At 66.6% G+C, this 445,971-nt stretch carries 440 protein-coding genes, 11 tRNA genes, 1 other RNA gene and 4 pseudogenes (2 of these 456 only partly in view); 159 read left to right on the top strand and 297 right to left on the bottom strand.

Going from position 1 to position 445,971, the window contains the following annotated elements:
- The 12 genes from hflC to ndk form a co-directional block, all read right to left on the bottom strand.
- Nucleotides 1-691 carry the 5' portion of a protease modulator HflC gene (gene hflC / locus BBJ41_RS02975; protein ID WP_069745248.1) on the bottom strand. Its footprint begins 209 nt before the window's first position, so the window shows 691 of its 900 coding nt (coding positions 1-691); the start codon lies at nt 689-691; its stop codon lies beyond the left edge, outside the window.
- Between the two features lie 15 nt (nt 692-706).
- Nucleotides 707-2,047, bottom strand: coding sequence for an FtsH protease activity modulator HflK (gene hflK / locus BBJ41_RS02970; RefSeq protein ID WP_069745247.1), 1,341 nt, complete (start codon nt 2,045-2,047; stop codon nt 707-709).
- Nucleotides 2,048-2,094: 47 nt separating this feature from the next.
- On the bottom strand, nt 2,095-3,270 hold the full coding sequence (hflX, locus tag BBJ41_RS02965) for a GTPase HflX (protein WP_175972668.1): 1,176 nt from the start codon (nt 3,268-3,270) through the stop codon (nt 2,095-2,097).
- Between the two features lie 72 nt (nt 3,271-3,342).
- Nucleotides 3,343-3,582, bottom strand: coding sequence for an RNA chaperone Hfq (gene hfq / locus BBJ41_RS02960; protein WP_006399927.1), 240 nt, complete (start codon nt 3,580-3,582; stop codon nt 3,343-3,345).
- Nucleotides 3,583-3,724: 142 nt separating this feature from the next.
- Entirely contained in the window at nt 3,725-5,062 is a 1,338-nt protein-coding gene (gene der, locus BBJ41_RS02955; protein WP_069745245.1) for a ribosome biogenesis GTPase Der, read from the bottom strand.
- 247 nt (nt 5,063-5,309) lie between these two features.
- Nucleotides 5,310-6,455 (bottom strand): outer membrane protein assembly factor BamB, encoded by a 1,146-nt coding sequence (gene bamB, locus BBJ41_RS02950; protein ID WP_069745244.1) that lies wholly within the window; start codon nt 6,453-6,455, stop codon nt 5,310-5,312.
- 41 nt (nt 6,456-6,496) lie between these two features.
- Nucleotides 6,497-7,126 (bottom strand): tetratricopeptide repeat protein, encoded by a 630-nt coding sequence (locus BBJ41_RS02945; RefSeq protein WP_069745243.1) that lies wholly within the window; start codon nt 7,124-7,126, stop codon nt 6,497-6,499.
- A gap of 55 nt (nt 7,127-7,181) precedes the next feature.
- Nucleotides 7,182-8,522, bottom strand: coding sequence for a histidine--tRNA ligase (gene hisS, locus BBJ41_RS02940; RefSeq protein ID WP_069745242.1), 1,341 nt, complete (start codon nt 8,520-8,522; stop codon nt 7,182-7,184).
- A gap of 16 nt (nt 8,523-8,538) precedes the next feature.
- The gene (gene ispG / locus BBJ41_RS02935) at nt 8,539-9,846 is read right to left on the bottom strand and encodes a flavodoxin-dependent (E)-4-hydroxy-3-methylbut-2-enyl-diphosphate synthase (RefSeq protein WP_069747551.1); all 1,308 of its coding nucleotides are present in this window, start codon (nt 9,844-9,846) and stop codon (nt 8,539-8,541) included.
- Nucleotides 9,847-9,958: 112 nt separating this feature from the next.
- Nucleotides 9,959-10,987, bottom strand: coding sequence for a helix-turn-helix domain-containing protein (locus BBJ41_RS02930; RefSeq protein ID WP_069745241.1), 1,029 nt, complete (start codon nt 10,985-10,987; stop codon nt 9,959-9,961).
- A gap of 150 nt (nt 10,988-11,137) precedes the next feature.
- On the bottom strand, nt 11,138-12,277 hold the full coding sequence (gene rlmN, locus BBJ41_RS02925) for a dual-specificity RNA methyltransferase RlmN (RefSeq protein WP_006484457.1): 1,140 nt from the start codon (nt 12,275-12,277) through the stop codon (nt 11,138-11,140).
- Nucleotides 12,278-12,332: 55 nt separating this feature from the next.
- On the bottom strand, nt 12,333-12,758 hold the full coding sequence (gene ndk / locus BBJ41_RS02920; protein WP_011352265.1) for a nucleoside-diphosphate kinase: 426 nt from the start codon (nt 12,756-12,758) through the stop codon (nt 12,333-12,335).
- 249 nt (nt 12,759-13,007) lie between these two features.
- Here ndk and BBJ41_RS02915 point away from each other — a divergent pair, with 249 nt between their 5' ends.
- Nucleotides 13,008-13,706, top strand: a complete 699-nt coding sequence (locus BBJ41_RS02915; RefSeq protein WP_006484459.1) for a Bax inhibitor-1/YccA family protein — start codon at nt 13,008-13,010, stop codon at nt 13,704-13,706.
- 63 nt (nt 13,707-13,769) lie between these two features.
- Here the strand turns inward: BBJ41_RS02915 and rlmD are convergent, their stop codons facing one another.
- Nucleotides 13,770-15,167 carry a 23S rRNA (uracil(1939)-C(5))-methyltransferase RlmD gene (gene rlmD / locus BBJ41_RS02910; RefSeq protein ID WP_083281897.1) on the bottom strand — a complete coding sequence of 466 codons (1,398 nt, stop codon included), beginning with the start codon at nt 15,165-15,167 and terminating at the stop codon, nt 13,770-13,772.
- Between the two features lie 207 nt (nt 15,168-15,374).
- On the opposite strand from rlmD, the gene BBJ41_RS02905 reads away from it, so the two are divergent.
- Nucleotides 15,375-16,229, top strand: a complete 855-nt coding sequence (locus BBJ41_RS02905; protein ID WP_069745239.1) for an endonuclease/exonuclease/phosphatase family protein — start codon at nt 15,375-15,377, stop codon at nt 16,227-16,229.
- A 30-nt stretch (nt 16,230-16,259) separates the two neighbouring features.
- Here BBJ41_RS02905 and BBJ41_RS02900 read toward each other — a convergent pair whose 3' ends face one another.
- The 10 genes from BBJ41_RS02900 to ffs form a co-directional block, all read right to left on the bottom strand.
- Entirely contained in the window at nt 16,260-17,036 is a 777-nt protein-coding gene (locus BBJ41_RS02900; RefSeq protein ID WP_069745238.1) for a 3'-5' exonuclease, read from the bottom strand.
- 3 nt (nt 17,037-17,039) lie between these two features.
- On the bottom strand, nt 17,040-18,128 hold the full coding sequence (rpoS, locus tag BBJ41_RS02895; RefSeq protein WP_069745237.1) for an RNA polymerase sigma factor RpoS: 1,089 nt from the start codon (nt 18,126-18,128) through the stop codon (nt 17,040-17,042).
- Nucleotides 18,129-18,139: 11 nt separating this feature from the next.
- Nucleotides 18,140-19,027, bottom strand: a complete 888-nt coding sequence (locus tag BBJ41_RS02890; protein WP_069745236.1) for a peptidoglycan DD-metalloendopeptidase family protein — start codon at nt 19,025-19,027, stop codon at nt 18,140-18,142.
- A gap of 5 nt (nt 19,028-19,032) precedes the next feature.
- Nucleotides 19,033-19,965 carry a protein-L-isoaspartate(D-aspartate) O-methyltransferase gene (locus BBJ41_RS02885; protein WP_069747550.1) on the bottom strand — a complete coding sequence of 311 codons (933 nt, stop codon included), beginning with the start codon at nt 19,963-19,965 and terminating at the stop codon, nt 19,033-19,035.
- Nucleotides 19,962-20,723: a 5'/3'-nucleotidase SurE gene (surE, locus tag BBJ41_RS02880; RefSeq protein ID WP_069745235.1), complete on the bottom strand. Its 762-nt coding sequence runs from the start codon at nt 20,721-20,723 to the stop codon at nt 19,962-19,964. Before surE ends, BBJ41_RS02885 begins: the two co-directional genes overlap by 4 nt.
- Nucleotides 20,724-20,839: 116 nt before the next feature.
- The gene (locus BBJ41_RS02875) at nt 20,840-22,045 is read right to left on the bottom strand and encodes a CaiB/BaiF CoA transferase family protein (protein WP_069745234.1); all 1,206 of its coding nucleotides are present in this window, start codon (nt 22,043-22,045) and stop codon (nt 20,840-20,842) included.
- Nucleotides 22,046-22,093: 48 nt separating this feature from the next.
- On the bottom strand, nt 22,094-22,690 hold the full coding sequence (gene recR, locus BBJ41_RS02870; protein WP_034181272.1) for a recombination mediator RecR: 597 nt from the start codon (nt 22,688-22,690) through the stop codon (nt 22,094-22,096).
- A 31-nt stretch (nt 22,691-22,721) separates the two neighbouring features.
- The gene (locus tag BBJ41_RS02865; protein ID WP_069745233.1) at nt 22,722-23,048 is read right to left on the bottom strand and encodes a YbaB/EbfC family nucleoid-associated protein; all 327 of its coding nucleotides are present in this window, start codon (nt 23,046-23,048) and stop codon (nt 22,722-22,724) included.
- A 94-nt stretch (nt 23,049-23,142) separates the two neighbouring features.
- Complete coding sequence (locus tag BBJ41_RS02860) at nt 23,143-25,521, bottom strand: DNA polymerase III subunit gamma/tau (RefSeq protein WP_069745232.1); 2,379 nt, start codon at nt 25,519-25,521, stop codon at nt 23,143-23,145.
- 128 nt (nt 25,522-25,649) lie between these two features.
- Nucleotides 25,650-25,748, bottom strand: an RNA gene (ffs, locus tag BBJ41_RS02855) — signal recognition particle sRNA small type.
- A 388-nt stretch (nt 25,749-26,136) separates the two neighbouring features.
- On the opposite strand from ffs, the gene trxA reads away from it, so the two are divergent.
- The 8 genes from trxA (at nt 26,137) to BBJ41_RS02815 (ending at nt 34,726) form a co-directional block, all read left to right on the top strand.
- Nucleotides 26,137-26,463: a thioredoxin TrxA gene (gene trxA, locus BBJ41_RS02850; RefSeq protein ID WP_069745231.1), complete on the top strand. Its 327-nt coding sequence runs from the start codon at nt 26,137-26,139 to the stop codon at nt 26,461-26,463.
- 194 nt (nt 26,464-26,657) lie between these two features.
- Complete coding sequence (gene rho / locus BBJ41_RS02845) at nt 26,658-27,920, top strand: transcription termination factor Rho (RefSeq protein ID WP_006478662.1); 1,263 nt, start codon at nt 26,658-26,660, stop codon at nt 27,918-27,920.
- Nucleotides 27,921-28,051: 131 nt separating this feature from the next.
- Entirely contained in the window at nt 28,052-28,552 is a 501-nt protein-coding gene (locus tag BBJ41_RS02840) for a MerR family transcriptional regulator (protein WP_069745230.1), read from the top strand.
- Entirely contained in the window at nt 28,549-30,105 is a 1,557-nt protein-coding gene (locus tag BBJ41_RS02835; RefSeq protein WP_069745229.1) for an MFS transporter, read from the top strand. The genes BBJ41_RS02840 and BBJ41_RS02835 overlap by 4 nt, the downstream gene beginning before the upstream one ends.
- A gap of 37 nt (nt 30,106-30,142) precedes the next feature.
- Nucleotides 30,143-30,976, top strand: coding sequence for a M90 family metallopeptidase (locus tag BBJ41_RS02830; RefSeq protein ID WP_069745228.1), 834 nt, complete (start codon nt 30,143-30,145; stop codon nt 30,974-30,976).
- A gap of 157 nt (nt 30,977-31,133) precedes the next feature.
- Nucleotides 31,134-31,394, top strand: a complete 261-nt coding sequence (locus BBJ41_RS02825) for a type B 50S ribosomal protein L31 (RefSeq protein WP_006753671.1) — start codon at nt 31,134-31,136, stop codon at nt 31,392-31,394.
- A 141-nt stretch (nt 31,395-31,535) separates the two neighbouring features.
- Entirely contained in the window at nt 31,536-33,368 is a 1,833-nt protein-coding gene (locus BBJ41_RS02820; protein WP_156814735.1) for an ArnT family glycosyltransferase, read from the top strand.
- 2 nt (nt 33,369-33,370) lie between these two features.
- Nucleotides 33,371-34,726 (top strand): MATE family efflux transporter, encoded by a 1,356-nt coding sequence (locus BBJ41_RS02815; protein WP_069745226.1) that lies wholly within the window; start codon nt 33,371-33,373, stop codon nt 34,724-34,726.
- Nucleotides 34,727-34,737: 11 nt separating this feature from the next.
- Here the strand turns inward: BBJ41_RS02815 and lipA are convergent, their stop codons facing one another.
- From lipA to BBJ41_RS02785, 6 genes are all read right to left on the bottom strand, one after another.
- Nucleotides 34,738-35,703, bottom strand: coding sequence for a lipoyl synthase (gene lipA / locus BBJ41_RS02810; RefSeq protein WP_069745225.1), 966 nt, complete (start codon nt 35,701-35,703; stop codon nt 34,738-34,740).
- 2 nt (nt 35,704-35,705) lie between these two features.
- Nucleotides 35,706-36,821 (bottom strand): acetoin dehydrogenase dihydrolipoyllysine-residue acetyltransferase subunit, encoded by a 1,116-nt coding sequence (locus BBJ41_RS02805; protein ID WP_069745224.1) that lies wholly within the window; start codon nt 36,819-36,821, stop codon nt 35,706-35,708.
- A gap of 4 nt (nt 36,822-36,825) precedes the next feature.
- Nucleotides 36,826-37,830 (bottom strand): alpha-ketoacid dehydrogenase subunit beta, encoded by a 1,005-nt coding sequence (locus BBJ41_RS02800; RefSeq protein ID WP_069745223.1) that lies wholly within the window; start codon nt 37,828-37,830, stop codon nt 36,826-36,828.
- A 54-nt stretch (nt 37,831-37,884) separates the two neighbouring features.
- Nucleotides 37,885-38,868, bottom strand: a complete 984-nt coding sequence (locus tag BBJ41_RS02795) for a thiamine pyrophosphate-dependent dehydrogenase E1 component subunit alpha (protein WP_069745222.1) — start codon at nt 38,866-38,868, stop codon at nt 37,885-37,887.
- Nucleotides 38,869-38,945: 77 nt separating this feature from the next.
- Entirely contained in the window at nt 38,946-39,722 is a 777-nt protein-coding gene (locus BBJ41_RS02790; RefSeq protein ID WP_069745221.1) for an SDR family NAD(P)-dependent oxidoreductase, read from the bottom strand.
- A 59-nt stretch (nt 39,723-39,781) separates the two neighbouring features.
- The gene (locus BBJ41_RS02785) at nt 39,782-40,840 is read right to left on the bottom strand and encodes an ATP-NAD kinase family protein (protein ID WP_069745220.1); all 1,059 of its coding nucleotides are present in this window, start codon (nt 40,838-40,840) and stop codon (nt 39,782-39,784) included.
- A 536-nt stretch (nt 40,841-41,376) separates the two neighbouring features.
- Here BBJ41_RS02785 and BBJ41_RS02780 point away from each other — a divergent pair.
- Nucleotides 41,377-43,293 (top strand): sigma-54-dependent Fis family transcriptional regulator, encoded by a 1,917-nt coding sequence (locus BBJ41_RS02780; RefSeq protein WP_069745219.1) that lies wholly within the window; start codon nt 41,377-41,379, stop codon nt 43,291-43,293.
- A gap of 19 nt (nt 43,294-43,312) precedes the next feature.
- Here BBJ41_RS02780 and BBJ41_RS02775 read toward each other — a convergent pair whose 3' ends face one another.
- On the bottom strand, nt 43,313-43,747 hold the full coding sequence (locus tag BBJ41_RS02775; protein WP_069745218.1) for a carboxymuconolactone decarboxylase family protein: 435 nt from the start codon (nt 43,745-43,747) through the stop codon (nt 43,313-43,315).
- A complete protein-coding gene (locus BBJ41_RS02770) occupies nt 43,731-44,192 on the bottom strand; it encodes a MerR family transcriptional regulator (protein WP_069745217.1) in 462 nt (153 codons plus the stop codon). Before BBJ41_RS02770 ends, BBJ41_RS02775 begins: the two co-directional genes overlap by 17 nt.
- Nucleotides 44,193-44,473: 281 nt before the next feature.
- Between BBJ41_RS02770 and BBJ41_RS02765 the strand changes: the two genes are divergently transcribed.
- Nucleotides 44,474-45,082, top strand: a complete 609-nt coding sequence (locus BBJ41_RS02765) for a ComEA family DNA-binding protein (RefSeq protein WP_069745216.1) — start codon at nt 44,474-44,476, stop codon at nt 45,080-45,082.
- An 88-nt stretch (nt 45,083-45,170) separates the two neighbouring features.
- The gene (locus tag BBJ41_RS02760) at nt 45,171-45,608 is read left to right on the top strand and encodes a YidB family protein (RefSeq protein ID WP_069745215.1); all 438 of its coding nucleotides are present in this window, start codon (nt 45,171-45,173) and stop codon (nt 45,606-45,608) included.
- A gap of 108 nt (nt 45,609-45,716) precedes the next feature.
- Here the strand turns inward: BBJ41_RS02760 and clpB are convergent, their stop codons facing one another.
- Entirely contained in the window at nt 45,717-48,314 is a 2,598-nt protein-coding gene (clpB, locus tag BBJ41_RS02755; RefSeq protein ID WP_069745214.1) for an ATP-dependent chaperone ClpB, read from the bottom strand.
- 157 nt (nt 48,315-48,471) lie between these two features.
- Nucleotides 48,472-48,990: an Rrf2 family transcriptional regulator gene (locus BBJ41_RS02750; protein ID WP_069745213.1), complete on the bottom strand. Its 519-nt coding sequence runs from the start codon at nt 48,988-48,990 to the stop codon at nt 48,472-48,474.
- 253 nt (nt 48,991-49,243) lie between these two features.
- Here BBJ41_RS02750 and BBJ41_RS02745 point away from each other — a divergent pair, with 253 nt between their 5' ends.
- Entirely contained in the window at nt 49,244-49,804 is a 561-nt protein-coding gene (locus BBJ41_RS02745; protein WP_069745212.1) for a group III truncated hemoglobin, read from the top strand.
- Nucleotides 49,805-49,864: 60 nt separating this feature from the next.
- On the opposite strand, the gene moaE is transcribed toward BBJ41_RS02745, so the two are convergent.
- From moaE to BBJ41_RS02715, 6 genes are all read right to left on the bottom strand, one after another.
- Nucleotides 49,865-50,341, bottom strand: a complete 477-nt coding sequence (gene moaE / locus BBJ41_RS02740; protein ID WP_069745211.1) for a molybdopterin synthase catalytic subunit MoaE — start codon at nt 50,339-50,341, stop codon at nt 49,865-49,867.
- A 206-nt stretch (nt 50,342-50,547) separates the two neighbouring features.
- On the bottom strand, nt 50,548-50,805 hold the full coding sequence (gene moaD / locus BBJ41_RS02735) for a molybdopterin converting factor subunit 1 (RefSeq protein WP_069745210.1): 258 nt from the start codon (nt 50,803-50,805) through the stop codon (nt 50,548-50,550).
- 19 nt (nt 50,806-50,824) lie between these two features.
- Nucleotides 50,825-52,072 (bottom strand): molybdopterin molybdotransferase MoeA, encoded by a 1,248-nt coding sequence (locus BBJ41_RS02730; RefSeq protein ID WP_069745209.1) that lies wholly within the window; start codon nt 52,070-52,072, stop codon nt 50,825-50,827.
- A gap of 289 nt (nt 52,073-52,361) precedes the next feature.
- Nucleotides 52,362-53,813 carry a threonine synthase gene (gene thrC, locus BBJ41_RS02725; RefSeq protein WP_069745208.1) on the bottom strand — a complete coding sequence of 484 codons (1,452 nt, stop codon included), beginning with the start codon at nt 53,811-53,813 and terminating at the stop codon, nt 52,362-52,364.
- 19 nt (nt 53,814-53,832) lie between these two features.
- A complete protein-coding gene (locus BBJ41_RS02720) occupies nt 53,833-55,161 on the bottom strand; it encodes a homoserine dehydrogenase (protein WP_069745207.1) in 1,329 nt (442 codons plus the stop codon).
- A 53-nt stretch (nt 55,162-55,214) separates the two neighbouring features.
- Nucleotides 55,215-56,453 carry a pyridoxal phosphate-dependent aminotransferase gene (locus BBJ41_RS02715; RefSeq protein WP_069745206.1) on the bottom strand — a complete coding sequence of 413 codons (1,239 nt, stop codon included), beginning with the start codon at nt 56,451-56,453 and terminating at the stop codon, nt 55,215-55,217.
- A 315-nt stretch (nt 56,454-56,768) separates the two neighbouring features.
- Here BBJ41_RS02715 and BBJ41_RS02710 point away from each other — a divergent pair, with 315 nt between their 5' ends.
- The 9 genes from BBJ41_RS02710 to BBJ41_RS02670 all read left to right on the top strand — a co-directional run bounded on the left by BBJ41_RS02710 (nt 56,769) and on the right by BBJ41_RS02670 (nt 65,141).
- On the top strand, nt 56,769-57,143 hold the full coding sequence (locus BBJ41_RS02710; protein WP_069745205.1) for an Mth938-like domain-containing protein: 375 nt from the start codon (nt 56,769-56,771) through the stop codon (nt 57,141-57,143).
- A 123-nt stretch (nt 57,144-57,266) separates the two neighbouring features.
- Nucleotides 57,267-58,943, top strand: a complete 1,677-nt coding sequence (locus BBJ41_RS02705) for a glycosyltransferase family 39 protein (RefSeq protein WP_069745204.1) — start codon at nt 57,267-57,269, stop codon at nt 58,941-58,943.
- A gap of 13 nt (nt 58,944-58,956) precedes the next feature.
- Entirely contained in the window at nt 58,957-59,328 is a 372-nt protein-coding gene (locus tag BBJ41_RS02700) for an EamA family transporter (RefSeq protein WP_069745203.1), read from the top strand.
- A gap of 141 nt (nt 59,329-59,469) precedes the next feature.
- The gene (locus BBJ41_RS02695; RefSeq protein WP_069745202.1) at nt 59,470-60,621 is read left to right on the top strand and encodes a DegT/DnrJ/EryC1/StrS family aminotransferase; all 1,152 of its coding nucleotides are present in this window, start codon (nt 59,470-59,472) and stop codon (nt 60,619-60,621) included.
- A gap of 6 nt (nt 60,622-60,627) precedes the next feature.
- Nucleotides 60,628-61,662, top strand: coding sequence for a glycosyltransferase (locus BBJ41_RS02690; protein ID WP_069745201.1), 1,035 nt, complete (start codon nt 60,628-60,630; stop codon nt 61,660-61,662).
- Nucleotides 61,659-62,606 carry a formyltransferase gene (locus BBJ41_RS02685; RefSeq protein ID WP_069745200.1) on the top strand — a complete coding sequence of 316 codons (948 nt, stop codon included), beginning with the start codon at nt 61,659-61,661 and terminating at the stop codon, nt 62,604-62,606. The genes BBJ41_RS02690 and BBJ41_RS02685 overlap by 4 nt, the downstream gene beginning before the upstream one ends.
- The gene (locus BBJ41_RS02680; RefSeq protein ID WP_011352307.1) at nt 62,603-63,658 is read left to right on the top strand and encodes a bifunctional UDP-4-keto-pentose/UDP-xylose synthase; all 1,056 of its coding nucleotides are present in this window, start codon (nt 62,603-62,605) and stop codon (nt 63,656-63,658) included. Before BBJ41_RS02685 ends, BBJ41_RS02680 begins: the two co-directional genes overlap by 4 nt.
- A 13-nt stretch (nt 63,659-63,671) precedes the next feature.
- Nucleotides 63,672-64,568, top strand: coding sequence for a polysaccharide deacetylase family protein (locus BBJ41_RS02675; protein WP_069745199.1), 897 nt, complete (start codon nt 63,672-63,674; stop codon nt 64,566-64,568).
- Nucleotides 64,569-64,679: 111 nt separating this feature from the next.
- The gene (locus BBJ41_RS02670) at nt 64,680-65,141 is read left to right on the top strand and encodes a peroxiredoxin (RefSeq protein WP_069745198.1); all 462 of its coding nucleotides are present in this window, start codon (nt 64,680-64,682) and stop codon (nt 65,139-65,141) included.
- A 192-nt stretch (nt 65,142-65,333) separates the two neighbouring features.
- Here BBJ41_RS02670 and BBJ41_RS41980 read toward each other — a convergent pair.
- Nucleotides 65,334-65,578, bottom strand: a pseudogene (locus BBJ41_RS41980) (hypothetical protein); the annotation flags it as partial.
- Between BBJ41_RS41980 and BBJ41_RS02665 the strand changes: the two are divergent.
- Nucleotides 65,474-67,276 (top strand): PhoH family protein, encoded by a 1,803-nt coding sequence (locus BBJ41_RS02665; protein ID WP_069745197.1) that lies wholly within the window; start codon nt 65,474-65,476, stop codon nt 67,274-67,276. The pseudogene BBJ41_RS41980 and the gene BBJ41_RS02665 overlap by 105 nt on opposite strands.
- A gap of 236 nt (nt 67,277-67,512) precedes the next feature.
- Complete coding sequence (locus BBJ41_RS02660; protein ID WP_069745196.1) at nt 67,513-68,655, top strand: C40 family peptidase; 1,143 nt, start codon at nt 67,513-67,515, stop codon at nt 68,653-68,655.
- Nucleotides 68,656-68,921: 266 nt separating this feature from the next.
- On the opposite strand, the gene BBJ41_RS02655 is transcribed toward BBJ41_RS02660, so the two are convergent.
- The 10 genes from BBJ41_RS02655 to BBJ41_RS02610 form a co-directional block, all read right to left on the bottom strand.
- The gene (locus tag BBJ41_RS02655) at nt 68,922-69,932 is read right to left on the bottom strand and encodes an inorganic phosphate transporter (protein ID WP_069745195.1); all 1,011 of its coding nucleotides are present in this window, start codon (nt 69,930-69,932) and stop codon (nt 68,922-68,924) included.
- A 10-nt stretch (nt 69,933-69,942) separates the two neighbouring features.
- A complete protein-coding gene (locus tag BBJ41_RS02650) occupies nt 69,943-70,569 on the bottom strand; it encodes a DUF47 domain-containing protein (RefSeq protein WP_069745194.1) in 627 nt (208 codons plus the stop codon).
- A gap of 138 nt (nt 70,570-70,707) precedes the next feature.
- A complete protein-coding gene (locus BBJ41_RS02645; RefSeq protein ID WP_011352313.1) occupies nt 70,708-72,090 on the bottom strand; it encodes a replicative DNA helicase in 1,383 nt (460 codons plus the stop codon).
- Between the two features lie 139 nt (nt 72,091-72,229).
- Nucleotides 72,230-72,682 carry a 50S ribosomal protein L9 gene (gene rplI, locus BBJ41_RS02640; protein ID WP_069745193.1) on the bottom strand — a complete coding sequence of 151 codons (453 nt, stop codon included), beginning with the start codon at nt 72,680-72,682 and terminating at the stop codon, nt 72,230-72,232.
- A 27-nt stretch (nt 72,683-72,709) separates the two neighbouring features.
- A complete protein-coding gene (gene rpsR / locus BBJ41_RS02635; RefSeq protein WP_047900883.1) occupies nt 72,710-72,985 on the bottom strand; it encodes a 30S ribosomal protein S18 in 276 nt (91 codons plus the stop codon).
- 4 nt (nt 72,986-72,989) lie between these two features.
- Entirely contained in the window at nt 72,990-73,289 is a 300-nt protein-coding gene (gene priB / locus BBJ41_RS02630; RefSeq protein ID WP_069745192.1) for a primosomal replication protein N, read from the bottom strand.
- A gap of 40 nt (nt 73,290-73,329) precedes the next feature.
- On the bottom strand, nt 73,330-73,704 hold the full coding sequence (gene rpsF / locus BBJ41_RS02625; protein ID WP_006402295.1) for a 30S ribosomal protein S6: 375 nt from the start codon (nt 73,702-73,704) through the stop codon (nt 73,330-73,332).
- Between the two features lie 218 nt (nt 73,705-73,922).
- A complete protein-coding gene (locus tag BBJ41_RS02620; protein ID WP_069745191.1) occupies nt 73,923-74,834 on the bottom strand; it encodes an anti-sigma factor family protein in 912 nt (303 codons plus the stop codon).
- On the bottom strand, nt 74,824-75,468 hold the full coding sequence (locus BBJ41_RS02615; RefSeq protein ID WP_069745190.1) for an RNA polymerase sigma factor: 645 nt from the start codon (nt 75,466-75,468) through the stop codon (nt 74,824-74,826). The genes BBJ41_RS02620 and BBJ41_RS02615 overlap by 11 nt, the downstream gene beginning before the upstream one ends.
- Before the next feature lie 163 nt (nt 75,469-75,631).
- Complete coding sequence (locus BBJ41_RS02610) at nt 75,632-76,543, bottom strand: LysR family transcriptional regulator (protein ID WP_069745189.1); 912 nt, start codon at nt 76,541-76,543, stop codon at nt 75,632-75,634.
- Nucleotides 76,544-76,716: 173 nt separating this feature from the next.
- Between BBJ41_RS02610 and gcl the strand changes: the two genes are divergently transcribed.
- From gcl to lysM, 5 genes are all read left to right on the top strand, one after another.
- Entirely contained in the window at nt 76,717-78,492 is a 1,776-nt protein-coding gene (gene gcl, locus BBJ41_RS02605; RefSeq protein ID WP_069745188.1) for a glyoxylate carboligase, read from the top strand.
- Nucleotides 78,493-78,535: 43 nt separating this feature from the next.
- Nucleotides 78,536-79,345 (top strand): hydroxypyruvate isomerase, encoded by an 810-nt coding sequence (hyi, locus tag BBJ41_RS02600; protein WP_069745187.1) that lies wholly within the window; start codon nt 78,536-78,538, stop codon nt 79,343-79,345.
- A 41-nt stretch (nt 79,346-79,386) separates the two neighbouring features.
- Nucleotides 79,387-80,280, top strand: coding sequence for a 2-hydroxy-3-oxopropionate reductase (locus tag BBJ41_RS02595; RefSeq protein WP_069745186.1), 894 nt, complete (start codon nt 79,387-79,389; stop codon nt 80,278-80,280).
- 535 nt (nt 80,281-80,815) lie between these two features.
- Nucleotides 80,816-81,808, top strand: a complete 993-nt coding sequence (locus BBJ41_RS02590; RefSeq protein WP_007182917.1) for an IS5-like element ISBmu23 family transposase — start codon at nt 80,816-80,818, stop codon at nt 81,806-81,808.
- Between the two features lie 145 nt (nt 81,809-81,953).
- Nucleotides 81,954-82,424: a peptidoglycan-binding protein LysM gene (gene lysM, locus BBJ41_RS02585; protein ID WP_006478617.1), complete on the top strand. Its 471-nt coding sequence runs from the start codon at nt 81,954-81,956 to the stop codon at nt 82,422-82,424.
- Nucleotides 82,425-82,512: 88 nt separating this feature from the next.
- On the opposite strand, the gene BBJ41_RS02580 is transcribed toward lysM, so the two are convergent.
- Entirely contained in the window at nt 82,513-83,535 is a 1,023-nt protein-coding gene (locus BBJ41_RS02580) for an asparaginase (protein ID WP_069745185.1), read from the bottom strand.
- 273 nt (nt 83,536-83,808) lie between these two features.
- On the opposite strand from BBJ41_RS02580, the gene BBJ41_RS02575 reads away from it, so the two are divergent.
- The 3 genes from BBJ41_RS02575 (at nt 83,809) to BBJ41_RS02565 (ending at nt 85,604) form a co-directional block, all read left to right on the top strand.
- The gene (locus BBJ41_RS02575; RefSeq protein WP_006761523.1) at nt 83,809-84,099 is read left to right on the top strand and encodes a PsiF family protein; all 291 of its coding nucleotides are present in this window, start codon (nt 83,809-83,811) and stop codon (nt 84,097-84,099) included.
- A gap of 258 nt (nt 84,100-84,357) precedes the next feature.
- A complete protein-coding gene (locus BBJ41_RS02570; RefSeq protein ID WP_069745184.1) occupies nt 84,358-84,807 on the top strand; it encodes a hypothetical protein in 450 nt (149 codons plus the stop codon).
- A gap of 209 nt (nt 84,808-85,016) precedes the next feature.
- Nucleotides 85,017-85,604: a BPSL1445 family SYLF domain-containing lipoprotein gene (locus tag BBJ41_RS02565; protein ID WP_069745183.1), complete on the top strand. Its 588-nt coding sequence runs from the start codon at nt 85,017-85,019 to the stop codon at nt 85,602-85,604.
- 96 nt (nt 85,605-85,700) lie between these two features.
- On the opposite strand, the gene BBJ41_RS02560 is transcribed toward BBJ41_RS02565, so the two are convergent.
- The 9 genes from BBJ41_RS02560 to mltG all read right to left on the bottom strand — a co-directional run bounded on the left by BBJ41_RS02560 (nt 85,701) and on the right by mltG (nt 94,327).
- Nucleotides 85,701-86,765: a glycosyltransferase family 4 protein gene (locus BBJ41_RS02560; protein WP_069745182.1), complete on the bottom strand. Its 1,065-nt coding sequence runs from the start codon at nt 86,763-86,765 to the stop codon at nt 85,701-85,703.
- Nucleotides 86,766-87,009: 244 nt separating this feature from the next.
- Entirely contained in the window at nt 87,010-88,185 is a 1,176-nt protein-coding gene (locus BBJ41_RS02555) for an AAA family ATPase (RefSeq protein WP_069745181.1), read from the bottom strand.
- Between the two features lie 34 nt (nt 88,186-88,219).
- Nucleotides 88,220-89,392: a mechanosensitive ion channel family protein gene (locus tag BBJ41_RS02550; RefSeq protein ID WP_069745180.1), complete on the bottom strand. Its 1,173-nt coding sequence runs from the start codon at nt 89,390-89,392 to the stop codon at nt 88,220-88,222.
- 96 nt (nt 89,393-89,488) lie between these two features.
- Entirely contained in the window at nt 89,489-89,845 is a 357-nt protein-coding gene (locus tag BBJ41_RS02545; RefSeq protein ID WP_006485939.1) for a Rap1a/Tai family immunity protein, read from the bottom strand.
- Nucleotides 89,846-89,964: 119 nt separating this feature from the next.
- On the bottom strand, nt 89,965-90,675 hold the full coding sequence (locus tag BBJ41_RS02540) for an ankyrin repeat domain-containing protein (protein ID WP_069745179.1): 711 nt from the start codon (nt 90,673-90,675) through the stop codon (nt 89,965-89,967).
- Nucleotides 90,676-90,718: 43 nt separating this feature from the next.
- Nucleotides 90,719-91,498 carry a TatD family hydrolase gene (locus BBJ41_RS02535; RefSeq protein WP_069747549.1) on the bottom strand — a complete coding sequence of 260 codons (780 nt, stop codon included), beginning with the start codon at nt 91,496-91,498 and terminating at the stop codon, nt 90,719-90,721.
- A 141-nt stretch (nt 91,499-91,639) separates the two neighbouring features.
- Complete coding sequence (locus BBJ41_RS02530; protein WP_069745178.1) at nt 91,640-92,668, bottom strand: DNA polymerase III subunit delta'; 1,029 nt, start codon at nt 92,666-92,668, stop codon at nt 91,640-91,642.
- Nucleotides 92,669-92,687: 19 nt separating this feature from the next.
- Nucleotides 92,688-93,308, bottom strand: a complete 621-nt coding sequence (gene tmk, locus BBJ41_RS02525; RefSeq protein ID WP_069745177.1) for a dTMP kinase — start codon at nt 93,306-93,308, stop codon at nt 92,688-92,690.
- Nucleotides 93,308-94,327: an endolytic transglycosylase MltG gene (mltG, locus tag BBJ41_RS02520; RefSeq protein WP_069745176.1), complete on the bottom strand. Its 1,020-nt coding sequence runs from the start codon at nt 94,325-94,327 to the stop codon at nt 93,308-93,310. The genes tmk and mltG overlap by 1 nt, the downstream gene beginning before the upstream one ends.
- A gap of 77 nt (nt 94,328-94,404) precedes the next feature.
- On the opposite strand from mltG, the gene ygfZ reads away from it, so the two are divergent.
- Complete coding sequence (gene ygfZ / locus BBJ41_RS02515) at nt 94,405-95,439, top strand: CAF17-like 4Fe-4S cluster assembly/insertion protein YgfZ (RefSeq protein ID WP_069745175.1); 1,035 nt, start codon at nt 94,405-94,407, stop codon at nt 95,437-95,439.
- 76 nt (nt 95,440-95,515) lie between these two features.
- Complete coding sequence (locus BBJ41_RS02510) at nt 95,516-96,361, top strand: NRDE family protein (RefSeq protein WP_069745174.1); 846 nt, start codon at nt 95,516-95,518, stop codon at nt 96,359-96,361.
- An 18-nt stretch (nt 96,362-96,379) separates the two neighbouring features.
- Here the strand turns inward: BBJ41_RS02510 and BBJ41_RS02505 are convergent, their stop codons facing one another.
- The 4 genes from BBJ41_RS02505 to BBJ41_RS02490 all read right to left on the bottom strand — a co-directional run bounded on the left by BBJ41_RS02505 (nt 96,380) and on the right by BBJ41_RS02490 (nt 98,814).
- Nucleotides 96,380-96,820 (bottom strand): GNAT family N-acetyltransferase, encoded by a 441-nt coding sequence (locus BBJ41_RS02505; protein ID WP_069745173.1) that lies wholly within the window; start codon nt 96,818-96,820, stop codon nt 96,380-96,382.
- 42 nt (nt 96,821-96,862) lie between these two features.
- On the bottom strand, nt 96,863-97,822 hold the full coding sequence (locus BBJ41_RS02500; RefSeq protein WP_069745172.1) for an alpha/beta hydrolase: 960 nt from the start codon (nt 97,820-97,822) through the stop codon (nt 96,863-96,865).
- Nucleotides 97,823-98,023: 201 nt separating this feature from the next.
- Entirely contained in the window at nt 98,024-98,503 is a 480-nt protein-coding gene (locus BBJ41_RS02495; protein ID WP_069745171.1) for a PaaI family thioesterase, read from the bottom strand.
- On the bottom strand, nt 98,500-98,814 hold the full coding sequence (locus BBJ41_RS02490; protein ID WP_069745170.1) for a Dabb family protein: 315 nt from the start codon (nt 98,812-98,814) through the stop codon (nt 98,500-98,502). The genes BBJ41_RS02495 and BBJ41_RS02490 overlap by 4 nt, the downstream gene beginning before the upstream one ends.
- Before the next feature lie 178 nt (nt 98,815-98,992).
- Here BBJ41_RS02490 and BBJ41_RS02485 point away from each other — a divergent pair, with 178 nt between their 5' ends.
- The 3 genes from BBJ41_RS02485 (at nt 98,993) to BBJ41_RS38430 (ending at nt 100,761) form a co-directional block, all read left to right on the top strand.
- Complete coding sequence (locus tag BBJ41_RS02485; RefSeq protein WP_069745169.1) at nt 98,993-99,394, top strand: Arm DNA-binding domain-containing protein; 402 nt, start codon at nt 98,993-98,995, stop codon at nt 99,392-99,394.
- A gap of 86 nt (nt 99,395-99,480) precedes the next feature.
- Nucleotides 99,481-100,298, top strand: a protein-coding gene (locus tag BBJ41_RS38435; RefSeq protein ID WP_085954470.1) for an IS5-like element IS402 family transposase whose coding sequence is annotated in 2 segments (ribosomal slippage) — nt 99,481-99,829 and nt 99,829-100,298 — 819 coding nt in all. Because the reading frame shifts where the segments join, the coding sequence is not laid out codon by codon here.
- A 28-nt stretch (nt 100,299-100,326) separates the two neighbouring features.
- Complete coding sequence (locus tag BBJ41_RS38430) at nt 100,327-100,761, top strand: tyrosine-type recombinase/integrase (protein ID WP_197680891.1); 435 nt, start codon at nt 100,327-100,329, stop codon at nt 100,759-100,761.
- 67 nt (nt 100,762-100,828) lie between these two features.
- Here BBJ41_RS38430 and istB (BBJ41_RS02480) read toward each other — a convergent pair whose 3' ends face one another.
- Both istB (BBJ41_RS02480) and istA (BBJ41_RS02475) read right to left on the bottom strand, forming a co-directional pair.
- A complete protein-coding gene (gene istB, locus BBJ41_RS02480) occupies nt 100,829-101,617 on the bottom strand; it encodes an IS21-like element ISBmu1 family helper ATPase IstB (protein WP_012213993.1) in 789 nt (262 codons plus the stop codon).
- A gap of 4 nt (nt 101,618-101,621) precedes the next feature.
- Nucleotides 101,622-103,133, bottom strand: coding sequence for an IS21 family transposase (gene istA, locus BBJ41_RS02475; protein WP_027809980.1), 1,512 nt, complete (start codon nt 103,131-103,133; stop codon nt 101,622-101,624).
- Between the two features lie 281 nt (nt 103,134-103,414).
- Here istA (BBJ41_RS02475) and BBJ41_RS38425 point away from each other — a divergent pair, with 281 nt between their 5' ends.
- Nucleotides 103,415-103,756, top strand: coding sequence for a tyrosine-type recombinase/integrase (locus tag BBJ41_RS38425; protein ID WP_236872047.1), 342 nt, complete (start codon nt 103,415-103,417; stop codon nt 103,754-103,756).
- 342 nt (nt 103,757-104,098) lie between these two features.
- Nucleotides 104,099-105,148, top strand: coding sequence for an LPO_1073/Vpar_1526 family protein (locus BBJ41_RS02470; RefSeq protein WP_069745168.1), 1,050 nt, complete (start codon nt 104,099-104,101; stop codon nt 105,146-105,148).
- A gap of 126 nt (nt 105,149-105,274) precedes the next feature.
- On the opposite strand, the gene BBJ41_RS02465 is transcribed toward BBJ41_RS02470, so the two are convergent.
- The gene (locus BBJ41_RS02465) at nt 105,275-105,544 is read right to left on the bottom strand and encodes an SOS response-associated peptidase family protein (protein WP_069745167.1); all 270 of its coding nucleotides are present in this window, start codon (nt 105,542-105,544) and stop codon (nt 105,275-105,277) included.
- 83 nt (nt 105,545-105,627) lie between these two features.
- Between BBJ41_RS02465 and BBJ41_RS42075 the strand changes: the two genes are divergently transcribed.
- Both BBJ41_RS42075 and BBJ41_RS42070 read left to right on the top strand, forming a co-directional pair.
- Entirely contained in the window at nt 105,628-106,671 is a 1,044-nt protein-coding gene (locus BBJ41_RS42075) for a hypothetical protein (RefSeq protein ID WP_418222288.1), read from the top strand.
- A gap of 118 nt (nt 106,672-106,789) precedes the next feature.
- The gene (locus BBJ41_RS42070) at nt 106,790-107,074 is read left to right on the top strand and encodes a helix-turn-helix transcriptional regulator (protein WP_197680890.1); all 285 of its coding nucleotides are present in this window, start codon (nt 106,790-106,792) and stop codon (nt 107,072-107,074) included.
- Here the strand turns inward: BBJ41_RS42070 and BBJ41_RS40185 are convergent.
- Entirely contained in the window at nt 107,033-107,599 is a 567-nt protein-coding gene (locus BBJ41_RS40185; protein ID WP_156814734.1) for a hypothetical protein, read from the bottom strand. The genes BBJ41_RS42070 and BBJ41_RS40185 overlap by 42 nt on opposite strands.
- On the bottom strand, nt 107,596-108,822 hold the full coding sequence (locus BBJ41_RS38405) for a DUF262 domain-containing protein (protein WP_083281784.1): 1,227 nt from the start codon (nt 108,820-108,822) through the stop codon (nt 107,596-107,598). Before BBJ41_RS38405 ends, BBJ41_RS40185 begins: the two co-directional genes overlap by 4 nt.
- 236 nt (nt 108,823-109,058) lie before the next feature.
- Here BBJ41_RS38405 and BBJ41_RS40180 point away from each other — a divergent pair, with 236 nt between their 5' ends.
- Genes BBJ41_RS40180 through BBJ41_RS02450 form a run of 3 tightly spaced genes read left to right on the top strand, consistent with a single transcriptional unit; the run spans nt 109,059 to nt 112,246 of the window.
- Nucleotides 109,059-109,484, top strand: a complete 426-nt coding sequence (locus BBJ41_RS40180) for a hypothetical protein (protein WP_156814733.1) — start codon at nt 109,059-109,061, stop codon at nt 109,482-109,484.
- Nucleotides 109,481-110,071 (top strand): hypothetical protein, encoded by a 591-nt coding sequence (locus tag BBJ41_RS40175; RefSeq protein ID WP_156814732.1) that lies wholly within the window; start codon nt 109,481-109,483, stop codon nt 110,069-110,071. Before BBJ41_RS40180 ends, BBJ41_RS40175 begins: the two co-directional genes overlap by 4 nt.
- A 30-nt stretch (nt 110,072-110,101) precedes the next feature.
- The gene (locus tag BBJ41_RS02450) at nt 110,102-112,246 is read left to right on the top strand and encodes a hypothetical protein (RefSeq protein WP_069745164.1); all 2,145 of its coding nucleotides are present in this window, start codon (nt 110,102-110,104) and stop codon (nt 112,244-112,246) included.
- A 57-nt stretch (nt 112,247-112,303) separates the two neighbouring features.
- Here the strand turns inward: BBJ41_RS02450 and BBJ41_RS02445 are convergent, their stop codons facing one another.
- Nucleotides 112,304-113,317 (bottom strand): zinc-dependent alcohol dehydrogenase family protein, encoded by a 1,014-nt coding sequence (locus tag BBJ41_RS02445; protein WP_175972687.1) that lies wholly within the window; start codon nt 113,315-113,317, stop codon nt 112,304-112,306.
- Nucleotides 113,318-113,408: 91 nt separating this feature from the next.
- Here BBJ41_RS02445 and BBJ41_RS02440 point away from each other — a divergent pair, with 91 nt between their 5' ends.
- Nucleotides 113,409-114,326 carry a LysR family transcriptional regulator gene (locus BBJ41_RS02440; RefSeq protein ID WP_069745162.1) on the top strand — a complete coding sequence of 306 codons (918 nt, stop codon included), beginning with the start codon at nt 113,409-113,411 and terminating at the stop codon, nt 114,324-114,326.
- A gap of 49 nt (nt 114,327-114,375) precedes the next feature.
- Here the strand turns inward: BBJ41_RS02440 and BBJ41_RS02435 are convergent, their stop codons facing one another.
- The 5 genes from BBJ41_RS02435 to BBJ41_RS02415 all read right to left on the bottom strand — a co-directional run bounded on the left by BBJ41_RS02435 (nt 114,376) and on the right by BBJ41_RS02415 (nt 121,879).
- The gene (locus BBJ41_RS02435; RefSeq protein ID WP_069745161.1) at nt 114,376-115,776 is read right to left on the bottom strand and encodes a GGDEF domain-containing protein; all 1,401 of its coding nucleotides are present in this window, start codon (nt 115,774-115,776) and stop codon (nt 114,376-114,378) included.
- Between the two features lie 275 nt (nt 115,777-116,051).
- Nucleotides 116,052-117,230, bottom strand: a complete 1,179-nt coding sequence (locus BBJ41_RS02430; RefSeq protein WP_069745160.1) for an acetyl-CoA C-acyltransferase — start codon at nt 117,228-117,230, stop codon at nt 116,052-116,054.
- A gap of 52 nt (nt 117,231-117,282) precedes the next feature.
- Nucleotides 117,283-117,915, bottom strand: coding sequence for a bifunctional nicotinamidase/pyrazinamidase (gene pncA / locus BBJ41_RS02425; RefSeq protein WP_069745159.1), 633 nt, complete (start codon nt 117,913-117,915; stop codon nt 117,283-117,285).
- A gap of 44 nt (nt 117,916-117,959) precedes the next feature.
- Nucleotides 117,960-120,044, bottom strand: coding sequence for a 3-hydroxyacyl-CoA dehydrogenase NAD-binding domain-containing protein (locus tag BBJ41_RS02420; RefSeq protein WP_069745158.1), 2,085 nt, complete (start codon nt 120,042-120,044; stop codon nt 117,960-117,962).
- Nucleotides 120,045-120,235: 191 nt separating this feature from the next.
- Nucleotides 120,236-121,879, bottom strand: coding sequence for a 3-(methylthio)propionyl-CoA ligase (locus BBJ41_RS02415; RefSeq protein ID WP_069745157.1), 1,644 nt, complete (start codon nt 121,877-121,879; stop codon nt 120,236-120,238).
- 338 nt (nt 121,880-122,217) lie between these two features.
- Here BBJ41_RS02415 and BBJ41_RS02410 point away from each other — a divergent pair, with 338 nt between their 5' ends.
- From BBJ41_RS02410 to BBJ41_RS02390, 5 genes are all read left to right on the top strand, one after another.
- Entirely contained in the window at nt 122,218-123,786 is a 1,569-nt protein-coding gene (locus BBJ41_RS02410) for a protein adenylyltransferase SelO (protein WP_069745156.1), read from the top strand.
- 41 nt (nt 123,787-123,827) lie between these two features.
- Nucleotides 123,828-124,259, top strand: a complete 432-nt coding sequence (msrB, locus tag BBJ41_RS02405; protein ID WP_069745155.1) for a peptide-methionine (R)-S-oxide reductase MsrB — start codon at nt 123,828-123,830, stop codon at nt 124,257-124,259.
- 144 nt (nt 124,260-124,403) lie between these two features.
- A complete protein-coding gene (locus BBJ41_RS02400) occupies nt 124,404-124,934 on the top strand; it encodes a septation protein A (protein ID WP_069745154.1) in 531 nt (176 codons plus the stop codon).
- Between the two features lies 1 nt (nt 124,935).
- Complete coding sequence (locus tag BBJ41_RS02395) at nt 124,936-125,244, top strand: BolA family protein (RefSeq protein ID WP_069745153.1); 309 nt, start codon at nt 124,936-124,938, stop codon at nt 125,242-125,244.
- Nucleotides 125,245-125,262: 18 nt separating this feature from the next.
- A complete protein-coding gene (locus BBJ41_RS02390; RefSeq protein ID WP_069745152.1) occupies nt 125,263-126,045 on the top strand; it encodes a peptidylprolyl isomerase in 783 nt (260 codons plus the stop codon).
- Between the two features lie 133 nt (nt 126,046-126,178).
- On the opposite strand, the gene BBJ41_RS02385 is transcribed toward BBJ41_RS02390, so the two are convergent.
- Together BBJ41_RS02385 and purL are read right to left on the bottom strand one after the other, a co-directional pair.
- A complete protein-coding gene (locus BBJ41_RS02385) occupies nt 126,179-126,724 on the bottom strand; it encodes a GNAT family N-acetyltransferase (protein ID WP_069747548.1) in 546 nt (181 codons plus the stop codon).
- A 5-nt stretch (nt 126,725-126,729) separates the two neighbouring features.
- Nucleotides 126,730-130,794: a phosphoribosylformylglycinamidine synthase gene (gene purL, locus BBJ41_RS02380; RefSeq protein WP_069745151.1), complete on the bottom strand. Its 4,065-nt coding sequence runs from the start codon at nt 130,792-130,794 to the stop codon at nt 126,730-126,732.
- Between the two features lie 317 nt (nt 130,795-131,111).
- On the opposite strand from purL, the gene BBJ41_RS02375 reads away from it, so the two are divergent.
- The 3 genes from BBJ41_RS02375 to pgi all read left to right on the top strand — a co-directional run bounded on the left by BBJ41_RS02375 (nt 131,112) and on the right by pgi (nt 135,744).
- Nucleotides 131,112-132,413, top strand: coding sequence for an FAD-dependent oxidoreductase (locus tag BBJ41_RS02375; protein WP_069745150.1), 1,302 nt, complete (start codon nt 131,112-131,114; stop codon nt 132,411-132,413).
- 52 nt (nt 132,414-132,465) lie between these two features.
- On the top strand, nt 132,466-134,010 hold the full coding sequence (locus BBJ41_RS02370; RefSeq protein WP_069745149.1) for an NAD(P)H-hydrate dehydratase: 1,545 nt from the start codon (nt 132,466-132,468) through the stop codon (nt 134,008-134,010).
- Between the two features lie 111 nt (nt 134,011-134,121).
- Complete coding sequence (gene pgi / locus BBJ41_RS02365) at nt 134,122-135,744, top strand: glucose-6-phosphate isomerase (RefSeq protein ID WP_069745148.1); 1,623 nt, start codon at nt 134,122-134,124, stop codon at nt 135,742-135,744.
- A 60-nt stretch (nt 135,745-135,804) separates the two neighbouring features.
- On the opposite strand, the gene BBJ41_RS02360 is transcribed toward pgi, so the two are convergent.
- The gene (locus BBJ41_RS02360) at nt 135,805-136,518 is read right to left on the bottom strand and encodes an ABC transporter ATP-binding protein (protein WP_069745147.1); all 714 of its coding nucleotides are present in this window, start codon (nt 136,516-136,518) and stop codon (nt 135,805-135,807) included.
- Here BBJ41_RS02360 and BBJ41_RS02355 point away from each other — a divergent pair.
- Nucleotides 136,517-137,191: an arylesterase gene (locus tag BBJ41_RS02355; protein ID WP_069745146.1), complete on the top strand. Its 675-nt coding sequence runs from the start codon at nt 136,517-136,519 to the stop codon at nt 137,189-137,191. The two genes, BBJ41_RS02360 and BBJ41_RS02355, sit on opposite strands and share 2 nt — an antisense overlap.
- 37 nt (nt 137,192-137,228) lie before the next feature.
- On the opposite strand, the gene BBJ41_RS02350 is transcribed toward BBJ41_RS02355, so the two are convergent.
- The 8 genes and pseudogenes from BBJ41_RS02350 to tig all read right to left on the bottom strand — a co-directional run bounded on the left by BBJ41_RS02350 (nt 137,229) and on the right by tig (nt 147,574).
- Nucleotides 137,229-138,125, bottom strand: a complete 897-nt coding sequence (locus tag BBJ41_RS02350) for a glycosyltransferase family 25 protein (protein WP_069745145.1) — start codon at nt 138,123-138,125, stop codon at nt 137,229-137,231.
- A 631-nt stretch (nt 138,126-138,756) separates the two neighbouring features.
- Nucleotides 138,757-140,690, bottom strand: a pseudogene (locus BBJ41_RS02345) (SurA N-terminal domain-containing protein).
- 308 nt (nt 140,691-140,998) lie between these two features.
- A tRNA-Asp gene (locus BBJ41_RS02340) sits at nt 140,999-141,075 on the bottom strand.
- Between the two features lie 23 nt (nt 141,076-141,098).
- Nucleotides 141,099-141,174 (bottom strand) — tRNA-Val (locus BBJ41_RS02335).
- A 202-nt stretch (nt 141,175-141,376) separates the two neighbouring features.
- Entirely contained in the window at nt 141,377-143,800 is a 2,424-nt protein-coding gene (gene lon, locus BBJ41_RS02330) for an endopeptidase La (RefSeq protein ID WP_006489349.1), read from the bottom strand.
- 197 nt (nt 143,801-143,997) lie between these two features.
- Nucleotides 143,998-145,269 (bottom strand): ATP-dependent Clp protease ATP-binding subunit ClpX, encoded by a 1,272-nt coding sequence (clpX, locus tag BBJ41_RS02325; RefSeq protein WP_006489345.1) that lies wholly within the window; start codon nt 145,267-145,269, stop codon nt 143,998-144,000.
- A gap of 164 nt (nt 145,270-145,433) precedes the next feature.
- Nucleotides 145,434-146,087, bottom strand: coding sequence for an ATP-dependent Clp endopeptidase proteolytic subunit ClpP (gene clpP / locus BBJ41_RS02320; protein WP_010092137.1), 654 nt, complete (start codon nt 146,085-146,087; stop codon nt 145,434-145,436).
- Between the two features lie 140 nt (nt 146,088-146,227).
- On the bottom strand, nt 146,228-147,574 hold the full coding sequence (gene tig / locus BBJ41_RS02315) for a trigger factor (protein WP_069745144.1): 1,347 nt from the start codon (nt 147,572-147,574) through the stop codon (nt 146,228-146,230).
- Nucleotides 147,575-147,962: 388 nt separating this feature from the next.
- On the opposite strand from tig, the gene BBJ41_RS02310 reads away from it, so the two are divergent.
- Nucleotides 147,963-149,108: a glycerate kinase gene (locus BBJ41_RS02310; protein WP_069745143.1), complete on the top strand. Its 1,146-nt coding sequence runs from the start codon at nt 147,963-147,965 to the stop codon at nt 149,106-149,108.
- Nucleotides 149,109-149,170: 62 nt separating this feature from the next.
- Nucleotides 149,171-149,620 (top strand): MarR family winged helix-turn-helix transcriptional regulator, encoded by a 450-nt coding sequence (locus BBJ41_RS02305; RefSeq protein WP_069745142.1) that lies wholly within the window; start codon nt 149,171-149,173, stop codon nt 149,618-149,620.
- Nucleotides 149,621-149,792: 172 nt separating this feature from the next.
- Here BBJ41_RS02305 and BBJ41_RS02300 read toward each other — a convergent pair whose 3' ends face one another.
- Both BBJ41_RS02300 and BBJ41_RS02295 read right to left on the bottom strand, forming a co-directional pair.
- Entirely contained in the window at nt 149,793-150,791 is a 999-nt protein-coding gene (locus tag BBJ41_RS02300) for a 2-dehydropantoate 2-reductase (protein WP_069745141.1), read from the bottom strand.
- A gap of 100 nt (nt 150,792-150,891) precedes the next feature.
- Nucleotides 150,892-152,037 carry a helix-turn-helix transcriptional regulator gene (locus tag BBJ41_RS02295; RefSeq protein ID WP_069745140.1) on the bottom strand — a complete coding sequence of 382 codons (1,146 nt, stop codon included), beginning with the start codon at nt 152,035-152,037 and terminating at the stop codon, nt 150,892-150,894.
- Between the two features lie 305 nt (nt 152,038-152,342).
- Here BBJ41_RS02295 and BBJ41_RS02290 point away from each other — a divergent pair, with 305 nt between their 5' ends.
- The 4 genes from BBJ41_RS02290 (at nt 152,343) to BBJ41_RS02275 (ending at nt 156,091) form a co-directional block, all read left to right on the top strand.
- Nucleotides 152,343-153,386 carry a porin gene (locus BBJ41_RS02290; RefSeq protein WP_069745139.1) on the top strand — a complete coding sequence of 348 codons (1,044 nt, stop codon included), beginning with the start codon at nt 152,343-152,345 and terminating at the stop codon, nt 153,384-153,386.
- 21 nt (nt 153,387-153,407) lie between these two features.
- A complete protein-coding gene (locus BBJ41_RS02285) occupies nt 153,408-154,616 on the top strand; it encodes an MFS transporter (protein ID WP_069745138.1) in 1,209 nt (402 codons plus the stop codon).
- Nucleotides 154,617-154,632: 16 nt separating this feature from the next.
- Nucleotides 154,633-155,742: a class II histone deacetylase gene (locus BBJ41_RS02280; RefSeq protein ID WP_069745137.1), complete on the top strand. Its 1,110-nt coding sequence runs from the start codon at nt 154,633-154,635 to the stop codon at nt 155,740-155,742.
- 118 nt (nt 155,743-155,860) lie between these two features.
- Nucleotides 155,861-156,091 (top strand): hypothetical protein, encoded by a 231-nt coding sequence (locus tag BBJ41_RS02275; RefSeq protein ID WP_069745136.1) that lies wholly within the window; start codon nt 155,861-155,863, stop codon nt 156,089-156,091.
- A gap of 104 nt (nt 156,092-156,195) precedes the next feature.
- Here BBJ41_RS02275 and BBJ41_RS02270 read toward each other — a convergent pair whose 3' ends face one another.
- Together BBJ41_RS02270 and BBJ41_RS02265 are read right to left on the bottom strand one after the other, a co-directional pair.
- The gene (locus BBJ41_RS02270) at nt 156,196-156,486 is read right to left on the bottom strand and encodes a hypothetical protein (RefSeq protein WP_069745135.1); all 291 of its coding nucleotides are present in this window, start codon (nt 156,484-156,486) and stop codon (nt 156,196-156,198) included.
- A 198-nt stretch (nt 156,487-156,684) separates the two neighbouring features.
- A tRNA-Leu gene (locus tag BBJ41_RS02265) sits at nt 156,685-156,771 on the bottom strand.
- A 243-nt stretch (nt 156,772-157,014) separates the two neighbouring features.
- On the opposite strand from BBJ41_RS02265, the gene hpnD reads away from it, so the two are divergent.
- Nucleotides 157,015-157,848, top strand: coding sequence for a presqualene diphosphate synthase HpnD (gene hpnD, locus BBJ41_RS02260; RefSeq protein ID WP_069745134.1), 834 nt, complete (start codon nt 157,015-157,017; stop codon nt 157,846-157,848).
- A gap of 10 nt (nt 157,849-157,858) precedes the next feature.
- On the opposite strand, the gene BBJ41_RS02255 is transcribed toward hpnD, so the two are convergent.
- The 3 genes from BBJ41_RS02255 to BBJ41_RS02245 form a co-directional block, all read right to left on the bottom strand.
- Entirely contained in the window at nt 157,859-159,073 is a 1,215-nt protein-coding gene (locus BBJ41_RS02255; protein ID WP_069745133.1) for a DUF1501 domain-containing protein, read from the bottom strand.
- Between the two features lie 67 nt (nt 159,074-159,140).
- Nucleotides 159,141-160,643 carry a DUF1800 domain-containing protein gene (locus BBJ41_RS02250; RefSeq protein ID WP_069745132.1) on the bottom strand — a complete coding sequence of 501 codons (1,503 nt, stop codon included), beginning with the start codon at nt 160,641-160,643 and terminating at the stop codon, nt 159,141-159,143.
- Nucleotides 160,644-160,777: 134 nt separating this feature from the next.
- Nucleotides 160,778-161,056 (bottom strand): hypothetical protein, encoded by a 279-nt coding sequence (locus BBJ41_RS02245; RefSeq protein WP_069745131.1) that lies wholly within the window; start codon nt 161,054-161,056, stop codon nt 160,778-160,780.
- Nucleotides 161,057-161,314: 258 nt separating this feature from the next.
- On the opposite strand from BBJ41_RS02245, the gene ompR reads away from it, so the two are divergent.
- The 4 genes from ompR to BBJ41_RS02225 all read left to right on the top strand — a co-directional run bounded on the left by ompR (nt 161,315) and on the right by BBJ41_RS02225 (nt 164,793).
- Complete coding sequence (ompR, locus tag BBJ41_RS02240; protein WP_370542727.1) at nt 161,315-162,049, top strand: osmolarity response regulator transcription factor OmpR; 735 nt, start codon at nt 161,315-161,317, stop codon at nt 162,047-162,049.
- A gap of 40 nt (nt 162,050-162,089) precedes the next feature.
- A complete protein-coding gene (locus BBJ41_RS02235; protein WP_069745130.1) occupies nt 162,090-163,451 on the top strand; it encodes an ATP-binding protein in 1,362 nt (453 codons plus the stop codon).
- Nucleotides 163,452-163,640: 189 nt separating this feature from the next.
- Nucleotides 163,641-164,189 carry a peroxiredoxin gene (locus tag BBJ41_RS02230; protein ID WP_034181176.1) on the top strand — a complete coding sequence of 183 codons (549 nt, stop codon included), beginning with the start codon at nt 163,641-163,643 and terminating at the stop codon, nt 164,187-164,189.
- 76 nt (nt 164,190-164,265) lie between these two features.
- Nucleotides 164,266-164,793, top strand: a complete 528-nt coding sequence (locus BBJ41_RS02225) for a carboxymuconolactone decarboxylase family protein (RefSeq protein WP_006478562.1) — start codon at nt 164,266-164,268, stop codon at nt 164,791-164,793.
- 135 nt (nt 164,794-164,928) lie between these two features.
- Here the strand turns inward: BBJ41_RS02225 and ispF are convergent, their stop codons facing one another.
- Both ispF and ispD read right to left on the bottom strand, forming a co-directional pair.
- A complete protein-coding gene (gene ispF / locus BBJ41_RS02220) occupies nt 164,929-165,414 on the bottom strand; it encodes a 2-C-methyl-D-erythritol 2,4-cyclodiphosphate synthase (RefSeq protein WP_069745129.1) in 486 nt (161 codons plus the stop codon).
- A 28-nt stretch (nt 165,415-165,442) separates the two neighbouring features.
- The gene (ispD, locus tag BBJ41_RS02215) at nt 165,443-166,153 is read right to left on the bottom strand and encodes a 2-C-methyl-D-erythritol 4-phosphate cytidylyltransferase (RefSeq protein ID WP_069745128.1); all 711 of its coding nucleotides are present in this window, start codon (nt 166,151-166,153) and stop codon (nt 165,443-165,445) included.
- A 107-nt stretch (nt 166,154-166,260) separates the two neighbouring features.
- On the opposite strand from ispD, the gene mfd reads away from it, so the two are divergent.
- The 4 genes from mfd to BBJ41_RS02195 all read left to right on the top strand — a co-directional run bounded on the left by mfd (nt 166,261) and on the right by BBJ41_RS02195 (nt 172,736).
- Entirely contained in the window at nt 166,261-169,731 is a 3,471-nt protein-coding gene (mfd, locus tag BBJ41_RS02210) for a transcription-repair coupling factor (protein WP_069745127.1), read from the top strand.
- Between the two features lie 94 nt (nt 169,732-169,825).
- A complete protein-coding gene (gene argE / locus BBJ41_RS02205; protein ID WP_069745126.1) occupies nt 169,826-171,046 on the top strand; it encodes an acetylornithine deacetylase in 1,221 nt (406 codons plus the stop codon).
- Nucleotides 171,047-171,106: 60 nt separating this feature from the next.
- Nucleotides 171,107-172,126: a threonine/serine dehydratase gene (locus tag BBJ41_RS02200; protein WP_069745125.1), complete on the top strand. Its 1,020-nt coding sequence runs from the start codon at nt 171,107-171,109 to the stop codon at nt 172,124-172,126.
- 145 nt (nt 172,127-172,271) lie between these two features.
- Nucleotides 172,272-172,736, top strand: coding sequence for a DUF3574 domain-containing protein (locus tag BBJ41_RS02195; protein ID WP_236872046.1), 465 nt, complete (start codon nt 172,272-172,274; stop codon nt 172,734-172,736).
- Between the two features lie 84 nt (nt 172,737-172,820).
- On the opposite strand, the gene BBJ41_RS02190 is transcribed toward BBJ41_RS02195, so the two are convergent.
- Entirely contained in the window at nt 172,821-175,340 is a 2,520-nt protein-coding gene (locus BBJ41_RS02190; RefSeq protein ID WP_069745124.1) for a penicillin-binding protein 1A, read from the bottom strand.
- Nucleotides 175,341-175,782: 442 nt separating this feature from the next.
- Here BBJ41_RS02190 and BBJ41_RS02185 point away from each other — a divergent pair, with 442 nt between their 5' ends.
- The 4 genes from BBJ41_RS02185 (at nt 175,783) to BBJ41_RS02170 (ending at nt 179,148) form a co-directional block, all read left to right on the top strand.
- Nucleotides 175,783-176,463, top strand: coding sequence for a PspA/IM30 family protein (locus BBJ41_RS02185; protein WP_069745123.1), 681 nt, complete (start codon nt 175,783-175,785; stop codon nt 176,461-176,463).
- An 80-nt stretch (nt 176,464-176,543) separates the two neighbouring features.
- Nucleotides 176,544-177,704, top strand: a complete 1,161-nt coding sequence (locus tag BBJ41_RS02180) for a tetratricopeptide repeat protein (RefSeq protein ID WP_069745122.1) — start codon at nt 176,544-176,546, stop codon at nt 177,702-177,704.
- A gap of 232 nt (nt 177,705-177,936) precedes the next feature.
- Nucleotides 177,937-178,368, top strand: a complete 432-nt coding sequence (gene mscL, locus BBJ41_RS02175; RefSeq protein WP_059233903.1) for a large conductance mechanosensitive channel protein MscL — start codon at nt 177,937-177,939, stop codon at nt 178,366-178,368.
- 333 nt (nt 178,369-178,701) lie between these two features.
- The gene (locus tag BBJ41_RS02170; protein WP_027784713.1) at nt 178,702-179,148 is read left to right on the top strand and encodes a hypothetical protein; all 447 of its coding nucleotides are present in this window, start codon (nt 178,702-178,704) and stop codon (nt 179,146-179,148) included.
- A gap of 66 nt (nt 179,149-179,214) precedes the next feature.
- Here BBJ41_RS02170 and BBJ41_RS02165 read toward each other — a convergent pair whose 3' ends face one another.
- Nucleotides 179,215-180,108, bottom strand: coding sequence for an NAD(P)-dependent oxidoreductase (locus BBJ41_RS02165; RefSeq protein ID WP_069745121.1), 894 nt, complete (start codon nt 180,106-180,108; stop codon nt 179,215-179,217).
- Nucleotides 180,109-180,243: 135 nt separating this feature from the next.
- Between BBJ41_RS02165 and BBJ41_RS02160 the strand changes: the two genes are divergently transcribed.
- Together BBJ41_RS02160 and BBJ41_RS02155 are read left to right on the top strand one after the other, a co-directional pair.
- Nucleotides 180,244-180,453, top strand: coding sequence for a dodecin (locus BBJ41_RS02160; RefSeq protein ID WP_006493215.1), 210 nt, complete (start codon nt 180,244-180,246; stop codon nt 180,451-180,453).
- A 220-nt stretch (nt 180,454-180,673) separates the two neighbouring features.
- Nucleotides 180,674-181,603, top strand: coding sequence for a LysR substrate-binding domain-containing protein (locus BBJ41_RS02155; protein ID WP_006490213.1), 930 nt, complete (start codon nt 180,674-180,676; stop codon nt 181,601-181,603).
- A gap of 91 nt (nt 181,604-181,694) precedes the next feature.
- On the opposite strand, the gene BBJ41_RS02150 is transcribed toward BBJ41_RS02155, so the two are convergent.
- Nucleotides 181,695-183,107 carry an 8-oxoguanine deaminase gene (locus tag BBJ41_RS02150; RefSeq protein WP_069745120.1) on the bottom strand — a complete coding sequence of 471 codons (1,413 nt, stop codon included), beginning with the start codon at nt 183,105-183,107 and terminating at the stop codon, nt 181,695-181,697.
- 510 nt (nt 183,108-183,617) lie between these two features.
- Between BBJ41_RS02150 and uraH the strand changes: the two genes are divergently transcribed.
- Both uraH and BBJ41_RS02140 read left to right on the top strand, forming a co-directional pair.
- Nucleotides 183,618-183,971, top strand: a complete 354-nt coding sequence (uraH, locus tag BBJ41_RS02145) for a hydroxyisourate hydrolase (protein WP_011657188.1) — start codon at nt 183,618-183,620, stop codon at nt 183,969-183,971.
- A gap of 54 nt (nt 183,972-184,025) precedes the next feature.
- A complete protein-coding gene (locus BBJ41_RS02140) occupies nt 184,026-185,219 on the top strand; it encodes a urate hydroxylase PuuD (protein WP_069745119.1) in 1,194 nt (397 codons plus the stop codon).
- 90 nt (nt 185,220-185,309) lie between these two features.
- Here BBJ41_RS02140 and BBJ41_RS02135 read toward each other — a convergent pair whose 3' ends face one another.
- Together BBJ41_RS02135 and BBJ41_RS02130 are read right to left on the bottom strand one after the other, a co-directional pair.
- Nucleotides 185,310-185,720: an ACT domain-containing protein gene (locus tag BBJ41_RS02135; RefSeq protein ID WP_069745118.1), complete on the bottom strand. Its 411-nt coding sequence runs from the start codon at nt 185,718-185,720 to the stop codon at nt 185,310-185,312.
- A gap of 70 nt (nt 185,721-185,790) precedes the next feature.
- Complete coding sequence (locus tag BBJ41_RS02130) at nt 185,791-186,711, bottom strand: LysR substrate-binding domain-containing protein (protein ID WP_069745117.1); 921 nt, start codon at nt 186,709-186,711, stop codon at nt 185,791-185,793.
- A gap of 134 nt (nt 186,712-186,845) precedes the next feature.
- Between BBJ41_RS02130 and BBJ41_RS02125 the strand changes: the two genes are divergently transcribed.
- Nucleotides 186,846-187,661 (top strand): aminotransferase class IV family protein, encoded by an 816-nt coding sequence (locus tag BBJ41_RS02125; protein ID WP_069745116.1) that lies wholly within the window; start codon nt 186,846-186,848, stop codon nt 187,659-187,661.
- A 36-nt stretch (nt 187,662-187,697) separates the two neighbouring features.
- Here the strand turns inward: BBJ41_RS02125 and BBJ41_RS02120 are convergent, their stop codons facing one another.
- Nucleotides 187,698-188,102 carry a RidA family protein gene (locus BBJ41_RS02120; protein ID WP_069745115.1) on the bottom strand — a complete coding sequence of 135 codons (405 nt, stop codon included), beginning with the start codon at nt 188,100-188,102 and terminating at the stop codon, nt 187,698-187,700.
- 152 nt (nt 188,103-188,254) lie between these two features.
- On the opposite strand from BBJ41_RS02120, the gene BBJ41_RS02115 reads away from it, so the two are divergent.
- A complete protein-coding gene (locus tag BBJ41_RS02115) occupies nt 188,255-189,220 on the top strand; it encodes a LysR family transcriptional regulator (RefSeq protein ID WP_069745114.1) in 966 nt (321 codons plus the stop codon).
- Between the two features lie 85 nt (nt 189,221-189,305).
- On the opposite strand, the gene BBJ41_RS02110 is transcribed toward BBJ41_RS02115, so the two are convergent.
- The 11 genes from BBJ41_RS02110 to BBJ41_RS02060 form a co-directional block, all read right to left on the bottom strand.
- Nucleotides 189,306-189,818, bottom strand: a complete 513-nt coding sequence (locus BBJ41_RS02110; RefSeq protein WP_069745113.1) for an ureidoglycolate lyase — start codon at nt 189,816-189,818, stop codon at nt 189,306-189,308.
- A complete protein-coding gene (gene alc / locus BBJ41_RS02105) occupies nt 189,815-190,828 on the bottom strand; it encodes an allantoicase (RefSeq protein WP_069745112.1) in 1,014 nt (337 codons plus the stop codon). The genes BBJ41_RS02110 and alc overlap by 4 nt, the downstream gene beginning before the upstream one ends.
- A gap of 62 nt (nt 190,829-190,890) precedes the next feature.
- The gene (uraD, locus tag BBJ41_RS02100) at nt 190,891-191,412 is read right to left on the bottom strand and encodes a 2-oxo-4-hydroxy-4-carboxy-5-ureidoimidazoline decarboxylase (RefSeq protein WP_069745111.1); all 522 of its coding nucleotides are present in this window, start codon (nt 191,410-191,412) and stop codon (nt 190,891-190,893) included.
- Nucleotides 191,409-192,362 carry an allantoinase PuuE gene (gene puuE, locus BBJ41_RS02095; protein WP_069745110.1) on the bottom strand — a complete coding sequence of 318 codons (954 nt, stop codon included), beginning with the start codon at nt 192,360-192,362 and terminating at the stop codon, nt 191,409-191,411. Before puuE ends, uraD begins: the two co-directional genes overlap by 4 nt.
- Before the next feature lie 148 nt (nt 192,363-192,510).
- Nucleotides 192,511-193,302 (bottom strand): aspartate/glutamate racemase family protein, encoded by a 792-nt coding sequence (locus tag BBJ41_RS02090; RefSeq protein ID WP_069745109.1) that lies wholly within the window; start codon nt 193,300-193,302, stop codon nt 192,511-192,513.
- A 10-nt stretch (nt 193,303-193,312) separates the two neighbouring features.
- Nucleotides 193,313-194,806 (bottom strand): NCS1 family nucleobase:cation symporter-1, encoded by a 1,494-nt coding sequence (locus BBJ41_RS02085; RefSeq protein WP_069745108.1) that lies wholly within the window; start codon nt 194,804-194,806, stop codon nt 193,313-193,315.
- A gap of 149 nt (nt 194,807-194,955) precedes the next feature.
- Nucleotides 194,956-195,660: a GntR family transcriptional regulator gene (locus tag BBJ41_RS02080; protein WP_069745107.1), complete on the bottom strand. Its 705-nt coding sequence runs from the start codon at nt 195,658-195,660 to the stop codon at nt 194,956-194,958.
- 307 nt (nt 195,661-195,967) lie between these two features.
- A complete protein-coding gene (gene ldcA, locus BBJ41_RS02075) occupies nt 195,968-196,906 on the bottom strand; it encodes a muramoyltetrapeptide carboxypeptidase (RefSeq protein WP_069745106.1) in 939 nt (312 codons plus the stop codon).
- A 108-nt stretch (nt 196,907-197,014) separates the two neighbouring features.
- Nucleotides 197,015-197,611: a tRNA adenosine(34) deaminase TadA gene (gene tadA, locus BBJ41_RS02070; protein WP_083281779.1), complete on the bottom strand. Its 597-nt coding sequence runs from the start codon at nt 197,609-197,611 to the stop codon at nt 197,015-197,017.
- Nucleotides 197,608-198,009: a DnaJ family domain-containing protein gene (locus tag BBJ41_RS02065; protein ID WP_012328731.1), complete on the bottom strand. Its 402-nt coding sequence runs from the start codon at nt 198,007-198,009 to the stop codon at nt 197,608-197,610. The genes tadA and BBJ41_RS02065 overlap by 4 nt, the downstream gene beginning before the upstream one ends.
- A 289-nt stretch (nt 198,010-198,298) precedes the next feature.
- Nucleotides 198,299-199,510, bottom strand: coding sequence for an MFS transporter (locus BBJ41_RS02060; protein WP_069745104.1), 1,212 nt, complete (start codon nt 199,508-199,510; stop codon nt 198,299-198,301).
- Between the two features lie 366 nt (nt 199,511-199,876).
- Between BBJ41_RS02060 and BBJ41_RS02055 the strand changes: the two genes are divergently transcribed.
- The 11 genes from BBJ41_RS02055 (at nt 199,877) to BBJ41_RS02005 (ending at nt 209,168) form a co-directional block, all read left to right on the top strand.
- On the top strand, nt 199,877-200,647 hold the full coding sequence (locus BBJ41_RS02055) for a GntR family transcriptional regulator (protein ID WP_069745103.1): 771 nt from the start codon (nt 199,877-199,879) through the stop codon (nt 200,645-200,647).
- The gene (locus BBJ41_RS02050; RefSeq protein WP_069745102.1) at nt 200,644-202,383 is read left to right on the top strand and encodes a fumarate reductase/succinate dehydrogenase flavoprotein subunit; all 1,740 of its coding nucleotides are present in this window, start codon (nt 200,644-200,646) and stop codon (nt 202,381-202,383) included. The genes BBJ41_RS02055 and BBJ41_RS02050 overlap by 4 nt, the downstream gene beginning before the upstream one ends.
- Nucleotides 202,384-202,394: 11 nt before the next feature.
- Nucleotides 202,395-202,640: a 4Fe-4S dicluster domain-containing protein gene (locus BBJ41_RS02045; protein WP_069745101.1), complete on the top strand. Its 246-nt coding sequence runs from the start codon at nt 202,395-202,397 to the stop codon at nt 202,638-202,640.
- A 49-nt stretch (nt 202,641-202,689) separates the two neighbouring features.
- On the top strand, nt 202,690-204,114 hold the full coding sequence (locus BBJ41_RS02040) for an ABC transporter substrate-binding protein (protein WP_069745100.1): 1,425 nt from the start codon (nt 202,690-202,692) through the stop codon (nt 204,112-204,114).
- A gap of 39 nt (nt 204,115-204,153) precedes the next feature.
- On the top strand, nt 204,154-205,029 hold the full coding sequence (locus BBJ41_RS02035) for an ABC transporter permease (protein WP_069745099.1): 876 nt from the start codon (nt 204,154-204,156) through the stop codon (nt 205,027-205,029).
- On the top strand, nt 205,026-205,814 hold the full coding sequence (locus BBJ41_RS02030) for an ABC transporter ATP-binding protein (protein ID WP_069745098.1): 789 nt from the start codon (nt 205,026-205,028) through the stop codon (nt 205,812-205,814). Before BBJ41_RS02035 ends, BBJ41_RS02030 begins: the two co-directional genes overlap by 4 nt.
- Before the next feature lie 55 nt (nt 205,815-205,869).
- Complete coding sequence (locus tag BBJ41_RS02025; protein WP_069745097.1) at nt 205,870-206,862, top strand: HEAT repeat domain-containing protein; 993 nt, start codon at nt 205,870-205,872, stop codon at nt 206,860-206,862.
- Complete coding sequence (locus tag BBJ41_RS02020) at nt 206,859-207,200, top strand: gamma-butyrobetaine hydroxylase-like domain-containing protein (protein WP_069745096.1); 342 nt, start codon at nt 206,859-206,861, stop codon at nt 207,198-207,200. Before BBJ41_RS02025 ends, BBJ41_RS02020 begins: the two co-directional genes overlap by 4 nt.
- A 79-nt stretch (nt 207,201-207,279) precedes the next feature.
- On the top strand, nt 207,280-208,164 hold the full coding sequence (locus BBJ41_RS02015; protein WP_069745095.1) for an NAD(P)-dependent oxidoreductase: 885 nt from the start codon (nt 207,280-207,282) through the stop codon (nt 208,162-208,164).
- 51 nt (nt 208,165-208,215) lie between these two features.
- Nucleotides 208,216-208,701 (top strand): NUDIX hydrolase, encoded by a 486-nt coding sequence (locus BBJ41_RS02010; RefSeq protein WP_069745094.1) that lies wholly within the window; start codon nt 208,216-208,218, stop codon nt 208,699-208,701.
- Nucleotides 208,698-209,168, top strand: coding sequence for an acetyltransferase (locus BBJ41_RS02005; RefSeq protein ID WP_069745093.1), 471 nt, complete (start codon nt 208,698-208,700; stop codon nt 209,166-209,168). Before BBJ41_RS02010 ends, BBJ41_RS02005 begins: the two co-directional genes overlap by 4 nt.
- A 123-nt stretch (nt 209,169-209,291) precedes the next feature.
- Here BBJ41_RS02005 and BBJ41_RS02000 read toward each other — a convergent pair whose 3' ends face one another.
- Entirely contained in the window at nt 209,292-209,846 is a 555-nt protein-coding gene (locus BBJ41_RS02000; RefSeq protein ID WP_069747546.1) for a TetR/AcrR family transcriptional regulator, read from the bottom strand.
- 96 nt (nt 209,847-209,942) lie between these two features.
- On the opposite strand from BBJ41_RS02000, the gene BBJ41_RS01995 reads away from it, so the two are divergent.
- Complete coding sequence (locus tag BBJ41_RS01995; protein ID WP_069745092.1) at nt 209,943-210,608, top strand: DJ-1/PfpI family protein; 666 nt, start codon at nt 209,943-209,945, stop codon at nt 210,606-210,608.
- A gap of 3 nt (nt 210,609-210,611) precedes the next feature.
- Here the strand turns inward: BBJ41_RS01995 and BBJ41_RS01990 are convergent, their stop codons facing one another.
- Nucleotides 210,612-211,199 carry a 2'-5' RNA ligase family protein gene (locus BBJ41_RS01990; RefSeq protein WP_069745091.1) on the bottom strand — a complete coding sequence of 196 codons (588 nt, stop codon included), beginning with the start codon at nt 211,197-211,199 and terminating at the stop codon, nt 210,612-210,614.
- A gap of 138 nt (nt 211,200-211,337) precedes the next feature.
- Between BBJ41_RS01990 and BBJ41_RS01985 the strand changes: the two genes are divergently transcribed.
- Nucleotides 211,338-211,955 carry a 3'-5' exonuclease gene (locus BBJ41_RS01985; RefSeq protein ID WP_069745090.1) on the top strand — a complete coding sequence of 206 codons (618 nt, stop codon included), beginning with the start codon at nt 211,338-211,340 and terminating at the stop codon, nt 211,953-211,955.
- Between the two features lie 248 nt (nt 211,956-212,203).
- Here BBJ41_RS01985 and BBJ41_RS01980 read toward each other — a convergent pair whose 3' ends face one another.
- Entirely contained in the window at nt 212,204-212,953 is a 750-nt protein-coding gene (locus BBJ41_RS01980) for an SDR family NAD(P)-dependent oxidoreductase (RefSeq protein WP_069745089.1), read from the bottom strand.
- Nucleotides 212,954-213,186: 233 nt separating this feature from the next.
- Here BBJ41_RS01980 and BBJ41_RS38385 point away from each other — a divergent pair.
- Nucleotides 213,187-214,223: pseudogene (locus tag BBJ41_RS38385) on the top strand (LysR family transcriptional regulator).
- 337 nt (nt 214,224-214,560) lie between these two features.
- The gene (locus BBJ41_RS41060) at nt 214,561-214,722 is read left to right on the top strand and encodes a hypothetical protein (RefSeq protein ID WP_167362188.1); all 162 of its coding nucleotides are present in this window, start codon (nt 214,561-214,563) and stop codon (nt 214,720-214,722) included.
- A gap of 78 nt (nt 214,723-214,800) precedes the next feature.
- Here the strand turns inward: BBJ41_RS41060 and guaA are convergent, their stop codons facing one another.
- The 5 genes from guaA to BBJ41_RS01945 all read right to left on the bottom strand — a co-directional run bounded on the left by guaA (nt 214,801) and on the right by BBJ41_RS01945 (nt 220,467).
- Nucleotides 214,801-216,420 carry a glutamine-hydrolyzing GMP synthase gene (guaA, locus tag BBJ41_RS01965; protein ID WP_069745086.1) on the bottom strand — a complete coding sequence of 540 codons (1,620 nt, stop codon included), beginning with the start codon at nt 216,418-216,420 and terminating at the stop codon, nt 214,801-214,803.
- 110 nt (nt 216,421-216,530) lie between these two features.
- The gene (locus BBJ41_RS01960) at nt 216,531-217,130 is read right to left on the bottom strand and encodes a hypothetical protein (protein ID WP_069745085.1); all 600 of its coding nucleotides are present in this window, start codon (nt 217,128-217,130) and stop codon (nt 216,531-216,533) included.
- A 6-nt stretch (nt 217,131-217,136) separates the two neighbouring features.
- Entirely contained in the window at nt 217,137-218,597 is a 1,461-nt protein-coding gene (gene guaB / locus BBJ41_RS01955) for an IMP dehydrogenase (RefSeq protein ID WP_069745084.1), read from the bottom strand.
- A gap of 272 nt (nt 218,598-218,869) precedes the next feature.
- On the bottom strand, nt 218,870-219,676 hold the full coding sequence (locus BBJ41_RS01950; protein ID WP_069745083.1) for a DUF2182 domain-containing protein: 807 nt from the start codon (nt 219,674-219,676) through the stop codon (nt 218,870-218,872).
- 26 nt (nt 219,677-219,702) lie between these two features.
- Nucleotides 219,703-220,467 carry a DUF899 domain-containing protein gene (locus BBJ41_RS01945; RefSeq protein ID WP_069745082.1) on the bottom strand — a complete coding sequence of 255 codons (765 nt, stop codon included), beginning with the start codon at nt 220,465-220,467 and terminating at the stop codon, nt 219,703-219,705.
- Between the two features lie 114 nt (nt 220,468-220,581).
- On the opposite strand from BBJ41_RS01945, the gene BBJ41_RS01940 reads away from it, so the two are divergent.
- The 3 genes from BBJ41_RS01940 (at nt 220,582) to BBJ41_RS01930 (ending at nt 223,698) form a co-directional block, all read left to right on the top strand.
- A complete protein-coding gene (locus tag BBJ41_RS01940; RefSeq protein WP_069745081.1) occupies nt 220,582-221,802 on the top strand; it encodes a DNA-binding protein in 1,221 nt (406 codons plus the stop codon).
- Between the two features lie 31 nt (nt 221,803-221,833).
- The gene (locus tag BBJ41_RS01935; RefSeq protein WP_069747545.1) at nt 221,834-222,514 is read left to right on the top strand and encodes a Vgb family protein; all 681 of its coding nucleotides are present in this window, start codon (nt 221,834-221,836) and stop codon (nt 222,512-222,514) included.
- A 200-nt stretch (nt 222,515-222,714) separates the two neighbouring features.
- On the top strand, nt 222,715-223,698 hold the full coding sequence (locus BBJ41_RS01930; protein WP_069747544.1) for a DMT family transporter: 984 nt from the start codon (nt 222,715-222,717) through the stop codon (nt 223,696-223,698).
- Nucleotides 223,699-223,752: 54 nt separating this feature from the next.
- Here BBJ41_RS01930 and BBJ41_RS01925 read toward each other — a convergent pair whose 3' ends face one another.
- Nucleotides 223,753-224,076: an RnfH family protein gene (locus BBJ41_RS01925; RefSeq protein ID WP_069745080.1), complete on the bottom strand. Its 324-nt coding sequence runs from the start codon at nt 224,074-224,076 to the stop codon at nt 223,753-223,755.
- 4 nt (nt 224,077-224,080) lie between these two features.
- Complete coding sequence (locus BBJ41_RS01920) at nt 224,081-224,518, bottom strand: type II toxin-antitoxin system RatA family toxin (RefSeq protein WP_021159121.1); 438 nt, start codon at nt 224,516-224,518, stop codon at nt 224,081-224,083.
- A 98-nt stretch (nt 224,519-224,616) separates the two neighbouring features.
- Between BBJ41_RS01920 and smpB the strand changes: the two genes are divergently transcribed.
- Nucleotides 224,617-225,063, top strand: coding sequence for an SsrA-binding protein SmpB (smpB, locus tag BBJ41_RS01915; protein ID WP_006758548.1), 447 nt, complete (start codon nt 224,617-224,619; stop codon nt 225,061-225,063).
- Between the two features lie 237 nt (nt 225,064-225,300).
- Here the strand turns inward: smpB and BBJ41_RS01910 are convergent, their stop codons facing one another.
- The 3 genes from BBJ41_RS01910 to ppsA form a co-directional block, all read right to left on the bottom strand.
- Nucleotides 225,301-226,236: an SPFH domain-containing protein gene (locus BBJ41_RS01910; RefSeq protein WP_069745079.1), complete on the bottom strand. Its 936-nt coding sequence runs from the start codon at nt 226,234-226,236 to the stop codon at nt 225,301-225,303.
- Nucleotides 226,237-226,269: 33 nt separating this feature from the next.
- Nucleotides 226,270-226,704: an NfeD family protein gene (locus BBJ41_RS01905; protein ID WP_069745078.1), complete on the bottom strand. Its 435-nt coding sequence runs from the start codon at nt 226,702-226,704 to the stop codon at nt 226,270-226,272.
- 205 nt (nt 226,705-226,909) lie between these two features.
- Nucleotides 226,910-229,312, bottom strand: coding sequence for a phosphoenolpyruvate synthase (gene ppsA / locus BBJ41_RS01900; protein WP_069745077.1), 2,403 nt, complete (start codon nt 229,310-229,312; stop codon nt 226,910-226,912).
- Nucleotides 229,313-229,687: 375 nt separating this feature from the next.
- Between ppsA and ppsR the strand changes: the two genes are divergently transcribed.
- On the top strand, nt 229,688-230,503 hold the full coding sequence (gene ppsR / locus BBJ41_RS01895; protein ID WP_047900996.1) for a posphoenolpyruvate synthetase regulatory kinase/phosphorylase PpsR: 816 nt from the start codon (nt 229,688-229,690) through the stop codon (nt 230,501-230,503).
- A 111-nt stretch (nt 230,504-230,614) separates the two neighbouring features.
- Here the strand turns inward: ppsR and BBJ41_RS01890 are convergent, their stop codons facing one another.
- The 16 genes from BBJ41_RS01890 to rpsB all read right to left on the bottom strand — a co-directional run bounded on the left by BBJ41_RS01890 (nt 230,615) and on the right by rpsB (nt 246,509).
- Nucleotides 230,615-231,397 (bottom strand): TrmH family RNA methyltransferase, encoded by a 783-nt coding sequence (locus BBJ41_RS01890; RefSeq protein WP_069745076.1) that lies wholly within the window; start codon nt 231,395-231,397, stop codon nt 230,615-230,617.
- Nucleotides 231,398-231,668: 271 nt separating this feature from the next.
- On the bottom strand, nt 231,669-232,322 hold the full coding sequence (gene rnhB / locus BBJ41_RS01885; RefSeq protein ID WP_069745075.1) for a ribonuclease HII: 654 nt from the start codon (nt 232,320-232,322) through the stop codon (nt 231,669-231,671).
- Complete coding sequence (lpxB, locus tag BBJ41_RS01880) at nt 232,319-233,488, bottom strand: lipid-A-disaccharide synthase (protein WP_069745074.1); 1,170 nt, start codon at nt 233,486-233,488, stop codon at nt 232,319-232,321. Before lpxB ends, rnhB begins: the two co-directional genes overlap by 4 nt.
- Nucleotides 233,489-233,491: 3 nt before the next feature.
- A complete protein-coding gene (lpxA, locus tag BBJ41_RS01875; RefSeq protein ID WP_069745073.1) occupies nt 233,492-234,280 on the bottom strand; it encodes an acyl-ACP--UDP-N-acetylglucosamine O-acyltransferase in 789 nt (262 codons plus the stop codon).
- A gap of 58 nt (nt 234,281-234,338) precedes the next feature.
- The gene (gene fabZ, locus BBJ41_RS01870; RefSeq protein WP_006495559.1) at nt 234,339-234,806 is read right to left on the bottom strand and encodes a 3-hydroxyacyl-ACP dehydratase FabZ; all 468 of its coding nucleotides are present in this window, start codon (nt 234,804-234,806) and stop codon (nt 234,339-234,341) included.
- Nucleotides 234,807-234,935: 129 nt separating this feature from the next.
- The gene (gene lpxD / locus BBJ41_RS01865; RefSeq protein WP_069745072.1) at nt 234,936-236,015 is read right to left on the bottom strand and encodes a UDP-3-O-(3-hydroxymyristoyl)glucosamine N-acyltransferase; all 1,080 of its coding nucleotides are present in this window, start codon (nt 236,013-236,015) and stop codon (nt 234,936-234,938) included.
- 16 nt (nt 236,016-236,031) lie between these two features.
- A complete protein-coding gene (locus BBJ41_RS01860; RefSeq protein WP_069745071.1) occupies nt 236,032-236,529 on the bottom strand; it encodes an OmpH/Skp family outer membrane protein in 498 nt (165 codons plus the stop codon).
- A 64-nt stretch (nt 236,530-236,593) separates the two neighbouring features.
- Nucleotides 236,594-238,903, bottom strand: coding sequence for an outer membrane protein assembly factor BamA (bamA, locus tag BBJ41_RS01855; RefSeq protein ID WP_069745070.1), 2,310 nt, complete (start codon nt 238,901-238,903; stop codon nt 236,594-236,596).
- 61 nt (nt 238,904-238,964) lie between these two features.
- Complete coding sequence (rseP, locus tag BBJ41_RS01850) at nt 238,965-240,335, bottom strand: RIP metalloprotease RseP (RefSeq protein WP_069745069.1); 1,371 nt, start codon at nt 240,333-240,335, stop codon at nt 238,965-238,967.
- An 11-nt stretch (nt 240,336-240,346) separates the two neighbouring features.
- Nucleotides 240,347-241,543: a 1-deoxy-D-xylulose-5-phosphate reductoisomerase gene (locus BBJ41_RS01845; RefSeq protein ID WP_069745068.1), complete on the bottom strand. Its 1,197-nt coding sequence runs from the start codon at nt 241,541-241,543 to the stop codon at nt 240,347-240,349.
- 15 nt (nt 241,544-241,558) lie between these two features.
- Nucleotides 241,559-242,380, bottom strand: coding sequence for a phosphatidate cytidylyltransferase (locus BBJ41_RS01840; RefSeq protein ID WP_069745067.1), 822 nt, complete (start codon nt 242,378-242,380; stop codon nt 241,559-241,561).
- Nucleotides 242,374-243,156 carry a polyprenyl diphosphate synthase gene (gene uppS / locus BBJ41_RS01835; protein ID WP_069745066.1) on the bottom strand — a complete coding sequence of 261 codons (783 nt, stop codon included), beginning with the start codon at nt 243,154-243,156 and terminating at the stop codon, nt 242,374-242,376. The genes BBJ41_RS01840 and uppS overlap by 7 nt, the downstream gene beginning before the upstream one ends.
- A gap of 47 nt (nt 243,157-243,203) precedes the next feature.
- Entirely contained in the window at nt 243,204-243,764 is a 561-nt protein-coding gene (gene frr / locus BBJ41_RS01830) for a ribosome recycling factor (protein ID WP_069745065.1), read from the bottom strand.
- A 90-nt stretch (nt 243,765-243,854) separates the two neighbouring features.
- Complete coding sequence (gene pyrH, locus BBJ41_RS01825; RefSeq protein ID WP_006402648.1) at nt 243,855-244,568, bottom strand: UMP kinase; 714 nt, start codon at nt 244,566-244,568, stop codon at nt 243,855-243,857.
- Between the two features lie 156 nt (nt 244,569-244,724).
- On the bottom strand, nt 244,725-245,606 hold the full coding sequence (gene tsf / locus BBJ41_RS01820; RefSeq protein ID WP_065500997.1) for a translation elongation factor Ts: 882 nt from the start codon (nt 245,604-245,606) through the stop codon (nt 244,725-244,727).
- A gap of 162 nt (nt 245,607-245,768) precedes the next feature.
- A complete protein-coding gene (gene rpsB, locus BBJ41_RS01815) occupies nt 245,769-246,509 on the bottom strand; it encodes a 30S ribosomal protein S2 (RefSeq protein ID WP_006752149.1) in 741 nt (246 codons plus the stop codon).
- A gap of 380 nt (nt 246,510-246,889) precedes the next feature.
- Here rpsB and map point away from each other — a divergent pair, with 380 nt between their 5' ends.
- From map to BBJ41_RS01800, 3 genes are read left to right on the top strand one after another with little or no spacing between them, the layout of a single operon-like run.
- On the top strand, nt 246,890-247,705 hold the full coding sequence (gene map, locus BBJ41_RS01810; RefSeq protein WP_012328760.1) for a type I methionyl aminopeptidase: 816 nt from the start codon (nt 246,890-246,892) through the stop codon (nt 247,703-247,705).
- A 55-nt stretch (nt 247,706-247,760) separates the two neighbouring features.
- Nucleotides 247,761-250,337 carry a [protein-PII] uridylyltransferase gene (locus tag BBJ41_RS01805; protein WP_069745064.1) on the top strand — a complete coding sequence of 859 codons (2,577 nt, stop codon included), beginning with the start codon at nt 247,761-247,763 and terminating at the stop codon, nt 250,335-250,337.
- Between the two features lie 16 nt (nt 250,338-250,353).
- A complete protein-coding gene (locus BBJ41_RS01800; RefSeq protein ID WP_069745063.1) occupies nt 250,354-252,258 on the top strand; it encodes a pseudouridine synthase in 1,905 nt (634 codons plus the stop codon).
- Between the two features lie 96 nt (nt 252,259-252,354).
- Here the strand turns inward: BBJ41_RS01800 and def are convergent, their stop codons facing one another.
- The 5 genes from def to BBJ41_RS01775 form a co-directional block, all read right to left on the bottom strand.
- Complete coding sequence (gene def, locus BBJ41_RS01795; protein WP_069745062.1) at nt 252,355-252,888, bottom strand: peptide deformylase; 534 nt, start codon at nt 252,886-252,888, stop codon at nt 252,355-252,357.
- On the bottom strand, nt 252,885-254,960 hold the full coding sequence (gene ligA, locus BBJ41_RS01790) for an NAD-dependent DNA ligase LigA (protein ID WP_069745061.1): 2,076 nt from the start codon (nt 254,958-254,960) through the stop codon (nt 252,885-252,887). The genes def and ligA overlap by 4 nt, the downstream gene beginning before the upstream one ends.
- Before the next feature lie 166 nt (nt 254,961-255,126).
- Nucleotides 255,127-256,401, bottom strand: coding sequence for a cell division protein ZipA C-terminal FtsZ-binding domain-containing protein (locus BBJ41_RS01785; RefSeq protein WP_069745060.1), 1,275 nt, complete (start codon nt 256,399-256,401; stop codon nt 255,127-255,129).
- A gap of 85 nt (nt 256,402-256,486) precedes the next feature.
- Nucleotides 256,487-259,999: a chromosome segregation protein SMC gene (smc, locus tag BBJ41_RS01780; RefSeq protein ID WP_069745059.1), complete on the bottom strand. Its 3,513-nt coding sequence runs from the start codon at nt 259,997-259,999 to the stop codon at nt 256,487-256,489.
- Between the two features lie 139 nt (nt 260,000-260,138).
- Nucleotides 260,139-261,080 carry a DMT family transporter gene (locus BBJ41_RS01775; RefSeq protein WP_069745058.1) on the bottom strand — a complete coding sequence of 314 codons (942 nt, stop codon included), beginning with the start codon at nt 261,078-261,080 and terminating at the stop codon, nt 260,139-260,141.
- Nucleotides 261,081-261,239: 159 nt separating this feature from the next.
- Here BBJ41_RS01775 and dapC point away from each other — a divergent pair, with 159 nt between their 5' ends.
- The 6 genes from dapC (at nt 261,240) to cls (ending at nt 267,424) form a co-directional block, all read left to right on the top strand.
- On the top strand, nt 261,240-262,472 hold the full coding sequence (gene dapC / locus BBJ41_RS01770; protein ID WP_069747543.1) for a succinyldiaminopimelate transaminase: 1,233 nt from the start codon (nt 261,240-261,242) through the stop codon (nt 262,470-262,472).
- 44 nt (nt 262,473-262,516) lie between these two features.
- The gene (gene dapD, locus BBJ41_RS01765; protein ID WP_069745057.1) at nt 262,517-263,344 is read left to right on the top strand and encodes a 2,3,4,5-tetrahydropyridine-2,6-dicarboxylate N-succinyltransferase; all 828 of its coding nucleotides are present in this window, start codon (nt 262,517-262,519) and stop codon (nt 263,342-263,344) included.
- On the top strand, nt 263,344-263,712 hold the full coding sequence (locus BBJ41_RS01760) for an ArsC family reductase (protein ID WP_006478478.1): 369 nt from the start codon (nt 263,344-263,346) through the stop codon (nt 263,710-263,712). Before dapD ends, BBJ41_RS01760 begins: the two co-directional genes overlap by 1 nt.
- Nucleotides 263,713-263,807: 95 nt before the next feature.
- Nucleotides 263,808-264,947: a succinyl-diaminopimelate desuccinylase gene (dapE, locus tag BBJ41_RS01755; RefSeq protein WP_069745056.1), complete on the top strand. Its 1,140-nt coding sequence runs from the start codon at nt 263,808-263,810 to the stop codon at nt 264,945-264,947.
- Nucleotides 264,948-264,958: 11 nt separating this feature from the next.
- Nucleotides 264,959-265,867 carry a 50S ribosomal protein L3 N(5)-glutamine methyltransferase gene (gene prmB / locus BBJ41_RS01750; RefSeq protein WP_069745055.1) on the top strand — a complete coding sequence of 303 codons (909 nt, stop codon included), beginning with the start codon at nt 264,959-264,961 and terminating at the stop codon, nt 265,865-265,867.
- Between the two features lie 108 nt (nt 265,868-265,975).
- Complete coding sequence (cls, locus tag BBJ41_RS01745) at nt 265,976-267,424, top strand: cardiolipin synthase (protein WP_069745054.1); 1,449 nt, start codon at nt 265,976-265,978, stop codon at nt 267,422-267,424.
- A 63-nt stretch (nt 267,425-267,487) separates the two neighbouring features.
- On the opposite strand, the gene BBJ41_RS01740 is transcribed toward cls, so the two are convergent.
- Nucleotides 267,488-267,967 (bottom strand): glutathione peroxidase, encoded by a 480-nt coding sequence (locus tag BBJ41_RS01740; protein ID WP_069745053.1) that lies wholly within the window; start codon nt 267,965-267,967, stop codon nt 267,488-267,490.
- 136 nt (nt 267,968-268,103) lie between these two features.
- Between BBJ41_RS01740 and BBJ41_RS01735 the strand changes: the two genes are divergently transcribed.
- On the top strand, nt 268,104-270,035 hold the full coding sequence (locus BBJ41_RS01735; protein WP_069745052.1) for an ATP-binding cassette domain-containing protein: 1,932 nt from the start codon (nt 268,104-268,106) through the stop codon (nt 270,033-270,035).
- Between the two features lie 159 nt (nt 270,036-270,194).
- Here BBJ41_RS01735 and BBJ41_RS01730 read toward each other — a convergent pair whose 3' ends face one another.
- From BBJ41_RS01730 to alr, 3 genes are all read right to left on the bottom strand, one after another.
- Entirely contained in the window at nt 270,195-270,461 is a 267-nt protein-coding gene (locus tag BBJ41_RS01730) for a DUF2866 domain-containing protein (RefSeq protein ID WP_069745051.1), read from the bottom strand.
- Between the two features lie 145 nt (nt 270,462-270,606).
- Complete coding sequence (gene radA, locus BBJ41_RS01725) at nt 270,607-271,983, bottom strand: DNA repair protein RadA (RefSeq protein ID WP_069747542.1); 1,377 nt, start codon at nt 271,981-271,983, stop codon at nt 270,607-270,609.
- Nucleotides 271,984-271,994: 11 nt separating this feature from the next.
- Nucleotides 271,995-273,065: an alanine racemase gene (gene alr, locus BBJ41_RS01720; protein WP_069745050.1), complete on the bottom strand. Its 1,071-nt coding sequence runs from the start codon at nt 273,063-273,065 to the stop codon at nt 271,995-271,997.
- Between the two features lie 218 nt (nt 273,066-273,283).
- On the opposite strand from alr, the gene lplT reads away from it, so the two are divergent.
- Both lplT and thiD read left to right on the top strand, forming a co-directional pair.
- Nucleotides 273,284-274,591 carry a lysophospholipid transporter LplT gene (gene lplT / locus BBJ41_RS01715; protein WP_069745049.1) on the top strand — a complete coding sequence of 436 codons (1,308 nt, stop codon included), beginning with the start codon at nt 273,284-273,286 and terminating at the stop codon, nt 274,589-274,591.
- 58 nt (nt 274,592-274,649) lie between these two features.
- Nucleotides 274,650-275,459 carry a bifunctional hydroxymethylpyrimidine kinase/phosphomethylpyrimidine kinase gene (gene thiD / locus BBJ41_RS01710; protein WP_069745048.1) on the top strand — a complete coding sequence of 270 codons (810 nt, stop codon included), beginning with the start codon at nt 274,650-274,652 and terminating at the stop codon, nt 275,457-275,459.
- Nucleotides 275,460-275,477: 18 nt separating this feature from the next.
- Here thiD and BBJ41_RS01705 read toward each other — a convergent pair whose 3' ends face one another.
- The 4 genes from BBJ41_RS01705 to tsaB are packed head-to-tail and all read right to left on the bottom strand — an operon-like array spanning nt 275,478 to nt 278,722.
- On the bottom strand, nt 275,478-276,461 hold the full coding sequence (locus BBJ41_RS01705) for a DUF1853 family protein (protein ID WP_069745047.1): 984 nt from the start codon (nt 276,459-276,461) through the stop codon (nt 275,478-275,480).
- On the bottom strand, nt 276,458-277,471 hold the full coding sequence (locus BBJ41_RS01700; protein WP_069745046.1) for a uracil-DNA glycosylase: 1,014 nt from the start codon (nt 277,469-277,471) through the stop codon (nt 276,458-276,460). Before BBJ41_RS01700 ends, BBJ41_RS01705 begins: the two co-directional genes overlap by 4 nt.
- Nucleotides 277,458-277,958, bottom strand: coding sequence for a ribosomal protein S18-alanine N-acetyltransferase (gene rimI, locus BBJ41_RS01695; RefSeq protein WP_069745045.1), 501 nt, complete (start codon nt 277,956-277,958; stop codon nt 277,458-277,460). Before rimI ends, BBJ41_RS01700 begins: the two co-directional genes overlap by 14 nt.
- A complete protein-coding gene (tsaB, locus tag BBJ41_RS01690; RefSeq protein WP_069745044.1) occupies nt 277,955-278,722 on the bottom strand; it encodes a tRNA (adenosine(37)-N6)-threonylcarbamoyltransferase complex dimerization subunit type 1 TsaB in 768 nt (255 codons plus the stop codon). The genes rimI and tsaB overlap by 4 nt, the downstream gene beginning before the upstream one ends.
- A 147-nt stretch (nt 278,723-278,869) precedes the next feature.
- On the opposite strand from tsaB, the gene BBJ41_RS01685 reads away from it, so the two are divergent.
- From BBJ41_RS01685 to aceA, 3 genes are all read left to right on the top strand, one after another.
- Entirely contained in the window at nt 278,870-279,139 is a 270-nt protein-coding gene (locus BBJ41_RS01685; protein ID WP_011352486.1) for an acyl-CoA-binding protein, read from the top strand.
- Between the two features lie 360 nt (nt 279,140-279,499).
- Complete coding sequence (locus BBJ41_RS01680; RefSeq protein WP_069745043.1) at nt 279,500-281,050, top strand: DEAD/DEAH box helicase; 1,551 nt, start codon at nt 279,500-279,502, stop codon at nt 281,048-281,050.
- Between the two features lie 379 nt (nt 281,051-281,429).
- Nucleotides 281,430-282,737: an isocitrate lyase gene (aceA, locus tag BBJ41_RS01675; protein ID WP_069745042.1), complete on the top strand. Its 1,308-nt coding sequence runs from the start codon at nt 281,430-281,432 to the stop codon at nt 282,735-282,737.
- Nucleotides 282,738-282,955: 218 nt separating this feature from the next.
- Here the strand turns inward: aceA and BBJ41_RS01670 are convergent, their stop codons facing one another.
- Nucleotides 282,956-283,390, bottom strand: a complete 435-nt coding sequence (locus BBJ41_RS01670; RefSeq protein ID WP_069258029.1) for a universal stress protein — start codon at nt 283,388-283,390, stop codon at nt 282,956-282,958.
- Nucleotides 283,391-283,549: 159 nt separating this feature from the next.
- The gene (locus tag BBJ41_RS01665) at nt 283,550-284,455 is read right to left on the bottom strand and encodes a LysR family transcriptional regulator (RefSeq protein WP_069745041.1); all 906 of its coding nucleotides are present in this window, start codon (nt 284,453-284,455) and stop codon (nt 283,550-283,552) included.
- Between the two features lie 154 nt (nt 284,456-284,609).
- Between BBJ41_RS01665 and BBJ41_RS01660 the strand changes: the two genes are divergently transcribed.
- Together BBJ41_RS01660 and aceB are read left to right on the top strand one after the other, a co-directional pair.
- The gene (locus BBJ41_RS01660) at nt 284,610-285,371 is read left to right on the top strand and encodes a haloacid dehalogenase type II (protein ID WP_069745040.1); all 762 of its coding nucleotides are present in this window, start codon (nt 284,610-284,612) and stop codon (nt 285,369-285,371) included.
- Between the two features lie 67 nt (nt 285,372-285,438).
- A complete protein-coding gene (gene aceB, locus BBJ41_RS01655) occupies nt 285,439-287,031 on the top strand; it encodes a malate synthase A (RefSeq protein WP_069747541.1) in 1,593 nt (530 codons plus the stop codon).
- A 126-nt stretch (nt 287,032-287,157) separates the two neighbouring features.
- On the opposite strand, the gene BBJ41_RS01650 is transcribed toward aceB, so the two are convergent.
- The gene (locus tag BBJ41_RS01650; protein WP_069747540.1) at nt 287,158-287,571 is read right to left on the bottom strand and encodes a gamma-glutamylcyclotransferase family protein; all 414 of its coding nucleotides are present in this window, start codon (nt 287,569-287,571) and stop codon (nt 287,158-287,160) included.
- Between the two features lie 259 nt (nt 287,572-287,830).
- Between BBJ41_RS01650 and BBJ41_RS01645 the strand changes: the two genes are divergently transcribed.
- The gene (locus BBJ41_RS01645; RefSeq protein ID WP_069745039.1) at nt 287,831-288,709 is read left to right on the top strand and encodes an AraC family transcriptional regulator; all 879 of its coding nucleotides are present in this window, start codon (nt 287,831-287,833) and stop codon (nt 288,707-288,709) included.
- A 25-nt stretch (nt 288,710-288,734) separates the two neighbouring features.
- Here BBJ41_RS01645 and BBJ41_RS01640 read toward each other — a convergent pair whose 3' ends face one another.
- From BBJ41_RS01640 to gltX, 9 genes are all read right to left on the bottom strand, one after another.
- The gene (locus BBJ41_RS01640; protein WP_069745038.1) at nt 288,735-289,199 is read right to left on the bottom strand and encodes a GNAT family N-acetyltransferase; all 465 of its coding nucleotides are present in this window, start codon (nt 289,197-289,199) and stop codon (nt 288,735-288,737) included.
- 351 nt (nt 289,200-289,550) lie between these two features.
- Nucleotides 289,551-289,627 (bottom strand) — tRNA-Asp (locus tag BBJ41_RS01635).
- Between the two features lie 73 nt (nt 289,628-289,700).
- Nucleotides 289,701-289,776 (bottom strand) — tRNA-Glu (locus BBJ41_RS01630).
- Between the two features lie 65 nt (nt 289,777-289,841).
- Nucleotides 289,842-289,918 (bottom strand) — tRNA-Asp (locus tag BBJ41_RS01625).
- Between the two features lie 79 nt (nt 289,919-289,997).
- Nucleotides 289,998-290,073 (bottom strand) — tRNA-Glu (locus tag BBJ41_RS01620).
- 63 nt (nt 290,074-290,136) lie between these two features.
- Nucleotides 290,137-290,213 (bottom strand) — tRNA-Asp (locus tag BBJ41_RS01615).
- Between the two features lie 78 nt (nt 290,214-290,291).
- Nucleotides 290,292-290,367: transfer RNA gene (locus BBJ41_RS01610), tRNA-Glu, on the bottom strand.
- Nucleotides 290,368-290,506: 139 nt separating this feature from the next.
- A tRNA-Ala gene (locus tag BBJ41_RS01605) sits at nt 290,507-290,582 on the bottom strand.
- A gap of 128 nt (nt 290,583-290,710) precedes the next feature.
- A complete protein-coding gene (gene gltX / locus BBJ41_RS01600) occupies nt 290,711-292,120 on the bottom strand; it encodes a glutamate--tRNA ligase (RefSeq protein ID WP_069745037.1) in 1,410 nt (469 codons plus the stop codon).
- 280 nt (nt 292,121-292,400) lie between these two features.
- Here gltX and BBJ41_RS01595 point away from each other — a divergent pair, with 280 nt between their 5' ends.
- Entirely contained in the window at nt 292,401-293,315 is a 915-nt protein-coding gene (locus tag BBJ41_RS01595; RefSeq protein ID WP_069745036.1) for a patatin-like phospholipase family protein, read from the top strand.
- Between the two features lie 101 nt (nt 293,316-293,416).
- Here BBJ41_RS01595 and BBJ41_RS01590 read toward each other — a convergent pair whose 3' ends face one another.
- The 11 genes from BBJ41_RS01590 to BBJ41_RS01540 all read right to left on the bottom strand — a co-directional run bounded on the left by BBJ41_RS01590 (nt 293,417) and on the right by BBJ41_RS01540 (nt 306,426).
- Entirely contained in the window at nt 293,417-294,091 is a 675-nt protein-coding gene (locus tag BBJ41_RS01590) for a C40 family peptidase (protein WP_069745035.1), read from the bottom strand.
- Nucleotides 294,092-294,219: 128 nt separating this feature from the next.
- Nucleotides 294,220-295,842: an ABC transporter ATP-binding protein gene (locus tag BBJ41_RS01585; RefSeq protein ID WP_069745034.1), complete on the bottom strand. Its 1,623-nt coding sequence runs from the start codon at nt 295,840-295,842 to the stop codon at nt 294,220-294,222.
- Nucleotides 295,839-296,936: an ABC transporter permease gene (locus BBJ41_RS01580; RefSeq protein ID WP_069745033.1), complete on the bottom strand. Its 1,098-nt coding sequence runs from the start codon at nt 296,934-296,936 to the stop codon at nt 295,839-295,841. The genes BBJ41_RS01585 and BBJ41_RS01580 overlap by 4 nt, the downstream gene beginning before the upstream one ends.
- Nucleotides 296,937-297,011: 75 nt before the next feature.
- Nucleotides 297,012-298,055 (bottom strand): microcin C ABC transporter permease YejB, encoded by a 1,044-nt coding sequence (locus BBJ41_RS01575; protein WP_069745032.1) that lies wholly within the window; start codon nt 298,053-298,055, stop codon nt 297,012-297,014.
- Between the two features lie 52 nt (nt 298,056-298,107).
- Entirely contained in the window at nt 298,108-299,991 is a 1,884-nt protein-coding gene (locus tag BBJ41_RS01570; RefSeq protein WP_069745031.1) for an extracellular solute-binding protein, read from the bottom strand.
- A gap of 139 nt (nt 299,992-300,130) precedes the next feature.
- A complete protein-coding gene (locus BBJ41_RS01565) occupies nt 300,131-300,496 on the bottom strand; it encodes a hypothetical protein (protein ID WP_069745030.1) in 366 nt (121 codons plus the stop codon).
- Nucleotides 300,497-300,787: 291 nt separating this feature from the next.
- Complete coding sequence (gene cyoD / locus BBJ41_RS01560) at nt 300,788-301,120, bottom strand: cytochrome o ubiquinol oxidase subunit IV (protein WP_069745029.1); 333 nt, start codon at nt 301,118-301,120, stop codon at nt 300,788-300,790.
- Nucleotides 301,121-301,729: a cytochrome o ubiquinol oxidase subunit III gene (cyoC, locus tag BBJ41_RS01555; RefSeq protein ID WP_069745028.1), complete on the bottom strand. Its 609-nt coding sequence runs from the start codon at nt 301,727-301,729 to the stop codon at nt 301,121-301,123. It abuts the gene before it with no gap.
- A complete protein-coding gene (cyoB, locus tag BBJ41_RS01550) occupies nt 301,729-303,735 on the bottom strand; it encodes a cytochrome o ubiquinol oxidase subunit I (protein ID WP_069745027.1) in 2,007 nt (668 codons plus the stop codon). The genes cyoC and cyoB overlap by 1 nt, the downstream gene beginning before the upstream one ends.
- 3 nt (nt 303,736-303,738) lie before the next feature.
- Nucleotides 303,739-304,626, bottom strand: a complete 888-nt coding sequence (gene cyoA / locus BBJ41_RS01545; RefSeq protein ID WP_069745026.1) for a ubiquinol oxidase subunit II — start codon at nt 304,624-304,626, stop codon at nt 303,739-303,741.
- Between the two features lie 270 nt (nt 304,627-304,896).
- Nucleotides 304,897-306,426 carry a complex I subunit 4 family protein gene (locus BBJ41_RS01540; RefSeq protein ID WP_069745025.1) on the bottom strand — a complete coding sequence of 510 codons (1,530 nt, stop codon included), beginning with the start codon at nt 306,424-306,426 and terminating at the stop codon, nt 304,897-304,899.
- Between the two features lie 226 nt (nt 306,427-306,652).
- On the opposite strand from BBJ41_RS01540, the gene BBJ41_RS40170 reads away from it, so the two are divergent.
- The gene (locus BBJ41_RS40170; RefSeq protein WP_156814730.1) at nt 306,653-306,940 is read left to right on the top strand and encodes a hypothetical protein; all 288 of its coding nucleotides are present in this window, start codon (nt 306,653-306,655) and stop codon (nt 306,938-306,940) included.
- Nucleotides 306,941-307,353: 413 nt separating this feature from the next.
- A complete protein-coding gene (locus BBJ41_RS01535; protein ID WP_069745024.1) occupies nt 307,354-308,574 on the top strand; it encodes an ISL3 family transposase in 1,221 nt (406 codons plus the stop codon).
- Nucleotides 308,575-308,628: 54 nt separating this feature from the next.
- On the opposite strand, the gene BBJ41_RS01530 is transcribed toward BBJ41_RS01535, so the two are convergent.
- The 6 genes from BBJ41_RS01530 to cysS form a co-directional block, all read right to left on the bottom strand.
- A tRNA-Ser gene (locus BBJ41_RS01530) sits at nt 308,629-308,722 on the bottom strand.
- Nucleotides 308,723-308,832: 110 nt separating this feature from the next.
- Complete coding sequence (locus BBJ41_RS01525; protein WP_069745023.1) at nt 308,833-310,086, bottom strand: aspartate kinase; 1,254 nt, start codon at nt 310,084-310,086, stop codon at nt 308,833-308,835.
- 343 nt (nt 310,087-310,429) lie between these two features.
- Nucleotides 310,430-311,860 (bottom strand): tRNA lysidine(34) synthetase TilS, encoded by a 1,431-nt coding sequence (gene tilS / locus BBJ41_RS01520; RefSeq protein WP_069745022.1) that lies wholly within the window; start codon nt 311,858-311,860, stop codon nt 310,430-310,432.
- A 46-nt stretch (nt 311,861-311,906) separates the two neighbouring features.
- Nucleotides 311,907-312,878: an acetyl-CoA carboxylase carboxyltransferase subunit alpha gene (locus tag BBJ41_RS01515; RefSeq protein WP_006478433.1), complete on the bottom strand. Its 972-nt coding sequence runs from the start codon at nt 312,876-312,878 to the stop codon at nt 311,907-311,909.
- Between the two features lie 103 nt (nt 312,879-312,981).
- Nucleotides 312,982-313,806, bottom strand: a complete 825-nt coding sequence (locus tag BBJ41_RS01510; RefSeq protein ID WP_069745021.1) for a DNA-3-methyladenine glycosylase family protein — start codon at nt 313,804-313,806, stop codon at nt 312,982-312,984.
- Between the two features lie 43 nt (nt 313,807-313,849).
- Nucleotides 313,850-315,247 (bottom strand): cysteine--tRNA ligase, encoded by a 1,398-nt coding sequence (gene cysS / locus BBJ41_RS01505; protein WP_069745020.1) that lies wholly within the window; start codon nt 315,245-315,247, stop codon nt 313,850-313,852.
- A 234-nt stretch (nt 315,248-315,481) separates the two neighbouring features.
- On the opposite strand from cysS, the gene BBJ41_RS01500 reads away from it, so the two are divergent.
- From BBJ41_RS01500 to BBJ41_RS01485, 4 genes are all read left to right on the top strand, one after another.
- On the top strand, nt 315,482-316,204 hold the full coding sequence (locus BBJ41_RS01500) for a tetratricopeptide repeat protein (protein ID WP_069745019.1): 723 nt from the start codon (nt 315,482-315,484) through the stop codon (nt 316,202-316,204).
- Nucleotides 316,205-316,244: 40 nt separating this feature from the next.
- Nucleotides 316,245-316,820, top strand: coding sequence for a peptidylprolyl isomerase (locus BBJ41_RS01495; protein WP_069745018.1), 576 nt, complete (start codon nt 316,245-316,247; stop codon nt 316,818-316,820).
- 88 nt (nt 316,821-316,908) lie between these two features.
- Nucleotides 316,909-317,400, top strand: a complete 492-nt coding sequence (locus BBJ41_RS01490) for a peptidylprolyl isomerase (protein ID WP_027784822.1) — start codon at nt 316,909-316,911, stop codon at nt 317,398-317,400.
- Between the two features lie 23 nt (nt 317,401-317,423).
- Nucleotides 317,424-318,224: a UDP-2,3-diacylglucosamine diphosphatase gene (locus BBJ41_RS01485; RefSeq protein WP_069745017.1), complete on the top strand. Its 801-nt coding sequence runs from the start codon at nt 317,424-317,426 to the stop codon at nt 318,222-318,224.
- A gap of 48 nt (nt 318,225-318,272) precedes the next feature.
- On the opposite strand, the gene cysE is transcribed toward BBJ41_RS01485, so the two are convergent.
- Nucleotides 318,273-319,046: a serine O-acetyltransferase gene (gene cysE / locus BBJ41_RS01480; protein WP_069747539.1), complete on the bottom strand. Its 774-nt coding sequence runs from the start codon at nt 319,044-319,046 to the stop codon at nt 318,273-318,275.
- Nucleotides 319,047-319,323: 277 nt separating this feature from the next.
- Nucleotides 319,324-320,148 carry an RNA methyltransferase gene (locus BBJ41_RS01475; protein ID WP_069745016.1) on the bottom strand — a complete coding sequence of 275 codons (825 nt, stop codon included), beginning with the start codon at nt 320,146-320,148 and terminating at the stop codon, nt 319,324-319,326.
- Between the two features lie 280 nt (nt 320,149-320,428).
- Here BBJ41_RS01475 and BBJ41_RS01470 point away from each other — a divergent pair, with 280 nt between their 5' ends.
- A complete protein-coding gene (locus BBJ41_RS01470) occupies nt 320,429-321,232 on the top strand; it encodes an inositol monophosphatase family protein (RefSeq protein WP_059608913.1) in 804 nt (267 codons plus the stop codon).
- A gap of 475 nt (nt 321,233-321,707) precedes the next feature.
- Nucleotides 321,708-323,329: pseudogene (locus BBJ41_RS01465) on the top strand (NAD(P)/FAD-dependent oxidoreductase).
- A 253-nt stretch (nt 323,330-323,582) separates the two neighbouring features.
- Here the strand turns inward: BBJ41_RS01465 and BBJ41_RS01460 are convergent.
- Nucleotides 323,583-323,909 (bottom strand): EthD family reductase, encoded by a 327-nt coding sequence (locus BBJ41_RS01460; RefSeq protein ID WP_069745015.1) that lies wholly within the window; start codon nt 323,907-323,909, stop codon nt 323,583-323,585.
- A gap of 745 nt (nt 323,910-324,654) precedes the next feature.
- Here BBJ41_RS01460 and BBJ41_RS01455 point away from each other — a divergent pair.
- From BBJ41_RS01455 to BBJ41_RS01425, 7 genes are all read left to right on the top strand, one after another.
- Nucleotides 324,655-325,167 carry a GIY-YIG nuclease family protein gene (locus tag BBJ41_RS01455; protein ID WP_069745014.1) on the top strand — a complete coding sequence of 171 codons (513 nt, stop codon included), beginning with the start codon at nt 324,655-324,657 and terminating at the stop codon, nt 325,165-325,167.
- A 145-nt stretch (nt 325,168-325,312) separates the two neighbouring features.
- Nucleotides 325,313-326,317, top strand: coding sequence for a hypothetical protein (locus tag BBJ41_RS01450; RefSeq protein WP_069745013.1), 1,005 nt, complete (start codon nt 325,313-325,315; stop codon nt 326,315-326,317).
- A 277-nt stretch (nt 326,318-326,594) separates the two neighbouring features.
- Nucleotides 326,595-326,972, top strand: a complete 378-nt coding sequence (locus BBJ41_RS01445) for a helix-turn-helix domain-containing protein (RefSeq protein WP_069745012.1) — start codon at nt 326,595-326,597, stop codon at nt 326,970-326,972.
- A 72-nt stretch (nt 326,973-327,044) separates the two neighbouring features.
- Complete coding sequence (locus BBJ41_RS01440; RefSeq protein WP_069745011.1) at nt 327,045-327,740, top strand: SOS response-associated peptidase; 696 nt, start codon at nt 327,045-327,047, stop codon at nt 327,738-327,740.
- A 178-nt stretch (nt 327,741-327,918) separates the two neighbouring features.
- Entirely contained in the window at nt 327,919-328,440 is a 522-nt protein-coding gene (locus BBJ41_RS01435; protein ID WP_069745010.1) for a PAAR domain-containing protein, read from the top strand.
- A 31-nt stretch (nt 328,441-328,471) separates the two neighbouring features.
- Complete coding sequence (locus BBJ41_RS01430) at nt 328,472-329,173, top strand: VRR-NUC domain-containing protein (protein ID WP_069745009.1); 702 nt, start codon at nt 328,472-328,474, stop codon at nt 329,171-329,173.
- Nucleotides 329,174-329,182: 9 nt separating this feature from the next.
- Complete coding sequence (locus BBJ41_RS01425) at nt 329,183-330,358, top strand: DUF3396 domain-containing protein (RefSeq protein ID WP_069745008.1); 1,176 nt, start codon at nt 329,183-329,185, stop codon at nt 330,356-330,358.
- 153 nt (nt 330,359-330,511) lie between these two features.
- Here BBJ41_RS01425 and BBJ41_RS01420 read toward each other — a convergent pair whose 3' ends face one another.
- The 11 genes from BBJ41_RS01420 to BBJ41_RS01370 form a co-directional block, all read right to left on the bottom strand.
- Nucleotides 330,512-330,748: a hypothetical protein gene (locus tag BBJ41_RS01420; protein ID WP_069745007.1), complete on the bottom strand. Its 237-nt coding sequence runs from the start codon at nt 330,746-330,748 to the stop codon at nt 330,512-330,514.
- Between the two features lie 62 nt (nt 330,749-330,810).
- On the bottom strand, nt 330,811-331,149 hold the full coding sequence (locus tag BBJ41_RS01415; protein ID WP_069745006.1) for a hypothetical protein: 339 nt from the start codon (nt 331,147-331,149) through the stop codon (nt 330,811-330,813).
- A 57-nt stretch (nt 331,150-331,206) separates the two neighbouring features.
- A complete protein-coding gene (locus BBJ41_RS01410) occupies nt 331,207-331,536 on the bottom strand; it encodes a hypothetical protein (RefSeq protein WP_156814729.1) in 330 nt (109 codons plus the stop codon).
- A 659-nt stretch (nt 331,537-332,195) separates the two neighbouring features.
- Nucleotides 332,196-332,516, bottom strand: coding sequence for a hypothetical protein (locus BBJ41_RS01405; RefSeq protein WP_043307414.1), 321 nt, complete (start codon nt 332,514-332,516; stop codon nt 332,196-332,198).
- 76 nt (nt 332,517-332,592) lie between these two features.
- Nucleotides 332,593-333,216, bottom strand: coding sequence for a hypothetical protein (locus BBJ41_RS01400; protein ID WP_069745004.1), 624 nt, complete (start codon nt 333,214-333,216; stop codon nt 332,593-332,595).
- A 57-nt stretch (nt 333,217-333,273) separates the two neighbouring features.
- A complete protein-coding gene (locus BBJ41_RS01395) occupies nt 333,274-333,453 on the bottom strand; it encodes a hypothetical protein (protein ID WP_069745003.1) in 180 nt (59 codons plus the stop codon).
- Between the two features lie 60 nt (nt 333,454-333,513).
- Nucleotides 333,514-334,026 (bottom strand): hypothetical protein, encoded by a 513-nt coding sequence (locus BBJ41_RS01390; RefSeq protein WP_146121764.1) that lies wholly within the window; start codon nt 334,024-334,026, stop codon nt 333,514-333,516.
- Nucleotides 334,027-334,601: 575 nt separating this feature from the next.
- A complete protein-coding gene (locus BBJ41_RS01385) occupies nt 334,602-334,856 on the bottom strand; it encodes a hypothetical protein (protein ID WP_156814728.1) in 255 nt (84 codons plus the stop codon).
- A 55-nt stretch (nt 334,857-334,911) separates the two neighbouring features.
- Nucleotides 334,912-335,145, bottom strand: a complete 234-nt coding sequence (locus tag BBJ41_RS01380; RefSeq protein ID WP_069745000.1) for a hypothetical protein — start codon at nt 335,143-335,145, stop codon at nt 334,912-334,914.
- A gap of 55 nt (nt 335,146-335,200) precedes the next feature.
- The gene (locus tag BBJ41_RS01375) at nt 335,201-335,953 is read right to left on the bottom strand and encodes a hypothetical protein (RefSeq protein ID WP_069744999.1); all 753 of its coding nucleotides are present in this window, start codon (nt 335,951-335,953) and stop codon (nt 335,201-335,203) included.
- A 21-nt stretch (nt 335,954-335,974) separates the two neighbouring features.
- Complete coding sequence (locus BBJ41_RS01370) at nt 335,975-336,367, bottom strand: hypothetical protein (protein WP_069744998.1); 393 nt, start codon at nt 336,365-336,367, stop codon at nt 335,975-335,977.
- A 502-nt stretch (nt 336,368-336,869) separates the two neighbouring features.
- Here BBJ41_RS01370 and BBJ41_RS01365 point away from each other — a divergent pair.
- Complete coding sequence (locus BBJ41_RS01365) at nt 336,870-337,301, top strand: hypothetical protein (protein ID WP_146121763.1); 432 nt, start codon at nt 336,870-336,872, stop codon at nt 337,299-337,301.
- A gap of 57 nt (nt 337,302-337,358) precedes the next feature.
- On the opposite strand, the gene BBJ41_RS01360 is transcribed toward BBJ41_RS01365, so the two are convergent.
- Complete coding sequence (locus tag BBJ41_RS01360) at nt 337,359-337,811, bottom strand: hypothetical protein (RefSeq protein ID WP_069744996.1); 453 nt, start codon at nt 337,809-337,811, stop codon at nt 337,359-337,361.
- Nucleotides 337,812-338,252: 441 nt separating this feature from the next.
- Between BBJ41_RS01360 and parA the strand changes: the two genes are divergently transcribed.
- Together parA and BBJ41_RS01350 are read left to right on the top strand one after the other, a co-directional pair.
- Nucleotides 338,253-338,960 (top strand): ParA family partition ATPase, encoded by a 708-nt coding sequence (gene parA, locus BBJ41_RS01355; protein WP_008647854.1) that lies wholly within the window; start codon nt 338,253-338,255, stop codon nt 338,958-338,960.
- On the top strand, nt 338,926-339,411 hold the full coding sequence (locus tag BBJ41_RS01350) for a hypothetical protein (RefSeq protein WP_069744995.1): 486 nt from the start codon (nt 338,926-338,928) through the stop codon (nt 339,409-339,411). Before parA ends, BBJ41_RS01350 begins: the two co-directional genes overlap by 35 nt.
- A gap of 61 nt (nt 339,412-339,472) precedes the next feature.
- On the opposite strand, the gene mobF is transcribed toward BBJ41_RS01350, so the two are convergent.
- From mobF to BBJ41_RS01320, 6 genes are all read right to left on the bottom strand, one after another.
- Nucleotides 339,473-342,871 carry a MobF family relaxase gene (mobF, locus tag BBJ41_RS01345; RefSeq protein WP_069744994.1) on the bottom strand — a complete coding sequence of 1,133 codons (3,399 nt, stop codon included), beginning with the start codon at nt 342,869-342,871 and terminating at the stop codon, nt 339,473-339,475.
- 133 nt (nt 342,872-343,004) lie between these two features.
- Complete coding sequence (locus BBJ41_RS01340; protein WP_069744993.1) at nt 343,005-343,373, bottom strand: hypothetical protein; 369 nt, start codon at nt 343,371-343,373, stop codon at nt 343,005-343,007.
- Between the two features lie 89 nt (nt 343,374-343,462).
- Nucleotides 343,463-346,000 (bottom strand): type IV secretory system conjugative DNA transfer family protein, encoded by a 2,538-nt coding sequence (locus BBJ41_RS01335; RefSeq protein WP_069744992.1) that lies wholly within the window; start codon nt 345,998-346,000, stop codon nt 343,463-343,465.
- Between the two features lie 258 nt (nt 346,001-346,258).
- Entirely contained in the window at nt 346,259-346,708 is a 450-nt protein-coding gene (locus tag BBJ41_RS01330) for a hypothetical protein (RefSeq protein WP_069744991.1), read from the bottom strand.
- Between the two features lie 76 nt (nt 346,709-346,784).
- Entirely contained in the window at nt 346,785-349,379 is a 2,595-nt protein-coding gene (locus BBJ41_RS01325) for a type IV secretory system conjugative DNA transfer family protein (protein WP_069744990.1), read from the bottom strand.
- 26 nt (nt 349,380-349,405) lie between these two features.
- Entirely contained in the window at nt 349,406-349,849 is a 444-nt protein-coding gene (locus BBJ41_RS01320; RefSeq protein WP_156814727.1) for a hypothetical protein, read from the bottom strand.
- Between the two features lie 284 nt (nt 349,850-350,133).
- Here BBJ41_RS01320 and BBJ41_RS01315 point away from each other — a divergent pair, with 284 nt between their 5' ends.
- The 4 genes from BBJ41_RS01315 (at nt 350,134) to BBJ41_RS01300 (ending at nt 355,465) form a co-directional block, all read left to right on the top strand.
- Nucleotides 350,134-351,126, top strand: a complete 993-nt coding sequence (locus BBJ41_RS01315; protein ID WP_007182917.1) for an IS5-like element ISBmu23 family transposase — start codon at nt 350,134-350,136, stop codon at nt 351,124-351,126.
- Between the two features lie 1,839 nt (nt 351,127-352,965).
- On the top strand, nt 352,966-353,199 hold the full coding sequence (locus BBJ41_RS01310) for a hypothetical protein (RefSeq protein ID WP_069744988.1): 234 nt from the start codon (nt 352,966-352,968) through the stop codon (nt 353,197-353,199).
- A gap of 2 nt (nt 353,200-353,201) precedes the next feature.
- Entirely contained in the window at nt 353,202-354,737 is a 1,536-nt protein-coding gene (locus BBJ41_RS01305; protein ID WP_069744987.1) for an HNH endonuclease, read from the top strand.
- Nucleotides 354,734-355,465 (top strand): hypothetical protein, encoded by a 732-nt coding sequence (locus BBJ41_RS01300; RefSeq protein ID WP_069744986.1) that lies wholly within the window; start codon nt 354,734-354,736, stop codon nt 355,463-355,465. The genes BBJ41_RS01305 and BBJ41_RS01300 overlap by 4 nt, the downstream gene beginning before the upstream one ends.
- A gap of 214 nt (nt 355,466-355,679) precedes the next feature.
- Here BBJ41_RS01300 and BBJ41_RS01295 read toward each other — a convergent pair whose 3' ends face one another.
- The 3 genes from BBJ41_RS01295 to BBJ41_RS01285 form a co-directional block, all read right to left on the bottom strand.
- On the bottom strand, nt 355,680-356,114 hold the full coding sequence (locus BBJ41_RS01295) for a hypothetical protein (protein ID WP_069744985.1): 435 nt from the start codon (nt 356,112-356,114) through the stop codon (nt 355,680-355,682).
- A gap of 638 nt (nt 356,115-356,752) precedes the next feature.
- The gene (locus tag BBJ41_RS01290) at nt 356,753-358,126 is read right to left on the bottom strand and encodes an ankyrin repeat domain-containing protein (RefSeq protein ID WP_069744984.1); all 1,374 of its coding nucleotides are present in this window, start codon (nt 358,124-358,126) and stop codon (nt 356,753-356,755) included.
- A gap of 267 nt (nt 358,127-358,393) precedes the next feature.
- Entirely contained in the window at nt 358,394-358,657 is a 264-nt protein-coding gene (locus BBJ41_RS01285; RefSeq protein WP_156814726.1) for a hypothetical protein, read from the bottom strand.
- Between the two features lie 639 nt (nt 358,658-359,296).
- On the opposite strand from BBJ41_RS01285, the gene BBJ41_RS01280 reads away from it, so the two are divergent.
- Nucleotides 359,297-360,058, top strand: coding sequence for a lecithin retinol acyltransferase family protein (locus tag BBJ41_RS01280; RefSeq protein WP_069744982.1), 762 nt, complete (start codon nt 359,297-359,299; stop codon nt 360,056-360,058).
- A 399-nt stretch (nt 360,059-360,457) separates the two neighbouring features.
- On the opposite strand, the gene BBJ41_RS01275 is transcribed toward BBJ41_RS01280, so the two are convergent.
- The 26 genes from BBJ41_RS01275 to BBJ41_RS01155 all read right to left on the bottom strand — a co-directional run bounded on the left by BBJ41_RS01275 (nt 360,458) and on the right by BBJ41_RS01155 (nt 378,753).
- Nucleotides 360,458-360,673 carry a hypothetical protein gene (locus tag BBJ41_RS01275; protein WP_069744981.1) on the bottom strand — a complete coding sequence of 72 codons (216 nt, stop codon included), beginning with the start codon at nt 360,671-360,673 and terminating at the stop codon, nt 360,458-360,460.
- 464 nt (nt 360,674-361,137) lie between these two features.
- Nucleotides 361,138-361,866: a hypothetical protein gene (locus tag BBJ41_RS01270; RefSeq protein WP_156814725.1), complete on the bottom strand. Its 729-nt coding sequence runs from the start codon at nt 361,864-361,866 to the stop codon at nt 361,138-361,140.
- Between the two features lie 84 nt (nt 361,867-361,950).
- A complete protein-coding gene (locus tag BBJ41_RS01265; RefSeq protein ID WP_069744979.1) occupies nt 361,951-362,376 on the bottom strand; it encodes a hypothetical protein in 426 nt (141 codons plus the stop codon).
- Nucleotides 362,377-362,836: 460 nt separating this feature from the next.
- Nucleotides 362,837-363,100, bottom strand: a complete 264-nt coding sequence (locus BBJ41_RS01260; RefSeq protein WP_069744978.1) for a hypothetical protein — start codon at nt 363,098-363,100, stop codon at nt 362,837-362,839.
- A gap of 368 nt (nt 363,101-363,468) precedes the next feature.
- Nucleotides 363,469-364,236: a helix-turn-helix domain-containing protein gene (locus tag BBJ41_RS01255; protein ID WP_069744977.1), complete on the bottom strand. Its 768-nt coding sequence runs from the start codon at nt 364,234-364,236 to the stop codon at nt 363,469-363,471.
- A 104-nt stretch (nt 364,237-364,340) separates the two neighbouring features.
- A complete protein-coding gene (locus BBJ41_RS01250) occupies nt 364,341-365,135 on the bottom strand; it encodes a hypothetical protein (protein WP_156814724.1) in 795 nt (264 codons plus the stop codon).
- A gap of 101 nt (nt 365,136-365,236) precedes the next feature.
- The gene (locus BBJ41_RS01245; protein WP_015876347.1) at nt 365,237-365,782 is read right to left on the bottom strand and encodes an LPD29 domain-containing protein; all 546 of its coding nucleotides are present in this window, start codon (nt 365,780-365,782) and stop codon (nt 365,237-365,239) included.
- A gap of 417 nt (nt 365,783-366,199) precedes the next feature.
- Nucleotides 366,200-367,450 (bottom strand): ankyrin repeat domain-containing protein, encoded by a 1,251-nt coding sequence (locus BBJ41_RS01240; protein ID WP_167362187.1) that lies wholly within the window; start codon nt 367,448-367,450, stop codon nt 366,200-366,202.
- A 281-nt stretch (nt 367,451-367,731) separates the two neighbouring features.
- Nucleotides 367,732-368,538 (bottom strand): IS21-like element ISRme20 family helper ATPase IstB, encoded by an 807-nt coding sequence (istB, locus tag BBJ41_RS01235; RefSeq protein ID WP_011516034.1) that lies wholly within the window; start codon nt 368,536-368,538, stop codon nt 367,732-367,734.
- A complete protein-coding gene (gene istA / locus BBJ41_RS01230; protein WP_042976508.1) occupies nt 368,538-369,569 on the bottom strand; it encodes an IS21-like element ISRme20 family transposase in 1,032 nt (343 codons plus the stop codon). The genes istB (BBJ41_RS01235) and istA (BBJ41_RS01230) overlap by 1 nt, the downstream gene beginning before the upstream one ends.
- Nucleotides 369,570-369,636: 67 nt before the next feature.
- The gene (locus BBJ41_RS01225) at nt 369,637-370,086 is read right to left on the bottom strand and encodes a helix-turn-helix domain-containing protein (RefSeq protein WP_069744974.1); all 450 of its coding nucleotides are present in this window, start codon (nt 370,084-370,086) and stop codon (nt 369,637-369,639) included.
- 91 nt (nt 370,087-370,177) lie between these two features.
- A complete protein-coding gene (locus BBJ41_RS01220) occupies nt 370,178-370,888 on the bottom strand; it encodes a hypothetical protein (protein ID WP_069744973.1) in 711 nt (236 codons plus the stop codon).
- A 621-nt stretch (nt 370,889-371,509) separates the two neighbouring features.
- Nucleotides 371,510-372,166 (bottom strand): hypothetical protein, encoded by a 657-nt coding sequence (locus tag BBJ41_RS01215; RefSeq protein ID WP_069744972.1) that lies wholly within the window; start codon nt 372,164-372,166, stop codon nt 371,510-371,512.
- A gap of 109 nt (nt 372,167-372,275) precedes the next feature.
- A complete protein-coding gene (locus BBJ41_RS01210; RefSeq protein WP_069744971.1) occupies nt 372,276-372,674 on the bottom strand; it encodes a hypothetical protein in 399 nt (132 codons plus the stop codon).
- Between the two features lie 517 nt (nt 372,675-373,191).
- Nucleotides 373,192-373,422: a hypothetical protein gene (locus BBJ41_RS01205; RefSeq protein WP_148271019.1), complete on the bottom strand. Its 231-nt coding sequence runs from the start codon at nt 373,420-373,422 to the stop codon at nt 373,192-373,194.
- Between the two features lie 67 nt (nt 373,423-373,489).
- Nucleotides 373,490-373,669: a hypothetical protein gene (locus tag BBJ41_RS01200; protein ID WP_069744970.1), complete on the bottom strand. Its 180-nt coding sequence runs from the start codon at nt 373,667-373,669 to the stop codon at nt 373,490-373,492.
- A gap of 404 nt (nt 373,670-374,073) precedes the next feature.
- A complete protein-coding gene (locus BBJ41_RS40165; RefSeq protein ID WP_156814723.1) occupies nt 374,074-374,277 on the bottom strand; it encodes a hypothetical protein in 204 nt (67 codons plus the stop codon).
- A gap of 110 nt (nt 374,278-374,387) precedes the next feature.
- Nucleotides 374,388-374,636 carry a hypothetical protein gene (locus BBJ41_RS01190; RefSeq protein ID WP_069744968.1) on the bottom strand — a complete coding sequence of 83 codons (249 nt, stop codon included), beginning with the start codon at nt 374,634-374,636 and terminating at the stop codon, nt 374,388-374,390.
- 149 nt (nt 374,637-374,785) lie between these two features.
- Nucleotides 374,786-375,385 carry a hypothetical protein gene (locus BBJ41_RS01185; RefSeq protein WP_069744967.1) on the bottom strand — a complete coding sequence of 200 codons (600 nt, stop codon included), beginning with the start codon at nt 375,383-375,385 and terminating at the stop codon, nt 374,786-374,788.
- A gap of 35 nt (nt 375,386-375,420) precedes the next feature.
- Complete coding sequence (locus BBJ41_RS01180; protein WP_156814722.1) at nt 375,421-376,038, bottom strand: hypothetical protein; 618 nt, start codon at nt 376,036-376,038, stop codon at nt 375,421-375,423.
- Between the two features lie 142 nt (nt 376,039-376,180).
- Nucleotides 376,181-376,438, bottom strand: coding sequence for a hypothetical protein (locus tag BBJ41_RS01175; RefSeq protein ID WP_069744965.1), 258 nt, complete (start codon nt 376,436-376,438; stop codon nt 376,181-376,183).
- Nucleotides 376,425-376,745: a hypothetical protein gene (locus BBJ41_RS01170; RefSeq protein WP_156814721.1), complete on the bottom strand. Its 321-nt coding sequence runs from the start codon at nt 376,743-376,745 to the stop codon at nt 376,425-376,427. Before BBJ41_RS01170 ends, BBJ41_RS01175 begins: the two co-directional genes overlap by 14 nt.
- A gap of 36 nt (nt 376,746-376,781) precedes the next feature.
- Complete coding sequence (locus BBJ41_RS01165; protein ID WP_069744963.1) at nt 376,782-377,321, bottom strand: hypothetical protein; 540 nt, start codon at nt 377,319-377,321, stop codon at nt 376,782-376,784.
- Between the two features lie 51 nt (nt 377,322-377,372).
- Nucleotides 377,373-377,915, bottom strand: a complete 543-nt coding sequence (locus BBJ41_RS01160) for a hypothetical protein (RefSeq protein ID WP_156814720.1) — start codon at nt 377,913-377,915, stop codon at nt 377,373-377,375.
- Nucleotides 377,916-378,119: 204 nt separating this feature from the next.
- On the bottom strand, nt 378,120-378,287 hold the full coding sequence (locus BBJ41_RS40160) for a hypothetical protein (RefSeq protein WP_156814719.1): 168 nt from the start codon (nt 378,285-378,287) through the stop codon (nt 378,120-378,122).
- A gap of 4 nt (nt 378,288-378,291) precedes the next feature.
- A complete protein-coding gene (locus BBJ41_RS01155) occupies nt 378,292-378,753 on the bottom strand; it encodes a hypothetical protein (protein ID WP_069744961.1) in 462 nt (153 codons plus the stop codon).
- 479 nt (nt 378,754-379,232) lie between these two features.
- Between BBJ41_RS01155 and BBJ41_RS01150 the strand changes: the two genes are divergently transcribed.
- Nucleotides 379,233-379,442: a hypothetical protein gene (locus tag BBJ41_RS01150; protein ID WP_069744960.1), complete on the top strand. Its 210-nt coding sequence runs from the start codon at nt 379,233-379,235 to the stop codon at nt 379,440-379,442.
- Between the two features lie 141 nt (nt 379,443-379,583).
- Nucleotides 379,584-379,817 (top strand): hypothetical protein, encoded by a 234-nt coding sequence (locus BBJ41_RS01145; RefSeq protein ID WP_069744959.1) that lies wholly within the window; start codon nt 379,584-379,586, stop codon nt 379,815-379,817.
- 63 nt (nt 379,818-379,880) lie between these two features.
- On the opposite strand, the gene BBJ41_RS01140 is transcribed toward BBJ41_RS01145, so the two are convergent.
- Nucleotides 379,881-380,198, bottom strand: coding sequence for a hypothetical protein (locus tag BBJ41_RS01140; protein ID WP_069744958.1), 318 nt, complete (start codon nt 380,196-380,198; stop codon nt 379,881-379,883).
- A gap of 62 nt (nt 380,199-380,260) precedes the next feature.
- Nucleotides 380,261-380,929, bottom strand: coding sequence for an LPD29 domain-containing protein (locus tag BBJ41_RS01135; protein WP_069744957.1), 669 nt, complete (start codon nt 380,927-380,929; stop codon nt 380,261-380,263).
- 630 nt (nt 380,930-381,559) lie between these two features.
- Here BBJ41_RS01135 and BBJ41_RS01130 point away from each other — a divergent pair.
- Nucleotides 381,560-382,063, top strand: coding sequence for a hypothetical protein (locus BBJ41_RS01130; RefSeq protein ID WP_069744956.1), 504 nt, complete (start codon nt 381,560-381,562; stop codon nt 382,061-382,063).
- 69 nt (nt 382,064-382,132) lie between these two features.
- On the opposite strand, the gene BBJ41_RS01125 is transcribed toward BBJ41_RS01130, so the two are convergent.
- A complete protein-coding gene (locus BBJ41_RS01125; protein ID WP_069744955.1) occupies nt 382,133-382,456 on the bottom strand; it encodes a type II toxin-antitoxin system RelE/ParE family toxin in 324 nt (107 codons plus the stop codon).
- Nucleotides 382,456-382,731 (bottom strand): CopG family ribbon-helix-helix protein, encoded by a 276-nt coding sequence (locus BBJ41_RS01120; protein ID WP_069744954.1) that lies wholly within the window; start codon nt 382,729-382,731, stop codon nt 382,456-382,458. The genes BBJ41_RS01125 and BBJ41_RS01120 overlap by 1 nt, the downstream gene beginning before the upstream one ends.
- Before the next feature lie 855 nt (nt 382,732-383,586).
- On the opposite strand from BBJ41_RS01120, the gene BBJ41_RS01110 reads away from it, so the two are divergent.
- Entirely contained in the window at nt 383,587-385,254 is a 1,668-nt protein-coding gene (locus BBJ41_RS01110; RefSeq protein ID WP_156814718.1) for a hypothetical protein, read from the top strand.
- Nucleotides 385,255-385,309: 55 nt separating this feature from the next.
- Here the strand turns inward: BBJ41_RS01110 and BBJ41_RS01105 are convergent, their stop codons facing one another.
- The 27 genes from BBJ41_RS01105 to BBJ41_RS00980 all read right to left on the bottom strand — a co-directional run bounded on the left by BBJ41_RS01105 (nt 385,310) and on the right by BBJ41_RS00980 (nt 405,822).
- Nucleotides 385,310-386,092 (bottom strand): ankyrin repeat domain-containing protein, encoded by a 783-nt coding sequence (locus tag BBJ41_RS01105; protein ID WP_069744951.1) that lies wholly within the window; start codon nt 386,090-386,092, stop codon nt 385,310-385,312.
- Between the two features lie 1,158 nt (nt 386,093-387,250).
- Nucleotides 387,251-387,814, bottom strand: coding sequence for a hypothetical protein (locus tag BBJ41_RS01100; RefSeq protein ID WP_069744950.1), 564 nt, complete (start codon nt 387,812-387,814; stop codon nt 387,251-387,253).
- Between the two features lie 97 nt (nt 387,815-387,911).
- Entirely contained in the window at nt 387,912-388,604 is a 693-nt protein-coding gene (locus BBJ41_RS01095) for a hypothetical protein (RefSeq protein ID WP_069744949.1), read from the bottom strand.
- 14 nt (nt 388,605-388,618) lie between these two features.
- The gene (locus BBJ41_RS01090; RefSeq protein WP_156814717.1) at nt 388,619-389,395 is read right to left on the bottom strand and encodes a hypothetical protein; all 777 of its coding nucleotides are present in this window, start codon (nt 389,393-389,395) and stop codon (nt 388,619-388,621) included.
- 46 nt (nt 389,396-389,441) lie between these two features.
- Nucleotides 389,442-389,951, bottom strand: a complete 510-nt coding sequence (locus tag BBJ41_RS01085; RefSeq protein WP_069744947.1) for an ankyrin repeat domain-containing protein — start codon at nt 389,949-389,951, stop codon at nt 389,442-389,444.
- A 13-nt stretch (nt 389,952-389,964) separates the two neighbouring features.
- Nucleotides 389,965-390,318: a hypothetical protein gene (locus tag BBJ41_RS01080; protein WP_069744946.1), complete on the bottom strand. Its 354-nt coding sequence runs from the start codon at nt 390,316-390,318 to the stop codon at nt 389,965-389,967.
- A 5-nt stretch (nt 390,319-390,323) separates the two neighbouring features.
- Nucleotides 390,324-390,812: a hypothetical protein gene (locus tag BBJ41_RS01075; RefSeq protein ID WP_069744945.1), complete on the bottom strand. Its 489-nt coding sequence runs from the start codon at nt 390,810-390,812 to the stop codon at nt 390,324-390,326.
- A 269-nt stretch (nt 390,813-391,081) separates the two neighbouring features.
- Entirely contained in the window at nt 391,082-391,405 is a 324-nt protein-coding gene (locus BBJ41_RS01070; RefSeq protein WP_069744944.1) for a hypothetical protein, read from the bottom strand.
- Nucleotides 391,406-391,416: 11 nt separating this feature from the next.
- Complete coding sequence (locus tag BBJ41_RS01065) at nt 391,417-392,247, bottom strand: hypothetical protein (RefSeq protein WP_069744943.1); 831 nt, start codon at nt 392,245-392,247, stop codon at nt 391,417-391,419.
- Nucleotides 392,248-392,263: 16 nt separating this feature from the next.
- Nucleotides 392,264-392,503, bottom strand: coding sequence for a hypothetical protein (locus BBJ41_RS01060; protein ID WP_069744942.1), 240 nt, complete (start codon nt 392,501-392,503; stop codon nt 392,264-392,266).
- Between the two features lie 262 nt (nt 392,504-392,765).
- A complete protein-coding gene (locus tag BBJ41_RS01055) occupies nt 392,766-393,461 on the bottom strand; it encodes a hypothetical protein (RefSeq protein WP_069744941.1) in 696 nt (231 codons plus the stop codon).
- Between the two features lie 148 nt (nt 393,462-393,609).
- Nucleotides 393,610-394,167: a hypothetical protein gene (locus BBJ41_RS01050; RefSeq protein ID WP_069744940.1), complete on the bottom strand. Its 558-nt coding sequence runs from the start codon at nt 394,165-394,167 to the stop codon at nt 393,610-393,612.
- 261 nt (nt 394,168-394,428) lie between these two features.
- Nucleotides 394,429-394,641, bottom strand: coding sequence for an ankyrin repeat domain-containing protein (locus BBJ41_RS01045; protein ID WP_043307531.1), 213 nt, complete (start codon nt 394,639-394,641; stop codon nt 394,429-394,431).
- 12 nt (nt 394,642-394,653) lie between these two features.
- The gene (locus tag BBJ41_RS40155) at nt 394,654-394,878 is read right to left on the bottom strand and encodes a hypothetical protein (protein ID WP_146121788.1); all 225 of its coding nucleotides are present in this window, start codon (nt 394,876-394,878) and stop codon (nt 394,654-394,656) included.
- A gap of 118 nt (nt 394,879-394,996) precedes the next feature.
- Entirely contained in the window at nt 394,997-396,001 is a 1,005-nt protein-coding gene (locus BBJ41_RS01040) for a hypothetical protein (protein WP_069744939.1), read from the bottom strand.
- A gap of 127 nt (nt 396,002-396,128) precedes the next feature.
- Entirely contained in the window at nt 396,129-396,908 is a 780-nt protein-coding gene (locus BBJ41_RS01035) for a DUF5710 domain-containing protein (RefSeq protein ID WP_069744938.1), read from the bottom strand.
- 102 nt (nt 396,909-397,010) lie between these two features.
- Nucleotides 397,011-397,268 (bottom strand): hypothetical protein, encoded by a 258-nt coding sequence (locus BBJ41_RS01030; protein ID WP_069744937.1) that lies wholly within the window; start codon nt 397,266-397,268, stop codon nt 397,011-397,013.
- Nucleotides 397,269-397,506: 238 nt separating this feature from the next.
- Nucleotides 397,507-398,085, bottom strand: a complete 579-nt coding sequence (locus BBJ41_RS01025; protein WP_167362186.1) for an ankyrin repeat domain-containing protein — start codon at nt 398,083-398,085, stop codon at nt 397,507-397,509.
- Between the two features lie 67 nt (nt 398,086-398,152).
- Complete coding sequence (locus tag BBJ41_RS01020; protein WP_069744935.1) at nt 398,153-398,998, bottom strand: N-6 DNA methylase; 846 nt, start codon at nt 398,996-398,998, stop codon at nt 398,153-398,155.
- Between the two features lie 45 nt (nt 398,999-399,043).
- Nucleotides 399,044-399,415 (bottom strand): hypothetical protein, encoded by a 372-nt coding sequence (locus BBJ41_RS01015; protein ID WP_069744934.1) that lies wholly within the window; start codon nt 399,413-399,415, stop codon nt 399,044-399,046.
- Nucleotides 399,416-399,528: 113 nt separating this feature from the next.
- Nucleotides 399,529-400,074, bottom strand: coding sequence for an ankyrin repeat domain-containing protein (locus BBJ41_RS01010; protein WP_069744933.1), 546 nt, complete (start codon nt 400,072-400,074; stop codon nt 399,529-399,531).
- A gap of 179 nt (nt 400,075-400,253) precedes the next feature.
- Complete coding sequence (locus tag BBJ41_RS01005) at nt 400,254-400,808, bottom strand: hypothetical protein (RefSeq protein WP_069744932.1); 555 nt, start codon at nt 400,806-400,808, stop codon at nt 400,254-400,256.
- Between the two features lie 47 nt (nt 400,809-400,855).
- The gene (locus tag BBJ41_RS01000) at nt 400,856-401,260 is read right to left on the bottom strand and encodes an ankyrin repeat domain-containing protein (protein WP_069744931.1); all 405 of its coding nucleotides are present in this window, start codon (nt 401,258-401,260) and stop codon (nt 400,856-400,858) included.
- 129 nt (nt 401,261-401,389) lie between these two features.
- The gene (locus BBJ41_RS00995; protein ID WP_069744930.1) at nt 401,390-402,526 is read right to left on the bottom strand and encodes a hypothetical protein; all 1,137 of its coding nucleotides are present in this window, start codon (nt 402,524-402,526) and stop codon (nt 401,390-401,392) included.
- Nucleotides 402,527-402,648: 122 nt separating this feature from the next.
- Nucleotides 402,649-403,620, bottom strand: a complete 972-nt coding sequence (locus BBJ41_RS00990; RefSeq protein ID WP_069744929.1) for an ankyrin repeat domain-containing protein — start codon at nt 403,618-403,620, stop codon at nt 402,649-402,651.
- Between the two features lie 81 nt (nt 403,621-403,701).
- Nucleotides 403,702-403,992: a hypothetical protein gene (locus BBJ41_RS00985; protein ID WP_069744928.1), complete on the bottom strand. Its 291-nt coding sequence runs from the start codon at nt 403,990-403,992 to the stop codon at nt 403,702-403,704.
- Between the two features lie 210 nt (nt 403,993-404,202).
- Nucleotides 404,203-405,822, bottom strand: a complete 1,620-nt coding sequence (locus tag BBJ41_RS00980; RefSeq protein WP_156814716.1) for a hypothetical protein — start codon at nt 405,820-405,822, stop codon at nt 404,203-404,205.
- Between the two features lie 68 nt (nt 405,823-405,890).
- Here BBJ41_RS00980 and BBJ41_RS00975 point away from each other — a divergent pair, with 68 nt between their 5' ends.
- Nucleotides 405,891-408,389, top strand: coding sequence for an Eco57I restriction-modification methylase domain-containing protein (locus tag BBJ41_RS00975; RefSeq protein ID WP_069744926.1), 2,499 nt, complete (start codon nt 405,891-405,893; stop codon nt 408,387-408,389).
- Between the two features lie 49 nt (nt 408,390-408,438).
- Here the strand turns inward: BBJ41_RS00975 and BBJ41_RS00970 are convergent, their stop codons facing one another.
- Entirely contained in the window at nt 408,439-408,786 is a 348-nt protein-coding gene (locus tag BBJ41_RS00970; protein ID WP_156814715.1) for a hypothetical protein, read from the bottom strand.
- A gap of 280 nt (nt 408,787-409,066) precedes the next feature.
- On the opposite strand from BBJ41_RS00970, the gene BBJ41_RS00965 reads away from it, so the two are divergent.
- From BBJ41_RS00965 to BBJ41_RS00950, 4 genes are all read left to right on the top strand, one after another.
- Nucleotides 409,067-409,882, top strand: a complete 816-nt coding sequence (locus BBJ41_RS00965; RefSeq protein ID WP_156814714.1) for an endonuclease NucS domain-containing protein — start codon at nt 409,067-409,069, stop codon at nt 409,880-409,882.
- Nucleotides 409,879-410,622, top strand: coding sequence for a hypothetical protein (locus BBJ41_RS00960; RefSeq protein ID WP_069744924.1), 744 nt, complete (start codon nt 409,879-409,881; stop codon nt 410,620-410,622). Before BBJ41_RS00965 ends, BBJ41_RS00960 begins: the two co-directional genes overlap by 4 nt.
- Nucleotides 410,623-410,711: 89 nt before the next feature.
- Nucleotides 410,712-411,161, top strand: coding sequence for a LexA family protein (locus tag BBJ41_RS00955; RefSeq protein WP_069744923.1), 450 nt, complete (start codon nt 410,712-410,714; stop codon nt 411,159-411,161).
- Nucleotides 411,162-411,164: 3 nt separating this feature from the next.
- A complete protein-coding gene (locus tag BBJ41_RS00950) occupies nt 411,165-412,445 on the top strand; it encodes a Y-family DNA polymerase (protein ID WP_069744922.1) in 1,281 nt (426 codons plus the stop codon).
- 18 nt (nt 412,446-412,463) lie between these two features.
- Here the strand turns inward: BBJ41_RS00950 and BBJ41_RS00945 are convergent, their stop codons facing one another.
- The 6 genes from BBJ41_RS00945 to BBJ41_RS00920 all read right to left on the bottom strand — a co-directional run bounded on the left by BBJ41_RS00945 (nt 412,464) and on the right by BBJ41_RS00920 (nt 416,884).
- Nucleotides 412,464-413,255, bottom strand: coding sequence for a peptide arginase family protein (locus tag BBJ41_RS00945; RefSeq protein ID WP_069744921.1), 792 nt, complete (start codon nt 413,253-413,255; stop codon nt 412,464-412,466).
- Nucleotides 413,256-413,473: 218 nt separating this feature from the next.
- Nucleotides 413,474-413,707: a hypothetical protein gene (locus tag BBJ41_RS00940; protein ID WP_069744920.1), complete on the bottom strand. Its 234-nt coding sequence runs from the start codon at nt 413,705-413,707 to the stop codon at nt 413,474-413,476.
- 71 nt (nt 413,708-413,778) lie between these two features.
- On the bottom strand, nt 413,779-415,323 hold the full coding sequence (locus BBJ41_RS00935) for a hypothetical protein (RefSeq protein WP_069744919.1): 1,545 nt from the start codon (nt 415,321-415,323) through the stop codon (nt 413,779-413,781).
- A gap of 82 nt (nt 415,324-415,405) precedes the next feature.
- Nucleotides 415,406-415,741: a hypothetical protein gene (locus BBJ41_RS00930; RefSeq protein WP_069744918.1), complete on the bottom strand. Its 336-nt coding sequence runs from the start codon at nt 415,739-415,741 to the stop codon at nt 415,406-415,408.
- A 4-nt stretch (nt 415,742-415,745) separates the two neighbouring features.
- Nucleotides 415,746-416,159, bottom strand: coding sequence for a hypothetical protein (locus tag BBJ41_RS40150; RefSeq protein WP_156814713.1), 414 nt, complete (start codon nt 416,157-416,159; stop codon nt 415,746-415,748).
- A 122-nt stretch (nt 416,160-416,281) separates the two neighbouring features.
- On the bottom strand, nt 416,282-416,884 hold the full coding sequence (locus BBJ41_RS00920) for a MerR family transcriptional regulator (protein WP_069744916.1): 603 nt from the start codon (nt 416,882-416,884) through the stop codon (nt 416,282-416,284).
- A 196-nt stretch (nt 416,885-417,080) separates the two neighbouring features.
- Here BBJ41_RS00920 and BBJ41_RS00915 point away from each other — a divergent pair, with 196 nt between their 5' ends.
- Nucleotides 417,081-417,464, top strand: a complete 384-nt coding sequence (locus BBJ41_RS00915) for a hypothetical protein (RefSeq protein ID WP_069744915.1) — start codon at nt 417,081-417,083, stop codon at nt 417,462-417,464.
- A 68-nt stretch (nt 417,465-417,532) separates the two neighbouring features.
- Here BBJ41_RS00915 and BBJ41_RS00910 read toward each other — a convergent pair whose 3' ends face one another.
- The 17 genes from BBJ41_RS00910 to BBJ41_RS00835 form a co-directional block, all read right to left on the bottom strand.
- A complete protein-coding gene (locus BBJ41_RS00910) occupies nt 417,533-417,787 on the bottom strand; it encodes a hypothetical protein (RefSeq protein WP_069744914.1) in 255 nt (84 codons plus the stop codon).
- Nucleotides 417,788-417,944: 157 nt separating this feature from the next.
- Nucleotides 417,945-418,586, bottom strand: coding sequence for a uracil-DNA glycosylase (locus BBJ41_RS00905; RefSeq protein ID WP_236872044.1), 642 nt, complete (start codon nt 418,584-418,586; stop codon nt 417,945-417,947).
- 2 nt (nt 418,587-418,588) lie between these two features.
- The gene (locus BBJ41_RS00900; RefSeq protein WP_069744913.1) at nt 418,589-419,167 is read right to left on the bottom strand and encodes a helix-turn-helix domain-containing protein; all 579 of its coding nucleotides are present in this window, start codon (nt 419,165-419,167) and stop codon (nt 418,589-418,591) included.
- A 126-nt stretch (nt 419,168-419,293) separates the two neighbouring features.
- A complete protein-coding gene (locus BBJ41_RS00895) occupies nt 419,294-419,848 on the bottom strand; it encodes a hypothetical protein (protein WP_069744912.1) in 555 nt (184 codons plus the stop codon).
- A 127-nt stretch (nt 419,849-419,975) separates the two neighbouring features.
- Entirely contained in the window at nt 419,976-420,584 is a 609-nt protein-coding gene (locus tag BBJ41_RS00890; protein WP_069744911.1) for a helix-turn-helix domain-containing protein, read from the bottom strand.
- Between the two features lie 81 nt (nt 420,585-420,665).
- Nucleotides 420,666-421,109: a hypothetical protein gene (locus tag BBJ41_RS00885; RefSeq protein WP_069744910.1), complete on the bottom strand. Its 444-nt coding sequence runs from the start codon at nt 421,107-421,109 to the stop codon at nt 420,666-420,668.
- Between the two features lie 75 nt (nt 421,110-421,184).
- A complete protein-coding gene (locus tag BBJ41_RS00880; protein ID WP_069744909.1) occupies nt 421,185-421,868 on the bottom strand; it encodes a hypothetical protein in 684 nt (227 codons plus the stop codon).
- A 248-nt stretch (nt 421,869-422,116) separates the two neighbouring features.
- A complete protein-coding gene (locus tag BBJ41_RS00875; protein WP_069744908.1) occupies nt 422,117-422,575 on the bottom strand; it encodes a hypothetical protein in 459 nt (152 codons plus the stop codon).
- Between the two features lie 8 nt (nt 422,576-422,583).
- Nucleotides 422,584-423,204 carry an antirestriction protein ArdA gene (locus BBJ41_RS00870; protein WP_069744907.1) on the bottom strand — a complete coding sequence of 207 codons (621 nt, stop codon included), beginning with the start codon at nt 423,202-423,204 and terminating at the stop codon, nt 422,584-422,586.
- Between the two features lie 489 nt (nt 423,205-423,693).
- The gene (locus BBJ41_RS00865) at nt 423,694-424,122 is read right to left on the bottom strand and encodes a hypothetical protein (protein WP_156814712.1); all 429 of its coding nucleotides are present in this window, start codon (nt 424,120-424,122) and stop codon (nt 423,694-423,696) included.
- A gap of 76 nt (nt 424,123-424,198) precedes the next feature.
- On the bottom strand, nt 424,199-424,747 hold the full coding sequence (locus tag BBJ41_RS00860; protein ID WP_156814711.1) for a hypothetical protein: 549 nt from the start codon (nt 424,745-424,747) through the stop codon (nt 424,199-424,201).
- Nucleotides 424,748-424,750: 3 nt separating this feature from the next.
- Entirely contained in the window at nt 424,751-425,104 is a 354-nt protein-coding gene (locus BBJ41_RS00855; protein WP_069744904.1) for a phage protein NinX family protein, read from the bottom strand.
- A 74-nt stretch (nt 425,105-425,178) separates the two neighbouring features.
- Nucleotides 425,179-425,577 (bottom strand): DUF6876 family protein, encoded by a 399-nt coding sequence (locus BBJ41_RS00850; protein WP_069744903.1) that lies wholly within the window; start codon nt 425,575-425,577, stop codon nt 425,179-425,181.
- A gap of 531 nt (nt 425,578-426,108) precedes the next feature.
- The gene (locus BBJ41_RS41895; protein WP_257786458.1) at nt 426,109-426,237 is read right to left on the bottom strand and encodes a hypothetical protein; all 129 of its coding nucleotides are present in this window, start codon (nt 426,235-426,237) and stop codon (nt 426,109-426,111) included.
- Between the two features lie 80 nt (nt 426,238-426,317).
- Entirely contained in the window at nt 426,318-427,109 is a 792-nt protein-coding gene (locus BBJ41_RS00845; RefSeq protein WP_069744902.1) for a hypothetical protein, read from the bottom strand.
- 300 nt (nt 427,110-427,409) lie between these two features.
- Nucleotides 427,410-428,051, bottom strand: a complete 642-nt coding sequence (locus tag BBJ41_RS00840; protein ID WP_069744901.1) for a hypothetical protein — start codon at nt 428,049-428,051, stop codon at nt 427,410-427,412.
- Between the two features lie 94 nt (nt 428,052-428,145).
- A complete protein-coding gene (locus BBJ41_RS00835; protein WP_069744900.1) occupies nt 428,146-430,284 on the bottom strand; it encodes a DNA topoisomerase 3 in 2,139 nt (712 codons plus the stop codon).
- Between the two features lie 266 nt (nt 430,285-430,550).
- Between BBJ41_RS00835 and BBJ41_RS00830 the strand changes: the two genes are divergently transcribed.
- Nucleotides 430,551-430,856 (top strand): hypothetical protein, encoded by a 306-nt coding sequence (locus tag BBJ41_RS00830; protein WP_069744899.1) that lies wholly within the window; start codon nt 430,551-430,553, stop codon nt 430,854-430,856.
- A 30-nt stretch (nt 430,857-430,886) separates the two neighbouring features.
- Here the strand turns inward: BBJ41_RS00830 and trfA are convergent, their stop codons facing one another.
- From trfA to BBJ41_RS00810, 4 genes are all read right to left on the bottom strand, one after another.
- Nucleotides 430,887-432,203 carry a plasmid replication initiator TrfA gene (trfA, locus tag BBJ41_RS00825; protein WP_083281771.1) on the bottom strand — a complete coding sequence of 439 codons (1,317 nt, stop codon included), beginning with the start codon at nt 432,201-432,203 and terminating at the stop codon, nt 430,887-430,889.
- On the bottom strand, nt 432,200-432,655 hold the full coding sequence (locus BBJ41_RS00820; protein WP_146121782.1) for a hypothetical protein: 456 nt from the start codon (nt 432,653-432,655) through the stop codon (nt 432,200-432,202). The genes trfA and BBJ41_RS00820 overlap by 4 nt, the downstream gene beginning before the upstream one ends.
- 921 nt (nt 432,656-433,576) lie before the next feature.
- On the bottom strand, nt 433,577-434,101 hold the full coding sequence (locus tag BBJ41_RS00815; RefSeq protein WP_069744896.1) for a hypothetical protein: 525 nt from the start codon (nt 434,099-434,101) through the stop codon (nt 433,577-433,579).
- Between the two features lie 50 nt (nt 434,102-434,151).
- Nucleotides 434,152-434,511, bottom strand: a complete 360-nt coding sequence (locus BBJ41_RS00810; RefSeq protein ID WP_071068860.1) for a hypothetical protein — start codon at nt 434,509-434,511, stop codon at nt 434,152-434,154.
- A gap of 170 nt (nt 434,512-434,681) precedes the next feature.
- Between BBJ41_RS00810 and BBJ41_RS00805 the strand changes: the two genes are divergently transcribed.
- From BBJ41_RS00805 to BBJ41_RS00795, 3 genes are all read left to right on the top strand, one after another.
- A complete protein-coding gene (locus BBJ41_RS00805; RefSeq protein WP_069744894.1) occupies nt 434,682-435,032 on the top strand; it encodes a hypothetical protein in 351 nt (116 codons plus the stop codon).
- Between the two features lie 334 nt (nt 435,033-435,366).
- Complete coding sequence (locus BBJ41_RS00800) at nt 435,367-436,287, top strand: hypothetical protein (protein WP_083281770.1); 921 nt, start codon at nt 435,367-435,369, stop codon at nt 436,285-436,287.
- 79 nt (nt 436,288-436,366) lie between these two features.
- Nucleotides 436,367-437,227, top strand: a complete 861-nt coding sequence (locus BBJ41_RS00795) for a GTPase family protein (RefSeq protein WP_069744892.1) — start codon at nt 436,367-436,369, stop codon at nt 437,225-437,227.
- Nucleotides 437,228-437,382: 155 nt separating this feature from the next.
- On the opposite strand, the gene BBJ41_RS00790 is transcribed toward BBJ41_RS00795, so the two are convergent.
- The 4 genes from BBJ41_RS00790 to BBJ41_RS00775 all read right to left on the bottom strand — a co-directional run bounded on the left by BBJ41_RS00790 (nt 437,383) and on the right by BBJ41_RS00775 (nt 441,100).
- Nucleotides 437,383-438,375 (bottom strand): tetratricopeptide repeat protein, encoded by a 993-nt coding sequence (locus BBJ41_RS00790; protein ID WP_069744891.1) that lies wholly within the window; start codon nt 438,373-438,375, stop codon nt 437,383-437,385.
- A gap of 48 nt (nt 438,376-438,423) precedes the next feature.
- The gene (locus BBJ41_RS00785; protein ID WP_069744890.1) at nt 438,424-439,173 is read right to left on the bottom strand and encodes a hypothetical protein; all 750 of its coding nucleotides are present in this window, start codon (nt 439,171-439,173) and stop codon (nt 438,424-438,426) included.
- 75 nt (nt 439,174-439,248) lie between these two features.
- Nucleotides 439,249-440,448, bottom strand: a complete 1,200-nt coding sequence (locus tag BBJ41_RS00780; RefSeq protein ID WP_069744889.1) for a hypothetical protein — start codon at nt 440,446-440,448, stop codon at nt 439,249-439,251.
- A gap of 445 nt (nt 440,449-440,893) precedes the next feature.
- Nucleotides 440,894-441,100, bottom strand: a complete 207-nt coding sequence (locus BBJ41_RS00775; RefSeq protein ID WP_069744888.1) for a hypothetical protein — start codon at nt 441,098-441,100, stop codon at nt 440,894-440,896.
- A gap of 950 nt (nt 441,101-442,050) precedes the next feature.
- Between BBJ41_RS00775 and BBJ41_RS00765 the strand changes: the two genes are divergently transcribed.
- Nucleotides 442,051-443,607: a DNA primase family protein gene (locus tag BBJ41_RS00765; protein ID WP_069744886.1), complete on the top strand. Its 1,557-nt coding sequence runs from the start codon at nt 442,051-442,053 to the stop codon at nt 443,605-443,607.
- A gap of 218 nt (nt 443,608-443,825) precedes the next feature.
- Nucleotides 443,826-444,749 carry an HNH endonuclease gene (locus BBJ41_RS00760; RefSeq protein ID WP_069744885.1) on the top strand — a complete coding sequence of 308 codons (924 nt, stop codon included), beginning with the start codon at nt 443,826-443,828 and terminating at the stop codon, nt 444,747-444,749.
- Nucleotides 444,750-444,766: 17 nt separating this feature from the next.
- Here BBJ41_RS00760 and BBJ41_RS00755 read toward each other — a convergent pair whose 3' ends face one another.
- Complete coding sequence (locus BBJ41_RS00755) at nt 444,767-445,582, bottom strand: YaaW family protein (protein WP_236872043.1); 816 nt, start codon at nt 445,580-445,582, stop codon at nt 444,767-444,769.
- Between the two features lie 253 nt (nt 445,583-445,835).
- On the opposite strand from BBJ41_RS00755, the gene BBJ41_RS00750 reads away from it, so the two are divergent.
- A protein-coding gene (locus BBJ41_RS00750; RefSeq protein WP_146121702.1) for a hypothetical protein crosses the window boundary here: on the top strand, nt 445,836-445,971 show its 5' portion. The gene runs 89 nt beyond the window's last position; the window shows 136 of its 225 coding nt (coding positions 1-136); its start codon is at nt 445,836-445,838; its stop codon lies beyond the right edge, outside the window.

Here is a 445,971-nt window from a genome sequence, read left to right as displayed (position 1 = left end):
CGCCCTTGATCGTCTGCGCGGACTTGTACGCGTTAGCGAGCACGGCCTGCTGTTCGCGTTCGGCGTCCGCCTTGATCTGCTCGACGTCGGCCGCGCCTTCCGCACGCACCTTCGCCGCCTGATCGCGCAGTGCACCGATCATCCGTTGATAGACGGCGTCCGTCTGCGCAGCCGGCAAATCGACGCGCGTGAGCTGGACATCGACCACGTCGACGCCGAAACCGGACGCCTTATCCTTCACGGCGTCGCGCGCCGCATCGGCGATCGCACGCTGGCCGCCGAGGGCATCGTCGAGCGCGCGCTTGCCGAATGCGTCCCCGAGTGCGCTCTTCAGCGCACCGGCCAGGCGATCGGCAGCAGCGGCCGGGTCGCCACCCGTCGCCGTGAAGTATTTCATCGGATCGCTGATCCGGTACTTCACCGCATACGCGACGAGCAGGTCATGCTTGTCTTCCGTTGCCAGTTGCAGCGGATCGGACGACTCGAGCGATTGCAGGCGCGTGTCGACCAGCGTGGCCGTCTGCAGCGGCGGCGGCAGTTTGAAATGGATGCCGGGGCCCGCGAGTTCGGGCTGCGCGCCGTCGCGACCCGACAGCACGGCCGCGTGGCGCGGATCGACGGTGAGGACCGTCGAGGACGCCGCGAAGGCAACGATCACGATTGCGACGACGAGCGCAATGATTCGGTTCATGTTCTGCGCTCTCCGTTACTTCAGATCGTCTTCGCGCGACCGGCTGCGGAACGCTTCTCGCGATCGCAGCACGTCACCGCCCGACGCCGCGACGGCCGGTGCCGCGCTCGCAGGCGCTGCCGCCGCCGGAGCGACGGCCGCCGGTGCCGATGCCGCATCGGGCGCCGATGCGCCGGTGGACGCCGCGGCGTTTTGCCGCCCCTGCTCGACGAGCTTGTCGAGCGGCAGATAGACGACGCTGTTGCCGCCCTTGTTGCCGACGAACACCTTCGTCGCGTTCGAATAGATTTCCTGCATCGTCTCGAGGTACATCCGCTCGCGGATTACCGCGGGCGCCTTCGAGTACTGCGCGTAGACCTGCTTGAAGCGGTCGGCATCGCCTTCGGCTTCCGTGACCACGCGATCGGCATAGGCCTTCGCTTCGTCGACGAGCTTCGCGGCATCGCCCTGCGCCTTCGGCAGCAGGTCGCCGGCATACGCCTGCGCGGCGCGCTTCGCAGCTTCGCACTCGTCGCGCGCTTTCGCGACTTCACCGTAGGCGGCCTGCGTCTGCTCCGGCGCCGCAACGCTCTGCATCGTGACGGCCGTCACCTCGAGCCCCGACTGGTAGCGGTCGAGATCACGCTGGATCGCGGCGGAAAGCTGCTCGCGCAGCGCGTCGCGGTCCTGGTTAAGCACGTCGGCCGCGCTGCGCGTGCCGACGATCGCACGCACCGCGGCCTGCGCGGCCTGCGACACGCTGCGCTCGGGATCGACGCTGCGGAACAGGTAATCGGTCGCGGAACGAATCCGGTACTGGACGATGAAACGCACGTCGACGATGTCGGCATCACGCGTCAGCATCGCCGATTCCTTCACGTTCGCGAGACGCACGACGTTGTTGCGGCCGATCTCGATCGAGCGGACCTGCGACGTATCGACGATCTCGTGCGACGCGAACGGGTACGGCGCGCGCCAGTGCACGCCTTGACCGACCGTGCCCGACAGCTTGCCGAACTGCAGCACGACGCCCGTCTGGCCTTCCTGCACGACGAACAGCCCGCTACCCGCATAGACCGCGACCAGCACGCCGATCACGATGCCGACGCCGACTCGCGCGGCGCGGCCGTTGTCGGGACGGAAGCCATTGCCGCCCTTGCCGCCGAAAAGGCCGCTCAGACGGCGGTTGAAGTTGCGCCACATCTCGTCGAGATCGGGCGGACCATCGCCGTCGCCGCCTTGCGGACGCTTCGATTCGTTCGCACGGGGACGGGATCCGTCTTTGCCATTGCCGTCACCGCGTCCCCAGCGGGGATCGTTGATCGACAGCAAGGCGCGCATCCGTCGCCAGGTACTCCGCTCGTTGTATTCGTTCACCAGAGTTTGTTCACCAGATTAGACGCCGGAGAACCGGCCGGGACCGGTTAGCGCCCGTGTTCGGAAATCGTGCGGTCTTCGTGTGGTTCAGCGGATGCGCCGTCGAGCGCGCCGTTGGGTAACGTCGTGCCGGAAAGGTGTTCCGCGGAGGCGATTTCGGCGATGGCGGCACGCAACGCGTCAAGCCCCTGACCGGTGCGCGCGCTCAAAAAGACGCGCGAAATATTACCATACTCGTCACGCTCGACCGCGTCGCCGCGGGCCGCCAGCTCAGGCACCGCGTCGATCTTGTTGAACACCAGCACCTGCCGGATCGTGTCCGCGCCGATCTCGTGCAGCACGCCGTTGACCTGCTCGATCTGTTCGAGCCGGACCGCGCTCGACGCATCGACCACGTGCAGCAGCAGATCCGCGTGGATCGTTTCCTCGAGGGTCGCGCGGAACGCCGCGACGAGCTGGTGAGGCAGCTCGCGGATGAACCCGACCGTATCCGACACGACGATCTGGCCGACCTCGTCGCCGAGGTACACGCGCCGGGAAGTCGTATCGAGCGTTGCGAACAGCTGGTCGGCCGCGTAGGCCTGCGCTTTCGTCAGCGCATTGAACAGCGTCGACTTGCCCGCGTTCGTATAGCCGACGAGCGACACCGACATCGTGCCGCTGCGCGCGCGTTGCCGGCGCTGCGTGCTGTGTTGCCGGCGCAACCGGTCGAGCCGCGACTTCAGCATCTTGATGCGTTCGCCGATCAGCCGGCGGTCGGTTTCGAGCTGGGTTTCGCCGGGGCCGCGCAGGCCGATACCGCCTTTTTGCCGCTCAAGGTGGGTCCACGCGCGAATGAGCCGCGTCGACAGGTATTGAAGCTGCGCGAGCTCGACCTGCAGCTTGCCTTCGTGACTGCGGGCACGCTGCGCAAAGATGTCGAGGATGAGGCTCGTGCGATCGACCACGCGCCTGTTAAGCGCTCGCTCCAGATTGCGTTGCTGGGCCGGCGCCAGTGCGTGGTTGAAGATGACGATTTCGACGTTGTGCGCGTCGCAGGCAAGCCGCAGTTCTTCGGCTTTGCCGCTGCCGATGAACATCTTGGCATCGGGACTGGAGCGACGACCTGTGAGGGTGACGGCGGGACGGGCCCCCGCGCTGGAGGCGAGAAGACTGAGTTCTTCGAGACTGGCTTCGAAATCGGTCTTGCCGAAATCGATGCCGACGAGCGCTGCGTTGATCAAATTATCGGGTGTCAAGATAAGGCGGCTGGCATCGGTCGCTCGCGGCGACCGGATGCCGGCCGCTGCGATAGGTTAGGACGAGGCTTCCGCGTCCGGGTGGAAATTCACCGGGCGCGCCGGCACGACCGTCGAGATGGCGTGCTTGTACACCATCTGGGTCACCGTATTACGGAGCAACACGACGTACTGGTCGAACGATTCAATGTTCCCTTGGAGCTTGATGCCGTTGACGAGGTAGATCGAAACGGGAACGTGCTCTTTGCGCAGTGCGTTCAAAAACGGGTCTTGTAACAATTGCCCTTTGTTGCTCATGGCGTACTCCATCTTTTTTTGCAGGTTGATCTGGATTGGCGGCGAAGAAAAAGAGATCCGGCGCCAATCGCTACACTATAGCCGATTTTGCCTGCCCCGCCCGGGGCGTAGGCCTTGCGGCCTAGCCCTTGCGGGGCGTGCTTCAGCCCTTGTCCGCGTACGGGTTGTTCGACGAACGGAACTCTATGCGCAATGGAGTCCCGGTCAGCGAGAAAGTTTCGCGGAACCGGTTTTCCAGGTAGCGCTTGTACGTTTCCGTCACGGCGTCGAGTGCATTACCGTGGATGACGATGATCGGCGGATTCTGCCCGCCCTGGTGCGCGTAGCGCAGCTTCGGACGCACCGGGCCGCGACGGCGTGGCTGCTGGAATTCGACGGCCTCGATCAGCGCGCGCGTGAGCTTCGGCGTCGGCAGCTTCGCCATCGCCGCCGCGTACGCGTCGTCGACCGAGCGCATCAGCGTGCCGATGCCCGTCTTCTTGGTAGCCGAAATGAAGTGCGATTTCGCGAAGTCGAGGAATTTCAGCTTGCGGGTCAAATCCGCTTTCGCGCGCTCGCGTGCGTGGTCGTCGAGCCCGTCCCACTTGTTGACGCCGATCACCAGCGCGCGCCCCTGCTCGACGACGAAGCCGGCGATGTGCGCGTCCTGGTCGGAGATGTCCTGCTGCGCATCCAGCAGCAGAATGACGACGTTCGCATCGGAGATCGACTGCAGCGTCTTCACGACCGAGAACTTCTCGATCGCTTCGAACACCTTGCCGCGGCGGCGCAGGCCGGCCGTGTCGATCAGCGTATATTTCTTGCCGTTACGCTCGAAGTCGACGTAAATCGAATCGCGCGTGGTGCCCGGCATGTCGAACGCGATCACGCGGTCCTCGCCGATCAGCGCGTTCACGAGCGTCGACTTGCCGACGTTCGGGCGGCCGACGATCGCGATCTTGATGCCGCGCGACGGATCGTTCTCGTCCTCTTCCTCGGGCCGGTCCGCGTATGCGACGTCCAGCGCCTCGTTGATCATGTCGGTGACGCCGTCGCCGTGCGCGGCCGAAATCGCGCGCGGATCGCCGAGCCCGAGTTCGTAGAAGTCGGTCGCGACCGCCGTGTACTTCATCCCCTCGGCCTTGTTGACGACGAGGAAGATCGGTCGGCCGGTCTTGCGCAGGTAGTCGGCGATCGACTTGTCCTGCGGCGCGAGGCCGTTGCGGCCGTCGACGATGAACACGACGACGTCGGCTTCCTCGACGGCCTGCCGCGTCTGGCGCGCCATCTCGTGCAGGATGCCGTCCTTCGCGACCGGCTCGAAGCCGCCCGTGTCGACGACCAGGTACGGCCGCTCGCCGACGCGCCCTTCGCCGTAATGGCGATCGCGCGTCAGGCCGGGCAAGTCGGCAACCAGCGCATCGCGCGAGCGCGTGAGCCGGTTGAACAGCGTGGATTTCCCCACATTGGGGCGCCCAACGAGGGCAATGACCGGTTTCATCTGTGTTTTCTACGGTGATGCGCAGCAGCGGGAGGCCCGCTGCTGCGGGCGGCTGCGCTGAATGAAAATATCACGAATTCGCGCCGCGCCGGATGCGCGCGCCGGGCGCGCGTTGCGCGCCGTCGTCTTTCGTTTCGAACTGCCTTTCAAATACCGAGCGGCCGGGAACACCGGCCGCCTTCATTTCGCGCGGCGCGCTCGCGCGGGACAAGCCCGCCACGCCGCGACCGCGCATGTTTCCTGCGCGTCAGCGCGGACGGAACCCGTACAGGCCGCCGTCCTTCGTCTGCACGACGAGCGTATTGCCCGCGAGGACCGGCGCCGCCGTAATCGCGCTGCCGTCGGTCTTCATCCGCGCGATGAAGCTGCCGTCTTCGCGCGACAGGAAGTGCACGAAGCCCTTGTAATCGCCCATCACGACTGCATGCCCGAGCAGGTACGGCACGCCGACGTCACGGCTCTTCAGCTTGTCGTTGCGCCAGAGCTGGTTGCCGGAGGCCGCATCGTACGCCGTCACGACCGACCAGTCGTCGCCGCCTGCGACGACCGAATCGTCCTGGGCGAGACCGCTGCGGCTCGAGAACGCCTTTTCCCACAGCGGGCGGCCCGAGTTCGCATCGAAGCAGCCGAGCTGGCCCTGGAACGTCACCGCGCAGGCCTCCGCGCCCACGAGCGTTGGCGGGCCGCTGACGTCGTTGATGCGCTCGACTTCGGTGACGCCCTTCGGGAACGACACGGGCGTCTGCCAGAACGGCTCGCCCGTCTGCAGGTTGATCGCGACGAGGCCGCCGCCGGGGAAGCCCGCCAGCACCGCCGCGTCACCCGCGAACGTCATGCCGGCCGACACGCGCAGGTTCAGCGGAACCGCGCGGTTGCGGTAGTTCCACTTCTGCTCGCCCGTCTGCGCGTTGAACGCGATCACCTGGCCGTCGATCGTGCGGACGACTACGAGACCGTTGCCGACGAGCGGCGGCGAGAAGATCTCGCCCTGCACGCTGGTCTTCCACAGTTGCTTGCCATCCGGGCCCAGCACGAACACGCCGCCCTTCAGCGCGCCGACCGCGGTCAGGTTGCCGTCGCTACCGACACCGGCCGACAGGTCCGAATCGACCTTCGAGCGCCAGACCGTCTGGCCCGTCTTCGCGTCGATCTTCTCGACCGAACCGTTCTCGCCCGCCGCATAGACGGCGTCGCCCACGGCCACCGGCGAGAACAGGTAGCGTCCGCCCTTGCCGACGCTCGCCTTCCAGACCTGTTGCACGTCCATGACGGGCTTGAACTCGGTGAGCGGCGTCGGCACGCGGCGCGCGTCCTTCGACGACGAGCAGGCCGCCAATGCCAGGACAGCCGCCGCGCAGGCAACGGGCACAGCGTAACGTTTCAGCAAATTCATCGGTTAGCGAAGCAGAGTTAAGAGGTTGAGGGGACCGGGATTCAGCCGCCGAGCGCGTCCAGCTTGAACTGCACGAGCTGGCGTGCGGACTGGTCGTCCTTCGACAGGCCGTCGAGCGCGAGCTTGTAAGCGGCGCGCGCATCGTCGGTCTTGCCTTGCGCGGCAAGCAGATCGCCGCGGCGATCCGCCACGAGGCCCTTGAATGCATCGACCGGCGTACCCGAGAGCAGCGCGAGACCCGCATCGTACGCCTTCTCGTCGAGCAGCAACGACGCGAGACGCAGCTTCGCGATCTGCTTGTACTCGTCGTCCTTGGCGTGATCGGCCGCCCATTGCAGCTGTGCCTTCGCGCCAGCCGCATCGCCGGACGCGTACAGCACCTTCGCGGCCGCGAGTGCCGTCATCTGCGCATACGGCGTGCTGCCGAACTTGTCTTCCATGTCGGCGGCCGCACGGGCCATCGTCGTCTTGTCGTTCGCGGCGGCGGCCTTCTGGACCTGCTCGTACAGCCCGGATGCCTCGGCAGCCTGACGGCGCTGCCAGTAATTCCAGCCGTTGAAACCGGCTGCGACGACGAGCGCCGCGAGCACGATCCACGTGGTGAGGTTACCCCAGCGGGCCCACCACGCCTTGAGACTTTCAATCGATTCTTGTTCGTCGTGATAACTCATCGGCGAGCGATTCCTTCCTGTTCAGGCCTTTCTTGTCGAGCGAATGCCAGCGCGATCAGTCGTCGCCGTCTTCGGCGGATGCAACCATCGCATTGATTAGGAATTCGGTCAAGCTTTCGACCGGTACGGTCTGCTGAACGTTCTTTTCCCCGTCTTCGCCCGCACCGCGCAATGCTTTCACGCCCACCGTGCCGTTCGCGACTTCCTCTTCGCCGAAGATCACCGCGAACGCCGCGCCGCTCGCGTCGGCCCGCTTCATCTGCGACTTGAAGCTTGCCGTCGCGCCGTCGGCGCTGCAGTGGAAGATCACGTCGAGACCCGTGTCGCGCAGGCGCTCCGCCGCGATGAACGCCTGTTCGCGCGCGGTCTCGCCCTGGTGCACGACGTAGACGTCGACACCTTCCTGCTCGGGCGCGAGATCCTCTTCCTTCAGCAGTTCGAGGATGCGCTCGATGCCCATCGCCCAGCCGCACGCGGCGGTCGGCTTGCCGCCGAGCTGCTCGATCAACGGATCGTAGCGACCGCCGGCCGCGACCGTGCCCTGCGCGCCAAGCTTGTCGGTCACCCACTCGAACACGGTCAGGTTGTAATAGTCGAGGCCGCGCACGAGACGCGGGTTGATCTTGAACGGAATGTTGTTCGCGAGCAGCAGGCGTTGCAGGCCTTCGAAATGCGCGCGCGATTCGTCGCCGAGGAAGTCGATCAGCTTCGGTGCGTTCTGCGCGATCTCCTGCAGCGCGGGATTCTTCGTGTCGAGCACGCGCAGCGGGTTCGTATACAGGCGGCGCTTCGCGTCTTCGTCGAGCACGTCGGCGAACTGTTCGAGGTACTTGATCAGTTCGACGCGATGCGCGGCGCGCTCTTCGGCGAGGCCGAGCGAGTTGATCTCGAGCTTGATGCCGGTCAGGCCGAGGTCATCCCACAGGCGCTGACACATCATGATGATCTCGGCATCCGCATCCGGGCCCGCGAAGCCGAGCGCCTCGACGCCGACCTGGTGGAACTGGCGGTAGCGGCCGCGCTGCGGACGCTCGTGACGGAACATCGGGCCGATGTACCACAGGCGCTTCGGGCCGTCGTACAGCATGTTGTGCTCGATCGACGCCCGCACGACGGCGGCGGTGTTCTCCGGGCGCATCGTCAGGTTCTCGCCGTTCAGCGCGTCGGTGAAGCTGTACATCTCCTTCTCGACGATGTCCGTGACTTCGCCGATGCCGCGCGTGAAGAGCTGCGTGTGCTCGACGATCGGCGTGCGGATGTTCTGGTAACCGTAGGCGCGCAGCAGCGATTTCACGGTGGCTTCGAAGAACTCCCACAGGCCGGCATCCTGCGGGAGGATGTCGTTCATGCCCTTGACGCCCGTGAGCTTCTCGATTTTGCGTTTCTGTTCAGTCATCGTGTGTGTTGACGAATTAGTTCACGGCCGCATCGGCGCGGCCATAATTGCGTGCGACATAGTCGCTGACGATCTGCTGGAATTCCTCGGCGATCCGCTCGCCGCGCAGCGTCTTGACCTTCTCGCCGTCGATGAAGACGGGCGCGGCCGGGTTCTCGCCCGAACCCGGCAGGCTGATGCCGATGTTCGCGTGCTTCGATTCGCCCGGGCCGTTGACGATGCAGCCCATCACCGCGACGTTCATCTTCTCGACGCCCGGGTATTCCTTGCGCCAGACGGGCATCTGCTCGCGCAGGTAGGTCTGGATCTGCATCGCGAGTTCCTGGAACAGCGTGCTCGTCGTGCGGCCGCAGCCCGGGCACGCGATCACCATCGGCGCGAACGAACGCAGGCCCATCGTCTGCAGGATTTCCTGACCGACGATCACTTCGCCCGTGCGCGACGCGCCCGGCTCCGGCGTCAGCGAGATGCGGATCGTGTCGCCGATCCCTTCCTGCAGCAGCACGCCGAGCGCAGCCGTCGATGCGACGATGCCCTTCGAACCCATGCCGGCCTCGGTCAGCCCGAGGTGCAGCGCAAAGCCGCAGCGGCGGCTGAGTTCGCGATACACGGCGATCAGGTCCTGCACGCCGCTGACCTTGCACGACAGCACGATGCGGTCGCGGCCGAGGCCCAATTCGACCGCGCGCTCGGCCGAGCCGATCGCCGACTGGATCAGCGCCTCGTACATCACGCTTTGCGCATCCCACGGCTGCGCGCGCGCGCCGTTTTCATCCATCATGCGCGCGAGCAGGTCCTGGTCGAGGCTGCCCCAGTTCACGCCGATCCGCACCGGCTTGTCGTACTTGGCCGCGATCTCGATCATCTGCGCGAACTGCGTGTCGCGCTTCGCGCCCTGACCGACGTTGCCGGGGTTGATCCGGTACTTCGACAGCGACTCCGCGCAACCCGGGTAGTCGCGCAGCAGCAGGTGGCCGTTGTAGTGGAAATCGCCGACGAGCGGCACGGTCACGCCCATCCGGTCGAGCTGCTCGCGGACCGCCGGCACGGCGGCCGCGGCCTCGGGCGTGTTGACCGTGATGCGCACCAGCTCGGAGCCCGCGTTCGCGAGTTCCTTGATCTGGATTGCCGTGCCGATCGCGTCGGCCGTGTCGGTATTCGTCATCGACTGCACGCGCACCGGCGCGTCGCCGCCGATCGTCACGAGCTGCCCGCCCCAACGGACATCCACCGCATGCGACACGCGACGCGGCTGATGCCCGCCGAACACCGGCTCGGTTGAACAAATCTGACTGCTGCGTGGGGATTGAGCTTCGGATTGCATCGATAGATCCATTTACGCGGAATGCGCCGCGACGCGGCGCATGTATTGAAAAAGCGCCGTGCCCTCACGGCCTGCCGATATCGACGACAGGCCTTCGCCACGGCGCTTGACGTCAGGGCAACGTGAACCGCGCCACATTACCCCGCGCTGCCGAATATTTTGCCGGATCGACAGGTTTTCCGTCGAACGCGACTGCGTCGAGGCCTGCCTTGTTGCCGATCGTGACCTTGAACGGCCCGTCGCCGGCGACCTGCTTCGTCTCGCCGGCCCGCACCATCGCCGAGAACAGCTCCTTGCCGTTCTTGTCGCGTACGCTGAACCAGCAATCCTGCTTGACCTTCAGTTCGATCATCGACTGACCTGCCGCGACCACGACGCTGGCCGGCTGGGCCGGCACGGCGGCGCTTGCCGCCGTCGTTGCCACGACGGGCTGCGAAGCAGGCGCCGTCACGGCCGGCGCCGCAGGTGTCGCCACTACCGACACGGCGGACGCGATCGCTTGCGTCGCTGCCGCGGACGTCGCAGCCGGGGCCGGAACCTCATTGGCGGCCACTGCCGACGCGCCGCTTGCGGCCGCCTCTTCGACGGAAGAGGAAGCAGCCGCCGGCGCGCTCGCGGCCGACGCATGCTCGGTGTCGCCGCCCTTCAAGCGCGCAAGCAGGCTCGACGAATCGCCGCCAGTGTGCCACATCAAGACAGCGACCACCGCGACGACGACGATCCCCGTTCCCCACAGCCACGGATGGTGGCGCGACGAGCCGCCCAGCGGAATCGACACGCGGCCGCGCGGCAGATCAGTCCCCGACGACGCGGGCATCGACAGGTCGACCTCCGGCACCCCGCGCTCGCGGCGCAGCGCCTGCGCGAACGGTTCCGGGTCGACGCCGAGCATCTTCGCGTAGCTGCGCACGACACCAAGCGCGAACGTCACACCAGGCAAATGACTGATGTCGCCGGCCTCGAGCGCCCGAAGCTTCTGCGGTGCGACCTTGAGCCGCGCCGACACGTCGTCGACCGTCCAGCCCTTCGTCTCCCGAAGCTGCGCCAGCCGGCTACCGACCGCCGCCAGCGATTCCAGTCCCGCCAGCGCCGGCTTTGCGGCATTCGTCTCTGCGCCGTTAGTCGGCTGCGGCTCACTCATCCTTGTCCTCGCGTCGATTCTTCTTCACTGGCGGCCGCCGCCAGCTCCCGCCGGCCGACACCCGCAACTGTTCATACCATGCGCGGCGCCGTGGCGCCGCGACCGATCGCTATTCGCGTGTTGTACCGCCAAAAGGTTCGGGCATCCCCGTCAAACCGCCCGAACTTCGATGATTTTTCCTGCTGCGCCCGTTCGTTCCGCGAGGCGCGTGCGGTCCTTCACCGCGCCGGCCAGCTGGCCGCACGCGGCATCGATGTCGTCGCCGCGCGTCTTGCGCACGGTCGTGACGACGCCCGCATCGATGAGGACCTGCGCAAAGCGCTTGATCTGCTCCGGCTTCGAGCGGATGAGGCCCGATTCCGGAAACGGATTGAACGGGATCAGGTTGAACTTGCACGGCACGTCGCGTGTGACGGCCAGCAGTTCGCGCGCATGCGCTTCGGTGTCGTTGACGCCGTCGAGCATGCAGTATTCGAAAGTAATGAAGTCGCGCGGCGCGACTTTCAGATAGCGCTGGCACGCAGCCATCAGCTCGCGAAGCGGATACTTCTTGTTGAGCGGCACCAGCTCGTCGCGCAGCGCATCGTTCGGCGCGTGCAGCGAAACGGCCAGCGCGACCGGCAACTCGGCGCCGAGGCGGTCCATCATCGGCACCACGCCGGACGTCGACAGCGTGACGCGGCGGCGCGACAGGCCGTATGCGTTATCGTCGAGCATCAGGCGCATCGCCGGCACGACCGCGCTGTAATTCAGGAGCGGCTCGCCCATGCCCATCATCACCACGTTGGTGACGACCCGCTCGGCCTTGCCGTTCGGGCCGGGCGCGCGGCCCAGCGACGCTCGCAATGCAAACTCGGCCATCCGAAGCTGGCCGATGATTTCGGCTGTCGACAGGTTGCGGGAAAAGCCCTGCTTGCCCGTCGAACAGAAGCGGCAGTTGACCGCGCACCCGGCCTGCGACGACACGCACAGCGTGCCGCGCGTCTCTTCCGGGATGAACACGGTTTCGACCGCATTGCCGTTTCCGACGTCGATCAGCCACTTGCGCGTGCCGTCGGTGGAAACGTGATCGCTGGCGATTTCCGGCATCACGATCGACGCGCGGCCCTTGAGTTTTTCTCTCAAGGACTTTGCGAGATCAGTCATGCCGTCGAAATCGCCGGCGTTGTACTGGTGGATCCAGCGCTGCAACTGCTTGGCGCGGAACGGCTTCTCGCCCAGGCTGCCGCAGTACGCGACAAGACCCTCGGCATCGAAGTCGAGAAGATTGACGGAAGTTTCGCTCGTCATGATGTGCTGCCTTGCCGCGTACGCTGAATCCTGCCTACCTGCTGTCAGCCAGGGCTTAACGCGAGTAAACGTTCATTTCCGGGAAGAAGAACGCGACTTCGACCGCTGCCGTTTCTGCAGCGTCCGAGCCGTGAACGGCGTTCGCGTCGATGCTGTCTGCGAAGTCGGCGCGGATCGTGCCCTTTTCCGCCTTCTTCGGATCCGTTGCGCCCATCAGGTCGCGGTTCTTCAGGATCGCGCCTTCACCTTCCAGAACCTGGATCATCACCGGGCCCGAGATCATGAAATCGACGAGGTCCTTGAAGAACGGACGCGCTGCGTGAACCGCGTAGAACTTCTCTGCGTCAGCACGCGACAGGTGTGCCATGCGCGATGCGACGATCTTCAGGCCGGCGCCTTCGAAACGGCTGTAGATCTGGCCGATCACGTTCTTTGCCACCGCATCCGGCTTGATGATCGACAGGGTGCGCTCGATTGCCATAAAAACTCCAAAAAATTAAGAAGTTACAGGTTCAAATGAATCCGCTATTGTAGCACGATCCCGTGTATCATTGCGATTGAACCCTTACACATGTGAAAGGTTCCGAATCCATATGTTTTGCGCCGCGCAGCCATTGAAACCTCCCGGCGCGGAACGTATCTTAGCCATAGCTGCTCCGGTTTGCTGCGCCGCACACCGCGCGCGCCGAACCGGCCCCGAACGCCTACGCGTTCAATGTTAGGAGAAACCATGAACGACTATCCGTACAATTTCGGCCGCGGCGGTTCCGTCAGCACCGCCGAGGTTCGCAACCGCGTGCTGCGGAACACGTACTGGCTGCTCGCGCTGTCGATGGTCCCCACCGTGCTGGGCGCCTGGGTCGGCGTCGCGACGGGCTTCTCGCTGTTCGCGGCCACGAGCCCGATGATGAGCCTGCTCGCGTTCTTCGCGATCGCGTTCGGCTTCATGTTCGCGATCGAGCGGACGAAAAACAGCGCGGCCGGCGTGTTCGTGCTGCTCGGCTTCACGTTCTTCATGGGCCTGATGCTGTCGCGGCTGCTGAGCTTCATCCTCGGCTTCTCGAACGGCCCGTCGCTGATCATGCTCGCGTTCGGCGGCACCGGCATCATCTTCGCCACGATGGCGACGATCGCCACCGTCAGCAAGCGTGATTTCTCGGGGCTCGGCAAGTGGCTGTTCATGGGCGTGATCGTGATCCTGCTCGCGTCGGTCGCGAACATCTTCCTGCAACTGCCGGCGCTGATGCTGACCGTATCGGTACTCGCGATCGCGATCTTCTCCGCGTACATGCTGTTCGACGTCCAGCGCGTCGTGAACGGCGGCGAGACGAACTACATCTCGGCAACGCTCGCGATCTACCTCGACCTGTACAACGTGTTCACGAACCTGCTCGCGCTGCTCGGCATCTTCGGCGGCAACCGCAACTGACGCTCGCCACGCACGATGAAAAAACCGGCCCTCGGGCCGGTTTTTTTACGTCCGCCGCCCGGCTCAGTCGCGCTCGAACAGCGCGATCGATTCGACGTGCGACGTATTCGGGAACATGTTCACGACACCGGCGCCCTTCAGCCGGTAACCGGCCTCGTGCACGAGCAGGCCCGCATCGCGCGCCAGCGTCGACGGGTTGCACGACACGTAGACGATCCGCTTCGGCAGCGGGCCTTCGCCGCTCTGCGCGATCTCGGCCAGCGCCTTCGACACCGCGAGCGCGCCTTCGCGCGGCGGATCGATCAGGAACTTGTCGAATGCGCCGAGCGCACGGATGTCGTCGCCCGTCACTTCAAAGAGGTTCCGGCACGCGAACGTCGTGTGACCGTCGACTCCGTTCTCACGCGCGTTCGCCAGTGCGCGCGTCGTCAGCGTTTCACTGCCTTCGATGCCCATCACCTCGCGCGACAGCCGCGCGAGCGGCAGCGTGAAGTTGCCGATCCCGCAGAACAGGTCGAGCACACGATCGTCGCGCGACGGCGCGAGCAGGCGCAGCGCGCGGCCCACCAGTACGCGGTTGATCTGGTGGTTGACCTGCGTGAAATCGGTCGGCTTGAACGGCATGCGAATGCCGAATTCCGGCAGCGTATAGTCGAGCGATACATCCAGCGGATAGAACGGCGTCACCGTGTCCGGCCCCTTCGGCTGCAGCCAGAACTGCACCTTGTGCTCGTCCGCGAAGGCGCGCAGCAACGCTTCGTCATCGGTGTTGATCGGCTCCAGCACGCGCAGCACGAGCGCCGTGACCTCCGATCCGACTGCGAGCTCGATCTGCGGCATCCGATCGCGGATCGACAGCCCCTCGACGAGCCGGCGCAGCGGCACGAGCATCGCCGACACGTGCGGCGGCAGCACTTCGCAGCTCGTCATGTCGGCGACGTAGCTGCTCTTTTTTTCGTGGAAACCGACCAGCACGCCGCCCTTCTTCGCCACGTTGCGCACGGTCAGGCGCGCGCGGTAGCGATAGCCCCACGACGGGCCGTGGATCGGCGCGAACATCGTTTCCGCACGCAGCTTCGCCAGGTGCCACAGGTTGTCTTCGAGCACGCGCTGCTTGACCGCCACCTGCGCACGCATGTCGAGATGCTGCATCGAGCAGCCGCCGCAGGTACCGAAGAACTTGCATTTCGGCTGCGTGCGCATCACGCTCGGGCGCAGAATGTCGACAACCGTCGCCTGCTCGTAGCTCGGCTTGCGGCGGTAGCTCGAATAGGTCACGCGCTCGCCCGGCAATGCACCCTCGACGAAGATGACCTTGCCCGGCTGACCGTCCTCGGTCGTCGTGCGGCCGACACCGCGCGCTTCCATGTCGAGCGATTCGATCTCGAGAACCGGGGCGATCCCGGGCGCGACGGGCGCATTTTTCGATTTGCGCGCAGAAGTAGGGACGGCTTCGGACACCAGCTTTTCCTGACAAACGTTGAAGAAGGCGAGATTGTAGACGACGAAGGCCCGCATCGCCCGCTTTGCGTGGACCGAATCGACACGGATGCGCGCCCGGCCCGGCATCACGCCGGCGCCGGCCGGCGGGCAGCTCGCGCCGGCTGCGCCGCAAGGCCGGTCCGGACAGGCTCGAAGCCCGAAATCCGCCCGGCAGGAGGTTCGACCATGCGACTGATCGACTGGAACATTCAATGGGGTCGGGACGCGGACGGCGTCGTCGACCTTTCGCGCACCGTCGCAGCAATCCGCCGGCTCGGCGATTTCGACGTGCTGTGCCTGCAGGAGGTGACGCGCGGCTTCGGCGCACTGCCCGACCAGCCCGGCCCCGACCAGTTCGCGGAGCTCGCGGCGCTGCTGCCCGGCCATACGATCATCGAAGCGATCGGCGCCGACCTGCCGGCCGTCGAGCCCGGTGCACCGCGCCGCCAGTTCGGCAACGCGATCGCAACGCGGCTGCCGGTCGGGCGTGTGCTGCGCCAGTTGCTGCCGTGGCCGGCCGACGCCGGCACGCCGTCGATGCCGCGCGTCGCGCTCGACGTCGAACTGCAGGCGCCGTTCGGCCCGCTACGCGTGGTCACCACGCATCTCGAATACTATTCCCCGCGCCAGCGGCTTGCGCAGGTCGACGCGCTGCGCGACCGGCATCGCGAGGCTTGCGCACACGCGCAATGGCCCGCCCCCGCCGAAACGACCGACGGGCCGTTCAGTGCGACCGGCCAGCCGCGCGATGCGATCGTCTGCGGTGATTTCAACAGCGCGTTCGGCAGCGATGCATACCGTCGCTTTCTCGAGCCGATCACCGGTGCGCCGGGCTTCGTCGACGCGTGGATCGCGCGGCACCCCGGTCGCACGCCACCGCCGACGGCCGGCGTCTACGATACGGTGCAATGGTCGGAGGGGCCGCTCGCGTGCGACTTCGTATTCGTGACCGACACGCTGCTGCCGCGCGTCACGCGCTGCGAGATCGACGGCGACGTACGCGCGTCGGATCACCAGCCGGTGCTGCTCGAACTCGCGTGATCGGACAGATCGCGGCGCGGCACGCCCGCGTTACGCGTCGAAGCCGGCCAGATATTCGGCCCAGTGCGATGCGGGCTCCTGAGCGAGTGCGTTCTTGACGAGCAAAATCTCGTCCGCATACTCGCTCTGCGTCAGGCCGCCGCGCATCAACTGGAACCGGCAATACAGCAGGTACGTGTTGACGACGTCGGTCTCGCAATAATTGCGAATTTCGTCGATCCGACCGTCCTGGAATGCCGGCCACACCTGACTGCCGTCCATCCCGAGCTTGCCCGGAAAGCCGCACAGCTTCGCGAGCGCGTCGAGCGGCGCATTCGCGCGCGCCTGATACATCGCGAGCACGTCCATCAGATCGGTATGCCGCGAGTGATAGCGCGAGATGTAGTTGTTCCACTTGAATTCACGGTCGTCCTCGCCGAGATCCCAGTAGCGGGTCGCGGGGATGCCGTGCAAGAGCGCACGGTAATGCAGCACCGGCAGGTCGAAGCCGCCGCCGTTCCACGATACGAGCTGCGGCGTGTATTTCTCGATCACGCGGTAGAACGACTGGATCAGCGCTGCTTCGTTGTCCTGCGGCGTGCCGAGCGAACGGACGCGAAAACCGTTGTTGTCGCGAAACACGCACGAGATCGCCGCGATGCGCTGCAGGTGGTGCGGCAGGAAATCGCTGCCGGTCTTCTCGCGGCGGGCGGCGAAGGCATGTTCGGCCACCGCGGCATCGTCGAGCGTCGCGGGCAGCGCTTCCAGACGGCGAATGCCGTCGACATCGGGAATCGTCTCGATGTCAAAAACAAGAATCGGAGTCATCAGTTACAGAACGGCGTCCTTGCGCACGCCATTGGAGGCAAAGAACCGCTTGAGGCGCACCAGCGCTTCCTGCTGGATCTGCCGCACGCGCTCGCGCGTGAGCCCCATCTCGTCGGCCAGCTCCTCGAGCGTCGCCGGTTCGATGTGGTTCAGGCCGAAGCGGCGCTCGATCACGTGCCGATGCTTGTCGGACAGTCGCGACAGCCACGCCCGCGTGAGCGTCTCGAGCTCGCGGTGCTGCACTTCGGCGTCGGGCGACTGGCTCTGGTCGTCGGGCAACAGGTCGAGCAGGCTGCTTGCGGGATCGAGGTCGAGCGGCGCGTCGAGCGACGCCGTGTGCTCGTTGAGCGCGAGGATGTCGGTGACTTCCTCGGCGGTCTTGCCGGTGAGATAGGCGATGTCGTCGATACTGGCTTCGCGGCGCTCGGCCGCCTCGCCCGTCGACATCGAATTCTTTTCGAGGTGGCGCTTCGCACGCAGCACCTGGTTCAGCTCGCGGATCACGTGCACCGGCAGGCGCACCGTGCGGGCCTGGTTCATGATGGCCCGCTCGATGCTCTGGCGGATCCACCACGTCGCATAGGTCGAGAAACGGAAGCCGCGCGTCGGGTCGAACTTCTCGATCGCGTGCATCAGGCCGAGGTTGCCTTCCTCGATCAGGTCGAGCAGCGGCACGCCGCGGTTCAGATACCCCTTCGCGATGCTGACGACGAGACGCAGGTTGCGTTCGATCATCACCTGCCGCGCCTCGAATTCGCCGGCCTTCGCGAGACGGGAATAGCGCTGCTCTTCCTCGACGGTCAGCAGCGGCTTCACGCTGATGCGGTTCAGGTAATGCTGGATCGTGTCGGCCGTGAGTTCGGCCTGCAGCAGCGTGCGGAAATCGTCGACATCGGGCGATGCTTCCGGACGGCTTTCGCGTTCGTCGTCGCCACCGTCCGCCTCGGCGTCGCGCGCCTCGAGATCACGTTCGTTTTCCGCGACGTCGTCTTCGTCGTCCGTCGAAGCGCCAGCTCGCCCCACCGATGCTTGCGTGGCACGACTGATCTTCTCAGACTCGGCTTGCGGCTCGTGGCGCTTCGATTTCGGCATGGTCGTCTCGGTTATTGAGGCGGCAAATACTTCAGCGGATCGACAGGCTTACCCTGCCGGCGTACCTCGAAATGCAGCATCACGCGGTCGGAATCGCTGTTACCCATCTCGGCGATCTTCTGCCCCTTCGTTACCGCGTCCCCCTCTTTTACCATCAAAGCGCGATTGTGTGCATACGCCGTGAGGTAAGTTGCATCGTGTTTGATGATAATGAGGTTGCCGTAGCCACGCAGGCCGTTGCCCGAGTAGACAACGCGGCCATCGGCTGCCGCCTTCACGGCCTCGCCGGCCGAGCCGCCGATGTTGACACCCTTGTTCTTCGCATCGTCGAACCCGTTCAGCACGGGGCCGCGCGCGGGCCACGCGAACGTCACGGGGCCGCTCGGGGCCGCCGCCGTGTCGCTCGACCCGGTCGCCGCAGCCGGCGGCGTCGCGAGCGTGGACGACGTGCCGGCAGCCGGCGTCGCAGGGCCGCTGCTCAGCGGCGCGGTCGCGACGGCTGCGCCCGCGATCGGCGCAGTGGCCGGCATACCCGCAACCGCGGCGCCGCCCGGCGGCGCGACGCGCAGCAACTGGTCGACTTCGATCTGGTTCGGGTTCGCCAGGTTGTTCCAGGTGGCGATGTCGCGATAATTCTGCCCGTTCTCGAGCGCAATCCGGTACAGCGTGTCGCCCGGCTTCACGCGGTAGAAACCAGGCGGCGGCGGGCCGAGCGGTACCGCGGGCTGCGCGGAGGCGCTCGTGCCGAGCGACCCGGAGCGGTCGACGACGGGCGCGTTGTCGAGCCGCGTCGCACACGCGGCCAGTAACGTGGAGAACGCAGCCACACAGATCGCGCGCTGGGCGAGCGTGAGCGGTTCCCTGGATCGGTTGTTTTGCATCGCGCGCAACATACTCATCGGTTTCAAATCACTCCGGATTTTAAAGGGACAAAGAAAACGCGATCAAGCCGGGACTCTCGCCATTGCGCGTGCGCGACGCGCTCGACGAGCGTGAGCACCTGGTGCTGCCCGCTCTGCGCGCCGACCGGCGCGACGAGCCGCCCGCCGATCGCGAGCTGCTCGAGCAGCGCCTGCGGCACGTCGAGCCCCGCCGCCGCGATCACGATCGCGTCGAACGGGGCCGCGGACGGCAGGCCGACACGCCCGTCGCCGTAGTGCAGACGGATGTTCGGCACGCGCAGCGGCCGCAGGTTCAGCTTTGCGCGCTCGTAGAGCGGCTTGATGCGTTCAATCGAATACACGTCGCGTGCCACGTGGCTCAGCACGGCGGCCTGATAGCCGCAGCCCGTGCCGATCTCGAGGACGCGCTCGAGTGTGCGGCCGGCCATCGCGAGCTCGATCATGCGCGCGACGACCGACGGCTTGGAAATTGTCTGCTGGTGACCGATCGGCAACGCGGAATCCTCGTAGGCCTGCGTCGCGAGCCCCGGATCCACGAACATGTGGCGCGGCACCGCGGCCATCGCTTCCAGCACGCGCGCATCGGTCACGCCGTTCGCACGCAGCCGTTCGACCATCCGCTCGCGCACGCGTTCCGACGTGAGCGCGAACGCGCCGGCCGGCGCGACGCTCGGCGCAGCCGGCTTCGGCAGCGCAGGCTTCAGCGCGGTCGGCTTCGGCGCGGTCACAGGCTTCGCGGCGGCGGAACCGGGCAGTGCCGTCCGCAGCGCAGCCGGCTTCACCGCAACCGGTTTCAGCACGGCCGCGGGCTTGTCGGCCGCCTTCGGCGCCGCGACCGCCGCATGGCGTTCGCCGGCCCGACCTTCCGACTTGCGTGGCGCTCGCTTGAGATCTTCGAGCGCGAGCGGGAACCGCTTCGCGCGCTCGCCGCTCATGAAACCCGCCCTCCGGCGCGCGCCCATTCGCGCGTCGCAAGCAACATCTGTGTATGCGTGAGATCGAGCTGCAGCGGCGTGATCGACACGAAACCGTTTGCGACGGCGTGGAAATCGGTGCCCTCGCTCGCGTCCAGCGCTGCGCCTGCCGCGCCGATCCAGTAGACCGGCTCGCCGCGCGGGTCGGTCTGGCGGATCACCGGCTGCGACGGATGGCGCTTGCCGAGGCGCGTGACCTGCCAGCCCTTCAGCGCGTCGTACGGCAGGTTCGGGATATTGACGTTCAGCAGCGGGTGGCCCGGCAGCGGATGCGCGAGGTAGTGCTCGACGATTTCCGCGGCGACGCGCGCGGCGTCCGCCAGGTGGGCCCAACCCTTGTCGGCCAGCGAGAACGCAATGGCCGGAACGCCGAACATGATGCCTTCGGTGGCGGCTGCAACTGTCCCCGAATAGAGCGTGTCTTCGCCCATGTTCTGGCCGTTGTTGATCCCCGACACGACGAGGTCCGGCTTCGCGTCGGTCATCCCGGTCAACGCAACGTGCACCGAATCTGTCGGCGTACCGTTCACGTAGAAGAAACCCGTACCCGCCGCGCGCTGCACCGACAGCGGCCGCGACAGCGTCAGGGAATTCGACGCGCCGCTGCAGTTCTGCTCGGGCGCGATCACCGTGAGTTCGGCCAGCGGCTGCAGCGCTTCGCTGAGCGCGGCGAGACCGGGGGCAAGATAGCCGTCGTCGTTGCTGAGTAGGATTCGCATCCGGCGATTGTAACCGAGGAAAGATGGCGCGAGAGCGACAGTCCGGCGGCCGCGGAGGGGCAGGTGCGCGCATGCGCGCACGATGCGCCGCCGCATTGCGCGGCGGCGTTCCGCGCTCAGATCGCGCCTGCCTCGCGCAGTGCGGCAATCGCCTGCGCGTCGTAGCCGAGGCCGCGCAGCACCTCGTCCGTATGCTCGCCGAGCTCGGGCCCGAGCCAGCGCGTTTCGCCCGGCGTGTCCGACAGCTTCGGCGTGATGTTCGGCAGTGGAATGTCGGTGCCGTCGGCCAGCTTGAAACGCTGGATCATCTGCCGTGCGACGAACTGCGGGTCGGTGAACATGTCGGCGGCGCTGTAGATACGCCCGGCCGGCACGTCGGCCGCGTTGAGCACGACGAGCGCATCGTCGATCGTGCGCGGCGCGAGCCACGCGGCAATCGCGTCGTCGATCTCCTGCGTGCGCGGCACGCGCCCGTCGTTCTGCGCGAGTGCGGGATCGTCGGCGAGGTCGTCGCGCTCGATCGCCCTCATCAACCGCTTGAAGATCGGGTCGCTGTTGCCGCCGATCACGATGCTGCCGTCGCGGCATGCGTACGTATTCGACGGCACGATGCCCGGCAGCGACGCGCCGGTGCGCTCGCGCACCATCCCGTACACGCCGTATTCGGGCACGACGCTTTCCATCATGTTGAAGACGGCTTCGTACAGTGCAACGTCGACCACCTGCCCCGCACCGCCATTGACCTTGCGGTGATGAAGCGCCATCAGCGCGCCGATCACGCCGTGCAGCGCGGCGATCGAATCGCCGATCGAGATGCCGATGCGCGGCGGCGGCAGATCGGGATAACCGGTGATGTGGCGCAGGCCGCCCATCGATTCGGCGATCGCGCCGAAGCCGGGGCGGTCGCGGTACGGGCCGGTCTGCCCGTAGCCGGACAGGCGCACCATCACGAGGCCCGGGTTGTCGGCCGACAGCACGTCGTAGCCGAGCCCGAGCTTTTCGAGCAGGCCCGGACGGAAGTTCTCGATCACGATGTCGGCTTCGCTCGCGAGTTGCCGCGCGATCGCCTTGCCGGCATCGGATTTCAGGTTGAGCGTGACCGATTTCTTGTTGCGCGCCTGGACGGACCACCATAGCGACGTGCCGCCCTGCTCCGGATGGAGCTTGCGCCACTTGCGCAGCGGGTCGCCGCCGTTCGGATCCTCGATCTTGATCACTTCCGCGCCGAATTCGGCGAACAGCCGCGACGCGAACGGCCCCGCGATCAGCGTTCCGAATTCGAGCACTTTGACGCCCGCGAGCGGGCCCTGGCTGGTGCTCATGTGTCTCCCTGGCATGAGGAACGGCGCCGCCCGCAGGCGGCGCCCGGCTTACATCGTGCGGCGGTCGAGCATCGCGCGGGCGATGGTGCCCGCGTCGACGTATTCGAGCTCGCCGCCCACCGGCACGCCGCGCGCGAGGCGCGTGACCGCGAGCCCGCGCGCCTTCAGCGTCTGGCCGAGGTAGTGCGCGGTGGCTTCGCCTTCGTTCGTGAAGTTGGTCGCGAGCACGACTTCCTTGACGATGCCGTCGGACGCGCGCCGCACGAGGCGGTCGAAATGGATTTCCTTCGGACCGATCCCGTCGAGCGGGCTCAGTCGCCCCATCAGCACGAAATACAGCCCGCGGTACGTCATCGTCTGCTCGAGCATGATCTGGTCGGCAGGCGTCTCGACGACGCACAGCAGCGTCGGATCACGCTCCTCGTCGCTGCAGACCTCGCAGATCTGCGCTTCGGTGAACGTATTGCACTTCTCGCAGTGCTGCAGGTGCTCGGTCGCGAACAGCAGCGACCGGCCGAGCCGCTCCGCGCCCTCCCGATCGTGCTGCATCAGGTGGACCGCCATGCGCTGCGCGGATTTCGGCCCGACGCCGGGCAGCACGCGCAATGCTTCGACGAGAGCGGACAGGGCGGACGGCTGTTTCATACGGCGGCAAAAAGTGGCAAGGACGCCGCGTTCAGAACGGCAGCTTGAAGCCCGGGGGCAGCGGCAGGCCCGACGTCATGCCGCTCATCTTTTCCTGCGACGTCGCTTCGGCCTTGCGCACGGCATCGTTGACCGCTGCCGCGACGAGATCCTCGAGCATGTCCTTGTCGTCCGCGAGCAGGCTCGGGTCGATCGCCACGCGACGCACTTCGTTGCGGCACGTCATCGTCACCTTGACGAGACCCGCCCCCGACTGCCCTTCGACTTCGATCAGCGCAAGCTGCTCCTGCATCTTCTTCATGTTTTCCTGCATTTGCTGCGCTTGCTTCATCAGTCCGGCGAGGTTGCCTTTCAACATGGGAATACTCCTTCTTGATCGTGTGAAAACCGGCACGCGGCGCGTGCCGGCCAATGTGTGCGGGCGTGATTGTGCCTGTCGCTGTGCGCTCAGTTCAATGCAGCGTCGGCGGCTGGCCGTCCGGCGCCGAATCGGCGAGCGGACGCACCGAGCCTTCGACGATACGCGCACCGAAGTCGCGTACGAGCTGCTGGACGAACGGATCGCCGTGAATCTCCTGCTCCGCCTCGCGCTGGCGTGCCGCGCGCGCGGCTGCGTCGAGCGCGGCCGCCGTCCGGCGTGCGGGCCCGACCTCGACCGCCACCTCGACCGGCTTGCCGAGCGCATCGGCCAGCGCAGCCTTCAGCTTTGCAACCTGCGCGGCGTCCGCATATTGCGGCACCGGCACGGAAAGTTTCAACGTCGTTGCATCCACAGCCGTCAGTTCGCTGTTGAACGCGAGCTGGTAAGCGACGCCCTTGAGCGGCAACTGTGCGGCGAGCGCCGGCCATTCGCCGTCGAAGCCGATCGGATCGAGCGCGATCGCGGGCGGCAACGGCCGCGTGTCGACCGGTGCTGACGGACGGGTTTCCGCCGCCTTCGGCATCACGCGCACGTCGTCGGGGCCGCTGTCGAACACGGGTACGAAACCGTCATCGGGCGGACCGCCGAACATTTCGTCGGCGCTGAGCGGGACGTAGTCGTCCGGCGGGATGTCCTCCCACGGCGGCGAAGCCTGACGCGAATCAGCCGCATGCGGCGCACGGGCGGCAGCACGTGGAGTCGGCACCGACACGGCAGGACGCGCTGCGGCCGGTTTCTCGGCGGCCGGCTGGGCCGCCGGTTTCGGCGCAGCACCTGCCCGAGCGCGGTCGGACGACACGCGCATCCCGGCATTGCGCAGCACGTCGAGCGCGGCGGCCGCACCGCCTGAACGCGCCGCCGAACGCGCGACGGGCTCGGGCGACGCAGCGCGCGGCACCGGATCGGCCGGCGCAGCCGGTTCGTCGTTTCGCAGCGCAACAGGCGTGGCAGCAGCGGCTACGGCAGCGGCAGGCTGCTCGGGTTCCTTGCGGGCGGGCGGCGGCGTATCGTCCGCCGTCGCCGCCTGCGACGCCATATCCTTTTCCGGCTCCGGCGCCTCGATCACTTGCACATCGGCCGGAGCCGGTGCGGACGCCTGGACGGCAGCCGCCTTCACGGCCGGCCGGCCGGCCTCTTCGCCGGATTGCACCGGCGCCGGACGCGCAACGGGCGCAGTCGGCACGGCAGCCTGCGGACGCACTGCCTCGGCAGGTGCAGCCGATACCGGCTTCGCCGCAGCAGTTGAGGCCGCGGCCGCAGCCGCGCGCGGTCCCGGCACGGCTCGCGGCGCGGACGGCTGGCCGCCAGGCGCACTGCCGGCGGCAACGGCCGGCTCGAACGCGAGCATCCGCAGCAGCGTCATCGTGAAACCGGCGTACTCGTCAGGCGCCAGGCCGAGCTCCGCGCGCCCGACCGTCGCGATCTGATAGAACAGCTGAACCTGCTCGGCGCTCAGCGTCTCCGCGAAGCGACGCAGATCGGAGGCTTCCGGCCATTCGTCGAGCACCGAACCCGGCGCGAACTGCGCCCACGCAATCCGATGCAGCAGGCTCGCGAGATCCTGCAGCGCGGTCGAGAACGACAGGCTGCGCAGCGACATCTCGTCGGCAATCGCGAGGATTTCCGGGCCGTTGCCGGCCGCGAGCGCATCGAGCAGGCGCACCATGTACGTCTGGTCGAGCGCGCCAAGCATGCCCGACACGGCCGACTCGGTTACCTCGTTCGCCGAATAGGCGATCGCCTGGTCGGTGAGGGACAGCGCATCGCGCATGCTGCCTTGCGCCGCGCGCGCGAGCAGGCGCAGCGCCTGCGGCTCGAACGTGATCTGCTCTTCGCCGAGGATCCGCTCGAGATGCGACACGATGTGCCCGGCCGGCATCTGCTTCAGGTTGAACTGCAGGCAGCGCGACAGCACGGTGACGGGAATTTTCTGCGGATCGGTCGTCGCGAGGATGAACTTGACGTGCGGCGGCGGCTCTTCGAGCGTCTTCAGCATCGCGTTGAACGCGTGATTCGTCAGCATGTGCACTTCGTCGATCATGTAGACCTTGAAGCGCGCATCGACGGGCGCGTACACCGCGCGCTCAAGCAGCGCGGCCATCTCGTCGACGCCGCGATTGCTCGCAGCATCCATCTCGACGTAATCGACGAAACGGCCTTCGTCGATTTCGCGACAGGCACGGCACACGCCGCACGGCTGCGACGTGACGCCGGTTTCACAGTTGAGTGCCTTCGCGAAGATCCGCGACAGCGTCGTCTTGCCGACACCGCGGGTTCCGGTAAACAGATAGGCGTGATGGAGACGCCCGCCGTCGAGCGCGTGCGTGAGCGCCCTGACGACGTGCTCCTGGCCGACGAGCGAAGCGAAATCCTTCGGACGCCACTTGCGTGCGAGAACTTGATAGGTCATCGGGAAATTGTATCAGTAACGCTGCGTCGCGCCGACACGCGAAACGGTGCGGAAGACGGCCAAAGCGCAGGTAAAAACGGAGTGTGGCGCAGAAATAAAAATCGCCCGGCGAACGGGGCGAGAAGGAAGGTGACGAGCCCGACCCTCGGCACTGGCGGAAAACGATTGTGGCTGCTTCGTTCCCGACCTGACCAGGTTCACCGCCCCACCATGCGAGGAGGCCCGTCACGGCGAATTGTATCACCGCTTCAGGATGAATGCGACCGTTTGTTCGCATCAATGCGAAAGGCCGAGCAAACCGGCGCGTGCCCGGCCGTGCGAATCGCACGTGTGCCCGCCCCCTTGTAATTTACGAGCCGACCTCCACCTCCTGGGTACGGCGGTCGAACGTCGCGTCGTACCCCTACTCGCGAAGCGGCTACTATCGCCGCCCGCAGCAGATAGCAATTTAGGCTAATATGACGCCCGAACGACCCGCGAGCCGCGGCATGCAGCGCTTTCGCACCTCCTTTCCGGGGAGCAGAGTGACCTGCCGCAGCGATCGGCAGCCCATGGCGGCCGGTACGCTGCAACGCGCAAGCAGGCAGTCCCCGAACCGTAAGAGGTATTGACCCAATGAGCGAACAGATCAAACACATCAGCGACGCATCGTTCGAACAGGACGTCGTCAAGTCCGACAAGCCCGTGCTCGTCGATTTCTGGGCCGAATGGTGCGGCCCGTGCAAGATGATCGCCTCGATCCTCGACGAAGTCGCGAAGGACTACGGCGACAAGCTGCAGATCGCGAAGATCAACGTCGACGACAACCAGGCGACGCCCGCGAAGTTCGGCGTGCGCGGCATCCCGACGCTGATCCTGTTCAAGAACGGCGCGGCCGCCGCGCAGAAGGTCGGCGCGCTGTCGAAGTCGCAGCTCACCGCATTCCTGGACAGCCACCTGTAATACCGGCAGTTCCGCGGACGTGTTGTCAACCGGCAACACGTCCGTCGACAAGCCGCCGATCGGCCGCTCAAGCGCGAATCGGCCTATGCTAGAATTAAAAAACGTCTACAAGACGCATTTAAGTCTCTGAGCGCTTCCGCTCGCCCTCCTCCCTTATTTCTTTCGTCGCTTCTCCTCCCTGGCGGGTTCTCCGTATGCATTTATCCGAGCTCAAGTCTCTGCACGTCTCCGAACTGATCGAAATGGCCAATGGCCTCGAGATCGAAAACGCGAACCGCCTGCGCAAGCAGGAGTTGATGTTCGCCATTCTTAAAAAGCGCGCCAAGACGGGAGAGACGATCTTCGGCGACGGTACGCTCGAAGTGCTGCCGGACGGCTTCGGCTTCCTGCGCTCGCCGGAAATGTCGTACCTCGCGAGCACCGACGACATCTATATCAGCCCGTCGCAGATCCGCCGCTTCAACCTGCACACCGGCGACACCATCGAAGGTGAAGTCCGCACGCCGAAGGACGGCGAGCGCTACTTCGCGCTGGTGAAGGTCGACAAAGTCAACGGGCAGCCGCCCGAGGCCTCGAAACACAAGATCATGTTCGAGAACCTCACGCCGCTGCACCCGAACAAGCCGCTGTCGCTCGAACGCGAAATGCGCGGCGAGGAAAACGTCACGGGCCGCATCATCGACATGATCGCGCCGATCGGCAAGGGCCAGCGCGGCCTGCTCGTCGCATCGCCGAAGTCGGGCAAGACCGTGATGCTCCAGCACATCGCGCACGCGATCAAGCAGAACCACCCGGACGTGATCCTGTTCGTGCTGCTGATCGACGAGCGCCCTGAAGAAGTGACCGAAATGCAGCGCTCGGTCGCCGGCGAAGTGATCGCATCGACGTTCGACGAACCGGCCACGCGTCACGTCCAGGTCGCCGAAATGGTGATCGAGAAGGCCAAGCGCCTCGTCGAAATGAAGCACGACGTCGTGATCCTGCTCGACTCGATCACGCGTCTCGCACGCGCATACAACACCGTGATCCCGGCATCGGGCAAGGTGCTGACGGGCGGTGTCGACGCAAACGCGCTGCAACGTCCGAAGCGCTTCTTCGGCGCGGCGCGCAACATCGAGGAAGGCGGTTCGCTGACGATCATCGGCACCGCGCTGATCGAAACCGGCAGCCGCATGGACGACGTGATCTACGAAGAGTTCAAGGGCACCGGCAACATGGAAGTGCACCTCGAGCGCCGTCTCGCGGAAAAGCGCGTGTATCCGTCGATCAACCTGAACAAGTCGGGCACGCGTCGCGAGGAAATGCTGATCAAGCCCGAGATCCTTCAGAAGATCTGGGTGCTGCGCAAGTTCATCCACGACATGGACGAAGTCGAGGCAATGGAATTCCTGCTCGACAAGATCCGCCAGACGAAGAGCAACTCCGAGTTCTTCGACCTGATGCGCCGCGGCGGCTGATCGCCCTCGCCCGCATTCGAACGGCCGCCCGCACATCATGCCGACGGCCGTTTTTCCGTCCCAACCTGAACGTGAACGTACAGGTTGATCTATAATCGCGTCATTGCACTGACCGAATCCCCCGCCCGCCGATGCCGAACGACGCCCCCAAACCGTTGCTGACCGTGAGCGACGCCGCGTCGCGGCTCGGCGTCACGCCGCGCACGCTGAAGTATTACGAAGAGCGCGGACTCGTCACGCCATCGCGCAGCGAAGGCCGCTACCGCCTCTACGACGAAGCCGACCTCGAGCGCTTCGCGCGCATCCTGCGGTTGCGCGCGCTCGGCTTCTCGCTGCACGGCATCACCGAAATGCTGAAGCGTCCGCTGGAAGAAACGGGCGACGGCCGGCGCCGCTATTCGGATGCGTCGTTGCGCGACATCCGCACCGGCCTCGCCGAGCAGATCGGCACGCTCGACCGGCGGATCGCGGCCGTCCAGCGCGAACTGAAGGAAGCCGTCGCGCTGCGCAAGGAACTGCAGCACGACATCGAGTACGTCGAGCGGCGCCTCGCCGGCGAAAATCCCGATGCGCTGATCGCGCAGCGGCAGGCCGAAGCCGGCACGCGACGCACGCGCAAGGATCGCGAATGAACGCGGCATCCGGCCGATCGCCGCTGTGGAGCCGCGCGAACCTGCGTGCGGACCTGTTCCCGTGGGCGCTCGCGCTCGTCACCGGCATCGACTACTTCGACAACGCGATCTTCTCGTTCTTCGCAAGCTATATCGCGGGCGGCATCAACGCGTCGCCCGACGAACTCGTGTGGTCGTCGAGCGCGTACGCGGTCACGGCCGTGCTCGGCATCCTGCAGCAGCAATGGTGGGTCGACCGGCTCGGGCATCGCCGCTATGTCGCCGGCTGCATGCTGATGTTCTCGTTCGGCGCGATCGCGGCCGCGCTCGCCGATACGTCGCTGGAACTCGCGTTCGCGCGCGGTTTCCAGGGCTATTTCATCGGCCCGATGATGGGCGCGTGCCGGATCCTGATCCAGATCAGTTTCAAGCCGCAGGAGCGGCCGCCCGCGACGCGCGCGTTCCTCGTCATGATCCTGCTCGGCAGCGCGCTCGCGCCGATCGTCGGCGGGCTGCTCGTCGCGCATTCGACATGGCGCGCGCTGTTCGCGTGCACGGCGCCCGCCGGCATCGCGTTCGCGATCCTCGCGCTGCTCACGCTGCCCGATTCGGGCCGGACGCCCGACGACGCGCGCGGCTCCGGTCATTTCTGGCCGTACGTGGTGTTCGCGCTCGCGCAAGGCGCGCTGCAGATCGTGCTGCAGCAGGTGCATTACCAGCTCTACAGCGGCTCGCCGATGCTGATCCTGCTGACGATCGCGGGAATCGGCGCGCTCGCGTGGTTCGCGTATCACCAGTGGCATCATCCGACGCCGCTCGTGCGGCTGCACGCGTTTCGCGAGCGGACGTTCCAGGTCGGGCTGCTGCTCTACATGTTCTATTACTACGAGACGACGGGTTTCAGTTACCTGACATCGCGTTTTCTCGAAGGCGGGCTCGGTTATCCGGTCGAGAACGCCGGGCGCCTGGTGGGCACGATGTCGCTGATTTCGGCCACCGCGCTGTTCGCGTACCTGCGCTACGCGAAATTCGTCACGCACAAGAAATGGTTCGTCGTGCCGGGGTTCGCGATCGCCATCGTGGCCGCACTGTGGATGACGCGCATGACGCCGCAAGTCGGCGAAGCCGCGCTGATCGTCCCGCTGCTGCTGCGCGGGCTGCTGCTGCTCTTCATCGTGCTGCCGGTGGCCAACCTGACGTTCCGGATCTTCGCGATCGACGAATACACCCACGGCTACCGGCTGAAAAACATTGTGCGGCAACTGACGATCTCATTCGCGACGTCGTCGGTGATCATCGTCGAGCAGCACCGGGTGGCCGTGCACCAGACGCGGCTGGTCGAGCGCGCGAACGTGTTCGACCCGCTGTTCCAGCAGACCGTCGACACCCTCACGCGCAGCTATGCGGCGGCCGGCCACGCACTGAACGAGGCGCACGGCCTGGCGATCGCGTCGATCGCGCGGATGGTCGCGCAACAGGCGTCGTTCCTCGCGTCGCTCGACGGCTTCTACTTCCTGGCGGGGGTCGCGCTGGTCGGCGGCCTCTTCGCAGCATGGCAAAAAGAGATCGATTGAGTTAAAAGACAGGCTTTGGATTTCCGCCGCCGCCTCCATGCTCTCGAAACTGACCCGCTGGTTCGACGACCGCCGCCGCGACCGCGCGCTGCGCAGCCACCCGATCCCCGACGCGCTGTGGCAGGAAACGGTCGAGCGCCTGCCGTTCCTCGACGCGCTGCCGCCCGACGCGCTCGGCCGGCTGCGCGAGCTGACGAGCCTGTTCGTCGCGAAGAAATCGTTTTCGACCGCGCACGGGCTCGAGCTGACCGACGCGATGATCGTCGCGATCGCCGCGCAGGCCTGCCTGCCCGTGCTGAATCTCGACCTGTCGCTGTACGACGGCTGGGTCGGCGTCGTCGTGTATCCGGGCGAATTCGTGATCCGCAAGACCGTGCAGGACGAGGATGGCGTCGTCCACGAAGTCGAGCAGGATGCAAGCGGCGAGGCATGGGAAGGCGGCCCCGTGATTCTGTCCTGGGAAGACGCGCAGATGACGGACGGCCACGACGCATACAACGTCGTGATCCACGAGTTCGCGCACAAGATCGACATGGTCAACGGCGCGGCCGACGGCTATCCGCCCCTATTTCGCCGCTGGCACGCGCCACACCTCGACGCGCAGGCGTGGGCCGACGTGTTCGAACATGCGTACGACCAGTTCTGCGCACGCGTCGACGCGGTGCCGGACCGCGCGTGGGCGCGCTTCGAGCGGGAATCGCTGATCGACCCGTATGCGGCCGATCACCCGTCGGAATTCTTCGCGGTGTGCAGCGAAGCGCTGTTCGTCCGACCGAAAGCGTTCGAGTCCGAATTTCCGGAGCTGTACCGGCTGCTCGCCCGCTACTACCGGCAGGATCCGGCGGGCACCGGCGCGCTCGACGCGCCGTGAAAATTATTCGTCAACCATCTGATTTTCTGGCATAATCGCCGTTTTTCGACCTTAGGCAAGTGGCTCGCGCCGGGCTTGGCGTCGTCTGGTATGCGCGATTCGCGCGGTCCGGCACGGCAAGCGGCGGGTTGGCTACCGCTAACACCAAGGAAAGACCATGAAAGAAGGCATCCACCCGAATTACCGCGAAGTCGTCTTCCAAGACATGTCGAACGGCTTCAAGTTCATCACGCGCTCGACGATCCAGACGCGCGAAAACATCGAACTCGACGGCAAGACCTACCCGCTCGCCAAGATCGAAGTGTCGTCGGAATCGCACTCGTTCTACACGGGTCAGCAAAAGATCATGGACACGGCAGGCCGTGTCGAGAAGTTCAAGAACAAGTTCGGCGTACGCGCCAGCGGCAAGGCGAAGTAAGCTTCGCTTCGCATCCGGTGGTTGCAACGCACCGGTGTCGCACAAAAGGGCAGCCCAGGCTGCCCTTTTTCGTCTCTGCTCGCTCGCAAGCCGGCCGGCGCCCGGGCATCGACCTGACGCGCAACTGCCGGCGCGTCTACAATGCCGGATGCTCGAAACCGGCTCGGGCACGCGCGACCGCGCCGGTCGCCCGCCAATAACAAATCGCTCATCTGCATGAAGCCTGTCGTCCGTCTCACCGCCTCCGCCACGCGCGCGCTGCCGCGCTGGCTGCTGCTCACGCTCTGCTTCGTCTACGCGGCGTTCGGCCTGTTCGGCCGTGACCCGTGGAAGAACGAGGACGCCGCGGGCTTCGGCGTAATGTGGACGATGGCCAAGGGCGGCTGGCACGACTGGCTGCTGCCGAATCTCGTCGGCAAGTTCATCACGACCGACGGGCCGCTCGGCTACTGGCTCGGCGCGCTGTCGATCCGCGGCCTCGACCCGTGGGTCGATGCGAGCAACGCATCGCGCGTCGATACCGGCGTGCTGTTCTGCGTCGCGTGCGCGTTCGTCTGGTATGCCGCCTACCTGCTCGGCCGGCGCGCCGAAGTCCAGCCGTTCAAGTACGCATTCGGCGGCGAACCCGAGCCGCGCGACTACGGCCGCACGCTCGCCGACGGCGCGCTGCTGGTCCTCGTCGCATGCTTCGGCCTCGCGGAACGCGGGCACGAAACGACCCCGCAGCTCGCGCAGTTCGCGTGGATCGCGATGCTCGTCTACGGGATCGTGCGCGGCATCGACAAGCCGATGCAGGGTGCGCTGTGGTGGGGCGTCGCGATCGGCCTCGTCGCGCTGTCCGGCAACCCCGTGCTCGTCGTCGCGCTGCTCGCCGGCACGGCCGCGCTGTGGCTCGTCACGCCCGAGATGCGCAACCTGCGCCTGCCGCTGGTCGGCGTGCCGCTCGCGGTCGCAATTTTTGCGCTGTGGCCGATCGCCGCGTTCGTCGCGGCGCCGGACGATGCCGCATGGTTCTTCAACCAGTGGATCCACGGCAGCCTGATGCGCTTTTCGGGCCCGCCGACCGCCGTGCTCGGGTACGCGGCGAAGAACCTGCCGCTGTTCACGTGGCCCGCGTGGCCGCTCGCGATCTGGGCATGGTGGAGCTGGGCCGGCATGCGCCGCCGCGCGCACATCGCGATTCCGCTGTCGGTCGCCGTGCCGCTCGTCGCGCTCGTGATCCTGCAGAGCCAGCAGTCGAACCGTATGTACATGCTGCTGATGGCGCCGCTCGCGGTGCTCGCCACGTTCGCGCTGCCGACCCTCAAGCGCGGCGCGATCAACGCGATCGACTGGTTCGCGGTGCTGAGCTTCACGATCCTCGGCACCTTCGTGTGGCTCGTCTGGCTCGCGTCGCTCACCGGTTTCCCGCACCCGCTCGCGCGCAACCTCGCGCGCCTCGTGCCCGGCTACGAGCCGCATTTCAAGATCCTGTCGTTCATCTGCGCGGTGATCGTCACCGTGTGCTGGTGCGTGCTCGTGCGCTGGCGCATCTCGCGGCAGCCGAAGGTGCTGTGGCGCAGCGTGGTGCTGTCGGGCGCGGGCACCACGCTGATGTGGGTGCTGCTGATGACGCTGTGGCTGCCGATCGTCAACTATGGCCGGACCTATCGCGATGTCGCGCAGCAGATCGCCACGCACCTGCCGTCCGACTACGAGTGCATCTCGCCGGTGCGGCTCGGCGATGCGCAGATCGCGACCTTCGCGTATTTCGGCAACATGCACTTCGATTTCTCCGGCGACTGCGACGTGATCCTGCGTCAGGACCGCGCGGACTTCGGCGAGCCGAGCGCGATGTCGCAATACGTGTGGCGTCTCGTGTGGGAAGGCCGCCGCGCCGCGGACCGCGACGAACGCTTCCGTCTGTACGAGCGCATCGAGCGGCCGAAGACGCCCGTCAAGCGGCGTCCGCCGCGCCGCCAGGCAGCCGATTGACGATGCTCGGCGACATCCGCCGGATCGTCGGTCTCGCGTGGCCGGTGCTCGTCGGCCAGCTCGCGATCATCGCGTTCGGCGTGATCGACACCGCGATGGTCGGCCGCTACTCGGCCGTCGATCTTGCCGCGCTCGGGCTCGGCTCGTCGATCTACGTGTCGATCTATATCGGCCTGACGGGCATCCTGTCCGCGCTGCAGCCGATCACCGGGCAGCTGTACGGCGCGCGGCGCTACGCCGAGATCGGCGAGGAAGTGCGCCAGGCGCTGTGGCTCGCGCTGCTGCTCGCGGTGCCCGGCTTCCTGCTGCTGCATTTCCCGGAGCCGTTGCTGCGCGTCGCACACGCGCCCGCCGCGCTGCACGATCGCACCGTCGACTACCTGCGCATCCTGTCGTACGGGCTGCCCGCCAGCCTCGTCTTTCGCATCTACAACGCACTGACCAACGCCGCCGGCAAGCCGCGTCTCGCGATGATCCTGCAGATCGGCGCGCTGCTGCTCAAGTTTCCGCTCAACGTGTGGTTCATCTTCGGCGGCTTCGGCGTGCCGGCGCTCGGCGGCCCGGGCTGCGGGCTCGCGAGCACGCTGATCAACTGGGCGCTCGCGCTGATCGGCTACACGCTGCTCGCGAAGCTCGACGTGTTCGCGCCGCTCGCGATCTTCTCGCGCTTTTGCTGGCCGGTCTGGGAACGCCAGAAGGCGATCCTGAAACTCGGCGTGCCGATGGGCCTGTCGTACCTGATCGAAGTCACGTCGTACACCTGTATGGCGCTGTTCATCGCGCAGTTCGGCACGACGACGCTCGCCGGCCACCAGATCGCCGGCAACATCGGCGCGGTGCTGTACATGACGCCGCTGTCGATCGGCGTAGCCGCGTCGACGCTCGTCGCGCGCGCGCTCGGCGCCGGGCGCCCCGAAGAAGCGCGGCTGCTCGGCCGGCACAGCGTGATCTTCGCGTGCGGGATCGCGGCCACCTATGCCGTGCTCATCTTTGCGCTGCGCCCGCTGATCATCAGCGGCTACACGCCGAACCCGGCCGTCGCGGCAGCTGCGATGCCGCTGGTCGCGATCGTCGCGTGCTACCACTGCTTCGATGCGCTGCAGGTCACGTCGGCGTTCGTGCTGCGCGCGTACAAGGTCGCGGTCGTGCCGACCGTGATCTACGCGGTCGCGCTGTGGGGCGTCGGCCTCAGCGGCGGCTACGTGCTCGGCTTCGACGTCGGCGGCATCGCGCCCGCGTGGCTGACCGGCGCACGCGGCTTCTGGTTCGCGAACACGATCAGCCTGATGCTCGCGGGCGCCGGACTCGCGTTCTACCTGCGCCGCGTGAGCCGCGCGCACGTCGCCGCCCACGCCTGACGCGCGGCCCGCTACGCGTCCTCCAGCACGTCGGCCGCGTGATACGACGACCGCACGAGCGGGCCGGCCACCACTTCCCTGAAACCGAGCGTCAACGCCTCGGCGCGCCACGCGGCGAATGCGTCCGGGCTCACGTAACGGCGCACCGGCAGATGATGCGCGGACGGCGCGAGATACTGGCCGAGCGTCACCACGTCGACGTCGTGCGCGCGCAGGTCGCGCAATGTGTCGCGCACCTCGTCGTCGCATTCGCCGAGCCCGAGCATCAACCCCGATTTCGTCGCCAGCGACGGCCGCGCGCGCTTCGCCTGCGCGAGCAGTTCGAGCGAGCCGCGATAGTCGGCGCCCGGGCGCGCCGCGCGATACAGCGACGGCACCGTCTCGATGTTGTGGTTGAACACGTCCGGCCATGCCGGCGACAACGCATCGAGCGCACGCGCGACGCGGCCCCGGAAATCCGGCATCAGCACCTCGACGCCGATGCCCGGCACGCTCGCGCGCACCGCCGCGATGCATGCGGCGAAATGCGCGGCGCCGCCGTCGCGCAGGTCGTCACGGTCCACCGACGTGATCACGACGTAGCGCAGCCCGAGCGCCGCGGCCGCGTCGGCCAGCCGCGCGGGCTCGTCGGGATCGAGCGGCTCGGGACGGCCGTGCGCGACATCGCAGAACGGGCAGCGCCGCGTGCACAGCCCGCCCATGATCATGAAGGTCGCGGTGCGCTGCGCGAAGCATTCGCCGATGTTCGGGCACATCGCCTCCTCGCAGACGGAATGCAGCCGGTGCTCGCGCAGCACGGCCGCCATGTCGGCGACCGCCGCGCTCATCATCGGCCGTGCGTGCAGCCACGGCGGCTTCGGCAGCGCCGTGCCGGCCGCGGGCTCGACGCGCACCGGAATGCGCGCGAGCTTGTCGCGGCTTCTCGCGCCCGGCTGGCCGAGCGCCGTGAGGCTGGGTCGTTCGAGCGCGGCGGCCATCGTCAGTCTCCGAGAAAGGCGACGATCAGGCGGTTCACGTCGGCGGCCGCCTCCATCTGCACCATGTGCCCGCTGCCGGCGATCACCTCGGCACGCACGCCGTCCGGCAAACCCTGCGCATGCTGCGCGGGAATCACCTGGTCGCGCTCGCCCCAGATCACGAGCGTGCGCGGCGCGAGCGACGCGAGCCGGTCGCGGAACACGCGCCGCTGCGCCGCGCCGTCGAACGCGGCGTTCGCGATCTTCTCCAGCGCGGCCTGCACGCCCTCGAGCCGCTTGTACTTGACGAGATCCTCGACGAGCTGCCGCGTCACGAGCGCGTTGTCCGCGAACAGCGCGCCGAGATGCGGCTTCAGCGTGTTGCGACTGTTGCCGGCGACGAAACCGTCGATGTAGGCGCGGTTGATGTCGGCGCCGAGCCCCGCGCTCGCGATCAGCGTCAGCGACGCGACGCGTTGCGGCGCGCGCTCGGCCGCCGCCATCGCGACCGCGCCGCCCATCGAATGGCCGATCAGGTGCGCGCGCTCGATGTGCTGCGCATCGAGCAGCGCGAGCACCGCGTCGGCCAGTTCGTCGAGGCTGCCCGTCTCGACCGCCTTGCCCGATTCGCCGTGACCGGGCAAGTCGAGTGCCCACACGGGCCGGTGCGCAGCGAGGTCCGCATGATTGAACAGCCAGTTGTTCAGGTCGCCGCCGAAGCCGTGGATCAGCACGGCGGGCGTGCCCGCGCCGTCGCCGAGCTTCAGGAAGCGCACCGTGCGGCCGCCGATCTGCGCCTTCTCGGGCTGCGGGCCGGTCGCTTCGTCGGCGGCCGCGCTCGGCACGAAATCGCGCTGGAACTCGGCGATCGCCGCGTCGATGTCGGCATCGCTCGCCTCGGCCGCCGCGACGACGCCCAGCAGCGCGCCGACCGGCAGCGTTTCGCCTTCCTGCGCGACCTGCCGGCGCAGCGTGCCGTCGAACGCGCATTCGACGCCCGACGAGATCTTGTCGGTCTCGACGTCGAGCACTTCGTCGCCCTTCGTCACGCGTTCGCCGATCGCCTTCAGCCAGCCGTTGATCTGCCCCTGCTCCATCGACAGCCCCCACTTGGGCATCGTGATCATGTGAATCGACATCGTGTCAGCTCCTCGTCTTCAGGACCGCCTGCGCAATCGCATCGGCGGACGGGATGTACAGGTCTTCCAGCACGCTCGCGAACGGCGCGGGCGTGTGCGGCGCGGTCACGAGCTCGATCGGCGCCTTGAGCGCCCGGAACGCGCGCTGCGCGACGAGCGCGGCGATGTCGGTCGCGATCGAGCAGCGCGGGTTCGCCTCGTCGACCACCACCACGCGCCCGGTGCGCGCCGCGCTTTCGAGGATCGTGTCCTCGTCGAGCGGCGACGTCGTGCGCAGGTCGATCACGTCGACCTGGATGCCGTCCTTCGCGAGCTTCGCGGCCGCGTCCATCGCGAGATGCACCATCCGGCCGTACGTGACGATCGTCGCGTCGTCGCCGTCTCGCATCACGTTCGCCTCGCCGAACGGAATCGCATAGGACTCCTCCGGCACGTCGCCTTCGCGCGTATAAAGCAGCTTGTGTTCGAGGAAAATCACGGGATCGTTGTCGCGGATCGCCTGGATCAGCAGCCCTTTCGCGTCGTACGGCGTCGACGGGCACACGACCTTCAGCCCCGGGATGTGCGTGAACAGCGACGTGAGCATCTGCGAGTGCTGCGCGGCCGCGCGCAGCCCGGCGCCGTACATCGCGCGAATCACGACCGGCGTCACCGCCTTGCCGCCGAACATGTAGCGGAATTTCGCGGCCTGGTTGAAGATCTGGTCGAAGCACACGCCCATGAAATCGATGAACATCAGCTCCGCGACCGGGCGCATCCCGCACGCGGCCGCGCCGACCGCCGCGCCGATGTAGCCGCCTTCGGAGAGCGGCGTATCGAGCACGCGGCCCGGAAACTTGTGGAACAGCCCCTTCGTCACGCCGAGCACGCCGCCCCATGCGTCGTCCTCGCCCGGCGCACCCGCGCCGCCCGCGTTGTCCTCGCCCATCACGATCACGCTGTCGTCGCGCGCCATCTCCTGCGCGAGCGCCTCGTTGATCGCCTGCGAATAAGTGATCTTCCTTGCCATGTCTGTCTCCTGGAATATTCGGTTCGCCGTGCCGGCTGCTGGATCAGCGCGCGCTCACGGGTACGACACGTAGACGTCGGTCAGCAGGTCGGCGGCATCCGGCACCGGCGCGGCCTTCGCCTGCGCGACCGCGTCGTCGATCAGCGCCTTCACCTGTGCGTCGACCTCACGCAGATCGGCGGTCGTCAGTGCTTCGGCGCGCACGACGCGCGTCTCGAAGCGCTTCAGGCAGTCCTTCTCGTCGCGCAACTTCTGCACCTCGCCCGGCGCGCGGTAAGTCTGCGCATCGCCTTCGAAATGGCCGAAATACCGCGTGAACTTCACCTCGACGAGCGTCGGGCCGCCGCCGTTGCGCGCGCGTTCGACGGCTTCGCCGAGTGCTTCGTGCACCGCGAAGAAGTCGAAGCCGTCGACGATCACGCCCGGCATCCCGAACCCGTTCGCACGATCGGCGATGTTGTCGGTGGCGACCGACCAGCTCGACGACGTCGCTTCCGCATAACCGTTGTTCTCGGCCACGAAGATCGCCGGCAGCCGCCACACCGACGCGAGGTTCATCGATTCGAAGATCACGCCCTGGTTCGACGCGCCGTCGCCGAAGAAGCACACGCCGACGCCGCCCGTCTTCCGGTGCTTCGCCGCGAGCGCCGCGCCGCACACGAGCGGGCCGCCCGCGCCGACGATCCCGTTCGCACCGAGCATCCCCATCGACAGGTCGGCGATGTGCATCGAGCCGCCCTTGCCGTGGCAGACGCCGGTTTTCTTGCCGTAGATCTCGGCCATCATTCCGTGCACGTCGACGCCCTTCGCGATGCAATGGCCGTGACCGCGGTGCGTGGTCGCGACGTAGTCGTCGAGGCCGAGGTGCAGGATCGTGCCGACCGCGGACGCCTCCTCGCCCGCGTACAGGTGAACGAAGCCGGGGATCTCGCCGGTCGCGAACTCGACGTGCAGGCGCTCCTCGAATTCGCGGATCGTGCGCATCAGCCGGTATGCGTCCAGCAGCTTGCCCCTGCTGAGCTGGGTCGAAACGGTCATGTGTGTCTCCTGGGTAGGTCTGACTGCGAATGCCGCCGCGGCGGTGCCGTGGCGACGGATTGCACGGCCTGCGGCCGTTAGTGGAACGTGAAGCCGCCGTCGACGTTCACGGCCTGGCCGGTCACGTTGTCCATCGTCGCGAAGAACAGCGCGAGCCGGCCCATGTCTTCGGGCGTCTGCGCACGGCCTTGCGGAATCAGCGTCAGCTGGTGCCGCTGCCACGACGCCTCGACCGATTCGCCGTCGGCCTTCCATTCGTCGGACAGCCGGTCCCACATGTAGGTGCGCACGATGCCGGGGCAGATCGCGTTGACGGTCACGCCGTCGCGCGCAAGCTCCTTCGCGAGCGCGTTCGTGAAACCGACGACCGCGAATTTCGACGCGCTGTAATGGGCGAGATTCGGAAAGCCTTCCTTGCCGGCGATCGACGCGACGTTGATGATCCGGCCGCGGCCCTGCGCCTTCAGCGGCGCGATCGCTGCGCGGCAGCCGAGAAACGTGCCCTTCGCGTTCACGTCCATCACGAAATCCCAGTCGCGTTCGGTGAGCGCCTCGACCGGATGAATGCTGATCACGCCCGCGCAATTCACGAGGATGTCGAGCCGGCCGAGTTCGGCGAGCGCCTGCGCGACCATCGCGTCGACCTGCGCGGCCTGCGTGACGTCGACCTTCGCGACCGCCGCCCGGCGGCCGAGCGCGCGCACCTCGCGCGCGGTGGCGTCGAGCGCGTCGTCGAGCAGGTCGGCCAGCAGGATGTCGGCGCCCGCGCCGGCGAGCGTCAGCGCAATGCCGCGGCCGATGCCGCGCGCGCCGCCCGTGACGATGGCGACCTGTCCTTCGAGTGGGGTTGTCATGGCGATGTCTCCTTGATGATCGATATGGATATCGAAATGTCGTTCGGGAAAACGGGGGCTCAGTCGTGCCATGCGCCGGCATCGCGCAGCAATTGCCGTGAAGACGCGTAGCGCAGCGTGCGGCCGACGTCGACCGTCAGCGGGCCGCGCCAGTCGAGCGAAATCTCGTAGCGGTCGCCGCGTGCGACTTCGATCTCGCGCTCGCCGTCGAACGCGAGCGTGCCGCGCTCGAACGGGATCGCCTGCCATGCGCCCGGCTCGAGCCGCTCGCAGCTGCGCATCACGACGCGATCGACGCGGCCCGGCGCAATCGGCGCGACGAGCGGCGTGCCGGCCGTCTTGCCATCGGCCGCGAAACGCATCGCGAGCCCGTGCGGCGCACTGCGCTCGAGCGGCGCCCACGCGCCGCCGAGCGCGGACAGGCCGATGCCGTCCGGTTCCGCGAAGGTCAGGTAGAGCGCGTCGATGTCGTCGGACCCCGAGATCGCGCGCGCACCGATGAAGCGCTGCCGCGCGGCGCACACGTCGACGAGCGCGATCTCCTCGCGGCCCGGCTGCGCGCCAGCCACGCAGCGCACGACGAGCCGCTTGTTGCGCACGAACGCGATCTCGGCCGGCACCGCGCCGGTCGCGGCTAGCCCCGCCGCGACGCCTGCGACGGTCGCCTCGCGGTGTTCGGGAAACGCATTGTTGGTGCCGGTGGACAGCGCGACGAGCGGCGTCGCGCCGCAGTGCGCGGCCACCGCGCGATGGGTGCCGTCGCCGCCGAGCACGACGATCAGCGCGACTTCCATCCGGTGCAGGTATGCAGCGCCGGCCTGCGTGTCGGCGACGGTATCGGTGATCGGCAGGTCGACGAATTCGACTTCGGGCCAGCGCTCGTGCGGCGCGACCGCACGATGCGTGTCGAGCGCGCGCAGCAGCAGCGTCGCGATGCCCGTCCGGTCTCGCAGCGTCAGCACGCGCTCGACGCCCATCGCGCCGAGGCCGGCCAGCAGGCGCACGATCATGTTCGCTTTCTCGGCCGTCGGGAACACGGATGCATGCGTCGTAAGGCGGCGAATGTCGCGCCCCGAGGCGGGGTTCGCGATTACACCGACGGTAACGGGCGTCGTCACGGATTTGTCTCCATCCAGTGGACCGGCAGCGGCACATTCGCGCCTGCTGCGGCCCTGCCTGTGTCGTCCGCTGCCATCGACGGGCGGCGGATCGTCGTCGCCGACGCAACCGCGCCGACTTGTCCGTGATCTCTGCAAGCGGCGTGCCATCGTGCGTGCGATGACCGCGAAACCCGCGCGCATGCTGGCGCGGCGGGCATGCGCGTATTCCGGATTCGCTGCCGCGACGACGCAGCGCGCGAAGAATCGGCCCGCGCGTCTCACGTGTTCTGTACCGCAGCGCGATCGTCGCGACACCTGCTCCGTCGCGCCACGCTGCCCGCAAACCCAGCGGCATCGCGGCAGTGCGCATGCCGCCGCCTGCCGAACGACTGTCGCGTACCGCGCGTTCGCGTGTCTCAACCGTGCGAGACGCGCCGCGATACCGGTGAGACGAACGTCTCACGCCTTCTGCGTGCTGCGATGCAATGTGATCCGCCGAAGCGGATGTGCTACAAGAACATCGAATTCCCCGCCGTACGGAACCGGAGCCGACCATGCCCTACGCCGTCCCCCAGGCCCAGCACGCCGACCGAGTGCTCGGCGCGCTCGCCGGGCGCCTGCCCGCGCCGGCCGATTCCACGCGCCTCGTGTCGTCGTGGCAACGGTCGCTGGAGCGCTACTGTCTCGACCCCGCTTCGTCGATCGGCCCGCGCGTGCTGACCGCGGCCGAGCTGCGCGAAGTGCGCGACAAGGAGGAGGCTTTCCTGCGCGCGTCGGGCCAGTGCCTGACGCGGCTGCACGACATGATCCGCGTCGCCGACTACTGCGTGATGCTGACCGACGCGCACGGCGTGACGATCGACTACCGGATCGACCGCGAGCGCCGCAACGACTTCCGCCATGCCGGGCTGCACATCGGCTCGTGCTGGTCGGAAAGCGAGGAAGGTACCTGCGGCGTCGCGAGCGTGCTGACCGATCTCGCGCCGATCACCGTGCACAAGACCGATCACTTTCGCGCGGCGTTCACGACGCTCACGTGCAGCGCGGCGCCGATCTTCTCGCCGGGCGGCGAGCTGATCGGCGTGCTCGACGCGTCGGCTGTTCACTCACCCGACGGCCGCGACAGCCAGCGCCTCGTCTACCAGCTCGTGCGGCAGAGCGCGGCGCTGATCGAGGACGGCTACTTCGTGCACAGCACCGCGCAGCACTGGATATTGTTCGGGCATCCGAACCGTCACTACGTCGAAGCGCAACCCGAATGGCTGATCGCGTTCGACGAATGCGGCAATATCGTCGCCGCGAACCGGCACGCGCGCGATGCGCTGCCGGCGCTGCGCGAGCCGCGTCATATCGACGAGATTTTCGATGCGACCGAGATGCCGCTGCGCGATGCCGCGCGGCTCGATGCAATCGTCGCGCTGCGGCTGCGCGCGACCGGCGCGCCGCTCTATGCGCGACTGCGTGCGCCGCTGCGGCGCGCCGGCCGCGAACCCGGCACGACGCCGCGCCGCGCCGGCACCGCGCCACGCCACGTCGGCGCGCTGACGCCGTTCCTGCACAGCAGCGACCCGCGCATCGCACAGCAGGCCGAACTCGCGCTACGCGTCGCGAGCAAGCGGCTGCCGATTCTCGTGCTCGGCGAAACCGGTGCGGGGAAGGAAGTATTCGCGCGCGCGCTCCACGACGCCGGCGCGCGGCGCGCGCGACCGTTCGTCGCCGTCAACTGCGGCGCGCTGCCGGAAGCGCTGATCGAGAGCGAACTGTTCGGCTATGCGGCCGGCGCGTTCACCGGCGCGCGCAAGCATGGCGCGCGCGGCAAGATCGCGCTCGCCGACGGCGGCACGCTGTTTCTCGATGAAATCGGCGACATGCCGCTCGCGCTGCAGACGCGGTTGTTACGCGTGCTCGCCGACGGCGAGGTCGTGCCGCTCGGCAGCGACACACCCGTGCGCGTCGATCTCGACGTGATCTGCGCGACGCACCGCGATCTCGCGCGGATGGTTGCCGACGGCACGTTCCGGGAAGATCTGTACTACCGGCTGAGCGGCGCGACGTTCGAGCTGCCGCCGCTGCGCGAGCGCGCGGACGTGCGCGACGTGATCGCCACCGTGTTCGCCGAGGAAGCGCAAGCGACCGGCCATGTGCTCATGCTCGACGCAACGCTCGCCGAACAGCTCGCCGCCTACCCGTGGCCCGGCAACGTGCGGCAACTGCGCAACGTGCTGCGTTATGCGTGCGCCGTGTGCGACGCCGCGCGCGTGACGTCGCGCGATCTGCCGGCCGACCTCGCCGCGCAGCTCGGCGGCACCCCGGCCGGCGCGCTGCCCGACGACGAACGCGGCCGCATCGTCGCGGCGCTCACCGCGCACCGCTGGCGGCCCGACGCGGCGGCGCAGGCGCTCGGCATCTCGCGCGCAACGCTGTACCGGCGGATCGCGAAGCACCGGATCGTCGCGCCGCACCGCGCGTGACGCGCGGGCGCGGGCCCCGTCACGCAACCTGCCCGGCCACGTCGTTCACCTTGTCTGCCTCGCCGGCCGCTTCGTCCAGCGCCGCGAACACCTCGCGCGCAGCGAACAGGGCGTTGAGCGCGGCCGGGAAACCCGCATACACCGACATCTGCATAAACACCTCGACGATCTCGTCGCGCGTGCAGCCGACGTTCAGCGCGGCCTCGATATGCACCTTCAACTGCGGCTGCGCGTTGCCGAGCGCGGCCAGCGCCGAGATCGTCGCAATCTCGCGCGCCTTCAGGTCGAGCTGCGGCCGGCTGTAGATGTCGCCGAAGCTGAACTCGACCAGCAGCCGTGCGAAGTCCGGCGCGATCGGCGCAAGCGCTGCGATCACGCGTTCGCCCACCTCGCCGTCGATTTCCTTCAGTTTGTTCCAGCCGCGCGTGTAGCGATCTTCAACGAGTCGTTCCATGGTGTCCGTCCTGTTCCGATAAAGCGTGAGAAGGATTTGCCCGTCGTTCCGCTTCGCGTTCCTGCGCCTCGTAGTACGCGATCTTGTCGCCGATCGCGTCGAGGCTCGCCTGCAACTCCGCGATATGCGCCCGCACCGCGTCGCGATGCGCAACCAGCAACCGACGCCGCGCGCCGAACGTCGGCTCGCCTTGCGCGCGCAGTGCCGCGAACTGCTGCATCTGCGCGATCGGCATACCGGTCGCCTTCAGGCGCATCACGAAGGCCAGCCAGTCCAGGTCGGCCGGCGCATAGAGCCGGTGCCCGGCCGCCGTGCGCGAAATCGCGCGCAGCAGCCCGGCCTGCTCGTAATACCGCAACGTGTGCGTCGACACGCCGGTCAGCTCGGCGACCTGGCCGATCGTCAGCGGACCGGCGGCAGAAGGTTTCGATACGGTTTTCGACATGGCAGGATCAAGGTTAGGAGTTAGAGTTCACTCTAAGTCAAGCCTTGTCGAACGACCAGTGCGGCATTAACCGGCGACACCGTAAAGAATGGTCAAAATCGGCTTCCGGCACGGCTTTCAGCCTTTACAGCGGCGCAAGCCTTCAGCAAGATTCGGTCAGCCTGTCTTAAAAAGGGCACGCATTTGTCCTATGCTTAACGGCGACGCCCGGCCGCGTGCCGTCCCGCCGTCCGTTGCAACAGCCATTCATCCGTCAGAGTCAGAACCAGGGAGCCTTTGCCATGCTGAAAAAGCTGCTGATGCTGTTCGTCGCGCTATCGCTGTCGCTCGCCGCAGGCCTTGCCGCGGCCGTCGAAGTCAACTCGGCTGACCAGGCCGCGCTCGAATCCGTGAAGGGTCTCGGGCCCGTGAAGTCGAAAGCGATCATCGACGAACGCACCAAGAACGGCCCGTTCAAGGACGCCGACGATCTCGCGAACCGCGTGAAGGGTCTCGGCACGAAATCGGTTGGGCATCTCGAGGAAAACGGCCTGACGATCGGCGGTTCGTCGGCGCCGCCGAAGGGCGTGAAGCTGTCGAAGCCGGCCGCGACGGCACCGGCCACCACCCCGGCGGCGACGACGGCAGGCACCGCGTCGACCTCCACCACGACGGCCGGCACGACGGCAACGGCGCCGACGCCGGCAGCCAGCGCGCCGGATGCGGCAACGAAGCCGGCCAAGGCCAAGCGCGCATCGAAGAAGGAAAAGGCTGCGGCAGCAGCGGCGGCATCCGCCGATGCGGGTGCGAGCGCACCGGCCGCGGCATCGTCCGCGAAGGCCGCGAAGGGGTCGAAGAAGAAGAGCAAGAAGGACAAGGCAGCCTCCGCCGCCGCGGCGTCGGGCGCCTGATGTGCGCCGCGCGCGCGACGGCGTGCGCGCGGCATTCGTTCAACGGGCGCCGTCATCCCGGCGCCCTTATCGGTAAAGGTGAAGAACCATGGGTCTCCTCGACATCGTCGGCGGTCTGATCGGCGGCCAGGCCGGCGGCAACTCGCAAAACGCGCTCATCACGACCGCGCTCGAATTCATCAACAACCAGCCGGGCGGCCTGAACGGCCTGATCGAGAAGTTCAAGGCAGGCGGCGCCGGCGACATCATCGGCTCGTGGGTCGGCAACGGCCAGAACCAGCCGATTTCGCCGGACGCACTGCAGAACGTGCTTGGCTCGGACGCGATCGGCGCGCTGGCGAGCAAGTTCGGCGTCGATCCGTCGATGGCATCGACCGTCCTCGCCCAGGTGCTGCCGCACGTCGTCAACCACGCGACGCCGGACGGCGCCGTGCCGGCCGACGGCCAGGCCCAGGTCGATCCGTCGAACGTGCTCGGCTCGCTGTCGCAGCTCGCCGGCCTGTTCGGCGGCAACAAGCAGGGCTGAGCCCCCGCCGCGGCCTTTTGGCCGCCCCATATGCAAACACCCCGCCGAGGCGGGGTGTTTGTTTTTGCGCGCCCGGCGCGAACCGGGCGGGCGGCCGACGGCCTGCGATCAGTGCACGACGCGGTCGAACACGAACTTGCCGTCGTTGACGTCGACCGGAATCACGTCCTTCGGACCGAAGCGGCCCGCGAGGATCAGCTTCGCGACCGGGTTCTCGATCTCCTGCTGGATCGCGCGCTTCAGCGGCCGCGCGCCGAACAGCGGATCGTAGCCGACCTTCCCGATCTGCTCGAGCGCCGCTTCCGACACGTCGAGCGACATATCGAGCTTCGCGAGCCGATCGTGCAGGCGCGCCAGCTGGATCTTCGCGATCGACTCGATGTTGCTGCGATCGAGCGCGTGGAACACGACGACGTCGTCGATCCGGTTCAGGAACTCGGGGCGGAAATGCTGCTTCACCTCGAGCCACACCGCATCCTTGATCTCGTCCTGCGGCGCCCCCGTCATGGCCTGGATCACCTGCGAGCCGAGGTTCGACGTCATCACGATCACCGTGTTCTTGAAGTCGACCGTGCGCCCCTGCCCGTCCGTCATGCGGCCGTCGTCGAGCACCTGCAGCAGCACGTTGAACACGTCCGGGTGCGCCTTCTCGATCTCGTCGAGCAGGATCACGCTGTACGGCTTGCGGCGCACGGCTTCCGTCAGGTAGCCGCCTTCCTCGTAGCCGACGTAGCCCGGCGGCGCGCCGATCAGCCGCGCGACGCTGTGCTTCTCCATGAACTCGCTCATGTCGATGCGGATCAGGTGCTCTTCCGAATCGAACAGGAACGACGCCAGCGCCTTGCACAGCTCGGTCTTGCCGACACCCGTCGGGCCGAGGAACAGGAACGAGCCGTACGGACGGTTCGGATCGGCGAGACCCGCGCGCGAACGGCGGATCGCGTCGGCCACCGCGGTGATCGCCTCGTCCTGGCCGACCACGCGCTCGTGCAGCTTTTCCTCGATGTGCAGCAGCTTCTCGCGTTCGCCCTGCATCATCCGCGACACGGGAATCCCCGTCGAACGCGACACGACTTCCGCGATTTCCTCCGCGCCGACCTGCGTGCGCAGCAGGCGCGGACGCGTCGGGTTGTGCTGCTCCTGCTCTTCGGCCTGCGTGACCTGCTTCAGTTGCGCCTCGAGTTGCGGCAGCTTGCCGTACTGCAGTTCGGCGACCTTCTCCAGCTTGCCGTCACGCTGCAGCCGCGCGATGTCCGCACGCACCTTCTCGATCTCTTCCTTGAGCTGCGCGCTGCCCTGCACCGCGGCCTTCTCGGCGGTCCAGATCTCGTCGAGGTCCGCATATTCGCGGCCGAGGCGATCGATCTCTTCCTCGATCAGCTGCAGACGCTTCTGCGACGCTTCGTCCTGCTCCTTCTTCACCGCTTCGCGCTCGATCTTCAGCTGGATCAGCCGGCGGTCGAGCTTGTCCATCTCTTCGGGCTTCGAATCGATTTCCATCTTGATCTTCGAGGCAGCCTCGTCGATCAGGTCGATCGCCTTGTCGGGCAGGAAGCGGTCGGTGATGTAGCGATGCGACAGCTCGGCCGCGGCGACGATCGCCGGGTCGGTGATGTCCACGCCGTGGTGCAGTTCGTACTTCTCCTGCAGCCCGCGCAGGATCGCGATCGTCGCCTCGACGCTCGGCTCGTCGACGAGCACCTTCTGGAAGCGGCGCTCGAGCGCGGCGTCCTTCTCGATGTACTTGCGGTATTCGTCGAGCGTGGTCGCGCCGATGCAGTGCAGCTCGCCGCGCGACAGCGCCGGCTTCAGCATGTTGCCCGCATCCATCGCGCCTTCGGCCTTGCCCGCGCCGACCATCGTGTGGATCTCGTCGATGAAGACGATCGTCTGGCCTTCGTCCTTCGCAATGTCGTTGAGCACGGCCTTCAGGCGCTCCTCGAACTCGCCGCGATACTTCGCGCCCGCGAGCAGCGCGGCCATGTCGAGCGACAGCACGCGCTTGCCCTTCAGCGTCTCGGGCACTTCGCCGTTGACGATGCGCTGCGCGAGCCCTTCGACGATCGCCGTCTTGCCGACGCCCGGCTCGCCGATCAGCACCGGGTTGTTCTTCGTGCGGCGCTGCAGGATCTGGATCGAGCGGCGGATTTCGTCGTCGCGGCCGATCACCGGATCGAGCTTGCCCGAACGGGCACGTTCGGTCAGGTCGACCGTGTATTTCTTCAGCGCCTCGCGCTGGCTTTCAGCGTCCTGGCTGTGCACCTGCGAGCCGCCGCGCACGGCCGCGATCGCGGCTTCGAGCGACTTGCGCGTGAGGCCGTGCTGACGCGCGAGCTTGCCGGCTTCGCCCTTGTCGTCGGCGACGGCGAGCAGGAACATCTCGCTCGCGATGAACGTGTCGTTGAGCTTCTGCGCTTCCTTGTCGGCCTGGTTCAGCAGCCCGGCCAACTCGCGGCCGATCTGGATGTCCCCGCCCGTGCCCGTCACTTGCGGCAGGCGCGAAATCGCCTCGTTCAGCGCGCCTTGCAGCGCCTGAATGTGAACACCCGCGCGCGACATCAGCGAGCGGGCGGAACCGTCCTGCTGCGCGACCAGCGCGGCCAGCACGTGAACGGGTTCGATGTATTGATTGTCGCGGCCAGCCGCGAGGCTTTGCGCGTCAGAGAGTGCTTCCTGGAACTTGGTGGTGAGCTTGTCGATTCTCATTTAGTCGAGACCTCCAATTTTCGATTAACACCAAGGTGAGGATGGTTATGCAGGTTTCAAGCGAAATTCGGGTTGATTCAGCGCAAAAATTGCCGGATGGCGATAGCGTGGCCCGGGAGCGGGCCGCGGGCGGACCGCGGAACGCGGTGCCCGCGTGTCAGCCAGCCGTCGACGGCGGCTCGATGGTCGCAGGCGATTCGTCGGGCGACGGTTCGGCGCGCACGAGCCCGACCGGGCGGATGCCGAGCAATGCCATCAGCGGCGACGCGGGTTCGATCAGCTCGCCGAGCGTATGACGATCGAGTTCGGCGAAGAACGCATCGCGTGCGGCCGCCAGCACGCCCTTCAGGCGGCACTGCGGCTCGATCACGCAGCCGCGCGACTCACCGTTCTCGGCCGGGAAGCAGCCGACCAGCGCGAAGTCGCTCTCGGTCGCGCGCACGACCTGGCCAACCGTCAGTTGCAGCGATTCGGGGAACAGCCGCAGCCCGCCATTGCGGCCACGAACCGTGTCGACCCATCCAAGCTCGCCGAGCTGCTGCACGACTTTCATCAGATGGTTCTTCGAGATGCCGTAGGCATCCGAAATTTCCTGGATCGTCGCGAGCCCCTCGCCGCGCACGGCCAGGTACAGCATCACGCGCAGCGAATAGTCGGTGTAGTCGGTGAGTCTCATGAGCGAATGCGGAAAAAATCGATCGTGCCCCGATCATGCAGACCGGGCCGGTCGGGACGCGCGCCGGACCGGCTGACGGTCCCGTTTCGCGGCCCCGGGTTGCCCGGATGGCGCGCGCGCAATAAGATGCATGGCATCAGCACGTTTTTCAGGGGGTAGTGGACGCTATTTTGCGTCAAAATCCTGCCGGCGTCCTGCATGTTGCTCGCGCCACCGCCCCGCCGCTGCCTGGATCATCCCGGCCCTTTTTGCCATGACCGCCATACCCGCCTCGCCCGATACCGCCCCGGCCCGCCCTCGCGACGCCGAGCCGACCGAAGACAACATTCGCGATCTCGTCTACGCGTTCTACGACCGCGTGCGCGCCGATTCGCTGCTCGGGCCCGTGTTCGACGCGAAACTGGCCGGCCGCTGGGACGACCATCTGCCGAAGATGGTCACGTTCTGGTCGAGCCTCGTGCTCGGCACCAAGGGCTATCGCGGCAACGTGCAGCAGGCGCACCAGCCGCTCGACGGGATCGAACCCGCCCATTTCAGCCGCTGGCTGTCGCTGTTCCTGAAAACCGTCGAGGCGCGCTACGCGCCGCCCGCGGCGGTGCGCTTCATGGAACCCGCATTGCGGATCGCGCAGAGCCTGCAGTTGAGCCGCTTCGGCTGGGATTACCGGATTCCGCCCGAGCAGCAGGCGCTGCTCGATGCGATCGCGCCGCGCCGCCGCGATGCGGGCGACGATCCGCATGCGTTGCCGTCGCGCGCCCGCGGCGAGCCGTTCCCGACGAAGATCATCGGGCGCAGCGCCGATCCGGACGCGTAACGCGCGGCGCGCAGCGAATGCGCGCCTGCGGCATGGCGCCGCATCGCACGAACGCCGTGCTCAGCTTCGCGTGTTGCCCGATTCGACGCCCCAGCGCGCGAGCGCTGCATCGTCGGCGGTACGCGCATCGACCCAGCGCTCGCCGTCCGGCGTCGTTTCCTTCTTCCAGAACGGCGCCTCGGTCTTCAGATAGTCCATCACGAACTCGCACGACGCGAACGCATCGCCGCGGTGTGCGGCGACCGTCGCCACCATCACGATCTGGTCGAGCGGATGAAGCTTGCCGACGCGATGCACGATCGCGACGTCGATGCCCGGCCAGCGCCGGCCGGCCTCGACGGCGATCTTCTCGAGCGCCTTCTCGGTCATCCCCGGATAGTGCTCGAGCTCCATCGCGGCGACCGAGTCGCCTTCGTTCAGGTCGCGCACCGTGCCGACGAAGCATGCGACCGCGCCGATCTTCGGGTTGCGCGCGCGCAACGCCGTCACTTCGGCGTTCAGATCGAAATCGTCGGTCTGGATTCGTATCGTTGCCATTACCCTTCCCTGTCGACCAGAGTTGGCGCTTTAGCGCTTACTCTGGTCCCATGCTTCGCGGTCGACCAGAGTTGGCGCTTTAGCGCTTACTCTGGTCCCATGCTTCGCGGTCGACCAGAGTTGGCGCTTTAGCGCTTACTCTGGTCCCATGCTTCGCGGTCGACCAGAGTTGGCGCTTTAGCGCTTACTCTGGCCCCATGCAAAGCTCAGCCGCCCGTCACCGGCGGAAAGAACGCGACCTCGCAACCCTCGGTGATCCGCGTGCCCGGATCGGTCATCTCGTGGTTGCACGCCATGCGCAACGCGCGCCCTTCGGCGAGCGTTTCGGCCCACGCGCCGCCGCGCACGCGCAGCCACGCGCGCACGTCGCCGACGGTCGTCACGCTGTCGGGCACGTCGGCCTGTTCGTCGGCAACGCCGAGTGCTTCTCGGACGCTGGCAAAAAATTTCAGCTGAATCTTCATGGTTCGGGAAGCCGTCGCGTTACGACAGCAGTTCGGAAAACGGAATGAAACGCACGGTCTCGCCCGCGCTGATCGCGTGCTGCGGCGGATTGTCGATCAGGCCGTCGCCCCAGACCGTCGACGTCAGTACCGCCGAGCTCTGGTTCGGGAACAGATCGAGGCCGCCGGCCGCGTTCACGCGCGCGCGCAGGAATTCGTTGCGGCGATCGCCCTTGTTCTGCGAAAAATCGGCGCGCAGCGACAGCGCGCGCGGCGCGACGTCGCGCACGCCGGACAGGCGCAGCAGGAACGGCCGGACGAACAGCAGGAACGTGACGAAGCTCGACACGGGGTTGCCCGGCAATCCGATGAAGTGCGCATCGGCGCGGCCGTCGCCGCGGCGCACCGCGCCGTACGCGAGCGGCTTGCCGGGCTTCATCGCGATCTGCCACAGCGCGAGCCGCCCTTCGGCTTCGACGGCCGGCTTCACGTGATCCTCGTCGCCGACCGATACGCCGCCGCTCGTCAGGATCACGTCGTGATCGCGCGCGGCCTCGCGCAGCGTGTCGCGCGTCGCGGCGAGCGAATCGGGCACGATCCCGTAGTCGGTCACGTGGCAGCCGAGCCGCTCCAGCAGCCCGCGCAGCGTGAAGCGGTTCGAGTTGTAGATCGCGCCGGGCTTCAGCGGCTCGCCCGGCATCGTCAGCTCGTCGCCGGTGAAGAACACCGCGACGCGAAGCCGGCGCGCGACCTGCAACTGCGCGCAGCCGACCGACGCCGCGAGGCCGAGCGCCTGCGGCGTGAGCCGCGTGCCGGCCGGCAGGATCACCGAGCCTTGCCGGATATCCGCACCCTGCGCGGTAATCCACTCACCCGCCTTCGGCGTATGCAGGATCTCGACCGCATCGCCTTCGGCCGACGCCTGCTCCTGCATCACGACGGCATCGGCGCCGGGCGGCACCGTCGCGCCGGTGAAGATCCGCGCAGCCGTGCCCGCCGCGAGCGGCGCGGCCGGATGGCCGGCCGGAATGCGCTGCGACACGGGCAAACGCCGCTCGCCGTGCAACAGATCGGCGACGCGCACCGCATAACCGTCCATCGCGCTCGTATGCATCGGCGGCACATCGAGCGGCGAGCTCACGTCGGTGGCCAGCACGCGGCCGAGCGCATCGAGCGTGGCGACGGTTTCGGTGCCGGCCAGCGGCTTCGCGGCATCGAGCAGCGCGGCGAGCGCTTCGGCGGTCGACAGCATCGGCGCGCGCGGCGCCGCGGGATTCGGGTTCGACATCGATGGAATCGGGGATCGTTGGATTCAATACGTCATTGTAGCGACGCCGTCGCGCGGACGCGCGATATGGCGGTCATGCGGAAACTGTGATCGTCGCGAATGCGCGGGTCTGGCACTGGTTTCGTTTCGGACGAGTTGCGGCGGCAGACACGCGGCGCGCCGCAAAACGCACACGCATCGCGGAACCGCGCCGCCGAACCCGCCAAATGAAACGGCCGGAACCCCGATCCGTTCGACGAATCGGCATTCCGGCCGTCCTGCGCTGCCGGGCCAGCGGCCCGGCCGTGCGTCATGCGCCCGTATGCGCGGCGATGAAGCCCTTCACCTGCTGTGCGTCGGCCTTCACGACCTCGAAACGCTGCGGCAGCGCCTCGAGCCCGTCGAATGCGGCCGGCCGCTCGGCTTCGCGATCGAGCGCTTCGCGGATCGTCTCGCCGAACTTGATCGGCTGTGCCGTCTCGAGCACGACCATCGGCACGCCCGCGTCGAGATGCTCGCGCGCGACCTTCACGCCGTCGGCCGTGTGCGTATCGATCATCGTGTCGTAGCGCGAGAACACGTCGCGAATCGTTGCGATGCGATCGATGTGACTGCTGCGGCCCGACACGAAACCGAACTCGGCGACGCGCGAAAAATCACCGCTCGCCGCGAGATCGAAGCCGCCCTTCTCCTCGACGTCGCGGAACAGTTGCATCACGCGCGCCGGATCGCGGCCGAGCAGGTCGAACACGAAGCGCTCGAAGTTGGACGCCTTCGAGATGTCCATGCTCGGGCTACTCGTGTGATACGTGTTCTCGGCGCTGCGCACGCGATACGCGCCCGTGCGGAAGAACTCGTCGAGCACGTCGTTCTCGTTGGTCGCGACCACGAGCTTCGCGATCGGCAGGCCCATCATGCGCGCGATGTGGCCAGCGCACACGTTGCCGAAGTTGCCCGACGGCACCGTGAACGACACGCGCTCGTCGTTGGACTGCGTCGCCGCGAAATAGCCCTTGAAGTAGTACACGACCTGCGCGACGACGCGCGCCCAGTTGATCGAGTTGACGGTGCCGATCTTCTGCTGCGCCTTGAACGCGTGGTCGTTCGACACGGCCTTCACGATGTCCTGGCAATCGTCGAACACGCCTTCGACCGCGAGGTTGAAGATGTTCGGATCCTGCAGGCTGAACATCTGGGCCGTCTGGAACGCGCTCATCTTCTTGTGCGGCGACAGCATGAATACGCGCACGCCGGCCTTGCCGCGCATCGCATACTCGGCCGCGCTGCCCGTGTCGCCCGACGTCGCGCCGAGGATGTTCAGCGCCTCGCCGTGCTTCGCGAGCGTGTACTCGAACAGGTTGCCGAGCAGCTGCATCGCCATGTCCTTGAACGCGAGCGTCGGGCCGTTCGACAGTTCGAGCAGCGACAGCGCCGCGCCGTTCTCGGTACCGAGCGTCTTCAGCGGCGTGATGTCGGCGGCGTTCTCGCCGTGGCGCGTGTTGCTGTACACGGCAGCCGTGTACGTGCGGCGCGTGATCGCGCGCAGGTCGTCGGCCGGCACGTCGTCGCAGAACTTCGACAGGATCTCGAAGGCGAGATCCGCGTACGACAGCGTGCGCCAGCGCGCGAGCTCGTCGGCGGACACCTTCGGGTACTCGGACGGCAGGTAGAGCCCGCCGTCCTTCGCGAGACCGCCGAGCAGGATGTCGGAGAACGTATGGCGCTCGCCGATGCCGGCGCCGCGCGTGGAGATGTAGTTCATGGGTTCGTCCTCAGCGCGCTCAGTTCAGCGCTTCCATGCGCAGCTTCGTCACCTTCGACACGACCGTCGCGAGGCTCTCGATCTGCGCGATCGCCGCGTTGACGTTCTTCTCGATCGTCTCGTGCGTGATCAGGATGATGTCGGTCTCGCCGTTCGCGCCGTCGACCTGCTCCGATTCCTTCTGCAACAGCGCGTCGATCGAGATGCCCGATTCGGCGAGGATGCGCGTGATGGCGGCGAGCACACCGGTCTGGTCAGCCACCCGCAGGCGCAGGTAGTAGCCGCTCGTCACTTCTTCGATCGGCAAGATCGGCGTGTTCGACAGGCTGTCGGGCTGGAACGCGAGGTGCGGCACGCGATGCTCGGGGTCGGCCGTATGCAGGCGCGTGACGTCGACGAGATCCGCGACGACCGCCGACGCGGTCGGCTCCGCGCCCGCGCCCTTGCCGTAGTACAGCGTCGTGCCGACCGCGTCGCCGTGCACGACGACCGCGTTCATCGCACCTTCGACGTTCGCGAGCAGGCGCTTCTCCGGGATCAGCGTCGGATGCACGCGCAACTCGATACCGTTTTTCGCACGGCGCGTGATGCCGAGCAGCTTGATCCGGTAGCCGAGCTCTTCCGCGTAGCGGATGTCGGTTGCGTCGAGCTTGCTGATGCCCTCGACGTATGCGCGCTCGAACTGGACCGGCACGCCGAACGCGATCGCGCTCATGATCGTCGCCTTGTGCGCGGCGTCGACGCCTTCGATGTCAAAGGTCGGATCGGCCTCCGCGTAACCGAGCTCCTGCGCAGCCTTCAGCGCGGTCGCGAAGTCGAGCCCGCGGTCGCGCATTTCCGACAGGATGTAGTTGGTCGTGCCGTTGATGATGCCGGCGATGTACTGGATGCGGTTTGCGGTCAGGCCTTCGCGCAACGCCTTGATGATCGGGATGCCGCCGGCGACGGCCGCCTCGAACGCGACCATCACGCCCTTCTCGCGCGCGGCTTCGAAAATCTCGGTGCCGTGCACCGCGAGCAGCGCCTTGTTCGCCGTCACGACGTGCTTGCCGTTCGCGATCGCGCGCAGCACGAGCTCGCGCGCGATGCCCGTGCCGCCGATCATCTCGGCGATGATCGCGATCGACGGATCGTCGACGACCGAATTGAAATCGTCGGTGATTTGCGCGGTGGCGGCGTCGCCGCCGAGCGCAGCCTGCGCCTTGGCCGGGTTGCGCACGGCAATGCGCGCCACCTCGATGCCGCGCCCCGCGCGTCGCTTGATTTCTTCCTGGTTGCGGCGCAGCACCGTGAAGGTGCCGCTGCCCACCGTGCCGAAGCCCAACAGGCCAACTTTGATCGGTTCCATGCTGCGTGTGATCGATGAGTAAGAAGTAATGGGTTCCGTGTGGTCCTGCCCGCTCAGGCCGAATGGCGCTTGCGGTAGCCGTCGAGGAAGCGTGCGATCCGGTTGATCGAATCGGTCAGGTCTTCGAGGTTCGGCAGGAAAACCACGCGGAAGTGGTCCGGTGTCGCCCAGTTGAAGCCCGTCCCCTGCACGAGCAGCACGCGCTCTTCGAGCAGGAGGTCGAGTATGAACTGCTGGTCGTTCTGGATCGGATAGATCTTCGGATCGAGGCGCGGGAACATGTACAGCGCGGCCTGCGGTTTCACGCAGGTCACGCCGGGAATCGACGTGAGCATGTCATACGCGAGTTCGCGCTGCTTGTACAGGCGCCCGCTCGGCACGATCAGCTCGTTGATGCTCTGGTAGCCGCCGAGCGCCGTCTGGATCGCGAACTGCCCCGGCACGTTCGCGCACAGGCGCATCGACGACAGGATGCCGAGCCCCTCGAGGTAGTCCTTCGCATGCCGGCGGTTGTCGCCGCCGAGGCCCGACACGGCCATCCAGCCCGCGCGGTAGCCGCACGAGCGATAGCTCTTCGACAGGCTGTTGAACGTGACGGTGATCACGTCCTCCGACAGCGCGCCGATCGCCGTGTGTTCGAGGCCGTCGTAGACGATCTTGTCGTACACCTCGTCGGCGAAGATGATCAGACCGTGCTGGCGCGCGATCTCGATCAGCTCCAGCAGCAATTCGTCGGAATAAAGCGCACCCGTCGGGTTGTTCGGGTTGATCACGACGATCGCCTTCGTGTTCGGCGTGATCTTGCTGCGGATGTCGTCGAGATCGGGCATCCACGCGTTCTGCTCGTCGCAGACGTAGTGCACGGGCGTGCCGCCCGACAGGCTCACGGCGGCCGTCCACAGCGGGTAGTCGGGTGCCGGCAGCAGCACTTCGTCGCCGTCGTTCAGCAGCGCCTGGGTCGCCATCACGATCAGCTCGGACGCGCCGTTGCCGATGTAGATGTCGTCGAGTCCGACGCCCACGACGCCCTTTTCCTGCGTGTAGTGCATCACGGCCTTGCGGGCCGAGAACACGCCTTTCGAATCCGAGTAGCCCGACGAAGCCGGCAGGTTGCGGATCATGTCCTGGATGATCTCGTCCGGCGCGTCGAAGCCGAACGACGCGAGGTTGCCGATGTTCAGCTTGATGATGCGGTGGCCTTCTTCCTCGAGGCGCTTGGCGTGCTCGAGTACCGGGCCACGGATGTCGTAGCAGACGTTGAGCAGCTTGTTCGACTTCTGAATCGGTTTCACGACGACACGGTTCCTGGGTTGGCCTTGCGGCCGGGGGGACGGGATCAAAACTGGAAAGCGGCCGGTCTGTGCGCGCTGTCTAGACTGGGAAAAAGCGGGCGGTCGGACGCGGCTTGTGGCGACGCACGACGCAAGTGGCGCCCGGGGGCGACCAAAAAGTTATAATTTAGCGGATTTTGGCCGACTTTCGCAATGCACCATAGCCGCGCCGGGCCCGCGCCGTCAGGCGTCCCGCGTGCGCAGCAGCGTGAAACCGGCCACCCGGGCCCGTGTGGCCCTGCGACACATTCCCCTACGGACCCGCGGAATACCGATTTGAAACTGCACCAGGACGCGAGCGGCGCGCTCAACACCGTCACCGGCTACGGCCCCGATTATGTCGACGTCAATCTCGAACGCCACGAAACGAGCGTCATCGTGCTGCCCGGCGCGCCGGTCCAGGCATGGCCCGTGTCGTCGTTCGACGACCTCGCGCCCGAGCATTTCGCGATGCTGCTCGACCCGCCGCCCGAACTCGTGATCTTCGGCAGCGGCTCACGGCTGCGCTTCCCGCACCCGCGGCTCGTCGCCGCGCTCACGGCCAAGCGGATCGGCGTCGAGACGATGGATTTCCAGGCCGCGTGCCGCACCTACAACATCCTGATGGCCGAGGGCCGCAAAGTTGCCGCCGCGCTCTTAATTGAACGTTAATCCCCGATGCGGTAAAACTCGGGCCGGCGCACCGGGTCGATCCCCGGATCGAGCCGGCCAGGCCGCCCGCCCCCGGCGCAACCCGCCGGCGGCCCGTCTCAACAACCAACAGGCTGAAAATCCATGAACGATACGCCGTCGAGGCTACCGCTCAACCGCATCACGCTCGTCCTCCTGCTCGTCGCGCTCGCGATCGTCTGGTTCGCGCCGCTCGGGCTGCGCCACCTGATCCCGAGCGACGAAGGCCGCTACGCGGAGATGGCGCGCGAGATGTTCGTCACCGGCGACTGGATCACGCCGCGCTACAACGGCTACAAGTACTTCGAGAAGCCGCCGCTGCAGACCTGGCTGAACGCGCTGACGTTCGCGTGGTTCGGCATCGGCGAGTGGCAGGCGCGCCTCTACACGGCGCTGGCCAGCTTCGCCGGCGTGCTGCTCGTCGGCTACACCGGCGCGCGCCTGTTCAACCCGTTGTCCGGCTTCCTCGCGGCCGTCGTGCTCGCCAGCGCGCCGTACTGGAACCTGATGGGCCACTTCAACGCGCTCGACATGGGGCTCGCGTTCTGGATGGCGCTGTCGCTCTGCTCGCTGCTGCTCGCGCAGCGGCCCGGGTTGCGCCCGGCCGCCGTGCGCGGCTGGATGTGGGCGTGCTGGGCCGCCATGGCGTTCGCGGTACTGTCGAAGGGCCTCGTCGGCCTGATCCTGCCCGGCGCCGTGCTCGTGCTCTATACGCTGATCGCGCGTGACTGGGCGCTGTGGAAGCGCCTGTACCTCGTCAGCGGCCTCGTGATCTTCTTCGCGATCGTCACGCCGTGGTTCGTGCTCGTCCAGCAGCGCAACCCCGAGTTCTTCAACTTCTTCTTCGTCGTCCAGCAGTTCCGCCGGTACCTGACCCCGGAACAGAACCGCCCGGGCCCGCTCTACTACTTCGTGCCGGTACTGCTGGTCGGCTTCCTGCCGTGGCTGTCGGTCGTGTGGCAGAGCATCCGCCATGCGCTGCGGATGCCGCGCCAGCCGAACGGCTTCTCGCCGATGCTCGTGCTGCTGATCTGGAGCGCGTTCATCTTCCTGTTCTTCAGTGCGTCGCATTCGAAGCTGATCTCGTACGTGCTGCCGGTCGCACCGGCGCTCGCGCTGATCATCGGCGCGTACCTGCCGCTGATGTCGGCCGACCGCTTCCGCCGCCACCTGCTCGGCTACCTCGTGTTCTTCGTCGTCGCGGCGTTCGGGATCATTTTCCTTGCGTACCAGGGCGATGCCCGCACGCCGAACGCGCTGTACCGCGCGTTCCAGATGTGGCTGTACGCGGGCCTCGCGGTCTCGGCCGCGCTGACGCTCGCGGCCGCGTGGCTGAACCGCCGCGCCGGCGTCGCCGCCGCGCTCGCCGCGTTCGGCGCCGCCTGGCTCGCGTTCGGCACGATCGGCGGCACCGGGCACGACGAGTTCGGCCGCTACAGTTCGGGCGCGCTGCTCGCGCCCGCCGTGCGCGCCGAGCTGGCGAAGCTGCCGCCCGACACGCCGTTCTACTCGATCGAGATGCTCGATCACACGTTCCCGTTCTACATGGGCCACACGACGATCATGGTCCAGCGCCAGGACGAGCTGGCGTTCGGGATCTCGGTCGAGCCGAACAAGTGGGTCCCGACCGTCGACGAGTGGATCACGCGCTGGAAACAGGAAACCCACGCGCTCGCGATCATGCCGCCCGGCCAGTACGACGCGCTGGTCAAGCAAGGCGTGCCGATGCGCGTGATCGCGCGCGACAACCGCCGCGTGATCGTCGAGAAACCGCAATCGTAAGGACGCCCGTCGCATGAATCCCGTTTCGTTCGTCTGCATCATCACCGGCGTGATGCTCAACGCCTGTGCGCAACTTCTGCTGAAAGCCGGCGTCAACGCCGTTGGACACTTCGAATTCAGCCGTGCGAACATCATCCCGGTCGGCCTGAAGATCGCGACCCAGTTGCCGATCATCGGCGGCCTCGGCTGCTACGTGCTGAGCGTCGTCGTGTGGATCGTCGGGCTGTCGCGGGTCGACGTGTCGATCGCGTACCCGATGCTGTCGCTCGGCTACGTCGTCAACGCGTTCGCGGCCTGGTACCTGTTCGGCGAGGTGCTGTCGGTCCAGCGGCTCATCGGCATCGGCATCATCCTGATCGGCGTGCTCGTGCTCGCGCGAAGCTGAGCATGCCTCGCGGCGTCATGCGACGTTAAGCGGCCGCCTACAAAAAATCACGGTGCGAATCCGCCAACCGGTGTTTAATGCCGGTTTCGGACGGGATCGCCCGACCCTTTTATTACACGCCATTACAGGCTAAAAGCGTTCATGAGCCAGACTACCGCTCCGTTTCTGCCGTTCACCCGCCCTGAAATCGATGAGGAAACGATCCAGGGCGTCGTCGAAGTGCTGCGCTCGGGCTGGATCACCACCGGCCCGCAGAGCCAGAAATTCGAAGCGGCGCTGTCCGAGTATTGCGGCGGCCGCCCGGTCCGCGCCTTCAATTCGGGCACCTGCACGCTCGAGATCGGCCTGCGCATCGCGGGCGTCGGCGCCGGCGACGAGGTGATCACGACGCCGGCGTCGTGGGTCTCGACCAGCAACGTGATCCTCGAGACGGGCGCGACGCCCGTATTCGCCGACATCGATCCCGTCACCCGCAACATCGACCTCGACAAGCTCGAGCAGGCGATCACGCCGCGCACGAAGGCGATCATCCCGGTCTACCTCGCCGGCCTGCCGGTCGATATGGATCGTCTATACGCGATCGCACGCGCGCACAACCTGCGCGTGATCGAAGATGCCGCTCAGGCGCTCGGCTCGTCGTGGAACGGCAAGCGCATCGGCGCGATCGGCGACATCGTGTCGTTCAGCTTCCACGCGAACAAGAACCTGACGACGATCGAAGGCGGCGCGCTCGTGCTGAACAACGAGGACGAGGCGACGCTCGCACAGAAATACCGGCTGCAGGGCATCACGCGCACCGGCTTCGACGGGATGGACTGCGACGTGCTCGGCGGCAAGTACAACCTGACCGACGTCGCCGCGCGCGTCGGCCTTGGCCAGCTGCCGCACCTCGAGCGCTTCACCGCGCAGCGCCATGCGCTCGCCCGCGCGTATTTCGCCGCGTTCGACGGCGGTGCGGCCGTGAAGCTCGGCCTCGGCCTGCCGCTCGCCGAATTCCAGAACGGCAACTGGCACATGTTCCTCGTCACGCTGCCGCTCGAGCGGCTGACGATCACCCGCGCCGAGTTCATGGCGCAGATGAAGGAGCGCGGCATCGGCACGGGCATCCACTACCCGGCGATCCATCTTTTCACGCTGTACCGTGCGCGCGGCTTCAAGGAGGGCATGTTCCCCCACGCCGAACGGTACGGCGCGTCGACCGTCACGCTGCCGCTCTTCACGCAGATGACGGAAGGCGACGTGCGTCGCGTGGTCGACGCCATCAACCAGATTTGCGAACAATACGGAAAATAAGCGTACATGAGTCACCTTGAAGCACGCGCCGGGCATCCGGGCGCCGGGCACCTGGACGCCGGCCGGCCCGAAGTATCGATCATCATCCCCGTGTACAACGAGGAAGACGGCCTCGCCGCGCTGTTCGCGCGGCTGTATCCGGCGCTCGACGCACTCGACACGTCATACGAAGTGATCCTGATCAACGACGGCAGCCGCGACCGCTCGGCCGCGATGCTCGCCGATCAGTTCCACGTGCGCCCCGACACGACGCGCGTCGTGCTGCTCAACGGCAACTACGGCCAGCACATGGCGATCCTCGCGGGCTTCGCGCAGTCGCGCGGCGAGATCGTCATCACGCTCGACGCCGATCTGCAGAACCCGCCCGAGGAAATCGGCAAGCTGATCGCGAAGATGCGCGAAGGCTACGACTACGTCGGCTCGATCCGCAAGCAGCGCCAGGACAGCCTGTGGCGTCGCAAGGCGTCGCAGATGATGAACCGGCTGCGCGAGCGCATCACGCGCATCAAGATGACCGACCAGGGCTGCATGCTGCGCGCGTACAGCCGCCGCATCATCGACACGATCAACGTGTGCGGCGAAGTCAACACGTTCATCCCCGCGCTCGCGTATACGTTCTCGCAGAACCCGACCGAAATCGAGGTCGCGCACGAGGAGCGCTTCGCAGGCGAGTCGAAGTACTCGCTGTACAGCCTGATCCGGCTGAACTTCGACCTCGTGACGGGCTTCTCGGTCGTGCCGCTGCAGTGGCTGTCGTTCATCGGCGTGATCCTGTCGCTCGGCTCCGCCGCGCTGTTCGTGCTGCTGCTCGTGCGGCGCTTCATCGTCGGCGCGGAAGTGCAAGGCGTGTTCACGCTGTTCGCGATCACGTTCTTCCTGCTCGGCGTGATCATCTTCGCGCTCGGCCTGCTCGGCGAATACGTCGGCCGCATCTACCAGCAGGTACGCGCGCGGCCGCGCTACCTGATCCAGGCCGTGCTCGAACAGCACGACGGCGTGCCGGCGGTGCCCGGCGCGAACCGCGCGGGAGCCGCGCAATGAAGCCGCGCGCGGTCGTCTTCGCATATCACAACGTCGGCGTGCGGTGCCTGCAGGTGCTGCTCGCGCGCGGCGTCGACGTCGCGCTCGTCGTCACGCACGAGGACAACCCGAACGAGAACATCTGGTTCGGCAGCGTCGCGTCCGTCGCGGCCGAGCACGGCATTCCGGTCGTCACGCCGGCCGATCCCGCCGATCCGGCGCTGCGCCGCGCGGTATCTGACGCGCAGCCGGATTTCATCTTCTCGTTTTACTACCGCCACATGCTGCCGGTGGACCTGCTCGCGATCGCGCCGCGCGGCGCGTACAACATGCACGGTTCCCTGCTGCCGAAATACCGGGGTCGGGTACCGACCAACTGGGCCGTGCTGAACGGCGAGACCGAAACCGGCGCGACGCTGCACGAGATGGCCGCGAAGCCCGACGCGGGCGCGATCATCGGCCAAACTGCCGTGCCGATCCTGCCGGACGACACGGCCACGCAAGTGTTCGACAAGGTCACGGTGGCCGCCGAGCAAACGCTCTGGCGCGTGCTGCCCGCGCTGCTCGCGGGCGAGGCGCCGCACCTGCCGAACGATCTTTCGACCGGCAGCTACTTCGGCGGGCGCAAGCCCGAGGACGGCCGCGTCGACTGGTCGAAACCGGCCGCGCAGGTCTACAACCTGGTGCGCGCGGTCGCGCCCCCGTATCCCGGCGCGTTCACGGATGTCGGCGGCACGCGTTTCGTGATCGCGCGCGCGCGCCTCGCGGCGCCCGGCAGTGCGGCAGCAGCCGCCGCGGCAGATTTGCCGCCCGGCCTGCACGTAAGCGATAATGCGCTATTCGGCGTCTGCGGCGACAGCCGCGCCCTATCCATTCTCGAGCTGTGGCAGCAGCGCGACGGCAGCGAAACCGTCGTGACGCCCGCGGAATTCGCGCAGTTCATTCATTCTTCCCGTCATTCATGAAAGCAAAAAAAGTCCTGATCCTGGGTGTGAACGGCTTCATCGGCCATCACCTGTCGAAGCGCATTCTTGAAACCACCGATTGGGAAGTGTTCGGCATGGACATGCAGACCGATCGGCTTGGCGATCTCGTCAACCACGAGCGGATGCATTTCTTCGAAGGCGACATCACGATCAACAAGGAGTGGGTCGAGTATCACGTGAAGAAGTGCGACGTGATCCTGCCGCTCGTCGCGATCGCGACGCCCGCCACCTACGTCCAGCAGCCGCTGCGCGTGTTCGAACTCGACTTCGAGGCGAACCTGCCGATCGTGCGTTCGGCCGTCAAGTACGGCAAGCACCTCGTGTTCCCGTCGACCTCCGAGGTCTACGGCATGTGCTCGGACGAACAGTTCGACCCGGATGCATCGGCGCTCACCTACGGCCCGATCAACAAGCCGCGCTGGATCTACGCGTGCTCGAAGCAGCTGATGGACCGCGTGATCTGGGGCTACGGGATGGAAGGCCTGAACTTCACGCTGTTCCGCCCGTTCAACTGGATCGGCCCGGGCCTCGACTCGATCTACACGCCGAAGGAAGGCAGCTCGCGCGTCGTCACGCAGTTCCTCGGCCACATCGTGCGCGGCGAGAACATCAGCCTCGTCGACGGCGGTTCGCAGAAGCGCGCGTTCACCGACATCGGCGACGGCATCAGCGCGCTGATGAAGATCATCGACAACAAGGACGGCGTCGCGTCGGGCAAGATCTACAACATCGGGAATCCGAAGAACAACTTCTCGGTTCGCGAGCTCGCGCACAAGATGCTCGAACTGGCGGCGGAATTCCCCGAGTACGCCGATTCGGCCAAGCAGGTGAAGCTCGTCGAAACGACGTCCGGCGCCTACTACGGCAACGGCTACCAGGACGTGCAGAACCGCGTGCCGAAGATCGACAACACGATGCAGGAGCTCGGCTGGGCGCCGCAGGCGACGTTCGACGACGCGCTGCGCAACATCTTCGAAGCGTATCGCGGCCACGTCGCCGACGCACGCGCGCTCGTCGAACAGCAAGGCTGATCGGGACGTTCGCTTGGCTCGCATCGTCCTCAAGATCGACGTCGACACGCTGCGCGGCACGCGCGAAGGCGTGCCGAACCTCGCGCGCATCTTCGACCGCTTCAATGCGCGCGCGACCTTCCTCTTCAGCCTCGGGCCCGATCACACGGGCTGGGCGCTGCGGCGCGTGTTCCGCCCCGGCTTCCTGAAGAAAGTGTCGCGCACGTCGGTGGTCGAGCACTACGGCGTGAAGCAGCTGATGTACGGCGTGCTGCTGCCGGGCCCCGACATCGGCCGCCGCGCGATCAGCGACATGCGCGCGATTCACGAAGCCGGCTTCGAATGCGGGATCCACACATGGGATCACGTGTACTGGCAGGACAACGTCCGCGTGCGCGATCGCGACTGGACCGCGCGTGAAATGCAGAAGAGCCACGCGCGCTTCATCGAGATCTTCGGCGCGCCGCCCGTCACGCACGGCGCGGCCGGCTGGCAGATGAACGACTCGGCGTTCGAGCAGATCGACGCATGGGGGATGCGCTACGCATCCGACGGCCGCGGCCATTCGCCGTACCTGCCCGTCGTCGGCGGCCGCACGCTGTCGCACGTGCAAATGCCGACCACGCTGCCCACGCTCGACGAAGTCCTCGGCATCGACGGCGTCGACACGCACAACGTCGCCGCGCACATCCTCAAGTTCACCGAAACCAATCCGCACGACCAGGTGTTCACGCTGCATGCGGAACTGGAAGGCCAGAAGCTCGCGCCCGTGTTCGAGCAATTGCTCGCCGGCTGGCGTGCGCAAGGCCACACGTTTGCGACGATGGGCGACTACCACGCGACGCTGGACCGCGACTCGCTGCCATCGTACCCTGTCACGTGGGGCGAAATCCCCGGCCGCTCCGGCGAACTGATCGTCCAGCCCGACTGACGTTCGCGCGCGAGCCGGCGTCGCCCGCTCCGCCCTTGCGGCGCGCTGCCGCGACGCCCGGCCGAACCGCGCCGCTGCAGCGGCGCCTTTCCATAACAACAGGAGAAACACGTGTCTGTCGAAGTTGACCGTAAAGTTCCCGATTTCACCGCACCGGCCACGGGCGGCGACATTTCGCTGTCCGACCTGAAGGGCAAGAAGCTCGTGCTGTACTTCTATCCGAAGGACAACACGCCGGGCTGCACGACCGAAGGGCTGCAGTTCCGCGATCTCTATCCGAAGTTCAAGAAAGCCGGTGCGGAAGTCATCGGCGTGTCGCGCGACAGCCTGCGCTCGCATGACAATTTCAAGGCAAAGCTCGAACTGCCGTTCCCGCTGATTTCCGATGCCGACGAAGCGCTGTGCGCGTTGTTCGATGTCATCAAGATGAAGAAAATGTATGGCAAGGAAGTACGCGGAATCGAGCGCTCGACGTTCCTGATCGACGCCGACGGCGTGCTCCGTCAGGCATGGCGCGGCATCAAGGTACCGGGCCACGTGGACGACGTGCTAAGTGCTGTACAAGCGCTTTGAGGCGCGTTATATTGGGCCGCAATGAATGCCAGTTCGCCCCATATTTCTCGTAGCTGCGCCGGTGCTCGTTGCGATGCTTGCCGGCACCTGACGCGCATTACGACGGTATCAGCCGAGCCGCATGCCCCTGTCGACGGGGCAGCGGCTTTTTTTATGGATTGCGCGCCGGCCCTCGGTCCGGCCCTCACCCCGTCAAGGAGCTGATCGACACTTAGGCGAACCGGCTAGACGAACTTCCTGTGCGCCACCGCGCGCAAACTGCATGCGTCTACGTCACGCAGGATGCGATCAGCGGCGCATGCCATGCGACACGATTCCTCCCGAGGGACACCATGCCTTTGCCTACTCCCCCCAGCAAGCTCGGCAGCCTGCTGCCGCCCGACGAATACAAGGCGAAAGCGCGGCCCGCGAAAGCCGCGAGAAAATCCGCCGAAGGGGACGCATCCACAGCCGGTGACTATGGCCCGGCCAGCGTGGCCCAACCGATGATCGAAGCCGCGAACACGGCCGCGCCGCTGCGCGCCGTCGCGTCTTCGGCGCAAGAGGCCGCGAGCACACCTGCCCGCGGCCGCAAGACCAAACAGACAGCCGCACTGTTGCAGCCGATCCAGGCGCCCGCCGAACCCGCGGCGCCGGTCGTCGCGCGCAACGACAAGCCGGCCGCCGACAAACCGGCCGCCACGCCCGCGCGCGATGCAGGCGCCGCGACGAAATCGCGCAGCCGCAAGCCCGCCGAAGTCGAGCAGCAGAAACTGTTCGTGCTCGACACCAACGTGCTGATGCACGACCCGAGCAGCCTCTTCCGCTTCGAGGAACACGACGTCTATCTGCCGATGATGACGCTCGAGGAACTCGACAACCACAAGAAGGGGATGTCCGAAGTCGCGCGCAACGCACGCCAGGTCAGCCGCACGCTCGACGCGCTCGTCGCCGACGGCGGCCCGATCACGGCCGGCATCCCGCTGTCGCGTCTCGGCAGCCGTGAGGCGCTCGGCCGCCTGTACTTCCAGACGAAGCTCGCCGACATCGCCCCGGTCGAAGGCTTGCCCGCAGGCAAGGCCGACAACCAGATCCTCGGCGTCGTGCGCGCGCTGCAGCGCGACCGGCCGGACCGCCAGGTCGTGCTGGTGTCGAAAGACATCAACATGCGGATCAAGGCGCACGCGCTCGGCCTGCCCGCGGAAGACTACTTCAACGACCAGGTGCTCGAGGATTCGGATCTCCTCTACAACGGCGTGCGCGAGCTGCCGCAGGATTTCTGGACCAAGCACGCGAAGGGCATGGAGAGCTGGCAGGACACGAAGACGGGCACCACGTACTACCGCGTGACGGGCCCGCTCGTCGCGTCGATGCTCGTCAACGAGTTCGTCTATCTCGAGCCGCAGAACGGCGAGCCGACGTTCCACGCGATCGTCCGCGAACTGAACGGCAAGACGGCGCTGCTGCAGACGCTGCGCGACTACAGCCACCACAAGAACAACGTGTGGGGCATCACCGCGCGCAACCGCGAGCAGAACTTCGCGCTGAACCTGCTGATGAACCCCGAGATCGACTTCGTCACGCTGCTCGGCCAGGCCGGCACCGGCAAGACGCTCGTCGCGCTCGCGGCCGGCCTCGCGCAGGTGCTCGACGACAAGCGCTACAACGAGATCATCGTGACGCGCGCGACCGTGCCCGTCGGCGAGGACATCGGTTTCCTGCCCGGCACCGAGGAAGAGAAGATGCAGCCGTGGATGGGTGCATTCGACGACAACCTCGAAGTGCTGCAGAAGACCGACGACGCAGCCGGCGAATGGGGCCGTGCCGCGACGCAGGAGCTGATCCGTTCGCGCCTGAAGGTGAAGAGCATGAACTTCATGCGCGGCCGCACGTTCGTCGACAAGTACCTGATCATCGACGAGGCGCAGAACCTCACGCCGAAGCAGATGAAGACGCTCGTCACGCGCGCGGGCCCCGGCACGAAGATCGTGTGCCTCGGCAACATCGCGCAGATCGACACGCCTTACCTGACCGAAGGCAGCTCGGGCCTGACCTACGTCGTCGACCGCTTCAAGGGCTGGGGCCACAGCGGCCACGTGACGCTCGCGCGCGGCGAACGTTCGCGGCTCGCCGACTACGCGTCGGACATCCTGTAACGCGGCATGCCGGCCTCCGGCCGGCTTTCGATGCATCGCGGCGCTCCGTTTCCGGAGCGCCGTTTTTATTTTGGGGTCTGAAACGCAGGTAACACATCGTCACTCAACAACCCGGTTTACGCGCGAAACTTCAAGTAAATTCTCAAGAATGGTTGCTTAAGCCCCGCTGGAGCGTCTACCATCGGGTCTGTCGTTGTCATACGATTCGCGAGCGTGCCGCGCTCGCCCGCCTTGCCATGCTTCGAATCTGGGTTCCCGTCGCCGTCGTTTCGCTGCTTGCGGCCTGCTCCAGCGTGCCGCAGCAGTCGGCATCGCGCGAGCCGGGAATGAAGATCACGACGCCGCGCGCGTTCCCGGCTCCCGCCAATTTCCCGAAATTCGTCGATCACAGCGTCGGCCAGGAAGAGATCTCGATCCAGGCGATGAGCCTCGTCGGCGTCCCTTATCGCTGGGGCGGCAATACGCCGACGAGCGGCTTCGACTGCAGCGGGCTCGTGCGCTACGTGATCGGCCGCGCGGCCGACGTGAACCTGCCGCGCACGACCGCCGACATGAGCGGGCGCGGCGTATCGATCGAGCCCGACCAGGTTGCACCGGGCGACCTGATCTTCTTCAACACGACCGGCCGGCCGCATTCGCACGTCGGCATTTATGTCGGCAAGCTGCGCTTCGTCAACGCACCGTCGACGGGCGGCACCGTTCGACTCGACTACCTGACGAATCCGTATTGGGCAAAGCGCTTCGACGGCATCCGCCGCGTTGCACCGCCGCGTGCGACGCCCACGCCGTTCGATGCGCCGACCTACGAAGCACGGCGCGACGAGCCGGCCGCACCAGCCGCCGCACTCGCCGCCGCCCCGGTTGCGACCGCCAGGGCATCGGCGGCTCCCGCACCGCGCCCGGCCGTCGTGGCCGCACGGCCGGTAACGGCACCCGCGCCTGTCGTCGCAGCGGCGCCTGCGCCCACGCCTCGTGTGGCGGCCGCCGATCCGTTCGAACCGCCACCGCCGCGCATCGCCGCCGCGCAACAGCAGGCCGAATCGGCCGGTGCCATTTCACCGCCGTTCGCCACGTCCTCCGCCGGCAACGACAGGCCGGCTCAACCGTCCGAGCTGCCCGTGACCTCCGCCGGCACGACGATCCCGACGATCGCGATCCAGCCGTCCGATTCTCTCGCCGCCGCCGGCGACAAGTTCGAGCCGCCGCCTGCCGCCCGCGCCGCTGCCCAGCAGGCCTGGTCGAACGAACCGGCCGCTGCGCCCGCGCCTCCAACAGCGCCCGTGCAGGTCATGCGCGCATCGACGCAATCGGCGCCCATCAGGGCCGCCACCGGCACCGCCGACGATCCGATCGCGCGGTTTGCCAACGGAAGCTACTGACGCACCGGATCGGCGCGCCGCGCCTGACGCCCGATCCGAAACACCGCATCATCGCGCCGACGCTTCGCCCGGCAACGCAGGTCCTCCTGTCGTGCCGAATATGCGCTTCCTCGCTCCCCACGCCTCGTTGACCGACGGGATACGCGGCCTCCGCCATACGCCATACGCCCGCCCCAGCGGATTTCACGCGCCCATGAAAAAGCGCCGCAGCCTTTCGGCATGCGGCGCTCGTAGCGTCGAAGCAGCGACCGGGTCGCGCGCCGGAATCAGAAGATCCGGTGCCCGAGCCACCATCCGCCGGCCGCGATCAGCGCGGACGCCGGAATCGTCAGCACCCACGCCCACACGATGTTGCCGGCAACACCCCAGCGCACGGCCGACAGCTTGCGCGTCGCGCCGACACCGACGATCGCGCCGGTGATCGTGTGCGTCGTCGATACGGGAATACCGAGGAACGACGCGATGAACAGCGTGATCGCACCGCCGCTTTCCGCGCAGAAACCGCCGACCGGCTTGAGCTTCGTGATCTTCTGGCCCATCGTGCGCACGATCCGCCAGCCGCCGAACAGCGTGCCGAGGCCCATCGACAGGTAGCACGCGCCGATCACCCACGCGGGCGGCGCATCGGCCGTGGCCGACGCATAACCAGACGCGATCAGCAGCATCCAGATGATGCCGATCGTCTTCTGCGCGTCGTTGCCCCCGTGACCGAGGCTGTACAGCCCGGCCGACAGCAGCTGCAGCCGCCGGAACCGCCGGTCGACCTTGCTTGGCGCGGTGCGGAAATACAGCCACGACACGCCGAGCATGAACAGCGAACCGAGAACGAAGCCGAGCAGCGGCGAAATGAAGATGAACGCGACGGTCTTCATCAACCCGTCGATGTTCAGCGAGCTCCAGCCGGACTTCGCGAGCGCCGCGCCGACGAGGCCACCGATCAGCGCGTGCGACGAGCTCGACGGAATCCCGTAGTACCAGGTGATCACGTTCCAGCCGATCGCACCGACCAGCGCGCCGAACACGACGTAGTGGTCGACGATCTCGGGATCGATCGTGCCTTTACCGACGGTCTGCGCGACTTTCAGGTGGAAGATGAAATAGGCGATGACGTTGAACGCGGCCGCGAACACCACGGCCTGCTGCGGCTTCAGCACCCCGGTGGACACGACGGTGGCGATCGAGTTCGCCGCGTCGTGGAAGCCGTTCATGAAGTCGAATACGAGCGCGACGAGCACCAGCGTCGCGACCATCCATAGGGCAAGTTGTATCGAATGCATCGTGGTCCGCTCAGGCGTTTTCCAGCACGATGCCTTCGATGATGTTCGCGACGTCTTCGCATTTGTCGGTGATCTCTTCGAGCAGCTCGTAGATCGCCTTCAGCTTGATGAGCGTCTTCACGTCGTCTTCCTCGCGGAACAGTTTCGACATCGCGGCGCGCAGCACGCGGTCAGCCTCCGATTCCCAGCGATCGATCTCCTCGCATTGCTTGAGGATCTGCGCCGACTGCTTCATGTCGGACAGCATGCCGACTGCCTGCTGCACGTGCTGGGCCGACTGCGTGACGATGTGCGCGAGCTGGCTCGCCTCGGACGTGACGGCACGCACGTCGTACAGCGACACGGCCGTCGCGACGTCTTCCATCAGGTCGAGGATGTCGTCCATCGTCGTGATGAGCTTGTGGATCTCGTCGCGATCGAGCGGCGTGATGAAAGTCTTGTGCAGCAGATCGATCGCTTCGTGCGTCAGCTTGTCAGCGGCCTTCTCGGCGGTTTGCACGTTTTGCTTGTGAATCTCGGCGTCGGCGAGATTGTCGATCAGCAGTTCGAGCTCGCGGCCACCGGAAACGATGTGCTTCGCGTGCGCGTTGAAGAGTTCAAAGAACTTGCCCTCGGTGGGCATGAATCGACCGAACATGGGATTCCTGAGAGATTGTCAAACTACTGTCACGAAAACGGGCGACATTGTACCGGTTTCGGTCGCGACGCGACGCGCGCTTATGCGCGCGCCGGGATTGGATACAACATTTGGCGAAATAAGGGTTTACAACCGGCGTTACTCGCCGTAGAAGGTCTGCGCCCCGGCAAAATTATCGAACTTCGTGTATTGCCCCAGGAACGTGAGCCGAACGGGCCCGATCGGACCGTTACGCTGCTTGCCGATGATGATCTCGGCCGTCCCCTTGTCAGGGCTGTCGGGATTGTAGACCTCATCGCGATAAATGAACAGGATCACGTCCGCATCCTGTTCGATTGCGCCCGATTCGCGCAAATCCGACATCACCGGCCGCTTGTTCGGCCGCTGTTCCAGGCCGCGGTTCAGCTGCGACAGCGCGATCACCGGCACGTCGAGTTCCTTCGCCAGACTCTTCAGCGAACGTGAAATTTCCGAAATTTCGGTTGCACGGTTCTCGCCCTGCGACGAACCCGACATCAGCTGCAGGTAGTCGACGATGATCAGGCCGAGCTTGCCGCACTGCCGCGCGAGACGTCGCGCGCGCGAACGCAATTCCATCGGATTCAAGCCGCCCGTCTCGTCGATGAACAGCTGTGCCTCGCTCATCTTCTGCACCGCGTGGGTCAGTTTCGGCCAGTCCTCGTCCGTCAGGCGGCCCGTGCGCATCCGGTGCTGGTCGAGCCGGCCGATCGAGCCGAGCATACGCATCACGAGCTGGGTGCCCGGCATTTCCATCGAGAACACCGCGACAGGCAGCCCGTACTCGACCGCGACGTACTCGCCGATGTTCATCGAGAACGCGGTCTTGCCCATCGACGGACGCCCTGCCACGATGATCAGCTCGCCGCCGTGCATCCCGGACGTCATCCGGTCGAGGTCGACGAAGCCCGTCGGCGTGCCCGTGACGTCGCTCGGGTTCGCGGTGTGGTACAGCGTGTCGATGCGCTCGACGACCTGCGTGAGCAGTGGGCCGATTTCGAGGAAGCCCTGGTTGCCGCGCGCGCCATCTTCGGCGATCGAGAACACCTTCGATTCGGCTTCGTCGAGCAGCTGGCGGACTTCCTTGCCCTGCGGATTGAACGCGTCGGCCGAGATTTCATCGGCGACCGACACGAGCCGGCGCAACACCGCACGGTCGCGCACGATTTCCGCATAGCGGCGGATGTTCGCGGCGCTCGGCGTGTTCTGCGCGAGCGCATTCAGATAGGCGAGGCCGCCGACGTCATCGGCCTTGCCGGACGTGGTCAGCGCTTCGTACACGGTCACGACGTCGGCCGGGCGCGTCGACGCGATCAGGCGGCCGATGTGCTCGTAGATGATCCGGTGGTCATAACGGTAGAAATCGCCCTGCGACAGGAAGTCGGCGATCCGGTCCCACGCGGCGTTGTCGAGCAACAGGCCGCCGAGCACCGACTGTTCGGCTTCGACCGAATGCGGCGGGACTTTCAGCGATTCGATTTGAGGATCTTGCGGCGCGTTCATGGGTTGGGATTATCGCGAATTACACAGGACGACGCCATACCGGCCGCCGATGAACGGGCAATAAAAAAGGCAGGCCCCGGTTGCCCGGACGCCTGCCCTTGTCCGGACGACGGAAGCCGCCCGGAAAGACTGCGTACGCTTACGCGTGGTCGCCGATCACGTTGACCGTGACGTCGACGATGACGTCCGTGTGCAGCGCGACCTGGACGTTGTGCTCGCCGATCATCTTCAGCGGGCCTTCCGGCATGCGAACTTGCAGCTTCTCGACTTCGAAACCTGCCTTCTTCAGCAGTTCCGCGATGTCGCCGTTCGTGACCGAGCCGAACAGACGGCCGTCAACGCCCGACTTCTGCGTGATTTCGAACGTCTGGCCGTTCAGCTTCTCGCCGACTGCCTGCGACGCTGCCAGCTTTTCAGCGGCGAGCTTTTCGAGTTCAGCGCGGCGCACTTCGAATTCGGCGATCGCTTCCTTCGTTGCACGGCGAGCCTTGCGGTTCGGGATCAGGAAGTTGCGAGCGTAACCGTCCTTGACCTTGACGATGTCGCCGAGGTTACCCAGATTGGCGACTTTTTCCAACAGAATGATTTGCATTCGAATTCTCCTTATTGCGTCGCCGGGTTACGCCTTGTGCTGATCGGTGTACGGCATCAGCGCGAGGAAACGCGCGCGCTTGATTGCCGTATCCAGCTGACGCTGATAGTGCGCCTTCGTACCCGTCAGACGAGCCGGCGTGATCTTGCCGTTTTCGCCGATGAAGTCCTTCAGCGTTTCCGTGTCCTTGTAGTCGATCTGCTCGACACCGGCTGCCGTGAAACGGCAGAACTTCTTGCGCTTGAAGAGCGGGTTTTGTTGCTGACGACGCTTGTCGAATTTCTTACCAGTCGGGCGGGGCATGATTTCAGTCCTTTCCAATGTCCTGCAATGCTGTGATGTGAAACACCAAGGTTCTCGCGTTGCGGCTTTTCTTTGCCAGGAAGCCCGTGAACAGCGTTTCGACGCCCATTTCACGGCTTTCCAGCTTGCCGCTCGCCTCACCGGCCGCCACCGCCTCGATCGTCATTTCGACCTGACGGGGAATGCCTGCTTCGACGACTTCCGTGCGGTGATGCAACGTGGCGCTTGCGATCGGAACACCTGCCGGCGTATATCGCACCGGTGCGCGTTCGACGACGCTCGCCTTCAATTGCAACCTGTTCACGTGAGTGGCGCGCTCCTTGATGGCTTAATGAATGACGAACTTAAGCCTGCGCTTCGGTCGGCTGAGCTGCAGCCGCCTTCTTGGCTTCTTCGCGCTGAACTTCCTTCATCATCGGCGACGGGCCGGTTTCGGCCTTCTTCATCTTGACGATGAGGTGGCGCAGCACGGCGTCGTTGAACTTGAACGCGTGTTCGAGTTCGTCGAGCGTCGTCTGGTCGCACTCGATGTTCATGCAGACGTAGTGAGCCTTCGCGAGTTTCTCGATCATGTAGGCCAGTTGGCGACGGCCCCAGTCTTCGACGCGGTGGATCTGACCGCCGTGCGACGTGATCGTGGTCTTGTAACGCTCGATCATTGCGGGCACTTGCTCGCTCTGATCGGGGTGCACGATGAATACGATTTCGTAATGACGCATTACACACTCCTTGTGGATTAAAGCCACCCGGGCGTCTGAACCGGTGTGGCAAGTGAGAAGCCGAAGATTCTAACCCGGATACGGGGCTCATGCAAGGCCAATCGATGACTCACGACCGGATTCGGCCGTGTTTTCAAAGACTTGAAGGGCCGCGCCAGCAGAAGCCGCGGCCCTTCGTCCTTTGCGCGATCGGGGTCGGAGCCCGGACGGGCGCCCCGTCACTCGGTGCGCGTGCCGGCGAGTCGAGCGTCGAGCGCCGTCCTGAACGCCGCGAGCGCCGACGGTTCGGCGTCGGTCACGGCCCACCACGTCATCCCGGCCGCATCCCAGCGGTCGAGCGAATAGCCCTGCGACACGGTCGTGTACGGCGCGCCCGCTGCGCTTTCGCCGGCCGGCCGCACGTAGACGTCGATCACGTGCTGCCGGTAACGGTAGACGAGCACCGCGACGCGGCGCCGCCCGACGTAGTCGAGCCGGCCGCCGACCAGCGCGAAGCCGTTCGCCGCGAGGTCTTCGACCGGCGGCGCATAGTCGAGCCGGCCGTTGAACCAGGGCTTGACCGTGTGGCGGTCGGTCGAGATCACGTCGATGTCGCGCGCCGACAGGCCGGCCCGCACGTGGCTCGCGACGAGCTCGTCGACCGTGCGGTCGGTATCGGCATGATGCGCGGACAGCGCCATCCCGGCCGCCGCCGCGAGCGCGACCATCAACGCGACACCCCAGCCCAGCCCAGGCAGCGCCGCGACGCGCGGCCCCGAACCGGCCGGTGTCGGGCGTGCCGGATGCGCCGAGGCGCCGCCGCCCAGCCAGGCGAACCAGCGACGGCTGCGCGGCCGCGGCTGCGATCGCGGCGAGGACTCACGCTCCGGCTCCGGCTCCGCCCGCGACGGCTCGCGGGAATGTACGTCGTCCGTCGCCGGCAGACTGGCGAGGATGCTCGCCCGCAGCGCCTCCGGCGCGCGGTGATAATCGGCCTGCCGCACGGCCTGCACCAGCGTGACGATCCGCGCGCGTTCGCGGCGGCACGCATCGCACCCTTCGACATGCTGCTGGACACGCAACGCATCGGGCGCCGACAACTCGCGGTCGACGTCCGCGTCCAGCAACGCTCGCGCTTCGTTACAGTCCATCGATAGCCTCCGATGCGGTTCCGCCTGCCGGCGTACGGCCCGGCCGGCCTGTGGCCGCCGCGGGCGCGTGCTCGTCGCCCAGCAGCACAGCGAGCTTGCGGCGGCCGCGCGCCAACCGCGACATCACGGTGCCGACCGGCACGTCCGCGATCGCCGCGATCTCGCGGTAACTCAGGCCCTCCATCTCGCGCAGCACGAGCACCTCGCGGTATTCGGGCGGCAGCTTCGCGAGCGCCTCATTCACGAGCCGCACGTTCTCGCCGCGCAGCAATTGCGCAAGCGGATCCTCGGTCGCGGGTTGCCAGTCGTCGGGGACGTCGGTGTCGTCGAGCGTGTCGGGCAGCGCGACCTCGTGCGCATGCGTGCGCCGCCGCCACTCGGTGTACCAGGTGTGGCGCACGATCGTCAGCAGCCACGGCCGCGCGTTGTCGCCGCGACACGAATCGACGAAGCGCAGCGCGCGCATGCACGCGTCCTGGACGACGTCGTCCGCATCGCCGGCGTTACCGCTCAACCAGCGCGCGAGGTTGTACGCAGCGTCGAGATGCGGCAGCACGAGCGTGCGAAACCGCTCGCCGCGCGCTATCGCATCGTCCGCCGCCCGCTCTTCGACCGCCTGTCCGGCTTGCCCCACATGACCTCCCTGGTCCCGACGGCCGAAGCCGCGCCCGTTCCGCGCCCGGCGCCCGGACAGACCGGCAACGTGCACGCTTGATGACCTTACCGTCGTTGCGTCGAGTTTATTCCCGCGCCGCGCGCATGAAGCGTAAAAAAATCGCCGGACGGGCCCACCGCCATTACGGCGTGGTGCTCCAGTAACCAGGGCGCGCGTACGCGGCGCGCAGGTAGTCGATGAAATAGCGCACGCGCGCCGGCACGTAGCGCTGCTGCGGGTAGACCGCGAGGATGTCGTAGTCGGGCAGCGCGTATTCGTCGAGTACGGTCTCGAGCTCGCCCGTTTCGAGCTGCGCGGCGATTTCCCACGTCGAGCGCCAGCCGAGCCCGAGGCCTTCGGCCACCCAGCGGTGCAGCAGCTCGCCGTCGTTGCAGTCGAGATTGCCCGCCACGCGCATCGTCGCGATCTTGCCGTGGCGCTGGAAATACCAGCCGCGGTTCTGCCCGCCCTGCAGGTTGAACGCGAGGCAGTTGTGCTTCAGCAGGTCGTCGAGCGACTTCGGCCGACCGTGCCGGCGGAAATACTCCGGCGTGCCGCACACGACGCGCCGGTTCGACGCGAGCTTCACCGCGACGAAGTTCGGATCGACCGCGCCGCCGATCCGGATCGACAGGTCGTAGCCTTCGCGCACGAGATCGACGACGCGGTCGGTCAGGTTGAACGACAGCTGCATCTCGGGTTTGTCGGCAAGAAAGCCGGGCGCGTGCGGCGCGACGTGCTTGCGCCCGAACGCGGCCGGCGCGGACACGATCAGGTGCCCGCTGACCGCGCGCCGGCCGGCGGCCAGCTCGTTCTCGGCCTGATCCCATTCGGACAGCAGCCCGCGACAGCGCTCGAGGAATGCCGCGCCCTCCTCGCTGACCACCAGCCGCCGCGTCGAGCGGTACATCAGCTTCACGCCGAGGCGCTTCTCGAGCGCGTCGATGCGCCGCCCGAGCACCACCGGCGACACGCCCTCCTCGAGCGCCGCCGCCGCGAGGCTGCCGGCATCGGCGACCCGCACGAACGTCTCGATCTGCTTGAAGCGATCCATCTCCCGTCTCCGTCTTTGTTCCGACACCGGCGGGAAGCCCCGTCCGGCCGTCATTCCATACTTTTAGTTTCGAAATAAGCGACTGCGGCTGATCTTATCAAACCTTTCATGCATCCCTAAAGTGTTCCCAACAGACCCATTCGCAAGATTCCGCCACATTCAAGGAGACATTCATGGCCAAGATGAGAGCCGTCGACGCAGCAGTGCTCGTGCTGGAGAAGGAAGGCATCCAGACCGCGTTCGGCGTGCCGGGCGCAGCAATCAACCCGTTTTACTCCGCGATGCGCAAGTCGGGGGGCATCAGCCACGTGCTGGCCCGCCACGTCGAAGGCGCTTCGCACATGGCCGAAGGCTTCACGCGTGCCGCACCGGGCAACATCGGCGTGTGTATCGGCACGTCGGGCCCCGCCGGCACCGACATGATCACGGGCCTCTACTCCGCATCGGCCGACTCGATTCCGATCCTCGCGATCACGGGCCAGGCGCCGCGCGCCCGCCTGTACAAGGAAGACTTCCAGGCCGTCGACATCGAGTCGATCGCGAAGCCGGTCACCAAGTGGGCCGTCACCGTGCGCGAACCGGCGCTCGTGCCGCGCGTGTTCCAGCAGGCATTCCACCTGATGCGTTCGGGCCGTCCGGGCCCGGTGCTGGTCGACCTGCCGATCGACGTGCAGCTCGCCGAAATCGAATTCGACATCGACACGTATGAACCGCTGCCGGTCTACAAGCCCGCGGCCTCCCGCGCGCAGATCGAGAAGGCGCTCGCGATGCTCAACGACGCGGACAAGCCGCTGATCGTGTCGGGCGGCGGCGTGCTCAACGCAGCGGCCGAAGACCTGCTCGTGCAGTTCGCCGAAACGATCGGCGTGCCGGTGATCCCGACGCTGATGTCGTGGGGCGCGATTCCGGACGATCACCCGCTGATGGCCGGCATGGTCGGCCTGCAGACGTCGCACCGCTACGGCAACGCGACGATGCTCGCCTCCGACTTCGTACTCGGCATCGGCAACCGCTGGGCGAACCGCCACACGGGCAGCGTCGAGGTCTACACGAAGGGCCGCAAGTTCGTGCACGTCGACATCGAGCCGACGCAGATCGGCCGCGTGTTCGGCCCGGATCTCGGCATCGTGTCGGACGCGAAGGCCGCGCTGGAACTGTTCGTCGCCGTCGCGCAGGAATGGAAGGCGGCCGGCAAGCTGAAGGACCGCAGCGCATGGGTCTCGGAATGCCAGGAACGCAAGCGCACGCTGCAACGCAAGACGCACTTCGACAACGTGCCGGTCAAGCCGCAGCGCGTGTACGAAGAAATGAACAAGGTGTTCGGCCGCGATACGTGCTACGTCAGCACGATCGGCCTGTCGCAGATCGCCGCCGCGCAGTTCCTGCACGTGTTCAAGGCACGCAACTGGATCAACTGCGGCCAGGCCGGCCCGCTCGGCTGGACGATCCCCGCCGCGCTCGGCGTGCGTGCTGCAGACCCGAGCCGCCCGATCGTCGCGCTGTCCGGCGACTACGACTTCCAGTTCATGATCGAAGAACTGGCAGCCGGCGCGCAATTCAAGCTGCCGTACGTGCACGTCGTCGTGAACAACTCGTACCTCGGCCTGATCCGCCAGGCGCAGCGCGCGTTCGACATGGACTACTGCGTGCAGCTCGCATTCGACAACGTGAATGCGCCGGAACTGAACGGTTATGGCGTCGACCACGTGGCCGTTGCCGAAGGCCTCGGCTGCAAGGCGCTGCGCGTGTTCAAGCCGGAAGAGATCGAACCGGCGCTGCGTCAGGCGCAATCGCTCGCCGAGCAATTCAGCGTGCCGGTGGTCGTCGAAGTGATCCTCGAGCGTGTGACGAACATCTCGATGGGCACCGAAATCGACGCGATCAACGAATTCGAAGATCTGGCCGAGAAGGCCGAGCACGCGCCGACCGCAATCTCGATGCTCGACTGATCCGCAAGACATTTTTGACTGACCGACCGAAGAGGCTTAGCTCATGCCGAAGTTTGCTGCAAACCTAACCATGCTGTTCAACGAAGTGCCGTTCCTCGACCGCTTCAAGGCGGCCGCGGACGCGGGCTTCGACGCCGTCGAGTTCCTGTTCCCGTACCCGTTTGCGAAAGAGGAACTCGCCGAGCGGCTCGAGACGCACCGCCTGCGCCTCGTGCTGCACAACCTGCCCGCCGGCAACTGGGATCAGGGCGAGCGCGGCATCGCGTGCCTGCCGGATCGCGTCGGCGAATTCCAGGAAGGTGTCGGCCGTGCGATCGAGTACGCGAAGGCGCTGAAGGTGCCGCAGCTGAACTGCCTCGTCGGCATCCCGTCGGCGAGCACGGCGCGCGACAAGACGTTCGTCACGATCGTCGACAACCTGCGCTTTGCCGCCGATGCACTGAAGCGCGAAGGCATCCGCCTGCTCGTCGAGCCGTGCAACAGCTTCGACATCCCGGGCTTCGCGCTGAACCGCTCGTCCGAAGGGCTCGACGTGATCCGCGCGGTCGGCTCGGACAACCTGTTCCTGCAGTACGACATCTATCACATGCAACGCATGGAAGGCGAACTGGCCGCGACGATCGAACGCAACCTCGCATCGATCGGCCACGTCCAGCTCGCGGACAACCCGGGCCGCAACGAACCGGGCACGGGCGAGATCAACTACGCGTTCCTGTTCGCGCTGCTCGACCGGCTCGGCTATGCCGGCTACGTCGGCTGCGAATACAAGCCCCGCACCACCACGACGGAAGGCCTCGGCTGGCTGCAAAGCGTCGCCGGCTGCGCGCCGGGCTCGGCGCGCCGCGCCGCCTGAGCACCGCCCTTCCCGCATACGCCCCTATAGGAGACTTTCACATGGCAACCATCGGTTTCATCGGCCTCGGCATCATGGGCGCGCACATGGCGCGCAACCTGCTCAAGGGCGACCACCAGCTCGTCGTGAACGGCGCGTTCCCGATCCCGGACGACCTGCGTGCGAGCGCCAAGGTCGTCGCGAATTCGACCGAAGTCGCGCAGAACGCGGAAGTCATCGTCGTGATGGTGCCGGATACGCCCGACGTGCGTAACGTGCTGTTCGCCGACGACGGCGTCGCGAAGGGCCTGACGGCCGGCAAGCTCGTGATCGACATGAGCTCGATCTCGCCGCTCGACACGCAGGAATTCGCGAAGCAGATCAACGCGCTCGGCTGCGACTACCTCGACGCGCCGGTGTCCGGCGGCGAAGTCGGCGCACGCGAAGCGTCGCTGACGATCATGGTCGGCGGCCCGGAGAAGGCATTCGAGCGCGCGAAGCCGCTGTTCGAGAAGATGGGCAAAAACATCACGCTCGTCGGCGACAACGGCGCGGGCCAGACCTGCAAGGTCGCGAACCAGATCATCGTCGCGCTGAACATCGAAGCCGTCGGCGAAGCGCTGCTGTTCGCCGCACGCTCGGGCGCCGATCCGGAACGCGTTCGCCAGGCGCTGATGGGCGGCTTCGCCGCCTCGCGCATCCTCGAAGTGCACGGCGCGCGGATGACGAAGCGCACGTTCGATCCGGGCTTCCGCATCGAGCTGCACCAGAAGGACCTGAACCTCGCGCTCGACGGCGCACGCAAGCTCGGCCTCGCACTGCCGCACACCGCGAGCGCGCAGCAGCTGTTCAGCGTGTGCGCATCGCACGGCGGCAAGGCATGGGATCACTCGGCACTCGTGCGTGCGCTCGAGATCATGTCGAACTTCGAAATCGGCCAGACGCCGGCCGCGTAACGCGGATGCAACGACGCGCGGTTCCGCTGCAATGGCGGAGGCGCGCGAAGAACACGCGCGATCCGGCCGCGGCCGGTCGCATCGATGCGCGACGCACTCGCGCATCACGGTGGGGCGCCCCGCTTCGCATTGCCAACAGCATGCGGGACGGGGCGAAAAACGCCGCTCTGGGCTGAGAGCGGCGTGGTGGGGTCCGCAGCGGCACCCGGCGGCGCCGGGGAAGCCTTGGTCGGTCAGACGTCGTCGTCGGGTGTCCGCCTGTCGGATTTCGCGTATTACATTTCTTTACGTTCAAGCGTGCGATTTTTCATGCAATCGTCGCGCTGAACGCCTACACTTTCGCCACGCCTTTCGAGAAAACCGCCGCGCTTGCGTTCACCCCGGTGAATGCGCCCAGCGCGGTGTTTTTTTCGCCACTTCACGGCGCGTTTTCTTTTCAACCACCTAAGGAAACACTGATCAATTCGGCTTGGCGGTCATCGCTGACGAGGCCAAGGGCGTTGTAGAAAGAAGCTCACGGAACGGACCCACGACGATGCAGCGGCAGATCGGTTTTGCGGAAGCGGAAAGTGCGGGCAAGAAGCGGGTGACCAAGCGTCAACGCTTTCTGGCCGAGATGGAGAAGGTCGTCCCTTGGTCGCGGCTGCTGTCGGTGATCGGGCCGTATTACCCGAAGGGCGAGCGTGGCCGGCCGCCGATTGGCCTGGAACGGATGCTGCGGATCTACTTGCTGCAGCAGTGGTACGGGTTGTCGGACGAAGGGCTTGAAGATGCGCTCTACGACAGCATCGCGATGCGCGCCTTCGCGGGCATCGACCTGGCGCGCGAGAACGTGCCGGACGCCACCACGCTGTTGAAATTCCGGCGCCTGCTGGTCGAGCACGCACTGACGCGAAAGCTGTTCGACGAGATCGGCATCGAGTTGTGCGAGCGCGGGCTGATGATGAAGGAAGGCACGCTGGTGGATGCGACGATCTTCGAGGCTGCGCCGTCCACGAAGAACGCCGGGAAGAGCCGTGACCCGGAGATGCATCAGACGAAGAAGGGCAACGACTGGTATTTCGGCATGAAGGCCCATGTCGGCGTCGACGCCGACTCGGGTCTGGTGCATAGCGTGGTCACCACGGCGGCCAACGAGCCGGACGTATCGCAGGCCCACGCCCTGCTGCACGGTCATGAGCAGGAAGCGTTTGGCGATGCGGGCTACACCGGCGTGGACAAGCGCGAGGAGATGAAGGGCAAGACGGTGAAGTGGCACGTGGCGCTCAAGCGCGGAAAGATCAGGGCGATGCAGGAAGGTCCGCTGAAGGACCTCGTGATCGCGGTCGAGCGAACCAAGGCGCAGATCCGCGCCCGGGTCGAGCATCCGTTTCATGTCGTGAAGAACCTGTTTCGTCATCGCAAGGTGCGCTACAAGGGTCTAGCCAGGAACACGGCACAGCTGTTCAGTCTGTTCGCGCTGGCGAACCTGGTGATCGCGAAAAATCAGCTGTTGTCGACTCATGGGAGCAATCCGTCATGTGTGTGAAAAACGCGGGAAGTGAGGCCCGAATACGAGCGAAACTCACCTCGCATGTCGTCAAATTCCTACGTCAATCTGAAAATTGCAACCTGCCTCGTCCGTTATGCGGACGACAGGCTCATTGATCAGCGTTTCCCTAAGGAGTGCAGCGATGGGTCTTCTTTCGTTTATCAAAGAGGCGGGTGAAAAACTGCTGGGTCATGCCGACGCGCAAGCGGCGGAAGATCCGAATGCCGCGAACCAGACCGCGGCCGACGCAATCAAGAACTACATCAGCTCGCAGGGTCTCGACACGTCGAACCTGACGGTCGCGTTCGACGGCGCATCGCGCACCGTCACGCTGTCGGGCAGCGTTGCAGATCTCGACACGAAGGCGAAGGTCAAGGTCGCCGCTGGCAACGTGCAAGGCGTCGCGGGCGTCAACGACGACGATCTGCAGCCGGACGATCCTGAAGTGCAGTACCACGACGTGAAGCCGGGCGACACGCTGTCGGCGATCGCCAAGGAAGTGTACGGCGACGCGAACAAGTACCCGGTGATCTTCGAAGCGAACAAGCCGATGCTGTCGAGCCCGGACCGGATCTACCCGGGCCAGAAGCTGGTGATTCCGCCGCAGTCCTGAGCATCCTTGCCGGACTGACGCAAAAAAGGCAGGCCGATGGCCTGCCTTTTTCATGGGCGACGCGTGCCGCCCGATCGTCTCGTATCCGTTACAGCGTATCGAATGCATGCTGCAGCGCGCCGCGATCGTGAATGCCGTTCGCGAGCGCGAGCATCAACAGCACGCGCGCCTTGAACGGGCCCAGCGACCCTGCGCTCACGAAGCCGAGCGCGTCGTCGTTGGCCGCGCCGTTGCGCATCACGTGCCCCGAACCGACACGCGATGCACGGACCACCGCAACGCCCGCGTTCGCCGCATCGGCCAGCGCCGCCTGCAGCGTCGCGTGGATCGACCCGTTGCCCGTGCCCGCGACCACGAGCCCGCGCACGCCGGCCGCGACCAGCGCGTCGACGGCCGTGCGCGTCACGCCTGCGTAACTCGTGACGACTTCGACGGGCGGCCACGCAGCGGCGATCGCCAGTTGCGCGTCGCGCGAACGCGTGACGCGGCGCGCGAATTCGACGCGGCCGTCCTGCACCCAGCCGAGTGCGCCGAGTTCCGGCGACTGGAACGCATCGACCGCATAGGTGCTCGTCTTCACGACGTCGCGCGCGCCGTGGATCCGGTTGTTGAACGCGACCAGCACGCCCTGTCCGCGCGCGGACGGATGAGCCGCCACGGTGACCGCGTTCAGCAGGTTCAGCGGGCCATCGGACGACAGCGCGGTCGCCGGCCGCATCGCAGCCGTCAGCACGACCGGCTTGTCGCCTTTCACGACCAGATGCAGCGCATATGCGGTTTCCTCGAGCGTGTCGGTGCCGTGGGTGACGACGATGCCGTCGATCGCCGGATCGGCCATCAGCGCGTCGATCCGCGCGGCGAGCGTATTCCACAGCGGCAGCGCGAGATCCTTGCTGTCGATGCTGGCGATCTGCTCGGCGTCGATGCGCGCGACCGATGCGAGCGCCGGCACCGCGTCGACCAGGAAATTGACGCCGAGCGCGCCGGCCTGGTAACCGGCCGTGCTGGCCGCGTCGGGCGCGGCGCCGGCGATCGTGCCGCCGGTGGCGAGCACGGCGATCCGCGGCAAGGCCGCCGCGGACGGGGAGGATGCGGAATTCGAAGTATTCATGGCCGCGATTGTAATGGCTCGCGGCCGGGATCCGGCAGGTTCCGGCGGCACGACCGACGCCGGCCGCCGCGCGTGTCATGGTTTGTCCCGATCGCCCGGTCGCGCGCGCCGTCAACGGTCGTGGCGTCCGCAACGTTATAGGAAGTGCCGTTTTGGTGTTTTCACATTGATTTGCCATAATCGGAGCGCACGGTGCGATGCGGCCCTATCCTCATCGCGACGTGCTTCGTGACGGCGTCAATAAAACGCAATTCACCCCATGGGAGTGTCGAAATGAAAATCCAATCGCTCGTAGCCGCAGTGCTTCTCGGCGGCATGCTGGCTTCCCCCGCGTTCGCGGCGAACAGCCAGCAGGACAAGATGAAGGCCTGTAACACCCAGGCAACCGGCAAGACGGGCGACGAACGCAAGGCGTTCATGAAGGACTGCCTGTCGGCGAAGCCTGCGAAGGCGATGACGCAGCAAGAGAAGATGAAGGCATGCAATACGCAGGCCACCGGCAAGAAAGGCGACGACCGCAAGGCGTTCATGAAGAGCTGCCTGAGCAGCCAGCCGGCCGCCTGAGTCCCGGCGCTCCCGCCTCGAATGCCGCGCACCGCTTCGGCGGGCGCGGCATTTTTGTTTTCGTTGCACGCGCATCGACGCGTGCGTTTCACGCTCTCCCGCCCCGCTTTCCCGGCCCGCCGTGCCTGCGCCGCCACATGGTGCGGCAATTCGCCGCGTTTTCTTCTATGATGGCTGCAACGCGGCCCACCCAAGTACAAGAAGCGCCATCGGGCCGCCCTCGAGCCGGACGCGCACGCGCGTCAAACGGAGGCATGGATGGCATGGAGACAACACCGCTGGTTCCGCCGCTGGCTGATCGTGATCGTATTCTGGGCCGTGCCCGTCGCGATCGTCGCCGTGCGCGAGATCCGCGAGGAAATGGCCTACAACAAGGCGGACCTGCAGCTCGCACTGACCACCTGGCAGCTCACCGACGCGCAGCAGGCAGCCGGCGCCGCCGCGAAGTGCCACGGGGATCCTGACGAGGCGCGCGCAGCCGGCTGCCCGGCCGACGTGCTCGCCGCCAACGCGCCGCGCCAGCAGGCGGCCCGCGCCGAATACGTGGTGCGCCGCAATACGCTCGCGAGCTATCTGTGGCATGCGTTCGTCGGCTACTGGGTCGTACCGGCCGCCTTCCTGTTCGCGTTCGGCGTCGTGATCGCGCTGATCCGCCGCGCGCTGCGCCGCCCGCCGATCAAGCCCCCTGTCCCGCCGGTCACGCACTGACGCGCGGGCGTTCCCTTGCCGTCGCTTTCCGGCGTGCCGCCGCCGCGCGGGCGCCGGCTCGTCCGTTGGCGCGCCGCGACATACCCAAGCGATTTGACGCTTTTTCACGCGCGAACGAAAAGAGGCTGTAATCCGCTGTGATATAACTGCCGAGGTGATCCGCTCCGTGAGCGAGACTCACTCCGAACATCATCCGATGGAGAAGAACGATGCAAAAACGGAATCTTGTGCTGAAAGCCGCCGCTGCGCTCATCGTCGGTAGCCTCGCGCTCACCGGTTGCACCACCACCCCGGACAAGCCTGACAATGCCGCGACCAGCGCGTCGAAGCGTCAGGCGATCGACTCGAGTGTCGACGCGACGCTGTCGCGCCTGTATTCCACGGTCAAGGGTTCGCGTGAACTCGTCGCGAAATCGCGCGGCGTGCTGGTCTTCCCCGACGTGATCCAGGCCGGCTTCATCGTCGGCGGCCAGTCCGGCAACGGCGCGCTGCGCGTCGGCGGCAGCACGGTCGGCTACTACAACACGTCGTCGCTGTCGGTGGGCCTGCAGGCCGGCGCGCAATCGAAGGCGATCGTGTTCCTGTTCATGACGCAGGAAGCGCTCGACGAATTCCGCGGCTCGGACGGCTGGGCCGCCGGCGCAGGCGCATCGGTCGCGCTCGTGAAGATGGGCGCGAACGGCGCGATCGACACGACCACGGCCACCGCGCCGGTCCAGGTCGTCGTGCTGACGAACGCGGGCCTGATGGGCGACGTGTCGATCAACGGCACGAAGGTCACGAAGCTCAAGATCTGACGCTCGCGCACCGCCCGTGCGCACCGCGCGCGGGCCATGCGCAAACGGCGATGTCCTCGCGGGCATCGCCGTTTTTTTATCCGCCCGCGCCCCGCGTCAGGTCGTCGAGTCGATCACCTTGAAGCGCGAGCGCTTCTGCGCGCGGATCACCGACTGGTAGACGTCGACGTATTGCTGCGCCATCCGGCGCGACGTGAAGCGCGCCTCGAAGCGCTGCCGCACGCGTGCGCGCGGCAGCAGGTGCAGCCGGTTCACGGCGGCCACCGCGCTGATTTCATCCTCGACGATGAAACCCGACACGCCCTCGTCCACCACTTCCGGTACCGCGCCGCGATTGAAGGCGATCACCGGCGTGCCGCACGACATCGCTTCGATCATCACGAGGCCGAACGGCTCAGGCCAGTCGATCGGGAACAGCAGCGCATGCGCGCCCGACAGGAATTCGGCCTTCTGGTGATCGGCGATCTCGCCGATGTATTCGACATGCGGCAACGAGAAAAGCGGCTTGATCTCGCGCTCGAAGTATTCCTGGTCGGCCGCGTCGATCTTCGCGGCGATCCGGATCGGCAGCCCGCACTGGCCGGCGATGCGGATCGCGGTGTCGACGCGCTTCTCCGGCGAGATGCGGCCGAGGAACGCGAGATAGCGCGGCTCGACGGGCTGCGGCATGTACAGCGTGTCGGGCAGCCCGTGATAGACGGTCGTCAGCCATTTCGCCTGCGGTAGCGGCTGGCGCTGCGAATTCGAAATCGAGATCACCGGCGCCGTGTTGAACGTGTCGAACACCGGCTGCTGCTCGGGCAGGTCGAGGCGACCGTGCAGCGTCGTCACGTACGGCGTTTCCTGCCGGTTGAAGACCGAGAACGAGTAGTAGTCCATGTGGAAATGGAGCACGTCGAACTCCTTCGCGCGGCGCGCGACCGTCTCCATCAGCAGCATGTGCGGCGCGACGCGATCGCGGATCGATGTATCGAGCCGCAGCGCACGCGGCCAGACCGGCTCGAGCTTCGCCCGCGTGGTCGAATCGCCGCTGGCGAACAGCGTCACATCATGGCCGAGATCGACGAGCGCCTCGGTGATGTAGGACACGACGCGCTCGGTGCCGCCGTACAGCTTCGGCGGCACGGATTCGGTCAGCGGGGCGATCTGCGCAATTCTCATGATCCACGTCTCCTGTGTCCTGTCCCACGCTGCGCGGCCGGCGGGCGTGTGCGCTTTCGCGCGCCCCGCGCCGTGCAGCGCTGGCCGGCATGGCGCCAGCCGGATATCTCACTATTATTCGCGATCCCGATGCCCTGGACCGCCGGTCTTGCATTTTATGGGCGTTGTTACAGACAGGATACATTCGTCCCGTCCGGCCCGATCGCACCGCAGCGGGCGCGGGCGGCCCGATTCGCCCGGCCCGTCAGCGCGACGGCCATTTCCACGGCGGCAGGTCGCGCGTATCGGCATCGACGAGCGCGGTCGCGCCGAGCTGCTTGTCGAGCACCAGCGATTCGCAGCCGGCTTCACGCTCGAGCGTCGCGATGAGCCGTGCCGCGTGCGACACGACGAGCACCTGCGAGCGCTGCGCGGCCTGGGCGATCAGGCGGCCGAGCGCCGGCAGCAGATCGGGATGCAGGCTCGTCTCCGGTTCGTTCAGCACCATCAGCGCAGGCGGCCGCGGCGTCAGCAACGCGGCCGCGAGCAGCAGGTAGCGCAGCGTGCCGTCGGACAGCTCGGCCGCCGCGAGCGGCCGCAGCAGCCCCGGCTGACGCATCAGCACGTCGAAGCGGCCGCGACCGCCAGGATTGTCGATCTCGACCGACGCGCCGGGAAACGCATCGTCGAGCGCCGCATCGAGCGTCGCGCCGTCGCCGATTTCGCGGATCGTCTGCAGCGCAGCGGCCAGGTCGGCGCCGTCGTCGGCCAGCACCGGCGTATGGGTGCCGATATGCGATTGCCGAGCCGGCGCCTGCGCATCGGTGCGGAAATGGTCGTAGAAACGCCACGAACGGATCCGCTCGCGCACCGCGATCATCTCGGGCGCGCCGCTCGGATCGGCGAACTCGGTCATCATGCTGTCGAAGCTCGCGACCGGCTGCGGCACGGTCTGCCAGTCGCCGGACGCGGCGCGTGTGCGGATCTGCGCGCCCTGCCGGTCGACCAGCAGCGTCGACGGGCGCAGCAGCGCGCCGCCCCAGATGCATTCGCGCTTGACCACCGGATCGAGCCCGAACTGCGAACTGCTCGGCACCGGCAAGCCGAGGTCGATCGAATAACCGAAGTCGTCGCACGCGAAACCGAGCTTCAGGCTCACGGGCCCCTTGCGCACCGTGCCCGTCACCGGCGCGTCGCCGGCCAGCATCGCCCGCGAGAAACGCTCGGGGCCGGCCCACAGCGTCGACGGCAACCCGCCCTCGCGCGCGAGCGACGGGATCACGCGGCCCTGCGCGGTGTCGGCGAGCAACCGCAGCGCGCGGTACACGCTCGACTTGCCGCTGCCGTTCGGCCCCGTGACGACGTTGAGCGCCGCGAGCGGCACGATCAGCTCGCGCAGCGAGCGGTAATTGGCGATGGCGAGCGTCTTCAGCGCAGTCATGGCGATGGATGGCGAACAGGTGTGCGGGCCGCGTTCAGCGGCCGTCGGAGGCCTTGGGATCGGCTGCGGTGTTGGCCGCCGTGCTGGCGGCGGGCGGCCGCGCGTGCGGCCGTTCAGGATTCGGCGCGTCCGGCGCGGATTCGTGCGGATACAGCTCCATCCGGCTGCGCGGCAGGCACTGCGGATAGCGCTCCTGCAGGTAGGCGATCAACCCTTCGCGCACGCGGCAGCGCAGGTCCCAGCACGACGACGAATCGGTCGCGCTGACGAGCGCGCGCAACTGCATCGCGCGCTCCGTCGCGTCGGTCACCTGCAGCACCTGCACGCGGCCGTCCCACTCGGGCGCCGCATGGACGAGCCGCGCGAGTTCCTCGCGCAGCGGTGCGAGCGGCGTGCGGTAATCGACCGAAAGGTAGACCGTGCCAATGATTTCCGAGCTGCTGCGCGTCCAGTTCGGAAACGGATTCTCGATGATCCATTGCAACGGCACGACGAGGCGCCGCTGGTCCCACAACCGCACCGACACGAACGAGCCGGTGATTTCCTCGATACGGCCCCACTCGCCCTGGATCACGACCACGTCGTCGAGCCGGATCGGCTGCGTGAGCGCGATCTGCAGCCCGGCGATCAGGTTGCCGAGCACCGGCCGCGCGGCGATACCGGCGACCAGGCCCGCGACGCCGGCCGACGCCAGCAGGCTCGCGCCCACCTGGCGCACGTTGGGGAACGTCATCAGCGCCGCGCCGGTGCCGATGATCACGATCAGCACCATCACGGTCCGCACCAGCACCCGGGCCTGCGTGTGGATGCGCCGCGCCTGGAGATTGTCGGCCGCATCGATCGGATGCGCCTGGATGATCGCTTCGCCGACGCCGGCCGCGAGCCGCACCAGCAGCCACGTGAGCGACACGATGGAGCCGACCGCCGCCGCCGTGCGCATGCCGCGCACGAACGACATGCCGTCGTCCGCCTGGACCCACAGGAACTGGAGCGCCAGCAGCGCGAGCACGACGAGCGAAGGCTTGTCGATATAGCGCAGGATCGCGCTCATCAGCGGATACGGCTGCGCGATGCGCTTGACGATGCGTGCGCCGAGACGGTGCACGATCGCGACGACCAGTACGACGATGACCGACACGAACAGCGTGCCGAGCCACGAATGCAGCGGCGCATCGGCGATGCGCTGCAGTTCCTCGATTGAAATCATCGGCGCCCGGGATGCCTGGGTGATGAGACGCGCACGTCTCGTCCTGGATGCGTCGGCGACGTCCGGGCGACGCATGCGCCCGGACACGGTGTCAAATCAGTTGCCGCTCCGGCAGGGAAACGCCTTGCCGAGACCGAGCGACACCGCGGTGCTCGCGTTGTAGTCGGCCAGTTTCGGATTTTCCGCGATGTACTTGCGCACCGCATCGGTCATCTGCTGCGCCCGGATGTCGGGCGGCAGGCAGAAATACTGGCCGACACGCGGCCCCGTGGTACCGCCGATCGCATCGATGGTGTTGTAGACGCCGTCGGCGGCGCCTTCGATGTAGGCCGCGCACGACGCCCGCGACTTGACGTCCGTCTTCGCGCAGAGCCGGTCGAGATCCGCGCCCGTGAAAGCCGCCGCCGACAACGGCACGGCAAACGCCGCGGCACAAAACATTGCGCGCAACATGGTGTTCCTTATGTCAATGCGGCCCGAGACCGCCTGCTGCCTTGGCCGGCGCGGCACCGGGGCGCGCTGTTCCGGCCGGAAACCGGCCGGGCGCGCACCGGCTGCCGCACCGAAAACCGTCATTTTGCACTCTTTTGCGCATCTGCCGGCGCCGATGCACCGACGCGCACCGTCCGCTTGCTCAGGATGTCGATCGCGTCCGGCGCCTTGTAGTGCTTCGCGAACTCGAGCGCGGTGATGCCGAGCTGGTTCTTCACCTGCGGATCGGCGCCCTGGTCGAGCAGCAGCGTGACCGTCGACGCGTGGTTGCCGCGCGCGGCCATCATCAGCGGCGTCGTGCCGTTCGGCGACGCGGTGTCGATATACGCGTCGTGGTCGAGCAGGATCTTGACGACCGCGTCCTGCCCGTTGGTCGCCGCATAGTGCAGCGGCGCCCAGCCCTTCTTGCTGACTTCCGCGCCCTTGTCGATCAGCAGCTTGACGAGCGGGACGTCGCCGTTCAGCGACGCGAGCATCAGCGCGTTCTCGCCGGCCTTGTCTTCCTTCTCGAGATCGACGTTCGGCGTCGTGGCGATCGCCGCCGCGACCTTGTCGGATTTCTCGCGCGCGGCGATCACCAGCAGCGGATCGCCGTTCGGCGCGAGCGTGTTCGGATCGAGCTTGCCGCTCTTCAGTTGTTTGCCGATGTCGGCGATGTCGTCGAACTTGACTGCCTTGACGATCGCGTCGAGCGACTCGGCCTGCGCGCCGGCGGCGGCGAACAGGCTGCTCGCGACCAGCGCGGCGGCGACGAGTGCGCGTTTGGGCAGATGATTGGTCGGCTGAGTCATTGTTGTGGGCTCCTTCCCTGGGTTGTCGGCTGCGCGCGCGTCGTTAGCGGGCGATCTTGAACAGCCGGAAAAAGTTCTGCGTCGTCGCATCGGCGAGCGCCTCGACGGCGATCCCGCGCTCGGATGCGATAAAACGTCCGACATGGCTGACGTACGCAGGTTCATTCGGCTTGCCGCGATACGGCACCGGCGCGAGGTACGGCGAGTCGGTCTCGATCAGCAGCCGGTCGAGCGGCACGCGCCGCGCGACGTCCTGCACGTCGGTCGCGTTCTTGAACGTGACGATGCCCGACAGCGAGATATGAAAGTTCTGCGCGAGCGCCTGCTCGGCAACGGACCACGGCTCGGTGAAGCAATGCATCACGCCGCCCGGCACGTCCGCTCGCTCCTCCGCCATGATCCGCAGCGTGTCCTCCGACGACGAGCGCGTATGGATGATCAGCGGCTTCATCGTCGCAGTCGCGGCGCGGATGTGCGTGCGAAAGCGCTCGCGCTGCCATTCCATGTCGGCGATCGAGCGGCCTTCGAGGCGGTAGTAGTCGAGGCCCGTTTCGCCGATCGCGACGACCTTCGGGTGCGCGGCCAGCTCGACGAGCTCCGCGAGCGTCGGCTCCCGCGCGTCCTCGTGATCGGGATGCACGCCGACCGACGCGTAGACGTTGTCGTGCGCGTCCGCGATCGCGAGCACGTCGGGCAGCGTCTCGAAATCGACCGACACGCACAGCGCGTGCGTGACGTCGTGTTCGCGCATGTTTTCGAGAACGGCAGGCAGGCGGTCGGCCAGGCCCTTGAAATTGATGTGGCAGTGAGAATCGACGAACATCGTGTTTCCTGAATTCGTAAGGCCGGCGCTCAGGCGCTCGCCGGCGTGCGGCAACGGGCGGCGTTCGCGGGCCGGCAGGCCGCGGTCGCGTCGCTGCGTGAGCCGGTCATCGTTTCGCAATACACGGGAAACAATGCGGGATCACGCGAACATTTCGCGATATCCGAGAAACAATTCCTCGAATACGAGCCGCGCGTTGAGCGGATGGTTCTCGACTGTCCGCTGGCGCGTCACGGCCTTCATGAAGCGCGCGAACGCGTTCGCGTCGACCGACTCCGCGCAGCGCGCAAGCGCCGCCGCGTGCATCGGGAAGTAACGCGGCGCGCCCGCCATCCGCTGCGCGAGCAGATCGTACAGCCAGCGCTGCAGCCAGCCGAGCACCAGCGGCACCGGCAGTTTCTGCAGCGTCTCGCCGCACGCGAACGGATCGCATGCCGCGCCGGCCGCGAGCTGCCCGAGCGTGTAGTCGCGCAGCGGGCGATTCTCGTCGCTCGCGAGCGCCAGCGCGGCGAGCGGCGCGCCGCCGGCTTCGGCGAGCAGCGCGGGCGCATCGGCGACGCCCTGCGCCGCGAGCCAGGCCGCGGCCGCGTCGGGCGCCGGCACGGTCATCGGCCACTGCCGGCAGCGGCTGATGATCGTCGGCAGCAGGCGGTCGATGCGCGCCGACACGAGCAGGAACACGACGCCGGACGGCGGCTCCTCCAGCGTTTTCAGCAGCGCGTTCGATGCGGCGACGTTGAGCGCCTCGGCCGGGTACAGCACGACGACGCGCGCGCCGCCGCGGTGCGAACCGACTCCGCAGAAGTCGAGCAGCGCGCGCACCTGCTCGATCTTGATTTCCTTGCTCGGCGCGCGCGTTTTCTTGCCGCCTTCGTCCGCGTCGGCCGGTTTCGCGTCGTCCGTCGCGCCCGGCGCCTCGCCGGCCAGCGCCTCGGGCAGCACGATCCGGTAGTCCGGATGGTTGCCCTGCGTGAACCACGTGCACGCCGCGCACGCGCCGCACGGCTCGCCGTTCGGCCGCGGCGCTTCGCACAGGAAGCCCTGCGCGAGATGCTGCGCGAACTGCAGCTTGCCGATCCCGGCCTGGCCGTGCAGCAGCAGCGCATGCGGCCATTGCGCGCGCAGTTGCTGCAGGCGGTTCCAGTCGTCGGTCTGCCACGGATAGATCATGTGGAGCGTTCCTTGCGTGTTACAGCGCGGCGAGCACGCGTTCGAGCTGCTGGCGGATGGCGGGAATCGACTGCGTCGCGTCGACGATCGCGAAGCGGTGCGGCGCCTCTTCCGCACGCCGCAGGTACTCGCCGCGCGTGCGCGCGAAGAACGCGTCGGATTCGCTTTCGAACTTGTCGGGCATGCGCGCGGCGCCGCGACGCTCGCTCGCGACGTGCGGCGCGACGTCGAACAGCACCGTGAGGTCCGGCTGGAAGCCGCCCTGCACCCAGCGTTCGAGCGTCTCGAGCTTGTCGCGCGGCAACCCGCGGCCGCCGCCCTGGTACGCGAACGTCGCGTCGGTGAAACGATCGGACACGACCCAGTCGCCGCGCGCGAGCGCCGGCTCGATCACCAGCGCCAGATGCTCGCGACGCGCGGCGAACATCAGCAGCGCTTCCGTCTCGAGATCCATCGGCTGGTTCAGCAGGATCTCGCGCAGTTTCTCGCCGAGCTGCGTGCCGCCCGGCTCGCGGGTGACGACGACCTGCCTGCCGGCAGCGGTCAGCTTGCCCTGGAGACGTTCGCAGAACCATTGCAGATGAGTGGTCTTCCCTGCGCCGTCGATGCCTTCGAACGTGATGAATTTACCGCTCGCCATTATTGACCTCGTATGTACTTGTCCACGGCCTTGTTGTGGTCGCCGAGCGTGTCCGAGAACACGCTCGTGCCGTCGCCCTTCGCGACGAAATAGAGCGCGCTCGTCTGGGCCGGGTTGATCGCCGCCTGCAGCGCGGCAACGCCCGGCAATGCGATCGGCGTCGGCGGCAGCCCGCGTCGGGTGTAGGTATTGTAAGGAGTGTCGGCCTGCAGGTCGCGCTTGCGCAGACGGCCGTCGTACGCGTCGCCGAGCCCGTAGATCACCGACGGATCGGTCTGCAACGGCATCCCGATACGCAACCGGTTCGCGAACACGGCCGCGACGAATGCGCGGTCGGCCGCGTGCCCCGTTTCCTTCTCGACGATCGATGCGATCGTCAGCGCTTCGTAAGGCGTCTTGTACGGCAACCCCGGCACGCGCGCGGCCCAGGCTTCGTCGAGGCGCGTCTGCATCAGGTGGTACGCGCGCCGGTAGATGTTCAGGTCGCTCGTGCCCTTGTCGAACAGGTAGGTATCGGGGAAGAACAGCCCCTCGCCGCTGCCGCGCTGCACGGCGCCGTCCGACGCGCCGATCGCGCGCAGCAGCTCGGTGTCGCTCATGCCGGCCGTCGTGTGCGCGAGATCGGGGTTCGCGTCGAGCTCCGCGCGCATCCGCTTGAAGGTCCAGCCTTCGATGACCGTCGCGACGTACTCGTTCACGTCGCCGCGCGCGATCTTCTGCAGGACTTCGTACGGCGTGATGCCCGTCTTGAATTCGTAGTTGCCGGACTTGAGCCGGCTCGACAGCCCGAGCACGCGCGTCATCGCGACGAAACCGAACGGCTCGACCGGCACGCCGCCGCGCTTGAGCTGCAGCGCCACGCTCTTCACGGTGCTGCGCGGCTTGATCGTGACGTCGAGCGATGCCGAACCCAGCAGCAGCGGCCGGGTCGCCCAGTAATACCCGCCGCCCGCGCCGGCAGCGGCCACAACGACGGCCAGCGCCACGATCGTCGCGGCGCATTTCTTCAGTAGGGACATGGAAACGTGACTCAGGTAAGACCCATATAATACTTGCTCGCCTTCGTCAAAGTCAGGGTTGACTGTTCCCTCATTCCATGAGCACACCGTTCGCTTCACCGGCTGCCCAGGCCGCACCTGCCTCGCTCCCCGTTTTCCCCCGCCCGTCCGCCGCCGATTTCGACGCGCCGGGCGCCTGCATGCCGCTGCCGCAGTTCGGCGTGATCGACGTGGCCGGCGACGACGCCGCGACGTTCCTGCACAGCCAGCTGACCAACGACATCGAACATCTCGATGCCGGGAGCGCACGGCTGTCCGGCTATTGCTCGCCGAAGGGGCGGCTCCTCGGGTCGTTCCTCGCATGGCGTGCCGGCCACGGCGTGCGCCTGCTGGTGTCGAAGGACGTGCAGCCCGCCGTGCAGAAACGGCTGTCGATGTTCGTGCTGCGCGCGAAGGCCAAGCTCACCGATGCGAGCGACACGCTCGCAGTGGCGGGCTTCGCGGGCGACGTGCGCGACGCGCTGTCGGGCATCTTCGACGCGCTGCCGGACGGCGTGCACGTGAAGGTCGACGGCCCGGCCGGCGCGCTGATCCGCGTGCCCGATGCCGCCGGCCGCAAGCGCTACCTGTGGATCGGCCCGCGTGCGGAAGTCGACGCGCGCCTCGCCGCGCTCGCCGGCACGCTGCCGGTCGTGTCGCCGGCCGTGTGGGACTGGCTCGACGTTCGCGCGGGCGAGCCGCGCATCACGCAGCCGGCGGTCGAGCAGTTCGTGCCGCAGATGGTCAACTTCGACGTGATCGGCGCCGTTAACTTCCGCAAGGGGTGCTACCCGGGCCAGGAAATCGTCGCGCGCAGCCAGTACCGCGGCACGATCAAGCGCCGCACCGCGCTCGCGCACGTCGCCGGCGACACCGATACCGTGCATGCCGGCGTCGAACTGTTCCACAGCGACGATCCCGGCCAGCCGTGCGGGATGATCGTCAACGCGGCCGCCGCGCCCGCGGGCGGCGTCGACGCGCTCGTCGAGATCAAGCTCGCCGCGCTCGACAACGGCACCGTGCACCTCGGTTCGGCCGACGGCCCGGCACTCGCGTTCGACGCGCTTCCGTACGCTTGGCCCACGGAAGTGTGACGCACTGACAACCCGTTCGTGCGCCGGCTCGCGAGTCGCAGCCGGCGCACGATGTTTCCTGCGAGAGATTCGCCCGATGTGTCTGATCGCCTTCGACTGGCAGCCTGACGCCGCCGCCGGTCCCGTCTTTACCCTGACCGCCAACCGCGACGAGTTCTTTCGTCGCACGAGCGCGCCGCTCTCATGGTGGGAAGATGTACCGGGCGTGCTGGCCGGCCGCGATCTCGAAGCCGGCGGCACGTGGCTCGGCGTATCGCGCGACGGCCGCTTCGCCGCGCTGACGAACTACCGCGCGCCGTTCGACATCCGCGCGGGTGCGCCGACCCGCGGCAAGCTCGTATCCGATTTCCTCGGCGGCCCGTCCGTCGCGCCGCTCGACTATCTCGGGCAATTGGCCGAGCACGCGGCCGTGTACAACGGCTTCAACCTGCTCGTCGGCGACTGGAAGCGGCGCGAACTCGCGTGGTTCTGCAACCGCGCGCCCGAAGGCGAGAGCGCGGTTGCCGCACCCGTCGCGATCACGCCCGGCGTGCATGCGCTGTCGAATGCGCGGCTCGATACACCCTGGCCGAAAGTGGTGCGCAAGCGCGCGGAGCTCGGCACGCTGCTCACCGACAATCCGACCCCGTCGCTCGACGAGTTGATCGAGCTGATGCGCGACCCGCATGTCGCGGACGACGACGCGCTGCCGCACACGGGCATCCCGATCGAGCGCGAGCGTGCGCTGTCGGCCGCGTTCATCGAAACGCCCGAATACGGCACGCGCGGCACGACCGCGCTGCGCGTCACGATGAAGGAAGGCTTGCGGCTGACGGTCGAGATCAAGGAGCGCTGCGACGACGACGGCTCGCACCGCACCGTCCGCCCGGGCACGTTCGAGCGCGCGGTCACGTTCGATATCGACGCGACGCGCCCGCGCTGAACGCGCAGGCCCCGCGCGCTACGGCGCGCGCATCATCTCGACGTGCGGCACGCCGGCTTCGACGAACGGTTCCCCGACCGCGGCGAAGCCGTGCCGCAGATAGAACGACACCGCCGAATCCTGCGCGTAAAGCCGCACGACGGGTTCGCCACGCCGCCGCGCGGCCGCCAGCAGCGCGTCCAGCACGGCCGACCCGACACCCTGCCCGCGTGCGTCGGCCAGCACCGAGACCCGGCCGATCGTGCCGGACGGCAGCAGCCTCCCCGTCGCGACCGCACGGCGCATTCCCGTCACCGCGTCGACCCGGTAAGCAACCGCATGGAGCGACAGCGGATCGTCGTCGTCGAGCTCCCATTCCGGCGGAATCCGCTGTTCGCGCACGAACACCGCGTCGCGGATGCGCGCGGCATCGCCGCCCAGTATCGTCCAGTCGCCCGTTTCCACCACGCCGTCCGTCATCGCTGTCCTCCATGCGGCGCGCACACCGTCACACGCCCGCCGTCAAACGTCGTCGAATGCGGCCTTCAGCGCCGCGACCGCATCGGCATGCGCGGCCCGCACCTCGGGCACGTAGCCGCCCATCTTGAAGAATTCGTGGATCATCCCCGGATAACAGACCAGCGTAACCCTGTTGCCGGCCGCGCGCAGCTTCTCCGCATACGCGGCGCCTTCGTCGTTCAGCGGATCGTATTCGGCCGTCGCGATCCAGGCCGGCGCGACGCCCGCGAACGACGGCGCGCCGCGCGTGCCGTCGAGCGGCGCGAAGCGCCAGTCGTCGCGATCCGCCGAATCGCGCACGTATTGCGTGAAGAACCACTGGATCGTGTCCTGCGTCAGCAGGTAGCCGTTCGCGAGCCGCGCATGCGATTCGGTGTCCTGGTAGCCCGTCACGCCCGGGTAAATCAGCATCTGCAGCGCAAGACCGATGCCCGCGTCGCGTGCGAGCACCGCGCAGACGGTCGCGAGCGTGCCGCCCGCGCTGTCGCCGCCGACCGCCAGCCGCGACGCGTCGATACCGAACGCGGCGGCTTCGCGATGCAGCCACTGCAACGCATCGTCCGCATCGTTCACCGCGGTCGGGAACCGGTGTTCGGGCGCGAGCCGGTAGCCGACCGACAGCACCGCGCATTGCGCATCGTGCGCGAACATCCGGCACAGCGCATCGTGCGTGTCGACGCTGCCGACCGTGAAACCGCCGCCGTGGTAGTAGACGAGCGCGGGCAGCGGCTCCGCGAGACTCGGCTCGACCGGCAGGTACAGCCGCGCGCCGATCGTGCGGCCGTCGCGCGTCGGCACGACGCATTCCTCGACCGAATGCATCGCTGCCGGTGCGACGTCGAGAATCGGCGCGCTCCTCTCGTATGCGGCGCGCGCCTGCTGCGGCGTCTGGTGGTGATAGGACGGGCGTTTCGCGCGCTCGATCATGTCGAGCACCTGGGCGATCTTCGGATTCAGCGGCATCGGAGAGGACGGCGCGTGCGCGGCGCCGTGAGCGGACAAGCGTCACATGATGCCACGCGCGTGTCGGGCGGGCGCGACGCGCACTGCAGTGCCGACATGCGCGGCCCTTCTGCGCCCCTTGAAACACGGCCGCCGCACCCATGCGGCCCGCCAAACGAAACGGCCCTGCCGGTGGGAAGGCAGGGCCGTGCGTGTGCGCGCTTACGCGTCGCTCGGGCCGGGTTGCGCGTCCGGCGCCGTGCGCGAGCGTTGTCGCTTGATGTCGCGCCCTACCGCGAGCCGCCGCATGTACTTGAACGTGCCGAGCGCCTTCGCGACGAAGTTGCCGTCGCTGTCGCGCACTTCGCCTTCGCAGTAGGCCATCGTCGTCGAGCGGTGCATCACGCGCCCGTACGCGCGCAACTCGCCGCGGCCCGGCTGCATGAAGTTCACCTTCATCTCGACCGTGACGACGCCGACGCCGTCATCGGTCAGGCTGCGCGCGGCCATCGCGAGCGCGATGTCCGCAAGCGTCATCGTCACGCCGCCGTGCGCGATGCTCCACGTGTTCATGTGCCGCTCTTCGAGCGGCAGCACGATCTCGCTCGCGCCGTCCTTCGCGGACACGAGCCGCACGCCGAGCAGGTCAACGAACGGGCTTTCGATCGACGGGCTGTCCGCCGGGGTTGCCGCGTCGCTCATCGTGCGTCGTCGACGAGGTAATCGACGCACTGGCGCGATTCGGCCACGGCGACGACGAATTTCTTCACTTCCTGGTGAACCGGGTGCACCTGGTATGCGTCGAGCGCGGCCTGGTCCGTGAAATCGGACACGAGCACGACGTCGGACGTCGCTTCGAGGCCGGGCGTCGCCACACCGACCTGGATCTGCAGCGTGCCCGGCACGAGGTCGCGGCAGCCTTCGAGCTTTTCCTTCAGCTTCAGCGCGTTCTGCGCGCGCGTCGCGCCTTCCGCCGATTCCTTCAACTTCCACATGACAATATGTCTGATCACTTCGTTCGCTCCTGTTCGTTTTGGTTCGGCGACTCGCCTGCAACCCCTACCAGTTGGGCACTCTACGCCCTTCCACCGTTCGCTCACGTTCACGAGAAATCGCACCCAGCCGGAAAAAAAGCGGGTAATAAAGCGGGTATCATTTCAAACACCCAACGACGATACCCGCTATTTCACCTTGCCACTTACCGACGTCAAAATCCGACAAGCGAAGGCAGGCGACAAGCCTACCAAACTTACCGACGCCAATGGCCTGTATCTTGAGGTGCGTCCGTCCGGCTCCAAGCTCTGGCGATACCGATACAGGATTGCTGGGAAGGAGAACCTATTCGCAATCGGTGAATACCCGGCCGTCAGCCTCCAAGACGCGCGCATGGCGCGCGACGATGCGCGCGCACTCGTCAAGAAGGGACTGCATCCATCCCATGCACGACAAGAAGTGCTATCCGCGCGCATCAACGAAGGCAAAGCAACTTTCCGAGTCGTCAGCGATGAGTGGCTTGCGAAGAAGCAAAAGACGTGGACCGAGCGGCACTATGGCGAGATCCTGCGCATGCTTGAAGCAGATGCTTACCCTTAGAGACGGTTTCAAAAAGGCCCCGTGGGGCTGTTAACTTTCGCGGTGAGCTGTTAACCTCAGGCATCGGAACAACCGAGACTGAGGAGATGGCCAAGCCGATCATCGACGATGAATTGTGGACACTGATCGAGCCGTTACTGCCGCCACCCAAGCCGCGGCGCGAGAAGAACCCGGGCCGCCTGCCTGTTTCGAATCGCGCCGCGCTGACCGGCATCCTGTTCGTTCTCAAGACCGGACTACGCTGGCGCGACCTGCCGGCCGAGATGGGATGCGGCTCGGGCGTGACATGTTGGCGCCGGCTGCGCGATTGGCAAGCAGCCGGTGTCTGGGATCGCTTGCACGAGCTACTGCTCGCAAAGCTGCGCGCAGCGGACCAGATCGACTTCTCACGAGCCGCCGTCGATTCATCATCGATTCGCGCCGTTGGGGCAGGCCAAAAACTGGGCCAAACCCCACCGATCGCGCGCGACCCGGTTCCAAGCACCACATCGTCACCGACGCCAACGGTACGCCGCTCGCCGCGATCCTGACCGGCGCGAACGTCAACGACGTCACGCAATTGCTGCCGCTGATCGACGCGATTCCGCCGATCCGCGGATTGCGTGGCCACCCATTGCAGCGGCCGCGTGTGGTCTACGCGGATCGCGGTTACGACTCCGAGCGACATCGGCGCGCGTTGCGCGATCGCGGTATCGAGCCAGTGATCGCCAAGCGCCGTACCGAACATGGCAGCGGCCTTGGCAAATATCGCTGGGTCGTCGAACGCACGCATGCCTGGCTGCATCACTTCCGTCGTCTCCGTATTCGTTTCGAGCGCCGTGCAGACATTCACGGCGCGTTCCTCAAACTCGGTTGCTGTCTGATCTGCTGGAATACCCTTCGGCGGGCCGATCAGTCTTTATGAAACCGTCTCTTATATCGGAAACCGCCCGATGCGCTCCGTTACGGCCCACGACGTGCTCGCGTTGATGCGCCGTGTCGAAGAGCGCGGCTCCCCGTCTGTAGCAATCAAACTGCGCCAGTACATATCCAACGTGTTCCAGTATGCAGTGATCACGCTACGGGCAGATACAGATCCCGCATCCGTGTTGCGCGGATCGATCCTAAAGCCTCCAACAGAGAATGCTCGGCCGTTAAGCCGTGAAGAACTTAAGCGGCTGTTGCGACAGCTTCCAACCTATAAGAGCAGGAGAACCGTCATTGCGATTCGCCTGCTGATGATGCTGTTCCCACGAACAATTGAACTTTGTCGAGCGCGATGGGAAGAAATTGATTTGGCTGCTGCAGAGTGGAAGGTTCCCCCTGAAAAGATCAAAGCACGACGGTTGCACATCGTCCCTCTTCCCAAGTGTCGCGGGGCGGCGTAAAGGAGCCGGGGATGGGCGGCGTAATGGCGCCAGCAGAACCGGGGGTAAAACGCGGATTCGAACGGTTTCAAGGTTGCGGTTTTTTGCCGTTTTTGGCAACTGCATTTTGAGGGGGATCTGGCATCGGTTTCGGGGTGCGGTAACTGTCGCCCTCGAGGACGAGCCGGTAGGCGCCGTGGCGTAGTCGGTCGAGTGTGGCGGTGCCGAGGATGCGGTTGTCGGGGAACGCGGCGCCCCATTCACCGAAGTCGAGATTCGACGTCAGGATGGTCGCCGCGTGCTCGTAGCGGGCCGCGACGAGATCGTGGAAGTCCTCGTCCTGCGGGGTACGTAGCGGTTTGAGCGCGAAGTCATCGACGATCAGCAGCGGCACCCGGGCGTACTGCTGGAACTTGCGGTCATAGGCGCCGGTGGCGCGCGCGGCGTTCAATCGCTTGAGCAGCTCGGTCTGCGAGATGAACAGCACATCGCGGCCTTGGCGGGCGGCGCAGTGGCCCAGCGCCTGGGCCAAGTGGCTTTTGCCGGTGCCGGTTGGACCGGCGATCAGGATCGCGACCTTCTCGTCGAGATACCGGCCTGTCGCGAGATCATGAACGTGTGAGCGGTTCAACGTAGGCAGCCGGTCGAAGTCGAACGTCTCGAGCGTCTTGCCCATCGCGAAGCCGGCGCGCAGCAGACGGGTGCCGAGCTTCTTGTGTTCGCGACGGGCAACCTCGTCGTGCAGCAGCATGGCAAGGAACTCGGTATAGGCGAGCTGCCCGTCGATCGCCTGACGGTTGCGCTGCTCAAGCGAGTCGAGGATGCCGGACAGGCGCAGCTGTTTGAGGATGGAATTCAATTCGGGACTCGGGTTCATGGTGTCAGTGGATCAGCAGGGATTGGAGATCACGGCCGAAGCGGCCGCCGTTCTGGTAAGCGCCAGTCGGGGCCGACGCGGGACGCGGCACCGGTTCGCTGTCCAGGCCTTTGTCGAGGATGCCCTTGATGGTGCTGTACTTCGCGCTGCTGAACGCGAGCGCACGCTCGCAGGCTGCTTCCAGCCTCTGATCGCCGACTTTCTGTCGCAGCCGGATGATCCCCTGCGCGCCGCGCAGGTTGACGAGCACCTTGTCGTTGAACAGCGCGAGGATCACGCCGTGGCACGACGGCCCGATCTCCTTCGCGCGCGCCAGACACCACTGCGGATCGTGCTCGAGCCAGGCCTGCGCTTCGGGCGGCTGGTGATCTCGCACCGTGTGGCGACCGCCGGCCCGCTGCCGCGGATGGGTTGCGACGAGTTCATGCCGATGGAACAGCTGGATGACCGTATCGGTCGCCTTCAGCCAGAGCGACTTGCCGACGAGCGTGAACGGTGCAGAGTACAGCGCGTGCTTGTAGACGACGTGGCCGTCGCGATGGACCGCCACCTCCTTCCAGACCGACAGTACCGGCGGCACGTCCGGCAATGCAGCGAGCAACGGGCGCTCGACGCCGAAGCGCGTCAGCGGCCGTTCGTGGACGGTGCCGTGGATACGAGTGCCGGCCTGCTGCATCACCCATTCGCGCAGTTGCCGGTTGGCGTCGGCCAGATCCCGGAACTCGCGCAGCGGCACGAAGGACTTCTTGACGTATTTGACGCCCGATTCGACGACGCCCTTCTTCTGGGGATCGTGCGGCGGACAGGCGTCGATCCGGAATCCATATCCCTCGGCAAGCGCGGCGTACGAGCGTTGCACCGCCGGCTCGTATCGACACGCCCGGATGATCGCGCACTTCGCGTTATCGATGATGACCCGGTCGGGACAGCCGCCGAACCATTCGAAGGCGCGCCGGTGGCTGGCGAGCCACGTCTCGACGGTCTGGTCCAGCACGATCTCGGCATACTGGTGGCGCGACCAGCACAACGTCATCACGAAGATCCACGTCCGGACCGCAATGCCCTCGACCGTCAGCACGGGTCCCGCGCCGAAGTCGACCTGCGCGGCGTCGGCCGGTGCGAAGTCGAGGATCGTTGTGGTGGCCACGCTGCGCTCGGCAGCCAGATGGCGCAGCATGCGCTTCACGGCACAATAGCTGCCGGCGTAGCCATGATTGCGTTGAAGGGCGGCATGGATCGTGGTGCCCTGAACGCCGGCGGCAAGCCATTCGCGGACCTGTTCGCGATATGGCTCAACCGTCGACACACAGGTGTGCGGCAGGTGCGGCGTGCGCCCGAAGACACCCGCGATCGTAGCGTCGTCCGGCAGCGGCTGCACCGGATCCAGCCAACTACGCGCTTCAGCCTCGCGGCGCACGGTCGTCAGCTTCTTGCGCCCCATCAAACCGCCGCGCGCGATGTCGCGGTCAGAATCGCCTTGCCGCATGCGGACAAGGACTTGGCGGTATTCAAACAATTCGAACCTCCTGTTGGCCATGGACGCTCCGTTCAAAAAGAACGGAGCGTACCGACTCGGAAAGTTCGAACCGCGTTCTCGCCCTGATGCTGCTGGCGCCTATGCGCCGCCCCTAACGTGGCGCCATTACGCCGCCCTTGGACTGGCGCCTATGTGCCGCCCCTCAAGTGGCGCCCTTATGCCGACCCCGCATTGGCTCCATAGCGCCGCCCCGTGACACCAAGCAAGCGCTTGGACTGTTGCGTGAGCTGCAGGAGATGTATGGCAATCGTGGATATATCTTGCCGATTCTTCACAGCAATCGAAAGCTGCCACACATGAGTCGAGCGACGATCAACCGGGCGATCGATTACATGGTCCCCGATAACCCCGAACCGATAACTGGTCATGACTTTCGGGCCACTGCATCGACAAACCTTCATGAGATGGGGTGGAAAGACGAAGTCGTTGAGATGCAGTTATCTCACAAAGACAAGGACAAGACTCGCTCGACTTACAATCATGCCAAATACTTGCCAGAGCGTCGTGAGATGATACAAGCTTGGGCAAATTGGCTCGACGACATAGAAAGAGAGGCGCTCTCAGACTGCGATGCTGCATTTCCATCTGTCAGCAACCGATGATGCTGCAGCGCCTGCGCCTCATCTGACAAGGATTCGCGCACAAACCTGTACCCGCCCTTTTGGGAGTTTTCCTTTAACTCGTCCGTACAAGACGTTTGCACATACAAGTGACCCTACAAAGCTTTACAGAGGAAATGTATGCAATGGATTGTTGAAAACAAACAGTGGCTTTTTGACGGAATCGGCGGCGCTTTCGTGATCGCGGCTATCGGCTGGATCGGAAGCATTCTATTCAGGCGTTCTAGGGAGAGTGGTCAGCAGCAACGAGGAGGCGACAATTCTACGAACGTGCAAGCAGGACGGGACGCAAACATTAGGGACATCCACACGAGGAAGAAGTGAATGGGAATGCTCGGTAATGAACAAAATCAGCAGGGCGGGGATAACGCAGTAAATGCTCAGGCGGGGCGAGACGTCATCGTTCAGGGCATCACCTATGCTGATGCACGGCAAATTGCAGTCGACGTGTATCGCTCCAATGCGCTAGAGATGCAAGGGTTGGCGAAACAGGTGGCCAGTGAACGCGCCGAACATTTGATCGACCAATTTCTCCAGAAGATGCAGGCGACGGGAGCGCCGAACGTCTCCGAGGCTGCGAACCCCGATTTCCAGCACACGTTATTCGAGGCCCAGAAAGCGTTTGCACGCGCAGGAGACGACGCGACAGAGGGCGTATTGGTCGACCTACTCGTCCGGCGAGCTACAGAGAACTCCCGGAACATACGTCAAGTTGTTTTAAACGAGGCCGTCACTGCTGTCGCTCGACTGACGCCACAACAGATTGACCTGCTTTCTCTTGTTTTTCTCCTGCGGCACTGTTCCGTCCCCGGGATGATGTCAAGAAAGCACTTAATGGGGCCGCTTCTCATCGCTGCTCATTTCAATACGGCAATACCGGAAAGTGACAGTGTCTGCTCGTATCTCGTATATGCTGGTGTCGCGCAGCATACGTTGACACCGACCAGCCTGCAAGCGCTCTTAAGAAGCGAGTACCCGGGCCTGCTTTCGCGCGGATTCGAGAAATCTCTTTTCGACACTCTGATTGCGGCCGAGCCGGCGGTCGAAAAGATGCTAATTCCCTCAGAATTCAACCGTGAGCTCGTGCAGGTGCGAGGGCACAATGAAATCGCAATGAACAGTTTGTGCGAACAGCTTGGCATCTCCGAACATGCCCGCTTCAATCTAGCGCGAAAGCTAGAGGAACGTCCGCTGGGTGACAACGAAATCGAAGCCATCTTCGCCATTGGCGAAGCGATGAAGACCCTATTTCGAACCTGGAATACCTCGCCAGTGCAGCACTATGTCCTCACGTCGGTAGGACAGACGATTGGGCACGCAAACGCAGTCAGGCGCCACCTTCTGAATGCCGATCTCGGCGTGTGGATTAAATAACCGGCGCTGCGTTGGAATTTCATACCGCGTCTGTAGCAACACGCGATTACGGGTACCTAGCAAATCTGTAGCACGCAAAAAAGGCCCGCTCGCTGCGGGCTTTCATGTATTTGGACTCCGTCAAGGTTACTTTGGCTCGGCCGCCATCTCGTCGGCCGGATAGAGTTGGAGCATCGCGCGCGCGGCCTCGACGTTCGACGTGTGCAACCATTCGTCATAGTCGGCCGGCTGCAGGAAAGCGACGCCTCGCTTCTCGTCCGCCGGTTTGTGCATGCGACTCCAGATCGCATGATCTGCGCCGCTCAGCGTGAGCATCGAGACACCGATCACTGTCCCCTCCTTCGTCTCGTTCTCCTGCCAAATCCCCGGTACGCAAAACGGTTGCCAATCGGCCAAGCCGATCCGCTGCCAGACGCACAGCCCGCTTTCCCATTTCCCTTTTTCGTTCAGTCGCGCGTTCGGATATGACGGCTCACGGCATGACACTCGCAGCGATCTGCGAACGCCTTAATGTCACCGACCAAACTATCCGCGACGTCGGCCTGCTCGAACGTGCACCGGCTGAACTGCATCAACTCGTACGTGCCGGTCAATGCACCGGCACACTGGCGATCGAACAGATCCGCCAGCACGGCGGCGACAAGGCGCTCGAACGTATCGTCGTCGGGATCTCCAAAGCTGCGGAAGCCGGCAAATCGAAGGTGACGAAGAAGTATCTCGAAGCAGTGCCCCTGCTCGATGCGCTCCCGGACCCCGCACAATCGCCCGAGCAGGCAGCACCCGCAGCCGCCAACACCAACGCTGCACTGCTTGTTGCCGCGTCGACGACCGCGGAAGTAACGATCGGGACACAGGCGCCGACGCTGGCAGCCCCGCGTCAAAGTGCCCCCGCTAAGATCAGCGAGACGCAGTCAAAGCAACTTTTGCATGCGCTGCAGTCTGTTTTGTACGATCCCAGTTTCGGGAAGCTGGCCCGACCGACCATCGCAGCGGTTCACAGCGCGCTGATGCCGCTTTCCGTTCTGCTGGACGGGAAACCGTCACGCCGGGTCTTTCAAATCGAACCTCCTGACGCGAACGGCGACTGCCAAATGGTCGACGTGGTCAACGGCCCCACAGGCACCGAACGGACGTGCGGCAGACCGCTTACAGACATCTATCTTGTGCAACCAGATGACGGGGTATGGATTTACGCGAACGCGCTTCGCCTGACGAGGTTCAACACGACGAGCCGACTCCGAATGATCCCGTCGACGATCGCTTTTTTCACACGCGGGCAAGCGATTCGGGCGGCTACAACCAGTGTGCTGAAGTCCATCGACCACCTCACGAAGAATCGCCCGACCAAGGCCGAGCTGAAAGACATCGACGCGGTTGTTGAATGGGCATGCGCGCTGCTGCACGAGCCGGACCCGGACTGGACGGACGAGCTTGCAATCGCCGTTGCACGTGGTCACTCGCCGAATATCAGCCTAGCCATCGAGCAAACGACCGAAGCCGAAGCTGCGGGAGACACTAAATGACCCCGCACCCGGCCTTTTCTACCCAACGTCCGCTGCCGCTAACGCGGGAATACGCAAAGAACGACCAGATTACCCCATTGGCGAACGCCTTCCTGGCTACAAGTTGTAGGAACTGAACATGTTGACCGAGCGCTTAATAAGACTGCCAACTGTTCTCGCGATGGTAGGACTCGGCAAAGCTACAATCTATGACATGATGAAGAACAACGACTTCCCGAAACCAAGACGAGTGCGCAACTTGTCCCTTTGGGTCGAGTCGGAAGTGCAAAACTGGATTGAAAATATCAAAAAAACTCACCCATCTTCCGCGCAACCCTCAATCAAATTATGCCAGGCACATGAAATTCATGCGCCTAGTGCGTTAATCTTCCAACAGACTACGAATACGTCGCGCAAACATTAATTCATCAAATCGAACCAAATAACCCATTAACTCGATTATCATTGAACCTTCTCTCGCACAATTAATCTTGTAAGTCGCTCGCAGCGCAGACTTATGAGCGACATCACCACGATTCTTGCCGAATTCCGCCATTCGATCCAAAAAAACAGGATCAACTGCATCAAAAAATGAATCATCAAATCCAAACGGCTTAAACATCTGCAAGATGTCGGACTTCTTTATTCCATTATTTGACGCCTTGGCCGATTTAGCCTCAACGAGCGCCTTCTCTGCCCACATCTTCCTCGCCATGCCAAGACCACGAGAATGCTGAATATCACGCTCCAGATCGGCAATAAAAACCTCGCACACCAACTCAAGATAATGCTCCATTTCCGCATGCACCAGCATACGAAACGACCTCATCTTATCTTCCTCGTGCGACGTATACTTCCCCATTACATTAACAGGAGGGAGGAAATTAATTTTCAGGGAATGAACTCTGTTATTTAAAGCCGTGAAATATTCAGAGAGCATTGCATTCACATCCTACTTTCCACCGCATCCAACCCAGGAATAGACATACCTAAAAGATCCTGCAAAGCCCGTCCCCATCGCGCCAATCGATAAAACGTCGATTCGCGACTCTTAGTAGTAGTCTCCAGTGATCTCAAAAACGTAGAATCGTCCTTTGATAGTGTGATGAACGCGGCTCGCACATCATCCTCTCTGCCTTCGACAGCCGCCCTCACGCTTGCATCGGAAAAATAGTAAACCATGATATCGAACACTGCGCGATTAAAACGCCGCTCGAAACCACGTCGAGTCCACTTTGAAAACGAATCATCGCCAAAAATATTGGTTGTCGCAACAATTGCATTCTCACACTCTTTTGCGCGATCTTGAATTTCACTAGACCTGGACGACCAATCACTATTCAGTCGGCGAACAGTTTCGTCCAAAAACTCCTTGAGATCACCAGCATAATCAAGAACAAATAAGTTGAATCCAAAGAAACGAATCAACATCTCAACATCACGCATTCTAAAATCAGGCTTTCCTTTTCGCCCGAGAATAGAAATGAGTACATGACTATGCTCTGAGAATTCGAATGCAAAATCGATAAATTTCCCGGGATGCAATACATGCCTCAATTCCTGAGGCGACAAAGGAACACTCCCAGAATTAAGTCGGTGGAAGATCAGGTACAAGACACGCTCATCACTCCAACCCCTTATGAATGTCGTTCTGATCTGGGAATTCTCAAAAGACGCAGAATCGTTACTTAACGAATCATCAGAAATATCGGACCACGTTTTACCATTCAGATCAGCACGAATGGTGAGATCCTTTAATCTAAGATACTCGCCACCTATACCAGCAAAACGAAGGAGCGCCAAAAGTCGCTGCTTCCCATCAATTACAAGATATCGCCCTTTACTACCGGGTATTTCAGCGAGAACCAATTGCGGAACAGGTAATCCAAGAAATAATGATTCAATAAACCGGCTTTTACGAATATCATCCCACGCGTCACGACGTTGAAACCTAGGATTGAGAATGATATTCCCCTTTCTCAACTGACTAATAATCGTTTCAGCGGTCCAATCCGAATCAGTTACCCCTACCCCCTGCAAAAGATCAGGAGCAGATAACGTGGAATCCTCTTCATTCTCAACTTCTTGGACAACATCGATGTAATCGAACTCGTCGTTCACATCTTGGAGCGTCTGCTGCTGAGGCGAGGTTTGGGACTTATTTGAGGTCATAACGGAATATTCTCAATACGGGTATTGACAGCAGCCGGAACCACAGTGCGAGGTGATCACTCGTCACACATCGATCTGAAGTGTCCCCAACACTAGCACGCGCGACGTCACGCGCAAAATGGACATGTTAAGGCAAGCAACACAAGCCGATTACTCAGCAAGTCACGGACTCGCAAAGTAGGGCGATGGCGCCCTTGCCTTAAGGTGCTGCAGCCTCATGCCTTGGAGAGGCTGATTTGGCACACTCAGAGCTCTTCAGAACTTTCGTCAACGTCGCCGCCAAGGAACGCAGCATCATAAAAAGCGGGTATCTATGCGGGTATCATTTTTATAAGATATACACTTTTTTATTATTTATCAAACAATTAAACACCAAAAATCCCCTTCAACTTCGACATGACGATATGTCGGATCACTTCGGTTGCTCCTGTTCGTTGGGATTCACGATGCGGGCGCGGCTCGCATCGCGGCCGGCCGGGCGCTGCCCGGCCAGTGGTCTGTCTGCTTCGCTTGCGCGCGGTCGCGGGCACCCGGGAAAAAAGCGCGTATCGAATCGGCTATCGTCCGACCTTTCCGGCATCGATACGCCCGTTTTCACCGCGTCGGCCGCCGACGGCGCGATCCGCGCAAACGGCGGCAGGCAACAAGCCTACCAAACTTGACGGCTCCGATGGCGCGAAACCGGCGCGGCGTGCGGCTTCGGTCGAAGCGCGGGAACACGGATTGCCCGGCGTATGCCGCTATCGCCCGCCAACGCGCCGGCACAAACGCGACGATTCAATTCCTGTCCGGCATCAATCGCCGGCCTGAAACGCCATTGCCAATTATTTCACCATCGAATATCCGGATTTCATTATTAAGCCTCAATGATTCGCACATTTTACCGACTCGACGAGTAATAATTGCGATTTCAATTTCAATCAAATTCCCGAAACCCGAAAACATTATTGACTTCGACTTTCCGGTAAATTTAGAATCCCCTACGACGGCTTACGTTTCATTTTCTTTCGCCGGACACGAGCCGCCATTCGCCGGCCCGAAGGCCACCCATCAAGCCTTTCTCCGTATCGCACCGGGGCCACGCCTCTTGTCGCTTCAGCTTGCAGCATTTATCAGCCATTCGCTTATTTGCCACTCAACTCGTTTTCCCCTGAAGCATCACGCTCTGATTAATTCAACAAATTCAATCGAATTACCGCAACACGGGACGAAACGGACAGCCGATCCGCTCATTCGAACATTCCGATAAAAAACGCCAGTCATCAGGAGGGACGTCAACATGCATCGCCTTGCGAAGTCGCTGTGTCTCGGGTTCGTCTGCGCCGCCCTGCTCGCGGCCTGCAACGACGACGACGTCCAGTCGAGCAGCACGTCGCCCTCCAGTGCCGCGCTGGCTTTCCGCATGGACACCGGCGGCCAGATCAACGCGTTCTTCCGGCAGGACAAGGTGGCCGCGCACCTGCTCGCGCGCTCGTCGACGAAACCGCGCCTGCTCGTGGTGTTCCCCGCCGGCAACAGCGGCACCGGGCTGTGGTTCGACGACACCGCGCAGCCAGTGAACTGGAGCCTCGACACGCCGCCGTCCGCGCTGTCGGCGCCTGACACGCATGGTCGCCCGCTGTACGGCATCGGCGCCGACGTGTCGGTCGACACCCATACGCTGACGATCCGCCAGGGTGTGCTCAGCAACGTGCGCTTCCTGCGCGACTTCAACGGCGGCGCCACGATCCCGCAGCAGATCATCGCGGCGCCGGCCGTCCAGGGCAGCACCGCGCAATGGCAGCGCGACCGGATCGACGGCGCGCCCGGCTATGCGCTGCGCATCACACTGCGCGACGGCGGCAGCATCGCGCCGGCAGCGGGCGGCAAGCTCGTGCTGAGCGCGCCGGCGGGCGCACGCACGCTGAAGCTGCATGTCGATGCGCTGTCGGGCGAAACGCCGTTGTCGCCGATCACGCGCGCCGACCTGCTCGCGCCGTCCGTGAACCCCGATCCGGTAAGCCAGAACGTCCTCGAATTCCTCAGCTTCCACGACAAGCTGCTGGCCGGCTCGTGGCAATACGACACGTACTTCGGCCGCGACACGCTGATCTCGGTCCGCATGCTGATGCCGGTGCTCGCACCCGCGGCGATCGAGGCCGGGTTGTCGTCGGTGCTGAGCCGGCTGTCGGTCGACGGCAAGGTCGCCCACGAGGAAGGCATCGGCGAATTCGCGCTGGTCGACAACCAGAAGAACGGGCGGCCGAACGATCCGAGCCCGACCTACGACTACAAGATGATCGACAGCGACTACCTGCTCGCGCCGATCGCGGCCGCGTGGCTGGTCGACGATCCGCGCGGCCAGGCACGCGCTGCCGCGTACCTGGCGCAGCGCGGCAGCGACGGGCAGACCAACGGCAGCCGCCTGGTCGTCAACCTGCTGCACGTTGCAACGACCGCGCAACCGTTCGCACAACAGCCGTCGGTCGCGAACCTGATCCACCTGCGGCCCGGCGAGATCGTCGGCAACTGGCGCGACAGCACCGACGGGCTCGGCGGCGGCGTCTACCCGTACGACGTGAACGCGGTGCTCGTGCCGGCCGCGCTGCGTGCAGCGAATGCGTTCCTCACGCGCGGCCTGCTCGATCCGTACCTCGATGCCGGACAGCGCGCGACGCTCGCCAACACGGCCAACGAAGCCGCCGCGTGGGAAACGCAGGCGCCGCCGCTGTTCCAGGTCAGCGTGCCGGCCGCGCAGGCGGCTACCGACGTATCGGCCTATGCGCCGTCCGCCGGCGTGCCGGCCGGTGCCGCGCCCGGCGCGCCGCTGACGTTCTACGCGCTGTCGCTCGACCAGCAGGGCAAGCCCGTACCGGTGATGAATTCCGACGGCGGGTTCGCGCTGCTGTTCGGCACACCGCCGGAGGACGAGCTTCAGCGGATCGTCGCCGACGTCACGCGGCCATTCCCGACCGGGCTCGTGACCGATGCCGGCATGCTGATCGCGAACCCCGCGTATGCGAGCCCGTCGCTGTGGCCGAAGTTCACGAGCTCCGCGTATCACGGCACGGTGATCTGGTCGTGGCAGCAGGCGATGTGGGTGGCCGGGCTCGATCGCCAGCTCGCGCGCCAAGACTTGTCGGCCACGACGCGCGCGCTGCTCGGGCAGGCGCGGCAAACGATCTGGCAGGTGATCTCGAACGGGCGCGACATGCGCACGTCGGAGATGTGGACGTGGTCCTACGTGAACGGGCAATACCAGACCGATGCGTTCGGCACGCGCAGCGCAGACGCCACCGAAGCCAACGCGGCGCAGCTCTGGAGCACGACGTATCTCGCGATCCGCGATCCGCAGCAGCGCGCGGGCAAATACTGGTGGCAGGCGTCGCAGCGCATGCAGGACGCGCAGCCGACCGGCCCGGCGGCGGCCGTCGCGGCGCGATAGTGCAGCATCGCACCGGTCATGCGCCGAAACCGCGGGCTTCGGCGCATGCGGCATCGCTCAGCGCATCCGCACGACCACCTTGCCGAATGCGCCGCGTTCGAGATGGTCGAGCGCGGCCGGCAGCGCATCGAACGCGTACTCGTGCTCGATCACCGGCTTCAGCTTCAGCCAGTCCACCGCACGCACGAGATCCTCGAGCGCGCGGCGGTGCGCGACGCCGATCCCCTGCACGGTCGCGCGCCCCGTCAGCAGCGGATACACGGACGTCGTCAGTGCGTCGCCGCCCAGATTGCCGATCACCGACACGCGGCCGCCCTGCACGAGCGACGACAGCGAACGCCCGAAATTGTCCGCGCCCGCGAGTTCCAGCACGTGATCGGCACCGCGCCCGCCGGTCAGCGCGCGCACTTCCGCGGCCCAGTCCGGCGTGCGTGAACGGTTGATCCCGTCGTGCGCGCCGAGCCGCTTCGCGCGCTCGAGCTTCTCGTCGCTGCCCGACACGACGATCACGCGCGCGCCCTGTGCATGGGCGATCTGCACGGCGAACAGCGCGACGCCGCCCGTGCCGATCACGACCACCGTATCGCCCGGCCGCGTCGTCGACGCATCGGCCAGCGCATACCACGCGGTCAGCCCGGCGCAGGTGAGCGTGCTGGCCTGCGCCGCGTCGAGCGTGCGCGGTGCGGCCACCAGTGAATCAGCGCCGAGCACCACATACTCCGACAGCATCCCCGGCCCCGGCACGCCGAGCGGCACGCTGCCGCGCGGCTGGATGCCGTCCTGCCAGCCGGTGAAGAACGTGCTGATCACCGCATCGCCCGGCGCGAAATCCGCCACGTCGGCCCCGGTCGCGACGACCTCGCCGCGCATGTCCGAACCGGGCACCAGCGGAAACGGCACGGCCATCCCCATCCCGTCGCGCAGCACCAGCAGGTCGCGATAGTTCAGCGCGACGGCGTCCACGCGCACCAGCACGTCGCGCGCGCCCGGCACCGGAACGGGCACGGGCGCAAGCTGCAGGTGTTGACGACCGAAAGCCGGCGATTGCCAGCGATGCATGAGTGACGACATGGCGACTCCGATAACGAAAACAGGGAGTTCGCAGGATAATGATTCCTGTAGCCGCCATGTGGCGCGATTTTATCGACCTATCGTAGACAAAATGGAACCAATCTCGCCCGACAGGCTGGCCGGCATCAGCGCGTTCGTCGCGGCCGTCGACGCCGGCAGTTTCGCGCAGGCAGCCGCCCGGCTCGGACAAACGCGCTCGGCAGTCGGCAAGGCAATCGGCCGGCTCGAAGCGCGGCTCGGGACGCGGCTGTTCGTGCGGACCACGCGCAGCCTCGCGCTGACCGACGACGGCCACGCGTTCTACGAACGGTGCGCGCAGGCGCTGGAGGAACTCGATGCCGCCCAGCACATGCTCGAAGCCGGCCGCAGCGAGGCCGCCGGGCGGATTCGCGTGAGCGCGCCCGTCGTGTTCGGCCGTCATCACGTGACGCCGCTGCTGCTCGATCTGGCGGAGCAGCATCCGCAACTGCAGGTCGAAGGGCATTTCACCGATCGCGTCGTCGACTTCGCGGACGAAGGTGTCGATCTCGCCATTCGCAGCGGCGCGCTACCCGACAGCGATACGCTGATCGCGCGCCCGCTCGGCACCCAGTCGATGGCGGTCTGCGCGTCGCCCGCGTATCTGCGCGCGCGAGGCACGCCGCGCAGTACCGACGAACTCGCCGCACATCGCTGCATCGTCTACCTGCGCGGCGGCCGCGCGAATCCGTGGACGCTGGCGGGGCCGGACGGCCGCGTCGTGCAGCCCGCGCTGTCGTACCGGCTCGGCTTCGACGACATCGACAGCCTGCTCGCGGCCGCCCAGCGCGGCGCGGGGCTCGTTCACCTACCCGAATGGCTCGTGTGCGACGCGTTGCGCACGGGGGCGCTGGTGCGCGTGCTCGACCACGCGTCGTCGGGCGGCACGCCGATGCATGTGGTGTGGCCCGCCACGCGGTTCCTGCCGCACAAGCTGCGGGTGGCCATCGATGCGGTGCTGGCGGCGATTCCGCCGTTGCTCGCGGCCTAGGCGGCGGATTCCGACGGGCCGCGCGCCGTGCGTCCCGTCCGCGCCCGCGTCACCGCGACACGACCCGGTTCCGCCCTTCCCGCTTCGCCTGGTACAGCCGCTCGTCGACCACGCGCAGCAGCGCGTCGACCGTGCTGCCGTCGACGCCGTATTGCGCGACGCCGACGCTGACCGTCACCTGCACGCGCTTGAAATCGAGCCCGAACGGCGAACTCGCGATCGAGGAGCGCACGCGCTCGGCCGTCATGCGCGCGCCTTCGAGCGGCATCTCCGGCAACAGCGCCATGAACTCCTCGCCGCCGACCCGCGCAAGCCCGCCTGCCGGGCGAATCGCCTCGAGGCATTGACGGACGACGCCGCGCAGCACCTCGTCGCCGATCTGGTGCCCGTACGCATCGTTGATGTTCTTGAAATTGTCGAGATCGAGCGCGAGCAGGCAGAACGGCGTGCCGTCGCGCTCGGCCCGCACCATCTCGCGCTCGACCTGCGCGATGAACTGCCGCCGGTTCGACGCGCCCGTCATCGGATCGGTCGCGGCCATGTACTCGAGCTTCTGGTTCGTGCGCCGCAGCTCCTGCAACGCGCTCTCGGTGCGCGCCATCGATTCCGACAGCCGGCTCATCAGGTCTTCCTGGCTGTAGATCGCGGAAAACGAACGCGTCGTCTGCAGCGCCTGCACGACGCCGTAGCTCAGCAGGAAGAAGCCGCCCGCGAAAATCGCGTGTGCGAGCCACCACATGTGGTTCCACGGCTTGCCGAGAATGAACGCGAGCGACGACAGCGCGAACGCCATGATCGACACGCCGTAGATCACCATCAGCGGCGAGCGGATCCGCCGCGCGAGCAGCATGGCGACGTTCAGCAGCGAGAACACGAGCGCGCCGCCCTCCATCGACAGCCGCGTGCCCAGCGCGCCCGCGACCGGCGAATACGCGAGGTACGCCACCGCCACGTTGACGGCCACGAAGAACACGATCCACGGCAGCCACGTCCGCGCACTCGTACGCTTGTCGAGGCGATCGGGCGGACGCGAATACGACAGCAGTCCCGTGAGCAGCAGGATCGACATCACGAGCCGCGACGCGGGCCCGTACAGCAGGAACAGCCAGATATTGTGGTGCGCCATCCCGGTGAAGGCACCGTGCAGCGCATAGATCATCGCGAAACCGAGAAAGCCGAGTGTCAGCCAGCGCAACAGCGGCTCGCCGGACGACCGGTAGCACACCCATGTCACGTAGGTGACGAACGCGCCCTCGAGCGTGGCGGCCGCGATCGCGATTTCATGGAACGCATGGCTCTCGAACACGACGTGCGGGTCGCTGAAGAACCACAGATAGACAATCAGATACGCGGGCAGCAACGCGAATCCGATCAGCAGACATTTCGCGTAAAGCCTCGCGGCTGCGCTGACGACGCGCGGCGGCTCCCCGGCTGCATAGGTCGTACTCATTCGGTCCCCGGTCGGTCTGCTGCGTTGGTTCGAACCTTCGCGGCACGGATCGCGCGACGCGCGGTCCGGCCCATCGTGCCGAAAGGCAAATGTCAGAGCAAGTATAGGTGGGGCAATTTGTTTGACAAGTAAGGGGAAACGGCATTGCCGGGTGCATGCCCTTTGCTTCCCGTTCGTTTCGAATCGCGGCGCGGCCGCGCCGATTCGACTTGCGGCCGCCGGCCTCGCCGAAGCGAAACCGCGGCCGCTACCGGCCAAAACACCGGCGAAAAAAATCAGACGATTTCGAACAGGCCGGCCGCGCCCTGCCCGCCGCCGATGCACATCGTGACGACCACGTACTTCACGCCGCGCCGCTTGCCTTCGATCAACGCATGGCCGGTCAGGCGCGCACCCGACACGCCGTACGGATGGCCGACCGCGATCGCGCCGCCGTTCACGTTCAGGCGGTCATCAGGAATCCCGAGCGTGTCGCGGCAGTACAGCACCTGCACCGCGAACGCTTCGTTCAGTTCCCACAAGCCGATGTCGTCGACCTTCAGCCCCGCCTGCTTCAGCAGCTTCGGCACCGCGAACACCGGGCCGATGCCCATCTCGTCCGGCTCGCAGCCGGCCACCGCGAAGCCGCGAAACACGCCCAGCGGCTGCAGCCCTTCGCGCTGCGCGGCAGCGGCGCTCATCACGACGCACGCCGACGCGCCGTCCGAGAACTGGCTCGCGTTGCCGGCAGTGATCACGCCGCCCGGCACCGCCGAACGAATCTTCGATACGCCTTCGAGCGTCGTGTCGGGGCGGATGCCTTCGTCGGCCGATACCGTCACTTCCTTCGTGAACAGGCGGCCCGTCGCCTTGTCGGCGATACCGGCGCGCACGGTGATCGGCACGATCTCGTCGCGAAAGAGGCCTGCTTCCTGCGCGGCCGCGGCGCGCAGCTGCGAGCGCGCACCGTACTCGTCCTGACGCTCCTTCGCGATGCCGTAGCGCTTCGCGACGTTTTCGGCCGTCTGCAGCATGTTCCAGTAGATCTCGGGCTTGTGCTCGACGAGCCAGCCTTCCTGGATCATGTGGCGATTCATCTCGTTCTGCACGCACGAGATCGATTCGACGCCGCCCGCGACATACACCTCGCCTTCGCCCGCGATGATCCGTTGCGCGGCCAGCGCGATGGTCTGCAGCCCCGACGAACAGAACCGGTTCACCGTCATCCCCGGCACGCTGACGGGCAGCCCCGCGCGCAGCGCGATCTGCCGCGCGATGTTGGCGCCGGTCGCGCCTTCGGGGTTCGCACAGCCCATGATGACGTCCTCGACGCGCGCGGGGTCGAGCTTCGCGCGTTCGAGCGCGGCGGCGACCACGTGGCCGCCGAGCGTCGCGCCGTGCGTCATGTTGAAGGCGCCGCGCCAGGATTTCGCGAGCGGCGTACGTGCGGTCGATACGATTACGGCTTCGGTCATGCGAGTCTCCTTCGGTCCTGCTTCATGTCCTGAATCTCGGATAGGGAATGCGCTACGCCGCCGGGCGCGCGCCCGCGGACGTCACATGTGCGACGCCCGCTGCCTGCATCTGCTGCCATGCGTGCGCGAGCGACCCGTTCAGGTCGATTGCGCGGCACGCATCGTTGATTACCGCGGCTTCGAAACCGGCCGCGCGCGCATCGAGCGCCGACCACGCGACGCAATAGTCGGTCGCAAGCCCGCAGCACCACACGCGCTTCGCGCCAAGCTCGCGCAGATACCCCGCGAGCCCCGTACGCGTCGTGCGGTCGGCTTCGACGAACGCGGAATAGCTGTCGACCTGCGCGTCGCCGCCCTTGCGGATCACGAGCCGCGCGTGCGGGATGTCGAGATCGCGATGCAGCGCCGCGCCGTCGGTGTCCTGCACGCAATGCACGGGCCACAGCACCTGCTCGCCGTACGGCAGCGTGAGCGTGGAAAACGGCTCGCGGCCCGGATGGTTCGCCGCGAACGACACGTGGTCGCGCGGGTGCCAGTCCTGCGTCAGCACGACCTGGTCGAAGCGTTGCGCGAGCGCGTTGATCACCGGCACGACGGCATCGCCGTCGGGCACCGCGAGCGCGCCGCCCGGCATGAAGTCGTATTGCACGTCGATCACGAGCAGTACGTCGTCGGTGCGTTTCATCGCGTTTCTCCTGGGGAAATCGGTCGCGCCGCCGTGCGGTGCCGTCAGCCGTTGAACCCGCGGCCGGCCTTCGCCAGCTCCGCAATCGACGGCGCGAGCTGCCATGCGTCGCCGTTCGGCGCAGCCGCGTAACGGCGAATCGCGCGCTCGACGTTGTAGAGGCCGACCACGTCCGCGTACAGCATCGGGCCGCCGCGCCACAGCGGGAAGCCGTAGCCGGTCAGGTAGACCATGTCGATGTCGGACGCCTTCGACGCGATCTTCTCCTCGAGGATCTTCGCGCCTTCGTTGACGAGCGCGAACACCAGCCGCTCGACGATCTCGTCGTCGCCGATCTTGCGCCGCTCGACGCCACGCTCCTTCGAATACGCGACGACCATCTCGTCGACGAGCGACGACGGCTTCGCCTTGCGCTCGCCCGGCACGTAGTCGTACCAGCCGGCGCCCGTCTTCTGGCCGAATCGGCCCTGCTCGCACAGGCGGTCGGCGATCTTCGAATACTGCAGATCGGGCTTCTCGACGTAGCGGCGCTTGCGGATCGCCCAGCCGATGTCGTTGCCGGCGAGGTCGCTCATCCGGAACGGCCCCATCGCGAAACCGAACTTCTCGATCGCGCGATCGACCTGCGCGGGCAGCGCGCCTTCCTCGAGCATGAAGAGCGCCTGGCGGATGTACTGCTCGATCATCCGGTTGCCGATGAATCCGTCGCATACGCCCGACACGACGGCCGTCTTGCGGATCTTCTTCGCCACCGCCATCACGGTCGCGAGCACGTCCTTCGCGGTCTGCGCGCCGCGCACGACCTCGAGCAGCTTCATCACGTTCGCCGGGCTGAAGAAGTGCATGCCGACGACGTCCTGCGGACGCTTCGTGAACGCCGCGATCTTGTCGACGTCGAGCGTCGACGTGTTCGACGCGAGGATCGCGCCCGGTTTCGCGACTTCGTCGAGCTTCTTGAACACCTGCTCCTTCACGCCGAGTTCCTCGAACACGGCCTCGACGATCAGGTCGGCATCCTTCAGGTCGTCGTAGGACAGCGTCGGCGTGATCAGCGCCATGCGCGCGTCGAGCTTCTCCTGCGTGAGCTTGCCCTTCTTCACCTGCGCGTCGTAGTTCTTGCGGATCGTCGCGATGCCGCGCTCGAGCGCGTCCTGCTTCGTCTCGAGCAGCGTGACGGGCAGGCCCGCGTTGACGAAGTTCATCGCGATCCCGCCGCCCATCGTGCCCGCGCCGATCACGCCGACGCGGCGGATCTCGCGCAGCGGCGTATCGGACGGCACGTCGGGGATCTTGCTCGCGGCGCGCTCGCCGAAGAACGCATGCCGCAGCGCGCGGCTTTCCGGCGTCATCATCAGCGCGACGAAACCCTCGCGCTCAGCGACGCTGCCCTTGTCGAAGCCGTTCAGCACGCCGGCCTCGATCGCGTCGATGCACTTGTGCGGCGCGGGGAAATTCGGCGCGGCGGCCTGTGCGGAATTGCGCGCGAACTGGATGAAGCCCGCGGCGTTTTCGTGGACGATCTTGCGATCGCGCACGCGCGGATGCGGCCCGGCCTGCGCGCCGACCTTGCGCGCGAACGCGACGGCCGCGTCGAGCAGGTCGCCATCGGCCATTTCGTCGAACAGCCCGCTCTTCGCGAGTTGCTCGGACGGCACCGGCGCGCCCGACACGATCATGTTCAGCGCGGTTTCGAGCCCGACCGCGCGCGGCAGGCGCTGCGTGCCGCCCGCGCCCGGCAGCAGGCCGAGCTTCACTTCGGGCAGCGCGACCTGCGCACCCGGCGCCGCGATACGGTAATGCGCACCGAGCGCGAGCTCGAGGCCGCCGCCCATCACGACGCTGTGCAGCGCCGCGACGACCGGCTTCGCGCTCGCCTCCACCGCGCGGATCACGGTGTGCAGCGTCGGCTCCTGCAGCGCCTTCGGCGTATTGAATTCGGTGATGTCGGCGCCGCCCGAGAATGCGCGGCCCGCGCCCGTCAGCACGATCGCCGTGACCGACGGATCCTGCGCGGCGCGATCGAGCGCGTCCATGATGCCGAGCCGGGTCGACAGGCCGAGCCCGTTGACGGGCGGATTGTTGAGCGTAAGGACGGCCACGCCGTCGCGAGTCGAGTAATCCACTGCCATCTCTGCCTGCCTCCATGCATCGCGCGCCGGGGTGGCTGCGCTTCATTGTGCGCGGTCGAACAGCCGCATGTCCTGATCGAACGGAGGCAGCATACAACGAAAAAGCACGATCGTTCAATTTGAATTTTGTTCCCGATCCGGGGACGGATCGGGCGACCGGATCGCGGGCCGTTGCCGGCCCGGCGCCAGCGTTACGGCTCGACCGTCGCCGTCGGCAGCACGTAATCGCGGAACGTCTCGCGCAGCTTCAGCTTCTGCAGCTTGCCGGTCGCGGTGTGCGGCAGCGATTCGACGAACACGACGTCGTCGGGGATCCACCATTTCGCGACCTTGCCTTCGTAGAACGCGAGCAGCGTGTCGCGATTCAGGTTCGCGCCTTCGCGCGGCACCACCACGAGCAACGGGCGCTCGGTCCATTTGGGGTGCGCGCACGCGATGCACGCAGCCTCGGCCACACCCGGGTGCGCGATCGCGACGTTCTCGATGTCGATCGAGCTGATCCACTCGCCGCCGGACTTGATCACGTCCTTGCTGCGGTCGGTGATCTGCAGGAAACCGTCGGGGTCGATCGTCGCGACGTCGCCGGTCGGGAACCAGCCGTCCGACAGCGGCGACGCGTCGCCGCGAAAGTAGTGGTCGATCACCCACGGCCCGCGCACCTGCAGTTCGCCGAACGCGACGCCGTCCCACGGCAATTCGCGGCCGTCCTCGCCGACGATGCGCATGTCGACGCCGCAGATCACGCGCCCCTGCTTCTCGAGCAGGCGGCGCTGCGCGTCGAGCGGCCGCTGCGACTGAGCCCAGTTGAGCTTCGCGAGCGTGCCGAGCGGCGACAGTTCGGTCATGCCCCATGCGTGGATCACGCGCACGCCGTATTCGTCCTCGAACGTGCGCAGCATCGCGGGCGGGCACGCGGAGCCGCCGATCACCGTGCGGTTCAGTGTCGAGAAACGCACGCCGGCTTCGCGCATGTAGTTGAGCAGGCCGAGCCACACGGTCGGCACGCCCGCGGAGAACGTCACGCGCTCGGCCTCCATCAGCTCGTACAGCGATTTGCCGTCGAGGTCCTTGCCGGGTAGCACCAGCTTGCCGCCCGTGAGCGGCACCGCGTACGGCAGCCCCCACGCGTTGACGTGGAACATCGGCACGACGGGCAGCACGGCATCCATCGCGGACAGGTTCATCGCGTCGGGCAGCGCGGCGCCGTACGCGTGCAGCACGGTCGAGCGGTGCGAATACAGCACACCCTTCGGGTTGCCGGTCGTGCCCGACGTGTAGCAGAGCCCCGACGCCTGCTGTTCGTCGAGACGCGGCCAGTCGTAGCGGCCGTCCTCCGCTTCGACGAGCATTTCGTAGCAGAGCAGCGGTGTCGCGCCGGACGGCAGGTGCGCGGCGTCCGTCATCGCGATCCAGCCTTTCACGTGCGGGCACTGCGGCGCGATCGCGTCGATCAGCGGCGCGAAATTGATGTCGAAGAGGACGTAGAGGTCCTCCGCGTGATTGACGATGTACGCGATCTGCTCGGGAAACAGGCGCGGGTTGATCGTGTGGCATACCGCGCCCATCCCGCCGATCCCGTAATACGCTTCCAGATGCCGGTAGCCGTTCCACGCCAGCGTGCCGACACGGTCGCCGGATTCGACGCCGAGCCGCGCGAGCGCCTGCGCGAGCTGCTTCGCGCGCCGTTCGCAGTCGCGATACGTATAGCGATGTACATCGCCCTCGATGCGCTTCGACACGATCTCCGTATCGCCCGCGTGACGCGCGGCATGCGCGATCAGCGAAGACACCAGCAGCGGCATGTCCATCATCTGGCCCAGCAACGGCTTACCCATCGTCTTGTTCTCCCGGAAGGACGCGAATCGGTGATCAGCCCGGCGGCTGCTTCCCTATGGAACACGCACGCTTCGCCGCGACAACGGCCGTTCGCGACGCGTACGCCGCCGCGAATACGGCAGCGTATTCGCAAACGGCACGATGCGGCGAGCGGCGGTTCTCGCGGCAACCCCGAATTCACCGGTCCTGCCGGGGGAATGCCCGAAATTGCCCATAGGGAAACAGCCCTTGCGTACGCCCGTCAGCGGCCCGGACGGGCGTGACGCACGGTGCGCGGGCCACCATGCGGGCGGCGCGGCGCCGCCTTACAATATCGGCTTACCCAGAGGCGCTCAACATGTCGTTTTCCCGAAGCGCAGCCGATACGGCTGACACCCTCCCCGATCTCGCCGCCACGCTTGGCGCGCCCGCCGAAGGCGCGTTTGTCCGGCTCGGCGACGCGTTTCATACGCGGCTGCCGGCCGCGCCGCTTGCCGCGCCGTACGTCGTCGGCTTCTCCGACGAGGTCGCGCAGTTGCTCGACTTGCCGGCATCGATCGCCGCCCAACCCGGGTTCGCCGAACTGTTCGCCGGCAACCCCACGCGCGACTGGCCCGCGAACGCGATGCCGTATGCATCGGTGTATTCCGGCCACCAGTTCGGCGTGTGGGCCGGCCAGCTCGGCGACGGCCGCGCGCTGACGATCGGCGAGCGCACCGGCGCCGACGGCCGCCGCTACGAGCTGCAGCTGAAAGGCAGCGGCCGCACGCCGTATTCGCGCATGGGCGACGGCCGCGCGGTGCTGCGCTCGTCGATCCGCGAATTCCTGTGCTCGGAAGCGATGCATCACCTCGGCATCCCGACCACGCGCGCGCTGACGGTGATCGGCTCCGACCAGCCGGTGGTCCGCGAAGAAATCGAAACGTCGGCCGTCGTCACGCGCGTGTCGGAGAGCTTCGTGCGCTTCGGCCACTTCGAGCACTTCTTCTCGAACGATCGCCCCGACCTGCTGCGCCAGCTCGCCGATCACGTGATCGACCGCTTCTATCCGGCCTGTCGCGAAGCGGACGATCCGTACCTCGCGCTGCTCGAGGCCGCGACGCTGCGCACGGCCGACCTCGTCGCGCACTGGCAGGCCGTCGGCTTCTGCCACGGCGTGATGAACACCGACAACATGTCGATCCTCGGCGTGACGATCGACTACGGCCCGTTCGGCTTCGTCGACGCGTTCGATGCGAACCACATCTGCAACCACTCGGATACCAGCGGCCGCTACGCGTACCGGATGCAGCCGCGCATCGCGCACTGGAACTGCTATTGCCTCGCACAGGCGCTTCTGCCGCTGATCGGGCTGCAGCACGGCATCGCCGACGACGACGCGCGCGCCGAGCGCGCGGTGGACGACGCACAGGCCGTGCTCGCGAAATTTCCGGAACGCTTCGGCCCCGCGCTCGAACGCGCGATGCGCGCGAAGCTCGGCCTCGAGCTCGAGCGCGAGAACGACGCCGAACTCGCGAACAAGCTGCTCGAGACGATGCATGCGAGCCGCGCGGACTTCACGTTGACGTTCCGCCGCCTCGCGCAATTGTCGAAGCACGACGCGAGCCGCGACGCGCCCGTACGCGACCTGTTCATCGACCGCGACGCGTTCGACGCCTGGGCGAACCTCTACCGCGCACGGCTGTCGGAGGAAACGCGCGACGACGCGGCACGCGCGGCCGCGATGAATCGCGCGAACCCGAAATACGTGCTGCGCAACCATCTGGCCGAAGTCGCGATCCGGCGCGCGAAGGAGAAGGATTTTTCGGAAGTCGAGCGGCTCGCGCAGGTGCTGCGCCGGCCGTTCGACGAGCAACCGGAATACGAAGCCTACGCGGCGTTGCCGCCCGACTGGGCCGGGTCGCTCGAAGTGAGCTGCTCGTCCTGAAGCCCCCAACCGCCCGTACCGACCGATCAGGAGAACCCCACATGTCCCACGATTCCGACGACAAGACCTTCCCGTACGAGAAGGACGACGCCGAACTGCGCCGCCGGCTCACGCCGATGCAATACGAGGTCACGCAGCATGCGGCGACCGAGCGCGCGTTCACCGGCGAATACACCGACACCGAAGACGCCGGCATCTACAAATGCGTCGTCTGCAGCACGCCGCTGTTCGAATCCGGCGCCAAGTTCCACTCGGGCTGCGGCTGGCCCAGCTACTTCAAGCCGCTCAACGGCGAGGTGATCGACGAGAAGGTCGATTACTCGCACGGCATGGTGCGCGTCGAGGTCCGTTGCAACCACTGCGGCGCGCATCTCGGCCACGTATTCGAGGATGGCCCGCGCGACCAGACCGGTTTGCGCTACTGCATCAATTCGGCTGCGTTAAACTTCGAGTCCCGACCCGAAAACGAATGAGCGACGCCGGGCGGATCGGCGAGGCGACCCTCGCCGGGCGGCCAGCTTCCGGGCGGGCCGCCCCGATCCGCGACGGTGGTGCCCGGCGGGTCCCTACAACGGTGAAAGGCCGCGCGAGCGGCCTTTCACGCAGCTGCGAGCGCCATGAAATTCCTGTTCGATCTGTTTCCGATCATCCTGTTTTTCGCCGCCTTCAAGGTCTGGGGCATCTTCACCGCCACCGCCGTCGCGATCGTCGCGACGCTGGCCCAGGTCGCCTGGGTCGCCTTCCGGCACCGGAAGGTCGACACGATGCTGTGGGTCAGCCTCGGCGTGATCGTCGTTTTCGGTGGCGCCACCCTCGTCCTGCATGACGAGAAATTCATTCAATGGAAACCGACTGTGCTGTACTGGCTGTTTGCGGTCGGGCTGCTTGCCGCGCGCTATGCGTTCGGCAACAACCTGATCGAGAAGATGATGGGCAAGCAGCTCACGCTGCCGCACCCCGTGTGGGACAAGCTGAACGTCGCATGGGCGCTGTTCTTCGCGGTGCTCGGCGTCGCGAACCTCTACGTGGTGCACAACTTCACCGAATCGCAATGGGTGAACTTCAAGCTGTTCGGCACGACCGGCGCAATGGTCGTGTTCATCATCCTGCAGAGCCTGTGGCTCACGAAATACCTGAAGGACGAGTGACATGACGGACGCCTTTCTCCACGCGTCGCCCGACGAACGCATCGCGCTGATCGAAGCGCGCCTCACCGCGTCGCTCGCGCCGCTGTCGCTCACCGTGCGCGACGACAGCGCGCAGCACGCGGGCCACGCCGGCGCGGCCTCCGGCGGCCACTTCACGGTCACGATCGTGTCGGCCGCCTTCACGGGCAAGCCACGCGTCGCGCGGCACCGGCTGGTGTATGATGCGCTCGCTGATGCGATGCAGCGCGGCATTCACGCGCTCGCGATCGTGGCTTACACGCCCGAAGAATTCAACGAATCTTCAATCTAGTCTCATTAGGAATTCCCGATGATCCTGAAATCCCCCCGCCTGTGGGTCGCGGCGGCTGCATTTGCAGCGGCACCGGCATTTGCCCAGAACATCGCCGTCGTCAACGGCACGCCGATTCCGAAATCGCGCGCCGATGCGATGGTCGCGCAGCTCGTGCAGCAAGGCCAGACCGACAGCGCGCAACTGCAGCAGGCCGTGCGCCAGGAACTCGTGAACCGCGAAATCCTGATGCAGGAAGCCATCCGCGAAGGCATCCCGAACCGTCCGGACGTGAAGGCGCAAATCGCCGTCGCGCAGCAAACGGTCGTGCTGCGTTCGATGATCGAGAGCTTCCTGAAGAAGAACCAGCCGACCGAGGCCGAAGTGAAGGCGCGCTACGACGACCTCGTCAAGGGCGCCGGCGGCAACCGCGAATATCACCTGCACCACATCCTCGTCGACAGCGAGCAGCAGGCGAAGGACCTGATCGCGAAGATCAAGGCCGGCGCGAAGTTCGAGGATCTCGCGAAGCAGTACTCGAAGGATCCGGGTTCGGGCAAGAACGGCGGCGATCTCGACTGGTCCGATCCGAAGGCGTACGTGCCGGAATTCGCGGCGGCCGCGCAGAAGCTGCAGAAAGGCCAGATGACCGACGCGCCGGTGAAGACGCAGTTCGGCTGGCACATCATCCGCGTCGACGACATCCGCGACATCGCGCCGCCGCCGTTCGACCAGGTGAAGGCGCAGATCGCGCAACAGATCGTGCAGCAGAAGCTGCAGGCGTTCGAGGAAGGCCTGCGCCAGCAGGCGAAGATCCAGTAACGCCGGCGCCTGTCGCCCGCGCATCGAAAGGCCGCTCCCCGGAGCGGCTTTTTTCATGGTCGTTCGGGAAAAGAAAAAGCCGCTCCGAAGAGCGGCTTTGTCGAGGCCGGCACAGCCTGCGCAGCAGCGTTTGCTACGCGGGATAGAACACGTCGTGATAACGAACCTCGCCCGACGGCCGTGGTGCCGCATCGTCGAACGACTGCGCGAGGAAATACTCGGGCGGCACGCCAGGAAACACGATGTCGCCGGACGGCTCGAATCCGAAGCGCGCGTAGTACCCGGGATCGCCGAGCACGACGCAGCCGCGCGCGCCGAGCCGGCGCAACGCGTCGAGCCCGGTGCGCACGAGCCCTGCACCGATGCTCTGCCGCTGGCAGTCGGGCAGCACCGCGAGCGGCGCAAGCCCGTACCACTGCTGAACGCCGGCCGCCTCGCCGCCGATCGCGACCGGCGAGAATGCAACGTGCCCGATGATCCGGCCGTCGCGCTCTGCGACGAGCGATACGCTCAGCGCATCGTCCGCGCGCAGCGTATCGACGATGCGCCGCTCGAACTGCCCGCCCTGCGCCTCGCCCGCAAACGCCGCGACGATCACGCGGCCGATCGCATCCGCCTCGCTCTTGCGCTCGTCGCGCAGCGTGACGACCTCGACCGGCGCATTCGGATCGAACATCATCCGGATCAGCCGATCCAGCGGCGCGCGTTGCGGAACACACGCATCCACGGGCTGGCTTCGTCCCAGCTTTCCGGATGCCAGCTCATCGTGACCGTGCGGTGCACGCGCTCCATGTGCGGCATCAGCACCGAGAAGCGGCCGTCGGCCGTCGTGACCGACGTGATGCCGGCCGGCGAGCCGTTCGGGTTGAACGGATAACGCTCGGTCGCTTCGCCGCGGTGGTCGACGAAACGCATCGCAACCGCGACGCGATCGATGTCGCCCTGTTGCGAGAAGTCCGCATAACCTTCGCCGTGCGCGACCGCTACCGGAATCCGCGAGCCTTCCATCCCGGCAAAGAAGATCGACGGCGACTTCTCCACTTCGACGAACGAGAAGCGCGCCTCGAACTGCTCGGACTTGTTGCGCGTGAACTTCGGCCAGGCTTCCGCGCCCGGGATCATCGACGAGATGCTGGACAACATCTGGCAGCCGTTGCAGATGCCGAGCGCGAACGTGTCGGGACGCGCAAAGAACGCCGAGAACATGTCGGCGAGGTTCGCGTTGAAACGGATCGTCTTCGCCCAGCCTTCGCCCGCGCCCAGCACGTCGCCGTACGAGAAGCCGCCGCATGCGACCGCGCCCGCGAAATCGGCGAGCGTCGCGCGGCCCGCGAGCAGGTCGCTCATGTGCACGTCGTGCGCGTCGAAGCCCGCGCGATCGAACGCGTAGGCCGTTTCCAGGTGCGAGTTCACGCCCTGCTCGCGCAGGATCGCGACGCGCGGGCGCGCGCCGGTCGCGATGAACGGCGCGGCGATGTCGTCGGCCGGATCGAAGCTCAGCACCGGCGAGATGCCCGGATCGGCCGCGTCGAGCAGCGCGTCGTATTCGGCATCCGCGCAGGCGGGGTTGTCGCGCAGGCGCGCGATGCGCCAGCTCACTTCGCCCCACGCGCGATGCAGTTCGGCGCGCGGCGCGTCGAAGATCTTCTTCGCGTCGCGATACACCTCGATCACGTCGCGGTCGTTGACCGAGCCGATCACGTGCGAGCACGCTGACAAGCCGAACTCGCGCAGCGCGCCGAGCACCGCGTCGCGGTCGGCCGCGCGCACCTGCACGACGGCGCCGAGCTCTTCGGAGAACAGCGCGCGCAGCGTGCGGTCGTCGCGGCGGCCGCTCGTCTGCTTCGCCCAGTCCTTCGCGTCACCGTAATCGGATTCGTGATTCGGATCGAGCGTCAGCATGTCGACGTTCAGCGACACGCCCGCGTGGCCCGCGAACGCCATTTCGCACACCGTCGCCCACAGGCCGCCGTCCGAGCGGTCGTGATACGCGAGCAGCAAGTCCCGCGCATTGAGCGACTGGATCGCGTTGAAGAAACGCTTCAGGTCTTCCGGATCGTCGACGTCCGGCGTCGTGTCGCCGACCTGCTGCGTGACCTGCGCGAAGATGCTGCCGCCCATCCGGTTCTTGCCGCGGCCGAGATCGATCGCGATCAGCACGCTGTCGCCCGCGTCGGCGACGCGGCGCAGTTGCGGCGTCAGGTGGCGGCGCACGTCCTCGACCGGCGCGAACGCGGAGATGATCAGCGACACCGGCGAGACCACTTCCTTCGCGACGCCCTGCTCGTCCCACTTCGTCTTCATCGACAGCGAGTCCTTGCCGACCGGGATGCCGATCCCGAGCGCCGGGCACAGCTCCATGCCGATCGCCTTGACCGTGTCGAACAGCGCGGCGTCCTCGCCGGCCGTGCCGCACGCGGCCATCCAGTTCGCGGACAGCTTCAGCTTGTCGAGCGACGCGATCGGCGCACTCGCGATGTTCGTGACCGCCTCGCCGACCGCCATGCGACCCGATGCCGGCGCGTCGATCACCGCGAGCGGCGTGCGCTCGGCCATCGTCATCGCCTCGCCCTTGAAGCCCGCATAGTCGAGCGCGGTGACCGCGCAGTCGGCCACCGGCACCTGCCACGGGCCGACCATCTGGTCGCGCACCGACGTGCCGCCGACCGTACGGTCGCCGATCGTGATCAGAAACGACTTGCTGCCGACCGTCGGGTGCTTCAGCACGTCGACCGCGACTTCCGACAGCGCGATGCCCGTCACGTCGACCGGCGTACGCTCGGTCTCCACGCGCGCGACGTCGCGGTGCATGCGCGGCGGCTTGCCGAGCAACACTTCCATCGGCATGTCGACCGGGTATTCATCGGTGCCCGTCGCTTCGTCGTCGACGAGCTGCAACTGGCGTTCGTCGGTCGCGACGCCGACCACCGCGAACGGGCAGCGCTCGCGCGCGCAGATCGCCTCGAAGCGCGGCAGATCGGCCGGCGCGATCGCCAGCACGTAGCGCTCCTGCGCCTCGTTCGACCAGATTTCGCGCGGCGACAGGCCCGATTCCTCGAGCGCGACCTTGCGCAGTTCGAAGCGCGCGCCCTTGCCCGCGCCGTCGACGATCTCGGGGAACGCGTTCGACAGGCCGCCCGCACCGACGTCGTGAATGCTCAGGATCGGGTTTTCCGCGCCGAGCTGCCAGCAGCCGTTGATCACTTCCTGCGCGCGCCGCTCGATTTCCGGGTTGCCGCGCTGCACCGAGTCGAAGTCGAGCTCGGCCGTGTTCGCGCCGGTCGCCATCGAGCTCGCCGCGCCGCCGCCCATGCCGATCCGCATGCCGGGGCCGCCGATCTGGATCAGCAAGGAGCCGGCCGGCACGTCGTGCTTGTGCGTATGTTGATCCGCGATGTTGCCGAGGCCGCCCGCGATCATGATCGGCTTGTGATAGCCGCGCACCTGGCCGCCGACGTTCTGTTCGTACACGCGGAAATAGCCGCCGAGGTTCGGGCGGCCGAATTCGTTGTTGAACGCGGCGCCGCCGAGCGGGCCGTCGATCATGATCTGCAGCGGCGAAGCGATGCGGTCCGGGCGGCCGTACGGGCCGTGCGCGTCGTTCGGGTTGCGCTCGCCGACCGGCTGCGCCGCGTCGCGCGCGGTTTCCCACGACTGGCGTGCGTCGGGCAGGTCGAGGTTCGACACGGTGAAGCCCGTGAGGCCGGCCTTCGGACGCGCGCCGCGGCCCGTCGCGCCTTCGTCGCGGATCTCGCCGCCCGCGCCGGTCGCCGCGCCCGGGAACGGCGAGATCGCCGTCGGGTGATTGTGCGTCTCGACCTTCATCAGCGTGTGCGTGAGCTCGGTATGGCGGCCATAGCGCTCAGCAGGCTCGCCGGCCGCGCCCGCGTTGCGCGGGAACCAGCGCTCGGCTTCGGCGCCGACCATGATCGACGAGTTGTCCGAGTACGCGACGATCGTGCCTTGCGGGTTCAGCTTCTCGGTGTTGCGGATCATCGCGAACAGCGACATGTCCTGTGCTTCGCCGTCGATCGTCCACTGCGCGTTGAAGATCTTGTGGCGGCAGTGCTCGCTGTTCGCCTGCGCGAACATCATCAGTTCGACGTCGGTCGGGTTGCGCTCGAGCTTGCGGAACGCGTCGACCAGGTAGTCGATCTCGTCGTCGGCGAGCGCGAGGCCCAGCTCGGCGTTCGCGCGCTCCAGCGCGCCGCGGCCGACGCCCAGCACGTCGACGCTCGCGAGCGGCTTGGCCGGCAGCTCGTCGAACAGGTGCTTCGCGTCGTCGCGCGCGGCAACCACGCTTTCGGTCATCCGGTCATGCAGCGCGGCTGCGACGGCTTCACGCGCGTCGTCGGACAGCGCCTTCTTGCCGCCGAGCAGCCCCGACTTCAGCGTGACCGTGAATTCGACACCGCGCTCGATGCGGCGCACCTGCGTGAGGCCGCAGTGCTGCGCGATGTCGGTCGCCTTGCTCGCCCACGGCGAAACCGTGCCGAAGCGCGGCAGCACGACGAAGGTCTCGGCCGTCCCCTTCTCGGCCGCCGGCTCGAACGGCGCGCCGTAGTGCATCAGCGCGTCGATGCGTGCGCTGTCGTCGGCCGACAGCGGCTCGGCCGCATTGACGAAGTGCAGGAACTGGCCGCGCACCGCCACGATATTGGCGTCGATTTGCCTGAGCGTGTCGAGCAGACGGGTTTGACGGAAATCGGAGAGGGCCGAAGCGCCGGGAAAACACGAGAAGTGAGCCATGGGCTGGACTGACGTCGATGAGTCGCGCGAGGTGGCGACGTGGGGCGAAAGGAAGGCCGTAATTATACCCGGAAGTCGGCCGCCCAAGACCGGCCGATCGGGAACCCGGATGCACCGCGACGGTGCCCGGGCGCGGCAGCCCGCCGGGCCGCCCCGTGCGGGCGCGGCGGCCCGCAGCCGCGGCAAGGCCGCAGCGGACGCGCTCGCCCGACGCCGGTTCGCGCGATTTTGGCGCTATCATTCCGGGTTCACCGGGCCGGGGCCCTCAGCGAATTCTCACCGGGCGGCGTGCGCGCCGCCCGTCATCGAAGCAATCCATGGATGTCATCGTCATAGGCGGCGGAATCAGCGGCGTCGCCACCGCCTACCAGCTGCGCGCGGCCGGCCACCGCGTGTGCGTGGTCGAACGCCACGCAACCGTCGCGCAAGGTGCGACCTACGGCGACGGCGGCGCGCTGCTGCCGAGCCCGCTCGACGTCTGGTTCGGCCCGACCTTCATGCGCCAGCGCCAGCCGCGCGACAGCGGCGTCGTCTACAAGCCGGGCTTCAACGGCGGCGTGCGCCGCTTCGTCAAGCAGCTCGGCACGCTGCGCGAGCCCGACGCATTCGCCGCGCAATACGCACGGCTGCGCCCGCTGATCGATGCGTCGCGCGACACGCTCGCCGACATCGAGGCACGCCTCGAACTCGAATTCGAGCAGAAGCCGGGCATCCTGCACGTCGTGCGCGATCCGCGCGACTGGGAAGCGATGCAGCCGGCGCTCGACCTGTTGCGCACGCTCGACCAGCCGTACCGGGCGCTGAGCGCCGCCGAATGCGCAGCGCTCGAGCCGTCGGTGCCGGCCGAACCCGGCTTCGCCGGCGGCGTGCTGCTCGAAACCGAACGCACCGGCAACTGCCCGCTGTTCGCGAAGCTGGTCAAGCAGACGCTCGACGAGCACGGCGTGCAATTCCGCTTCGGCGCGGACGTCGCCGCGATCCGCGTGGACAACGGCCGTGCTGCGGTCGAGCTCGCGCCGCCCGGCGAACGGCACGCGGCGAAGGCGCGCGAGGTCGACGTGATTTCCGCGGACGCGATCGTGGTCGCTGCCGGCGCCGGCAGCCTGCCGCTGCTGGAACGGCTCGGCTGGCGCCTGCCGCTGCACCCGGTACGCGTTCATACGCTCACCGCGCCGGTCGCGTACGAAGAACACGCGCCGCACCTGAGCGTCGTCGACTCGATCAAGCGGATCTCGATCACGCGCACGCACCAGCGGCTGCGCGTCGGCGGTGGCGCCGTGCTGCAAAGCCTGCCCGACACTGCGAAGCCGCTCGCCGAGCCGCTGTCCGAGGCGGCGCTCGCGCTGCTTGGCCAGGCCGTTCACGACTGGGTACCGGGCGCCGCCAGGATCTCCGCCGCGCTGTCGTGGCAAGGCATGCAACTGCTGTCGCCGGACGGGCTGCCCGTCGTGGGTCCGACCCCGCATCCGCGCGTGTTCGTCAATTTCGGACACGGGCCGGCCGGCTGGGGGCTCGCGTGCGGGTCTGCTAAAGTGGTGACCGACTATCTGGGCGGTGACGTGCAGCACTGGCCCGCCGACACGCTCGCCGCCCTGCGCGCCGAGCGCTTCACGACCTGACCGCCGCGGGCCCGTCCCGGGCGGCCTTCCTGTCAGCCGCCACGACCCCGCGATGACCGTTACCCGCTCCCTTCCCGATTCCGATCCGATCGCGCTGCTGCGCGTCGCCGACCTGCGCGCGGCCGAAGCCGGCGCGGCCGCGGCGCTGCCGCCGCACACGCTGATGGGCCGCGCAGGCGCTGCCGCCGCGCGCTGGCTGTCCGAGCGCGTCGCCGGCGACGATCGCCCCGTGTGGTTCGCGGTCGGCCCCGGCAACAACGGCGGCGACGCGCTGGTTGCCGCCGCCCACCTCCAGCAGCTCGGCGTCGCGACGCAGGCGTGGATGCCGGTGCCGGTCAAGCCGGACGATGCGCAATGGGCGCTCGGTCTCGCGCGCGCGGCCGGCGTGCCGCTGTCGGCCACGCCGCCCGCGTCACTGGACGGTTATGCGTGGGTCGTCGACGGGCTGTTCGGCATCGGTCTCGGCCGCGCGCTCGACGGCGCATTCGCCGAGCATGCCGCCCGCATCGCCGCGCATGCCCGCAACGGCGGCCGCGTGCTGGCGCTCGACGTGCCGAGCGGGCTCGACGGCGATACGGGCCGGATCGTCGGCGCGGGCGTCGCCGTCGCGGCGTCCCATACGCTCACCTTCATCGGCGCGAAACCGGGCCTCTACACCGGCGACGGCCGCGATCTCGCCGGCGAGATCGACATCGCATCGCTCGACGTCGCACCGCCCGCCGCACCGGCCATCGTGCTGAACGCGCCCGGGCGGTTCGCCGCGGCGCTGCCCGCCCGCGCACACGCATCCCACAAGGGCACGTTCGGCAGCCTCGCGGTGCTCGGCGGCGACACGGGCATGTGCGGCGCGCCGATCCTGGCCGCACGCGCCGCACTGTTCGCGGGTGCCGGCAAAGTACACGTCGGCTTCCTCGGCGCCGGCGCGCCGCCGTACGACCCGCCGTTCCCCGAACTGATGCTGCATCCCGCCGACGGCCTCGATCTCGATGCGATGACCGCGATCGCGGCCGGCGGCGGGCTCGGCACGCGCGAGGCCGCGGCGACGCTCATCCGCGACGTGCTCGCGCACGACGCCGCGACGCTGCTCGATGCGGACGCGCTGAACCTCGTCGCGACGCACGCGGACCTCGCTGCCGCCGTCGCGGCGCGCGGCGCGCGTGGCCATGCGTGCGTGCTGACCCCGCACCCGCTCGAGGCCGCGCGGCTGCTCGGCAGCGATACGGAACACGTGCAGCGCGACCGCGTCTGCGCCGCGCAGGCGCTCGCCGCGCGCTACGCGAGCATCGTCGTGCTGAAAGGCTCGGGCACGGTGATTGCGGCGCCCGACGGGCGCGTGACGATCAACCCGACCGGCAACGCGGCGCTCGCCACGGGCGGCACCGGCGACGTGCTCGGCGGCCTGATCGGCGCATGGCTCGCTCAACGCGTCGCGCCTTACGAAGCGGCGCTCGCGGGCGTCTACCTGCACGGCCTCGCGGCCGACACGCTGACCGCGAACGGCACGGGCCCGGCCGGGCTCACCGCGGGCGAGCTCGCGCCGATGGTGCGCATGCTGGTCAATCGCCTTTTTTACCCGTCGCCGCGCGCCGACACGTAACGCCGCTATACTGACTCCCCCGCCGCACGGCGGGCCCTCTCGTCCGCCGGCCTTCCGATCACGATGAGCCGGCGCGGCATTCCTCCCGATTCACGCTTCACTCGAACCGCCATGACGCTGAATTCGCTCCCCGCCTGGACTGCCCTTCAATCCCACTTCGAACAGATCCGCCATGCCCGGCTGCGCGACTGGTTCGCACCGGAAAACGACCGCGCGCCGACCCGCGCCGAACGCTTCACGATCCCGGGCGGCGGTCTCGCGGCCGATTTCTCGAAGAACCGCATCGACGACGAAACGCTGCGCCTGCTCGTGCAGCTCGCGCGCGACGCGGGTGTCGAAGCGCGCCGTGACGCGATGTTCGCCGGCGAGATCGTCAACCCGACCGAAGGCCGCGCCGCGCTGCACACCGCGCTGCGTGCGACCGACCCGCATGCGCCGTTCCACGCGCAGGTGAGCGCCGAGCGCGCGAAGATGGCGACGTTCGCGCGCGCCGTGCGCAGCGGCACGTGGACGGGCTACACGGGCAAGCGCATCCGCCACGTGATCAACATCGGCATCGGCGGTTCCGATCTCGGGCCGAAGATGGTCGTGCATGCGCTGCACCACGTCGCGACGCCTGAAATCACGACGCACTTCGTGTCGAACGTCGACGGCGCCGATCTCGCGCGCGTGCTCGAACAGGTCGATCCCGAGGAAACGCTCGCGATCATCGTGTCGAAGACCTTCACGACGCTCGAGACGATGACGAACGCTCGCTCGCTGCGCGACTGGTTCGTCGCGCGCGGCTGCCCGGAGGACGCGCTCGCGAAGCACTTCGTCGGCGTATCGGCGAACCCGGCCGAAGTCGTGAAGTTCGGTATCGCCGCGGACAACGTGTTCGAAATGTGGGATTGGGTCGGCGGCCGTTATTCGCTGTGGTCGGCGGTCGGCCTGTCGATCATGATCGCGATCGGCCCCGAGCAGTTCGACGAGCTGCTGGCCGGCGCGAACGACATGGACCGCCATTTCCGCGAAGCGCCGCTCGAACGCAACCTGCCGGTGCTGCTCGGCCTGATCGGCATCTGGTACCGGAATTTCTTCGGCTCGCAGAGCTATCTCGTCGCACCGTATTCGGAAGCGCTGCATTACCTGCCGTCGTACCTGCAGCAGCTCGAGATGGAGAGCAACGGCAAATCCGCGCGACTGGACGGCACCTTCGTCGATTACCCGACCTCGGCCGTCACGTGGGGCGAGCCGGGCACCAACGGCCAGCATGCGTTCTTCCAGATGCTGCACCAGGGGCCGACGATCGTGCCGATCGACTTCATCGCGGTGCTGACGCCCGAGCATCCGCTCGCAAGCCATCACCCGAAGCTGCTCGCGAACTGCTTCGCGCAGAGCGAGGCGCTGATGCTCGGCCGCACGCTCGAAGAGGCACGCAAGGTCGCCGGGCCGGGCAAGGAAGCGCTCGCGCCGCACCTGACGTTTCCCGGCAACCGCCCGACGACGACGCTGCTCGTCGATGCACTGACGCCGCGCACGCTCGGCGCGCTGATCGCGCTTTACGAGCACAAGGTGCTCGTGCAGGCGACGGTATGGGACATCAATCCGTTCGACCAGTGGGGCGTCGAGCTCGGCAAGATTCTAGGCAAGGTCGTCGAAGCCGACCTGTCGGCCGAATCGGTCGACCCCGTGAAGCATGATTCGTCGACCACGGCGCTGATCGAACGCGCCCGCGCGGCGCTAAAGCGCTGACGCAACCGTGTCATGCCGATGCCGGCCGTGCAGCACGCGCTGCCCGGCCGGCATCGGTATTCAGGCGTCGCGCTGCGCCGCTTGATGCTCGACGATGCGCCCCGCGTCGATCGTCACGGTCGTCGCACAGCGGCGCGCGAGTTCGGCATCGTGCGTGACGAGCACGAGCGTAGCGCCGTGCGTGCGGTTCAGCTCGAACATCAGGTCGATGACCGCATGGCCCGTCGCCGCGTCGAGGCTGCCGGTCGGCTCGTCGGCAAACAGGATCGCCGGCCGCGTGACGAACGCGCGTGCGAGCGCGACACGCTGCTGCTCGCCGCCCGACAGCAATTTCGGATAATGCGCGGTACGTTCGCCGAGACCGACCTGCACGAGCAGCGCGCGGGCGCGGTCGGCCGCGTCGCGCGCGCTGATGCCGCCCTGCAGTTCGAGCGGCAGCATCACGTTCTCGAGCGCCGTCAGATGCGGCATCAACTGGAGCGACTGGAACACGAACCCGACTGCGCCGTTGCGCAGCGCGGCGCGTTGGTCCTCGTCGAGCTGGTCGAGCGCGCGGCCGAGCAGGCGAACCGTGCCGCTCGTTGCGCTGTCCAACCCCGCAAGCAGGCCGAGCAGCGTCGATTTGCCCGACCCCGACGCGCCGACGATCGCGAGGCTGCTGCCCGGCCGCACGGCGAGCGTGATGCCGTCGAGGATCGTCAGCTCGCCCGTTGCGTCGGCGACCCGCTTGCATACGTCATGGACTTCGATGATCGGATCGGTAATCTTGAACATGGACACGACATTTCGCTGGAAAAGAGGCGCGGCGGTCGCCGCGCTGCTGGGCGCCATGCTGGCAATCAACGTGCCTGCACGCGCCGTGACGGCGCCGGCCCCGACGTCGGGCCAGCCCGTGATCGTCGTGCTCGGCGACAGCCTGTCGGCCGAATACGGGCTGCCGCGCGATACCGGCTGGGTGGCGCTGCTGCGGCAGCGGCTCACGACCGAGCGAATCGATTATAGCGTCGCGAACGCCAGCGTCAGCGGCGACACCACCAGCGGCGGCCGCGCGCGGCTGCCCGCGGTGCTGCAGCGGCTCAAGCCGTCGATCGTCGTCGTCGAGCTCGGTTCGAACGATGCGCTGCGCGGCGTGCCGCTCGCGACGACCGAGCAGAACCTGCGCGACATCATCGCCGGCGCGCGGCAGGCACGGGCGAAGGTCGTACTGGTCGGCATGTACGTGCCGCCCAACTACGGGCCCGACTACACGCAGAAGTTCCACGCCGTCTATACGCGGCTGTCGAAGGATCTCGGCGTGCCGCTCGTGCCGTTCCTGCTGGCCGGCATCGAGAACAAGCCCGAGATGTTCCAGTCCGACCAGATGCATCCCGCGCAGCAGGCACAGGGCATTCTGCTCGACAACGTCTGGCCGGCACTGAAGCCGTTGCTCGGCAAGCCGCGCGGCTGACGACGCGGCGGCGGCCGAAACCGCCCCGCGTGCCGCATCATCCGCGTTGTTCCAGATACATCAGGCGAAGTTGTTCGTAGAGCGCCATGCCTGCCGCATACTCGGACGACATCCGTACGGGCTCGCCGGGCGGTTGCCCAGGCGACACAGACTCGACCCGCGTCTCGCCCGCAAAGAGCAGGCGCCGCACCGCGCTCACCCACCGGTTCTCCTGCACGTCCACGGGCGGCTGCCCGACGGTGTCGTACGGAATCGTCGATTCGAACACGTCGAGCGGCGGTGAAACGAGGAACGGCACGAAAATCCGCGCGTTGATCTCGCCGGATGCGATCCACCCCAGGAACAGGCTGTCGATCGGCGTACGGTCCGCGTGCGCCGACGCGCGGAACAGCGCGGCGAGCCGTTCCTTGCCGCGCGGCGTCACGACGTACGCGGCGGCGCAATACGCATAGCGGTCCCGGGCGTCCAGAATCGACACCGACGCGGGTTCGTGATTGCGCTCGGCCGACGCCGGCGATTGCCGCCTGCCGGGCAAATGCCGCTCCGCCTCCGCAAGCAGTTGCGGCATGGACGCGACGTACGGGCAGCAGTCGAGGAACACCATGTCGACGGACGGATTCTCCGCGACGAACCCGCGCATCACCGGTTCAGTTACGATCCGCCCAAAGCCTTCGCTGAACTCGACATCGTCTTCCAGCACGATCGTGATCGTATCGGGCGCCGATTGTGCGATCACCTGTTCGTGCGACCGGCGGCACGCCCATACCGATCGTGCGCCCGCGCTCTCGAATATCTGCTCCGTCTCCGCCGCGCCATCGACAGCGGGAAAGCGCGCAAATACATGCGTCAGCGACAACCGTTCGAGCTGCGCGTCGATCGATTGCCGCCGCTCATGGCTTCGGTCCAGGTTGATGTAGTAACCATCGAGTTTCATGACGAACGGGCCTCGATGATCGACGCGAGTATTCGGGGAGAAAGCGTTCGGCCGGCAGCGCCCGCGACGGCGGGCTCGCATCGCACACCTCGTCGGGCGTGAGCCGATTGCACTTCGGACGGCGCACCGTCCCGAACAGCCGCGGCAGAAACAAAAACCACGCAGCCACGTCGATGGCCGTGACGGTTGCGCCGATCAACGCGCCACCGGTAAGACTGTCTGTCGCAACGTGTATTCATTTTTCTGACCGCGGTCGTTTGTTTTTCGGCGCGCTCCGTCGCGAAGCACAACGGCATTCGGGCCGCGTTCGCTGCCGCCGGCCGCCCCGCGCGCTTGCGCCCTGCCCCTGCCTGACGCAACCGAACCCGCGCGCCACACCGTGCGGAATCCGGATTTCCGTGAACTATATACCGTATCGGGCGCGCGCCGCCCCGCGGTGCCCTTGTCCCGGCGCTCGTATCGATCACGCGACCGGCGGCCGGTGCGTGCCGCGCATTCACGCCTGTGAGCCGCCCAGAATCGAACGGATGCGCCCAAATGAAAAATCCCTGCCCGGCGTATCCGCCGGACAGGGATCTGCAATCGTGACGCCGCTCGGACACGCGGCGTCAGATGACGTGCGACACGATGCTCAGTTGTCGCCGTCCTGCGACTGGCTGGTCGTCGACCCGTACAGCTTCACCTTCGAACGATCGCGCAGCGCGGCGAGATACGCTTCGCCTTCGCTCTGCGCGTCGACCTGCGCCATCTGCTGCTGTGCGGCCGCCAGTTGCTGCGGATCGACCGCCGTACCCGGGATCACCGCATTCACGCGGTAGATCGCGTAGCCATCCGCGCCGAGGTCGACACCGACGTAGGCCGGCAGCGTCTTCGCATCGACCTTGTAGACGGCGCTCAGCGCCGCCGGCGTCAGGCCCTGCGACTGCGTGCGCGACACCTTCTGCGCGGCTGCGAACCCGTCGGTCGACTTCGACTGCTGCAGTGCGGCCAGTTTCGTCGCACCGTCCTTCTTCGCGAGTTCCGCAGCCTGCTCGGCGATGACCTTCTGACGCACGACGTCCTTGATCGCGTCGAGCGCGGGCACGGCCGCCGGCTTGTAATCGGTCACGCGCGCCGAGATCAGCGTGTTGTTGCCGACGTCGATCGCCTGCGTGTTGTTCTGGTTCTTCACCGAGTCGTTCGCGAACACGGCGGCCAAGAACTTCGGATTGTTCAGCGGGCTCGTCGGCGGCAGTTGCGGATTCGGCGTCGGCGTGACGGTGGCCGTCTGGATCGTCAGCTTGTACTTGTCGGCCGCCGGTTGCAGCGTTTTCGCCTTTTCGTAGACGGTCGACGTGAAACCTTCCGCGTTGTCCGTGAACGCCTTCGATGCGTACTGTTGCTTCAGGTCGACTGCGATCTGGTCCTTCACTTCCGCGAACGGCTTGACGGCCGCCGGCTTCACTTCGGTCGCCTTGAGGATGTGGAAGCCGAGATCCGACTGCACGACACCGCTCACGTCGCCCTGCTTGAGCGCGAACGCGGCATCGTCGAATGCCTTGCCGCCCGCCGTCGAACCGCGCGTGATGAAGCCGAGGTCGCCGCCCTTGGCAGCCGACGGCGCGTCCTGCGAGCCCTTCTGCGCGATCTGCGCGAACTGGTCCGGATGCGCCTTCACGTCGGCGAGCAGTTGCTCGGCCTTCGTCTTCGCCGCTGCCTTGTCGGCTGCGCTCGCGCCGCTCGCCGCGGCGATGAAGATGTGGCTCACGCGAACCTGCGCTTCGGTGCGGAAGTGCGTCGGGTTGTCGTCGTAGAACTTCTCGATGTCCGCATCGGTCGGCTGCGCGCTCGCAGCGGCCGCTGCCGGCGAATAGACGAGGTACTGGATCGTTGCGGTTTCCGGCGTCGCGAAGCTCTGCTTGTGCGCGTCGTAGTACGCGGTGAGCTGCGCGTCGGTCGGCTGGACCTTCGATGCGAAGTCGCTCGTCTTCAGCACGAGCGCCTGCACTTCACGCTGCTGCGCGGCCAGTTCCGACAGGCGCTGCGCGAGGCTCTTCGGCGTGAACGCGCTCGATACGATGCTGGCCGGAATCTGCTGCAGCGCGAGGCTGTAGCGCACGCGCTCCTGGTACTGCTCGGGCGTCATCCCCTGGAACGACAACAACTGCGCATAACGTTCGACGTCGATCGTACCGTCGGGCTTCTTCAGCGACGCGATCATCGGGTCGCTCATCAGCGCGTCGCGCACGGCATTGTCGGAGGCGGTCAGGTGCAGACGCTGCGTCTCGTCGGCCAGCACGCGTTGCTGGACCAGGCCGTCGAGCACCTGCTTGCGATGCTCGGGCGTATCGAACATCTTGATGTCGAACTGCCCGCCGAGCGCCTGGCGCGCCTGGTCGATCTGCTGGCGGAACGCGCCGTCGAATTCGACCCGCGTGATCTTGTGCCCGTTGACCGCTGCGACGTTCGCACTATCGTCGAAGAAGCCGCGGAAGCCTTGGATCCCGACGAAACCCAGCCCGGCAACACGATCAGGAGCAGGAGCGCCATCATCAGGCGCTGGTGATTACGGAAGAAATCGAGCATGCGTGACGGGAAAATTGGACAAAACGACCGATATTACAACATACGACGTGGGACGGGAGAAAAGCAGATGGGCTGTGCGCGGGCGCAAGCGAAAGCCCAAACGAAAATGCCCGCACGGCACGGGCACTTTTGTTTGTTTGGTTGAGCGGACTGGCTCGCTTGCATCCTGCAGGTCGCGAGCGCGACCCTTCGAGTTCCACCGAAAGCCGTGCAAGCGGCTTCCCCCGCCCCGCACTCACGCGCCCGCCAGCGGGCGCAACCGGAAATACAAATGAAAAAGCCCGCGCAAGGCGGGCTTCTTCATTTTCTGGCGGAGCGGACGGGACTCGAACCCGCGACCCCCGGCGTGACAGGCCGGTATTCTAACCGACTGAACTACCGCTCCTTGGTCTGGCTGAATCAGGAAACTGGTGGGTGCTGAGGGGTTCGAACCCCCGACCTACGCCTTGTAAGGGCGCCGCTCTACCAGCTGAGCTAAGCACCCGTTTCCGATTCGTTCTGGCTGCGATCTGCGTTTCCGCATCAACAACCAGCGAGCCCGCAAGTTTAATTCATCCCCGATCATTTTGCCAAGCCCGGACGCAGATTTTTTTCTGCGGCACACACGCACGATTCACTCGAGCATAAAAAAACCCGCGGACACGCCGCGGGTTTCGTGAACAACCGTCAGGACGGCGTTCGGGTGCTCAGTGCTTGACGACTTCCGTCGAGCCGGCATCCTTCGCCGCCTCGCCGACCGGCGCCGCTGCCTTCGCTTCTTCTTCCGGCGGCAGCGGAGTCGGCGAACGCTCGAGCGCGAGCTCCAGCACCTTGTCGATCCAGCGGACCGGCACGATCTCGATCGCGTTCTTCACGTTGTCCGGAATGTCCGCGAGATCCTTCACGTTCTCTTCCGGGATCAGCACGAGCTTGATGCCGCCGCGATGCGCTGCGAGCAGCTTTTCCTTCAGCCCGCCGATCGGCAGCACTTCGCCACGCAACGTGATTTCGCCCGTCATCGCGACATCGGCACGCACGGGGATACCCGTCAGCACCGACACCAGCGCGGTCGTCATCGCACCGCCAGCGGACGGACCATCCTTCGGCGTCGCGCCTTCCGGCACGTGGATGTGGATGTCCTGCTTCTCGAACGCTTCGTCCTTGATACCCAGACGGCGCGAACGCGAGCGCACGACCGAACGCGCAGCCTCGACCGACTCCTTCATCACATCACCGAGCGAACCCGTGCGGATCACGTTGCCCTTGCCCGGCATCACCGCGGCTTCGATCGTCAGCAGGTCGCCGCCAACTTCCGTCCACGCGAGGCCCGTCACCTGACCGACCTGGTTTTCCTTCGCCGCGAGACCGAAGTCGTACTTGCGCACGCCGAGGAACGTGTCGAGGTTTTCGCCGTCGACCTTGATCGCGCCCGATGCCTTCTTCAGCAGCAGCATCTTCACGACCTTGCGGCAGATCTTCGACACTTCCCGCTCGAGCGAACGCACACCGGCTTCGCGCGTGTAATAGCGGATGATGTCGCGGATCGCCTGCTCGGTGACGTCGATCTCGCCTTCCTTCAGGCCGTTGTTCTTCTTCTGCTTCGGCAGCAGGTAACGCTGCGCGATGCTGACCTTCTCGTCTTCCGTGTAGCCCGACAGACGAATCACTTCCATCCGGTCGAGCAGCGGCGGCGGGATGTTCAGCGAGTTCGACGTCGCAACGAACATCACGTCCGACAGATCGAAGTCGACTTCGATGTAGTGGTCGGCGAACGTGTGGTTCTGTTCCGGATCGAGCACTTCGAGCAGCGCCGACGACGGATCGCCGCGGAAATCCATGCCCATCTTGTCGACTTCGTCGAGCAGGAAGAGCGGATTGCGCACGCCGACCTTCGCGAGGCTTTGCAGAATCTTGCCCGGCATCGAACCGATATACGTACGGCGGTGGCCGCGGATCTCGGCTTCGTCACGCACGCCGCCGAGCGCCATCCGGACGAACTTGCGGTTCGTCGCACGGGCGATCGACTGGCCGAGCGAGGTCTTGCCGACGCCCGGGGGCCCGACGAGGCACAGGATCGGTGCCTTGACCTTGTCGACGCGCTGTTGCACCGCGAGATACTCGAGGATGCGCTCCTTGACCTTCTCGAGGCCGAAGTGATCCTCGTCGAGCACCTGCTCGGCGTTCGACAGGTCGTTGTTGACCTTGCTCTTCTTGCGCCACGGCAGGCCGATCAGCGTGTCGATGTAATTGCGCACGACGGTGGCTTCCGCCGACATCGGCGACATCAGCTTCAGCTTCTTCAGCTCGGCGTCGGCCTTCTTCTTGGCTTCCTTCGGCATGCGCGCGGCGTTGATGCGCTTCTCGAGTTCCTCGAGATCGGCACCTTCCTCGCCCTCGCCCAGTTCCTTCTGGATCGCCTTGACCTGTTCGTTCAGGTAGTACTCGCGCTGGCTCTTTTCCATCTGGCGCTTCACGCGCCCGCGGATGCGCTTTTCGACCTGCAGGATGTCGATCTCTGCTTCGAGCTGCGCGAGCAGGTGCTCGAGGCGCTCGATGACCGGGAACATCTCGAGGATGTGCTGCTTCTGGTCGAGCTTCAGCGGCAGGCGCTCGGCGATCATGTCCGCGAGACGGCCAGCCTCGTCGATACCCGACAGCGACGTGAGGATCTCCGGCGGGATCTTCTTGTTCAGCTTCACATACTGGTCGAACTGCGACACGATCGCGCGGCGCAGCGCTTCCGTTTCAGCGCTGTCGGCGTGATCCGGCTCGAGCGGCATCACTTCGCAGGAGAACTGCGTCTCCTGTTCTTCGATCGACAACGCCTTCGCGCGCTGCAAGCCCTCGACGAGCACCTTCACGGTGCCGTCCGGCAGCTTCAGCATCTGCAGAATGTTGGCGATACAGCCGACCTCGTACATGTCCTTTTCGGTCGGTTCGTCCTTGGCCGCGGTTTTCTGGGCGACGAGCATGATGTGCTTGCCGCCTTCCATCGCTGCTTCGAGGGCCTTGATCGATTTCGGCCGGCCCACGAAGAGCGGAATCACCATGTGCGGGAAAACGACGACGTCCCGCAGCGGCAGCAGCGGGAGCGTGATGCGTTCCGGCGGGAGAAGTTGGGTGCCTGACATTTCATTTCCCCATGAGTGGAATCAATTGTTCGGTAATTGAGGCCGCCACAACGAATTGCAAGCCTTCAAGTGCGGGAAATATTCGGTAAGAAAGTAACCACCGCGTGTCGAGTCAGAGTTACCCACAAGATAAACGAAAAAAAGCCGCCCACGGACTCATGAACGGCCTTTTTCGCAGAACATCGTCGGCAAGCCGGTCAGTTCGAACCCGCCACCTTCGGCGTGTCCTCGTAGATCAGCAAGGGCTTGCCGTCGCCATCGATGACGTTCTCGTCGATGATGACCTTGCTGACCCCTTTCATCGTCGGCAGCTCGTACATCACGTCGAGCAATGCCTGTTCGATGATCGAACGCAAACCGCGCGCGCCGGTCTTGCGGCGGATCGCCTTGCGGGCTACTGCCTGCAGGGCACCCGGCCGGATTTCCAGCTCGACGCGTTCCATCGCGAACAGCTTGTGATACTGCTTGACGAGCGCGTTCTTCGGCTCGACCAGGATCTTCATCAGCGCGGCTTCGTCGAGCTTGCCGAGCGTCGCGACCACCGGCAGGCGGCCGATCAATTCGGGGATCAGACCGAATTTGATCAGGTCTTCCGGCTCCGTTTCGCGCAGCACTTCGCCCGCGTCACGCTCCTGCTTGCTCTTGACCGTCGCGCCGAAGCCGATACCGGTTTTCTCGGTACGGTCGGTAATCACCTTTTCGAGACCGTCGAACGCGCCGCCGCAGATGAACAGGATGTTGGTCGTATCGACCTGGATGAAATCCTGGTTCGGATGCTTGCGGCCGCCCTGCGGCGGCACCGACGCCATCGTGCCCTCGACGAGCTTCAGCAGCGCCTGCTGGACACCCTCGCCCGACACGTCGCGCGTGATCGACGGGTTGTCCGACTTGCGGCTGATCTTGTCGATTTCGTCGATGTAGACGATCCCGCGCTGGGCCTTGTCGACCTCGTAGTTGCAGTTCTGCAACAGCTTCTGGATGATGTTCTCGACGTCCTCGCCGACGTAGCCGGCTTCGGTCAGCGTCGTCGCATCGGCGATCACGAACGGCACGTTGAGCAACCGCGCGAGCGTCTGCGCGAGCAGCGTCTTGCCGGAGCCCGTCGGGCCGATCAGCAGGATGTTGCTCTTCGACAGCTCGACGTCGTCCTTCTTGTCGAGATGCTTCAGGCGCTTGTAGTGGTTGTACACGGCCACCGCGAGGATCTTCTTCGCGCGCTCCTGGCCGATCACGTACTGATCGAGGATGTCGCGAATTTCCTGCGGGCTCGGCAGATCCGACCGGGACAGGCTGGCCTCGACGCCGGCGGCAGCCGCCTCGTCGCGAATGATCTCGTTGCAGAGGTCGATACATTCATCGCAGATGAACACCGACGGGCCCGCGATGAGTTTTTTCACCTCATGCTGGCTTTTCCCGCAAAACGAGCAATACAACAGCTTCTCGCTGTTCGAACCTTTTTTGTCCGCCATGAATGTAGAGCCTCCGGACAGGTAAATGACATGATACGCCGAATGCTCCGAGCGCCGCGCCTAGGGCGCGACCGGAGCCGGCCGGATGCGCTTGCCGCAGATGCTCAGGGCGTGCGGGACATCGCAGGGGCGCCGCGCGAATCGGGGCGGCACCCCACTTAAGTTCACGGGCGCTTCAGCAGCACCTGATCGATCAGCCCGTACGCTTTCGCGTCTTCGCTCGACATGAAGTTATCACGGTCGGTGTCGCGCGCGATGCGCTCGACGTCCTGACCCGTGTGCTGTGCGAGCAACTGGTTCAGCCGCTCCTTCAGGTAGAGGATTTCGCGCGCCTGGATCTCGATGTCGGATGCCTGGCCGCGTGCGCCGCCGAGCGGCTGGTGAATCATCACGCGCGAGTTCGGCAGCGCGAAGCGCTTGCCCTTCGCACCCGACGCGAGCAGGAACGCACCCATGCTGGCCGCGAGACCCATGCACAGCGTCGACACGTCCGGCTTGATGAACTGCATCGTGTCGTAGATCGCCATGCCGGCCGACACCGACCCGCCCGGGCTGTTGATGTAGAGGCTGATGTCCTTGTCGGGATTCTCGCTCTCGAGGAACAGCAACTGCGCGACCACGAGGTTGGCGGTCTGGTCGTTCACTTCGCCGACCATGAACACCAGGCGCTCCTTCAGGAGACGCGAATAGATATCGTACGAACGCTCGCCGCGGCCGCTCGTTTCGACGACGATCGGCACGAGCCCCAACGCTTGCGCCTCGAAACCTTGCGGCGCGTTCGAAGCAAGCATGTCCAGCAATTCAGCGCGAGTGATCATTCAATGAACCTTGTTCGAATGGAAAATTGAACGGAGGGAAGCCGCCCGCTCAATCGCCATATTAATGGCAACCGTGCGCTTGACGTAAAAACGGCGTGCGGGCCGTCGCTCCGACAGCCGGCACGCCGCTAGAGCGACACTTACGCTTGCGCCGATGCGCTCGCGAGTGCCTCGAAGCTCACTTCCTTGTCCGTCACCTTCGCCTTGCCCAGCACGAAATCGACGACGTTGCTTTCAACGACGAACGCTTCCATCTCGGCGAGGCGCTGCTGGTTGGAATAATACCAGCGGACCACTTCCTTCGGGTCTTCGTAGCTCTTCGCGAACTCGTCGACTTCCGCACGGATCTGTTCCGGCTTCGCTTCCAGGCCGTTCGACTTCACGAGCTCGGCCAGCACGAGGCCCAGCTTCACGCGACGCTCTGCCTGCTCGGCAAACATCTCGGCCGGGATCGGTGCGTCCTTCGCGTTCGGCACGCCGCGCTGCGCCAGATCCTGGCGAGCCATTTCGACGAGGCGTTGCTGGTCTTGCTCGATCAGCGCCTTCGGCACGTCGAGTTCGGAAATCTTCAGCAGCGCGTCCATCACTTGATTCTTGACGATGGATTGCGTGCGGCGCTTGGCTTCGCGCTCGAGGTTTTCCTTGATCTCGCCGCGCATCTTCGTGAGGTCGCCGTCTTCGATGCCGAGCGACTTCGCGAATTCACCGTCGATTTCCGGCAGGTGCGCCCACTCGATCTTCTTCATCGTGACCGTGAATTGCGCGGTCTTGCCCGCCACGTCGGCACCGTGGTAGTCGTCCGGGAACTTCAGGTCGAACGTGCGTGCTTCGCCGACCTTCAGGCCCAGCGCCGCGGTTTCGAATTCCGGCAGCATGCGGCCTTCGCCGAGCACGAACGGGAAGTCTTCGGCCGTACCGCCCTGGAACGCGACGTCGTCGATCTTGCCGACGAAGTCGACCGTCACGCGGTCGCCGTTCTTGGCTGCGGTGTCCGCGCCGCCGTCGCCGTGCTCGCCGGCTTCGCCGCGTGCGTGAAAGTGCACGCGCTGCTTGCGCAGGATGTCCAGCGTGCGGTCGATTTCGGCGTCGCCGATCGACGTGGTCGAGCGCTCGACTTCAGCCGTCGCCAGATCGCCGATCTTCACTTCCGGGTAGACCTCGAACGTCGCGTCGAACGCGTACGCATCTTCGGCTTGTTCCTGCTTCGGCTCGAAGCTCGGCTGGCCGGCAACGCGCAGGTTTTCCGCGCGGCTGATCGTGAAGAACTCCTGGCCGATCTTGTCGCTCAGCACTTCCGCCTCGACCTGACCCGCGTACTGCTGCGCGACCATCTTCAGCGGCACCTTGCCCGGGCGGAAACCCGGCATGCGCACGTTCTTCGCGAGTTTCTGGATACGGGCGTCGATTTCCTTCTGCACGGTGTCTTTCGGCAGGGAAATCGTCACGCGGCGTTCAAGCTTGCCGAGGTTCTCAACAACGTTAGCCATGGCTTCAATCGTCCTAAAATTATTCGAGCGAATCGGGTTTTCCTTGCCGTGCCTGCCTGCGGCGCTATTGCGTCACGCATACACGCCGCGCCGGAGCGCCACGCCATCCCTGCACGCGCCGAATGGCTAGCGCAAGCGGCTCGGAGCACGGCTTTGGCCGGAAGAATCGACTATTCTAGCAAACAATTTTCCTTGCACCGCCAGATCAGCACGACACGCATGCGTCCCCGCCGTGTCGGCAGCCCTTTGCAGCGCAATGCGCGCGGATCGCCGCTATGCCGAACGCCGTATCCACCGCGGGCCCGCCATCCTGTAAGCTCCGATTGAGGGTGCGCCGCTGCTGCGGCCCCCATTATTCGTCACACCAATCACGCCTTCCGGAGACACCATGCCGCAACACCCGTCCGCGCCTGTCGTCGTCATCGCGCCCGATTCGTTCAAAGGCTCGCTTTCCGCCGAGCAGGTCGCGGACGCGATCGCCACCGGCATCCGCCGCGCCCGGCCCGACGCCGTCGTGCGCTGCTGCCCGATGGCCGACGGCGGCGAAGGCACGCTCGACGCGATGCTGGCAGGCGGCGGCACGCGGCGCTCGCTGCGGGTGGCCGGCGCGTCGCTCGCGGCGCGCGACGCAGCGGTCGGCGTGATCGACGCGCGCACTGCGATCGTCGAGACGGCCGAGATCGTCGGCATTACCGACCCGGTCGGCATGAGCGTGCCGGTCGATGCGCGCAGCACGCGCGGGATGGGCGAAGCGATCCGCACGCTGCTCGACGAAGGCGTGCGCCGCTTCTTCGTCGCGCTCGGCGGCAGCAGCACCAACGACGCAGGCGCCGGGCTGCTCGCGGGCCTCGGCCTGCAGTGCTTCGATGCAGGTGGCCAACCGGTCGAGCCCGTGCCGTCGCGGCTCGCCGACATCGCGCGTATCGACGCGTCGGGGCTCGACCCGCGCCTGAAGGAAACGGAATTCGTCGGCATGTCCGACGTCGACAACCCGCTGACGGGCGCGCATGGCGCAACCGCCGTGTTCGGCCCGCAAAAGGGTGTGACGCCCGAGCAGGTTGCGACCCTCGACGCCGCCCTCGCCCGCTTCGCCGACTTGCTCGAAGCCGCGCTCGACCGTCGCAGCCGCAACCTGCCGGGCGCCGGCGCGGCCGGCGGCCTCGGTTTCGCGCTGCACATGCTCGGCGCGCAGTTCGAAGCCGGCGCGGAAGTGGTCGCGCGGCAGGTCGGGCTCGATACGGCGCTCGCCGGCGCCAACTGGCTGATCACCGGCGAAGGCCGCTCCGACGTGCAGACGCTGCACGGCAAGGCGCCGTTCATCGCGTGCCGCCACGCGCAAGCCGCGGGCGTGCCGGCGTCGTTGCTGTCGGGCGCGGTCGACCCGGCCGCGCTGCCGCGCCTGTCCGAACATTTTTCCGGCTGCTTCTCGCCGGCTCCCGGGCCGATCACGCTCGACGTCGCGATCCGCGACGCGGCGAATCTGCTCGCGAACGAGGCGGAACAATTGACGCGCCTGAAATACGGCGCACACTGACCGTTGACCCGAGCGCGCGATACAGGAACAATCGGGCCCGCCCTTTTTCTTCAGGATTCGACATGAAAGGCCGTCAAGCCGGGCTCGATCAGTTTCTGACCTATCGCCTCCACGCGCTCACGAAGCGATCCGACCGCGGGATCGGCGACGTGTACCGGGACAAGCTCGACATCTCGCTGCCCGAGGCACGCGTGATCGCCGCCGTCGGCGCGTTCGGCCCGTTCTCGATCATGGATCTCGCGCGCCACACCAACCTCGACAAGAGCCAGGCGAGCCGCGCAGCCGAAGCGCTGCTGCGCCAGGGGCTGCTCGAACGCAGCGCGAGCGAGGAGGACGGCCGGATCGTGCTGATCGCACTGACCGCCGACGGTCGCGCGCTGCATCGCAAGATCATGCCGATCGTGCGCAAGTGGAACGAAGGCCTGCTCGCGTGCCTGTCCGACAGCGAACGCCAGACGTTCGAACGGCTGCTCGACAAGGTCGTCGCGCACGCGATCGAGCGGGACGACTGAGCTGCATCGTGTCTCGTCGCAAGCCGTATTGATCCGACGAATCAAACAGGCCGCCCGCGTCGCTTGAACCGCGACATGGGCGGCCTGATTTGCTTGATGCGGTGAAACACAAAGCGCAGGATCGCGCCGCCGATCCTCGACCGCACATGCGGATGCAGCGGCCTCCTGCGCGCTACAGCCCGCTGTTCGCCGCGCGCTGGCGCAACAAGCCCAGCACCGCGTCGCAATACGGCGTCGGCACGCCGAGCTTGCGCCCGAGTTCAGGAAACACGCCGAGGATCGGCCCGATCTCGAGCGAACGCCCCGCTTCGAAATCCTGCAGCATCGACGTCCTGAACGCACCGAGCTTGCGCGTGAGCGCAATCCGCTCGGGGCCGGTCATTCCCGTGAACAGGCCGAGCTTCGCGCCGATCGCCGCAGCCTCCTCCATCATCCGCAGCGCGAGACTCTGCGTGAACGGATCGTCGAGCAGCTGCTCGGCCGTCGAACCCGTCAGCGCGCTCAGCGGATTCATGTTCATGTTGCCCCACAGCTTCGTCCAGATCTCGGCACGGATCGCGGGCGTCGATTCGACGTCGAAGCCGCCCGCCGCGAGCGCCGCGGCGAACCGCGCGGTGGCCGTATCGAGCCGCGGATCGGGCGCGCCCACGATCAGCCGGTTGCCGCGCCCGCGGCGCACGACGCCCGGCGCATCGGTGCTCGACGACAGGTGCACCACGCAGCCGATCGCCTGCGCGGGCGGCAACGCCGCCGACACCGCACCGGCCGGATCGACCGCGTCGAGCGGCACGCCGTCGATCGGCCCTTCGAGCCCGTGCGTGAACCACCAGGGCAGTCCGTTCATCGCGGCGACGATCACGGTGCCGGGCCCGACGAGCGGCGCAATGCGCGCAGCCAGCGCCGGCAGCGCCTGCGCCTTCAGCGCGATCACCACGTAGTCCTGCACGCCGAGCGCCGCCGCATCGTCGCTCGCGCGCACCGGGACCGACGATGCGACACCCGCCTCGTCGATCACGCGCACGCCGTACGTGTTCAGTGCGTCGAGCGTCGCGCCGCGCGCGTACGCGCTCACGGTCATGCCGGCTCGCGACAGCGCGGCCGCGAGCAATCCGCCGATCGCGCCGACCCCGACCACCGCCGCGCGCATCGACCCTGAATTCGTGTCGTTCATGATGGAATTCCGTCTCCTGGGAGCTGACGAGCATAACGCTCAATGGTTGCGGGAACAACCATTCTCGAAGCGGTGCGCGGCGCCTTCCCGTACGGGCGATTCAGCGCGGCTCGCCGCCGGTTTCCACCGGTTCGTCGTCGGCCGCGCCGCCCGTCGCGCCGAGCACACCCGCGATCTGGCTCTTGTCGTGCATGCCGAGCTTGCGGTACGCGCAACGCAGGTAGTGACGCACGGTCGTCGGCGAAATCGCCATCTGCTGCGCGACTTCCTTGTGCGAGCGTCCGGCGCCGTAGTAACGAATCGCCGCCAGTTCGCGCGGGCTCAGCCGATCGAGCAGCGAGCGCGGCCGCGCCTCGATCTGGAACAGCCCTGCAACGGGCACGCACCGGATGCGCAGCGCGTCGCCGACGAACGGCTGGGCTGACTGGCGCCGCAAGTGCGCGACGAGCGGCTCCGGCACGCGCGCGCCGGCCCATGCCGGCCATTCGGTGCGCAGCACGTCGTCGAAACCGTGATCGGCGTGGTGAAGCACGCCGAAGTTGTCGCACAGCGCGCGCACCGCCGGCGCCACCGCATCGCCGCGCTCGCGGGTGAGCTGCGCGGCGCGATTGATCGTGAGCGTGGCCGCGAGATGCGGAATCACCTCCTCGAAACGGCGCGCGTCGTCGTCGCTGAACGGGCGATTCAGGCCCTGCCGGTAGATCGACATGAACGTCGTCAGCCCGAAGCGGCGATCGAGCGTGCACACGCACATCAGTTGCGCGAGCCCGTACTTCACGCACCAGTCGCGAAACCGCGCATCGAGCCCTGGCTCGACGACCGACAGCCGCACCGCGCGTCCGTGCGCGCCGTGCAACGTGCGGTGCGCGAGCGGGTCGCAATCGCGCACGCGCTTCCAGTCGCTGAAGAACGCGTGCGGCAGACGATACAGGAAGCTGTTGTGCATCACGGGGCCGGTCGGCACGTGCGTCGCGACACCGGTCCATGCGGCGTCGAACGGAACGAGCGCCTGCAGCAGCGAGAAGAAGCGGTATTCGAATTCGCCGATGCCGGACTGCGCGGCGACCGCGTACAGGTCGAGCAGCATCAGCCCGAGTTCGCGCTGCGAGGCGTCGCCGCGCGTGACGCCGTCGAAATCGGCGCGACGCGACGGCAGCGGCGGCCACCCGAATTCGCCGAGCACGATGGCGGCCGGCACGTCGCGCAACGCATCGAGATCCTGCCCGATATCCGTCGTGATCCTCACCTTCCGCTCCCCTGCCCGATCGGGCTGCTGATGTGCGCAACGAGACCGGCCGATTATAGCGACCGGCTTTTTTGACGGGCCACGCCGGCGGAACCGGCGGCAACCCCATCCATTTGAACGGTGCGCGGCCCGTTGCTGCCCTGCAGCACGCCGCGCCGCGGCATTGCGCGGCGTCCAAGCCGCGCACCGCGGGTTTTCCGCACCGTTCATCTGTACGACTGTTCGGCGGTTTTCCCTCTGCGGACACTGCGTCGCGACAACACCAACGACAAAACGATGCAGGACGGTATGGAGAACCTCACGTCATGAAACCCCGCTTCATCCGCACGGCTGCCGCCGCCGCGACGCTCGCCGCATTCGGCGGCGCGGCGCATGCGCAGTCGAGCCTCACGCTGTACGGCGCGCTCGACGCCGGCGTGCAATACCTGACGCATGCCGACGGGCGCCGCTCGGCCGTGCAATTGCAGAACTACGGCATCCTGCCGTCGCAGATCGGGCTGAAGGGCAACGAGGATCTCGGCGGCGGCTGGCGCGCGCTGTTCAAGCTCGAACAAGGCATCAACATCAACGACGGCACCGCGACCGCGCCCGGCTATGCGTTCTTCCGCGGCGCGTACGTAGGCATCGCGGGGCCCGTGGGCACCGTCACGCTCGGGCGGCAATTCAGCGTGCTGTTCGACAAGACGCTGTTCTACGACCCGCTCTGGTACGCGTCGTACAGCGGCCAGGGCGTGATCGTGCCGATGAACGCGAACTTCATCGACCACTCGGTCAAGTACCAGTCGCCGACGTTCGCCGGCTTCGACGTCGAGGCACTCGCCGCAACGGCCGGCGTCGCCGGCAATACGCGTGCCGGGCGCGTGCTCGAACTCGGCGGCCAGTACACGAGCAACGGCCTGTCGGTCAGTGCGGTGCTGCACCAGGCGCACGGCGACGTGTCGGGGCCCGACGACACGTCGGCGCGGCGGCGCGAACTCGGCACGCTCGCCGCGCGTTATGCGTTCGCCACGCTGCCGCTCACCGTCTACGCGGGCGTCGAACGCCTGACGGGCGATCTCGACGCGGCGCGCACGATCGTCTGGGGCGGCGCGCGTTACCTGACGTCGAACGGCATCGGCCTGAACGCCGGGGTCTACCACACCGATTCGCGCACACCGGCGATCGGCCATCCGACGCTCTTCATCGCGAGCACCACGTATGCGCTGTCGAAACGCACCGTCGCGTACGTGAACCTCGGTTATGCGCGCAACAGCGGCCAGAGCTCACAGACCGTCTACGAATACGACCCGACGCCGCTCGCCGGTGCGTCTCAGTTCGGCGCGATGGTTGGCATGTACCACCTGTTCTGATTCCCCCTACGAGATCCCGCCATGAAAACCCTGTCCCCGGATGCCGTACTCCCGCCCGACCGCCGCGCGTCGGGCTTCGCGCGCTCGACGCTCGTCGCGCTCATCGTGTTCGCGGCCATCACGCCGCTGCTGCTGCTCGTCGCGCCGGCCGTCGCTGGCCAGCTCGCGACGCAGCTCGGGCTGTCCGCGTCGCAAATCGGCACCTACTTCTTCGTCGAACTCGGTGCGTTCAGCCTCGCGACCGTGCCGTCTTACCTGTGGCTCGGCCGGGTCGACGCGCGCCGCGTCGCCGCGTGCGCGATCGCGCTGTTCGGCGCGGGCAACCTGCTGACCGCGCTGTGGATGCCGGGCTTCGCCGCGCTGCTCGCGCTGCGCGCCGTCACCGCGCTCGGCGGCGGTTCGCTGATGGTGCTCTGCATGACGAGCGCGGCAACGAGCGAGAACAGCGACCGCGTGTACGGGCTGTGGGTCGTCGGCCAGTTGATCGCGGGCGCGATCGGCCTGTTCGTGCTGCCGCATGTGTTCGCCGCATTCGGGCTGCGCGCGCTGTATGTCGCGCTCGCCGCGCTCGCGCTGCTCGCGGCACCGCTGTCGCGCGGCTTTCCGTCGTCGCTCGGCGCACGGACGGCGAACGCGCCAACTGCGCACGGCAACGCAACGCATGTGCCGCGGCATTTCGTTGCGCTCGCGATCGGTGCCGTGCTGACGTTCTATCTCGCGATCGGCAGCGTCTGGACCTTCGCGAGCCGCGCCGCCGCCGAGGCCGGGCTCGATCCGCAGTCGACCGGCAACGTGCTCGCGATCGCGAGCGTGATGGGGATCGCCGGCGCGGCGCTCGCGTCTTGCGCGGGCGGCCGGCTCGCGCGGCGCGCGATGCTGGCCGCCGGTTACGCGCTGCTCGCGGCGTCGCTCGTCGCACTCGCCGCGATGCGGCACGCCGGCGGCTACGGCGCGGCGATCTTCGCGTTCAAGTTCGCGTGGACGTTCGTGCTGCCGTTCATCCTCGCGACCGTCGCGCAGATCGACACATCGGGCCGCCTCGTCGCGACGCTCAACTTCGTGATCGGCGCCGGCCTCGCGGCCGGCCCGCTGCTCGCCGGGCTGATGCTCGATGCGGGCGGCACGATGCATGCGCTGTTCGCGGGCGCGACGGCCGTCGCGATCGTCTCGTACGCCGCGTTGCGTCACATCGACCGCCGCGCACGCCCTTCCGTTTCCTCCCAACCGTGACAGGTCACGCACATCCATGAATCGCACTGCCTTCTTCACCGACGAACGCACTTTCTGGCATACCGGCGGCACGCATGCGCTGTTCTTCCCGGTCGGCGGCTGGGTCCAGCCGCCGTCGAGCGCGGGCTACGCGGAATCGCCCGATTCGAAGCGCCGCTTCCTGTCGCTCGTGCAGGCCTCGGGCCTGGCGGCACAACTCGACCTGCGCGGCGCCGAACCGGCCACGACCGGCGACCTGCTGCGCATCCATCCCGCGCACTATCTCGACGCATTCCGCGCACTCAGCGACGCGAATGGCGGCGACCTCGGCGACCTCGCACCGTTCGGCAAGGGCAGCTACGAGATCGCCGCGCTGTCGGCCGGCCTTGCGATCGCGGCAGTCGATACGGTCGTCGCCGAGCGTGCGGCCAATGCATTTTCGCTGTCGCGGCCGCCCGGCCATCATTGCCTGCGCGACCGCCCGATGGGCTTCTGCCTGCTCGCGAACATCCCGATCGCGATCGAGGCCGCCCGCGCGAAACACGGCATCGAGCGCGTCGCCGTGATCGACTGGGACGTGCATCACGGCAACGGCACGCAGTCGATCTACTACGACGATCCGGACACGCTGACGATCTCGCTGCATCAGGACCGCTGCTTCCCGCCCGGCTACAGCGGCGCGGACGATCGCGGCGAAGGCGCGGGCATCGGCGCGAACCTGAACGTGCCGCTGCTCGCGGGCAGCGGCGACGACGCGTATCGCTACGCGTTCGAGCGGATGGTGCTGCCGGCGCTGGCGCGTTTCCGGCCCGAGCTGATCGTCGTCGCGAGCGGCCTCGACGCGAGCGCGGTGGACCCGCTCGCACGCATGCAGCTGCATACCGACAGCTACCGGTTCATGACGCGCGCGGTGAAGGACGCCGCGCAGCGCCATTGCGGCGGGCGGCTCGTGATCGTTCACGAAGGTGGTTATTCGGAGGCGTACGTGCCGTTCTGCGGGCTGGCGATCGTCGAGGAACTGGCCGGCATTCGCACCGACGTCGCCGATCCGATGCTCGATCTCGCGATCGCGCAGCAGCCGGGTGAGCGGTTCGTCGCGTTCCAGCGCGAGCTGCTCGATGAACTGGCGGCGTCGTTCGGGTTGTAACGTGTAACGCGCAGGAATGAACATGACGGGGCCGGCATGCGCCGGCCCTTGCGCGATCCGTGCGGATGGGGTTTCCTGTGCTTCTATCCCTGTTCCGGCCCGAGGCCGCACTCTTCCGATGAAATCGTCCCCGCGCGATAACAACGACAATGCCAAAACGCGCCACCAGCCTTCGAAGCTGGTGCTGAACATCGCCGCCGTGGTGGTCGGCCTCGTGACGTTCGCCATCGGTGCGGCGTGGGTGATCTATAGCTGGATCGTCGATCGCGAAGCGCAGTATTTCGCGATCCCGCTGGTGTTCTCGGTGCCCGTGATCGTGGCGGTCGCGATCCGGAGTTTCTGGGATTAGACGGGCTAGAAACGGAAAAGCGCCGCGGTCGGGGCGACGCGCGGCGCTTGTCATCAAGCCTGTTCAAATGAAGCGGCGATACCTGCGGTTCGCTTGCGAACCGATCACAGGCCGGTGTGTGCGCACGGATTGGGCGCTTCGCCCTGATATCCGCCGGTGCGGCTGAGCGCGAAGCCGGCCAGCATCGTACCGACCGATTTCAGCACGGATTCCGTCGACGGCGGCTCGCTGCTCGGAATCAGCCGCCCCGAGTAACCGGTGCACTCCGGCGGCGATGCAACCGTCTGCACGGGCTTCGCGCTCCACGCGACATTGTCGGCGGGCGTCGCGGCAAATGCCGGCGCGGCCAGCATCAGCGCCAGAACGGAAATCGGCAAGCGTACGGTGTTCTTCATCGATGGCCCTCAGCGTGATCGTGTTTCTTATATGAGAAGTGAACACGATATTACACGCGGCACGATTTTCCGTGCGTGCTCGACAAGGCCCGCGTATCGGGAAAGACCGGGAACCGGTAAAAACAAAAAAGCGCTGCGGTCAGCCGACCGGCAGCGCTTTTTCGTGAACGTCACCCTGACGGGTGCGCGCTCTGCTTCTGGTGCGTGAGGCCGGACTCGAACCGGCACACCCTTGCGGGCGTCAGGACCTAAACCTGGTGCGTCTACCAATTTCGCCACTCACGCGCATGCTGTGTCGCCTGACCGCGCGGAACAGGAACGCAATATGCATTCACCGCGCGCCCGGGACCTCTCGCCGGCTGAAAACCGGCACGCCCGATCAGGCGAGCGCGAGATTCTACCCGATCCGTGCAGCCTTGTCTCGCCCTGCCGGCGTCCGTCGTGCAGCGGTGCTAGAATGCCGCGCTCGACGTTCCGGCCACGCGCCGCTGCGCGTCCCCCGAACCCGCCCCCGACACGATTCCGCCCGTGAACTTCGACGACTACTGTCAGCAAAAGGCCGCCCCCGCAGGCTCCAGCGTCTACTACGCGCTGCGTCAGGCGCCGCTCGCCGCGCAACCGCGCCTGACCGCGCTGTTCGCGTTGCGCCGCGAGCTCGAGGAAACCGTCAAGGAAACCAGCGACCCGACCGTCGGACACACGAAGCTCGCGTGGTGGCACAAGGAGCTCGCCGCGCTGGCCGACGGGCAGCCGTCGCACCCCGTCACGAAGGCACTCGCGCAGCATCATCCGGCGATCGCCGCCGAGGCCGACGCGCTGCGCACGCTCGTGAACGGTTACGGGATGGATCTCGAACAGGCGCGCTACCTCGATTTCGCGAACCTGCAGCGCTATATCGCACAGGTGGGCGGCACCTTCGCGTCGCTGGTCGCACGCGCAAGCGCCGCGAACCCGGCCGACCCGCAACCGTGGGCAGCCGACGCCGGCCGTGCGCTGATGCTCGCGCAATTCGTGCAGGAACTCGGCAACGATGCGCGCCACGGCCGCATCTACCTGCCGATCGACGAACTGCAGCGCTACAACGTGACCGCGGCCGATCTGCTGAACCGTCGCTACAGCCCGGCCTTCACCGAGCTGCTGCAATTCCAGACGACCCGCGCACGCGAAGCGCTCGCGGCCGCCGAAGCGGCGATCCCCGCATCCGAACGCCGCGCGCAGCGCACGCTGCGCGCGCAGATCGCCCTGGCCGGCGCGCTGCTCGACGAGATCGAACGCGACGGCTACCAGGTGCTTCACCAGCGCATCGCACTGACGCCGATCCGCAAGCTGTGGATCGCATGGCGCGCCGCGCGCCGCCGCTGACTCTCACGCATCACGCCTTCAGCAGCGGCAGCGTGTCGAAGCGCTGCTGCAACACGCGCGTCGCATCGAGTCCCCACCACGGCCCGAGCACGGTCGCGTAGAGCTGGCGGAAATCGACCGCGACCGGCAGGTTGCCGTTGCCGTCGAGCCGCCCGAGCGCCGGCGGCGCGCCGTACAGCCCACCGGCCACCCGGCCGCCCATCACGAAATGCGGCGCGGCCGTGCCGTGATCGGTGCCGTTGCTCTGGTTCTCGCGCACGCGCCGCCCGAATTCCGCATACGTCATCACGAGCGTCTGGTTCCAGCGCCCGAGTTCGATCAACGCACCGCGCATCGCGCTCATCCCTTCCGCGAACTGCTTGAGCAGCGCGGCCTGCTGCCCCGGCTGGTTCTGGTGCGTGTCGAAACCGTTGAGCGTCAGGCGCAGCACCGCGACGCCGTCCTGCGCACCGGGCCCGGACGCTTCGCACGCGGCCAGCACCTGCATCGCGGTCTTGACCGACGTGCCGAACGCACCCGCCGGAAACGCCGTCCGGAATTCCCGCATCCCGCCGCGCGGGCGCAGCCGGTCGGCCGCCTTCACGATGTCGTTCTCGACGTCGATGATGTGCGCGAGCGCCGGGTTCTGTTCGCGCAGCGACGACGGCTCGGCGAGCCGCGCCGCACGGATGAACTGCGCGGGATTGACGAGCGCGATCGCGCGCGCGCCGTTCGCGAGCGGCCCCATCTCGGCGCTGCCGAGCACGACGCCGTCCGCCGCGAAACCGGGCGGCACGGGCGCCTGCGCGAACGCGCGCGTGAGCCAGCCTTCGTGCAGGTACTGGTCCGAACGCGATGCGGTATCCCAGATCTCGATCGAGCGGAAATGCGACAGGTTTGGCTGCGGATAACCGACGCCCTGCACGACCGCGACCTGCCCGTCGCGCCACAGCGGCATCAGCGGCGCGAGCGACGGGTGCAGCCCCGTGTGTGCGTCGAGCTGCAGCACCTGCTCGCGCTTGATGCCGATACTGCGCCGGAACGGGTAGTACAGCGGATCGGCGTACGGCACCACCGTGTTGAGGCCATCGTTGCCGCCCTTCAGCTCGACGAGGATCAGCACGTTCGCATAACCCGTCGCCGGTTGCCGCCCCGCCGGCGTCGCCGCCAGCGCGGGCTGCTGCCACATCGACACGCCGGCCGCGGCCGCGGCGCCCGTCAGCGTCAGAAAATCACGTCGGTTCATCGCGCATCCTTTGATTGGCCGCCCGGCACCTTTGCTTCACCGGCGCACCGATTCGTCGTTGTTTGCATCATTTCAGTTGATAGGCGGGATCCATCAGCAACGCCTCGAGATACGCGCTGCCGGTCGAATCCGTGTCGATCGCCGCGACCGGCGACACCGGCAGCACCGCATGCTGCAGCTGAAGCTCGGTCGACAATCCCGCGATCGCCTGCGGGCGCGCGCGATATTGCGCAAGCCAGCGTTCGAGGTCGAAACGCAGGCCGCCGCGGGCGGGCTTGGCCGGCGCGCCGCGCATACCCGCGGCGGATGCCGTATCGGCCACCGGTATCGCGTGCGCCCGGACATTCGGCGGCCCCGCCATCGCATGCGCCGCCGGCCGCATGCCGGCCGTCTCCGTCGCGCGGAACAGCTGCTCGACGAACTGCTTGCGCGCGAGCAGCGTCGTGCTGTTGATCCACAGCGCGCCGCCCGGCCAGCCCTTCACGTTCGGCGGGTAGAACAGGTTCTGCCCGAGCGTGCGCACGGTGTTCGCGAGCATCTGCGGATCGCCGTACGCGACGTCGAACAGCCGCACCGACCCGACGACGAATTCCGCCGGCGACTTGACGAGCACGCCGCGGTTGCGCGGATCCCAGAACGCATCGGTCGACCACAGCGCGGCGAGCGCCGCGCGAACGTCGTAGCCGCTCGCGCGGAACCGTTCGGCGACGGCATCGAGCACGCCCGCGTCGGGCGTATCGGACACGAACTCACGCCACAGCTTGCCGACGATGAAGCGCGCGGTACCCGGCCGCTTCAGCAGGATGTCGAGAAAACCGTCGCCGTCGAACGGCCCGGTTTCGCCGAGGATCGTCTTGTCGCCCGCATCGTGCCATTCCGGCCGCACCTGGAAGCGCAGCGTATCGGGATCGATCGTCCAGCCGGTCATTGCGCGGGCGGCTTCCGTCACGTCGTACTGCGTGTAATGCCCTTCGCCGAGCGTGAACAGCTCCATCACCTCGCGCGCGAAATTCTCGTTCGGCCGCCCCTTGCGATTGCTCGCGCCGTCGAGATACTGCAGCATCGCCGGATCCTTCGCGACCGCATGCAGCAGCGTGCCGAAATTGCCGAGCGCCTCGCGGCGAAAGAGCGCGTTCTGCGCGGCCATCGTCTGCGGATAAGGCACCTTGTCCTGCCCCGACGTGAAGTGCCCGTGCCAGAACAGCGTCATGCGCTCGGTCAGCGGCGACGGCGTCACGACCATCTCGTTGATCCAGGCTGCGCGCAGCGCATCGTAGCGGCGATTGCGCTCGTTCTGCTCGTCGCGCCGCATGTCGGGCGTCAGCGCCTGACGCTGCGCGCGCGTCGGCGGCAGCTCGCCGATCCAGTCGGGCCATTGCGTGACGGGTTCGCGGCGCACGCTGCCGAGCGTGTCGGCAACGACCTGCGCACGCGTCATGCCGACGACCCGCGCGACATCCGCGGGAGCGGGAGAAAAACCCGTGCGGCTCAGGAAAAACAGTGCATCGTCGGCGTCGAGCGGCGACTGCATGGCGGGCGACGGCGCCGGTACGGCAGCGTTCGCTTTCATCGTGACGGACTCCCGGAACGCACCGGCGGTGCGGATGCCGATACAACGGCATGCGGCGGGCGCAAGTTGACCGAAAAAGTGCTACGAATTTTTTCTGCGTGGTGATTTTCGCGCAATGCGAAAGACGGCGCGTGTCAGCGCTTGTACAGCTCGCGAACGGCGTCTTCGATGTGCTGGCGCAGAAGGTGGCGTTCTTCGGGCGTCATGTGCCCGTCGCGGCGGTGCTGTTCGAGATCGGGAGGCACGGCGGAACGGATCGGCGTCTCGGCGGCACGATCGGACTGCGGCGCTTTGCCGCGCGGCAGCTTGCGCGACGGTGCGCCCTGCTCGGGGCGCTGCGCATACGCGAAGTTCGACGCATATGGACCGGCAAGCGCGATCGTCAGCATCAGTGCAATCCGGGCAGATCGCATGACCGTCCTCGCTTCTTTGGTCGATTTGTTCCCTTCGTCACGCGGCAACCGGCTACCTCTGGTACTTGAAAAACCCTGCGGAATTCGGGTGTGCAAAGATGAAAGATGGAGTGCAGGGGAGTATCTACCGAATTTCGGTTTCGAGTAAAGGAATCTCTATAGCCTGCCTTTACTCCGCACGACACTACGGGTAAATTTTGTAACCGACTGTAACGCGTGAAAATACGCGACCGTGCGTCAATTCCCATTCGCGATAAGATGCCGTTCATGGAAACGAAAAACCCCTCCAAGATTCTCGTCGTCGACGACGACCCGCGCTTGCGCGATCTGCTGCGCCGCTATCTCGGCGAGCAGGGTTTCAACGTATACGTCGCGGAGAACGCGACCGCGATGAACAAGCTCTGGGTACGCGAGCGTTTCGACCTGCTCGTGCTCGACCTGATGCTGCCGGGCGAAGACGGCCTGTCGATCTGCCGCCGCCTGCGCGGCAGCAACGACCGCACGCCGATCATCATGCTCACCGCGAAGGGCGAGGACGTCGATCGCATCGTCGGCCTCGAGATGGGCGCCGACGATTACCTGCCGAAGCCGTTCAACCCGCGCGAGCTCGTCGCGCGCATTCACGCGGTGCTGCGCCGCCAGGCGCCGGCCGAACTGCCGGGCGCGCCGTCGGAAACCACCGAGGTGTTCGAGTTCGGCGAGTTCTCGCTGAACCTCGCCACCCGCACGCTGACGAAGTCCGGCCAGGAAATCCCGCTGACGACCGGCGAATTCTCGGTGCTGAAGGTGTTCGCACGCCATCCGCGCCAGCCGCTGTCGCGCGAGAAGCTGATGGAGCTCGCACGCGGCCGTGAATACGAAGTGTTCGACCGCAGCCTCGACGTACAGATCTCGCGCCTGCGCAAGCTGATCGAACCGGATCCGGGCAGCCCGCGTTTCATCCAGACCGTCTGGGGCCTCGGCTACGTGTTCATCCCGGACGGCGCCGCCTGATCTTTTTCTTCTCCGGTTTCGCCCGCCCACGGCCCGTCCCATGCGTATCGACCGGCGCCTCCTGCAGCTCGCGTTCGGCGGGCTGTTCTGGCGCACCTTCCTGCTGATCGCGCTGCTGATCTCGGTCAGTCTCGCCGCGTGGTTCCAGAGCTTTCGCGTAATCGAGCGCGAGCCGCGCGCGCAGCGCGTCGCGCTGCAGCTCGTCGCGATCGTGAAGCTCACGCGCACCGCCCTGCTCTATTCCGATCCCGATCTGCGGCGCGCGCTGCTGCAGGATCTGGAGAGCAACGAGGGCGTGCGCGTTTACCCGCGCGAAAAAACCGACAAATTCAAGCTGCAGCCCGACGAATCGCTGAACCGCCTGATCGAGCACGACATCCGCAGCCGCCTCGGCGACGATACCGTGATCGCGCAGTCGGTCAACGACATTCCGGGCGTATGGATCAGCTTCAAGATCGACGACGACGATTACTGGGTCGCACTCGATCGCGACCAGCTCGACAACGTCACGGGCCTGCAATGGGCCGGCTGGGGCCTGTTCGCGCTCGCGCTGTCGCTGTTCGGCTCCGCGTTCATCACGAGCCTCGTGAACCGGCCGTTCTCACGGCTGTCACTCGCCGCGCGCCAGATCGGTTCGGGCCAGACGCCCGAGCCGCTACCCGAGCGGGGGATGGGCGTCGCTGCCGAGACCAACCGCAGCTTCAACCAGATGGTGCGCGACCTCGAACAGCTCGAGGCCGATCGCGCGCTGATGCTCGCGGGCATCTCGCACGACCTGCGCACGCCGCTCGCGCGGCTGCGGCTCGAAACCGAGATGAGCCCGTCCGACCAGGCGACCAAGGACGCGATGGTCGACGATATCGAGCAGATGGATCGCATCATCGCGGCCTTCATCGACTACGCGCGCCCCACGCAACGCAAGCCCGAGCCCGTCGACCTGTCGTCGATCGCGCAGGAAGTCGCCGCGCGCGCGTCGGGCGAGGACGGCGTCGAGATCCGCACACGGCTGGCGCAGAACGCGATCATCGAAGCCGACGAGACCGACATGCGCCGCGTGATCGGCAACCTCGTCGAGAACGCGCGCAAATACGGCCAGAGCAAGCAGGACGGCATCTCGCGCATCACGCTCGAGACGCGCGTGTCGCACGCGCGCGTCGAGCTGTCGGTGAGCGACGAAGGCCCCGGCATCCCCGAGGATCAACTGCCGCTCGTGATGCGGCCGTTCTACCGTGTCGACACCGCGCGCACCAAGGCGGACGGCACGGGCCTCGGGATGGCGATCGTGCTGCGCCTCGTCGGCCGCTATCGCGGCGCGCTGCGCCTGCGCAACCGCAACCCGGAAGCGGGCCTCGAAGTCACGCTCGAATTCCCCGGCGCCGGCAAGACGCGTGCGACGGCGTGACGCGCTCGCGCACGCCCTTCCCCCTTCACACTATCGATCCAGTTGAAAAAAACTATGAAGATCGTTAGCTAAAATCTATTGAAGTGTTTTATTAATAGTGTTATAGTCGTGCCCATGCTGTCACATCATCGTTGCAGCACCGAGGTAGCTTGACTCAGTCTTCTTCCCAACTCATACAGGAGTATCCGCATGAAAACCGTGGGCGATAAACTCGAAGCTTTCACCGTCGTAGCCGCGAAGCCGGGCTTCAATAATCACGAGGAAAACGGCCAGTCGGCGTTCGAGACCGTCACCGAAGCGTCGTTCCCGGGCAAGTGGAAGATCATCTACTTCTATCCGAAGGATTTCACGTTCGTGTGCCCGACGGAAATCGTCGAATTCGCGAAGCTCACGAAGCAGTTCGAAGAGCGCGATGCCATCCTGCTGGGCGGCAGCTCGGACAACGAATTCGTCAAGCTCGCATGGCGCCGTGAGCACAAGGACCTCGACAAGCTGAACCACTACTCGTTCGGCGACGTCAAGGGCGAGCTGATCGACCAGCTCGGCGTGCGCGACAAGGAAGCCGGCGTGGCCCTGCGTGCAACGTTCATCGTCGATCCGGACAACACGATCCAGCACGTTTCGGTGAACAACCTGAACGTCGGCCGTAGCCCGGAAGAAGTCCTGCGCATTCTGGACGGCCTGCAAACGGACGAACTGTGCCCGTGCAACCGTGCAGTCGGCGGCGCAACGCTGTAAGCGCATCGATGCACGAAGCCCGCGGCGCACGTCCTGCCTGCGGGCTTTTTTAACGGCCAACCCATAGGAGATATCAATGGAATTCATCGACTCGATTAAGGCACGTATCCCCGACTACGCGAAGGACATTCGCCTGAACCTCGACGGCACGATCTCGCGCTCGTCGCTCGAAGGCACCGACGCGGTCGGCGTCGCGCTGGCGGCGGCCATCGCGGCGAAGAGCACCGTGCTCGTGAAGACGATCCGCGAAGCCGGCGTGCTGTCGCCCGAAGAGACGAACGCCGTGCTGACGGCGGCCGCGCTGATGGGGATGAACAACACCTGGTATCCGTATGTCGAGATGGCCGACGACGCCGACCTGAAGACCCAGCGCGCCGAGCTGCGCATGGGTGCGTATGCCACGCACGGCGGCGTCGACAAGCGCAAGTTCGAGATGTACGCGCTCGCCGCGTCGATCGTCGGCAAGTGCCACTTCTGCGTGAAGTCGCACTATGCGCTGCTGAAGAACGAGCAAGGGATGACCGTCACGCAACTGCGCGACGTCGGCCGCATCGCGTCGGTGATCAATGCCGCCGCGCAGGTGATCGCCGCCGAAGGCGAATAAGCGGTTGGATCATGTGCCCGGCGGCAAGCCGGGCCGGCCGCTGCAAACGAAAATGCCACGCGAATGCGTGGCATTTTTCATTGTTTCTTTCATCGCGGCGGCGCCCGACGAACCGTGCGCCGCATGGGCGGCACGTCAGCCGCCCTGCCTGACCAGCAGCGCGGCGGCCTGCGCCTCGATGCCCTCGCCGCGGCCGAGATAACCGAGCTTCTCGTTGGTCTTCGCCTTCACGTTCACGCGATCGAGCGGCAGCCCGAGATCGGCCGCGATGTTCGCGCGCATTCCGTCGATATGCGGCGCGAGCTTCGGCGCCTGCGCGATCACGGTGCTGTCGACGTTCTGGATCGTGAAGCCGGCTGCCTTCACGCGTGCGACGCACTCGCGCAGCAGCACGCGGCTGTCCGCACCCTTGAACGCCGCGTCCGTATCGGAGAAATGGCGGCCGATGTCGCCGAGCGCCGCCGCGCCGAACAGCGCGTCGGTGATCGCGTGCAGCAGCACGTCCGCGTCCGAGTGGCCGAGCAGGCCGCGCTCGTACGGAATCGTCACGCCGCCGATGATGAGGGGGCGCCCCGGGACGAGCTGGTGCACGTCGTAGCCTTGTCCGATTCTGAAATCCATGCGTGTTCCGATTGAGATGGGGTAAAAGTCAGGAAGCGTTCGCGGGACGCGCGAGGATCGCTTCCGCGAGCGCGAAATCTTCCGGGTACGTGACCTTGAAGTTGCGCAGGCTGCCCTGCACGACGCGCGGCGTATGGCCGGCCCATTCGATCGCGCTCGCTTCGTCGGTCAGGTCGTGCCCTTCGCGCTGCGCGCGCAGGATCGCCTCGCGCAGCATGCCGATGCGGAACATCTGCGGCGTCTGCGCCTGCCACAGCGCGTCGCGCGATTCGGTACGCGCGATCGCGTCGCCGCCGGCCGGCACGCGCTTGAGGGTATCGGCCACCGGCAGCGCGACGATGCCGCCGACCGGGTCGTCCTTCAGCGTCGCGACGAGCGTGCGGATCAGCTCCGGCGTGATGCCCGGGCGCGCGGCGTCGTGCACCAGCACCCAGTCTTGGTCGGTCGCGCCGAATTCGGCCAGCTCGAGCAGCCCGTTCAGCACCGACGCCTGCCGCGAGCCGCCGCCGCAGCGGCGCACCGCGAAGCGCAGGCCGGCGAAGCGGCGCGCGTCGAAATGGGTATCGTCGGGCGCGAGCACGACGAGCGTCTGCGCGAATTCGCTGCACGCGTCGAACGCGGCGAGCGTGTAATGCAGGAGCGCGCGCCCGGCGAGCGTACGGTATTGCTTCGGCACGGCCGAGCCGGAGCGGCTGCCCGTGCCGGCACAGGGAATCAGGGCGAAAAGTCGGGGAGTCACGAAAGGAAACGCCGGTAAGATGAAATCGAGAAGCGGATTTTATAATAGGTCTTTCGTCTCGACCGGCGCACCGCGATGCGCCCGTGCACGCCACCCCTGCCGTCCCTATGCCAGATAACGCTTCCAACCCGTCAGCCTCGCCCGTTGCCCGCGTCAAAACCGGCCAGCGTTTCGCCTTCGACGGCGCGCATGGTTCCGCCGACGCGCTCGCCATCGCCCGTTATCTTGCCGACAACCGCCAGGACGTGCCGCTCCTCGCGGTGATCTGCGCCAACGCGGTCGACGCGCAGCGGCTCTCGCAGGAAATCGGCTACTTCTCGCCCGATGCCCGCGTGCGCCTGCTGCCGGACTGGGAAACGCTGCCGTACGACACGTTCTCGCCGCACCAGGATCTCGTGTCCGAGCGTCTCGCGACACTGCACGATCTCGGCGAAGGCCGCTGCGACATCCTGCTCGTGCCCGCGACCACCGCGCTGTACCGGATGCCGCCGGCCTCGTTCATGGCCGCGTACACGTTCGCATTCGCGCAGGGCGAGCGGCTCGACGAGGCGAAGCTGAAGGCGCAGCTCACGCTGGCCGGCTACGAGCACGTGAGCCAGGTCGTGCGGCCCGGCGAATATTGCGTGCGCGGCTCGCTGATCGACCTGTACCCGATGGGCTCGCCGCTGCCGTACCGGATCGACCTGTTCGACGACCAGGTCGACTCGATCCGCGCGTTCGACCCCGATACCCAGCGCAGCCTGTATCCGGTGCGCGACGTGCGCCTCTTGCCCGGCCGCGAGTTTCCGTTCGACGAAGCCGCGCGCACCGCGTTCCGCAGCCGCTGGCGCGAAACCTTCGAAGGCGACCCGAGCCGCGCGCCGATCTACAAGGACATCGGCAACGGCGTGCCGTCGGCCGGTATCGAGTATTACCTGCCGCTCTTCTTCGACGAGACGGCCACGCTGTTCCACTACCTGCCGCAGGACGCGCACCTCGTGTTCACCGGCGACCTCGAAGCGTCGATCCGCCGCTTCACGGCCGACACGAAGCAGCGCCACGCGTTCCTGTCGCACGACCGCGAGCGGCCGATCCTCGAGCCGCAGCGCCTGTTCCTGTCCGACGAGGATTTCTTCGCCTTCGCGAAGCCGTTCGCGCGCGTCGTGCTGCCTGCCCAGCCGGCCGGCGGCTGGGCGACGGCGCTGCCCGAGCTCACCGTCGATCGTCATGCCGACGATCCGCTCGCTTCGCTGCGCACGTTCGTCGAGTCTTCCGGCAAGCGCGTGCTGCTGACCGTCGAATCGGCCGGCCGCCGCGAGACGATCCTGCAACTGCTCGCCGAGCATCACCTGCGCCCCGCGTCGAACGACCACTTCGCGGGCTGGCTCACGAGCGACGAACGCTTCGCGCTCGGCGTCGCACCGCTCTCGAGCGGCTTCTCGGTGCCGGGCGAAGGCTACGCGATCGTCACCGAAACCGAGCTGTACGGCGCGCTCGGCCGCCGTGCGGGCCGCCGCCGGCAGGAACAGGCCAGCAACGTCGACGCGATGGTGCGTGACCTGTCGGAGCTGAAGGTTGGCGACCCGGTCGTCCATGCGCAGCACGGTATCGGCCGCTACATGGGCCTCGTGTCGATGGATCTCGGCGAAGGCGAAACCGAATTCCTGCATCTCGAATATTCGGGCGACAGCAAGCTCTACGTGCCCGTCGCGCAATTGCACGTGATCTCGCGCTACAGCGGCGCCGATCCGGACAGCGCACCGCTGCACGCGCTCGGCTCCGGCCAGTGGGAGCGCGCGAAGCGCAAGGCCGCGCAGCAGATCCGCGACACGGCCGCCGAGCTGCTGAACCTGTATGCGCGCCGCGCGGCCCGCGAAGGCCACGCGTTTGCGCTCGACCCGCGCGATTACGTGAAATTCGCGGAAAGCTTCGGCTTCGAGGAAACGCCCGACCAGGCCGCGGCGATCGCGGCCGTGATCGGCGACATGACGAGCGGCAAGCCGATGGACCGCCTCGTGTGCGGCGACGTCGGCTTCGGCAAGACCGAGGTCGCGCTGCGCGCCGCGTTCATCGCGGTGATGGGCGGCAAGCAGGTCGCGCTACTGTCGCCGACCACGCTGCTCGCCGAGCAGCACACGCAGACCTTCGCCGACCGCTTCGCGGACTGGCCGGTGCGCATCGTCGAGCTGTCGCGCTTCAAGACCGCGAAGGAAGTGAGCGCGGCGATCGCGCAGATCAACGAAGGCAGCGTCGACATCGTGATCGGCACGCACAAGCTGCTGTCGTCGGACGTGCAGTTCAAGCGTCTCGGCCTCGTCATCATCGACGAGGAACACCGTTTCGGCGTGCGCCAGAAGGAAGCGCTGAAGGCGCTGCGCGCGGAAGTCGACGTGCTGACGCTCACCGCGACGCCAATTCCGCGCACGCTCGGGATGGCGCTCGAGGGCTTGCGCGATTTCTCGGTGATCGCGACCGCGCCGCAGAAGCGGCTCGCGATCAAGACCTTCGTGCGCCGCGAGGAAGAAAGCGTGATCCGCGAGGCGATGCTGCGCGAGCTGAAGCGCGGCGGCCAGGTGTATTTCCTGCACAACCAGGTCGAGACGATCGAGAACCGCAAGGCGATGCTCGAGGCGCTCGTGCCCGAGGCGCGCATCATGATCGCGCACGGCCAGATGCACGAGCGCGAGCTCGAGCGCGTGATGCGCGACTTCGTCGGGCAGCGCGCGAACGTGCTGCTGTGCACGACCATCATCGAGACCGGCATCGACGTGCCGAGTGCGAACACGATCATCATGCACCGCTCGGACAAATTCGGCCTCGCGCAGCTTCACCAGTTGCGCGGCCGCGTCGGCCGATCGCACCACCAGGCCTATGCGTACCTGCTGGTCCACGATCCGCAGGCGCTGACCAAGCAGGCGCAGCGCCGGCTCGAGGCGATCCAGCAGATGGAGGAACTCGGCTCGGGCTTCTATCTCGCGATGCACGACCTCGAGATCCGCGGCACCGGCGAGGTGCTCGGCGACAAGCAATCGGGCGAGATCCACGAAATCGGCTTCCAGCTCTACACGGACATGCTGAACGACGCGGTGAAGGCGCTGAAGAACGGCAAGGAGCCCGACCTCACCGCCCCGCTCGCCGCAACGACGGAAATCAACCTGCATGCGCCCGCGATCCTGCCGGCCGACTACTGCGCGGACGTGCAGGAGCGGCTGTCGCTGTACAAGCGCCTCGCGAACTGCGAGCACGGCGACGCGATCGACGGCATCCAGGAGGAGCTGATCGACCGCTTCGGCAAGCTGCCGCCGCAGGCGCATGCGCTCGTCGAGACGCACCGGCTGCGCATCGCCGCGAAGCCGCTCGGTATCGTGAAGATCGACGCGAGCGAGGTCGCGATCGGGCTGCAGTTCGAGCCGAACCCGCCGATCGATCCGATGCGGATCATCGAGATGGTGCAGAAACACCGGCACATCAAGCTCGCGGGCCAGGACAAGCTGCGCATCGAAACGCGCTCGCCCGATCTCGCGATCCGCGTATCGACGATCAAGGAAACGCTGCGCGCGCTCAGCCCGAAGCAGGGAGCGGCTGCCCCGGCACGCTGACGGCCGCGGCGATGCTGCACCGCACTGCGCCCGGCGAAGGCGGGCCGACGCGTTTTTGAGTATGATTTCCCCATTCCTCTGACGGAGTTTTGCCATGTCCACTCTCGACGCGACCGCGCCGTCCGCTGCAACCCAAGGCGACGCATCGCTCGTCAGCCTGCCCTGGATCAAGCAACTGGTATCGATGGACACGACGAGCCGCGTGCCGAACCTCGGCCTGATCGAAACGGTGCGCGACGCGCTCGCCGCGAAGGGCATTGCATCGACGATCACGCACGATCCGCGCGAGGGCTGGGCGAACCTGTTCGCGACCGTGCCCGCGCATGACGGCTCGACCCACGGCGGCATCGTGCTGTCGGGGCACACCGACGTCGTGCCGGTCGACGGCCAGCAATGGGACAGCAACCCGTTCGCGCCGGAGATCCGCGACGGCCGCCTGTACGGCCGCGGCACCTGCGACATGAAGGGCTTCATCGGCACGGCGCTCGCGCTCCTGCCCGAGATGCAGGCGACGAAGCTCGCGAAGCCGATCCATTTCGCACTGTCCTACGACGAGGAGATCGGCTGCGCGGGTGCGCCGCTGATGATCGCCGACCTCGTCAAGCGCGGCGTGCAACCGTCCGGCTGCATCGTCGGCGAGCCGACCAGCATGCGCCCGATCATCGCGCACAAGGGCATCAACGCGTACCGCTGCTGCGTACGCGGCCACGCCGCGCATTCGTCGCTGACGCCGAAGGGGCTGAACGCGATCGAGTATGCGGCGCGCCTCATTTGCCACATCCGCGACATCGCCGACCGCTTCCGCGCCGAGGGCCCGTTCGACGCGCTGTACGACGTGCCGTTCACCACCGCGCAAACGAGCACGATCCAGGGTGGCAACGCGATCAACACGGTGCCGGCCGAATGCCGGTTCGACTTCGAGTTCCGCAACCTGCCGACCCTCGATCCCGAACAGATCTTCACGCGCATCGAAGCGTATGCACGGGAAACGCTGCTGCCGCAGATGCTTCGCGAGCACCCCAACGCCGCGATCGAGTTCTCGAAGATCGCCGCGGCGCCCGGGCTCGACGCGACCGAACAGGCCGCGATCACGCAGCTCGTGCGCGCGCTGACGGCCGACCAGGACAAGCGCAAGGTCGCGTACGGCACCGAGGCCGGCCTGTTCGAACGCGCGGGCATTCCGAGCATCGTCTGCGGGCCCGGCAACATCGAGCAGGCGCACAAGCCGAACGAATATGTCGAGCTCGCGCAGCTCGCCGGCTGCGAGCAGTTCCTGCGCAAGTTCATCCGCAGCATGTCGGTCGACGCGCACTGACTGCCTCCCGCCACGCCGGCCTACGTGTGCGGGCCGGCCCACTCCGCCACCCGCCACGTCATGTCGACTGAACAACAGGGCACTGCCCATCCGACGATCGACGGCGAGCCGATTCCAACGCTCGACGAAATCGCCGCGCAGCATTTCGCGTTGTCGCCCTGGGTCGCACGCACGCCCGTGTTCGAACGCGCCGACCTGCCGTCCCTCGAAGGCACGCACGTCAACTTCAAGTTCGAGCTGCTGCAGGTGAGCGGCAGCTTCAAGGCGCGCGGCGCATTCACGCATCTGCTCGCGCTCGACGAAGCGCGCAAGAATGCCGGCGTCACCTGCGTGTCGGCCGGCAATCACGCGGCGGCCGTCGCGTATGCGGCCATGCGGCTCGGCAGCAGCGCGAAGGTCGTGATGTTCCATACCGCGAGCCCGACGCGCATCGCGCAATGCAAGCAGTACCGCGCGGAAGTCGTGCTCGCGGGCAGCGCGTCCCAGGCGTTCGATCTCGTGCGGAAGATCGAGGCCGAGGAAGGCCGCTTCTTCATCCATCCGTTCAACGGCTATCACACGATCCTCGGCACCGCGACGCTCGGCTACGAATGGGCGACGCAAACGCCCGACCTCGACGCGGTGATCGTGCCGATCGGCGGCGGCGGGCTCGCAGCCGGCATGGCGACCGCGCTGCGGCTCGCGAATCCGCGCGTGCACGTGTACGGCGTCGAGCCGGAAGGCGCCGACGCGATGAGCCGCAGCTTCGCGGCGAATCACACGATCAAGATGAGCGCGATGCAGACGATCGCCGATTCGCTGATGGCGCCGCATACCGAGGAATACAGCTACCAGCTGTGCCGGCGCCACATCGACCGCATCGTCACCGTGTCCGACGACGCGCTGCGCGCCGCGATGCTGTTCCTGTTCTCGCACCTGAAGCTGTCGGTCGAGCCGGCTTGCGCGGCCGCGCTCGCCGCACTGCTCGGCCCGCTGCGCGAAACGCTGCAGGGCAAGCGCGTGGGCGTGCTGCTGTCAGGCACGAATACCGATCCCGCCACGCTCGGCATGCATCTCGCGCACGCGAAACTGCAGCACTGACCCCGCGCCGGACACCGGCCAACACACTTAGGGTTATCCCCAGATTATGTTGACAGCCCTGTTGATAACCCGCCGGACGAGCACGCAAGTGATTGAACGCGCAGCGTTTTGCGCGCGCGAAGGCCGACGGACGCGAAATGAGCAGATGCGGCCGTCATGGGCCGCGATGTGGCGGCCCCGGGCGCGGGCCCTGGTCGGCGCCGCGGCGATCGCGCTGCTCGCGGGTTGCGCAACGCCGCCGTCGCCCGTCGTCGGCGTGCAGCCGGCCTGCACGCAGCCGGGCGAGAGCCGCATGCTGCAGGCCGACCTGCTGTTCGGGCGCGATATCGCGGGGCGCGGCCCCGTCACCGATGCGGAGCGCGCCGCGTTCCTCGCCGACACGGTCACGCCGCGCTTCCCCGACGGCCTCACCTACTGGGACACCCACGGCCAGTGGCGCGACCGCGCGACCGGCCGGATCACGCGGGAAGACAGCTTCGTGATCCGTATCGTCGCCGATGACACCGCCGATACGCGCGCGCGGCTTGCCGCGATCCGGCAGGCGTATGTGACGCGGTTCCATCAGGAATCGGTCGGCCTCACGCTCGTGCCGGCCTGCGCGTCGTTCTGATTCCGCCGCGCCCCTTTTCGGCGACGCGCAAAAAAAACGGGCGCCCGAAGGCGCCCGTCGCATGTCTGAACAGCAGCGTATCGCTTACTTGTTCTCGAACATGTCCATGATCTGCTGCTTCTCCTGCGCCGTGACGGGCGGCGGCGTGAGTCCCGCCGCACCGGCCGAGCCGAGCGCGTCGTTCGCGCTGATCGCATTCTCGGTCGGGTTGATGTCGACGTTCGCGACGAAGCCGTTGCCCGGCGTGCGATCGGCGTAGTACAGCTCGCCGTCGATCGAGGTCAGCCCATCCGCCATCGGCATCTGCTGCTCGGGCACGCCGTTCAGCGCGGTGCGCATGTAATTCACCCAGATCGGCAATGCAAGCTGCGCGCCGAATTCGCGGCTGCCGAGGCTCTTCGGCTGGTCGAAGCCCATCCACGCGACCGCGACGAGCGACTGCTGATAACCGGCGAACCAGCCGTCCTTCGCGTCGTTCGTCGTACCCGTCTTGCCCTGCAGGTCGCTGCGGCCCAGCGCGTTGGTGCCCGCACCCGTGCCGGCCGTCGCGACCGTGTGCAGCAGGCTGTTCATCACGTACGCGTTGCGGCCTTCGATCGTGCGCGGCGCCGTGCTGCCCGCGATCACCGGTTGCGACTTCTGCAGCGGCTGGCCGCGCGCGTCGTCGACTTCGGCGATCAGGTACGGATCGACCTTGTAGCCGCCGTTCGCGAACACCGCGTAGCCGGTCGCGAGCTGCAGCGGCGTCACGAGGCCGGCGCCGAGCGCCATCGGCAGGTACGGCGGCGTCTTCGCGGGATCGAAGCCGAAGCGCTGCGTCACGTACTGCTGCGCATACTGCGTGCCGATCGATGCGAGGATCCGGATCGACACGAGGTTCTTCGAACGCTGCAGGCCGGTGCGCATCGTCATCGGGCCGTCAGGCTGGTCGTCGTCCTTCGGCTCCCACGCGGTGCCGCCCGGCACGCTCGGCGGGAAGTACAGCGGCGCGTCGTTGATCATCGTCGCCGGCCCGAGGCCCTTGTCGAGCGACGCCGAGTAGATGAACGGCTTGAACGACGAGCCCGGCTGCCGCCATGCCTGCGTCACGTGGTTGAACTTGCTCTTGTTGAAGTCGAAGCCGCCGACGAGCGAGCGAATCGCGCCGTCCTGAGGCGCGATCGCGACGAGCGCGCCTTCGACCTGCGGCAGTTGCACGACCTGCCAGCCCGTCTTGCCGTCCTTCAGTACGCGCACGATCGAGCCCGGCTTGATGCGCAGCGCGTTGTTCGCGCGGGGCCCGAGCGCGGCCGACACGAAGCGCAGCCCGGCCGGGCCGATCGTCGTCGTCGCGCCGCCGACGAACTGCACCTCGACCGCGTTCGGCGACGCCGACAGCACGACCGCCGACTGCAGGTCGCCGTTGTCCGGGTGATCGGCGAGCGCATCGTCGATCGCCTCGTCGCGGTCGTCGCCGGCCGCGGGCAGGTTGATCGACGCTTCCGGCCCGCGATAGCCGTGGCGGCGCTCGTAGTCGAGAATGCCGCGGCGCACGGCCTGATAAGCGGCTTCCTGGTCGGCCGAGTTGATCGTCGTCGTGACGGTCAGCCCGCGCGTATAGGTTTCGTCCTTGTACTGCTGGTACATCATCTGCCGCACCATCTCGGCGACGTACTCACCGTGCACCGCGTACTGGTTGCCCGGCGTGCGCACGTGGATCTCCTCCTTCACGGCCTGGTCGTACTGCGGCTGCGTGATGTAGCCGACCTCGAGCATGCGCTTCAGGATGTATTCCTGACGCACCTTCGCACGCTTCGGATTGACGACCGGGTTGTACGCGGACGGCGCCTTCGGCAGCCCCGCGAGCATCGCCGCTTCCGCGAGCGTGATGTCCTTCAGGTCCTTGCCGAAGTACACGCGCGCGGCGGCCGCGAAGCCGTACGAGCGCTGGCCGAGATAGATCTGGTTCATGTACAGCTCGAGGATCTGGTCCTTCGTCAGGGCCTTCTCGATCTTGTACGCGAGCAGCATCTCGTAGATCTTGCGCGTGTAGGTTTTCTCGCTCGACAGGAAGAAGTTGCGCGCGACCTGCATCGTGATCGTGCTCGCGCCCTGGCGTGCGCCGCCGTGCATCAAATCAGCGACGCCCGCCCGCAAGATGCCGACGAAGTCGACGCCGCCGTGTTCGTAGAAGCGGTAGTCCTCGATCGCGAGCACGGCCTTCTTCATCACGTCCGGAATGTCCTGGAAGCGCACGAGGCTGCGGCGCTCCTCGCCGAACTCGCCGATCAGCACGTGATCGGCCGTGAACACGCGCAGCGGCACCTTCGGCTGGTAGTTGGTCAGCGCATCGAGCGACGGCAGTTGCGGCGCCATCACGACCAGCGCGTAGCCGACGATCAGCGCACCGACAATCGCGAGCGTGACGAACAGGCCGGCGAACCACAGCGCGACGCGCGAACCGAACGTGCGACGGCCGCCGCCGCCGCTGCCGCTGCGCTGTGCGCGGCGGTCGTCGTCGCGATCGTCGTCATCGGGGTAATAGGCCCCGGACGGTGAGCGGCGCAGCGTGTAGTGGGGTTCGTTCCTGTCGGAAGAAGAAGGCGGTCGTTTGATAATTGGCATGTCGGAATGGCGGGCGGTCGTTGCGCCCTCGGACGCATGCGGAAATGCAGGCGAATGAATCAGAGTGGGTGCTTCGTGAACGGCTGTCACGTCGACAGACCCCGCCGCGCGGCGATCCGTTCCCGCGACGTGACAGCGCATTTTAATGAAATCGACCGATTGCCTTCGCGATTTTTTGTAAAAATTCCCGCAACGCCGTGTTTTACGGAACGTATTGTCGCCATCCTCGGCCTATCATGAACACGCAATGCGGGGCACGCGGCCGATTTTCTTTCAGTCGCGAAAGGTTTGAAGTCCTGATGCGCAGGCCGCTTGAACTCGCGCGTTTAAGCCGTATTTAAGTGAACCGGTGGTGTAATATCCGCCGGCTCACGCGGGTCGCAACCGGCTCGCGACGGGCATTGCCGCGGTGACGCGGCGCCTTTCAACCACGGAGGATTTCATGTCGCTTTTCGACTCTGTTTCGCGCACGATCAAAGGCCTGCTGAACGATGCGGCCGATTCGGTACAGGATCCGTCGCGCGACGCACGCCAGATCGTGCGGGAGCTCGACGACAGCATCGGCCGTGCCGAGAATTCGCTGATCGAGATCGAGGCACAGGTCGCGACCCAGCGCAGCAAGCGCGATGCGGCCGACGACAAGGTGAAGAAGTACGAGGACGGCGCGAAGCGCGCGCTGCAGTCCGGCGACGAAGCGCTCGCGCGCGAGGCGCTGGCCGCGCAGTCGAACGTGGAAGCCGAGCGCGATGCGCTCGCGGCCGAGCTGACGACGCTCGAACCATCGGTCGACAAGCTGAAGGGGCAGATCGCCGACATGCGCCAGCGCCGCAACGACCTGAATGCGCGCTCGAACATCCTGCAGGCCAAGCAGGAAATCGCGCAGGCGAAGGATGTCGCGGCAAGCGCGCTGGGCGGCATCGGCGGCAAGAACCTGTCCGAGGATTTCCAGAAGCTCGAGGACAAGGTCGCGCTGCAGAATGCGCGCTCGGACGCACGCCTGAATTCGGCCGACACGTCGAGCGGCAAGGCGCTCGACGACAAGCTCGCCGCGCTGAACAAGGGCCCGTCGGTCGAGGATCGCCTCGCCGCGCTGAAGAAACAGCTCGACACGCCCGCGCAGTAACGGCCACCGCGCCGCGGCCCGCCCCGGGCGCGCGGCGCGAACCGATCGTCAGGAGACGGGCGCCTGCGCCCGGTTCGACCATGAAGAAATCCCTCGCCGCACTCGGCCTCTCGCTGATGTTGCTGTCGTCCGCCGCGTTTGCGGTACCGTCGCTGCAGCAGGTCGAGCAGTCGATCGCACAGCGCAACTGGCAACAGGCCGACACGCAGCTGTCGCAAGTCATCGACGCCCATCCGAACAACGCGCACGCGCGCTATCTTTATGCGCAGGTGCTGGACCGCGAAGGCCGCGCGTCCGACGCGCTCACGCAGCTGCAGCGTGCGAAGTCGCTCGATCCGCAACTGCGCTTCACCGACGCGTCGCGCTTCGCGCAGACGGAGTCGCGCATCCGCGCGGACGCCGCGCGCGTGAGCGGTAACGCACCATCGGCCACGCAGGCCGGCACATTGCAGCCGGGGCTCGCGCCCGCCGTCGCGCCGGCCGAAAAACACGGTCCGTCGACCGGCATGTGGATCGGCCTCGGTCTGATCGTCGCTGTGATCGCGCTGGTGCTGCGCTGGACGCTGCGGCGTGCACGCACGGCCGACGACGGCCGTGCCGACGACGAGCGCCGCACGCAGCTCAAGCGCGCGACCGACGTGCTGAACGACATCCGCCCGCTGAAACTCGACGCGAAGCTGTCGACGGCGCCCGGCGCCGCGGCGCTCACGGGCGAACTCGATGCGATCGAGACCGACGCGCGCACGCTCGTCGAGGCACTGTCGAACAGCAAGAATCCGGTGCCGCCGTATCGCGTCGACGAACTCGAGCAGCGTCACGCAAGCGTGAAGGCGCGCGTCGAAGGCCGCCCCGACCCGGCCGCGCAACCCGCGCCGCCGGCGAACGGCAGCGGCTCCGTGTACGCGCAGGAAGCCGATCGCATGACCGGCGCGCAAGGCCAGCCGTATCCGCCGCAGCCTTACCCGCAACAGCAGCCGCCCGTCGTGATCCAGCAAGGCGGCGGCGGTTTCGGCGGCGGGATGGGCGGGCTGTTGACCGGCGTGCTGCTCGGCGAGGCGATGTCGGGCGGCCGCGAGCGCGTGGTCGAACGCGACGTGATCGTCGACGGCGATCGCCGCCGGCAGGATGCCGATCCGGGCTTCGACCTCGGCCGCGGCGACGCGTCGAACTGGAGCGACGGCGGCAGCGGCAACGTCGATCTCGGCAGCAACGACGACGGCTGGACCGACGACAACACCTGACCTCCCGCAGCGCGCCGACGCCTCGCGCGGCGCGCTGCAATGCACGCCACGCTCCCCTGCATGACCGGCCGCGCCGACGCGCGGATTTGTCAATCATTTCAAGATGGACTACCGGCTTGGGGAGCGTTCGCTATCATGCGGCCATCGGCGTGCCACCGACCCTCATTCGACGCTTCGCATCCCTGCGCGTCGCGGCACGCCTCCCCTCGCCCCAACCAGGAGAAAGCCGCTCATGAGCATAATCAAGGAATTCAAGGAGTTCGCCGTCAAGGGCAACGTGATGGATCTCGCCGTCGGCGTGATCATCGGCGGCGCGTTCTCGAAGATCGTCGACTCGGTCGTGAAAGACCTCATCATGCCGGTCATCGGCGTGCTGACCGGCGGTCTGGATTTCTCGAACAAGTTCGTTCTGCTCGGCACCATCCCCCCGACGTTCAAGGGTAATCCCGATTCGTTCAAGGACCTGCAGGCCGCGGGCGTCGCCGCATTCGGTTACGGCTCGTTCATCACGGTGGCGATCAATTTCGTGATCCTCGCCTTCATCATTTTCCTGATGGTGAAATTCATCAACAAGCTGCGCAAGCCGGACGAAGCCGCGCCGGCCGCGACGCCGGAAGACACCGTGCTGCTGCGCGAGATCCGCGATTCGCTCAAGCAGCGCTGATCGCCGAGCGCCCCGCCTGCCAGGCCCGCCCCGTGCGGGCCTTTTTATTGCGCGCGCCATGCACCGCCGCATGCGGCCTATCTCACTTTTTTGTGACGCACGAATGCACGCGCGGGAAAAGCAGGTCTATGATGGAGACTAAACGACAGTACGGGCGCCAAGACGCTGGCTGTGTCGATCATGGCGAGCAGGTCGACGGGAGACATTGATCGTCGTACTGCACGAATGCAGCATTTTCGTGTGCTATAAAGGATCGACATGCGGCGTACATAGCCGGGAGTGGGTCGCATGAAAGTGCCGCATTTCTTGCAATTGTTTTTGAGGCGAGTGTTTATGTCCTTCCCGAAAAAACGTCGGCGTGCCCAACAGGATGGCCAGGAGTCATTCCTTGCGGTTTTGCGCCACTCGAAACCGTTTGCCCAGCTCGACACCAAGATTGCCCGCGCCCGTGCGCAGGACGAACCCGTCCTCTACGCGCATGTGCTGCCCGGCCTCGACGTGCTCCTGTGCAGCGTGCGCGGCGCACAGCCGCCCTATCCGGCCATCGCCGAGCTGCGCAAGCGCTGCATCGAATCGATCGCCAACGCGCTCGAGCAGCCGCTGGACGGCCTCGAAAACGGCGGGTACTGGTACGAGGCGAACGGCTTCGGCTTCCTGGTATTCGCGAGTCGTGCGCGCGCGCGCATCCTGCCCGAGTTTGGTGCAGGTACGAAAGCGAGCCTGCGCGGCGGGCTCGGTCGCCAGAACGCCGGCGACACGACACCACGCTCCCTCGGCTGAACCGACAGCACTTCGATGGGCCGCCTCCGGGCGGCCCATCTGCCATTCACGCGCCTCGCGTACCCGTCACGTCGCCCGCTGACGCCCGTTACCGGGCCGAACGATGTCGATGAATGCGGCGAAATCGGCGCCGGCCAGCCCTTGCGCCGCGCCGAGCCGCAGCACCTGCTGCACGGTGGCCGAAACCGGCATCACCGCGCCGGTGTCGCGCGCGGCGTCGGCGATCGCATCGACATCCTTCTGGAACGTACTGAGCGCGCCGATCGGCGCGTGACCGCCCGACGTCATGCGCGGCACGAACGTCTGCAGCAGCACCGAATCGGCCCAGCCGCCGGCGAGCGCCTCGGCCAGCCGCGCGGCGTCGATGCCGCTCGCCTGCGCAAGCCCGACCGCCTCGGCGATCGCAGTCACCGTCGCGGTAACGATCGCCTGGTTGCACAGCTTCGCCGTCTGGCCCGCACCTGCGTCGCCCATGTGCGTGATGCGCGACGCATAGGTATCGATCAGCGGCCGCACCGCGTCGAGATCGGCCGCTCGGCCGCCGGCCATCACCGCGAGCGTGCCGGCCTGCGCGCCCGGCACGCCGCCCGACACCGGCGCATCGACCCAGCCCACGCCGAACGCGGCCGCGCGCGCCGCGTAGTCGCGCGTCGCCGCAGGCGGAATGCTCGAATGATCGACGATGCGCTGCAAACGACGCGCAGCCGCGTCGCCGGAAAGCAGCCCGTGCTCGCCGAACACGACGTCGCCGACCGCACGGCCATCGAGCACGCACACGAATACCGTGTCGACCCGCTCCGCCAGCTCGCGCGGCGTGCCGACCACCTGCGCGCCGTCCTTCACGAGCGCCTCGGCCTTGTCGCGCGAGCGATTCCACACGCTGACCCGATGCCCGGCCGCCAGCAAATGCCGAATCATCGGCGCGCCCATCAATCCCGGTCCGCAAAATCCGACTTCCACGATCTTCCTCGTCTCCGATATGGGTTGCACTTGCCGCCCATCATACCTATCACTCAAGAAGCCGGGCACGCACGGCGCCGCTTCGGGACCGTGGCTTGCACCGGCGAACCATACGGACATTCCAGGGAGCGCATCATGAGCGACCACGTGTACAAGATGATCGAACTGACCGGTTCGTCGCGGCAGTCGAGCGACGACGCCATCCGCAACGCGATCTCCAAAGCCGGCAAAACGCTGCACAACCTGCACTGGTTTCAGGTGACCGAAACGCGCGGCCACATCGAAGGCGACCAGGTCGTTCACTGGCAGGTCACGCTGAAGGTCGGCATGCGCATCGACGACTGACGTACATACGGCATCACGCGCCGCACGGCGCCCCGGATGCGCGCAACGCGCATCCACGCGGCGTCGCGCGCCCGCATTCCGCCCCGTTCAGGCCCCTTGTGAAGGCCCGACCGGCGGGTGTCTGCGGGTATCCATCTCTTGACGCTGGCCCGGCTTCATATTAAAAACCATATATCCCCCCTGCCCCTCGATCAGCCCAGACATATAAAACGGAGATATCATGAGTCAGCAACGCGAGGCGATCGACACGTACCTCTTGCGCGTCTTGCACACCCTGTTGATGGAGCGCAGCGTCACGCGCGCGGCCGTCAAACTGAACCAGTCGCAACCGGCGATCAGCGCCGCGCTGCGGCGCCTGCGCGACATCACCGGCGATCCGCTGCTCGTGCGCGGCAAGTCCGGCATGGTGCCGACCGAATACGGGCTGCGCCTGCTCGAGCCCGTGCAGAACGCACTGCGTGAAATCGAGCGCATCAAGTTCCAGCAGCACAACTTCGACCCGGCCACGTCGATCCGCTGCTACCGGATCGGCTGCCCCGATTACCTGAACGTGCTGTTCGTGCCGACCGTCGTCGAACGTTTCCGCCAGGCCGCGCCGAACGCGACGCTCGAGTTCCATTCGCTCGGCCCCGCGTTCGACTACGAGCTGGCACTGGAAGACGGCAAGCTCGACATCGTCGTCGGCAACTGGCCCGAACCGCCCGAGCAACTGCACCTGTCGAACCTGTTCGTCGACGAGATCGTCTGCCTGATGAGCAACACGCACCCGTTCGCGAAGCGCGGCGGGCTCACGCTCGACCAGTACCTGAACGCGCCGCATCTCGCGCCGACGCCGTACTCGGTCGGCCAGCGCGGCGCGATCGACGTGCATCTCGCGCGCGAACGGCTCAAGCGTCACGTGGTCGTCACGCTGCCGTACTTCAACCTCGCACCGTACGTGCTCGTGAAGTCCGACCTGATCTTCACGACGACGCGCCTGTTCGCCGATCACTACGCGAAGTTCCTGCCGCTGTCGGTCGTGCCGGCGCCGCTCGACTTCCCGCCGATGCAGTACTACCAGCTGTGGCACGAGCGCTGCCACTACTCCGACGAAGTGCGCTGGCTGCGCAGCCTCGTCGCCGAAGCCACCCGCACGCTGATCGAACCGTAACGGCACACGCCGCCCGCGCCGCCCACGCCTTTACAGCGCGGCAACGGCGGCACGCCCACCAGGGCGGCCGCCGCGCGACGTCAGCGTTTCGTCAGCGCGATGCCTCGACGAGCGCGTGCGCGAGCGCGTTGTGGCGCTCGATGACGGGCGGCAGATCGAGCGTCGCGAGCCGCCCTTCCCGCACCACCACCTTCCCGTTCACCACCGTGTAAGCCGTCTGCGACGGCGCACAGAACACGAGCGCCGCCACCGGATCGTGCAGCGCGCCCGCGAACAGCGGCTGGCGCAGGTCGAACGCGGCGAAGTCCGCGGCCATGCCGGGCTTCAGCGCGCCGATATCGTCGCGGTTCAGCACCTTCGCGCCGCCGAGCGTCGCGATCTCGAGCGCTTCGCGCGCGGTCATCGCATCGGGCCCGAAGCCGACCCGCTGCAGCAGCAGCGCCTGCCGCACTTCCGCGACCATCTGCGCGCCGTCGTTCGACGCCGAGCCGTCAACGCCGAGGCCGACCGGCACGCCCGCCAGACGCATCTTCTTGATCGGCGCGATGCCCGACGCGAGCCGCATGTTCGAGCACGGGCAGTGCGCGACGCCCGTGCCGGTGCGCGCGAACAGGCCGATGCCCGCATCGTCGAGCTGCACGCAGTGCGCATGCCACACGTCGTGGCCGACCCAGCCGAGATCTTCCGCATATTCGGCGGGCGTCATCCCGAACTTCTCGCGGCTGTACGCGATGTCGTTGACGTTCTCCGCCAGGTGCGTATGCAGCGACACGCCGTACTCGCGCGCGAGCACGGCCGCGTCGCGCATCAGTTCGCGGCTCACCGAGAACGGCGAGCACGGCGCGACGACCACGCGCAGCATCGCGTAGCGGCCTTCGTCGTGATAGGTCTCGATCAGGCGCTGCGCGTCGCGCAGGATGTCGGGTTCGCGCTCGACCACCGAATCGGGCGGCAGCCCGCCGTCGCGCTGGCCGACGCTCATTGCGCCGCGGCTCGCGTGAAAGCGCATGCCGATCCGCTGGGCGGCGCCGATGCTGTCGTCGAGCCGGCTGCCGTTCGGGTAGATGTACAGGTGATCGCTCGACGTCGTGCAGCCCGACTGCAGCAGCTCGGCCATCGCGGTCAGCGTCGACACCTCGATCATCTCGGGCGTCAGGTGCGCCCAGATCCGGTACAGGTTCGTGAGCCAGCCGAACAGCTCGGCGTTCTGCGCGGCCGGCACCGCGCGCGTGAGGCTCTGGTACATGTGGTGGTGCGTGTTCACCAGCCCCGGGATCACGAGGTGGCCGCGCAGGTCGAGCACTTCGTCGGCCGTGTCGGGCAGCTCGGCGGTCGGGCCGACCGCGACGATCCGGTTGTCTTCGATGTAGAGCCCCGCGTCGCGCAATTCGCGGCGCGTGTCGTCCATGGTCACGAGCACGTCGGCGTGCTTGACCAGCAGGGTTTTCGGGCGGGATGGGGATGCGTTCGGCGCGCGTGCGCCAGCGTGCTGCTCGAGGTTCATGCGTTCTCCGCGTCGGTCTGCCCCCAGGAGTCACTCCTGGAGGGGTCACAAAGCCGTTCGAACGCTGATTCGCGGCACGCCCCGGTGCCTGCGTCCGTTCGAACGCCCTGGCCCGGTTACCCGGCGTGCTCGCCGTCTTCGGGGTACGCGCGGGCCACAGGCCGACGCGCACGGCGGGAGGATCGCCCAAGCGCGCGCGGCACACAATGCGCGATCCGGAATACCGCGCTTCACGGTTCCGATATGGTACGCCGCGCGAGGCCGCGCCAGAGGCCGGAAATGCACGCTGGAACCCGTATCCGGCGTGCCGTCGACAGCCGCTCATGCGCGGCGCATTATCTTTGATATCGCGCCCGTATTTGCGCGGGGAACCTTTTTACAATGCCTGCACGGCGCTCGCTTCAACTTCGCCGACGGGTATGTAGCCACGTGACGTGGAGCCTCGATCCGCCGCACAGTCAATGGATCGAGTCGCCGCCGAACCTCGCATTCACACAAGGACAATTGCGAATGGGAAAGCTCACTACCCACGTACTCGATACGGCGCACGGTCGTCCCGGCGCTGCAATCAAGGTCGACCTCTACGCGCTGGACGGCGAATCGCGCCGCGCGATCAAGACCGTACTGACCAATAGCGACGGCCGTTGCGACGAACCCCTGCTCGAAGGCGCCGCGCTCGCCGCCGGCGAATACGAACTCGTGTTCCATGCCGGCGACTACTTCGCGTCGCTCGGCGTGAAGGTACCCGAACCCCGTTTCGTCGACCGCGTCGTGCTGCGCTTCGGCATCGCCGACACCGCATCGCACTACCACGTGCCGCTGCTCGTGTCGCCGTGGTCGTACAGCACCTATCGCGGCAGCTGACACACGTATCAGCGCCCACATCAAAGACAAACGATCTGAGTCTGGAGGAGTTTCATGGAAGGCTTCATCACCGACTGGCTGAACCTCGCGCTGCGATGGCTGCACGTCATCGTCGCCATTGCGTGGATCGGCGAGTCCTTCTATTTCGTCGCGCTCGACAACAGCCTGAAACCGCCGACCGACCCGAACCAGCGCAAGCGCGGTGTGTTCGGCGAGCTGTGGCACGTCCACGGCGGCGGTTTCTACAACATGCAGAAGTACACGGTCGCCCCGCCGGAAATGCCGGATGACCTGCACTGGTCGAAGTGGCCGTCGTACACGACCTGGCTGTCGGGCTTCTCGCTGTTCTTCGTGCTGTACCTGCTCGCGCCGAACACGTACCTGATCGACAAGAGCGTGCTCGACATGGGCCCGGTGGTCGCCGTCGCATCCGCGCTCGGCTTCCTCGCAGCCGGCTGGATCGTCTACGACTCGCTGTGCCGCATCCTCGGCACCAACGACCGCGTGCTCGGTATTTGCGTCGGCATTTACGTCGTCGTCGCGGCGTACCTCGCGTGCCATATCTTCTCGGGCCGTGCCGCCTACCTGATCGTCGGCGCGATGCTCGCGACGATCATGTCGGCGAACGTGTTCTTCGTGATCATCCCCGGCCAGCGCAAGATGGTCGACAAGATGCTCAAGGGCGAAGAGCCGAACCCGATCTACGGCAAGCGCGGCAAGCAGCGCTCGGTGCACAACACCTACTTCACGCTGCCCGTCGTGTTCGCGATGCTGTCGAACCACTACGCGATGACGTACACGAACAAGTTCAACTGGGTCGTGCTCGTGCTGATCATGCTGGCCGGCGCGCTGATCCGCCAGTTCTTCGTGATGCGTCACCGCGGCAAGCAGCTGTGGTATCTGCCGATCGGCGGCGTCGCGCTGCTGTCGGGCGCGCTGGTGTGGACGATGCCGAAGCCGGTCGCACCGGAAGCGCAAGCTGCGAACGCGCCGAAGATCGTGATCAACGACATCATGCCGATCCTGCAACAGCGCTGCGTCGAGTGCCACTCGGCGAAGCCGACGCTGATGGGCAGCGCGCCTGCAGGCGTGATGTTCGACACGCCGGACGAAGTGTCGAAGAACGCGCAGCGTATCTACGAACAGGCCGTGCGCCTGAAGGCGATGCCGATCGGTAACGTCACGCACATGACCGACGACGAGCGCACCAAGCTCGCTGCCTGGTTCGAGGGTGGCGCGGTCAAGTAAGGCGCCGTGCGCCGGTTACCGGCGCAATCCTTTCCGTTCGCGGGCCCGGTAACGGGCCCGTTTTTTTTGCCTGCCCGGAATGCTCGTGCGCTAGCCGCGCATCGCATCGCGCTGAAGCGCGGCGAGCGCATCGAGCGCGCGCGGGCCGTCGTCGAACGGCACGAAGATGTGATCGTGGTACGCGGCGGCCATCACGTTGCAGCTGATGCCGGCCGCGCCCAACGCCCGCGCGAACGCCGCCGTGAGGCCGACGGCCGCGAGATCGGAATGCACGGTCAGCGTGATCCACGCGGCGCGGAACAGCACGGGCCAGCCGTGGCGGGCAGCCGTTTCCTCGTCGACCACGACCGTCAGCCCTTCCGCTTCGCGGAACGTCGCGATCGCTTCGGATAACGATACGTCGGTGCCGGGCGGCAGCGATACGAACGCGAACGCGCCCGGATGCAGCTCGGGCTGCATCGTGCGCAACAGGACCGCGAGGTCGTTTTCAGGTTGGCTCATCGGAGGAAGGCGTCCGGAACGGACGTCGTGCGGTGGCGATGCGCGCACGATAGCACGCGCGATGACGCCGTTACGCACGCATCATCGCGACTTCGTCCGCGAGCCAGCCGCGAAACGCGACGATGCGCGGGTCGCCCTGCGTATGCTCCGGATACACGACGTGATACGCCACCTCGGGCGACAACGCGACGCTCACGTCGAACAGCCGCACGATGCGCCCGTCCGCGAGATCGCGCGCGATCATGCACGGCTCCGCGAGACCGACCGCCGCGCCGTCCGTCACGGCCTGCACCACGTGGCTAGAATCGGGAAACGCGACGCACCGGCTGTCGTCGAAACCGTCGACGCCGGCCGCGGCCATCCACGCCGACCAGCGCGGCCAGATCACGCCGTCGACTTCGCAGTCCACGTGACAAAGCGTGTGGCGCAGCAAGTCGCGCGGCCCGCGCAACGGCGGCCCGGCCGACAGCAGCGCCGGGCTGCCGACCGCGACGACCGACGTGCCGAACAGGCGCTGCGCGCATGCGTCGCGATAACGCCCGGCGCCGAAGCGGATCGCGACGTCCACGTCGTCGTCATCGAAATCGCGCAGCCGGTCGGTAATGTCGAATGTCAGCTCGAACGCCGGATGTGCGGCCCTGAAGCGCGGCAGGCGCGGCAGCAGCCAGTGCGTCGCGAAGCGCGCGCCGACCGACACGCGCAGCTCCGTCTGCGCTCGCGTGACGCGGCGCGCCCGTGCGGTCGCGCGTTGCAGGCCGGCCAGCGCATCGGCCGCCGCCGCAGCCAGCACGACGCCCGCCGGCGTGAGCCGGATGCTGCGGCTCGTGCGGACGAACAGCGCGATGCCGAGTTGCGCCTCGATTTCCTTGATCTGGTGACTGACTGCCGCGGGCGTCAGCCCGACCTCGTCGGCCGCCCGCGAAAAATTCAGGTGACGCGCCGCCGCATCGAACGTCCTCAGCGCGCGCGTACCAGGCCACATGCGTTCCATCGATCTTCAAGAAAAATTTGATGACCGTGCCAAAACTACTCGTTTTTCATGACGCCATCAATCGGCAAACAATAGGCTTTCTTGAAGATCCTGCGAGCCGCCCCCCGCTCGCGATCGAACCCGGAGATTCGCCGATGACCGTTGCCCCGTTCCCGTCCGTCGCCCAGCTCAACGGCGCGCCCGCCACGCAGGAAACACTCGCCGCGCTGGCATTCGCGGGCCATGCGCATTTCACCGCGATGCAGGTGCGTGACGGCCGCGCACGCGGCCTCGACCTGCACCTCGCGCGACTGCGCGACGCATCGAACACGCTGTTCGGGCGCACGCTGCCCGACGACCGGATTCGCACGCTCCTGCGTGCGGCGCTCGAGCACGCGCCTTCGGCGCTGTCGCTGACGGCGACCGTGCATTCGACGACGGGAGAATTCGTCGCGGCGCGCGACGACGAAGCGCTCGACGTGCTGGTCCGCACCGCTGCACCGACGTCGGGGCCGGCCGGCCCGCTCGATCTCGCACTGTTCGAATACGAGCGCGTGCTGCCCGACATCAAGCACGTCGGCGAAGTCGCGAAGACGCACTTCCTGCGCCGTGCAGTCGCGCAGGGCTTCGACGATGCGGCGTTCACCGATCGTCATGGGCGCATCAGCGAGGGAACGATCTGGAATCTGGCGTTCCGGACCGGAGACACGGTCGTGTGGCCGGTGGCCGACATGCTCGGCGGCGTCACGATGCGGATCGTGCGCCGGCAACTGGCGCGTCTCGGCGTCGCGCAGCACGATCACGAGCTGACGCCGGCCGACCTGCCTGCGATGGCCGGCGCCGTCGTGATGAATTCGTGGACGCCCGGCATCGCCGTGCGCCGGTTCGGCACGGCGACGCTGCCCGATTCGCCGTCGTTCGCCGCGTTGCTGCATCGCGCATATGAAGCGGAACCGCTCGTCGCGCCGTGAGCGGCTCCGGCGCGCGCCGCGCGTGCCCGTGCCGGTTCAACCGTCGACCGGCTCCGGCAACCGTGCGATCGCCTTGATCTCGAACTGGAAACCGTACAGCCACGTCACGCCGACGGCGGTCAGCGTCGGATGCGGCGCGTCGCCCCAGTACTCGGGGACGATCTCCCAAATCCGCTCGAACGTCGATTCCGGGTCGACGAGGAAGACCGTCACGTCGACGACGTCGTCGAACGTGCAACCGGCCGCACGCAACACCGCATTCAGGTTCTCGAACGCGCGCCGGACCTGCGCGCCCAGCTCCGGCTCGGGCGAGCCGTCCTCGCGGCTGCCGACCTGCCCGGACACGAACAGGAAACCGTTCGAGCGCAGCGCCGGCGAATAGCGGTTGCGCTCGTACAGCGCCTGGCGCCCCGGCGGGAAAACTACGCTACGCTTTGCCATCCAACACCTCCATCAGTCAGTGGGGCGAAGCCGCCCCTGCATCAACGATGAAGGCACTTTAAGGACCGTTGCCCGTCGGATAAACGGGCAACCGTGTCCAACACTGTTTGTGCGCCCCAAACAATTCCCGACCGACGCGGAGCCTTGACCCGATGGACCGATTCGACGCAATGCAGGCGTTCGCCCGCGTAGTGGAAGCCGGCAGCTTCACGAAAGCGGCCGACACGCTGCACATGAGCCGCACCACCGTCACGCAACTGGTGCAGCAGCTCGAAGCGCGGCTGCGCGTGAAGCTGTTCAACCGCACGACGCGCAAGGTCGTCGTCACGGCCGACGGCGCCGCGTATTACGACCGCGTGGTGCGGCTGCTGGCCGACATGGACGATGCCGAAACGAGCCTGTCCGCCGCGTCCGCGTCGCCCAGGGGGCGGCTGCGCGTGGACGTGCCGAGCCCGTTCGCGCGCCTGATCCTGATCCCCGCGCTGCCCGCGTTCCATGCACGTTATCCGGACATCCAGCTCGACATGGGCGTGAGCGATCGCGTGGTGGACGTGATCGGCGAGAACGTCGACTGCGTCGTGCGCGGCGGCGAGCCGACCGACCGGTCGCTGGTCGCGCGCCGCGTCGGCGATCTTCGGCTCGGCGTATACGCGTCGCCGGACTATCTCGCGCACGCCGGCACGCCGGCGCATCCGGACGAACTGGAAGACACGCATCACCGGATCGTCGGTTTTCTGTGGGCGCGCACCGGCAAGGCGTTGCCGTTCGCGATGGAATGCAACGGCGCGCGCGTCGACGTGCGCGGGCGCTACGTGCTCGCGGTCGATGACGGCAACGCATATCTCGAGGCCGGTCTCGCCGGGCTCGGCATCCTGTGGCTGCCCGACTACATGGCGGCCGCGTATCGCGCCCGCGGCGAACTGGTGCCGCTGTTCGAACGCTGGCGGCTGGACCCGATGCCGATGTACGTCGCGTTCCCGCCGAACCGGCACGTCAGCGCGAAGCTGCGCGTATTCGTCGACTGGGTCGCCGAGCTGATGGCGCAGCATGCGCCGCTTCAGCATCGGCGTCGCGGCAGCGACGGTTCACGCGGCACGCGCAAAGCCGTCACGACCTGACCTGAACCGCGCGGAAACGCGATCCATAAAAAAACCCGCGCATGTTGCGCGGGTTTCGACAGGCTGGCACGAAAACGCCAGCGACTCAGGCGGTCAGCGCGGTCAGCGCCTCGTCGGTGAGCCACAGCGATTCCTGCAGATCCTGCTCGTTGAGGTTCAGGCCATCGCCGCCGCGATCGACGACGATGAAGTCGCTGACGCCGCCGAGCGCGATCAGCGGGTGATGCCACACGCCCTTCGCGTAGTTGACGCCCTGCCACCCGCTCGTCACGAATGCGCGGATCTTCGCCGGATCGAGATCGCCCGCGGGCGCGACGACGACGAGATACGGCTGGTCATTCAGCGGCACGAATGCCTGGCTGCCGAGCGGATGCCGTTCGAGCATCTTCACCTCGAACGGCAGCGTGCGCGGCTGGCCGCGGAACAGGTTGACGAGCGTGCGTCCGTCTTCATCGGTCACGTCGACTTTCGCCAGATCGTGAAAGCGGATCGTCGTGCCGAGGTTGATCGGGATCTGCTTCGCCCCTTCCGTTTCGATCACGTCGCCGAACGGCGCGAAGGCTTCCTTGGTCAGCGGTTCGATAACGAGCGTCTTCATTTGTCGAGCGTCCCCCACAGACGCAGGCGCGACACGCCGCCGTCCGGAATGATGTTCAGTCGCACGTGCGTGACGGGGCCGAGCGACGCGATGTCGTGTTCGAAGTAATGCTGCTTGTCCATCTGCAGCTTCTGTTCGCCGAGCAGCACCGGCCAGAACATCGACTGCGTGATCAGCGAGCTGTCGGTGCCGCCCGACACGTACGCGGCCTGGATCGAGCAGCGGTCCGGGTAGTTGCCCTTGAAGAACGCCGTATCGACTTCGATCTTGCGGATCACGCCCGGCTGCGCGAGCGCGATGATCGCCCAGTCGTTGCCCGGCTCGCGGCGGCGGCGGGTTTCCCAGCCGTCGCCCATGTTCACGCCGCGGCCCGGCAGCAGCAGGTTCGACGCGACGCCGAAGTGCTGGTTGTTCGCCGCCACGACGTAACCGCCGTTTTCCATCGCCGCGAGATCGAACTGTTCGGTCGCGCTCGCGCCGGCCCAGTCGAGCTGCGGCTGGCCGTACACGCGCAGGCGCGCGATGCCGCCGTCCGGATAGATGTTCACGCGCAGGTGCGTGAATGCGCGGGCGTCGCTCGTTTCGACGTAGTGATGGCTGTTGCCCTGCAAGGTCGTCGACGGCACGATCTCGACCCATTCGGTGGCATGCGTCGGCGCGCCGTCGGCCACGAACGCGGCCTCGACCGATGCGGCCGGCGGGAAGTTGCCGGTGAAGTGGCTCGTATCGATGTCGAAGCCCTTGATCACGCCCGGGCGCGCGAGCTTGACGATGCACCAGTCGTAGCCGGTCGTGCGCTTGCGGCGGGTTTCCCAGCCGTCCATCCATTTGCCGTGATCGTCGTACTTGCCGGGGATGAACACGGCCGGCTCGGGGTTCAGCATCCGATCCTTCGGCGCGAAGAAATCGTCGCTGGCTTCGAGCGCCTGCGCACCGAGACGCGGGTCGGCGAGGTTCACGTAGCGCCGCGTGAAATCGGGTGCGTTGGGATCGAGAAGCGGAAGAGCCATGATGTTTCCTAGTTTCGGTAATGCGGTCAGGCCGCTGCGACGCAGCAGGCCGTGTTGCGGTGTCAGGCGTCGATCAGATCGTCGAGGCGGAAGCGTGCGATCCGGTAGATCTGGTCGAGGCTCGCGCGCAGCTCCTCGGTGCGCGAATGATTCACGCGCGCCTCGAAGTTCGCGATGATGCCGTGCCGGTCATAACCACGCACCGCGAGGATGAACGGGAAGCCGAACTTCTCGCGATACGTGCGGTTCAGCGTCAGCAGCTTGTCGAACTCTTCCTGCGTGCACTGGTCGAGGCCCGCGCCGCTCTGCTCGCGCGTCGACTCGGCGGTCAGCTCGCCGCGCACCGCGGCCTTGCCGGCCAACTCCGGGTGAGCGTTGATCAGTGCGAGCTGGCGCACTTCGCCGGACGTTTCCACCGCGCCCGACATCGTCTTGTGCAGCGCATCGATGCTCGCGAACGGACGCTCGCCCGCGGCGACCTCGGCCACCCACGGCGAATGTTCGAAGATCCCCGACAGCGCCGCGACGAATGCGCTCGGCGCCATCGTGTTCAGTTGATTCAACGTGTAACGCATCGCCTTCATGCTTTCCCTTCGTTTTGATGATTGGGCTGATACGGATGATGTTCACGCCAGTGACGCGCGATATCGACACGGCGCGTCACCCATACGCGATCGTGCTTCTCGATGTGATCGAGGAAACGCTGCAGCCCGCGGAACCGGCCGGGCCGGCCGAGCAGCCGGCAATGCATGCCGATCGACAGCATCTTCGGCGCCTCGTCGCCCTCTGCGTACAGCACGTCGAACGCGTCGCGCAGATAGTCGAAGAAGTGATCGCCGGTGTTGAAGCCTTGCGGCGTCGCGAAGCGCATGTCGTTCGTGTCGAGCGTGTACGGCAGGATCAGTTGCGGCGACGTGCCGCCGCCCGACACTTCGACGTCCATCCAGAACGGCAGGTCGTCGCCGTAGTTGTCGGAGTCGTACAGGAAGCCGCCGTATTCCGCGACCAGGCGGTGCGTATTGGGGCTGTCGCGGCCGGTATACCAGCCGAGCGGACGCACGCCCGTCACGCGCTCGATCGCTTCCATCCCGAGGCGCATGTGCTCGGCCTCGAGCTCGGGCGTCATGCTCTGATAGTGGATCCAGCGCCAGCCGTGGCACGCGATCTCGTGACCAAGCTCGACGAATGCGCGCGCGAGTTCCGGGTGACGCTCGATCGCCATGCCGACGCCGAATACCGTCAGCGGCATCCCGCGCTTCTCGAATTCGCGCAGGATGCGCCACACGCCGGCCCGCGACCCGTATTCGTAGATCGACTCCATGCTCATGTGGCGGTCCGGATACGCGGCCGCACCGACGATTTCGGACAGGAACTGCTCGGAGCCCGGGTCGCCGTGCAGCACGCAGTTCTCGCCGCCTTCTTCGTAGTTCAGCACGAATTGCACGGCGACGCGGGCGCGCCCCGGCCAGTTCGCCTGCACGGGATGGCGGCCGTAGCCGATCAGGTCGCGAGGATAGTTGGAATCGAGTGACATGGTTCGAAGTGCGACGAAAGCTCGCTGAAATAATGGGTTCGCATCGACCGCGCGGGTGCCGGAGGCCGGCCGCGCGAGCCGATGCGATGACGGCCCAGTGTAGCGAAAACGTCCATACGCGCCCATACAGCGGCGCAGATAGTGCGTGTCAGACGGTGTGTATGTGCGGTTGCGGCAAATTCGGGACCGGTTCCTCCGCATCCCCGCCTGGCGGGCTGAAGCGGGCGAATGCGCCGTCGTAGCGCTTCGGCAGCGGCCGCGCGTAGTCGCCGCGTTTCGCGGTCGCGAGGCGCAGCGAAACGAGCGCCTCGGCCCATTTGACGGCCGCCGTGACACCCTCGACCACCGGCGCGCCGATCTGCTGCTCGATCTCGTGCGCGAATTCGGCCATCCCCGCACAACCGAGCACGATCGCATCGGCGCCGTCCTCGTCGAGCGCGCGCCGGCATTCGTCGACGATGATCCGGCGCGCGGCCGATCCGGGCCGGTCGAGTTCGAGCACCGCGACGTCGGTTGCGCGCACGTTGCGGCAGAACCGCTTCATCCCGTAGCGCTCCGCGAGGTGCCACGCCATTCCGCAGGTGCGCGCAAGCGTCGTGACGACCGAGAAGCCCGGTGCGAGCACGCTCGCCGCGTGCATCGCGGCCTCGGCAATCCCGATCACCGGCCCGCGCGCGAGTTCGCGCGCTGCATAAAGGCCCGGATCGCCGAAACATGCGATCACGTACGCGTCGCAGCCGTCGCGCTCGCCCTGCGCGATCTCGGCGAGCAGCCCGGGCGTCGCGAGCGCCTCGTCGTAATACCCTTCGATCGACGGCGGCCCCATCGGCGGGCTCACGGCCACGATCTCCGTGCCGGCCGCTGCAACTTCGCGCGCGCAACGCCCCATCGCGTCGGTCATCCGCTGCGTCGTGTTCGGATTGATCAGTCGAATCTTCATCGCACGCTCCTCAGGCCTTCGCGTTCACGAGCAGCCGGTAGAACACGAAGCCGAGCCCCGCGCCGATGAACCACGAGAAGTTCGCGACGCCCTGCCAGCCAGGCACCATCACGCAGACGACCGCGATCACGGCCGCCGGCAGCAGCGCGGCGAGCGCGCGGCGGTTCACGCCGCCCGTGTACCAGTACGTACCGCTTTCCGACATCGTGTAGAGATCGTCGCGCACCAGCCGGCCGCGCTTGACGAGGTAGAAGTCGGCGATCAGCACGCCGTACAGCGGGCCGATGAACGCGCCGAGCACATCGAGCGTGTAGTGGATCACGGCCGGGTTGTTGAACAGGTTCCACGGCGTGATGAAGATCGACGCGACGGCCGCGAGCATTCCGCCCGCGCGCCAGCTGATCAGCCGCGGCGCGACGTTCGAGAAGTCGAACGCGGGCGACACGAAGTTCGCGACGATGTTGATGCCGATCGTCGCGATCGTAAACGTCAGCGCGCCGAGGATCACCGCGGTCGGATGGTCGATGCGGCCGACCGTCTCGACCGGATCGGTGATGAGTTCGCCGAACACGGGCAAGGTCGCGGCCGTCGTGATCACCGTGACGAGCGAGAACGCGAGGAAGTTGACCGGCAGCCCCCAGAAATTGCCGCGCTTCACTTCGCCGAACGAGCGGCAGTAACGCGAGAAATCGCCGAAATTCAGCATCGGCCCGGAGAAGTACGACACGACGAGCGACACGGCCGTGATCATCACCGGGATCACTTCCGCGCCGTGGTACTTGACGCCGCCCAGGTTGATGCCGATGTTGCGCCAGCCCGCGCGCCACACCATGTAGCCGGCGAGGATGAACATCACGACGTAGACGGCCGGGCCCGCGAAGTCGATGAACTTCTTGATCGTCTCCATCCCGTTCCAGAACACGAGCGCCTGGAGCACCCACAGCAGCATGAACCCGGCCCAGCCGATCGCCGACAGCCCGAGGAAGCCGTAACGATGAACGTCCGCGTAAGGCAGCCATTGCGGGAAGAACTTCAGCACGACGATCACGAGCGCGCTCGACGCGAGATAGGTCTGGATGCCGTACCACGCGATCGCGATCAGCCCGCGGATCACGGCCGGCACGTTTGCACCGAGCACGCCGAACGTTGCGCGGCACGCAACCGGATACGGCACGCCGACCTGCTGGCTCGGTCGCGCGATCAGGTTGCACAGCTGGTTCACGATGCCGATCCCGACGATCAGCGCGATCAGCACCTGCCAGCTCGTCAGCCCGAGCGCGAACAGGCTGCCCGCGAACACGTAGCCGCCGACGCTGTGCACGTCCGACATCCAGAACGCGAAGATGTTGTACGACCCCCAAGTCTGATTTTTAAGGGGTGCCAAATCTTCGTTGTACAGACGTTCGCTGTAACCGCCCGGCAGTGCCGGGCCGCCGCCCTCGCTGCCTTCGCCACCTTCTTGCGCCGGATAGGCGCTGTCGTGCGCCACACTGAACTGAGCCATGACTTCTCCTTGACGCGGCCGGCTGGCCGCTCCACCGTCATCGTTACCGCTCCGGATCGTCGCCCGGAGTCGGGCCAGCGGCCCGCGGCGACAACCGCAGGCCTGCATTGCTCTCGTTGTGTGGCGCGCGGCCGGGTTCGCGTCGCCGCTCAGGCGCCGCCGAACACTTCGCGCAGATCGACCTGCCCTTGCGCGGGCCGGTCCAGCATCTTCAGTTCGACATGCTGCAGGTGGTGCGCCATCAGCGTCACCGCCCGCTTCGGGTCCCCCGCCTCCAGCGCGGCGAGGATTTCGTCGTGGTCGTCACACGAGCACGGGCTGCGCCCGTGCGATTCGTACAGCGCCGACATCAGCGTCGAGCGTGCGACGAGCCCCTCGAGGCACTCGCTGAGCGTCGCATTGCCCATCAGCGTCGCGAGCGCGGTGTGGAATTCGCCCGACAGGCGGATCCATGCCGCGAAGTCATGCCGCTCGAACGCCTTGCGCTCCTTGTCGATCAGCGCGGCAACGCCCTTCAAACGCTTCGCGCCGGGCCCGGTCGCGAGCCGTTCGACCACGGCAAGCTCGATGATCCGGCGCATCTCGAACACCTCGTGCACGTCCTGCAGCGTCGGGCTCGCGACGAACGCGCCGCGATTCGGCTCGAGTTCGACCAGCTTGTCGGTCGCGAGCTGCGCGAGCGCCTGGCGGATCGTCCCGCGCTTCACGCCGAATACCTCGCAGAGCTGCGCCTCCGTCAGCTTCGCGCCGGGCGCGAGCCGATGCTCGAGGATCGCGGTGCGGATCCGCTCGGCAATCGCTTCGGGACCGGCTGCGCCGGACGGATGGGAATCGGGCTCGTTCATGATCTGCATCGTGTGATGGTCCTCATCCTAGGACGGACATAAAGATTGTCAACAATTCATTTAATGGATCTCGCACAATCGGCGTGCATCGGGACGATCCCGATCGGTGCATGATGCGCGCAATCCATGCATATCAAGCCTTACAGACATGACAGAGGCCCTTCTCGTCGTATACCCTCCCGGCCATTTTGTTGACAAAACTGGTGCATGACATCGGAACGATCCTGTCGGCAGCAGCCGAAATTTCGGACCGTTAGTTGCGCACTTACATAAAGAAAAAGGCGGGAAACCCGCCTTTCGATCGACCTCACCGGCATCAGCCGAGATGCGGATAGTCCGACAGCGTCAGCCGGAAGCCGTGCGCATTCGCGACCAGTTGAGCCTGCGCGCCGAACGGCAGCGTCAGCAGGTCGGGCACGTGGCCGAACTGCAGCCCCGTGACGACCGGGATGCCGATCACCGCGCGCACCTGGTCGATCATCGCCTGCATGTCGTAGCCGTTGTCGTACTCGAACGGCCGCGCACCCGTGAACTGGCCAAGCACGAGCGCCTGCTGGCGCGCGAGCAACCCCGACAGGTGCAACTGGTAGATCATCCTCTCGATCCGGAACGGCTGCTCGTTGACGTCCTCGATGAACAGGATGCCGCCCTCGATGTCGGGCATGTACGGCGTGCCGACGAGCGACGTGAGGATCGCGAGGTTGCCGCCCCACAGCGTGCCCGTCACGTTCACGGTCTGCACCTGCGGCGCTTCGGTGATGATCGTCGTGCTCGGCTGCGTCAGCGTCTGCCAGAAATGCTGCATCGTGAAGTCGCTCGGCGTTTCCGCGCCGAAATCGGCAGACAGCATCGGGCCGCCGAACGTCTTGATGCGCGCCTTCGCGTACAGCGCGAGCTGGATCGCCGTGAAATCGCTGTGGCCGACGAGCGCGACCGGCTGGTCGCGCAGCCGGCGCTCGAGCCCGCGATAGTCGAGCCCGTGCAGGATGCGCGCGGCGCCGTAGCCGCCGCGCACCGCAAGCGCGATGTCCGGCAGCGGCCGCTCGGGATCGGCGAGGCGGTTCAGGTCGCCTGCCCGCTCGCCGTCGGTGCCGCCGAACCGCTGGAAGCGCCGCTGTGTCGCCTCGATGTTCTCGATGCGATGCTGCGCGGTGCTGAGGCGTTCGAGCGCGCGATTGATCGCGTCGGGGTCGTGCGGATAACCGGACGGCGCCATCAGGCGGATGGTGTAGGACGCGGCGGGCTGGAAGGACATGGCGAAAGGTGTCGGGTCGTCAAACCTGCTTAGAGGGTCCGAACCGTCTCCGGTTCACGGAACCGTGCGTACCCGGGCCGCTCGGGGCCAAGGGCGCGGCCGGCGCGACTATGACGCGCCGGATTCGGCGTCGCGGGCGAGCCGTGCTTCGCGCAACGCGCGACGGCGTTCGGCAAAGAACGACTTCAGCGCCGCGCCGCACTCGTCGGCGAGCACGCCGCCGGTCACATCGGTATGGTGGTTGAGTTGCGGATTCGCGAACGCGTCGATCACGCTGCCGCATGCGCCCGTCTTCGGATCGGCGGCGCCGTAGACGACCCGTGCGATGCGCGCATGCATGATCGCGCCCGCGCACATCAGGCACGGCTCGAGTGTCACGTACAGCTCGCAGCCGGGCATCCGGTAATTCTGCAGATGCTGCGCGGCCATGCGCAGCGCGGCCATTTCCGCATGCGCCGACGGGTCGTGCCCGCCGATCGGGTGATTGAAGCCGCGTGCGATCACTTCGTCGCCGCACACCAGCACCGCGCCGACCGGCACTTCGCCGGCCGCGCGCGCCTCTTCGGCAGCAGCCTGCGCGAGGCGCATGAAATGCAGGTCGCGCGCCGATACGGGCGCGGCTTCGGGAGCAGGAGTTGGGGCGGCGGGTTCGGTGGCCGGCGCGGCTGCCGATCGGGCTGCGTCGTGCAGCGCGTCGGACGTCACATCGGCCCCGCTTCGGCGGGCGCTTCGTCGAGGCCGCGTTCGCACAGGCGTTCGGCGATGCGCCGGCAATAGTCGCGCGGCATCACCATCGGGCCGCCGCGCAGCGATTCGAGCGCCATGTCGAGCGCGAGGATCTTGGCTTGCAACCGGCAACGCGCGGCACGGTCGCTGACCGCCTGCACTTCGTCATGCAGGTTGCGCAGCGCGCGCAATTGCTCGACGGCCGGCGGCACGAAGCCCGCGTTCTTCAGGATACGGTTGGCCACCCGCACCTCCTCGGGCACGAGCAGGTCGTCATCCAGCGCCTGCGGCGCGCCGGTACCCGGCAAATCGTCGAACTCGCCCCGCGCTGCAGCAGCGGCAATACGTTGTTCGACCAGGGCGTCAAGCAATCTCATCAGTCAATCGGAACAATGCGGCAGGCCGAATTCTAGCAGGGTGACGCGGGTATGACAGGCCCTTCGAATGTATGCTCGATATTGCGTTTTTTAGGGGCCGAATCGCGAAGCATGCACGCCGATCGGCGTCACTTGCCGCTCTGCTGCGCCGCAGCGGGCAGAGCGCGATTCTGGCACCGGCAAATACAAGCGGTGTCTGGCCCTCTATTTTTCTCAATTTATTTGCGACGACGCGGGCCGGACCTCCCCGATCCGTCGAAACAAAGGCCGCTTCCCTTCCGTTCCCCGGTCACGCGGCCACCGTGTCCGGCCGCGTTTTTGCAAACGGACGGAACATCATCGCGATCAGGAATGCGCCGACGCCGATCGCGAACGAACCGATGTACAGCCAGCCATAACTGCCGAACGTATCGACGATCAGGCCGCCGGCGACGGGCCCCGCCGCCATCCCGAGGCTGCCGGCCATCGCGCAGCCGCCGATCACGGTGCCCATCATCCGCAGCGGGAAATTCTCGCGTGCGAGCACCGAATACAGCGGCATCACGCCGGCGTAGATGAAGCCGAACAGCGTCGCGACCGCGTAGAACCCGTCGAGCGTGCGCACGAAGTAGTAGCCGAGCGCGCCGAGCGCCTGCGCGAGCAGCCCCGTCACCAGCATGCGCTTCGCACCGATGCGGTCGCCCAGGATTCCGAACACGATCCGGCCGCCCATGCCCGCAAGCCCCTCGACGCTGTAGATCGACACTGCGACGATCAGCGGGATTCCGCACGTCACCGCATAGCTGACCGTGTGGAAGATCGGGCCCGAATGCGTCGCGCAGCAAAAGAAATTGGTCAGCAGCAGCACCATGAACTGCGGCGAACGCAACGCATCCCCGACCGACATCGCCCCAGGCGCACCGGCAGGCGCCGCCGCGGCATGCGTGCCGTCGAGCGCGGGCGCCCGGCGCACCAGCAGCGACGCCGGAATCATCACGGCCGCCGCCAGCGCCGCGATGAGCAGCATCGACGTACGCCAGCCGTGTGCGGACACGAGCCACGCGGCCAGCGGCGACATCGTCATCGGCGCCATGCCCATGCCGGCGGACACGAGCGACACCGCCAGGCTGCGGTGCGTGTCGAACCAGCCTGTCACGCACGCCATCATCGGCGCGAACACCGCGGCCGTCGCGCCGCCGACGGCGAGGCCGAAGGTCAGCTGAAACGCGAGCAGCGACGGCGCGCGGCTCGCCAGCGCCAGGCTCGCCGACAGCAGCACGGCGCCCGTCACGACGACCGCGCGTGTGCCGATACGGTCCGACAGGCTACCCCACGCCATGCTCGCGAAGGCCATCGCGATGAAGCCGAGCGTCATCGCGCCGGAAATGCCGGTCATCGACCAGCCCGTGTCGCGTGCAATGGACCGCAGGAACACGGGCAGCGAAAACATCGCGCCGATCGCGATGCAGCCCATCAGGCCGCCCGCGGCGACGATCACCCAGCGGTATCGGGAATCCGGCATCTGGCGTCTCCTTTCTCGTTTGCGCAACCTTCGGAAACCGGGCTTGTGCAGCGCGGCGCGGTGGCGGGGCCGGCTGCCCCATCGACGCTGTCGCAAGCCCGGTCGACATCGATACGACGGGCGACACATCGGGAAATCGACATGCGCGCCGCACGCGCAGCCCAATATTTTCATTGTCGGCGAATCCGTGCGGCCGGCAAGGGGCCGATCGGGCCGACACTGGACACCGGGCACCGAACTGCCCGTTCGGGCGACGACCTGCCGCCGCGCTTTTCCGAAATCGGAAAGTCGAAATCAGAAATCGTTGGTTAGGGCGCGCAATCGCGCCGACTACACTCGAGCAATCTTGTCATAACAAGTTGACCGATGCCCCCACCCAACGTCGTGCCGCTGTCGGCGGCCCCGCTCTACGTGCAGATCAAGGACATGCTGCGCGCGCGCATTCTCGACGGCACCTATGCGCCGCACAGCCGGATGCCGTCCGAGCACGAACTCTGCGCGATGTTCGACGTCAGCCGCATCACGGTGCGCCAGGCACTCGGCGATCTGCAAAAGGAAGGCCTGCTGTTCAAGCTGCACGGCAAGGGCACGTTCGTGTCGAAGCCGAAGGCGTTCCAGAACGTGACGTCGCTGCAGGGCTTCGCCGAGGCGATGTCGTCGATGGGCTACGAGATCGTCAACCAGTTGCGCAGCCTGCGCACCGTCAAGGCCGACCGCCATCTCGCGACGAAGCTGAACGTGCCCGAGGGCGCACCGCTCGTCGAGATTCATCGCGTGCGGCTGCTGAACCGCGAGCCCGTGTCGCTCGAACAGACCTGGGTGCCCGAAGCGCTCGGCAAGCGTCTCGCGGGCGCCGATCTCGCGAGCCGCGACATCTTCCTGATCCTCGAGAACGACTGCGGCATCCCGCTCGGCCATGCCGACGTGTCGATCGACGCGATCCTCGCCGACGACGAGATCGTCGATGCGCTGCGCGTCGAGGAAAGCAGCCCCGTGCTGCGCATCGAGCGCCTCACGCACGACGCGTCGGGCGCGCCGATCGACTACGAATACCTCTACTTCCGCGGCGACGCCTTCCAGTACCGGTTGCGCATCGACCGGCAAAAGGCGCGCAAACCTGCAAGGAACCCGCGATGAATACCCAAGTACTCGAATACGACATCGTCGTGGTCGGCGGCGGCACGGCCGGCCCGATGGCGGCGATCAAGGCGAAGGAGCGCGACCCGTCCCTGCGCGTGCTGCTGCTCGAAAAGGCCAACGTGAAGCGCAGCGGCGCGATCTCGATGGGGATGGACGGCCTGAACAACGCGGTGATCCCCGGACACGCGACGCCCGAGCAGTACACACGCGAGATCACGATCGCCAACGACGGGATCGTCGACCAGGAAGCCGTTCACGCGTATGCGCAGCACAGCTTCGCGACGATCGAGCAGCTCGACCGCTGGGGCGTGAAGTTCGAGAAGGACGGCACCGGCGACTACGCAGTGAAGAAGGTCCATCACATGGGCTCGTACGTGCTGCCGATGCCGGAAGGACACGACATCAAGAAGGTGCTGTACCGGCAACTGAAGCGCGCGCGCATCGCGATCACGAACCGCATCGTCGCGACGCGCGTGCTGACCGACGCGCAAGGCCGCGCGAGCGGCGTGCTCGGTTTCGACTGCCGTACCGCGGAATTCCACGTGATCCGCGCGAAGGCCGTGATTCTCTGCTGCGGCGCGGCCGGGCGGCTCGGGCTGCCGGCGTCGGGTTACCTGATGGGTACGTACGAGAACCCGACCAACGCGGGCGACGGCTACGCGATGGCCTATCACGCGGGCGCCGCGCTCGCGAATCTCGAATGCTTCCAGATCAATCCGCTGATCAAGGACTACAACGGCCCCGCATGCGCGTACGTGACCGGCCCGCTCGGCGGCTTCACCGCGAACGGCAAGGGCGAGCGTTTCATCGAATGCGATTACTGGAGCGGCCAGATGATGTGGGAGTTCTACCAGGAACTGCAAAGCGGCAACGGCCCGGTGTTCCTGAAGCTCGACCATCTCGCGGAAGAAACGATCCGGACCATCGAGCAGATCCTGCACACGAACGAGCGGCCGAGCCGCGGCCGCTTTCATGCGGGGCGCGGAACCGATTACCGGAGCCAGATGGTCGAGATGCACATCTCCGAGATCGGTTTCTGCAGCGGCCACAGCGCATCCGGCGTGTACGTGAACGCGCGCGCGGAGACGACGGTGCCCGGGCTCTACGCGGCCGGTGACATGGCCGCCGTCCCGCACAACTACATGCTCGGCGCGTTCACGTACGGCTGGTTTGCGGGACACAACGCGGCCGAGTACGTGGCCGGCCGCGACCATGCGCCGGTGGACCAAGAACAGGTCGACGCCGAGCGCGCACGCGTGCTCGCGCCGCTGTCACGCGAGCGCGGCCTGGCGCCGGCACAAGTGGAATACAAGCTGCGCCGCATGGTGAACGACTATCTGCAACCGCCGAAGGTGACGCGCAAGATGGAAATCGGGCTGCAACGTTTTGACGGAATTACTGAGGATATCGAAGAAATGAAAGCAAGCCATCCGCACGAGCTGATGCGCGCGGCCGAAGTGCGCGCGATCCGCGACTGCGCGGAAATGGCCGCGCGCGCGTCGCTGTTTCGCACCGAGAGCCGCTGGGGGCTGTACCACCATCGCGTCGACTTCCCGCAGCGCAACGACGCCGACTGGTTCTGCCATACCTGGCTGCGCAAAGGCGCCGACGGCGCGATGCAAAGCGAGAAGCGGCCGGTCGAACCGTACATCGTGCCGCTGGCCGACGACGAACGCAGCGCCTACGCGCATCTGCGCATCCGCGAACCGGCCGCACTCGCGGCCGCCCTCTGAGGAGCCCTACCGTGCCCCATACCCCGCACGACATCTTCCAGCGCAGCAGCGCACCCGTCACGATCGACGAGGGGCTGTGCATCGCCGACAAGGGCTGCACCGTCTGCGTCGACGTGTGCCCGCTCGACCTGCTCGCGATCGACGTGACCAAGGGCAAGGCCTACATGCAGTTCGACGAATGCTGGTACTGCATGCCGTGCGAGCGCGATTGCCCGACCGGCGCGGTCAAGGTCGACATCCCTTACCTGCTGCGCTGAGCGGCGCGCAACCGGCCCATCGATTGCCCAACAACCGGACTCACGACACATGAACCCCACGCTACGGAAGTTCCGCCTGCTCGCCGCGTCGATCGCCATCGCGGCCACCGGTTTCGCCCATGCGGAGACGATCCGCGTCGCGATCGGCACGCAGGACACGACGATCAACTGCGCGACCGGCGGCCTGCTGATCCGCGAGTTGCACCTGCTCGACAAGTACCTGCCGCGCACCGGCAAGTACCAGGACGTGAAGTACGACGTGCAGTGGAAGGACTTCACGTCCGGCGCGCCGCTCACCAACGAGATGGTCGCCGGCAAGCTCGACTTCGGCGCGATGGCCGATTTCCCCGGCGCACTGAACGGCGCGGCGTTCAGGAAGGCCGGCCGCCAGAGCGTGTTCATCACCGTGCTCGACGGCAGCATCGACGGCAGCGGCAACGGGATCGTCGTGCCGACGAATTCGCCGGTGCGCTCGCTGGCCGATCTCAAGGGCAAGACGATCTCGGTGCCGTTCGCGTCGACCGCGCACGGGATGCTGCTGCGCGCGATCAAGGCGCAGGGCTGGAACCCCGACACCGACGTGAACATCGTCACGCAGGCGCCGGAAGTGGCCGGCAGCGCGCTGAAGGCGAACAAGATCGACGCGCATGCGGACTTCGTGCCGTTCGCCGACCTGTTTCCGTATCGCGGCATCGCACGCAAGATCTACGACGGCGCGCAAACCCATGCACCGACCTTCCACGGCGCGCTGGTCAATGCGGCCTACGCGCAGCGCTACCCGGAAGTGGTCGTCGCGTACCTGCGCGCCGTGATCGAGGCGAACCGCCTGCTCGCGCAGAACCCTGAAAAATACAGCCTGCTGATCGAGAAGGTCACCGGCATCGAGGCGCCGGTCGACTACCTGTATCACGGGCCGCTCGGCATCCAGACCCGCGACCTGACGTGGAAACCCGAATACCGGCAGGCGGTCGCAACCGCGATCGACACGCTCAAGCTGCTGAAGAAGACCGACACCGCGCCCGACGCCGCGACGTTCGTCGACGATCGTTATATCCGTGCCGCGCTCAAGGCATCGGGGCTCGACTACGACGCTGCGCTGAAACACTACGGCAAACAGCCGCTCGTCGCGAACGATGCGTCGACGGGCAAGCCGATCCGCGATTTCAACGACGTCGCGCAGGTGTGGCTCGCCGGCGACGAAGCCGTGCGCCACTACGCGAGCCCTGCAGCCGCATTCGCTGCGCTCGGCAAGCTCGGCCCGTCCGCGAAGGTGCGCGCGGTCTTCGTGCACGACCACGCGAGCGGCCTGAAGCTGTTCGCCGACCAGGCGTGGTACGTGAAGGACGCACACGGCGTGCTGACCGCGTTCCTGCTGAAGTCGGGCGCCGACGCGTACGCGCAGCAGGTATCCGGTTCGGTGGTCGACTACGCGGCCGCGAAAACCGTCTCGCCGCAAGCGCTCGCGGCACGCTGAGCGCCCTTCTTTCCCCCTTCATCGACACCGGAATTCAGCATGGCCGACACCTTCGAGCTTGCCAAACGCCGCCTCGCCGAGCCGCCGCGCGCCGGCGACACACGCGCACCGCACACCGCCGCGCGCCGCCGCCCGACACCCGCACGCCGCCGCGCATGGCGAATCGCGTCGCTCGCCGCCTGCATCGCGCTGTGGCAGGCGGCCGTGCACTGGCGGCTGTCGCTCGGCATCATCACGTTCGCGAACGTACCCGCGCCGGCCGACGTCGGCCCCGCGCTGTGGGCGTTCCTGCAATCGCCGAAGCTGCCGATGCACCTGTTCGCGAGCGTCACGCGCGTGCTGGCCGGTTTCGTCGCGGCGGCATTCGCCGGTATCGGCCTCGGGCTCGCGATCGGCCGTTATCGCGCGCTCGAGGACACGCTGCTGCCGCCGCTCGAGATGCTGCGGCCGATTCCGGCCGTCGCGTGGATTCCGCTCGCGATCCTGATGTTTCCGTCGTCCGAGCTGAGCATGATGTTCATCACCTTCGTCGGCGCGCTGTTCCCGATCCTGCTCAACACCGTGCACGGCGCCGAAGCCGTCGACCCGCGGCTCGTCGCAACCGCGCGCAGCCTCGGCACGCGCGGCATCGCGCTGTACGCGGAAGTGATCCTGCCCGGCGCCGCGCCGGCGATCTTCACGGGCCTGTCGATCGGGATGGGCACCGCGTGGTTCTGCCTCGTCACGGCCGAGATGATCGCCGGCCAGTACGGCATCGGTTATTTCACGTGGGAGTCCTACACGCTGCAAAACTACCCCGACATCGTCGTCGGCATGGCGCTGATCGGCCTGCTCGGCATGGGCAGCAGCCTGCTCGTCAAGCGGATCGGCACGGCGCTCACGCCGTGGTACGCGCCGCGCGGAGGCCGGCAATGAGCGCGGCCGGCGTGGCGTCGCCCGCCTATGGCCGCGTCGGCATGCGCGCGCTGACGATCGAACTCGGGCCGCCCCATGCACGTTTCGCGGCGCTCGATGCGCTCGACGTCGACATCGCGCCCGGCGAATTCGTCTGTGTGCTCGGGCCGTCCGGATGCGGCAAATCCACGCTGCTCGGCGCGCTCGCCGGCCATGTCGCGGCGACCCACGGCGAGATCGTCGTCGACGGCGAGCCGGTCGAACGCCCGCATCCCGATCGCGGGCTCGTGTTCCAGCAGCACACGCTGTTTCCGTGGAAACGCGTGATCGACAACGTCGCGTTCGGGTTGAAGATGAAGGGCGTACCTGCTCGCGAACGCCGCCGCGAAGCGGCTGCGCTGCTCGAACTCGTCGGGCTCGGCCAGTACGGCTCGCACTATCCCGCGCAGCTTTCCGGCGGCATGCAGCAGCGCGTCGAAATTGCCCGCGTGCTCATCAACCGTCCGCGCATCCTGCTGATGGACGAGCCGTTCGGCGCGCTCGACGCGCAAACGCGCCGGATGATGCAGACGCTGCTGCTCGACATCTGGTCGCGGATCGGCACGACCGTCCTGTTCGTCACGCACGACATCGAGGAAGCGCTGTTTCTCGGCGACCGCATCCTGATGCTGTCGCCGCGCCCCGCGCGCATCGTCGCCGACATTCCCGTGCCGCTTGCGCGGCCGCGCACCGACGACAGCACCACCGAGCCCGCGTTCGTCGACATCAAGCGACGCTGTCTCGCCCTGCTGCGCGATGCAGCCTGATCGCAGGCGCCCGCATGTGCCGCCCTCGCCCTTTCATCGTCCGGACTTTTCGCCCATGACCGTTTCTTCTCCCGCTGTTCCGCTGCCCGGCGCGCTCGACCCGGACCACGACGCGCTCGTCGCACGCCTGGCCGCGCCCGATGCGTCGGTGCGCCGCATCGCGCTGCTCGAGCTCGCCGATCTCGAAGACCCCGATCTCGTGCCGTCCTTCGTCGCGGCGCTGCACGACGATCCGTCGGCCGACGTACGCGGCGAAGCCGCCCGCGTGCTCGGCGCGTGGGAACAACCCGACGTCGTCGACGCGCTGTGCCGCGCGCTGCTCGATCCGGACGACGACGTGCGCGCGACCGTCGCGCAAAGCCTGTCCGAACTGAAGGACGCCACATCGGGCACCGTGCTGTGCGGCTGGGCCGAACGGCCCGAGCCATTCGTGCGCGGCGCCGTGCTGCGGGGGCTGCGCGAACTGCGCGACCCCGATGCGTTCGCCCCGGCGTTGCGCGCGCTCGATGCCGACACGAGCGCCGTGCGCGCGGAGGCCGTCGCCGTGCTCGGCTGGCTCAGGGACCGGCGCGCGTTGTCGCCGCTCGCGCGCATCGTCACGGCCGACGTCGACGCCGACGTGCGGCGCGTCGCGGTCGGTGCGCTCGGCTTCGCGGCACCGGACGATACGACCGTCATCACGGCACTGCTCGCGGCGCTGCGGGACGCCGAATGGCAAGTGCGTGAAGAGTCGGCCGGCACGCTCGGCAAGCTGCGCGTCGCGCTCGCGCGTGACCCGCTCGTAGCCGCACTCGACGACGACTACTGGCAAGTGCGATTGCGCGCCGTGCGCGCGCTCGGACAATTGCGCGATGCGGCTGCGGGGCCGGCCATCGCCGCGCTGCTCGCGCACACGATCAGCAATCTGCGCAAGGAAGCTGCGCTCGCGCTCGGCGAACTGCGCGACGCCGGCACGCTGCCTGCCCTGCACGACGCTCTCGAGGATCGCGATCCCGAAGTACGCAAGGCGGTACGAATCGCGATCCGGCAGATCGGGGAGACGCAATGACGCCGCCTACAGAAATCATGCTCGACCACGCCGCCCGCGCGTTGACGCTGCGCTGGCCGGACGGCGGCATGCAACGCATCGGCTATGCGCAGTTGCGCAGCGACTGCCCGTGCGCCGCCTGCCGAAAGATCCGCGTCGGCGGACACGTGGTCGACGCACGGCCGGACATGACGCTGGACGGCGTGGAAGCAGCCGGTTACGGTATTCGACTGCTGTTCGGGGACGGTCATGCCCGCGGCATCTACCCGTGGCCGTATCTGGCCGAACTCGGCAAACACGGGACGGATACGGGCATCGGCACGCATTGCGTTCGCACGTCCGGCGAGCCCGCCAACTGACCGCCGGCGGCATACCGTCGAAAACGCTGCGATACTGGCGACTGCGCGCTGCACTCCCCTTTTCCACCGGAGCCAGGACATGCAAACGGCAGTCGGATTCATCGGCCTCGGCGTGATGGGCACGCCGATGGCGCTCAACCTTGCACGAGCGGGAACGCCGCTCATCGTATGGAGTCGTTCGAACGGCAGCGACGACGCGCTGCGCGACGCCGGCGCACGCGTGGCGGAGCGTCCGGACGACGTGTTCGCCGCGTGTCGCACCGTGATCCTGATGCTCGCGAACGACGCCGCGATCGACGCCGTCCTCGGGCGCGGCACGCCCGATTTCGCTGCGCGCGTCGGCGCGCATACGATCGTGAACATGGGCACCAATTCGCCCGAATACTCGCGCGCGCTGGCCGATGAAATCGCCGCCGCGTCGGGCCGCTATGTCGAGGCACCCGTATCGGGCTCGCGCAAGCCGGCCGAAACGGGCCAGCTCGTCGTGATGCTGGCCGGCGCACCGGACGACGTCGATGCGGTCCGTCCGCTCGTGAAGCCGCTGTGCCGCGACAGCTTCGTGTGCGGCGACGTGCCGTCGGCGCTGACGATGAAGCTCGCCGTCAACCTGTTCCTGATCACGATGGCCACCGGCCTGACCGAAGCCACGCATTTCGCGCAGCAGCACGGCATCGATCTCGCGCGCTTCGCCGACGTGCTGAACGCCGGCCCGATGGCAAGCGACGTGTCGCGCGTGAAGCTCGGCAAGCTCGTGGCAGCGGATTTCTCGGTGCAGGCCGCGATCACCGACGTGCTGAAGAACGCGCGCCTCGTCGCCGAATCCGCGCGCAGCATCGGCATCGCGTCACCGCTGCTCGACATCTGCCACGCCCTTTACAGCGAGACCGAGCAGGCCGGACATGGATCGGACGACATGATCGCCGTGATCCACGCGATCGAGCAGCGCACCGCGAACGTGCGATGATTCGCCGCCGGCCGCCGCATGCGTTCGAATCCATCCGCGCGTAGAACCATCATGTCCGAATCGCCCTGCTCCCCCGTCAGTGTCGGCGCGCCCGTGCGCCCCGTCCCCGCCGTGATCGGCGTCGTCCTGCGCGAACGCGACGTGCTGCTGGTTCGCCGCGCCAATCCGCCCGACGCGGGCTGCTGGGGGTTTCCCGGCGGCAAGATCGAAGCGGGGGAAACGGTCGTGGAAGCTGCCGTGCGCGAGATCGCCGAGGAAACCGCGATCGACGTCGAGGCACTGGACGTGTTCACCGCGCTGGATGCGTTCGACCATGACGCCGCCGGCGGCCTGCGTCAGCATTACGTGCTGGTCGCCGTGCTGTGCCGATGGTTGCGCGGCACGCCCGTTGCCGGCGATGACGCGCTCGACGCACGCTGGTTCGATCTTGCCGAACTCGAGCAGAGCGATCTGCCGATGAGCGCGGGGGTGCGGGACGTCGCCCGACGGGCCGTCGAGCAGGCCTCCTCCCGAACACGACACATCATCAAACCATGATCAGAATTCGCAAATCCACCCAGGCCGACGGCGCACGCGTGCTGGATATCTGGCGCAGTGCGGTCGACGCGACGCATCACTTCCTGAGCGACGCCGACCGTCGCGCGATCGAATCCGACGTCGTGTCGTTTCTGCCCGACGCGCCACTCGATCTGGCCGTCGACGAAAGCGACCGGCCAATCGGCTTCATGCTGCTCGACGGCAGTCACATGGAAGCACTGTTCATCGATCCCGCCCATCATGGCGCGGGGGTCGGGCGCCTGCTCGTGGAAGCGGCGCTCAGCCGCCATCCCGACCTGTCGACCGACGTCAACGAGCAGAACGAAGCCGCAGCGGGATTCTATGAAAGGCTCGGATTCGAGCGCTGCGGGCGATCGGCGCTCGACGGACAGGGGCGGCCTTATCCGCTGATCCATCTTCGCTATCGCGGCGCAACCGCGCCTGACCGTACCCGGGAAAGCGCGTGACATCGAGCGGTGCGGCACGGCGTGCCGCACCGCCCGCCAACCACGCACCGAAGCACCCGGCCAGCTTCGATTCCGCGCTACCCGGGCCATCCGTTCATCACCGGTATCGCGCGCTTCGCACCGTTACGCGCGCCGACGCGGCAGGATGCGTTCGACAGCCGTGAACGCGCGCTGCATGAAACCGCCGAACCGCTCGGCATCGCGCCGCAGCCCGGTCTGCTGACCGCCAATCAGACACAGGTGCGCGACCTGCCCGACGATCTCGGCATCGACCGGCATGCCGACCCACCGGCGGGACGTCTCGATCGCGAATGCCAAGCGCGTTGCGTCGACGCGCTGCTGGAATTGCGCCACCAGCGCGTCGTGCAACGCCCATGCGCGAATCGCCACTTCACGCGCCGGCCGCTTCTCCGAGGCGATGTGCAGGTAGCGCGTCAGCGTGTCGCCCGCGTTGCGGCCGTCCGCCGCGTAGGCGAGCATGCGCGCGGTGTAGTCGTCCTCCCACGCGCCGAGCAGCGTCCGGACGAAGTCTTCGCGATTGCGGAAATGGTGATAGAACGAGCCGCGGGTCACGTTCAGCCGGCGCGCGAGGCTCTCGGCCGAAATGCCCGCATACCCTTCCGTGTCGAGGGCGTCGAAGCCCGCCGCGATCCAGTCGTTTCGAGTCAGTGTGCTCATCGGCGTCGCCATACAGGCTGTGTATGGTCCGGCATGGACAGATAGGCTGCGAACTCTAGCACGGCCGCCACCTATCCCGGTGTGGCGCCGCAACGCATGGAGTTCGCCTTGAAAGACATCGTTCTCGTTGCATTCGAGCAGTTCACCGACATCGACCTGTTCCTGATGTGGGACATTCTCGGCCGCAACACCACCGACTGGCGCGTCCGGATTCTGGGCATGCAGCCGGTCCTGCATTCGGCGCATGGCCTGAGCGTGCCCGTGCACGGCCCGCTGGCGGATGCCAATCACGCCGACGCCGTGCTGTTCTCGAGCGGCAAGCAAGGCGTGCCGGCCGCGCTCGCTCACCCGGATTTCCTGCCGTCTTTCGATCTCGATCCGGCCCGCCAGCCTATCGGGTCGATCTGCGCCGGCGCCTTCATTCTCGATCGCCTCGGCCTCATTCCGGATCGTCGGGCGACCACGCATCCCGACGCGCGACGTGCGTTGACGGATTCCGGGTTGCAGGTGCCGGAGCAGCCGCTGGTGTGTCACGGTAACGTCGCGACGGCCGGCGGGTGCCTGGCGGCGCTCTATTTGACGGGATGGCTGGTGGAGTCGCTGTTCGATGCGGACAAGCGCCGCGAGACGCTGCTGCCCGTGCTGCCCGCCGGGCAGCGCGGGATTTACGAAGACCTGATCGATTTCAGCATCCGGCAAGGTACGGGGCAAACCGCGGGGGCGATCCGGATGGCTGAAACCGGCAGCGGGCTTGCGGCATGACGATCAGGCCGACGTGCTGCCGATCGTCAACGGCCAGCGCCCTATCACGTCGTAGTGCGTCCTGCCGAGCCAACTATGGATCAGGACGAATTCGCGGACGGTCCAGGTGATCGGATCGATCTTGTACTGATCGGGCCGGCGTTCGCCGTACAGCAACGTCACGTGGGGCGTGAAACGCGCGCGTGAGACACGCAGACCTGCCTTTCCAAAGGCATCCCGAAGTCGCTGCTGGAAGTCGATCAGCGCCTCCAGCCCCGCTTGCCCTGCCAATACCAGAGGCCGATGGCCCAGCCGCCCGTTGAAGCTGAGAAGCTGATCGAAGGTGACGCCGAAAGATCGTGCATCGATGCGTTCCGCTGCGGCGCGCGCACGGGCGATCGTGGCATCCGGCACATAGGCAAAGTCACCCAAGGAACACAGCGTGACATGCAGGCGCTCCGTGCGCAGCACCCCGCCCTTCCCGGACTGCAAGCTTTCGGCCATCCCGGCGATGCGCGCAGCCGTGGCCGGATCGGGCATCGCAGCGAAGAAAATGCGATGTTCGGGAGCCGGTGGCGGCACGTCGAATCCGGGTAGCGTCAGTTGAGTCATGGCGGCATGGAAGCAGATTCCCGACGGTGAGCGGGCGAGGACGTTCGTTTTTCGGGTCGAACGAGTCTAGCGCAGGCCCGGAGATGCTAACCTCTCGGCCAAACCAAACGCCACCGCCAGAAGCAACAGGATTCACCCATGCAAACCGTCGCGGTACTGGACTTCGAAACAACCGGGCTTTCGCCGAATCTGGGCGACCGTGCCACCGAAATTGCCGTCATTCTTTTACGTGACGGGCAAATCGTCGACCGTTTTCAGAGTTTGATGAATGCGGGCAGACACATCCCGTCCGACGTCGTTGCGCTCACCGGCATCACGAACGACATGATTGCCTCGGCGCCGCCGGCGTCAAAGGTCATGAAAGAGGCAGCGGCGTTCGTCGGCAAGCATGCCGTCGTGGCCCACAACGCCGGTTTCGACAAGCGGTTCTGGCAGTCGGAGCTCGGGCTTCTCGACATGTCGGCCGAGCATTCCTTTGCCTGCACGATGCTCGTGGCGCGACGCATCTACCCGGACGCGCGAAGTCACCGCCTGTCGAGCCTCGCAGAGATGCTGCGGTTGCCGCAATCGGGGCGCGCGCACCGTGCGATGGTCGACGCCGAGATGGCCAGCCATCTGTGGTGCCGGTTGCAGCACGACATTGCCCGGAATTACGGACTGGACCGGATCGATCACGCGCTGATGGCAAAGGTCCAGACAACGAGCAAGGCGAAGGTGCCGATGTATCTGCGCTCGCTCGTACACGCGCACGCGTGAGCCTCCGATCTCGAACGGAGGCGCGACGCTTCCTGATCCCTACGATGCGTTAACGCAAAACGGCTTGGCAATCGCCAAGCCTTTTTTTGTCCAGACCAGCGTCGGGGCAGCAGACGAACCGAACCCGCTACACGCTTGAGACCTGTGGCGACATCAACCGATGCGCAGCGACACAAGCGGGACCCAACGCTGATTCGGCACGACCGCTCGGCAGCTGCCTCATCCTTGAGAAGGAGAGGCCGCCACGCTTAAATCTGAGCGGTTCCTCCGTCAACGTACAAGGCGCTACCCGTTACGTAGCTGCTTTCATCGGAGGCGAGAAATAGCGCGGTGTCAGCGACCTCGTCAGGTCGCCCCATTCGCTGAAACGGAGATCCCGACGCGACAAAGTCCTGGATTTCCTTCAGTTGTTCCGGCGTTTCTGCAAAATGATTCCATCCAGGCGTCGCAATCGGACCCACCATCAGCACATTGGCCCGAATGCGGCGCGGCCCGAGTTCATGCGCCCAGCCGCGCACGAAACTACGAATCGCGGCCTTCGACCCGGCGTACACACTAAAGGCAGGCGTGCCTTTGTCCGCGGCATTGGAACCCGTCATGACAATGGAAGCGCCTTCACGCAACAACGGGAGTGCTTTCTGCACCGTGAATAGCGCGCCCTTCACATTGATCGAGAACAGGTGCTCGTAGTGTTCTTCCGTCACATGCTCGAGAGGTACGAACTCGGCAACGCCTGCGTTGGCGACGACGATATCGATTGCGCCCGCTTGCTCACGTACAACTTGATAAAGTCGGTCGATATCAGCCAGCTTTGATACGTCGCCCTGCACTGCTACCGTGTTTCCTCCGATCTCCTCAAGGGCGGAGTTCAATTCCGTCTCACGGCGACCGGTAATGAATAAACGTGCACCTTCCTGTGCGAATCGCTTCGCGATTGCCAGACCAATACCACTATTGGCACCGGTCACCACCGCCACCTTTCCTTCGAGCCTTCCCATTTTTCACCTGTCATTTCGTCGTTGTTGAACACGCAACTGGTTATTCCCATACCGAAACAACCATGCCATCAAACTTTGGCCATTCTCTCAACGACCCGTACGATTAAGAATGCGCCATTCCTATTTTCTGAATTCAGGGATCGCAAATAACGGTGACTATTGAGTCGTGACTCTACCGTCGAGGACAAACCCCTTTCGTGTCGTCTGGGGGCATAGCACACCCCTGTACCGGCATGCCGCGAGTGCCTGCTGTTGAGGCACACACTTCGTTGCCTGGAAACCCGTGGAACGCCTCGTGCAATAATGCCGATCAGTTGATCTGCTCGATGCAGCAAATTGCTAAAACTGGAGGCAGAATGGATCGCCTACGGGCCATGAGGATATTTGTGCAGATCGTGGACACCGGGAATTTCAGCGGTGCCGCAGAGAGTCTCGGGATACCGGCAGCGACCGTCACACTCGCAGTCAAGGATCTTGAAAAGACGCTTGGAGTACGACTACTCAATCGCACAACCCGCAGTTCAAGTTTGACGCAGGACGGTGCTACTTACTATAAGGTTTGTACACGTGTCCTCGCGGAACTCGATGAGGCCGAGGCGCTATTTCATGATCGCGTTAATCGTCCGCAAGGACGATTAAGAATCGACGTTCCACCATCCGTGGGTTATCGCATACTCATTCCCAACCTTCCCAAGTTTCGCGATGCCTACCCTGACATTCAGCTCTCCATCGGGATGAGCGACCGTCCAGTGGATCTCATCCAGGACGCCGTTGATCTCGCGATTCGCGTTGGCAGGCTTGAAGATTCCTCGCTGATCGCACGTCAACTGGGCAGCTTCGAATTCGTCATCTGCGGCTCGCCCAACTATTTCGCGAAGAACCCTCCTCCCCAGACGCTGGCTGACCTATCGCGCCATCAAGGCGTTCGTTATTTTTCAACCCAGACAGGCCGCCAAGTCGATTGGACCCTTGAGATTGACGGTGAGTCTCGAGCCCTCGACCTGATCGATAGCGTCGCAGTCAACGATGCCGACGCCTATTTGCAATGCGGGCTACATGGCCTAGGGTTGATTATGGCCCCCGTTTCATGGCCGAGCCTCACCTGGCCAAAGGTGAGCTAATCGAAGTCTTGAGCGGGTTGGAGCCGAAACATATGCCGGTGTCCGTCGTCTATTTGCAGGACACGACACGCTCGCCGAGGATCCGTAGCTTCGTTGACTGGGTGGCAGGTGTATTCGCAAGCATATTGCCGACCGGACCGCGAAAATGAACGCCTCACGCGCTCATGGATGTCCGGCAAGACGCCGACTTCGATAGGTTCGGCCGTCATGTCCCGGAAGTGCGCTTCGAAGGTCGCTGCAAAATCCTCGGGCTCGCGAGGCGCCGGCATTTTCCAGGCAGGCCTGGTGCTGCCCGTTAGGTAGACAAGAAAGGTCCGCTGGAGCATCTCGCCTGCCCGCTCGTCTTTCAGCAACAAACGACATCAAAGCGATCGCGGGGATGCTGCCTCGACAATGCCGCAGCCAGCTTGCCTGCTGTGTCGGTGAGTATCGAGGCTTTTCTCCGGTTCGTGACGGCTTTTACCGTCAGAACCCAGGAGACTGCTGATGCTCGGAAAACCGCATGAAACCAGCTTTCCCGAAAAGACTTTTACCGTCAAAGACGGCTTTGGTCTGGATAGTGAACGAGAGGGTCTCGATCCGGCCTTCGGTTCTTACCGCCAGCGCTACCGCGAGCCAGTTCTGCCGGCCGACGATAGCCATCGATAACTACCGCGACGCATTTTTTAAATCAACACGTTACGGTAGTGTTTCGATAGCTGGCGATAGTCCCCGAAGGACGTCAATTCACTCCCACTCGATCGTCGCCGGCGGCTTGCCCGAGATGTCGTACACCACCCGGTTGATCCCGCGCACTTCGTTGATGATCCGGTTCGACGCACGACCGAGCAGCGCGTACGGCAGGTGCGCCCAGTGCGCGGTCATGAAGTCGGTCGTCTGCACCGCGCGCAGCGACGTCACGTAGTCGTACGTGCGGCCATCGCCCATCACGCCCACCGACTTGACCGGCAGGAACACCGCGAACGCCTGGCTCGTCAGGTCGTACCAGGTCTTGCCGACGTCGGCCTCGCCGCACAGGCCCGCGGCCGCATCCTGCGCGGTCGCGGTCGTGTTGCGCAGTTCCTCGATGAAGATCGCGTCCGCGCGGCGCAGCAGGTCCGCGAACTCGCGCTTCACTTCGCCGAGAATCCGCACGCCCAGGCCCGGGCCCGGGAACGGATGGCGGTACACCATCTCCGGCGGCAGGCCGAGCGCCACGCCCAGTTCGCGCACTTCGTCCTTGAACAGGTCGCGCAGCGGTTCGAGCAGCTTCAGGCCCAACGTTTCCGGCAGGCCGCCGACGTTGTGGTGGCTCTTGATCGTCGTCGCCTTCTTCGTCTTCGTGCCGCCCGATTCGACCACGTCCGGATAGATCGTGCCCTGCGCGAGCCACTTCGCCTTCGACAGCTTCTTCGCTTCGGCCTGGAACACCTCGACGAACTCGCGGCCGATGATCTTGCGCTTCGCTTCCGGGTCGGTCACGCCGGCCAGGTGGCCGAGGAACTGATCGGCCGCGTCGACGTGCACGACCTTCGCATGCAGGCGGCCCTCGAACATGTCGAGCACCATCTTGCCTTCGTTCAGGCGCAGCAGGCCGTGGTCGACGAACACGCAGGTCAGCTGGTCGCCGATCGCGCGATGGATCAGCGCGGCCGCGACGCTCGAATCGACGCCGCCCGACAGGCCGAGAATCACTTCCTCGTCACCCACCTGCTCGCGAATCTTCGCGACGGCTTCCTCGATGTGGTTGCGCATGATCCAGTCGGGCTTCGCACCGGCGATCTGCAGCACGAAGCGCTCGATGATCTGGCGGCCCTTCACCGTGTGCGTGACTTCCGGATGGAACTGCACCGCGTAGTAGCCGCGCGCTTCGTCGGCCATGCCGGCGATCGGGCAGCTCGGCGTCGACGCCAGCAGCTGGAAGCCCGGCGGCAGCTCGGTGACCTTGTCGCCGTGGCTCATCCAGACCTTCAGCATCCCGTGGCCTTCGGCCGTCGTGAAATCCTCGATGCCGTCGAGCAGGCGCGTATGGCCGTGCGCGCGCATTTCCGCATAACCGAATTCGCGCTGGTCGCTCCACTCGACCTTGCCGCCGAGCTGCACGGCCATCGTCTGCATGCCGTAGCAGATACCGAGCACCGGCACGCCGAGATCCCACACGGCCTGCGGCGCGCGCAGCTGGTGGTCTTCGTACGTGCTCGCGTGGCTGCCCGACAGGATCACCGCCTTCGGCGCGAATTCGCGGACGAATTCGTCGGACACGTCGTTCGGATGGATTTCGCAGTAGACGTGCGCTTCACGCACGCGGCGCGCGATCAGTTGGGTGACTTGCGAACCGAAGTCGAGAATCAGGATTTTGTCGTGCATGGCTGCGGACGGGATGAAGAGAATAAGAAAAGCAGCGCATTGTCATGCGCTGCGTCAAAAGCATGGACGGCGGCGTCGGGCGGCAGGCGGCACGCGCGACGCATGACCGGTCAATCCTGCATCGGCGGGCGCTCGTCGAGTGCGACGGTGCCTGACGATTGATCGGATCTGGCCGAAGCCGGCGCGGTTGCCGCCGCGGGACGGCTGGCGACGGGTTCGACACGCTGCGGGGCGGGCGACGCCGCCGGCGCCATCGCCGGCTCGGCCGGACGCTGCGCAGGCGCGCGCGCCTCGAGCGCTTGCGCCTTCTCGCGCCGGCGCACGGCCGATGCGAGCCGCACGCCGCCGAGCCCGAGCACGATCAGCGCGACGCCGGCCACGGCCGACAGCACCCTGCCGGCGGCCGCGAGCGCGGGGCCGCTGCCCGTGCCGATCGACCACACGATCGTCAGCACGCCGGTCAGCCAGTTCACATGGCCGACCGCACGCGCGACGGGCGCCGTGAGATCGCCGTTGAACGCCGCATGAAACGCGAGCCACGCGAGCCCGAGCAGCGCGATGCCGAACGCCTGGCCGAGCATCGCCGGCTGGACGTTCGCAAGCTGCAGCGCGTTGAAGAGCGACTGCCAGGGCGTCAGCACGAACAGCACGCCGAACGCCAGCAGGAGTACGGCATCGATGATCAGCACGGCTCGCAGCAGCGGTTTCATCGGCGATCAGTCCACGTGATAGTTCGGTGCTTCCTTCGTGATCTGCACGTCGTGCACGTGCGACTCGCGCATGCCCGCAGCGGTGATCTGGACGAATTCGGCCTTCTCGTGCAGCTCGTCGATCGACCGGCAGCCGCAGTAGCCCATGCTGGCGCGCACGCCGCCGACCAGCTGGAACAGGATCGCGTTGACCGAGCCCTTGTAGGCGACACGGCCTTCGATGCCTTCCGGCACGAGCTTGTCGATGTTCGCCGAGTTGTCCTGGAAATAGCGGTCTGCTGCGCCGTCCTTCATCGCACCGACCGAACCCATGCCGCGGTACGACTTGTACTGGCGGCCCTGGTACAGGAACACGTCGCCCGGCGCCTCTTCGGTGCCCGCGAACATGCTGCCCATCATCACCGCGTTCGCGCCGGCCGCGAGGGCCTTCGACACGTCGCCCGAGAAGCGCACGCCGCCGTCGGCGATGCACGGCACGCCCGTGCCCTTCAGCGCTTCGGCCACGTTCGCGATCGCGCTGATCTGCGGTACGCCGACACCGGCGACGATCCGCGTCGTGCAGATCGAGCCCGGGCCGATACCGACCTTGACCGCGTCCGCGCCGTATTCGACGAGCGCCTTCGCGGCGGCAGCCGTCGCGATGTTGCCGCCGATCACTTCGACGTGCGGGAAGTTCTGCTTGACCCAGCGCACGCGCTCGAGCACGCCCTTGCTGTGGCCGTGCGCGGTATCGACGACGATCACGTCGACGCCGGCCTGCACCAGCAGCTCGACGCGCTCTTCGTTGTCGGCGCCGACGCCGACGGCCGCGCCTGCGCGCAGCTTGCCGTGTTCGTCCTTGCACGCGTCCGGGTGCTCGGTCTGCTTCGTGATGTCCTTGACGGTCATCAGGCCGCGCAGTTCGAACGCGTCGTTGACGACCAGCACGCGCTCGAGGCGGTGGCTGTGCATCAGCGCCTTCGCTTCGGCGAGCGGCGTGCCTTCCTTGACCGTGACGAGGCGATCGCGCGGCGTCATGATCGACTTGACCGGCTCATCGAGACGCGTTTCGAAACGCAGGTCGCGGTTCGTGACGATGCCGACGAGCTGCGGGCCTTCGACGACCGGGAAGCCCGAGATGCCATGCTGGCGCGACAGCGCGATCACGTCGCGCACCTTCATTTGCGGCGGCACCGTGATCGGATCGCGGACGACGCCGGATTCGAAACGCTTGACCTTCGCGACCTCGCGGGCCTGTTCGGCCGGCGTGAGGTTTTTGTGGACGATGCCGACACCACCCTGCTGCGCCATCGCGATCGCGAGTCGACCTTCGGTGACCGTATCCATGGCGGCGGATACGAGCGGCATGTTCAGGGAGATGTTGCGGGTCAGCTTGGTCTTGAGGCTGGTGTCGCGCGGCAGAACGTCGGAGAAGGCGGGAACGAGGAGCACATCATCGAAAGTGAGTGCTTTTTGGATCAGACGCATGGCAAATCCTATGGGCGCAAAAGCGAATTATACGCGAAGCGCTGCGAATTTTCACAACACGAACAACGGCTTAGCCGTTTTCCGGCGGTCGGGGGCCGAATCGTTCGGATCGCCGTTCGGTTCGTTTTCGATCGCCTTTCGTTTCACCGCCGCATCGGGCCAATCGCGCAACGGGCCGCGCCCCGGCGTGCAAGACTGTCGCGGACGGGCCACACGGCCGTGACGGCCGCCCGTCGGGCAGCCCGGCAACGGGCCGGATCAGCCCCCCGGTCTTACGGCAGCCCCGCTGCGTGCGCGAGCATCGCGATGCCGCCCCCGATCACGATGCAGCCGGTCATCCGCGCTACACGCTCGCCGGCCGGCACGAGGCGCTCCGCGGCAATCGCGACCGTCACGGCGGCCATCACGCGCAGATCCATCACGCCGGCCGCCAGCGAGATCGCCATCAGGTTCCCGCAACAGGCGCTGCAGTGCATCGCGGCGCGCACGCCATACCGCCATGCGGCCCCGGCATCCGCTCGCGACATGCGCGCATCCGTCGCCGCATGCCGGCAACACGCCAGCCGCCGCACCTTCCACGCCGAGAATTGCAGCACGCCGGCGCCGGCCACGACCGCGCCCGCCGCAAACGGCACCGCACGGGCGAGCACCGGCAGCCGTGCCGCGGCAGCCGCCAGCGCGGTGCCGGCTGGAAACGCCAGCGCGCCGAACGCCATCCATACCGCGAAATACCCGGCGCCCGCGATGACGACGAGCCAGGCCGGGCGTGCCGAGGCCAGCGGGCCGATGCCCTGCCGGTATCGCCAGAGCGTGGGCGCCAGCACCGGCAGCATCATCGTCACCGTCATCGCGCCCCACATGCCGGCAAACGCGGCGAACGCGCGTCCGGCCCCCCATCCGCACGGCCGCAGCCACGCGGCGGACGTCGTCCAGCCGCCGGGCATCGGTTCGCCACCCATCGCGTCCATCGACGCGTGCTGCGCCAGGGTCGCCATCGCGGCCGCGGCGAACACGGCCACGAACGCCGCCGCGAATGCCCGCGGATCGGGGCCCGTATTGCCGGTTGCCGGCCGTGTCATCCCGCGCTCCCGTCCGCCGCCCGCGCTCAGCCGCGCGCGTACTCGTCGTGACGACGCCACCAGGGGCCCGCCTCATTGCGCCCGCGCGGCGCGCGATCGAGCCACTGGTACATCCCCCACAGCCCGTCGAGCCCGCGCGCATAGGTCGAGTACGTGTGATAGACGACACCGTCGTCGCGCACGAACGCGCTCATGCCCGGCCGGTCGAGCGAGTACGTGACCGCATCGGTGCCGCACGTCGCCGCGAACTGCGCGACGGGCGCCGGCGGCGGGTCCATGTCCATCGCGTGGCCGGCCCGCGCATAGTTGTATTCGACGTCGCCCGCGCGCTGCTGCGTTTCGGTGAACGACACATTGAAGTCGAAATTGAAATCGCTGCCGACCGACGACGCCCACGGAAAGCGCCACCCCATCCGCTGCCGGTAGGCGAGCAGCTTCGCGAGCGGCGCGCGCGACACGGCCGCGAGCGTCACGTCGTGGTTCGCCAGGTGCACGGCGAAACCGTCGAAACCGTCCGCGAGCGCCGAGCACGACGGGCAGCCGGCCTTGTAGTCGGGGCCGAACATGAAGTGATAGACGAGCAGTTGCGAACGGCCGCGAAACAGGTCGTCGAGCGTCGCCTGCCCGTCTTCGGTATCGAACCGGTAGGTCTTGTCGACGCGCACCCACGGCAGCGCCTGGCGCCGCCGCGCGAGTTCGTCGCTTTGCCGCGTCAGCGCCTTTTCGGCATCGAGCAGCGCGCGGCGCTCGGCCAGCCATTCGTCGCGTGTTCCGGTGAGATGGATCGTCATTGCGGGTTCCTCCTTTCGATGGATATCCGGGCACGGCATACAGGGCCGTGTGCGTGGTGCTAGATTAGTGCCGGGCATCGGACCGGAGGGAGTGACAAGTGTGTCGGGATTCGGATGGATTCGCTGATTACCGCAGCCGCACGCGCGCTCGCGGCCGGTGACGCGCTCGGCGCGCTGAACCGCGTCGCGCTGCGGGACGACGCGCCGGCGCTCGCGCTGCGCGGGATCGCCATGGCGCAGCTCGGCGATTTCGAACGCGCGCGCGCACTCGTGCGCGGCGCCGCACGCGCATTCGGCGCGAAGGAAGCCGTGGCGCGTGCGCGCTGTGTCGTCGCCGAAGCCGAGATCGCACTCGCGTCGCGCGACCTCCACTGGCCGACACGCGCGCTCGACACCGCATGCGCGACGCTCGACGCGCACGGCGACCGCGCGAACGCCGCGCATGCGCGCTATCTCGGCGTGCGCCGGCTGCTGCTGATCGGCCACATCGACGATGCCGAACGAATGCTCGCGAACCTCGATCCGTCGCCGCTGCCGGCCGCATCGCGCGCCGCCCATGAACTGATCTCGGCCGGCATCGCGATGCGCCGCATCCGCGCGCACGCAGCCCGCGCGGCGCTCGCCCGCGCGCATGCGGCCGCCCGCGACGCCGGCATCGCCGCGCTGACAGCCGAAGTCGACACCGCATCGCGCGTGCTCGATGCGCCGGCTGCGCGACTCATCGTGCGTGGCACGTCGCGGCTTGTGCCGCTCGACGAAGTCGAAACGCTGCTGGAGTCGAACGCGCTCGTCGTCGACGCGTGCCGCCACACCGTGCGCGACGCGCGCACGACCGTGTCGCTCGCGCGTCGCCCCGTGCTGTTCGTGCTCGCCCGCGCGCTCGGCGAGGCATGGCCAGCCGACGTATCGAGAAACGCGCTCGTCGCCGCCGCGTTCCGCGCGAAACATGCGGACGAATCGCATCGCGCGCGCCTGCGCGTCGAGATCGGCCGGCTGCGCGCGGTGCTGCGGCCGCTCGCGAACGTCACCGCGACGCCGCGCGGTTTCGCGCTCGAGCCGCTCGGCGTACGCGAGACCGTCGTGCTCGCGCGCCCGGTCGACGATCGCCACGCGGCCGTGCTCGCGCTCCTCGCCGATGGTGAGGCGTGGTCGAGTTCCGCGCTGGCGCTCGCGCTCGGCGCGAGCCAGCGCACCGTGCAGCGCGCGCTCGACGCGCTCGCCGAAGCGGACAAGGTGCAGGCGCTCGGTCTCGGCCGCGCGCGCCGCTGGATGACGCCGCCGCTACCCGGATTCGCGACGACCTTGTTACTCCCCGCTCCGCTGCCGGGCGATTAGGATGGGCTCATCGAACGACGAGGTAACGAACATGAAGCGCTCCAACGCAGACATCATTCGCGAATACGGCCCGTTCCCGGGCGTCGACGGCGTACACGGCGTCACGTTCGACGGGCAGCACGTGTGGTACGCGTCCGGCGACAAGTTGAATGCGCTCGATCCGGACAGCGGCACGACCGTGCGTGCGCTCGACGTCGCCGCGCATGCAGGCACGGCGTTCGACGGCCACCACCTGTTCCAGATCGTCGAGGACCGCATCGAGAAGATCGACCCGGAATCGGGCCGCGTGCTCGCGACGATTCCCGCCCCCGGCGGCGGCGCCGACTCGGGGCTCGCCTGGGCCGAAGGCACGCTGTGGGTCGGCCAGTACCGCGAACGCAAGATTCATCAGGTGGATCCGCAATCGGGCGCCGTGCTGCGCACGATCGAATCGAACCGGTTCGTCACCGGCGTCACCTGGGTCGACGGCGAGCTGTGGCACGGCACCTGGGAAGCCGACCAGAGCGAACTGCGGCATATCGATCCGCGCACGGGACAGGTGCTGGAGCAGGTCGACATGCCGCCCGGCGTCGGCGTGTCGGGGCTCGAATCCGACGGCCGCGACCGCTTCTACTGCGGCGGCGGCAACAGCGGCAAGCTGCGCGCCGTGAGACGGCCGGCGCGCGCATCGAGCGACGGCGCCGGTGCGGCGCCCGATCCTGCCGACGGCTGATTCGCACCGACGTCCGATCCCCGCCGCCCCTCGGCGGCGAACCCTCGACACCGCGACAATCAGGAGCGGATCGCAACCGCTCCCGATTGTCGCGGGGCACGCCCAAGCCCCGTCATACCCCGAGTGCAGGAATGAACAAGACGCCGCTGCGCCGGCGTCGCTAAGATGCGCGCACGTCAGTCATGTGTTCGGAGCAGTCGATGCAGCGCGGTGTGGTCTATGGTGTCCTGGCAGGTGCCCTGTGGGGCATGGTGTTTCTCGTTCCTCGGCTGCTGACCGACTTCTCGCCGCTGCTGCTGAGCGTCGGCCGCTACGCGATGTACGGCCTCGTGTCGCTCGCGGCCGCGCTGCCGGCCGCCCGCTCGCTGCTCGCGCGGCTCACCCGCGAAGATCTCGTCGCGCTCGTGAAGCTCGCCGTCGTCGGCAACGTCGCGTACTACATGCTGCTGTCCGGCGCCGTGCACCTGATCGGCATCGCGCCCAGCTCGCTGATCGTCGGTGTATTGCCCGTCACCGTCACGCTGGCCGGCCTCGGCGACCACGGCGCGGTGCCATTGCGGCGGCTCGCCGCCCCGCTCGCGCTGGTGATCGCAGGCATCGTCTGCATCAACGTCGATCTCTTCACGTCCGAGGCCGCGCACGCGACGACGCTCGGCCAGAAGCTCGCGGGCATCGCGTGCGCGGCCGGCGCGCTTGCGAGCTGGACCTGGTACGCAGTCGCGAACACGCGCTACCTGCAGCGCCATCATCATTTCGGCGGTAACGAATGGTCGGTGCTGTGGGGTGTCGTGACCGGCCTGATCGGCGGACTTTGCTGGATCGCGATCCTCGCGCTGCCGGCCGGCACGGTGCAGGCGGCCGTCCCGGCGTCGCGCTGGCAGTTGTTCTGGCTGCTGAACCTCGTGCTCGCGATCGGTGCGTCGTGGCTCGGCAACGGGTTGTGGAATGCGGCGTCGAAGCGGTTGCCGCTCACGCTGTCGGGCCAGCTGATCGTGTTCGAAACCGTGTTCGCGATGCTTTACGCGTTCGTCTACGACCAGCGGATGCCGCACGTGCTCGAAATCGCCGCGCTCGTGCTGCTGCTCGCCGGCGTGTACGGGTCGGTGCGACAGCACGGCGATACGCCCGCCGGCGGCAATACCTCGGGCGGCACACCGGCAAAAGCAAACGCCGCGGCCCACTGAGCGCCGCGGCGTTTGATCAGACGAATCGGGGCGAGAGACGCAGAACCGCGCGCGTCAGCGCGCATCCTTGTGCATCCACTTGCGGCCCTCGATGGAGCCGTCGCGGCGGGACTTGTCGACGCGCCGCTGGCGCGCCAGTTTCGGATCGACGATCAACGGGCGGTAGATTTCGACACGATCGTGATCGACGAGCGTTGCGTCGAGCGGCGCGAGCTTGCCGTACACGCCCGTCTTCGCATGCGCGAGATCGATCTCCGGATGCAGCGCGAGCACGCCGCTCGCGTCGATCGCGGAGCGAACGGTCGCCCCTTCGGGCAGCGACAGCGGAATCAGTGTCTGACGGTCCGGCAACGCATAGCAGACTTCGATCGACAGCATCGCGTCACCCCTTCCCGTAGCGCTGGTCCGCGCGCTTCACGAACGAATCGACGAACGTGTTCGCGATATGGCTGAACACCGGCCCGATGATCTTTTCGAGCAGGATGCTCGAAAACTCGTAGTGCAGCGCGAATTCGATCTTGCACGCATCGGCGCGCAGCGCGGTGAAGCGCCACGAACCGGTGAACTTCTTGAACGGGCCGTCCGTGAACTCCATGTCGATCCGCGTTGGGCGCTGTTGCGTGTTGCGCGTTGCGAAATGCTGCTTGATGCCCTTGAAGTTGATGTCGATGCGCGCTTCCATCCCGCTCTCGTCCTGACGGCGAACCTCGACGCCGCCGCACCAGGGCAGGAAATTGGGGTAATCGGCCACGTCGGTGACGAGGTCGAACATCTGTTCCGCCGAATGGCGGATCAATACGGTTTTCTGGACATCTGCCATAAATCGCGCGGCATCGCTGAAGGTGAGAACGCAAGCCGGGCGATTCCCGCCCTGCTTTGCTAAAATCGTGATTTTAAACGAGTTGGCCCGATCCTTTCATGAGCATCATCGACAACAGGAAAGCGCACTTCGATTATCACATCGAGGAACGCTACGAAGCGGGGCTCGTGCTTGAGGGCTGGGAAGTCAAGGCGCTGCGCGCCGGGCGCGGCCAGATCAAGGAAGGCTACGTCGTGGTGAAGAACGCCGAGATCTTCCTGATCGGCACCCATATCAGCCCGCTGCCCGAAGCCTCGACGCACATCACCCCCGACCCGGTTCGCACGCGCAAGCTGCTGCTGCACCGTGAGGAAATCAAGAAACTGATCGGCAAGGTCGAGCAGCGCGGGTACACGCTCGTGCCGCTGAACTTCCACTACAAGGGCGGTCGCGTGAAGTGCGACATCGCGCTCGCGAAGGGCAAGAAGCTGCACGACAAGCGCGAAACGGAGAAGAAGCGCGACTGGGAACGCGAAAAGGCGCGCATCATGCGCGCCGGCACCTGACGCGCGTGAATCGCATCACAAACGATACGGCCCGCTCGAAGCGGGCCGTGTTGCTTTGTACGGTGTGAGTCGCGGAGGCCGGGCTGCCGGCGGAATTCCACACGCGACGCTGCCCGTTCGACAGAACGCATGCGCCGGCAACGCCCCATGAACTTCGCTCGAACCGGCCCGGCTGCGCGACGATTCGCCGCATGCCAATCGCATGCGGCGGCCGCCCGCGCATCGGGCATTTCCGGCTCAGCCCTTCCCGCCCGCGGCCGGTGAAGCGTTTTTGACGATCGACATCGCCGACGCGATCGCACTGCCGAGATCCGACAGGTTCGACGGCACGATCAGCGTGTTGCCCTGCTTCGCGAGATTCGAGAACGCGCCGACGTACTGCTCGGCGACCTTCAGGTTCACCGCATCCATCCCGCCTTGCGACTGGATCGCGCTCGCGATCTTCTGGATCGCCTGCGCGTTCGCCTCGGCCACCGCGAGAATTGCCGCGGCCTCGCCCTGCGCCTGGTTGATCGCGGCCTGCCGCTCGCCCTCGGATTTCTGGATCGCGGCTTCGCGCGCGCCCGACGCGAGGTTGATCTGCTCCTGCTTGCGGCCTTCGGATGCGGCGATCAGCGCGCGCTTTTCGCGCTCCGCGGTGATCTGCGCCTGCATCGCGTGCAGGATTTCCTTCGGCGGCGTCAGGTCCTTGATCTCGTAGCGCAGCACCTTCACGCCCCAGTTCGCGGCCGCCTCATCCAGCGCCGACACGATGCTGTGGTTGATGAAGTCACGCTCCTCGAAGGTCTTGTCGAGCTCGAGCTTGCCGATCACCGAACGCAGCATCGTCTGCGACAGCTGCGTGATCGCGAGCACGAAGTTGCTCGACCCGTACGACGCCTTCATCGGGTCCATCACCTGGAAATACAGCACGCCGTCGACCTGCAGCTGCGTGTTGTCGCGCGTGATACAGATCTGGCTCGGCACGTCGAGCGGAATTTCCTTCAGCACGTGGCGATACGCGATGCGATCGACGAACGGCAGCACGATATTGAGACCGGGCGACAGCGTCGCGTGATAGCGACCGAAGCGCTCGAGCACCCACGCATGCTGCTGCGGCACGATCTTCACCGTCTTCGACACGATCACGATGGCGATGACGAGCAGGACGACCCAGATGATCAGCGAATCCATGAAGTGTTCCCTCCTTGTTGTATCAGCGGACGATCAGCCCGCGGGTTTCGCCACAACCACGAGACAGTTGCCGCGCACGGCGCTTACCTGATATACGCGCGCATCGTCGCGTTCGCCGTTCGCGAGCTCGACGTCCCAGTCGGCGCCGCGATACTGCACGCGCGCGCGGCCGTCACGCCACGCGTCGACCGTGACGGTCGAGCCGATGTCGAGATTGACGTCGGGATTCGTCGACGTGTCGCGCTTCTGCTTGCGGCCGAGCCCCGAGCGGCGCAGCACGATCATCGCGACGATCGCGACTGCGGCCGCCGCGCCGAACTGCACATGCGGCGCGAAACCGGCCAGTTGCAGCAAGCCGCCGGCGAGAAAGCCAAGCGCGATCATCAGCAGGTAGAACGTGCCCGTCAGCAGTTCGGCCACGACCAGCACGCCCACCGCGACCCACCAGAACAGATGCCCCGACATCATTTTGGCCTCCAGAAAAACGCCCCCGATACTCACTATATTCGTTGCCGCGAGCGGAGGCGACCGGCACGCCCGGATCGGCACCTTGCGTACCGACAAACAAAAACACCCCGGTGCGTACCGGGGTGTTTATAACACGAACCTTGCATTTTGCCTTCAACGAAAACGCGGCGGCACCGCGCTTTCGCCGAAGCAGCATCACCGACCGTTACTTCCGGTTGGCGGCCAGCGCCTGCCACGTATCGATGATCGTGTCGGGGTTCAGCGAGATCGACACGATGCCTTCGTCGGTCAGCCATTGCGCGAAGTCCGGGTGATCGGACGGGCCTTGGCCGCAGATACCGACGTACTTGCCCATCCGGAGGCAGGTGTCGATCGCGCGCTTCAGCAGGAACTTGACGGCCGGGTCGCGCTCGTCGAAGTCGACGGCCAGCAGCTCCATGCCCGAGTCGCGGTCGAGGCCGAGCGTGAGCTGCGTGAGGTCGTTCGAGCCGATCGAGAAACCGTCGAAGTGCTGCAGGAACTCTTCGGCGAGGATCGCGTTGGTCGGGACTTCGCACATCATCACGAGGCGCAGGCCGTTTTCGCCGCGCTTCAGGCCGAACTTCTCGAGCAGGCCGACGACACGCTCCGCCTGCTTCACGGTACGCACGAACGGCACCATGATCTCGACGTTGGTCAGGCCCATCTCGTCGCGCACACGCTTCAGCGCACGGCACTCCATCTCGAACGCCTGGGCGAAGTCTTCAGCGATGTAGCGCGACGCGCCGCGGAAGCCCAGCATCGGGTTTTCCTCGTCCGGCTCGTAACGCGAACCGCCGATCAGCTTCTTGTACTCGTTCGACTTGAAGTCGGACAGACGCACGATCACGGGCTTCGGATAGAACGCCGCAGCGATCGTCGCGACGCCTTCCGTCAGCTTGTCGACGTAGAACTGGCGCGGCGACGCGTGACCGCGCGCGACGCTCTCGACAGCCTTCTTCAGGTCCTGGTCGATGTTCGGGTACTCGAGAATCGCCTTCGGGTGAACGCCGATGTTGTTGTTGATGATGAACTCGAGACGCGCAAGGCCCACGCCGCCGTTCGGCAGTTGCGAGAAGTCGAACGCGAGCTGCGGGTTGCCGACGTTCATCATGATCTTGACCGGGATTTCCGGCAGTTCGCCGCGCTGCACTTCCGTGACTTCCGTCTCGAGCAGCCCGTCGTAGATCTTGCCTTCGTCGCCTTCCGCGCACGACACGGTGACGAGCGCGCCGTCCTTCAGAATGTCGGTCGCGTCGCCGCAGCCGACCACCGCCGGCACGCCGAGCTCACGCGCGATGATCGCCGCGTGGCAGGTCCGGCCGCCACGGTTCGTGACGATCGCGGCCGCGCGCTTCATCACCGGCTCCCAGTTCGGGTCGGTCATGTCGGCAACCAGCACGTCGCCCGGCTGCACGCGTTCCATTTCCGACGGATCCTGGATCACGCGCACGGGGCCCGCACCGATCTTCTGGCCGATCGCACGGCCCGTCGCCAGCACCTGCGACTGGCCCTTCAGCTTGAAGCGCTGCTCGGCCTTGCCGCTCGCCTGGCTCTTCACCGTTTCCGGGCGCGCCTGCAGGATGAAGATCTTGCCGTCGCGGCCGTCCTTGCCCCACTCGATGTCCATCGGACGCTGGTAGTGCTTCTCGATGATGACCGCGTACTTCGCCAGCTCGATCACGTCCTCGTCGGTGATCGAGTAGCGGTTGCGCTGCTCGTGCGGCACGTCGACCGTCTTCACGCGGCCCGGCTCGCCCGGCTGCGTGAATTCCATCTTGATCAGCTTCGAGCCGATCGAGCGGCGGATGATCGGGTACTTGTCCTGGGCGAGCGTCGTCTTGAACACGTAGAACTCGTCCGGGTTCACCGCGCCCTGCACGACGGTTTCGCCCAGGCCGTAGCTCGACGTGATGAACACGGCGTCCTTGAAGCCCGATTCGGTGTCGATCGTGAACATCACGCCGGCGGCGCCGACGTCCGAGCGGACCATGCGCTGCACGCCGGCCGACAGTGCGACCTCGGCGTGCGTGAAGCCCTTGTGCACGCGGTACGAGATTGCGCGATCGTTGTACAGCGACGCGAACACGTGCTTCATGCGGTCGAGCACGTCGTCGATGCCGACGACGTTCAGGTACGACTCCTGCTGGCCGGCGAACGACGCGTCGGGCAGGTCTTCCGCGGTCGCGGACGAGCGCACGGCGAACGACAACTCGCTCGGCGAGCCGTTCTTCAGGATTTCGAACTGTGCACGGATTTCCTGCTCGAGGCGCGCCTGCATCGGCGCGTCGACGATCCACTTGCGGATTTCGGCACCGGCTTCGGCGAGCGCCTTCACGTCGTCGATGTCGAGCGACTCGAGACGTTTGGCGATGCGGTCGGTAAGGTCGTTGTGCTTGAGGAAATCGCGGAAAGCGAGCGCGGTCGTGGCGAAACCGGTGGGCACGCGAACGCCTGCTTCGGAAAGCTGGCTGATCATCTCGCCGAGCGACGCATTCTTGCCGCCGACGATCTCCACATCGGTCATCCGCAACTGCTCGAACGGAATTACATACGCCTGGTCCTTTGCGACGTTTGCTGCGTTAGTCATACAAGCCCCTAAGTGTGAAAAAAATGCTCGATCGCGCAAGTGGGCTTGGACGCGGGCGCTTGCAAAAAGGCGCGGCGCGTCTTGCGCAACCTGTTAGATAAACAATCGCAGCGGCGGAAATCTTCCGACCCGATTTGCAAAATCCCGGCAGAAGGGCGATATTTGCAGACAAATCGCCAAACTTGCCGGGAATTTTCGAATCGAGCGGCCAAGCCACGGGCGCCGTACGCACCCTGCCCCCGCAATTGCTTATCCAACAGGTTGCCGCTATTCTACCGTGCCGGCTGCCGGATGTGGCGCGACCTTGTCACTGCGTCTGGAGGCGAACCTCCAGCCGCCCCGCGCAACCGCCCTTCACGTTCGACGCCCAGATTCATGCTGCCTACCGTTTTCATCGTCTCCGACGGCACCGGGATCACTGCCGAAACCTTCGCGCACTCGATCCTCTCCCAGTTCGACCAGAAATTCCGTCTCGTACGCGTGCCGTTCGTCGACTCGCTCGACAAGGCCTATGCGACCGTCGAGAAGATCAACGAGGCCGCCGTGCACGACGGCCGCCGCGCGATCGTGTTCACGACGCTCGTCGACAGCGAGTCCAACGACATCGTCAAGCGCTCGAACGCGCTCGTGCTCGACATGTTCCAGCGCTTCGTCGAGCCGCTCGAGCAGGAGCTGGAGCTCAAGTCGAGCCACGCGATGGGCCGCGGCCACCAGAACGCCGACACCGAGGAATACAAGACGCGGATCGAGGCGATCAACTTCTCGCTCGCGCACGACGACGGCCAGTCGAACCGCAACCTGTCGGAGGCCGACGTGATCCTCGTCGGCGTGTCGCGCAGCGGCAAGACGCCGACGAGCCTGTATCTCGCGATGCAGTACGGCGTGAAGGCAGCGAACTATCCGCTGATTCCGGAAGACTTCGAACGCGGCAAGCTGCCGTCGGCGCTCTCCGCGCACCGCGAGAAGCTGTTCGGGCTGTCGATCGACCCGCAACGCCTGTCGGAGATCCGCAACGAGCGCCGTCCGGGCAGCAAGTACGCGGCGCCGGAAAACTGCCGCTACGAGATCAACGAGGCCGAAGCGATGATGCGCCGCGAAGGGATCAAGTGGCTGTCGTCGACGCACAAGTCGATCGAGGAAATCGCGACGACGATCCTGCAGGAAATCCGTCTCGACCGGCAGTCGTACTGAACGCCTGCGCGCCGGCGGCCATCGGCCGCCTGCCCGGCCGGAACTGCCGGAAACAAAAAGGCCGCGTCGAACGCGGCCTTTTTTCATTGTGCGACGGCGCACACCCCGGCATCACACGCGCCGCTGCTGCCGTACCTGCTCGAACAGGCAGACCGCTGCCGCTGCGGCGACATTCAGCGACTCCATCCCGCCCGGCTGCGGAATCGTCACGCGATGCGTAGCCGCATCGCGCCAGAACGCCGATACGCCTGCACCTTCGTTGCCGAACACCCACGCGACCGCCCCCGACAGATTGCAATCGTAGACCGCCTGCGCGCCGTGCGAATCGGTCAGCGCGACCGGTACGTCGAGCCGCGCAGCAAGCGCGTCGGCCGCGACGTCCTCGTGGATCGACAACAGGAAATGCGCACCCATGCCCGAGCGCAGCACCTTCGACGACCATGCGTAGGCCGTACCGGGCGCGCAGAACACATGGCGCACGCCGGCAGCCGCCGCGCTCCGCAGGATCGAGCCGACATTGCCGGCGTCCTGCACGCCGTCGAGCACGACCGACGTGTGCGTCACGCGTTCCGGCAGCGGCTGCGCCGGCCGGTCGACGAGCAGCAGGAAACCGACGCCGCTGACGACGTTCGACAACTGCCCGAACAGCGCATCGGGCAGTGTGACGATCCGCTGCGCATCGATGCGCGCGATGATCGCCTGCGCCTCGGCATGGCCGAGCGCGCCTTCGGTCGTCACGCACAGCTCGGGCGTCGCACCCGTATCGAGGTATGCGCTCGCGAGATGGAAGCCTTCGAGCAGCGCCTGGCCGCTGCGGCGCTGATGCGGCGTCGAACCCGCGAGCGTCTTCAGGCGCTTGTACAGCGGGTTGTCGCGGGAAGTAATGCTTTTCATTGAAGGGCCTGTTCCCGCTAATAACGGGCTTGCGAACGTGCCTTGCCGGCTGCAGTGCAAGAAGCAAGGAGCGCCGTTTGGCCGAGCCAAACAAGCGACGCGCGACGCCGCAATGCGGCCGGCAAGGCACGTTCCCGTAACTAAAAAACTTTCCAGGGGCTGGCCGCCAGAAGGGCCGATCGCGGCGTCATGCTCCTTGCGAATACGCCAGGTATTCGCCGCGTCCCATTCCTTGCGCTCGGCCCTTCTGGCGGCCAGCGCAAGCCCGTTATTAGCGGGAACAGGCCCCAAGATCAAGTGCCGCGCGAACCGGCGCGAACGTACGCCGATGCGCTTCGCACGGGCCGTGCTCGCGCAGCGCGGCAAGGTGTTTCGCAGTGCCGTAGCCCGCATGCACGTTGAAGCCGTACACCGGGAAGCGTTCGTGCAGGTCGACGAGCATGCGGTCGCGCGTCACCTTCGCGAGGATCGACGCAGCCGAGATGCTCGGCACGAGCGCGTCGCCACTGACGATCGCCTCGGCGCGCACCGTCAGCGTCGGGCAGCGGTTGCCGTCGATCTGCGCGAGCGTAGGCAGAACCGACAGGCCCTCGACCGCCCGCTTCATCGCGAGCATCGTCGCGTGCAGGATGTTCAGCGTATCGATTTCATCGACGCTCGCCGACGCGACGCAATACGCGAGCGAACGCGCGACGATCAGCTCGTACAGCGCTTCGCGCTTCTTCGCGGACAACGCCTTCGAATCGTCGAGCCCGTCGATCGGCTGTGCAGGATCGAGGATCACCGCGGCGGCCACCACCGGCCCCGCGAGCGGGCCGCGCCCGGCCTCGTCGACGCCGCAGACGATCTCGTCGGGCCGGCTGAAATCGAAGCCGCCCTGCACGTCGGCCGACGCGCGGCGACGCGGTGTGCGTACTGCGGTCATGCGCGCCCCTTGCGTTGTTCAAGCACGCGCACGACCGCTTCGGCCGCCTTCGCGGCCGTGTTCTGCCGCAGCGAAAGATGCATTTCGGTAAAGATTTCGGTCAGCGTGCGGCGGTTCGCGTCGTCGCGCAACTGCGTGAGCGTCGCATCGGCGAGCGCCTCAGGCGTCGCGAAATGCTGCAGCAGTTCGGGCACGACGAAGCGCCCGGCCAGGATGTTCGGCAGGCCGACATACGGCAGGTAGCCCTGCCGCCGCATGATCTGCCCGGTCAGCCAGGGCACCTTGTACGAGATCACCATCGGCTTCTTCAGCAGCGCAGCTTCCAGCGTGACGGTGCCGCTCTTCACGAGGATCGCGTCGGCAGCCGTCATCGCAACCTGCGAGCGGCCGTCGGTGATCGTCAATGCGAGTTGCGGATGCGCGTCGACGAGCGGCTGCAGCAGCTCGCGCAGCGCGGGCGTCGCCGCCGGCATCACGAACCGCACGCCGGGTTCGCGCTGCTGCATCAGCGCCATTGCCGCGAAGAAGGTCGGGCCGATCAGCGCGATTTCCGAGCGCCGGCTGCCCGGCAGCACCGCGATCACCGGGCCATCGGCCGGCAGGCCGAGCGCGATGCGCGCGCCGTGCGTGTCGGGCTCGAGCGGGATTTCGTCGGCAAGCGGATGGCCGACGTAGGTCGACGCCACGCCGGCCTTGTCGAGAATCGCAGGCTCGAACGGGAACAGACACAGCATGTGGTCGACGGACTTCGCGATCTTCTTGATCCGGCCGCCACGCCATGCCCAGATCGACGGGCACACGAAGTGGATCGACGGGATGCCCGCGTCGCGCGCGGCCTGTTCGACGTTGAAGTTGAAGTCGGGCGCATCGACGCCGATGAACGCGTCCGGCCGCTCCGCGAGCAGTTGGCGCTTCAGTTCGCCGCGAATCCGCAGGATCTCGGGAATCTGGCCCAGCGCCTCGACATAGCCGCGCACGGTCAGCTTGTCCATCTGCCAGTGCGAGTCGAAGCCCTGCGCGATCATCCGCTGCCCGCCGATCCCGTAATACTGGGCGGATGCGGGCAGCCGCTCGCGCAAGCCGCCGAGCAGCGACGCCGCGAGCAGATCGCCTGACGGCTCGCCGGCCACCATCGCGAGCCGAAGCTGATTGGTCGGAAGCGGCATCGCTTAGCGGATGATGCCGCGCTGGGACGCGTCGATGAAATCGACGAACGCCTTGACCGCCGCGTCGCCCTCGCCGCCCGCTTCCGCCAGCTCACGCAGCTGCACCTTCGCCTCCTCGAACGACAGGCCGTTCTTGTACAGCAGGCGATACGCGCTGCGCAGCGCGGAAATTGCATCGGGCGAGAAGCCGCGCCGGCGCAGCCCTTCGACGTTGATCCCGTGCGGCTCGGCCTTGTTGCCCGCCGCGATCACGAACGGCGGAATATCCTGCACGAGCGCCGACGCGCCGCCCAGCATCGAGTGCGCGCCGATCCGCACGAACTGGTGAACGCCCGACATCCCGCCGACGATCGCCCAGTCGCCGATCTCGACGTGGCCGGCCATCTGCGCGTTGCTCGACAGGATCACGTGGTTGCCGACGCGGCAGTCGTGGCCGATGTGCACGTAGGCCATGATCCAGTTGTCGTCGCCGAGCGTCGTCACGCCGACGTCCTGCACGGTGCCCGTGTGGATCGTCGTGAATTCGCGGATCGTGTTGCGGTTGCCGATCACGAGCTTCGTCGGCTCGTCCTTGTACTTCATGTCCTGCGGACGACCGCCTACCGATGCGTAATGGCCGATCCGGTTGTCCTCGCCGAGCGTCGTATGGCCTTCGATCACGCTATGCGAGCCGATCGTCGTCCGCGCGCCGATCGTGACGTGCGGACCGACGACCGCATACGGGCCGATCTCGACCGATTCGTCGATCTGCGCGCCCGGTTCGACGATCGCGGTGGGATGAATCCTGGTCATGCGCCGTTGCCTCTCGATATGATGTGTCGCGTTGCGTTGCCCATGCGTGCCGCGTCGCTCAGGGCGCCGCGTCGGCCGTCTTGACCGTGCACATCAGTTCGGCTTCCGCCGCCACCTTGCCGTCCACTTCCGCCACCGCCTTGAATTTCCAGATGCCGCGGATGTAGCGTTCGAACGTCACGTTCAGAATCAGTTGATCGCCCGGCTCGACCACACGCTTGAAACGCGCCCCGTCGATCCCGACGAAGTAGTACAGCGTGTTTTCCGGATCCTTCGGCTGCTCTTCCGCGAAAGTCAGCAGCGCGGCCGCCTGAGCGAGCGCCTCGAGGATCAGCACGCCCGGCATCACGGGCCGCTTCGGGAAATGCCCCTGGAAGAACGGCTCGTTGATCGACACGTTCTTCAGCGCTTTGATTCCTTTGTGCGGCTCGAGTTCGAGCACGCGATCGACGAGCAGAATCGGGTAGCGATGCGGCAGCAGCGTGAGGATCTTGTGGATGTCGAGATTGATTTTTTCAGTGCTCATGATGGTTCGTCTCACGCAGAGGCTGCGCGGTGGTGATGCAAATGCTGAAGCGGGCCGCCGCGCGGCCCAGTCTGGCAAACCGGGCCGGTTGCGCTGGCCGTGCCCGGTTCGTGGTCTCGCATGGCGCGCTCAGGCGTCCGTGCCGCCCTGGGCGGCGAGCGCGACTTCGAGCGCCTTGATGCGCTCGCGCAGCTTGTCGAGGTTGCGCACGAGTGCGGCGCTCTTGTTCCATTCGCCGTGGTCGACGGCAGGGAACGCGCTCGTGTAGATGCCGGCCTTCGGCAGCGACTTCGACACACCCGATTTCGCGGTGATGATGACATAGTCGCCGAGCGTCACGTGGCCGGCGATCCCGGCCGCGCCGCCGATCATGCAGTGGCGGCCGATCGTCGTGCTGCCCGCGATGCCCGCACTGCCGGCGATCACCGTATAGGCGCCGATCCGGCAGTTGTGGCCGATCTGGACCTGGTTGTCGATCTTCACGCATTCCTCGATGACGGTATCCGCCATCGCGCCGCGATCGATCGTCGTATTCGCGCCGATCTCGACGTCCGGGCCGATCGACACGCCGCCGACCTGCGGAATCTTGACCCAGCTGCCGGTACGCGCATCGCCGTCGCCGACGAAATCCGGCGCGAAGCCGAAGCCGTCGGAGCCGATCACGGCGCCCGAATGGATGATCGCGCGCGGGCCGACCTTGCAGCCGTGGTACACCGATGCGTTCGGATACAGGTGCGAGCCCGCGCCGATCGTCGTGCCGCGGCCGACGAATACGTTCGCGTCGAGCTGCACGCCGTCCTCGATCACCGCGCCGGCCTCGACCGTCACGTGCGGGCCGATCACCGCGCTCGCGGCGACCTTCGCGGCCGGATCGATCGTCGCGCTCGGATGCACGCCGGCGGCGCGCAGCGGCGCGGCCAAGTCGATGAACATCTGCGCGACGCGCGCGAAGTACGCGTACGGATTCGGCGTCACGATGAAGTTGCGTCCGCTGGCGGCCGCGCCAAGCTTTTCCAGATCCTTCGGCGCGATCAGCACCGCGCCCGCGCGGGTCGACTCGACCTGCGACAGGTACTTCGGATTCGCGAGGAACGCGAGCTGCTGAGGGCCTGCCTGGTCGAGCGGTGCGAGCCCGCCCACCTTGCACTGTGCGTCGCCGGCGATCTCGCCGCCGAACCGCTTTACGAGTTCCTCAAGCGTCAATGCCATTCGTCGTCTGCTCCGTTCAGTTCGTCGAGCCGGACGCGAGCGCCTTGAGCACCTTGTCGGTGATGTCGATGCGCGGGCTGACGTACACGGCTTCCTGCACGATCAGGTCGTAATTCTGCTGCTCGGCGATCTGCTTGATGACCTTGTTCGCCCGCTCGAGCACAGCCGCCAGCTCCTCGTTGCGACGCTGGTTCAGGTCTTCGCGGAACTCGCGCTGCTTGCGCTGGAAGTCGGTATCGAGCTGGGCGAGATCGCGCTGCTTCTGCGCGCGGTCGGCCGCCGACAGCGACGGGCCGTTCTTGTCCAGCGAATCGGACATCGACTTCAGGCGCGCCGCCAGGTCCTGCAGATCCTTGTCGCGCTTCGCGAACTCGGCTTCGAGCTTCGTCTGCGCCGCCTTCGCGGGCACCGACTCGCGCAGGATCCGATCCGAATTGACCGCCGCGATGCGGGCGACGTCCTGTGCGTGTGCCGTCGCCGCGCCCAAGGCCAGCGCAACGGTCAGCGCGCACATCACTCGTTTCGAAAACTTACCGGTTAGCAAAATTACCCTCTCGTTGCTGTTGTCATGCGTTCGGTCAGAACGCCGTCCCGATCTGGAACTGGAATTTCTGGTACTGGTCGCCTTCGTGCTTCTGCAGCGGGAAACCGAGGCTCAGCTTCAGCGGGCCGATCGGCGAGATCCACGCGAGACCCACGCCATAGCCGTAACGCAGGCCGTTGGCGCCCGTACTCGTGCCGCCCGGTGCGTTGCCCCACACGTTACCGCCGTCGAGGAACGTGAACACGCGCAGCGTGCGGTCATAGCCCGTACCCGGCAGCGGGAACGTCAGCTCGATGTTGCCGACCACCATCTTCGAACCGCCGATCGGGTCGTTCGTCTTCGTGTCGCGCGGGCCCAGCGAGCTCGGCTCGTAGCCACGCACGGAGCCGATACCGCCCGCGTAGTAGTTCTTGAAGATCGGGTACGGGTTGCCGATACCGTTACCGTAGCCGCCCTGCAGGTTCATGCCCAGGATGAAGCCGCGCGAGAACGAGTAGTAATACTGGGCCTGCAAATCAGCCTTGTAGTACTGGATCTTGCCGACCGGTACGCCGTACTCCATGTTCGCCTGCGTGAAGTACCCGCGGCTCGGGATCAGCGCACTGTCACGCGCATCGCGCGACCAAGCGATGGTCAGCGGCACCGTGTTCGACACGCGGCCGAACTGGTTCACGTAATCCTGGTAGCTCTGCGGCGTGTTCGAATCGACGTCGAGGCGGTTCTGCTCGAAGCCCGCGCCGAAGTAGACGGTGTCGACTTCCGAGAACGGGATGCCGAACTTCAGGTTGCCGCCCGCGCTGATGATCCGGAAGCTCGAGCTCGTCGAATAGTAGAGCGGCTGGTACGTACGGTAGTAGACGTCCGTGATCCGCTTGATGCCGTCGACCGTGAAGTACGGGTCGACCTGCGTGACGGTCAGCGTACGGTAGCTCTTCGCGGTGTTGACGTTCACCGACAGGCTGGTACCCGAACCGAACACGTTGTCCTGCGACACGCCGGCCGACAGCACGACCTTGTCCGTCGACGAGAAGCCCGCGCCCAGCGTGATCGCGCCGGTCGGCTTTTCGTCGACCTTCACGTTCACGTCGACCTGGTCGTTCGTGCCTTCGACCGGCACCGTGGTCACGTCGACGTTGGTGAAGTAGCCGAGACGGTTCACGCGGTCCTTCGACAGCGCGAGGCGGTTCGAGTCGAACCACGAGCTTTCGAGCTGGCGCATTTCGCGGCGCACCACTTCGTCGCGCGTGCGCGTGTTGCCGACGACGTTGATGCGGCGCACGTACACGCGGCGGCTCGGATCGACGACGAGGTTCAGGTTTACCTTGTGGTTCGCCTGGTCGATGTCCGGCTGCGCGTTGACGGTCGCGAATGCGTAACCGTACTCGCCGAGCTTGTCGACGATCGACTTGGTGGTTTGCTGCAGCTTTTCAGCCGAGAAGCGGTCGCCCGCCTTGATCTTGATCAGCTTGTTCAGTTCGGCTTCGCGGTCGAGCAGATTGCCCGACAGCTTGATGCCCGAGATCGTGTACGGCTCGCCTTCGTGCAGCGTGACCGTCAGGTACATGTCCTTCTTGTCCGGCGAGATCGACACCTGGGTCGAGTCGATGTTGAACTCGAGGTAGCCGCGGTTCAGGTAGTACGAGCGCACGGCCTCGAGGTCGCCCGTCAGCTTTTCCTTCGAGTACAGGTCGTTCTTCGTGTACCAGGAGAACCAGTTCGGCGTCGACAGCTGCATCTCGTCGCGCAGCGTGCTCGTCTTGAATGCCTTGTTGCCGATGAAGTTGATCTGGCGGATCTTCGCGCTCGGGCCTTCGGCCACCGCGAACAGGATCGACACGCGGTTCGCGTCGACCGGCGTGACCGTCGTCTTGACCTCGGCCGCGTAGAAGCCGCGCGTGAGGTACTGGCGCTTGAGCTCCTGCTCCGCCTTGTCGACCAGCGCCTTGTCGTAGTAGCGGCCGTCGGCGAGACCGACTGCGCGCAGCGCCTTCGTCAGGTTGTCCTTGTCGAATTCCTTCGTGCCGGTGAAGTCGATCGACGCGATGGCCGGACGCTCCTGCACCTGCACGATGACGACGTTGCCCTGCGTGGCGATGCGCACGTCGTTGAAAAAGCCCGTCGCGTACAACGCGCGGATTGCTTCGGATGCCTTGTCGTCCGTGAAGGTATCGCCCTGCTTGATCGGCAGATATGCGAACACCGAACCCGCTTCGACGCGCTGCAGCCCCTCGATCTTGATGTCTTGCACCACGAACGGTGCCGCTGCATGCGCCGCGAGGCCGTGAGCGGCGAGCGCGGCCGCTGCAACTGTCTTAGGTACAAAGCGATGAGGTTTGAACAACATGCATCCCCAATATTTAGCTGCATCAAATCGGGCGGCTGCCCAGTGGCCGCCGCCTGACGCTTCAGAAATGGATTAACCGAGCCAGATCGTTGAACAGCGCGATCGCCGACAACGCGACGATGCAGATCAACCCGGCTCTTTGCAGAATCAGCTGCCAGCGCTCCGAGACGGCTTTCCCGGTCGCGGCTTCAACCGCATAATATAACAGATGCCCCCCGTCCAAAACGGGAATCGGCAACAAGTTCAGGACGCCAAGGCTAATGCTGACAAGGGCGAGGAACGACAGGAACGCCGACGGACCGAGCCGCGCGCTCTTGCCCGCGTAGTCCGCTATCGTCACGGGGCCGGAGAGGTTCTTCAGCGATGCGTTGCCCGTAATCATCCGTCCGAACATCCGCAGCGAGTACACCGAGATGTCCCACGTGCGGTGCGCGCCGAGCCGCAGGCTCTCGATCGGCCCGTAGCGCACGTCGACGGACGGCGCGTGCATCGACAGCGCCGCGCCGATGCGGCCGACCTGCTGCCCGGACTCGTCGTCGCGCTGCATCTGCGGCACGATCGGCACCGTCTGTGCAGCGCCGCTGCGCTCGATCTGCAGGTCGAGCGCCTTGCCCGCATGATGTTTCACCGTATCGATGAAGCGCGATGCGCCGCCGATCGGCTTGCCGTCGAGCGCGACCAGCTTGTCGCCGGCCTTCAGGCCCGCCTGCTCCGCCGCACTGCCGGGCTGCACCGACGCGACCGACAGCGTGCCGCCGCCGGTCTCGAAGCCAAGATGCGCCATGAAATCGTCGTCGAGCTGACTTTCGGGAACATTGCGGAGGTCGACGCGGAAATCGAACGTCGTGTTGCCGTCGCGTGCACCGAGCACGATCTCGCGATGATCGAAAGCGGCCGACAACAGCTTCCAGCGCAGGTCCGACCACGAGCGCACCGGATCCGATTCGCCGCCCTGCGCATCGCGCAACGACACGATCGTCTCGTTGCCGTCGAAGCCCGCGCGGGCCGCCACCGTGCCGGCGGCCGGCGGCGCGACGATCGCGGCCGGCTCGGTCACGCCGGTGGCAAATACGATGGAAAACAGCGCGATTGCCAACAGGAAGTTCGCAATCGGCCCGGCCGCGACGATCGCGATCCGCTTGTAGACCGATTGCCGGTTGAACGCCTGCCCGAGTTCCTCCGGCTTGATGCCGGGGCCCGGATCGCGCTCGTCGAGCATCTTCACGTACCCGCCGAGCGGCAGCACGGACAGCGTCCACTCGGTGCCCGTCCTGCGGCTGACCCAGCGCGCGACGGGCTGGCCGAAGCCGATCGAGAAACGCAGCACCTTCACGCCGCACCAGCGCGCGACGCGATAATGTCCGTACTCATGCACGACGACCAGCACCCCGATCGCCACCGCAAACGCGATCAGTTCGACCAGCACGTTCATGAGCACCTCATTCAGACAGTACGCTCCACGCGTGGCGCAGGCGCTTTCGCAATGATCGCGGCGGCGAGGCGGCGTGCCTCGGCATCCGCCGCCAGGACGTCGTCGAGCCCGTCGGGCGCGCGGTTCGGCAATGCGTTGAGCACTGCGTCGACCGTCGCCGCGATCGCCATGAAGCCGATCCGGCGCTCGAGAAACGCTTCGACTGCAACCTCGTTCGCCGCGTTCAATGCGGTGCTCGCGATACCGCCTTCGTCAAGCGTCTTCAGCGCGAGCGCGAGACACGGGAAACGCGCGTAATCGGGCTTTTCGAACGACAACTGGGCGATCTGCGCGAGGTCGAGCTGGTCGACGCCCGCATCGACGCGATCGGGGAATGCGAGCGCGTGCGCGATCGGCGTGCGCATGTCGGGGTTGCCGAGCTGCGCGAGCACCGAGCCGTCGCGGTACGACACGAGCGAGTGGATCACGCTCTGCGGATGGATCAGCACATCGATCCGGTCGCCCGGCAGCCCGAAGATCCAGTGTGCCTCGATCACCTCGAGGCCCTTGTTCATCATCGTCGCGGAATCGACCGAGATCTTGCGGCCCATCACCCAGTTCGGGTGCTTGCACGCCTCGTCCGGCGTCACGTTGACGAGCGTGGCCGGCTCGCGCGTGCGGAACGGGCCGCCCGATGCGGTCAGGATGATCTTCGAGATCCCGCCGTGCTCCGCCGCATCACGCGGCATGCACTGGAAAATCGCGTTGTGTTCGCTGTCGACCGGCAGCAGGATCGCGCCATGGTCGCGCACGGCATCCATGAAGATCGCGCCCGACATCACGAGCGCTTCCTTGTTCGCGAGCAGGATCCGCTTGCCGGCGCGCGCGGCCGCGAGGCTCGGCGCCAGGCCGGCAGCGCCGACGATCGCCGCGACCACCGTGTCGCAGCCGTCGCTCTTCGATACGTCGACGAGCGCCTGCGGCCCGTGCAGCACGGTCGTCTTGCTGCCTGCCGCGCGCAGTTTCGCGTCGACGTGCGCGGCCGTCGCGGCATCGCCGACCACCGCCACTTCGGGCGCAAAGCGCAGGCACTGCTCGACGAGCTTGTCGCCGTTGCGATGCGCGGTCAGCGCGTAGACCGAGAAGCGTTCGGGGTGGCGCGCGACCACATCGAGCGTGCTGTCTCCGATCGAGCCCGTGGAACCGAGCAATGTCAGACGTTTTTGCATAACAGAATTAGTGGTTTAACCAAGCAGCAGCATCGCGAGCGGCAGCACCGGCAGCAGCGCGTCGACACGGTCGAGCACGCCGCCATGGCCGGGCAGCAGTCCGCTCGAATCCTTCACGCCCGCCTGCCGCTTCAGCAGCGACTCGAACAGGTCGCCGATCACGCTGTATGCGACCAGCAGCGTCAGCGCAGCCCACGCGCCGGGCATCCCGTAGCGCGCGGCAAATGCGGAAAACAGGGTCGGCTCGAACGCATGCGCCGCCATCGCGACGCCGGCGACGACCATCACCGTGAGCCAGCCGCCGATCGCGCCTTCCCAGCTCTTCCCGGGACTGATCGTGATGGCCAGTTTACGCTTTCCGAAGGCCTTGCCCGCGAAGTATGCGCCGATATCGGCCAGCCAGACGACCAGAAGCAGCGACAGCACGAACGGCACGCCCTGCGCACGCGCCGCGACGAGCGCATGCCAGCAGGCCGCAAATACCACGAGACCGGCCGCCAGCAGGAACGGCCGCCACACGCCGCCCGCGAGTTCGGGCTTGCGCCGCAGCGTAAACGGGCCGACCAGCAGCCAGAACACACCGGCTGCCATGAAAAGGGGACGGGACGAAACCGCATCGATGCCGAGCGGCGTGGTCGCCGCCAGCGCGAGCGCTGCGACGACCGCATAGATGACCGGACCGGCGCCGCCGAGCTTCAGCAGGCGCGCCCACTCCCACGCGGCGAACACGAGTACGGCGCCGATCAGCGCGCCGAACGCGGCCAGCGGCGCGAACAGCGTCACCGGCAGCAGCACTGCCAGCATCACGATCGCCGTGATCACACGGGTTTTCAGCATGAAAGGGAGTCGGCGTTCTGCGATTGCGGTTCGAGCTGCGCGCTCGTGCGCCCGAACCGGCGCTCGCGCTCGGTATACGACGCCATCGCGTCGGCCAGCGCCGCGCCGTCGAAATCCGGCCAGTATTTGTCGGTGAAATAGAATTCGGCGTACGCGAGCTGCCACAGCAGGAAGTTGCTGACGCGCTGCTCGCCGCCCGTACGGATGAAAAGATCGGGCTCCGGCGCATAGGCCATCGCCAGGTGCGGCGCGAATGCGTCCTCGGTCACTTCGACCTCGCGACCCTCGCGCACGGCCTGCTCGACGAGCTTCTTCGTCGCCTGCAGGATGTCCCACCGCCCGCCGTAGTTGGCGGCGATGGTCAGCGTAAGACGGGTGTTGCGCGCCGTCTTGGTTTCGGCGCGGCGAATCAGTTCGCGGATGCGCGGCTCGAAACGGTCGAGATCGCCGACGACACGCAGGCGGATCCCGTTCGCATGCAGCTTGCCGACCTCGCGCTCGAGCGCGGTGATGAACAGCCGCATCAGGAACGACACTTCGTCGGTCGGCCGACGCCAGTTTTCCGAACTGAACGCGAACAGCGTCAGGTATTCGACGCCGGCGCGCGCGCAGCCTTCGACCACCGACCGCACGGCATCGACGCCGCGGGTATGCCCCGCGACGCGCGGCAAGCGGCGTTCGGTTGCCCAGCGGCCATTGCCGTCCATGATGATCGCGATGTGACGCGGCACGACGCCGACGTCAGGCACGCGAACGGTAGAGCTTGTATAGGTCATGGCCGTTGAGACAGTTTCGGGAAGAAGGCGGCGCGCGAGGACGGTCGTCAGACCGTCATGATCTCGGCTTCCTTGGTCTGCACGAGCTTGTCGATTTCGGCGACGTGCTTGTCGGTCAGCTTCTGCACGTCGTCGCTCGCACGGCGCTCGTCGTCTTCCGAGATTTCCTTGTCCTTCACGAGCTTCTTGAGCGCTTCGTTCGCGTCGCGGCGCAGGTTGCGGATCGCGACCTTGGCCGTTTCGCCTTCGCTCTTGACGACCTTGGTCAGCTCGCGGCGGCGCTCTTCCGTCAGCGCGGGCATCGGCACGCGGATCAGGTCGCCGGTCGTTGCCGGGTTCAGGCCCAGATCGGCTTCACGAATGGCCTTCTCGACCTTTGCGACCATCGGCTTTTCCCACGGCTGCACGCCGATCGTGCGTGCGTCGACGAGCGTCAGGTTGGCAACCTGCGAGATCGGCACCATCGAACCGTAGTAGTCGACCTGCACGTGATCGAGCATGCCGGTGTGTGCACGGCCCGTGCGGATCTTCGCCAGATCGCTCTTGAATGCATCGATCGAGCGCTGCATCTTCTGCTCGACGCCCTTCTTGGTATCAGCGACACTCATTTCAACCTCCGAACCTTCAAACCTTCAAAAAACGCGGGCCCTGCCCGGCGCGCCTCTCGCACCAGAGCCGATGCCCGCATCCGCGGGAGTTTACACGTGGACGAGCGTACCTTCGTCCTCGCCCAGCACGATGCGCTTGAGCGCGCCCGGCTTGTTGATCGAAAACACGCGAATCGGCAGCTTCTGGTCGCGGCACAGCGCAAAGGCCGTCGCGTCCATCACCTGCAGGTTGCGGCTGATCGCCTCGTCGAAGCTGATCGTCGTGTAGCGCGTGGCCGACGGATCCTTCTTCGGATCGGCAGAATATACGCCATCGACCTTGGTCGCCTTCAGCACGACCTCGGCGCCCACTTCCGAACCGCGCAGCGCGGCGGCGGTATCCGTCGTGAAGAACGGGTTGCCCGTGCCGGCCGCGAAGATCACGACGCGGCCTTCCTCGAGCTGGCGGATCGCGCGCGGCCGGATGTACGGCTCGACGACCTGGTCCATCCGCAGCGCGGACTGCACACGCGCCTCGATGCCGGCGTGGCGCATCGCGTCCTGCAGCGCCAGCGCGTTCATCATCGTCGCGAGCATCCCCATGTAGTCGGCGGTCGCACGGTCCATGCCGGCTGCGCCACCCGCGACACCACGGAAAATATTACCGCCACCGATCACAACCGCAAGCTGCGTACCGAGACGCACGACTTCGGCGATATCGGCCACCATCCGTTCGATCGTCGCGCGATTGATGCCGAAGGCATCGTCGCCCATCAGCGCTTCGCCGGAGAGTTTGAGGAGGACGCGTTTATAGGCATTGGACATAGGGGCTTCCGAGCGACGAGAGGATGACAACCACGAACTGTAGGGGCGAAATACTGATTCGGGCAAGCGCCGACGGTCGGACCGGGTTTCCCGGCCGGCCGGCGGCGGCGCCGACCGCGGCGGAGCGGACGCCCGCCGCGGATACTGCCTGACTGCTTACTGCTGCTTTGCTGCTGCGACTTGCGCGGCCACTTCGGCGGCGAAGTCGTCCTGGCGCTTCTCGATGCCTTCGCCAACGACGAACAGCGCGAACTTCTGCACTGCGGAATCCGCCGCCTTCAGCATCTGCTCGATCGTCTGCTTGTCGTTCTTAACGAACGTCTGGTTCAGCAGCGACACTTCCTTCAGGTACTTCTGGACGCTGCCATCGACCATCTTCGCGACGATCTCGGCCGGCTTGCCCGATTCAGCAGCCTTCTGCTCGGCCACGCGGCGTTCCGTTTCGATCAGCTCTGCCGGCACGTCGGCCGACGACAGCGCGACCGGCTTCATTGCCGCGATGTGCATCGCGACGTCCTTGCCGACCTGCTCTTCCGCGCCCGTGTACTCGACGATCACGCCGATACGCGCGCCGTGCAGGTACGTGGCGATCTTGTTCGCGGTTTCGAAACGGACGAAACGGCGGATCGACACGTTCTCGCCGATCTTGCCGATCAGTTCCAGACGCACTGCGTCGACCGTCTTGCCGTCGAGCGGCAGCGCCGACAGCGCAGCCACGTCGGCCGGGTTCTGCGTTGCAACGAGTTCGGCGACCGTCTTCGAGAATGCGAGGAAGTCGTCGTTCTTCGCGACGAAGTCGGTTTCGCAGTTCAGTTCGACCAGCGCGCCTGCGTTGCCGCCGACGAACGATGCGACGACGCCTTCGGCCGTCACGCGCGATGCCGCCTTGCTCGCCTTGTTGCCGAGCTTGACGCGCAGGAGTTCTTCAGCCTTGGCCAGATCGCCGTCGGCTTCCGTCAGCGCCTTCTTGCACTCCATCATCGGTGCGTCGGTCTTTGCGCGCAGTTCTGCCACCATGCTTGCGGTAATTGCCGCCATCATTCGCTCCTTGAGTCTGTATTCACAACGCCGCCCGCTTGGACGCGAACGGCCGAAAATCGTTTCCGGACCCGCGCCGATTCGGCGCGATCAGGTCCGGCGCACAAGCTTAAAAAAAGGGGGCCTGTTGAGAGCCCCCTTTTTGCGCCGGCTCGGGGCCAGTTACGCGTTTTCCTCGACGTACTCGTCGTCGCCACGCGCCGCCTGGACCACTTCGTTGACCGCATTCGCACGGCCTTCGAGGATCGCGTCGGCCACGCCTTCAGCGTACAGCGCGACTGCCTTGCTCGAGTCGTCGTTACCCGGGATCACGTAATCCACACCTTCCGGCGAGTGGTTCGTATCGACCACGGCGATGACCGGCACGCCCAGCTTGTTCGCTTCGGTGACGGCAATCTTGTGGTAGCCGACGTCGACGACGAAGATCGCGTCCGGAATGCCGCCCATGTCCTTCACGCCGCCGATCGACTTCTGCAGCTTGGCGATTTCACGTTCGAACAGCAGCGCTTCCTTCTTGCTCATCTTTTCGAGCTCGCCTGCCTCGACTGCCGCCTCCATGTCCTTCAGGCGCTTGATCGAAACCTTCAGCGTCTTGAAGTTGGTCATCATGCCGCCGAGCCAGCGTGCGTTGACGAACGGCATGCCCGCGCGCTGCGCTTCCTGGGCGATCGTGTCACGCGACTGACGCTTCGTGCCGACGAACAGGATCGTGCCGCGGTTCGCTGCCAGCTGGCGCACGTACTTCTGTGCGTCCGTGAACATCGGCAGCGTCTTTTCGAGGTTGATGATGTGAATCTTGTTGCGGTGACCGAAAATGAACGGAGCCATCTTCGGGTTCCAGAAGCGCGTCTGGTGACCGAAGTGGACACCCGCTTCCAGCATTTGGCGCATCGTAACTGCCATGTAAATTCTCCACGAGGGTTGGGTCTTAAGCCGGCCGCCGTACCGCCGCGCGAACCTGCCCCGAAGGGCATCGGATTTCGCGCGGCCGGCACCCTGGTTGCGCCGGCTTGCGATTCGACACGTGCAAAACGCCCGTGCCGTAAGCCTTTCACCGCGATGCCGCCCCAAGATGGGGAACAACGGCAAAATCGGATATCGACTTAGCCAAAGAGTATAGCACGCCGATTTGTCCGCTCTCAAGTCGCTCGCCACTTTCGCTTGCCGTGCGGCAGCGGGCCGGACAATCCGCGAAAACCCGCATCCGCGCCGCCGGCAGGGGCTGCGATGCCCGCCATAAGGTGCGATAATCCGTCAATTCACCGCATTCCAGGCATACCTCGATGGCTATTACGCTCAAAAACGAACACGATATCGCGGAGATGCGCGTCGCCTGCCGTCTCGCGAGCGAAGTGCTCGACTTCATCACGCCGCACGTCGTCGCGGGCGTCACCACCGCCGAACTCGATCGCCTCTGCCACGAGTTCATGCTCAACGAGCAGGGTACGATCCCCGCGCCGCTGAACTACCAGCCGCCCGGCTATCCGCCTTACCCGAAGGCCACCTGCATCTCGGTCAACGACGTGATCTGCCACGGCATTCCCGGCGAGAAGGTGATCAAGAACGGCGATGCACTGAACATCGACATCACCGTGATCAAGAACGGCTACTTCGGCGACACGAGCCGGATGTTCATCGTCGGCGAAGGCTCGATCCTCGCGAAGCGCCTCGTGCAGACCACCTACGAATGCATGTGGCTGGGCATCGACCAGGTCAAGCCCGGCGCGCACCTCGGCGACATCGGCTACGCGATCCAGAAGCACGCGGAAGCGCAAGGCTACAGCGTCGTGCGCGAATACTGCGGCCACGGCATCGGCACGGTGTTCCACGAGGATCCGCAAGTCGTCCACTACGGCCGTCCGGGCACCGGCATCGAACTGAAGGCCGGGATGATCTTCACGATCGAGCCGATGATCAACGCCGGCAAGCGCGACATCCGCACGATGCCCGACCAGTGGACGGTCAAGACGCGCGACCGCAGCCTGTCCGCGCAGTGGGAGCACACCGTGCTCGTCACCGAAACCGGCTACGAAGTGCTGACCGTGTCGGCCGGCACGCCGGCGCGCCCCGTGTTCGCGCAACCGGCCGCCGCGGTCTGAGCGCCGTCGCGCCAGCCCGCCCTCCCTGCCCGCCCCCTGACCCGAACGGCCGCCCATGAGCGCTCACGCAGCCCCCTCGCCCGAAGCGCTGTCGCGGCGCGCCGAATTCAAGGCCGCCAAGGCCGCGATGCTCGAGCGCTTTCGCAGCGCGACGAACGTCGCGTCGCTGATGCATGCGTTGTCGAAGCTCACCGACGATGCACTGAAGCGCGTGTGGGACGAATGCGGGCTGCCCGCGACGCTCGCGCTGGTCGCCGTCGGCGGCTACGGGCGCGGCGAGCTCGCCCCTCATTCCGACGTCGACATCCTCGTGCTGCTGCCCGATGCGCACGATCCGGCGCTCGATCCGCGCATCGAGCGCTTCATCGGGATGGCGTGGGATCTCGGCCTCGAGATCGGCAGCAGCGTGCGCACCGTCGCGCAATGCATCGAGGAGGCGTCGCAGGACGTCACGGTGCAGACTTCCCTGCTGGAAGCGCGCCGCATCGTCGGCAGCACCGCGCTGTTCGAGCGCTTCACGGTGCGCTACCACGAAGCGCTCGACGCACGCGCGTTCTTCACCGCGAAGGTGCTCGAGATGCGCCAGCGCCACGCGAAGTTCCAGGACACGCCGTACAGCCTCGAACCCAACGTGAAGGAAAGCCCCGGCGGGCTGCGCGACCTGCAGACCATTCTGTGGATCGCGCGCGCGGCGGGCTTCGGCAGCAGTTGGCGCGAGCTCGACACGCGCGGGCTCATCACCGATCGCGAAGCGCGCGAGCTGCGCCGTAACGAGGGCTTCCTGAAGACGCTGCGCGCACGGCTGCACGTGATCGCCGGCCGCCGCCAGGACATGCTCGTGTTCGACCTGCAGACGCAGGCCGCCGAGAGCTTCGGCTACCAGCCCACGCAGGCCAAGCGCGCGAGCGAGCAGCTGATGCGTCGTTATTACTGGGCCGCGAAAGCCGTCACGCAGCTCGCGACGATCCTGATCCAGAACATCGAGGCGCAACTCTTCCCCGCGACGAGCGGCATCACGCGCGTGCTGTCGCCCGATCGTTTCGTCGAGAAACAGGGGATGCTCGAGATCGTCGACGACGGCGTGTTCGAGCGCCATCCCGACGCGATCCTCGAAGCGTTCCTGCTGTACGAGACGACCCGCGGCGTGAAGGGCCTGTCTGCACGCACGCTGCGCGCGCTGTACAACTCGCGCGAAATCATGAACAACGCGTGGCGCCGCGATCCGCAGAATCGCCGCACGTTCATGCTGATCCTGCAGCAGCCCGAAGGCATCACGCACGCGTTCCGGCTGATGAACCAGACGAGCGTGCTCGGCCGCTACCTGCTGAATTTCCGCCGCATCGTCGGCCAGATGCAGCACGACCTGTACCACGTGTACACGGTCGACCAGCACATCCTGATGGTGTTGCGCAACATCCGCCGCTTCGCGGTCGCCGAGCATGCGCACGAGTACCCGTTCTGCAGCCAGTTGATCGGCAACTTCGAGCGCCCGTGGGTGCTGTACGTCGCGGCGCTGTTCCACGACATCGCGAAGGGCCGCGGCGGCGATCACTCGACGCTCGGGATGACCGACGCGCGGCGCTTCTGCCGCGAACACGGGATCGCCGGCGACGACGCGGCGCTGATCGTGTGGCTCGTCCAGCATCACCTGACGATGAGCCAGGTCGCGCAGAAGCAGGACACGAGCGACCCCGAAGTCATCAAGCGCTTCGCCGAACTCGTCGGCAACGAACGGCGTCTCACCGCGCTCTACCTGCTGACCGTCGCCGATATCCGCGGCACGAGCCCGAAGGTGTGGAATACGTGGAAGGGCAAGCTGCTCGAGGATCTCTACCGCATCACGCTCGCGGTGCTCGGCGGCGCGAACCCCGACGCGCATTCGGAACTGAAGTCGCGGCAGGAACAGGCTCTCGCGCTGCTGCGTCTCGAGACCGTACCCGACGATGCGCACCGCGCGCTGTGGGATCAACTCGACATCGGTTTCTTCCTGCGCCACGATGCGGCCGACATCGCCTGGCAGACGCGTGTGCTGTACTGGCACGTGAACGCCGAAACCGCAATCGTGCGCGCACGGCCGTCGCCGATCGGCGACGCGCTGCAAGTGCTCGTGTACGTGAAGGACCGCCCCGACCTGTTCGCGGGCATCTGCGCGTATTTCGACCGCAACGGGCTGTCGGTGCTCGATGCGCGCGTCAGCACGACGCGGCACGGCTATGCGCTCGACAACTTCATCGTCACGCAGACCGAGCGCGACGTGCGATACCGCGACATCGCGAATCTCGTCGAGCAGCAGCTCGCGACGCGGCTCGCCGAAACGGCGCCGCTGCCGGAACCGTCCAAGGGCCGCCTGTCGCGGCTGTCGCGGACGTTTCCGATCACGCCGCGCGTCGACCTGCGGGCCGACGAGCGCGGCCAGTACTACATCCTGTCCGTGTCCGCCAACGACCGGCCGGGCCTTCTCTATTCGATCGCGCGCGTGCTCGCCGAGCATCGGATCGGCGTCCATGCGGCGCGGATCAATACACTCGGCGAACGCGTCGAGGACATCTTCCTGCTCGCGGGCGCCGGCTTGTCCGACAACCGCCTGCAGATCCAGCTCGAAACCGAATTGCTGCGCGCGATCGCAGTCTGAATGAATCCCAGCGTTTATGCGCACCAAACTAACCGTCAAGAATCCGAAGCCGGCGTCGCCGACCCGCGCCCCTGTCCGCTCCGGCAGCCTCGTTGCCCGCAAGGCGGTGCGCCCCGCAGTGCCGCCCGCGGGAGACAAGCCGGCTCGCCCGAAGAAGGCGGCCCCGGCTGCAGCCGGCGAGCGCGCGTTCAAGCCGCGTGGCGCCGCGGGCGCAGAGCGCCCGGGTGCGGATCGTGCAACGGCCAAGCGTGCGCCGCGCGACGGCGGTGCCGAACGCAGCTATCGCGGCGCTGAAGGCAAGCCGGCCGGCGACCGCCGGACGTCGTCCGACCGCCCGCCCCGTCGCGATGACGATTCACGGCCGCGCCGCGCAGGCGCTGAAGGCGGCCCGCGTGCGCCTTATCGCGACAAGGCAACCGGTGAAGGTCCGAAGCGCAGCTTCGGCGATCGCCCGCCACGTCGCAGCGACGATGATTCACGACCGCGCCGTGCAGGTGCCGAAGGCGGCCCGCGCGCGCCCTATCGCGACAAGGCAGCTGGCGAAGGCCCGAAGCGCAGCTTCGGCGATCGCCCGCCGCGTCGCGATGACGATTCGCGTCCGCGCCGCGCAGGCGCTGAAGGCGGCCCGCGCACACCCTATCGCGACAAGGCAGCTGGCGAAGGCCCGAAGCGCAGCTTCGGCGATCGCCCGCCGCGCCGCGATGACGATTCGCGACCGCGCCGTGCCGGCGCCGAAGGCAGCCCGCGCGCGCCCTATCGCGACAAGGCAGCTGGCGAAGGCCCGAAGCGCAGCTTCGGCGATCGCCCACCTCGCCGTGATGACGATTCGCGACCGCGCCGCGCAGGCGCCGAAGGCGGCCCGCGTGCCCCCTACCGCGACAAGGCAACCGGTGAAGCTCCGAAGCGCAGCTTCGGCGACCGTCCGGCGCGCCGCAGCGATGACGATGCACGTCCGCGCCGCGCAGGCGCCGACGAAGGCAAGCGCGCCCCGTATCGCGACAAGGCAACCAGCGAAGGCCCGAAGCGCAGCTTCGGCGACCGCCCGGCGCGCCCTGCACGCGACGGTGAGCGCGGCAGCACCGAGCGCCGCTCGCCAGGCGCGGGCCTGAAGGCCGCTCAACCCGTCAAGCGCCGCGCTGCCGACATCGACCACGGCGACGAAACGGGCCTGATGCGCCTGTCGAAGCGGATGTCCGAACTCGGCCTGTGCTCGCGCCGCGAAGCCGACGAATGGATCGAAAAGGGCTGGGTGCTCGTCGACGGCGAACGCATCGACACGCTCGGCACCAAGGTGCGCCCCGACCAGCGCATCGAGATCGACGAGCGCGCGAGCGCCGCGCAGGCCGCACAGGTGACGATCCTGCTGCACAAGCCGGTCGGCTATGTATCGGGTCAGGCGGAAGACGGCTACGAGCCCGCAGCCGCGCTGATCACGCGCGACAACCACTGGCGCGGCGACCATTCGTCGCTGCGCTTCTCGCCGCAGCACCTGCATGCGCTCGCACCGGCCGGCCGGCTCGACATCGATTCGACCGGCATGCTCGTGCTGACGCAGAACGGCCGGATCGCCAAGCAGCTGATCGGCGAGCAGTCGGACATCGACAAGGAGTACCTGGTGCGCGTCCGCTTCGGCGAACGGCTGCTCGACATCGACCAGCACTTCCCCGCGGAATCGCTCGCGAAGCTGCGCCACGGCCTCGAACTCGACGGCGTTGCGCTGAAGCCCGCGATGGTGAGCTGGCAGAACGGCGAGCAGTTGCGCTTCGTGCTGCGCGAAGGCAAGAAGCGTCAGATTCGCCGCATGTGCGAGCTGGTCGGCCTCGAAGTGATCGGCCTGAAGCGCGTGCGCATGGGCCGGGTGATGCTCGGCGCACTGCCGCAGGGGCAATGGCGTTATCTCTCGGCCGACGAGACGTTCTGATCGCGGGCACGCCACGTGCCGCCACGCAACGAAAAAGCCCGCGCAAGCGGGCTTTTTTTATGTCCTGCAGACGGCGCGAAACGGCACGCCTGCCGATCAATCGTCGGCGGCCGGATCGAGCCCCGGGAACAGCACTTCGGTAAAGCCGAAACGCGTGAAGTCGGTGATCCGCATCGGGTACAGCTTGCCGATCAGGTGATCGTATTCATGCTGGACGACGCGCGCGTGAAAACCGTCGGCGACGCGATCGATCTTCGCGCCGAACTGGTCGAAGCCGCTGTAGCGCACCTTCGCGTAGCGGCTGACGACGCCGCGCATGCCCGGCACCGACAGGCAGCCTTCCCAGCCCTCTTCCATGTCCGGCGGCATGTACTCGATCTTCGGGTTGATCAGCACAGTCTCGGGCACGGGCGGCGCATCCGGGTAGCGGTTGTTGTTGCCGAAGCCGAAGATGATGATCTGCAGGTCGATGCCGACCTGCGGCGCAGCAAGGCCAGCGCCGTTCGCGTGGTGCATCGTCTCGAACATGTCCGCGACGATCTCGTGCAGCTCGGGTGTATCGAACCGCTCGACCGGTTTGGCGACTTCGAGCAGGCGCGGATCGCCCATCTTCAGGATCTCGCGAATCATGGCGTATTGCCCTCCAGGAGTTGGTGCAGACCGTCTTCGTCCAGCACGGGGATGCCGAGTTCCTCGGCCTTCGCGAGCTTGCTGCCGGCTTCGGCGCCCGCGACCACGTAATCCGTCTTCTTCGATACCGAACCGGCCACTTTAGCACCGGCCGCTTCGAGCATTTCCTTCGCCGCCTCGCGCGTGAGGGTCGGCAGCGTGCCCGTCAGCACGACCGTCTTGCCGGCCAGCACGCCCTGCGGCGCCTTCGGCGCGGGCGGCCCTTCCGTCCACGTGACCTTGCCCGGCGCGCGCAACTGCTCGATCACGGTCCGGTTGTGCTCTTCCGCGAAGAACTGGTGCAGCGACTCGGCGACGATCGGCCCGACGTCGTTGACTTCGAGCAGCTCCTCGATAGACGCGTCCATGATCGGCGTCAGCGAGCCGAAATGCTTCGCGAGATCCTTCGCGGTCGACTCGCCGACATGGCGGATGCCGAGCCCGTAGATGAAGCGCGCGAGCGTCGTGTGCTTCGCCTTTTCGAGCGAGTCGAGCAGGTTCTGTGCGGATTTCTCGGCGAAGCGGTCGAGCTCGGCGAGCGTCGCGAAACCGAGATTGAACAGGTCGGCCGGCGTGCGCACGAGATTCAATTCGACGAGCTGGTCGATGATCTTCTCGCCGAGCCCGTCGATGTCGAGTGCGCGACGCTGCGCGAAGTGCCACAGCGCCTGCTTGCGCTGCGCCGGGCAGAACAGGCCGCCGGTGCAGCGCGCGATCGCCTCGTCAGGCAGGCGCTCGATCTTCGAGCCGCATACCGGGCATTCGGTCGGCATCACGAACTCGGCCGCATCGTCCGGGCGCCGGTCGAGCAGCGCGCCGACGACCTCCGGAATCACGTCGCCCGCGCGTCGCACGATCACGGTGTCGCCGATCCGGATGTCCTTGCGGCGGACTTCGTCCTCGTTGTGCAGCGTCGCGTTGGTCACGGTCGCGCCGCCGACGAACACGGGCTCGAGGCGCGCGACCGGCGTGATCGCGCCGGTGCGGCCGACCTGCACGTCGATCGCGACGAGCTTGGTCAGCGCTTCCTGCGCGGGGAACTTGTGCGCAAGCGCGAAGCGCGGCGCGCGCGACACGAAGCCGAGGCGCTCCTGCTCGTCGCGCCGGTTGACCTTGTAGACGACGCCGTCGATGTCGTACGGCAGCGACTCGCGCTTCTCGCCGACCTTGCGGAAGAATTCGAGCAAGCCGTCGGCGCCATGCACGACCGCGCGCTCGCGGTTCACGGGCAGGCCGAACGACTCGTACCAGTCGAGCAGCGCGCTGTGCGTCTCGGGCATCGGCGCCCCGTCGAGCACGCCGATTCCGTACGCGAAGAACGACAGCGGACGTTGCGCGGTGATCTTCGAGTCAAGCTGGCGCAGGCTGCCGGCAGCCGCGTTGCGCGGATTCGCGAATTCGCGCTGCTCGGCCTCACGCTGACGTTCGTTCAGGCGCGCAAAATCGCGCTTGAACATCAGCACCTCGCCGCGCACGTCGAGCACGGCCGGCACGTTCGCGCCTTTCAGCTTCAACGGGATCGAGCGGATCGTGCGCACGTTCGCGGTCACGTCCTCGCCGGTCGTGCCGTCGCCGCGCGTCGACGCCTGCACGAATACGCCGCGCTCGTAGCGCAGCGAGATCGCGAGACCATCGAACTTCAGTTCGCACGCGTATTCGACGGGCTCCGTCACCGAGCCGGCGAGATCGGTCGTCTTGTCGAGTGCGTCGGCGACGCGCTTGTCGAACGCGACGATGTCCTCGTCGGCGAAACCGTTGTTCAGCGACAGCATCGGCGCATCGTGGACGACCGGCGTGAAGCCGCCCGCGGCTTCGCCGCCGACGCGCTGCGTCGGCGAATCGGGCGTCACGAGTTCGGGATGGTCGGTTTCGAGCTGCTGCAGCTCGCGAAACAGCCGGTCGTATTCGGCGTCGGGCAGATCCGGCTGGTCGAGCACGTAGTAGGCGTAGTTCGCCCGCTCGAGTTGGTCGCGCAGCCACGCGGCGCGCGCGTCGGGCTGGCTGGCTGGCGGTTCGGCTTGGGTTCGGGCCATGCTGGCGGCAGATTCGTTCTGAAAAAATCGGATGCCCGATTATCTCAGTTTGACGCCGTGGCGGGGCGTGCAATACACGCCGGGAAAGCGTGCTGCAGCGCACACGGAACCGCATGCGCCGCAGCGACAGGCGAGCGCGCCGAAGCCCGCTGCCCGCGCCATCGCGTTACTGGCTGAAGAGGCGGCGCGTGACCGGCGAACCGGCCGGGATACCGGCTTCCTCGAGCTTCGCGTACAGCTTCATCAGTTGCTGGTCGATCGCGACGAGCGTCGACTCCGGCAACGGCCGGCGCGAATCGTCGACGACCCGCGCGCCGATCCGCTCGGACAGCGACTTCGCGTAATCGCACATCAGCCGGAACGGCAGGATGTCCTCTTCGGCGACCGGCACGTCGAGCACCAGCGTGATCATGTTGCCGCCCTTGTAGGTCAGGTCGTCGCGCAGGAAGTTCGTGTCGCCGAACTGCAGCATGAACACCGGGTTCTGCTTCGCGTCGAGCTTCACGAAACGCGTGCCGTCGCGCGACAGCAGCAGCCCGTCCTGCGACGCGACGGCCTGCACGTAGTTCGCCGACCACGGTGCGCCGTCCGACATCACGTTGATCGACAGTTGCGCATCGCACTGTGCGGCAAACGCGTCGAGCTCGCGCGCCATCGCCACCGTTTCCATCATGTCCGGAAATTCCGGCGCGCCGTCTATCGCGTCGGCGAACTGCTGGACGCCCGTCACGAACTCGGAGAACTCGAGCTCGTTCAGCGCGCCGCTGCGGTTCGCGAGCTGCGCGGCCGCGCGCAGTTCTTCGTAGCGCACGCCGTTTTGCAGCAACTCCCACTGGCCGCCTTCCGGCTTGCCTTCGATGTGCACGGGCTTGCTGCCCGCGCGGCGCAGCCGCTGCGCGGCCGGCAGGATCTTGTCGCCCGGCAGCGACCCGGTGAGGCGGATCGGCACGATGCAGTCGATGCGGCGATCGACGATCGCGGGCGGTGCCGACGAAATGGTCGTGGCGGCAGGCAGCACGGGTTCGGACGGCTCGGCCGCTTCGGCGGCGGCTTCGTGCGCGGCGGCCGGCACGGCTTCTTCACCGGCAGCCGGCTCGATCGATTCGGACGCCGCGTCGACGCCGGTCGCCTCGGCCTGCAGATCGGCCGGCATGTCGGCAGGTGCCGCGCCGCCGAACGTCGGTTCGACGCGCGCGACTTCGGCCGTCGCAGCCGGCGCCGCGACCGGTGCCGCGGGCTCGCGCCGCACCGGCTGGCGCACCGGTTCGATGAACGGCAATTCCTCGTCGCGCTCCGGGCGGTTCATCGCCTCGGCCGCTTCCTCCGGCATCGGGCGCGGCATCCTGCGCCGCACCTTCGCGCCCTGCCATGCGTTATAGACCACGACGCCGCCCACCACGACGGCGCCCGCGCCGATCAAACCGAGTGTCAACTCGTCCATGCACGCTCCATCAGCAATTCTTTTTCGTCGGGACCACGAACGGGCGCGCATGCGCCGCGCGAACGCGGTCCGGTTTCGTCAAACGTCAATTCTGGGCAAAACCCGCGGCGGTTTCCATGTCCACCGCGACGATCCGCGACACGCCCTGCTCCTGCATCGTCACGCCGATCAGTTGCTGCGCCATTTCCATCGCGATCTTGTTGTGCGAGATGAACAGGAACTGCGTCTTGTCGGACATCGCGCGCACGAGATTCGCGAAACGTTCGGTGTTCGCGTCGTCGAGCGGCGCGTCGACCTCGTCGAGCAGACAGAACGGCGCCGGGTTCAACTGGAACATCGCGAACACCAGCGCGGTCGCGGTCAGCGCCTTCTCGCCGCCCGACAGCAGGTGAATCGTCGCGTTCTTCTTGCCCGGCGGCTGCGCCATCACCTGCACGCCGGCATCGAGAATTTCGTCGCCCGTCATGATCAGCTTCGCCTGGCCGCCGCCGAACAGGCGCGGGAACAGGTCGCTGAAGTGGCGGTTGACCTCGTCGAAGGTGCCTTGCAGCAGCGTGCGGGTTTCCTGGTCGATCTTGTGGATCGCGTCCTCGAGGGTCGTGATCGCGTCGATCAGGTCGGCCGATTGCGCGTCGAGGAACACCTTGCGCTCGCTCGCGGCCTTCAGCTCGTCGAGCGCGGCCATGTTCACCGAGCCGAGCGCGTTGATCGCGTTGTTCAGGCGCGTGACCTCGCCCTGCAGGTACGACGGCTTGAGATCCGGCGTCAGCTTCTCGCGCAGCGCGTCCTCGTCGACCTCGGCCGTCGCGAGCTGCTCGGCGAACTGCTCGACGGATAGGCGCGCGGCCTGCTCCTTCAACTGAAATTCGGTAATGCGGTCGCGCAGCGGCTGCAGCGAGCGCTCGGCGACGAGACGCTGCTCGTCCGACGCGCGCAGCTTCGCGGTCAGGTCGTCCAGCTCGATGCGTGCGGCCTGCAGCGCTTCTTCCTTCACCGCCCGAATCTCGAGCGCATCCTGCAGGCCTGTGTGCGCGGTCTGCTCGTTGATCGTCTCGAGTTCGGCGCGCGCGTCTTCCAGCGACGCGGCGACGCGCTCGCTCTGCTCGTGCGCGACCTGGATGCTGCGCTTGAGCTCGTCGATTCGCGTCACTGCATTGCGTGCGGCGAAGCGTGCGTCGTTCGCGCCGCGCTCCAGATCGCGCGCTTCCTGACGCGCCTGCGTCAGCGATTCGTCGAGCGATTCGAACGCGAGCTGGTTGTCCTCGAAGCGCGCCTGCAGTTCCGCGAGCTCGCCGTCGAAACGCTCGAAATTCGCTTCCGACTCCGCTCGCAGCGCGCGCTGTTCCTCGATCTGCGCGCCGATTTCCTCGAGTTCCTCGCGGATCTGCGTGCTGCGTTGCGTATAGCGCTCGTGCGCCTGCGCGAGCTTCAGCACGTCCATCTGCAGCGCATGCACGCGCTGCGTCGCACGCTCGGCCTGCGCACGCACGTCACCGAGCGCCTGCGTGGCCTGCGTGTGCGCGGCTTCCGCACGCACGGCGGCCGTGCGCGCCTCGTCGGCAAGCAGCGCCTGCGCGCGCACTTGGCGCGTCAGGTTTTCGATTTCCTGCTGGCGCGCCAGCATCCCTGCCTGCTCCGAGTCGGCCGCGTAAAGCTGCACGCCGACACGCGTGACGATATGGCCGGCCTTGACGACGAACGCGCCGCCTGCCGGCAGCTGCGTGCGCGTTGCAAGCGCCTGTGCCACATCGTCGGCGACGTAGACATTGCCGAGCCAGTCGTTGAGCACCGCGCGAATGCCCGCGTCGTCGATACGCACGAGCGACAGCACCGGGCGTAGCCCGGCCGCCGCCGCAGGCGGTTCGCCAGCCGCGGGCGGCGCGTAGAACGCGAGCTTCGCCGGCGGCGCATCGGTCGCGAACGCCTTCACCCAGTCGAGATTCGACACTTCGAGCGCGGCGAGGCGCTCGCGCAGCACGGCTTCGAGCGCAGCTTCCCAGCCCGGCTCGACGTGCAGCTTCTTCCACAGGCGCGGCAGCGCGCCGAGCTCGTGCTTGTCGAGCCACGGCTGCACCTTGCCTTCCGTCTGCACGTTTTCCTGCAGCTGCTTCAGCGCGGCGAGGCGTGCTTCGAGCTGGTGGATCTGCGCGCCTTCGGCCTGCACGCGCTCCTGCGCGGCGCGGCGTTCGCCGTCGAGGCGCGGCACGGTTTCCTGTGCGTCGGCGAGACGCGCCTGTGCTTCGGCGAGGATTTCTTCCTGCTCGGCGAGCTGCATGCGCAGTTCCTCGAGCTGCGCCTCGTCCGGCGCATCGAGCCCGCCCGCTTCGCTCTTCAGGCGCTCGTGGCGCTGCTGAAGCTGCTGGAGCTGCTGGTCGGCATTGCGCTGGTGCGCGGCTTCGAGCTTCAGCGACTGTTCGGTCTGCGCGATCCGCGCACGCTCGTCGTTGAGCTGCGCCTGCGCATCGCGCCACTTTGTTTCGAGCGCCGGCAGCGCGTCGTGCTTCGAGGCAGCGTTGTCCTCGGCGAGCGCGGCCTTCTCGTCGGCCATCGCGCGCGCTTCTTCCGCTTCCTCGAGCTCGTCCTGCGACTTCTCCGCCTGCGCGCGCCACTGCTCGCGCTGCGCGTTCAGCGCGGCGATCTGCGCCTGCACGCGATTGCGCGACTCGACGATGAACTTGATCTCGGCTTCGAGGCGGCTCACCTCGGCATTCGCCTCGTACAGCGAACCCTGCGCGCCCTGCATCGCGTCGCTCGCCGCGTAATGCGCGACGCGCAGCGTCTCGAGCTGCGACTCGACTTCGCGCAGCTTTGCCGTCTGCGCCTCGAGGTCGATCTGCGCCTGTTCGATCGCGCGCTGCTGCTTCTGCTGCTCGCCGGCGGCCTCGTTCTTGCGCAGCAGCCACAGCAGGCGCTGCTTCTCCTCGCCGTCGGCGACGAGTTCCTTGTACCTGGTCGCGACGACGGCCTGCGCCTCGAGCTTCTCGAGGTTCGCGCCGAGTTCGCGGACGATGTCCTCGACGCGCGTCAGGTTCTCGCGCGTATCGTGCAGGCGGTTCTCGGTCTCGCGGCGGCGTTCCTTGTACTTCGATACGCCCGCGGCTTCCTCGAGGAACACGCGCAGCTCCTCCGGCTTCGCCTCGATGATCCGCGCGATCATGCCCTGCCCGATGATCGCGTACGCACGCGGCCCGAGGCCGGTGCCGAGGAAGATGTCCTGGATGTCGCGGCGGCGCGCCGGCAGGTTGTTGATGTAGTAGCTCGACGTGCCGTCGCGCGTGAGCACGCGCTTCACGGCGATCTCGCCGTACTGGCCCCACTGCCCGGCCGCACGGCCGTCGGAGTTGTCGAAGATCAGCTCGACGCTCGCCCGGCTACCGGGCTTGCGGGCGGTCGAGCCGTTGAAGATCACGTCCTGCATCGACTCGCCGCGCAGCTCGGAAGCGCGCGACTCGCCGAGCACCCAGCGCACGGCATCGATGATGTTGGACTTGCCGCACCCGTTCGGGCCTACCACGCCGACAAGCTGGCCCGGAACCTGGAAATGCGTGGGATCGACAAAGGATTTGAAGCCAGCGAGTTTGATCGAGCTCAGACGCACGGCGGTATCGGATGTGAAGAAGGTGTGAAACGGACGGTGCCGCGATGCGCGGGGCCGGAGGGCCCATGCGCGCGACGCGCCCCGGAATTCAAAAGCGGGGCCGCGCGCATACAGCGTTGGGCCCCGCAAACGGCTTCCATCATACCATCGCGCGTGCGCCGTCCCGACCGTCGCCGGGTTTGTCCGGTGCCGGTGCGGCACGATGGACCCGGCTCGACAGCAGCGTCGCCAGCACGATGCACACGCCGCCCGCCCATTCGCGCGCGGTCGGCAGCTCGTTTGCGAACACCCACGCCGACAGCGCGGTGATCACGATCTCGAACAGCATGATGATCGACGCGCGGTTCGCCGGCACGCGCGCCAGCCCGTATTGCACGAGCAGGTTGTTCGCCGCCATCGTCACGCCGATCGCGGCGATGATCAGCGCGGCGACGCCGAGCTGGCCGCCCGCGGGCGCGGCCGGCAGCCCTTCGAACAGCGACGCGATCGCACCGAACACCGCCGCGCCGCCGAACAGCGTCGCGGTGCGCATCTCCGCGCGCATGTCGGGCAGTTCGCGGCTCGCCTTGATCACGAGCACGTTGCTTATCGCGAAGCTCAGCCCGGCCGCGAGGCCGGCCCATTCGGCCGGATTGGCCGGCAGCGGCAGGCCGAGCTTCGGCGACCACAGCATCAGCATCGCGCCGCCGATCGACAGCGCCGCCAGCCCCGCGCCGGCCCAGGTCAGCCGTTCGCGCAGCAGGAAGTGCGCGTAGATCGCGGTCCACGCGGGGGTCAGGTAGAACAGCAGCATCCCCCGCAGCACCTCGCCGTGGATCGTGCCCCATACGAAACCGAGGTTCGTCACGCCGGCCGTCACCGCGATGCCCGGCAGCACCCAGTGCCAACGCAGCGTCGCGATGGTGCGGTGCCGCACGACGATCACGAACAGGAACGCGACGAGGCTCGTCAGTGCGCTCGCCAGCGTGCCCGTCACGCCGAGCGATGCGAGGATTCGCAACGGATACCAGATCAGGCCCCATACCGACGCGCCGATCAGGATGGCCAGCGTCGGCAGGCTGCCACGTACCGCGTTATTCATTTGGTTCAATACCCTTTATTCGACCGGCCCGGCCGCCGTTCCGGCGGACCGTGACCGCATTCCGTCACGCTATAATTGTTCGTTGCGACCCGCGCGCCGTCGGCGCCCGTTCGCAGCCGCGCGGCGCGCCCGCCGCTTCTTTCGCTCCAACCGGCCGCGATGGCCGCTTCGCCCGTGAACCCTCGACTCGACTCGCTTCAGCCCTATCCCTTCGAAAAGCTGCACGCCCTGTTCAAGGACGTGACGCCCGCCGGCGACCTCAAACCGATCAGCTTCGGCATCGGCGAGCCCAAGCACCCGACTCCGGCGCTGATCCGCGACACCGTGGTGGCCGCACTCGACGGCCTCGCGTCGTACCCGGCCACGGCCGGCTCGGTCGCGCTGCGCACGTCGATCGCGCACTGGCTCGAGCGCCGCTACGGGCTGCCGGCCATCGATCCGGCCACGCAGGTGCTGCCCGTGTCGGGGTCGCGCGAAGCGCTGTTCTCGCTCGCGCAGACCGTGATCGACGCGCGTCCGTCCGAAGACGGCAAGAAGGCGATCGTACTCTGTCCGAATCCTTTCTATCAAATTTACGAAGGCGCGGCGCTGCTGGCCGGTGCCGAACCCTATTTCGCGAACAGCGATCCGGCCCGCAACTTCGCCTGCGACTACGCCGCTGTGCCCGATGAAGTCTGGGCGCGCACGCAACTGCTGTACGTATGCTCGCCGGGCAACCCGACCGGCGCCGTGCTGACGCTCGACGACTGGCGCGAGTTGTTCGCACTGTCCGACCGCCACGGCTTCGTGATCGCGTCCGACGAGTGCTATTCGGAAATCTATTTCGACGAAGCGACGCCGCCGCTCGGCGGCCTCGAGGCCGCACACCGCCTCGGCCGCGGCTTCGAGCGGCTCGTGATGCTGTCGAGCCTGTCGAAGCGCTCGAACGTGCCGGGCATGCGCTCGGGCTTCGTCGCCGGCGACGCGGCGCTGCTGAAGAAATTCCTGCTGTACCGCACGTACCACGGCGCGGCGCTGTCGCCGGTCTGGCAACAGGCGAGCATCGCCGCGTGGAACGACGAGACGCACGTGCGCGAGAACCGCGCGCAGTACCTGCAGAAGTTCAATACGGTCACGCCGATGCTCGCCGACGTGATCGACGTGAAACTGCCCGACGCCGCGTTCTACCTGTGGGCCAACGTGTCGCGCACCGGCCTGTCGGACACCGAGTTCGCCCGCCGCCTGTACGCCGACTATAATGTGACGGTTCTGCCCGGCTCGTACCTCGCGCGTGATGCGCACGGCACGAACCCGGGCCGCGATTTCATCCGGATCGCGCTCGTCGCGGGCACCCCCGAATGCGTCGAGGGCGCGCAACGCATCGTCGATTTCTGCCGGGCTCTCGCACGGTAATCGTCCATCCCGATCAATTCCATCCATCTCCTGCGAAAACGAACATGTCGCAACAACTTCAGCAAATCATCGATACCGCCTGGGAAAACCGCGCCGAGCTGTCGCCGAAGGCCGCGCCCGCCGAAGTCCGCGAAGCCGTCGCTCACGCGATCGAGCAGCTCGACCGTGGCGCATTGCGCGTCGCCGAGAAAATCGACGGCAACTGGACCGTGCACCAGTGGCTGAAGAAAGCCGTGCTGCTGTCGTTCCGCCTGGAGGACAACGCACCGATGCCGGCCGGCGGCTACTCGCAGTTCTACGACAAGGTACCGTCGAAGTTCGCGAACTACACGGCGGAAGATTTCGCCGCAGGCGGCTTCCGCGTCGTCCCGCCGGCCATCGCGCGCCGCGGCTCGTTCATCGCGAAGAACGTCGTGCTGATGCCGTCGTACACGAACATCGGCGCATACGTCGATGAAGGCACGATGGTCGACACGTGGGCAACGGTCGGTTCGTGCGCACAGATCGGCAAGAACGTGCACCTGTCGGGCGGCGTCGGCATCGGCGGCGTGCTCGAGCCGCTGCAGGCCAACCCGGTCATCATCGAAGACAACTGCTTCATCGGCGCGCGCTCGGAAGTCGTCGAAGGCGTGATCGTCGAGGAAAACTCGGTGATCTCGATGGGCGTGTACCTCGGCCAGAGCACGAAGATCTACGATCGCGAAACGGGCGAAGTCAGCTACGGCCGCATTCCGGCCGGCTCGGTCGTCGTCGCCGGCAACCTGCCGTCGAAGGACGGCTCGCACAGCCTGTACTGCGCGGTGATCGTCAAGAAGGTCGACGCGAAGACCCGCGCGAAGGTCGGCCTGAACGAGCTGCTGCGAGGCGACTGATGGCGAAGCCGCACACCGTGGTCGTCTACGGCATCCCGAACTGCGACACCGTGAAGAAGGCCCGCGTGTGGCTGGACGATCACGGCGTCGAGTTCGAATTCCACGATTTCAAGAAGCTCGGCGTGAGCGCCCCGCTGATTGAAGACTGGCTGAAGGACGTGTCGCTCGACGCGCTCGTGAACAAGCGCGGCACCACGTGGCGCGGCCTGGACGACGCGATGAAGGCGGCCGCCGAAACGAAGACCGGCGCGGTCGCGCTGATGATCCACAAGCCGTCGGTCATCAAGCGCCCCGTGCTCGTCGTCAACGGCCGCGTGAAATCGCTGGGCTTCGTGGCCGATCAATACGCGGCGCTGTTTGCCGCATAGGGCCGCCCGCGCTGCGCCCGTAGAAGGGCCTGTTCCCGACGTCTTGTCGCTGCCGGCCACCGCGCCGGCATTTTTTATCCAAAGTGGTCCGAACCATGTCCGCCACCCTAGCCCTTACCGAACAGCTGATCGCCCGCGCGTCCGTGACGCCCGACGACCAGCATTGCCAGCAGATCATGACCGAACGCCTTACCGCGCTCGGCTTCGAATGCGAGACCATCGCGTCGCACGGCGTGACCAACCTGTGGGCCGTCAAGCGCGGCGCCGACGGCCGCGACGGCAAGCTGCTCGCGTTCGCGGGCCACACTGACGTCGTGCCGACCGGCCCGCTCGAGCAGTGGACCTCGCCGCCGTTCATTCCCGCCCATCGCGACGGCAAGCTGTACGGCCGCGGCGCGGCCGACATGAAGACGTCGCTCGCGGCATTCGTCGTCGCGTCCGAGGAATTCGTCGCGGCACACCCCGGCCACCGCGGCGCGATCGCGTTCCTGATCACGAGCGACGAGGAAGGCCCGGCCACCGACGGCACCGTGAAGGTCGTCGAACTGCTGCAGGCGCGCGGCGAACGCCTCGATTACTGCATCGTCGGCGAGCCGACGTCGACCGCCGTGCTCGGCGACGTCGTCAAGAACGGCCGCCGCGGGTCGATGTCGGGCGAACTGGTCGTCAAGGGCGTGCAGGGTCATATCGCATATCCGCACCTCGCGAAGAACCCGATCCACCTGCTCGCGCCGGCGCTCGCCGAGCTCGCCGCCGAGCAGTGGGACGAAGGCAACGAATACTTCCCGCCGACCACCTGGCAGGTGTCGAACCTGCACGCAGGCACCGGCGCGACCAACGTGATCCCCGGCCACGCCGACCTGCTGTTCAACTTCCGGTTCTCGACCGCGAGCACCGTCGAGGGCCTGCAGGCGCGCGTACACGCGATCCTCGACAAGCACGGCCTCGAATACACGCTGAAGTGGTCGGTGAGCGGCCTGCCGTTCCTCACGCCGCGCGGCGAGCTGTCGAGCGCGCTGGAAAACGCGATCCGTACCGAGACCGGCATCACGACCGAGCTGTCGACCACGGGCGGCACGTCGGATGGCCGCTTCATCGCGCGCATCTGCCCGCAGGTGATCGAGTTCGGCCCGCCGAACGGCAGCATCCACAAGATCGACGAGCATATCGAAGTGCGCTTCGTCGACCCGCTGAAGAACGTGTACCGCCGCGTGCTCGAACAACTGATCGCCTGATGGAGCCTCGCATGACGACACCTTTTGCCACTGTTCGCGACCTGCTGCGCTACGCGGTCACGCGCTTCTCGAAAGCGAAGCTCGCGTTCGGCCACGGCTCCGACAATGCGTACGACGAAGCGGCCTACCTCGTGCTGCACACGCTCGACCTGCCGCTCGACACGCTCGAGCCGTTCTTCGACGCACGGTTGCTGCCCGACGAAATCGCGGCCGTGCTCGCTGTGATCGAACGGCGCGCGACCGAGCGCGTGCCGGCCGCGTACCTCACGCATGAAGCGTGGATGCACGGTCACCGCTTCTACGTCGACGAGCGCGTGATCGTGCCGCGCTCGTTCATCGGCGAACTGCTCGACGACGGGCTGCAGCCGTACGTCGCCGATCCGGAGCAAGTGGGCGCGGTGCTCGAACTGTGCACGGGCTCCGGCTGCCTCGCGATTCTCGCGGCGAGCGCATTCCCGAACGCCGAGATCGACGCGGTCGACCTGTCCGACAAGGCGCTCGAAGTCGCAGAGATCAACGTGCGCGACTACGGCCTCGAAGACCGTATCGGGCTGCACCGCGGCGACCTCTACGCGCCGCTGCCGGCGTTCCGCACCGATCCCGGCTCGCGCTACGACGTGATCCTGACGAACCCGCCGTACGTGAACGCGTCGTCGATGAACGCGCTGCCGCCCGAATACCGGCACGAGCCGGAGATGGCGCTCGCCGGCGGCGACGACGGGATGGACATCGTGCGACGCATCGTCGCCGAAGCGCATCGCTGGCTGCACGACGACGGCGTGCTCGTCGTCGAGATCGGCAACGAGCGCGAGAACGTCGAAGCCGCGTTCGGCGGCCTCGAACTCACGTGGCTGCCCACCAGCGCGGGCGACGACTGCGTGTTCCTGATCCAGGCGTCGGACCTGCCGCGCAAGACCTGAGCCGCCCCGGCTCCCCGACCGTGCGGCGCACCGTTGCGCCGCGCGGTTGGGTAAGATGCGCGTAAGCGGCCGCCGCGCCGCACGACCTCAGGAGTCCGTCACGCGCCCATGACACTCGACTGGCTACATCTCGGCACCCTGATCCTGACCATCCATGTGCTCGGGATCGTCGCGGCGTGCCACGCGATCATGAACACGCGCACGTCGCAAGGCGCGATCGCGTGGGCCGTCTCGCTCGCCGCCATGCCCTACCTCACGCTCGTTCCGTACCTGTTCCTCGGCCGGAGCAAGTTCTCTGGCTACGTCGACGCACGGCGCCACGAGCTGGAAATGTTGCGCACGCATACACCGCGCTCGCCCTGGCTCGACTCCGACGCCGCCGGCACGACCAACGGGCCGGCCGCCGACGCGCTCGGCCCGGCCGCCGTGCTTGCGCTCACGCGGCTCGGCGGCATGCCGTTCCTCGGCGGCAATTCGGTGCGCACGCTCGTCAACGGCGACGCGACGTTCTCGGCGATCCTGTCGGCGATCGACGCTGCGCGCGACTACGTGATCGTCCAGTTCTTCATCGTGCGCGACGATGCGCTCGGGCAGACGCTGCGCGACTCGCTGCTCGCACGCGCGGCGGCCGGCGTGCGTTGCTGCCTGCTGTACGACAGCATCGGCAGCTTCGACCTGCCGCACAGCTACGTCGACACGCTGCGCCGGGGCGGCGTCGAGGTTCATCCGTTCGCGACCAACCGGAAGTTCGTGAACCGCTTCCAGCTGAACTTCCGCAACCATCGCAAGATCGTCGTCGTCGACGGCAATCGCGCGTTCGTCGGCGGGCACAACGTGGGCGTCGAGTATCTCGGCGCGAAACCGCGCCTGTCGCCGTGGCGCGACACGCACATCGAGATACGCGGCCCCGTGGTCGCGAGCATCCAGTACGTGTTCGCCGAAGACTGGCACTGGGCGACGCAGAAGCTGCCGCCGCTCGCGCTGCCGCCGCCCGCGCAGCCCGGCGACGACATGCATTGCCTCGCGGTGCCGATGGGGCCGGCCGACAAGCAGGAAACCGGCTCGCTGTTCTTCGTCGAGGCGATCAATGCCGCGCGCGAGCGGGTCTGGATCACGACGCCCTACCTCGTCCCCGACGAAGCCGTGATCTCCGCGCTGAAGCTCGCCGTGATGCGCGGCGTCGACGTGCGCATCCTGATCCCGAGCCGGCGCGATCACTACGTGGTGTTCGAGGCGTCGAAGCTGTACGCGCGCGATCTGGTCGACGCAGGCGTCAAGGTGTTCCGCTACCGGCCCGGCTTCCTGCACCAGAAGGTCGTGCTGATCGACCGCATCGCGGCGGCGATCGGCAGCGCGAATCTCGACAACCGCTCGTTCCGTCTCAATTTCGAGATCATGGTGCTGACCGTCGATCGCGCCTTCGCCGACGAGGTCGAGACGATGCTCGATGCCGACTTCGCGCAGGCGTACGAGGTCGATGCGAACGAGTACCGCCGGTCGCCCGCATGGCGGCGCATCGCGATGCACGTCGCGAGGCTGTTTGCGCCGATCCTGTAACGGCCGGAACGGCGGCGGCGTCCGTGCGATCCGCACCGACGCCGCGACCGCCGTCATCCGGCGTCACAGCAGCTTGTCGATATCCGCGGCAATTTCCTCGGGCTTGGTCGACGGCGCATAGCGCTTGACGATGCGCCCGTCGCGGTCGATCAGGAATTTCGTGAAATTCCACTTGATCGCCTTCAGGCCGAGAATGCCGGGCGCCTCGTCGGTCAGATAGCGGTACAGCGGATGCGCGTGGTCGCCCTTCACGTCGATCTTCGCGAACATCGGGAACGTGACGCCGTAATTGCGCTCGCAGAACGCGCCGATCTGCGTGGCGTCGCCGGGCTCCTGCTTGCCGAACTGGTTGCACGGGAAGCCCAGCACGAAGAAGCCGCGTGCCGCGTACTGGTCGTACAGCTTTTGCAGGCCCGCGTACTGCGGCGTGAAACCGCACTCGCTCGCCGTGTTGACGATCAGCAGCACCTTGCCGCGATACGCATCGAGCGAGGCCGGCGCGCCGGCGAGCGTCTCTGCGCTGAACGAATACAGGGTGGACATCGGGCACTCCTTTTACGAAACCGGATCGACGTGGAGTCTAGGCGAAAATGCGCCGTTGCGGCATCCGCCGAGCGGCCGATGTCCGGCGAGCGCGGCGCGCAGTCTAGAATAGCGGTTTTGGCCAGTCATTTCCGCCGTGATCCGTTTCAATCAGTTCAGTCTTGCGCGCGGCACCAAGCCGCTGTTCGAGTCGACCTCGTTCGTGCTCAATCCCGGCGAGAAAGCCGGCCTGATCGGCGCCAACGGCGCCGGCAAGTCGACGCTCTTCGCCGTGCTGCGCGGCGAGCTGCACTCGGACGCCGGCGATTTCTCGATGCCGCCGTCATGGCGAATCGCCCATGTGTCGCAGGAAACGCCCGCTGTCGACCGCTCGGCGCTCGACTACACGCTCGACGGCGACACCGCGCTGCGCGAAATCGAGGCGCGCATCGCCGCCGCTTCGGCCGCGCATGACGGCGCCGCCGAAGCCGACGCGCACGCGGCCTTCGCCGACGCCGACGGCTACACTGCGCCCGCCCGCGCCGAAGCGCTGCTGCTCGGCCTCGGCTTCACGCTCGCGCAGACGCGCGAACCCGTCGCCAGCTTCTCCGGCGGCTGGCGCATGCGCCTGAACCTGGCGCAGGCGCTGATGTGCCGCTCCGACCTGCTGCTGCTCGATGAACCGACGAACCACCTCGACCTCGACGCGATCGTCTGGCTCGAAGACTGGCTGCACCGCTACCCCGGCACGCTCGTCGTGATCTCGCACGACCGCGAATTCCTCGATTCGATCTGCAACGTCACGCTGCATCTGGAAAACCGCCAGGTGAAGCGCTACGGCGGCAACTACTCGCAATTCGAAGTGCTTCGCGCGCAGCAACTGGCGCTGCAGCAAAGCGCATATGAAAAGCAGCAGAAGACGATCGAACACCTGCAGAGCTTCGTCGACCGCTTCAAGGCGAAGGCGACCAAGGCCAAGCAAGCGCAGAGCCGGATGAAGGCGCTCGAGAAGATGGAGCTGATCGCGCCCGCGCACATCGCGTCGCCGTTCACGTTCGAATTCCGCATGCCCGACGCCGCGCCGAACCCGATGATGGTGATGGAAGACGTCCGCTGCGGCTACCATGCCGACAACGGCACGGATATCCCGATCGTCGAACGCGTGGCGCTGTCGATCCAGAACGGGCAGCGCATCGGCCTGCTCGGCGCGAACGGCCAGGGCAAATCGACGCTGATCAAGACGCTGGCCGGCACGCTCGCGCCGCTGTCGGGCGACGTCCGCGAGGGCAAGGGGCTGACGATCGGCTATTTCGCGCAGCACCAGCTCGAAACGCTGCGCGAGGACGATTCGCCGCTCGCGCATCTGGCGCGGCTCGCACCCGACACGCGCGAGCAGGAGCTGCGCGATTTCCTCGGCGGCTTCAATTTCTCGGGCGACATGGCGACGAGCCCCGTCGGCCCGTTCTCGGGCGGCGAGAAAGCGCGCCTCGCGCTCGCGCTGATCATCTGGCAGAAGCCGAACCTGCTGCTGCTCGACGAACCGACGAACCACCTCGATCTCGAAACGCGCCATGCGCTGACGATGGCGCTCGCGCAGTTCGAAGGCACACTGATCCTCGTGTCGCACGATCGTCACCTGCTGCGCGCGACGACCGACCAGTTCATGCTCGTCGCGAAACACCGGCTGCAGCCGTTCGACGGCGACCTCGACGACTACCGCGACTGGCTGCTGCAGCACGCGGCCGAGCAGCGCGCGGCCGCGAAGGCCGACAGTGCGGCTTCGACGGGCGCAGGCGTCGCGGCCAACCGCAAGGACCAGAAGCGTCAGGCCGCCGAGGAGCGGCAACGCCTGTCGGTACTGAAAAAGCCGCTGCAGACGCGCATCACGAAGCTCGAAAAGGAAATGGAGACGCTGCACACGGAGAAGGCGCGCCTCGACGCGTTCGTCGCCGATCCGGCGAGCTACGAGGCCGCGCGCAAGACGGAACTGACCGACGCGATCCGCAAGCTCGGGGACGTCAACGCGCGCCTCGAAACGATCGAAGCCGACTGGCTCGCTGCGCAGGAAGAACTCGAACAGATCGGCTGAACACGGCCGCCGTGCCGCCGGCCCGGTACGCCGGCGGCACGGGTTCTTCGACAAATCATCGGGCCCGCGCCGGGCCCAGATGCAACAAAGGCCGGGCGCTCTGCCCCGGCCTTTTTTTCGTCGTCGGTTCGTCGGCTTATCGGTTCGCCGCCTGCCCGCTCAGCGGCGCGGCAACGTGTCGCGCGGCATCTGCTCGTCGTCGCCCATCAGGTGCCGGCGCCCTTCGGTCGGTCGCCGGATCGCCGCGGCGACCTCCGCCTCCGTCACGTCCTCGGACACGACCTGGCGCGCCAGGCGCCCTTCGTCGTCGATCCACTCGACGATCCGGCATCCGCCGCCCCAGGGCTGGCGAATCGGCTCCGACACGCGGCAGCCGCGTAGGTTGTAAAGGCGTCCGCTCGGCGCTTCCCCATACGATTTCAACATAGGTTCCCTTCGCAATGCGCGGTTCGACAATCCGGCAAAGGATAGGGAAAAGCAATGTCCGGCGGGTTACAGAAGCCTACATATTCTTTACAGCGAATTACGCGACAGATCGCCCGCAGGCATAGCCCGCGGGCCTCAGCGCCGATCACTCGAGATCGCGCACGCGATCGATCGCCTGCTCGAGCCGATCGACGGCCATCACGTTCAGCCCTTCGATCGGCTGTTTCGGCGCATTCGCCTTCGGGATCAGCGCGGACGTGAAGCCGAGCTTCGCCGCCTCGCGCAGCCGCTCCTGCCCGCGCGGAGACGGCCGGATCTCGCCCGCCAGCCCCACTTCGCCGAACACGATCAGCCCCTTCGGCAGCGCCTTGTTGCGCATCGACGAGTGAATCGCGAGCAGCACCGCGAGGTCGGCGGCCGGCTCGGTGATCTTCACGCCGCCGACGGCATTGAGGAACACGTCCTGGTCGAAGCACGCGATGCCCGCGTGCCGGTGCAGCACCGCGAGCAGCATCGCGAGCCGGTTCTGCTCGAGGCCGACCGCGAGCCGGCGCGGATTCGGCACGTGCGCCGTATCGACGAGCGCCTGGATTTCGACGAGCAGCGGGCGCGTGCCTTCCTGCGTGACGAGCACGCACGAGCCGGGCACGACCTGCTCGTGCTGCGACAGGAACAGCGCGGACGGATTCGCGACGCCGCGCAGCCCGCGCTCGGTCATCGCGAACACGCCGAGTTCGTTGACCGCGCCGAAGCGGTTCTTGAACGCGCGCACGAGCCGGAACGACGAATGCGTGTCGCCCTCGAAATACAGCACCGTGTCGACGATGTGCTCGAGCACGCGCGGGCCGGCCAGGTTGCCCTCTTTCGTCACGTGCCCGACCATGATGATCGCGGTGCCCGACTGCTTCGCGATGCGCGTGAGCTGCGCCGCGCATTCGCGCACCTGCGCGACCGAGCCCGGCGCCGACGTCAGCGCCTCCGAATAGACGGTCTGGATCGAGTCGATCACGGCCACGTCCGGCCGCTCCGCATCGATCGCGGCCTGGATCTTTTCGAGCTGGATCTCGGCGAGCAGCTTCAGCTCGTCCGCCGGCGCGCCGCCGTCGAGCAATGCAAGCCGTTGCGCGCGCAACGCGATCTGCGCGGCCGATTCCTCGCCGCTGATATAAAGTGCGCGCCGCTCGCTCGCGATGTCCGCGAGCGACTGCAGCAGCAGCGTCGATTTGCCGATACCCGGATCGCCGCCGATCAGCACGACGCCGCCCGGCACCAGCCCGCCGCCGAGCACGCGGTCGAATTCGCCGATGCCGGTGGAGAAGCGCGGCACGTCGGCCGCTTCGATGTCGACGAGACGCTGGACGGGCGCCCGCTTCGCGAGCGACTGGAAACGGTGGGCCGACGGCGTTTCGGCGGCCGATTCGACGAGCGTGTTCCAGGCCTGGCACGACGGACACTGCCCCTGCCACTTCGGGGTCTGCCCGCCGCACTCGCTGCAGACATAGACGGTTTTCTGTTTGGCCACGCGCAACGCCCTTATTCCGCGCGCACGGGCACGCGGCCGGCGACTGCGCACATCAACTCGTAACCGATCGTGCCGCAATGGCGGGCGACGTCGTCGATCGGCAGTGAGTTGCCCCACAGCTCGACACGCGCGCCGACGCCGGCCTGCGGGCACGGCGTCAGGTCGACGGTAATCATGTCCATCGACACGCGGCCGACGATCCGCGTGCGGATGCCGTCGACGATCACCGGCGTGCCTTCGGGCGCGACCCGCGGATAGCCGTCCGCGTAGCCGCACGCGACGACGCCGATGCGCATCTGCGCCTGCGCCGAATACGTCGAGCCATAGCCGATGGCCTGGCCCTTCGCGATCGATTGCACGGCGATCAGCTCGGACGCGAGCGTCATCGCGGGCTTCAACCCCGTATCGGCGATATCGGACGACAGCCCGGACGGCGACGCGCCATACAGCACGATCCCCGGCCGCACCCAGTCGAAGTGCGTATCCGGGTGCCACAGCACGGCGGCCGAGTTCGCGAGGCTGCGCGCGCCGGCGATGTGCTCCGCACCACGCTCGAACGTCGCGAGCTGCTCGGCGACGCCGCGCTCGTTGTCCGCGTCCGAAAAATGGGTCATCAACGTGATCTGGCCGATGCCGGGGCACGCGCGGGCGCGCTCCCACGCGGCGCGGTATTTTTCCGGCACATAGCCGAGCCGGTTCATCCCGCTGTTCATCTTGAGCTGCACGTTGACGGGCTTCGACAGCCGCGCCGTTTCCAGCATCCGCATCTGCTCGTCGTTGTGGGCGGTCGTCGTCAGGCTGTAGCGGTCGATCACGTCGATGTCGGTCGAGCGGAAGAACCCCTCGAGCAACAGGATCGGGCCGGCCCAGCCGAGCTCGCGCAGCTTCACGGCCTCGTCGAGGTCGAGCAGGCCGAAGCCGTCGGTGCCGCGCAGGCCGGGAAACGCGCGTGCGAGACCGCGGCCGTACGCGTTGGCCTTGACGACCGCCCAGACCTTGGACGGGCCGGCAAATCGGCGGACGACGGAGAGATTGTTCGCGAGAGCGGCGGTGTGGATGGTGGCGGAGATCGGGCGCGGCATGGGAAATTTACGTAAAGACGCTTGCGAATCATCAGCTTACCGCGCCTTTTGAGCACCGAAGCCGACAATTTGCGGAACGATCGGGGAATCTTGCTAGTCCGAATTGGCGTATTTTCATGTTATAAAGCCGTGCGCACAACCCATTTCGAACGGAATAAGCCGATCGCATACCAGGCGGCCTACGCGGCCCTGCCGCAGCGACGAAAGCATCGCATCAGATGAAAAAAGGTTTTTACACCATCATGGCCGCGCAGTTTTTCTCGTCGCTGGCCGACAATGCGCTCCTCATCGCCGCCATCGCCCTGCTGAAAGACCTTCACGCCCCCAACTGGATGACACCGCTGCTGAAGCTGTTCTTCGTGTTGTCCTATGTGGTGTTGGCGGCGTATGTCGGTGCTTTCGCGGATTCGCGCCCGAAGGGGCGCGTGATGTTCATCACCAACTCGATCAAGGTGGTCGGCTGCATGATCATGCTGTTCGGCGCCCACCCGCTGATCGCATACGGGATCGTCGGATTCGGCGCGGCGGCCTACTCGCCCGCGAAATACGGCATCCTCACCGAGCTGCTGCCGGCTGACCGGCTGGTCGCCGCGAACGGCTGGATCGAAGGCACGACCGTCAGCTCGATCATCCTCGGCACCGTGCTAGGCGGTGCGCTGATCAGCCCGCACATCGCGTCGCACGTGATCGCGCATACCCCTGCCTGGATCAGCTCGCCCGCCGAAGCGGCGATGGCGATCATCATGGCGATCTACGTGATTGCCGCGCTGTTCAACCTGCGCATCCCCGATACGGGCGCCCGCTACCCGAAACAGGAGCGTGGCCCGGTCAAGCTCCTCACCGATTTCGCCGACTGCTTCATGGTGCTCTGGCGCGACAAGCTCGGCCAGATCTCGCTGGCGGTCACGACGCTGTTCTGGGGCGCCGGCGCGACGCTGCAGTTCATCGTGCTGAAGTGGGCCGAGGTGTCGCTCGGCATGTCGCTGTCGGAAGGCGCGATCCTGCAGGCCGTGGTCGCAGTCGGCGTCGCGGCCGGCGCAATCGCCGCCGCGGCCCGGATTCCGCTGAAGAAGTCGCTGACCGTGCTGCCCGTCGGCATCATCATGGGCATCGCCGTGATGCTGATGGCGTTCTACACGCGCGACCTGTTCCCGTCGCACTGGGCCGTGCACTTCGGCCACCTGCGCATGCCGGTGTACCTGATCGTCGCGTACGTGTTCCTGATCTGCGTCGGTGCGTTGTCGGGCTACTTCGTCGTTCCGATGAACGCGCTGCTGCAGCATCGCGGTCACGTGCTGCTGTCGGCCGGCCACTCGATCGCGGTGCAGAACTTCAACGAGAACCTGTCGGTGCTCGTGATGCTGTGCCTGTATGCGGTGCTCGTGTGGCTCGACGTGCCGGTCGGCGTCGTGATTGTGCTGTTCGGCACGTTCGTCTGCCTGACGATGTGGCTCGTGATGCGCCGCCACCAGGCGAACCAGCGCCAGTTCGACTCGGTCGCGCTGATCGGCGAATCGCGGCACTGACGCTACACTCCCCGTTTCCGTCCGCCTGCGCCGGTCTTCGAACCGGCGCGTTGCCATCATGACGCACCCGATACCCAACATCCTGACGATCGCCGGCTCCGATTCGGGCGGCGGCGCAGGCATCCAGGCCGACCTGAAGACGTTTTCCGCGCTCGGCGCCTATGGCGCCAGCGTGATCACCGCGCTGACCGCGCAGAACACGCGCGGCGTCACGGGCGTCCACGCGCCGGACGCCGCGTTCGTGACCGCGCAGCTCGACGCGGTGTTCGACGACATCCGCATCGATGCGGTCAAGATCGGCATGCTCGCGAACGCGGCGATCGTGCACGCGGTGGCCGACGCGTTGCGGCGTTACGCGCCGCGCTTCGTCGTGCTGGACACGGTGATGATCTCGAAGAGTTCGCACGCGCTGCTCGCGCCCGACGCGGTCGATGCATTGCGCGATGCGCTGCTGCCGCTTGCGACCGTCGTGACGCCGAACCTGCCGGAAGCGGCCGCGCTGCTCGGCGACTCGCCCGCGACCACCGAAGACGAGATGGTCCGGCAAGGCCGCGCGTTGCTGCAGAGGGGCGCGCGCGCCGTGCTGATGAAAGGCGGCCACCTGCCCGACGCGGCCGCGAGCCCCGACTGGCTCGTCGACGCCACGCACACCGTGCGGCTCGACGGCCCGCGCGTGCCGGTCAGCAACACGCACGGCACGGGCTGCACGCTGTCGTCGGCGATCGCCGCGCTGCTGCCGCAGCAGCCCGACCTCGAAAGCGCGGTGCGCGAAGCAAAGACCTACCTGACCGGCGCGATCGCCGCGAGCAGCCACCTCGACGTCGGCCGCGGCGTCGGCCCCGTCCATCACTTCCACCGCTGGTGGTAAGCGCCGGCTGACGGCGCGTCAGCTTTCCTGTGCCGCGAACGCCTGCGCGCGCGCCGGCCAGTCGTCGGGTACGACAAAGCCGCGCGCCGTCTCGCGCCATGCGCCATCGGCACCCTGCTCATAAGTGGCGATCAGTGCCGGAATGCCGGTCAACGCAAGGGACTGACGCGTCGTCAACACGGGCGGCAGTTCGGGTGCGGCCGCAAGCGGTTCGGGCTCGACGCCGGTGCCGGTGGCGGCACGCCGCGGCGCGAGCCACGCGAGCCGCGGCAACACGCTCCATGCGACGCCGGCGGGTTGCGCGGCCGCCCACGCCGGCCACTGCGCGTGCGTCAGCCAGAAACCGCGCGGGTGATCCGGCGCGATTTCGGCGGCCACCGGCGGCAACGGCGCGTCGTACGGATAGAACAGCCAGCCCTTGATGAACATCTGCGCGTCGGACGGCGCGCCGTAGCCGAGCAGCGCAAAGCCGTCGCGATCGCCGAGCCGCAACTGGTGGTCGAGCAGCCGACGGCGCTTGCGATCGAACCGGTCGACGAGATTGGGCCCGACGAAATCGGCGAGCGACGCGCCGCCGTGCACCGGCGCGCACAGATAGCACTTCACCGCGAGTTCCCAGTGCAGACGCTGCCCGCCGGGCTCATCGACGAGAAAATCGACTTCACCGAGCGTCTTGCCGTTGCTGCGCAGCGGGAGATTGGCCGCGACGAGCCGCAGCGACGGTCCGTGCGAGAGGAAATATTCGAGCAGGCATTCCGCGTAGCGGCCGAGCCGCACGGGCCGCAACCCGTCGAGCGCGCGGTGCAGCGGCGCCGGCTGCGCATCGAGCGCGGCGAGCCACGCTTCGACGGCCGACCATCCGGCCGCGTCCGGCCACGGTTGCGCGAGCGGCGCGCCGGGCGCCGCGGTGAGCAGGCTCGGGCTGGCAAGCAGCCAGCCCAGGTCGCGCACCGCGGCGTCACGCAGCGTATCGGCGAAGGCGAACGCCGCGCCGGTCGTCATTGGCCGGCCGGCCCGCTCGCGTCGGCACTCGCCTCACGCTGGAACGTGTCGCGTGCGAGACACAGGTCGGCCCACGCCTTCGACTTGTCCTGCAGGCTGCGCAACAGGTACGCCGGATGGTAGGTGACGATCACCGGCACGCCTTCGTACGCATGCACGCGGCCGCGCAGCGACGCGATGCTCGCATCCGTCTTCAGCAACGTCTGCGCGGCGAAGCGCCCGAGCGCGACGATCAGCTTCGGCTTCACGAGCGCGACCTGGCGCTGCACATAAGGCTCGCACTTTGCGACTTCGTCCGGTTCCGGGTTGCGGTTGCCGGGCGGGCGGCACTTGATCACGTTCGCGATGTACACGTTGTCGCCGCGCTTGAGCGACAGCGACTGCAGCATGTTGTCGAGCAGCTTGCCGGCCTGGCCGACGAACGGCTCGCCCTGCTTGTCCTCGTTCTCGCCCGGCGCTTCGCCGATCAGCATCCAGTCGGCTTCACGGTCGCCGACGCCGAACACCGTGTTGGTCCGCTTCTCGCACAGCCGGCAGCGCGTGCAATCGGCTACGCGTGCGGCCAGCGCATCCCAGTCGAGCACGGCAACCGGCGTTTCGGCAGGACGCGCTTCGGCGGATTCGGCGGCCGGCACGAAATCGCCTGGCGGCGCCGCGTCGAACCATGCGAAATCGTCGGGTCCGGCAGGCGGCGCGTCGTCGAACGGCGGCATCGCATCGCTCGAGGCGGCCGGCGCGGGCGCGCGGTCGTCATCGACGACACGGCGCGTCGGCGCGACCGGCTCACGTACCGACGCTGCATCGGCCGCACGCGCGATGACCGGCGGCGCATCGTCTTGCACCGGCGCGCGCGCCGGTTGATCGGCCGCGACGGCGGAAACGCTTTCCGCCGCACCGGTTTGCGCCACCGCAGGCGCTTCTACCCCCGCGCCTTCGTCCGCGCGCTGCCCGCGCCGCACCCAGATCTGCGCGAGGCCCATCTCCTCGAGCGCCGCTTCAGCCCACGCCATGCGCGTCCCCCTCGTCCTTGTTCAGCGTCAGACGCATCACGATCGCGTCCTCCCGGCTGCGATGCTTCGCCGGATAGTAGTTCTTGCGCCGGCCGATCGTCACGAAGCCGAAGCGCTCGTACAGATGGATCGCGCGCTGATTGGACGGCCGTACCTCGAGCAGCACGCCGTCGAGCCGTTCCGCGCGCGAAATGCGCACGGCCTCGCGCAGCAGCGCGAGGCCCGCCCCCGCGCGCTGCACGGCCGGCGCGACGCACAGGTTCAGCAGGTGCATCTCGTCGACGACGGGCATCAGCACGCAATAGCCGATCAGCGATCCCGTCACGTGCCGCAGGCACACGCCCAGATAACCGTTGCGCAACGAATCCTCGAAGTTGCCGCGGCTCCACGGAAATTCGTACGCGACCTGTTCGATCGCGACGACCTCGTCGAGATCGGCGTCCGTCATCGGCGCCAGATAGCGGTCGCTCAGCAGTACACCCGTCATCCCTTCGCTCCGCCCGTCTGCGCAGCCTTTGCCGCGATGCGCTCGGCCGTCGTCTGCGCGACCTTGTCGCGCACGTATTCGGGCGCGGCCTGGTCGGCCGGCACCACGCGCCCGGCGCGCAACGCACGCAACGCGGCATGCGCGACCGCCAGCGCATGCGGCAATGCGTCGCCGTCGATCACGGCCGCGGCCGCCGCGGCCGGCAACTGCGCGCCGAACGCGGCGGCCGCGTTGCCCGCGAGCGTGAACGGCGCATCGGGCACGCCCACGGCGGCCGGCGCATCGAGCGAAGCCGGATGCAGCGTGCGCCAGTCGCCCGCGCTGTCGTCCCATGCGAAGTCCGCCCAGTAGGCTTCGTCCATCCGCGCATCGAGCGCGGCGAGCACACGGGTCGTGCCGGGCGCGCGCAGCCGCGCGTGCTCCGCGCACGCGAGCAGCGTGCTGATGGGCACGACCGGCAGCCCGAGTCCGAACGCGAGGCCCTGGGTAATGCCCGTCGCGGTGCGCAGGCCCGTGAACGAGCCGGGGCCCGCGCCGAACGCGATCGCATCGCAATCGGCGAGCGTCAGGCCCGATTCGGCGAAAAGCGCCTGGATCGCCGGCAGCACGCGCGTGCTCGACACGGCGCCCGTCAGCTCGTGGCGGACCCAGGTTTGCGGGGTGGAAACGGCGTCATCGGCGGGGGCCGAGCGCAGCAGCGCGACCGAGCAGTATTCGGTCGACGTATCGATGGCGAGGAGCACTGTTTGCGTCATGGCCGACATTGTAATGCGACGCCCCGCTCCCACGGGCGATCGGGCCCGATCTGCGCGCGTGCGTGCCTCCGGCGGCGGTTTGGAAGGATCGCTCGACCCCGCGCGGCGGTCCGCTTGTTAAGATCGCCCGACCTGAAACCCTTACGGAGACACCCGATGAGCGAACTCACCGCCCAATTCGACCAGGCCCAGATCGACGTCAAGCAACTGACGGAACGTCCGGGCAACCTGACCCTCCTGCGCCTGTACGCGCTCTTCAAGCAGGCAACCGACGGCGATGCCCATGGCGACAAGCCGGGCTTCACCGACATCGTCGGCAAATACAAGTACGACGCCTGGGATGCGCTGAAGGGCACGTCGCAGGATGCGGCGAAGCAGCAGTACATCGAACTCGTCGAATCGCTGAAAAACGGCACGGCCTCCTGACCGAATCGCCCCTGCCGCAATAGGCAATCAAATCAGTGGCGCAGCGCAGCAAATTTCTTTATAATGCGGCCTGCGTCACCTCCCGCGCTCGGCTCGCAAGCCGTTCCGGCCAGACGCCTCGTAGCGTTAAGCTCCAATCCGGTTTAGAACCTGTCCCCTCCTGCTTCGACCCTCGCGGTCGTCACTTATCAGGCTGGCGGCCCCGCTCCTGAAGCGCGCCGCACCCAAAACAGCTTCTAATGCCTCATCCGCCGACCGTTCGGCGGATTGCACCCGTTTCCCGATTTGCTCGCTGAATCCGACGACTTGGGTATGCGCGATTGGCGCCGACGTTTCACCCACTGTGTTTCAAGGATTGTTATGACTTCGAGCATCAACTCCAGCCCGCTCAACGCGATCGCCGACCAGGCGCTCGGTCTCGACGACGCCGCCGCACCGGCCGCGGTCGAACCCGCCTCGGACGAGCCGAGCTTCGCGTCGCTCGGGTTGTCGCCGGAGATCGTCTCCGCGCTGGAGGCCGCCGGCTATGTGAAGCCGACGCCGGTCCAGCAGCGCGCGATTCCGGCCGGCATCGCCGGCCGTGACCTTCTGGTGTCGAGCCCGACCGGATCGGGCAAGACGGCCGCCTTCATGCTGCCCGCGATCGAACGTTTCGCGCAGCTCCAGAAAACGCAGGCGCAGCAACCGCGCGCGCCGCGTGAACCGAACCAGGGCGACCGCCGCACGCGCCGCCCGCAACCCGTCGCGCGCCCGGGCCTGCTCGTGCTGACGCCGACCCGCGAACTCGCGATGCAGGTCACCACGGCCGCATCGACCTACGGCAAGCACCTGAAGCGCCTGCGCACGGTCAGCATCCTCGGCGGCGTCGCCTATGGCCAGCAGCTGATGCTGCTCGCGAAGAACCCCGAAATCCTGGTCGCCACGCCGGGCCGCCTGCTCGATCACCTCGAGCGTGGCCGCATCGACCTGTCCGAACTGAAGATGCTCGTGCTCGACGAAGCCGACCGGATGCTCGACATGGGCTTCATCGACGACATCGAAACGATCGTCGCCGCAACGCCCGCGTCGCGCCAGACGATGCTGTTCTCGGCCACGCTCGACGGCAAGATCGGCTCGCTGACGGGCCGCCTGCTGAAGGATCCGGAGCGCATCGAGATCCAGCAGCGCCTCGAATCGCGCGCGAACATCGCGCAGACCGTGCACTACGTCGACGACCGCGATCACAAGGATCGCCTGCTCGATCACCTGCTGCGCGACGACGCGCTCGACCAGGCAATCATCTTCACGGCAACCAAGATCGACGCCGACCAGCTCGCCGGCCGTCTTGCCGATGCAGGCTTCGAATCGGCCGCGCTGCACGGCGACCTGCCGCAAGGCGCGCGTAACCGCACGATCCGCGCACTGCGCGAGCGTCGCGTGCGCGTGCTGGTCGCGACCGACGTCGCGGCACGCGGCATCGACATCCCGGGCATCACGCACGTGTTCAACTACGACCTGCCGAAGTTCGCGGAAGACTACGTGCACCGTATCGGCCGTACGGGCCGCGCGGGCCGTTCGGGTACCGCGGTGAGCCTCGTGCACCACGCCGAGCAAGGCGCGCTCAAGCGCATCGAGCGCTTCGTGCGTTCGCCGCTGCCGGTCAACGTGATCGAAGGTTTCGAGCCGCGCAAGGCGCCCCCGCGCAACGGCGGCACCGGTGGTCGCGGCCGTCCGGGCGGCGGTAACGGCGGCCGACGTTTCGGCGGCAAGCCGGGCGGCGGTTACGGCGGCAACGGTGGCGGCAACGGCCGCAGCTACGGCGGCGGCGGTAATGGCGGCGGCTGGAGCGGCAAGCCGAGCGGCAGCCGTGACGGCGGCCCGCGTCGCGACGGCCAGCGCAGCGGCGGCCCGCGCCGCGGTTCCGCGTCGTAAGCACGCACGGGCGTCCTTTGGACGCCCCGCCCATCCGGCGACCGGCGCATCTGCGCCGGTTTTTTTTCGTCTCCTCGCAGATTTCACGATGCGGAAAATTTTTTTGCGTCGTAAAAAATCATGCTGCGTGGCACAACCCGCACGATTGCGGGATGGAAAAAAGCATTTCTCATCCCGAAATGACGAAAGCAAATAATTGATTTAAAACAACTAAAAATTTACCCGCCTTCCGAGAAAGCCCCTGTCTCGCTCCTGCCGATTTGCCTAGACTCTTATACAAGACCTCACGAACCGGAATGCACCGTATCCGGCTTCGAGAACGGCATCACCACCGTCAGATTCAGCCCATTAGGCAATACACCGCATCAAGGAGCTCATCATGTCGCGCCAGGAACAGGCACAGGAACTGCAACAGCAATGGGACACCGATCCGCGCTGGAAAGGCATCAAGCGTGGCTACTCGGCTGACGACGTGGTCCGCCTGCGCGGCTCGATTCCGATCGAGCACACGCTGGCCAGGCGCGGCGCGGAAAAACTGTGGAGCCTCATCAACAACGAGCCGTTCGTCAACGCGCTCGGCGCGCTGACCGGCAACCAGGCGATGCAGCAGGTGAAGGCCGGCCTGAAGGCGATCTACCTGTCCGGCTGGCAAGTGGCCGGCGACGCGAACGTCGCGGGCGAAATGTACCCGGATCAATCGCTGTACCCGGCGAACTCGGTGCCGCTCGTCGTGAAGCGCATCAACAACACGCTGACGCGCGCCGACCAGATCCAGTGGTCGGAAGGCAAGAACCCGGGCGACGAAGGTTACGTCGACTTCTTCGCGCCGATCGTCGCTGACGCGGAAGCCGGTTTCGGCGGCGTGCTGAACGCCTTCGAACTGATGAAGGCGATGATCGAGGCAGGCGCATCGGGCGTCCACTTCGAAGACCAGCTCGCGTCGGTGAAAAAGTGCGGCCACATGGGCGGCAAGGTGCTCGTGCCGACACGCGAAGCCGTCGCGAAGCTGTCGGCTGCGCGTCTCGCGGCCGACGTGATGGGCACGCCGACCGTGCTGGTCGCCCGCACCGACGCGGAAGCCGCCGACCTGATCACGTCCGACGTCGACGACAACGACAAGCCGTTCCTGACGGGCGAGCGCACGGTGGAAGGTTTCTTCCGTACGAAGCCGGGCCTCGGGCAGGCGATCTCGCGCGGTCTCGCCTACGCGCCGTACGCCGACCTGATCTGGTGCGAAACCGGCAAGCCGGATCTCGAGTACGCGAAGAAGTTCGCGGAAGCGATCCACAAGCAGTTCCCGGGCAAGCTGCTGTCGTACAACTGCTCGCCGTCGTTCAACTGGAAGAAGAACCTCGACGACGCGACGATCGCGAAGTTCCAGAAGGAACTCGGTGCGATGGGCTACAAGTTCCAGTTCATCACGCTGGCCGGCTTCCATGCGCTGAACTACTCGATGTTCAACCTCGCGCACGGTTATGCCCGCACGCAGATGAGCGCGTTCGTCGAGTTGCAGCAGGCCGAGTTCGCGGCAGCCGACAAGGGCTTCACGGCCGTCAAGCACCAGCGCGAGGTCGGCACGGGCTACTTCGACGCGGTGACGCAGACGGTCGAGCGCGAAGCATCGACGACGGCGCTGCACGGCTCGACCGAAGACGAGCAGTTCTTCGACGGCAAGAAGGTCGCATAACACGCGCAAGCGCGCGCCGATGCGCGACCGTCCCGCGACGGCGCGGCATCGGCAAGAGGACAACAATCAGGGAGGAGACGGCAGGCGCGCGATGCAGATCGCGCGACCGGCCGCGCGGCCTGCGGGCCGCCTGCAACGACGCGCGCCGGCTTCGTCCGGCGCGCCCTTTTTCTGCGGCGCTCGACGGCGCGGCCTGCACGGCCGCGGCCGGCGCCGCGCTACCGATAGACGATCACCGGAATTTTCGTATGGGTCAGCACGCGCTGCGTCTCGCTGCCGATCAGCAGGCTGCCGAGCCCGCGGCGCCCGTGGGACGCCATGAAGATCACGTCGCAGCCGCCGCGTTCGGCCGCCTCGATGATGCCGAGATACGGCGACGGATGCACGCTCGTCCACGTGTCGCAAGCGACGCCGGCCGCCTTCGCGGCCGATTCGACCTCGTCGAGATGCGCGCGCGCTTCGCGCTCGCTGCGCGCCCGGAAATCGGCGGGCGGCTCGATGATCACTTCGGAAAATGGCGAGTACGGATACTGCGGCAGGCACGCGTAGGCCGTCACGCGCGCGCCGACCGCGCGAGCCAGGTCGATCGCACCGTCGATCGCCTTCTGCGACAGTTCGGAACCGTCGGTTGGAACGAGGATGTGCCGGAACATCGCGCCCTCCTTCGTCAATCGCACTCCGCGCGCCGCGATCCCATCCGAGCCGGCCGCGACGCGTCGGGCATGCCTCCTAGGATTGTAGTGTGCGAAACCGCGCATCCGGCGCCGGAAGCGGGTTCGCCCTCATATCGGAAACGCGCGGACGCGCACGGCCTACTCGCCCCAATAACCGGGCCGTTCGTACGTGTGCTTCAGGTAATCGAGAAACAGGCGCACGCGCAACGGCAGATGCCGGCGCTGCGGAAACACCGCGTGAATGCCGATCGGCGGCGCGGCGAACGCGTCGAGCACGCTGACGAGGCTGCCGGCCGCGATGTCCTCGCCGACCTCCCACCACGAGCGCCATGCGAGACCGTGGCCGGCGAGGCACCACTCGTGCAACACCGCACCGTCCGAACACTCCATCGTGCCGTTCACGCGGATCGACACGACCTTGTCGTCCTCCTGGAACGCCCAGCCGCGTTGCTGGTTCGCGTTCGCCGCGAGCGCGAGGCAGTTGTGCCGCGCCAGCTCCGCGAGCGTAACCGGCGTGCCGCGCCGCGCGAGATACGCGGGCGACGCGACGCACACACGGCGATTCTCGCCGAGTTTCAGCGACACGAGCGACGAGTCGGGCAACTCGCCGAGCCGCACCGCGCAATCGAATCCCTCGTTGACGAGGTCGACCATCCGGTCGGACAGGTCGAGCGTGACCGACACGTCCGGATGCTCGACGCTGAATTCGGGCACGAGCGGCGCGACGTGCCGCCGGCCGAAACCGGCCGGCGCGGAAATGCGCAGGTGGCCGCTCGCCTTGACGCCGCCGGCGGACACGCTCGCCTCCGCGTTCTGCATGTCGTTGATGATCCGCTGGCAATCCTCGAGGAATGCCGAACCCTCGAACGTCAGCGTGAGCTTGCGCGTCGTGCGCACCAGCAGCTTGACGCCCAGCCGCTCCTCGAGCGCGTCGAGGCGGCGGCCGATGATCGCCGGCGCGACGCCTTCCGCGTGCGCAGCCGCCGACAGGCTGCCCTTCGCCGCGACCGCAGCGAACGTTTCTATCTGTTTGAACCGGTCCATGACTCGCAAGAGCGGCGCTGCCGCCCTTCAAATAGCTTAAGCCGCTCAAGATTAGGTATATGAAAGTAAAAGATCAAGTGATGATTAGCGTCTTTTTTAGTACCTACGATCACGAATAGAATCGTTTCGACCTCTGAAACTGGAGCGCAAGGCTATGTCGGCCACAACGACACTCTCTTCTCCCGACGCAATCCTCTTCGACGCATTCGGCACGTTGTTCGACGTGCGCGCAGTCCTGGCCGCGGCCGAGCAGATGTTTCCCGGACACGGGGAACGGTTGTCGCAGCTGTGGCGACGCAAGCAAATCGAATACTCGCAGTTGCGCACGCTCGCCGATCCGGCCGGCGCCCGCTATCGCCCGTTCCGTGACATCACGCTCGACGCGCTGCGGTTCGCCGCGCGCCGGCTCGGGCTCGCGCTGAACAGCGCGGCCGAGAAGCGGCTGATGGACGAATACGCGTGCCTGTCCACCTATCCCGACACGGTGCCCGCGCTGCGCAAGCTGCGCGCGCTCGAACCGCGCCCGCCGCTCGCGATCCTGTCGAACGGCACCCCGCAAATGCTCGACATCGCGATCAAGAGCGCCGGCATGTCCGGGTTGTTCGATCGCGTGCTGTCGGCCGACACCGTGCGCGCGTACAAGCCGAGTCCGGCCGCCTACGCGCTCGGCACCGCCGCGTTCGGCCCGAACCCGCGCAACATCGTGTTCGTGTCGTCGAACGCCTGGGACGTCGCCGGCGCCACCTGGTTCGGCTACACGACGTTCTGGCTCAACCGCACGGGCGCGCCTGCCGAGGAACTCGGCGCGCCGCCCGACGGCACGGGCACCGGCATGGCCGACCTGCTCGCATTCCTCGCCACCCCGGCTCCGTCCGGCAGACCCGCAAACCGCACGCGCCCCGGCCCGGGTGCATGAGGTTCGCAGCGCTGCCGCCTTCCCCCTTCACCGAAACCGCAACTGACCGACCAAGGAGATGAGACTCATGAGCACCCCGATCACGCTGCCGCAAGGCATGGCGATCACCGGCGAAATCAAGCCGGGTTACGAAGCGATCCTGACGCCTGAAGCACTCGCGCTCGTCGCAGCGCTGCACCGCACGTTCGAACCGCGCCGCCAGGCGCTGCTGCAGGCGCGCGTCGAGCGCACGAAACGCCTCGACGCGGGCGAGCGCCCCGATTTCCTGGCCGATACGAAGGCGATCCGCGAAGGCGACTGGAAAGTCGCGCCGCTGCCGGCCGACCTGCAATGCCGCCGTGTCGAGATCACGGGCCCCGTCGAGCGCAAGATGATCATCAACGCGCTGAATTCGGGCGCCGATTCGTACATGACGGACTTCGAGGATTCGAACGCGCCGAGCTGGACGAACCAGATCGACGGCCAGATCAACCTGAAGGACGCGGTGCGCCGCACGATCTCGCTCGAGCAGAACGGCAAGTCGTACCAGCTGAACGACAAGGTCGCGACGCTGATCGTGCGTCCGCGCGGCTGGCACCTCGACGAGAAGCACGTGACGGTCGACGGCCAGCGCGTGTCCGGCGGCATCTTCGATTTCGCGCTGTTCCTGTTCCACAACGCGAAGGAACTGATCGCGCGCGGCTCGGGCCCGTACTTCTACCTGCCGAAGATGGAAAGCCATCTCGAAGCGCGCCTGTGGAACGACATCTTCGTCGCCGCGCAGGAAGCAGTCGGCGTGCCGCGCGGCACGATCCGCGCGACGGTGCTGATCGAGACGATCCTCGCCGCGTTCGAAATGGACGAAATCCTGTACGAACTGCGCGAACACAGCTCGGGCCTGAACGCCGGCCGCTGGGACTACATCTTCTCGGCGATCAAGAAGTTCAAGAACGACCGCGATTTCTGCCTCGCCGACCGTTCGAAGATCACGATGACGGTGCCGTTCATGCGCGCGTACGCGCTGCTGCTGCTGAAGACCTGCCACAAGCGCAACGCGCCGGCGATCGGCGGGATGAGCGCGCTGATCCCGATCAAGAATGATCCGGAAGCGAACGACAAGGCAATGGGCGGCGTGCGCTCGGACAAGCAGCGCGACGCGACCGACGGCTACGACGGCGGCTGGGTTGCGCACCCGGGCCTCGTGCCGATCGCGATGGAAGAGTTCGTCAAGGTGCTCGGCGACAAGCCGAACCAGATCGCGAAGCAACGCGACGACGTGCAGATCGAAGGCAAGAACCTGCTCGACTTCCAGCCGGAAGCGCCGATCACCGAGGCCGGCCTGCGCAACAACATCAACGTCGGCATCCACTACCTCGGCGCATGGCTCGACGGCAACGGCTGCGTGCCGATCCACAACCTGATGGAAGACGCGGCCACGGCCGAGATTTCCCGCTCGCAGGTGTGGCAGTGGATCCGCTCGCCGAAGGGCGTGCTCGACGACGGCCGCAAGGTCACGGCAGAACTCGTGCGCGAATACACGAAGCTCGAACTCGACAACGTGAAGCGTTCAGTCGGCGGCAACACGCAGCCGTACGAGCGCGCCGCGGCGATCTTCGAGCAGATGTCGACGTCGGAAGGCTTCACCGAATTCCTGACGCTGCCGCTGTACGAGGAAATCTGACGGAGCGGCCTGCTGCGATCGGCCGCCGGCCACGCACCGTCGCCGGTCGCATGCGATGACGGCATGAAAAAAGCGCCCCTCGGGGCGCTTTTTCTTTTTGCGGCAAGAACCCTGCCGCGCGCCCGGTCAGGCGGCTTCCTGCTCGCGGCGGTGCTGGACCCAGTCGCCCGACGCGATGTGCGGACGCCCGGCTACCGCATGTGCGGCGACCGGATAATACAGGCAGGCGTACTGCCGGCCGCCGAGCTCGACGGTCACGTCTTCCGGCTTGAACAACGAGTCGACGCCCGGATAGACGCGTTCGATCTCGTCGAGCACGGGGACGAGCTGATCGTCGACCTCGTAGACGTCGCCCCAGACGAGCGACTTGCCGGCCGGCCCGGCGATCATCCCCGGGTACGTGCCGAAATCGTACAGTTCGCCCGGCAGCGCGGCCGCGCCAAGCAGCGTCGGCGCGGCGATCCCGTGCCTTTCGGCCGCATGGGCAATGTCGTTGGCCTCTCCGGCTCTCAATGTGCCGTAGACGAATACGTAGCGCATCTTGGTTCTCCTCTTCGATTCGTATGTTGCCGTGTTCGCGCGCGATTCGATTCTGGCGAAATCGCTCACGCATCGATAGACCACGATGTCGGCCAGATGGTTCTGCCTAGCTGCCGCGCGGCCCCGGGCGTTCACCCAGGATTAGCCGGCTCCATACAATGTTCATTTGAACGCGGCATGATCGCCCGAAAACCGCCGCATGCGCTTGCGCGGCACCTTCTAAAATAACGGCATCGCCGCCGCGCCGCCCGAACCGTCCATGAATCCGCCCGCCCAAGCCGACGTATCGAAGCCATACGACGTCATCGACATCCCGCCCGAATTTGCGCCGACGCCCGTCCATCCGATGCGCGTGCGCGCACGGCAGGTCGACGCCGGCCGCCGGATCCCGCTGCATACGCATGCGTGGGCGCAACTCGCCTACGCGTCGCGCGGCGTGCTGCGCGTCGCGACGACCGGCACGACATGGATGGTGCCGCCGTCCCGCGCGATCTGGGTGCCGCCGCACGTGACGCACGAAGTCGTGATCGTCGAAGAGGCGTATTTGCGCACGCTGTATATCGACGAGTCGATCGTGCCGGGCGGGCTCGACGCATGCCGCGTCGTCGAAGTGACGGGGCTGCTGCGCGAGTTGATCGTCGCACTCGACGCGCGCGACCTGAGCACCTCCCGCGAGCGCCTGCTGTGCGGGCTCGTGCTCGACGAGCTGAGTCACGCCGAACCGTTGCCGCTCGCGGTGCCGATGCCCGACGAGAAGCGGCTGCGCATGCTGTGCGAATCGGTTCTCGCGCAGCCGGCGCATGCGGAATCGCTCGAACACTGGGCGAGTGAGGTCGGTGCGAGCACGCGCACGATTTCGCGGCTCTTCAAGCAGGAACTGGGTGTGAGCTTTTCGCAGTGGCGCCAGCAGGCGCTGCTTGCGCGTGCGATCCCGCTGCTGAACCAGGGGCGCCCGCTGTCGCATATTGCGCGCGAACTCGGCTATCAGAGCCAGAGCGCCTTCTCGGCGATGTTCCGGCGGGCATTCGGCGAAAGCCCGCGTGCCTTCATGCTGCGCGGCTACGAGCATCGCGGCGCCGAGGGCCGCATCGCAGACGACGAAACGCCGGACGAGAACGCGATCGACGCAACCCGCTGACCGTTCACCCCGGCTGGTCGATCTTTCAGACCGGCCGCACCATGTGGCGGATCGACCCGAGTTGCGCGAGCCGCGGCCCGGCGACCTGGTAACCCATGCGCAGGTAGAGACGCGCGGCGGGATTGTCGACGAACACGCGCAGTTGCAATTCGTGCAGCCCGCGCGCACGCGCCCAGCGGTGCGACATGTCGAGCATGTAGGTGCCGGCGCCCTGTCCGCGATGGCCGGCCGCGATCTGCACGTCACGAATATGCAGCGAGTCGCCCTCCTCGGTCACCCGCAGTACGCCGATGCGTTCGCCGTCTGCCTCGAGGATGAAGTTCTCGGATTCGCGCCAGCTTGCATAGAACAGGTCGCTGCGCCACACGAGCCCATGGCGCTTGTAGTAGCCGCCCATGTTGCCGTGTGTCAGCGCTTCGGCAAACGGGAAATCGCCGGGCTCCGCGGGCCGGAGCTGATACAGGAGTCGCAGGTCGGTCGGATCGAGCATCACGCAGGGGTCAAGAACGCATCCCGCCACGATAGCGCAGTCGCGCGCGGATGCAATTGCGAATTTCTCGTAGCGGTCAGTGTCCTGCCCGACTGTCACGCGTCCGCCGGCGGGCGCAACCGGAAACACAAATGAAAAAGCCCGCACAAGGCGGGCTTCTTCATTTTTTGGCGGAGCGGACGGGACTCGCCTACATTCCGCAGGCCGCGGATGCGCGTGCACGCGCATCCCTTCGAGTCCCGCCGGAAGCCGCGCAGGCGGCTTCCTCCGCTCCACAGCCACGCGCCCGCCAGCGGGCGCAACCGGAAACACAAATGAAAAAGCCCGCACAAGGCGGGCTTCTTCATTTTTTGGCGGAGCGGACGGGACTCGAACCCGCGACCCCCGGCGTGACAGGCCGGTATTCTAACCGACTGAACTACCGCTCCAGTCTTGCTGCTTGCCTGGCAGGCGTCGGTTACTTCCTGCCGGCGCATCGTTTGTTCGAACGACGCCGAAATCTGGCGTCCCCTAGGGGATTCGAACCCCTGTACTCACCGTGAAAGGGTGATGTCCTAGGCCTCTAGACGAAGGGGACAACGTACTGCTTACATCTTTAATGAAAAAGCCCGTTCAAAAACGTTTTTTGAACGGGCTTCGTTCTGGCGGAGCGGACGGGGCTCGAACCCGCGACCCCCGGCGTGACAGGCCGGTATTCTAACCAACTGAACTACCGCTCCAGCTTTCTGCACTACCGCCTGCAGGACATCGTCACGTTCCTGCAAGCGCTGCGACACTTCTACGAAACGCCGCTGAATCTGGCGTCCCCTAGGGGATTCGAACCCCTGTACTCACCGTGAAAGGGTGATGTCCTAGGCCTCTAGACGAAGGGGACAACGTACTGCTTACATCTTTAATACAAAAGCCCGCTCAAAAACGTCTTGAACGGGCTTCGTTCTGGCGGAGCGGACGGGACTCGAACCCGCGACCCCCGGCGTGACAGGCCGGTATTCTAACCGACTGAACTACCGCTCCAGCTTTCTTACCCAACCCGCAGGACGTCGGTTACGTTCCTGCAAGCCTCGCGACACTTCTACGAAACGCCGCTGAATTTGGCGTCCCCTAGGGGATTCGAACCCCTGTACTCACCGTGAAAGGGTGATGTCCTAGGCCTCTAGACGAAGGGGACAAAATCTTTTCAGATCTGTCTGACTTTCGCTATTCACTTCTCATCAACAGCGAAGGCCGAAATTCTAACTGCTTTAGATCATTTTGTGAAGCATTTATTACTACCACCGCTGCTTCGCAAACAACCTAATTTGTTCTGTTGGTGGAGGTAAGCGGGATCGAACCGCTGACCTCTTGCATGCCATGCAAGCGCTCTCCCAGCTGAGCTATACCCCCTTGCAGAACAGAAATGAGATTATATGGACCGACTTTGAACTTGTAAATACCCTTTTTGCGATTCGAGCGAAATTTTTTGCGAAGCTGCCGCGATCTCACGCGCGGGCAGCTTCGCTCACGCACGCAGCTCAGGCGAGTGCGGACTCGATGCGCGACACCACGACGTCGCGGCCGAACAGCACGAGCACCGCATCGATCGACGGCGTATGCGTGGTGCCCGCCACCAGCAGGCGCACCGGCATCGCGAGTTGCGGCATCTTCAGCTTGTGCGTGCCGAGCGTCGCCTTCAGTGCAGCGGATACAGCCTCCTTCGTCCAGTTGGCTACCTTCAGCGCGACGACGAGATCGGCCAGCGCCGGCCGCACCGCATCGGTCACGTGCTGCGCGAGCGCTTCGGCTTCCGGCGCCGGCACGCGGTAGAACATCGCAGCGCCTTCCGCGATCTCCTTGACCGTCGTCGCGCGATCCTTCATCAGGCCGACCACGGCGTCGAGCGCCGGGCCCGTCGCGATCGCCGCGTCGTCGATGCCGAGCGCGTCGAGGAACGGCTTCGCCAGCGCGGCAAGGCGCGCGTTGTCGGCTTCCTTGATGTAATGCGCGTTCAGCCAGCTCAGCTTGCTGTGGTCGTACTGCGCGGGCGACTTGCCGAGATGCTCGAGGTCGAACCATTCGACGAACTGCTCGCGCGAGAAGATTTCCGCATCGCCGTGCGACCAGCCGAGGCGCGCGAGATAGTTGACGACTGCTTCGGGCAGGAAGCCCGCGTCGCGATACGCCATCACGCTCATCGCGCCATGCCGCTTGCTCATCTTCTCGCCCTGCTCGTTCAGCACGGTCGGCAGGTGTGCGTATACCGGTGCCTCACCGCCGAGCGCGTTCAGGATGTTGATCTGGCGCGGCGTGTTGTTCACGTGGTCGTCGCCACGGATCACGTGCGTGATGCCCATGTCCATGTCGTCCACCACCACGCAGAAGTTGTAGATCGGCGTGCCGTCCGGGCGCGCGATCACGAGGTCGTCCAGCTCCTCGTTCGAGATCTCGACACGCCCCTTCACGGCGTCTTCCCACACGACCGTGCCCGTCAGCGGATTACGGAAGCGCAGCACGGGCTTCACGCCTGCCGGCGGCTCGGGCAGTACCTTGCCGGGCTCCGGACGCCACGTGCCGTCGTAGCGCGGCTTCAGGCCGGCTTCGCGCTGGCGTTCGCGCAGCGCGTCGAGTTCCTCGGCCGACATGTAGCACGGATACGCGAGACCCTTCTCGAGCATCTGCGCGAGCACCTCGCGATAGCGGTCCATCCGCTGCATCTGGTAGATCGGGCCTTCGTCGAAATCCAGGCCGAGCCACTGCATCCCTTCGAGGATCGCATCGACCGCTTCCTGCGACGAGCGCTCGACGTCGGTATCCTCGATGCGCAGCACGAACGTGCCGTTCATCTTGCGGGCGAACGCCCACGGATAGAGCGCGGAGCGGATGTTGCCGAGGTGGATGAAGCCGGTGGGACTCGGCGCGAAGCGGGTACGGACAGGACGGGTCATAAACGGTAACTCGAACGCCTGGGGCGCATGAATGATTCGACGCGGGATCGACGGCGGCAACCCGGACAACAACGGGGCCGGCAACGCCCGGAACGGAAAAGAAGCCGGAATTATACTCGCGCCGGACATCGCGCCAAGCGCACCGCTTGCTTTATGATGTGCGCGCCGCGGCCGCCAGCCGGCGCGGCGCCGGTCGCGCGGAACCCGTCGCGCGGCCGCTCGGAACCTATCGCCGCCGCGGGCCGTGTAACCCGCCGCCAAGCCGCCGGAGAACCATTCGATGTCGTCCCCTCGTCTGTCACGCCGTCACTTCACGATCGCGTGCGCGTCTGCCAGCCTCGCCGCCTGTACGTCGTTCGGCGACAAATCCCGCCCCAACACGGCGCAGTCGCAAGAAAAGCCCGTGAAGATCGGCATCGCGCTCGGCGGCGGCGCCGCGCGCGGCTTCTCCCACATCGGGGTGCTGAAAGCGCTCGAGGCACGCGGCATCCCGGTCGAGATCGTTGCGGGCACGAGCGCGGGCTCGGTGGTCGGCGCGCTCTACGCGTCAGGCATGAGCGCGCTGCAGATCAACAAGATCGCGCTCGACATGGATCAGGCGGCGATCAGCGACTGGGCGCTGCCGTTCCGCTCGCGCGGCCTGTTGCAGGGGGTCGCGCTGCAAAACTTCCTCAACAAGACGCTCAACAACCGGCCGATCGAAAAGATGGCGAAGCCGCTCGGCATCGTCGCGACGGATCTGCAAAGCGGTCAGCCGATCCTGTTCCAGCAGGGCAACACGGGGCTCGCGGTGCGCGCATCGTGCAGCGTGCCGTCGGTGTTCGAGCCGGTGAAGATCGGCAACCGCGAATACGTCGACGGCGGCCTCGTGAGCCCCGTGCCCGCGTCGTATGCACGCAAGATGGGTGCGAGCTTCGTGATCGCGGTCGACATCTCCGCCCGGCCGGACGGCGCAGCGACCAACAATCCGATCGAGATGCTGCTGCAGACCTTCACGATCATGGGTCAGACGATCAAGACCTACGAGCTCGACAAATATGCGGACGTCGTGATCCGTCCAAACCTCGCGGCGATGGGCGGCAGCGACTTCAACCAGCGCAACGCGGCGATCCTCGCGGGCGAGGAAGCGGTCGCGCGCATCATGCCGGAGCTGCAGCGCAAGCTCGCAGCGGCTCGCGGCGTGGCTACCGCGTAAGCAGCCGGCCACCGGGCGGCACGCGCCGCCCCAAAAACAAAAAACCCTGCCGCCTTTCGGTGACAGGGTTTTTTTGATCCGGCCCGGTTGACCGGCGAACGTCAGTTGTTGCCGTTCGCGGAATCGTCGCCAATCGTCGCGCGCACGCGCTGGCGCAGATCGTCGGCCTTCATCGGAAACTCCGACTCGATCCGGCGCGCGCCAGTGAAACGCTTTTCCCAGTAGCCGCTATCGAGATCGTCGACGCGGACCGTGCTGCCCGTCGACGGCGAGTGCACGAACTTGTTGTCGCCGATGTAGATGCCGACGTGCGAGAACGTGCGGCGCATCGTGTTGAAGAACACGAGATCGCCCGGCTTCAGGTTGCTCATGCTCACCTTCTCGCCGACGCGGCTCATCTCTTCCGCGCGACGCGGCAGCGACATGCCGAGCGTGTCCTGGAACACGTAGCGCACGAAGCCGCTGCAATCGAGGCCCGAATCCGGCGAGTTGCCGCCCCAGCGGTAGCGCACGCCGATCATGTTCAGCGCGCCGACGACGACGTCGCCCGCCTTGCCTGCCATGCCCGCGAGGAACGACTTCGCGCCGCCGCTCGACGGCTGGGCGCTGGTCTGCTGGAGGGAGGAACCCGACCCGGTTTGAGTCGAATTCGTGACATTCTGGTTAAAACTGCTGACTTCGTCGGCGAACGCGCCGGGAGCTGCTGCGAACAGGGCGCCGATGAACAGCCCGGCGATGGTGCGCGCGCATGCCTGGGTCAGGGATCGATGCTGCATTGGTCGATGGAATGTGCTTAAAAATCAGCTGATTGGCGGAAAATTTCGGTCGATACTAGCCAGCGCGTAATCGTTTGTCAAAACAAATTAAAAAATACAATCGAGATGGTCAGACCATTGGGCGCCTATCACGCTTTCCAGACCGCTTTCAACAGCTTTTGTGTGTAAGGATGTGACGGTTTGGTGAAGATTTCGGCGACCTCGCCCGACTCCACGACGGCCCCGCCCTGCATCACAGCGACACGGTGCGCCATTGCGCCGATCACCTCCAGGTCGTGGCTGATGAATACATAGCCGAGGTTGTATTTCTGTTGCAAATTCGCGAGCAGTTTCAGCACCTGCTGCTGGATCGACACGTCGAGCGCGGAAGTCGGTTCGTCGAGGATCAGGATGCGCGGCTCCAGCACCAGCGCCCGCGCGATCGCGATCCGCTGGCGCTGCCCGCCCGAAAATTCGTGCGGATAGCGGTGCAGCACCGTACGGTCGAGGCCGACTTCCCGCAGCACCGCGAGCGACTTTGCGCGGCGCGCATCGGGCGTCATTTCCGGGCGATGCAGTTCGAGCCCCTCTCCGACGATCCGCTCGATCGTGTGACGCGGCGAAAGCGAACTGAACGGATCCTGAAAGACGACCTGCATGTTCGAGCGCAGCGCGGTCTGCTCGCGGCCGCGATAGGTCGACAGCGCGCGCCCCTGGAATTCGATCTCGCCGCCCGCCGTCTTCTGCAGCCCGAGCAGCGCCATCGCGAGCGTCGACTTCCCGGAACCCGATTCGCCGACGATGCCGAGCGTTTCGCCCTGCCGCACCGACACCGACACGTCCGCCACCGCCGTCACGGGCACCGTGCCGAACCAGCCCGCGAAGCCCGGCCGCTTGCGCGCGAACTGCACGCTCACGTGGCGCGCGTCGAGCACGACCGGCGCGATCGGCATCACGGGCGCAACCGCGCGTTGCGGCCGGCTGCTCAGCAGCCGCTGCGTGTACGGATGCTCGGGTTCCGCGAAGATCCGCTCGACCGGCCCGCTCTCGACGAGCCGGCCGCGCTCCATCACCGCGACGCGCTCGGCGAAGTGCCGGACGAGATTCAGGTCGTGCGTGATCAGCAGGATCGCCATCCCGCGCTTTTCCGCTTCCTCGCGCTGCAGCTCCAGCAGCAGGTCGACGATCTGCGCGCGGATCGTCACGTCGAGCGCGGTGGTCGGCTCGTCGGCGAGCAACAGCCGCGGCCGGCACGCAAGCGCCATCGCGATCATCGCGCGCTGCCGCTGGCCGCCCGACAACTGGTGCGGGTAGCTGTCGACGCGCCTCTCGGGCTCCGCGACGCCCGTGCGCGCGAGCAGCGCGATCGCGCGCTTGCGCGCCTCGACGGCCGATACGCCGTCGTGCAGCACGATCGTCTCGCCGATCTGCACGCCGATCGTATACAGCGGGTTGAGCGCCGTCATCGGCTCCTGGAAGATCATCGCGATGTCCGAGCCGCGCAGCCCGCGCATCTCGCGTTCGCTCTTGGCCGAAAGGTCCTGCCCCGCGAAGCGGATCGTGCCGCTCACGTCGGCGTCGCGCAGCAGCCGCAGGATCGACAGCGCGGTCACGCTTTTCCCGGAACCGGACTCGCCGACGAGCGCGACGCGCTCGCCGCGGCCGATCGCGAGCGTCACGTCCTCCACCGCGACCGTGTCGCCGAAGCGGACGTGAAGATGCTCGAGCGACAGCAGCGGCTCGCGCGGATTCGAAACGACCGGTTCGCTCATCGCTGGCCTCCCGCCGCGCGCACCGAATCGGCGATCCGCGTGTCGAGCGCGTTGCGCAGCGCGTCGCCCATGAAGGTCAGCAGCAGCAGCGTCGCGACCAGCACGCCAAACGTCGACAGCGAGATCCACCATGCGTCGAGGTTGCCCTTGCCCTGCGCGAGCAGCTCGCCGAGGCTCGGCGTCGGCGGCGGCACGCCGAGCCCGAGGAAATCGAGGCTCGTGAGCGCGAGGATCGAACCGCTCATCCGGAACGGCAGAAACGTGATCACGGGCGTCAGGCTGTTCGGCAGCACGTGGCGCCAGATGATCTGCCAGTTCGTCAGCCCCATCGCGCGGGCCGCGCGCACGTAGTCCTGCGTACGGTTGCGCAGGAACTCGGCGCGCACGTAGTCGGCGAGCCCGATCCAGCCGAACAGCGACAGCAGCACGATCAGCAGCAGGAAGCTCGGCTCGAAGATCGACGCGAAGATGATCAGCAGGTACAGCTCGGGCAGCGAGCTCCAGATCTCGATCAGCCGCTGCCCGACGATGTCGATGCGCCCGCCGAAGAAGCCCTGCACGGCGCCCGCGGCGATCCCGAGCAGCGTGCCGATCACGGTCAGGATCAGCCCGAACTCGACCGACGTGCGGAACCCGTACACGAGCCGCGCGAGCAGGTCGCGCCCCTGCGCGTCGGTGCCGAGCCAGTTCTGGCGCGACGGCGGCGCCGGGTTCGGCACGTTCGAGAAATAGTTCAGCGTGTCGTAGTAATAGCGGTTCGGCGGATAGACGACGAAGTTGCCGGGCGCCTCGAGCCGCTTGCGGATGTACGGATCGAGATAGTCGGCCGGCGTCGGAAAATCGCCGCCGAAGGTCGTCTCCGGGTACGCATGGAACATCGGGAAATAGGTCTGGCCGTCGTAGCGCACGACGAGCGGCTTGTCGTTCGACCACAGCGGCGCCGCGATGCTCGCGGCGAACGCGACGACGAAGATCACGAGGCTCCAGTAGCCGAGGCGCTGTTGCCTGAAGCGCTGCCACACGCGGCGCGCGGGCGACGGCGACACTCGGGCGCGCGCCGCGTCGATACGGGACGACACGACGGCCCGGTTCATCGCGCACCTCGCCCGGTGACGCCGGGCATGCGAACGGACGCGCCGGCAGGCAGCGCACGGACGGGCTGCTTCATGTCAGCGCTCCAGGTTGTCGAATTGAATGCGCGGATCGACCCACACATAGCAGAGATCGGAAATCAGCTTGGTCGCGAGCCCGATCAGCGTGAACAGGTACAACGTGCCGAGCACGACCGGATAGTCGCGCCGCACGACCGACTCGTACGACAGCAGCCCGAGGCCGTCGAGCGAGAACAGCGTCTCGATCAGCAGGCTGCCGGTGAAGAACGCGCCGATGAATGCGGCCGGGAAGCCGACGATCAGCGGCAGCATCGCGTTGCGAAACACGTGCTTCCACAGCACGCTGCGCTCGGAGAGCCCCTTCGCGCGCGCGGTCAGCACGTATTGCCGGCGGATCTGGTCGAGGAACGCATTCTTCGTGAGCATCGTGACGACCGCGAAGCTGCCGACGACCGACGCCGTGATCGGCAGCGTGATGTGCCACAGGTAATCGAGCACCTTGCCGACGAGCGATAGTTGAGCGAAGTTGTCCGACGTGAGGTTGCGCAGCGGAAAGAGCTGCCAGAACGAGCCGCCGCCGAACAGCACGAGCAGCAGCACGCCGAGCACGAAGCCCGGAATCGCATAACCGACGAGCACGACGAGGCTCGTCGCGACGTCGAACGGCGAACCGTTGCGCACGGCCTTCGCGATGCCGAGCGGCACCGATATCAGGTACGTGAGGAAGAACGTCCAGAGCCCGATGCTGATCGACACGGGCAGCTTCTGCACGATCAGCGACCACACGCTCTGGTGGCGGAAATAGCTGTCGCCGAGATCGAAGCGCGCGAAGCGCTTCAGCATCAGCCAGTAGCGCTCGAGCGGCGGCTTGTCGAAACCGTACAGCGCCTTGAGCTGCGCGAGCTGCTGCGCGTCGACGCCCGTGTGCGCACGCATCCCGAACGGCACCGCGCCCTGCTCCGTCGCGCCCTTGCGCAATTCCTGCACGGCCTGTTCGACCGGGCCGCCCGGCACGAACTGGATCACCGCGAACGTGAGGGTCAGCACGCCGACGAGCGTCGGGATCATCAGCAGCAGGCGTTTGAGGATGTAGCTCCACATAGGGCGTCGACTCGTGATCGGTAGGCTGGGTTAAACGTAGGGCCGGCGCGGTTCAGTGATCGGGCTTCGCCCACCAGGTCGACACGACCCAGCCCTCGGCCGAATAGTACAGCGGCAGCGTCTGCGGATAGGCGAGCGTGCGCTTGTACGCGACCCGGTGCGTCGTGCTGTACCACTGCGGGACCGCGTAGTAGCCGTGCATCAGCACGCGGTCGAGCGCGTGTGTCGCATCGAGCAGCTCGTCGCGCGTCTGCGCGCTACCGAGCGCGTGCAGCAGCGCGTCGACGGCCGGCGATTTCAGGCCGATGACGTTGTCGGAGCCCGGCTCGTCGGCGAACTTGCTGCCGTAACGCGCAAACTGTTCAGCACCCGGCACCTGTACGCCGATGTAGCGGATCGGCGTCATATCGTAGTCGAACGCGTCGAGGCGCTTTTGCAGCAGTGCATAATCGGCCGTCCGAAAACGCACCTCGATGCCGAGCTTCATAAGATTGCGCTGGTAGGCTGCCACGATCCCTGTGAACGGTGAGCCCGCATCGTCGAGTATCTCGAACGTGAAAGGTTCTCCGTGCACATTACGCAACGCGCCGTCGCGATAGGACCAGCCTGCCTGCGCAAGCAAAGCACGCGCCTTCAACAGGTTCGCACGCAGTGAATTCGGCGGGTTCGTGTTCGGCTGCACGACCATCGGGCCGAACACGGCCGGGTCAAGTTGTGCGCGTAGCGGTTCGAGCAGCTTAAGTTCGCCCGGCCCGGGCACACCGGTCGCCTGCAGGTCAGTGTCGGCAAAATAGCTGTCGAGGCGCGTGTACGCGCTGTAGAGCAGTTGGCGATTCAGCCACTCGAAGTCAAACGCAAGATCAAGCGCCTGGCGCACTCGCACATCGCGAAACAGCGGCCGGCGCAGGTTCATGAAGAAGCCCTGCATGCCCGCGCCGTTGTGCTGACGGAACTCGCGCTTGATCAACTCACCGCTGTCGAAACGCTTGCCGACATCCTGCCGCACCCAGTTGCGCGCGATGTTCTCGACAAGGACATCATATTCACCCGCCTTGAACCCCTCGAGTCGAGCGACGCCCTCGCTGTAAAGCTTGTAGACGATCCGCTCGAAGTTGTTGGTGCCGACCCGCACCGGCAGGTCTGCCCCCCAGTACGCGGGGTTGCGCCGGTACGTGATCGTGCGGCCGTTGTCGTAGCGCTCGATCAGGTACGGCCCGCTGCCGATCGGCTGCTCGAACGCGAGCTGGTCGAACGGGATGCGCGAACCATCTGCGCGCAATCCCCACTTGCGCGAAAACACGGACACGCCACCCGCGATCAGCGGCAGTTCGCGGTTCGCACTGCGGAATTCGAAGCGGACGGTGGCCGGATCGACGACCACGGCCTTCGTGATCTCCGCGAAGTACGCGCCGAACTGCGGCGCGGCCAGCTTGCTCTTCAGCGTGTCGAACGAAAACTTGACGTCGTCGGCCGTGACCGGGTCGCCATTGGAGAAGCGCGCGCGTGGATTCAGGTGGAACGTGACCGACCGGCGGTCGGGCGCAACCGCGATGTCGTCGGCCAGCAACCCGTACGCGGATGCCGGCTCATCCGAGCTGCCCGTCGCAAGGCTCTCGAACAGCATGTCGATGCCCGGCGCGGGATTGCCGCGCATCGTGAACGGATTGAACTTGTCGAACGACGTCAGCCGGTTCGGGTTCGCGAGCACCAGCGTGCCGCCCTTCGGCGCATCGGGATTGACATAGTCGAAATGCTTGAAGCCCGGCGGATACTTCGGCTCGCCGTACTGCGCAATGGCGTAGGCTGCGTGCGCGGCCGTCGCGGCCAGCGCCGCCTGCATCGCAAACACCGCGGCAACGCGGCCGGCGGCCCGTACGGCACGCAACACACTGAAGCGGACACCTGCGGCGGCGGCCCGGGGCGAACCCTTCGTCATAGAGGCCCTGTCGGTCGAATGAGGGTAGTAACGTGGGACGATTCTACCCATTCAATCCTTCGAGCCAAAAGAAAACCGCCACGCGGGCGGTTTCTTCATGTGCAGACCGCGCACGCATCACGCGTGCGCGACCGGTCGATCAGTGCCAGCCGTTGTGACGACCGTTATCCCAGTGACCGTGACCGCGATCGCGATCCCAGCCCGGGCGGCCGCCATGGCGGCGATACCAATCGTCACGGGCCCAGTAGCGACGGCCATCCCAGTAGCGGTCGCCATGCCAGCCGATCACGATCGTCGGAGCCGGGGCGTAGGCCGGCGCATAAACCGGAGCCGGCTGATAGACGACCGGCGGCGGAGGCGGCGGCGCATACACGGGCGCGGGCGCGACATAGACCGGGGCCGGCACGCCGACGTTGATCCCGACATTGACTCCCGCCATTGCTGCGCCCGACACGAGCAAGGCCGTCATACCGGTCAAGAGCGAGGCAACACGCAAGGTCTTCATGGATTCCTCTTTTGGGGTTGTTTGATGTGTGATTCGACTATAGCGGCAAGCGCCGCCGCCGCATATTTCAAGTTTGTAAGAACTGATGCGCGGCATCGCAACAGCAAGCGCGCGCTAACGTCTTGTAACAATCGACGGCTGCCCGCCCCCCTGCCTCACCGGCGGAACCCGCGCCACAGCCGAAAACCGGCCGCCTTGCGCCGCCCGGCCGGACAAAACAAAAAGGCGGCACTTGCGTGCCGCCTTTTTCATCGACGCGCGCGGATATCGAATCCGGCGCCGCGACGCCGCTCAGCGCGACATCATGTTCATGCTGACGTTGTGCATCACCCACATCGTGCCGACGATCAGGATCGCCACGGTCAGCACCGTATAGCTGAACGCCATCACGTTCCAGCGCTGGCCCGACGAGCTGTTCATATGCAGGAAATACACGAGGTGCACGACGATCTGCACGAACGCGAGCACGGCAAGCGCGACCAGCGACGCATGCGGCGACAGCACGCCGCCCATCACGAGGCCGAACGACGCGGCCGTCAGCAGCACCGACAGGATGAAGCCGGCGACATAACTGCCGACGCTGCCGTGCCCTTCTTCGAGTTGAGACGAATGCGAATGGGCCATTTAGATCACGCTCGCAAGATAGACAAAGGAAAACACGCAGATCCACACGATGTCGAGGAAGTGCCAGAAGAGGCTCAGGCACGTCAGGCGCCGCAGGTCGCGATCGGTCAGGTCGCCGCCGCGGAACACGATCTGCGCGGCGAGCACGATCATCCACAGCAGGCCGGCCGTCACGTGCAGCCCGTGCGTGCCGACCAGCGTGAAGAACGCCGACAGGAACGCGCTGCGCTGCGGGCCGGCGCCTTCCGCGATCAGGTGCGAGAACTCGCGCAGTTCCATCGCGAGAAACGCCGCGCCGAGCACGAACGTCACCGCGAGCCAGGCGAGCAGCGCGCCGCGCCGCTGCTTGTAGGCCGCGAGCATCGCGAAACCGTACGTGATGCTCGACAGCAGCAGCGCGGCGGTTTCCACCGCGACGCCCGGAATGTCGAACAGGTCTTTCGCGGTCGGCCCGCCCGCATGTTGCTGGCCGAGCACCGCGAACGTCGCGAACAGCGCCGCGAAGATCACGCAGTCGGTCATCAGGTACAGCCAGAAACCGAACACCGAATGCGACGGCGGATGGTCGTCGTGCTCGAGCAGGGTTGCGCTCAAGGTTTTCTGCAACATCAGTTGGCCTCCAGTTCCACGTCGTCGACATGCGCAGCCACGCGCTTCGTCGGCTGCTTGTCTTCGGTCTTGCGCACCGTCGACGCAGGGATGTAATAGCCGTCGTTATCGCGCGAGCTGTAGATCACGAGCGTCGCGACGATCCCGACGAGCCCGCCGATCGCCATCCACCAGATGTGCCACACCAGCGCGAAGCCGAGCACCAGGCTGAAAATCGCAATCACGAGGCCCGCGCAGGTATTCGACGGCATGTGAATGTCGCGAATCGATGCCGGGTTCGGCCGGCCTTCGCCGCGCGCCTTCATGTCGGCATAGGCGTCGAGCGTACGCACTTGCGGGATCACCGCGAAGTTGTAGTCGGCCGGCGGCGACGTGGTTGCCCACTCCAGCGTGCGACCACCCCACGGGTCGCCCGTCGTGTCGCGGTATTCGGGCAGGTTGCGGTTGCGGATGCTGACCACCAGTTGCAGCAGCTGGCATGCAATGCCGATCGCGATCAGCACGGCGCCGAACGCGGCGACCAGCAGCCACGGATGCCATGCCGGGTTGTCGTAGTGGTTCAGGCGGCGCGTCATGCCCATGAAGCCGAGCACGTAAAGCGGCACGAACGCGACGTAGAAGCCGACCTGCCAGAACCAGAACGCGGCCTTGCCGAGCTTCTCGTTCAGCTTGAAGCCGAACGCCTTCGGGAACCAGTAGTTGAAGCCCGCGAGATAGCCGAACAGCACGCCGCCGATGATCACGTTGTGGAAGTGCGCGATCAGGAACAGGCTGTTGTGCAGCACGAAGTCCGCGCCGGGAATCGCCATCATCACGCCGGTCATGCCGCCGAGCGTGAACGTGACCATGAAGCCGATCGTCCACAGCACGGGCGTCGTGAATTCGATCCGGCCGCGATACATCGTAAACAGCCAGTTGAACACCTTCACACCGGTCGGGATCGCGATGATCATCGTCATGATGCCGAAGAACGCGTTGACGTTCGCACCCGAGCCCATCGTGAAGAAGTGATGCAGCCACACGAGGAACGACAGCACCATGATCGCGCAGGTCGCGTACACCATCGTCTTGTAGCCGAACAGCGGCTTCTTCGCGAACGTCGCAATGACTTCCGAGAAGATGCCGAACGCCGGCAGGATCAGGATGTACACCTCCGGGTGACCCCACGCCCAGATCAGGTTCAGGTACAGCATCGCGTTGCCGCCGGCTTCGTTCGTGAAGAAGTGCATGCCGAGGTAACGGTCGAGGCCGAGCAGCGCGAGCGTCGCGGTCAGGATCGGGAACGACGCCATGATCAGCACGTTCGTGCAGAGCGCGGTCCACGTGAACACCGGCATCTTCATCAGCGTCATGCCCGGCGCGCGCATCTTGATGATCGTCACGAAGAAGTTCACGCCGGTCAGCAACGTGCCGACACCCGATATCTGCAGCGCCCACAGGTAGTAATCGACTCCTACCCCCGGGCTGTACTGCAGCTCCGACAGCGGCGGGTACGCGAGCCAGCCCGTCTGCGCGAATTCGCCGATCACGAGCGAGATGTTGATCAGGATCGCGCTGACCGCCGTCATCCAGAAGGAGAGCGAGTTGATGAACGGGAATGCGACGTCGCGCGCGCCGATCTGCAGCGGCACGATCAGGTTCATCAGGCCGACCATGAACACCATCGCCATGAAGAAGATCATGATCACGCCGTGTGCCGTGAAGATCTGGTCATAGTGGTGCGGCGGCAGGTAGCCGGGCGCGTTGTACGCGAGCGCGAGCTGCATGCGCATCATGATCGCGTCGGCGAAGCCGCGCAGCAGCATGATCAGCGCGACGATGATGTACATCACGCCGAGTTTCTTGTGGTCGACCGTGGTCAGCCATTCCGTCCACAGCCATTTCCACCGGCCGGTGATCGTCAGCGCGGCGAGAATGCCCAGCACGGCCAGCCCCATGAAGGCGCCTGCCACCATGATGATGGGCTGATCGAACGGGATCGCCGATAGTGTGAGTTTGCCGAACATGCGTTACCCCTTCGTGCCGCAGGCGGCGTCCTTCAGATCGAGGACGTGGCCATCGTTGTATTTCGCGATGATGTTGTGGAAGAGCCGCGGATCGACCGACGAGAAGTAGCGCACGGGCGCCTTCTCGCTCGGCTGCGCGACGGTGCCGTACACGGTCGCGTCGAGCCGGTCCGGCGACGCCTTCACCTTCTGCACCCATGCATCGAACTGTTCGCGCGGCTCGGCGAGCGTGCGGAACTTCATGTCCGAGAAACCGCGGCCGCTGAAGTTGGCGGACGTGCCCGCGTAGTTGCCGGGCTCGTCGGCGATCAGGTGCAGGCGCGTTTGCATGCCGGCCATCGCGTAGACCTGGCCGCCGAGCTGCGGGATGAAGAACGAGTTCATCACCGAATCCGACGTGATGCGGAAATTCACCGGCGTGCCCACCGGAATCGCGAGCTGGTTCACCGACGCGATGCCGAGTTCCGGATAGATGAACAGCCACTTCCAGTCGAGCGCGACGACCTCGACGTCGATCGGCTTCACCGACGACTCAAGCGGCTTGTACGGGTCGAGCTCATGCGTGGTCTTCCACGTGAGCACGCCGAGGAACAGGATGATCAGTGTCGGCACCGTCCAGATCACGACTTCGATCGCGGTCGAGTGCGACCAGTTCGGCGCGTAGGTTGCGTTGCGGTTCGATGCGCGATAACGCCACGCGAACCATAGCGTGAGCAGGATCACCGGCACGACGACGATCAGCATCGCCCAGGTGGACGTCGCGATCAGCGCCTTTTCGGCAGCACCCACGCTTCCTTTCGGATTTAGTACATCTAAATTACAACCTGACAGGCTTAACGCCGCGCCGATTGACATCAGCGCCGCCCCGCCTCTTGAAGCTCTTCTTTTCATCACACACCCGAGGGTCATTGAATCCGTTTGCGTATGCCCGATGCGCATTCGATCCACGAAAGTGGCCGAATCATACGTCTCGCGCGTGCGATGAAAAACCGGTGGATACGACAAATCATCATTGCAGAATCTGCTGTGAGACACATTGTCGCGGGGCAATTTCACGCAGCCGGAAGCCGGCCCAGCGCAGCATGCACCGGGCCGCGATCGATGTGCGTGCAACCAATGCATCTCCGAGCGATGCAGCCCGCTTTCGCGGGCGCATCGCGCTCAGCCGTGCGTCGACGCCATGTACGACGGCTGTGCCGGCCCGGTGCCGTCCGCTGCCGGCAACTTCGAATGGCTGGCGTCGTCGATCAGCTTCGCGACGGTCGGATCGATTGCATCGGTGAACGGCTTCGGATCGATGCCGACCGCCAGCACGACCAGCGCGAGCGATGCGAACATCACGATCTCGCGGCGATTCAGATCGGCGAGCTTCGCGATCCGCTGGCTCGCGATCTTGCCGAACACGACGCGCTTGAGCATCCACAGCGTGTACGACGCGCTCAGGATCAGCGTGAGCGCCGCGATGGCGCCGATCCAGAAGTTGAAGCGGATCGCGCCCATGATGACCATGAACTCGCCGACGAACCCCGACGTGCCCGGCAGGCCGACGTTGGCCATCGCGAACAGCAGCGTGAAGGTCGCGAAACGCGGCATCACGCCCGCGACGCCACCGTACGCCGCGATCTCGCGCTGCTTCGTGCGATCGACGAGCACGTTCACGCACAGCAGCATCGCGCCCGCGACGAAGCCGTACGACACGAGTTGTACGATCGCGCCTTCGACGCCGATCCGGTTGAACAGGAACAGCCCGAGCGTGACGATCCCCATGTGCGCGACCGTCGAATACGCGAGCAGCTTGCCGAGATCGGTCTGCGCGAGCGCGATCAGGCTCGCGTAGACGATCGCGAACAGCGACAGCGCGATCACGGCCGGTGCGAAGAAATGGCTCGCATCGGGGGTGATCGGCAGCGCGAAGCGCAGGAACCCGTAGCCGCCAAGCTTGAGCATCGCGAGCATCAGCGCGGCGCCCGTCGGGCCGTCCGTGTACACGTCGCTCAGCCACGTGTGAACCGGCCACATCGGCACCTTGACCGCAAACGCGGCAAAGAAACCGAGGAACACCAGCAACTGCGGCGCGAAACCGAGCTGCAGCGTGCGCCACGCGGCCATGTCGAACGTATGCGACTGCGCGTACAGGTACAGCATCGCCATCAGCAACAGCAGCGAGCCGGCAAACGAGATGAAGAAGAACTTCACGGCCGCGTATACGCGACGCTCTCGCCCCCACGTGCCGATCAGCAGGTAAAGCGGGATCAGCGTCGCCTCGAAGAAGATGAAGAACAGCAGCCCGTCCTGCGCGACGAACACGCCGACCATCAGCCCTGACAGGATCAGGAACGACGCGTAATACTGCGCGACCCGCACCGTGACCGACTCCCACGACGCAACCACCACCACGAGCGTCGTGAATGCGGTCAGCACGACGAGCCACAGCGACGCGCCATCGATGCCGACGCGCCATCCGGAATTGAACGCCGCGAGCCAGTTGCGACTCTCGGTGAACTGCATCGCGGCCGAATGCGCATCGAAGCCGGCGACGAGCGGGACGACGGCGGCAAGCCCCGCCAGTGCGCCGGCGAGCGCGATCAGTCGCGTCCGGCGCGGATGACGGTCGGAACCGGCACGCAGCAGGCACGCGCCGAACAGGATCGGAACCCAGATAGCCAGGCTCAGGAAGGGGAAATCATGCATGTCAACAAGGCCTTGAGGAGGTCGCGCACTGCACCGGGGACAGGCGAGACGAAAGGAACGAAATCGAATCGACAGGTAGATTTCGTGAATCGCCAGTGTTGGCAAAATGTAAAGCGGCATCACGGAAAAACTTGATGCCGCTCAAACGCGATCGGGTTAACCAGCATAAGGCGATTGATTATTTTCTGCAGCGCAGCAGAGCCTCAATTTTTTACATCGATCCAAGATGCTGATTTCGCTGAGTAATTTTTCGTATTTCGCGACCGCGCTCGCTGCGCAAATCGATGCAGCGCCGCAATTTTGGCAGCGACGCCCCATTTCGGAGGGCCGGAACCCGGCGAACAGGGTCGCGCCGGAAGGCGATCTGGCGATGCCTCTTTCCTTACAAAAATACTTTCATTTTTATTTCATTAGATCTTGCTCGACGCTGCCCGCACGAATGCTCGGCCCATCGTCGGGCAACGTGGCACGCACGGCATCTTTCACGCCCCCCCTCCCCGGCCGCCGACACTGACGACGCAGACGTACGTATACGCACATCGCCGCTGCACGATGCGCGTTGTGTTATTCGAGAAGGCGAGCGATCGAGAGGATGTCTGCATCGAGACTGGTCGATGACAGCGGGTAGCCCGAACGGTATCCGCACTCGCCAGCAAAGTCATCGCGAGTCGCGTCAATCGAGACGCACACGCCGCGCACTATCGCTCGAGTTCGCCACACGCCGGATGAGCGCGCTCGATCCGCGCGAAGTTCGCCGCATTGATTGGCTATCCAGAACAACCGGGCTTGCCGATGGTCCGGCCCGACAGCGCCGAATACATCGCGCGCGGCACCGGAAAAAGAAAAGGTTCATCGCGGGAACCCGTGGAGCCTTGGAGGGCGATTGCGTAACCTGATGCCTGACTTTATGGAGGTCAGGAGGAAGAATTGCTCGATCGCAAGACACTTCAGGCACTGGGTTGCTGGACAGGCTATCGGCTGGAGCGGGTGGAGTGGCCGGAGGGCGAAAGCCGCACGCTGTCGCTGTACTTGAAACCGGTCAGCAAGGTCATGTACTGCGAGCAATGCGGAGCGCGTTGCCAGCAGATTCATGAAACGACGGTGCGGCGCGTGCGCGATCTGCCGTTGTTCGAGTACCGGGTGGTGTTGCACGTGCCCCGCCGCCGGGTCTGGTGCGAACGCTGCGGCGGGCCGAGGCTGGAGAAGCTTGGCTGGCTGGGCCGCTACCAGCGGGTGACGGAGCGATTCGCCAAGGCCTGCGAGAAGCTGCTGCAAGCGGCCAGCGTGCAGGCGGTAGCCGCCTTCTACGACCTGGGCTGGCATACGGTCAAATCAATCGACAAGATGCGCCTGCGGGCACGCGTGGCCGAGCCGGACTGGTCGACCATCCGCTATCTGGCGATGGACGAGTTCGCGCTCCATAAAGGCCATCGCTACGCCACGGTGGTGGTCGATCCGATCGGCCGGCAAGTGCTCTGGATTGGGGCGGGACGCTCGCGCGAAACGGCCCGAGCCTTCTTCGAACAGCTTCCCGCGGGCGTCGCCGAGCGCATCGAAGCGGTTGCGATCGACATGACCACGGCCTACGAGCTGGAGATCAAGGCGCAGTGTCCGCAGGCCGAGGTGGTCTACGACTTGTTCCACGTCGTCGCCAAGTACGGGCGCGAAGTCATCGATCGGGTGCGCGTGGATCAGGCCAATCAGTTGCGCCACGACCGGCCGGCCCGGAAGGTTCTGAAGTCCAGTCGTTGGCTGCTGCTGCGCAACCGCCGCAACCTGAAGCAGGAACAGGCCGTGCATCTGAAGGAACTGCTGGCCGCCAATCAGCCGTTGCTGTGCGTCTACGTGCTACGCGACGAACTCAAGCGGCTGTGGTTCTACCGGAAGCCAGCTTGGGCGCAAAAAGCTTGGGAGCAATGGATCGAGCAAGCTCGGCAAAGCGGGATTGCCGCGCTGCAACTGTTTGCGCAGCGTCTGCAGGGTTACTGGCACGGAATCCTCGCCCGCTGCCGCCATCCGCTCAATACCAGCGTCGTCGAAGGCATCAACAACACCATCAAGGTCATCAAACGCAGGGCATACGGGTACCGCGACGAGGAATACTTCTTCCTCAAAATCCGCGCCGCCTTCCCCGGAATTCCGCGATGAACCAAAGAAAAGCCCCGCAAGTCCTAGAACTTGCGGGGCTAGTTCCGCCATTTCTGGCGGAGACGGAGGGATTCGAACCCTCGATCCAGGTTTTGGCCCAGATGCTCCCTTAGCAGGGGAGTGCCTTCGACCTCTCGGCCACGTCTCCCAAACTTTCGCTCGCACCAGGGAGGCAGTGCGACGAGAACAAGATCATATAGGGTTTGGAGCCGTTGGTCAATTTCCGTGATGCATTTTCTTCAATGCATCACAAAAAATTCACGACGCCTGGTCGAGTTCGAATGCCTTGTGCAGCGCGCGGACGGCCAGTTCCATGTATTTCTCGTCGATCAGCACCGAAATCTTGATTTCGGACGTCGAGATCATCTGGATGTTGATGCCCTCTTCCGACAGCGTGCGGAACATCTTGCTCGCGACACCCACGTGCGAACGCATGCCGACGCCGACGACCGACACCTTCGACACCTTCGGATCGCCCTGCACCTGCTCCGCATTCACGTGGCCCTTCACCTGGTTGGTGAGGATGTCCATCGCCTTCTGGTAATCGCCGCGGCCGACCGTGAACGTGAAGTCCGTCTTGCCTTCGACGCTCTGGTTCTGGATGATCATGTCGACGTCGACGTTTGCGTCGGCGACCGGGCCGAGGATCTGATACGCGATACCCGGCTTGTCGGGCACGCCCATCACAGCAATACGTGCTTCGTCGCGCTGGAACGCGATGCCGGAAATGACTGCCTTTTCCATGGTCTCGTCTTCTTCAAAAGTAATCAGGGTGCCCGAGCGCATTTCTTCGTCGAGCGCAATCAGCGGATCGGTCAGGCTCGACAGCACACGCGTCTTCACCTGGAATTTGCCGGCGAATTCGACCGAGCGGATCTGCAGGACCTTCGAACCGAGGCTGGCCATTTCCAGCATCTCTTCGAACGTCACGCGATCGAGGCGTCGCGCCTCTTCGACCACACGCGGGTCGGTCGTGTAGACGCCGTCGACGTCCGTGTAGATCAGGCACTCTTCGGCGCCCAGCGCAGCCGCCACCGCCACCGCCGACGTGTCCGAGCCGCCCCGGCCCAGCGTCGTGATGTGACCGTCCGGATCGACGCCCTGGAAGCCCGTGATGATCACGACCTTGCCCGCGTTCAGATCGGCCTTCACGCGCTCGTCGTCGATCGAGTGAATGCGTGCTTTCGTGAATGCGCTGTCGGTCTTGATCGGTACTTGCCAGCCGGCGTAGCTCACGGCCTCGACGCCGATTTCCTGCAGCGCGATCGACAGCAGGCCGACGCTGACCTGCTCGCCGGTCGACGCGATCATGTCGAGCTCACGCGGGCTCGGCTGGCTCGAGATCTCTTTCGCAAGACCGAGCAGACGGTTGGTTTCGCCGGACATCGCCGAAGGCACGACCACCATCTGGTGCCCGGCCTGATGCCATTTTGCGACGCGTTTCGCGACGTTCTTGATGCGCTCGACCGAGCCCATCGAAGTGCCGCCGTATTTGTGTACGATGAGTGCCATTGTCGTTCTGAACTGGAGGAGAAACCGCACGGGCGCGCTGGGCAGGCCGCGTAGCCGTTCGGTCACGCGGCTTGTGGCTGTGGACGGACGACGAGGGGGACGGCTGGGACGCAACGCGCAAGCGTGACGGATTTTGCCCGGAAGGCCGATCAGGCCGCGCAAACCGGGTACGTCACGCGGAAAACCTGCACAAATCGCTCAAAAATCGAGCCGAGCAAACGTCCGAGCGTACCCGATAGAAGCCCGCTTGACAAGCCGCCTGCCGCGCCCAGAGCCGTTCCGGCGCTGTTTACCAAATGGTGAAAACAGGCACGCCATCATCCTGCCCGAAGCCCCCACCCGATTACGCGATCAGCAGGTCCGGACGCCATTCGATGCGGCGCCATTCTCCGTCTTCACCGTCGCCGGACGTCTCACCGTCGGGCGACCCGACGTCGCGATTCACGCCAAGCCGCGGCACGTAGATCAGCCGGTCGCCCGCGAACAACAGCGGCACGTCGCGCTGCCATGCCGGCACGCCGCGCTCCTGGAACAGGTTTTTCAGCGTCCGGCCCGGCCCGCCCGGCGAGGTGCGCATCCGCTCGCCGCCTGCGCGGGCACGCACCGCAAGCCGCGCACCGCGCAGCAGCGCCTCGGGCACCGCATCGGTGCTGCCTGCGCCGGCCGGCGCGAACACGAACGTGCCGCGCCATCCCGGCAGGTGCCAGACTTCCTGCCCGGCCCACGCAAGCACCGATTCCGGGTGCGGCGTGCCCGTACCGTCGTCGGCCGGCTCGGCGCTGTCGCCTGCTTCCCAGTACACGACATCGCGATAGAGTCGCAGGCATTGCCCCGCGTGATCGACGCGCAACGCATGGGCGTCGTGCGCGGCACGCAACTGCCGCATCATGTTGGCGAGCCGCGCAGCCGACGCCCCCGGCAAACCGAGCCGGCGCATCCAGAAGCGCAGCAGGTTCGCGCCGCGCGTGTCGTCGAACGCGACCAGCGCGTCCCGGGACAGCGCCTGCCCGTCGTCGCGCGACGCGACGGCGAAATCCAGTTCGGCCAGATCGTCGAGGAGCCGCTGCGCAGCGGCCGCATGCTGGGCCGCGCGGCCGAGCGCGTCGCGAAAGCCCGGGAAATGCACGGCCAGCGCCGGCAGCACGTCGATGCGCAGCGCATTGCGCGCATAGCGCGTGTCGCCGTTCGATTCGTCGTCGATCCATGCAAGCGCGTGCTGCGTCGCATAGCGCTCGAGTTGCGCGCGCAACAGTCGCAGCAGCGGACGCACCCGCTCGACGATCGCGCCGTCAGGCCGGTAGCGCGGCGCCATTGCGGCGAGCCCCGCGATCCCTGCGCCGCGCAACAGTTGCAGCAGCACGGTTTCGGCCTGGTCGTCCGCATGTTGCGCGAGCCACAGCGCGGCCGCGCCGTGGCGTTCGCACATCGCATCGAGCGCCGCATAGCGACGCTCGCGCGCACTTGCCTCGATGCCGAGGCCGCTGTCGCGCGGCACGTCGACGCGCATCGATTCGAATTCGACGCCGAGCCGCGCCGCGCTCGCTTCCGCATGCGCGACCCATGCATCGGCATTTGCGCTCAGGCCGTGATGCACGTGCAGCGCGACGCAGCGCGACGCGCCCGCGACGCGCACGGCCGCGTCGAGCAGCACCGTCGAATCGAGGCCGCCGCTATATGCGATCGCAATGCGCGTGTCGGCCGGCATGCCGGAAAGCGCAACGCCGACCGCGTCGAGTACGACGCGGTCGGCGGAGAATTCGGTCGGCGGGATCACGAGATGGTCGCGCGCGCAGCGGCGCGCGAATTGAGTACGCAGCCGGTCATGCGCCCGGCGTGGTTTCCTTGAACTTGCCGTAGGCCATCAGGCGCTCGAAGCGGCGCTCGCGCAGCGCATCGATGCTCATGCCCTGGAACTGGCGCAGCGAATCGGCGAGCGCGCGGCGCAGCAGCGCAGCCATGCCCTTCGGATCGCGATGCGCGCCGCCGAGCGGCTCGTTGATGATCTTGTCGATCAGGCCGAGCGCCTTCAGGCGGTGTGCGGTCAGGCCCAGCGCTTCCGCGGCTTCGGGCGCCTTCGCGGCGCTCTTCCACAGGATCGACGCGCACCCTTCCGGCGAGATCACCGAGTAGGTCGAGAACTGCAGCATCATCACGGTGTCGGCCACGGCGATCGCGAGCGCGCCACCCGAGCCGCCCTCGCCAATCACCGTCGTGATGATCGGCGTCTTCAGCTCGGCCATCACGTACAGGTTGCGGCCGATCGCCTCCGACTGGCCGCGCTCTTCCGCGCCGATGCCCGGGTATGCGCCCGGCGTGTCGACGAACGTGAAGATCGGCAGCCCGAATTTCTCGGCAAGACGCATCAGGCGTTCGGCCTTGCGATAGCCTTCCGGACGCGGCATCCCGAAGTTGCGCGCGGCGCGCTCCTTCGTGTCGCGGCCCTTCTGATGACCGATCACCATGCACGGATGGCCGCCGAAGCGCGCGAGCCCGCCGACGATCGACAGGTCGTCCGCGAACGCGCGGTCGCCATGCAGTTCGTGGAAATCGGTAAACAGTTCGGCGACGTAATCGAGCGTGTACGGACGCTGCGGATGCCGCGCGATCTGCGAAACCTGCCACGGCGACAGGTTCGCGTAGAGGTCTTTCGTCAGTTGCTGGCTTTTCTTCGACAGCCGCTCGATTTCTTCCGAAATATCGACAGCCGAGTCGTCCTGCACGAATCGCAGCTCTTCGATCTTGGCCTCGAGTTCGGCGATCGGCTGTTCGAAATCCAGAAACGTGGTCTTCATGTGTTCGAATCCTTGGGTCTTGCGGCAGCGCGTATTCTACCCGCGCGGGCGACGCTCAAAACCGGCTCTCAACTATTGATGTTTAAAACCCGATAGCCGCCACTCAGGCGTCGGCGTCGGGCGCATCGAGACTGCGCCACATGTACCAGGTCGCAACGGTGCGCCACGGTTCCCAGTTGGCGGCAACCTCGCGCGCCTCGCTGCGCGTGACGGGTTCCCCGCTGAAATAATTGACGCTGATCGCGCGGATCAGGCCCGGATCGTCGAGCGGCAGCACATCCGGCCGCGACAGGTTGAAGATCAGGAACATCTCGGCCGTCCAGCGGCTGATGCCTCGGATCTGCGTGAGTTCCGCGATCACGTCCTCGTCGTCCATCGACGTCCATTTGTCGACGTGCAGCGCGCCCGATACGAAATGCTGCGCGAGATCGAGGATGTATTCCGTCTTGCGCTTCGACAATCCGCACGCGATCAGCTTGTCCGCGCCGAGCCGGATCACCGGCTGCGGTGCGAGTTTCGGACAGGCGTCCTCGATACGCGCCCACAGCGACTGCGCGGACGGCACCGAAATCTGCTGGCCGACGACCGAGCGCGCGAGCGTGACGAACGGATCGCCGCGCTTCACGAGATGCGCGGGACCGAACTTCGGAATCAGTTTCTTCAGGATCCGGTCGCGCTTGACGAGGTCGGCGCACGCTTTATCCCAGTATGCAGGACGCACGACGACCTCCTCGCCTTCGGCTTCGGACGCACGCGCCTTGCGGGCTGCGTCGGCGGGCAGCGCAGCCGCCGGCTGCGCATGACCGTTGAGCGCGCCGTTCGGCACGGCGCGCGTCGCGTCTGCTTTCGCCGCCGGCACGCGCTTGGCTGCCGGACGCGCGGCGACCGGGGTCGCGCGCCTGACCGGCGCTTTTCTGGCCGTTGCCATCTTGCCTCCTACCCGACGGATCGGTCAGTGGAACGCACCGCGCTCATACGCGACGCCATTCGGTCGATCCGCCCGGTTTGTCTTCAAGTGCGACGCCGGCCTCGAGCAGTTCCGCCCGGATCCGGTCCGCTTCGGCATAGTCCTTCGCTTGCTTCGCCGCGACACGCGCGGCGATCTTCGCTTCGATCTCGTCGACCGCGAGCGCGCCCGCCTGCGCGGCGCCGGACGCCTGCTGCAGGAACGCGCGCGGTTCACGGCCCAGCAGGCCGAGCAGGCCCGCCAGCTGTTTCAGCTGCCGCGCGAGCGACGCATCGCGCGTGCGATTCACCTCGCCCGCCAGCTCGAACAGCGTCGCCACCGCGACAGGCGTGTTGAAGTCGTCGTTCATCGCGGCCGCGAAACGCTGCGCGTGCGGCTCGTTCCAGTCGAGCGCGAGCGTGTCGGCCTCGACATCCTTCAGCGCGGTGTACAGGCGCGTGAGCGACGCGCGCGCATCATCGAGATGCACGTCGCTGTAATTGAGCGGCGACCGGTAGTGCGTGCGCACGATGAAGAAGCGCATGACCTCGGCGTCGTACCGTTCGAGCACTTCGCGGATCGTGAAGAAGTTGCCGAGCGATTTCGACATCTTCTCGTTGTCGACCTGCACGAAGCCGTTGTGCATCCAGTAATTGACGAACGTCTGGCCGGTCGCGCCTTCGCTCTGTGCGATCTCGTTCTCGTGGTGCGGGAATTGCAGATCCTGCCCGCCGCCGTGGATGTCGAAATGCTCGCCGAGCAGCGTGCAGCCCATCGCCGAGCACTCGATGTGCCAGCCCGGGCGGCCCATCCCGTACTTCGACGCCCACGACGCGCCTTCCGGATCTTCCGGCTTCGCGCGCTTCCACAGCACGAAATCGAGCGGATCTTCCTTCGCGTCGTTCGCGGCAAACCGCTCGCCCGCGCGGAGATCGTCGAGCGACTTGCCCGACAGCTTCCCGTAGTTCGCGAACTTGCGCACCGAGTAATTGACGTCGCCGTCGGTCGCCTGATACGCGTAGCCGTTCGACTCGAGCGTCTCGATCATCCCGAGCATCTGCGGAATGAATTGCGTCGCACGCGGCTCGATGTCGGGCCGCTGGATGCCAAGCGCGCTCTCATCGTCGTGCATCGCGCCGATGAACCGGTCGGTCAGCGACTTGATCGTCTCACCGTTCTCGACCGCGCGGCGGATGATCTTGTCGTCGATGTCGGTGATGTTGCGCACATACGTGACCCGATAGCCGATCGCACGCAGCCAGCGCTGGACGAGGTCGAACACGACCAGCATGCGCGCGTGGCCCACGTGACAATAGTCGTAGACGGTGATCCCGCATACGTACATCCGCACTTCGCCGGGATGGCGCGGCACGAAAACTTGCTTGTCACGCGCGAGCGTGTTGTAGATGCGCAGTGATTCCATAGAGATGAACCGTGAGCCGAAGGAAACCGCCCTGGCGAAGCTCGCCCAGCATGCGAAACGGACGGACCATCTGCTGCGGCGCCAGGCCGAGCGTCCTCGATATCACATGGGGCGGTCAGGCTGCAAGCACAGCGGTGACGGCCACGAGAGGCTAAGAAAGACTGTCTGCGGCTCGCCGGAACGCGCAGACGTTTTGTTAGAATGGCTCGGAGTATAACATTCCGATTTACGCCTATGAAACCTCATCGCGGCCGCGCGCGCAGCGCTGCGACCCTCGTTGCGACCACCGTCATGGGCGTCGCGCTGACGCTTTTCGCGGCCCCCGCAGCGTATGCGCAGAAAGCCCCGGCCACCGCCGACGGCACCCCCGAAATCGACGCGTCGATCGCCGGCAAGCAGTGGAAGCAGGCGCTCGCGCAGCTCGACGCGCGCATCGCGTCGAACCCGCACGACGTGCAGGCGCAGTTCAAGCGCGGCACCGTGCTGGCCCGCCTGAACCGCGACGACGACGCGATCCAGCAGTTCGTCGCGATCACGCAGGCGTACCCCGAACTACCCGAGCCGTACAACAACCTTGCGGCGCTGTACGCGAAGCACGGCCGCTACGACGAAGCGCGCACCGCGCTCGTCACCGCGACGCAATCGAACCCGGGCTACTCGCTCGCGTACGAGAACCTCGGCGACCTGTACCTGCGCCTCGCGGCCGAGTCGTACAAGCGCGCGCAATCGCTCGGCCGTACGAGCGGCGCGACCGCGCAGCGCCTCGCCGATCTTCAGAAGATCGTGTCGCCGCCGAAGGCTGCGCCGAACGCCCGCGCGGTCGCGCCGGCGACGCGCGACTACACCAGCCGCGCAGCCGCGAACGTGAGCACCACCACGCTGCCGATGTCGCCGACGTTCCAGTTCAGCGGTCCGTCGGGCGCACTGGCGGCGCCGTACGTCGCGCCGTCGCAATAAGCGGCGCGGCTCCCTTTTCCCTCCCAACCTGAGGATCGCAATGAAACGTCTGTTGCTGGCGCTTGGCGGCGCCGCCCTTCTCGCGACTGCGCCCGCGTTTGCGCAAACGGCCACGGCGCACCCCGTCGTGCAGCTGAAGACCTCGCAGGGCGACATCCGCGTCGAGCTCTATCCGGAGAAGGCGCCGAAGTCCGTCGCCAACTTCCTCGATTACGTGAAGGCCGGCCAGTACAACGGCACGATCTTCCATCGCGTGATCAAGGGCTTCATGATCCAGGGCGGCGGCTACAAGACCAATTTCGAGGAGAAGCCGACCCGCGCGCCGATCCCGCTGGAAAGCCGCAATGGTCTGAAGAACCTGACGGGCACGATCGCGATGGCACGCACGAGCGATCCGAACTCGGCCACCGCGCAATTCTTCATCAACACGGTGGACAACGGCGGCCTCGACTACCCGAACCCGGACGGCAACGGCTATGCGGTGTTCGGCAAGGTCGTGTCGGGCCTCGACGTCGTGAAGAAGATCGAAGGCGTGGCGACGACCTCGCGCGGCCCGATGCAGGACGTGCCCGCGCAGCCGATCGTGATCGAATCGGCCAGCATCGTCTCGAAGTAAGAACCTGCCGGCACGTCCGGCGCCTCACGCGGCCGCGTCGCACGACCGGCCGCGTGCCATTTAAACCGCCTCATCGAAGGAATTCATCATGGTTGAACTGCATACGAACCACGGCGTGATCAAGCTCGAGCTCGACGCCGAGAAGGCACCGAAGACGGTCGAGAACTTCCTGAACTACGTGAAGAAGGGCCACTACGACGGCACCGTGTTCCATCGCGTGATCAACGGCTTCATGATCCAGGGCGGCGGCTTCGAGCCGGGCCTGAAGCAAAAGCCGACCGACGCGCCGATCGACAACGAAGCGAACAACGGCCTGAAGAACGACAACTACACGGTCGCGATGGCACGCACGAACGATCCGCACTCGGCGACCGCCCAGTTCTTCATCAACGTGAACGACAACGACTTCCTGAACCACTCGTCGCCGACGCCGCAGGGCTGGGGCTACGCGGTGTTCGGCAAGGTCGTCGAAGGCCAGGACGTGGTCGACAAGATCAAGGGCGTCAAGACGGGCAACGCCGGTTTCCACCAGGACGTGCCGGCTGACGACGTCGTGATCGAAAAGGCCGTCGTAGTCTGACGAGCCGTTACGGAGGCACTTCGATGTTGCAGGAGAGTCCGCCGCGAAGCGTCTCCGCGGGCGTGCCGGGCGAGCGCGAATACGCGCAAGCCGCACGCCCGTTCCTGTTTCTCTCCGATCTGCACCTGAGCGAAGCGATTCCGAAGACGGTCGCTGCGTTCGAGCATTTCGTGAAATACACCGCCGACAGCGCCGACTCGGTGTTCATCCTCGGCGACCTGTTCGAATACTGGATCGGCGACGACATCCTCGACGACGATCCGTTCGCGGCACGCATGGCCGCGCTGATGCACACGTTCTCGGAACGCGGGATCGCGCTCTACGTGATGCACGGCAACCGCGATTTCCTGCTCGGCAGGCGCTTCATGAAGGCGGCCGGCGCAATGCTGCTGCCCGACCCTTCGCTGATCATGGCGTTCGGCCAGCGCATCGTGCTCGCGCACGGCGACGCGCAATGCACGGCCGACCGCGGCTATCAGGTGTTCCGCCGCTTCGCCCGCAACCGCGCCGCGCAATGGCTGTTTCTCGCATGGCCGTTCCGCTGGCGCCGCGCGCTCGCGCAACGCATGCGCTCGAACAGCGAAGCGGGCCGGATGCGCCCCGCGCTGGCGATCTACGATGTCACGCGCGAAGGCGTGGCCGCGCTGTTCCGGAAAAGCCGCGCGAGCGTGATCATTCACGGCCACACGCACCGCCCCGCGCGTCACGCCGAACCGGAGGGCACGCGCTGGGTGCTGCCCGACTGGGATCTCGACCACGGCATGCCGCGCGGCGGCTACCTGCGCGTCGACGCCGACGGCATCCACGCGATGCCGCTCGACTGACGCCGCCGCTGCCGTCACACCGACCGACAGCAGCCTGCGCCAATCGCATTACACCTGGCGTTCGACCGACTTCCCTTCCAGCGCCGCCGACAGCCTGCGCAGGTCGAGGCGTGCCGCATCGGTACCCTGCAGCGTTTCCAGATGCGTGCCGAGACGCTCGAGCGCTGCGACGATCTCGTCGACGCGGCGACTTTCCTTCGACGCATGATCGATCAGGCCGTGAATCGCGAGCGACATCGGATCGTCGGCGTTCGGCGTGATCCCGTATGCGCTGAACGCCGCGCGTTCGGGTTGCGGCTTCGGCTGCGCCGGCATCACGATGCGCGCCGGATTGCCGACCGCGGTGCCGCCTGCCGGCACCGGCTTCACGACGACCGCGTTCGAACCGATCTTCGCGCCCGCACCGACCGTGAAACCGCCGAGCACCTTCGCGCCCGCGCCGACGATCACGCCGGCCTCGAGCGTCGGGTGGCGTTTCGCGCCGCGCGTGAGCGACGTGCCGCCCAGCGTCACGCCCTGATAGATCGTGCAGTCGTCGCCGATGATCGCCGTTTCGCCGATCACGACACCCATGCCGTGATCGATGAACACGCGCCGGCCGATCGTCGCGCCGGGATGGATCTCGATACCCGTGAGGAACCGCCCGGCCTGCGACACGAAACGCGCGAGCCAGTAGCGCTTCGCACGCCAGCACGCGTGCGCGAAACGGTGCAGCACGAGCGCATGCAGCCCCGGATAACAGGTCAGCACTTCCCAGGCACTGCGAGCGGCGGGATCCCGCTCGCGAATCGTTGCAACGTCTTCGCGCAGTCTCGTGAACATGATCTGATCGGGGAAAAAGCCGGCGCGCACCACCGGCAATGACCGGCCGTTATCGCGCCGGGTAATTTGCTTATGACGTCCGGCGATTGTAGGGCCAGTCGCGTACGGCCGCACGAGGCCGCGCGTTCACCCCGCCACCGGCGCGGGTATTCGGGCGAAACGCTTGCTGCAACGGGGTTCCCGGGATATCCGGCCAGGCGGAACGACCAGCGCCGGGGCGCGTGGCGGCCGATGCAACGCGAGCGCGGCGCGAACGCCGCGCCTGAGTGCATGCCGCTTACGCGTCACCGTCGGGCTTGCCCGATTTCAGCAGGATGTGTTTCGCGACGCCGCGCAGGATGTTGACTTCCTCGCGCTCGAGGCCCGTGCGCGCAAACAGGCGCCGCAGTCGCGGCATCAGTTTCTTCGGGTTGCGCGGGTCGAGGAAATCGAGCGCGATCAGCGCATTCTCGAGGTGCACGTACATCCGCTCGATCTCGTCGCTCTGCGCAAGCGTACCGACCTCGGCCGACGGTTGCAGCGACGGTGCGCTCGCCTGCTCGAGAAACGCGACGCGCAACTCGTACGCGAGCACCTGCACGGCCTGCGCGAGGTTCAGCGAGCTGTAGGCCGGGTTCGCCGGGATATGCGCGAGCGCACTGCACTGTTCGACATGCTCGTTCGCGAGGCCCGTGCGCTCGTTGCCGAACACGAGCGCGATGTCGCCCGTGCCGACCTGCGCGCACGCCTGCGCGGCGGCCGCGCGCGGCGCGAGACGCGGCGGGCCGTATTCGCGCGTGCGGGCGGTCAGCGCGATCGACCAGTGGACGCCGGACAGCGCGTCGCCGAGCGTCGGCACGACGTGCGCGGACGCGAGGACGTCGTCGGCGCCGCTGGCCATCGCGATCGCCTCGGGGTCGCTCTGCACGTGCGGCACGCGCGGCGCGACCAGCACGAGACGCGAGAATCCCATCGTCTTCAGCGCGCGGGCGGCCGCCCCGACATTGCCGGGATGGCTCGGCTCGACGAGCACGAAGCGGGTGGACGTGAAGCCGCCGGACGGCGGCGGGGACGAGGCCGCACCCGGCTCGGAGGGCGCGGCGGTGTTCTGCGGGGTTTCCACTACGTTACGACTCGGTTCATCAGAATGGCAGTATGGTATCGCCATCGCCCGCGCAAACCCACTCGTCCGGACGGACAGTGGGGGTTTCCCCGCATTCCGGCCGCCTGAAACCGCCAAAAATCGGGTAAAATCATGCCTTTACGCGCCGCACTCCGTGCGGCGCGGGTCGTACCCCGTTCTTTGTCAATTCGCGTCTCATCTCGCCCGGCACGCTTGCGCCGTTCCGGGCGGTTGTTCCACTTCGTGGCGGCTCGTGCCGCCAGCTACAGGATCCAGGCTCATGCATCCCATGCTCAACATTGCTGTCAAGGCTGCGCGCCGCGCCGGGCAGATCATCAACCGCGCGTCCCTCGATCTCGACCTGATCGAGATTCGCAAGAAGCAGCAGAACGACTTCGTCACCGAAGTGGACAAGGCCGCCGAAGACGCGATCATCGAGACGCTGAAGACCGCCTACCCCGATCACGCGATCCTCGCGGAAGAATCGGGCGAATCCGAAAACGAATCCGAGTTCAAGTGGATCATCGATCCGCTCGACGGCACGACCAATTTCATCCACGGCTTCCCGTACTACTGCGTATCGATCGCGCTCGAGCACAAGGGCGTCGTCACGCAGGCCGTCGTCTACGATCCGAACAAGAACGACCTGTTCACGGCCACGCGCGGCCGCGGCGCGTACCTGAACGACCGCCGCATCCGCGTCGGCCGCCGCGACCGCCTGTCCGACGCGCTGGTCGGCACGGGCTTCCCGTTCCGTGAAAAGGACGGCCTCGACGCGTACGCGCGCCTGTTCACCGAAATGACGCAAGCCTGCACGGGCCTGCGCCGCCCGGGCGCAGCGGCACTCGATCTCGCGAACGTCGCGGCCGGCCGCCTCGACGCATTCTTCGAACAGGGCATCAACGTGTGGGACATGGCGGCTGGCAGCCTGCTGATCACCGAGGCCGGCGGCCTCGTCGGCAACTACACGGGCGATGCCGATTTCCTGCATCGCCATGAGATCGTCGCAGCGAACCCGAAGATCTACGCGCAGATGATCCCGATCCTGAACCGCTACAGCCGCGTGCATCCGGCGGCAGAGTAAGCCTCGCGTCCGCGCGGCGCGCTTCGACGGCCCGTGCCCGCTTCCTGCGGCACGGGCCGTCTGCAAGGCGATGCCGCGCGCGTCGCTACCGCCCTTTTCGTCTGACTGCCGTATTTTTACGTGGCATCGATATCGATGTGCTATGTTGGCCGGCATGGACGACAAGGGCGGCGACGCCCGCCTGGCGCGGCTTTCGCACACACCACCCGCCGGCACCGTCACGATGGCGCAGCTTTCGCCTTCCGACTGTTCGCGGGCGGGAACCTCTTCCCCGCATCAGGGGCGCTTCATGCTTGCGTCCTGAAGTTGCCCGCGTTGCCCGGCCTGGTCAGTGCGCAGCCCGTCGTACGGCTTTACCCAGCTATGAATGGTTTGCATCCGGGAGGCCCGCGTGGCGAACGACGCCACCACCCGCATGCCGGCCCCGCCTGTTTCAACACCGCCACGACGCCGTGGCGACAGCATTCGAGTACCCATGTTACGGCTAAGCGAAGTTAAACTTCCCCTCGACCATCCCGAAAGCGCGCTCGAAGCCGCGATTCGCGCGCGCCTCGCGGAGCATGGGGTGGCGGCAGACGAACTCCTCCGTTACACCGTGTTCCGCCGCGCGCACGATGCACGCAAGCGCTCCGACATCAAGCTGACGTACATCGTCGACATCGAAGTCAAGGACGAAGCGGCCGCGCTCAAGCGGCTCGCCGGCAAGCCGCATTGCGGCGTGACGCCCGACATGGCGTATCGCTTTGTCGCGAAGGCCCCGAGCATTCCGCTTTCCTGCGTCCGGTCGTCATCGGCATGGGGCCGTGCGGCCTGTTTGCAGGGCTGATCCTCGCGCAGATGGGATTTCGCCCCATCATCCTCGAACGCGGCAAGGCCGTGCGCGAGCGCACCAAGGACACCTTCGGCCTGTGGCGCAAGAGCGTGCTCAACCCCGAATCCAACGTGCAGTTCGGCGAAGGCGGCGCCGGGACATTTTCCGACGGCAAGCTGTACAGCCAGATCAAGGATCCGCACCACTATGGGCGCAAGGTGCTGGACGAATTCGTCAAGGCCGGCGCGCCGGAAGACATCCTGTATCTGAGCCGGCCGCACATCGGCACGTTCCGCCTCGTCAGCATGGTGGAAAAAATGCGCGCCTCCATCCACGAGCTGGGTGGTGAGGTGCGCTTCGAAACGCGCGTCGACGACATCGAAATCGACCAGGGCAAGGTACGCTCGCTCAAGCTCTCGAACGGCGAAACGCTCCGGTGCGACCACGTGGTGCTGGCCGTCGGCCACAGCGCGCGCGACACGTTCCAGATGCTGCACGATCGCGGCGTGTATATCGAAGCCAAGCCGTTTTCGCTGGGTTTTCGCATCGAACATCCGCAGGGGCTGATCGATCGCAGCCGCTTCGGCAAGTTTGCCGGCCACAAGCAACTCGGCGCGGCCGACTACAAGGTGGTTCACCACAGCAGCAACGGGCGGGCCGTCTACAGCTTCTGCATGTGTCCCGGCGGCACGGTGGTCGCAGCGACCTCCGAACCGGGCCGCGTGGTCACCAACGGGATGAGCCAGTATTCCCGCGCCGAGCGCAACGCGAATGCGGGCATCGTCGTCGGCATCACGCCGGAAGACTATCCCGGCGGCCCGCTGGCGGGCATCGCGTTCCAGCGCAAATGGGAAGAGCGCGCATTCGAACTCGGCGGTGGCGATTACCGCGCGCCGGGCCAACTGGTCGGGGATTTCATCGCAGGCCGGCCGTCGACGTCGCTCGGCTCCGTGGAGCCGTCGTACAAGCCCGGCGTGCGGCCGACCGATCTCAGCACCGCGCTCCCCGACTACGTGATCGAAGCGATCCGTGAAGCACTCCCGCAGATCGACAAGAAGATCGCCGGCTTCGCGATGCACGATGCCGTGCTCACCGGCGTCGAGACGCGCACGTCGTCACCGATCCGGGTTCGACGCAAGGACGACTACCAGAGCATGAACGTCGAAGGCCTGTACCCGGCCGGCGAAGGTGCGGGCTATGCGGGCGGCATCTATTCGGCGGCCATCGACGGCATCGAAGTCGCGCAGGCGGTGGCACTCAGCCTGACGTCGACGAGCGCATCCTGAGGTAGCGGACCGGATCGGCCCGCGAGGAGCAGCGGGCCGATGACGTCGACGGTCCCGTGTCCGTCAGACAGCGGGGTCGAATAACCGTATGGGGCCGGCAACCGCCGGCCGCCATCTTCTGCAGTTGGCCGAAAGGCGAACTTCGCGCCGCTACGTCGGGGCCGCAGGGAAACTCGGCCAACCCAGGCAACGGCTTCATAACGGACCGGTACGCCATACGCGGATGCGGTGCTCGGCGATATCCGAACCTTGGTCAGACTTCCGAACGCTCCACGACCACCTCACTGATTTGCAGCACGGGTTGTATATCCGTGTAATTGGCTATGTCGGCCATGATCTCCTGCGCGTGCGGGTCGCGGGCTGCCTGGAAAGCTTCGACAGAAGTGCAGACGAAGTCGCACTTGGCCACGTAAGCAGGGGCAGTGCCCGGAGCGCCGCCGGCGATGCCCTTGTCCACCGTGTAGTAGAGACATGCAGCGCCGAGCCGCTGCTTCACCATTGGCATATGCCTCTCGCGGTAGTAGGTATGGTCGAATCGCGCGCCTGCGGTGTACGGATACATGACACTGACTTTGATCATCGGGTTCTCCTGTTGGTGCACGGTAATCGAGGCGCCGCCGCCCGCGAGACGACATCGAGGTCGCCGATATAGGCCGCGGCCAAGGCTTCTTCCAGAATCGGCATGCTCATTCTTTCGATTGTAAGCACCGGTGAACCCGTCTTGCCAGTTTGGCGGCCCCGGGTGCCCGACGATGCGGGGGCAGTTCGGCGATGTCGGACGCTTTGCGGGTCGTCAGCCGGGTGAGTACGTCGTTCAGATAGCTGCCGATCGTCGTCACCCGCATCTGGCCAAACGGCGAACTTCGCGCGTACACATGGAAGCGACTGGTAAACTCGGGCAACCAAAGCAACAACCTGATGCCTGACCTATGACCACGCTGTCGCCCGAAGCCTTCGCAGGCCACACCCCGATGATGCAGCATTATCAGGGTGCAAAATCAATCATCGTTGATTTATAAGGATTTTCTCTAGTATTCACCCCCTGTATTTTGGTCGTGAATACGCCGTGGTTACAACCATCTGGCCGCTGATGGCGAGAAACGGGAACCGCCCAGCGGTCGGGCCTGACGCCGTTTTCCTCCCCGCGCCGCCCGTAATCACCGACCCACCGTGATTACTTTAGGTGGCGAGAGCCTTGTAACCACGCCCCGGATCGTGTAATCACGGATTACCCCGAACCCGGCGGTGGTGTCCCGACCGGGCGCCCAGACCGGGTGATCGCCCGGGTATGATCGGCGTCTCCCTTCCACCACGCTGATCCCCGCATGCCGATCGACAACTGCACCCACACCTTCGACGAGCTGGCCGCCACGGTCCTGCCCGCGCATCTGGAACGGCTGACCGAAGCCCTCCGGTCACCGATGCCGGCCACCACGTTCGTGGGGTTCAAGACTGCGAGCCGCGACCTCCTGAGCAAGCTCGACCGCACGACCGATTTCCCCGGGTGCTACGTGTTCCTCGACGCCGGCCGCCCGGTGTACGTCGGGATCTCCCGTGGGGTGCTCAAACGCCTGGTGCAGCACCTGAACTTCGAATCCCACAACACCGCCAGCCTGGTCTACAAGATGGCGAGCCTGGACTTCCCCCACGAAATGAAGCGTGACCAGGCGATGAAGGACGATCAGTTCCGCGAGGTCTTCCTCACCGCCCAGGGCCGCCTGCGGGAAATGTCGGTCGCGTTCGTGCAGATCGACAACGACCTGGAGCTGTACCTGTTCGAGGTGATGGCGTCCATGCACCTCGACACCGACACCTGGAACACCTTCCGGACCCACTGACCGGTGGTCAGGGCCTGCCTCGCACACGCTGATGGTTCATCGGTGTCTGCGCATCAAGGCAGGCCCACGCCCTCGTCCTGGCGCCGCACGCTGTCGCTATACTGTGCGCACAACACGGAAGCACCATTCGAGATCGGGGGCGGGGATGAAGGACCAACAACGCAAAGGCCGGGGCCTGGCCACGTGCCTGACGGCGATCGTGGGGAGCACCCTGCTCCTCGCCGGGTGCGGTGACCGCTCCGTTTCCGGGTCGTACGTCGCCCACTTCGGCAACCAGGCCGACCTCCTCCAAATCACCGAAACACCTGACCATCGTTTCACCGGCACGCTCCGCCATGCTGGGCTGAAGAACGACGGCACCCTGACGTCGAGCAGCGCGAACGTGTCGGGCTCGGTGGATGGGAACAGCCTCACCCTCACCGTCCTGGAAACGCCCCTGCCCATCGGGCAGAACTTCAGCGGGACGGTGACCGGAAGCGGGATCGACCTCACGGTGGCCAACGGCGCCCAAACCGGGGTCGAGCGCTTCGCCAAGGGTCAGCCCTCCGATTTCGACACCGTGGTGGCCCAGCTCAACCAGGCGGGTCAGCCGATCATCGCCGCGCGCCAGCGGGGCCAGCAGGTCGACCAGCTCAACCGCCAGGTGAACGCCCTGACGGACAGCCTCAACCGCTTCGTCGCGAGCGCCCACCAGCACCTCGACCGCCTGCCCAAGGCCCAGGCCTACTACGATCACGCCGTGACCGTCGAGCAGGCGAAGCTCGATCGCGCCCAGCGCCTCGAAGCCACCGGGAACGGTGTCGCGCAGGGCCAGGCCGGCGTCATCGTCGGTCAGATGGGCGTCGACAAGTCGCAAATCTCGATCGCGGACGATTCAATCGACCGCGTGCAGACCGATGCCACGACCGCGGAGAATGCCCTCAACGCTCGCATCGCCCAGTGGCGTGGCACCTGCCTGGACGGGAGCACCGTCAAGGTCGGTGACGTGATCCCGGACATGGGACCCTGCAAGGGCCTGGCGCGCGCCGTCGCCGCCTACAACGCGGTGCTGCCCCCGCTGCACAACGCGCTCGCCGCCGCTGCCCAAGCCAAGGCACACGGTCATGCCCAGCTCGCCACCATCTGGCGGGCCGCGGACAACCTGCACTGACTCCACCACGCCGCCGGCAACCTGTGCCAGGGCACCTTCGCCCCACCGGCTGACCACCTCGCCCGCGTGAACCGGACCCGACCGTAGGGCCGGTTCACCGCCCCCACCCCCGCCCGATTCGGCCGCCCGTGCCAGGGTACGGGTTTCTGCACCTTTTTTTCGTCCCAATAGCCCCTAAAATGCAGACTGTGTCATCAGTTACAGTTTGGGTCATCTACAAACGCCCGGCCAGACGCCACACTTCACGTCATCCGATGACGTGGTGGGAGATTCTGGTTTGGCTAAGGCGGTTGACGAGCGGAGCACCAAGGAAATGGTCCAGGGGATCGGTCAGCGGCTGGCCGCTGTTCGTCGCGCCCGCGGCTGGACCCAAGCGGTGCTCGCCGACAAGCTCGGTCTGGAAAAGGAAAGCGTCTCGCGCCTCGAAGGCTCGAAGGTCGCCATGTCCATCGAACGGCTGGTCATGTTCTGCGACGTCCTCGACGTCCCGATCGAGGAAATCCTGACCTCCGCCTCGGTGCACCCCACCGACGAAGCCCGCACCCTCATCGCCTCGCTGAAAGGGCTGGCCCCGGCCCAGCGCGCGATCGTCCTGAAATCCGCCCACCACCTGGCGGCGCTCCTGAAAAAAGAGAAGGACCCCGCCCGGGACTGAGCCCGACCCGCGCAGCACCGGCGCGAGCGCGTTACCCTGTCGGCTGAACCGGTGCCCCCAGGAGGTCGTGCGATGTGCGGACGGTACAGCCGAGGTCAGGGCGACCTCTTCTACGTGGTGCCCCTCGCGACGGACGAGAACGATCCACGCCTGCGCGGGCACGCGGACATCTTCCGGCCGAGCTGGAACGTGTCCCCCGGGAGCCAGCAGCCGGTCATCACCCCCGACGGCCCACGTCTGCAAACCTGGGGCTACCGCCCCGCCTGGGCGGTCGAGCGCAAGCAGAAAATGCTGATCAACGCACGCTTGGACAAGGCGTCCAGTTCCGCCTGGAAATGGATGTGGAAGGCCCACCGCGTGCTCGTGCCCTGCGACGGCTACTACGAGTGGACCGGTGACCCAGGCCGCAAGCAGCCGTGGTTCATCCAGACGGCGGACGGCCCACCCACGTATTTCGCCGGTCTGTCCAGCGTGCGCGAAGGTGCCCCACCGCCCAGCACGCCGGGCGTGGTCGACGGGTTCGTGATCGTCACCGACGCCGCGTCTGGCCTGCTGGGCGACATCCACGATCGCCGCCCCCTGGTCCTCACGTTGGAGGAGGCGAAGGTGTGGCTCGACCCCGCCACCACCTACGACGAAGCCGTACACCTGGCGAACAACGCCGTGAAGCCCTCGGAAGCGTTCCGCTGGCACAAGGTGACGCCCGGGATGAATCGCAGCGGTGGCGGGAACGACAGCCCCACGTTCAACGATCCGATCGACGATTGACGGACAAAGGCCGGCGCAAGGCCGGCCTTCATCACGCTGCAGCAGCCCTCACGGGCCCGTTCGCGCTGCGGTCCGGACCTTCCCACACCGCCCCGACACCTGTCAACGTTGACAGGCTGGCTCGGGGAAAACCCGCTGTGCTACATTCCTCCGACCAAACGGAAGGGAGGTATGCGGCATGGGTTTTGCGTTCATCCGCGAGGGGGACACCACCTCGCACGGCGGGCGTGTTCTCGCCTGCACGCCCACCAACAAGGTCGACGGGCGGCCCCTCGCCCTGCTCGGCGACAAGGTGTCGTGCCCGAAGTGCGGCGGGATCTACCCCATCGTCGGGGTGAAAAACCTGGGCATGACGTTCGACGGTCGCCCCGTCGCCTCCGAAGGCGACACCACCGCCTGCGGGGCGTCGCTCATCGCCAGCCAGAGCACCGCCACGGCGGACCCGACCAGCGGTCCGGGCGGGTCCATCGGCGGGGGCAAGAGCGTACTGTCGCAGGCCAGCCAGGACGCCACCCAGCGCGGACGCTTCCAGGTGATCGACGACGCCACCCGCCAGCCGCTCGCCGGCCATCCCTACACCGTCACCGCCTCCGACGGTCGGGTGGTTCAGGGTACGACCGACGCCAACGGGTTCACCGACTGGCTCGAAGGGCACCAGGCCTCGTCCCTGTCGTTCCACCAGCCGGGGACCGAGGCATGACCGGGTACGCCCCGGGGTCGGCGCCCGGGGAATGAGCCCGGAAGGCCAGACCACGCAGGTCGGGGCCAGCGCGTCCCGCCTCTCCCCGAAGGACCGCGAGGTCCTCTGCCGCACGTTCTGCAAGTGCCGGCAGATCGGCGTCGCCACCAAGTCGGGACGGGTCCAGCGCCAGCGGTGCGTCGAGCAGCGCCTGGGCCTGGCGAACGAGGTGTCCAAGATGGAGACGGGCGCCCCGACGGAATACCGCCCGGAGCAGCCGTACGACATGACCACGGACCCGCCGTCCCCGATCATGGACGACAGCGCCCCGCTCGAGCCGCACCCGAGCGTGCGCCAGTGGATCCGGGACGTGTGGCCCAGCAAGGGCAAGGCCTACCAGTCCGGGGACGTGCGCCGGCCGGACGTGGTGATCGTCAACGACCCGACCCAGCCGCCCGTACAATCGAACATCAAGACGGTCGTCGAAATGAAGTTCCCCGGGGACCGGTACGGGCCGGACCAGGAGGCGGACTACGTTGAAATCGCGGGCGGCCATTCGAAGTTCGCCCACCTCGGCGCCACCGAGTGCGGGTGCGGCGACGACGACGGGGAAAAGCAAACGTCCTCGTCGAAGCAACGCGCCCCGCAGTCCGACCTCGACGAGCTGTACGGTGGTGGCAGCAACGCGCCCGGAGGCCCACCGCTTCCGCCGGTCGCGCCAGGCCCTGCCCCGTTCCCCGCTCCCCTCTGGTAAGTTGACGCCATGACGAACGATCAAATCGAAGCCTGGGCCAAGGATCCGCGCCGCGCGGACACCATGCCCTACGGGCTCTACGAGCCCCCGCACCGCAAGGGGATCACCGGCGCCGCGCTGGTGGTCCGGGGCGTCCTGTATTTCCGCAACGGTTCCAGCCCCGAGGTCCGCAAGGCCCTGGTGAACTGCTTCGAGCAGTACAGCGCCATGATCGAGGAGTACCACCACGCCAGCGAAGTGGCCGCCGGCCAGGAACCGTCGAAGACCGGCCCCCTGCGCTGGCTCTACGCGGAGGGTGAGGACCCGACCGCCTACGACCCGTCGGGATTCGAGCGCCTGGCCAAGTCGGTGCCTCCGAACGAGACCCTGGCCGTGGCCATGACCAGCGCCGACCACAAGCTCGCCACCGGGTTCTACGATTTCACCGTGTTCGCGCTGAGCGATTGGAAGGCCGAGCGCAAGCGCGGTCTGGACGGGGTCTCCTTCACGGTGCCCCGCGCGTTCCTCGTGCACCGCCCCGCCCGATTCCAGGCGATGTTCAACGCGTTCGCCCAGGCCCTGCCCACCGTGCACGGTCACGCCGGGTTTGCGGTCAACGTGCCCCCGATGGGCCGCCGCCCCAACGAAGCCAGCGAGTATTTCTACGCGCGCCGCTTCGGGCCCGGGATCGACGTGGGCGACCCCATGCGCTCGAACGTCCGCAAGCTCTACACCAGGATCAAAACCGTGGACTGGCTGAACGCGCTCGACGCGGAGCTGGTCCGCGAGGTCGGCGGTGCGTCGTCGCTCGCGCTGCCGCCGGATTGGTTCATCCGCGAGCCCCTGGGCGATGGCGGCCTGATCATCCAGGCGGGTGCCGCACCGGAGACCGGGATCTCGGACGGCCCGGGCAAGCCGGTCCTGCCCCCGGCCGCGTACGTGATCCTGAACCAGGCGTTGCGCCCGATCGTGGCCGACACGATCGACACGTTGCAGGACGGGACGCTCGACAGCACCGCCCCGCTCCTGAGCACCGTGGTGGCCACCGAAGGATGGCTGCGCCGGTTCGACGTGCCCGAGGACCAGATCAACGCCTGGTGGGTCGAGTTGCACAAGACCCCGAAGGTGACGGACGAGCGCGCCGCGATCGAGGAGCTGACCAACAAGCTCCTCGGGCGGATGGGCCTGCCGGGACGTACCGCGTAGCGCCCATGGGAAGGGCCAGCGCTTCGCTGGCCCTTCGAGCAGCGGATCGGAGGGAGGAGAGTCCCCGGTCCACTGCTGTACGACCAGGCTCTCATGGGCGCAGGTCCTCGTCAAGCCGTGCCCAGGCACGGCTCCGCCGCCCCTGATCCACGCCTACCCGTACCGCCGCTCCAGGTAGCCCACCTGCTCGGGCGTCACGCGCACGACCATCTGCGCCAGTTGCACCTCCAGCCCGCAGCGCCGCAGCCGTCGGGCGATGCGTCGCGCGATCCGAAGCGGGACCAGCCGGCATTTGTGCCCGACGGTGGTGCCGATGGCCTGGCCGGTGCGGTAGTAGCGGACCGAGTAAAGGGTCCGGGTCTTGGGGATGCGGGTCGTTTTGGTGGTCATGGTCGTGGTTCTCGAATGAATCCCGGGGAGCACGCCCCGGGTGGATGGTTGGGGGCCGGCGATCAGCCCGCCGCCCGGCGTTGCCGGTCCAGCGCCTTGGCCGGGCTTTCGAGCAGGTAGTCCCGCGCCAGCGTCGCCATCACCGCACGGGGTTCCGTGTCGGACGCGCCCACGCCGTCCAGGCGGTCGGCCACCTGCTCCCATTGCTCCAACGCGTAGCGGTGCGCGTCGATGATCGACACCGGGTGCAGGCCCGCCATCAGGGCCCAGGCCTGGGTCAATGCTTCACCGGCCGCCGTGTTTAGCGTGCGCGCCGCCTCGTCGCGCCCCGGGTTGTCGTAGAGGTCCCATGCGTCGGCGTTCAGCTCGACGGTGATGCGGGGGAGGAACTGGATGGTCATGGTCGTGGGTCCGTCAGGGGTCAGGATGGACCGGACGCCGCAGCGCCCGGCAGGTAGTCAGTTCTTCCAGATGTAGAGGAAAAAGGCGTCTCGATTCGAGGCGTGCGGATCGAAGCCAAACAGGCATTCGAGGCCCGGGGCGATGACCACCGTCATGCCCGTCTCGATGCTGTCGGGGCATGACGTGAACCATTCCAGCGCCTGCTCGATGTAGGGGCTTTCTGCAGCCTCGCGCGTCACGTACACCGGACCGCCCGTCAGGTCGTAGCGCAGGCAGGTGTCGCGGTCGAGCTTCACCACATCTGCTTTTTGTTGAGCCGGGATCGAAAAGGGAACGTCCTGGGCCAGGACGTTCGTGGTCGCGATGCGTTGCTGGGTGCGGGTCATGTCTGCTCTCCTGTTGAGTGGGTTCTGCTTCCCGTTTTCGCCGTGACGTGGAAAAAGCCCAGCCCGGGACCCGGGGCCAGGCCGTCGCCGGATGCCGCATGCCCGAAGGGAACGGGAGAGGACGACGAGCGCCAGCGGTGCCTTGCCCCGACAGGGGAACGGGCTGGGCTACACGTCGGTCGGGAGGCGAAAAGGGAGCGGTCGCGCAACAGGGGAATGGACCCGCACCCAGCGTGGGAACGCGTCGCGATGCCGTAACGCCGTGGTCGTGCGCCCGTGCGTGGTCACGGTGGAAAGCTGGTCGGGGTGGTGGTGCCAAGCCGTGCCCAGGCACGGCGCAACGCCTTGCGACGCGCGAGCGCTGACGTCTGGACGGGCATGCCGTCATGCTGGGCGAGCCGAACGAGGACCCGTCCGAGGGTGGTGCCGGACCCGAGGGAAACACCCGGGGCCGGAGGCCCCTGCAGCTCGCTCACGCGCCCTCGCCCAAGGGATGACGTCGTGCCCGCGATCGAGGCCGAAGGCCTGCCGTTCCGTGCCCGGTTCCCCGGGCGGTGTTGACGTTGGCGGGACGCCCCGCGTTCCGCTCCCCCGCTGCCAGGGCCCACCCGCACCGGGACCTGGTAGCGGCCGGTCGCCCGGCCGCCGGATGCTTCCGATCAGGTGGACCAGACCGCGTCCACGTAGAGGCTGGGGTCCAGCAAGGGGCCACCGGCCATCTGCTGGTGCCGCGCCAGCACCGCAAGCTGTGCCGCGGCCGGCTCGTTCTGGTCGAACACCATGAACGTGCCCGTCAGGCCCGCCTCGTGCGCGCTCTGCACCGCCCGCAGGTGGTGCTTCTCGGCGATCAGGTCCTCCTCCGGGACGCCCCGCAGGCACGTCAGGTGGAACTGCATCTTGCCCTCGGCGTTCGTCGCGAGCACGTACATCTGGATCGCGTACGTGCCGTCCGGCAGGCGTTTGGCGCTGTTGGTCGTCATCGGTTTCTCCTGGTGGTGGTCGTCCCCGTCAAACCGTAGCGTGCGGGGACGGGCCGTGCCTGGGCACGGCCTGGGGTTAGCTGTTGAGCCACTCGTCGTAGGACTTCACCCGCCAGCCCAGCGACTCGGCGTTCGTCCTGTAGATCTCGTATTCCGCGTCGTTGCTGCCGCGCGACTGGGTCTGCCAGTCGGCCCGGGGCATCAGCCGGGGATCGTCGCCCGTGCGCGCCGCCGCGCCCGTCGTTTCGGTCTCGCCGTCCGGCTGATCCTGCGGCACGTCCCACGCCTCGACGGTGCACTCCTCGATGTTCAGCCCCGCCGGCGACACGCCCGGGTCCAGTAGCTCCTGGATGCACGCCTCGAAGTTCGGCGTGCCGTCCTCCTCGGTCAGTTCTTCGCGCGCCGCCTCCGGGCTCGCGTAGAACATCTGCCCCGTCGGGCCCGGGCGCATCGCGCTGGCGATGGCGGCCTCGAGCAGGGCTTTTGGGTCCGTCACCTTGACGGTCATGGTGATGTCGAACGTCTTCATGGGCTTGGTCGCCTCGTCGGTGGTCATGCTGTTGAGATTCAGCACCGCGTCCGCCGTGCTGCCCTCCTCGGCGATCAGCTCGTCAATCGCCTGCTGGTCGGTGCACCCCGTGCTGCGCACCACCGCCGCCACGCGCTCGGCGGGGGCGTATTTCGTCGTCAGGTGGTCCATCGTTCTTCTCCGTTCGGTGGGACCCGTCAAACCGTAGCGTGCGGGTCCCGGTGTCGTTCAGCCCGCCAGCCGGCGGTCGTAGTCCTGCACGAACGCCCGGTCCGCCAGCGGATCGCGGGTCTTCGTGAACATCAGGCGGTCCATCACCGCCGCCACGTCGGCCGGGAGCCAGCGCAGCGCGTACCGCCCGTTGTCCCGGAGGAGACGCCGTGCGGCGCGGTAGGTCGGCTTGTTCATCGCGGGGTCCTCGTCGGGGTGGATCGGTCCAGCGGGGTGTCGCCACCCCGCCGGGAAGCCTTACGCGCGATTCATCGCATCGCGTTGGCGGCCGGCCATCACCTCCAGTTGACGCGCAGCGGTGCTGTTCTCGTCGAACACGGTCATGGGCCACTTGTAGCCCTCGTTCGCGGCCTTGCGGGCGGCCTTGCCGTGGTGCTTCTTCGCCGCGATCTCGTCGGCGGTCGTGCCGACCATCGCCGTGAAGAACTCGGGGGTGCCGTCCTGCGTCGTCGCCAGGACGAACACGCGGACCTTGACGTAGCCGTCGGTGGTGCTCGCCTTCGGTGCTGCCGGTGCTGCAGCCGGTTGCGCTTCGGGAGCGCTCGTACCCGGGGTGCCGGTCGTGCCTGCGGTGGCGTCTGCCACGTCGGCGAAGGTCGTGTCTGCTGCCGGTGCTGCTGCGGTGCTGGTCGTCATGGTCTGCTCCTGGGTGTTGACGTTGGAAACTTGCTCTTTGGAAGCCTTGGGGCGCGAGGAACGGCGCGGGGTGGCTTGTGCGTTGGTAGCGGTGGTGTCGGTAAGGTGAGCCATGGTGTTTCTCCTTCTCAGGGTGGGTTGAGTTCGTTTGCTCTTCGGAGCCGCCTTGACGCATAACCAGGACGGACAGGCCACCAGGGCCAGGGCACGACCGGATGCCGCACGCGCCGCACGACCGGAGGGAGAAAGGGGAACGGGAGAGGACGTGGCAACGCTGCGCAGCACCCTTGCCCTACCAGGTGGACAGGCTGGCCTATGCGTCGGAGAAAGGCGGACCGGGGAGCAACGAACGTTTTCAACACCCCTGAGCCCAGGGATCACCGCGCCACGTTTGACACCACCGCCGACGTGCCCTGGCACGGCGCTGCTGGGCGCTGCATGGCCCAGCGGTTGGTCGTTGACGTTGGTGAAGCACCTGCTGGATGCTTCGCCCCACCGCTCGGAGCGGCCCTCCGCGCTGGACGGTTCGAGCGCCGCTGTTCCGCCTCACCAGGCCGTCCCGGCCGCCCCTGGGTTCCGCGGGCTCCGGCGGTTGAGCGTATGCAGCACCGGAGTGGCGTCGATAGCGATCCGTGGCCGAATCGCCTGCCCGCGCCGTTCAGCAGCCCCGCACCGCGGGGCGCCCGTCGTCAGGCCTTCTGCCCGCCCTGCTTCATCGCGTCCAGCTCGGCGAGCATGCGGGCCCGGGCCTCGTTGTTGATCTCGTCCATCCGCTGCGCGATCAGCGCGCTGTCGATCAGCGTGCCCAGCCGCTGGGTGTCGGGGTAGCTCCAGCCGTGGGCCATGCAAAGCACGCCCTTGAGCATCGAAAACTCGTTGTCGTTGCCCCGGAACCCGTCGATCAGGGCCTGGGTCCGGGCGGTGCGTGCGCTCTTGCGTGCCATGGGGTCGTCCTCGTGGTGGTGGTGCGGTGCCCCGCCGTCGCGGGGACCGTGGGGGTCAGGCGGTGGCGGCCGGCGCGGTGCCATCGCCGATCGCGTGCCGGTTGAGTTCGATCAACCGGTTGGCGACCATGGTGGTGTCGACCGTCCGGTAAAACCGGATGCGGTCCGCGTCCGGCCATTTGTGGGCCATCGTCAGGACGCCCGCCAGCATTTGCGCCTCGTTGGCGGAGCCGCGGAAGTCGTCCAGCATGGCCTGCGTGCGGGTGGTGCGTGCGTTCTTGCGTGCCATCGTGTTCTCCGATGTTGGATGGGTGGACCCGTGCCGTGGCACGGATCCGGGTGAATCAGTGGGTCTGCACGTCGCGCGATGCCCAGTGCGCCGCTTCCAGGGTTTCGCGGTGCGCCTCGGTGGCGGCCTCGGTCATCAGCTCGATGGCCACGCCCTCGAGGTACGCGTCGCCGTCGCTTTCGATGCCCCACAACGCGTGCCCGTAGTCGTTCGCAACGAGGCCGTCCAGGTCCTCGTCGTCGCCCAGCAGCGTCACGACCACGCCCACCCAGTTCCACTGGTCTGCGGCCCAGCGGCGCAGGTGCTCGAAGTCCAGACGCACCGCCTCGGCGCGCACCTCGCCCTCGGTGAGGGGTTTGCTCGGGTCACGCCCGGGGACCGTCACGGTCTCCGTCGCGCGGCGGTGCTCCTGCATCAGGCCGCCGAAACGGTGGGACACGGTCGCCTTGCCAACGGGGCGGCGCACCACGCGGTCCTTCGCCAGCCGGGCGATCAACGCCTGACGCTGCGCCTCGGACAAGCCCCAGCCCTCACGCTTCGCGATCCGGTTGGCCTCGGCCACGTCGTAGAACCGCTTGCTGCCGTGGTCGCTCGAAAGGACCCACTCGCCCGGGCGCTTGTCGCGCGTGGTCCAGTCGCTCACCGGGCCGTGGCCGTCCTCCTCGTCCCACGGGGCGCCCTTGTCGTCGTCGTTCTCGACGTTGACCCGGAAACGGTAGGTGTGGCCGTCGATCGTCAGCTCGCGCACCTCGCCGTCGAAAACCCAGCCACGGGTCGGGGAGATGGCGGAGATGGTGGTGGTCGTCATGGTCGTGGTCCTCGAATGTGGTCAGTGGGTCAGGTGGTAGTCGTAGATCGCCCAGTCGTAGCGGCCGGCCAGTTGCTCGGCGTAGGCCACGGCCAGCTCGTGGGTCGCAAGGTCCGCCACGCACGCCACGCCGCCCTCCACCTCGTGCAGGTAGACGGAGAAAAACTGCGGGTTCTGGTTGTCCACCTCGCAGCAGCTCTTCGCCGGGTCGATCAGGTCGATCTCCTCGCGGACGCCCTGAATCTCGATGGCGTCGAAACGCTCGGGGGTGCCGTCGATCACCTCGGTGGCGTAGCACTCGTTCTTGAACGGTTGCGCCGTTGCCGTGACACCTGCTGTTTGGTGAGCCTGGGAGGCGAAGGAACCGTCGCGGTTTGCGCTGTTCGTGCCGGTCTGTGGGTTCGTCGTGGTCATGGCTGTTCGTCCTTTCCGTGGGTTTCTGCTGTCTGGAGCCGCCTGACGTCGAACAAGCCCTGCCGGGACCCGGGGCCAGGCCGTCGCCGGATGCCGCACGCCTGACCGACCACCAGGAGGGAAGGACCGGGAGAGGACGACGAGCGCAGCGGTGCCTTGCCCCACCAGGGGCACGGTGTTGGGCTAGACGTCGGTTCAAGGCGGACCGGGCAGCAACCGCGGAAAGGTGTGGACCACGCGCCCACGGGGGAGACCGGCACGGCGCGGCGAGCAACGCCGCGGGACGTTGAGCCGTTCGGGGGTCAGCCGTTCGGGGTAGGGTCTGCCCGTGCTGTGGCACGGATCCAGGCCACCGGGAACCCACCAGGGGCTCGGCTGGTCCCGCCCTGCTGTTGCCGATGCTTGCGCGTGCCCAAGGGGTGCCACGGCACGTAAGAAGTGCTTGCGTCGTCCCGCGAATCTTGAGAAGCTCGGGCTTTCAGCACCAACGGGATTTCAAGAGATGGCGACGACAACGGAAGCGATGGACCTGGCCGACGAGGGGGCTGTCAAGCGGACCCGTGCACCGCGGGGTCAGCCCATCCCCGTGAAGCGCGTCCACGGCTACCTCTGGAAGAAGGACAAGGACACGTTCGCGCACCTGACCGCGCAGAACGGCCTGCAAATGACCGAGACGTTCACCCGGGAGGTCGAGCGGTGGCTGTCGGGCGCGTTCGAGCTGGAGGTGGTCGAGCTGCCCGATTTCAAGACGCCGCGCGACGACTGGCCGGGCCGTCAGCCCAAGCCGAACAACGCCAAGGTGGGCGTGCGGTTCGTGGCGGACCTGCCGGAAAAGGTGTACAAGCGCTTCAAGCTGCAATGCGTGAAGCTCGATTGTTCGATGATCGAGGTCACGTCCGCGCTGATCCAGCGCTGGAACGCCGAGCACCAGTAACGACAAAGCGGGCCACGGCCCGCTTTGTTCTTGGTGCGCCCTCCTCCCGACGCGCTGTCATGCCGGGACCGCCTCACGCGGTGCCGGTTCCACCAGGGCGTGGGCCAGCAGCCACGCCTCGTCCAGCGGATGCGGTGCCGCGTACGGCTGGAACGACGCGTCCTCCTCGTGGAACGAGCGGATCAGGTCGTCCGCCGCCTCCCGGGCGTTCTGCGCTACCGGATGCCGGTCGAAGTAGGTGTCCCGATCCTGCGCCAGGCGCTCGGCCATGCCCGGCCTGAACGCGAACCAGCCCGCGTCCACGCCCGCCTGGTCGACGTTGAACAGCACCCGCAGGACCTGTTGCAGGACCCAGGGCGAGCCGAACTCCGCCGCCCGATCGCCGAACGACCAGGCCGGCATGTCCCGGTTTCTCGGGTGCAGGGTCAGGAAGTACGACGCGCAGCCGTCGTCCCAGCCGGTGAATCCGTAACGGTCCCACTGGTCGAGGGTCCAGCCGTTCAGGTCCACAAGCCCCTTGTCCGGGGAAGAACAAATACACGCGACAACGAAAGACGCGACATTTCAAAGACCTCCAACAGGTGGTTTGGGTAGGTGGTTGAGCTGGCCCAGGGGCCTACTGTTTTCCAGGATTGCACACAAATCCGTTTTTGCAAACGTAACGATGACGGTCTCACCGTCGCGTGGCGTCAAAACCTCGGACACCACCCGATCCCTCCGCCTTCGGCCATCATCGCGTACCCACGGGTTCCCGCTCGCGTACACGTGGGGCGGACCCGCCATTTCCGGAAACCCCTTGCCCCTCAAGGGTTCCGGAACATGTTAAGCCGTGCCACGGCACATGTTGACATCATATTCGTACCCGTGGTTACATGCGACTCATCCGTGCCACTGCACGGTCCCGTTTCGGTTAAGCCGTGCCACGGCACACCCAAAAACAAGGACACCCTCATGAAACCGATGACCATCGTTGCATGCAGCACCAAGGGCGGTACGAGCAAGACCACCACGTGCGTGAACCTGCCGGACGCCATCGCCCAGGAGTTGGGCGTGGAGCTGGGCACAGGATTCGACGCGCAGCTTTTCGACCTGGACCCCCAGATGTCCGCGAGCGAATGGCACGAGGCCGCCGGCGACGGTGCCCGTCCGTTCCCGGTGCTGGCCTGCCCGCGCCCCACGCTCGACCAGTTCCTGGCGACCGTGCGCGAGCCGCGCGACCTGCGGGTGTTCGACTGCCCGGGGATCGAGGCCTCGAACCCGGCGACGATCGCCGCCGTGCGTGCCGCCGATTTCGTGCTGCTGCCCATCCAGCCGTCGGCGTTCGACATGTGGGCCAACGCCAAGCTGGTCGACCTGGTGCGCACCCGCATGGACATCACCGACGGGCGCACGAAAGCCGCGTTCCTGATCACCCAGGCGTCGCCGCGCTCGCGCCTGGCCCGCCTGACCCGGGAAGCCTTGCAGGAAACGGGGATCCCGGTGCTGGACACGGTGATGCACGCCCGCAAGAGCTACGTGGAAGCGGCGGCCAACGGGGTGACGGTGTTCCAGCACTCGGACGCGCAGGCCCAGGCCGAAATGCGCGGTGTGGCGCGCGAGGTCCTGGCGATGCTGGCGACGTGCCATGGCACCGACCGTGCCGGTCTGGCCGCTGCGTGAGGGGGTGCTTGTGAAAACGACGCTTTCGTTTCAACGCCCCAGCGCCCGCAAGGCCCAGGACGAGAAGCCGGCCGTGGTGGTCCCCCCGCCCGCGCTGCGCCTGGTCCGCACCCCCGAGACGGAACGCAAGGGGAACAACGCCGCGGGGAGCACCCGGTTCCACGTGCGCCTGCCGATCGCGCACAAGCGGTTCGTGGAAGCCCGGGCCGAGGCGTCGGGGTCCACGCTCACGACGCTGTTCCGTGGGCTGCTGGAGGACTGGCTTGCCGGGACGGTGACCGTCACCGTGCCCTCGGTTGCGCCCACCGAGGACCGGGAACGGTTGAGCCTGGACCTGCCCACGCCGCTGTACCGCCAGGTGAAGGCCAAGGTCAGCGCCGACGGGCACCGCCTCACCGACGTGACCGTGGGGCTGATCGAGCGGCTGATGGCCAGCGCGCGTCGACGCTGACGCGCACCGCCCCTGTACGACAAAGGCCCGGGTAACCGGGCCTTTTGCATGGGGCGGACGATCAGCGGGAACGCCCGTAGTCGTACTCGTAATCGCGCTCCCGGCGCAGGCTGCGTTCCGCTTCCAGCTTGCGCTGCTGCTCCTGCGCCGGCGTCGGCGGGAGCGCACGGGTCGCCGCCTGCTGCGCCGCCTGTTCCGCCGCGCGCTTCGCCACCGCCTGCGCCTCCGCCTTCTGCCGTGCCTCGTACGCGGCCCGAGCCGCCGCCTTGCGGGCGTTGAGCTGGGTCATGGACGCCACGAACCCGCTCTGCGCCTGGGTGGCCGTCGCCTCGCGCTCGTTCACCGCAGCACGGGCGCGCAGGTCAGCCGCGTGCTGCGGGTCGCCGGCCAGCCGACGGCGCGACGCTTCCTCGCTTTCCGCCGCCTGGGCGATCCCGCGGGCCTTCAGCGCCTCGCGTTCCTCGGTCCGGGACGTGGCCAGCTCGGCCTCCAGGTGAGCAGGGATCTTGATCGGTTCGAGACGACGGGACGCCCCGCGCTGCTGCGGACGGATCTCCTTCGCCTCCTCGCGGGTGATCTGCTTCACGTCCATGGTGGTGACGTTCAGGGCCTGCTCGGTGAGGGCCTGGGCGATCCCGCCGCGGCGGGTGCCGTCCTCGTCGATCCGACCCAGCAGGTCCTCGTCCAGCCCGTAGATGCCGTACTCGGTCTTCATCCGGGTCATCGCCACCAGCGCCGACTGGTTGTTCACCATGTGCAGACCGGCGGGACCGACCAGGTGGAGTACCTTGTCGATCGACTGACCCTGGGATTTGTGGACGGTGCCGGCGAACCCCAGCTCGACGTCCGGCACGTCCTTGGTGTCGAACGTAACGTACCGCCCGTTCTGCTCCGCGATGTCCGACACCAACCGAATGGTCATGATGTGGCTCTTCTTGTCGTCGGACGGGCGGAGCTGGGTGATGACGCCGCCCTCGCCGTTCGACACGCCCAGTTCGTCGTGCTTTTCGCTGAACACCACCTTGTCCCCGGTGGCCAGCATCACCTGACGCCACTCCTCGTTGACGATCAGCCGTACGCGATGGTCCTCGCCGAGGAGGCCCCGCTCCTTGAATCCCTGCCGGATGTCTTCGTTCACCTGCTGTACCTCACGGTTGGTCCCGCAGATCACCAACGTCTGCGCGTAGTCCCGGTTGAACTCGTTGAACTGGGTGGTGTCGATCGACACCGTGTGCTTCTTCTGGCTCAGGTCGGCGGGGGTGACCTCCACCTCGATCAGGAACCCCTCACCGTTCTCGTTCAGCTCCATACCCTTCACCACGCCGGTGTCGTTCGCGTGGATGCCCAAGGCCTTGTCGCCCGCGCTGAACACCACCTTGTCGCGCACCGACATGTCCACCTCACGCAGCTCACCGCCCACCATGAGCTTGACGGTCTCGGGCTCGCCCTGGCCCTCGGTCTTGAAGTAGTCGCGCACCAGCGCCGCACGAGCCTCCAGCTCGGTCTCCGAGGTGCGGATGTGGCCATTGGCCAGGTAGCGTTCGAAAATCTTCTGGCCATCGCGCTCGTCGTACAGCATGTTGGCCGTTACCCGGTCGCGCTCCTCGCGCTGACGGCGGATCTCCTTCAGCGCGTGGTCCTGAATCCGCGCCTGCATGATCCGGAAGCCCGACCCGGCACCCACCGGCTGCAACTGCAGGTGGTCGCCCATGAGCACCAGCTTGGCCCCGGCCTTGTCGCACAAGTCCTGCATTTCCGCGATGCTCTGGGAGGTCTGCATGCCGGCCTCGTCGATGATCAGCATGGTCTTGCTGTCCAGCGGGAGCTTGCCGTTCTTGATCCGGTGCAGGGTCGTGCGGGTCGAGTAGCTCTCCACCCCGCTCTCGCTCTGCAGCTTCTTGGCCGCCTTCCAGGATTCGGACACGCCGATGAGCTTGCCCCCGGCCTCCTCCCACGTGATCTTCGTGGCGATGAAGGACGTGGTCTTGCCCGTGCCCGCGCGGCCCGAGATGATCGCGTTGCCACCGGTGTCCGAGCAGATGTAGCGGACGCTGCCCTCCTGCTCGGCGTTGAGCTTGAGGTGCGGGTTCTTCGCCTGGAACTTCGCCAGGCCGGCGTCGACCTGCTCCTTGGTCAGGCGGATCGACTGCTCGTCCGCACGCGCCGCGGCCTTCTTGATGATCCCAGCCTCCAGGTCCACCATGGCCTGGGAGGCGTACCGCGCCACGCCGGTCTTCGGGTCGTGCTCGAACGCCAGGACGCGCTTCGCGTCGTCCAGGATGGCGTTGGTCTTCTCGAGCACGCCGCGCATGTCCATCCGGCCCACGTATTCGAACGCGACCTGCTTCATCAGCTCGTAGCGGGTGAACAGGGACGACGCCACGTGGACGGTCTTGAGGATCTCGTCGTCCGACTTCGGGGTCATGTCCTGCTGCTTCTCCTGGCCCTTCACCGGCTCCATGTCCTTGTGGCCCAGGTTCGACACGACCTCCGGGTTCTTCAACGCAGCCACGGACTGGTAGGCGTTCGGGTTCCGCTGCCGGCGCTCCTCAAACTCCCGCTTCCAGATTTCCCGCAGCTCCTGGATGGACGGCTCGTCCTTGTCCTTGCGGGTGCGCTCGGCGGCCTGGTCCTCGGTGACCTCGGGATGGGCCTCCATGTACGCCAGGATGTCCATGCGGCGCTTGCTGTGCGCGTTGCGGCTTTCCTCGTCGATCCCCGCCACACGGAAGAATACGTCACCGGTCTCGCGACCTTTCGCGTTGAGCTGGATGTGCTTGTTGACCTGGTAGCCCAGCTCCTGGATCTCGTGCGCGAGCTGGTTGCGGTAGATGGCGCCGGCCGCGTGCTTGATCGCCATCAGGGTGCTGTTCTCGAACGTGGTCACCCGTTCCTTCCCGTCGGGGCCGATCGAGTGCACCATGTTCATGACAATGTAGTGCGAGTGAAGGTTCGGGTCGAGGTCGCGGTTCGAGTAATGCGTGACCTCGGCCGCGATCATGCCGACGTTGCGGACGATCTCATTGCCCTGCGCCCCAACCCGTGCGTACAGCTCGGATTCCACGAACTTGATCATCATCCGTGCTGCGTGCTTGTGCGCCTGGATGATCGCTTCCCGCTCCTCCGGCGTGTTCGTCGGGTCCGCCATCAGCATGGAGACCGTCTTCTCCGCGGTGGCGCACATGTCGAACGCCGCACGACGGCCGCCACGGCCCACGTTCTGCACGCCCTTCGCCCCGTCCGGGAGCTTGCCGTTCAGCAGGTTCAGCAGCACCTCCTCACTCACCTCGCCCTTCAGCCCCAGCGCCTCCGCCCCCTTGCCCATCCAGGTCGTCTGGTTCTCGATCTTCCCCGTCACCTCGTTGACGTAATACCGGGCTTCCTTGGCCAGGAAATAGTTAATGATGTTGTTCCCGTTCTTATCGTGCCCTTTCGGGCTGAGCGCCATCATCGTGACCATGGTCCCCTCCTATATAGTATGTCTGTGCCCTGGCACGGATGGATCGAGCACCCGAGCCGTTGGGTTCGGATCCAGGTTACTGACGAAAATGAGGGCGTCAAGCGCCACCACGGGCGGGCCCGCGCCCACTGGTTCAGTCGGTCTCGGACGCCTCATCCCGGTGTTGCGCAGCGCGTTCGCGAATTTTCCGATCGGCGCGGATCGTGGCCCACGCCTCGGCCACGCGCTTCTTCCGGTCCCGCAACGCCCGAACGTCGCTCTCCAGAAATGCGTAGGTGAAGAATGCGATGACCAGGAGGGCCACGGACACCGGGGCTTGCCACCACCCGTGGCTGAGCCAGGCCATGATCACGCTCCACGCCGCAATGCTGACGATGCGCTGCACGTCGTCGGTATCGACCCCGTACTCCTGGTTCGGGTTGAACTCGACCACAAGGCTCGCCACGCTGAGAAGCAAGACGACGCCCAGAAGGAACAGGTTGATGAGATGCCAGGTGGCCATGGTCGCCTCCGTCGGTGGTTGGGATGTACCCAAACCTAGCGGGTCCCCCAGGCGCGTCAACCCCGCCCCCGGGGATTTTTCGACCCGCCTCAGAGCGAGCGCTCGGGCTCGTTCTCCGGGGCCTGCGTGCGCACCGACACCTGCCGGACGGTGGTGATCTGCTTCTTCGGCGCGACCACCGTCACCGTGCGGACCTCGCCGGTCTGGTTGTCGATCACGTTCTCCACGTTCTTCGCCGGGCCCTGCGCGCCCTCGGCGAGCTTCAAGCCTTCCAGGACCAGGTGCCCACCGGGGATCACCGCCTCCGCCACCTGGCCCGCGACCGCTTCGAGCAGGAGGGAGGCCGACTCGTCCATCTCGCCCGGGTCGTGCCAGTCGCCGCGGCGTTCCTGCTCCCGCTGCAGGTTCGCGGCGTCGACCATGGCGTGCTGGTACTCCTCGCTGTCGCGTTCGACGTCCACCTCCACGGTCTGCACCACCGTCTCCTTCTTCCGCTGCATTTCCAGCTCGTACAGCTCCATCGCGGACAGTGGGCGGTCGGCCAGAGTGGTGGTCGGGGGTTCTGCCACCGCCTCGGGTCCGTGCTTCGCCTCGTCCGCCGGCGCACCGTCCATCAGGCCGAACGATTCGAGCAGGTCCGCACCGCCAGACCCGCCAACGGGCGCGGGCACTTCCGCCGGAACCGGCTGCTTCTCGGTGACCTCGGGCCACCCCGCTTTCGGCGCGTAGTCCGTGAATGGGGCCACCTTCCCGCCGGTGAGCCAGGACGACAGTTTCAGGTCGAGCTTCACCGGAGCGCGGGGCACCACGTCGGACGGGGCGAACGGCCAGAGCAGGTGGTACAGGCCGTCCCCCAGCCGGACGATCGCACGCACGCCCTTGCGCCCCTGGGGGCCCATGCGTCGCTGCGAGGACAGGATGTCCGCCGACATCACGACGGCGTCGGCCTCTTCGTAGACGTCCTCCGTCGCCGGCTGCCCCTTCTTCGCCGCGGTGCCACGGATCAACCTCTGCACCCGCCGCTTCGGGAAGGTGTTGGTGATGTCCGCCGCCTGCGCGGGGTCTGCCGCCAGGCCGTAGATCTTCAACGCGGTGTTGCCCTGGATCCGCTTGAGCCCGTGCTCCCCGTAGATCTCGATCAGGGCACTCTCGGTCTGCGCGGCCAGAATGTGCTTCAGCCCGTAACTGCGGCCCATCTCCAACGCCTTGTAGATGCTCTCGACCTTGCCCATCGCCGCGAACTCGTCGAGGAACACGATCAGGTTGCGGGCCGCCTTACCGCCCTGGCCAGTGCCCAGGTCCATCACCGCGTCGGTGACGAACGCGTGCATCGCCCGGATGTAGCCCTGGGCCATGTCGCTGTACCGCTGGTTGTTCCGCAGGACGATGGTCCGAACACCGTTGTAGCCCGGCTTGTCCATCCCCTTCACGTAGCGCAGCAGGGACACGCGTCGACGCTTCGGTTCGCCCGGCAGCTCGTCGCCCCAGGCCTGACCCATTGCGATGATGGGCTGCGCGAAGTTGCGCATGGTGATTTCAAACGACTTGATGGTGGCCGAGCGCTCGAAGTCTTCGATGATGGCCGCCACCATGGGGTCGTACTTCAATGCCCACTCGTAGATCTGCTTCATCGGGGCCTGCACGCGTTGCGCCAAGTGGCCCCAGTGCCATGCCGGCGGCGCCTCCAGCCCGCGCGCCCGCGCTTCACGCCGCGCCTGACGGTACTCGTGGATCAGGGACAGCACCACCACCCGCAGAACGCCGCGCGCACCGTTCGACCACATCGGGTCCTTCGACTCCGGGATCTGCGCGATGGCGAACGACACGGCGTCCTGGTCGGTGCGCAGGTCATCGCCGATGGCCCAGGCCGCGTCGCCCTTGTTGAACATGCCGATGATCGCGATCTCGCGCGACCGCCCGCCGAGCATCTTGTTCAGTTGCTCGAACACGAACGACAGGTCGCCCTTGACGTCCACCACCAGCAGGTGATGGCGGCCCTCCATCGCTGCCCGGAACAACCAGGTGAGCATCGCCGTCTTACCGGCACCCGCCGAGCCCAGCACCATCATGGATTTGGCCCAGATCGACTCCGATAAGGCGGGCAGTCCCGGGTGAACCGGGAGGAACCCCTCCGCGCCCTCGCCGTTCAACTCATGGACGGCCAGCGTCGCCTTCGCCATGGCATCCTTGCCGCCGTGGTACTCCATGCCGGACAGGTGCTTGGTGTCGCAATGGAGCACCGCCATCTTGTTCACCAGCGCGGCGAACACGCCAGCGGCCGGCAAGGTGGCGAGCAGCATCTTCCCTTTGATGAGCCACCAGTTCAGTTGGTCGAGCGCTGCCTGGTAGGCGGCAACGTCCGCCGCGAACGGGCGACGCTTCCACATGAACGCGTGGGCGGCGGTTTTCAGCCAGTAGACCGCGTGCTCCCCGAGCCCCATGTGGGAGACACCGCCCAGCAGGCCGGTGTGCCCCGCTACCGCCCACTCGAGCGCGACGGTGCCGCTCCAGGTTGCCGCGGCTGCGAGAGCGCCCAGCGTGAACGCGGGACCCAGCAGGCGGTACGGTTGGTCCGATGGCAACCAGCGCGGCACGTGGTTCCAAGCGTAGTGGACTGGCATGGCCATGCGGGCCTCCCCCGTGATCGATCGACCAACCCAGGGTATCGAGCGCGCCGCGTTACGCAAGTTACGCCCGGAGGCGGTGAAACCCCACCCGGTCGGGACCGGGCGATCCCGCTGACGCCCATGGGCCCGGGCCGAGCATCGGTCGCCGGAAACGGGCGTCAGCAGGGTTTTGAAACCGGCCCCCGCGCCGGGATGGGGTTGGGGGTGTCATGGGATGGGGATGTGCCCTGGCACGGATTCAGCCGTACCAAGGCGGGATCAGCGGAGCGCGAGGTAGCCGAGGGTCGCCACCAGCACGATCACCCCCATCGGGAGCGCGTAGCACCGCACCAGCAGGTGGGCCCAGCTCTCCTCCGCCTGGCGATCGGACGGTTCCGACACGTCCTGAACGGTCATCGGTTCGTCGTGGCGCCCCACCACGTCGCGCGGCAACGACCAGTAGCGCCACCGGGCCCGCCTGATCCGCACGTGGTCGTCGTGGCCCATCCAGTGCTCCTTGCCCATCGCGACGAACGCCCGGATGCGCACCACCGTCGACCGGGTCCGAATCGCGTTCAGCAGCAACGACGCGGTGGCCTTCCGGTTCCCCTCCGGCAAGGTGCCCAGTTGCACCGCCAGGTTGTGCTCCAGCTCAACCACCGACGGGCTCTCCCCCTCCGTCGGCACCTCGGACAGCCCCTCCTGCTCGCTGCTCTTCCACATGCCCATCGCAACACCTCCTGTACAGGTACGCTCCCGGGTCGAACCGGCAGGACGCGGGAGCGGGCGCCCTGCCGGTGGGTGGTCAGTCGTTGCCGTCGACCGGGTCGTCCAGCTCGGAAATGATCCGCTGAATGTCCTGGTCGTCCCGCGAGCCCACCCCGGCGTACCAGCTCGGCTTCTTCACCTTAGCAGGTGCCAGGGCACGGGGCGATTCCGCCGAAGCGGACGGTGCTGCTGACGCACGGGCCGCCAGGGGACTGGCCACGGACGGGGTGCCGGGTTCGTCGAACGGATCGGGCTGGACCGCCGGCCGGACGTTCTGCACCGCCCCGACGCGCGGGAGCGGGTCCCAAGGCGGGTTGATCGGTTCCTCGACCGCTGCGGTGGCCGGCCCGCTTTCCGTCGAAGCGTCCGCCTGGTCGTCCGCCACCGGCTTCACCAGCGGCTTGGGTTGCGGTTCCGGCGTGTCGCTGGCGACGCCCTTGGTCAGCGTGATGCCGCCCACTCGGGCGAGCACCACGTCCGCCTCGTTCGACGCCGACCGCAGGTTGTCGAGCAGGTGCGCCACCACCTCGCCGGCGTGGTAGGGCACGTCGCACACGTGGTCGCACGCCCGGTGAATCGCCCAGTCGTCGTTCGCGCTGTGCCCGACGCCCACCACCACGAAGACCCCGCGCTCGCGCAGGGCTTCCAGGGCCGCCACGCTTTCCGGCGCGTTGTAGGTGTCGAACTGCCCGTTCTTCACGTCCCCACCTCCGCGCACGACCGCCACGATGTCGCCCTTGTTCGGGTACAGCGCGTCCAGCCGGTCCAGCGCCTCCGCCAGGTGGCCGCTGGCGTCCACGCCTTCCTTCGCCGCCTTCATCCGGACGGTGTCCGTGATCGTGTGGCCGCCCCGGGTCAACCGCTTCTTGAAGTCCAGGAACCCGTCCGAGTTGATCGCCGCCGTGGTCACGCAGAACACCCGACCGGTGATCTCGTCCGTCGATTGGGGAACCCGGGTCTCCTCGATCGGCGCAACCGGAGCGGTGCTCGCTGCGCGCATCAGCGTCGGGCGAGCCATGATCTCCTGCATGACGGTGTGCCGCATGTGCGGGAACCGCGAGGTGCCGATCTCCACCAGGCCCGACCAGGTGTCGCCGCCGTTCATGGACGCGCTGGCGAAGTAGACGAACGCCTCGCGGCCCGTGCGGGTCACCAGGTGCTCGCGCACGGTGGTCGCCGCGCGCCCGGCCAGGGTCTCGACGTAGTGCAGCGTGCGCTCGTCGATCGTCGGCAGGCACACAACGTTGCAGCAGTTCTGGACGAACGCCTCGACCGCGAAGTGGTTCTTGGCCTTGCCGTGCAGCGAGGTGATGCTCTGGGTCAGGACGATGTTGATGTGGCCGTAGCCCCGGGAAATGTCGATCCAGTTGGAATCGTCCATGCTGGACCCGTCCGCCGTCAGGATCTTCTGGAACTCGTCGTGCAGCTCGCCGGTGAAACGGTCCACGCCGTAGACCACGCGCTTGCCGTCCGCCACCAGGGCGTCCCGGAAGTCCTGTGAGGCGCGGATGACGTCGTGGTATTGCATCCGCAGGATCTCGGCGACGAACAGGGCGGCCTCGCCGTAGGTGTGGGTGGGCATTTCCAGGACGATGAACTGCTGCTGTACGTACACCAGGTCGAACCAGTCGATCCCGGTGGCCACGTCCGCGCAGAAGGCCCGGCGAAGTTTCGGGTTCTCGTAGAACGGACGGGTGATGGTCAGCAGGCTGGCCACGTGCCAGGCGTACTGCTCGAAAATCTTGGCGTCGTCCGTCGTCACCATGGAAACCTTGGTCGGGGGCGCGCTGCCCACCTGAGTGATGATGTCGGTGGTCTTGCCCTTCTTCGCCGACGGGTCCTTGGCGAAGTGCAGCATGGAGAACACGTAGGCCCCGGTCTCCCGGGAGCGCAGCGCCGCCAGCGTGTCCTCCGCCGCGTCCCGCTGCTCCTGGGTGGTGTAGAGCGCCTGGAACCGGTGGGCCAGCTTGTAGCGCGCCACGAACTTCAACGGCTCGTTGAGGTAGTGGAACAGGTCCGCCAGCGTGGGCTCCCGGCGCTCGACGTGGCGGATGAACCGTGCGATCAGCACCGCGTCGGTCACGCCCTCGCTCCCCCAGTAAGCCTCACCGCCCTTCACCTTCGAGCTGTACAGCGTCAGGAAATCCCGCAGCTTCTGATCGGACCAGCCCGCCAGCAGGTTGCAGGGCATGGTGTCGCTGGACGGACCCAGGATCACGGTGCGGTCCAGGCGCCGGCAGACGTTCGCATAGTCGCCCTTCACCACGTCGGTCACGAGCATCGCCACGCGTGCGTCGTGCAGCCGCTTCAGCAGCGGGATGCCCGCGCCCGTGGTCTTGCCCGTCCCGGTTCCGCCCAAGACCGCGACCGAGGTGGTCGCGTCGCGGAACGTCAGGAGGAGTTCGACCGGCGGGGCCTTCCCGTCCGCCGATCCCGGCTTGGTGTACGCCAGGAGCACCTGACCCGCCAGCGGCTTGGTCAGGTCGATCTCGGTGGGAACGGCAAAGGGTGCCAGGGCACGGTCTTCCGCCAACGGAGCGGCGGGCTGGACGGGTTGGGGTTCTACTGCCTTCGGGGGCTGGGCTTTGGGAACGCCCAGCATCTTGAGTACCGCCAGTGCGATCGTCTTCACGTGTCTCCTCCGTGATGTCGCCGGGGTTAGGCCTTGGCGGCCAGGGCCTTCTGGATCGCAACCAACGTGTCGTTGATCGCCTTGAACTTCGCGTCGATCTTCTCGATCTCCGCCACGACGGTGTTGGACAGGTTTTCGACTTTGAGCTGCAGCTTGGCCCGAGCGTCCCGTTCGGAACGGCCGGTGTCGCTCAACGCCACGCGGACGCTTTCCTCGGTCTTGGAGGAAACGGCGGCGGACACCGCTTCAACCATCAGCACGGTGGACTGCTCGGTTGCAGCGATCACCTGGTCGATCAGCTCGGTCCGCAGGGCTTCGAGGTGGTCCATGCCGTCCAGGCGAGCGCGCACGCAGTCGTAGATGATTTCGCTGACCGACTTGCCGGTGGCCACTGAGATGGACTTCAGCGCCTTCGCATCGTCCTCGGTGATGCGCGTGCCCGTCATGACGGGGCGGGTTTGGGTTGCCATGGGTCTCCTCCTTGTTGGACAGCACAAGCCCAACCTACAAGGTCTCCCAGGCTTGTCCAGCGTTTGCCCTGAAAAAGGGGAGACTTTCCGACGAACGGTCGACCCGTTATCGTTGTTATCGCCTTCTGCGCCTTGCTGGGCATGGCCTTGCCGGTTTCAGAGGGGTTCGGGTGTTATCAGGTTGTTAACGCCGTTAGGGAAACACTGATCAATTCGGCTTGGCGGTCATCGCTGACGAGGCCAAGGGCGTTGTAGAAAGAAGCTCACGGAACGGACCCACGACGATGCAGCGGCAGATCGGTTTTGCGGAAGCGGAAAGTGCGGGCAAGAAGCGGGTGACCAAGCGTCAACGCTTTCTGGCCGAGATGGAGAAGGTCGTCCCTTGGTCGCGGCTGCTGTCGGTGATCGGGCCGTATTACCCGAAGGGCGAGCGTGGCCGGCCGCCGATTGGCCTGGAACGGATGCTGCGGATCTACTTGCTGCAGCAGTGGTACGGGTTGTCGGACGAAGGGCTTGAAGATGCGCTCTACGACAGCATCGCGATGCGCGCCTTCGCGGGCATCGACCTGGCGCGCGAGAACGTGCCGGACGCCACCACGCTGTTGAAATTCCGGCGCCTGCTGGTCGAGCACGCACTGACGCGAAAGCTGTTCGACGAGATCGGCATCGAGTTGTGCGAGCGCGGGCTGATGATGAAGGAAGGCACGCTGGTGGATGCGACGATCTTCGAGGCTGCGCCGTCCACGAAGAACGCCGGGAAGAGCCGTGACCCGGAGATGCATCAGACGAAGAAGGGCAACGACTGGTATTTCGGCATGAAGGCCCATGTCGGCGTCGACGCCGACTCGGGTCTGGTGCATAGCGTGGTCACCACGGCGGCCAACGAGCCGGACGTATCGCAGGCCCACGCCCTGCTGCACGGTCATGAGCAGGAAGCGTTTGGCGATGCGGGCTACACCGGCGTGGACAAGCGCGAGGAGATGAAGGGCAAGACGGTGAAGTGGCACGTGGCGCTCAAGCGCGGAAAGATCAGGGCGATGCAGGAAGGTCCGCTGAAGGACCTCGTGATCGCGGTCGAGCGAACCAAGGCGCAGATCCGCGCCCGGGTCGAGCATCCGTTTCATGTCGTGAAGAACCTGTTTCGTCATCGCAAGGTGCGCTACAAGGGTCTAGCCAGGAACACGGCACAGCTGTTCAGTCTGTTCGCGCTGGCGAACCTGGTGATCGCGAAAAATCAGCTGTTGTCGACTCATGGGAGCAATCCGTCATGTGTGTGAAAAACGCGGGAAGTGAGGCCCGAATACGAGCGAAACTCACCTCGCATGTCGTCAAATTCCTACGTCAATCTGAAAATTGCAACCTGCCTCGTCCGTTATGCGGACGACAGGCTCATTGATCAGCGTTTCCTTAGGTGTAAGCCTTTCAAGGGGTTGCCGTGGTTTTGGAGGGTTTGGCGTTATCCACCAACGGTGCGAAGGGTGTGTCGTTGCAGGATTTGCGCAGTCTCTCCCCCGAGTACGTCTTCACGTTTTTCCACTCGAGGAGGAGTGACGTCGCAATCCCCGCAACCAGAGTGCTCCGCACGACGCTTCACCGCTTTTCCGCTCTCGCAGTACCCCCTCGCTTCTCCCCCAGCGCACGTCCTCGCTCCACCTGTGCGCTCCGCTGTCCCTGTGCCCGTCCTTTCCTCTCGCACCTGGGACAGCCTCCTTTCATCGGTGTTCGCCGTTCGGTGTTGCTTTCAGCGTTCGGACCCGCCCCTGCCTCTCGGACGAACGCCCGCCGTTGGGGTGCGCCGTTGCTGTACCGGGGAGCGTTGCTTCGCTGCCCGGTGGGGGTGCCCGTCGCCGTGCGGTACGGAACGCCCAGCGTGACGCCGACGCGGTACGACGGTGGGGGTCCGGTGTTGCCGTGCGCCGTTGCCTGGACGTGCCGGTGCGCGCGCAGCGTGCAGCGCGACCCTGCCTCATCGGGTCGTGGCGACGCGTCGCCGGGTCCAGGCGGACGTTCCGGTGTTGGGGTTGCTCGCGTCAGCGAGGTGGTCCGCCTTCGCGTGCCCGGGGTTCGGGTGCGTCGCTCCGCGTGTACGTACACCGGACGCTCGCGCCCCGCAGCGCCCCCGGGTCATGCCCCTGTGCCCGGTATGACGCTGGCATTCGCACCAACGCAACGCGTGGACGGGTCGTGCGGTGAGACCTGGGGTTGGTCGAACCGCGCCCGCGCGCAGCGCACCCGGTCACGCCCCGTTGACCGGTATGATATGTGCATTGGCACGGGTAAGCCTGCACCCCGTCCGCCGCGTGCCCCTCGCCTTCCGCCCCACCATCCAGGCGTGCGCACGCACGACCGGGACGCGCCCTCGGTGCGGTACGACGGTGCAGGTTCCGTGGGTCGCCGTACCCCGGGGAGCCTCGCCGTCGCCCTGGGGTTGAACGTCTGCCCGGTGGTGGTGGTCGAGCGTTCGTGGTCGCGGAGCGGCACCGTCGCGCGGACATGAGGCGTCAACCCGACCGGTATCCGAGCCCCGCCAGGGGCCGGGAACCGGGAGGAGTTGCGCCGTCCGCGCAGGTGCCGCGAAGCGAACGCACGTCCCCCGCCCGCGCAGCGTGCCGGTGATGCTGGACCAGGGACGGCGTGGGTCCTGTGCCGTCCCGCTGAGGCAGTCCCGGTCGTGCGTGCGCGGGGTGCCCTCCTTCCCTTCCTTGCGCTCAACCGATCGCGCCCGGCGCGTCGAGCAGCGCCCGCCTGAGCTACCCCTCCACCCCCGATCCCTGGTACGACGCCACGGGCCAACCGCACGTCCGACCGTTCCCCCGGATGGAAGACCTTCACCTGGCCCGAGCCGTCGTGCCCCTGTACCTGTACAGAACCGTCCAACCGATCCGGGGTTCACCTTCCCCCCACGGTCGGAACCTTCAGCCCGCGCGGCGAGCGCGAACGTACGACCGACAGCCCGGCCGGCGAGGCCGGAGCGAAGCTCCAGGTGCCGTCCGGCGAACCCCGTGGAGGGGTGCCAGGGCACGTCCGTAGGACTTGCGCAAATCCTCGGCGCTGCTAGGTTGGGGTCATGCCGACGCCGCAGGCGTTGAGCCTCGACAACGAACCGGAGGAGAACCATGCCGTCGAAAAACCCTGAACGCCGGGCCGCCGTGTACGCCGATTGGGCCAAACGTGCGAAAGCCACGCACAAGCGGCGTGGCCTCATGATCCCCCTGGACCTGGACGCGCTGCTGGTGACGTACGCGAAGCTGAACGGCATCAGCGTGCCGGACGCAATCGTGGAGGCCTGCGAGCGTGTCCACGGTGCGGCCCTGCGCCGCGCTACCCCTGTTGAATCCAGCGAGGCGTGACCATGGCGAGCTTGTTCAAGCGTCCCGCCACCCTGACCGCGTTCGACCACGACGACGGGTTCGATGAGCTGTACGACGTCGAGGACGGCCTGGGCCAGGAGGTCGACGTTCCGCCGGTCCAGGTCGTGCCCGGGTCGTTGCAAGACCTCCTGTTCTCCCAGCTTGTTGACGGCTTGCGCGCGTCGATGCGGCACACCGAGTCGTGGATGGTGCGGTACCTCGCGGACCAGCAAGACGGGGTGTGCGCCTACTGCGGTCTTACCCTGTCGGTCACCGGAACGCGGATCGACGGTGCGCCGCGCGCCATGGCGGACCTGCTGGTGCCGCTGGCCCTGGGCGGTTCCGCGCTGGAGGAGAACCGCGTGCTCTGCTGCGCGGAATGCCAGAACGCCAAGGGTGGGATGGACTGGCTGGGGTTCGGTCGCGCGACCGCCCCGGCCAAACTGTTGGCCCGCCGTCGCGAAGCCCTGCTGGACGCGGCCAACCACGTGCTGCCCCTGTCGGTGAAAGGGAAGGCTGCCGCGATGGACGTGCTGGAGCGGCGTTGGGCCTTCCCTCGGTTCCGTGTCCTGGCCCAGGTGTTCGGGGAGGTCGGGTACTTCGGCTGGGACCTGCGCGGTCTGCCGAACGAGCGGAGCGGTGAGGTCCGGGCCCGCCTGCGTTTTCAGTTCGGCGGGCGCGACATGTCGCAAGGTCGGTTCGCGCTGTACGAGGTGCCCCTCGCCCGGTGGTTCGAGGCGGCCTGGTCGCTGGTGGAGGAAAACGCGGTGCTGGTCCGTCCGTCCATGACCGATCGTGAGCGGGCCGCCTTCCCTGCCTTCAGCCCTTTGCATCTCGATCCCGAGGACCGCGCCAGCCTGGCGGACGATGGGTGGGCGGAGCACTACGAGCGGTGGCACGTGCTGCTCACCGGCGACCGGTGGGTGCAGGAGGCACGACGCGTCGCCCGGTGGTCGGTGCAGGCCAAGCCTGGTCAGCGGTTGGCCCAGGCGAAGCAACGCCAGGTGCTGCGCGAGAAGCCGTTGACCGATGCCCTCGCCCGCCTCGCCGTCAACCTGGACGATCTGCGCACGGGAAAGCGGGCCCCGGCCTCCGTGCCTGCTGAGCGTACGGGGCTGGCCCCTGGTGCGGAGCTGGTGGGTGCCGGTTCGTCGGTGCCCACGGGCCTGTCCGATGGTTCGACCGTTCTTGGTCCCCGCCCGTCGAATCCGGCCCGGGCCCAGCGTCACGACAAGATGGTGGCGCGGCACGCGGCGTTCCGTGATGCCCTTCGTGCGGGGAAGCCCGTGCCCCCGCGCGAGGTGGAACCGGTGGCCCCGGTCGAGGTGGAGCCGACGCGCGCTCCGTTGCCCCGGGACGTGCAGGACCGCCTGGCGGTGATGCGGGAGCGGTTGACCGCCCGGTTGAGCACGACCACCCCGACGACGAGCACCGCGGCCACGGGCCTGACGGGCGATGCGCGAGCGGGTGCTCCCTGGGGTGCGGTCGGACCGGGTGTGCGTGGTGAGGGTGTTGCCGATAATGGAGGTGCCGCATGAGCACGACGAGCACGAAAGCGAAACGCCGTCCGATTCACCTGCTGGAACGGACCCTGGACCCGCACTTCTACATTTACCGCTGGCTGGACGATCTCGCCGGCCGCCGTCTGCCGCATAACGATGTGTTCGTGCCGGAGTGGGTCGAGGACGTGTCGTGGCTCCAGCCGTCGCCGGTTCCCGGTGGTGGGTCGAACCGGGGCCCGGGCGATGGGGAGCCGGCGGAGCCGTTCCGGGTGGCGTTCTACTTCACCGTGCCCAGCGAGCGGTGGTCCGCGCTGTTGGTGCGCGGATCTGCCGACGGGATGGACGTGGTGGAAGCGATGGAGGCGGACATCGCCGAGCATGCGGCCGACCCGGAGTACGACCGCCGCACCCTGGCCCGGGAGCGCCTGCAGGTCCGCACGATGCGCAAGCACGGGCTGGTGACGCACGAGGAGCTGCACGCCCAGCGGACCTGCCTGCTGGATGGGACGTTCGCGCAGCGGTCCCAGCTCGGGAAGTACCGGGTGTTCCGGTCGAACCGTGTGGAGGTCGAGGCGTTCGCCGACATGCTGGCGTCCGAGGCGGACTGGCTCATCGTCCCGGTCTTGCCCGCGTTCTCCTGGAAGCGGGATGGTGTGGAGTTCCCCGTCGACGATCCGCGCTACGCGGCCCCGATGGTGCACGCGGTGACCCGGACGCCGTGCCCGTGGCAACCGGTTCAGCAGGAGCGGTGCGTGTTCGTGTGACCCGGCCAGGGGCCATGTGAAAAGCGGCGCCTGCTGGCACCGCTTTACCTCCTCCCCTTCCTCCGTTCTTCCGTTCTTCCGTTCTTCCGTTCTTCCGTTCTTCCGTTCTTCCGTTCTTCCCTTCGATGTTGTCAGGGCCCCGCCTCCCCGAGGCCCTGCTCCTCCTGTTGTTGTCGGTCCAGGGTTGTGGCCCTGGGGTTGTGCGGTTCGCTGGTCAGGCGGCCAGGGCCATGGTCCGGTTGCGCGCCAGGGCGTCGTTCACCGCCTTGCTGTTCAGCTTCACCAGGCGGTCCAGCGTCGAGACGTTCTTGCTGTTGGTGTGCCGCAGGTTCAGCTTGTCGCTGGCGCTCAGGAGCATGACCAGGAACTTCTCGGACACCACCCCCACGGCCTTGTCGATCACCGTGTCACCGTTCCGGTCGATGGTGTTCAGCAAGCTGGTCTTGCTGCCGGCCAGCATGATGATCGCCGCGGCCGCCTTCATCTTGTTCCGGGCCACTGCCACGTCGAGCCAGGTGTCCCCGTTCAGGTTGACGCCGGTCACGTCCAGCCCGTCCTTGGCCAGGCGGCGGATGTCGCGTGCGTCGTCGAGGATGACGGCGGCCATCATCCGGCTGTTCAGCTTCGAGGTGAGGGTCAGGGTGCTCATGGTGTTGCTCCGGCAGGTGGTGGGTCGGCGGTGTTTTCGCGTTCCCTATACTTCCAATATACAAAATGGCTCAGACTGGTCAACTGTTTGAGACGCCCGTTTGCAAGTATTTTTTGACTTTCGGACGAACGGTCGACCCTCGGCGACGAACGGTCGAACCGGGGTGCCATGGCACGGATTGCGATGGCGCATGGTGAGGTCTGGTGGTGATGCTTGTGTGGTGATGCTGGCCCATGCGCGGACGGACTCTGTCCCGTGAACACCTCCACCCGGTCGCATCCGCTCACTCCACCCTCCGGGCCCTTGCCACGGGCCGACGCATCGCCTGCTGTCCCAACGTCGACCTGCTCCATCCCTAGCCCCGGTGATCCCGCCACCCGTGAACGAGCCCCGCAGTGCCATCTGCATGCGGTGTTGGGGTCAGTGGGCCTTGTGCCCGGGGGTGTTGGCGCGGGTGCGGGGTTGGTGTTGGAGTGCGGGGGCCTCCGGCCCCGGCGGGTTGTCATGGGACCGGATCGACCGTACCCAGCAGCCAGGGGGTGCCGGGCGTCAGCCCGGCGAGCAGCAGCGATACATGCCCGCCTGCAGCCCGGGCCGGCGAGGCCCGGGGTGTCGCGGTTGTCGTGCGGCTAGTGCGGTCAGCCCCCCGCTTGACCGTCAGCCAGGGCCTTGGCAGCGCGCTCAGCCTGTCGAGCGGCCTGCTTTTCCATACGACGCTGAGCCCACCGTCCGATGAACGTGGCCGGTACCCATTCGCCCGCGTCTCGGGACTGGTCGGTGGCGAGCGGTGCAACGTTGGCGCTGGTGGTCACCAGGTCGTTGACCATCGGTGCGGGTGCGGGTGCGGGTGCCACGTCGGTCTCGCTAATCGGCGCGGCCGGTGCCGATGCCGGTTCGGCCGCCTGGGTGGACACGGTCTGCGCCGCAGCCTGAGCCTGCGCCTGCGCTTTCTGCTGAGCGTGGCGCGCGACCGCCTGCTCTGCCAGACGCTCCGCCACCGTGCCGTCGATCGCCTGCCGGGTGTACTTGTTCAGCACCCGGACGTGCAACGTCCCGTCCGGTCCTTCGGTGGCGACCATGCTGCGGTGCTCGCCGTACTGCACGCCCTGCTCTTCGCACGCGCGCTCCAGTACCGCCACCGCGTCGGGGTGGTCGAGCACCCGGGCCAGGTCCAGCGGGGTGTGGGGACCTTCGGGACGGTGGTGCGCCTCGGCTTCGAGGTCCGCCCCGTGGTCGACCAGGTGCTGCACGACCGGACCGTGGCCGCCGGCCGCGGCGAAGTGCAGCGCGTCCCGCCCGTCGTCCAGTTGCAGCTTGAGCAGGTCGTCCTCGTGGTTCACCACCAGGGCCTGGACCTGCACGAGGTCACCGTTTGCGCACGCGTCGAGCAGGCGGGAGAACCGTGCCTCGAGGTCGTCGCTCAGCTCGAGCCCGGTTTCTCCGTCGCCGGCCTCGTCCTGGTCCGCCTCATGGTGTTCGGTCTGGCCCTGTGCGCCCAAACCGCTGGCGATGCTCGTCAACGACCCGGTGAGCAGTTCGAGCGCCAGGTCCAGCTCAGCCGGGGTCGACGTGTTGCCGTCCTTCCGTTCGACAAAGGCGCTGCCGAGCAGTGCTGCCAGCAGCGGATCGCCTTTCGACTCGACCAGCTTCAACGGCGTGTTGCCCTCACGGTCGGGCGTGGACGGGTTGGCCCCATGGTCCAGCAGCAGCTTGGTGACCTCGAAGCTCCCTCCGTTCAGCGCGAACAGCAACGGGGTACGGTCAGAACCGGAGGCGCGCTCAGGTTGATTGACGTCGGCCTGGGCCTGCACCAACGCGTGCACGAACGGGACGCACCGGCCTTCCAGGTGGTGCATCGCCAAAGTGAGCGGGGTCCAGCCGGAATAGGCGGCGTTGGGATTCGCGCCATTACGCAGGGCGTTGGTGAAGGCGTTGAGATCGCCGTTGGCGATGGCCTGGTACAGTTCGACGTCCACCGCCGTGAAAGCGGTGGTTGAAGCGGTGGTGCTCATGCGTTTTCCCCGTGGTTCTGGCCTTGCGGTCTTCGGTTGCGGTTGTGCCGGTTATGCGTTCTGAATCGCCCCGGTTGGCGGGGTCGAGGTCGTCCAGTGTGATGACGGCCGACCAGCGCAAAACTGTACACCCGCGGCGTGGCCCAGGCGTGAAAACGCCCACCGTGGGGTGGGCGCTGCGCCTGGCTGGTCCGTGCATTGGCACGGGTCAACCGGTCGGGGTCAGCGGTGCTGAAACCCGCGGGGTGGCGCTCGCGCGTTCAGCGGTCACGCCTCCTTGAATCGGTCGAACCGAAAGTCAGGCCCCAGGGGGAGTTCGTCGCCGAACGTGTGGCGAGCGGGCCCGATCGAACCGAAATCCCAATCCCGCCGCCATTCCCCGGTCACACCGTCCCACTCGTACGCCACCCGTTCCCCGGAAGCGTTGACCCCGTGCACGCGGTTCTTGCGCGCGATCACGTTGGTCAGGCGGGCCACCTTCGGGTCGTCATGGTTGGGTTCTTTCAACTGCAACGCCGTACGCTTGCTCATCGTCCGTCTCCTCTGGTCAGCGCGAGCCTCGACGTGGACCCGCTCAGGCCACCGTAGCGGGTCGTGCAGGTTCGTCAAGCGGTCGGCCAGGGCCAGGAGGCGACGTGCACGACCTGGGGCTGGCGACGTACACGACCTGGGGTGTGGGGACATCCGCGCCCGGTGGGGTGAGGTCGGAACCGCCCATGGGCCTGCGGTCGTGCGTGACCGGTGGTGGCCCCGGTGGATCGCCGAGCCCGACCGCTGGAGACGGATGGTGCTGGTGGTCCTCGTGGTGCTGGTGGTCCCCGTGGTGCTGGTGACGCTCGCGAGTTGAGGTACGTCCACGCCGCGAGGAAACCCACCCGGAGGGTGGGCGGGGAACCCCGCCTCCGGCCCAGGGTGCGAAACGGACAGGCCCGCGCCCTTTGGCGTCAGCACCGCTTTGACCTGGGGCCACGGGCCCAGGGATGTTGGGGTTGTCGATGGCCGCCGCGTTTTCCCCGGTGCCCGCCTCTCCTCGCCTTTCCCCTCACCCGGAGTCCGGTCGGGCCGGCCTTGTCGTGCCCACCGCACCGCGCGCCGTCGTGCTGCTGTAAAGTTCAGCGGTGCGCTGCCGTAGAGCAGGGACCGACAACACGAAAAAGCGAGAAGACCAGCATGAGCGACGACGAACGCCAGATTCGCGCCGGGGACCACCTGTGGGTGCAGCGCCTGGGCTACGAGCATCACGGCCTCGCCTCTGGGCGGGACACGGTCATCCATTATTCGGGAAAAGACGGGGTCTTCGACACGGGGGTGATCGAGGAGGTGCCGCTGTCGACCTTTGCCAAGGGCCGCAAGGTCCGTTTCGTCGACCACCCGGACCGTTTGCACGGGCGCCTGGAAAGCGTTCGACGGGCCCGGCAACGCATCGGGGAGACCGAGTACAACCTGGTGTTCAACAACTGCGAGCACTTCGTGATGTGGTGCATCGAAGACAAGCACACGAGCGAGCAGGTCAACGACGCGGTCCGCACAACCGGGAACATCGCCGCTACTGCGATGATGTACCGCTGGTACCAGACCTGGGCGATGGAAGAGGCCATGGGCCCGACCGTCCGGGTCGCCACCCAGATGTTGAGCGCCGGGCGCACGGCGTCGACGGTGACCAGCGCGATGAACGCCGCGTCCGCCGCCCGTACCGCCGCCTCGCTGGCCCCCACGGTGAGCGCCGCCCTCACCTCGTCGGCCCCGGCCGCAACGACCGCGATCGCGAACGGGTTGACCGCGGCGGGCCTGACCGGCGTGGTCGGTGGTGCAGGTGCCGCTGCCGTGGGGCTCGTGTCCGCCCCGGTGAGCCTTGCGGTGGTGGCGGTGGCCGCCGGCGTCGGTCTCGCCGTCAGCGCGGTGAGCGCCCTCTGGGACAGCATTTTCGATTGACCGGACAAGCGGGGCCCGTGCCAGGGCACCCGCTTGCCCCGCGGCCTCACCACCCCTCCTTCAATGGCACTTGCCCTTGCGTTTCCGTATGGGGCCCGCCGGTAAAGCCTGCAGTCTTTCCACCTGGTGAAGGTGGTTCTCGAATCCCCGACGGTCCGATGGGCTCACCGGGACCGCCATCCGTCGTCCGTTGGGCGCCACGAGTTTTCCGTGTGTCTTGCCCTTCGTGTAGGTCCACCCCTGCTTAACCAGCCCTGCCACATGTCGGGCCAGGTCTTTGTCGTTCGAGTAGTGCGGTTTGCCCATGTTCGTGGTCCGTCCAGCGGAGCGGGACGCTCCGGTACGGACGAACCCACCGTTTTGCGGTGGGCCCTGGGCCTACGGTGGTGCTGGTGGTGGTCAGGCCATCGCCGCGCTGTACTCCGGACGGGTGTCGAGCGCCGCGCGGATGACGTAGCCCTCGGCGAAGCTGTCGGACGTCAGCATCGCCGCGTCCAGCTCGTCGACGGTGAGGCCCAGGCCCCGGGCGATGGCGTCGAGCTTGGTGGGGGCTTCGGTGTACCGGTCGTCGTTGCTGGGGTAGAAGCGGAACAGGTTCCAGGGGGTGGTGCTCATGGCGGGGTCCTCGGGGTGGTGGCGGTGCGTCGATCGCGCTGCCTATAAGTCCAGTGTAGAGAAACACTCCACCTCGTCAACGGTTTAACCCAGCGATTCACGGGGCCAGCCATTTGTATTTTTCAATGGTCCCTCCACCGCTATAGCAACCGATAGGCCCGTGCCAGGGCACGGCCCGGATGGGTGCGTTGGAGCCCCACTCCCTGCCTGCGGCGAGGTTCGAGGTGGCCGAGGTCCGGTGTTGGAGTGCCGGGCGGAGCCCCGGCGGGGTTGGGGGTCATGGGGCCCGGTCGTGCCCATTGCGACGCACCAACGACAAGCCCACCGTGAAGGTGGGCCCTGAGTTCCGCTCGGTCCGGTTTCGACATACTGCTTCTCCAACGTTGCAGGGCTCGGGGCCCCGGTACCCCGAAACCCACCGTTTTTGCGGTGGGCCCTGGGGCAACGTTGGTGCAGCGGGGTGGTCAGAGCCGCGACCGGGACCGGGACCGGGCCCGCACGGGCTCCTCCACCTGAGCGGCGTCGAGCGCCTGGCGAATGTGTCGCGCTTCGATGTCCGACACCATGGCCTGCAGGACGGGTTTGCTGCGCTTCCACGTCACCGTCATGGCGAGCCCGAGGGCAGCACCATGCTTCGCCGCCAAGCTCGCGGCCTCGTCGATCCACGCGATGTCCGCCTCGCTGAACGATTTCTTGTAAGCCAGAACACCGATCGACCTGGCCTCGTTCGGTCGGCACACGCAGAGCAGCAGGACCAGCCACAACGGACCCTGCATGAAATCTGAGCCGTTGTCGTTGAGCCCTGGGGTCACGTAGAGCGAGACCTCGCGATTCAGGTCGGTACCTAGGAGCGCCACCAGCTCCGGATAGACGTCAGGCTGGACGCCGTAGGTGTTCGCGACCCGCCAGACGGCGGCCACGGGGTCCTCGTCGCTCAGCGCCATGAGTTCGCGGATGAACGCCGCACGACCGGCCGGCGCCCGCACCATCCCGACCACTTGGTTCAGCCAGGTTTCCAGGTAGAACGGGAACCGCTCGGGCACCGCCGTCTGGTCATCGCCGGAAAAGCGCTCGATGATGGCGGCCAGGGCGTCGCCGTAGCGTCCCGCGTAGATCAGCGCCTGCACCAGGTTTTCAGCCTGTTCATAGCGCTCCCGACGGTCTTGCACAGCTTTCAGTTCATCGTTGGTCATGTCGTACTCCAAGGGGCCGGGAGGGATGGTACCCAGAATGCCGCGTTCCCGCGGCCCCTGGATCAACGTGGGTGGTGGTGCCGATCAGGCGGCCAGCTCCAGGCCCTCCTGCGCTTCGCGCTCGCCGGGGAGGTAGCCGTCTGCATCATACGGGCACGGGCCAACCGGCGCACCGTTCTGGAACGCGTCGAGGACGTCCAGCAGGGTCCGGCGCACCGCTTGCCATTCGGGGGTGTCCGGCCAAACGCGGGTGCGTTGCACCTTGGGCTCGAGCCACTTGCCGGACCGGCTGCGGACCAGGGTCACGCGTTCGAGTCGGCCGTGCTCGTCCATGCCGTACTCCAGCGACACGCCCAGGCCATCCTCGGCCTGCTCGACCACCTCCTCCAGGCTGGTCGCTTCGAACACCGCGCCGGTGTGGGCGATGAATCGAACGATGGACTTGGTAGCTTGCCCCTTCTGGAACGTGAAGAGCTTCGTCGGGTTGATGTGCGGGGTGGCGGTGGTCATGAAGAACTCCGTGGGTGGGGTTGTGGCGGTGCGTCGATCGCGCGCTACCTATACTTCCAGTCTACAAAAACCATCCGATTGAGCAACGCCGGTGAGCGGGATTTATGCGGTAAAAACGCAGAAACTTTGTGCTGTCGGACGAACGGTCGACCCTCGCCGATGAACGGTTGATCCACCTGGTGGAGCCGTGCCGTGGCACATGCGAAAACGGGGCTCGCGCCCCACTCGCCCTCCGGGCCATTACCTCGCGGTCCCCGCCTACCTCCACCACTTGGCCGGGGCCTGCCACCCTCCGCGTGCAGTGCGGTGTTCGGGCGATCGCCTTGGTGCCCCGCGCCCATCCGCTCCGCGGGTCCGGGGTCGAGTGGGCCTTGTGCCCAGGGTTTGGTTTTCCGATCGCGGCGCTGGTACGCCAAATCCGGCGCAAAAATGCACCGGATTACATTCAAGGTGGGGACGATCACACGGTTACGGGTCGGGCGGGGTATTCCTTGGCGAGAACCTTTTGGCGAGCAGCCCCGACTTTTTCATGCCAGGCGTCCATGGCTCGAGCCTGATCGCGAAGGCGTTTGGTCTCTGCTTTGCACTGCTCGGCGCGCATACCCAAGGCCGTCGAAAGATTGATCAGCTCCTCCCCGGTGCGAGTCGTGAGGTCGTCGTTCAGCGCAAGGGCGCCAAGCTCCCGCCAATCCAAGGTGGCGAGGAAGTCTTCGGTGAAGGTCATGGGGGTCTCCGGGGGTGGGGTTGTGGCGATGCGTCGTTGCGCGTTGCCTATACTTCCAAGATACAAGACACACCAACTAAGGCAACGGTAAGAACGCAGAAACTTCGTGCTATCGGACGAACGGTCGACCTTCATCTGGCAATGCCCTCTCCGATTGGCGGAGCCGTGCCTTGGCACATCGGGAAGCCGTTCCCGTTCGCCGCCTTCCTCCACCACCTGGCCTGGGCCCGCCACCTCCGCGTGCGGTGCGGTGTTCGGGCGAACGCCCTGGAGCCCCGCTCCCGTCCGCTGCGCGGGTCCGGGGTCGAGTGGGCCTTGTGCCCAGGGTTTTGGTGTTCGCGCTGGTGCCGGTGGTCCCCGCCCCTGGTTCAGCCCTGGGCCTGGGCCGCCTTGTCCCGCCGGCGCTTCAACGCCTGGACCGACTTCACGGGGTAACGCCAGTATCGCCCGACCCGGACCCGGTCGAGCTGACCCCGCTCGGCGAACCACCCGATGGTGCTGCGGTCGGCAACGCCCAGGACCTCGGCCGCCTCCTTCGCGCTCAGCGTGCCCGGCACGTGGCGGTCCTGCTTCGCGCGCTCCGCCAGGAAACGGTCCAGCTCCTGCTGGTGGAACCTGCGCCGGCCGCTGGCGTCGACGAACGCCGACAGCTCGCCCCGCTTCACCGCGTCGTTCAACGTGTTGAGGTGGCGGAGCGGGGAGTTGACCTGCTCCAGCGAGCAGTACCGCGCGGCCTGGGACGCGGTCATCCCCTCGCGCTGCACCGCCAGGGCCTTGGCGTGCGCCGCAATGCTCTTGCGCGCGAACGACCACCGGCCCCGGTCGTCCAGGGCACCGGCCAGCACGCCCCGCTGTGCCCAGTCGCGCACCGTGGTGATCGCCACCTCAAGCATCATCGCCGCCTCGCGGGCCCCGACGCGGGACGTGTCGGCGGCCAGGGCCTTATGGCGGTCCAGCTCCGCCACCGGGACGAACCATGCGCCCCGGGCGTCCTGGACCCCGTGCAGGTGGCCCGCCTGAATCTTGCGCCAAACCGCCGCCTTGCTCGACGCGGCGAGGCCCAGGTGTACGGTGGCGTCGGCCAGCCCGAGGCAAGCCTGGCCCTGGATGGTCGTGGGGGTCGCGCGTGCGGTCATGGTCGGTCTTTCTCCTGCGTGAAACAAAAAGGGTAAGGCCTGGGCCTCGTACGCCAAAACCCGCGTTGCCGCGGGCCCTAGTGATGGTGTGCGTCGGTGACGGTTCACGCGTACCGGGTGCGGGTGGGCCGGTGGGTGATCCCCACCTCGGTCGTCCAGAAGTCGTCGATCGCCTGCTTCGAGAACCACATGCGTTCGCCGGTCGGCTCCCGGATCATGAGGCAGGCCAGTGCGCCCTGGTCCATCCCCTGACGGACGAACTCGACCGATACCGACATGTAAGCCGCCGCTTCCACCAGCGTCCAGACGTCCGGCAGGGGCCGGGGCAGCGCCGCGTTCAGCTCGAACGTGACAATCCCGTCGGTGGCGGTCGCGATCATCCGCTCGATCAACGCCTTCTTGAAGCTGGCGATCTGCGTGATCGGCTCCAGCCGTTCGCTGTCCTCCTCCTCGGTGTTCGTGTCCATGAAGTCCTTGTGCTCCTGAACCATGGTCAGCGCCAGCTCGGACAGCGCGTCGCCGAGGGTGAAGCGACAGTCCAGGGCTTCCGTCATCGAGCCGCTGGGCTGGTACGGGGCCACGTCACCCTGCTCGTTCCGCTGGAACCAGACGTCGAAGTTATGCCCGCCGGCGGAAGCGACAACCACCGCGATGGGCTGCTCCACCGCGTCGCCGCTCTCGTCGATGGTCGACAACAGCTTGAACGAAACGCTTTTCAGGATCGATGCCCCGGTACGGCCGTAAGCGCGGAGGTCCTGGTAGATGCCACCGAACGCGAGGAAGGTGAAATGCGTGTCACCGCTGGACGTCGCCGCTTCGCCGAAATGATCGGCGCGGATGGCGGAACAGGAAATATTGTGCATTGCGCCTTTGCGCGTGCGGTCTGGTCGGTCGAACATGGTGGTTGCCTCTCCTGGCACTGGGCCGCACCGTGCGAGCCCTCGTACGCCAGAACCCGCGTTGCCGCGGGCCCAGGGTGAACGTTCAGGGTGGGGAACGCTTACAGTCGTGCGCGGTTCCGAGTCGGTGTAGGACCGTTGGCGACCATCGCGTTCGCGGCCAGGTCGAGCAGCTCCTGGCGTTCCCAGGCGCCTTGATCCACACGTTGAACGCGCTCCGCCGTTTTGCTCGGTTGCGGGACGACCGTGGTGTAGCGGATCGCCGTCGTTTCATAAGGCGTCGGAAAATCCTTAACGGCGGCGTCCATCACGTCGACGAGTGTTTCCTCGCTCATGGTTCGCTTAAGGGAAAAGAACGACACGTCGAAACGCACGGCGTGCCCGTCGAGGAGGTGGTTTGCCTTGGGTTGATTGCTCCAGGGCGTGGGCCGGTCCCAATCAATGATGCGATCCTCAAACCGACTCACAACATCGTGGACCTGCGACGAGCTGGGACCGTCGATCCATTTCACCCACACCAGCGTGAAACCACAAGCGGCGTTTCCCTTCGAGCGCGACGGCTGGAGGGTGAACGTTGTTTGTGGGAAGGCTTCGTGGAGAGCCTTGCGAACCAAGGACAGGGTTTCGCGACGGGAAATGGTGGTCATGGTGAACTCCGGGGGGTGGGGTTTGGCGTTGCGTCGATTGCGCTGCCTACACTTCCAGTCTACGAAAATCATCTTCCTGAGCAACACCGGTAAGCAGGATTTATGCGGTAAGAACGCAGAAACTTTGTGCTATCGGACGAACGGTCGACCCTCGGTGCCAGAGGGGAGTGGTCCGTGCCAGGGCACATGAAAAACGGGGCTAACGCCCCGCCGCAACCCCGATCCTCCGGCCACCCTCCCCACGCACCGCTGCAACCTGCCCTTGGGCCTGAGCCCCGCGTCCCGCCGCTGTGCGGTGACGGGGCGGAGTGGGCCTTGTGCCCAGGGTTTTGACGTTGCCGTTCGCCGGTTCCGGTCTTCCACCGCACCAGGGGCCGCCCGCTCCTCCATGGTCAGCCCCTGGCCCCTGCCTCCGGTTCAGCCAATCGCTCGCGCGGCCTTGAGCACCTCCCGGGTCCCGGCGTCCTTCGCGAGGTCGGACGCGGTCTGCCCGTCGTAGCTCTTCCGTTCCGGCCGTGCGCCAAACGCGATGAGCTGCAGGACCACGTCCCGGTGGCCCTGCTCGGCAGCGTGGTGCAGCGGGGTGAGGCCGAACTCGTCGACCGCGTGCACGTCCGCCCCGTGCGCGAGGAGCAGCGCCGCGCCGTGCAGGTGGCCACGCCGGGCCGCGTGGTGCAGCGGAGTTTCGCCGTTGGGAGCCCGCTCATCGATCGTCTCGAGGGGTGCGTAACGCAGCCGGTCGGCCAGGGCGCCCCGGCTCTTCTTGAACACGAGCACGTGCAGGTCGGACAGGTCGTCGCTGCACACCGGGGTGCCGCGACGCACCGCGAATCCGGTCGGCGAGACCGGGTCGGGCACCGTGCGCGTCGCCTGGACGTAGCTCTCGCCCCTCTTCCTCGGTCGATTCGGCCCGGCGTACACCGGACGCTCCGGGTGCGCCACGGGCGCCAGGTCCAACGCCGGAGCCTGGGCCTCAACCGTGGGGGCCGATGCCGAGGTATGGGTCTGGACCGTGGGCGCCACGATCGGCTCGGGTGCCGTGGGAGCGATCGTCGGCGCGCTGGTATCGTCTGGGGCCGGAGCGATGCTGGCCGCCGGCTCCATCGAACGTTCCAGGCCCTTGCCCTTGCGTGCCCGTTGGATCGTGTCCAGCTCGTCGCGGGTGAGGTAAATCTGCAGGCCGAACTTGGTGGGCTTGATGCCGTTCTCACGAAGCAACCGGTAGACGGAGTGCTCGGTGGTGAGGCCCAGCTCCCGCATCGCCTGCTTAACGGTCATGACCTCCTGCCGGTTCGCCGGGAAGCGCACCGCGCGGAACGCATCGAGGGTGGCCCGGAGGATGAACCGCCGCCCGCCACGCTCCACCGTCGCTAGCCGCCCTTTCTTGACGAGGTTGCAGACCGACGCGGGCGTGAACCCCAGCTCCTGGGCAACCTGGGCTTGCGTGAGCAGCTCGTCATCGCCCGCGGGCGCCGGGTGATACCGGGCCAGGAACGGGTGCCGGTGCTTCGTCTGGGTCGGCTTCGGCAGCGACGCCGTCCCGCCCATCGTTCCACCAGCGCCACCCAGCAAGGGCTCACGGCCGCCGTACAGGCGGTGGTTGACCTCGGTCTCGGGAAGACCCATCGCGTCGGACAGGCCGCGGACGTCAAGTTCACCGGAAAACATGGGGTACCTCATGGGGTTGGTTGTGGTACCCACAAACCAGCCCTCATCGGACTGGCCCTGGCCCGTGGAGGTGGTGCCGGTCAGTGCCCATCGCGACGCTGCTTGAACGCTGTCAACAGCAACTTAGAAGTGACCCACTTGGGCCGTTGTGCAGCACATTAGATTTGACCCACCTGGGTCACCAAGTTGATGCCCAGCATGTTGCGTGACCCTGGGTCAGCGTCAGTTGCTGGCCATCGGTTTCGCCTGACCCAGGGTCAAACGATGTTGCTGATCATCACTTACGCGTGCATCTCCAGTTGCTGTTCAGCACTTTCGGATGCACGGGATCGGATCACGCCGGCTTTTCGCTTGTCCTTCAGTCGGTAGCTTTCGCCTTTGATCTGTAGAACATGGCTGTGATGCAGGAGGCGGTCGAGCAACGCGGCCGTGAGCGTCTGATCTCCGGCGAACGTCTGGTCCCATTGCCCGAACGGCAAGTTGCTCGTTACGATCACGGAACCCTTTTCATACCGCTTGGCGATCACCTGGAAGAACAGATTGGCATCGTCCCGGCCGAGCGGCAGATAGCCGACCTCATCAATGATCAACAGCCGTGGGTTCATGATGTTGCGCTTCAGGAAGTCGGCCAATCGATCCTGCCGGGAAGCGGCGGCCAAGGCAATGACGAGATCCGCCGCAGAGATGAAGCGCGTCTTGATCCCCATCTGCGTTGCGATGTAACCGAGTGCGATCGCCAGATGCGTTTTGCCAAGGCCGCTCGGCCCGAGCAACACGATGTTCTCGGCGCGCTCGACGAAGGCCATCGACGACAGCTCCAGCACCGATTTCTTGGCAACGCCGTGAGCAAACGTAAAGTCGAACTCCTCCAGCGTCTTCAGCACAGGGAAGCCGGCCGTGCGCAGCAACATGGATTTGGTCCGCGTGTGCTTCGCGTCCATCGCAGATTTCAACAGCGCCTCGAAGAAGTCGGCAAACGTGAGTTGGTTCGCTGCCGCGCGAGCTGCCAACATGCTGTACTGCTCGCCCATCGTGTCGATCCGCAGTTGTCGACAGGCTTCGAGGATACGTTCGTGCTGGATGTCCATCAACGTGCCTCCGTCAGCAGGGCTTGATACACTGACAGCTGATGCTGCAGCGGCGTATCATCGAACCGCGACGGCGGTGGCATCGTCGGCACGGAAGCTGACGGCAGGTTCGCGCGCCACGGCTCCGGCAACTGCTGCAGCTTCGGTTGCTCAAGCAGGAGACGCTCGAGCGGCGACTGTCCAGTCGTGCCGTGGATGCGCACATTGGCGACATCTCTCAGCCAGCGCACGACCTCGGCGTTCGCCGTGGTCGCGTCAAGCGAGAGGCGATCCTGAGCGAGCCGGCTTGCCAGCGGATTGTAGAAGCTGCGGCGCAGGTATCCGTTGAAGCGCTCAACCTTCCCCTTGGTCTTCGCTCGGTAGGGCTTGCACAGGCGCGGCACGAAGCCGTGGTGCTTCGCAAAGTCGAGGAAGGCCGGTTGATAGCGATGCAGTCCGGGACCATAGGCGTCTCGGCCAATCACCACCGTCTTGACGTTGTCGTACAGGACCTCGCGAGGAACCCCACCGAAGAAGTCGAACGCGCGCTCATGGCATCCCAGCAGCGTCGGCAATCGTTCGTCGGTCACGAACTCGACGTAACTCGCCCGACTGTAACCGAGCGTCGCAACGAATGCCGACAGCGGCAGCTTGCCACGTCGCAACACGATCCAGTCGACCTGCATCTGCTGCCCCGGATCGGTTTCGAAACGTACCAGTGGCTCCGGCGCCTTGATCGACTTCAGCGACCGCAGATAGACCCGCAGCCGCGTCAGGCCTCCGTCATAACCCATCGCGCGAATCTCGATCAGCAGCGCGGTCGCCGGCAGCCAGGCCGGATGCGCTGCGCGAACCCGGTCATGCAGATAGGTTTTGAACGGATCGAGCTTCTGCGTGCGCCCCGATCGCGGCGCACGATCCTGCTCAGCACAACTGCGTAAGTATTTGCGCACGGTGTTCCTCGACAACCCCAGTTCCCGCGAGATCTCCCGGATTCCTAATCCTTGGCGGGCCAACACACGTATTTCCACGATTACCTCCCTTGTAAGCACTGGCCCTCCAAAAAGGGCCCATCCTACCCGGGTGGGTCAAATCCAATGTGCTGCCGCTGGGTCATTTTCAACGTGCTGCTGACAACGCTTCGAGGTCGGACCGTTGCACCAGGCGGCGGCCGGCGACGGTCACGGTGGCAAGGTTGCCGCGGTGGACGTGGAAATGGATCAACTGGCGCGACATGCCCAGCTCACGCGCCGCATCCGCCGGGGTCAGCAGGCCCTGGGCCTGGGCATCGCGGAGCGCCTGCAGGCGCTGCCGTGCCGCGAGAAAGCTCTGCCGCCGTGCCTCCCGCGCGGCCTTGTCAACCTGTGCCTTGGCACGGGCCTGCCGCAACGCTTCGACCGAGGACGGGTCAACGTGGTGCTTCGAGCGCTGGGGGCCGCTGGACCGATCCGGGTTGGCCGCCAAGGTCAGCGCGCCGGCGCGGAGGAACTGCATCACGCGTCCGTCGCTGACGGCCAGGGCCTGGGCCGCTTCTTTGACGGTCAACGGGGTGGACGGTGCGGTGGTCATGGGACGGCTCCGGTTCGATGGAAGCCCAGGGGCTTGTACCGCAAAGCCCACCGGTGAGGGTGGGCCCTGGTTGAACGGTGGAGCCTGGTGGTCAGGCGTAGATCTCGCCGCTCTCGTAAGCCTCCCGTTCCGCGCGTTCTTCCTGGCGGATCGCCTGCCGCTCTGCGTAGCGCCGGTAGACCTCGGCCGGTTCGAGGTGGAAGTGGAACATGTCGGCCTGGCCGGCATCGCACCAGACACCATCGTTGTTCTTCGCTGACACGTCGAAACGGAGCAGGTTGGCGAACTTTTCGGTGCTGTGCTCGAACACCAGAACAGCCCGTTCGCTGTCCAGGCCCACCACGTTGCCGTTGGCGTCCACGCCGAACTCGGGGGTGATTACCAGATCGGCCGCGCGCTTCGTGTCGTAATCGGCCTGCTCGGCCTCCGCCACCTGAGCGATCTTCTGATCGATCGCGAGGCCCAGGTTGAACGCTTCGGTCGACACGTGGTCTTCCGACTTGTGCTCGAACATGTCCAGCACGTCGTCCGCTTCTTCGTCGTTGTACTCGCCGGTCAGCTTCATGACGGCAACGTAGACCTCGACGATGCCGCAACCGTCGTCCGGTGCGCGTTCCACCTCGCCGTCCGTGCCGCGCTCATGCACGACGGTGTAGGTCGTGCCGTCGATGGTCACGTCGACGTAGACGTTGGTGCTGTAGACCTCCGGATCGTGTTCGTCGTCGAACGTCTCGATGTCGTTCAGCTCGACGCTGGCGAGGATTGCGTCTTGAACGTCTTGGGTCAGGGCGGTGCTGGTCATGGTGAACTCCGTGGGGTGGTTTTGGCATTGCGTCGATCGCGCTGCCTACATAGTTAGCTTCTCGTACCAACGACCTCTAGTCAAAGGTTTGGGGCATGACGAAACAAGGTATTCTGTTGTTTTTTCCAATGGTATTTTTCTATGCCGTCGATCCCGCCTATAGCGTTTATTAACATGTGCCGTGGCACGGCTAAAAACCATACCCACGGTGCAGACCGGACTGGGTCCAGGATCACCGGATCACTGTCCAGGCCCGGGCCAGGTGATGGTGCTGCGACTTGGACAGGCCTCGGACGCCCTGCCCGCCTGGCTCCCTGTCATGGTTGTCCAGGTGTCCAAGGGAAAGAGAGGTACGAGGCCCGGGTGTGCTGGTCGAGCCATGGCCCCGCCATCGGACCTGCGGCTCCCGCTGCACCAGGTGGTTTTTGCCCGGACACCTGGACAGCCGGGACCCGTGGGGAGCTGCCCCTTGCCGCGCAAGGCGTTTAGCTCTGCCCGTTGTCCAGGGTGTGCGCCACGGGCGCCCGGACAGCAAAGCCCCGCTGCCCGGACAGTGGCCCGGCCGTGCCCGCTGCGCGGTGACCGGGGGTGTTGGTTTTCGTTTTTGACCGGCCCGGGCCGTTAGGCCCCCGGGTTCGGGTTGGTGTTGGCGCTGGTGCTGGGTTGACGCTTCGTGTGCGGCTTGCGGGGTGGCTTGAGCCATGCGTTCAGCACCGCCTGCACCACCAGGGCGTCCGGTTTCTTGTCGTGTTTGTAGAGCCAGGCCTGGTGCAGCAGGTCGCGCAACGGCACCCCGTCCAAGACGCGGTCTCGGCACCCCACGCTTACGAGCAGGTGCGCGGTGAACAGCACGTGCTGCTCGTGAAAAAGCCCGGTCGCCGGGTGCAGCGCGCCCAAGGCCTGCACCAACTCGACCAGCAGGCCGTCCAGCTCGGGCCTCGCGGCCATGGGTCGCGGGGTGATGCTGCGCCAGACGTCGACCACCTCTCGCTCACTGGCCTGGTCGGGCATCAGCGCGAACACGTGCTCCGGCAGGCGGTACCCGAGGTCGAAGCGCTGCGTGGTGCCGGTGCCCGCTTCGAGCAGCCGGAGAACGGTCGGCGCGTCGAAGGTGCGCACCGCCGCGACGATTCGGGCCCGGTGCCCCTGCGCCCGGTCGATCGCCGCTTCCAGCTCCGTGAGCGCGGCCCGCGTTTGCTCGGCGACGCGTTGCGTGTCGTGTACGGCCTCGGCCGGCGGCAGGACGGGGAACGGACGTGGGACGTTGGCGGTGCGCATGGCGGGTCCTGGTTTGGTCGTGGTGGGCTCGGGCCCCGGTGGTACGGACGAACCCGCGTTGCCGCGGGCCCAGGGTGAACGGTGGATGGGGTGCTGTGGATGGGGTGGCTTACAGCTCGGAGCCCTCGAAGCCCCAACGAACCTCCCCGCCGTCGCGCTTGACCACCAGCGCGGTGTTTTCCCATTCGGCGCGGTCGCCCAGGTCGTCCTCGGTCACCGGGTATTCCGCGTTGAAGGTCGACACGAAAAACGGTTCGTTGACGAACCCGTTTTCCATGGCGTGGATGACGCGGCGGACTTGCGAGGTCTTGAGGTCGCCTTCGTTGCTCTCGGGCGTGTTCAGCGTAACAGCGTGGATGACGCGCGGGTCGGTGTTGGGGAACAGCTCGCCGACGAGCGCGTAGAACTTGTTGTTCCACAGCAGGGTTTCCCGGTCGTAGGGATTGGCAGCTTCCGTGTTGGGGAACTCGCCTTCGATCTGGTCAATGGTCAGGGACGTGATGGTCATGATGAACTCCTTGGGGTGGGGATTTGGCGTTGCGTCGATCGCGCTGCCTACACATTCAGCTTCTCGTACCAACGACCTCTAGTCAAAGGTTTTAGGCATGACGAAACAAGGTATCCCGTTGTTTTACAATGGTATTTTTCTATGGCAAGCTAGGTCTCTATAGCAACGATTAGCCCGTGCCATTGCACCCCTCAACACCGACACCCGGCCGCAGCCGCGCCCGCACCAACCCCGGTCCCTCCGGGCCGTTTCTGCTCCGCAGCGGTGAGGTGGGCGCGATGGCGCGATGACACGCTGACGTGGACGTGGTCCTCCTCCGCCACCTGCCCTGAGCCCCGCCCCTGCCCCTGGCGCCGTTCGGGGTGCGGTGGTCCCGCCTTTCGAGTGCCGGGCCTCCGGCCCCGGCGGGGTTTCAGCGGGTCCCAGCAGGACCACGCCCCCGGCACGCTGGTCGTCCCCTGCTCCGTACAGCAAAAAGCCCGCCGATCGGCGGGCCCTTGTGCCAGGCGTCCAGCGGTTACGCGCGCTCGACGCGGACGCCGCCCTTGGGTCCTCTTTCGAGCACGAAGTCGGGGTACTCAACCACCTCCTCCATGGTGTCGGCGATGTGGATGGAGGCGGTGATCGACTGGCCGTAGCGGTCCAGTTCGTCGGACGTTTCGCGGAACGCTGCGATCGCGCCGGCCTTGGTGCCGTGCTTCACGGCGTCCTCGAGGTAATCGGCGCCCATGCGAAGAAAGTAAGCCATCGTGAATCTCCTGTCTGTTCGGTTGGTGCAGCCCCTGGCCCCAGGGCGCTGCGGTTCGTGTTGCTGGTCAGCTCACCCGGACGTTCCACCACTGGCCGGCGGTGAAACGCATGAGGATTCGCGCGCCGTTAAGCACCACCTCCCGGGTGTCGCCTTCTGCTGTTCGCTGGTGAGCCTCGGGGGTGCGGGGGAACGCCGCGGTGTGGTTGTTCGGGGTGGTGGTGCTGCGGGTGGTGGTCGTGCTCATGGTTCTGCCCTTCCTCGTCGTTGTTGCCGTGTTCGCTGGAGCCGCCTCGACGCGTGGTCAGCGAGGCCCAGGGCAACGTGCAGGGGCAGAACCGGAGGCCGCACGCCCTCCCAACGGGAGGGACCGGGTGAGGACCTGGCGAAGCGAACCCTTGCGCGGGGAACGGGCTGAGCTACGCGTCGAAGAAGAGGCGGACCGGGGAAAACGCAACGGGGTGAACGACGGGCCCTGGACGGCACGGCCACGACGATTCCCGCAGCATCAGCACCACGGCACGGGCGCGGTTGCCCGTGCGCATCGGAGCCTGGCGACGCTGGACGCGGAATGAGGAAAGGCCCCGGGTGGGGCCTTGGAGGGGTGCCAGGGCACGGACGTGCCCCAATGCGGCGGGATGGGTCGAGCGGTTACGTCCTGGGACGCGCGGTGGCCTGGACCCGCTGCCGCTCGTATTCGGGCCGGCCGAACGTGCCGGTGTACGCCGGCGGGTTCAGGTTCGCGTGGATCGCCGCGCCGTACGCCCTTTCGCAGGTGGCGCAGGACCAGCACTCGGGCCGGCGGGTGTACACGACCGGGCCCGTGCAGACCGGGCAATGGGGTTTGAAGCGCATGACGGACCTCCTGGTGGTGGGTGCCGTTCGACGAGACGGCATGGGACAAACGTAGCGGGTCCTGGCCGCCCGTCAACCGGGAGCGGGACTCGCTGGGTCATGCGGTGCGGTTAAATACGGGAGCCATGCCAGGTGGCGGCGTACGCCGTCCAGCCGGCCACGTAGACCACGTCCCCAGGGTGCTTGGGGAGGTACGCGAAGGCCGTGAGCACGTGGTCGTGGAAGACCGTCTTGCCCGCCGTCGCGCCGTCGAACAGACCGACCGTGACAGCGAGCCATGCCGCGTAAAGGACGTTGAGCGCTTCGACGGGGAGCAGGGCCGCGAACTGGATTAGGTGGGACAGGACGAGCAGGGACATGGCAGGACTCCGTGGTGGGTGGTGGTAAGGGTGGTGGCGACGCTCCTCCACGTCACCTCATGGTTGAACGTAGCGGGATTCGCGCGCTCGTCAAGCGTTCGGCTGGCCCTTTAGACGAACGGTCGACCCGTGCCAGGGCACGGTACGGATCAGAGGCGGCGCCGAGTATTTGCGGTGGTGGTCGTGGCCTCTCGGTTGGCGATCGCGCGGAGGGCCCAGCGCTCCGCCATCCGCTTTTTGGCTTCTTCGAACATGTCAAGGTTCACGATGGCTCTGAACATGGCAAGGTCCAGCATGGACGGTTGTTGCTCAGGGCCCATGAGCATTCGGAACCGTTCTTGGTCGCTGATGGCCTCCCGCTCGGTCGCCACCTGATGCAGAAAGCTGCACCAGGCGTCCTCGTCCGCCCGCATCATCCGCGCCGCCTCAAGGGTGGCCTCCTCCAAGACGTTCAGCGCTTCCAGGGAGCGGTCCCCGCCAATCAGCGGGGCCAGCTCACGGCCCAGGCCACCTTCGCCATGGGTCTCCTCGTAGCGCTTCTGCGCCAGGAGAAGAGCGTGATGGCCCTGGTCGTCCCCGGCGAGGACGTCCACGCCCGTGCAGAGCAACACCACCAGGGGCTCGGGCCCCAGGTGCAGCGATTCGGCCGCGAAACGATGCAGCGCGGTGGTGCCCTGCCAGACCATGAGTCGCAGCGGGATGGGCTCAAACGGCTCAAAGGAAAACGCGGGGTGTTTGAAGCTGAACATGGGGATCTCCTGGTCGTGCTGGGGATGGGGGATGATCAGAGGCGGCGACGTGCGGCCCGCCCGGTCTCGACGGCCATCTGGTCCGCCACCGCCTGCAGGGCTTTGCGCTCCACGTGGTGGTGCAGGACGGCCGCCGTTTCCTCGTTGCCGGGGGTGAACAACAACCGGTTCGGCAGGAGCAGCCCGTCGTCCAGCAGGGCCTCCACGTGGCCGTGGTCGTTCTCGTCGATGGCGTCCGGTCCGACCATGACGATGTGCTGCTCGGTCAGGCGGAGCGCGCCGCTGCGGAGCTGCTCGCGCAGATCGTGCAGGGTCATGGCCATGGGCCCCAGGTCCTGGTCCAGCTCGTCGAGCACCTCGTCCAGGAACACCCCCACCACGGTCCAGCCCTGCTCCGCGGCGTCCTTCGCGATCGTGAGGTAGCCCTCAATCGCTTCTGTATGGCCCAGGCGCAGGTGCGCCGGCAAGCGCTGCTGCCGCCCGACGCTGTTGCGGTAGAACCCATCGGACGTGGTGGCGTCCGCCGTCGTGCGCTCAACCGCCGTCGTGAGCGTCATGCTCGTGGCGCTGGGATGAACGCGGTACATGGCCCCTGCGAGGAGGCCGGCCGCAGTGCGGCGCGCAAAGCTGTGGAGGGAGGTCAGGAGGGGCATGGTGGTCTCGGGGAGGATGGACGTGTCGATCGCACGCTGGGTATAAATCCATCCTACAAAAACCATCAGACCTGGCAATAGCCGGAACGCAGGTATTCTGTGCTATCCGACGAACGGTCGAACCGTGCCGTGGCACGGCCTTTCAGAAGGTCACGACGGTGAGCTGCACCTGGCCGGGCCCCTGGCCCTGCGTGCGGTGCTCGACGGTGGGCGGTGCGCTCGCGCTGCAGGTGGGGTCCCGCTGGTCCGTCGACACGCTGCACGCGCTGAGCACCGTGACGGACACGGTCATGGTGGCCCGGGCCTGCTTCGCGTGAACAGGCCCCGCGGCGACGAGCAGCAGGGCCAGCAGCGCATGGGCCAGGAGGTGCCGCGCGGGTCCGCCGTTACGCGTGCGCACGGGAGGCCTTGCCCTCGCCCGGGTCCCAGAACAGCAGGGCCATCAGCGTGGCGAACACCGCTAGGCCCAGGGGGATGCCGACGCACCAGATGGGGCCGGCGTTGTTGGGCCAGCCCAGGGTATGGTCGCTCACCAGCGCGCGGACCACGATGCCCGGTCCGACCGCCAGGCTCAGACCCACGCCAGCCCCGACCATGTACGAGAGCACCGCCGAGGCGAGCACGGTCAGGCAGACGGGGCAAAGGAACGCGACGAGCGTCAGCACGCACGCGCCCCCGAAAAACAACTGCATCGGATCGAACACCATGGGCTCCTCCTCCCGGTTCGGTTCTGGCCTCCGCCTTTACGGCTTCGGGTCGTAAACGATGCCGTACTCCGCCCCCTCCCCGTTCTGGTCCGGCGGGACCACCACGATGTAGGTGTCCTTGAACACGCCGCGCCATTCCTGGACACCGTTGTGATCCGTGAAGTCGGGCAGGCCGACGGTCTCGCTCGTGCTGTCGCTGAACACCTTGGCGTACCGCGCGTCGGCAAACGAGAGGATCACCCCGTCGATCGTCCCATTGTGCGTGGTGACGTCGGTCGCGCCGAACACCAGGCGCCCGGCCCCGTCCTTCACCGGCGGGAGCCCGTGGACCTCTGCGGTGCCGTAGCCGTCGATCTCGGGGGCCGTCAGCACGCACGGCGCGGTGGCGGTCGACGGATCGCCCTTGCACTCGTGGAACGACGCGATGCGCACGCCCATGGGAACGCCGTTGAGCGTCAGGTGGCCGTGGGCGTCACGTTCCAGCAGCCGCAGGGACGGGTCCGAGGGAGCCGCGTGCGCGGTGCCGAAGGTCAGGCCGGCCAGGGCCAGGATGGTGGCGAGGATGTGCTTGTGCATGATGGTGAAGGTCTCCTATGGTTGAGTTTCCTCTCTGAATCCGGTGGTTGATCAACGCTGGTAGAGGGTGATGAACGAGGTGCCCAAGAGGACGACCGGGCCACGGCCCGGATCCCAACCGGTGAAATCGTCCTCCATAAGGGTCGGGATACCGAGCACCTGGCTGGTCTCCAGGAAGGTCTTGTAGGTCGACGCGGAGGCGATGTGAGCCGTCACATCTTTGATGACGGTGGAGCTGATGCTCGTAGTGACCACCATGCTCGTCACCTTCGGGTGGCCCTCATCGTCCTTGCGCACCCCGAAGCCGTACACGTCCGACTTCAGCTCTTTGGCCCCGTCGTAGGGACGCGTCAGCGGCGTGTGGCAAAGGGACGTCGCCTTGTGCGGATCCCCTTCGCAGGCCGGCATGGCATCGTCCAGCGGCACGCCAAGGGCAACCTCGTTCAAAGTCCGGTGACCGTCGCTGTCGTGCCCGATCAGCGTTCCTCGGACGGTGTGGATGTCTTGCGTGGCGTTGGAGGCGGGAGCCGCATACGCGGTGCCGAGGGTTAGGCCAGCGATGGTCAGGGCGATCGTGAGGATGTGCTTGCGCATGATGGTGGTGGTCTCCAATGGTTAGGTGGTTGGGATCGTTCGTGTCGTTGATCGGCACGAAGCCGTGCGTGGCGTCCTGTATGCGATGTGGTCCTGCTCTGTCCCTAACCTAGCGGGTCTTGCACGCTGGTCAAGACCCTGCGGCGGGATTTTTAGCTGTGCCATGGCACGGACACGCCGAAGCGCTCGGGGCCCGTGCCGTGGTCACAGCCGTACCCTCGGACGCCGAGCCTGTTCCTCCTGCACCAGGGCGGCCAAGGCCTCGCGCTCGGCGCGGATCTGGTCCGCCCGGTGCGCGTCGTGCTCCGCGAGGATTCCCGCGAAGCCCTGCTGCAGGTCGTCGTTGGCGAGGAGGTCGGCCACGGTGCTCATCGGGTCAGGCCGCTTCGAGCACGGGTTGAGCGAAGGCCTGGGCCGCGCGTTCCGCGACGCCGTCCAGGCGCCCGAGGACCTCCGCCGCGAACTGGCCCACGGGGCTGGTGCGGCCGGAGCCGCGGAGGTAGTGGTGCTCGAGCTGGTCCTCCTGATGGCCGTCGCCCTCGAACCGGAAGCGCTCGCCAAACATGAGCGTGAGCTGGAACAGGACCCAGGCCAGGCCGCTCTCGTCCGCCGGTGCCCGCGACACGCGGCCCTGGTCGTCCGTCTGGTAGGTGATTCCGTATGTCTTGCCGGCGATGGTGATGGTGGTCTCGATGCTCAGGCGCGTGGCGTTCAGGGCAAACACGCCCCCGTCGTCGTACCCGTGGTCGCGCTCGTCGGCGGGGACGGCGATCGAACGGGCCCAGGCCAGTTTGGCGCTGGCGAGGATGGATTGAAGCTCTTGCGGGTTGGTCGGCATGGTGGGTCTCCAGGGGGCAGGGCTTGGTGGTTCGCGTGCCCTATCCATTCAACCTAGCGGTCCGATGCGTTCGTGTAAAACGCACCTGTCATAAACCGGGGCCGGCCCGCTCGTTTCCCCGATGGCATTTCTTCATCGGGTACGGCGAGGCTATAGCATGGAGCCGTGCCAAGGCACGGGTTGAGGTCGGACGGGGTCGCGGGAGGAAAACCGGAGGATTCAGGCGGGGAAGGAGGTGCTGACGCCCAGGGTGCGGAACGCGAACGATGGCCCAGGCCACGGCGCGCAGCGGGGTTTCCCCGCCCTTGCCTCCGGCGGGTTTTGACATTGGCGCTTGGTGCCGGGTTTTGCCCGTGAGGGGGTTGCCAAGCCCGTAAATGCTGCTAGGTCTGGAGGTAGGTGCTCGGTGGCTCCCCACCGACGTCAACGGCCCTGCCCATCCGTCGCACCGTCCCGGGCTCACGCAATAGGAGGAGACCATGCTCAACGTCAACGTTTTGACCTCGATCGACCACCTTCTGACGGTGCTGCTGCCCTTCGTGGCCGTGGCGCTGGTCGTCCTGTTCACCGTGCTCAACGTCGTGAAGCAACGCCGGGAGCGTGAGCGCCGCGAAGACGCGGTGTGGGCCCAGATTGCCCAGGACAGGGCTCATCAGAAGAGGATCGCCGTGAACTTCGACGACCTGTGATCGCGTGACCTTTCCCGATCATGTAGCGGCCCACCCGGGCCGCTTTTCGTTGGTCACGCCACCGTGTTGACTTGTCGCCAAGAACCGCTAGGTACAGGGAGACGGCCCCACCCGGGGGCCACCCACTGGAGGAGAAGACCCATGCTCGCAACCGTTGCAATCGTTCTGGCGGTCGTCGCCGGCCTGTCGATCACCGTGTTCGGCGTGCTCCCGAAACGCCGGAGCGCCAAGCGCGAGGCCCGTGCCGCGTACGACGCGGAGACCGCCCGCCTGGCGGACGACGTGGCCGCGGCCGAGGCCAACAAGGCGAAAGCGGACCAGGCGGTGCTGGACGCGCTCGGTAACCCGCTGGTCGGGGACGCCACGCGTCACTGACCGACGTGCAGCACCATGCAAAAGCGGCCCACCCGGGCCGCTTCGTTTTGCTGCTGGTGCTGCTCACCCGTGGCACGGGCACGGGTCCCCCCGTTCGTTGTTGCAGCCCGAGCAGTTCTGCATGTCCACCAGCTCGTCGTACCGGTCCCAGCCGTCGAGCCATTCGCGTTTCAGTTCGGGGACGTCCGCGAAAAACGCGGGCACCGGGATGTCCTCCCCCGTTTCGTGCGCACGTGCTGCGTCTTGCCAGCCCAGGGCCTGGGCGTCGACCAGCGAGGACCAGGTCTGGTCTTCCCCGTCGGGGTTGGCGATCAGGGCGAGCTTTGCGAGGACGTACTCGCACCGGGCTTCAAGGTAGGGATTCGTGCTGGTGTAGGCCATGATGGGGTTCTCCGGGGATGGGGTGCGGGACCGTCAAACCGTAGCGTGCTGTCCCCTTGGGTTCACGCTTTCAGGGGCTTGCGCACGAACAGGCCGGTGGCCGTGGCGCTGCGCGGGTAGCCCTGGACGTCGGTGTGGTCGTGCAGAGCGTTCTCGACGTCCGTGTGGAGGGTGTTGCCGGCGAAGTGGACACCGTAGAGAGCGACGGCCACCAGGGCGCCCTTCTTGAAGCTCTCCACCGTCAGCAGCTTGCGGGTCTGCGGGTCCAGGCGGCCGACGTGGCGATGGGCCAGGCGCTGCAGGACGCTGCCCACCAGGCCGTCGGAAAACTTGCGTTTGACGGTGATGCGACCAGCGCCCAGGCGAACGCGTTGCGGGCCCTGCGCGGTCAGCCGGAAGTGCTCCACCGGGGACGTGCCGCCCCACTGGCCAGGGGTCGCCGATTGCAGCGGGAGGAGGAGTTTGTTCACCTGCTGCTCGCGGGGACCGTCCGTCCATTCGACGCGGAGCCGTGCGCCGTTCGCGTCGCGTTGGGTCTTGACGTAAAAGCCCGTGGCCGGGAACGCCTCACGCAGCACCTGCTGGACGAGCTGGGCCGTCTCGACCAGGGTCAACACCGTTTTCAGCGCTTTCGGTGTGGTCTTGCTGTGAATGCTTGCTGTCTGAGGAGCCTGGGGTGCGGGGAACGCGCGGTTTGCGTTGGTCGTGCGGGTCTGTTGCGTCGTGGCCATGCTGTTTCTCCTTCGCTGGTTGTCTTGCCATCCGTTTCGCCTGGCGCCGAAGGAGACCGGGCGGGCCCCGGACCATGGGTGAGACCAAAGCCGCAGCCCGACCAACGGGAGGGACCGGGTGCCGGCGAAAGCGAAGCGCGCCCATGGGCCATGAGGGGAACGACGGGTCTAGGCGTCCGGTTAAGGCGAGACGGAAGGCAGGCCGGCGAAGGGGTGGGCCACGACGCAACGGGGTAGACCCGCACGGCGCCACCGAGCGGACTCTCCGAGAGGTGGTGCTCCCATCGCGTACGCGACCGCGTGCGCGATCGGCCAGGGGCTGGGAAACGTCAGGTGCTCAGCGCCCAGGTTGGGAAGGTGGTGGTGTCGGGTCGCCCGCGGTGCGGACGAACCGTCCTCCGGCTTTTCCCCGCTGTCCATCAGGCCACCGGCCAGCGCGTGCGACGCGCGCCCGTCTGGTGGTGCCGCCTGGGCACGCTTCTGCCGTGCGAAGGGGCGGCAGGACCTGTGCGTCAGAGGGGGAAAGCCGTGCCGATCGGGATGTGCCAGGGCACGGGTTGACTTCAGCCTCAAACCTGCTTGGTTGAGGGGCAACGGTCCCGGCCTGGGGCCACCTTCTGGAGGAGACCCATGGACTGGACCTTTCGCATGTACCTGGACGCCGGCCTGCTGCTCGTCGGCTGGGCGTTTTTCGTGAACCTGTTTGTGTTGAGCCGGTGCTACCCGGTCACCAAGATCGCCAGACCGGTCTCGCGCGTGATCGCCCTGGTGACCACGGGCTTTGCGCTGTTCGCACCGCCTGTCCCCGGGTCGGGGAGCGCGGTGATGATCACGGTGGTGGCCGTGTGGTGGGGGCTCTACGCGGGCGGTGTGTTGTACCGCCTCTTCACGTACGTCGCCATCGTGACGGGCCAGCCGCCCCGGGCGCTCGAACGCATGGTCGTGCAGGAGGAGTTCGAGCGCACGATGATCAGCCTTGGCCGGCAGGACCTGGTGACCGACACCGCGCTGAAAGTCGGCGGTTTGACGCCCGACGAGCGCAAGCAGGTCTTTCGGGCGGGGGCCAGCGCGATCAAGGCGATGCGCGCCGAGTGGGCGGAAAACTACGAGAAGCGGCGCCGGGAAGAGCGTTGATCGTGGCCCGGGCCACGCTGTACAGCGAAAGCGGGGCTTCGATGCCCCGCTTTTTCTTGGTCGTTCGCTTCAGCGGTCTTGCCGCGTATCCCACACCCGGAGAATCGCGATGCTGGTGGGGTTCGGCTCGTAGGGCGGGATGATCTCGTAGTGGATCTCGTACTCGCCGCCCAGGCAAATGTCCTTGTGGACCTCACGGGCCGGGGGCCCTTCCCATCCGTCCAGTTCTTCCCCGATGCGGTGGCGCAGTTGGATCCCAAGAGCTTTGGCCTCGGCGGTCAGCGCCTTCACGATCTCCCGCGCCTTCGGGGCCCCGTTGATCATCTTCTCGAACTCGAAAATGTTCTGCAGGTCCGACCCAGCTTTGCTGGTGAAAACGACCGGGACGGCCATCACTCACCCACCTTCGGCAGCGGCAGCTCGTGGTCCGTGCCCAGGCTGTCCGCCCAGCGTTCCATGGCATCCATGGAAATCAGGCGGCCGGCCGTCACGTCGTCCAGCCCCTCCTGGATCATCGCGCGCTCGCGCTCGGCCCGGGCCAGGTACGCCACCACCGCCTTGCGGACGATCCACTGCTTGGAGCGGTCCAGCTTCGTCGCCAGGTCGTCCATGCGGTCCACCAGATTCACCGGCAGTTGCGCCGTCACGGTTTTCAATGCTTCAGCCATCGCCCACCTCCGTCTCTTGCGTTTCAGTAGGTTCTATTGTATCGCAATAGCCTAGCTTTAGGTGGGATTTTTTGAGGGAAAATCGCCCGAAAACCCTTACCCCATAAGGCTTTCACGGGATCGCCCGAGGATCACCCCTCCCCTGCAAAACCTGGGTTTCACGGGGTCCCGCCGTCGCTTTGGCCCTGCACCCACCACCAGGGCCCGACCGTTCGGTGAGCCCTTACGGGAACCACGGTGAGCCTTTCCGGGATGTACCACGGGGCCCGATGATGCCGTAACATCGCCGGAGCGCGTCCCGCCGAGCGCCTGCGGGGTGCGACGACCTTGGCGACGAACGACCATGCGAAGCGAGAACGAGACCCAACGCCCCGATCCGGTCCTCCTGGACGACGGGGCCTACTACGTGACCTACCAGGCCGGCGCGGCCACCGGCTTCCTGCTGCGCCGATGCGATGCCCCGAGGGGTTCGAGTGCGTCGGTGGGTTCTCCCATGACCCGGCCCAGGGTTCCTGGTACGCGGCGATCACCACCACCTACGACGAAGAGCGGGACCGCGATCACCGAGTGGTGGGCGACGGGAGCCGCCTGGACGCGATCGGCGCGTTGTGGCGCCACCGGCACGAGGCCCTGACGAAGTACCCCGCGCGCTGACGGGTCGGGTCGACCCCGTCTCGCGGAACACCCCTCCTGGGCGGAGGGCACGAACCCCGCCTTCGGCCTCATCGGCGTCAGCACCGGGGTTGCCGCTCACGCCTCCGGCGTTGTCCTGGGTCTGCGATCCCCGATCGCCCCACGGGTCGAGGTAGACTTTCCGCTCCTCGCCACCCTCACGCCCTGATGGACCGCCCTCGCATGCCCACGACCACCACGACCGACCTCCGAGCCCTGCTCCGTGATTTCCGCCTCAACGATCGGCCGCCGTACGCGTGGGACGACGAGGACGCGGTCCTGATCCGGTCCATCGTCGCCGGGTTGCAGGCCCAGGCCGCTCGGGAGCGGGACCCCTCGCGCTACCAGGCCTGGCTGGTCGATCAGGTGGACGTGCCCAAGACCGCTGCCACGGCGATCGCCGTCGAGCTGCACCCGCTGCTGGACGATGCGCACGCGCTGCTGCGGTTGGTCCATGGCGCGATCGCCAACGGTTCGGACGCGTGCCTCGCCGCGGTGCGGGCGTTCCGGGAGAGCGCCGAGGCCGACGACCTGGTGCATCGTCGTCGCGCGTACGCCGCGCTCGGCCCACGCTTCAACGCCGGGCGCTGGGACGACACCGTGGCGTCCGTCCGCCACGTCGCCACGCGCCTGCGGATGACCCTGCTCGCCCTGGTCGAGACGTATTGCGAGACCGGCTGGGCCGCCCACGATCTGCTGCCGCGCGCCACGGGCGACCAAGCAGCATCGCCCGGTGAACAGGCCCTGCGGGCCGCCCTCGAACGACCCGACGCGTCCGCGTTCGAGGTGGTCGACGCGTTCGACCGCCGGACCCAGGAGCTTGGCATGGCCATACGGCTGACCCACCGGTTCGTGGTCGTGGAGGGCACGGCCATGGTGTGGTTCTTCGCCGCGACGGACCGCCCCTGGACCTGCTCCATCACCGCGGGATCGCTGAACCCGGAGGACGTGCTGGACGTCGCCATGCCCTGCGCACCGGACGGCCACGACCACGAGCCGCGCCTGGTGGTGGCGTCCGTCACCCCAGAGCCCGCGCACCTCCTGGCCCGGGCCACCGAGTTCGCCCTGGGCCGGCGGTTTTCGACGGTCCAGGGCGCGTTGTCCTACGGGCGGCTGGCCTGGACCCCACCCGGGACGCGCGACCCGACGGTGTTTCGACGGGCGAGCTTCCGGACGTACAGCGCCGCGCTCGTGCCGAGCGTCGCGCCCGACGATTCCGCCCGGGACTTCGCCAAGGCGTTGGGCGAGGATCCGGACGTGCGGGACGCGGTCAACGCGTTGCCCATCGTCGCCGACGGGTTCATCGTGCAAATGGCGCCCCAAGGGGCGCTGGACCACGTTCTCCTCGCCGACCTGCGCGTGGTGGGTGCCGTGTCCCCCTGGCAGGACGTCGAGCGCCTGTCGCCTGCGGAACGGTTTGAGCGCGCCAGCGATCGGGTGGTGCGTGCCACCCAGGCCCTGGCCGATGCGATCGTCCGGGACTTCTTCGCGTTCGCCGACGTCAAGGACGAGGAGGACGAGCGCCGTCCGAGCGCGGCCGGCGTGGCGAGCCAGGTCCTCACGCACGCGGTCCGCGCCCTTGCCAATGCCCCGCAGATGGAGGGCGAGGCCCTGGCCCAGCTTCGCGCGCTGCAACCGGCCGCCGACACGTTGCGCGAGGCGTGGGCCCGCCTGGGTCGTTGGACGTTGAGCGAGGAGCTGAAACGCGCGATGACGGACGCGGAGGAGCCCCGCCTGAATCCCGAGGACGTCCACCGCCAGTTGCCCGACGCCCTGACGATTGGGTACGCGGATCAGGCCGCCGGCCTTGAGCCGGACGTATCCCTTCGGGACACCCCACCCGGCGCCTGACGGCACCTTGAGCGGGAAAAGCGAGCCTGCGGCCGGGTGCGCGGGACCCGCGGGTTCACAACCTCCGGCGCGCGCTCGGTTCCGCTCCTGCGGGTGGGTCACCGGCCGCGCCGGCCAGCACCTGACGCTCGTACGCCAACTCCACCAGGTGCATGGCCTCGCGCACCAGCTCCGCATGATCCTCTGCCGGGTTCGCCCAGCCCGGGTGATGCAGCGCATGGGCGGGGTCCGCGCCCCGGCTCAGCAAGTAGCCGGTGGCGTTGACCTGGCCCGAGGTTGCCGCAACGAGGAGCGCGCTCTCGTCGTCGTCCGTGCGCGCGTTCAGGTCGGCGCCCCGCTTCACCAACCGCGCCACCAAGGGCATGACGTCCACGGTGGTGTTCTGGTACAGCGCGCTGAGCAGCGGGGTCCACCCGTTGCCGTCCCGGGCGTTCACGTCCAGCCCTGCGTCGAGCAACGCCTCGACCGCCCCGATGGTGTCGTCCAGGTCCGCCTCCGCGGACCCGCAACGCACGTGCAGGAGCGTGCCGCCGTCGACGACCTGCTGCGGGTTCGCGCCCAGGCGCAGCAGAAGCTCGACGCGCCGCCGATCGTGGGCGTAGCGCAGGGCCACGTTCACGCTGGCCCCGGCCTCGATCATCGCCAACGCCGCGTCCAGGTTCCCCTCGGGCCCGATCGCAACACCGATCAGCGGCGTGTGGGCCTCCACGATCGCGCGGTTGAGGTCGATGCCGACGATGAGCACCTCCCAGGCCAAGCTGGTCATGGACCCGTCGCCTTTGGCGAGCAGGGTCAAGGGATGGTCGTGATCGAGGTCGTGCAGGACGTCGTAGGTCATGGCGGGATCGGCGTGTTGGACAGGTTGTGCCCTGGCACGGGTTACGCCAAGACGCCGTCCAACCTACCAGGCCCTGCCCGTTGCACAACCCCGGTGGCCCGGATCGCCAACCGGCCCGCGGTCGTTTTTGCGCAAAACCGGACGAAAACGTGGGGCAACGCGGCGCGCGCCCGCTTTTCCGTTCCAACCTCCTGGCTTTGCGTTCAAGCCCTGGATGGGCGTTGCGGTGTCCCGTGCTGCAGCTCCACCGTGCCCTTCGGGTGGCTTCGCCCTGTGTGTCCTTCGGACGCCTCCGGCCTGTGCCTGGGTAGGGTGGCCCTGTACGCGGTACGGGTACGGTATTGCTTCCCCTGTACCCGGCAAGTCCCAGGGCTGCGCCCCGGGCCAAGCCGGGCAAGTCTCTCCCCTGCACGGACCACGCATCAGACCGGCACCGGGCTCAACAGCCTGTGACGATCGCGTGGCGCTCGCAGAGAAGACCTTGCCCGACTCGACCCGAACCCGTCCAGAGGACGAGGGGCACATACCGGGGCCGCGATAGAAACGCTCCGCGACTACGGACCATTCAGGGCTCGTTTCGCCCCCGGTGCCGGGTTGGTCCACCGCCACGAGGGCGGCGTCTCTCCGTCGACGCTGTGCACCGTGGCCCGACCGTCGCCGGGCGCTTTCCCGCTCTCGCGTCAAACCCATTGCAGTGCCGAGCCGTCGGGGCAACACGAACCAGGCCAGGTTGAGCACGCCTGGTGCCTTCCGCGGGACGAAGCACTGCTGGGCCGGATCGCACGCATGGTGTGCGGATCAAGATGCGTTGTCCCCGGGGTCGCTGGTCCAATGATGGGCGAGGCCGGTACCGCTCGACAAGCCCGGGGTTGGTTACCCGGCGTCCTTGCACGATCTCCGACGGCTCGACGACGGACGGAGTACGAGAAACCGGATGGTGGGGAACGCAAGAACTTGACCTTCGCTCGGGACCCGCTAGGATGATTTCCGCGGGGCCGAAGTTTGGGTTGCTGTAGGTGCCTTCTACTCAATCCAGTTCCTCGATGTTTCCAGCATCGGGAGCCGCAACCCCAGTCTACGTCGTGCCCCCGCCAGGTCAAGTGGCGGGGGCGTTTTTCTTTCAGGGACCGTGAATCGCTGCGTTGGCGGCCCCTGAGATCAGCCGTGCAGCGACACCCGCACGTCGGTGCCCTGCCCGTCGTTCGGACGGTTCACCGTCAGCGTCGCGCCGTTCGGCAGGACCCAGTGCCCCTCCTCGCTCCACCCATCCTCGGCCCTGTGCCCTGGCACGTAGGAGGTCGCGCCGAACGTGCGCGCGATCGAGCGCTCCGACGCCGGGTCACCGTAGGCTTGGTCGAGCCTGTATGCGACGGCCTGGACCGAGCCGTGCACGACCTCCACGGTCGTCACGCGTGCGCCCTGATTCGGCGTCGTGCCGTACACGTTGTAGAAGCCGTCCCCGGCGATCGCGTCGGTCCGGGGTGGCGTCACCCTATCGAGCACCACGCAGGGCTGGACCGCCGCGTACGGGTCCCCCGAGCAGGCCGGCCCCACGGTGGCGAGCGGGACGCCCAGCGTGATCGTCGGGGCGGTGACCACGCCCGCCGCGTGCGCCCGCGGTGCCGTGGCCGCGGTGGTGATCAGGGCAGTGATCGCCACCAGGCTCGTGGCCAGGGTGCCGAACAGGAAAGCGTTGAAAAAGCGCGCGTGACGGTTGGGCATCGGGGTCTCCTCCTCCGGTTGGGTCGTAAGCCCAACATGACGGGTCGTGCGGGCCTGTCAACACCAAGCCGTGCCAGGGCACGGGACCCGCTCAGCGTCACAACCGGCGACGGCCCCGCTCTGCGCCGCCCGTGCCCACCGCCTCGCCCAGCACCATACCTTGGTAGCGGACCAGCGCCTCCGCGAACAGATCGGCGCGGCGCCCGGGGCGTGAGAGCGGCACCAGGTCTGCGCCGGCGGCGGCCAGGCGAGGCAGGACCACGCCGACCAGGAGCGCCACGCCCTGGTCGTGCTCGATCGGGTCCCCGCCGGGGATGGCGGTCATCACCGTCTCCCACACGGGAACGCTCTGGTCGTTCGACGGGGCGTTCAACGCCTCGGCGGTGCAACGGGCGAGCACCAGGTCCAGCAGGTCCGCGCTGGCCAGCACGCCCTTGACCATCAGCAGCGGGTATGGTGACGCCCCCAGTTCCAGGCCCGCGGCCAGCACGCACGCGTTGCCTTCTTGGGCGCCCAAGGTGGCTAGGCGCGTGCCCAGCCTCGCCTGCGCTTCGAGGGACAACGCGCGCAGCTTGTCCAGGGGAACGTGCTGGGCGTACTGAACGGCGTGGGCCACCGCCAAACGATGGTCGCCCTGGGCGTAACCGCGCACCGTTTCGAACGCGTCCTCGGCGTCCTGGGGCATCTCGTACTCGTCCTGCAGCTTGCGCAACCGGTGCAGGGTTTCGGCCCGACGCGTCGCACGGTCGTAGAGCCGGTTGAAGGTGGTGAGCCAGTCGATGTTCATCATGGTGGGGATTCCAGTTAGAGGCGACGACGGGGACGGTGGACAGGGGGTGCCTCCACCTCGATCTCGGCCGCCGTCGCGCGCAGCTCGATGTCCTCGATGTACTGGCGAATCTCGGCGTTTTCCACGTGGCTGCGCACCTCGTGGAGGTGCGCCCACAGATGAAGCTCGATCCCGCTCACGTCGCCACCTGCGTCCAGAAGCAAGTCAAGACTTGCCATGCACGCAGGGTCGTAGGTCGCATCTTCGGCTGCATGCTGCACCACGTGATAGCCCGGCTCAGCGCCTTCGGCGAGGAGAGCCTTCACCAGCTCCGGGTTCATGTACAGGTTGCGCAACGCAAAGTTCAGCACTTCTTGGCGGAGTTCTCGCAGCTCGGGATGGCTCAACGCCGTGGGAACAAAGTCGGGCTTGAAATGGGCGCCATGGGGTTGGGTTCCACCACGGTGGCCACGGCCACCCTGCACCGCCGCCCGTGCCGCCGCCTCGGTCAACGCCTGGTTGCGCGTGGCACCCGTGGCGCCGGCCGCCAGGTAGGCGTCGAGCAGCGGGGCCCACTCGTCCAGATCGGTGCCCAAGCAAACCCGGTTGAACGCGGCCTGCCACATCGGTTGGCCTGCAACACCTACCGGCGTGAGACGACGACGTTGACCTTCCTTATGGCCCACATCCAGGGCCACGTCGACCTTCAAGGGGGCGTTAAGCCTGGATGCTGACGCCTGGGGCGAGAGCGATTCGACGGCGCGACAGCAGCGGTTGTACCGGAAGCGCTGGATGCTGCTGATGATGGTCATGGTCTCCTCCTCGGTTTGATGGTCCGTGCCAGGGCACAGCATTGGGTCAACGCCGTTGCGGGCGCCTCGGACGCTTCTGGCCGTTGGCCTTGGCGGTGTCGATGGCGAACCTGGTGGCGACGCGCACCAGCTCTTTGTCGCCGTCGGACAGGTGCTCGGCCACGGCCCAGCTCAGGTAGTCGATCGGTCGCCGCCCCTTCGCGTCGGTGAGCAGCGGGTCGGCCCCTGCCTTGAGCAGCAGCTCGATGGTCCCGTCGCCGATGCTCTGCACCACGGCCATGTGCAGCGCGGTACCGCCCCAGCGGACCGCCACCTGGTTCACCGGTGCGCCCGCGTCGAGCAGCAGGCGCACGATCTCAACGTTCCCGATCGCCAGGCCCAACGGGGTGGTGCCCGGGTGCAGGCAACGGCCCGACGGTTCGGTGGTGCGACGCGACAGGTCCGCACCGGACGCGATGACCTGGGCCACCCATTGCGCGTTGCCCGCGTTGATCGCGGCTTCCAGGGCCCAGTCGTCGAGCGGGTAGCCGGGGGCGGTGCTGGTGGTGGTCGTCATGGTGTGGTCCGATTCAGAGGCGCCGGCGGCCCTTCGGTTGTTCGCGTTCCGAGGCGTGCGCGGCCTGGTCCACCGCGGCGCTCAGTTCCCGCCGCTCGTGGTCCAGCTTGGCTTCCGCCCAATCCTCAAGGAGGATGACCTCGCTGAAAAAGCCCAGCCGTCGGCGCATCCCGGCGTAGTGCGGGTCCGACGGTCGGTGCCCCCAGCGCGCGAACACCTGCTCCACCGTTCGAACGGGATCCCCCGCATGAACGACATTCCAACCGAACGCGTCGTCGTCCACGTGTCGCGCGGTCGCCCTCACGTCGTCCATCGCGTCCGGGCGGGTGAGCCAGTCGTCCGGATGGGTTTCACTGGGATGGGTCATGGCGATTACTCGGACAGGTCCACGTCGTCCTCGTCGGACACGTGGTGGCGGGACGGGTAGGCTTTGCGGTGGGCGGCGTTGGTCCGGGCTTCGGTCCAGTGCAGGAGGCCGGCGCTCGCGACGAAGAAGAACAGGACCAGTGCCACGCTGCAGGCCAGCGCGCCAAGGTTGAAGGCCAGACCGTGCAGGCCCATGGCCAAAAGGGCGTACTTCGTCCCGCACACCAGCAAAAACGTCGCCCATAGGGCGGTCGACCAAGCGAACGCAAGCGACCGGATCCAACAATCGAACGACCCGTGGTCCTCGTCGAGCATCCACCGCTGAAACGGTGCGGTCAGCCAGAAGCCCAGGAACAGCGAGAGCCAGGCGGCCACGCCGATGACGTTGGACTCCGTCGCGGACCAGAGATGGACGAACGGTGGCATGTTGGCCACCGACAGGACCAGCGTCGGGATCAGGGCCAGCCAGCGGAGGGGCAAGCGATTGTCGATCATGCGGGTAAGGTCTCCGGAGGGTGGCGAGCCCCGCGATCGCGTTGCCCATGACTTCAACCTAGCGGGATTTTCAGCCCGGTCAATAGCCGTGCCAGGGCACGGGTGAAACTGGGGCTATCGCCCCACTCCAACCCCGTTCCTGACGGCCACCTTCACCACGCATGCACCTGCCCCACGGGCCTGGGCCCCGCTTCCTGCCGCTTCGCGGTACCGGGGCGAGTGGGCCCTGTGCCCAGGTCCTGGTTGGCGCGGGGTCGAGCCTTCCCCCGTCATGGCAACAGGCTGTCGTCGTGCGTGGCCTTGGCGTCGTCCCCCGTGGTGCCGTCCAGATCCTCCTGGTCGAGCGCCGAGCGTTCGGCGTCCTCCTCCATCGCCAGGCTCCAGTCGATCTCGACCATGCGCTGGTGCAGTACCGCCCGTAGGGTGGCCAGGTCCAGCACCACCTCGCGCCGGGCCACGGGCTCCGGGATCGCGCCCACCACGACCAAGGACCGGCTCCATCCCGTGGGGCCGATCATCGGCACCGGCGGGTCCTCCGGTTCGTCGACGGCGCGGCCGGTCACGCGGTTGAGCAGGTTGCGAAGGAACGCCATGCGCCCCCCCGTCAAAGGCGCCGACGGGCGCGGGTTTGATCGGCGGGTGCCGGTGCCGCCTCGTCGGCGACGGCGCGCAGTTCTGCGACCAGCACTTGGTGGCGGTAAAGGTCGAGGGCCTGGACAGCCTGCGAGGTAGCGACAGTGCTCACGATCCGCCATATCTGGTCGTCTACTCCGAGACCGACCGTCCCACTCGCCATCAGTTTGGCCCCGGCCGCGTGGAGCTTGGGGTAGACGACGGTCAGGAATCGTTCCATCGGGACCCAGGCCCGCATGAACTGCATCCAGTAGTCACAGGACCCGGTTTTCTTGTTCAAGCTGTCCGCGTCGTGCACGGACAGCAGAGCGTCCAGGCAGGTGTCGTCGCCCACCACCACCTCGGACCTCGCCAGGTGCCCAACGTGAGCACGGCCCAGTCGGCGGATCATGCGCGCCACCACGTCCTTGCGGCCGTAGCTCATCGCTGCATTCAGGACCTGCTCCCCCATCACCTCCTGGTCCGCGGCCCCGGAGACCATCAGGGCGTCGATGTCAGCCAGCGGGGCGTGCTGGAAAAAATGCGCGACCTCGCGCAGCCGAACGCCCGGGTCCGGCGAGACCTCGGCGTTGACGAGCAACGCGGTCATCAGACGGCTCGGCCCCTTGGTCTTGGACGGGCGCCCCACCCGTTCCGGATGGGCGTCCCCGATGCGCTGAACAGCCGCCACAAGACGGTCGTACGCGCTCGAAAGGGGATGGCCCTGGCCCCACTGCATGGTGCAGCGATCCATCGCCATGAAGTATTGCCACATCCTTGCGGCGTCGTCGTTCGAGGATTGAAGGGGTTTCATGATGGACATGGCTCTGCTCTCCGGTTCAGTGAACGACTGCGTTCAGGCCATGGACCAGGACAGGCTCGCCCCGGAGCTGCCGAAGGACGTCCGCGGTCTCGTCGTGCCCATGGGCCAGCGCGATCTGCACCGCGTCACGGCCCTGGTCGTTCCGTGCGAACACGTCCGCCCCGAACCAGGCGCACACGAGGACGCCCGTGCTTTCGCCAGCAGCGGCGTCGATGAACAATCGGGCGGTGGCATCAGCCGGGGTAACGGGTCGCATGGTGGGGTCCTGGGGTGGTGGTGGCGTTGCGTCGAACGCGCGTTGCCTATACTTCCAACCTACAAGGTCCACCAACTAAAGCAACGGTTTGGCGATCGACGAACGCAGAAACTTCGTGCTAGTCGACGAACGGTCGACCCTCGTGGACGAACGGTTGATCCGCCTGGTGGAGCCGTGCCTTGGCACGTCGAGAACCCGGGGCTCGCGCCCCACCGGCCCCTCCGGGCCATGGCCTGCGGATCGGGTGCTTCCCCTCCAGCGCTTACAGGCGACGGCGGGCTCGCGCTTCAGCGGGTGCTTGGGCTTCTGCGTCCGTTATCGCGCTGAGTTCCGCGGCGAGCACCTGCCGACGGTAAGTCGCCAGGGCCCGCCGCCCGGGCGTGTAATCCGACCCGATGTCCCACTGGTCGAGCGCGATCGCAGCGTCCTCCTCCTCGAACCGGACGTCCATCACGTCGGCACCCGCCGCGTGCAGCTTCGGCAGGATCACCGTGAGGAAGCGTTCCTGCGGGATGGCCTGGTCGTGGGCGATCCAGATTTCCCATGCGACGATCTGGCGTTCCTGGCCGACGTCGTCGGCGTGGTGCATCCGGGCGTTCAGGACGTCCCGACCGACGTGCGCGAGGAGCGCGTCGATGGCGTCGTTCTGCATCAGGACCTCGTTGCAGGTCAGAAGTCGCCACGGGTCCTTCTCCGCCCCCATGGCGCGCTGCATCACGTCCCAACGCTTCGCTTCCACGGCCAGGCCCATGATTCGGATGACGGTCGTAGAGCCGATCAACGGGATGATCCGTGCAACGTCCACGGTTTCCATCGCCACGATGGCCTCGACTCGCGCGATGAAGACGTTGGGGTCACGGCCAGCGATCCATTTCCGGATCGCCTCAACGTCGTCTTGCCGCGTCGCCTCCAGCATCTCCTTGATGCCTGGCCAAAGGTGGTCGGTGTAGCTAGTCATGGTGGGGTCCTGGGGTCATGGTGGCGTTGCGTCGATCGTGCGTTGCCTCTCCATTCAACTTAGCGGGCTGTACGGGTGCGTCAAACGTTCTCGCCAAACAAAACCGCCACCCTGGGGTGACGGTCGTGCGTGCTGGGCGGTGGCCCGGTCAGTGGGTCTTGAGCGCGGTGCGGAGGAGCCGCTCCGGGTCCACGTGGTCGCGCCAGTTTTCCTTGGTGACGGTGGTGGTGCCGCGGCGCTCGATGCCCTTGAACGCGAGCACGCCCTTGCGGTTGAGGACGTTGTTGGCCGGCGTGATGTTCCAGAAGCGCACGAAGGCGGTGACAGCCTGGCTGCTCGCGGGGTCGCCGATCTTCTCGATCAGATCCGGGTGGGCGTGGATGAGCGCGGCAAACGGGATGCTGAACGACCTGCCGTGCGAGATCGGCGGGAGCGGGTCGACCTGGTGGAACCCGAGGGCGTGGCAGTGCTCGCCGTCGATGTGGCCCAGCCAGACGTCCTGGCGTTCGAGCAGGTGGCCCATCGCGTCCTCCCACTCGATGCCGATCTGCGGCTTGTAGACCCCGTACGCGACGTACAGGGGGCCGTTCTCGTCGGGCTTGGGTTCCACGTCCTTGATGCTGTCTTCGAACGTGTTCAGGGCGCTGTACTCGTGGGCATCGACGATGAACTGCTTGCCTTTCAGCGGGAAAAGGATGTATTGCATGCGGTCTCCTCCGGTGGTGTGGCCTCGGCGAGGCCGTGGGACCACCATGGCAGGTCAGGCTGGCTTGTCAAACGCCGACGGGGAGGATTCCAGGCTGTGCCGTGGCACGGGTCGAGGTGGTGCTGTGGAGCCAACAAGATGGGGAGCCTGCGGCTCCCCTGGCGGTAACCCCGTGCCTCCGGCCCTGTTGGCGTCAGCACGGTTTTGGGACCTGGCGCTCCGCGGCCAGGTGGGTGTTCACGCTCCTCCAGCCCTACCCCTTCACGCGGTGCGCGGGGCCCGCATGGCGAGGAGCCACTGCACCACCTGGGTGTGGCCGTTCTGTTCCGCGAGCTGTACCGCCGTCTGGTGGCGCCCGTCGGTGGCGTGGAGGTCGGCGCCGTATTCCAGCGCGAACCGGATGCCCAGGGCGTTGCCGGCCGCAGCAAAGCTCAGCAGGTCCAGGTTAAGGTCCTCGGGGGTGACGGTGCTCATGGTTATGCTCGTTCAGTCGAGCCGTTGAAACGAAAGGAAAAGGTGATCCTTTTCACTTCTTTGTGAAAGATCAGGAATGAACAACTTACCTTCCTTGTCTGCACGTTGTTGCAGTGCGAATGGAAGTTTCATAAGACGATCAAACGTCTCGTTGGGATCGCGGGCGCCGATGATTTTCTGGATCGCCAGAAGCTCTTCGGCATCCATTTCAAGGTAGACCTTACGATGGGCTGACATGTGCGTCTCCGGCAGGGATGGCCCCAGGGCCGGGACCTTCTCCTCTGAACTTAGCGGGTCTTGCACCCCTGTCAACCGCCTACCCGAAAAGAAGCCCGTGCCAGGGCACGGGCGTACCTTACAGAAGCCCCTTATCTTCCAGCTCGATCTCCCGTTCCGAACGCCTCTGCATCTCGGCCTTCTGCTCGGGTGAAAGCGTTGCCTGGTAGGCGCGGATCAGCTCTTCGTCCTCGCCACCATCGTAATCAAGGGCGTACCACTCGTCCTTGTCCTTGCCGTCCCGGGTGAGCGTCAGCCTGTCGATCATGATCCGTTGGGCCCGGTTCGGTCGGCGGATCGCCTTCAGCGCTGCCAGCGACGTAGCCTTGAACGGGCTGTGCTTGACGCCCGTGGAGACCCTCGCGTCCATGAGTTCGATGGCCGACTCGGGCTTCCGAGCAACGATCGACACGAAGCTAAACGTGGGGAGGATGGACCACGGGTGCAGTCGTCGCATGAACGAGACCGCGTACACGTTTTCGTCGGGATAGGGATGCTGGCCTTTGCGGCAAACCTGTTGCGTACGGTCATCCAGGGGATCGGAACCGTTGCCGGCAGCAGCGGCCTCTTCCTCCGTCACACCCGGGTGGGCGGCCATGTATGCCGCGATTTCAGCCTTACGCTCTGCCTGCCAGTATTCCTTGGCCCTCTCGCCCATTTCGCGCAGACGCGCCTGAGGCTCGATCTTCTCCTCGGGAGTCAAATCGCGATTGACGTCACGACGCTTAACGGACTTCGCCCCACCGGTCAGGGTCAACGCGGCCGCCCCACTGATCGCGGCCAACAGGGTCACGATCATCAAGACGGCGAGCGAAAAGAGAAAAACCAGATCAACGACGGTCAAATATGAGGTGATCACCACCAAAAACAGATTCCAGCCAATCCCCGGAAATGGGGGCACCGACAGGAGCACGGCGAAGACGCCGATGAGGATAAGGTTGGTCACAACCCTCCAGATCTTGACGGGGGACTTAGAGCGAAGAACCCCGAAAATCTCCATCACGTGGACGCAAAACATGGCGATGGCCGCCAGATAAACGATACGAAGCTCGGCATGAAAAATGGCTTGCAAAGTGTGCAGCACGATGATCTCCTCCCGGGTGGTCGGCGACCACCTGGCCGCCCCTCTCCCCTGTACTTAGCGGGTCTAGCACCCCTGTCAAGCGCCTGGGCCAAAAATAAACCCGTGCCAGGGCACGGGCTACAGCCAATCAAGCGGGCACTTCGAACGGATCGTCGTCGAGCACGCTGCGGGGGCCCTGCCCCTCGTGCGCGTGTGCGTCGCGGATCGCCTGCTGCTCCGCGGTGATGTGCCGCGCGCCCAGGCCCTCGGCGTGGCCCAGGATCGCCTCCCGGATTTCATCCGGGAGTTCGATCTTGCCCAGCAGCCAGCGGGCGTCGAGCTGCCAGTCCTGCCGGTTGCTGCGTCGCGCGTAGTCGTTCATCGCGTCCTGGACGTGCGCGCGCACCTGGTCGCGGGTCCAGCCGTTGACCGCCATGAGGTGGGCCGTGGCCTCTGCCTCACGGCCGCGCACCCGCGCCAGGCCGAAGTGCGTGACCTCGTGGCAGGCCGGGCACAACGCGTCGGTCCGGACAAGAGTCTGCACGCCGTTCTCCTCGTCGTACTCCCAGCGCTCGTGGCATTCCACCGGCCACTTGGGGCCCTTGCAGGTGCAGATCTCGCACACCCAGCCGGCAGCGTCGAACGTCTGGCGCTTCAACGCCTTCCAGTGGTCCTCGCCCAGCTCCGACCGGAGGTTGGAGAACCACGCCGTGCGCGGCACCAGGTCGACGTACAGCGGCCACTTCGGACCCTTCCCGGGCACCTGCGGTGGCGGAACGTAGTTCGGGTCCGTCCACTCCGGCCGGGCCAGGAACGGTGCCGGGTCCACGTGGTCGGGGACGTACCACTTCTTCTCGGCCTGATTCCAGCGCGCCCCCAACGCCTTGGCTTCATCCTTCTGGGAAAACGGAACGTTGAGCAACAGCACGGCGCACCTCCTGGATCGGTTCTGACGCGGTCCAGGCTAGTGGCTAAAGCGGGCCCGTCAAGTACGGGCCCGGGTGCTGCGTTTTATGTGCTGTGGCACGGCTTACGCTTTGATCTTTATCGCGCGCGTCAGGATGATCGGCGAACCCAGAACCTCGTTCAGGATCGCATCAAACTCGGCCTCGGTCAGTGCCCGCTGCTCACCAGCCTGGCGGTCTTGAAGTGCGGCCAGAGCGATCTTGGCCGCGGTCTCGAAGAAGTTCGGTTCCGTGGTGGGGAGGCTCTTCAACGCTTCGCCGATCTCCTCGGGTGTGAGCCCGTCGAAAAGGGGTAGCGGATTGGCCTGGGCATGGGTGGACATAGGGTCTCCGGGGCATGGGTTGGTGTGCAGCGCTGCCTGCGCCGTCTCATTCCCAACCTAGCGGGATTCCACGGTGGGTCAAGCGAGCGTCCCGCCTTTCGGACCAACGGTCGACCCGTGCCAGGGCACGCCCACAATGGGGTCTTGCCCGTGTGCGCTGCCCCCCCGGGGCCGGAGGCCCCTGGGCGCGAACCCCGGCCTACGGCCCCATCGGCGTCAGTACCGGGTTTTGATCCCATCAGGGCCGGTTGTCCGCCTGGTTTTTTTCACGCCGCGCACGGAGGATGTCGACCTGCCGGAGTGCGCATGCCCCAGCTTGGTCGCCCACGTCCACGCGTGCGGCCTGTACGTCGGCGCCGGCGCGCATCATCGCGCGCACGCCCAAGCCATGGTCCTCGCCGAGGGCAAAGGTCAGGCCCAACGTCGGATCGGCCCCACCGTCAAGCAGCAGCCGGATCACACGCAGATCGTTCCGCCGGGTGGTCTCAACCATGTTGTCAACAAAGAGATGATCGAGAATGGAGCGGTTCGACTCATCCCATGCGTTCGCGTCAGCCCCCGCCTCGATCAACACCCGTACGGTGTCGACCGAGCGCTGCTGCACGGCAAAAAGAAGCGGCGTGTGCCCGTCGAGCGTTTTGGCATCGACCTCCGCCCCCAGCTCGATCAGCGCTTGGGCGGCTTCGGCATTTCCTGCCCAGGCCGCGTAGTGAAGCAACGTTTGCTCGTGTTCGCTCTCGTACTCGTTCGGGCTCACCCCAAACACGTTGACGAGCATTTTGATCATCGCCCCGTTAGCGTACGGCTTGTCGTTCATGCAGTTCTCCAGGTTTGATGTTTGTGCGTTGAACAGGGCGCCCATCGCGCCCCGTGGTTCGGATCGGTTAAGCCACCGTGCTCGTCGTCGCCTGACCTGCGTTCGCGGCCTTGCGGGCCGCCTCATCACGGACGTGCTCCACGCTGCGGGCCCCGTCCGGGCAAATCTGAACCGCCACCGTGTCGGCCTTCGCGTCGTGGTAGTGGCGGATCAGGTCCGAGCAATGCACACGCAGCCCGCCAAACGGTACGTTGTGCACGATGCTGGACAGCACGATCTGCACCACCGTGGCCTTCATCATGGCGGGGTCGATGTCGTTCGCGAACACGTACATGCGCGCCACGCCTTCCTTCCCGTGGGACGCGAACTCCTGACGGAGCTTTGCCAGCAGCAGCGCACCATTGCCGCACGCGGGGTCGCAAACGATCTGCCCTTCGTTCGGGTTGAACGGGCGGGAGGCCTCCCCGGTCGTTGCGCCCTGGCCGCTCTGGGCCGCGAACCGCGCGAGCCCGTCCGCCAGTCCTTCCGGCGTCAGGTGTTGACCCATCGCCTTGGCCTGCTTCGGTTCGATCGCGGTCCCGTAGACGTCCCCCATCACGTCGGTGAACGGTGCCGAGGTCTTCACCAGCTCCACGTACATCGCGCCAAGGGCCAACTGCTCCGCCCATGCCTTCGGGTGGTCGCGGTACTCCTCCAGCGCGATCAGATGATCCTTGTTGAACCATGCCGAGCCCGCGGTCAGCGCGTACGTCATCGGGGCCGTGACCGACAACACGTTGAACTGCAACTGGATGATGTCGTCGAGGATCGCCTTCGCTCCCGAGCGGATCGGGTTGGTCTGCGCGAAGCGCTCCACACGGTCGGTGAACGCCTTCATCGTGGTGGTCGTGCTCGTGCTGGTTTTCTGGGCCATACGGTTCTCCTGGTGGGTTTCGGGTGAGGTGGTCAGGGGCTGGGGTTACAGGACGCCGGAGATTTCCAGCTCGGCGAACTCGATGCAGTCGGAGCTGAAAGTGGCCTTGTAGGCCCACGTGGTCGCGCTGGCGCGCAGCACCATGTCGAACGTGATGCGGCAACGGGAGCCGGCGCCGATGTGCTTCGCGACGGTCTTGAAGCGGCCGGCCATCAGCTTGCGGGGCGGAGCGCCCGAGTCGCCCAGACCGCTGAACAGGTCGTCGACCAAGCGACTGACGATCGGCAGGTTGTCCTCGGCCGCTTGATCCAGACCGACGTTCGAGGTCGTCCACGACAGCGAGGTGCCCGTGTCCCAGCTCAGGTCCTTGCTGGCCGTGCGGGTGGCGTTGATCCGTTCGATGGGGGTGTAGCGCATGGTGGTGTCCTCGTGGGTTGGTTGAGACCGGTTCAGTGTCCAGGCTCGGGCCTCCCCCGCTGAGTCGCGGACCGCTCGTCGAAAACGCGGCGCGCGACTCAACGGGATCGCCCCTACCCCGCGCGGCCGGACAGCGCCGCCACCACCGGGTTGTGGCCCCGGCGCTCCGCCAGGTCGCGAGCGGTCTTGCCGCACGCCGTGCGCGCCCGCGGATTCACCCCCGCTTTGAGCAGCGGACGGACGAACTTCGCCAGGCCGTGCATGGCCACCACGTGCAACGGGGTGAGGTCCTTGAACCCGACGAACGCCCCGCCCTGATCGTCCTGGTGGTAGCGCACGCGGTGCAGGTGCTCCGCCGCCAACGGGGAGGACAGGGTCTCGCGGACCTCCACCAGCTCGCCCGAGGCGATGTCGACCAGCAGCGCCATGCCCAGCAGGTCGACGGTGTGGGCCTTGCGCACCAGGTCGAGCGCGAGCACGGCCCCGCGCTGGTTGGCGGTCTGCACCGCCAGCAGGTACGCCGCCGCGTAGTAGTCGTACGGGACCCCGTGCGGCGGCATGGGGATGGAAACGGAGCGAGCGGCCGACGCCTGGACGGCGATCGGGTCGATCGGACGGCGCGCGTACGGCGTGCCGAGGACGCGGTTCTGCATGGCCATGGGGGTCTCCCGGTGGTTGGCGTTGGGGGATGCGTGGGACGGTGGGGTGCCCCCGACGAACCGGGGCGATCTCTCCGGTGGGACCCGGACGTGTCGCGAGGAGGAGCGCCGTGGCGCTGGGTGATACGGGTGGTGCGGGTGGTGCTGGAACTGCGGTGATGCGGGTGGTGGTGCCGGGCTTACCAGCGGCGGCGGACCGGGCCGCGCAGCTTCTCGAACTGCTCGAGGTCCTTCACGCGGAAGCGCATGTGGCCCGCCACCATCGTCGGCGTGATGCGACGCTGCCCGATGTGCAGCAGCAGGCCCGACGGGTTCTTGTAGCCCACCAGCTCCGACGCTTCGGACAGGCTGAACGTCTCGCTGTACAGCTTCTTCAGGGCCAGCACCTTGGCGCGATCGTAGTAGTTGTTACGCCCGCGCTGAATCGCCGGGATCTCGGCGCGCTGCATCAGGTCCGCCACCGCTTGCGGCGTGGCGTAGTCGAACAGCTCCATCACCTCCGCCGTGCCCATGGTCGATACGTCCTCCGCCGGGGCCACGGAAGCCACCGGGGCAACGGGTGCTGCCACCTGCACCACCGGAGCGGGAACCGCCGGCTGTACGACCGCCTGAGCGGCTTGGGCCGCGGTGGTGATCGCCGCCGGGATCACGTTCAGCGTGAAATCGGTCAGCGTGGCGAGCAGCGGCATGAGGTTCGGCAGCTCGGCGGACGTGCATTGGATCTGGGTGGTCATGCTCTTCTCCTTGGTGTGAAAAACGGGTGGTTGGGACGATTCAGGGTTCAGCGGCTCAGCAGCGCGTGCGCCGCCGTGCCCGGTTTGGTCAGGTCGATGGGCGTCACCAGCTCGGTGCCGCGGTTGTGGTCCGCCGCGGCGGTGCGGTCCGCCCCGTAGACCATGAGCACCGCCACCGCTTCCGGCTGGTTGGCCATGGCCGCGCAGTGCAACGCCGTCACGCCGGTTTGCGGGTCGGTGAAGGTCGGGGATGCCCCGTTGGCGAGCAGCAAGTACATCGCTTCGAGCCGGCCGCCGGCGCTGGCCCACATCAGCGGGGTCAGCGCTTCGCCCGCGTTGTTCGTCAACGTGCCGTTGATGTCCGCCCCGTCGTCGAGGTGCGCGCGGATCGCGTCGAGGTCGCCGAAAAACGCCGCGCAGCAGAGGGACGCGTTGGCGATGCTGGTGGTCATGGGGTTGCTCCGTGGGTGTGTGGTGTCGATGGGTTCAGTATCGCGAGGGGGTCCGCCCTGGTTGAGTCGTGAGCCCAAGGTCGCCCCGGGGTGTCGCGACTCACGCCCAGGGCTGGCCTGCCCGCTGGGCTACAAACGGGCGCGCGCCCGTGCCGGTTCGGGCGCTGCAGCCCCGTTGGCCTCGGCGAGCGCTGCGTCTGCCACCACGGTCAGCTCCTCAACTTCCAGCGCGATGAAGCGGCGACGCACCCCGAGGTACGCCTGACGCCCGGCCTGCGTCACCCATCCGGAGGGCCGGTTGAACCACGCCATCCACCCGCCGGTGTTGTTGTCGAACTGCTCCCGGAGAATCTGGAGCGACGCCTTGCCCTGCTCACCGGTGCCGATGAAGCGGTCGATCGCCACCTCATCGCCCTTGACGATCGCCGTGAGGCACGCAGTCGTCCACGGGGGACCGCTGTAAGGCGTCACCCCTTCGTGCGGATCTGCACCGGCGGCCAGCAGCAGGTCCAACGTCTTGGCGCGCGCCGCGTTCGGACGGATGCGATCCACCACGTCCACCAGCACCTCGGGATCCACCTCCGCGCCCGCGGCCAGCAGGATCGGCACGAACCGGTGAATCGTCACGTGCTTGTGGCTGGCCAGCGTGTCCCCCAACCTCGTCAGCGCAGCGGTGGCGATCGGGGTGCGCACCCATTCCTCCTTGATGCGAGCCAGCAGATGCTCCACCAGGTCGACATACGGCAACTTCCAGCGGAAGAACCCCAAGACCATGGCGCAGGTCATTTCAAGCGCTTGCAGCTCGGCGGCGCCCGCCAACGTGTCCAGCAGCGTGTCGACCATCTCGACGCTGGGCTCCTTCCCCATGCGCAGCAGCGCGCGGTACGGCCGCTTGTTGATCTTCTGCTCGTTCAGAACCATCGGGTCCAGCCCCGCCTCGAACAGCGCCGTCACCAGACCGATGTCTTCGCGCAGCATGGCTTCCTCCAACGCCGTCAGGGTGAACGCCGCCGGCGTGCCGTCCACCACGTCCCGGAACGGCTTGTTCAGGTCGACCCCGCCGCGCCCGAGGAGCTTAAGCGCCGCCAGGTTCCTGGTGCGCACCGCGTGGTGGACCAACGGCACGCCGTGGTGACGGTAGGTCCCCGGCTTGGCCTTGGGGTTGTCCAGCAGGTCGGTGACGAGCTGGCAAAACGACGCGCGTTCGTCCGGGTCCGACGGGATCTCAGCCGGGATCGTGATGAGGTCCAGATGGCAAAAGGGCATGGTGGGTCCGATGGGGAATGGCGACGGTGGAAGTGTCGCGACCCAACCGCGCCGGGTTGAGTCGTCGGGCGTGGGCGCCCAGCGCGGGGCGTGACTCAGACGCTGGGCGATGACGGGAGGGGTTAGGCGTCGGCCATCGGTGCGAGCTGGTAGTTCAGGCTCTCCAACACGTGGCGCAACTCCGCGCTGAACGCTGCAAACTCCTCGTCGGTGACCGGCGAGAGCGTCGGGTTGAGCTTCTGTGCCTCATGGTCCCAGAGGATCCGTGCGGTCGAACCGTGGCCGTTCAGCAGCGCAACGAGCAGCGGCGTCATGCCGCTCTCGGTCCTTACGTCCGGGCTCGCTCCCATCTGGAGGCACTGGTTCACCAACGCGTCGCTCCCCAGCTCTGCCGCGTTGTGGAGCATGGTGAAACCGCCACCAACGGTCGTGTACGGCGGCTCCGGCAGGCTGGGCGCCTCCACCGTCGTGACATGGACCAGCACGCGCTCGATGGCGTGCTTCCCGGTCAACCGCGCAAGGCTCAACGCGGTTTCCTGGGTCGATCCGCCGATCGCGTCCGGATCGGCCCCAGCGGCCAGCAGGGCATGCACGGCGTCGATCTTGCCCCGCACCACCGCGCTCATCAGGGGGGCGATGCCCGTCTTATCAACGGCGTTCACGTTCGCCCCCGCCGCGACCAACGCCTTGATGACACGCGTGTCTTGGGTGCAGTGGAGCGGCACCAAGCCGCAGGTGGTCCGTGCGTTCGCGTCGAATCCGGCGTTCAACAGCACCTCGATGGACGCGAGGTCGGCGTGGTACGTCGCCACGTGCAACGCGGAGAGATTCGCGACGGGACCGACTCCGGTGTAGCAGGTGATCTCCACCTTGTTCAGATGCGGCAGGTCCAGCACGGCGGCCACGGCCTTTGCGTCACGGTTGCGCAACGCCGGCGCCAGCGCAAAGGTAGCACCGCCCGCCTCGATCGGGCCGTTGATCTGCCAGGTTTCCCCAAACCCGCCAAGCGGTTGGTTATAGCGGTCAACGACGAACGCGGCCTGCTTCTTGGCATGACCGGCGGCCTTGCGGGGGTTCTTCGATTTCTTGCTCATGGCGTCAACTCCGTATAAATGAAAGACAGGACTACTGATGGACAAACGGTCTGTTCGGGTGTGGGTGGGTGTCGGTCCTCCTTACGCGTCGTTGTCGTCGGGGAGGACCTGCCGGACCACGATGCGGCCCGAGCCGTCCCGGAGGATGCGCAGCAGGAGCGACCACCAGAGGGCTTCGGCGTAGCTCGGGCTGGCGATCGGGAGGTTGCGGTCGACCTGCTGGCCGCACTCCTCGAACGTGCCGTGCGGCACGAGCACTTGCGCCACCCACGCCGGGACGCGGGTGCAGGACTGCTCGATCAGGGGTTTGACGTCCACCATCGGGACGGGGCGATCGCTCGGGAACGCGGAGGACGTGGTCTGCTGGGTCATGCTGGTCACCGTGAAGTTGTTTTCGACGGAGACCAGTGTCGGTGGGCGGGTCGCCCAGGCTGAGTTACGCCCGCGTCCTGGTTTGGACGCCGCGCAACTCACATGGTGGGGATGGGGTCAGCGGTCCCGGGGCGGAAAAACCCGGGGAACCCGGGCTGGGGGCCGGGGTGCGGATCGGTGGTCGGCCCCAAGGTGCGGAGCCGCAGGACGTCAGGCCTTGCCCCGACGGGAAAGCCGGTCGTCCCAGGTCAGCCGGCCTCGGCGTGCGGGTTCGACCGTGACGGTCGGTACGTTGTCCCCAAGTGCTAGGTATTCGGCCTCCGGGTCGTCCCGGTCGTACTCCAGCTCCTCGTCGGGCCGGGCGGGTGTTTCGACCGGCGGGAAGGCCAGGCGGTTGCGGTCAAGGTACTCCGCGTACAGCCGCCGCAGCCAGCGCCGAACGCCCCCCTCGATCCCGAACGTATGGGCCCACCGGACGATCCGACGGTGCCGCGCCCGCAGTTCCGCGAACACCCGGTCTTCCAGTCTGTGCCGCAGGTCGCCCTGCTCGCCGGCGGTGAACGAGGTGGCCAGGGCCAGCACGATCACGTCGCCCACGCCGAGCGCCGCCGAATCGTCGTCCTGCGCGGCAGTGCCGGCGTCGATCAGTCGGTGGAACCAGCCGGCATCCAGGCTTGCCAGGCGCTGCGCCTGGTAGGTGTTGTTCCCGGTCGTGAGCGTGGTCTGGAGTGTGGTCTGCTCGCCCGGCAGGAGGTCCGGGTCGAGCAACGGGCGTTCGCCTTTGGCGAGGTTCGCCCAACGGGCCGGCCCGTCGTACGGCGATGGGGCTGCCCCCGGCGCCGGTGTGAAGCCAGGTTTCGGGAACAACGTACGTTCGCCCCGAGCAGCGCCCGGCCGGGTCGATTGGTTCAGGAACAGCTTGATGCCCTTACGCATCGCCGCTATGCGCGCCTTGCCTTCCAACACCGCCGGGGCGGTGTCGGTGTCAGGGAAGTTGGAGACCCTGGGCTCCGCCTCTGCCGCCCCGGCTTTCCGCTTGGTCGAACGGACAAACGCCACGCCGCCGTGCAAAAAGTCGGCGACCGCGTGCCCGTCCAGGCCGCTGCCGTCGTGGTAGCGCAGCACGGGAACCCAGAGCCCCTCGATCGAGGTGTTACCTCCCATCATCGCCCAGAGCGGTACCGGCGACGCTCGATCGTCCCAGCAGGGCCCTGTGTGCCAAAACAGTTCGCCAAAGCCCAGATCCCGGTTGACAACTTTCAGCGCAGTGTCGTCGGCGTCGACGTTCCGCTTGGGCGGGTCGCTCGGATCCGCCGGGAAAAGCATCATGGCCCCGCTCCACCGCCGGCCCTCGGGCCGGTTAGCGCCCTTCTCCCAACGCGACCACGTGTTGCTTGACGAGCCTACGTCGTCCAGGAACGATTCGGCGAGATGGTCCATGTCCCGCCCGGAGACCTCCCAGGCCTTCCCCGGTCGGTGAAACCGGGCGTCGCCTGCGATCCGGCTCATCGCCCCCTGCAGGTGCGCGAGAAACGCTGGCTCACGCATCCGCGGGGTCAAGTCGTCGGACCGGTTGAGGACCTTCTCGACCATCGCCCGAACGGCCCGTGACCACGCCATGCCACGGACCTTCCGCCACTCATAGTCCGCCCGTGCGCCAAGCCCTACCTTGGCCTTCTCTTGCTTGGCTTTCTCGTCCTCGGCTTTCTTCCCCGCTTTCATGCCACCCCCGGCCGTGCTGTTCGTGCGGGGATTGTAGCCGGAAGCCTCGCCGCTCCAGCGGCACGCCAGGCCCGGGGCGGTGAGTCGCGACGCCTGTTTTCCGTTCACGGAGGCCGACTCAGGTAAGGAGGTGTGGGAGAAAAAAGTAGAGGTCCACCCACTTCGGAGCGGACCTCGTGAAGACCTCCAACAACAACGTCGGTCGTGATCTCGACCAGTTTTACACCAACCCCCAACTCGCTCAACGCCTTTTCGACGAGCTGATCGCCGAGCACCTCGGGGACCGCTGGTCCGGCGACGTGCGCTGGCTTGAGCCGTCGTGCGGCACCGGCGCGTTCCTGTCGCTGCTCCCGCCGGACGCCCTCGGGGTCGACCTCGACCCGAAGTGCCCGGGGGCCGTCCAGGCGGATTTCCTGAGCTGGACGCCACCGGCCGGTGACGATCGCCCGCTGGTGGTGGTCGGCAACCCGCCGTTCAAGCACGACGTCGCGTTCTTCAACCGCTGCGCCGAGCTGGGCGCCGAACGCATCGCGTTCATCGTCCCGCGCTCGTGGCAAAAGCCGTCGGTCCAGAACCAGCTCGACCGCGCGTTCCACCTCGCCCACGAGGAGGTGCTGCCGCTCGACGCCTTCATCTTCGAGGGCCAGCCCGCCGAAGTGCCCACGGTCTTCCAGGTGTGGGAACGCCGCGAGGAGCAGCGCCCGCTGACCGTGCTGCCCACCAAGCACGCGGATTTCGCGTTCGTGCCGTACGCCCAGCGCCACACCGCGGACTTCGCGATCCAGCGCGTTGGCGTGCACGCCGGCCGGGTGAAGGACCTCGACGCCGAGCACCTCGGTCAGGGGTCCCACCGCTTCGTGCGCGTGATCGACCGCACCCGGGTCGCCGAGGTCCGCGCCGTCTTCGAAGCCATCGACTGGGCCCCGGTCAAGGCCTGCGTCGCCGGGAACCCCAGCATCGCCAACGGTGAAATGGTGCAGGCCTACGAGACGGACGTGGTCGATCGCCTGCTCATCGCCTCCGACTGGTTTGCGGGCCTCGCCGAACCGGTGGCCACGCTGGTGGTTGCTCCGATGGACGCCGCCGTCGCCCCCATGACCATCCCGGCGGTGTACGAGCGCATCGCCGACCTGGTCCGCCTGTCGGGGATGGACGCCCAAGGACGCATGGTCGGCGGGGTCGTCTACACCCCGTTCGAGCTGGCCCGCACCATGGTCGACCTCGCGCGTCTGCAGCCCCACGAAACGGTGCTGGAACCGTCGTGCGGTCGCGGCTCGCTGGTCTTCGCCATGGTCGACCATTGGCTGGCCCGTGGCCTCTCCCACGAGGAGGTCGCGCGCTACTGCGAGGAAAAGCTGTTCGTCAGCGATCTGGACGGTCAGGCGGTGCAGGACCTCGTGGACCTCTACCGCGCCTACTTCGCCAGCCATGGGGTGACGTCGGAGCTGAACGCCCGCGTCGGGGATGCTCTGTTCGCCGGCTGGTCGGACCGCACGTTCGACGCGACGATCGCGAATCCGCCTTACGTGGGGCTGGGCAAGCTGCCGGCGGACTACGCCGCCCGTGTGCGCGCGTCGTTCAGCACGTGCGCCAAGGGGACGGCCGACCTGTATCAAGCGTTCTTCGAGCTGGCGCAACGCCAGTCCACCCGCTCGGTGATCATCGCCCCGAACGCGTGGATGCGGACCACGGCCGGGACCGCGTTGCGGGTCCTGTTGCGCCCGCGCGTGCGTTCGGTGATCGATTTCGAGCACCGCCGCGTCTTCCTCGGTCCGCAGGGGGCCAGCGTCCTCACCGCCATTGTGGTGAGCGGCCCGGCCACCCAGGCGCCCGTGCTGTTCCGCACGGACATGCCGCACGAGAGCACCACCCCGTGGACGGTCGCGTTCCGCCAGAGCGAGGAGGCCATGGGCCCGGCGGCATGGGCGCTCGATCCGGCGATGCCGGGCGATGCGGTGGACCCGGAGGCCACCACGCTGGGCGACCTCGCCGAGGTGCTGGTGGGGGTCAACACCAACGCCAACGAAGCGTACGCGGTCGAGAACTGGACGGTCGACGGGGACGCGGTGCACGCGTCGAACGTCCACGGTCGCCCGGTGCGCCTGCCGCTCGCCGCCGCCCCGCTGTTCCTGAAGCTCACGAAGGTGAAGACGCTCGCCGACGCGCAGCGGGCCGACCGCCTGCTCTGCCCGTACGACGCGTCGCTCAACGTGCTCCCGGAGCCGGCGATGGAGCCCGAGGTGCTGAACTGGTTCCGTGACCATTGGGACCGTCTGCACGCCCGCGACGGTGGGGACCTGCGCGGCTACGGGGCGTGGTATGCCTATGGGCGCAAGCAAGGGCTCTACACGTTCGACCCGAACGAGCGCCTGCTGCTGGTGCCGTGCATGGCCAAGGGTCCCATGGAGCCGCTGGACGTGACGCCGGAGGATCTGGGTGGGCGCTTCCTGTGGGCGTCGGGTTACGTCGTGCGTGCGAAGAACCCGGCGGACCACCAGCGGGTCAAGGCCATGCTCCGGTCGTGGTCCACGTGGCGCTTCCTCAACCGCCGCGGCAAGCAATGGACCGGGGGCTTCCGCTCGTTCACGCCCAACCAGCTCCGCCTGGTGCCGGAGGTCGTGACGCCGCGCGTGGCAATGGTGCCGGTTGCCACCGCCCAGCCGGCGACGGTGTAGGTCGAACGGGAGGGTGGAACGTGGAGGGGTGCTGCGAGGCACCCCTTTGTCATGCGACGTTGATCCCCTCGACGTCAACCACGGCCAGGTCCACCAGCGCCGGCCGCTGGGGTTCGCGTCGGCTGAAAATCACCAGGGCGTTCGCCGGCGCGCGGTTCGCCAGGCTTTGCCGCTGTTTGTCCGGCATGTCGCCCGGCAACCAGAGGACGTCGTCCACCTCGTCGCCGTTGAACATCGGCTGAGCCTGGTAGCCGGTTTCCCGATCGTAGAGGTTGAAGTAGACCGTGGCGCCGCGCAGCTCATGGTCGTTGAGGTCGATGCCGAGGGTGTTCAGCGTTTCGCTCAGCGCCTTGGCCAAGTCCTGCGCACTGGGTCGTCCCTTGATGGTGAGCTTCACGGCTGGGTCTCCTGTCGTCGTGGTTGATACCCAACCTAATGGCCGATCCAGGTCTGTCAAGCCGTGCCCCGTGAAGGCCTCGGAGCCGGAGGCTCCTGCGCACGAACCCCGCCTGCGGCCTCCACGGCGTCAGCACCGGTTTTCCCGCCCGGGCCTCCGGCCCCGGGTGCGCGCCGCCGAGCAACACTTTTCCGCTGGTGCCCGCGCGAGGCGTCGTGGTTCAATCGTTGCCTGCCTGGCCCCGACGCCCGGCGACACGACCAACGCGAGGACCCGAGCCGTGAGCACCACCACCCCACGCCCGCCGATCTGGCAACTCATCCGCGACGCGGTCCAGCCGCTCGGTCGCGAGACCAGCAACGCGGAGATCAAGCAGCTCCTGCTGCGCGACTGGCCCGAGCTGAACCAGGCGACCATCAACGCCCAGATCGCCATTTGCACGGTGAACCGTGCCGGTCGGGTGAGCTACCCGGAGAACAAGAAGGCCCGCCTGGCCAACGGCCGGTACGACTTCCTGTTCGCCACCGACCGGGGCAAGGTGGTGTGGTACGACCCGGACAAGCACGGCCTGTGGGCGATCGAAGACACCCCGGACGGCCTGAAGGTCCGACGCGTGGACGACACCAACGACGGTGTGGCCACCCCGCTGGACCTCGACGCCGCCGAGCCGGTGGACGATGGGTTCGGGGGTGGTGCGTTCGCCCTGGAAAGCCACCTGCGCGACTACCTGGCGCGCAACCCGCCGAGCACCACCGCGCACGGCCCGCTGACGCTGTTCGTCGACGCCGACGGACGGGACGGCGTTGAATACCAGACCGACTGCGGGCCCGCGGACCTGGTGTTCCTGGACCGTGATGGGAACTTCGTGGTGTTCGAGCTGAAACTGGGCCGGGGCCCGGACGCCGCGCTGGGTCAGGTGCAGCGCTACATGGGCTGGATCGAGCACCACGTGGCCAAGGGCAAGACCGTGTCCGGGGTGATCGTGGCGAACTCGATCTCCGACAAGCTCAAATACGCCGGCAAGGTCGCCCCGCGCGTGCAGCTCATGGAATACCGCCTGAGCGTCGACCTGTCGCCGGTGGCGTTGACGGCATGACCACGGTCGACACGCACCGCTGGGACGACCGCCTGCAGTTCGAGGACGTCCAGTCGGCGCTCAACCGCCCCCGGGTCCGCGCGTTCCTGAACGACGTGGTGCACCCGGCCCTCGCGGCGATCGACGCCGACATCGAGCGCTGGGCCACCACCCAGGAGGGCGGCTGGATGTTCGCCGTCGCCGACGGGGAAGCCCTGTTGCAGGCGACCATCCAGGCGTTCTGCCTCTCCATCCAGTCCCTGTGGGAACGCCAGCTCCGCAACTGGATCAGCGCGTGCATCGTGCCCGGGCCCCAGAGCGTGCGCCAACGCCGGACGGCGCGCGGTGGGACCCTCCCCGAGCTGAGCGATCTGCTGCTCGAACTCCGGGGCATCCCCCTCACCGCCTTCCCCAGCTACGCGGACCTCGACCTCCTCCAACAGGTCGGCAACGCGTGCCGCCACGGGGACGGCCGGTCCGCCCTCGCCCTGTTCCGCAGCCACCAGGGGCTGTGGCCCAACTGGACGTCGGACCCGTTCCCCTGGCCCGACGACAACCCGCCCGTCGGGCCACCGCCCCCGCCGTCGTTCGAGCAGGCCGTGCTCCCCCGAGAGCTGCTCGACCGGTTCGCCGCCGCGATCGTCGGGTTCTGGGAGGACGTCGAGTACATCCGCCTGAACAGCATCGGGCGCAAGGACGAACGGATCCTCGCCACCCTGGACGACCTGCGCCGCGCCCGGCAAGCCAGGGTCGTGCCCTAAACGATTCCCGCAATCTCCCGCCCTGTGCCTGGGCCTGCCTGCTAAACTGGGAACTGTATATCCATACAGTATTTTGGCAGACCAGCAGAATGAACCACCCCGTCCCCCTCGCCGAGGACCCGGCCGCTCTTTTCATCGTCGAAGCGCTGTCGCGCGTGCCGGCGGGCTTCCCGAGCCCCGCCCAGGACCACGCCCAGCGCCGCATCGACCTGAACGACGTCCTGGTGCTCAACCCGCTCTCGACCTTCCTGTTCAACGTCGAGGGCGACAGCATGAGCGGGGCCGGGATCTGGGCCGGCGACAAGCTGGTGGTGGACCGGTCCATCGAGCCAAAGCACGGCCTGGTCGTGCTCGCCTGCGTGGACGGGGAGTTCACGGTCAAACGCCTGTACCGCCGGGCCGGGGTGGTCAAGCTCGTGGCCGCCAACCCGGCGTACCCGCCGATCGTGTTCTCCGACGCCCAGGAAATGACCGTCTGGGGCGTGGTGACCTGGAACCTGCGCCAGGTGCTCGCCACCAAGGTGCGAACCTGGGCCTGAGCCATGCCGACCTTCGCCCTCGTCGACGGGAACAACTTCTACTGCTCGTGCGAGCGGGTGTTCCGGCCCGCGCTGAACGGCCGCCCGCTCATCGTCCTGTCGAACAACGACGGGTGTGCCGTGGCACGGTCCCAGGAGGCCAAGGACCTGGGGGTCAAGATGGGCGTGCCCTTCTTCCAGATCCGCCACCTGGTGCAGGAGGCCGGCCTGGTGGCCCTGTCGTCGAACTACGCGCTGTACGCCGACATGTCCGCCCGGATGATGGCCATCCTCGGCCAGTTCAGCCCGGTACAGGAGGTCTACTCGATCGACGAGTGCTTCGTGGACCTCTCCGGAATGCAGGGCGTCGCCGGGAGCCTGACGGTCTACGGCCAGATGATGCGCGAGCGCGTCCTGCGCTGGATCGGGATTCCGACCTGCGTGGGCATCGCCCCGTCGAAGACCCTGGCCAAGATGGCCAACCACATGGCGAAGAAGAACGTCGGGCGCCCATGGGGCGGGGTATGCGACCTCACCGCCCTGCCGGAGCGCGATCGCGACGAGCTGCTGGGCCGGGTCGAGGTCGGTGAGGTCTGGGGCGTGGGCCGCCGGTTGCGCGAGCGCCTGGCGGCCGACGGGATCGCCACCGCGCTGGACCTGAAACGCGCCAGCCCGTCGTTCATCCGGTCCACCGTCTCGGTGGTGCTCGAACGCACGGTGCACGAGCTGAACGGGATCGCGTGTTACGGGTTCGAGGCCGAGGCCCAGCCCCAGAAGCAGATCATCTGCTCGCGCTCGTTCGGGCACCCGGTGCTGCTGCAGGAGGACCTGTCGATCGCCGTGCGCGACTTCGCCGCCACCGCGGCCGAGCGCCTGCGACGCCAGGGGTTGAAGGCGGCCCAGGTCCACGTGTTCATCCAGACCTCGCCGTTTCGCAAGCAGGACAAGCAGTACAGCGCTGCGGTGGTGGTGCCCCTGGCCGTGCCGGTCGCCGACACCCTGCGCCTGGTGGAGGCCGCGCTCGCCGGGCTGGCCAAGCTCTACAAGCCCGGGTTCCGGTACGCCAAGGCGGGGGTGATGCTGCTGGACCTGACGGACCGCGCGGTGGAGCAAGCCGATCTGTTCACCGGGCCCGCCCCACGACGCGAGCGCCTGATGGCCACGCTGGACGCCGTGAACGACCGATTCGGGCGCGGGACCCTGCGCGTGGGTAACGTCGAGGGCCACCAGGCCTGGCACATGAGCCAAAGCTCGAAGACCCCGAACTACACGACCGAGTGGGAGGGGTTGCCCACCGCGCGGTGAGCAGGTCGGCGGGACCGCTCAGGTCAGCGCGGTGTCGATGTGCTTAAGCATCCGATCGAGGAGCGATTTCCCAGTGATTTTGGAGCCCGACAGCCGGAGTTCCCTCACGCACGCGGGTTCGGTTGCGATCGTGATTGCGAGCGCGTTTTGCACCAGCCGATAGAAGGTCGTCGTGTCATCCGGCTCGATCGCCTTCTCCGTGTGAAAGTAGTCCAGGTCGATGTCGAGGATGTAGGGGTCTGCTTCGACGCCCGGCACGCCGGCCGCCTGCGCCATGGTGTTGAGTTGGTCGATTTCGTGGTTCAGGTGGATCGATTCGATCACGTGATCGGCACGCGCCCGCACGCAATGATCGTCGTGAATGGGCTTCTGGCAAGCGATCGACGCGCAGCCCGAGCAGGTCGAGTAGACGTGCCCGGCGACGTCCGCATGGGTCTCGTCGGAAAGGTTCACGACGAACGCTCGGGAAACGATCCCCGCCTGGATCGCGGTGCGCACGTGCTCGTCGTGCTTGAGCTTCTCGATCGCTGCCTCCACGGTGGCGGCGTTGTTCCAGTCGATCGCCGCGATCATCCCGGGCAGCATCGCTGCCTTCTCCTGGGTGTTGTCGTGCAGCCCCTGGCTGGTCGCCCAGTAGCGGTACCGGAGGAAAGGTTCGTGGGTGTCGGTGTGGTGGTCGAACGTGAGGAGCGCCGGTGCGCCGGCCTGCCCCTGTGTGAGCCGCACCTCCGCCCAGCCCTGCAGGACGTGGTGGTGCGCCCTGACGATGTAAACGTCCTTGCCGCCGATGGTGAGCTTCGTGTGAGCCATGCTGGTGATGCCCGTGTTTCGTGGGCCACCAGCATACAACGCCACTGGGTGGGCGGAGCGTCCGTCAGCGCGGTGACGTGCTACCGTTCGACGATCAAAACGCTACGGGGACTGCCATCGAAGCAAAGCTCTACGGGCCACGCTGAGCCCGACCGCAACCAACGAAAACCCCACCTAGGCGGTGGGGCTGCTGGCTGTCGCCGGTGGTCGCGAGCGGGTCAGTGCAGCGCGCGGGCCGACTCGCTCAGGTCGCCGCCGAGCTGGCCCTGGCGGTCCGTCAGGAACGTGCTGCCCAGCCGGGCCCAGGTGCCGCTGTCCTCCGCGTTGAGCATGGCCACGAGGTTGTTGGCGTGGTCGGCGCACAGTTGGCCGTGGGCCTGGGTGTCCGCGCCGATGCCGGCCGCGGCCATCGTGGCACGGACGTTGTTGAAGGTGTCGATACGGGTGTTCATGCGAAGTCCTCCATGGGATGGTGAGTCGGCGTCGCCGGGATACACCACCCTTAGCAGGATTCGAGGTTGCGTCAACCCGGGGAGTTTTCGAAGTGTGCTCGATGCTGCCGAATCGACTGTTCGACCTTGGCACGCGACTCCTCGGTCATTTCCAGGGCGTCGTTTCTCGAATCTCTGAGGGCCAACCGCGTGGAGGATTTCATACTCGCCATACCGCCCATGAACACCGGATACTTCTCAACCCAGTCCACGACCTCCTTCTTTCCGAAATAGGGGAACGACTCCGGGTGTATGAAGGGCCACTCGTTCAACGCGCTGAAGGTTTGCCTCATGATCTGGTGACCATACCCGCTTGGGTCCATGATGTCGTAGCCGGGCCCCGCGTGTTGTGGGTAGCCAGCCGCCATCAGTCGATCAATCGCCCCTTGCAAGGTCGTGGCGAACGTCCCGTCGAACAAGACCGGCCGAGCCGCCTGGAACCACCCGGCGAACGCAGCCTGGCCGCGCGTCATCGCGGGAACGACCGTCGGGTCCACCATGGCGAGCATCACGTTGGCCGTACGCACGACCGCCACATCGTCCGCCCAGGCCGCCACACGCTGGGCGTCCTCGCCCATCAGCATCATGCGTTTGGGTTCCATCACGGGAGAAACGCCTGCGGTGACCACCAGCAGGTCAGCGTCGTCCGTCATCGGCAGGTCGCGCCAACGCTCGTCGATGGTGTACCCGATCTCCTTCGCCTCTTCGATCGTCGCCAACGGGCTGGCGAAACCGACGATCAGATGCGGTCGACCGTCTGGGGTCGTGGACCAAACCATCGCGTCCGGGCCCCGGTGCGAGTAACGCACGATCTCATCCGGATCCACCGTTTCCTTTCGCGTGCGCTCGCGCAACGCGTCGCGGACGGTACCCGGTTCCATGCCGTTGGCTTGTTCCACCCGGGCGAGCAGCGCCTGGCGGAACGTTTCCGTTTCCTTGTCGGTGGCCGACCCATCGAGCACCTTGCCCACCAAGTCAAACACCTGCCGAACCTCCGTCGAGCCCTCACCGGCTCCGTAGGCCTGGCGGTCGCGTTCCAGATCGTTCGAAAGCAGGTAGAACGCTGCACGTAACGCCCAATCGGCTCGAAGGACACGTTTCGACACCATCAAGAGGAAGCGAAAACTCGCGAAGGCATCGCCCCGCTGCCTGGCCTGCTCCAACAGGCTCTCGGTGCTGCGGAGCGATGCCGGTTCGTCATCGTCGATGTTGTCCACACCGTCGATCCAACGGCTTGTTTCGTACGAAACCATCGCCTCTGGGACCTGCCGGATCCTCTCCTGCTGGGATTCCACCGTCAGTACCGAGAGCAGTTCGAGCGGGAGGACCGTCGCCTCCCTGGCCGCTTCGTCCACGATCGCCTCGGCCACGCGCTTGGACGCCCCGCTCTTGACCACGATTTTCACCGTGGCCGCCCGCCCTTCAGCCAAGACGGTGGCACGTAAACGCCGCAACCCGCTCCCGGCGGTTTGCAAAGCCAAGTTATCCTCCGTCCCCATAAGGATCTGGTCGTAAGCAACGTTGTCAACCAGGTGATGGAAGTCGGCGGCTGTGAGCGGTCGGTCGGTCCGGGCCATGGGCAGTCCTCGTCGTTTTTGTAGGATGAGCCGCCATGATCGCACACTGCGATGACGTTCTGATGTGTGCCAGGGTCCAGCCTCAAAGCCTCGCCCGTTGCCGCGCAACTTGGGCCTGACCCGTGCTCGCCTGAGCGTCCTCGGCGGCCCGGGTGAGCATCGCCTCGTCCGCCACCTGGTCCAGGATGCCGCGCTCCTGCTGGGCCCGCAGGACGCCGGCCTTCTCGCCCGCGAGGTCGAGCAGCGCCGGGGTGATGCGCAACGTGCCGCCCATCACCATGCTGCTGTAGACCGTCTGGACCTCCGGCCCGAACGCCCCGCGCCGGATCGTCCAGATCAGGTCGTCCACGAGCTGCGGCCGGACGCCGGGGTTCTCGGCGATCACGGCCTCGCGTGGGTCGAGGGCGAGCGCGGTCATGGGGTCACCGGCGGCCGAAGCTGACCTGCGAGCGCGCCAGCCAGCCCATCCGCCGTGGGCCGAACTCGGTGACGTTCGAGGGGACCGCGTTGCGGTTGAGCTTGTCCGGCGCCGATGCCTTCCCGGGACCCTTGCGGTACGCGTCGTTCGCCTCGATGCCGACTTCCAGGGCCTCGCCCAGCAGGTGGCAATGCGCGAGGAACCCGACCACGTGGCTGAGCAGCATCACCGCGAAGAAGTCCAGGATGGTCGACTCCGCCTGCTCCACCGGGGCGGCCGGGGTTTGCGGTGCAGCCCGGGCCGGCGTGGGGTCATCCACCGCTGCGCTGAGCATGCCCGGCGGGAGGTAGGACGGCTTGCCGAAGGTGACCAACCGTGACACGGGTTGGTTCAGCAAGCCGCGGGTGGGGTGCAGCACGAAATCCTGGGGGTGGTCGGGTCGCTCAAGGTCTCCTCCGTTGGCGATCGTTGGTGTCCTACGTCCAACGTAGCAGGCCCCCAGGGGAACGCAAGCCGTGCCTGGGCACGGCTTCGCCTGGATCAGATCGCCCCCGCCCCATACCCCGGCCGACGGAGCGCGCGGTCCCGATCGTCCAGGATGGGCCAGTTCCGCATGACGTCGGGGAGGACGAAGCGCTGGGCGGGTGACCGCGCCGGAGCCGATTCGACCTTCGGCTGCTGCGCTTGCAAGCGCGCCAGCTCGCGGCGATCCAGCGCGTCGCGCGCCAAGGTGTCCGCCACTAAGCCCATGCTCACCGACCGCAAGGCTGCGTACCGCTCGACGTCCGCCAGCGTGAAGAGGCGACCGTTGCCAGGCCCCTTACCGCCACGGGTCGACGGGATCTTGGAGCTTCGGGCCAGTTGCGCGACCCTGTCGGTCGACAGCCCGAGGTACCGGGCGCATTCCGCGGTGTTCATCGTCCCGGTCGGCGGGGCCAAGGTTGCCTTCAACGCCAGCACGTCCGCTTCGGCGTAGGTCCAGGCTTTCTTCTCGCCCCGCTCCCGTGGCAAACGCCCGGTCCGGCCCAGGAGCGAGACGGATTGCGTGTGGCGCCCGAGCAGCAACGCCGCCTCCGCGGTGCTGAGCCGTCGGGCCGGGGGTGCGTCCGCCGTGGTGGGTTGGTCCTGCGTAGCCTTGGACATCGTGGTTTGCCTCCTGGGGTCGTGTTGATCGGACGCGCGGCCCAAGGCCGTCGCGCACGTCCAGATCTAGCAGCTTCCGGGTCCCCGTCAACCTAACAAGACGGACCCTGGCACGGCTTGAGTTGACACCGGACCGTACCCGCTTAAGCTGTGAGTAACGCACCCGCAGGTGCCCACAACAGGGGGGAGGTCCATCGTGTTTTTCTTTTTCTGGTTGCCGCCGATCAAGGTGTTGCCGCGCGAGGAGCGGATCCGGCGTTTGAAAATCCTCGGGTCCGTCCTGGCCATCACGGCGGTGTGCGTGGGCGGGGTGGTCGCGCTGAACTCGCTCCTGCCGAAGCCGGCCCCGGTGCCCGTGGTCGTGGAGCCGCCTGTGCCGGTGCCCTTCCCGACGCCGCCGCAGGTGGTGCCCCAGGCCCAGCTCGACGCCGAGCGCGCGAAGATCCTCACCGGCGCCGATCAGATGGCCACCGAGGTCGAGCGCAAGGCCCCGGGGACCATCCAGGCGCAGCAGGCCCGCAGCCTGGCCGACTTCATCGCCTCGCATTGCGGGAAGCCCGGCGGGTGCCTCAAAAAGTAAGCCGCGATCGCCCCACGCAAAAACGCCCGGTCACATGCCGGGCGTTTTGCTTGGTGGGCGCGGTTCCGTCAGGACCCGTCGCGGTCCGGCGGGATCGACGCCGGGGTGATGCACTGCCGGCGCGAGACCATGTGCCCGTTCACCTCCTGGTTGATCTGCCGGCAATGGGCCAGCGGGGGCTGACCGTTGCGCGAGCGCACCTTCGGGACGTACAGCTCGGGGCTGATGTTCGTGGTGTTGATCGGCTGCTCCGCCCAGCTCGACGTGCTGGCCGCCAGGCCCAGCGCGAGCAGCGCTGCAGGGAGAAAACGTGCGTTGAGCATGGGTGGCCTCCGGTTGGTTGTGATCCTGCTGTACGGTAGCCGATCCGCGTGCTGAAGACCAGCGTTCCCGGTCGATGGGGCCGTGCCGTGGCACACCTTCAACACCCGGGCGCCAGCGCCCGCCTCCACCCCGGTGCTCCCGCCCAGGTGGCGGTGATCAGGGTGTGGCGCTCACCTCGTCCTGCGCCAGGCCCGCGGCCTTCCACTGCGCCGGGATCGCCTTCCACTGGTCGGGGTTGAACCGGTAGACCTGCCGGCCCGGGTGCGCCGACGTGCAGATCCGCAGGTCCGGCCGGAGCGTCTGCAGCAGGGGCAGTGCCCGCCTGGCCTGGCCCCCGACCAGCACCACGGTGTGGATCGCCGGGAGCAACGGGAGCAGGTTGCGCAGCTCTTCGATCCCCCGCCGCACCTCCGCCGCCGTGAACTTGATCGACCGGTCCCACCAGGGGATGACGTTCCAGAGCACCGCGCGCTTGCGAGGGATGCCCGCCTCCTGCATGAACCGGAACACGGCCTCGGCCGTGGGGTCGTCGTTGTTACGGGAAATGAAGCCGGAGCCCTGCTTCTTGCCCGTGGGCGAGGTCATGGGCCCGGGCTTTTCGAGCAGGAACAGCATGTCCGCGTGCACGCCCCCGTCCATCGGGTCGAAGTCCTGGAACTCCCACGTCGGGTGCTGCGCCCGCAGGGCCTGGACGTACCGCGCCAGCGGGGCAACGTGGGGCTCCGTGAGCATCGCGCGACGCAGGGCGACGGTCTCAGGATCGCGCAGCGTGCGCGGGGCGTCGTCGAGCAGGGCCACCGTCAGATGCCCTCGGGATCGCCGTTGACGCCGTTCGTCCTGCCGCTCACTCCGTTCTGCATGACGCGGTCGGCGGCCGACGGCAACGGTTTGAAACGCTCTTCGTCGTTTTGTTCGGTGCGGAACTGGGGGTCGTCCACGTACCGGAATACCGGAGCAAAGTTGTACCAGACGTTGTTTTGCTGGTAGGGCTCGACGAGGATGGACGACGAGAACATCGGTGCGTTGTCCGCAAAACGACCGCCGGGGCTCTTCCAATACTCGTTGGCCAACTTCATCAGCCCGTCGGCGCCGGTGTCGGTCAGCACGACCGACCAGCCGAAGTAGCGCAGAAACCGCTCGTAGGCGTCCGCCACCGTCAAGACCAGCCCCGGCGGTTGCATCAGCCCGCGGCACACGCGCAGTAGAACGTCGAGGTCGAGCCGAGACTTCCCAGCCTCGATGGCTTCCCAGGCGCTGGCCGGTTTGCCGAAAAAATCGGCGAACTGAGCCCGGTGGAAACCGCGCTGCACGCGTATCTCGCGGAGCAGGACGGCGCAAATGCTGTTGTAGGTGGTGATCTTGGTTTCGTCGATGATCATGGTGGGGTGCCGCGGTGGTGCTGGAACCGCACGATTCTACGGGGATCCAGTGAACATCCCCAGCCCCACTACGCCCGGGTACGAAAAACGGCCGCTTGCGCGACCGTTTGCCCGTGGTGGGAGGGCTTACTCGGCGTCCGGCACCGGATCGCGCGGCACGAAAATGACCTGACGCTTCACCCAGTTCTTGGCGATGAACGCGTCGAGCCACGGACGTTCCGGTGCGCACGATTCGCCCCGGGTGTTGCTCTGGATCCAGGCGCGGTAGTTCAAGGTCACCAGATCGTCGTACGACCCGATCGGACGCCGTTGCCCGCGCCGGTCGATCGCCGTCAGCGCGTCGTCGCCGCCGATTTCGAGCGACAGCGGCCCGCGCTTGTAGAAGCCGTTCACGGTGACGGCCCCGCTGTTGTCGAGAGTGAAGTTCACCCCGGCGCGCGCCATGTCCCGCAGGGTCGGCGGGAAGAACTTCAACAGGCCATGCCCTTCCGCGAAGGTCGGAGCAAGCGGCTTGCTCAAATCTTCCTCGTCGATTGCCGCCACCTGGGCCTTGCCGCCCTTCGCCGTCCCGGTCTTGCCGAACGTGTCCGGGGTGAACTCCAGCGCCGGTTCCGAACGGTCGGCCGGGTCGTTGAAACAGTCCTCGTCGAGGGCCTCGGGGTTGCTGCCGAACTGCTCCATGGGTCTCTTCCTCCTGTCGGTGTTGAAGGCCCTGCGGGTGCCGGGCCGGTCGGATCAAGCTCTCGTACTTCGGTGCTGATGGCAAGTTTCCACAGCCGATGAAGCCGTGCCCTGGCACGGCCTCATGTCAAACGGTGGCGACGGATCGGGGAGCCTGGATCGGGTGCTCGCGGCGGTAGGCGTCCAGCTCCGCCACTTCGAACTGGCGATGCCCCCGCGGGTCGACGTACGGGTTCAGTCGCCCCACGAGCACGAGCTGGGACAGCCGCTGACGCGTCACCCCCAGGTGCTCGCCCGCCCGGATGGCACTCACGTAGCCCTCGCGGTGCAGCCGGGCGTCCACGTCATCGAGGTCACGCGGGTGGAAATACCGCGCCCGCCGGACCAGCAGCGCCGGTTTCAGCTCGCCCCGGCGCACCAGCGTTCGGACGGTGACCTGGGAGAAGCCCAGGCGTTCCGCCGCCTCGCGCTCGTCGAGCAGCGTTCCGCTCTCGATGGTGTCGAGCTTGTCCTTGATCGTCTGCAGCCCGGCCCGGTCGACGTAGAGGTAACCGCGCGAGCTGCGGACCCGGCGAACGCCGTGCCGCCGGCAAAGCCGGTCCACGGCGTAGAGGCTGCACCCCAGGAACGTTGCGGCCTCGCTGCGCACCAGCATGCCCTGCAACGCGTCGTCCCGGGTCGCCGATGTGCCCCCCGGGATGGGCTGGGTGGTGCTGGCGAGCGGTCCGATGGTCATGGTCGTTGGGTCTCCCGTGGCGAGTGGCAAAGGCACCGCTCTCGCGGTGCAGGACCCAGTCAAGCAGGTTTTGCAGGCGAGTCAAGTCGCCGCGAAGGCGCTCTGCCCGTCCAGCCGGCGCAGCAGCCGTTTGCTCCGGCGCAGCATGTCCAGCTCGCGCAGGTGCGCGGCCCAGGCCGGGTACTCGTTGAACGTGGTGATGTTGGCCAGCGTCGCCGACGGTTGCGGCGCCACCGGGTCGACCGGTTCCCCGGTGGTCGAGCGCAGGACGTGGATGAACGGCTGGAACGTGACCGGCGAGCCGTTCAAGCTGTGCCAATGCACGTCGTTGTGGCCGCCCAGGCCGAACGGGGCGAGGACCCGCTGCACCTGCTCTGCGGTCGGGCCGTCGCTCCACGTGACGTGGATCCCGCACCGCCCGGTGGGGGTCGGCGACGCGTCGATGGTGTGGCGGGGAAAGGTCTCTCGCAGCGCGCGGCGTACGAGCCGCAGCGTGGCGTCTAGGTTGATGAGGCGGGTCTTCATGGGGGATCTCGCGTGGGGAGTACGAGATCCCAACCTAGCGGGTTTTTAAGGCCCGTCAAGTCGCTGGGGCGGCGATCACCACTGGATCAGCAGGACCAAGTGGCGAATCCGGATAAGGTCGTTGTTCGGGCCGCTGTATTCCACCGTGATGCCGCGCCCGGCTAGCTTGGCCAGGCAGGCGTCCAGTTCCTGTCGGTTGGCCATCGCGTGGCCAACGCCCCACCCAACCAGGAGGTTGTTGGCGGCGTTCAACCAACTCTGCCAGGGCACCGGGGGCGGGTTCATGTGCGCCGCGGTCAGCACGGCCGCCTCTTCCGGGTCGAGCTTCTGTAACGCCGCGTCGAACGTGCCGAACACGTTGAGGATCTGCCCGATTGCCGTGTAGATGTCCTCGCCGTGCGCCGCCAACCCGAAGCCAAGGAGCACGTTCATCAACAACAGGCCCCAACGGATCCGCCTCACGTTCCCCATGACGTGCTGCCCGTCCTGCCCACGGAATGGGTTGTTGATCACCAGGGTGCGCACCTGGTCATGGTCCAGTTCGATCCGGCCGTGCCGAGACACGTAGGGGCTGGACCTGACCTTGCGCCGAATCTCGTCGGTCAGCCGGCGCGCCGTGCCCTCGTCCGTGAGGTCGCGAAGGTGCCCCAGGTGGATCAGCAGTTCAATGAACGTCTCCGCGTCCTGCCCGTTGTTGTCGACGCGCGGGGCAATGTCCCATTCGAGGGGGCCCCATTCTTGTTCGTACGATCGATTCATCCTGCGCGCTCCGTCGTGGTGTGTTGATGGGAGTGTGCCAGCGGTCCAGGCCCGCGGGCAAGCGGGTCACGCGGTCGTCGATCATCGGGTGATCCCATCACCCCCGGAAAAACGGGCCGGGGCACGCCCCCTCCCTCCGGGCCCTGAGCCTTCGGCGTGGGGTCCCGCTGGATGCCCGGGCGTCGAGAGGTGCCCTGGCACTGCCCCGACGATCCAAAACGCATCGCCCCGGGGGCGATGCCAGCCCGTCAGGGCTGAGCGGCGTCCCACCGCTCACGCGGCCCGTACAGCCGGAGGATCTCCGCCGCGTCGCCCGGGGCCGCGAGGTCAAAGCAGATCCGGTCCGACTCGCCCTCGACGAGCCGGACCCACGGGTCCACGATGTACCGGCCGTCCACGATCGCGAAATCGTGGCCGCCGGCGATCTGCGCGATCCGGGACGCCGGGTTGTCCTCCTCGTAGAAGCCGAACACCCGGGCCCGCCCGGGGAGCGCTGCCGCGATGTGGCGCGCGTAGTTCGTGCAGACCGTCGCGGACGTGCCGTCCGGGAACACGCTCAGCAGGTCCGGGCACGTGCTGGCCTCGGCCAGTATCGCCCGCCCAGCGTCGAGCGTGTAGCGGGTGCCCTGCGGGTCTTCGAACTGGACGCCGAAACAAGCGTCGGAGCCGAACAGCTCCTCCGCCCGTTGTTCGTTGAAGGTGGCCATGGGTCGGGTTAGAACTGGTTGGCGTTGGTGATCACGTAATCGTGACCGCCAAACGTGATCGTGTCGAAATCCCCGTTGAGCTTCGCGTCACGGGTCCACGCGTCCGAATCGAAGTAGTAGCGCAGGGCCTCCGGCAGCTTGCCGAGTTCTTCCGCATACAGCTCCTCGAACAGCTCACCGCCCACGTCGTTCAGCTCGCCGCACTGGATCATCACGTCGTCCAACTGGTCGAGCGCGTCGTCGAGCTTGGCCCCACGGTCGCCCACCAGCCACGCCAGCGCCGCCTTTTGCTCCGTGCTCAGGTCGCGGTCCATCAGGTCGAACCACGTGGACAGGGTGCCTTGGTTCACGCGCAACTGCGCGAAAAGGTCAGAATCCTCGTCGTTGCCGTCCAGAAACTCGATCGAATATTCCTCGACCACCCCACCCCAGCCGTTGCGGTTGGCCGCGTACTTGGCGTTGTAGTCCTCGAGGGAGGTGAAGCGGAAGCCCCGGGCCTCGATGTCGTAGGGGTTCGCGTAGAGGACGTTAAGGTCGTCGCTGTCCCCTGCAGTCGTTGGAGCCTGGGGTGCGAGGAACTGCGCGGTTTCGTTGTTGCCGTTCGTGCTGGTCGGTTGGTTCGTGGTCATGGCTTGCTCTCCGTTCGGTTGGGTTTGCCTGCTGCCGTCATCGCCTGGACGGGGAACAGGACCGAACGACCACAAGGGCCAGGGGGCTCACCGGATGCCGCACGCTTCGACGACGCCAGGAGGAGAAGACCGGGAGAGGAAGCGCGACGCGAACCCCTTGCCCTGAACGGTGGTCGAATCGGTCCTACACGTCGGGTTAAGGCGACACGGAGCAGCACCAACGAACGGGAACGGGACCACGCACCAACGCGCCTCGACCAGCACGGCAGTGGCGAACCACGCCGCGGTGGGTTGCTGCCTCACGGTGTACGGGGTTGCCCGGCCGTGGGCCGCAGGCCTGCCGGGCGGGGTTGCGTGCCGTTTTCGCCTCCGGCGAGGTGTTGCCCGAAGGGTGCCAGGGCACGCCCCAAAGGAAACGCCCACCTCGAAGGTGGGCGCTGGACAGGCGCCACATCCGCGCACGGGGACCCTCCCCCGTGCCGGCCTGGATCAGGCCGCCTGGCGCTTTGCCTCGCGCAGGACCAGCGCGAAGTCGCGGACCAGGTCGTCCGTGCGGATGTGCATTGTTTTGAGCAGCGGGCCGTCGTTGGCCATGCGCCCCTGGATGTGGAAGTAGTCCGGCGACACCATGATGCCGGCGTCCATGTACGCCGTCTTGGTGCGGCGCTCGGTGAACCCGCCCGCCGGGCTCGGGTCGTAGCCGATCCAGACCGTACGCGCGTCCATGAGCTTGACCCAATCGAAATGGTGGTGACGGGCCTGGGCCGCCGTCGCAAGGATGTACAGCGCTTCGTCGACGGTGAGGGTGAACTCCCCCGTGATCGGGACCGCGGCGGCCGGGTGATCGCGGTACGTGGGCTGCTGGTAGGTCTTGCTGCTCGGGCTGTTGCGCGTCGTGACGTGGGTGAAGCGTTCCATGGTCATGCTCCAGGTGGTGAGGTTGCGAGGTTGGGCTGGCCCGGAAACCGTAGCGTCCGGGCCGTGGAATCCGTCGTTATGCCTGGGACTGCTTGATGATGTCGCGGCACACGCTGCCGCCCATGTCCTCGAACTGCTGCTCGGTCAGGTGCCCTTGGAGCACGTCCACCAGCAGCGCGTAGAGCTGCGCGTAGGCGGCCAACGGTTCGTCCGGTTCCTCCACGGCGTCGCCGTTCGCGTCCACCACCAGGGCCGTCTCGCCCGGGAGCGCACCGCCCGCGATGTCCAGGCGGTGCCCGCGCGCCGTGACGGCGCTCAGGATGCTGTTGATCTCGGTGCGCAGGTCGCGTGAGCCGTCCAGCGACAGGCCCAGGCTCCGGGCGTCCCCGCCCCGCTTCATCGCTTCGCGTTTGAGCTGGTGGATGGTGGCCTCGGCGCGCGCCAGCTCCTCGGGCATCCCCTTGTAATCCCCGTCGACGATGCTGTTCTCCATCGCCGTCCACTCGTCGCACTGCGGGCAGAGGTGGGACATGCCCTGGTTGGTGTGGCGCGTGCGCCGACCGCAGATGCCGCACGTGAACACACCGCCGATCATGCCGCGACTTTGAAAGGTCGATTTCGCCATGGCTCAGGCCTCCACCAGGTTGGCCGGGACGTCGACCGTTTCGCCCAGCTTGCTGCGCACCAGGCAGCGCAAGCCAGCGACCAGCGGGGTCGGGCCCAGGGCGCGGTAGCCGTGGCGCAGGATCGGCGCGTCGTCCAGGTTGACGATGCGGTTGGCCTCCCAACGCTTGTCGTCGTTGGCGTACACACGCTTGCCGTTGCGGAAGTAGCCGACGCCGTGCGTTTCGAGGATCGGGCCGCCCAGCGCCCAGTCGGTGGAAAACGGTCCGGTGGTGAACGGTGCGTTGATGGCCTTGGCCACTGCCCAGTCGAGTGCCGGGCCGATCAGGTCGCCCGTGGTGATGGTGATGAGGTTCATGGTGTCCCTGGTGTTCCTGGTGTCGTGTCGGGTGGGGAGCCCCGGAAACCGCAGCGTCCGGGGCGTGGGGCGGCTTAATACTCGTTGGTGACCATCAAAATCCAGCAGGGGCCACGCGAGGTCTCGCCCCAGACCGCGTACAACTTGATCCCCTTCGGCAGCGGGAACGTGTGGGCGGTGTAGTGCTGGGCGTAGAGCGTCGTGCCGTTGCCGTCGGTGATCAGCAGATCAGCGGTACCGTCCTCCTTCGGGTGAAGCTCAACGGTCATGAAACCGTCGTCGTAGCTCTGCCCCGGCACCTTCTGGGTGACCCAGGCCATGGCGTCCGTAACGAGCCAGGCGCACTCTGCGTTTTCAATCAGGAACTGCACGCCGTCGGTGTACACCGCGTTGCGGAACATCGCGCCGAGGGAGAAATAGTTCTCCGTGCCGGTGTAGTGGCCCAGGCCGTTGATGATGTCTTGCGCGTCCATGGTCTTGCTCTCCTTCGTGGTGGTGTTGGTGGTGCTGCTACCTGCTCGGTGGTGAGCCTCGGGGTGCGGGGGAACGCCGCGGTGTGGCTGTTGGTGGTGCGTTCGACGCCGTGGACCATTTCCCTGCCCTCCCCGTTGGGTTTCGTTTCACTGCTCAGTGGAGCCGCCTCGTCGTGGGGAGAGCGAGACCCGCCCCGGGGGCCAGGCCGTTGCCGGATGCCGCATGCGCGGACCGAAGGGCCGGGAACGGGAGAGGACAACGAGCGCAGCGGTGCCTTGCCCCCATCAGGGGCGTGGTTGAGCTACACGTCGAGGAAGTGGGCGGGCCACCCAGCGGTGAATCGAAAACGGGGATGGAGGAAGCACGGCGTCACGGTTGAACGCACCACCCCGCGGCCGGCGCCGCGGTGCCTTGGACGTGTGGGGTCAGGGGTCGAGCTGCGCTGCAGGTGCGCAGCCCGTCGTCGGGGATCGCGGGTTGTCGCGAGCGCCGTACAGCAAAACGTCCACCGGGTGGTGGGCGTTCGATCGTCATTCGAGGCGGACCGTGGGTTTGAACTTCCGGGCCAGCAGCAGCCCCGCGAACGGCTTACGGGCGAGCCAGGCGAAGACCGCCGCAACGACCCAGAGGATCGGGAGGCCGCCGGCGGCCACGGCCATCCAGAGGCACCGTTGGCAAGCGGTCGAGCCTGCTCTTTTAGCCGTGCCAAGGCACGGCCCCACGCACGCGTTGGGACGGATCAGTAATCGGCGCAGGATTGCCGAAGGTTCCACACCCCATCCCAGCCCGGCGAGTATTTCATGCCGAAGTTCAGGTTCGGGTTGGACGGGCGACGATCCGTGTCCGGACGAACCTTGAAGCCCAGCAGGAGCGCGGCGATGATCCCCTCGCCGTTGGTGACGTAGCTTTGCCCCAGGCCCGTGCGCTCGTGGAAATACTCGACCATATGCTTCATGCCGTAGCTGCCCACGGGCTTGCCGTTGGACGGGTCCGCGTGCAGTTCCAGGAACTGCAGGCACGCCCGAATCCCGGAGAGCGCGTCCCGCAGCTCGTCCGGGTGGCCCTTGTAGGTCGGGTAGGCGTCGGACGGTCCGCCGAAGCTCTCGCCGCTGCTCATGCCGTTGGCGCAGATCGACGGGTACGCCCGAAGGATCGTTCGGATCGCGCTCACCAGATCCTGCTCCGGCAGGTCGTGCAGCGTGGCGAGCTGAACCTTGCGCCGGTTCTTCTCGGCCTGGGCCTCCGTCGCCACGTGGACGATGGGCCCATCGGTAAAGGTCGACACCGCCGTGGGGAGGTCCTTGAACGCCGGATTCGCCCGGATGGTCGCCCAGAGGGCCTGCGCGACCCGCGGATCCGCGCGAAACTGGATGTGGCGCGCGTCGAAGCGTTTCTGGCAGTACCGAGCGAAGGCGTGCGTCAGCTTGCGGGTCGGGGTCGCCGATCGCAGGTCCATGACCAGGCTGTTTTCAAAAATAAAGTCCTTCGCTGCGGCGTTGAGCCCGGCGTGCGATTGGGTCGGCGTGGTCATGGGTCCTCGTGACGGGTTGGTAAGGGATCGCACGGCGAACCGTGCCTCCGACCAACCTAATGGCCTTTGGGCCGCCGTCAACCCCGGTCGGTGGGGCCGTGCCCTGGCACGCACGCAAACCCGGGGAAAGTCCGCCCAACCCCGGTCCCTCCGGGCCCGGGCCGTCGGCAAAAAGTTGCGCCAACCCCGCAAGATGTTGCGCAGACTCCGCAACTTTTTGCGCGAAACCGGCAACTTTTTGCGGTACGACGAAGCGCCCACCGGGGTGAGCGCTTCACGGTGGCCGCACGGGCCGCCGGCTCAGTGCATCGTGATGCCGCCCGTGCCGGTCGCCCGGCGTTCGGCGATCGCCTCGGCGATGGGGCTGCACTCGAAGCCGGCACGGACCACCTGCTCCACCTCCGCCAGGTCTTCGGTCGTGTCCCACGCCCGGCCCATGACGAGCAGCGCCATCTTCTCGATCTCGGGCAGCTCCACCAACGCAGCGCCGTAGCGCTCGTTGATCCGCGCACCGTCCAGGTTCGCCGACCGCAGGAACGCGTTGATGCCCGGCTCGCCGATCTCGTGCAGGTGGACGCAAAGCGCGCTGATCTCCAGCAGCGAGAAGGTCTCGCCCACCGGCGTGTTCATGCGCAGGCCCCGCTCCTCGCGCTCGCTGATCACGACCAGGATCCTGGCCATGGTCAACAGGTCGGCCGCCGTCGACTCCTCTCGGACCTGCTGCTGCGCCTCGGCACCCTGGACCCCGATGACGGAAAACCGATCCTCCATCGGTACGCCCATCATCACCAGGCACCCCAGGGGCACCGGGTCCGAGCAGGCCACCATCAGGCGGGTGACGTCGTAGGCGTCGAGCTTGGCGCCCAGAAGGTCGGCCACGATCCGTTCGCGCTCGGGCGACGGGTGGTCAACGGGGGACGGCTGAACATCGGGCTGCTGCATGGTGGTACCTCCTGGATGGGAACGGGTGAATGGCCATGAAAAAAGCCCGCCCGGTGGTCGCCAGGCAGGCTTCGTGAACGTCGGGCGACCGGCCTTACTTCGGCCAGACGCTGTGCTTGCACTCCGGGTAGTTGTTGCACCCGTGGAAGGTCTGCCCGGCCTTCGGACCGTTCTTCACCGTCCGGGGGACCAGGTAGCCCTTCTTGCACTTCGGGCACTTCTTCGCGCCGTCCGGGGCCGGCCGCGGGGTGGACGATCCGGTGTACGGCTTGCGCGCCGGCATCGCGTCGGGCGGGATGGTCGGCAGGGTCGAGACGCGCGCCGCGGCCACCAGCTCGCCGATGGCCTCCTCCTGCTTCGCCATGAACGCGTGCAGCGGGATCTGCTTCTTCGCGATCGCGTCGAGCAGGGCCTCCCACCGGGCGGTCATGCCCGGGTCGGTGAGCTTGGCCGGCAACGCGTCCACCAGGATCTTGCCGACCACGGTGGCCACGAGCTGCTTGCCCTTCACGTCCACGAAGCCGCGCTTGATGATCGTTTCGATGATCCCGGCGCGGGTCGCCGACCGGCCGATGCCGTCCAGGGCCTTGAGCTTCTTGCGCTCCACCGGGTCCGTCACGGTCCGGTGGACGTGCTTCATCGCCGTCAGCAGCGAGCCCTCGGTGTAGCGCGGCGGGGGCGTGGTGCGCTTCGCGTCCACCTTCACCGCCAGGCGGTTCACCGGGCCCTGCTCGGTCAGCACCGGCAGGGTCGGGGTGGCGTCCTTCGCCTTCTTCGCGTCGGTGGCCTGGGCCTCGCCCTGGAACACCACGCGCCAGCCCGGGTCCTTCACCACGCGCCCGCTGGCCGCGAAACGCTCGCCCGCGATCGACACCTCGACCTTGGCCTTGTCCACCTGGCAGTTCGGGTAAAGCTGGGCCAGGTAACGCTGCGCGATCATCTCGTACGTGCGGCGCTTGATCTCGGTCATGGTCGACCAGTCCGGGGCTTGGCGCGTCGGGATCAGCGCGTGGTGCTCGGTCACCTTGCTGTCGTTCCACACCCGCGAACGGATCGTCACGTTGGCGTTGGCCGCCAGGGTTGCCAGGTGCGGGGCGCCCCGCGCGATCGCGTCCAGCACGTCCGGGGCTTCCGCGTGCTGCGAGACGGGCAGGTACGGGCAGTCCGAGCGCGGGTAGGTGGTCTGGCCCGCGAGGTACAGCTCCTGGCAGACGTCGAGCACCTCCTTGGCCGAGTAGCCGTACTTTCCGTTGAGCGCGGTCTGCAGACCGGTCAGCTCGAACGGCAGCGGAGGCTGCTCCTCCGCCGGCTTGTTCACGTAGCGCGTGACGGTGCCCTGGCCGGCGGCCTGCACCTTCGCCGCGATTTGGTCCGCCACCGCCTTGTTGACGATGCGGTTCTGCTCGTCCAGCCAGGCCGGGCGCTGACCGGTGACGGTGCCGCCCTCGCCCTCGATCTCGTCGCCCTCCTCGTCCTCATCGGCCTCCCCCTTCGCGTCGACGTCCGCCTGCTTCTCCGCGGATTCGAGCGACAGGCCCGGCGGGAGCCAGCGGGACCAAAACGGCAACGCCGGCTGGCCCGGGTCGGCGAACTGCGCCTCGACGGTCCAGAAGTCCTTGGCCACGAAGTTCTCGATCTCGCGGTCACGCTTGACCACCAGCGCCAGCGTGGGCGATTGCACCCGACCCACCGACAGCACGCCGGGGTAGTTCTGCTTCTTCGCCAGGATGGTGTAGGCCCGGGACATGTTCATGCCCACCAGCCAGTCGGCGCGCTGCCGGCCCAGGCCCGCCTCGTAGAGCGGACGGAAGGTGGCGTTGTCCGCGAGCAAGGCGATCGCCTTCTTGACGCTGGTCGGGTCCATCGCGCTCAGGTGGATTCGCGCCACGGGCTTGGTGTTGCCGAAGTGCAGCAGCACCTCGTCGACCAGGAGCTGGCCCTCGCGGTCGGCGTCCCCGCCGTTCACGATCGACGTGCACTTTTTCAGCAGCGTCTCGATGATCTTGACCTGGTCCTTCTTGTCCTCCGAGACCTTGAGCTTCCAGTCCTTCGGGATGATCGGCAGGTCCTCGAACGCCCAGGGGAACTTGCCCCAGCGCTCGTCGTAGTCGCCCGGCTGCACCTGCTCCATCACGTGCCCGGCCAGCCAGGACACGTAGCCGTCGCCGGTCTCGTAGTAGCCCTCGTGCCGCGTGTGCGGCTTCGGCAGATGGGGGATCACGGCCTTGGCCATGGAGGGTTTCTCGAAGATCCAAAGACGCACGACGAACCTCAAACAAGCTGTGCCAGGGCACGGGTACGTACCGGTAGCAGGTACGGCAGGCTTGTCAAATCAGAAGGTCGGGTGGTGGTGCAGGACGGAAGGTTGGCCTGGGGGCGCGGCGGACTTTTTTGTAACAGTCCGGGAAATCGGTGTGAGTTAGGGGCGGTTTTTCACTATATGTAGAGCCATCACGCGATCGCGCGGGTGGCGTCCGATCAACGATCCCGGAGAACCCGATGACCACCACCCTGCTCGACCTCGACCCCACCCCTGCCGCCATCGCCCGCGTGCTGCTCGCCGGGCTGCTTGCGCGGCTCGACCACCAGGACGGGACCCTGCGCCAGCTCTGCCGGCGGGACCCGCACCACGCGGTCCTCTGGTCATCCCTGCCTCATGGGTGGCGGCGCAAGGTGGGGCGGATGTTCAACCGCATGGTGCGGGAGCGCCAGGGTACCGAGGGGGAGCCGCAGGTCTGGTGCTACAACCTGCCGGCCGAGCGCCCGCACGTGCACGCGCGGTACAGGGTGATGCCGGGACGGTGAACGAGCAGTGGTGCCAACCGGGCCGAACGCTCACCGCGCGGGAGCGTAGTAGCTCGCCTCCTCCCGGTCGCGGTTTCGGATCCAGGCCAGCTTGCGCTCCTCCGACGACCGGGTGTCCGTGGGATCGACGTCGCGATCCCAGATCGGCACGAAGTCGTCCCCCGCCTGCTTGCTGGCCTTGCGCGGTGCCTGGCGACGCGGGGGCGGCAACGGGGTGACGGTCGCCGTCGGAACCGGGTCTACGCTCACGGCCTTAGGTGCAACCGGCGCACTGGGCTCGCCCGTCGTCTGCATCGCGGTCGCCGTCAGCATGTCCAGCATCTCGGAGCCCTTTCGCGGCGCGAGCACCAGGGAGTTGGTCGCCTTGACCACCACCAGGACCTCGCACGCCTTGCCGTCCCGGATCTGCGATTCGATCTGGGTCTCCGGCGCAAACACGGGGGCGAACTCCGTGCCGTCCTTGCCCTTGATGTTCTTCAGCTCCTCGACCGCCTCCCGGAGCGCCGCGCGGAACTTGCCCGGCTCCATGTGCGTACAGCCGCTCAGTTCCCGCAGCATCGAGAGCTTCCAGGTGAAGGTGTTGCTCGTCGTGCTGAAAAAATCGTGCAGCCATTTGGAAATCTGCGATTTCAGGACGCTCTTGCGCACGACGTCGATCTGGGTGCAGTCGTCGAAGCACATGGCCGCGATGCGATGGTCGATCGTGAAGGTGTAGCGCCCGTCGAGCTGCGACATGTGGACGATCATGCTGATCCAGTCCCTGCGGCGCGTGTTTCGGTTGTAGATTTTCAGCGTCGCCGTCTTCAGCCGTTCGAGCGATGCCAGGATGGCCTGGTTCGCGAACGTGTCGTTGTCCGGCCGCCCGAGGGCCCGGCACCACTCGTTGAGCGAGAACTCGATCTGCTCGCCAGCGAGCCCGGCCCGTCGTGCCGTGGCCAGCACCATCATCCACACCTCGGCGTCCTGCTGGTTGAGGACTTCGCCGCGGTAGTAGATCTCGTATTGCGACGTCGACGGGATCGGGGCCTTGAACTCGACGATCTTGCCAACGACCTTCATGCCCCGCTCGTCCGAATCATCCTGCTGAGGTTTCGCGCGCACGGTGCGCGTGCCGCCGAAGACCGCGCTGCGCGAGAATGCGTTCGGGTAGTAAATGATGTCTGAGGGGGTCGCCGGCCACTGCTGCACAGGGCCCATCGCGCCTCCGTGGACGACCTCACCGCTTACAACGATGGGGGTTGCGGGAACAATGTTGCCGCGCGTCGCCCTGCGCTTCTTGGGTGCCGCTGCCTTGGCGGGGGTGCCGGCGTCGGCCTTCGGATGGGGAAAAACGCTGCCCGTGCTCATGCCGTCACCTCACCCTGAAGACGTTGGAACAACGTGATCATTCGGTCGCGGCTGCGTTCGTGGGCTGCGTCTCGCGTTTGCCGTTCGACTTGGAGATCACGGGAAAAATCCGCGAGGTGCTTTGCGCCGACCACCAGGGCCGCGCGCACGACCTTCGCACGTGACACCCCGGTCTGTTGACCGATGGTGTTGAACGCGTTCTGGGTGTCGTCGTCCACCATCGCACCAATCTGGGTGCGCCCATCGGCGGACAGACGCCGCGCGGTTTGTGCCTCGTCGATCACCAGCTTCCGCAGCTCGTCGTTCGCCAGGACACCTGCCACGACCACGCGGACCACCGTTCCGAGCGGGAGGGCGTGGTCTTCTGCGCACCCCGTGATCGGTGCGATCGTCGGGGTGTCCACCCAGCACGACACGGCGTGCGGTCGGAAGCGGTTGGTCGTCAGGGTCATCACTCTCTCCATTGCGAAGGTCATGATCCAGTAAAACTCCAGGCGATGGACTTGGCAAATAACGCGGTCATATTTGAGGGACTTTTTGCGATTTTTTTCGCTCGTTGCACTGACGTACCCCTGTTGATGAAATCGGGTTTTGCGGACGAGCGCGGACGTCACCCCCTGTTGATGAAATCGGGTACCTCTGTTGATGAGATCGGGCACCCCTGTTGATGAAATCGGCCGATCGCCTGGAAACGCCCGCCCAGCAAGGGACGGCCCGCCGTACAGGTTTCTACAGGCTATTACAGGGGTGCGCCCCGGCAGGGGGCGCGCCCCCCCCTGTACCAAGGGATGTACGGTAAAACTCTAGAGAAAATCTGCGGAGGGGGTTCCTGGGTGAACCCGCCTTTGGGGCGGTTCACCCGAACCCCACCAAACGAAGAACACAACGTTTTGCCATCACCTCCCGTGCAAGGTTCAACCGGTCCCCTCCGGGAACGTCAAAAGCCTGGGGGCCTATCGGCCCGCGCACTCAACCCCGGAACCCGCGCGCCCCGAAACCCTGCCTTCGGCACGAAGCGGGGCCGGCACCAGGGGGCGAACCGAATGGGATGTTTTCCTGCTGGTGGGGGCGAACCGAATGGGATGCCCGGATGCAAATCGCCGTGCCCTGGCACAGTCTGGTGGAGGGGGTGAACCGTACCGGATGTGCAAACCGTCCGGAGGTGCGCCATTGAAAATGCGAGAGCGTGCGAACCGAGCCATTAGAAATGCAGGCCCACCTCGGTCTTTCCTTGTTCGCCCCGCCCCAGCCTTCGGCGCCGTCGGGGATTCGCCCTCGAGCCCGGCAAGGTCACCGCAGGTGCTCGCCGGGGATGGTGCCCAAGCCGCCGGAGGCGGGGTTTCACGCGCCCGAGCCCTACCGATTGCCCAGGCCTACGCCACCACCTCGGTCACCCGCACCCGGTCGAGGCTCAGCTCACCGCCGGTCGGTGGGACCACGATCACCTCGTGCTCGTCGGGGTTCTGCAGTCCCGAGGTGTAGACCCTGGGATCTTGGAGGCTGCATCCCGCCGCTTTCAGCTCGGCCACCGTCACCGCGTACACCACGCCGTCCTCCAGCCCGTCGGTGGTGGCGAAGCGCCGCGCGACCTTCTCGATCGTGGTGAACGAAAGCGCCGGGCCGTTGAAGCCCTCGCTGTCCCACTGGTGCGCGTGCACCGCCTGCCCGTGCGGTGTGCCGAAGTTGATCGAGCCGTCCAGCTTCCACGTGCCGTCGAAGTACACGTGCTTCTCGAACGGCTTGTCCGGGTTTCGCGGGCGCAAGCCCCGGCCGTTGTCGTGCATGCCCCGGTTGACGCCGCGGTAAAGCACCGTGTTCGGTTGAAGGTCCAGGGGTGGATGACGTTCGGGTTGGATGGGCATACGGTGCGATGGTGCGATCGAGCGGATCTGCAGCATAACGCAACAGGCGGCCCTGATGGCCGCCTGGTCGCTCCACGGTGCGCGCCTTACCGCGCGTTGCGAACCCGGGCCCCGATGCCCTCGGTCATGGTCGCCACGCGCAGCAAGATCGGTCCGCCGTCGTCCGGGACGATCAGCGCCGACCCGCCGTCGCCCAGCACCGCGACGAGCTTGGTGTTCACGAACGCCACCGCGTTGTAGCAGCCGTTCGACATCGCGCCCAACGCCGGCAGACCCGCCTGCCCCGCCTCGCCCGGGATCCGGTCGCACACCGCCGTCGCGTCCTGGCGTACGGCCGCCAGCGACGTCGGCAGGGTGAAGCCGGTGCTGCCGTTGGCGTCGCCGCCACCGGTCATCGCACAGATGCCGATCGTGGTGGCCAGGGCCATGGGTTTGAACAGCCGCATCGCAGGTCTCCTCCTCGTGTCCGGCCTCTGAACGTGGACCGCGTGCCCGAGACCTAGCAGGTCCTGCAGGCCCGTCAAGCGGCGAGCCGTGCCAGGGCACGGGGTTGACTTCGCCCCATGACCCGCTAAGTTGGTCCGAACACCGCCAACAGACCAGCAGGAGGAGAACCGTGGTCGGCCTTGAAATCGTCCTTGCCCTGATCGCCGGCGCGATCGGCGTGTCCTTCCTGTTCCTGGCCTGGGTCTGGATCATGACCGCGATCTTCGGCCTGGTCCGTGCCCTGCTGCGCGCACCGTTCAGCCACGAGGCCCGGGCCGATCTGGCCGCCCTGCGGTTCCTGCGCCACCCGTTCTTCATCTTCGGACCGCGTGCGCCGACCGCCAAGATGCGGGACCTGGCGTTGCGCGTCGCCCAAGAACGTGGGGTGGCGCTGCCGCTGACCACCCTGCGCTCGTTTTACCGGACCCGCCGGTTCCTGAACGAGCACTCCCGGGACTGGCTCCCGCCGCGCGGTTGGTGATCCCGATTCGGACGCGTCGAAACGGTCGCCCAGGTGGCGGCCGTTCGCCGTTCAAGCCCGGGTGATCGGGTGACACACCGGCGCCTCCCGATGGTCAAGCAATCGTCCTGCGGTCCCCGTACAATCGTTCGCTTGCCCGCCCACCCGTCCGCTGAAGGATCCGTCGTATGAGCACCACCACGCCCACCATCGCGAGCCTGTCCGACCTGTTCACCCCGAGGAAATCGAGGGGATCGACAAGGCCCCGCTTCTACCCACCGGAACGCGCCACCCCACGTGGTTCGCCCTGTGCTCGAGGGAACCGCGCCCGGTCGACCACCTGGTCCACCTGGCGGTGCCGGCCATCGCCCAGGAGACCGGCGGCGAAACGTGGTTGAAGGATCTCGGTGACCGCCTGCGCAACCTCCAGGACGACAGCGGTGCGTCGTCGGCCCTGGCGGAGATCCGCGCGTACGGCGGCCTGCTCGAAGCAGGATTCGACGTCACGCCGATCATCCGGGCGAGCGACGCCACGCCTGACTTCACCGTGGACGCCGGCGACGGGCCGGTGACGGTCGAGGTGTTCTCGAAGCACCAGGACAAGCAACAGGACAAGCTGATGGCCGCGGCCAACACGCCCGACGGTGAGCACCCGTACGGGATCGAACGCTCGGAAACGACGGTGGGCGAGCGGACCCTCCGTATGGCCGTGACCGAGCTGACCCCGGGCGGTCGACCGGACCCGACGAAGGAAGGCGACAGCGTCCAGGCCAACCTCATCAGCAAGGTTTGCTCGATGAAGCCGGACGAGACCCAGGTGGCCCCCGACCGGCCGTGCGTGCTCATCGCCGACTTCACCCACTTCGGTGGCCCCACCACCTCCCAACTGCTCAAGCCGCACCAGATGTCCCCGCTCATCCGTGGGTTTCACGGACGGGCGCTGTGCAGCGGCGCCATGTGGTACGGGGTCTACGGCTGGAAGGGTGCGCCCGTGTTCGAGGACCCGTCCGCCCCGAAGCGCATGGGCCACGACGGGCGTTTCCGCCTCGACGGCAAAAAGAAGAGCCGCCTGTCGGCCGTCCTGTTCGTGTTCCACGAGGACGTCGTGCTGCTCGAAAACCCGTGGGCGGATCGGCCGCTGCCGCCGCTCGCCCGATTCGCGTTCGGCCGCTACCCGTATTTCAACCTGCCGTACTCGATCGCCGACTGGCACCCGGGCAACACCCTGGCGATCGTCGACGCCCAGCGCCGGATGATCGAAGCGTTCGACCACTGACCCCGTGGGGCCGCCGGACCACCGGCGCCCCGCCAAGAACAACCACCCCGAACAACCACCCGCAGGAGACCACGAGACCATGGCGATTGATCCCAACCTGGTGAAGGCGTTTGGCGACGTGCTGCGCAAGCACGGCGTCGAGGTCACGAAAGAGACCGTCGAGAAAATCAAGGAAACGCTGGGCTACGTCCCGCGGATCGGCGTGCTGGGCAAGACGGGCGTGGGCAAGTCCGCTCTGTTCAACGCGCTGTTCGGTCACGACGTCGCCGAGGTCAGCGACGTGTCGGCGTGCACCCGCCACCCCCAGCAGGCGCTGCTCGAGATGCAGGGCGACCTCTCCGGGGTGTTCCTCCTGGACCTGCCCGGCCTGGGCGAGAGCGCTGAGCGTGACGCGGAGTACAGCGCGCTGTACAAGAGCGTGCTGCCCGAGCTGGACCTCGTGCTGTGGGTGGTGAAGGCCGACGACCGGGCCCTGGCCGCCGACAAGGCGTATTACCAAAGCATCGTGGAGCCCGAGATCGGGCGCAACGCCACGCCGTTCCTGGTGGTGGTCAACCAGTGCGACAAGCTCGAACCGACCGACGACTGGATCCGCGACGAGCGCCGCCCGGGCCCTGTGCAGCTCGCCAACATCGAGCAGAAGCGCTCGGACGTGGGCGCCCTCTTCAACCTGCCCAACGCCGAGGTCTGCACCGTGTCGGCCACCCGCCGGTGGCAGCTCACCGAACTGGTCGATCGCATGGTCGAGGCGCTGCCGGACCGTGCCAAGTTCGGGTTCGTGCAGGGGACCGAGAAACAGCACGTGTCGGAGAATGCCAGGCAACAGGGAAACGTAAGCGCGGTGAAGACGATGCTGAAGGCGATCGGGATCGCGGCCGGAGCGGCCATCGTCGCCGTGCTGCTGGGCACCCTCGCCGCCCGCGCCGCTGACCGCGACTGAACGAAAAAGCGGCCCCGCGCGGGGCCGTCAAAACACACACCGCGCGATCCGAGGGCCTACGTGCGCGGTACGGTCCTACACCTGAGAGGGTGCCATCTTAAGCCATGCCTTGGGTGCCCTCGTCGACCGCCTGGTGCCCGGCCGCACGTGAGCGGTCAGTGGAGCACCACCAGCCCGAGCAGCACGACCACGATCCCCACGCCCCAGGCGATGACCTTCCAGGGCAGCGGATCGCCGCTCGTCACCGTCACCTGGTCCGGGCTGATCGGCACGGCCACCACGCCGTTCGGCACCAGCGACTTCACCACCTTGTCGGTGATCATGACGTCGACCTTCGAGCACCAGTCGCTCGCGATCTGGCGCACCGGCACCGAGGACGCTTTCACCGAGCCGTTGGCGGGCACCATCCCGTAGCCCAAGCCCAAACCGCCGATGTTGGCGTGCACCCCGTAGCGCGTCGGGTTGGTCACCGTGCCGCTGTGCGTGTACGTGCGGTACGACGTCCCCGTGTGGCGTGATGTCCCGTCGCGTATGACCATCGGGCCCGGGATGTACTCCTTCTGGCTGGTGCGCGTCACCTCGATCTTCAACGCCAGTGCCGCGATGATCTGCCCCGCCCAGGCGAACCCGTCCTGCACCGCCGTTTCCGCCCGCTGCCGTGCGCCCACCAGGTCCCGGCGGTCCAGCATCGCCTTGATCTCCTGGAACGCGGTGGTCGCCCGTTGGATCGCCACGCGCTCCCGCTCCGCCGCTTCCTGCTGCTGCGCCTGACGCTGCTGCTCCGCGATGCGTGCCTTCACCGCCTGGATCGCCCGATCGTCGCCCGCGGACGCCGCGCGTTGCAGGAAGCCCTCGGCCTCGACCGGCGCGCTCCCCTTCAACTGGCGGTAGAGCGTGAACATCGCCCGGGCGTCGCCCTGGTTCGCCGCACGTCGGTACCAGTCCAGCCCGCTGGTGGCGCTGCGGTCCACGCCCTCGCCGTTCACGTAGCAGTGGCCCACGTTGACCATGGCTCGCACGTCACCGCCCTCCGCCAGGGGGAGCCAGGCCTTGAAACCGGCGTACCAGTCCGACGGCAACTGGTCCCCGATGAAGTACAGGTCCTGGGCCTTGATCGCCTGGTCGATCTGTTCCTGGAAGCTGCTCATACTCGTGTCCTTTTTCTTCTGGTGCAGGGTGCGCCGGACGGCCGACGATCACCCGAGGTTGCCCGCCGGGTCGAACCGGTAGATCCACACGCGGTAGTCGTAGAAGGCCGAGCTGACCACGCTCATGGCGCTCGTGTCGCCGAGCGGTACGTACTTTGCCACGTAAGCGATCCGGGCGTTGATCGCGTCCAGGCGCACCTGCAACGGGTTCGCCTGGAACATGGGGCCCGTGTTCGTCAGCGGGACGCTCATGGCCCGCAACGGGGGAAGCGGACCACGGGTTCGCTGGTCGCCCGTGTTCGCCACGTTGATCGGCGCCCGGGTCTGGTCGATCTTGTCGACGATCGCCTGCGGGTTGAGCTGGCCCACCTGACCTACGGCGTCCCGCACCGCGATCGGCACGTCGCAGACCTGGAACACCTCGTCGTGCGAGTGCTTCGCGTTGGTCCAGATGGTCGCGCGCACCTTCCAGCAGGGCTGGCTCGCGCCAAACGTCAGGTATTCCAGGGCGACCCGCGGGTATTGCAGCTTGCCGTAGTTCGCGAGCTGCTGGTTCTGCCCGCCGAAGAGCCCCTGCAAGCTGTTCCCGCCCGAGAGCGGCGTGTAGACCGGGCCGGCCGCGTTGGTGACGTCGCCGCCACCGCCCCCGCTGCCCCCGGTCACGCTGTGGATCGCGTTCTCGACCGTGCTGTTGGCCTTCTGGACGAAGCCGTTCACGTCCGGCCCGCCGTTCGCGCACGCGGCCAGCAGGCCGCACAAAACCGTCGTCGCTGCGACGGGCAAGACGTGGTGCTTCATCGTTTCCCTCTTTCTTGTTGGTTGGTCCCTCGCGTCGGACGCGCCCATCGGACGCCGCCGCCCCGCGTTAGCCGGTCACAAAAAGCTGTTGAGCCGTTGGTACAACGTCGATTCGAGGCTGTTGGCCGAATCGGCGGAATGCAGGTAGAGCGGACCGCCCCCGGTGTCCTTAAACGTGGCGTTCCATGCCGCGTCGAACGCAGCATTGAGCCGCGGGTCCACCACCCCGGGCCCAGACGCGCACACGTTGTACTGGCCGGCCGGGAGGCCCACGGTCTGCGATGCCGTTGGGATCAGCCCGTTGGGGATCGCCTGGGCACACGCCGCTTCCGCCTGCGCCTTGAAGGTGGCCAGGAACGCCGGCATGCTGGTCATCGGGAAGCCCAACCCACCGCTCGCGGAGCTGGTGATGTACCCGATCGTGGCCTCGTAGGCCGAATACGCCGCGCCCATGTCCGTGTTCGCGTTCGACGTGCTCAGGAGGTCCGACGCCTGCACGGCCGCCAGGATGCTCGCCTTGCTGGCCAGTGGCAGGTGGCTAATCGTTGTGGCCATACCCTCCTGGTAGAACGTCGGGGTGCCCAGGAACGGCTCCGTGAGCGAGTAGATGGCCGCATGGGTGCCCTCGTGAACGAACAGGTCGGCGTAGGACTGCCCCACGGGTGCCGTGTAGCTGGTCGCCCCCGGGTACCTCGCGTCGAACGACGCCGCATCGGCGCTCATCACCTGCATGACCGGGCCCACGCCGGTGCCGGTCTGCCCCACCAAGCTCGTCCCGGTTTCGCCCGCGCTCTGGCCCAGCGAGGGATCCACGCAGACCTGGATCCGGTTGGTGCCGTCGAACGCCACCCCGGTGGACGTCAGGCCCATGGCCGTGCGGATCTGCGGGATCGCCTGTTCCAGCAGGTCCGCCGCCAGCTCCTGCGCTTTGAGGGATGCCCCCGCGGAGAACACGATCGCGTTGGGCGTGACGATCACCGTGCCGCTGACCTTCGACGGGGTCGCGCAGTTCGACGACAGTCCGCTGTTGTAGGTGCTGAACGCAGGGCCGCTGTAGCTGGTTTGCACGGCCGCCACGATGGACGCCGGTGGGGTGTAGGCAGCCAGGAGCGCCGCCCCGTTGCTGGTCGTGGTGCCCGTCGAGCCCGTGCCGTTGGAGCTGGTGGTTCCGCTGCTGCTACCGTTGCCCCCACCACCACCGCCGCACCCGGCGAGCGCCAGGGCGAGTAGCGTGAGGCCGGCCGCGGTGGTGCCGCGACGCGTGGTCCGTTTCATGTTGGTCCCTCGTGCTGGTTGTCGTTGGCCATCCGCCCAGCGCTACGCTGTGCTATGGCACGTCCTGGTTTCCATTTCGGCCGAACCAGCCCAACCGTGACGTGATCGCGTCGAGCTGAAACAGGCCGTCCTTCGTCCGCCCGACCGGCACCCCCGATGCCACCGGTGCGTTGAGGTCCAGGCGCTGATCTCTGATCGTCGACAAGCCGCGGTGCCGATTGCCATGGCCGCGGTTGCGCGATGGTGATGCTGAATGGGTTGCCCCGGTGCTTCGTGCTGCTCTTGCTCTGATTCTGGGCGGGAGTTTACGGGTACCCACGGCAGAACACAACAGCTCAGATCATTTGATGACGCAAAATGCAACTCCCCACACCCTGCCCCGGTACCAGGTCGATGGGGAACGCCCACCGCCCGGTGAACACCTCCCCCGTGGCCATGGCACGGATCAGTGCGCGCCGGCGGGCTGGTCAGGCTTGCCCTGATCCCGGACGTAGCGCGTGATCCGCCGCTTGGCGCCCAACAGGGTCTTGCAGGGCACCAGGTCGAACCCGCCGTCGTCGTGGCGGAGCTGGACCTTGATCTCCTCGACGCTGCTGCGGTCCGGGATGGCGATGTGGATGGTGTGACCGCGATAACCGAAGCTGTGAAACATGACCTTCTCCTGGTGGTGGTGCCGTTGAGCTGACCGGCTCCGAGCTTGGAGGCCCGCTTTTGACCTGGCCGTTGACGTTGTTCCGTCGAGCCTGCGTGCCTTGCGTCGTTGCCGCCGTTTTCCTGAGTTCTCGTCCCTCGACGGGGTGGCCAAGGGCACGGGGACGGTCAAGGATTCGAGCGCCAGGTGGTGCGGGCCGCGCAGCAACACGGCCTGGTGCGCCTTGACGGGCGTCGGGCCCGAGGCATGGTCGCGGGGAAGGACGGGAACGGGGAAAACGGGGACGTCGGCAGCGCCGCTGCTGGGGAGATGGAACGCCTCGCGGCGAGCGGGTGGACGGGGTAAGCCCGTGCCCTGGCACGTGTTGCTGTTCGACCGGTGGTGAGGCTTTACGGGAACCGTCGGTGCCCTGTCCGGGCTCGCCCGGTCCTTGGTCCAGGTCCGGCCAGGCCATCCCCGGGATGCCTGGACAGCCCGAAGGGACCGCCCCACGGTGCTCAGCGGGGATCGGTCCAAGCGGTCCAGGCTTTTCCTCCCTGGATCAGAAAGGAAACCCCATAGGTCGCCGTCCATGGGAGACGGTGACCTATCCACCGACCGGGGATCACGTCGCCGTTTCCCGTGCTCGTCGAGCACCCGCTTTTCACCCGGACTCCCTGGACCGCCTGGTCGGCGCCCGCCGAACCGTTGCCCCGCCGGGCCTCCGTGCCACCGCACGGTCCAAGCCTGGTTAGCGCCGGCCCTGGACGGCGTCCGTCGACGCCCTGGACAGCCCGGGTCCGGTGAGCCCGTGCCCGGGCGGATCCGGCCGTGAGTCGCGCACCGCCCAGGTGACGACGGTCCGGCGACTCAGGTCCAAGGTATCGCTCCTCGACACTTCGTCCTGAGCGGCAAGGCGGTCCCACAGGACGCCTCCCGCGTACCAACCGAGCACGAACGAAGGAACAACGATGGCTGCTTTCCAACCGAACAACGGCGTGAAATCCACGGGCACCCGCAAGGTGAAGGATTCGGTCGAGCTGCACTACGCCGACCGTCTGGAAAAGGACGCGAATCTGGCCGTGGGTAGCGGCGAGACGCCGGAGCTTTTCCGCTGGAACGGCGTGTACTGGGAAGCCCAGCGCGACGTCGCGCTGGAACAGGACGCGCTCGCCCAGCTCAAAAAGCTGGACCCGGCAAAGTACAGCGTGGGCAAGGCCCGCTCGATGGTCGAGACCGCCGTTACCCGTCTGGCCGGGCACAAGCCCCTGCCCGTGCCGCCGAAGTCGACCGGGGTGCTCGTGCCGTTGAAGGACGGTCTGCTGGAGGTGCAGCCGTCCGGGCTGGTGAAGGCCCACCGGCCGGACCCGTCGTTCGGGGTCACGCACGCCGTCAACGCGTCGATCGACTGGTCGCGCGTCGGTGCGGACGGCACGTACGCCCTGCTCCCGTTGAACCCGGAGAGCCGCTTCGGCCGCTTCATCACGCAGGTCCAGCCGAGCCCGGCGATGCGCGACTACCTCGCCGAGTGCTTCGGGTCGACCCTCTCCACGATGAACGTGCAGAAGGCCATCATCTTGGAGGGATCCGGGGCCAACGGTAAGAGCCTCTGCCTGCAGATCCTGTCGTGCTTCCACGCCAACCCGGTGGCATTCGACCTCTCGCGTCTGGACGGCGAGTTCAACACCGAGCCGCTGGTCCACGCCACGCTGGTCACCGTGTCGGAAGCGCCCCCGCGCAAGCGCCCGATCAACGAGAACCTGTTCAAGGCGTGGGTGGCCCGTGACCCGGTGTCGGTGAACCGCAAGAACCGCGTGCCCTTGACGGTGAAGCCGCGGGCCTCGTGGGTGCTGGCTATGAACGAAGCCATGGGCTTCTCGGACATGTCCCACGGGTTCCTGCGCCGCATCGCCAACGTGCCGTTCACGCAGACGATCCGCGCCGAGGACCAGATCCCGGACCTCGACCGCCTGATCACCGAAAGCCCGGCGGAAATGGCGATCGCGCTGGACTGGCTGCTGGCCGGCCTCATCGCGCTGACCAAGCGCGGCCGTTTCATGAGCGACGACGAGCTGCCCGAGGAGGTCCGTTCGCACAAGGTGTCCCTGCGCAAGTCGAACGACACTGCGCTGGAATGGGCGGACGTGGTGGACGCCGGTCAGCCGGCCAACCCGAACCAGTGGGCGGACAAGGTGGTGGTCTACCGCGCGTACCGCGACTTCTGCGCTGACAACGGTCGTCACCCGGTGGAAGCGAACGAGTTCTGGAAGCGCCTGCGCCGTGACCTGCAGGCCTCGAAGGGGATCGACATCGGCGCCCCGGAGAACAATCGCCGCGCCCCGAAGGACTCGACCGGCAACCGCGCCCGCCTCGTGCGCATGCGCGCCGACGGGGTCCCGTCCGTGTCGCTCTCCGTGGCCGGGGCCCGCGACACCGCGTCGGTAAAGCTGCCGCTGCCGGAGATCGAGGACTTCTCCGACCACTTTGGCAAGCCCTCGGAGCATGGCCACGGGCCCGCCCGCGCCTAACGTCCCCGCCCCACGTTGCCCCCCTCCCAGCCCGGCCCAGCGCCGGGCTTCTCGCATGGGGCCCAGCCCCAAGCCTGCGGCGAGGTTGGGGTGGGCGACCGCCACTGTTCGGGTGCTGGGCGTGAGCCCCGGCAGTTTCCCGAAGGGTCCGGTGCCGTCCGGTATCATCGCCAGGCACGGCCGGACCACCGGTCGGCGATGACCACGGGGGCGGTAGCATGGAGCGCAACGCGCAACGCATCAACGATTTCCTGATCGACACGCTGGGCCTGTTCATGACCAACCGCACGTGGTCGTGGGACGCGTACACCGACGAGTGGCCATCGAGCGGCCAAGCGCAAGCGGTGGTGATGAAACTGTGGTCCAAGCGCCTCATCACCGCCGAGGACGGGACCGAAATGATCGAGGTCTGGGCCCCTCCGCCCTGGGTGAAGCCCGCCACCGCCGCTCGCCGGGAGCGGCAAAAGAACATCGCCCGCATCCAGTTCGGATCGCCCGTCTACGCGGTTCTCCGGCACGGTGAGGGGTCGGACAACACCCAGCCCTACCTCTACGACGCCTCGGTGCTCTACAAGCTCAACCGGGTGGTCACCGATGCCAGCGGTTTCGAGTTCGCCGTGGTCGAGCGCCGCGTGCCGGTCGACGAGTTCATCGCGCTGTACAGCGAGAACGCTCGTCCCGGCCTTGCCCAGGACCTCGACGACATCGACGCCCGCTACCCGGCGCCGGACCAGACCACCACGCGCCAAGCCCTCGTACAGGCGCGCATGGGTCAGGGCCGCTACCGCGCCGACCTGCTCGCTCAGTGGGGCGGTGCCTGCGCCGTCACCGGGTGCTCGGTCGGCACCCTGCTCGTCGCCTCTCACGCGATGGCCTGGGTCGACGCGGACGACGATCAGCGCCTGGACCCGGCCAACGGGCTCCCCCTGATCGCCAACCTGGACCGCCTGTTCGACAACCACCTGATCGCGTTCGACCCGGACACCGGGGACATGCTTGTGTCTGACGTCCTGTCGGCGAAGGACCGCGCGCTCGTGGGCGTGCCCGCCCCGCTGCGCAAGAAACCGACGAAGCGCCAGGCGGTCTACCTCCGCCACCACCTGGACCTGTTCATCGCCGCTCAGGAGGGCACGGAGGGCTGAACGCCCCCGCCCGTCTGTTAGCCAAACTTCACTTGGTCGGCCATGTCGCCGTACATCTGCTGCTGCCGAAGTGCAGCGATTTGGATGACCGCCGGGATGGTCACGCGATACGCGGCACCAGCGATGTCCACCGCCGTCCAGACGCCGCTGATGATCCAGCCGACCGGGCCGGTGAGAATCGCCATCGTGCGGGTCAGCAAAATGTTTCCACCGAACGAGAGCCCGCGGCCGATCAGGGCCTTCAACACCGCGTTAACGACGATCAACGTGAGCTGGTAGGACTTGAAGCCGCCCGCACGGAAGATCGTTTGGAAGACCATCACGAGCGCCGGCGACGTGATGTTCGCGAAGTCCTTGATGCCCAGTTCCTTGGCCAGCTCGCGGAGCTGCTCGGGTGTCATCTTCGCGAGCGCGTCCTGCAAAATCTTCATCAGCAAGTTGCCCTCGATCGTCTCGACAGAAGCCTTGGCGTTGTAGTTCACGTCCATCTTATCGCACACGTCGCAGAGCACCTCTTTGTACAACACGCCCTTACCACCACGGAACATGGTGGCGAACGTGTTGCCTCCGAAGCACTGCACCTCGGCCGCGATGAGTTGCCAGTATTTCCCGTGGTCCGGGGCGTACTTCTTGTAATCGTCCGCCATCGTCAGCTCTTCGGTTAACCTCGCGCTGCCATCCTTATCGTGGGTCAAGCAACGCACCAGGTCGTTCAGATCGCTCGATTTCATCTTGCCCAGAAACTCCAGATCCGGGTCGTGTCGATATGCCATTTGTGTTCTTTGCTCCGTGCTTGGTTGAATCGCAACGACGTTGAACGTCGTCTCCTGCATGGAATAACTCCATGCCAGCAGTCCCTCAAAGGGACCACCCGCCCTCTGAGCGCGTTTACGGCGGCTCACGAAAAACCTTAAGCGCCCGCTCCAAACCCACTCCTGTGCACCGCCGCACCTCCTCATGCTGGCTGCGACCAGCGAGCCGCTGATCAGACCTCGGCCGGACACTTGACACGCCCACAGATCCCGCTAGGTTGAAGGTATGCAAGACGTGCCACGGCACGGCCCCACAACCAGCGAGGAGCCTGACATGCCCGCCCATCTGTTCGACGGTCTCGCCGACGACGGCCTGCTCACCAAACAGCGTGTTCAACAGCTCGCCGAGGCCTACGGGGTGCAGCGCATGTTGCGCTCGCCCAAGGGGAACCGGGCCCGCCACCAGGCCG

The sequence above is a fragment of the Burkholderia stabilis genome, assembly GCF_001742165.1.
GTDB classification, from domain to species: domain Bacteria; phylum Pseudomonadota; class Gammaproteobacteria; order Burkholderiales; family Burkholderiaceae; genus Burkholderia; species Burkholderia stabilis.
The sequence above is the reverse complement of the archived record's forward strand: the minus strand, read 5'-3'. Positions and strand labels throughout refer to the sequence as shown.

What these genes read in the sequence shown, in the direction of transcription:
- hfq (WP_006399927.1), bottom strand. Translation starts at nt 3,582, where the DNA reads ATGAGCAACAAAGGGCAATTGTTACAAGACCCGTTTTTGAACGCACTG.
- der (WP_069745245.1), bottom strand. Translation starts at nt 5,062, where the DNA reads ATGAAACCGGTCATTGCCCTCGTTGGGCGCCCCAATGTGGGGAAATCC.
- bamB (WP_069745244.1), bottom strand. Translation starts at nt 6,455, where the DNA reads ATGAATTTGCTGAAACGTTACGCTGTGCCCGTTGCCTGCGCGGCGGCT.
- BBJ41_RS02945 (WP_069745243.1), bottom strand. Translation starts at nt 7,126, where the DNA reads ATGAGTTATCACGACGAACAAGAATCGATTGAAAGTCTCAAGGCGTGG.
- hisS (WP_069745242.1), bottom strand. Translation starts at nt 8,522, where the DNA reads ATGACTGAACAGAAACGCAAAATCGAGAAGCTCACGGGCGTCAAGGGC.
- ispG (WP_069747551.1), bottom strand. Translation starts at nt 9,846, where the DNA reads ATGCAATCCGAAGCTCAATCCCCACGCAGCAGTCAGATTTGTTCAACC.
- BBJ41_RS02930 (WP_069745241.1), bottom strand. Translation starts at nt 10,987, where the DNA reads ATGAGTGAGCCGCAGCCGACTAACGGCGCAGAGACGAATGCCGCAAAG.
- rlmN (WP_006484457.1), bottom strand. Translation starts at nt 12,277, where the DNA reads ATGACGAGCGAAACTTCCGTCAATCTTCTCGACTTCGATGCCGAGGGT.
- ndk (WP_011352265.1), bottom strand. Translation starts at nt 12,758, where the DNA reads ATGGCAATCGAGCGCACCCTGTCGATCATCAAGCCGGATGCGGTGGCA.
- BBJ41_RS02915 (WP_006484459.1), top strand. Translation starts at nt 13,008, where the DNA reads ATGAACGACTATCCGTACAATTTCGGCCGCGGCGGTTCCGTCAGCACC.
- BBJ41_RS02905 (WP_069745239.1), top strand. Translation starts at nt 15,375, where the DNA reads ATGCGACTGATCGACTGGAACATTCAATGGGGTCGGGACGCGGACGGC.
- BBJ41_RS02900 (WP_069745238.1), bottom strand. Translation starts at nt 17,036, where the DNA reads ATGACTCCGATTCTTGTTTTTGACATCGAGACGATTCCCGATGTCGAC.
- rpoS (WP_069745237.1), bottom strand. Translation starts at nt 18,128, where the DNA reads ATGCCGAAATCGAAGCGCCACGAGCCGCAAGCCGAGTCTGAGAAGATC.
- BBJ41_RS02890 (WP_069745236.1), bottom strand. Translation starts at nt 19,027, where the DNA reads ATGAGTATGTTGCGCGCGATGCAAAACAACCGATCCAGGGAACCGCTC.
- BBJ41_RS02885 (WP_069747550.1), bottom strand. Translation starts at nt 19,965, where the DNA reads ATGAGCGGCGAGCGCGCGAAGCGGTTCCCGCTCGCGCTCGAAGATCTC.
- surE (WP_069745235.1), bottom strand. Translation starts at nt 20,723, where the DNA reads ATGCGAATCCTACTCAGCAACGACGACGGCTATCTTGCCCCCGGTCTC.
- BBJ41_RS02875 (WP_069745234.1), bottom strand. Translation starts at nt 22,045, where the DNA reads ATGAGCACCAGCCAGGGCCCGCTCGCGGGCGTCAAAGTGCTCGAATTC.
- recR (WP_034181272.1), bottom strand. Translation starts at nt 22,690, where the DNA reads ATGAAACAGCCGTCCGCCCTGTCCGCTCTCGTCGAAGCATTGCGCGTG.
- BBJ41_RS02865 (WP_069745233.1), bottom strand. Translation starts at nt 23,048, where the DNA reads ATGTTGAAAGGCAACCTCGCCGGACTGATGAAGCAAGCGCAGCAAATG.
- BBJ41_RS02860 (WP_069745232.1), bottom strand. Translation starts at nt 25,521, where the DNA reads ATGACCTATCAAGTTCTCGCACGCAAGTGGCGTCCGAAGGATTTCGCT.
- trxA (WP_069745231.1), top strand. Translation starts at nt 26,137, where the DNA reads ATGAGCGAACAGATCAAACACATCAGCGACGCATCGTTCGAACAGGAC.
- rho (WP_006478662.1), top strand. Translation starts at nt 26,658, where the DNA reads ATGCATTTATCCGAGCTCAAGTCTCTGCACGTCTCCGAACTGATCGAA.
- BBJ41_RS02840 (WP_069745230.1), top strand. Translation starts at nt 28,052, where the DNA reads ATGCCGAACGACGCCCCCAAACCGTTGCTGACCGTGAGCGACGCCGCG.
- BBJ41_RS02835 (WP_069745229.1), top strand. Translation starts at nt 28,549, where the DNA reads ATGAACGCGGCATCCGGCCGATCGCCGCTGTGGAGCCGCGCGAACCTG.
- BBJ41_RS02830 (WP_069745228.1), top strand. Translation starts at nt 30,143, where the DNA reads ATGCTCTCGAAACTGACCCGCTGGTTCGACGACCGCCGCCGCGACCGC.
- BBJ41_RS02825 (WP_006753671.1), top strand. Translation starts at nt 31,134, where the DNA reads ATGAAAGAAGGCATCCACCCGAATTACCGCGAAGTCGTCTTCCAAGAC.
- BBJ41_RS02820 (WP_156814735.1), top strand. Translation starts at nt 31,536, where the DNA reads ATGCCGGATGCTCGAAACCGGCTCGGGCACGCGCGACCGCGCCGGTCG.
- BBJ41_RS02815 (WP_069745226.1), top strand. Translation starts at nt 33,371, where the DNA reads ATGCTCGGCGACATCCGCCGGATCGTCGGTCTCGCGTGGCCGGTGCTC.
- lipA (WP_069745225.1), bottom strand. Translation starts at nt 35,703, where the DNA reads ATGGCCGCCGCGCTCGAACGACCCAGCCTCACGGCGCTCGGCCAGCCG.
- BBJ41_RS02805 (WP_069745224.1), bottom strand. Translation starts at nt 36,821, where the DNA reads ATGTCGATTCACATGATCACGATGCCCAAGTGGGGGCTGTCGATGGAG.
- BBJ41_RS02800 (WP_069745223.1), bottom strand. Translation starts at nt 37,830, where the DNA reads ATGGCAAGGAAGATCACTTATTCGCAGGCGATCAACGAGGCGCTCGCG.
- BBJ41_RS02795 (WP_069745222.1), bottom strand. Translation starts at nt 38,868, where the DNA reads ATGACCGTTTCGACCCAGCTCAGCAGGGGCAAGCTGCTGGACGCATAC.
- BBJ41_RS02790 (WP_069745221.1), bottom strand. Translation starts at nt 39,722, where the DNA reads ATGACAACCCCACTCGAAGGACAGGTCGCCATCGTCACGGGCGGCGCG.
- BBJ41_RS02780 (WP_069745219.1), top strand. Translation starts at nt 41,377, where the DNA reads ATGCCCTACGCCGTCCCCCAGGCCCAGCACGCCGACCGAGTGCTCGGC.
- BBJ41_RS02775 (WP_069745218.1), bottom strand. Translation starts at nt 43,747, where the DNA reads ATGGAACGACTCGTTGAAGATCGCTACACGCGCGGCTGGAACAAACTG.
- BBJ41_RS02770 (WP_069745217.1), bottom strand. Translation starts at nt 44,192, where the DNA reads ATGTCGAAAACCGTATCGAAACCTTCTGCCGCCGGTCCGCTGACGATC.
- BBJ41_RS02765 (WP_069745216.1), top strand. Translation starts at nt 44,474, where the DNA reads ATGCTGAAAAAGCTGCTGATGCTGTTCGTCGCGCTATCGCTGTCGCTC.
- BBJ41_RS02760 (WP_069745215.1), top strand. Translation starts at nt 45,171, where the DNA reads ATGGGTCTCCTCGACATCGTCGGCGGTCTGATCGGCGGCCAGGCCGGC.
- clpB (WP_069745214.1), bottom strand. Translation starts at nt 48,314, where the DNA reads ATGAGAATCGACAAGCTCACCACCAAGTTCCAGGAAGCACTCTCTGAC.
- BBJ41_RS02750 (WP_069745213.1), bottom strand. Translation starts at nt 48,990, where the DNA reads ATGAGACTCACCGACTACACCGACTATTCGCTGCGCGTGATGCTGTAC.
- BBJ41_RS02745 (WP_069745212.1), top strand. Translation starts at nt 49,244, where the DNA reads ATGACCGCCATACCCGCCTCGCCCGATACCGCCCCGGCCCGCCCTCGC.
- moaE (WP_069745211.1), bottom strand. Translation starts at nt 50,341, where the DNA reads ATGGCAACGATACGAATCCAGACCGACGATTTCGATCTGAACGCCGAA.
- moaD (WP_069745210.1), bottom strand. Translation starts at nt 50,805, where the DNA reads ATGAAGATTCAGCTGAAATTTTTTGCCAGCGTCCGAGAAGCACTCGGC.
- BBJ41_RS02730 (WP_069745209.1), bottom strand. Translation starts at nt 52,072, where the DNA reads ATGTCGAACCCGAATCCCGCGGCGCCGCGCGCGCCGATGCTGTCGACC.
- thrC (WP_069745208.1), bottom strand. Translation starts at nt 53,813, where the DNA reads ATGAACTACATCTCCACGCGCGGCGCCGGCATCGGCGAGCGCCATACG.
- BBJ41_RS02720 (WP_069745207.1), bottom strand. Translation starts at nt 55,161, where the DNA reads ATGGAACCGATCAAAGTTGGCCTGTTGGGCTTCGGCACGGTGGGCAGC.
- BBJ41_RS02705 (WP_069745204.1), top strand. Translation starts at nt 57,267, where the DNA reads ATGAACGATACGCCGTCGAGGCTACCGCTCAACCGCATCACGCTCGTC.
- BBJ41_RS02700 (WP_069745203.1), top strand. Translation starts at nt 58,957, where the DNA reads ATGAATCCCGTTTCGTTCGTCTGCATCATCACCGGCGTGATGCTCAAC.
- BBJ41_RS02695 (WP_069745202.1), top strand. Translation starts at nt 59,470, where the DNA reads ATGAGCCAGACTACCGCTCCGTTTCTGCCGTTCACCCGCCCTGAAATC.
- BBJ41_RS02690 (WP_069745201.1), top strand. Translation starts at nt 60,628, where the DNA reads ATGAGTCACCTTGAAGCACGCGCCGGGCATCCGGGCGCCGGGCACCTG.
- BBJ41_RS02685 (WP_069745200.1), top strand. Translation starts at nt 61,659, where the DNA reads ATGAAGCCGCGCGCGGTCGTCTTCGCATATCACAACGTCGGCGTGCGG.
- BBJ41_RS02680 (WP_011352307.1), top strand. Translation starts at nt 62,603, where the DNA reads ATGAAAGCAAAAAAAGTCCTGATCCTGGGTGTGAACGGCTTCATCGGC.
- BBJ41_RS02665 (WP_069745197.1), top strand. Translation starts at nt 65,474, where the DNA reads ATGCCTTTGCCTACTCCCCCCAGCAAGCTCGGCAGCCTGCTGCCGCCC.
- BBJ41_RS02660 (WP_069745196.1), top strand. Translation starts at nt 67,513, where the DNA reads ATGCTTCGAATCTGGGTTCCCGTCGCCGTCGTTTCGCTGCTTGCGGCC.
- BBJ41_RS02655 (WP_069745195.1), bottom strand. Translation starts at nt 69,932, where the DNA reads ATGCATTCGATACAACTTGCCCTATGGATGGTCGCGACGCTGGTGCTC.
- BBJ41_RS02650 (WP_069745194.1), bottom strand. Translation starts at nt 70,569, where the DNA reads ATGTTCGGTCGATTCATGCCCACCGAGGGCAAGTTCTTTGAACTCTTC.
- BBJ41_RS02645 (WP_011352313.1), bottom strand. Translation starts at nt 72,090, where the DNA reads ATGAACGCGCCGCAAGATCCTCAAATCGAATCGCTGAAAGTCCCGCCG.
- rplI (WP_069745193.1), bottom strand. Translation starts at nt 72,682, where the DNA reads ATGCAAATCATTCTGTTGGAAAAAGTCGCCAATCTGGGTAACCTCGGC.
- rpsR (WP_047900883.1), bottom strand. Translation starts at nt 72,985, where the DNA reads ATGCCCCGCCCGACTGGTAAGAAATTCGACAAGCGTCGTCAGCAACAA.
- rpsF (WP_006402295.1), bottom strand. Translation starts at nt 73,704, where the DNA reads ATGCGTCATTACGAAATCGTATTCATCGTGCACCCCGATCAGAGCGAG.
- BBJ41_RS02620 (WP_069745191.1), bottom strand. Translation starts at nt 74,834, where the DNA reads ATGGACTGTAACGAAGCGCGAGCGTTGCTGGACGCGGACGTCGACCGC.
- BBJ41_RS02610 (WP_069745189.1), bottom strand. Translation starts at nt 76,543, where the DNA reads ATGGATCGCTTCAAGCAGATCGAGACGTTCGTGCGGGTCGCCGATGCC.
- gcl (WP_069745188.1), top strand. Translation starts at nt 76,717, where the DNA reads ATGGCCAAGATGAGAGCCGTCGACGCAGCAGTGCTCGTGCTGGAGAAG.
- hyi (WP_069745187.1), top strand. Translation starts at nt 78,536, where the DNA reads ATGCCGAAGTTTGCTGCAAACCTAACCATGCTGTTCAACGAAGTGCCG.
- BBJ41_RS02595 (WP_069745186.1), top strand. Translation starts at nt 79,387, where the DNA reads ATGGCAACCATCGGTTTCATCGGCCTCGGCATCATGGGCGCGCACATG.
- BBJ41_RS02590 (WP_007182917.1), top strand. Translation starts at nt 80,816, where the DNA reads ATGCAGCGGCAGATCGGTTTTGCGGAAGCGGAAAGTGCGGGCAAGAAG.
- lysM (WP_006478617.1), top strand. Translation starts at nt 81,954, where the DNA reads ATGGGTCTTCTTTCGTTTATCAAAGAGGCGGGTGAAAAACTGCTGGGT.
- BBJ41_RS02580 (WP_069745185.1), bottom strand. Translation starts at nt 83,535, where the DNA reads ATGAATACTTCGAATTCCGCATCCTCCCCGTCCGCGGCGGCCTTGCCG.
- BBJ41_RS02575 (WP_006761523.1), top strand. Translation starts at nt 83,809, where the DNA reads ATGAAAATCCAATCGCTCGTAGCCGCAGTGCTTCTCGGCGGCATGCTG.
- BBJ41_RS02570 (WP_069745184.1), top strand. Translation starts at nt 84,358, where the DNA reads ATGGCATGGAGACAACACCGCTGGTTCCGCCGCTGGCTGATCGTGATC.
- BBJ41_RS02565 (WP_069745183.1), top strand. Translation starts at nt 85,017, where the DNA reads ATGCAAAAACGGAATCTTGTGCTGAAAGCCGCCGCTGCGCTCATCGTC.
- BBJ41_RS02560 (WP_069745182.1), bottom strand. Translation starts at nt 86,765, where the DNA reads ATGAGAATTGCGCAGATCGCCCCGCTGACCGAATCCGTGCCGCCGAAG.
- BBJ41_RS02555 (WP_069745181.1), bottom strand. Translation starts at nt 88,185, where the DNA reads ATGACTGCGCTGAAGACGCTCGCCATCGCCAATTACCGCTCGCTGCGC.
- BBJ41_RS02550 (WP_069745180.1), bottom strand. Translation starts at nt 89,392, where the DNA reads ATGATTTCAATCGAGGAACTGCAGCGCATCGCCGATGCGCCGCTGCAT.
- BBJ41_RS02545 (WP_006485939.1), bottom strand. Translation starts at nt 89,845, where the DNA reads ATGTTGCGCGCAATGTTTTGTGCCGCGGCGTTTGCCGTGCCGTTGTCG.
- BBJ41_RS02540 (WP_069745179.1), bottom strand. Translation starts at nt 90,675, where the DNA reads ATGACTCAGCCGACCAATCATCTGCCCAAACGCGCACTCGTCGCCGCC.
- BBJ41_RS02535 (WP_069747549.1), bottom strand. Translation starts at nt 91,498, where the DNA reads ATGTTCGTCGATTCTCACTGCCACATCAATTTCAAGGGCCTGGCCGAC.
- BBJ41_RS02530 (WP_069745178.1), bottom strand. Translation starts at nt 92,668, where the DNA reads ATGATCTATCCGTGGCAGACCGACGACTGGAACCGCCTGCAGCAACTG.
- tmk (WP_069745177.1), bottom strand. Translation starts at nt 93,308, where the DNA reads ATGGCGAGCGGTAAATTCATCACGTTCGAAGGCATCGACGGCGCAGGG.
- mltG (WP_069745176.1), bottom strand. Translation starts at nt 94,327, where the DNA reads ATGTCCCTACTGAAGAAATGCGCCGCGACGATCGTGGCGCTGGCCGTC.
- ygfZ (WP_069745175.1), top strand. Translation starts at nt 94,405, where the DNA reads ATGAGCACACCGTTCGCTTCACCGGCTGCCCAGGCCGCACCTGCCTCG.
- BBJ41_RS02510 (WP_069745174.1), top strand. Translation starts at nt 95,516, where the DNA reads ATGTGTCTGATCGCCTTCGACTGGCAGCCTGACGCCGCCGCCGGTCCC.
- BBJ41_RS02505 (WP_069745173.1), bottom strand. Translation starts at nt 96,820, where the DNA reads ATGACGGACGGCGTGGTGGAAACGGGCGACTGGACGATACTGGGCGGC.
- BBJ41_RS02500 (WP_069745172.1), bottom strand. Translation starts at nt 97,822, where the DNA reads ATGCCGCTGAATCCGAAGATCGCCCAGGTGCTCGACATGATCGAGCGC.
- BBJ41_RS02495 (WP_069745171.1), bottom strand. Translation starts at nt 98,503, where the DNA reads ATGAGCGACGCGGCAACCCCGGCGGACAGCCCGTCGATCGAAAGCCCG.
- BBJ41_RS38430 (WP_197680891.1), top strand. Translation starts at nt 100,327, where the DNA reads ATGCGCTCCGTTACGGCCCACGACGTGCTCGCGTTGATGCGCCGTGTC.
- istB (WP_012213993.1), bottom strand. Translation starts at nt 101,617, where the DNA reads ATGAACCCGAGTCCCGAATTGAATTCCATCCTCAAACAGCTGCGCCTG.
- BBJ41_RS02470 (WP_069745168.1), top strand. Translation starts at nt 104,099, where the DNA reads ATGGGAATGCTCGGTAATGAACAAAATCAGCAGGGCGGGGATAACGCA.
- BBJ41_RS42075 (WP_418222288.1), top strand. Translation starts at nt 105,628, where the DNA reads ATGACACTCGCAGCGATCTGCGAACGCCTTAATGTCACCGACCAAACT.
- BBJ41_RS42070 (WP_197680890.1), top strand. Translation starts at nt 106,790, where the DNA reads ATGTTGACCGAGCGCTTAATAAGACTGCCAACTGTTCTCGCGATGGTA.
- BBJ41_RS38405 (WP_083281784.1), bottom strand. Translation starts at nt 108,822, where the DNA reads ATGACCTCAAATAAGTCCCAAACCTCGCCTCAGCAGCAGACGCTCCAA.
- BBJ41_RS02450 (WP_069745164.1), top strand. Translation starts at nt 110,102, where the DNA reads ATGCATCGCCTTGCGAAGTCGCTGTGTCTCGGGTTCGTCTGCGCCGCC.
- BBJ41_RS02445 (WP_175972687.1), bottom strand. Translation starts at nt 113,317, where the DNA reads ATGTCGTCACTCATGCATCGCTGGCAATCGCCGGCTTTCGGTCGTCAA.
- BBJ41_RS02440 (WP_069745162.1), top strand. Translation starts at nt 113,409, where the DNA reads ATGGAACCAATCTCGCCCGACAGGCTGGCCGGCATCAGCGCGTTCGTC.
- BBJ41_RS02435 (WP_069745161.1), bottom strand. Translation starts at nt 115,776, where the DNA reads ATGAGTACGACCTATGCAGCCGGGGAGCCGCCGCGCGTCGTCAGCGCA.
- BBJ41_RS02430 (WP_069745160.1), bottom strand. Translation starts at nt 117,230, where the DNA reads ATGACCGAAGCCGTAATCGTATCGACCGCACGTACGCCGCTCGCGAAA.
- pncA (WP_069745159.1), bottom strand. Translation starts at nt 117,915, where the DNA reads ATGAAACGCACCGACGACGTACTGCTCGTGATCGACGTGCAATACGAC.
- BBJ41_RS02420 (WP_069745158.1), bottom strand. Translation starts at nt 120,044, where the DNA reads ATGGCAGTGGATTACTCGACTCGCGACGGCGTGGCCGTCCTTACGCTC.
- BBJ41_RS02415 (WP_069745157.1), bottom strand. Translation starts at nt 121,879, where the DNA reads ATGGGTAAGCCGTTGCTGGGCCAGATGATGGACATGCCGCTGCTGGTG.
- BBJ41_RS02410 (WP_069745156.1), top strand. Translation starts at nt 122,218, where the DNA reads ATGTCGTTTTCCCGAAGCGCAGCCGATACGGCTGACACCCTCCCCGAT.
- msrB (WP_069745155.1), top strand. Translation starts at nt 123,828, where the DNA reads ATGTCCCACGATTCCGACGACAAGACCTTCCCGTACGAGAAGGACGAC.
- BBJ41_RS02400 (WP_069745154.1), top strand. Translation starts at nt 124,404, where the DNA reads ATGAAATTCCTGTTCGATCTGTTTCCGATCATCCTGTTTTTCGCCGCC.
- BBJ41_RS02395 (WP_069745153.1), top strand. Translation starts at nt 124,936, where the DNA reads ATGACGGACGCCTTTCTCCACGCGTCGCCCGACGAACGCATCGCGCTG.
- BBJ41_RS02390 (WP_069745152.1), top strand. Translation starts at nt 125,263, where the DNA reads ATGATCCTGAAATCCCCCCGCCTGTGGGTCGCGGCGGCTGCATTTGCA.
- BBJ41_RS02385 (WP_069747548.1), bottom strand. Translation starts at nt 126,724, where the DNA reads ATGATGTTCGATCCGAATGCGCCGGTCGAGGTCGTCACGCTGCGCGAC.
- purL (WP_069745151.1), bottom strand. Translation starts at nt 130,794, where the DNA reads ATGGCTCACTTCTCGTGTTTTCCCGGCGCTTCGGCCCTCTCCGATTTC.
- BBJ41_RS02375 (WP_069745150.1), top strand. Translation starts at nt 131,112, where the DNA reads ATGGATGTCATCGTCATAGGCGGCGGAATCAGCGGCGTCGCCACCGCC.
- BBJ41_RS02370 (WP_069745149.1), top strand. Translation starts at nt 132,466, where the DNA reads ATGACCGTTACCCGCTCCCTTCCCGATTCCGATCCGATCGCGCTGCTG.
- pgi (WP_069745148.1), top strand. Translation starts at nt 134,122, where the DNA reads ATGACGCTGAATTCGCTCCCCGCCTGGACTGCCCTTCAATCCCACTTC.
- BBJ41_RS02355 (WP_069745146.1), top strand. Translation starts at nt 136,517, where the DNA reads ATGGACACGACATTTCGCTGGAAAAGAGGCGCGGCGGTCGCCGCGCTG.
- BBJ41_RS02360 (WP_069745147.1), bottom strand. Translation starts at nt 136,518, where the DNA reads ATGTTCAAGATTACCGATCCGATCATCGAAGTCCATGACGTATGCAAG.
- BBJ41_RS02350 (WP_069745145.1), bottom strand. Translation starts at nt 138,125, where the DNA reads ATGAAACTCGATGGTTACTACATCAACCTGGACCGAAGCCATGAGCGG.
- lon (WP_006489349.1), bottom strand. Translation starts at nt 143,800, where the DNA reads ATGTCAGGCACCCAACTTCTCCCGCCGGAACGCATCACGCTCCCGCTG.
- clpX (WP_006489345.1), bottom strand. Translation starts at nt 145,269, where the DNA reads ATGGCGGACAAAAAAGGTTCGAACAGCGAGAAGCTGTTGTATTGCTCG.
- clpP (WP_010092137.1), bottom strand. Translation starts at nt 146,087, where the DNA reads ATGATCACTCGCGCTGAATTGCTGGACATGCTTGCTTCGAACGCGCCG.
- tig (WP_069745144.1), bottom strand. Translation starts at nt 147,574, where the DNA reads ATGGCTAACGTTGTTGAGAACCTCGGCAAGCTTGAACGCCGCGTGACG.
- BBJ41_RS02310 (WP_069745143.1), top strand. Translation starts at nt 147,963, where the DNA reads ATGCCGCAACACCCGTCCGCGCCTGTCGTCGTCATCGCGCCCGATTCG.
- BBJ41_RS02305 (WP_069745142.1), top strand. Translation starts at nt 149,171, where the DNA reads ATGAAAGGCCGTCAAGCCGGGCTCGATCAGTTTCTGACCTATCGCCTC.
- BBJ41_RS02300 (WP_069745141.1), bottom strand. Translation starts at nt 150,791, where the DNA reads ATGAACGACACGAATTCAGGGTCGATGCGCGCGGCGGTGGTCGGGGTC.
- BBJ41_RS02290 (WP_069745139.1), top strand. Translation starts at nt 152,343, where the DNA reads ATGAAACCCCGCTTCATCCGCACGGCTGCCGCCGCCGCGACGCTCGCC.
- BBJ41_RS02285 (WP_069745138.1), top strand. Translation starts at nt 153,408, where the DNA reads ATGAAAACCCTGTCCCCGGATGCCGTACTCCCGCCCGACCGCCGCGCG.
- BBJ41_RS02280 (WP_069745137.1), top strand. Translation starts at nt 154,633, where the DNA reads ATGAATCGCACTGCCTTCTTCACCGACGAACGCACTTTCTGGCATACC.
- BBJ41_RS02275 (WP_069745136.1), top strand. Translation starts at nt 155,861, where the DNA reads ATGAAATCGTCCCCGCGCGATAACAACGACAATGCCAAAACGCGCCAC.
- BBJ41_RS02270 (WP_069745135.1), bottom strand. Translation starts at nt 156,486, where the DNA reads ATGAAGAACACCGTACGCTTGCCGATTTCCGTTCTGGCGCTGATGCTG.
- BBJ41_RS02255 (WP_069745133.1), bottom strand. Translation starts at nt 159,073, where the DNA reads ATGAACCGACGTGATTTTCTGACGCTGACGGGCGCCGCGGCCGCGGCC.
- BBJ41_RS02250 (WP_069745132.1), bottom strand. Translation starts at nt 160,643, where the DNA reads ATGAAAGCGAACGCTGCCGTACCGGCGCCGTCGCCCGCCATGCAGTCG.
- BBJ41_RS02245 (WP_069745131.1), bottom strand. Translation starts at nt 161,056, where the DNA reads ATGCGATCTGCCCGGATTGCACTGATGCTGACGATCGCGCTTGCCGGT.
- ompR (WP_370542727.1), top strand. Translation starts at nt 161,315, where the DNA reads ATGCCGTTCATGGAAACGAAAAACCCCTCCAAGATTCTCGTCGTCGAC.
- BBJ41_RS02235 (WP_069745130.1), top strand. Translation starts at nt 162,090, where the DNA reads ATGCGTATCGACCGGCGCCTCCTGCAGCTCGCGTTCGGCGGGCTGTTC.
- BBJ41_RS02230 (WP_034181176.1), top strand. Translation starts at nt 163,641, where the DNA reads ATGAAAACCGTGGGCGATAAACTCGAAGCTTTCACCGTCGTAGCCGCG.
- BBJ41_RS02225 (WP_006478562.1), top strand. Translation starts at nt 164,266, where the DNA reads ATGGAATTCATCGACTCGATTAAGGCACGTATCCCCGACTACGCGAAG.
- ispF (WP_069745129.1), bottom strand. Translation starts at nt 165,414, where the DNA reads ATGGATTTCAGAATCGGACAAGGCTACGACGTGCACCAGCTCGTCCCG.
- mfd (WP_069745127.1), top strand. Translation starts at nt 166,261, where the DNA reads ATGCCAGATAACGCTTCCAACCCGTCAGCCTCGCCCGTTGCCCGCGTC.
- argE (WP_069745126.1), top strand. Translation starts at nt 169,826, where the DNA reads ATGTCCACTCTCGACGCGACCGCGCCGTCCGCTGCAACCCAAGGCGAC.
- BBJ41_RS02200 (WP_069745125.1), top strand. Translation starts at nt 171,107, where the DNA reads ATGTCGACTGAACAACAGGGCACTGCCCATCCGACGATCGACGGCGAG.
- BBJ41_RS02195 (WP_236872046.1), top strand. Translation starts at nt 172,272, where the DNA reads ATGCGGCCGTCATGGGCCGCGATGTGGCGGCCCCGGGCGCGGGCCCTG.
- BBJ41_RS02190 (WP_069745124.1), bottom strand. Translation starts at nt 175,340, where the DNA reads ATGCCAATTATCAAACGACCGCCTTCTTCTTCCGACAGGAACGAACCC.
- BBJ41_RS02185 (WP_069745123.1), top strand. Translation starts at nt 175,783, where the DNA reads ATGTCGCTTTTCGACTCTGTTTCGCGCACGATCAAAGGCCTGCTGAAC.
- BBJ41_RS02180 (WP_069745122.1), top strand. Translation starts at nt 176,544, where the DNA reads ATGAAGAAATCCCTCGCCGCACTCGGCCTCTCGCTGATGTTGCTGTCG.
- mscL (WP_059233903.1), top strand. Translation starts at nt 177,937, where the DNA reads ATGAGCATAATCAAGGAATTCAAGGAGTTCGCCGTCAAGGGCAACGTG.
- BBJ41_RS02170 (WP_027784713.1), top strand. Translation starts at nt 178,702, where the DNA reads ATGTCCTTCCCGAAAAAACGTCGGCGTGCCCAACAGGATGGCCAGGAG.
- BBJ41_RS02160 (WP_006493215.1), top strand. Translation starts at nt 180,244, where the DNA reads ATGAGCGACCACGTGTACAAGATGATCGAACTGACCGGTTCGTCGCGG.
- BBJ41_RS02155 (WP_006490213.1), top strand. Translation starts at nt 180,674, where the DNA reads ATGAGTCAGCAACGCGAGGCGATCGACACGTACCTCTTGCGCGTCTTG.
- BBJ41_RS02150 (WP_069745120.1), bottom strand. Translation starts at nt 183,107, where the DNA reads ATGAACCTCGAGCAGCACGCTGGCGCACGCGCGCCGAACGCATCCCCA.
- uraH (WP_011657188.1), top strand. Translation starts at nt 183,618, where the DNA reads ATGGGAAAGCTCACTACCCACGTACTCGATACGGCGCACGGTCGTCCC.
- BBJ41_RS02140 (WP_069745119.1), top strand. Translation starts at nt 184,026, where the DNA reads ATGGAAGGCTTCATCACCGACTGGCTGAACCTCGCGCTGCGATGGCTG.
- BBJ41_RS02135 (WP_069745118.1), bottom strand. Translation starts at nt 185,720, where the DNA reads ATGAGCCAACCTGAAAACGACCTCGCGGTCCTGTTGCGCACGATGCAG.
- BBJ41_RS02130 (WP_069745117.1), bottom strand. Translation starts at nt 186,711, where the DNA reads ATGGAACGCATGTGGCCTGGTACGCGCGCGCTGAGGACGTTCGATGCG.
- BBJ41_RS02125 (WP_069745116.1), top strand. Translation starts at nt 186,846, where the DNA reads ATGACCGTTGCCCCGTTCCCGTCCGTCGCCCAGCTCAACGGCGCGCCC.
- BBJ41_RS02120 (WP_069745115.1), bottom strand. Translation starts at nt 188,102, where the DNA reads ATGGCAAAGCGTAGCGTAGTTTTCCCGCCGGGGCGCCAGGCGCTGTAC.
- BBJ41_RS02115 (WP_069745114.1), top strand. Translation starts at nt 188,255, where the DNA reads ATGGACCGATTCGACGCAATGCAGGCGTTCGCCCGCGTAGTGGAAGCC.
- BBJ41_RS02110 (WP_069745113.1), bottom strand. Translation starts at nt 189,818, where the DNA reads ATGAAGACGCTCGTTATCGAACCGCTGACCAAGGAAGCCTTCGCGCCG.
- alc (WP_069745112.1), bottom strand. Translation starts at nt 190,828, where the DNA reads ATGGCTCTTCCGCTTCTCGATCCCAACGCACCCGATTTCACGCGGCGC.
- uraD (WP_069745111.1), bottom strand. Translation starts at nt 191,412, where the DNA reads ATGAAGGCGATGCGTTACACGTTGAATCAACTGAACACGATGGCGCCG.
- puuE (WP_069745110.1), bottom strand. Translation starts at nt 192,362, where the DNA reads ATGTCACTCGATTCCAACTATCCTCGCGACCTGATCGGCTACGGCCGC.
- BBJ41_RS02090 (WP_069745109.1), bottom strand. Translation starts at nt 193,302, where the DNA reads ATGAAGATTCGACTGATCAATCCGAACACGACGCAGCGGATGACCGAC.
- BBJ41_RS02085 (WP_069745108.1), bottom strand. Translation starts at nt 194,806, where the DNA reads ATGGCTCAGTTCAGTGTGGCGCACGACAGCGCCTATCCGGCGCAAGAA.
- BBJ41_RS02080 (WP_069745107.1), bottom strand. Translation starts at nt 195,660, where the DNA reads ATGCAGATCATGAACGAGCCCGATTCCCATCCGTCCGGCGCAGCCGGT.
- ldcA (WP_069745106.1), bottom strand. Translation starts at nt 196,906, where the DNA reads ATGTCCTTCCAGCCCGCCGCGTCCTACACCATCCGCCTGATGGCGCCG.
- BBJ41_RS02065 (WP_012328731.1), bottom strand. Translation starts at nt 198,009, where the DNA reads ATGAGATTGCTTGACGCCCTGGTCGAACAACGTATTGCCGCTGCTGCA.
- BBJ41_RS02060 (WP_069745104.1), bottom strand. Translation starts at nt 199,510, where the DNA reads ATGCCGGATTCCCGATACCGCTGGGTGATCGTCGCCGCGGGCGGCCTG.
- BBJ41_RS02055 (WP_069745103.1), top strand. Translation starts at nt 199,877, where the DNA reads ATGCCCCCACCCAACGTCGTGCCGCTGTCGGCGGCCCCGCTCTACGTG.
- BBJ41_RS02050 (WP_069745102.1), top strand. Translation starts at nt 200,644, where the DNA reads ATGAATACCCAAGTACTCGAATACGACATCGTCGTGGTCGGCGGCGGC.
- BBJ41_RS02040 (WP_069745100.1), top strand. Translation starts at nt 202,690, where the DNA reads ATGAACCCCACGCTACGGAAGTTCCGCCTGCTCGCCGCGTCGATCGCC.
- BBJ41_RS02035 (WP_069745099.1), top strand. Translation starts at nt 204,154, where the DNA reads ATGGCCGACACCTTCGAGCTTGCCAAACGCCGCCTCGCCGAGCCGCCG.
- BBJ41_RS02030 (WP_069745098.1), top strand. Translation starts at nt 205,026, where the DNA reads ATGAGCGCGGCCGGCGTGGCGTCGCCCGCCTATGGCCGCGTCGGCATG.
- BBJ41_RS02025 (WP_069745097.1), top strand. Translation starts at nt 205,870, where the DNA reads ATGACCGTTTCTTCTCCCGCTGTTCCGCTGCCCGGCGCGCTCGACCCG.
- BBJ41_RS02020 (WP_069745096.1), top strand. Translation starts at nt 206,859, where the DNA reads ATGACGCCGCCTACAGAAATCATGCTCGACCACGCCGCCCGCGCGTTG.
- BBJ41_RS02015 (WP_069745095.1), top strand. Translation starts at nt 207,280, where the DNA reads ATGCAAACGGCAGTCGGATTCATCGGCCTCGGCGTGATGGGCACGCCG.
- BBJ41_RS02010 (WP_069745094.1), top strand. Translation starts at nt 208,216, where the DNA reads ATGTCCGAATCGCCCTGCTCCCCCGTCAGTGTCGGCGCGCCCGTGCGC.
- BBJ41_RS02005 (WP_069745093.1), top strand. Translation starts at nt 208,698, where the DNA reads ATGATCAGAATTCGCAAATCCACCCAGGCCGACGGCGCACGCGTGCTG.
- BBJ41_RS02000 (WP_069747546.1), bottom strand. Translation starts at nt 209,846, where the DNA reads ATGAGCACACTGACTCGAAACGACTGGATCGCGGCGGGCTTCGACGCC.
- BBJ41_RS01995 (WP_069745092.1), top strand. Translation starts at nt 209,943, where the DNA reads ATGGAGTTCGCCTTGAAAGACATCGTTCTCGTTGCATTCGAGCAGTTC.
- BBJ41_RS01990 (WP_069745091.1), bottom strand. Translation starts at nt 211,199, where the DNA reads ATGACTCAACTGACGCTACCCGGATTCGACGTGCCGCCACCGGCTCCC.
- BBJ41_RS01985 (WP_069745090.1), top strand. Translation starts at nt 211,338, where the DNA reads ATGCAAACCGTCGCGGTACTGGACTTCGAAACAACCGGGCTTTCGCCG.
- BBJ41_RS01980 (WP_069745089.1), bottom strand. Translation starts at nt 212,953, where the DNA reads ATGGGAAGGCTCGAAGGAAAGGTGGCGGTGGTGACCGGTGCCAATAGT.
- BBJ41_RS41060 (WP_167362188.1), top strand. Translation starts at nt 214,561, where the DNA reads ATGCTCGGAAAACCGCATGAAACCAGCTTTCCCGAAAAGACTTTTACC.
- guaA (WP_069745086.1), bottom strand. Translation starts at nt 216,420, where the DNA reads ATGCACGACAAAATCCTGATTCTCGACTTCGGTTCGCAAGTCACCCAA.
- BBJ41_RS01960 (WP_069745085.1), bottom strand. Translation starts at nt 217,130, where the DNA reads ATGAAACCGCTGCTGCGAGCCGTGCTGATCATCGATGCCGTACTCCTG.
- guaB (WP_069745084.1), bottom strand. Translation starts at nt 218,597, where the DNA reads ATGCGTCTGATCCAAAAAGCACTCACTTTCGATGATGTGCTCCTCGTT.
- BBJ41_RS01950 (WP_069745083.1), bottom strand. Translation starts at nt 219,676, where the DNA reads ATGACACGGCCGGCAACCGGCAATACGGGCCCCGATCCGCGGGCATTC.
- BBJ41_RS01945 (WP_069745082.1), bottom strand. Translation starts at nt 220,467, where the DNA reads ATGACGATCCATCTCACCGGAACACGCGACGAATGGCTGGCCGAGCGC.
- BBJ41_RS01940 (WP_069745081.1), top strand. Translation starts at nt 220,582, where the DNA reads ATGGATTCGCTGATTACCGCAGCCGCACGCGCGCTCGCGGCCGGTGAC.
- BBJ41_RS01935 (WP_069747545.1), top strand. Translation starts at nt 221,834, where the DNA reads ATGAAGCGCTCCAACGCAGACATCATTCGCGAATACGGCCCGTTCCCG.
- BBJ41_RS01930 (WP_069747544.1), top strand. Translation starts at nt 222,715, where the DNA reads ATGCAGCGCGGTGTGGTCTATGGTGTCCTGGCAGGTGCCCTGTGGGGC.
- BBJ41_RS01925 (WP_069745080.1), bottom strand. Translation starts at nt 224,076, where the DNA reads ATGCTGTCGATCGAAGTCTGCTATGCGTTGCCGGACCGTCAGACACTG.
- BBJ41_RS01920 (WP_021159121.1), bottom strand. Translation starts at nt 224,518, where the DNA reads ATGGCAGATGTCCAGAAAACCGTATTGATCCGCCATTCGGCGGAACAG.
- smpB (WP_006758548.1), top strand. Translation starts at nt 224,617, where the DNA reads ATGAGCATCATCGACAACAGGAAAGCGCACTTCGATTATCACATCGAG.
- BBJ41_RS01910 (WP_069745079.1), bottom strand. Translation starts at nt 226,236, where the DNA reads ATGGATTCGCTGATCATCTGGGTCGTCCTGCTCGTCATCGCCATCGTG.
- BBJ41_RS01905 (WP_069745078.1), bottom strand. Translation starts at nt 226,704, where the DNA reads ATGATGTCGGGGCATCTGTTCTGGTGGGTCGCGGTGGGCGTGCTGGTC.
- ppsA (WP_069745077.1), bottom strand. Translation starts at nt 229,312, where the DNA reads ATGACTAACGCAGCAAACGTCGCAAAGGACCAGGCGTATGTAATTCCG.
- ppsR (WP_047900996.1), top strand. Translation starts at nt 229,688, where the DNA reads ATGCTGCCTACCGTTTTCATCGTCTCCGACGGCACCGGGATCACTGCC.
- BBJ41_RS01890 (WP_069745076.1), bottom strand. Translation starts at nt 231,397, where the DNA reads ATGAAAAGCATTACTTCCCGCGACAACCCGCTGTACAAGCGCCTGAAG.
- rnhB (WP_069745075.1), bottom strand. Translation starts at nt 232,322, where the DNA reads ATGACCGCAGTACGCACACCGCGTCGCCGCGCGTCGGCCGACGTGCAG.
- lpxB (WP_069745074.1), bottom strand. Translation starts at nt 233,488, where the DNA reads ATGCCGCTTCCGACCAATCAGCTTCGGCTCGCGATGGTGGCCGGCGAG.
- lpxA (WP_069745073.1), bottom strand. Translation starts at nt 234,280, where the DNA reads ATGACCAGGATTCATCCCACCGCGATCGTCGAACCGGGCGCGCAGATC.
- fabZ (WP_006495559.1), bottom strand. Translation starts at nt 234,806, where the DNA reads ATGAGCACTGAAAAAATCAATCTCGACATCCACAAGATCCTCACGCTG.
- lpxD (WP_069745072.1), bottom strand. Translation starts at nt 236,015, where the DNA reads ATGGCATTGACGCTTGAGGAACTCGTAAAGCGGTTCGGCGGCGAGATC.
- BBJ41_RS01860 (WP_069745071.1), bottom strand. Translation starts at nt 236,529, where the DNA reads ATGTGCGCGCTGACCGTTGCGCTGGCCTTGGGCGCGGCGACGGCACAC.
- bamA (WP_069745070.1), bottom strand. Translation starts at nt 238,903, where the DNA reads ATGTTGTTCAAACCTCATCGCTTTGTACCTAAGACAGTTGCAGCGGCC.
- rseP (WP_069745069.1), bottom strand. Translation starts at nt 240,335, where the DNA reads ATGAACGTGCTGGTCGAACTGATCGCGTTTGCGGTGGCGATCGGGGTG.
- BBJ41_RS01845 (WP_069745068.1), bottom strand. Translation starts at nt 241,543, where the DNA reads ATGCAAAAACGTCTGACATTGCTCGGTTCCACGGGCTCGATCGGAGAC.
- BBJ41_RS01840 (WP_069745067.1), bottom strand. Translation starts at nt 242,380, where the DNA reads ATGCTGAAAACCCGTGTGATCACGGCGATCGTGATGCTGGCAGTGCTG.
- uppS (WP_069745066.1), bottom strand. Translation starts at nt 243,156, where the DNA reads ATGACCTATACAAGCTCTACCGTTCGCGTGCCTGACGTCGGCGTCGTG.
- frr (WP_069745065.1), bottom strand. Translation starts at nt 243,764, where the DNA reads ATGAGTGTCGCTGATACCAAGAAGGGCGTCGAGCAGAAGATGCAGCGC.
- pyrH (WP_006402648.1), bottom strand. Translation starts at nt 244,568, where the DNA reads ATGTCCAATGCCTATAAACGCGTCCTCCTCAAACTCTCCGGCGAAGCG.
- tsf (WP_065500997.1), bottom strand. Translation starts at nt 245,606, where the DNA reads ATGGCGGCAATTACCGCAAGCATGGTGGCAGAACTGCGCGCAAAGACC.
- rpsB (WP_006752149.1), bottom strand. Translation starts at nt 246,509, where the DNA reads ATGGCAGTTACGATGCGCCAAATGCTGGAAGCGGGTGTCCACTTCGGT.
- map (WP_012328760.1), top strand. Translation starts at nt 246,890, where the DNA reads ATGGCTATTACGCTCAAAAACGAACACGATATCGCGGAGATGCGCGTC.
- BBJ41_RS01805 (WP_069745064.1), top strand. Translation starts at nt 247,761, where the DNA reads ATGAGCGCTCACGCAGCCCCCTCGCCCGAAGCGCTGTCGCGGCGCGCC.
- BBJ41_RS01800 (WP_069745063.1), top strand. Translation starts at nt 250,354, where the DNA reads ATGCGCACCAAACTAACCGTCAAGAATCCGAAGCCGGCGTCGCCGACC.
- def (WP_069745062.1), bottom strand. Translation starts at nt 252,888, where the DNA reads ATGATTCGCGAGATCCTGAAGATGGGCGATCCGCGCCTGCTCGAAGTC.
- ligA (WP_069745061.1), bottom strand. Translation starts at nt 254,960, where the DNA reads ATGGCCCGAACCCAAGCCGAACCGCCAGCCAGCCAGCCCGACGCGCGC.
- BBJ41_RS01785 (WP_069745060.1), bottom strand. Translation starts at nt 256,401, where the DNA reads ATGGACGAGTTGACACTCGGTTTGATCGGCGCGGGCGCCGTCGTGGTG.
- BBJ41_RS01775 (WP_069745058.1), bottom strand. Translation starts at nt 261,080, where the DNA reads ATGAATAACGCGGTACGTGGCAGCCTGCCGACGCTGGCCATCCTGATC.
- dapC (WP_069747543.1), top strand. Translation starts at nt 261,240, where the DNA reads ATGGCCGCTTCGCCCGTGAACCCTCGACTCGACTCGCTTCAGCCCTAT.
- dapD (WP_069745057.1), top strand. Translation starts at nt 262,517, where the DNA reads ATGTCGCAACAACTTCAGCAAATCATCGATACCGCCTGGGAAAACCGC.
- BBJ41_RS01760 (WP_006478478.1), top strand. Translation starts at nt 263,344, where the DNA reads ATGGCGAAGCCGCACACCGTGGTCGTCTACGGCATCCCGAACTGCGAC.
- dapE (WP_069745056.1), top strand. Translation starts at nt 263,808, where the DNA reads ATGTCCGCCACCCTAGCCCTTACCGAACAGCTGATCGCCCGCGCGTCC.
- prmB (WP_069745055.1), top strand. Translation starts at nt 264,959, where the DNA reads ATGACGACACCTTTTGCCACTGTTCGCGACCTGCTGCGCTACGCGGTC.
- cls (WP_069745054.1), top strand. Translation starts at nt 265,976, where the DNA reads ATGACACTCGACTGGCTACATCTCGGCACCCTGATCCTGACCATCCAT.
- BBJ41_RS01740 (WP_069745053.1), bottom strand. Translation starts at nt 267,967, where the DNA reads ATGTCCACCCTGTATTCGTTCAGCGCAGAGACGCTCGCCGGCGCGCCG.
- BBJ41_RS01730 (WP_069745051.1), bottom strand. Translation starts at nt 270,461, where the DNA reads ATGTTGAAATCGTATGGGGAAGCGCCGAGCGGACGCCTTTACAACCTA.
- alr (WP_069745050.1), bottom strand. Translation starts at nt 273,065, where the DNA reads ATGCCGCGCCCGATCTCCGCCACCATCCACACCGCCGCTCTCGCGAAC.
- lplT (WP_069745049.1), top strand. Translation starts at nt 273,284, where the DNA reads ATGAAAAAAGGTTTTTACACCATCATGGCCGCGCAGTTTTTCTCGTCG.
- thiD (WP_069745048.1), top strand. Translation starts at nt 274,650, where the DNA reads ATGACGCACCCGATACCCAACATCCTGACGATCGCCGGCTCCGATTCG.
- BBJ41_RS01705 (WP_069745047.1), bottom strand. Translation starts at nt 276,461, where the DNA reads ATGACGACCGGCGCGGCGTTCGCCTTCGCCGATACGCTGCGTGACGCC.
- BBJ41_RS01700 (WP_069745046.1), bottom strand. Translation starts at nt 277,471, where the DNA reads ATGGCGTGGGCTGAAGCGGCGCTCGAGGAGATGGGCCTCGCGCAGATC.
- rimI (WP_069745045.1), bottom strand. Translation starts at nt 277,958, where the DNA reads ATGACGGGTGTACTGCTGAGCGACCGCTATCTGGCGCCGATGACGGAC.
- tsaB (WP_069745044.1), bottom strand. Translation starts at nt 278,722, where the DNA reads ATGTCGGCCATGACGCAAACAGTGCTCCTCGCCATCGATACGTCGACC.
- BBJ41_RS01685 (WP_011352486.1), top strand. Translation starts at nt 278,870, where the DNA reads ATGAGCGAACTCACCGCCCAATTCGACCAGGCCCAGATCGACGTCAAG.
- BBJ41_RS01680 (WP_069745043.1), top strand. Translation starts at nt 279,500, where the DNA reads ATGACTTCGAGCATCAACTCCAGCCCGCTCAACGCGATCGCCGACCAG.
- aceA (WP_069745042.1), top strand. Translation starts at nt 281,430, where the DNA reads ATGTCGCGCCAGGAACAGGCACAGGAACTGCAACAGCAATGGGACACC.
- BBJ41_RS01670 (WP_069258029.1), bottom strand. Translation starts at nt 283,390, where the DNA reads ATGTTCCGGCACATCCTCGTTCCAACCGACGGTTCCGAACTGTCGCAG.
- BBJ41_RS01665 (WP_069745041.1), bottom strand. Translation starts at nt 284,455, where the DNA reads ATGGACCGGTTCAAACAGATAGAAACGTTCGCTGCGGTCGCGGCGAAG.
- BBJ41_RS01660 (WP_069745040.1), top strand. Translation starts at nt 284,610, where the DNA reads ATGTCGGCCACAACGACACTCTCTTCTCCCGACGCAATCCTCTTCGAC.
- aceB (WP_069747541.1), top strand. Translation starts at nt 285,439, where the DNA reads ATGAGCACCCCGATCACGCTGCCGCAAGGCATGGCGATCACCGGCGAA.
- BBJ41_RS01650 (WP_069747540.1), bottom strand. Translation starts at nt 287,571, where the DNA reads ATGCGCTACGTATTCGTCTACGGCACATTGAGAGCCGGAGAGGCCAAC.
- BBJ41_RS01645 (WP_069745039.1), top strand. Translation starts at nt 287,831, where the DNA reads ATGAATCCGCCCGCCCAAGCCGACGTATCGAAGCCATACGACGTCATC.
- BBJ41_RS01640 (WP_069745038.1), bottom strand. Translation starts at nt 289,199, where the DNA reads ATGCTCGATCCGACCGACCTGCGACTCCTGTATCAGCTCCGGCCCGCG.
- gltX (WP_069745037.1), bottom strand. Translation starts at nt 292,120, where the DNA reads ATGACCCGTCCTGTCCGTACCCGCTTCGCGCCGAGTCCCACCGGCTTC.
- BBJ41_RS01595 (WP_069745036.1), top strand. Translation starts at nt 292,401, where the DNA reads ATGTCGTCCCCTCGTCTGTCACGCCGTCACTTCACGATCGCGTGCGCG.
- BBJ41_RS01590 (WP_069745035.1), bottom strand. Translation starts at nt 294,091, where the DNA reads ATGCAGCATCGATCCCTGACCCAGGCATGCGCGCGCACCATCGCCGGG.
- BBJ41_RS01585 (WP_069745034.1), bottom strand. Translation starts at nt 295,842, where the DNA reads ATGAGCGAACCGGTCGTTTCGAATCCGCGCGAGCCGCTGCTGTCGCTC.
- BBJ41_RS01580 (WP_069745033.1), bottom strand. Translation starts at nt 296,936, where the DNA reads ATGAACCGGGCCGTCGTGTCGTCCCGTATCGACGCGGCGCGCGCCCGA.
- BBJ41_RS01575 (WP_069745032.1), bottom strand. Translation starts at nt 298,055, where the DNA reads ATGTGGAGCTACATCCTCAAACGCCTGCTGCTGATGATCCCGACGCTC.
- BBJ41_RS01570 (WP_069745031.1), bottom strand. Translation starts at nt 299,991, where the DNA reads ATGACGAAGGGTTCGCCCCGGGCCGCCGCCGCAGGTGTCCGCTTCAGT.
- BBJ41_RS01565 (WP_069745030.1), bottom strand. Translation starts at nt 300,496, where the DNA reads ATGAAGACCTTGCGTGTTGCCTCGCTCTTGACCGGTATGACGGCCTTG.
- cyoD (WP_069745029.1), bottom strand. Translation starts at nt 301,120, where the DNA reads ATGGCCCATTCGCATTCGTCTCAACTCGAAGAAGGGCACGGCAGCGTC.
- cyoC (WP_069745028.1), bottom strand. Translation starts at nt 301,729, where the DNA reads ATGTTGCAGAAAACCTTGAGCGCAACCCTGCTCGAGCACGACGACCAT.
- cyoB (WP_069745027.1), bottom strand. Translation starts at nt 303,735, where the DNA reads ATGTTCGGCAAACTCACACTATCGGCGATCCCGTTCGATCAGCCCATC.
- cyoA (WP_069745026.1), bottom strand. Translation starts at nt 304,626, where the DNA reads ATGAAAAGAAGAGCTTCAAGAGGCGGGGCGGCGCTGATGTCAATCGGC.
- BBJ41_RS01540 (WP_069745025.1), bottom strand. Translation starts at nt 306,426, where the DNA reads ATGCATGATTTCCCCTTCCTGAGCCTGGCTATCTGGGTTCCGATCCTG.
- BBJ41_RS40170 (WP_156814730.1), top strand. Translation starts at nt 306,653, where the DNA reads ATGCTGATTTCGCTGAGTAATTTTTCGTATTTCGCGACCGCGCTCGCT.
- BBJ41_RS01525 (WP_069745023.1), bottom strand. Translation starts at nt 310,086, where the DNA reads ATGGCACTCATCGTACACAAATACGGCGGCACTTCGATGGGCTCGGTC.
- BBJ41_RS01515 (WP_006478433.1), bottom strand. Translation starts at nt 312,878, where the DNA reads ATGAAGACCACGTTTCTGGATTTCGAACAGCCGATCGCCGAACTCGAG.
- BBJ41_RS01510 (WP_069745021.1), bottom strand. Translation starts at nt 313,806, where the DNA reads ATGGCAACGGCCAGAAAAGCGCCGGTCAGGCGCGCGACCCCGGTCGCC.
- cysS (WP_069745020.1), bottom strand. Translation starts at nt 315,247, where the DNA reads ATGGAATCACTGCGCATCTACAACACGCTCGCGCGTGACAAGCAAGTT.
- BBJ41_RS01500 (WP_069745019.1), top strand. Translation starts at nt 315,482, where the DNA reads ATGAAACCTCATCGCGGCCGCGCGCGCAGCGCTGCGACCCTCGTTGCG.
- BBJ41_RS01495 (WP_069745018.1), top strand. Translation starts at nt 316,245, where the DNA reads ATGAAACGTCTGTTGCTGGCGCTTGGCGGCGCCGCCCTTCTCGCGACT.
- BBJ41_RS01490 (WP_027784822.1), top strand. Translation starts at nt 316,909, where the DNA reads ATGGTTGAACTGCATACGAACCACGGCGTGATCAAGCTCGAGCTCGAC.
- BBJ41_RS01485 (WP_069745017.1), top strand. Translation starts at nt 317,424, where the DNA reads ATGTTGCAGGAGAGTCCGCCGCGAAGCGTCTCCGCGGGCGTGCCGGGC.
- cysE (WP_069747539.1), bottom strand. Translation starts at nt 319,046, where the DNA reads ATGTTCACGAGACTGCGCGAAGACGTTGCAACGATTCGCGAGCGGGAT.
- BBJ41_RS01470 (WP_059608913.1), top strand. Translation starts at nt 320,429, where the DNA reads ATGCATCCCATGCTCAACATTGCTGTCAAGGCTGCGCGCCGCGCCGGG.
- BBJ41_RS01460 (WP_069745015.1), bottom strand. Translation starts at nt 323,909, where the DNA reads ATGATCAAAGTCAGTGTCATGTATCCGTACACCGCAGGCGCGCGATTC.
- BBJ41_RS01455 (WP_069745014.1), top strand. Translation starts at nt 324,655, where the DNA reads ATGCCGATCGACAACTGCACCCACACCTTCGACGAGCTGGCCGCCACG.
- BBJ41_RS01450 (WP_069745013.1), top strand. Translation starts at nt 325,313, where the DNA reads ATGAAGGACCAACAACGCAAAGGCCGGGGCCTGGCCACGTGCCTGACG.
- BBJ41_RS01440 (WP_069745011.1), top strand. Translation starts at nt 327,045, where the DNA reads ATGTGCGGACGGTACAGCCGAGGTCAGGGCGACCTCTTCTACGTGGTG.
- BBJ41_RS01435 (WP_069745010.1), top strand. Translation starts at nt 327,919, where the DNA reads ATGGGTTTTGCGTTCATCCGCGAGGGGGACACCACCTCGCACGGCGGG.
- BBJ41_RS01430 (WP_069745009.1), top strand. Translation starts at nt 328,472, where the DNA reads ATGAGCCCGGAAGGCCAGACCACGCAGGTCGGGGCCAGCGCGTCCCGC.
- BBJ41_RS01425 (WP_069745008.1), top strand. Translation starts at nt 329,183, where the DNA reads ATGACGAACGATCAAATCGAAGCCTGGGCCAAGGATCCGCGCCGCGCG.
- BBJ41_RS01420 (WP_069745007.1), bottom strand. Translation starts at nt 330,748, where the DNA reads ATGACCACCAAAACGACCCGCATCCCCAAGACCCGGACCCTTTACTCG.
- BBJ41_RS01415 (WP_069745006.1), bottom strand. Translation starts at nt 331,149, where the DNA reads ATGACCATCCAGTTCCTCCCCCGCATCACCGTCGAGCTGAACGCCGAC.
- BBJ41_RS01410 (WP_156814729.1), bottom strand. Translation starts at nt 331,536, where the DNA reads ATGACCCGCACCCAGCAACGCATCGCGACCACGAACGTCCTGGCCCAG.
- BBJ41_RS01405 (WP_043307414.1), bottom strand. Translation starts at nt 332,516, where the DNA reads ATGACGACCAACAGCGCCAAACGCCTGCCGGACGGCACGTACGCGATC.
- BBJ41_RS01400 (WP_069745004.1), bottom strand. Translation starts at nt 333,216, where the DNA reads ATGGACCACCTGACGACGAAATACGCCCCCGCCGAGCGCGTGGCGGCG.
- BBJ41_RS01395 (WP_069745003.1), bottom strand. Translation starts at nt 333,453, where the DNA reads ATGAACAAGCCGACCTACCGCGCCGCACGGCGTCTCCTCCGGGACAAC.
- BBJ41_RS01390 (WP_146121764.1), bottom strand. Translation starts at nt 334,026, where the DNA reads ATGGCTCACCTTACCGACACCACCGCTACCAACGCACAAGCCACCCCG.
- BBJ41_RS01385 (WP_156814728.1), bottom strand. Translation starts at nt 334,856, where the DNA reads ATGGCACGCAAGAGCGCACGCACCGCCCGGACCCAGGCCCTGATCGAC.
- BBJ41_RS01380 (WP_069745000.1), bottom strand. Translation starts at nt 335,145, where the DNA reads ATGGCACGCAAGAACGCACGCACCACCCGCACGCAGGCCATGCTGGAC.
- BBJ41_RS01375 (WP_069744999.1), bottom strand. Translation starts at nt 335,953, where the DNA reads ATGACGACCACCACCATCTCCGCCATCTCCCCGACCCGTGGCTGGGTT.
- BBJ41_RS01370 (WP_069744998.1), bottom strand. Translation starts at nt 336,367, where the DNA reads ATGACCACGACGAACCCACAGACCGGCACGAACAGCGCAAACCGCGAC.
- BBJ41_RS01365 (WP_146121763.1), top strand. Translation starts at nt 336,870, where the DNA reads ATGGCGACGACAACGGAAGCGATGGACCTGGCCGACGAGGGGGCTGTC.
- parA (WP_008647854.1), top strand. Translation starts at nt 338,253, where the DNA reads ATGAAACCGATGACCATCGTTGCATGCAGCACCAAGGGCGGTACGAGC.
- BBJ41_RS01350 (WP_069744995.1), top strand. Translation starts at nt 338,926, where the DNA reads ATGGCACCGACCGTGCCGGTCTGGCCGCTGCGTGAGGGGGTGCTTGTG.
- mobF (WP_069744994.1), bottom strand. Translation starts at nt 342,871, where the DNA reads ATGGTCACGATGATGGCGCTCAGCCCGAAAGGGCACGATAAGAACGGG.
- BBJ41_RS01340 (WP_069744993.1), bottom strand. Translation starts at nt 343,373, where the DNA reads ATGGCCACCTGGCATCTCATCAACCTGTTCCTTCTGGGCGTCGTCTTG.
- BBJ41_RS01335 (WP_069744992.1), bottom strand. Translation starts at nt 346,000, where the DNA reads ATGGCCATGCCAGTCCACTACGCTTGGAACCACGTGCCGCGCTGGTTG.
- BBJ41_RS01330 (WP_069744991.1), bottom strand. Translation starts at nt 346,708, where the DNA reads ATGGGCATGTGGAAGAGCAGCGAGCAGGAGGGGCTGTCCGAGGTGCCG.
- BBJ41_RS01320 (WP_156814727.1), bottom strand. Translation starts at nt 349,849, where the DNA reads ATGGCAACCCAAACCCGCCCCGTCATGACGGGCACGCGCATCACCGAG.
- BBJ41_RS01315 (WP_007182917.1), top strand. Translation starts at nt 350,134, where the DNA reads ATGCAGCGGCAGATCGGTTTTGCGGAAGCGGAAAGTGCGGGCAAGAAG.
- BBJ41_RS01310 (WP_069744988.1), top strand. Translation starts at nt 352,966, where the DNA reads ATGCCGTCGAAAAACCCTGAACGCCGGGCCGCCGTGTACGCCGATTGG.
- BBJ41_RS01305 (WP_069744987.1), top strand. Translation starts at nt 353,202, where the DNA reads ATGGCGAGCTTGTTCAAGCGTCCCGCCACCCTGACCGCGTTCGACCAC.
- BBJ41_RS01300 (WP_069744986.1), top strand. Translation starts at nt 354,734, where the DNA reads ATGAGCACGACGAGCACGAAAGCGAAACGCCGTCCGATTCACCTGCTG.
- BBJ41_RS01295 (WP_069744985.1), bottom strand. Translation starts at nt 356,114, where the DNA reads ATGAGCACCCTGACCCTCACCTCGAAGCTGAACAGCCGGATGATGGCC.
- BBJ41_RS01290 (WP_069744984.1), bottom strand. Translation starts at nt 358,126, where the DNA reads ATGAGCACCACCGCTTCAACCACCGCTTTCACGGCGGTGGACGTCGAA.
- BBJ41_RS01285 (WP_156814726.1), bottom strand. Translation starts at nt 358,657, where the DNA reads ATGAGCAAGCGTACGGCGTTGCAGTTGAAAGAACCCAACCATGACGAC.
- BBJ41_RS01280 (WP_069744982.1), top strand. Translation starts at nt 359,297, where the DNA reads ATGAGCGACGACGAACGCCAGATTCGCGCCGGGGACCACCTGTGGGTG.
- BBJ41_RS01275 (WP_069744981.1), bottom strand. Translation starts at nt 360,673, where the DNA reads ATGAGCACCACCCCCTGGAACCTGTTCCGCTTCTACCCCAGCAACGAC.
- BBJ41_RS01270 (WP_156814725.1), bottom strand. Translation starts at nt 361,866, where the DNA reads ATGACCAACGATGAACTGAAAGCTGTGCAAGACCGTCGGGAGCGCTAT.
- BBJ41_RS01265 (WP_069744979.1), bottom strand. Translation starts at nt 362,376, where the DNA reads ATGACCACCGCCACCCCGCACATCAACCCGACGAAGCTCTTCACGTTC.
- BBJ41_RS01260 (WP_069744978.1), bottom strand. Translation starts at nt 363,100, where the DNA reads ATGACCTTCACCGAAGACTTCCTCGCCACCTTGGATTGGCGGGAGCTT.
- BBJ41_RS01255 (WP_069744977.1), bottom strand. Translation starts at nt 364,236, where the DNA reads ATGACCGCACGCGCGACCCCCACGACCATCCAGGGCCAGGCTTGCCTC.
- BBJ41_RS01250 (WP_156814724.1), bottom strand. Translation starts at nt 365,135, where the DNA reads ATGTTCGACCGACCAGACCGCACGCGCAAAGGCGCAATGCACAATATT.
- BBJ41_RS01245 (WP_015876347.1), bottom strand. Translation starts at nt 365,782, where the DNA reads ATGACCACCATTTCCCGTCGCGAAACCCTGTCCTTGGTTCGCAAGGCT.
- BBJ41_RS01240 (WP_167362187.1), bottom strand. Translation starts at nt 367,450, where the DNA reads ATGTTTTCCGGTGAACTTGACGTCCGCGGCCTGTCCGACGCGATGGGT.
- istB (WP_011516034.1), bottom strand. Translation starts at nt 368,538, where the DNA reads ATGGACATCCAGCACGAACGTATCCTCGAAGCCTGTCGACAACTGCGG.
- BBJ41_RS01225 (WP_069744974.1), bottom strand. Translation starts at nt 370,086, where the DNA reads ATGACCACCGCACCGTCCACCCCGTTGACCGTCAAAGAAGCGGCCCAG.
- BBJ41_RS01220 (WP_069744973.1), bottom strand. Translation starts at nt 370,888, where the DNA reads ATGACCAGCACCGCCCTGACCCAAGACGTTCAAGACGCAATCCTCGCC.
- BBJ41_RS01215 (WP_069744972.1), bottom strand. Translation starts at nt 372,166, where the DNA reads ATGCGCACCGCCAACGTCCCACGTCCGTTCCCCGTCCTGCCGCCGGCC.
- BBJ41_RS01210 (WP_069744971.1), bottom strand. Translation starts at nt 372,674, where the DNA reads ATGACCATCACGTCCCTGACCATTGACCAGATCGAAGGCGAGTTCCCC.
- BBJ41_RS01205 (WP_148271019.1), bottom strand. Translation starts at nt 373,422, where the DNA reads ATGGCTTACTTTCTTCGCATGGGCGCCGATTACCTCGAGGACGCCGTG.
- BBJ41_RS01200 (WP_069744970.1), bottom strand. Translation starts at nt 373,669, where the DNA reads ATGAGCACGACCACCACCCGCAGCACCACCACCCCGAACAACCACACC.
- BBJ41_RS40165 (WP_156814723.1), bottom strand. Translation starts at nt 374,277, where the DNA reads ATGCGCTTCAAACCCCATTGCCCGGTCTGCACGGGCCCGGTCGTGTAC.
- BBJ41_RS01190 (WP_069744968.1), bottom strand. Translation starts at nt 374,636, where the DNA reads ATGTCCCTGCTCGTCCTGTCCCACCTAATCCAGTTCGCGGCCCTGCTC.
- BBJ41_RS01185 (WP_069744967.1), bottom strand. Translation starts at nt 375,385, where the DNA reads ATGTTCAGCTTCAAACACCCCGCGTTTTCCTTTGAGCCGTTTGAGCCC.
- BBJ41_RS01180 (WP_156814722.1), bottom strand. Translation starts at nt 376,038, where the DNA reads ATGCCCCTCCTGACCTCCCTCCACAGCTTTGCGCGCCGCACTGCGGCC.
- BBJ41_RS01170 (WP_156814721.1), bottom strand. Translation starts at nt 376,745, where the DNA reads ATGGTGTTCGATCCGATGCAGTTGTTTTTCGGGGGCGCGTGCGTGCTG.
- BBJ41_RS01165 (WP_069744963.1), bottom strand. Translation starts at nt 377,321, where the DNA reads ATGCACAAGCACATCCTCGCCACCATCCTGGCCCTGGCCGGCCTGACC.
- BBJ41_RS01160 (WP_156814720.1), bottom strand. Translation starts at nt 377,915, where the DNA reads ATGCGCAAGCACATCCTCACGATCGCCCTGACCATCGCTGGCCTAACC.
- BBJ41_RS40160 (WP_156814719.1), bottom strand. Translation starts at nt 378,287, where the DNA reads ATGAGCACCGTGGCCGACCTCCTCGCCAACGACGACCTGCAGCAGGGC.
- BBJ41_RS01155 (WP_069744961.1), bottom strand. Translation starts at nt 378,753, where the DNA reads ATGCCGACCAACCCGCAAGAGCTTCAATCCATCCTCGCCAGCGCCAAA.
- BBJ41_RS01150 (WP_069744960.1), top strand. Translation starts at nt 379,233, where the DNA reads ATGCTCAACGTCAACGTTTTGACCTCGATCGACCACCTTCTGACGGTG.
- BBJ41_RS01145 (WP_069744959.1), top strand. Translation starts at nt 379,584, where the DNA reads ATGCTCGCAACCGTTGCAATCGTTCTGGCGGTCGTCGCCGGCCTGTCG.
- BBJ41_RS01140 (WP_069744958.1), bottom strand. Translation starts at nt 380,198, where the DNA reads ATGGCCTACACCAGCACGAATCCCTACCTTGAAGCCCGGTGCGAGTAC.
- BBJ41_RS01135 (WP_069744957.1), bottom strand. Translation starts at nt 380,929, where the DNA reads ATGGCCACGACGCAACAGACCCGCACGACCAACGCAAACCGCGCGTTC.
- BBJ41_RS01130 (WP_069744956.1), top strand. Translation starts at nt 381,560, where the DNA reads ATGGACTGGACCTTTCGCATGTACCTGGACGCCGGCCTGCTGCTCGTC.
- BBJ41_RS01125 (WP_069744955.1), bottom strand. Translation starts at nt 382,456, where the DNA reads ATGGCCGTCCCGGTCGTTTTCACCAGCAAAGCTGGGTCGGACCTGCAG.
- BBJ41_RS01120 (WP_069744954.1), bottom strand. Translation starts at nt 382,731, where the DNA reads ATGGCTGAAGCATTGAAAACCGTGACGGCGCAACTGCCGGTGAATCTG.
- BBJ41_RS01110 (WP_156814718.1), top strand. Translation starts at nt 383,587, where the DNA reads ATGCCCACGACCACCACGACCGACCTCCGAGCCCTGCTCCGTGATTTC.
- BBJ41_RS01105 (WP_069744951.1), bottom strand. Translation starts at nt 386,092, where the DNA reads ATGACCTACGACGTCCTGCACGACCTCGATCACGACCATCCCTTGACC.
- BBJ41_RS01100 (WP_069744950.1), bottom strand. Translation starts at nt 387,814, where the DNA reads ATGCCCAACCGTCACGCGCGCTTTTTCAACGCTTTCCTGTTCGGCACC.
- BBJ41_RS01095 (WP_069744949.1), bottom strand. Translation starts at nt 388,604, where the DNA reads ATGATGAACATCGACTGGCTCACCACCTTCAACCGGCTCTACGACCGT.
- BBJ41_RS01090 (WP_156814717.1), bottom strand. Translation starts at nt 389,395, where the DNA reads ATGACCATCATCAGCAGCATCCAGCGCTTCCGGTACAACCGCTGCTGT.
- BBJ41_RS01085 (WP_069744947.1), bottom strand. Translation starts at nt 389,951, where the DNA reads ATGACGACCACCACCAGCACCGCCCCCGGCTACCCGCTCGACGACTGG.
- BBJ41_RS01080 (WP_069744946.1), bottom strand. Translation starts at nt 390,318, where the DNA reads ATGACCCATCCCAGTGAAACCCATCCGGACGACTGGCTCACCCGCCCG.
- BBJ41_RS01075 (WP_069744945.1), bottom strand. Translation starts at nt 390,812, where the DNA reads ATGATCGACAATCGCTTGCCCCTCCGCTGGCTGGCCCTGATCCCGACG.
- BBJ41_RS01070 (WP_069744944.1), bottom strand. Translation starts at nt 391,405, where the DNA reads ATGGCGTTCCTTCGCAACCTGCTCAACCGCGTGACCGGCCGCGCCGTC.
- BBJ41_RS01065 (WP_069744943.1), bottom strand. Translation starts at nt 392,247, where the DNA reads ATGTCCATCATGAAACCCCTTCAATCCTCGAACGACGACGCCGCAAGG.
- BBJ41_RS01060 (WP_069744942.1), bottom strand. Translation starts at nt 392,503, where the DNA reads ATGCGACCCGTTACCCCGGCTGATGCCACCGCCCGATTGTTCATCGAC.
- BBJ41_RS01055 (WP_069744941.1), bottom strand. Translation starts at nt 393,461, where the DNA reads ATGACTAGCTACACCGACCACCTTTGGCCAGGCATCAAGGAGATGCTG.
- BBJ41_RS01050 (WP_069744940.1), bottom strand. Translation starts at nt 394,167, where the DNA reads ATGCAATACATCCTTTTCCCGCTGAAAGGCAAGCAGTTCATCGTCGAT.
- BBJ41_RS01045 (WP_043307531.1), bottom strand. Translation starts at nt 394,641, where the DNA reads ATGAGCACCGTCACCCCCGAGGACCTTAACCTGGACCTGCTGAGCTTT.
- BBJ41_RS40155 (WP_146121788.1), bottom strand. Translation starts at nt 394,878, where the DNA reads ATGTCAGCCCATCGTAAGGTCTACCTTGAAATGGATGCCGAAGAGCTT.
- BBJ41_RS01030 (WP_069744937.1), bottom strand. Translation starts at nt 397,268, where the DNA reads ATGTCCACCCATGCCCAGGCCAATCCGCTACCCCTTTTCGACGGGCTC.
- BBJ41_RS01025 (WP_167362186.1), bottom strand. Translation starts at nt 398,085, where the DNA reads ATGAACGACAAGCCGTACGCTAACGGGGCGATGATCAAAATGCTCGTC.
- BBJ41_RS01020 (WP_069744935.1), bottom strand. Translation starts at nt 398,998, where the DNA reads ATGGCCCAGAAAACCAGCACGAGCACGACCACCACGATGAAGGCGTTC.
- BBJ41_RS01015 (WP_069744934.1), bottom strand. Translation starts at nt 399,415, where the DNA reads ATGCGCTACACCCCCATCGAACGGATCAACGCCACCCGCACGGCCAGC.
- BBJ41_RS01010 (WP_069744933.1), bottom strand. Translation starts at nt 400,074, where the DNA reads ATGGCCATGCAGAACCGCGTCCTCGGCACGCCGTACGCGCGCCGTCCG.
- BBJ41_RS01005 (WP_069744932.1), bottom strand. Translation starts at nt 400,808, where the DNA reads ATGACCACCCAGATCCAATGCACGTCCGCCGAGCTGCCGAACCTCATG.
- BBJ41_RS01000 (WP_069744931.1), bottom strand. Translation starts at nt 401,260, where the DNA reads ATGACCACCAGCATCGCCAACGCGTCCCTCTGCTGCGCGGCGTTTTTC.
- BBJ41_RS00995 (WP_069744930.1), bottom strand. Translation starts at nt 402,526, where the DNA reads ATGCCCTTTTGCCATCTGGACCTCATCACGATCCCGGCTGAGATCCCG.
- BBJ41_RS00990 (WP_069744929.1), bottom strand. Translation starts at nt 403,620, where the DNA reads ATGAGCAAGAAATCGAAGAACCCCCGCAAGGCCGCCGGTCATGCCAAG.
- BBJ41_RS00985 (WP_069744928.1), bottom strand. Translation starts at nt 403,992, where the DNA reads ATGACCCAGCAGACCACGTCCTCCGCGTTCCCGAGCGATCGCCCCGTC.
- BBJ41_RS00960 (WP_069744924.1), top strand. Translation starts at nt 409,879, where the DNA reads ATGACCACGGTCGACACGCACCGCTGGGACGACCGCCTGCAGTTCGAG.
- BBJ41_RS00955 (WP_069744923.1), top strand. Translation starts at nt 410,712, where the DNA reads ATGAACCACCCCGTCCCCCTCGCCGAGGACCCGGCCGCTCTTTTCATC.
- BBJ41_RS00950 (WP_069744922.1), top strand. Translation starts at nt 411,165, where the DNA reads ATGCCGACCTTCGCCCTCGTCGACGGGAACAACTTCTACTGCTCGTGC.
- BBJ41_RS00945 (WP_069744921.1), bottom strand. Translation starts at nt 413,255, where the DNA reads ATGGCTCACACGAAGCTCACCATCGGCGGCAAGGACGTTTACATCGTC.
- BBJ41_RS00940 (WP_069744920.1), bottom strand. Translation starts at nt 413,707, where the DNA reads ATGAACACCCGTATCGACACCTTCAACAACGTCCGTGCCACGATGGCC.
- BBJ41_RS00935 (WP_069744919.1), bottom strand. Translation starts at nt 415,323, where the DNA reads ATGGCCCGGACCGACCGACCGCTCACAGCCGCCGACTTCCATCACCTG.
- BBJ41_RS00930 (WP_069744918.1), bottom strand. Translation starts at nt 415,741, where the DNA reads ATGACCGCGCTCGCCCTCGACCCACGCGAGGCCGTGATCGCCGAGAAC.
- BBJ41_RS00920 (WP_069744916.1), bottom strand. Translation starts at nt 416,884, where the DNA reads ATGTCCAAGGCTACGCAGGACCAACCCACCACGGCGGACGCACCCCCG.
- BBJ41_RS00910 (WP_069744914.1), bottom strand. Translation starts at nt 417,787, where the DNA reads ATGCTCAACGCACGTTTTCTCCCTGCAGCGCTGCTCGCGCTGGGCCTG.
- BBJ41_RS00900 (WP_069744913.1), bottom strand. Translation starts at nt 419,167, where the DNA reads ATGATCATCGACGAAACCAAGATCACCACCTACAACAGCATTTGCGCC.
- BBJ41_RS00895 (WP_069744912.1), bottom strand. Translation starts at nt 419,848, where the DNA reads ATGGAGCAGTTCGGCAGCAACCCCGAGGCCCTCGACGAGGACTGTTTC.
- BBJ41_RS00890 (WP_069744911.1), bottom strand. Translation starts at nt 420,584, where the DNA reads ATGACCATCGGACCGCTCGCCAGCACCACCCAGCCCATCCCGGGGGGC.
- BBJ41_RS00885 (WP_069744910.1), bottom strand. Translation starts at nt 421,109, where the DNA reads ATGAAGACCCGCCTCATCAACCTAGACGCCACGCTGCGGCTCGTACGC.
- BBJ41_RS00880 (WP_069744909.1), bottom strand. Translation starts at nt 421,868, where the DNA reads ATGAATCGATCGTACGAACAAGAATGGGGCCCCCTCGAATGGGACATT.
- BBJ41_RS00875 (WP_069744908.1), bottom strand. Translation starts at nt 422,575, where the DNA reads ATGGCCACCTTCAACGAACAACGGGCGGAGGAGCTGTTCGGCTCCGAC.
- BBJ41_RS00870 (WP_069744907.1), bottom strand. Translation starts at nt 423,204, where the DNA reads ATGACCACGAACCAACCGACCAGCACGAACGGCAACAACGAAACCGCG.
- BBJ41_RS00865 (WP_156814712.1), bottom strand. Translation starts at nt 424,122, where the DNA reads ATGGAACGCTTCACCCACGTCACGACGCGCAACAGCCCGAGCAGCAAG.
- BBJ41_RS00860 (WP_156814711.1), bottom strand. Translation starts at nt 424,747, where the DNA reads ATGGCGAAATCGACCTTTCAAAGTCGCGGCATGATCGGCGGTGTGTTC.
- BBJ41_RS00855 (WP_069744904.1), bottom strand. Translation starts at nt 425,104, where the DNA reads ATGAACCTCATCACCATCACCACGGGCGACCTGATCGGCCCGGCACTC.
- BBJ41_RS00850 (WP_069744903.1), bottom strand. Translation starts at nt 425,577, where the DNA reads ATGGACGCGCAAGACATCATCAACGGCCTGGGCCACTACACCGGCACG.
- BBJ41_RS41895 (WP_257786458.1), bottom strand. Translation starts at nt 426,237, where the DNA reads ATGGCCGTGGCCGCCGGCGGCCTCCCGATCCTCTGGGTCGTTGCGGCG.
- BBJ41_RS00845 (WP_069744902.1), bottom strand. Translation starts at nt 427,109, where the DNA reads ATGACCACGCCGACCCAATCGCACGCCGGGCTCAACGCCGCAGCGAAG.
- BBJ41_RS00840 (WP_069744901.1), bottom strand. Translation starts at nt 428,051, where the DNA reads ATGCAGCAGCCCGATGTTCAGCCGTCCCCCGTTGACCACCCGTCGCCC.
- BBJ41_RS00835 (WP_069744900.1), bottom strand. Translation starts at nt 430,284, where the DNA reads ATGGCCAAGGCCGTGATCCCCCATCTGCCGAAGCCGCACACGCGGCAC.
- BBJ41_RS00830 (WP_069744899.1), top strand. Translation starts at nt 430,551, where the DNA reads ATGACCACCACCCTGCTCGACCTCGACCCCACCCCTGCCGCCATCGCC.
- trfA (WP_083281771.1), bottom strand. Translation starts at nt 432,203, where the DNA reads ATGAGCACGGGCAGCGTTTTTCCCCATCCGAAGGCCGACGCCGGCACC.
- BBJ41_RS00820 (WP_146121782.1), bottom strand. Translation starts at nt 432,655, where the DNA reads ATGACCCTGACGACCAACCGCTTCCGACCGCACGCCGTGTCGTGCTGG.
- BBJ41_RS00815 (WP_069744896.1), bottom strand. Translation starts at nt 434,101, where the DNA reads ATGCTGCAGATCCGCTCGATCGCACCATCGCACCGTATGCCCATCCAA.
- BBJ41_RS00810 (WP_071068860.1), bottom strand. Translation starts at nt 434,511, where the DNA reads ATGCGGCTGTTCAAACCCATGGCCCTGGCCACCACGATCGGCATCTGT.
- BBJ41_RS00795 (WP_069744892.1), top strand. Translation starts at nt 436,367, where the DNA reads ATGGCGATTGATCCCAACCTGGTGAAGGCGTTTGGCGACGTGCTGCGC.
- BBJ41_RS00790 (WP_069744891.1), bottom strand. Translation starts at nt 438,375, where the DNA reads ATGAGCAGCTTCCAGGAACAGATCGACCAGGCGATCAAGGCCCAGGAC.
- BBJ41_RS00785 (WP_069744890.1), bottom strand. Translation starts at nt 439,173, where the DNA reads ATGAAGCACCACGTCTTGCCCGTCGCAGCGACGACGGTTTTGTGCGGC.
- BBJ41_RS00780 (WP_069744889.1), bottom strand. Translation starts at nt 440,448, where the DNA reads ATGAAACGGACCACGCGTCGCGGCACCACCGCGGCCGGCCTCACGCTA.
- BBJ41_RS00775 (WP_069744888.1), bottom strand. Translation starts at nt 441,100, where the DNA reads ATGTTTCACAGCTTCGGTTATCGCGGTCACACCATCCACATCGCCATC.
- BBJ41_RS00765 (WP_069744886.1), top strand. Translation starts at nt 442,051, where the DNA reads ATGGCTGCTTTCCAACCGAACAACGGCGTGAAATCCACGGGCACCCGC.
- BBJ41_RS00760 (WP_069744885.1), top strand. Translation starts at nt 443,826, where the DNA reads ATGGAGCGCAACGCGCAACGCATCAACGATTTCCTGATCGACACGCTG.
- BBJ41_RS00755 (WP_236872043.1), bottom strand. Translation starts at nt 445,582, where the DNA reads ATGCAGGAGACGACGTTCAACGTCGTTGCGATTCAACCAAGCACGGAG.